Here is a 461,373-nt window from a genome sequence, read left to right on the forward strand (position 1 = left end):
GTCGAGCCACCTTTTCGCTATCTAACTCGTTCGCACTTTGACGAATCAGTTGATCTATCGCCTCCACTGCCATGGTCAAATAGTCGATATGGTTCTGTAATGCAGGCTTTACCGCATCGCAGGAAGCTGTTTTCAGGCGTCGTCTGTCGTCATCTCTTTGCTGAACAAAATGCTCCCGCTGCTGGACCAACGCGCGCAGCTTATCGTGCTCCGGGCTTGTAACTCGGGCGCTTGGCGAGTCTAGAACAGCTGCATAGTGCGCAAGAGACTTTGCGTCTATCGGGTCGGTTTTGGCTTGTTTGCCCATCGCCCTGGAAAAACTCTTGGCTCGGTGCGGATTGATGCAGATGACATCAAGGCCCGCAGCCTGAAGCGCCTTCATGACTTTGCGCTCATAACCGCCAGTAGCCTCCAATACCACGCGACCAACCTGGTGAAGCAATAGCCACCCAATCAACCCAGGGAAATCTTCTTCGGCGTTAGCGCAATTTACCCCAACGTCAACCTGATTAACTCGAGCCTCAAGGCTGTCCTTGGAAACATCAATACCTGCTGGATAGGAAAACATAGCCAAATCCTCTTACACTTAATGTGAGAGCGCTCTGGCTTGGCCCACGCTTGTAACTGTTCGAGGTGGGCTCGTTCAACTGTTCGGGCTCATGTCCAGAGCGGAGAGGTGAGTAGCAGCGTGGGCTCCCACACGTGCTTTAAGCACTCGGGGCATTCAGCTTGCTACTCACCGCTCTCACCCTCAGTCTAATCCTGGCTCAAGACACAAGGGGGCTTGCTCCCGATAGCGGAGTGTCAGCCACAAATATCTGGCTGATACACCGCCATCGGGGGCAAGCCCCCTCCCACATAGGCCATTTCAAATTTCAAAAAGTGGTGGTGGTTCAAACCCTGCTGGTGGAATTCCGATAAGTGGGATCCAATTCACAAATCCCCCGCGAACTTTCCGCTAATCCTCGGTACTAACCCTAACTCGACGACACCTGATGGCTAAATAATGGCGATCATCGCTGATCAGTCGAATCACCATCGAAACAGCCGCCGCCGGTCGGATTAAACGTCTCAGCAATCGCGCCGGAAGCTGTCCGATGAATATTTATTGTTATTAATCAAAAATTTAGTCGGATAACGCGCTCGAACACCCAACAGCCCCAGCGTCTTGGACGGCTGCAAGTTCGATGTTAGTTTGCCGGCCCTTGATTTTCGACGGATCGAACATGCCTCTGTTAATGCCACGGACTCGGTTTCTTCTATGCACCGTCCTGCTCACTTGCCTGGGCTTGAACACTGCATTTGCTGCCCCCACGCCCGGCGATCAGGACCTGATCCGCGACCGTCAGAACCGCCTGCTCGAAGAGCAGCAACGGCGCCTGCAGGAACTCCAGGACCTGCCCGGCAAAGCGGCCAAACCCGAAGCCCCGGCCGCCCCCGCCGACACGCGCTGCTTTCCGATCAAGAACATCGAACTCAAAGGCGCCGACAGCCTGCCGGCCTCCGACCGCGAGCGCCTGCTCAAGCCTTATATCGGCCAGTGCCTGGGCGTGGCCCAGCTCAACGAACTGCTCAAGGCCATCACCGACTATTACCTCGGTAAAGGCCGCGTCACCAGCCGTGCCTACCTGCCGCAGCAAGACCTTTCCAGCGGCCACCTGCAAGTGCTGGTGGTGGAAGGCAAGCTCGAAGCCCTGAAAAGCGCCGAGGGCAGTACGGTGACCGAGCGTGAATTGGCCATGGCCTTTCCCGGCAAGGTCGGCGAAGCGCTGAACCTGCGCGAAATCGAGCAACTGGTGGACCAGCTCAACCGTCTGCCGTCCAAACAGGCGCAGATGGAGCTGACCCCCGGCAGCCAGGTCGGCGGCAGCGACGTGGTGGTCAAGAACACGCCGCAAAAGCCCTGGCGCGCCAGCCTGTCGCGCAATAACGACGGCCAGAAAAGCACCGGCGAACAGCAATGGGGCGCCGGCCTTGAGTGGGACAGCCCGCTGGGCCTGGGCGACCAGCTGATGCTGCGCGGCGGTCACGATGCGGTCAGCGACCACCAGAAAACCTCGAAAAACACCCTGCTTTACTACAACGTGCCGTGGGGCTGGTGGAACTTCAGTTACACCTACAGCGACAGTGATTACCGCGCGCTCGGCTACACCGATACCTTCAAGTTCAAGCAGTCGGGCGATAACGAAAACCATCAGTTGCGCGCCGAGCGCGTGATTCATCGCGACGATGTGAGCAAGACCTCGGTCAACGTCGGCCTCGCCCACTTGCGCACCAACAACTACGTCAATGACGCCCACCTTGATACCAGCAGCAACCGCCTCAGCGAACTGCAACTGGGCATCAACCACGGCCGACGCATCGGCAGCGCGTTCGTCAACCTCGACCTGGGCATGCAAAGCGGCATCGGCCTGCTCGACGCCCAGTCGCAGGACGAGCGTGACTCCCTGGGCCGACGTCAGCCGAACTCGCGCTACCGCAAATACACCGCCACCCTCAGCTACCTGCAACCGTTCAGCCTGTGGGGCGAGTCGTTCAGTTTTTCCAGCCTGGCCACCGGCCAACGCAGCGAAGACATCCTCTTCAGCCCACAACGCATGAGCCTGGGCGGCTCCGCCTCGGTACGTGGCTTCAAGGACCAGCAACTGACCGGCGACAGCGGCGGCTACTGGCGCAACGAAGTGCGCTGGGCGCGCCCGGTGACCCTCGACTGGATGCGCCCGGCCTTCGCCGAATACGGCGCCAGCGTCGGCTACGACCAGGGCGTGATCAGCAACGACCGCTACAACGACAACCTGCATGGGCGGGTCTCCAGCAACTCCCTGGAGCTGTTCGCCCGCGGCAAACACGTCAGCACCAGCGTGACCTTTGCCCACTCGTTAGAAAGACCTGGCGTGATCACCGAGCGCGAAGCGCCGATCTATTTCCGCATGGACTTCTTCCTGTAATTCAACGCCCCGCTGCAATGAGAACCTGACAATGGATGTCCGCCACTTCGCCTTCCTGGCCCGCCAACCTTCTGCTGCCCTGAAGTCGCGAAACTCGTTCTTCGGCCTGCCCAAGCGCGGGCTGGCGTTGATCTTGGCCAACGCGCTGTTCTGGCAGCCGCTGCTGGCCCAGGCCGAAGGCATCGTGGTCAGCGCGCCGGGCACTACGGTCGGCCAGGCGGGCAATGGCGTACCGGTGGTGAACATCGCCACGCCCAATGGCGCGGGCTTGTCCCATAACCAGTTCCAGCAGTACAACGTCGGCCCCAACGGCGTGATCCTCAACAACGCCACCGGCGCGGTGGTAAACACCCAGTTGGGCGGCTACATCGTCGGAAACCCCAACCTCAAGGGCGGCGCGGCCAGCGTCATCCTCAACGAAGTCAACGGCGGCAGCGCCAGCCAGTTGCGCGGCTACACCGAAGTGGCGGGGCAGTCAGCCAAGGTCATCGTCGCCAACCCCTACGGGATTACCTGCAGCGGTTGCGGCTTTATCAACACGCCCAACGTCACCCTCACCACCGGCAAACCCATCATCGACCCGACCGGCCAGCTGAAAAGCTACCAGGTCGATGGCGGCGCCGTGACCATCGACGGCGAAGGCTTGAACGCCAGCAACGTCGACCGTTTCGACATCATCACCCGCTCGGCCAAGATCAACGCGCAGATCAATGCCCGCGAACTCAACGTGATCGCCGGGCGCAACGACGTCGATGCACAAAGCCTGAACACCACCCCACGCGCCGACGACGGCAGCGCCAAGCCGGAGCTGGCCATTGACTCCTCGGCCCTGGGCGGCATGTATGCGGGTGCGATCAAACTGGTGGGCACCGAAGCGGGCGTGGGCGTGAAGCTCGATGGCACCCTGGCGGCCAGCGGTGGGGATATCCAGCTCGATGCCAACGGGCGCTTGAGCATGGCGCAGGCGGCGGCCACCGGGAACGTCAAGGTCACCGCGCAGAATGTCGACCTCACCGACAAGGTCTACGCCGGACAAGCGCTGGACGTGCAAACCCAAGGCGATCTCATCAACCGCAAAAGCCTCGCCGCACGTGACCGCATCGCGCTGTCCAGCGGCGGCACGCTGACCAACAGCGACATCATCGAAGCCGGCGTCAACCCCGATAACACCCGCAACGCGGCGGGTGATGTGAGCCTGCGCGCCAAGACCCTCAACAACACCGGCACCAGCGTCATCGCCAGCCGTGCGTTGACCGTTGATGCCCAAACCGTGAACAACCAGGGCGGCACCCTCAGTGCGCGGCAACGCGCCAGCGTCACGGCGGCTGCGCTCGATAACCGCAACAAGGGGCGGGTTCTCAGCAGCGCCGCGCTGGATATCAGCGCCAGCGATCTGCAGAACGGCCAGGGCGGATTGATCACCAGCAATGGGCCACTGACCGCCAATGCGGGCGCTGTGCACAATACCGGCGGCGAAATCTCCAGCCTGGACACTGCCACGCTGACGGTGGCCACCCTGGACAACGTCGCAGGCCTGGTCACCGCAGGCAAGGCGTTGAGCCTCAACGCTGGCACGCTCGACAACCAGAACGGGCTAGTCACCAGCCAGGGCGTTCTTCACCTCACCGGTAATCGCCTGGACAACCGCCAGAAAGGCCTGGTCGCCAGCACTGGCGGCGTGCAGCTTGACGTCGCCAACATCGACAACCGCAACGGCGAGCTCTCCAGCCGTGCGGGTGTGGCGGTGAACGGCACGCAATTGGATAACAGCGATGGCGGCCTGGTGGTGACCGCCAGCGGCTTGAACCTGAACGTCGATCAATTGCTCAACCGCAACCAGGGCCTGATCAGCAGCGAAGGACCGCTCACCGTAACCACAGGTACCCTGGTCAACCGTGGTGGCACGCTCTCAAGCGCTGGCCCGCTGAGCATCGGCGCCCGTGACGCGGTGGACAACCAAGGCGGGCGTCTGGTGACCGACGGCACCCTGACCCTGAACAGCGCAAGCGTCGACAACAGCCAGCAAGGCACCCTCAGCGCGCGTGATGCGCTGCACATCGACACCCGCGACCTGAACAACGGGCACGGCGGCCAACTGACCAGCGCCACCGGCCTGACCCTTGAACTCAATCGGGGCCAATTCAACAACCAGGGCGGGCTGATCAACGGCCCGCTGTTGGTGCTCAACAACCTCAAGGACGTCAATAACCAGGGCGGCGAGATTTCCAGCAGCCAGGCATTCACGCTCACCGCCGACAACCTCGACAACAGCGGCGGTAAAGTGCTGGGCAATACTGCGCTGACCCTACGCATCGGCCAGGCCCTGACGAACATCAAGGGCATGATTGCCGCCGCTGCGGTGGATGCACGCGCCGCCAGCCTGGACAACAGCGGCGGAACCCTCACCAGCCGTGGCGATACCGTGCTCAACGTGAGCGGGCCATTGACCAACCAGGCCAAGGGCCTGATCAACGCGGCCAACCTGCTGAGCATCAATACCGCGAGCCTGGATAACCAGGGCGGCTCTTTGCTCGGCAGCGCCATTGCCGTGGACTTCGGCAGTGCTTCCGGCGACCTGAACAACACTGGTGGCCTGATCACCACCGCCGGCAACCTGAGCATCAATCACCTGCGCGACTTGAATAACCAGGGCGGCGAACTCTCCAGCGCGCAGACCCTGAACCTCAGTGGACGCACCCTCGACAACAGCGCGGGCAAGCTGATCAGCAATAACCTGCTGGTGCTCAACGCCGACACGCTGATCAACCAAAACGGGCTGATGTCCGGCTGGCAAGGCCTGAGCGCCACTGCCGCAAGCCTGGACAACCGCAACAGCGGCACCCTGTCGAGCCGTTACGGCGACCTCAATGCCACGCTCACCGGCCGCCTGCTCAACAGCGGCGCGGGTGCGCTGGTCAGCCAGAAAGCGCTGACGGTCAGCGCCGCTGAGTTGGATAACAGCGACAAGGGCGTGCTTTCCAGCGCTACCGAACAAAACCTCAAGGTCACCGGCCTGCTCAATAACGCCAATGGCGGCACCATCGACAGCGGCACGGCCCTGGACCTGACCGCGCAGAACCTGGACAACAGCGCCGGCAGCATCAGCGGGGGCACCGACACCCGCCTGGACCTGTTGGCGACCCTGACCAATACCAACGGCAAATTGGCCAGCGGCGGCCCGTTGCTGATCAGCCGCGCGGCGCAGATCAACAACCAGGGCGGGCAGATTGCCAGCCAAGGCCTGTTGACGCTGCTGACCGGCGGCCTGGATAACCGTAATCGCGGCACACTGGCCGCAAATGACCGCCTGAGCATCACCGCCAGTGGCCTGGTGCAGAACGGCAGCGATGGCCTGATCTACAGCCAGAACGCTGACCTCAAGCTCAGCGCCGACCGTCTCGACAATGCCAAAGGCTCGCTGCAAAGCCAGGGCGGGCTGACGCTCGATGTGGTCAATGCTGTCGATAACCAGAGCGGCAAACTGATCGCCCAGACCGGCGACCTGAATATCAAAGCCGCCAGCCTGGACAACCGTGGCGGTACCCTCGCCAGTCTCAAGGCCTTGCTGCAGACCCGAGTCGTCGGCGTGCTGCGCAACGGCTACGACCTCAACAACAACCGCCAGGGCGGCGTGATGCAGGGCCAGACCCTGGACCTGCAGGCCGGTGGCGTCGATAACTATGGCGGACGCATCTCCGCCCAGGGCGGCGACGGCCTGGTGACCACCGGCAATTTCGACAACCGCAACGGCGGGCTCTATGCCAAAGGCCTGATGCGCGTGGTCGGCCACGATTTCGATAACAGCGGCGACAACGATGGCCAAATAGCCGCTCGGCAAATCGACCTGGACCTCAGCGGCGCGTTGAACAACCGCCTGGGCATCATCGAAAGCGAATCCACCCTCAAGGTCCGCGCCGCCAGCCTGGACAACCAGACCGGACGCCTGCGTGCCCTGGGGCCCGACGGCACGACTGAGTTCGCCATCGGTGGCGTGTTCGACAACCGCAACGGCGTGCTGGAAACCGCCAACACCAACCTGACACTGGACGCCGGCAGCCTGCAAAACCTTGGCGGTAGTGTGCTGCACGTGGGCACCGGCAACTTCGGCATTGCCCCCGCCAACCTCAATGACGTCGGCGGCAGCCTGGTGACGCGGGGCGACCTGACGATCACCCAGGACAACTGGACCAACAGCAGCGTGATCCAGGCCGGACAACTGACGGTCAACGTCAACACGCTCGACCAGACAACAACCGGTCAATTGCTCGGCGCCCGACGCTTTATCGGCAGCGGCGGCAACTGGTCCACCAACGGCCTGATCGCCAGCGACGGCGACCTCGACCTGACCTTGAGCGGCGCGTTGAACAGCAGCGGGCGCATCAGCAGCCTGGGCAAATTGAACTTCACCGCCGCCCAGGCGAACTTGAGCGACGTCGCCAGCATCGCCGGCGGTGGCGTGACCCGCGCAACCCTCAGCGGCACCCTGAACAACCACGGCCGCCTGACCTCGGCCACTGACCTGCTGATCAACGCGGGCGCCCTCAACAACTACGCAACGCTCGGCAGCGGGCAAGCGCTCACGGTCACCACCGGCGCATTGCTCAACGACCACGGCCTGATCTTCAGCGGCGCTGACATGAGCCTGCGTGTGGCGTCGCTGAACAACAGCTACGGCGACGTCTACAGCATGGGCAACCTGAGCGTCGATCGTGACGGCAAGGGTGGGTTGGCTGACAGCATTATCAACAGATCTTCGAGCATGCAGAGTGATGGTGACCTGACCCTCACCGCCGCTACGATCAAAAATGAGCGTGCGGTACTGACCGTCAATGATGCGGGCGTATACAGCGCCTCGGCCACGGAAGGCACCTGCATCGAGTACGTCAACGCCGGTGACTGCCATGCCGGTGGTACGGGGCGTAACTACGTGTGGGAACTGGTGACCCGCGACAAACTGGAGGTGACCGCCGCCAGTGCCGGTTCGAGCATTACTTCCGGCGGTAACATGACCCTGGCCGGCGGCGACCTGCTCAACAGCAGCAGTTCGATTGCAACGGGCGGTAACTTCACGGCGCGCCTGAACAACCTCGTCAACACGGGGATCGAAACCGGCGAGACCGAGACCTACCGGCTCTTTACCTCCGCGCGCACCGAGCATCCACGCGGCTGGTTCAATGCCGCCAGCGCACTGACCAACAAGTACTGGTACAAAAGCCCTAATTACACGCCCAATGACCTTGGCGGCCTTGAAGCGGCCGTGGCCAACTTCGTCGGCATCATGGAGAGCGAACGCACCCAGTTCGGCAAGGTCACCAAAATCGCCAGCGATGATCAGCGTTACGCCGCCGTGATTCAGGCTGGCGGCGCGGTGGACGTCAAGGCGCAAGCCGGTATCGACAACAGCGTGGTGCGCCTGGGCTACAACTACATCGGTGCGGGCGCCAAAACCACCACCGGCGCTACCGGTGCCAGTGGCGCAGCCGGTTACTCGACCCGCATCACCCTTAACCAGCAATTGCCTCCTGATCTGGCCCAGCAGCAGATCAACCCGCTGAGCTTGCCCGGCTTCACCCTGCCCAGCGGGCAGGGCGGCCTGTTCCGCCTCAGTGGCGAAGGCAGCAGCGCGCCAGCCAGCACCGGCCCGCAAGGCTGGACACTGGGCGGCGGTGGCGTAGACCGAGCACCGGTTACCGGGCCGGTCGTACCCGGCACCGGCTCCTCGGCCGACGGTGTCGTCATCAATCGGGTGCAAGGCCTGCCGGACAGCCAGTTCGTCTCCAACCCACAGAAATACCTGATCGAAACCAACCCGCAGCTGACCAACCTCAGCCAGTTCCTCAGTTCCGATTACCTGCTGTCCAAGATCGGCTACGACCCCGACCAGGCGCAAAAACGCCTGGGTGACGGCCTCTATGAACAACGCCTGATCCAGCAAGCGGTCATTGCCCGCACCGGCCAGCGCTTCATCGACGGCCAAACCAGTGACACGGCGATGTTCAAGTACCTGATGGACAACGCCATCGGCAGCCGTCATGCGCTCAACCTGTCGGTCGGTGTAAGCCTCACCGCCGAACAAGTCGCGGCCCTGACCCACGATATCGTGTGGATGGAAAACGCCACCGTCGCCGGCCAGCAAGTGCTGGTGCCCGTGCTCTACCTGGCCCAGGCCAACAACCGCCTGGCGCCCAATGGCGCGTTGATCACCGGCAACGACCTGAGCTTGGTAAGCGGCGCAGACCTCAACAACGTCGGCACCCTGCGCGCCACCCAAAACCTCGCCGCCAGCGCCGGGCGCAACATGGTCAACAGCGGCCTGGTTCAAGCCGGCAACCGCCTCGACCTCCTCGCGGGCAACAGCCTGACCAACCGCGCCGGCGGCATCATTGCCGGACGCGATGTCAGCGTGGGCGCGATCAGCGGCGATGTGCTCAATGAGCGCACCGTCACCAGCCACCAGAGCAGCAGCGGCTACCGCACCGAACGCACCGACTTCGTCGACAACGCCGCGCGCATCGAAGCCGCCAACACCCTGGCCCTGCAAGCCGGTCGCGACGTCAACAGCACTGGCGGTGTACTCAAGAGTGGCGCCGACACCCGCATCCAGGCCGGGCGTGACGTGAACCTGGCCACCGCCGAACAGCGTAACGCCAATGTCGTCAGCACCTACTCACGCAACAGCAGCGTGACGCAGTACGGCACCGTGATAGAAGCGGGGCGGGACTTCCAGATTGTGGCGGCACGGGATATCAGTGCCATCGGCAGCCAGTTGAATGCAACGCGTGATCTGGCGATGGTGGCCAAGGGGAATGTGAACCTGGCTTCGGCGGCGAATGAACAGCATTCGGCCTTCAACTCCAAGAAGGTCACCAGTGTCGAAGACCATGTTCAGCAGGTATCAACCGTGCTCAAAGCAGGCGGTGACGCCACCCTGAGCGCCGGGCAGAACCTGCAATTGGTGGCCAGTCAGGTGAACGCAGGCAATGAAGCCTATCTGGTCGCTGGCAAGGATCTCAGCCTGAAAGCCGCTGAAAACCAGGACTACAGTTTCTACAGCAAGACCAAGAAAACCTCCCAGGGCAAAAAATTCCGCCTGGATGAAACCGACGTCGTGAATAACGTAGGCAGCCTCGTCAGCGCCGGCAAAAACAGCACCGTAGTGGCGGGTGAAAACCTGCTGCTGGCCGGTAGCGCCGTCACCGCCGAAAAAGGCGCCACGCAACTGGCGGCCGGCCAGGACGTGAACATCCTGGCCGCCACTAACTCAGACAGCGCCCGCCACGAACGCAAGGAAAGCAAAAGCAGCTGGGGCGGCCTGAAGTCGAGCAAGGTTCAGGACAAAGTCGACGAAAAACGCACCACCGCCCTGGGCAGCGTGGTCTCCGGCGAAACCGTCACCATTGCCGCCAAGCGCGACGCCACAGTCACCGGTTCCAACCTGGTCAGCACCGGCGACCTCGCCGTCCAGGCCGGCCGCGACCTGACCATCGACGCGGCGCAAAACACCTTCGCCCGCACCGACATGCACAAGGAGAAGAATCGCGACCTCACCGGCGTGCTGACCGGCAACAAGCTCGGTCTGGACGACATGACCGGCAACCAGAAGCTGTACATCAACAGCTCGAAGCACAATGGCACGGCCAATGAAATGACCTTGACCGGCAGCACTATTGGCTCGAGTGCGGGCAATGTGTCGTTGACAGCGGGGCGTGAGTTGAAGGTGGTGGCCAGTGATTTGGTGAGCACCAAGAACATGGAGTTGAGTGGGGCTGATGTCACCGTCACTTCGGGGTTGGAGACGGCCAGTCAGACCAGTAAGGACAGTTCCAAGAGCTTGGCGGTTGGGCGGGTGATCGCGGGCTCGGTGGTTGACACCGCCACCAGCATGCGCGATGCCGTCAAAGCGGCCCGTAGTGCTGATGACCCACGCCTCAAGGCAGTCAAAATCGCCCAGGCTGCCCTCGCCGCCTACAACCTTAACGGCCAGGCTTCGGACGCCAATGCGCAAAGCTCCGGTTTCAAAAATAAAATCGGCGGCACGCCCGGCAACGGTTCGCTGATCAAGATCGGTACTGAACTGGCCAATAACCGCAGCAAGAACAGCAGCGAATTCAACAGTGTCACCGCCAAGCAGAGCACGCTCAACGCAGGGCAAGACTTGTCGATCGTTGCCACGGGCGCAGCGGTGGGTACTCAGGGTGATATCCAGATCACCGGCAGCAGCTTGAAAGCCGCCAACACCTTGTTGTTAGCCAAAAACGATGTGTTGATGCAAAGCGCACAAAACACCACCGACCGCAAAAACGAAGGGTCGAAAAATAAAACCGCTATTGGCGCCAGCTTCAATATTGGCGAGCAAAACGGCTTCACCCTCGACCTCGGAGCGCAGGGTGCCAAGAACAATGGCAACGGTAACTCCGTCACTCAGGTCAATAGCACCCTCGATACGGGCAGCCTGTTGTTACAAAGCGGTGGCGATACCACCCTCAAAGGCGCCCAGGTTCGCGCGGACCGTATCAAGGCAGATATTGGCGGCAACCTCAATATCATCTCCCTCCAGGACACCGAGTCGTCGCGCAGCAAACAGAGCAGCGCGGGCTTCGGCGCGAGTATTTGCATCCCGCCGTTCTGCTACGGTGCCACCGTCGCGGGCTCGGCGAACCTTGCCGCCGCGAATATGAACAGCGACTACAAGGGCGTGACCGATCAGAGTGGTTTGTATGCGGGTACAGGCGGCTACGACATCAATGTCGGCAGGACCACCACCCTGCAAGGCGCGGTGATTGCCAGTGAGGCGTCAGCTGATAAGAACCGCCTAAGCACTGACCGCCTGATTGTCAGCGATATCAAGAATGTCAGCGAAATCAAAAGCCAGTCTGCCGGTATTTCGGTGTCTTCCAGCAGTACCAGCGGTGCGTCTATGGGCGGCAGCATCCCGATAGCACTCAAGGAGAAAGACCACAGTTACACCCGTAGCGCGGTCAGCGAAGGCACGATTGTGGTTCGCAATGCCGAAGGCGCCAATGATTTGGTGGGGTTGAACCGCGACACTGCCAGTGCCAATCAGAAGCTCGACCGGCCTGATGAAAAGGCCATGCAGGAACGTATCGACCTGATTCAGAGCTCGGCGCAGTTGGCCAGTGGGGTGATCAGTGCGGTAGGCAAGGCGAAAGCGGATGAAGCCAAGACTCTGGCTGATCAGGCGAAAGCCCAGACCGAAGCCGGTTCACCGGCTGCCGCAGCGACGGTTCTTGCAGCCAATACGGCCTACGCCGAAGCTCAACGCTGGCAGGTCGGCGGCGACAAGCGTTTGATGGCTGATATCGCTTCCGGGTTAATCGCCGCCGGCCTGGGTGGTGCACCCGCGGGTACGACCGTTGGCATTGTAGCCAACACCGCCTCCAGTGACATCTTCAACAAGATTGGTGATTACGCTCAATCCCGCGCGATTGATCCTGAATCGGATGCGGCCACGCGAGCAGCCTGGGCCGAAGGTGGTGCCGCTCGTGTGATGTTGCATGCGCTGGCGGGGGCAGCAATCGGGCTTTCCAGCGCAAATGTGCAGAGCGGCGCGTTGGGGGCGGGAACGTCTGCTGCTCTGATGCCGATCATTGCTGATGCGTTGGGTAAAAATGACATCAAGGGAGTGGACCAAGATACGATGGCCGCATTGATCGCTGTAGGTGTCGGCGCTGCGGTTGGCTCCGGAAATGGCACCGCCGGCGCAGTCGTTGCGGGTGGCAATGCGATGTCGGTCGACGTGTATAACCGAGCAGCGCACGATGACGAGCTCGCAGCGATCAAGGCTGAGGTTGAGAAAGGTGAATTCTCGGAGGCGGACGTGAAGAAAGCCGTGTGTTTCTCCATCAAATGCTGGGCGCATTTGGACAGAGGCTCAAAGGAGTATCAAGAGGCTTATCTAACCGAAGCCGATATGGTCGGGTTAAGCAACGTGCTTGAATGGGCGGATGCCCAAAGGGATCGGGGGTTATTCAAGTATTCGATGATCGATAATGTATTGGACTTCGGTACACGCGATGCGCTTCCCGTGAGCAAGGACGTCGCTGCCATAGGGGGTGGGGCGGTCAGTGTGTCGGCGGGTTATACATTATGTGTCTCTATCATCGGGTGCAGCTTTGGCGTTCCGATGGGGGCGTTCGGGCTTGGCAACATTTCAGAAGGCACCACGGGGGTTTATAACCATTTCAACAATGACCGTGGCGGTTACAACCCGGTCAAGGAAGTCTTCAATGAGATTCCTGGCGGGTACGGGCCGGTTATCTACAGTGGTGCGGATTTCGCATTGTCACTGGGCTCAGGCTTCGTTAAGGTCCCGCTTAAAATGGGCCTCAAGGATGGCCTCAATAAAAAGGATTCAATGTTCGGCGTCACCGTGCACAGCTTCGACAACAACAAGTTTATGTTTGGCAAGGCAGCACCTTACGGAGCAGCGCTGGGAGCGTACCTGAAGTCTGTTGCTGATAAAGGGTATACGTTTTACGAGGAGGCTTCGGGTGAGAAGAAATAAATGGATCGGTGGGTTTTTCTTATCGATCTCACTGTTTTCCATGATTCTGGCGGCTAGCCTGCTACTCGCGATGATCGTCGCTGCGGTGATTTCACTTGCCCTGCGCACTGACTCGCCTTGGGTATACAACTGGATCGGCTTTCCTCTTACGTTTGTATTCGCGGCGTATTGGATCCTCACTCGATGGACGTATGTGAAGTCTTACATATCCGGTAATGGGGGAGTGTAGTGACCCCCTGCGATAAACCCCGACAGGTGAAGGACGATCAATGAAACCCGGAGAAAAGGCCCTGGCCGATAGCGATCTGTGGTGGGTAGCATGATCGCGAAAATTATACAAATATCAGCACGGGATTGGCCTGGTCTTACTCCTGGCTGCGCTACTCAATGGCTTTCTACGATTTGACGGTAGCTGGAAGTGCTTTTTCCTCATGGTGCTGGTGCAGTTGTGGTTTGGCCAGGCGGTCTACAGCTATGCGCGAGGCGCCAGGGTAGCCATCGCGCCGGGCGGCATGAGTAAGGATGCCGACCCGGAGTGGCGAGCGGCGTTGGCCGGCTTCGCCCTGTTTTATACGGGGTCTTTTTTTGTTTTTGATCCTTACATGGCCCATGTATCTACACGGAAACCCTTATGAGAAAAGTTGCCTTTATCCTCTCGGCCCTGATCCTAACGGGCTGTCACTCCAATGTTCGCGACTCGTCGTCCAGCCTGCTCAAAGACGGCGTGCAGTTGCAGCAGAACAAGGTCGTGGCCGATGCCGAGCAAGCCAAGGTCATCATGCGGGCCACCGGTTTTACCTACCCTGTGCAGTTCTCCGTGCGCCGTGGCGGTGATTCCGATCAGCGGCCGGAGATCCTCGGCACGGTAGTGGATTCGGGCCGGGGCAAGGTGTTCGGCTGGATCGCCAAGATGAGTGAGGTTGCCAACAGCGCGGCGGTCAAGCGCTTCCCGCAGTTGGAAGTGTTGGCTGATCCGGGGCAGACAATCGAGGTATTGGGCGAGTCGCGGGTGTATGACTCGCATTACTACCGCTACGCCGAAAAAATTGTCTACGCCTGCGGCCCTATGAGCTCGGCGTTCAAGCCGCAGAAGCAGAAGGTTTACCTGGTGGAGTTCGTGATCGTCGGCGCGGGCTGTGAGCAGCATGTGTATGACATCACCGATCCCGCGCAGCGCATTCCCGTCCTCGCGCCTACAAGCGTTTTTTAGAGTTCAGCAGAGTTGCTCTTTAAAAATATGTTCTTGTAAATTCGATTACTTACCCTTTTTTCTGCGCTGTTGCTCAGCGGCTGTGGCTCTACTAATCACGAACAGCCTATACAAGAGCAGCCCTACGATCACACAACCACCGCAAGAATCCGTCTTTTCGGAAACAACGGTTTGCCCGTCGCAATCAATCCTGGGCAAGACTGCGCTTCGAGCAAAGAACCTCTTTATGCCTACGGCGATACCCTTGCAGATAAGCTCAATTCCACCCTGGGCAAACACACCAGACGAAGCATTGGAATGCCTGCGTCGTGGAGGAGTGATCATCTGAGCTATGGCGAGTCGTACTCAGAGTTTATTATCCCCGCAGGCGCCCCTTCTGTAGTCGTGATGAAAATGGTCACCGACCAATTCATCTGTGCGCCAGCTCCTCAAGTATTTACTCCTGAGGCAGGTAAGGATTATGAGGCGTATCTGGACCGGCATGACTGGAAATGCGGCGCAGTGATTCGACTGCTCTCCGGTGTAGAGACGCCCGGCCCTATCGCAGAAGTCCCGTCGAGCAGTTGCGCAAAACAATAGATATTCTGCCTGAGTTTCGGCCGCTTCTCCCAAGCTCAGGCAGGCGCCCACTGATGCGACAGCAACTGATCGATCTCACTCGTCGGCGGCGTCGATGCCATTCAAACCAGCCCTCGCATAAATTCCGATAAGTGGGATCCAATTCACACATCCCTCGCGAACTTTTGCCCCTTTCCTTGTACTAACCTATTCGGCGATTTGATGGCTAAGTAATGGCATTTGCTCGATATGGAAATAAGAGCTGAGGTTCTATTTCCCGCCAGCCTGATGGTCGCGTGTCGGCAGTAATGAGCGAGCCCCCACCGCCGATTATTGCCGCATGTCCTTAATGCCCGCTGCAACGAGAGTACGAAAATGGACGTTCGCCACTTCGCCTTCCTGGCCCGCCAACCTTCCGCCACCCTGAAGCGCCGCGACGCGTTCTTCGGCCTGCCCAAGCGCGGGCTGGCGTTGATCCTCGCCAACGCGCTGTTCTGGCAGCCGCTGCTGGCCCAGGCCGACGGCATCGTGGTCAGCGCGCCGGGCACCTCCGTGGGTGCGGCGGGCAATGGCGTACCGGTGGTGAACATCGCTACGCCCAATGGCGCGGGCTTGTCCCATAACCAGTTCCAGCAGTACAACGTCGGCCCCAACGGCGTGATCCTCAACAACGCCACCGGCGCGGTGGTGAACACCCAGTTGGGCGGCTATATCGTCGGCAACCCCAACCTCAAGGGCGGCGCGGCCAGCGTCATCCTCAACGAAGTCAACGGCGGCAGCGCCAGCCAGTTGCGCGGTTATACCGAAGTGGCGGGGCAGTCGGCCAAGGTCATCGTGGCTAACCCCTATGGGATTACCTGCAGCGGTTGCGGCTTTATCAACACGCCGAACGTCACCCTCACCACCGGCAAGCCCATCATCGACCCGACCGGCCAGCTGAAAAGCTACCAGGTCGATGGCGGCGCCGTGACCATCGACGGCGAAGGCCTGAACGCCAGTAACGTCGACCGTTTCGACATCATCACCCGCTCGGCCAAGATCAACGCGCAGATCAATGCCCGCGAACTCAACGTGATCGCCGGGCGCAACGACGTCGATGCGCAAACACTGAACACCACGCCACGCGCTGACGACGGCAGCGCCAAGCCCGAGCTGGCGATTGACTCGTCGGCGCTGGGCGGCATGTACGCTGGCGCGATCAAACTGGTGGGCACCGAAGCCGGCGTGGGCGTGAAGCTCGACGGCACCTTGGCGGCGAGTGGTGGGGATATCCAGCTCGATGCCAATGGGCGCTTGAGCATGGCGCAGGCGGCGGCCACCGGGAACGTCAAGGTCACCGCGCAGAATGTCGACCTCAACGACAAGGTCTACGCCAACGGCAACGTGCAGGTCACCAGCGCTCAAGACCTGGTCAACCGCAAAAGCATCGCCGCCGGCCAGCGCATCGAGCTCAACGCGGCCAACGTGAGCAACCCCGGCATCATCGAAGCCGGCGTCGCCGCCGACAACAGCCGCAACACCACCGGCGATCTGGTGGTCAACGCGCAGACCGTCACCACTACCGGCAACCTGCTGGCCAGCCGCGCCCTGGCGATCACCGCCGCGCAGGCGCTGACCAACCAGGACGCGATCATCCAGGCCAAGAGCGTAGACGTTACCAGCGCCAAGCTGACCAACCAGGGGGCCAAGGCACGCCTGTTCGGCGAGCAGAGCCTGGCGATCACCTCGCCGGCCATCGTCAACCTCGGCGGCTTGATTCGCTTCGGCGAAGGCCAGGCCGCCACGCTCAACAGCGCCTCTCTGGATAACCGCCAGGGCCGTATCGAAATGGCCGGTGGCAGCCTGGTCGTCACCAGCGCCAACCTCAACAACAGCGGCGGGCAAGTCGTCGCCAACGACCTCACCGTCAACGCCGGCAACCTGAACAACCAGAACGGCGTGCTGGTGGGCAAAACCGCCACCGTCAATGCCAGCGACCTCGACAACAGCCTCAAGGGCCTGATCCAGGCGGACGGCGGCGCGCTCAACCTCAACGTCACCAACGCCTTCAACAACAACCAGGGTTTCGCCCAGGCCAGTACCGACCTCAACGTGAACGCGGGCAGCCTCAGCAACAACGCAGCCGGCGTGCTCAGCGCCGACACCGGCAAGCTGACCCTCACCGCCGCGCAACAGCTCAACAACGCCCAGGGCCGCCTGCAGGCCGGGCAGGGCGATATCGAACTGCACGCCGCCCAGCTGAATAACCAGGGCGGTGTGATCGTCGGCAAGCAATTGCTGCTCGACGTCACTGGTGGCGACATCGACAACCGCGCCGGGCGCGTGCTGGGCGACCAGCTCGACGTACGCGCATCAGGCCTCGACAACCGCAGCGCCGGCCTGTTGGCCGGTGGCGCCCAGGGCGTGAGCCTGCTGCTCAAAGGCCCGGGCCAGTTGCTCAACGCCCAAGGCCGTATCCAGAGCGAAGGCCTGCTGCAACTGCAGGGCGAGCGTTTCGACAACAGCGCCGGCATCCTGCTGGGCCAGACCGTCGACGTGACCGCGCAGACCTTCAACAACAGCAACAAAGGTGCGCTGGTCAGCGATGGCGGCGACGTGGTGCTCAAGGTCAGCGACCTGCTCACCAACGTCGGCGGCCAGATCGACGCGGGTGAGCGCAGCGTGCTGGTCAAGCAACTCACCACCCTCAACAACGACGGCGGCACCCTGCGCGGCAAGCGCGTGGACATTGCCGCGCAGCACCTGAACAACGACAACGGCCAACTGCTGGCTGGCGCCGAAGGCGTGAGCTACAGCGGCCAGGACCTGAGCAACCGCAAGGGCCTGATCCTCAGCGGTGGCGCGCCCACCGTACTGACCACCGGCAGCCTGCAAAACCAGGACGGCACGGTGCAAGGCGACAGCCTGAACATCACCGCCGCCAGCGTCGACAACAGCAACGGCGGCCTGCTGGCGAGCCTGGTGGGTGACCTGCAGCTGACCGTGCAAGCCCTGGCCAACCGTGGCGGCAAACTGTTCGGCAAAGAACAGCTGGCCCTCAGCGGCGCCACCCTCGACAACAGCGCGGGCGGCCAGATCAGCGGCAACCAGCTCACCCTCACCTCCCGCGACACCCTCACCAACCAGGGCGGCCTGATCGAAGCCAACCAGGGCCTGACCCTCACCGGCGGCAACCTGGACAACAGCGCCAACGGCCAACTGCGCGCGCTGGGCGGTGCCAGCAGCAGCCTCAACCTCAGCGGCCAGGTGAACAACCAGAACGGCACTCTCGAATTCGGCAGCCAGGCCTTCAGCCTTGACGCAGCCAGCCTCAACAACCAGAGCGGTATGCTGCAACACGCCGGCACCGGCCTGTTCCACCTCAACACCGCCGGCCTCTCTGGCAGCCAGGGCAATATCCAGGGCATGGGCAGCGCCGACTGGGCGTTCGGTAAAGTCGACGGCCTGGGCCGCGTGCAACTCAACGAAGTGCTCACCTACAAGAGCGACCAGGCCCTGGCCCTCAAGGCCGGCGACCGCATGGCCAGCGCCAAGGGCTTGATCCTCAATGTGGCCAGCCTGGACAACGGCGGCGAACTGCTCAGCGACGGTGACATCAGCATCACCACTGGCGATATCAACAACAGTGGCCGCGTCTCGGCCCTGCAAACCCTCACCGTCGCCGCGAACAACCTCAACCAGAACGGCGGCCGCCTGGCGGCAACCAATGCCCGCCTGTCCCTCAACGGCACCCTGGCCAACCTCGGTTTCCTCACCGCCCGCCAGCAACTGGATATCGCCGCCGCGCAAATCGACAACCGCGGCACCCTCGGTGCCCAGGGCGCGGTGAACCTCACTGCGGTCAACGGCATCACCAATGCGGCCGATTCGCTGTTGTTCAGCGGCGGCGACATGACCTTGCGCAGCAATGGCTTCAGCAACAGCTATGGCGACGTCTACAGCAAAGGCGACTTGAGCTTCGCCGCACGGGATGGCGGGCGTGCCGTGCTGTTCAGCAACCGTTCCGGCACCGTGGAAAGCGAAGGTTCGATCGGCATCAATGCAGGCTTTATCGAAAACGCCAAGGACGAATTCGAACTCGGGCAGACGCTCACCACCGGTAGCTTGTATTGGGTTTGTTCGCAACACTGCGGCGAGAAAGACGACTGGGAACGTGGCGAGATCACCATCTACGAAACGTACCTTGAGGCGGCGACCAAGGACTCAGTATCGGCGCGCCTGGTGGCTGGCAAAAACATGCTGCTGCAAGGCGACAATGTGCAGAACCGCTACAGCCTGATGGCCGCCAATGGCGACCTGAGCATCACCGCCGGTGACCTGCTCAATCAGGGCGCGGCCACGCGCACGGGGCAGCGCAAGATTGTCGTCAACACGCCGGGGCACGTTCCCGACGATTTGTTTGAGCGCATGCGCTATGTCGACGTTCCCGCGTTCAATGCGGCCACGGCGGCGGGCAATTTCGATAAGGCGCGCTTCGAAGAACTGAAAAACCGTTCGCCCAATAGCTGGCCTTTCGTCCACTCAAGCGACGTCACCACCTGGACCGACAACGGCGGCCCTGGCTACGACGCCACCCTGCAAGCCGGCGGCACGGTCAACCTCAACGTCGCCCGCACCCTGCAAAACGGCACGCTGCACAACAACACCCTGGCCCAGTTGACCGGCACCCTCGGCGACGACCAGACCGGCATCCCCGTCGGCGGCATCAACATCAACCTGAGCAAACACGCCAACGACCCGAGCGCCCAGGCGCCCGGCAGCGTGTTGCCTGTAGTGGGCGTGGCCCCCGGCGGTGGCTTCGTGCCCGTGGACTACACCGGCACCGCCTTCGCCCCGGTCGACCCCACCACCTCGCCCACCTTCCAACTGCCCAAGGGCGAGTACGGCCTGTTCGTCAAGAACGCCGACCCCACCAGCCACTACCTGATCGAGACCAACCCCGAGTTCACCTCGGTGTCGGGTTTCTTCAGCTCCGACTACATGCTCGGCAAACTCGGCTTCAACTCCGATAACGCCTGGCGCCGCCTCGGTGACGGCCAGTACGAAACCCGCCTGATCCGCGACGCCGTGCTCGCGCAAACCGGCCAACGCTTCCTCGCCGGCGGCCTGTACAGCGACGCCGACCAGTTCCGTTACCTGATGGACAACGCACTGGCCAGCAAAGACGCCCTGCGCCTGAGCCTCGGCGTGTCCCTCACCGGCCAGCAGGTCGGCGCCCTGACCCACGACATCGTGTGGATGGAAAACCGCGTCATCGACGGCCAGACCGTGCTCGTCCCGGTGCTCTACCTGGCCCAGGCCGACTCGCGCAACGTGCGCGGCAACAGCCTGATCCAGGGCCGCGACCTCAACCTGGTCACCGGCGGCGACCTGATCAACGTCGGCACCCTGCGCGCCAGCAACAACCTGTCCGCCGTCAGCAGGGGCAGTATCTACACCGGCGGCCTGGTCGAAGCCGGCAACAACCTGAACCTGCTGGCCCAGGACAGTATCCGCAACGCCATGGCCGGTGAAATCCGCGGCAAGCAAGTCAGCCTCACCGCACTCAAAGGCGATGTCATCAACGACAACACCGCCATCCAGGTACGTGACGGCGCCGGCATGCGCACCCTCACCGACAACAGCGCCGGCACCATCGTCGCCCGCGAAAACCTCGCCATCGACGCCGGCCGCGACCTCACCAACCGCGGTGCCCTCACCGCTGGCAACGACGCTAACTTAACCGCCGGCCGCGACCTCAACCTCATCGCCGCCAGCGACACCAGCGTCAAGCACGAGACCCGCGAAGGCGGCGAAAAATCCAGCATCACCACCGACGTCAAAAACCTCGCCGCCAGCGTCACGGCGGGCGGCAGCATCAACATGCAAGCCGGGCAAGACGTCAACATCATCGGCAGCAACGCCACCGCCGGCAAAGACCTCACCATTGCCGCCGGCCGCGACCTTAACGTTGCCTCGGTCAGCGACATGCACAACGTCGAAGGCAAGGAAAAGCACGGCAAAAAACGCATCAAGACCTCAGACGACCAGACCACCCAAGTGGCCAGCGTACTGACGGCGGGCGGGGACTTTGTCAGCCAGGCTGGGCGTGATACCACGATCGTGGCGAGCAGGATCAGTGCGGGGAATGAGGCTTATCTGTATAGCGGGGATAAGTTGAGTTTGTTGGCGGCGCAAAACAGCACCTACAGCCTTTATGACATGAAGGAGAAGGGTGGCTGGGGCGCGAAGAAGACCAAGCGAGATGAAGTGACCCACGTCACGAATGTGGGGACTGAGATCAAGACTGGTGGTGATCTGTCTCTGGTCAGTGGCGGTGATCAGTTGTATCAGCGGGCCAAGCTTGAGAGTGGGAAGGACCTGGCGATCACCAGTGGCGGTGCGGTGACGTTTGAGGCGGTCAAGGACCTGCACCAAGAGAGCCACGAGAAGAGCAAGGGTGACCTGGCGTGGACCAGCGCCAAGGGCAAGGGGAATACCGACGAGACGCTGCGTCAGAGTGAGTTGGTGGCGCAGGGCGAGCTGGCAATCAAGGCCGTGGACGGTTTGAAGATTGATGTAAGGCAGGTTAACCAGAACACGGTAAGCCAGACCATTGATGCGATGGTCCAGGCGGACCCAAGTCTCGCCTGGATCAAGCAAATGGAGCAGCGCGGCGATGTTGACTGGCGCGAGGTCAAAGAGCTGCACGACAGCTTCAAATACAGCAATTCTGGCCTGGGCGCCGGCGCGCAAATTGTCATAGCGATCATTGTTACCTACTTCACGATGGGGGCTGCCAGCGGTGCAATCGCCGCTGCCGGGACGGGCACCTCAATGGCCGGGGCCACGGCTGCTGCCACTGCCGGGTCTGCCGCAGGCTGGGCCAATGCTGCGGGCAGCGTTGTGCTTGCCGGGATGGCCAGTAATGGTGCGATCAGCACGATCAACAATCGTGGCAATTTAGGCGCAGTGTTCAAGGACGTTACCTCCAGCGATGCGATGCGGGGCTATGTTGTATCGGGTATTACTGCGGGACTAACCGCAGGGTTCTATGACGATTGGACCAGTACGCAGACAGGCACTACTACCGCGCTGCCTAACTCAGGCGCAGTGACGTCTGCTAGCCCATTGAGTACCTGGCAAGGCGTTGGTCAATTTACTGCGAATCAGGTTCTGCAAAACGGCACGTCGGCCATCCTGACTAAAGCGCTGGGAGGAGAGGCCAGCCTCGGGGATGCATTGCAAAGCAGCCTTGCCAATGCATTTGCTGCTTATGGCTTCAACATGATTGGTGATGTCTCCAAGAATCGGTTCGCCGACGGCGGTATCACCAAGATTGGGCTGCATGCATTGATGGGCGGGCTGGCAGCTGAAGCCGCTGGCGGCGATTTCCGTACTGGTGCGTTGGCAGCAGGTGTGAACGAAGCCCTGGTAGACAGCCTCGCTAAACAGTACGCCAGCATGCCGGAGGATAAGAGAAAGAGCTTGCTTGTGATGAGCTCGCAGTTGATTGGTGTGCTTGCGGCGTCGGTGGACAGTGATGCTGACGGTGAGAGTTTGCAAACCGGAGCATGGGTCGCGGGGAGTTCGACACAGTACAACTACCTAAATCATGAAGAAAACCAAGAGCGCTGGGCTGCTAAGAAAAAATGCCAGGGAGGAGATAGTGCTGCGTGTGGGCGTGCTGATGCTCTGGATGCTCTAGATAAAAATCGAGATTTGGCGCTAACCACGGCCTGCGGTGCGAATGGTGCCGGTGCTACCTGTCGTTCGTTACGGCGAGAAGCATCGGAGGCTGCTCGAAGCCTTGTGGTTGCGAGATTTGGACCTGAGGCCAAAGAGCAGGCTAAGCAAATTGAGCAGAATAAAGAGCTTGCGGCGTACTCCATAGAAGCGGAGCTTCGAAGCATTAAGCAAGTAGACAGCCCGATCGCGCTTGCTCAGACAGAACGCCTGGCTAAGCAGCTCGCAGAGTTTGGTTCAGACTTCATTCCGGTTTATGGCGATGCAAAGGGCTTTTATGAGGCTGAGGATCCTTTTGACTATGCAATGGCGAGTATTGGACTCATCCCGGGCGCTGGGGATGCGGCACAAAAAGTTTTAGGTAAGGCTAAAAAGCTGTATTTGGAAGGAAAGGTTGCTGAGTCTGCGGACTTGGTAGAAGAACTAGCAAAGAGCTTACCTTCAGGAGCAGGTCCTAAAAATCCACTTCTTGATGATTCGCTACCCCGAAGCGGTGATCGTTTAGTTGTAAATCAAGGGCCCGTGCCTACATGTGGTCACAACTCATGTGGCATGGTTTTGGATACCATGGGACATAAAGTAGACATAGGAAATCTGATTGAAAAACTTCCACCCGGAAAAGATGGGATTTTCCCTCAGGACGTTGCAAATTTGATGAAGTCGGAGGGTGTCAATACGGCAGTTTATGCAAGCCGTAACGTTGCTGATTTGGCAAGATACACAGCAAACGGAACGCCTGTTATTGTCCAAGTGGTGGATAAAGCAGCGGGTACCGGATTTTCCCATTTTGTTGTGGTCGACGGCATTACGACCAGAAATGGCGTTTCTGTCGTAGCAGTTCGTGATCCCCATGGTAAGCAGTATTTTAGCCCTGCGACTACTTTTGAGAAGAATTTTTCAGGTTATGTTGTTGTTCCAAAGGATGCTCTTAAATGAAATTAAGCATTAAGTTTCCCGAAAACTTGTTAACCCAAAGCCTGCTCAAGCAAAGACTGATTCCTTGCATTTGCAAAATTGCAACGGAATTTGAAATTGAATTTTCGGACCCTTTGCCAGAAGCTGCAGGAACCGTTCTGGAGTGGGATCGTGCAGAACTTGAAAAAAGAGCGATAGGTGGGGTAGGTGGCCAATACTCTCACTATGCACACGGTCGGGTGTCGTTAAAAAAAGTTGATGCTGATACCTACCAGATATTGGATCTTGAAATGTTTTATAGGCTTTTTGGATGGTGCAGCATCTTGGAACATGGCAATTATGCGCCGCCGCGACAGTTTGGGGATGATGAATAAATTGAGAAAAGTAAAAAAGGGGACAGATCTATTTAAATTAGAAGAATAGTGGTCTGACCCCTATTTTCGGACATTGGCAGCAGGTGCGAGTGAGGCTTTAGTCACTCATCTGGATTCCTTGGTCAAAGGCGACGATAGGGGAATAGGGGTCAGACCACGGATTTGCATTTTTTAGAGTTTGGCGGAGTTGCTCTTTAAAAATATGACTTATTTTTTGTAATTATTCTATTTCGTTGGCCTGTTGATGGGCGGCTAAGCTGTAAACTCTTATCCAGTTAGGGGTTTTATATGGCTCGCCGTCCTAGGGTTTTACTGCCGGGTATCCCGTTGCATATTATACAGCGGGGAAATAATCGGTCTGCGTGTTTTTATTCAGGTGAAGACTACATTTTTTACATTGATACATTAGCCGTGCTTGCTCAACTGTATGGCTGTAAAGTTCACGCATTTTGCTTGATGACAAATCACGTTCATCTGTTGTTGACTCCCACCTGCTGCGTAGGGGCTGGCCTACTTATGAAGGGGGTGGGGCAGCGATATGTCCAATATATCAATCGAACATATCAACGAACGGGTACATTGTGGGAAGGCCGTTTCCGCTCCTGTTTGGTTCAACAAGACAACTATGTTTTAGCTTGCTATCGATATATCGAAATGAACCCGGTCAGAGCGGGTATGGTTGCCCATCCGGGCGATTATCGCTGGAACAGCTATAGGGCAAACGCACAAGGCGAGCTATCAGGCTTCATAAGCCCGCATGTGGTTTATAGCGAGTTAGGTAGCGGCACCGCGCAACGAGCCGAAGCTTACCGGTCTATATTCAAGGATCTGCTTTCACCTGTATTGATAGAAAAAATCCGATCTTCTACTAACGGTAATTACGTTTTAGGCGATCAGAAGTTTGCGTCCGAGATCGCGAATGTTTTAGGTAGGAGAGTTTCACCGGGTATGTCAGGACGCCCGAAATGTGTGAGGTAAAGAATAGTGGTCTGACCCCTATTTTCCTATTTTCCCGGCGCATAAAGAATGATTACCAAAGATGTAGAGATTGTTAAAAGTATTTTTGAATTACTTCAGTCAGGAATTGTGGAAGATTATGATGCATTCAGGTATGAGGCTGAGGTGTGCGATGGATACATGGTTGAAGAAATCACCATTGAGAAAAATGGGGTGGTAAATGAACAGCCGCAAACTGATTTCAATGGTGCTGTTTTGTATCGATTAATTAAGGAGTTGAAGGCTTGCGCAGCATTGCGGGGTGAGAACTGGAGTTCTTTTGTGATGAGTTACGATGTTGGTGGACAAGTGAAGACGAATTTCGTTTATCCGTGAGTAAAAAGTGTGAAAGTAATTTTTTAGTGGGTTGATTGTTCATTTGGTTTGCGTGAAGGGGGGCGGGTTTATTAGTGGTTTACTCACGCACAAAGCGGGCTACACAAAGGCCGCCCGATTTTCACTCAGGACGGATCGGTAAAGAATAGTGGTCTGACCCCTATTTTCACATCGTGCTGGAGGGGTGGCCAGAGAGATTTTTTCCGATAAAAAGTAGGGGGTGAAGGTGGACATTAAAACTTTTTTGAAGAGTAAGAAAGAAGAGCATTTGCTTGATGGTTTGGCTGCTGTAGATGATGTAAGCCTTAATGCCATAAGGGTAGGGCATAAAAATGCTCCTGATGATTACTTAGAGTTTTTGCAGGAGTTCGGAAGTGGGGAAATTGAAACAGCCGGATTTATGCTTTATAACGGCCTCCTAGAAGCAAGTGACATTTTTGATGATGAGACTGCGGCGCAATTCGAAAGTGTTATGATTTTTGGCGATGATATGCAGGGCCGATGCGTCGGTTTTGATAAAAATGATAAATGGGCTGTAGTGGAAATAGACTCTGCAGGTATGAGTGTTAAAAAGTTATGTGAAACATTTTCTTTGTTCGTTTATAGTTTGCTGGGGTGACTCTGGGAGAAAAGGGAACAGATTTATTTAAATTAGAGCTTAAAGGCATATTGAATAAATCTTTCTTCTTTATTCTCACTTTATTCAATGGGGAATAGGGGGTAGACCACGGATTTGTATTTTTTAGAGTTTGGCGGTGTTGCTCTTTAAGAATATGATTTATTTTCGTAATTATTCTATTTCGTTAGCCTGTTGATGGGCGGCTAAGCTGTAAGCTTTTATTCACGAACGGGAACATTGTGGGAAGGCCGTTTCCGCTCTTGTTTGGTTCAACAAGACACTATGTTTTAGCTTGCTATCGAAATGAACGCGGTCAGAGCGGGTATGGTTGCCCATCCGGGCGATTATCGCTGGAACAGCTATAGGGCAAACGCACAAGGCGAGCTATCAGGCTTCATAAGACCGCATGTAGTTTATAGCGAGTTAGGTAGCGGCACCGCGCAACGAGCCTAAGCTTACCAGTCTATATTCAAGGATCTGCTTTCACCTGTATTGATAGAACAAATTCGATCTTCTACTAACGGTAATTACGTTTTAGGCGATCAGAAGTTTGCGTCCGAGATCGCGAATGTTTTAGGTAGGAGAGTTTCACCGAGAATGTCAGGACGCCCGAAATGTGTGAGGTAAAGAATAGTGGTCTGACCCCTATTTTCCCTAACGATCTGAAAGTCGCTCTTGCGGTTGGCTTAGGTACAGCTGCTGGCGCCTTGGCATATAAACGTGCGGTTGCCAGTGCAGGAAAAAATGCTCCGACGAAAAATCACAATCCTACGAGTGCCAAGACAGACTCTGAGCCAACGCAGAGCGAATTGCCGAACATTTGGGATGTTCCAGACACTACGATTGCCAAGTTTCCAGATACTTGGGCAGTAACGTCCAATAAGAAGGGAGTAGGATTTAGATGGCAAGATCCAAAAAATCAAGGCAATGGCGTACGGATAGACAAGGGCGAACCTGATATTAGCCAGCCTACTCAGCAAGTGGATCATGTTATTTGTGAGGTCAAATGGCCGCGTGATAGGTAGGGACGGAAAGCCTGTTAGCGGATCGATTAAGGAACATGCGGAACAAGTTCATATACCTCTGAGCGAATATAAAAAATGGAAAAGCTGGAACTCTCCGAACTAAAATTTCCTAGTATGAGAGAGGAGCTTATCTCATACTTGAGTGGGTTGTCAGACCTTGACTATCAATACCAGGCTTGGGTAGAACGGTCATCGCCGGGGTTAGATTATGACGAGTTAAATTACACAATACATTTTTTATACGATGACACGGGGTTAGCTGAAAACGCTTCCGATTGGATAGGTTTGGTCCTGAGGGATGAAAAAGAAGCAAGGTCCGTTGAAAATGTAGTAGGTGCACTTGATGTGGTTTTTGATAAGTATGGTACTGAACTTTCTGACAAAGAATATTTAGAAAAAAGAGAGTGGTCGTGGGTGGTTAGAGCGTCTAAGGATGCTCTAACTATTCTGCTTTCAAAATAGAAGAGACTCGGGGGCAGGTGCAGGAAAAAGGAAGATGGATTTATTTTAATTCGAGATGTAGATTGAAAGTCTATTAAATAAATCTATCCTCGGTTGTCTGCATTTATTAAAATGGTGATGGCGAGTCATGTCGGGCAAGCAAGTATACGAACTAACGATTGATGATTTTGATAGCTGCAGCGTTTGGTTTTTTCCGATGGACGACACCGTGGAGGACGAGTTAACTGTACGCCCCCTGTCCGATCAGGATGCGTGCACAGACTTTCAGATTCTTGTTCGAACTGTTTTTTTTGGTGTAAATCGCGCTGCATATTACGGTTATTTGTATTGGAGCTCTAATGCCGAAGTTGAATACTTAAAGCCTGTTGTATTATCTGAAGAGGGGGAGGCCGTAACTTTTTGGAACGGTATAGTGACGCGTGTCTGGGAAAGCTCGGAGTTTGCCTGTTCGATTAGATCCGAGTTGCCTCTTTCTTATGTCTCAGAACCAGTTTTTGGTCTTCCTTCTATTTGCGGAAAACTTGAGGGACTTTATTACCTTTCCGATGATCAGGTGTGCTGCGTGAAATGACCGGAAAATTCGAGAGCTAAATGGATACCCTTTTGAGCCCGCTCACGCACAAAGCGGGCGACACCACGGCCGCCCGATTTTTCACTCAAGACAGCTCAGCATTCAGCCTGCGACTGATGACATCCAGCAAATCACACCCATCGCGCAGCGGAATTGCCAGCAAGTGGGCGAAGTCTGAAAGCACTACGGCATCGCTGCTGAGTTGTTCTCGGAAAGCCAGGTTTTCCAGCAGTTGGGTGACGGCCCGAATGCGGTGCACGGCGGCGTCGTGAAGGACGTCGAGAGGTGCCTGGGTGTCGATGATCAGCGCTGGGACGGTGCAATCGTGGCCGGTTAGGGGCATATATCTATTCATGGGTACAACCTCGGTCAGTAAGTGAGGCTGTCACCTGTCGTCGCCAAACGAATGGGTGACAGCTGTACGCAGGTTGGCGAACCGGGACCGAGTTCCGGCAGACCCGAAGGTCTCCCGCGCACAGCTGCCATAAAGCAACGATGCGGGTACGGAAGCCCCTGCAAGCAAGCAGAAAGCTTTCGCATACGGTCAACGGATCGCCAAATCCGATCGCCCTATTGGGCGACGGCCGGACTATAAGCCCCTCACCCAAAACCGCGCAAGGCATCACAGTAATGGCACAATGCCGCGGGCCATCCCACTCATTGCCGACACAACGGCGATGACCAACGCATCAAAAACTGAGACCCCGCCATCATCGGTGCTCTCGCAACCGCTCCACCGTTAACCACAAGGAAGAAGTACATGATCAAGTTGTTCTGCAAAGCCGCTGTCGTTCTGTCCCTGGCCACTCTGTTTGGCTGTTCCTCCACGCCGTCGGTAGAGAAGATGCAGGCCGACGTGGCGAACTACTCGTTGCCCAAGGCTGCCGTGGCCGATAAAGGTTTGGTGTACGTCGTGCGCCCTAGCAACGTCGGGATGATGGTGCGGTTCAACATTTTCCTGGATGACAAGGAAGCCAACTCGGAGATGGGTTACAACCGTGGTAACCAGTACATCTATTTTTTCGTGACGCCGGGCAAGCACGTAATCAGCTCCAAGGCTGAAAACTGGGCGGACATGCCGATCGACGTCAAGGCGGGTGAGGTGGTTTACCTCAAGCAGGAAGTCGAAATGGGCTTCGCCGTAGCGCGCAACAGTCTCAAAACACTGAGCGAAGTCGAAGGCCGTTACTTGGTGAAAGATGCTTCCTTGGGCACCATTGCCAAAGAAAGCAAATGAGTTGAAGTCGGTCTGTCGGCAGGGCCAGGTCCTGCCGACAGCTACTCATTCACTGCAGGCATTAAGGGACTGATGTGAAAAACCTACTCTTCATTCTCCTCACTACCCTCATCCTCGGCGGTTGCGTCAGCCACCCCCTCACTCCCGAAAACCGCGCGCAGATCAAGACGGTAAAAGTCCTGCCCGTGAAGTGGGAAAAGAACATGGTGTACTTCGGTCGCGAACAAGCCTGGGGCGCGGCCCTGGGTGCCGGAGTGGGCGCGGGTGTTGGCGTGGCCAGCGGCGCGTCCAAGGTGGGAACTGCGGCCTTGAGCGGCGCCGGTTTGGCTGGCGGCATGAAGCTTGGGCAGCTGGCTGAGATGCCGACTTCGGCGGCGATCCTGACGTTGATTGAAGCGGAAAACATCGACCTAGGTGTGTTGCTCAAGCAGGGCTTTGTCGATGCGCTGGGCAAGACCTCGACGCTCAAGGTGGTCGGCGACGATGAACCTGCCGATGCGCAGATCCAGCTGACCGTGTCCGAGTGGGGCTTTCGCCTGACCCAGGGGTTCAGCAGCGTGATTTATCCCACCCTCAGCGTGGTGGCGCAGATGAATCGCGGCGATGAAATGATCTGGCGCACCTTTGAAACGGTAACGCCATTCAATGGCCAGAACGTTTATGGTTACACGCCGCTGACTTATCGCACCGACCCTGAAGCCTTGCGTCGTGCGCTGACCGGGATTACGCAGATATCTGCGCAGTATCTGGTGAAGGAACTCAAGTAAGCCTGGCGGTGATGTGACGCTGTTGGTGGTGCCACGGCCAGGCAGCGTTGCTCTGGTTGATCGCGTTATCGTTGACGATTTTCGCGAGCAAGCTCGCTCCTACAGGGTTGGCGGTGTAAGGGCGTACCGCTTTGGCTTTGAACATTTCGTTTATCCCAGTGTCTTTACCCCGCCCACCCGCAATCGGTCGGGCTGCATGGACTGCAGCGTTTTCAAATGACATTAAGGATTGATGTGAACCTATTCCCCTTACGGCCCCTATTTGCCACCGCCCACGGTGCGCGTGCCTGCGCCTGGGATTCGGAAGGGCGGCCGCCAGGGGAGTCATTCGGATCAAGTGATCCTTTCGTTCAGCACACCTACTCCGCCGGGCCTCTTGGCGGTTTTGACCTGTAGTTCATGGAGTTTGAAATGAAGCGCAAGCAGTTCCAGAAAAGTCTGTTGGCAATCATGGTCGGCGCGCTCAGCACCCAGGTGCTGGCAGTGGAGTTCGACCTGGGCCAGGGCAAGAATATTTGGGTCAGTGAGACGTTCAACGAGCCGGTAACCATTACCGGCAAGTTTTCCGAGGTGGTCAATTCCGGCACGACTGACCCTGCCGGTCTCGGATTCGTAAACACCCACATTCAAGGCTCGCTGATCAACCGCGCAGACATCACGCTGGACTCACAGGGCAAAACCATTCGCGCCTTCGCCATCGACCCGATGTTCTGGTCTGGTCCTTCCGGTCTGAACCCCGGCACAATCACTGGGGATGTGGTTCAGGCGGGCAATATCCTGATGACCCATGGCGCCTATGAAGGGCTTGAAATCGGCGCTACCACCATTGGCGGCAGCGTTATCAACTCCGGCACCATCCGTTCCACGCCGCCGGTGAGCGCCGAGCCCTTTCCCTTCTACCTAGGCGGTGGCGAGGGTATTTACCTGCACGGCACCACGGTTGCCGGTGACGTTTCCAACACTGGCGTGATTGATATGGCCGGCCCGGAAGCGATCGGCCTGGTCCTCGACGTCAACAGCGGCACGCCGACCACCATTGGCGGCAAGCTGCTCAACTCGGGCTCGATTATCGCCACAGGTGATGGCGCCTGGGGTATGGAGGTTGAAACCGCTACCAACCCCCTGCGCATCGAAAACAGTGGCCTGATTTCCGCCAACGGCAATGAAGCCAAGGGCCTGACGTTTTACGCGGGCACCGTCGATTACATCCTCAACACCGGCACCATCGAAGCCAAGGGCGCGTCGGCCAATGCCTTCAACCTGTCCGGCGCCAGCTTTGCGCAGAACAGTGCCGCCGGTGCGCGCGGTATCGTCAACCGTGGCCTCATCACAGCCGACGGCACTGCGATCCAGGTGGATGCGGCCGAGCAGATCGCGACCTTTGAAATCAACCAGCAAGCCGGCGAAATCCGCAGCAACAGCGGCATCGCCGTCGACGCCAATAACCTCGCCAGCCTGAACTGGACCGGTGGCAAAATCACCGGCGACCTGCTCAACCTCAACGCCGTCAACGTCGACGGCCAGGCGGGTTTTACCGGCAGCCGTATCATCGCGCCGGTGTCGGTCAACTCGGGTTCGCTGAACCTCTCCGCGCCCGGCACCGCCATCACCGGCAACCTCAATGTGGCCAGCGGCGCAGGTCTTGATATGCACCTGACCGACAGCGTGGTGCCGACCACGCCGTACCTCACCGTCAACGGCACCGCCAACCTCGCCCAGGCTTCCAGGCTGACCGTCAGCGCCAACCCTGGCGACTTCGCGGCGCCTAAAGGCGGTACGCAATACACCTTGCTGCAAGCCACCAATGTGCAGAGCAACGGCGTGGCGGTGGCGAGTGCGTCGTCGTTGCTGGACGTGCTCAGCTACTCGGCCGATGCGCAAACGGTCAAGGCCGTGGTGGCGGTGAAAAGTGATCAGCAAGTGCAGCAGGACCTGGCAGGTGTCGGCACCGGCGCGGCAGCGGCCACGGCGGTCAACAGCTTCAAGAATGGCGTGCTGAGCAACCTCAGCCAGGACGATCAAGTCTTCCAGACCCTGGCCAACGCAGGCACCGCGCAGCAACTGGCGCAGGTCGGCGACCAACTTGCTCCGGACGTCAACCGTGGCGCCCTCGACGTGGCGCTATCGGGGCAGACCGTGGTCAACGGTGCGATCTTCAATCGCCTCACCGACCAGCGTGAAAGTCACCAAACCGGTGGCGTGTGGGTACAGGGCCTGAGCAGCAACATGGACCAGGACGGTCGCGGCGGCAATAACGGTTACTCGGCCAACAGCAGCGGCATGGCCGTGGGCGTGGACGGCCGTGTGAACGACACCACGACCCTGGGTGTGGCGTACAGCTACCTCAATTCGAATATCCATTCGGACCTGGGCAACAAGACCGACGTCGAGGGCCACGCGCTGTCGCTGTATGGCAACTGGGCGCTGCAGAACTGGTTTGTGGATGGCACCCTCAGCTACGGCCACAACGAGAACGACAGCAAGCGCCATATCGCGGGCACCACGGCCAAGGGCAGCTACGACAGCAATGTGTTGTCAGCCAGCGTGATCGGCGGCTACAGCTTCAAGCCGTCCCAGGCGGTGGTGATCGAGCCACGCGTGGCGGCGCGCTATGCCAACGTGCGCATGGATGGCTACACCGAGAAAGGCTCGTCGGCGGCCTTGAGCACGGGTTCGCAGCGTTATGAAGTGGGTGAGTTGGGTGCCGGTGTACTCCTGGCAGGCAACCTGCCGATGGGCGCTGGCGTGCTGCAGCCGGAAGCGACCTTGATGGCCTATCACGACCTGATGGGTGACCGCGTGGCGCAAACCTCCAGCTTCGTGGCGGGTGGTTCGGCGTTCACCGTGACCGGTGCTTCGGTGGCGCGTGACAGCTATGAAGCCAGTGTGGGCGTGAACTACCAGGTGTCGGACTTCACCGTCGGCGCCAGCTACACCCGCCAGGCACGCAGTGGTTTTGACGCCGACGGCGTCATGCTCAAGGCGCGCTACGCCTTCTAACCTACACCACAAAACAAGTGTGGCAGGGGGCTTGCCCCCGATAGCAATGGCCCAGCCAATCCTGCATTGACTGACCCGCCGCCATCGGGGGCAAGCCCCCTCCTACATTTGGATTTGTGTAGATCCGTCAGAACAACTTGCGCTGCACCGCTTCATCCAGCGTGCTGCGCGTCAGCGCTTCTACCACTTCCCGGGTGTCTGCCTGGAATGGGATGCCCACGATCAGCACCAGGTGCATCCAGGTGCGTACCGACTCGCTCTTCTTGACCCGGCCCAATTCCTTGCCGTCTTTGTCCTTGAACACAGTCTCAAGAGTGAAGGTGTTCTTGGCCGTGGACGGAATGATGAAAAACGTCACACCGGTAATGATCGCCGAGGCCATGCTGAACTGTTCGTTGTTGTACAGGGTGGCGTCGGCGTAGATGTCCGAGTCAACCTTGTCGGTGCTCACCCGCGCAAAGCGGTTGGATTGGCGGAACCCATCCGCCACGGCTTTTTCCCACAGGGCCGCGGGTGCGCCGGCAGCGGCGTTGGCGGGGCCGCCGTTGACCTGGTTCAGCCCGGTGGTGCGCACGTACGCCGTAGGTTTCTGCGCGGGCGCGTTGGCGGTCGGTGGCCAGGTCTGTACCGGTGGCAGCTCGTGTTGCGAGTAGGACACGCAGCCTGTCAGCAAGACGGCCGCGAGTACCAGGCTGTGCTTGATCAATCCTTTCATGGGGGGCTCCTTGAGCTTACGGTTTGGCCAGTTTGGCGGTGGCGGTGTCGAGCAGTTGCGCGACGAGTTCGTTCAGTTGTTTGGCGCCCATGGTCGGGGCCCAGTATTCGCGACCGTAAAGGCCCACGTTGCGCTCGAACTTGACCTCTTGTTTGCTGCTGGCCAGTTCCTTGCCGTCGCGGTCGACGATCACCAGGTCGCCGGCCAGGTCGAAGGTGTCGACGTAGATCGGGCCGTTGACCCAGATCCAGATCGTCAACGTCAGCAAGGCACCGGGCACGTAACCGGGGTGCACGCCGCGATGACCCTTGAGAGAGGTCATGTTGAACTTGAGGGAAACATCCTGCTCACCCAGGCGCACCGGGTACTCGGTGACCTTCTTGAAGTAACCGGCGGTGCGCACGTACTGGTTGAGCTGCAGCGTCAATGAACGGCTGATCGCGGTTTTGTTGGCGTCGTTGATGTCAGCGGCATTCACCGTCACATCAGCGATTTGCGCGCTGCGCGGGCTGCTGACAGAGGCTTGGTGTAACGGGGCGCCGATAGGGCCGGTGACGGTGTAGGACACACAGCCAGTCATCGACAGTGCGGCAACGAGGGCCGCTGCCCGCAAGAGGATTTTCAACACGCAATATCCCTATTAATGAATGAACCAGGTCAGGGTCTCGGCACGTCGGCTCAGAACTTTAGGCCGATGCGGTTTCGCGCCCTTAGCCAACCCACTCATCACTTAAACCTGCGTTTATTCAAAACACCTTGAGAACCGCTCTCAACCCCGTAAAATGCCGCAGCCGTTGCGGCACGACAGATTCAGGGATGAATGCAGACGCACGTGTTTCCCTCCTTGAAATTGCCGCAGCCCTGCGCTCTGCCGATTTCTCACTTTAGGAGCAACACGTGAAGACACCCTTCAAAATCCTGCTGTCGGGCCTCACCGCCGCAGCGCTGTTGACCGTGGCCGGTTGCGCCACCGAGAGCAACCGCGCCATGCCGGTGGAGCAGGTCGCCAGCGCCAGCGTGGTCTATTCCGGCGTGCGTGTGCCGATCGCCGTGGGCAAGTTCGACAACCGCTCCAGCTACATGCGCGGCATCTTTTCCGACGGCGTCGACCGCCTCGGTGGCCAGGCCAAGACCATCCTCATCACCCACTTGCAGCAGACCAACCGCTTCAGCGTGCTGGACCGCGACAACATGGGCGAAATTTCCCAGGAAGCCAAGATCAAAGGCACCGCACAGAAGCTCAAGGGCGCTGACTACGTGGTGACTGGCGATGTGACCGAGTTCGGCCGCAAGGAAACCGGCGACCGCCAGCTGTTCGGCATCCTCGGCCGTGGCAAGACCCAAGTGGCCTACGCCAAAGTCGCATTGAATATCGTCAACATCAGCACCTCCGAAGTGGTGTATTCCACCCAGGGCGCCGGTGAGTACGCGCTGTCCAATCGTGAAGTGATTGGCTTCGGCGGCACCGCCAGCTACGACTCAACCCTCAATGGCAAGGTCCTGGACCTGGCCATGCGCGAAGCGATCAACCGGTTGGTGGACGGCATCAACGCCGGCGCCTGGAACCCGCGTAACTGATCAGCCACACCACAAGGAGCAGTACACGGATGAGCAAGGCAGTGAAATTGGCACTGACGCTGGCAGCAATCGCGGCGGTAACCGGGTGCCAGACGGCGCCCCAACCCCTGTATCAATGGGAAAGCTACCAGCCGCAGGTTTACGAATACTTCAAGGGCGAGCCCAAGGAAGCGCAGGTGGAAGCACTGGAACGCGATCTGCAGAAGATCAACGCCAGTGGCCGCAAGGCGCCGCCGGGTTACCACGCGCACCTGGGCATGCTGTACATGAACATGGGCAAGGACGACCAGATGGTGCAGGAGTTTCGCACCGAGAAGGCGCTGTTCCCTGAGTCGGCTGCCTACATGGACTTTCTGCTGAAAAACGCCAAGACCGGAGTCGCCACCAAATGAGCCTGTTAAAACTCACCGGCGCCTTGCTGGCCCTGGCTTTGCTCGGCGGCTGCGCGGCGCCCAAGACGTTCGATTATTCGGCGTACAAACAGGCACGACCCAAGTCGATCCTGGTGCTGCCGCCGATCAACGAATCGCCGGAAGTGCAGGCGTCCTACAGCCTGGTTTCGCAAGTGACCTACCCGTTGGCCGAAGCCGGCTACTACGTGCTGCCTATCGCCCTGGTGGACGAAACCTTCCGCCAGAACGGCCTGACCACCGCCAACGATATCCAGGGCGTACTGCCGGCCAAGCTGCATGACATCTTCGGCGCCGACGCCGCGCTGTACATCACCGTCAGCGAGTACGGCACCAAGTACATGCTGATCTCCAGCGACACCTCGGTCACCGCCTCGGCCAAACTGGTGGACCTGCGCACCGGCACCACCCTGTGGACCGGCACGGCGCGCGCGTCGAGCGAAGAGGGCAACAACAACAGTGGTGGCCTGGTAGGGATGCTGATCACGGCGGCGGTCAAGCAAGTGATCAACAGCTCCACCGACGCGGCGCACCCGATTGCCGGTATCACCAGCGCACGGTTGCTCTCGGCCGGGCAGCGCACCGGAATCCTCTACGGCCCGCGCAACCCGAAATACGGCACGGACTGAAGTAACCTTTTCTTCAGACAATAAAGATCAAATGTGGGAGGGGGCTTGCCCCCGATAGCTCAGTGTCAGCCACTGCATCTGGTGGCTGACCCCCCGCCATCGGGAGCAACCCCCTCCCACACTGATTTCTGCTGCCATCTAAATCGCACCCGTTAACCCGAACCCCCCACCCCCCGCGTCTGACCTTGTGAACGGACTATTCACTCACGAGGTTCAACCCATGTCCCATCCTCCAGTTCTCCTGCGTCCTGCTGCCCAAGGCATTGCCGTTACCTTGCTGATGGCGCTGGCCGGGTGTGGCGTGCCTTCCTCCCCTGAGCTGGCCCAACCGGCTACCCCAGTGGCCGAACTGCAAAGCGCGCCGGCCCAGGGCACCTTGGCAAAACGCATGGCGCTGCCGGCACCCATGAGGGTGCAAGAAATGGCGGTGATAGCGGACCGCAACGAACCCCGCGAACAATACGCCAACCTGCCCGACAACCCGGTGCATCGCGTCGCCGAAACGCCGGTCTCCACGTTCAGCGTGGACGTCGATACCGGCAGCTACGCCAACGTAAGACGCTTCCTCAATCAAGGTCGCCTGCCGCCCGAGGGTGCTGTGCGACTGGAGGAAATGGTCAACTACTTCCCCTACGACTACGCGCTGCCAACCGATGGCTCACCGTTTGGCGTCACCACCGAGCTCGCCGCCACGCCGTGGAACCCCCGTTCAAAACTCCTGCGCATCGGCATCAAGGCCTCTGACCGCGCTGTGGCGCAACTGCCGCCGGCCAACCTGGTATTCCTGGTGGATGTGTCCGGCTCCATGGACCGTCGCGAAGGCTTGCCGCTGGTAAAAAGCACCCTGAAATTGCTGGTGGACCAACTGCGTGATCAGGACCATGTATCACTGGTGGTCTACGCCGGTGAGTCCCGCGTGGTGCTCAAGCCCACGTCCGGGCGCGACAAAACCAGCCTCCGCAACGCCATCGACCAACTCACCGCCGGCGGCGCTACGGCGGGCGCGTCCGGTATCGAACTGGCCTACCAGATGGCCCGCGAAGGGTTCATCGACAACGGCATCAATCGCATCCTGCTGGCCACCGACGGTGACTTCAACGTGGGCATCAGCGACTTCGACAGCCTCAAGCAAATGGCCGTGGAGCAGCGTAAAAGCGGGGTTTCGCTGACCACCCTCGGCTTTGGCGTGGACAACTACAACGAACACCTGATGGAGCAACTGGCCGACGCCGGCGACGGCAACTACGCCTACATCGACAACCTGCGCGAAGCCCGCAAGGTATTGGTAGACCAACTCAGCTCGACGCTGGCGGTAGTGGCGCGCGACGTGAAATTGCAGGTGGAATTCAACCCCGCGCAGGTCAGCGAATACCGCCTGCTGGGCTATGAAAACCGCGCCTTGAAGCGTGAGGATTTCAACAACGACAAGGTCGATGCCGGCGAAATCGGCGCCGGGCATACGGTGACGGCGCTGTATGAAATTGTTCCAAAGGGCGAGAAGGGCTGGTTGGAGCCTTTGCGCTACGCCAGCGCGCCTGAGGCTGAGGGTAAATCCACTGAACTGGCGATGGTACGCGTACGCTACAAGCCTGCTGCGGGCGGTGACAGCCGCTTGATCGAACGAACCGTCGAGCCCACCACCACCGCCAAGCCCAGCGACGACCTGCGCTTCAGCGCCGCCGTGGCCGCGTTCGCCCAACAGCTCAAGGGCGATGGCCGCTACACTGGCAGCATGAGTGTGCAGGACACCGCGGCACTGGCGCGCTCAGCCCGCGGCGACGACCCGTTCGGCCTGCGCAATGAGTTCGTGCAACTGGTCGAACTGGCCCAGAGCCTTAAACCCTGACCTCAAACACACCACCGTCCAAATGTGGGAGGGGGCTTGCCCCCGATAGCGGTACATCAGCACCAACGGTGCTATCTGACACACCGCCATCGGGGGCAAGCCCCCTCCCACAGTTAATCCTGCTTCGGCTGACAGAAAGGAGTCACCCCACCCTATGGCCGTCCCAGATGACCCACCCAGCGACGAATCGCTGCTGGCCCGCTACCGAAGCGGTGACGCCAGCGCATTCGAAGCCATGTACGCACGGCACCGCCAAGGCCTGTACCGCTTCCTCGTGTCCCTGTGCAACAAAGCGGAGCTTGCCGAGGAGATCTACCAGGACACCTGGCTCAGCCTGATCCGCAGTAACACCCAGCCACAAGGCCGGGCGAGTTTTCGTACGTGGTTGTTTCAGATCGCGCGCAACCGCCTGATCGACCACTGGCGCAAGCACGGCATTCACAACCCGCTGCACGACAGCTACGACGAGCAGCTGCACGCCCAGGCCGACGACAGCGCCGGCCCCGAGCAACACCTGAGCCTGAGCCGCGACCAGGCGCGCCTCGACGCCGCCGTGCAAAACCTGCCCGAAGACCAGCGGGAAGTCCTCCTGCTGCGCCTGCACGGCGAGCTCGAAGTCCCGCAAATCGCCACCCTCACCGGCGCCCCGCTGGAAACCGTGAAAAGCCGCCTGCGCTACGCCCTGCAAAAACTGCGGCGCCTGCTGGCCGAGGAGGTAATTGTATGACTGACACCCGACCCACCCCAGACGACGAAGTGCTCCAGCACTACCGTCAACACAGCACCGGCGAACCGCCCGCGTCCCTTGACGCCTTCATCCTCAACACCGCCCGCCGCGAAGCCCCGGCGCCGCAACCAAACCTGTGGCAACGTTGGCTGCACGCCTGCCAACGCCCACGCTGGCAAATGGCATTCGCCACCGTCGCAGGTTTAGCGCTGATGATCGGCGTGATCACCCGCTCCCCCGTGCCGCAGCCGGACGTCTCCCCCGCGACATTCTCCGCCCTGCGCCACGAAGAAGCCGCCCAGCCAGCGCCGCAAGCGATTTCCGCACCTGCGCCAATGGCCCGAATGGCCGCGGCGCCCAGGCTCGAAAGTGCGCCAGCTCAGGCTGAAACCGCAGATGCACTGACGGCCCCGCCAGCGGTAAAGCTCAGCAAGGCCGCGCCGGTTGCGTTGCCGTCTTTGGAGCAGGAGTTGCAGGCGATTGTGAAGTTGCGTGAGGCAGGAGAGAGCAAGGCGGCTGATGAGAAGCTGCTGGCGCTGCATAAGCGCTTTCCAGAGGAGGATTTGCCGGAGAGGTTGGAGGCGTTGCAGAAGCGCTGAAGTGACAGCCACAAAAAAGCCCCAGATCTTTCGATCTGGGGCTTTTTCATTCATATCTGGTGCACCCGGCGGGATTCGAACCCACGACCCCTGCCTTCGGAGGGCAGTACTCTATCCAGCTGAGCTACGGATGCTTGTGCGGGCGACATCATACCCATGTCGGCCAGATGCGTCCATTCCGGCGTTTTGGCTGTCGCTGTCGGATCTTTCCGGTCAAAAATGGCTAACTGCCAGCATTATTCACAACTCCCCGCGCTGTACGTCCCTTTGTTTGCTTTGCTCTTGTGGCTTTGAACCGCTTCCACGCCGCTATTCCCCCAGGTGAACGCATGCATTCCAAAGGAACCGTGATGCTCGATCTCCCGTTGAGACAGACCTTGCTTGCCCGCTCCGATTTGTTTCGTGGTATGCCGGAGCAGCTTTTGTGCTATGTCGCCACCCATATGGTGGAGCGCGTGTTGGATGATCGCGAGTTGTTGTATTTCAAGGACGACACGCTTGAGTTCATTGCGTTGGTGGTGGAAGGTCGGATCTATTCGGTGGTGCATGGGCCGGACGGTCGAGAGCAGATCATCGGCAGTACGGGGGCGGGGCAGGTGGTGGGGGAGACGGCGTTGATCAAGGACCATGGTCGCGAGTCGTCGACCTTTGCCAGTGGCCCGACGCGTTTGTTGCAGTTGGGCAGCCGCCATTTTGCCGTGCTGTTCGAGGAGCCGGTGTTCCTGCGGCGTTTGCTGATGCTGATGATGGTGCGTTTGCTCCACGCCATCGAGTTGCTTGAGCTAGTGTGTCTGCATCGCTTGGAGTCGCGTTTGGCGCGGTTTCTGTTGGCGAATATGGATGATATCGACCTGGCGCTGGCCATGCCCAGTGTGTCGTTGCCGGCGAGCCAGGGGGTGTTGGCGTCGATGCTTAACACCAGCCGGCCCAAGCTCAATGTGCAGTTGCAACTGTGGCGCCGCAACGGCGTGATCAGCGGCAATCTGGAGCGCATGGTGATCAAGGATCTGGAGCATTTGCGGCGCAAGGCGTTTGCTGTGAATTAATCGTTGCGGTGTTCCCCAGGTAACAGCGTGCCCCTGTCGAGCCCTCGCACACTGGCCCTTCATCAAGGATGCACAGGAGTGCTGGCGATGGGGATGACTATTGAGTTCAAGGGCAGTTGCGGCGCGGATGATCACCTGTTCGAAGCGAGTTGGCGTGCCGTGCATGGCGAACTCAGGCGCCGCGCGTTGCGGCGGGCCAAGGGCAATCAGGACCAGGGCCAGGAGTGGCTGTCGGCCACGGCGATCAAGGCCTTGCTGTTTTTCCGGCGCTCGCCGGAGCGCATTCGCGACCCGCAGGGGTTTCTGTTTCTGGTGCTCGATCATGTGTTTCTCGACAGCCTGCGGCGTAGCAAGCGCGAGGGGCGGCTGTTCGATGATTCGGTGGATCTCGAGCACGATCACCTGGCCGCGCTCGCCGCGCCCTGCGCTTCGGTGCTGGAGCGGGTGGAATGCTATGAGCGTCTGGAACAGGTCAAGGCGCAGGTGGCGCGGTTGCCGATGTTGCAGCAGCGCTTGTTCGAAATGCGCTTTGTCGACGACCTGCCGTATCCGCAGATTGCCGCCGAGTTGCAGGTGAAGCTGGCGCTGGTGCGCAAGCGCGTGCAGCTGCTGCGCAGTGCCTTGCGCTGAATGTGATTCACAGACCCTGGCGCGGAGCGTTCTAGTTGTATGAGCGCGTCCCGCCGCCACTATTCACGCCCAACCCTGGGTGAATGCCATCAAGGAGAGATGTATGACAGAGGTCAACAGTCAGATCACCGACGCGGTCACCCAAACCAACGTGAAGGTGGTGGCGGAAGCGCCGGCCCAGGCCATTGCGTCGCTGTACCAGGTGGCCAGCAGCGCGGCGGGCCTGTCGTTGCAGAACGCGGTCAACAGCCAGCAGGCGATGAACCAGATTTCCAATGCGGTCATCTCCAAGGCCGTGGCGCTGATCATGCAGATTGGCGAGAAGGGCTGAGGCCTGGGGAGAGCGATCATGTCGTGGTTCAGCAGAAAGAAACCCGCCGCCCCTCAAGCAACGCCCGCCGCCGACCCGCCTGCAGCGGCGCCTGCCGCCCCGGCCCCGCGCTCGGTCATGGCGCGCATGAACGAGCATTGGCTCAATCAGGTGAGCGCGCCGTCATCCGACAGCACGGCGGCCCTCAACAGCCAGATCGTGCAGGCGGTGCAGTTCACCAACTCGCAGAACTTCGCCTATGCCCCGGCGCAGATCGCGGTGCCGGCCGACATGATGATCAGCCAGGCGGCCGGGTTGGTTGCGCAGGCGGCGGCGGGGTACTTCGACGGAGTCAGCAAGATTGCGCTGGCGGCCCAGGCCGTGCTGCTCCAGCAAATGACCGAGAACATCGTCAATAACAACCTGCCGGGCGCCGCCGAAGACGCCTTGGGCGCCCTGGCCACCGACCTGCTGGTGGGCGCCGCTGCCGCGGTGGCCGCCGCCGCCGGGGCGATGGAAGCCGAGGCGGCCAGCGTGGCCATCGACAAGATCGACCAGAGCATCGCCAAGTACGCGAGCACCCTGGCCAACCGGGCCGCGCCAGCGGCCTGAACCGAGCACGGCGTTCCAGCGTTCTGCTGGAACGGTGCAACAGCAACTTGAAAGTAACTTTTCTTGAGTGAGGAGCGACATCATGCAGCTAGGAGATATTATTTTTTCGGTAAAACAAGATGACGACAGCGCAACGCGGGCGTTCATCAAAGCCGGCCAACTGGTCAAGGCCAAGGTGTTCTCGCAGGACACGACTCACCTGAACGTGGTTCATCCGGCGATTGCCGTCAGCGACACGTTGGTGATCGAAAGTGTCGGCAGTGGCCTGACCCTGACCGACCTGAGCGCGGAAAACCCGCCACGCTCGGCGATGGTGTTTTCCTGTACGAATATCGAGCTGGGCGAGGCAGCGACGGTGGCTGCCAAGCAGTTCTACTTCGACAAGATCGGTGGTGACATCCGTGGGCGGTACAGCGTGTGGAACGCGATGATTTCAGCTTTTCGGCGCTGGACGTCCGATACCAGCCTGGTGACGCGGATCAATGAGTCGATCGACATCGGCAGCGGTTCCTTTTGCTCGCAGTTCGCGGCCAACTGCTACGAAGTGGGGAACCTCTACAACAATGCCAATCTGCTGCCGCCACCGCCTGCTGTTTTCCCTCATCAGCCCAGCGCCATCACGCCTGCGGAGTTGGCGACCTTCTGTGACTCCTCGCCTCACTTCTATTTTTCGGGCTTCTGGCAGGACAACGTAGAGGTGCGGCTTTAGCGGCGCTGTAGCCGTTAAGCCATCGCCCCAGGAGGTTGAAATGCAGCCACCGGTGCTGTCCACCGTTGATCGCCAGCGACTGGAGTCGATGCTGCGCAACCCGCAGATCTTCGCCGGAACGCCCCAAGCCATCGTCGACGAAACCCTCAAGCGCGCCAGCCAGGTGCTTGAGCAATCGAAGGCCAACGAGCACGCGCTCAAGACCGCCGCCGAGCAACGTGACGCGGCGCTACGCCAAATGCTGGACGGCGCGGCTCCGGACCGGGACGCGCAACGCAAGGAAGTGCAGGCATTGGTCCAGGGCTTGATCACACAGATCGAAGCCGCGTTGAAACCCGCTGCAAAACCTCGAGCACCAGCGCTTCACAGCCACTGTTTCGCAACGTTCATTCATGAACACGGAATGCACCGTGTACTAAATAAGGAAATTGATCATGGCATTTGTCAGCGAACAAATTACCGACGCGGTCACCCAGACCAACGTCAAAGTGGTGGCCGAATCGCCAGCGATGGCGATGAGTACCATCTACCAGTCGATGGCGCAGGCCACCGCGATTCTGTTCCAGAACGCGGTGTCGGCCCAGCAGCAGCAAAACACCCTGGCCCAGGCGGCCACCAACCAGGGCGTGATGCAGATCTACAGCGTCGACACCACCGCCGGTGCCGCTGCTACCGAGAAAGTCGCCCAGGGCGGGGTGTCGGATAACCTCACCAGCCTGTTGACCGTGCTCAAGTCGTTCCAGTCTTAAGCACTGCGCCATAACGGATGTTGTTCTTTCTAAAGCCAGGAGTTTCAACCATGAGCACAGTCAGCCCGCAAATCACCGATGCCGTCACCCAGACCAACGTCAAGGTCGTCGCCGAATCACCGGCAATGGCCATGAGCACGATCTACCAATCCATGGGCCAGGCCACGGCGATCCTGTTCCAGAACTCGGTCTCGGCCCAGCAGCAGCAAAACACCCTGGCCCAGGCGGCCACCAACCAGGGCGTGATGCAGATCTACAGCGTCGACACCACCGCCGGCGCCGCTGCTACCGAAAAAGTCGCCCAGGGCGGTGTGGCCGACAACCTGACCAGCCTGTTGACCATCCTCAAATCGTTCCAGTCCTAAGCCGCAAGGCCCAGACACCCCCGGTGGCCGCAAGCTGCCGGGGGTGTTGTCGTTTGATCCGAAAATTGGGCCAAATGCGTCGTTTACGTTCTTTTTTTCGAACAGACTATTGCCCCTTCCCCCCATTGATCCTAGGATTCGTTTGAGATTTCAAACGCTCTGTCTCCCGCGCGCTTTCGCCTATCCTGGCGTGCTGGACTGATTTCCCTGACGGCAGCCCCTGGCTGATGCGGTGTAGGAGCGAGCTTGCTCGCGAAAATCGTTAACGATGACGTCGCGTTTCTGGTTTTACGCGGCGCCCTTGAATTTTTCGCGAGCAAGCTCGCTCCTACAACGACATGCCCACAAGGCGCCTTTCAACAACTCTAATTCGCTCCGCGTGCGCGCGGTGCTGTTAAGGAAAGCCGACATGCAGCTTAAAGACACCCAGTTGTTCCGCCAGCAAGCCTTTATCGATGGCGCTTGGGTCGATGCGGACAATGGTCAGACCATCAAGGTCAACAACCCGGCCACGGGCGAAATTCTCGGCACCGTGCCAAAGATGGGCGCCGCGGAAACCCGCCGCGCCATCGAAGCCGCCGACAAGGCCCTGCCGGCCTGGCGTGCCCTCACCGCCAAAGAGCGCGCCAACAAGCTGCGCCGCTGGTTCGAACTGCTGATCGAAAACCAGGACGACCTCGGCCGCCTGATGACCCTCGAACAAGGCAAGCCGCTGGCCGAAGCCAAGGGCGAAATCGTCTACGCCGCTTCCTTTATCGAGTGGTTCGCCGAAGAAGCCAAGCGCATCTACGGCGACGTGATCCCCGGCCACCAGCCCGACAAGCGCCTGATCGTGATCAAGCAGCCAATCGGCGTGACCGCGGCCATCACCCCCTGGAACTTCCCTGCGGCGATGATCACCCGCAAAGCCGGCCCGGCCCTCGCCGCCGGTTGCACCATGGTAATCAAGCCCGCTTCGCAAACCCCGTTCTCGGCCCTGGCCCTGGTTGAGCTGGCGCACCGCGCCGGTATCCCCAAAGGCGTGCTGAGCGTGGTCACCGGCAGCGCCGGCGACATTGGCGGCGAGCTGACCAGCAACCCGACTGTGCGTAAATTGTCCTTCACCGGCTCCACCGAAATCGGTCGCCAGCTGATGGCCGAATGCGCCAAGGACATCAAGAAGGTCTCCCTGGAGCTGGGCGGCAACGCGCCGTTCATCGTGTTCGACGACGCCGACCTGGATAAGGCCGTCGAAGGCGCGATCATCTCCAAGTACCGCAACAACGGCCAGACCTGCGTGTGCGCCAACCGCCTGTACATCCAGGACTCTGTGTACGACGCGTTTGCCGAAAAACTCAAAGTGGCCGTGACCAAACTGAAGATCGGCAACGGTCTGGAAGAGGGCACCACCACAGGCCCGCTGATCGATGAAAAAGCCGTGGCCAAGGTTCAGGAGCACATCGCCGATGCCCTGAGCAAAGGCGCCAAGCTGCTGGCCGGTGGCAAGGTGATGGAAGGCAACTTCTTCGAGCCGACCATCCTCACCGACGTGCCGAAAAACGCCGCCGTGGCCAAGGAAGAAACCTTCGGCCCACTGGCGCCGCTGTTCCGCTTCAAAGACGAAGCCGAAGTGATCGCGATGGCCAACGACACCGAATTCGGCCTGGCGTCGTACTTCTATGCACGCGACCTGGGCCGTGTATTCCGCGTGGCCGAAGCCCTGGAATACGGCATGGTCGGCGTCAACACCGGGTTGATCTCCAACGAAGTGGCGCCGTTCGGCGGCATCAAGGCGTCGGGCCTGGGCCGTGAAGGGTCCAAGTACGGGATCGAGGATTACCTTGAAATCAAATACCTCTGCCTGGGCATCTGACCGGCAGGCGATTGCAGTAAACGCAGAGGGCACGAGAGCGCTGTCCCTTTGCGTGTTTCACACCGTAATTCGTAGTGGCCGGGAAAGCTGTGGCAGTCGATCATCGCATGCTGCCGTAGTTGCCTCCCCGCCACGTATTCCTTGAACAACGCCACCCGATGAGTGGCGAATGAGGACTTTATGAGCAAGACCAACGCATCCCTGATGAAACGCCGCGAAGCCGCTGTACCGCGCGGTGTTGGCCAGATTCACCCGATCTTCGCCGAATCGGCGAAGAACGCCACCGTGACCGACGTTGAAGGTCGCGAGTTCATCGACTTCGCCGGCGGCATCGCCGTGCTGAACACCGGCCACGTGCACCCGAAAATCATCGCGGCCGTGACCGAGCAGTTGAACAAGCTGACGCACACCTGCTTCCAGGTACTGGCCTACGAGCCCTACGTGGAAGTGTGCGAAAAAGTCGCGGCCAAGGTGCCCGGTGATTTCGCCAAGAAAACCCTGCTGGTCACCACCGGTTCCGAAGCGGTGGAAAACGCCGTGAAAATCGCCCGCGCCGCCACAGGCCGTGCCGGCGTGATCGCCTTCACCGGTGCTTACCACGGCCGCACCATGATGACCCTGGGCCTGACCGGCAAAGTCGTGCCTTACTCGGCCGGCATGGGCCTGATGCCAGGCGGCGTGTTCCGTGCGCTGTACCCGAACGAACTGCACGGTGTGAGCGACGACGACGCCATCGCCAGCATCGAACGCATCTTCAAGAACGATGCCGAGCCGCGTGATATCGCTGCGATCATCATCGAGCCGGTGCAGGGCGAAGGCGGTTTCTACGTCGCGCCGAAGACCTTCATGAAGCGCCTGCGCGAACTGTGCGACAAGCACGGCATCCTGCTGATCGCCGACGAAGTGCAAACCGGTGCCGGCCGTACCGGGACCTTCTTTGCCATGGAGCAGATGGGCGTTGCCGCCGACCTGACCACCTTCGCCAAATCCATCGCTGGCGGCTTCCCGCTGGCCGGTGTGTGCGGCAAGGCTGAATACATGGACGCCATCGCCCCAGGCGGCCTGGGCGGCACCTATGCCGGCAGCCCGATTGCCTGCGCGGCTGCATTGGCGGTAATGGAAGTGTTCGAAGAAGAGCACCTGCTGGACCGCTGCAAGGCCGTCGGCGAGCGCCTGGTGACCGGCCTCAAGGCCATCCAGGCCAAATACCCGGTGATCGGCGAAGTGCGCGCCCTGGGCGCGATGATTGCCTTGGAGCTGTTCGAAGATGGCGACAGCCACAAGCCGAACGCCGCCGCGGTTGCAGCCGTGGTAGCCAAGGCGCGTGACAAGGGCCTGATCCTGCTGTCCTGCGGTACCTACGGCAACGTGTTGCGCGTACTGGTGCCGTTGACCTCGCCGGACGAGCAGTTGGACAAGGGCCTGGCAATCATCGAAGAGTGCTTCTCCGAGCTTTAAGCCCAGGGTTGTGTCGATAAAAAACCCCGCCTCGGCGGGGTTTTTTGTGCCGGGTGAATCACCTTCAGGCGTTGGTTGGCTTAATCAACGATCACTACACCGATCAACGGCACGATCAATACCGTACTGATCGCCATAGACAATACGTTGCCGATGTAGGGGGGCAGGTAGCCCGGCAGGCGCCCGGCAATCGCGCAGGCCAACGGCGGGGCGATCAGCGCACCCAGTATTGCGCTGGCTACAATCACTGTCGGATTGCCGCCATAGGTCAACACCGCAGCGGGCACCACCGATACCAGGGGCACATAGGTCGGATACCAACCCCGCTCACGCCATTGCCGACGCCACAGGATAATGCCGATGAGCGAGGTCAACGCTTGGCCCGCAATCAAGTGTGGCAACCATCCAGATCCATAAGCAGGGCTCAGGGGGTTCAATGCGTAGGCCAGCAACACCCCAGCGAGCAAACCCAGGCTGGCCCACTCATTGCCAAAGAACGGTGCTTCGGAAAAGTCAGCCAGCACCCGACGTAACGTCCAGCGTATACCGTAGTCGGGTATTTTCTGGGCGGCGGGGGGAGCTGTGTCGGCCTTGGTTTCAGCTGCACGGCTGACCAGCACCGGCAGTGCACGGCACAGTAAGAACGCCACCACACTGCCTAAAGCCATGCCCAATACGTTGCCAATCACCACCGGCAAACCCAGCGGAATGCACAGGTAGTTCACCAGCAACAGGCAGCTCGGCGTCACCAGAAGCGCGCCGAGCAAGGCGCCATTGAGCGTGACCTTCCACCCCCCGCCAAACAGCAGCACCATGGCCGCCGGCAGCGAAACAAAGGCGGCAAAGGTGGGTTGCCAGGAGCCCGCCGTCAACGTCCAGCCCCAGAGCGCATTGCTCAGCAGCAGGCCCAGCAACGAACTGGTCACCAGCCAGGGCCAGAGCCCCGTGCCGTAGGCAATGCTGAAGCCTTGCCAGGCTTGAGCATAACGGCTGGTCCAGTAACCGAAAGCGCCACCGAGCAGCAGGCCGAGTGACGCGAACTCGTGTTTGTAGAAGGCCACCTCACTGATATCGCCGACCACCCAACGCAACCACGCTGTTGGCGTGGGCAGGCTGGCCATCATGTCGTTGTAGCTTGGCCAGAGCTGCGGCGCCGAGGTGGAGTAAGCCACTGACAACCCTGTGAGCGACACTACCAGGGTGAGCGAGGCCAGGATCAGGATGACAAGGTGGCGAACGGATGAGTCTGATGATGCTTTTCTTGTTGGTATGAAACCCATGATCGCACCTCCATCAGCGTGGCAGGCACGGGTGAAGGCGGTAGCCGAGCATCGCGTCATAGAGGTCGCTGCGACGGTCCCGGTGCAGGTCGTTGAGGCTGTTCCAGATCGGTGCGCTGCGGGCGGTGGAAAGGTCGATATCGGCGTAAATAATCGCTTGCTCGTTAGGTGAGGCGACTTTGCCGATAGGCCAGCCGTTGGTGCCAGCAATCAACGAACAACCAAGGTAGCGCGCGTCCTGTTCCTCGCCGATGCGGTTGGCCGCAGCAATGAACACGTTGTTGACGTGGGCGGCGGTCATGGTCAAGTACGAGGCCATGCATTTGCCTGCCTCGTCGAACAGTGGCGGTGGGGTCCACACCCAGTTGTTCAGGCTGCAAATGATATCGGCGCCTTGCTGGGTCAGCAGGCGTGGGACTTCGGGGAACCAGATGTCCCAGCAGATCAGTAAGCCTATGCGGCCTATGGGCGTTTCAAACACCGGGAAACCGAGGTTGCCAGGGCTGAACCAGAGCTTTTCCTTGTTCCACAGGTGGGCCTTGCGGTATTTGCCAATCAGGCCCTCGGGGCCCAGCAGGACTGCGGTGTCGAACAGTTGCATGCCGTCGCGTTCAGCCAAGCCTGCCACGAGATACACCTGGTGGAGCTGGGCGAAATCCATCCAGGCCCGCAGGCTGGGACCGTCTGGAACGGGTTCGGCATGGAGATAGGCATCCTCGCGATTGTTGAATAGATAACCGGTATTGGCCAATTCCGGCAGCACAATCAGATTGGCGCCATTGTTCACCGCTTGCAGGGCAAGGCTCAGGCTGGTTTCCAGGTTGGAGGCGCGATTGTGGGTGCCGACTTGCGGATCAAATTGCACAACGGCGACGCGTACGGGGCTCGTGAACTCGTTCATGGTGCAGACCTCTTTTTATTGTTATGAACCCACCGGGACGGGTGGGTGTTTAATAGGAGGTCTTTTTTGTTTATGCGTCAGTAGGCTGTTTCCGCTTGAGTCGTAGGCAGCTGCTGAATCGATGGCTGCCCCTGGTAGCGTGGGTACACATCCAGGCTAAACCCCCCGTTGAACGTGGCTTGGGTGGCATTGCAGAGGTTGATCACGGCATCGATGGCGCCGCGCAGGCAAGGCTCCGTCCAGCCTGCATCCACCGAAAACGATTCGCCGGCCGGATACAGGCCGGAAACATCGGCGTAATCGCGGTTGTACCGCATCAAACTGACGGCATCGTAGTAAGTCCCGGCGCGATAGAGCTTGGCGCACCCTAGCGCGCTCTTGTCGGTCATCCAGCGTTGGACGATGGCGTTTTTTGTATCGATGTAGGGCGATATCGGCGTTTTGATATTGGCGCTGCGTAACAGGATGCGGTCCAGTTCCATGACGCACTTGTTGATCAGCGTTTGGTCGTCAAAAGAGGCCAGTTTGGTCGCGTCATCCTCCCAGGTGTAACTGAGCAAAATGCAGTCGTAGGGATAGGCGTCGTGGTAGCGATACGTGTACACATCATGAATAAAGCTGTCAGTGACCATGATCTGCGGAATGAAGATCGTTCCCACGCTCCCGCGTGGTAACGCCGTCCGTGACGCTCTGCGTCACTATGGGGCGGGACGCGGAGCGTCCTGGGAGGCGTTACCACGCGGAGCGTGGGAACGATCAGTTCAGCACTAACCCGCGATGACGCGGTTTTTGCCCTGGCGCTTTGCCTCATACATCGCCGCATCGGCGCGGCCGAACAGGCTGTCGAGCGTCGAGTCGTCTTCGCGCAGGCTGGCCAGGCCCTGGCTGACGGTCACGGTAAATGCGTGGCCTTCGACGCTGAAGCTCAGCCTTTGGATTTCCTTGCCCAGCCGCTCCGCCACCTGCAGGGCCATCTCCGGGGCGCAGCCGGGTAGCACGGCGGCAAATTCTTCGCCGCCGATGCGCCCGAACAGGTCGCCACGGCGCAACACGCCTCTGCCGCTCTCGGCGATGCGGCGCAATACCTGGTCGCCTTCCAGGTGGCCATACGTGTCGTTGATGTCTTTGAAGTCATCGATGTCCAGCAACAGGAACGCTAACGGCGTGCCCTGCACACAGGCGCTGTCAAAGGCCTGGTTGGCGAGCTCGAAGAAGTGCCGGCGGTTGCTGCTCTGGGTCAGCACATCGGTGGTGGCCAGGCGATGCAGTTCCAGCTCCAGGTGCTTCTTTTCGGTGATGTCCTCGGCCATGCCCACGACGATCATCGGCTTGCCCGGCTCTGCCTGCTGGTTGATATAGCATTTGTCGCTGAGCCAGCGGATCTGCCCGTCGGCCGTGACGATGCGGTACTCGCGGTCCTCCACGGCGCCCTGTTCCAGCACGCGGGCGAGGCTGTGTTCGGCGTAGTCGAGGTCTTCGGGGTGAATGCTGTTGCGCCATTCCCGATGATCGGCCAACAGCAAACCGGCGCTGCGGCCGAATATCCGCTCGTACGCCGGGCTGACGTACAGCACGCGGCGGGTTTCCCAGTCGATGGCCCACAGCACGGCATTCACGCTCACCAGCAGCGAGCTGAGCAGCTGCTCACGCTCACTCAGCCGCTCGACCTCACCCTGGGCATGCATGAGCGCCAACAGCGTCGACGCCGCGGCTGGGCGCGGTGGCTGGTCAGTGGACACATCGGGCAGGCAAGGCTTTTCGTGAACCATCGGAACAACTCTCTCTGGGCGCGCCGCAGGATGCAACAGCGGTCACTACAAGGGGTCACCATGATGGCGAAGTGTTCTTTGAGAGAGGGGAATTGCGGTGAAGTTCCGTGAACGGGGTCGATTGGCGGCGCCCGGAAAATGACGTCAGAAAGCCAGTGTGCGGGAGGGCGCGCCCTCCCGCAGTCGCGTCAGACCGCTGCGGGGCGCAGTGAATAGGTCTTCAGTTGGTGCGCAAAATCGCGCAGGGATTGGATACCGCTGGCCTCGGCTTCGTGTACCCATTCCTTGATCGCCGCCAGCATGTCGTGGCCGTTGGAGCTGGTCTTGAGCCAGATCTGCTGCAGCGCCAGGCGCTTCTCGTAGATCACGCTCAACGCTTGGCTGTGTTCCAGCATGCTCTGGATGCGCACATGGTGGCGATCGTTCAGCAGGCTGGTTTCCCGCGAGAGCAGGCGCTTGGCGCGGTGGAACTGGTGGCGCACCGAGTGATCGACCTTCTCCAGCTCCTGCTTGACCAGCGGGCCGATCACCAATTTGCGGTACTGGGCCATGATCTGGAAGCGGTTGTTGAGGATCGCCATGGCGGTGTCCATGTCCAGGTGGCCCTTGCCTTCAACGCGGTGGGCGATGGGCGCAACGCGTTGCACCTTGGCCAGGCGCAGGAAGCTGAACACCTTGATCCATGCCCAGCCCAGGTCGAATTCCCATTTTTTCACGGACAACTTTGCCGAGTTGGGGTAGGTGTGGTGGTTGTTGTGCAGCTCTTCGCCACCCACGATGATGCCCCAGGGCACCAGGTTGGTCGCCGCGTCGCGGCATTCGAAGTTGCGATAACCCACGGCATGACCCAGGCCGTTGATCACGCCGGCGGCCCAGAACGGAATCCACATCATCTGGATCGCCCAGATGGTGATGCCGATGGTGCCGAACAGCAGTACGTCGATCACCCCCATGATCGCCACGCCCAGCAGCGGGTAGGGCGTGTAGAGGTTGCGTTCGATCCAGTCGTCCGGGCAGTTCTTGCCGTAGATGCGCAGGGTCTCGGGGTTTTCCGCCTCGGCGCGGTACAGCTCGGCGCCTTTGCGCAGCACCGTGGACAGGCCTTTGATCACCGGGCTGTGCGGGTCATCGACGGTTTCGCATTTGGCATGGTGCTTACGGTGGATGGCGGTCCACTCGCGGGTGTTCTGCGCCGTGGTCAACCACAGCCAGAAGCGGAAGAAGTGTTTCAGGCCGGCATTGAGCTCGAGCGAGCGATGGGCTGAATAACGGTGCAGATAGACCGTGACCCCAATAATGGTCACGTGGGTCATCAACAGCGTGACTGCCACCAGTTGCCAGGCTGACAGGTCAAGAAAACCGTTGTACCACATAGGCTGTATGGCCCTCAGATAAAGTAAAGAACAGCTCACGCATTATCACTAAGCCTACAGAGAAAACCAGCCGCCCTTTCAGATAGAAGTGACTGGATGTTTCTTATTCTATAATCCTCAGCCTTCGTAGGGCGATTCTGTTTTTTGGTAAGGATTACTGACCATATGCTGTTTTCATACCGTGGAGCCCTACGTGCGGGGCTGGTATACCTGCTGATTTCCATTCTGTGGCTCCAGCTTAGCCGTCAACTATTAATCAACTTTATCGATGAACCCCAGGCCCTGGCGCATTGGCTGCAACTGCGCGGCTACGCCTGGGCAGGCCTGAGCGCGCTGGCGATTTACCTGATGGGCGTGGGTTTTGCCCGCGCCCACCGGCTGCAACAACCCCTCAAGGAAAACCGTGAACGCCTGCAACAGGCCGCCGCGGTCTTTGATTGCACCCGCGAAGGCGTGCTGGTCACCGACGCCCGGGGCCTGATCGTGCACGTTAACCGCGCATTCATCGAGATCACCGGTTACCGGCGCGAAGACGTCATGGGCGAGCCGCCCAGCCTGTTCAAGTCGGGGCGCCATTCGTCGAATTTTTATCAACAGATGTTCCAGACCCTCGAACGCAGCGGCGAATGGAGCGGCGAAATCTGGAATCGGCGCAAAAGCGGCGAAATCTACCCTCAGTGGCAAACCATCCGTGTCATTCGTGATGACCAGGGCGACATCAGCCACTATGTGGCGGTGTTCTCGGACATCAGCGCCATCAAGGACTCCGAACACGAGCTGGCGCATCTTGCCCACCACGACCCGCTGACCGACCTGCCCAACCGCCTGCTGTTCACCGACCGCGCCGAGCAGGCGCTGGCCTCGGCGCAGGTGCACAAGCGTGGCTGTGCGCTGCTGCTGATGGACCTGGACCACTTCAAGATCATCAATGACAGCCTGGGCCACAACGTGGGTGATCAACTGCTCAAACTGGTGGCCGATCGTCTCAAGGGGCTGTTCGGGCCTGGGGTGACCCTGGCGCGCCTGGGCGGCGACGAGTTCGCTGTATTGGCGGAAAGTTGTCCACAGGTGATGCAGGCTGCAGCCCTGGCGCAGCGCATGCTCGAAGCCATGAAGGAGCCGTTCATTTTTGACGGCAATCAGCTGTTCATCAGCGCGAGCATCGGCATCAGCCTGTTTCCCAGCGATGCGCTGAGCGCCGAGCAATTGTTGCGCAACGCTGATTCGGCCTTGTTCAAGGCCAAGAGCGCGGGGCGTGAAGGCTACGCCTTGTATACCGAGGAACTGACGGCGCACGCGCAGAACCGGGTGGAAATCGCCAACGAATTGCGCCGCGCCCTCGACCAGCAGGAGCTGCGCGTCTATTACCAGCCGGTGCACGACCTGCAGGACAGCCGCCTGGTGGGCGTCGAGGCGCTGGTGCGCTGGCAGCATCCGGAGCGCGGCCTGGTGCCGCCGGGTGAATTTATCCCCATCGCCGAGCGCACCGGCTTGATCGCCGACATCGATGCCTGGGTGATGGACCAGGCCTGCCGCCAGATGTGCCAATGGTTGGCGGACGGCGCGCCGTTGGAATTTATCGCGATCAACGTCTCCAGCCGGCTGTTTGCCCGGCGTGAACTCTACGAACAAGTCGGGCAGGTGCTGCACGACACAGGCCTGGACCCGGCCTTCCTTGAGCTGGAAGTCACCGAAAGCGCAGTGATGGACGACCCGGAAGTGGCCCTCGAACAATTGCACCGCCTGCGCGAGCTGGGCCTGCGCCTGGCCATCGACGACTTCGGCACCGGCTATTCCTCACTGTTGCGCCTCAAACGCCTGCCGGTGCAGAAACTCAAGATCGATCAGGGCTTCGTCGCCGGCTTGCCATGGGATGAAGATGACGCCGCCATCGTGCGCGTGGTCATCGCCCTGGCCAAAAGCATGGGCATGCAGGTGCACGCCGAAGGGATCGAGCAGGTGGAGCAGGCGCGCTTCCTGCTGGACCAGGAGTGCGACATGGGCCAGGGGTATTGGTTTGGCAAGCCGATGCCGGCGGACGCTATCGACTGGCACCGAGCACCCCCCATCCAAGTTTGAAATGCGATCAAGTGTGGGAGGGGGCTTGCCCCCGATAGCGGTGCATCAGGTTAGATAAGCTTTGCCTGACCCAAAGCCATCGGGGGCAAGCCCCCTCCCACATTGGAATTGCATCAGGCCTGAATTCACGGGTTGAGCACAAAAACCACGCGCAACCCCACGTCCCATCAGAAAATTCTTTCTGGTTATATAAACATTCTTAAATAGTATTTTTAAGAATATCCGCGCTTATCTACTATCGCCCTCACGCCGCAAGCAGTGCCGCCACTGCCAGGCACTATTCATTTCAGGAGCGAGACCATGAGCGCATCTCTACGTAGCGTCGACGGCCAGGACGAAGCAGCCATTTTGCGTGAGATCCAGAGCGCCTTGCGCGATCTGCGGTTTGGCGCGGTGGAAATCACTGTGCACAACGCTCAAGTGGTACAGATCGAACGCAAGGAAAAATTCCGTCTGCAGAACCCGGGTAACAAACCGAACTGAGCAGGAACGGCGATAGACCCGCAATTATAAGAAAAGCCAACACCTAAGAATTTCAGGAGCTTCTATGTCGTCGATTCGCCGTTATGCCTTGGCCGCATTGGCCAGTGCCGTGTTTGCCGGTTCCGCCGTTGCCAAGGACTACGAGTTGCTCAACGTCTCGTACGACCCGACCCGTGAGCTGTACCAGGACTACAACGCTGAGTTCACCAGCTTTTGGAAACAGTCCCACCCGGGCGACAACGTCAAGATCCAGCAATCCCACGGTGGTTCGGGCAAGCAGGGCCGCGCCGTGATCGACGGCCTGCGTGCCGACGTGGTGACCCTGGCCCTGGCCGGTGACATCGACGAAATCGCCAAGCTGGGCAAGACCCTGCCGGAAAACTGGCAAACCCGCCTGCCGGACGCCAGCACTCCGTACACCTCGACCATCGTGTTCCTGGTGCGCAAGGGCAACCCCAAAGGCATCAAGGACTGGGGCGACCTGATCAAGAAAGACGTTTCGGTGATCACGCCGAATCCGAAAACCTCCGGCGGTGCGCGCTGGAACTTCCTCGCCGCCTGGGCCTACGGCCTGAAGACCGGCGGCAGCGAAGCCAAGGCCCAGGAATACGTCAAGGAGCTGTTCAAGCACGTGCCGATTCTCGACACCGGCGCGCGCGGCTCCACCATCACCTTCGTCAACAATGGTCAGGGCGATGTGCTGCTGGCCTGGGAAAACGAAGCGTTCCTGGCGCTCAAGGAAGACGGCGGCGCCGACAAGTTCGACATCGTCGTGCCGTCCCTGTCGATCCTCGCGGAGCCGCCGGTGGCCGTGGTGGACAAGAACGCCGAGAAAAAGGGCAATACCGAGATCGCCACCGAATACCTCAAGCACCTGTACAGCCCGGCTGGCCAGGAGATTGCGGCGAAAAACTTCTACCGCCCACGCGATGAGAAAGTCGCCGCCAAATACGCCCAGCAGTTCCCTAAACTGGACCTGGTGACTATCGACAAAGACTTCGGCGGCTGGAAAACTGCCCAACCGAAATTCTTCAACGACGGTGGCGTGTTCGACCAGATCTACACGGCGCAGTAAGCCAACGTACCTGTAGGAGCCCACTTGCTGTGGAGAGGTCCTCACTGTGGCGAGGGAGCTTGCTCCCGCTGGAGTGCGAAGCGCTCCCAAACAGGTATCCGCGTTGCATTTGATGCATCTCGGTCGCCTGGTTTGGGGCTGCTTCGCAGCCCAGCGGGAGCAAGCTCCCTCGCCACAGTAGGTGACCTCTCCACTAACAGCGCGCTCCTACAGTGGTTTCTACCCTTTAACCAAGGACTCTTATGTCGCGTCGTATCTCCCCCGTCATACCCGGCTTCGGGCTGACGCTGGGCTACACCGTGGTGTACCTCAGCCTGATCGTACTCATCCCGCTGGCGGCGATGTTCGTACACGCCGCTCAACTCACCTGGGATCAGTTCTGGAACATCATTTCCGCCCCCCGCGTGCTGGCCGCGTTGAAGCTTAGCTTCAGCACCGCCTTGTACGCCGCGCTGATCAACGGCGTGATCGGCACCCTGCTGGCTTGGGTGCTGGTGCGCTACACCTTTCCCGGACGCAAGATCATCGATGCGATGATCGACCTGCCGTTCGCCTTGCCCACCGCTGTGGCCGGTATCGCCTTGACCGCGCTGTACGCGCCCAACGGGCTGGTTGGCCAGTTTGCCGCCGACCTGGGCTTCAAGATCGCCTACACCCCGCTGGGTATCACGCTGGCGCTGACCTTTGTCACCTTGCCCTTCGTCGTGCGCACGGTGCAGCCGGTGCTGGCCGACATCCCCCGCGAAGTCGAAGAAGCCGCCGCCTGCCTGGGCGCCAAGCCGCTGCAGGTGTTCCGCCATATTCTCGTGCCGGCGCTGCTGCCCGCCTGGCTGACCGGTTTCGCGCTGGCCTTCGCCCGTGGCGTGGGTGAGTACGGTTCGGTGATTTTCATCGCCGGCAACATGCCGATGAAAACCGAGATTCTGCCGTTGCTGATCATGGTCAAGCTCGACCAGTACGACTACCGCGGCGCCACCTCCATTGGTGTGCTGATGCTGGTGGTTTCCTTTGTCCTGCTGCTGCTGATCAACTTGCTGCAGCGGCGCATCGAACGTCCATAAGGAGGCGCGGAACATGTCCCAATCGTCTATTTCCGCCGCGTCCTCGGCCAACGCCGCTCGGCGTGGCAGTGCCACCTCGCAACGCATCCTGATCGGCCTTGGCTGGCTGGTGTTCGCGCTGTTTCTGCTGCTGCCGCTGTTGATCGTGGTGTCCCAGGGCTTGAAGAACGGCCTCGGCGCATTCTTCACCGCGATCCTTGAGCCGGACGCCCTGTCGGCGCTGAAACTCACGGTGATCGCCGTGGTGATTTCGGTGCCGCTCAACCTGGTGTTCGGCGTCAGCGCCGCGTGGTGCGTGAGCAAGTACTCGTTCCGTGGCAAAAGCATTCTGGTGACGCTGATCGACCTGCCGTTCTCGGTCTCGCCAGTGATCGCGGGCCTTGTGTACGTGCTGATGTTCGGCGCCCAGGGCTTTTTCGGGCCGTGGTTGCAGGAGCATGACATCCAGATCGTGTTCGCCTTGCCCGGTATCGTGCTGGCGACCATCTTCGTCACCGTGCCGTTCGTGGCCCGTGAGCTGATCCCGCTGATGCAGGAGCAGGGCACCCAGGAAGAAGAAGCGGCGCGCCTGCTCGGTGCCAATGGCTGGCAGATGTTCTGGCATGTCACCGTACCGAACATCAAGTGGGGCCTGATCTATGGCGTGGTGCTGTGTACCGCGCGGGCCATGGGCGAGTTCGGCGCGGTGTCGGTGGTGTCCGGCCATATTCGTGGCGTAACCAACACGCTGCCGCTGCACGTCGAGATTCTCTACAACGAATACAACCACGTCGCCGCCTTCGCGGTGGCCAGCCTGCTGCTGATCCTGGCGCTCTTCATCCTGCTGCTCAAGCAGTGGAGCGAGAACCGAATCAACCGCCTGCGCAACAGCGCCGGTGAGGAATAAGTCATGTCGATCGAAGTCCGTAATGTCAGCAAGAACTTCAACGCCTTCAAGGCCCTGGACAGCATCAACCTGGATATCCAGAGTGGCGAGCTGGTGGCGTTGCTGGGCCCGTCCGGCTGCGGCAAGACCACCTTGCTGCGCATCATCGCAGGCCTGGAAACCCCGGATGCCGGCAGCATCGTGTTCCACGGCGAAGATGTGTCCGGCCACGATGTGCGCGATCGCAATGTGGGCTTTGTGTTCCAGCACTATGCGCTGTTCCGCCACATGACCGTGTTCGACAACGTCGCCTTCGGCCTGCGCATGAAGCCCAAGAACCAACGCCCCACCGAAAGCCAGATCGCGAGCAAGGTTCACGAACTGCTGAACATGGTGCAACTCGATTGGCTGTCTGATCGCTACCCGGAGCAACTTTCCGGCGGCCAGCGCCAGCGTATCGCCCTGGCCCGCGCCTTGGCGGTGGAGCCTAAAGTGCTGCTGCTGGACGAACCTTTCGGTGCCCTCGACGCCAAGGTGCGCAAGGAATTGCGCCGCTGGCTGGCGCGCTTGCACGAGGACATCAACCTGACCTCGGTGTTCGTGACTCACGACCAGGAAGAGGCCATGGAAGTCGCTGACCGCATCGTGGTGATGAACAAGGGCGTGATCGAGCAGATCGGCTCACCGGGCGACGTCTACGAAAACCCGGCCAGCGATTTTGTGTACCACTTCCTGGGCGACTCGAACCGCCTGCACCTGGGCGAAGACAAACACCTGCTGTTCCGCCCCCATGAAGTGTCGTTGTCGCGGCATGAGCTTGAAGACCACCACGCCGCCGAAGTACGGGACATCCGGCCGCTGGGCGCCACCACGCGGGTGACCTTGAAGGTCGAGGGCCAACCCGAGCTGATCGAAGCCGAAGTGGTAAAAGACCACGACAGCCTCACCGGCCTGGCCCGCGGCGAAACCCTGTTCTTCAAGCCCAAGGTCTGGCAAAAAGCTTAAGCTCACCCCAGAGCCAAATGTGAATGGGGCCAATGTGGGAGGGGGCTTGCCCCCGATAGCAGTGGATCAGCCAGAGCATCGGTGACTGACACACCGCTATCGGGGGCAAGCCCCCTCCCACATTTAGACCTCACAGGGCTTCAGACCGTGGCGTTCTTTTCGCGCACCGCCACCGGCCCCGAGCGCTGTTCGATCTGCTGTTTCAGGTCATGCCGCAACCCCAGCAGAAACGCCAACTCCGCCACCACAAACAAGGGCCCCACGATCAGCCCCGACACGTCATCCACAAACGCTGGCTTGCGGCCTTCGTAGTAATGCCCGACAAACTGGATCACCCAGCCCACCACGAACAGGCCCACGCCGCTGCTCAGCCACACCGTTGTGCTTTGCGCCGCAAGCGCATGTCCGGCCCACACCGACAACCCCATCAGCAGCGTCATCAACCCACCCAGGGCCAGTTCCAGGCGCAGGTAAAACCACGCCGAAAACAGCGCCAGCAGCACCGCCGGTGATAGCCACAGCCCACCCACCGACCACTCGGGGCGCGACAGCAGCACGGCGACCGCCACCACGATCAACGGAATGCCGATGAAATGGCTGGCGATATTGCGCGGGTCGCGGTGGTAGGCGGCGTACTGACTGAGGTGATCGACGAGGCTTTTCATTTTTGTTCCTCCTGTAGGATGTTTGATCATGCCCTGTCAGTCGGTGCTGAACTGTCAACTGGGCGACAATCTACGGAGTTCCCATGGACACAGCGAAATGGCACGCGCAGCTAGCCAGCGGCCACTGGTTCCGCCACCTGCCCGCAGACCTGCAGCGTCGCCTGCTGGCGGCGGCGCGGTTGCGCTCGCTGACGGCGGGGCAGTTGCTGTTCAAACGCGGCGATCCGCCGTGTGGCCTGTATGCGGTGCTGGAGGGGGCGGTGCGCATCAGCGCGGTGAATGCACAGGGCAAGGAAGCGGTGCTGAGCCTGGTTGAGACGCCTTACTGGTTCGGCGAGATCTGCCTGTTCGACAACCTGCCGCGCACCCACGATGCTCTCGTCATGGGGCCTTGCACACTGTTGCAGGTATCGCAGGCGGCGATGCTCGGCATGCTTGAGCAGCAGCCGGCGTACTGGCGCGAGGTGGCCCTGTTGATGAGCCATAAACTGCGCCTGTCGCTGATCAATATCGAACAGATGAGCCTGATGCCCGCGTCGGCGCGGCTGGCCCATCGGCTGCTGATGATCGCTGAGGGTTACGGCGAGGTCGAGCAGGCCCGGCGGGTGTTGCAGCTGCCCCAGGAAGACCTGGCGGCGATGCTGGGCCTGTCGCGCCAGACCATCAACAGCCTGCTCAAGGCGCTGGAGCAGCAGGGCATTATCGGCCTGAGCTACGGCGCCATTGAGATCCTGGACCTCAATGGCTTGCGGCGGGCGGCGGGCCTATGAACCGCGATAGGTGGAGAAGCCGTAAGGGCTGAGCAGCAGCGGGATGTGGTAATGCTGGTCGGCCTGCTTGACCTGGAAAATCACCGGCACTTCGGGGAAGAAGGTTTCGCGGTTGGCTTGCTTGTAATAGTCACCGGTCTTGAACACCACGCGGTACTCGCCCGGCTTCATGCTGCGGTCAGCGGGAAACAGTTCGGCGATGCGCCCCTGCTGGTTGGTGACGCCCTGGGACAGCGACTTCCACTGGTCGCCCACGTGTTCTTCCAGGGTGACGTTGACGCCGGCGCTCGGCAGGCCGTTTTCCAGGTTTAGCACGTGCACGCTCAGCGGGTTGCCGGCGGCCAGGGCCAGATTGCACAGGCCGCTGAGGCTCAATGCGGCGAGGGTCATGCTTAGGGTTTTCATCGAGAAGTCCTTTTTTGACACGGGTTAAGGGGTGATTTTCAAGCCCAGTTGCTCGGCGGCTTGTACGGCGCAGGCTTCATCCTGCGGCGCGCCACCTGCACCGGCGATGCCCAGCGCGCCGACCAGTTCGGCATCGGCAAACAGCGGCACGCCACCGCCGAGCAACAGCAATTCGGGCAAGCTGTTAAGGTTGGCGGCCTCGGGGTTGTTGCGCGCACGCTCGGCGAACAACCGGGTTGGGGTTTTGGTCGACAACGCCGTGTACGCTTTGCGCTGGCTGGCGAGGCTGTTATGCGGGCCTACGCCATCGGCACGCAGGGCCAGCAACAGGTTGCCGCCGCGGTCGAGCACGGTCAGCGCGGCGTTGCAGTGCGCCAGGCTGGCATCGGCCAATTGGCGCGCGGTGCGCAAGTCCAGCTCGGCGTGGCGTGGCAGTTGGGGTGTCGCCTGGGCGGCAGTCGCCACGGCGAGGCTTAGAAACACAGCAGTGCGATACATGGTGAGAGCTCCAGAAGGCAGGCCGCCAAGGTAGCCAGTGGACGTGGTCAAAAGCCGCACAATTTGATGACAGGTTTGTAATCAAACCCAGAGGAAAGGCATGCACGTGTTGTTAGTGGAAGACCAGCCGCAACTGGCGCAACGTATGGCCCAGGGCCTGAGCGAGGCCGGTTTTACGGTGGAAGTAGCGGCCAGCGGCATGGCAGCGCAGCGCTTTGTGGAAAGCACCGTGTACGACCTGGTGATCCTGGATGTGATGCTGCCGGGCCTGAACGCCTGGAAGTTGCAGCAGGAAATTCGCCAGCGCGGCGAAACGCCGTTGTTGTTTCTGACCACGCCCAATGGCATTGAAGACCGTCTGCGTGGGTTGGAATTGCATGAGGACGATTATCTGCTCAAGCCGTTCGAAGCCAAGGAACTGGTGGCGCGGGTGAGGAAGGTGTTGCGGCGTGATCGAGGGCGTTGAGGGCCTGGGCCATTGCTATCGGGGGCAAGCCCCCTCCCACATTTTGACTGTATTCACAAATCAACTGTGGGAGGGGGCTTGCCCCCGATGAGGCCCTCAAACCTACCCCTCACTGCCTACCGCAACCCATCCCTGAACTGCCCCGGCGTCATCCCCGTCCAGCGCTTGAACGCCCGGTTGAAGCTGCTGGTATCGGCAAACCCCAGCAGATGGCTTATTTCGGCCAATGAACACTGGGCATCGCGCAAGTGCAACAACGCCAGGTTCTGCCGGCATTCATTGAGCAACGCATCAAACCGGCAGCCTTCGTCCGCCAGGTGCCGCTGCAAGCTGCGCAAACTCAGATGTAAGGCCTGGGCGACACGCTCCGCGCTGGGTTCGCCGTCGGGCAGTTGCGCCTCGATGGTGGCGCGCACCTTGCGCTCCCAGGTCAGCGGTTGCAGTTGGGCCAGGGTGCGCTTGAGCACGGTTTCATTGTGTTCGGCCAACTCCGGGTTGGCGTCGTCCAGGTGGCTGTCAAAATCGTGGGCGGCGAACTCCAGGCGGTCTTCCTCGGCGCCAAAGACCACCGGTGAGCGAAACACCGTGTGCCATGGCGCGGGGTCGGCCGGTTCCGGGCGCCGCAGGTACACCGCCAGCGGGGCGTAGTCGCGACCCAGGCGATTGCGGCAGGTGCGCACGTAGATCGCCGCAAACGCATCGATGGCTTCCAGCGCCGGCGCCGGGCTGCCTTCCGGTTGCAGCAGGCGAAACCAGTGGCAGTCGCCGTGACGGCTCAGCTCCAGGCTCAGCGCATCACTGACCACCTGGTGATAGCGCACGATCCGCTCGAACACCTCGCGCAGGCTGCCGCTGGCCACCAGGGCGTAACCCAGCGCATGAAAGGTGGTGGGGCTGACAAACCTCGACACCCGCAAACCAATCGCCGGATCGCCACTGGCCTGCACCGCCAGTTCCCACAGGCGCGTGGTGGCCGACAACGGATAGCGCGCATTCGGGTCGTCCATCAACAGCGGGTCGAGCCCGGCCTCAAGGCATAGCGCGGCGCTGTCGAGGCCAAGGGCATCGAGTTGCTTGCGCAGGGCGCGGGTCCAGCTGGCGAGAGACGTGGGTTCGGTCATGGCGATTGGCGCTTGCGGTCAACAGGTTGGCGTGCGGAGCTAGCGTGCTGCGCCAGGGTTGGGCGCAAGATGCAGGCATCACTGCACAAGAGAATGAAAGCATGGACGGTATTTCTGCAAGCCCCCAGCAGATGAACGCGCAACAGCGTGCGGCGCATATCCGTGAGGTGGTACTGGCCGAGGGCGCGCGCTTGCGCCAGCGGCACCCCTGGCTGCTGCACCAGGACGCGCTGGGCGCCGGCATCCTGGCGTTTGCGCTGGCCGGCATGCTGGGTTCGGCGGCGCTCTATATCAACGGTCAGATGGCCTGGTGGGTGTGCCTGTTGCTCAATGCCTTCTTCGCTTCACTCACCCATGAGCTGGAACATGACCTGATCCACAGCATGTACTTTCGCAAGCAGCGCGTGCCGCACAACCTGATGATGGGCCTGGTGTGGCTGGCGCGGCCGAGCACCATCAACCCGTGGATTCGCCGCCACCTGCACCTCAACCACCACAAGGTGTCCGGCACCGAGGCCGACATGGAAGAGCGCGCTATCACCAACGGCGAGCCGTGGGGCATCGCGCGGTTGCTGATGGTGGGCGACAACATGATGTCGGCGCTGATCCGCCTGCTGCGCGCCAAGACTTGGCCGCACAGGTTCAGTATCTTCAAGCGCGTGCTGCTGGTTTACGCACCGCTGGCGCTGCTGCATTGGGGCGCCTGGTACGTGTTCCTGGGCTTTCATGCCGCCAACGGCATCGCCAGCCTGATGGGCGCGCCCATCGCCTGGTCAGCGGGCACGCTGCAGGTGATGCAGGTCATCGACATCGCTGCCGTGGTGATCATCGGCCCCAACGTGCTGCGCACCTTCTGCCTGCACTTTGTCAGCTCCAACATGCATTACTACGGCGACGTGGAGCTGGGCAATGTGATCCAGCAGACCCAGGTGCTCAACCCCTGGTGGATGTGGCCGTTGCAGGCGTTCTGCTTCAATTTCGGCAGCACCCACGGCATTCACCATTTTGTGGTGAAGGAACCGTTCTACCTCCGCCAGATGACCGCCAAGGTGGCGCACAAGGTCATGGCCGAGATGGGCGTGCGCTTCAATGACTTGGGCACGTTTGCCCGGGCCAATCGGTTGGAACCCCAGGATCAGCCACGCAGCGAACTCGCTTTCAGCAAGCGATGAACGCCAGCGGCAGGTCGCGGATCTGTTCGCGCGGCGGCGGCTGGTAGTGATCGTCGCTGGTCAGCTCATGCAGCAGCTCTTCGCGCAGTTGGTGAAACTCAAAGCTGCTGCGCTGGCGCGGATGGGCCAGGTCGATTTGCACGACCTGCTTGATCCGCCCTGGCCGGGGCTCCATCACCACCACACGGTCGGCGAGGAAAATCGCCTCTTCCACATCATGAGTCACCAGCACCGTGGTGATGCTGGCGCGGGCGCGAATGGCCAGCAGTTCGTCCTGCATCTGCTGGCGCGTCAACGCATCCAGCGCGCCGAAGGGTTCGTCCAGCAGCAGAATCCGTGGGCTGGCCACCAAGCCACGGGCGATCGCCACCCGTTGCGCCATGCCGCCGGACAGCTGGTGGGGATAGGCGCGGGTGAAGTCGGTCAGGCCCACCAGGTCGATGAAGTCGCTGATGCGTCGGTTGCGCTCGGCCTCGCTCAACGGCTCATTGACCAGGCCCAGGCCGATGTTCTGCGCCACCGTCAGCCACGGGAACAAGCGGTGCTCCTGGAACACGATGCCGCGTTCGCCACCGATACCGTTCACGGGTTTCCCGTCAACCTGGATCTCGCCGCGAAACTGCGTGTCCAGCCCCACCAGCAAACGCAGCAGGGTGGATTTGCCGCAACCGCTGGAGCCGACAATCGCCACAAACTCGCCTTCGGCAATCGCCAGGTTGAACTCGCGGATGGCCTCCAGTTCGAAACCGTCCACATCGAAAGACTTGCCCACATGGTTGAAGCTGACAATCGGTGCGTTCATGCGTGTCTCCATTGCGTGGCGCGGGTTTCAAGGCGTTGGCCGATAAGGTTGAGGGTGGCGCCGGTGAGGCCCACCAGCAGCATGCCGCTCATGATCAGGTCCATGCGCAGCAGCTGTTGGGCGCCGATCATCAGGCTGCCGATACCGCCGTTGGACGGCATGAAGTATTCCGCGCCGATGGTGCCCAGCCAGGCGTAGATCAGGCTCAGGCGCAGGCCGGCGAAAATGCCCGCCGCGGCGCCGGGCAAAATCAGCCGGCGCAGCCGTTGGAACAGGTCCAGGCGCAGCACCTGCGCGGCTTCGCTCAGTTGTGGTGACAGGTTCAACACGCTGCGCTGGGTGGCGATAAACAGGGGGAAGAACGCGGCCAGGCCGATAAACACCCACTTGGCCAGTTCCCCCAGGCCAAACCAGGCCGTGAGCAGCGGCACCCAGGCGAAGATGGCGATCTGGCGCAACGCGGCGAGGGTAGGGCCGAGCACTCGCTCACTGCGCGCTGACACGCCCAGCCACAAGCCCACCGCAAACCCCAGGCTGCCGCCCAGAATCAAGCCGCCCAACGTGCGCCCCAGACTTTTGCCCAGCGCGCCCGATAACGTGCCATCCACCACGCCGCTGGCGGTGGTGTGCAGCACGTTCCATGGGCTTACCAGGATATTTGCGTCGACCCAGCCCTGCTGCGCGGCCACCTGCCACAACGCCAGCAACAGCAGCGGCAGCAGCCACGGCTGCAGGCGTTGCCAACCCTGGTAACGCGGGCCGCGCCGGATCTGCGCCGTGGCTGGGTGCGGCCAGTGCACCCAGTGGCGGTCCAGCCAGCCGACACCACGGTCCATCGCCACGCCCAGTACACCGATGACCACGATGCACACAAAGACGATGTCGAGCATGAACAACTGGCGTGCCCACACCATCAGGTAGCCGATGCCTTCGCTGGAAGCCAGCAGCTCCACCGCCAGCAGCGACGTCCAACCGGCCGCCAGAGCCAGGCGTACACCGGCCATGAACGCCGGCAGCGCCGCCGGCAGAATCAGCCGGCGGATCAACAGATGAGTGGGCAGGCGCAGCACACGTGCGGCTTCACGCAACTGGGGCTGAGCATCGCGCACGCCGACCAGCGTATGCAGGGTCACCGGCACCACAATCGCCTTGACCAGCACCACCAGTTTCAGCGTCTCGCCGATGCCGAAAAACACCATGAACAGCGGGATCCACGCCAGGGTCGGCACCTGCGACAACGCGCTGAAGGTGGGAAACACCAGGCGCTCGGCGCGCGCGCTGAAGCCCAGCCAGGCACCGAGCAAGGCCCCGGCGCTGATGCCCGCCAGCAAGCCCCAGCACAAGCGTTGCAGGCTGATCGCCAAATGGCTCCATAACTCGCCGCCCGCCAGTTCCACCGCGCTGCTCCACACCAGTGACGGCGGCGGCAGGATCTGCTCGCTCATCCAATGATTGCGGCTGGCCAGCCACCACAGGGCGAACAGCGTCAGCGGTAACAGCCAGGGGCTGAGCGACGGCCAGCGCAGCGTGGGCATGGCAAGAGGCAGGCTCAACCGTGCGGTTCGGGCCATTGACGACCTCCGTTTCGTTATGTGATTTCGATCTTACAAAAACGTAATCAAGATGATTGGGGGATAAGAGAAGCCATTTAAAGCCCGCGCCCGGCACGCATCCAATGCATTCGAAGAATATTTTCGATGCTGTTTATGCATAGTCCGCTGCAGCCTGCGGTTTGGCTCGCATAGTCCTCAAAGTTATTAAATTGTGAATTTATAGTATTTAAAGTTTTCATCAGGCTATGCCTACTTTCAGCTCCCCAGGCGACCGTCGCCCACCAGGAGCTGCGCTTATGAAACTGCCCTTCAAACGTCTGATCACGCTGTTCGCAGGCACCGCGCTGGCGGGCCTGGTGCACGCAGCCGAGCTCAAGGAGATCCGCATTGCCGTGCCCGACCTCAGCGCCGGCACCCAACACAGTGGCGGTGGCATCACCGATGTGTTGCGCGAGCAGCAGATCTTCGAAAAGGCCTTCGCCGACCAAGGCATCAAGATCCAGTGGAATTACTTCAAGGGCGCGGGCCCGGTGATCAACGAAGCCTTCGCCAATGGCCAGGTGGACCTCGCCTACCTGGGCGACCTGGCGGCCATCATCGGCCGTTCCAATGGCCTGGACACCCGCTTGCTCAGCGCAACGGCGCGGGACATCAAGCAGTACCTCGGCGTGGTGCCGGGTTCGGGCATCAAGACCTTGCAAGACCTCAAGGGCAAGCGCGTCGCGGTGTTTCGCGGCACGGCCAGCCAGTTGTCCTTCGACAGCGCGTTGGCCAGCCAGGGCTTGAGCGAGAAAGACCTGAAAGTCATCAACCTGGACTTCAACGCGGCCGGTGCGGCGTTGGCCGCCAAGCAGATCGACGCAACCTGGGGCGGCTCGAACCTGACCGCGCTGCAAGCCAAGGGGCTGGCCGAAATAGCCCTCACCACCAAAGACCTGGGCGGCGCCGGCAGCATCCAGGCGGTGCTGGTGGGCAGCAAACAGTTTGTCGACGAGCATCCGGACGCGGTGGCCAAGCTGCTCAAGGCTCAGCAGCAGGCGGTGCAGTGGTTGACCGATGACAACAACAAGCAGGCCTACATCGAACTGGTGTCGGGGCTGGCCAGTTACCCGCCGGTGATCCTGACCAATGATTTGAAAGACCAGCAGCTCAGCGCGATTTTCCCGGCGACCCTAGATCCTGTGTTCCTTGGCAAACTGCAGGACGCGGTGGACCTGGCTTCCCAGGAGAAGCTGATTCGCCGGTCGTTTCAGGTGAATGACTGGGTGGCGCCTGGGTTGGTGGCGGCGGGGCTTTAAGCTGGGTGGTGCCTGGGCTATAGCTATCGGGGGCAAGCCCCCTCCCACATTTGAACTGCGAATACATTCAAAGTGTGGGAGGGGGCTTGCCCCCGATGAGGCCCTTCAAACCGCCACACTCACCTCCTGCCTGTCTACCTCAACCAACGTCTCGATCATCGCCTTGGCCGCCGGCGACAAGCGCGACCCGGTTCGGCTGACAATCCCGCAGCGCGCACTCAGGGTCTCCATGTTCTGCGGCAAGTTGCGCCAGTGCAGCAGCACCAGAGCCCCTCGGGCGATGTCCTCGGCAAACGCTTCCTCGGTGCCCACGCCGATGGCATTGGACTGCAGCACAATCTTTACCAGCGCCGGGAAATGCTCGGTCTGGATGCTGGGTGAAAAGTCCATGCGCCCGCTCAGGTTCGCCAGCAGTTTGCGAATGCCTTGGGAGATCAGCGGCGCGGCCAGTGGGTAGTCGAACATGTCATTGGTCGACAGGCTGTCCTTGGCCAGCAACGGGTGCCCGGGGCGGCAGAAAAACACGCCGCGCTTGGGCGTCAGCGCACGGGTCTGGAAGTTCGGGTCGGCTTCGAACTGACGGATGTCGGCAATGAAGAATTCGATCTCCTCGCGGCTCAATGCGCGGCTGAGTGTTTCCCAGTTATCCACCTGGAAGCGGGTGCGGATTTTCGGGTGCGCGCCGATAAACCGCGCCACCGCATCCGGCACCAGCTTCACCGCCGGCGCCGGGCCGCAGCCGAAGCGCAGGTCGCCGGCGTCGAGCTTGGTCATGCGCGTGACTTCACTGCTCAGCAAGGCGGCGCCATGCACCAGCGTCAGGGCGTGTTGCAGCACCACCTGGCCCTCTGGCGTCGGACGCAGGTCCTTGTGCCCACGGTCCACCAGCACACAGCCGAACTCCTGTTCCAGCCCCTGGATGCTGCGGCTGAACGCCGGTTGCGTGATGCCCATGGCGTCCGCCGCGCGCACAAAGCTGCGGTGTTCGTTAAGGGCAATGAAGTAGCGCAGTTGACGAAGATCCATATGCATTCCCGGCATTTGAAAAATAGGTCGAAGGCATTTGCGAGCGACGCAGCTGAGGTTTTAAATGCAAGCTCTTATTCCGTCAACGAAGCATTACTTCATTTGCTAGATCCAAAATGCATATGAATAGAGCGTTGTCGGCGAACGTTGCACCATCCGCAGGCACACGAGGGTCATCACAATGAGCAACGCCGCATTAGCTGTTCAACCCATCGCCCAGGCACTGGAAATTCATCCGGTTGCCGGCCGCATTGGCGCCGAGATCCGTGGCATCAAACTGTCCGGTCACCTCGATGCCGCCACGGTCGACGCCATCCAGCAGGCGCTGGTGCAGTACAAGGTGATCTTCTTCCGCGAGCAGACCCACCTCGATGACCAGAGCCAGGAAGCCTTCGCCCACCTGCTTGGCGAGCCGATTGCGCACCCGACCGTGCCGGTGCGCGATGGCACGCGCTTTCTGATGGAGCTGGACGGCACCCGCGGCCAGCGCGCCAACTCGTGGCACACCGACGTGACCTTCGTCGATGCCTACCCCAAGGCTTCGATCCTGCGTTCGGTGCTGGCGCCGACCTCCGGTGGCGATACGGTCTGGGCCAACACGGCGACGGCCTACAACGACCTCAGCGTCGAACTGCGCGCCCTGGCGGACAACCTGTGGGCCATCCACAGCAACGAATACGACTACGCCGCACGCAAGCCGGATGTGGCGGTGGAAAAACTTGAGGAATACCGCAAGGTGTTCACCTCGACGGTGTATGAAACCGAGCATCCGGTGGTGCGCGTGCATCCGGTCAGCGGCGAGAAAACCCTGCTGCTGGGGCATTTCGTCAAACGCCTCAAAGGCTACTCTCAGGCCGACTCGACGCAACTGTTCAACCTGCTGCAAAGCCACGTCACCCGCTTGGAAAACACCGTGCGCTGGCGCTGGAACAGCGGCGACGTGGCGATCTGGGACAACCGCGCCACCCAGCATTACGCGGTGGACGACTACGGCACCCAGGAACGTATCGTGCGCCGGGTGACGCTCAAGGGCGATGTGCCGGTGGGCGTACAAGGGCAGCGCAGCCAGACCACCAAAGGCCTTTGAATTCACAGAGATCCAAATGTGGGAGGGGGCTTGCCCCCGATAGCGGAGTGTCAGCCACTGCACCTGTGACTGACCCACTGCAATCGGGGGCAAGCCCCCTCCCACATTTAGACCTGTGTCGTTCTACCAGACACCGATCTGCACGACCTTCTCCGCCTCCGGCTCCCCATAGCGAAACCATTGCCCGCGCACTTCAATCTCCGTGTGGCTGATGGTCGTGCGCCGCTTCAGCCCGCGCAGCCAGTCGAACAGATAACCCAAGTGGGTCTCGCGCACCTGGGCATACGCCGGGTCGGCACCGAGGTCGTGCAGTTCCTGCGGATCGTTTTGCAGGTCGAACAGCTGCGGGCGGAAGCCGTCATACGCCAGGTATTTCCAGCGCTCGCTGCGCACCATGGTCATGCGGCAACGGTCGATCGGCTGGCCCAGGCGCTCGCGGGCCGGGGCCTGAAAGGCGTAGTCGTATTCGGCAATTGCATAGTCACGCCAAGGTATCTGCTCACCCTGCAGCAGCGGAATCAGCGAGCGGCCTTCCAGGCGGTGATCGGCGGCGGGCAGGCCCAGGGCGTCAAGGAAGGTCGGCAGCGCGTCGATGGTCTCCACCAGACGCTCGTCCACCGTGCCGCGGCTGATATCGGCACTGACGCGCGGGTCACGCACGATCAACGGGATCCCCACCGCAGGCTCTAGCAGAAACTCTTTCTCGCCGAGGAAGTGATCGCCCAGGAAGTCGCCGTGGTCGCTGGTGAACACAATCAGCGTGTCATCCCAGCGCCCATTGCTTTGCAGGAAATCAAACAGCCGCCCGAGCTGGTCGTCGATCTGTTTGATCAGCCCCATGTAGGTGGGAACCACCGTGAGCCGCACCTCGTCGCGAGAAAAATTCAGGCTCTCCTGGTGCTGACGAAACGCCTGGTACACCGGGTGATCGCTGGTCTGGCCCGGTTGAATTGGCGCCTGGATATGCTCGGCGCCATACAACGCGTGATACGGCGCCGGTGCGATGTAGGGCCAGTGCGGCTTGATGTAGGACAGGTGCAGGCACCAGGGTTGCTCGGCCTGCTCCTGGATAAAGTCGATGGCGCGGTCGGTGGTGTAGACCGTCTCCGAATGCTGCTCGGCTACCCGCGCCGGCAACCCGGCGTTGCGCATGTGCCAGCCGCTGAGCACTTCACCGTTTTCACCTTGTGCGGCGTTGGCCCATTCATGCCACGGGTTGCTGCCGCCGTAGCCCTGCTCGCGCAGGTAGTGGGTGTAGGGCGCCGACTCGCGTTTATCCGCGAACAGCGGGCTGTCGGGGTAGATGCCGTCGTGACGTAAGTAGGTGTCGAAGCCCACTTCATTCAGCGGCTCGGCCTGGGCGCTGTCAGGGTCGATGTTCAAGCGTTGCAGGGCGTCCAGATTCGGCGTGGCGTGGGTCTTGCCCACCAGCGCGGTGCGGATGCCGTGGGGGCGCAGGTAGTCGCCGATGGTCAGTTCTTCCAGCGGTAGCGGCACGGCATTCCACGCCACCTGATGGCTGCTGACATAACGCCCGGTGTACGCCGACATCCGCGACGGCCCGCAGATGGTGCCCTGGGTATAGGCACGGCTGAAACGCACGCCGGCTGCGGCGAGGCGGTCGATATTGGGGGTGTGCAGATGCGCATGGCCATAGCACGACAGGTAATCGCGGCGTAGTTGATCGCACATGATGTACAGCACATTGCGCACAGGTTGGGATTTGGACATGAGGCTTCACCGAACGGAGGACAGGTGACGGTTTTCGCCGTTCGGATGGGCGCTGGCAAGTGCATTTGGGGTCTGGGTTTCATGCAGTGAATGCATGGGTGTTGATACCGACGCCATCGGGGGCAAGCCCCCTCCCACACTTGAAATGCATTTCAAATGTGGGGGGGCTTGCCCTGATGCCAGTCAGTTAAGCGAAAGTGGACAACTGTAGGAGCGAGCTTGCTCGCGAAAAACGCCCAGGCGACGCGTTCATTCTGAATAAACGCGGGGAGTCTGAGTTCTTCGCGAGCAAGCTCGCTCCTACAAAAAAGCCTTAACTGACTGGCATTTCGCATGCGGTTACGGTTGGCTATTATAAATATGTGCAAGCTGTTTCATTGGGCGAAAGTCCTGATGTGAGCAGCCAGCTCAGCCAGCGCTTTATCATCGGCCCTGGCCGCGTCATGGGAGGAAAGGTAGCCTTCGTAACGCTCAAAATATTTGTCCTGCCTTGAGCTGATTTTTTTGAATGCGCTGTCTTCCCCTGTGCCATGCATCGGAAACAACTTGGCGTGCAAATGATCCACGCCATACCCCTCCAGAATCATCCCCGTTCTAGCGACACCTGCCAGCGCGCTGTCGAGGAGCTGCGCAGTCTTCCTGGCCGCCACCACCAAGTCGCAAAGCACGCTATCGGACTGGGCAAACGCATAGCTGCCGTAATGAGTTTTGGGGATGACGACGCTAAAACCTGGCGTGTTAGGAAAAATGGAGAGGAAGGCCATATGGGTCTGGTCTTCCCACAGGAGATGGGAGGGAGCGGTACCGCGCGCAATGCTGCAAAAGACACAGTCCATCAAGCATTCACCTCGTTGTCTTCAAATATTGGGTGCTCTACCCGAGAGCAGCTGTACGCAATCGCGTTCCAATTTATTTAAAGATATGGATATGAACGTTTCGGGTCGGTGTGAATTCAAGCCTGACTGTCTCCATTCAAACCGCAATATTCTCCAAAGCGCAGGCGTCTTCGTCGCTTTCATCCACCTCCTTGATCTGCTCGATCATCGCCTCCGCCAGCGGCGACAATCGATACCCCGCTCGGCTGACGATGCCGTAGCGGGTGTAACGCTCCTCCAGGTTTTCGTCCAGGCCGTCGATCTTCAAGCACACCAATTCGCCCCGGGCCATTTGCAGTACGTCGCTGTTGGCGCTGACGATGCCGATGGCGTTCGAGCGCAGTACCACTCCTAGTAGGCCGTAGCCGTTTTCGCATTCGACGTTGGGCAGGTAATCCGGTCGGCCGCTGAGGTCGACGATGACTTTGCGCAGGTTCGGCGGGCGGATGGTGACGGCCAGCGGATAGCTCATCAGTTCGGCGGCGCTGACGCTGTCGCGGGCGGCGAGGGGGTGGCCGGTGCGGCAGCAGAAGTACCAGCGGCGTGGGCGCAGGCGATGGGTGTGATAGTCGGGGTTGGCTTCGAAGTGGCGGGTGTCGGCGACGAAGAATTCGAACTCTTCGCTGAGCAGGCGTTTGCTCAGGCTTTCCCAGTCGTCTACCTGGAACTGTACGCGGGCCTTGGGGTAGCGCCCGATAAAACTGCCGATGGCGCGGGGGATCAAACCGCCCGCCGGCGCCGGGCCGCAGCCAAAGCGCAGCTCTCCGGCTTCAAGGCCGTTGAACTGGCTGATTTCGTTCGCCAGTTGCTGCGCCCCGCTGACCAGGCGCCGCGCATGTTCGAGCAGCACCTGGCCCTGTTTGGTCGGCGCCAGGTCTTTGCGGCCGCGGTCCACCAACTGGCACCCGGCGCTGTGTTCCAGGGCCTGGATGCTGCGGCTGAAGGCCGATTGCGACAGGTTCACCGTCAACGCCGCCGCGACAAAACTGCGTTGTTCGGCGAGGGCGATGAAGTGGCGAAGTTGGCGCAGATCGATATGCATTTTTCACATCAAAAATATCCGGGAAATGCATTGGCTATGCATTAGGTCGACTCCTTATAAAGGCTATCTCTTATGCAGTAAATGTTCGTAAAAACATAAATAAATAACCTGAAGGAATATCGGTGGTTGGATATTTCGGGGTTTCGGAGCCGCTCATGAGTCTGTTCAAGCCCGCTGTACCTTGCTCTCCCCGGACGCTCAAGCGCCTGCCCCTGGCCATGTTGCTCGCCGGCAGCGCCAGTTGGACGCCCAGCCAAGCGGCCGAGCCGACACCTGCGGGCGAAAGCGCCAGTGGCCAGCTGGAAACCGTCACGGTGACTGCACGGCGGCGCACTGAAAGCGCCCAGGCGGTGCCGACGCCCATGAGCGTGGTTGGCGGCCAGGCGCTGGAGAGCCAGCGGGTGTACCGGATTCAGGATTTGCAGCAACTGGTGCCCAGCGTCAACGTCGCCTATATGCATGCACGCCAGTCCAGCGTGTCGATTCGCGGCCTGGGTAACAACCCGGCCAGCGATGGCCTGGAAGGCAGCGTGGGGCTGTACATCGACAACGTCTACCTGGGCCGCCCCGGCATGGCGGTGTTCGACCTCATGGACATCGAACAGCTTGAAGTGCTGCGCGGCCCGCAGGGCACCTTGTTTGGCAAGAACACCACGGCGGGGGTGATCAATATCAGCACCCGCGCGCCCAGTTTCACCCCGGAGCGCAGCATCGAAACCTCGCTGGGCGAGGACGGTTATTTCCAGACCAAGGGCACGATTTCCGGGCCGCTGACCGATGAACTGGCCGGGCGCTTTTCGGCCTATCGCACGCGCAATGACGGCGACATCAAGAACGAGCACGACGGCCATGACCTCAATGGCGGTTCGCGCCAGGGCTTTCGCGGGCAACTGCTGTACAAGCCCAACGAGGCATTCAACCTGCGCTGGATCGGTGACTACAACGAGGAGGATTCCAGCGCCGGTACGCGGGTGCTCTACAGCACCGGGCCAACCATCAACGGCACCAACCTCTACCAGTCCAGGGCCAATGCCGCGGGCGCGACGCTGGTCGACGGCACCCACCGCAAGGTCAATCTGGACAACGATCAACACGTCACGGTGTTCCAGGGCGGAACGTCGCTGGAGGCCAACTGGACCTTGCCCAGCGACTTCACCCTGACGTCGGTCAGCTCATACCGCTGGTGGAACTTCACCCCGCGCAACGATGACGGGCTTAACGTGCCGGCCTCGTATAACGCCGGGGTCTCGGTGGAAGATAAACAGTGGTCCCAGGAATTCCGCCTGGCCTCACCCCAGGGTGGGTTCTTCGACTACGTGCTCGGCGCTTACTATTTCGGCTCCGACCTGGATAACAAGTCCTTCGCCTATTACGGCCCCAAGGCGGACATCTGGAACGGCACGCCGACCGGCGCGTTGAACAATGTCAGCAGCGTGGGCAACGGGCATATCCGCACCGACAGTTTTGCGTTGTTCGCCCAAGGCACCTGGCACCTGACTGAGCGGCTGGATTTCACCGCCGGCCTGCGCGGCACCTATGAAGAAAAAAGTGCCTGGGTGACCCGCAATGCGCCGCTGGGTGGCGCTGCGGTCACTGGCGCTGCTGCCACGGCGCGGCGCGGGCGTACCGGCGCGTATGACTCGGGGGATCTGACGCAGTACAGCGCGACACCGTCGGGGCTGCTCAACCTCAGTTATCACTTCAACGACAACCTGCTGGGCTACGCGACGCTGTCCCACGGCGAGAAGTCCGGCGGCGTCAACCTGGCGGTGGGCTCGGCACCGACGGCGGGGGCCGACTCGCTGTTGATCGGCACCGAGCGCGCCAACAACGCCGAGCTGGGTTTCAAGAGCACGCTGTGGGACCGACGCCTGCAGCTCAATGCCAACCTGTTCTGGACCCAGGTCAACGGCTACCAGACCAACGCCTACGACCAGGACAACCGCGTGCAGTACCTGACCAACGCCGGCTCCGTGCGCTCACGCGGTGTGGAAGTGGAAAGTACGCTGGTGCCGATCAAGGGCCTGACGCTGAACCTCAACGGCTCGTTCAACGATGTGAGCTACCTGTCGTACAAGGACGCGCCATGCCCGCCGGAAGTCAGCCTGCGCCCGGATGCACCGGCACCTGTGACCTCACCGGGCATCAGGTGGTGGGCGCGTCGAAATGGATCGCCAACGCCAACGGCGAGTACAAGTGGAACCTGGATAACGGCTTTGAACCCTACGTCACCGCCAGTTATGCCTTCCGCTCCAAGGCGGTGGGTACCGTGGAAGATTCCGACTTCGGGCAGATCCCCGCCTATGCGTTGGTCAACCTTTCCACCGGCCTGCGCGGCAACTACGAGCAGGGCCAGTGGGACGTGTCGTTGTGGCTGAAAAACGCCTTCGACAAGACCTACTACACCACCCTCTGGACCGGCGGCAACGGCGGTTACGAAGGCCTGCTGGGCGCTCCGCGCACCCTAGGCGTGACCGGGCGCTACGACTTCTAGCCCGGTGCGGTAGGTGGCCGGGCTGAACACCCGCGTCACCAGCAGCATCGCCACCACGGTCACTGTCAGTACGATCCAGGCGCTGACGAAGTTGCCGGTGAGTTCGCGCAGCCAGCCGGTCAGCCAGGGCGAAACCGCGTTGATCAAAAAGCCCACGCCTTGTACGAAGGCGGCCAGTTGGCCGGCCTGGCGTGGGTCGCGGTGATGGTCCAGGGTCAGCAGCAGGCTCAGGGCGAAGCACGCGCCCAGGCCGAAGCCGCACAAGGCCACCCACACATGAGGGAATTCCTGTGGCGCGATGATCAGGCCGAGGTAGCCGATGGTCTGCGCCAACAGGCTGATGCCCAGCAGCGGGCGCCGGTCGATCCCGCGTTGCGCCAGCACCGGCATCAGCAGCGCGGCGAGCACCTGGAAGATAGTCATGAACGCCAGCAGCGAGCCGCTGGGCAGCACGCCCCAACCCAGTTGCTGATAGTAGGCAGGCAGCCACGCCACCATGCTCATGTAGCCGCAATTGACCAAGCCGAAATACAGCGCCAGCAACCAGGCGCGGCGATTGCGCAGGCCTTTAAAGGCGGGGGCGACCTGCATGTTGCGGGCGGCCCCCAGCGGCAACCATACCCACAGCAACAAGGCGCCCAGCGCCGGCAACAGCCACACCCCCAACCCCGCCTGCCATTGCTGGAAATGCGTCGCCACCACTGGGCTGAGCAGCGCCGCCAGCCCGCCGCCGGCCATCAGCGAGGCCGAATACACGCCCATCGCCACCGGTACGCGGTGATGAAATTCGCGCTTGATCATCGCCGGCACCAGCGCCTGGATCAGCGCCACGCCCGCGCCGCCGAGCAACGCGGTCACCAGCAGCGCCGACGCCTGGCCCAGCAGCCAGCGCGCCAGGCACGCCAGCAGAATCATCATCAGGCCCAGGGCAATCCCGCGCCGTTCGCCCAGCCGCGCTTCCACACGCACGCCCACCAGCGCTACCAGGCCCATGCACACCACCGGCAGGCTGGTGAGCAGGGCGCTGCTCTGAAAACTCAGGCCGGTGGCCTGGCGAATCTCGCCAAGCAGCGGGCTGATGGAACTGAGGATCGGCCGCAGGTTGAGGCCGAGCACCACCAGCAGGCCCCAGCCGGCCAGTCGTCCGGTGAATGGGGTGTTGAGCGTCATACAGGGTTTTCCGACTACGCAAATGAGCGGTGAGTATGGTCAGCTAGCGAGGTATTCTGAAATTAAATATAACCATGCCAGTCAGTGGCAAACGGAATGCTCATGACCTTGTTCGATCCGCTGTTGTTGCGCAGTTTTGTCGCCGTGGTGGACTGCGGCAATTTCACCCGCGCCGCCGAACGCCTGCACCTGACCCAATCCACCGTCAGCCAGCAGATCCGCCGCCTGGAAGAAGCCGTGGCGTGCCGGCTGTTGGACCGCGACCAGCGCCGTGTGGTGGCGACGGTCGAAGGCGAGCGCCTGTTGGCGTATGCGCGCCGGATCCTCGCGTTGCATGAGGAAGCCGCCGACGTGTTGATCAACCAGCAGAGCGACGGCGTGTTGCGCCTCGGTGTGCCGGAAGATTTTGCCGCCGAGCGCCTGATGCCGTTGCTCTCGGCGTTCGTGGCGAGGTACCCGCGGGTACGCCTGGAAGTCGCCAGCGGGCTCGGTCCCGAACTGCAGCGCCAGTACCGCGGCGGTGAGTTCGATGTGCTGCTGGTCAAGCAGATGGGCGACAGCGACGACTGCGTGGCCTCGTGGCCGGAGCCGTTGTGCTGGGTCGACAGCCTGAGCACGCCAGTGCTGGGACGCGACCCGCTGCCGTTGGTGGCTTTTCCGGTGGGCGGGCTGTACCGCAATGACATGCTGCATCACCTGGAGCTGGGCGGTTGGCGCTGGCGTATCGGCTATTCCAGCGCCAGCCTGGCCAGCGTGTGCTCGGCGGTCGCGGCGGGGTTGGGCGTCAGCCTGTTGCCCGAACGCGTGGTGCAACCGGGGCATCGCATCCTGGGCGCCGACAGTGGTTTGCCGACGGTGCAGGGCGTGCGCCTGGCGTTGTACGGTCGCAATGGCTTGGGCGCCGCTGGGCAGACCCTGTTTGGCGAACTGCTTGCCTTGTGCGGTGCGAATCCGCCCTGAGCCATGCCTTTGATGAATATTTTGCATGCCGCAAAAGCATGCGAAATCAGGCACTTCGCGCCAAGCCACGGAACACGTGGCGTTGACGATCCAGGTCATTTCGTTTATTCGGTTTTGGTATATCCATAACTTTAAAGATTACTTTAAGAGATAAGCGTCTAGCCCCGATGATTCAGTCCTCGATGACCTGCCACGCAGGCTTGTCGGTTTTTTGGATTTGAACACCGTAGGGAGTGAATCAATGGGCAATGTCCAGACCGCTGCTCGTGCACCCGAGGCGCAGGGGCGCCTGGCACCGAGCGGTGAGTTGGTCGACCTTGGCCGGCCACATCGGGCGCCGTTGGGGCAATTGCGCCTGCAGCAGACCCCCAAGCGCTTTTCCAGCCGGCGCGAGGGCGTGCTGTTGGGCTTGCTGGTGTTGGCCTTGCACGGTGCGGTGATCTACTGGGTGAGCCAGAAGCCCACACCGGTGCTGCCAGTGGTGCCACCGGAAATTCCGCCGATGACCATCGAATTTTCCCGGCCGGCGCCGCCCGTGGTCGAGCCACCACCACCGGTGCCGCCGCCACCTCCGGTAGTCGAGCCGCCACCACCGGTGGTGGACGAACTGGCCGCCAAGCCGGCACCACCAAAACCAATTCCCAAGCCCAAACCCAAGCCTGTGCCCAAACCTGAGCCCAAGCCGGTACCCAAGGCGATTGAACAGCCGCCCGCGCCGCCTGTGCCTGCTGCCCCGGCACCGGTTGCACCTCCGGCGCCGGCCCCGGTAACGCCCGCTTCGGCCAACGCCGCGTACCTGAAGAACCCGGCGCCGGAATACCCGTCACTGGCTCAGCGTCGCGGTTGGGAAGGCACGGTGTTGTTGCGGGTGCACGTACTGGCCAGCGGCAAGCCGGGTGAGATTCAGATCCAGAAAAGCAGCGGTCGCCAGCAGCTCGACGACGCCGCACTGGCCGCGGTGAAGCGTTGGAGCTTCGTACCGGCCAAGCAGGGTGAAGTGGCGCAGGACGGCTGGGTCAGCGTACCGATCGATTTCAAGATTCATTAATTATTCAGCGGCACAGAGGGAAAACATCATGGCTTTGGCATCTCCACTTGAATCCATCGAAAGCGCGGTGATCTGGCTGCTGGTGGCCTTTTCGGTCGCCACCTGGGGCTTGGCGTTGTTGAAGGGCGTGCAGTTCGGGCGGCTCAAGGCCCAGGATCGCAGGTTTCATAAACAGTTCTGGGCTGCCTCAAGCCTGGACGCCGCCGCCGAACTGGCCGAAACCCAGCCAGGCGCAGCCGCCCGAGTGGCCCACGCCGGCTATGCCGCGATCCAGGTCGGCGACACCCAGCACGCGGCTGACCTGAGCCAGGCCATCAATCACCAGGACCGCCTCGAGCGTGCCCTGCGTCAGCAGATCGTGCGTGAGCGCCGCTCGCTGGAAACCGGGCTGGCGGTCGTCGCCAGTATCGGCAGCACCTCGCCGTTTATCGGCCTGTTCGGCACCGTGTGGGGCATCATGGAAGCGCTCAAGGGCATCAGCGCCGCCGGCTCGGCGAGCCTTGAAACCGTGGCCGGGCCCATCGGCGCGGCACTGGTTGCGACGGGTGTCGGGATCGCCGTCGCGGTGCCGGCGGTGCTGGTCTACAACTATTTCCTGCGCCGTCTGAAGCTGACGGCTGCCGACCTCGACGACTTTGCCCATGACTTCTACAGCCTGGCGCAAAAGAACGCCTTCCGTGTGCTGCTGCACCCGGCGCTGAACAAGGCCGGCGCTGGCAGCCCGCAAAAAGTGAAGGAGGCGTCCTGAGATGGCCTTCTCTACCCAAGACAGTGATGAGGTGCTGAGCGAGATCAACGTCACACCGCTGGTGGACGTGATGCTGGTGCTGCTGGTGGTGTTTATCGTCACCGCGCCGCTGCTCACCAACGCCATTCCCATCAACTTGCCCAAGACCGAGGCCGTCGCCCCGGTCGAGCAGAAAGACCCGTTGGTGGTAAGCATCGACGGTGCCGGCAAGCTGTTTATCAACAAGGACGAAATCCAGCCGGACCTGCTGGAATTCAACCTGCAGGCGGCCAAGGCCAAGGACCCCGATGTGCGGGTGCAACTGCAGGCGGACGATGGCGTGAACTACGGCGAAGTGGCGCGAGCCATGGCGTCTATCGAGCGTGCGGGGATTACCAAGCTGTCGGTGATTACGGCGCGCTAGCGCGTGGTTGTGAGCTTCAAGCTGCAAGCGGCAAGTAAAAGCTCGTCCCGCTTACAGCTATTTTTTCAGGCCGTCTCCTTGGCAGGGTGCGGCCTTTTTTTGCTCCAAACTTGCCGCTTGCCGCTAAACCCTTGAAGCTGCTTTTCAGTTATTAATAAATAGCTTCTTATTCCTTAACGAATATAACCCTCGTCCCTATACTGGTCAGCAACGTTAAACGCTGCAGGAGGGCACACCCATGCACAGCGAGTCGATTCGTTACCTGATCGTGCCGGGCTGGCAAGGATCGCCAGAAAATCATTGGCAAAGTCACTGGCAGAACAGCCTGCCCAACAGCGCGCGCGTGGAGCAGGATGACTGGCTCACCCCGCGCCGCGAAGACTGGGTGGCCGCACTGGCCGAGGCCATCGCCGCCGACGGCACCCCCGTGATCCTGATCGCCCATAGCCTGGGTTGCATCACCGTGGCGCACTGGGCGGCCACCGCACCGGTGCATTTCCTGCGTCAGGTGCGCGGTGCCTTGCTGGTGGCCCCGGCGGACGTCGAACGCCCGGCCTGCGCGCCGGCCCTGCGCAACTTCGCGCCGATTCCCGGCGACCTGTTGCCGTTTCCCAGCCAGGTGGTCAGTTCCGACAACGACAGCGCCGTCAGCGCGCCGCGTGCATTGGAGCTGGCGCGCCTGTGGGGCGCCGAAGCCGGGATTCTGTCCGGGGCCGGGCATATCAACGTGAAGTCCGGCCACCAGCGCTGGGAGCAGGGTTTCGCCTACCTCTATCGCCTGCAAAATCGCCTCGAGCATCACGCTCGGCGCACTGCATAAAACATTTCAACGCCCCGTCCCTGAGCGGATGGGGGCGGGAGCCTGCCATGAGTCTGCATGAAACCTACGGCCAGCCGTTGCTGACCTTTCCCGATGCCGAAAAAAGCCCGCTGAGCATTCGCGCCAAGGCGTTGGTGTTTGTCGACCCGCGTTCGCGCAAGCTGCGTGAAGACCTGGAAAACCTCGCACCGCGTGCATTGCCCGTGTTGATTCGTGGCGAGACGGGCAGCGGCAAGGAGCTGCTGGCGCGGCATATCCACCGTGGCAGTGATCGCACGGGCCTGTTTGTGTCAGTCAACTGCGGCGCGATCAGCCCGACCTACGCCGATGCGGAATTGTTCGGCTATGCCGCCGGCAGCCACAGCGGTGCGGCGAGCAGCCGGGCCGGGTGGTTTGGCTCGGCCAATGGCGGCACCCTGTACCTGGACGAAATCGGCGATCTGCCGTTGCCGATCCAGGTCAAACTGCTCGCTGCCCTGGAAAATCACGAAGTCACCCGCGTCGGCGCCCAGCAGCCAAGCCCGGTTGACGTGCGCCTGGTGGCGGCCACCAGCATCGACCTGGCCCAGGCCGTGGCGGCGGGCAAGTTTCACGAGCGCCTGTTTCATTATTTGAGCGAAGGCCAACTGGACCTGCCGGCATTGCGCGAACGGGTTGGCGACATCCTGTCCCTGGCCGAATACTTCCTCGGCATCTACAGCCAGCGCCTGGACCTGCCGGTGCCGCTGATCAGTGACGCGGCGCAGCGGGTGCTGGAGCACCATAGCTGGCCGGGCAATACCCGCGAGCTGGAAAACGTCATTCACTTTGCGTTGCTGGTGAGCAGCGGCGATGAAATTCTGCCCGAGCACCTGAACCTGCCGGTTGCCGGCTCGCCGTTGGAGCAGGTGCGGCGGATTTTCGCGAGCGCCAGTCCCGCCGAGCAGGAGACGCTGCGTAAATTCCTGTATGAGCAAAATGGAATATCAACGTGAATAAAAGATATTGTTCGGGAATAAAAAATCTAGGTATTGTCCACTCCACGCCGCGATAGCACTTCGCTGGCACCTCACATAAAAACGGTCGTTAGAAGGACATTGCATGAAAAAGGTTCTGTTGTTTACCGCACTGGCGGCTGCCCTGACTGCCAGCTTCGCCCAGGCCAACGAGAAACTGGTGGTGGCCGCCACCCCGATCCCGCACGCCGAGATCCTTGAGCTGATCAAGCCAACCCTGGCCAAGGAAGGCGTGGACCTGGAAATCAAAGTCTTCACCGACTATGTACAGCCAAACGTACAGGTCGCCGAGAAGCGCCTGGATGCCAACTACTTCCAGACCCTGCCGTACCTGGAAAACTTCAACAAGGGCAAAGGCACTAACCTGGTCACGGTCGTTGGTGTGCACGTAGAACCCTTCGGTGGTTACTCGAAAAAGATCAAAAATATCTCCGAGCTCAAGGATGGCGCCACCGTGGCTATCCCGAACGAAGGCTCCAACAGCGGCCGTGCCCTGTTGCTGCTGCAGAAAGCCGGTGTGATCACCCTGAAAGACCCGAGTAATGCCCTGGCCACGCCAAAAGACATCGCCAGCAACCCCAAGCACCTGAAATTCAAGGAGCTGGAATCGGCCCTGCTGCCCCGCGTGCTGGACCAGGTTGACCTGGACCTGATCAACACCAACTACGCTCTGGAAGCCGGCCTGAACCCAGCCAAAGACGCGCTGATCATCGAAGACGCCAAGTCGCCTTACGTGAACTTCCTGGTAGCACGCCCGGATAACAAGGACAGCGACGCGATCCAGAAACTGTCCAAGGCGCTGACCAGCCCGGAAGTCAAAGCCTTCATCGAGAAGAAGTACAACGGTGCGGTCGTGCCAGCGTTCTGATGTAACTCAAAACCCCCTTCAAGGTTTCAACGCCGGTGGCTAATACAGCACCGGCGTTTTTTTTATCGCTGACATTTGGAAATGCAAAAAAATGTGGGAGGGGGCTTGCCCCCGATAGCAGCGGGTCAGGCATCTATAAATGGCTGATACACCGCCATCGGGGGCAAGCCCCCTCCCACAGTTCACAGTTAGTTTTTCGGGTGATATCGATATGCCATTTCAGTATTTAAAGTTTGCTTTTTATACCTTTAAAGTTCGCGCTACCCGACGTTATCCACGCCGGAACGGACTGCGCTCGCGGCATTACCCATGCGGCGATCTGGATTGCACATGACCTTCGATTTCGCTTTTATCCTCAGCACCCTGCCGGCGTTTCTCAAAGCGGTCGGGGTGACCCTGCAAGTGGGCCTGATCGCCATTGCCACCTCCTTGCTGGTGGCGCTGATCAACGCGGCGCTGCTGGTGTTTCGCACGCCCTACCTGTCACGTCTGGTGGCGCTGTACGTTGAGCTGGCGCGTAACACACCGCTGCTGATCCAGCTGTTCTTCGTGTATTTCGCGCTGCCGGCCCTGGGCTTGAATATCTCCGGGTTCTGGGCGGCGATTATCACCATGACCTTTCTCGGCGGCGCCTACCTCACCGAAGTGCTGCGCGCGGGTGTGGAGGCGGTGCCGCTGGCGCAGATCGAGTCGGGCAAATCCATCGGCCTGTCCGACTGGCAACTGCTGCGCCACGTGATCCTGCCCCAGGCCGGTATCCTCAGCCTGCCGGCACTGTTCGCCAATTTCATCTTTCTGCTCAAGGAGACCACGGTGGTCTCCGCCGTGGCGGTGCCGGAGATTCTCTACACCACCAAAAGCTACATCGCGCTCTACTACAAGACCTACGAAATGCTCGCCGTATTGACGCTGATCTGCGTGCTGCTGTTTCTGCCGTTGTCGCTGTTGCTCAGCCGCGTGGAAAGGAGGCTCCAGCATGGCCAGTTCGGGTCTTGAGCTGCTGTGGGTGTCGTTGCCGCAACTGGGCAAGGGCGCTGCGCAAACCCTGTCGATCTCCTTCTTGAGCATCGCCTTCAGCACCGTCGGCGGGGTGCTGTACGGCGTCTTGCGCACCTTGAACAACCGGGTGGTCAATGCGCTGCTGCGGGTCTACCTGGAGTTGTTTCGCGCCATACCGGTGCTGGTCTGGCTGTACCTGTTGTTTTTCGGCCTGCCGATTTTCTTCGGCCTGAGCCTTCCCAGTTTCTGGTGTGCGGTGCTGGTGTTGTCGTTGTGGGGCGCCAGTGAAGTCGGCGAAGTGGTGCGTGGCGCGTTGCATTCGCTGCCGCGTGGCCAGCGCGAAGCCGGCTTGTCGATCGGGCTGTCCGCCCCGCAGTTGTATGGCTACGTGCTGTTGCCGCAAGCGCTCAAGCGCATGACGCCGCCCACCATCAACGTGTACACGCGCCTGATCAAGACCAGCTCGCTGGCCGTGCTGATCGGTGTGGTGGATGTGATCAAGGTCGGCCAGCAAATCATCGAGCGCACCTATGAGTCCGTGTTGATCTACGGCGCGCTGTTCCTGTTTTTCTTCTTTATCTGCTACCCGTTGTCGGCCGCCTCCAAGGTGCTGGAACGGCGCTGGGCCCAAGCATGAGCGCATTGATCGAGTTTCAGGGTTTCAACAAATTCTTCGGCGAACACCAGGTGCTCAAGGGCATCGACCTGAGCGTGCAACGTGGCGAAGTGGTGGTGATCCTCGGCCCCAGCGGTTGCGGAAAAAGTACCTTGCTGCGCTGCCTCAATGGCCTGGAAGTGGCTCACAGCGGGCACTTGCGCTTGGCCGGCAAAGAGCTGCTGGACAAGCACACCGACTGGCGCCAGGTGCGCCAGGACATCGGCATGGTGTTCCAGAGCTACCACCTGTTCCCGCACATGAGCGTGCTCGACAACATTCTGCTCGGCCCGTTGAAAGTGCAGAAGCGAGACCCGCGTGAAGCCCGCGAGCAGGCGCAAAAACTGCTCGAGCGCGTGGGCCTGGCCGACAAGCGCGACGCCTTTCCACGCCAGCTTTCCGGCGGTCAGCAGCAACGCATCGCCATCGTGCGTTCGTTGTGCATGAACCCGCAGGTGATGCTGTTCGATGAAGTCACCGCCGCCCTCGACCCGGAGATGGTCAAGGAAGTGCTGGAAGTCATCCAGGACCTGGCCCGCGATGGCATGACCCTGCTGATCGTCACCCATGAAATGGCCTTCGCCCGCGCCGTCGCCGACCGCGTGGTGTTTATGGAGGCCGGCCGCATCCTCGAACACAACACCCCCGAGGCATTCTTTACGAACCCGCAAACCGCACGCGCGCAGCAGTTCCTGGAGAAGTTCTCCTTTGTTTCAACACTGCCCAAAAAGATCAAGGAACTGGAGCTGATATGAAAAAGTTACTGCTGCCCCTGCTGGCCGTCGCGTTACTGGCCGGCTGCGACAAGAAGGCCGAAGAGCCCACCAAACCTGCCGCCGCCGCGGTGAGCGCGCTGGACAAGATCAAGGCACGCGACAAGCTGATCGTTGGCGTGTTCACCGACAAGCCGCCGTTCGGCTTCGTCAACGAGGCGGGCCGCTACGTCGGCTTCGATACCGACATCGGCCGCCAATTCGCCAAGGACCTGCTGGGCGATGAGAACAAAGTCGAGTTCGTTGCCGTGGAGCCGGCCAGCCGCATTCCGTTCCTGCAAAGTGACAAGGTCGACCTGATCCTGGCCAACATGACCGTGACCCCTGAGCGCAAGGAAGCGGTGGACTTCACCAACCCCAACCTGAAAGTCGCGGTACAGGCGCTGGTGCCCAACAACAGCCCGGTCAAGAGCCTGGATGACCTGGCAACCCGCACCACCATCGTCACCACCGGCACCACCGCCGACATCTGGCTGACCAAGAACCACCCGGACTGGAAGCTGCTCAAGTTCGAGAAAAACTCCGAGTCGCTGCAAGCATTGTCGGCCGGCCGTGGCGATGCCTACGCCCAGGACAACCTGGTGCTGTTCAGCTGGGCCAAGCAGAACCCCGGCTACCGCGTGCTCGAGCAGAAACTCGGCGATGAAGCACCGATTGCCCCGGCGGTGAAGAAGGGCAACATCGAACTGCGCGACTGGGTGAACGCGGAACTGGCCAAGTTGGGCGAAGAGAAATTTCTGCTCAAACTGTACGACCAGTATGTGCGCAAAGAACTGAGCGATGACACCAAGCCTGAGAGCGTGATTGTCGAAGGGGGCAAGTGGCAGGGCTGATAAAGCTATCGGGGGCAAGCCCCCTCCCACATTTGAATGCATTCACATATCAGGACGACTTGTGAACCCAATCCAGTGTGGGGGGGGGCTTGCCCCCGATGAGGCCAGTACAGTCACCGACTATTGCGGCCAATGCCACGCCGGCGCATCCAGCATCCCCTGGTCCACCATCCGCGTTTCCCCCAGCACCTTCTCCAGCACAATCGAATTGCACCCCTCATCCTGCTGCAACGCTGCTATCAGGCGGCTGGCATGGGACACCACCCACACCTGGCAGTGCTTCGACGTTTCGATAATCAAGCGCGCCAAGGCGGGCAACAGGTCCGGATGCAGGCTGGTTTCAGGTTCGTTCAGCACCATCATGGTCGGCGGTCGTGGCGTCAGCAGCGCGGCGATCAGCAGCAGGTAGCGCAAGGTGCCGTCCGACAACTCCGCCGCCGACAAAGGCCGCAGCAAGCCTTCCTGATAGAACTCGATGGCAAAGCGCGCGCCTTGCAACGGCTGGATATTCAAGCGCGCCCCAGGGAACGCGTCGCTGACGGCGCGGTTCAAGGCATCCGGGTCGCCGATCTCGCGAATGGTCTGCAGCGCCGCCGCCAGGTCACGTCCGTCGTGATGCAGTACCGGCGTGCGCGTGCCCAACTGGGGCTGGCGCACGGGGGCGTCCACGTCGCTGCGAAAGTGATCATAAAAGCGCCAGCCACGAATGCTCTCGCGCAGCAGCAGGACTTCCGGCGAGCCACGCAGATTGCCGACCTGGTCGAACAGGCTGTGATAATTCGGCGTGTGCTGGGCCAGCACATCCCACGACCGGCCTTCGCGAGCGCGCACCATCGGCCCGGAACGTTGTACCAGCAAGCTGGCGGGGCGGTAGACGTGCCCGGCCCAGATGCACTCCTTCTTGACCTCTGGGTCGAGGCTGAAAAACGATTCGCTGGGTTCCGGCAAACCCAGGGAGATCGCGTAGCTGAAGTCTTCGGCGGCGAACCCCAGGCGCAGGCGCTTGACGCCCTGGCGCACGCTGGATTCGATGGGTACTTCACCGCTGTGCATGCGCCGGCTGATGGTTTGCGGCCCGGCCCAGAAGGTCGAGTCCAATCCGCCTTCGCGGGCCAGTGCATTGATCACCCCACCCTGGGCGGTTTCGGCCAGCAGGCGCAGGGCGCGGTACAGGTTGGACTTGCCGCTGCCATTGGGGCCGGTGACCAGGTTCAGTCGGTCCAGGGGCACCACCAGTTTATTGATCGAGCGGTAATTGGCCACCGCGAGGGTCTTGAGCATGGCAATCGAGTCGGTGTGGGAACCCTTGAAATATGGGATCCTGCAGGCAGATAAGGAACCCTCAACTAAGCTCACAGTCGCATACACACTGGCACGTCAGCATCACGCAAAAGGAGCCTGCATGGGCGGTCGCATTTCCACATTTCTGTTCGGCCTTGGCTTACTGACGCTGCTTGGCGGCTGTGGCGAGGAAAAGGCCGAACCCAAGGCCCATTCCCGAGTTTTCGTGCAAACCGTGCAGCCGGCGGATTTTGCCGCGGCGGTCACGCTCACCGGGGATATCCAGGCGCGGGTGCAAACCGATTTGTCCTTTCGTGTGGGGGGCAAGATCATCCAGCGCATGGTCGACGTCGGTGATCGAGTGACGGCCAAACAAGTGCTGGCCAAGCTTGACCCCAAGGACCTGCAAACCAACGTCGACTCGGCCCAGGCCCAGGTCGTGGCCGAGCAGGCGCGGGTCAAGCAAACGGCTGCCGCCTTCGTGCGCCAGGAAAAACTCTTGCCCAAGGGCTACACCAGCCGCAGCGAATACGACGCCGCCCAGGCCGCGCTGCGCAGCAGCCAGAGCGCCTTGGCCGCCGCCCAGGCCCAGTTGGCCAACGCCGGTGAACAACTCGGCTACACCGCCTTGATCGCCGATGCGCCGGGCATTATCACGGCGCGCCAGGCGGAAGTCGGCCAGGTGGTACAAGCCACCGTGCCGATCTTCAGCCTGGCCCGCGATGGCGAACGCGACGCGGTGTTCAACGTTTACGAGTCGCTGCTGGTGGAACCGCCGCCGGATGCGCCGATCACCGTCAGTCTGCTGGATAACCCGACCATCAAGGCCCAGGGCAAGGTGCGTGAAGTCACCCCGGCCGTGGCCGCCAACACCGGCACTGTGCAGGTGAAGATTGCCCTGCAAAGCCTGCCCAAAGGCATGGAACTGGGCTCGGTGGTGAGCGCCACCGCCAATGGCCCGGCCAAGGCCAGTATCGAGTTGCCGTGGTCAGCCCTGACCAAAGACCTCAGCGAACCCGCCGTGTGGCTGGTGGACGGCGAGGGCAAGGCGCAACTGCACAAGGTCACGGTGGCACGCTACCTCACCGGCAAAGTGATTATCGGCGACGGCCTTAAAGGCGGCGAAAAAGTCGTGGTGGCCGGTGGGCAGTTGCTGCACCCCGGCATGCTCGTCGAAATCGCCCAGCAAGGAGCGCAGCCATGAAGCAACTGACGGTTATCCTCGCCGCCAGCCTGTTGCTGGTGGCCTGCTCCAAGGAAGAAGCACCGCCCGAACCGGTGCGCCCGGTGCTGTCCATGGAAGTGAAGGCCGAAGACCAGGAAAACCTCGGTCGCTTTGCCGGCACTATTCAGGCGCGCTACGAAAGTAACCTGGGTTTCCGCGTACCTGGCCGTATCGCTCGCCGCACTGTGGACGTGGGCGCCGAGGTGGAGAAGGGCGCCTTGCTCGCCGTGCTCGACCCCACCGACCAGCAGAACCAGTTGCGCGCCGCCCAGAGCGACCTGGCCCGCGTGCAGGCGCAGTTCATCAACGCCCAGGCCAATGCGCGCCGCCAGCAAGAGTTGTTCAACCGTGGCGTCGGCGCCCAGGCTCAGCTCGACGTGGCCCAGACCGACCTGAAAACCACCCAGGCGAGCCTCGACCAGGCCCGCGCCTCGGTCAATCAGGCGCGGGACCAGCTCAACTACGCCGAACTGCGCACCGACCACGCCGGCATCGTCACCGCGTGGAATGCCGAGGCCGGCCAGGTGGTCAGCGCCGGCCAGCAAGTGGTGACCCTGGCTCGGCCGGACATCAAGGAAGCGGTGATCGACCTGCCTGCCGGCCTGGCCGAGCGCCTGCCCGCGGACGTGGTGTTCCGGGTGGCCGGGCAACTGGACCCCAGCGTGCAGACCACCGCCATCGTGCGCGAGATCGAGCCCCAGGCCCAAAGCGCCACGCGCACCCGTCGCGCGCGCTTGACCCTGGCCGAGACGCCCGCCGCGTTTCGCCTGGGCACCGCCATCAGCGTGACCTTGAGCACCGCCATTGCGCCACGTATCGAGCTGCCCCTGAGCGCGCTGCAGGACGTCGACGGCAAGACCCGCATCTGGCTGCTCGACACCCAGAGCCAGACGGTGCAACCGCGTGACGTCACGGTCGTCAGCCGTGACACCAAAAGCGCACTGCTGAGCGCGGGTATCAAGCCCGGTGAGCGCGTCGTCACCGCCGGTGTGAACAGCCTGAAAGCCGGGCAAAAAGTCAAAATCGACGAGGACAGCCCGCGATGAAAGGCAGCTTCAACTTATCCGACTGGGCCCTCAAGCATCAGTCCTTCGTCTGGTACCTGATGTTCGTCGCGCTGCTGATGGGCGTGTTCTCGTACATGAACCTGGGCCGCGAGGAAGACCCCTCGTTCACCATCAAGACCATGGTGATCCAGACCCGCTGGCCGGGCGCCACCCAGGAGGAAACGCTCAAGCAGGTCACCGACCGCATCGAGAAAAAACTCGAAGAGCTCGACTCCCTCGATTACGTCAAAAGCTACACCCGCCCGGGCGAGTCCACGGTGTTCGTGTTCCTCAAGGACACCACCAGCGCCAAGGCCATTCCGGAGATCTGGTACCAGGTTCGCAAGAAGATCGACGATATTCGCGGCACCTTCCCCCAGGGCTTGCAGGGGCCGTCGTTCAACGATGAGTTCGGTGATGTGTTCGGCTCGGTGTACGCCTTTACCGGCGACGGCTTGTCGATGCGCCAGCTGCGCGACTACGTGGAACAGGTGCGCGCCGAAATCCGCTCGGTGCCGGGGCTGGGCAAGGTCGAGATGATCGGCCAGCAGGACGAAGTGATTTACCTGAATTTCTCCACGCGCAAACTGGCGGCCCTGGGCATCGACCAGCGCCAGGTGGTGCAAAGCCTGCAATCGCAGAACGCGGTGACGCCCGCCGGGGTGATCGAAGCCGGACCGGAGCGGATTTCCGTGCGCACCTCGGGGCAGTTCGCCTCCGAGAAGGACCTGGCCAACGTCAACCTGCGCCTCAATGATCGCTTCTATCGCCTGGCCGACATTGCCGACATCAGCCGTGGCTACGTCGACCCGGCGCGGCCGATGTTCCGTTTCAACGGCAAGCCGGCGATTGGCCTGGCGATTGCGATGCAGAAGGGCGGCAACATTCAGTCGTTCGGCAAGGCGCTGCACGGGCGCATGGACGAGCTGACCGCCGACCTGCCGGTGGGCGTCGGCGTGCACAAGGTCTCGGACCAGGCCGAAGTGGTGGAGGAGGCCGTCGGCGGCTTTACCAGTGCGTTGTTCGAAGCCGTGATCATCGTGCTGGTGGTGAGCTTCATCAGCCTGGGCATGCGTGCCGGGCTGGTGGTGGCGTGCTCGATTCCGCTGGTGCTGGCGCTGGTGTTCGTGTTCATGGAATACAGCGGCATCACCATGCAGCGGGTGTCGTTGGGCGCCTTGATCATCGCCCTCGGCCTGCTGGTGGACGATGCGATGATCACCGTGGAAATGATGATCACACGCCTGGAAAAAGGCGAAACCAAGGAGCAGGCGGCGACCTACGCCTACACCTCCACGGCATTCCCGATGCTCACCGGTACCCTGGTGACCGTGGCCGGTTTTGTGCCGATTGGCCTTAACGCCAGTTCGGCGGGCGAGTACACCTTCACCTTGTTCGCGGTGATCGCCGTGGCGATGCTGGTGTCGTGGGTGGTGGCGGTGCTGTTCGCACCGGTTATCGGCGTGCATATCCTCAGCGCCAATGTTAAACCGCACAGCGCCGAGCCTGGGCGCATCGGCCGTGCCTTCAATGGCGGCATGCTCTGGGCCATGCGCAACCGCTGGTGGGCCATCGGCATTACCGTGGGGTTGTTCGTGGCCTCGGTATTTTCCATGCAGTTCGTGCAGAACCAGTTCTTCCCGTCGTCGGATCGCCCGGAAATCCTGGTGGACCTGAACCTGCCGCAGAACGCCTCGATCAATGAAACGCGCAAAGCCGTCGACCGCCTCGAAGCCATCATCAAGGACGACCCGGACATCGCGCGCTGGAGCACCTACATCGGCCAGGGCGCGATCCGTTTCTACCTGCCGCTGGACCAGCAGTTGGAGAACCCGTACTACGCGCAGCTGGTGATCGTGAGCAAAGGCCTGGAGGAGCGCGGCGAGTTGATCACGCGCCTGCAGAAACGCCTGCGCGATGATTTTGTCGGCATCGGCAGCTTCGTGCAGCCGCTGGAAATGGGCCCGCCGGTCGGGCGGCCGATTCAGTATCGCGTGTCCGGCAAAGACACCGACCAGGTGCGCAAGCACGCCATCGAACTGGCGACCTTGCTCGACCAGAACACCCACCTGGGGGAAATCATCTACGACTGGAACGAGCCGGGCAAAGTGCTGCGCGTGGATATCGCCCAGGACAAGGCGCGGCAACTGGGGCTGTCGTCCGAAGACGTGGCGCAGTTGATGAACAGCGTGGTCAGCGGTGCCTCGGTGACCCAGGTGCACGACGATATCTACCTGATCAACGTGGTCGGCCGCGCCGAAGACGCCGAGCGCGGTACGCCGGAAACCTTGCAGAACTTGCAGATCGTCACGCCCAACGGTACCTCGATCCCGTTGCTGGCCTTCGCGACCGTGCGCTATGAGCTGGAGCAGCCGCTGGTATGGCGTCGCGACCGCAAGCCGACCATCACCATCAAGGCCGCGGTGCGCGATGAGATGCAGCCCACCGACCTGGTCAAGCAGCTGGCACCGACCATCCAGAAGTTCAGCGATGGCCTGCCGGTGGGTTACAAGGTCGCCACCGGCGGCACCGTCGAAGAAAGCGGCAAGGCCCAGGGTCCGATTGCCAGCGTGGTGCCGCTGATGCTGTTTTTGATGGCGACGTTCCTGATGATCCAGCTGCACAGCGTGCAGAAGATGTTCCTGGTGGCGAGTGTCGCGCCGCTGGGGCTGATTGGCGTGGTGCTGGCGCTGATTCCCACAGGCACGCCCATGGGCTTTGTGGCGATCCTGGGCATCCTGGCGCTGATCGGCATCATCATCCGCAACTCGGTGATTCTGGTGACGCAGATTCACGAGTATGAAGTGGCGGGCTATTCAGCATGGGACGCGGTGGTGGAAGCGACCGAGCATCGACGCAGGCCAATTCTGCTCACCGCGGCGGCGGCCAGCCTGGGCATGATCCCGATTGCGCGGGAAGTGTTCTGGGGGCCGATGGCCTACGCGATGATCGGCGGGATCATCATTGCGACGCTGCTCACGTTGCTGTTCCTGCCGGCGCTGTATGTGGCCTGGTACAAGATCCGCGAGCCAAAACAGGAAGAACGCGGTTAAACATGTGGGAGGGGCAAGCAGTAACCTGTGGCGAGGGAGCTTGCTCCCGCTGGGCCGCGAAGCGGCCCCGAACCATGGGACTGCTGCGCAGTCCAGCGGGAGCAAGCTCCCTCGCCACAGGTACGGTGTCGCCTTAACGGATCGGCATTAGCGCAAGCCCCCGCCCTCAATTGAAAGTCCACAGGACTTTTGCACAGTGGGAAACTTCCTGAATTGACGCTTGGCGCTCCGGCCAACCGCCGGGTGTTTTACTCTGCGGCTTCCACTGTCGACGGTCGCCCGCCATGCACCCTGTGCGTCATACCTTGCTGATGTGTTGTCTCCTGCTATCGCCGCTGACCTTCGCCGGCACGGTTCTGGAAAATAAGCTGTGGCGCGTCGAGCTTGAGCCCGCCACGTTGGCCTTGCGAGTCACTCCTGCGGGCGAAGCTGCGGTACAAGCCTCCAGCGGTGTGGCCGCGCATGCGGTCAATGCACTGCAAGCCGATGCTAAGCAGGCCGCCTGGCAATGGGACAACGGCGCCTATCGCCTCACGGCCCGGCTGGAACAGCGCGAACTGTCCCTGACCATCCAGGCCCGCGAGGCAGGTGAACTGGCCGTGCTGCGTCAGCCGGCCAGCGCCATGGGCCAAGGGCTGATCTGGCCGTTGGCCGAAGGGCATTACGTGCCTGCCGGTAACGCCGTGTGGAAGGATTTCCTGCTGGAACAAGGCGCGCTCGATACCACCCAGGACCTCAGCCTGCCGCTGTGGGGCGTGGATCACGGCCGCTTTACGCTCAACTGGCTGCTGACCAACCCCTATAACAACCGACTTGCATGGCGAGCGGACGGCCAGGGCCTGGCGTTGTCAGCGTCCCATGAATTCACCTCGCTTGAGCCGCACGCACCGATGACGCTGCGCCTGTACCTGGGCGAGGCCGACCCGTTGGCCGGCGCCAGGCGCTATCGCCAGTGGCTGGTCGGGCAGGGCCGTTACGAGCCACTGGCGGACAAGCTGCGGCAAACCCCCGAAGCGGAAAAATTGCTCGGTGCCAGTCACGCTTATCTGTGGGGCAACGGCTTGCTGGCGCTGGAGGATGTGCGTGACTGGCCAAGGTTGATCAAACGGCTGCGCACGCACGCGCTCAAGGGACTGATGGACAAAGAGACCGCGACCTTACTCGCAAAGACCGCCCCCTTGAATCCCTATGAGCAGACCGTGCTGTTGCGCGGCCTCAATGCGGCCATCAACACCCAAGCCCGCCAGGCGTGGCAGGTGCAAGAGCCCGACATGACGCGCCTCGCCGCGCGCTACGGTGAGTTGCGCAGCGAGCTGGCAGCGGATTTTGCCGGGGCCTTGAGTGATCGCCCGGAAGCCTGGGGCGGTTCGGCTATCCAGGCTTTGCGCGACGCCGGTCTGGAGCGTCTGCTGGTGACGCTGAGCGAAGGCTGGGAAGGCGGTCTGTGGCACCCCGAAGCCATTCGCGCCGGGGTGGATGCCGGTTACTTGATGGCGCCCTACGACTCCTATGAAACGGCGCTGTCGGCGACTGAAAACCCTGACTGGACCACTGCCCATCTGGGCGGCAAGGCGTACCGGGAATGCGCGGTGGTGTTGAAGGACGGCACGCTCAAGGTCGGCTTCCAACAATCGGGCTATTACACTGACCCGCGCTGTGTGCGGCCATTGCTGGAGGCGCGGGTGCAGGCCGTGCGAGCCAAAGCGGGCTTCAATGCCTGGTTCCTGGATGTCTACGCAGCCGGCATGCTGTTCGACAATTATCGCAGCGGCGCCAGCATGACCCAGGCGCAAAACGCCGACGCCAATATCGACGCCTCGCGCTGGATCAACACCGTGCCCAAGTTGGCGACGGGCTCTGAAGACGGCAACGCCATCACCGCCCAGGGCATCCTGTTTGCCCATGGCATGCAAACCCCGGTGATGGGTTGGGGCGATCGCGAGATGACTCGGGACGCTCAGTCACCTTACTACGCGGGCAACTGGTACCCGCCGGAGCAACCGACCGTATTCTTCAAGCCGGTGCCTTTGAAAGCGTCGCTGCGCACGGTGTATTTCGACCCGACGATGCGCTTGCCGCTGTATCAGGCGGTGTTCCATGGCTCGGTGATCACCACCCATCACTGGTTGTTCGACAGCCTGAAGCTAAGCAATGTGCGGGTTGAAAACGAGCTGGCCCAACTGCTTTACAACGTACCGCCGCTGTATCACCTCAGTGCGGCGACGCTCAAGCAGCGGCTGCCGGTCATGCAGCGCCAGGACCGGTTTTTCCGCCCGTTGCATCAGCGCCTGGCGACCCAGGCGATGACGGATTTTCGCTGGCTCACCGCAGATAAACAGGTGCAGCAAACCACGTTCGCCGATGGCACGCGGCTGGTGGCGAATTTCTCGGCGGGAGAACAACAAGGCTATGCCGGGCGTAGTGTGACGGCGCTGGTGGAGGGGGAAAAGCCGCTGGTGTATCAGGTGGGTCATCAGGGAAATTGAGTCCATCTCCCTCCCTCATCTGGAATGCATCCCCTGTGGGAGGGGGCTTGCCCCCGATAGCATCAGCCCAGGCAATACACCCCTCAAACCCGCCGCCACACACTGGCCAACCACGGCTGCCGCTCCCGAGGCAAACCCGCCGGCCGGTAATAATGCTCCAGCTCTACAAAGCCGGCCTCAGTCAGCAAGCCTCGCCACGCCTCCAGGTCGTGATAAGACCCATACCGCGGTCCGTTCCAGCCCTCCTGGTTGTCACCGCGAGGGTTGGAGCTGAACAGCACGCCCCCAGGCTTCAACGTGCCATGCAGTTGCTTGAGCACTCGGGGCAATTCCTGCTTGGGAATATGAAACAGCACCGCATTGGCAAACACCCCGTTGAAGCGCTCCGCGGGCAAGTCCAGCTTGAGGAAGTCCTGCTGCAGCACCTCGCAGCCACTGTCATTGCGCGCCATTTGCGCGAACCGCTCGGAACCGTCCAGCCCCACGGCGATATGCCCCAGGCGTGTGAAGGTCTGCAAGTCCCGGCCCGGCCCGCACCCGAAGTCCAGCACGGTAAACGGTGGCGTGCCGTGGATATGTCGCAGCAGCGCGTCGATGTTCTGGCTCACATCGTGATCGCGGGTGCCTTCACGGAAGTCTTCGGCCACCTTGTTGTAATGGCCGAGGGTGGTGGAGGTGATTTTCTGGAGGTCGTCAGGGGCGAGTTTCATGGCGTGGCGCACTGCTGCGGCTGAGGTGGTGGGACTATACCTCAGGCCGCGTCCGGTTCAGTTGAAAGACGTTTATCGGGCGTAGGATGCTTCACTGTTTTGTGGCGTGAGTTTCTGACATACCGCACGGGTGGATTGTGGGTAACATCCCGGCCCTTACTTCAAGAGGCTTGTACATCCATGGAACCGGAAAATAGCACCCCCAACAAAGTGGAGCGATATGCCACCCAATTGAGCAATGGGCTGTTATGGCTCAATGAGCGCGCCTGGCCGCTGACGGTGGGTATCCTGTCGGTGGCGGGCCTGTATTTGTATCAATACATCCAGGTGGAGAAGGTGCCGCTGAGCATTCTGTCGGGGGCGGCATTTACCGCGTTGCCGGCGATGTTCGCCATGCTGGTTTTTGTGATCGGCATGATGGGTGCGTCGATCCTCATCCCTACGTTTATCCTGTTCAAGCGCCTCAACGATGCAGGTGTGCGGCTTAGCGACCAACTCAATCTCAGCGCACAGTCGCCGCAAGTAACGGCTCAACATCGCCGTCTGTTGCTGCACTGGGGCGCCAGCGTGATAGTGCTGGGTGTCTTCTGGTTGTGCGCCGTGTACCTGTCGGCGAACGTAGACAGTGGGCCTTTGCTGACCACCAGCTGGATTGTGGCAATCGTGCTGGTGGTGCTGGCTTACGTTTGGATCATCATTCGGGCGCGTCCCGCCCACGTCGCGCTGCGCGATATATCCGGCGAATTCTGGATGGCCAGTGCCGGCGCGGGTGTCATCCAGATGCTGGTTATCCTGATCGTGACCGTGCCGGTTTCCCGCGCATTCAGCGAGTACTCCGACAGCGTGGTGTTGTTTGCGCCCTTCATGGCTGCCGAGTTGCTGGTGCTGTTCTTGATTCAGGGCAGTGGCGCCTGTCTGGTCGTGAGCATGAACCACCACAAGAACCCGGTGGCCAGCGCTTCACTGGCGGCCTTTACGCTGCTTATCGTTCTGGGCCTGATTCCCGCCACGGGGGCGAAGTTGGGTGGCATGCCTTTGCAGGCTTCCGCATCGGGAGGGCGCGCCTGCACCCTGATGGTCTGGTCAGCCGAGGCCAAGGTACCTGCGGCGCTGGCCGACGCCCAGAGCCCGCAACGCAGCGTGAAACTGCGAATACTGGCGGATTCGGACGGCAGCTATATCGTGCGACCGTCGCAGGCCAAGGAGAAAACCATCACCTTCGTGCCCCACGCCAATGTCGCCCAACTGGACGAGTGCCCCTGAACTCAGCGCTTGTTCAGCGCGCGCGCCAACCGATCGCCGCCCAGCTGAATCACTGCCACCAGCACCACCAGCAGCACGATCACGGTGAGCATGATTTGCGTATCGAAGCGCTGGTAGCCGTAGCGGTACGCAATGTCGCCCAAGCCACCGGCGCCAATCGCCCCGGCCATGGCCGATGAGTTGATCATGGTCACCAGGGTGATGGTGAACCCGCCGACGATCCCTGGCAGCGCTTCGGGCAACAGCACATGCCAGATGATGTGCCAGCGGCGGCACCCCATGGCCTGTGCGGCTTCGATCAACCCATGGTCAACCTCGCGCAGGCTCACTTCGGCGATGCGCGCAAAGAATGGCGTGGCCGCGATGGTCAGCGGCACGACGGCCGCCCATACGCCGTAGGTGGTGCCCACGATCAGGCGGGTGAACGGGATCAGTGCCACCATCAGGATCAGGAACGGAATGGAGCGGAACAGATTGACGAAGGCGCCCAGCACGCGGTTAAGCGCGGGTGCCTGGTAGATGCCGCCTTTGTCGCTGGTCACCAGAAACACCGCCAGCGGAATCCCCACCAGCAAGGCGATCAACGACGACACGCCCACCATCAACAAGGTGTCGATGGCGCCCTGCAGCAAACGATCAAACCACATAGCCGAGTACCTCCACCTGTTGCGCCCAGCGCCCGGCGCGGTTGCGCAGCTCTTCGGCATTGTGCGGCGATCCATTGACCGCCAGTAATAATTGCCCCAGGGCATGCCCCTGGATGCGTTCCACACCGCCTTGCAGCAAACGCACGCGGCCGCCGAGGGCGCTGAACAGCGCGGCCAGGTCCGGTTCGTCTGTGTCGCTGCCGGTGAACTGCAAGCGCAGCACCAATGCCGCGTCGGCCGAGGCGGGTGTGGCGCGCAGGCGGCTTTGCAGCTCGGGTGGCAGCCCATGTTGCAGCGGTGCCAGCAGGGTTTTGCTGACGTCATGCTGCGGGTTGCCAAACACTTGCCACACCGGGCCCTGCTCGACGATACGTCCGTGTTCCAGCACCACCACGCGGTCGCAGATTTCGCGGATCACCGCCATCTCATGGGTGATCAGCACGATGGTCAGGCCCAGGCGCTGGTTGATCTCGCGCAGCAGGCCGAGAATTGACTGCGTGGTCTCCGGATCTAGGGCCGAAGTGGCTTCGTCGCACAGCAGGATCTCGGGGTCGTGCACCAGCGAACGGGCGATGCCCACGCGCTGTTTCTGCCCGCCCGAGAGCTGCGCCGGATAGGCCGTGTGCTTGTCCTGCAGACCCACCAGCTCCAGCAGTTCACGCACCTTTTGTTCACGCTGCGGCTTGGGCACCCCGGCGACCTTGAGCGGCAGTTCCACGTTCTGCCACACGGTCTTGGCCGACATCAGGTTGAAGTGCTGAAAGATCATGCCGATGCGCCGGCGCAGGGCTACCAGGCGGTCTTCGTCGAAGCCGCCGATGTCCACCTGATCGATCAGCACGCGCCCGCTGCTGGGTTGTTCCAGCCGATTGATGGTGCGGATCAGTGACGACTTGCCGGCGCCGCTGCGCCCAATGATGCCGAACACTTCGCCACGTTTGATCGCCAGGTCGATGCCTTGCAGGGCGTGCACCGTGCCGTCATAGGTTTTGCCCAGGTTGATGAAACGCACATGGGCGCTGTTCAAGTCCGGGTGCAGTTCGGTCTGCTCGGCGTCCCTGGGCAATGTGCTCAGGTCGCGCAGTTGGGCATGGGCGGCGCTCATTTTTTATCGTCCCAGCCGACTTGGTAAAGCTTGCCGAGGGATTTATCCAGGGCGGCGCGCACCACCGGCGAGTGCTGGTAGATGTCGACGAACTTGATCACTCGCGGGTCGGTTTTGCTCTTGGGCTGGACCACGAACTGGATCACGTATTCCGGGTGGTCGAGGCCGTCGAACAGCAGCGCCGATTCCGCATCGAAGGTCTTGGACAGGCGGATGTACGCTGGGTAGCCCTGCACCAGGTCGGCGTCGTCATAGGCGCGCACCAGTTGCACGGCTTCCACCTGCAGGATCTTGATCTTTTTCGGGTTGCTGACGATGTCATCTTCGGTGGCCTTGTAGCCCACGCCCGGCTTGAGGGTGATCAGCCCGGCCTTGGCCAGCAGTTGCAGGCCACGTCCGCTGTTGATCGGGTCGTTGGCGATGGCCACGCTGGCGCCTTCGGGCAGGTCGTTGAAGCTTTTGTACTTTTTCGAATACAGACCGACGTTGTTGATGATGCCCGGCGCGTAAGGCACCAGGTCAAACCCGGCGGCGGCCTTGGCGTTTTCCAGGAAGGGAATGTGCTGGAAGTAGTTCACGTCGATATCGCCGGCGGCGAGGCTGACGTTCGGAGCGATCCAGTCGGTGAACTCCACCAGTTCGACTTTAAGGCCCTGTTTGCCGGCTTCGGCTACAGCGGCTTCCAGGGGAATGGCGAAGGCGGCGGTGGTGCCGACTTTCAACGGCGCGTCAGTGGCCATTACGGCCGAGCTGAACAGACTGAAGGCCAGGGCCAGTGCTTTGACTGGGTGGGTGAGCAGTGTTTTTTTCATAAGTGTTTTCCAGTCATAAGAAACAATGAAGATCCAATGTGGGAGGGGGCTTGCCCCCGATAGCAGTGGGTCAGGCACAACTGTACTCACTGACACTGCCTCATCGGGGGCAAGCCCCCTCCCACATGTGCAATTCAGTGGCGATAGGCGGCGCCGGTGTGTTGTTCGGGTAAGCGGGCAGTGCCCTGGAATACTTTTTCCCGGAGTGTCCCGTCCTCATACGCAGTCTTGTAGGAACCACGTCGCTGCAACTCCGGCACCACCAGATCAATGAAATCCACGTAGCTCTCCGGTGTCACGATGCGTGTGAGGTTGAAACCGTCCAGCCCGGTTTCGCTGATCCACGACTCCAGCTCATCCGCCACGTGTTCAGGCGAGCCCACCAGGGTGATGTAGCGCCCACCGAGGGCGTGCTGTTCGAGCAACTTGCGTCGGGTCCAGTCGTTGTTCTGCAGGTTTTTAGTGGCTGACTGGATGGCGTTGCTCTTCACGTACTGGATCGGTTCATCCAGTTCGTACGCGGAAAAATCGATCGCCGTGGACGCCGAAAAGTGCGCCACACCGGCTTCCGCGCTGGCGTAGCTGAGGTACTCGGCGTGCTTGGCCCAGGCCAGTGCCTCGGTCGCGCCGACGATCACGTTCAGGCCCATGAACACCTTGATGTCATCCGGGTTACGCCCGGCCTCGACCGCGCTGGCGCGCACCTTGTCCACCTGGATCCTGGTGGCGACCTTGTTCTGCCCGCTGATGAAGACGCACTCGGCGTGGCGCCCGGCGAACTGCAGGCCGCGCTCCGAACTGCCGGCCTGGAACAGCACCGGCGTACGCTGCGGCGAGGGCTCGCAGAGGTGATAGCCCTCCACCTGGTAGAACTCGCCGTGGTGTTCGACCTTGTGCACCTTGCCCGGCTGCGCATACACCCGCGCCTGGGGATCGTTGATGACTGCGTCATCTTCCCAGCTGCCTTCCCAGAGTTTGTACAGCACCTGCAGGTATTCATCGGCCTGGTCATAACGGCGGTCATGCTCGACTTGCTCGGCCAGGCCCATGGCCTTGGCGGCGCTGTCGAGGTAGCCGGTGACGATGTTCCAGCCCACCCGGCCGCGGCTCAGGTGATCGAGGGTGGACATGCGCCGGGCGAACAGGTACGGCGGTTCGTAGGTCAGGTTGGCGGTGAGGCCGAAGCCGAGGTTGCGGGTCACCGCCGCCATGGCCGAGACCAGCAGCAGCGGGTCGTTGACCGGCAATTGGATCGACTCTTTGAGCGGCACATCGATGGACTGCTGATACACGTCATACACGCCGACGATATCGGCGATAAACAAACCGTCGAACAGCCCGCGTTCCAGGGTTTTGGCCAGGTCCGTCCAGTACTCGAGGGTCTTGTACTGGGTGGACGTGTCCCGCGGATGAGTCCACAGGCCGTGGTTGATATGCCCGATGCAGTTCATGTTGAAGGCATTGAGCAGGATTTTTTTCTTGCTCATCAGATGGTCCCCCGCAGCGGTGGGTTTTCATCGTTGAGGTAGTAATTGCCCACTGCGTGATACTTCCAGCGCACCGGGTCGTGCAGGGTGTGAACCCGTGCGTTGCGCCAGTGGCGGTCCAGGCCGTGCTCGGCGAGGGTCGCCTGGCTGCCGGCCAGCTCGAACAGGGTGCTGCCGGCGGCCAGGGAGATTTCGGTGCTCAAGGCGCGCACTTCGGCGACGGCGATGGAAGCGGCCGCGACCGTCTGGGCATTACTGTCGGCCTGGGCGCGGTCGAGGCATTCGCCGGAGCGCTCAAGCAACGCTTCGGCGGCGTGCAGGCGAATACTCAGGTGGCCGAAACTCTTCAAGGTCAGCGGGTCTTCGGTGGCCTTGTCACTGCCCGAGTCGATCCAGGGGCGGGTCTTGGTGCGCACAAAATGCAGCGCGTCTTCGAAGGCGGCGCGTGCGATACCGGTGTCGATGGCGGCGTGAAGAATCTGCGCCAAGGGGCCTACGGTGGTCGGGCGCTCGAAGGCGCTCTGGAACGGGACCACGTCCTGCGCCGCCACCCACACGTTGTCGAACACCACCGAGCCGCTGCCGGTGGTGCGTTGGCCGAAGCCGCTCCAGTCGTCGATCACGGTCAGGCCCGCGCTGTCGTGGGGCACGAAGGCCAGTTGCTGAACGCCGTTTTCATCCACCACGGAAGTGGGGATGCGCTGGGCATAGATCGCACCGGTGGCGTAGAACTTGCGGCCATTGATGCGAAAACCCTCACCGTCACGGGTGAGCCGGGTGACGCGGTCATGGGCGGTCTTGGTGCCCAGCTCCGCGAGGGCGTTGCCAAAGCGCTGGCCGGCCAGCACCTCGGCGTACAGGCGCTGCTGCTGTTCAGGGCTGCCGTTCACGCGCAGCACTTCAAGGGCATAAAAATGGTTCTGCGGGATCTGGCCCAGGGAGGCATCGGCCTGGGCAATCAGCGCAATGACCTTGGCCAGGGTGACGTTGGACACGCCCGCGCCGCCGTAGGCCTTGGGCACGCTGATGCCCCACAGGCCGGAGCGCGTGAACGCGTCCAGCTCGGGCAGCGGCAGGCGCCGTTCACGGTCGCGCTGGGCGCTGTCGCGGCGCAGGTCTTCGGCCAGGTCGCTGGCGACAACAAGGGCGTGTTCGTCGCTGGTGATCACCGCGACGTGAGTAGAAAGAGTCATGGGGGCTCCAGAAGCTCGTGGAAAAAGTGTTCTGGTTGGTCAAATCCAGGAATGGCGAGCCGGCAACGTGCCGTTCAAGCGATAGGCGCCGATGGCGTGATACTTCCAGCGCACCGGGTCATGCAGCGTGTGCACCCGCGCGTTGCGCCAGTGCCGGTCAAGGTTGAATTCGGCGAGGGTGGCGCGGCTGCCGGCCAGCTCGAAGAGTTTTTCGCTGACCAGCAATGACACTTCGGTCGTCAGTACCTTGGCTTCGGCGACGGCAATCGACGCGCGTGCGGCCGACTGCGCGGTGATGGGCGCGGCGCTGACCTCGTCCAGTACCTGGCCGGCTTTGCGCAGCAGTGCTTGCGCGGCATGCAGCTCGATCTTCAGCTTGCCGATGTCCGCGATCACATACAGGTCGTCGCTGGCCCGCTCGACCTTGGCGTCGATCCACGGACGCGAGCGTTCACGTACGAAGGCGATGGTGTCATCCAGCGCGCCACGGGCAATGCCGGCGTCGATGGCGGCCTGGATCAGTTGGGATACGGCACCCTGGATATTCGGGCTTTCGCCCAGGCGCCAGTTTTCTACCACCAGCTCGGCGTCCACCGACACCCGGTCAAGCAGCACGGTGCCGCTGGCGGTGGTGCGTTGGCCAAAGCCCGACCAGTCGTCCACGATGCGCAGCCCCTCGCTGCCACGGCGCACAAACGCCATGACCTGCTTGCCGTCATCGTTGAGGGCTTTGATGGCCACCCAGTGGGCAAACAGTGCGCCGGTGGAGTAGAACTTCTGGCCACTGACCACATAGCCGTCACCTTCGGCGGTGATGCGCGCCTTGAGCTCCAGGGTGTTTTTGGTGCCGCGTTCCGGGCCGCCGTTGCCGATGCGCCAGCCGTCGAGCACGCTCTGGAACAGCTGCTTTTTCTGGCGCTCGCTGGCGGTGTTCTGCAGCAGGTGCAGGATGCCGAAATGGTTCTGCGGGATTTGCCCAAGGGCCGGGTCGGCCGCGCTGATGATTGCGAAGACTTCGGCCAGGGTGACGAACGAAACCTGCGGGCCGCCGTATTCGCGGGGAATGGAAATACTGCCCAACCCGCTACGGGTGAACTGTTCGATCTGTGCCCAAGGCAATTGACGCTGCTGGTCGCGCTTGGCGGCTTGCAGGCGCGCGGCGTCGGCCAGCGCATGGGCCGCGCTCAGCGCCTCGGCGTCGTTGCGCAGCACAGTGGCCGGCAACAACAGGGGGGCTGCGTCCAGATCACTCTGGGGGGGTGTTAGAGCCAAGTTAGACATCAGCGCCGCTCCTTGGCTGCACGTAATGCCCTGGCGTTATGCACCGGGGTAATTCTGACCATACCGACCTCGCATTCAATGAAATAAAAACAGAAAAATCAGGAATGTCCGGTGGTCCGGTGCATATACCCTAAGCGTGTTTATTTTTTAAATAAACTAACTTTTAGGAATATGCATAGAAGGGCGCATCACCCCGGTTCGCAGGGCGAACCCAAAGGCCGGGCTCGATAGGCTGCCCTGGCTGCGTCGGGGCACAGGGGAATCCAGGCGGCAATGCGCAAAGTGCGGGCCGGCGCCCAGCGTGAGTTGTTGCCGACCCGATCGAGAATGCAGTACGTCACCTCCAGGCGGCAGTCGTCGCCGCCCTCGATAATCACTGTCGAGGGCACCCAGACCTGCACCGCCAGGCCGACGGCCCTGGCCTGGATGGTCGGCAGGTCCATGCGCACGTCACCCCAGCGCAGGGTGATGGCATCGCCACTGGCCATGTTCGCGTAAGGCTCGATGGTCAGCGGAATGCCGCGTTGCACCTGGCGACTGTTGACCCCCTGGCGGCGGATGGTCTCGGGCAGGCTGACGGGGGCGAGGTTCTGGTTTTCGTCGCTGTACAGGTTCGATGGCTCGCCACCGGGGTAGTTGGTCTTGACCCGTACTTGGGTGGTGGCCGAGCGCGCCGGGCCGTGGCCAATCTGCATGATCTGGTAATGCACCCGTGCCGGGCCGTCCTGTACAAAACTTTCCGGCACCCGCAGGTGGGTGGGCGTGCCGATCTTGCCGGCCGTCACCCGGCGAGAGGCGGCAAAGCAGTTGTTCCAGAACAGCTCGATCAGGTCGCCTTCCTCCATGCCGGGATAAGGCGCAATGTGGACCTGCAATTGGGCCGCCGCGTGGGCGCTGATGCCGTTTCGAACGGCTTGGGGCAGGGTGGGTGCGGTCAGCATGGCCGGGGTTGTAGTGCGCGTCATAAGTGTTCTCCTTGATGCAGCCAGCAGCAATCGTTCCGGGCCTTGGGCGCGGGTGCGCAAAGGGGCCGAAAGAACGATTCAGTGAGTAGCCGGGATAGGATCCAATCCTCTGGACGCTAGATAAGAGCGTTGAGCGGCAGGCGTCAATGGCGGCAAAAGGCTAAACGGCGGGCTGGAGGATATTCAGAAGCGTCTGACTGGCAGAGGGGTTTCAAGAAGGACGTAGCGGGTTGTTTTACCGGTGCAAATGGCGATTGCGTGTAGGAGCGCCTCTCTGTGGCGAGGGCGCTTGCTCGAGCTTGGCTGCGCAGCGGCCCCAGGTTTTTTCAGGACCGCTTCACACCCCAGCGCAAGCAAACTTTCCAGACACAACACGCCAGTTCAATGCGCGAGAAACTTGCTCAGAAACTGCCGCGTGCGCTCTTCTTTCGGGTCGGCGAACAGCGCCTTGGCTTCGCCCTGTTCAACGATCACACCCTTGTCGAAAAAGATCACGCGGTTGGCCACATCACGGGCAAAGCTCATCTCGTGGGTGACGATCACCATGGTGCGGTTCTCTTCGGCGAGGCTGCGGATGGTCGCCAGCACTTCACCCACCAGTTCCGGGTCGAGGGCCGACGTGGGCTCATCGAACAGAATCACCTCAGGCTCCATGGCCAGTGCCCGAGCAATCGCCACACGCTGCTGCTGTCCGCCGGACAAGCGCCGCGGATAAGCCGCCTCCTTGCCCGCCAGGCCGACCCTGGCCAGTAGCTTGCGGCCCAGTTCGGCCGCCGCTTCGCGTGGCATCTTCTTGACCACGATCGGGCCTTCGATGACGTTTTCCAGCGCGGTGCGGTGGGGGAACAGATTGAAGTTCTGGAAGACAAACCCGACGTGCTGACGCAGGCGTCGCACCAGGCCCTGTTGCTGGTTGAGCGGCTTGCTGCCGTCGATCTGGATGTCGCCCACCTTGATACGCCCGCTGGTGGGTTCTTCGAGAAAATTCAGGCAGCGCAGGAAGGTGGTCTTGCCGGAACCGCTGGGGCCGATGATGGCCACGACTTCGCCGGCCTTGACCTCAAGGTCGATGCCGTTGAGCACCACCTGACCGTTGAATTGTTTGGTCAGTTTTTCAACCACGATCATGCTCAAGACTCCAGGTCGTGCCGGTTGACCCGGTCTTCCAGACGATTTTGCAGATGCGCCAGAATGCTCGCCAGGATCCAGTAGATCAGCGCGGCAGACAGATACATGGTGAAAATCTCGAAGGTGCGTGCAGACACCAGTTGCGCCTGGCGAAACAGCTCGGGCACCTGGATGGTGGCGGCCAGCGCCGTGTCCTTGACCAGCGAAATAAAACTGTTGCCCAGCGGCGGCAGGGCCGTGCGCATCGCCTGCGGCAGGATGGCCCGGCGCAAGGTTTGCGCACGGGTCATGCCGATACTGGCGGCGGCTTCCCACTGGCCACGCTCGATGGAGGCGATGGCGGCCCGCAGGATTTCACAGGCATAGGCGGCCATGTTCAGCGAAAAGCCGATCATGGCCGCCGGGATCGGGTCCAGCTCGATGCCCACTTGCGGCAAGCCGTAGTAGATCAGGAACAGTTGCACCAGCAAGGGCGTGCCGCGAAAGAACGACACGTAGACGCGGGCGACCCAGCGCAGCAGCATGAAGCGCGACAAGCGCATCAGCGCCAGGCCGAAGCCCAGCACCAGGCCGAAAAACATCCCGCCCAGGCTGAGGATCACCGTGTAGTACGCGCCCTTGAGCAGAAAGGGCGCGGAGTCCAGCGCGAGTTGGAAACCTGCTTCCATTATTGAGTGACGTCAGCGTTGAAGTACTTCTCGGACAGCTTCTTCAAGGTGCCGTCGGCGCGCAGCTTGTCGAGGGCCTTGTTCACCGCGTCGAGCAGTTCAGGCTCGCCTTTGCGCAGGGCGATGCCGGACTCCTGGCGGGAGAAGGCGTCGCCGGCAGCGGCGGTGTCCTTGGCTTTCTTGGCGTATTCCAGCGCGGCCAGGCGGTCGATCAGGATCGCGTCGATGCGGCCGATGCGCAGGTCCTGGAATTTGGTCGGGTCGTCGTTGTAGGTCTTGATGATGGCTTTGGGTTGGTTGTCCTTGAGCCATTGTTCGTAGTTGGTGCCCAGGCCCACACCGACTTTCTTGCCGGCCAGGTCGTCGGCGGTCTTGATGGTGTCGACGTTCTTGGCCAGGGTCAGCGCCTGGATACCGGAGATGGTGTAGGGCTTGGAGAAGTCATACTTCTTCTTGCGCTCTTCGGAGATCGTCACCTGGTTGACCACGGCGTCCAGGCGCTTGGATTCCAGGGCGGCGAGGATGCCGTCCCAAGGCGTGGCTTGCAGCTTGACCTTCACGCCCAGCTCCTTGGCCAGCGCCTCGGACAGCTCGACTTCGAAGCCACTGAGCTTGCCGCTTTCATCGACAAAGCTGAAGGGTGGGTAGGTGCCTTCCAGGCCGATCTTGATCTCACCGGCTTTCTTGATGGTGTCCAGCTGCTCGCCGGCAACCGCCTGGCCGAGCACGCCTGCGCCAAGGGCCAGGCCCAATGTGCCGACCAGCAATGTGCGACGCAATACAGAAATAGTCATGAAGAGCCCCTATGGTTTTTTATGGTGAGCGAAGCCGGTGACGCAGTAGCCGTATCCTGCCTTAAAGCGCGGTGCGCGTCTTCGCCTTCGGCGCGATGATAGTGCGGGTTTTTAAGACTTGAAAATAATATAAATCGTTATTTATATTTCTTTATCGAATATGCGAATAATCAGTGTGGGAGGGGGCTTGCCCCCGATAGCGGCGCACCAGCCAATACATGTGCTGGCTGACCCACTGCTATCGAGGGCAAGCCCCCTCCCACATTCACAGTACTCAGTCAGTTAAATACTGAGTCATAAGCAAACAGCGCGGGCGCCCCGCCGGTATGCAGAAAAATGATCGGCCCGTCCGCGAACCGCTGACGCCCGATGCCATCAAGCAAACCCGCCATCGCCTTGCCGGTGTAGACCGGGTCGAGCAACAGACCTTCCTGGCTGGCCAAAAGTTTGATCGCCGACAACGTGCCCGCATTCGGCTCGCCATACCGTGGGCCGAAGTACTCGTCCCACAGGATCACCTTGAATGCCTCGGGCACATCGACGCCAAGCAGCTCGGCCGTGCGCTCGGCTAGGCCTTGGACTTTCGGGCGTTGTGCTTCATCGGTGCGCGACACGGTGACGCCAATCACCGGCAGGTCCGGCAGCGCTTCGCTCAGCGCCAATGCCAGGCCGCTGTGGGTGCCGGCACTGCCTGAGGCGAGTACCACCGCCGCGAAGTCCAGGCCGCTGTCTTGGATCTGTGCCGCCAGCTCCAGGCCCGCACGCACATAGCCCAGCGCACCGAGGGCATTGGAGCCGCCGATAGGCACCAGGTAGGGCTTCTTGCCGTTGCTGCGCAGGCGGTCGGCCAGGGCGTTGAGTTGGTCATCGGCATTGTCGAGGTTGTCTACCCGCTCTACCTTGGCGTCGAACAGCTCCAGCAACAGGCGGTTGCCGTTGCCGAGGTAGTTGGGGTCTTCGGTGCCGGTAGGGTTTTCCAGCAGGGCGACGCACCCCAGGCCGAGCTTGGCGGCCAGCGCGGCAGTCTGGCGTACGTGGTTGGACTGAATGGCGCCGGCGGTGATCAGGGTGTCAGCGCCTTGGGCAATGGCATCGGCGGCGAGGTATTCAAGTTTGCGCAGTTTGTTGCCACCCATGGCCAGCGGGGTGGTGTCGTCGCGTTTGGCGTAGATATCCCTGCCCAGCCAGGCCGACAGCCGCTCGAGTTTTTCCAGGGCAGTGGCGCCGCCCAGCAGGTCCAGGCGGTTAAAGCGGTCGAGGTGTTGTTTGATCATGGCTACGCACGGTGGCTAAGTGATGAGGCGACTATAGGCAGGCACTTTTCATCGGGCAACCGCCAATCGCTTATGGGCGATGGTTATATGTTTGGCATTAATGGTTATTAAGGCGGTTTTTAACGTATGTCGTAAAGTGTGGGGAATTTTCGGTGGCAAGCTGTAAGCATCAAGCTGCAAGTTGAGCGCGGTGACTTGCAGCTTGGCGCTTGGAACTTGTTGCTGCGCAACCCTATTCAGGAGTGAACACCTTTGAGCGAGCGCCCCAGTCATTGGCAATTACCGACCATCGTCAGCCAGCTGCGCAGCGCCCGCGACCAGTGGCGAACGCGCAATGGTCGCTTGAGTGGCGAACACGGTGGCCGCGAATTACCGTCCCGCGAGGCCGTGGCGCAGATTCTTGAAGCGTTGTGCGGCGCCCTGTTCCCGATGCGCCTGGGCCCGGTGGACCTGCGTGAAGAAAGTGAAGACTTCTACGTCGGGCATACCCTCGATGTCGCCCTTAACGCCTTGCTCGCCCAGGCCCGCCTGGAACTGCGCTACGCCGCGCGTCAGAGTGGCCAGGATGACAGTGAAGTCAACGCCCATGCCATTCGCCTGATCCAGGACTTCGCCCTGGCATTGCCGGCTTTGCGCAGCCTGCTGGACACCGACGTACTGGCCGCCTACCACGGTGACCCGGCCGCACGCAGCGTGGATGAAGTACTGCTGTGCTACCCGGGCATCCTCGCGGTGATCCACCACCGCCTCGCCCATCACCTGTACCGCGCCGGCCTGCCATTGCTGGCGCGAATCAGCGCGGAAATCGCTCACTCGGCCACGGGGATCGATATTCACCCCGGCGCGCAGATCGGCCCGAGTTTCTTTATCGACCACGGCACCGGTGTGGTGATCGGCGAGACGGCAATCATCGGTGAGCGGGTGCGCATCTACCAGGCGGTGACGTTGGGCGCCAAGCGCTTCCCCGCAGATGAGGACGGGCAGTTGCAGAAAGGCCATCCGCGCCATCCTATCGTTGAAGATGATGTGGTGATCTACGCCGGCGCCACCATTCTGGGGCGGATTACCATCGGCAAGGGCTCGACCATTGGCGGCAACGTGTGGCTGACCCGCAGCGTGCCCGCCGAGGCGAATATCACCCAAGCCAATCTGCAGCATGACGATGGTGCCCAAAAATAAAGAACCTGCACAAATCCCCTGTGGGAGGGGGCTTGCCCCCGATAGCGGTGCACCAGTCAATACATAGGCTGGCTGACCCACTGCTATCGGGGGCAAGCCCCCTCCCACATTTATCTGCATTTATCTGCATTTCAAATTCGGGTTGCTGAACGTTTTGTCATCTCCACCCGTCATACCAGTCCCTGAGATTGTGTAGGAATCCCCTACCACTCAGCCCCGAAATTAGTCCCAAACCGCCTATTCATGTTTAACTTGAACGTTCGTTCAAGTTAAACCGGTGGTTCGCTGCCCGCTCACAACAGGAGGCTTACCTTTGCTGAGTCCGTTATTTACAGCCACATTTCACACCTCAGGGGTGCATGGTTCATGAGTGCATCGTCCACCCCTTCCAGCGGTCAGGTGCGCATGAATGCGCCCGTCTTCTACTTTGCCGCCACAGCCATTTTGCTGTTCGGCCTCACGGTCATCGCTATCCCGCAACAGGCTGGTGCCTGGCTGCTGGCGGCGCAAAACTGGGCGGCCAATACGGTCGGCTGGTACTACATGCTGGCGATGACGCTGTATCTGGTCTTCGTGGTGGTCACCGCGCTATCGGGCTACGGCAAGATAAAACTCGGTGCCGACCACGACGAGCCCGAATTCAGTTACCTGTCCTGGGCCGGCATGCTGTTCGCCGCCGGGATCAGCATCACGCTGTTCTTCTTTTGCGTATCCGAACCCCTGACCCACCTGGTGCAACCGCCCCAGGGCCAGGCGCTGAATGCCGATGCGGCACGCCAGGCCATGCAGATCTTGTTTCTGCACTGGGGCCTGCACGGCTGGGGCGTGTTCGCGTTTGTCGGCATGGCGCTGGCGTACTTCGCCTACCGGCATAACCTGCCGCTGGCGTTGCGCTCGGCGCTGTACCCGCTGATCGGCAAGCGCATCAACGGCCCGATCGGTTACGCGGTGGACGGCTTCGGCATCATCGCCACGGTGTTCGGCCTGGGCGCGGACATGGGCTTTGGCGTGCTGCACCTCAACTCCGGCCTGGACTACCTGTTCGGTATTGCCCATACCCAGTGGATTCAGGTGGGCTTGATCACCTTGATGATGGGCGCGGCGATCATCGTCGCCGTGGCCGGTGTGGACAAGGGGGTGCGGGTGATGTCCGACATCAACATGCTGCTGGCCTGCGCGCTGCTGCTGTTTGTGTTGTTTGCCGGGCCCACCCAGCATTTGCTCAACACCCTGATCCAGAACATCGGTGACTACCTGGGGGCCCTGCCGACCAAGAGTTTCGATGTGTACGCCTACGACAAACCCAGCGACTGGCTGGGCGGCTGGACGGTGTTCTACTGGGCCTGGTGGATCGCATGGTCGCCGTTCGTGGGCCTGTTCATCGCCCGCATTTCCCGCGGCCGCACCATCCGCGAATTTGTGTTTGGCGTGCTGCTGATCCCGCTGGGTTTCACCCTGGCGTGGATGTCGATCTTCGGCAACAGCGCCATCGACCAGGTGCTCAACCATGGCATGGCCGCGCTGGGTCAGTCGGCCATTGATGAGCCGTCGATGAGCCTGTACCTGCTGCTGGAAACCTACCCGTGGAGCAAAACCGTAATTGCGGTCACGGTGTTCATCAGCTTTGTGTTCTTCGTGACCTCAGCCGATTCCGGCACCGTGGTGCTGTCGACCCTGTCGTCCAAAGGCGGCAACGCCGATGAAGACGGACCGAAATGGCTGCGCGTGTTCTGGGGCGCGATGACCGCCCTGGTCACCAGCGCCTTGCTGTTTGCCGGCAGTATCGATTCGTTGAAATCAGCCGTGGTGCTGACCTCGTTGCCGTTCTCGCTGATCCTGTTGCTGATGATGTGGGGCCTGCACAAGGCGTTCTACCTCGAATCGCAGAAGCAGATCGCGCAGTTGCATTCCCTGGCGCCGATATCGGCCTCCCGCAAAGGCCGAGGCGGCTGGCGCCAGCGCTTGAGCCAGGCGGTGCATTTCCCGTCACGCGATGAGGTGTACCGCTTCCTCGACACCACGGTGCGCCCGGCCATCGAAGAAGTGACGGCGGTGTTTGTCGAGAAGGGCCTGAACGTGGTCACCCAGCCCGACCCGTCCAACGACAGCGTCAGCCTGGAAATCGGCCATGGCGAGGAGCGTCCGTTCATCTACCAGGTGCAGATGCGCGGCTACTTCACGCCCTCGTTCGCCCTGGGTGGCATCGGCAAGAAAGAGATCAACAACCGCCGCTATTACCGCGCGGAAGTTCACTTGAGTGAAGGCAGCCAGGACTATGACCTGGTCGGCTACACCAAGGAGCAGATCATCAATGACATCCTCGACCAGTACGAGCGGCACTTGCAGTTCCTGCACCTGGTGCGCTGAGTAAAAACCGCTGGATGTGCGCTGCACCGTTCCTCTCGGGTAGGTCTTTGCTGTAAAAGGGAAAGGCAGACTTAAGCGATTCAGCGGGTTGAAAGGCCTGGGAATAACCTTATTCCCAGGCCTTATTGGCCCCAAGCCCAGAGAGGATTCGATGACGTACATTGCTGCCGAAAACCGCTATGAATCTATTCCTTATCGCCGCGTAGGCCGCAGTGGATTGGTGCTGCCGGCACTGTCCCTGGGGTTGTGGCACAACTTCGGCGACAGCACGCCGATCGCCACCCAGCGCGCCCTGCTGCGCACTGCGTTCGACTTAGGCATCAACCACTTCGACCTGGCCAATAACTACGGCCCGCCTTACGGCAGCGCCGAGATCAACTTTGGCCGGTTGCTGCGCGAAGATTTCAAGCATTACCGCGACGAGCTGATCATTTCGAGCAAAGCTGGCTGGGACATGTGGCCCGGTCCTTATGGCCAGGGTGGCGGTTCGCGCAAGTACGTGCTGGCGAGCCTGGACCAGAGCCTGCAACGCCTGGGCGTCGACTACGTGGATATTTTCTATTCCCACCGTTTCGATGCCGACACGCCGCTGGAAGAAACCGCCAGTGCGCTGGCCACCGCCGTGCAACAGGGCAAGGCGTTGTACATCGGTATCTCGTCCTACTCCGGGGTAAAAACCCGCGAGATGGCGGCATTGCTCAACGAGTGGAAAGTGCCGCTGTTGATTCACCAGCCGGCCTACAACCTGCTCAACCGCTGGGTGGAAAAAGACCTGCTCGACACCACCGAAGAACTCGGCACCGGGGTGATTGCCTTCACGCCGCTGGCCCAGGGTTTGCTCACCGACAAATACCTCAACGGCATACCGGAAGATGCTCGGGTGAATCGCCCCGGCGGAGGCTCGCTGCAGGCCAAGCACCTGTCCGAAGCCAACATTGCCCACGTGCGTGCCTTGAACGAAATCGCCCAGCGTCGCGGCCAGAGCCTGGCGCAACTGGCGTTGGCCTGGACCCTGCGTGACCCACGGGTGACCAGTGCGCTGATCGGTGCGAGCCGGCCGGAGCAGATCATCGAGAACGTCGGGGCGCTGCAGAACCTGAGCTTCAGCGCTGAAGAACTGGCGGAAATCGACCGGTTTGCCCAGGAAGGCGGGATCAACCTGTGGGAAAAACCATCCACTGCTGAATAACCTGGCGCTGCCCGGTCAAAAATGTGGGAGGGGGCTTGCTCCCGATAGCTATCTGTCAGCCAGCTAATCAGTGACTGACACACCGCTATCGGGGGCAAGCCCCCTCCCACATTTGAACTGAAGTGTTTTTAGAACGGCACGTCGCCCAGGATGGTTGCCCGGTGCATCACCCGCCGCTGCGGCCGGTAGTCGTCCACGGCGTAGTGTTGGGTGACGCGGTTGTCCCAGAACGCCACATCGTTTTCCTGCCAGCGCCAGCGAATGGTGAATTCCGGGCGGGTGGCGTGGGCGAACAGAAACTTCAGGATCGCCTCGCTTTCGGTCGGTTCCAGTTCATTGATCTTGGTGGTGAAGCCGTCGCTGACGAACAGCGACTTACGCCCACTCACAGGGTGTGTGCGTATCACCGGGTGCGACAGCGGTGGGTTCTTTTTGCGGGCTTCTTCCCAACGCGCCAGGTCGGCGGCGGTGTTGCCATAGCGCTCCAGTGGGAAGGATTTGACGAAGTCGTGGGTGGCAGTCAGCCCATCGAGCAACGCCTTGAGTGGCTCGGACAGCGCTTCATAGGCTGCGATCCCACTGGCCCACAAGGTGTCGCCACCGTAGGCCGGCAGCAGCTTGGCGCTGAGCACCGCGCCCATGGCCGGGGTGGGTAGGAAGGTCACGTCGGTGTGCCAGATCGCATTGTCACGTACGTCGGTGACGGCCGTGTCGAGGATCAGCACTTCGGGCTGTTCCGGCACGTTGGGGTAGATCGGATGAATATGCAGGTCACCAAAATGCGCCGCGAACCGAGCCTGTTGCTGCGGGGTGATCGGCTGGTTTCGGAAGAACAGCACCGAGTGCGCGAGCAATGCTTGTTCGATGGCGTCGCGCTGTTCGCTGCTCAGCGTTTGGGTAATATCGACGCCACTGATCTGGGCGCCCAGTGCGGTGCTTAACGGGGTAACGGTCAGGCTGCTCATTTATCGTTCATCACTCAGTGTGCCTGGCCATGCCACGGCACTAATTTACGCTGCAGGGCGCGCAGGCCCATTTCCATGGCGAAGGCGATCAGCGCGATCACCAGGATGCCCAATACCACGACGTCGGTGACCAGAAACTGCGCCGCCGACTGCACCATGAAGCCCAGGCCGCTGGTGGCGGCGATCAGTTCGGCGGCCACCAGGGTCGACCACCCCACGCCCAGGCCAATGCGCACACCGGTGAGGATGTCGGGCAAGGCGCTGGGCAGGATCACATGACGAATCAACTGGGCCCGGGTCGCGCCGAGGGACTGCGCGGCGCGCAACTTGGCCGGGTCCACAGTGCGCACGCCGGTCGCGGTGGCGATGGCAATCGGCGCAAAGATCGCCAGGTAAATCAGCAGCACCTTGGACAGCTCGCCGATGCCGCACCAGATCACGATCAGCGGCAGATAGGCCAGCGGCGGAATCGGCCGGTAGAACTCGATCAACGGGTCGAGAATGCCGCGGGCGATACGGTTGGCGCCGATGGCGATCCCCACCGGCACGGCCGTCAGCACCGCGAAGCCCAGGCCCAGGCCGATGCGGCTGAGGCTGGCGCCCAAGTGCTGCCACAAGGTGGAATCCATATAGCCGGTAGTGGCCAGCAACCAGCCTTTTTGCAGCACAGCAGAGGGTGGCGGCAGGAACAGCGGCTCGATCAACCCGGTGGCGGTCACCGCCCACCACAGCGCGAGCAAGGCCAGCAGGGTCAACACGCTGATCCAGCGCGTACTCAGGCTGCGCCGTAGCGCGACCGCCTGGGGTGCGACGGGCTTGGCCGCCGCCGTGGAAAGTTCGTAGCTGCTCATGCGTACACCTGCCGTTGGGAGAACACCTTGCCCAGCACGTGTTCACGGGTTTCGATAAAGCGCGGGTCGGACTTGATCGCCCGTGCCGACTCGCCGGCCGCGTAGCGTTGGCCAAAGTCCAGGTGCAGGCGTTCGACGATCTGGCCGGGGTTGGGGGCCAGCAGGATCAGGTCCGTGGCAAGGAACACCGCTTCTTCGATGTCGTGGGTGATCAGGAACACCGGCTTGGCCGTGCGGCGCCAGACTTGCAGCAGCAGTTCCTGCATCTGTTCGCGGGTAAAGGCGTCGAGGGCGCCGAAGGGCTCGTCCATCAGCAATACGCGAGGGTCGGCGGCGAGGGCGCGCGCCAGGCCGACGCGTTGCTTCTGGCCACCGGAGAGTTGCCAGATGCGGCGGCTGTCGAAACCGCTCAGGTCCACCAGCGCGAGCATTTCCCGGGCGCGCACTTCACGTTGCGCCTTGGGCACGCCGGCCAGTTCCAGGCCGAAGGCGACGTTGGCCAGCACGTCCTGCCAGGGCAGCAGGGCATCGTCCTGGAACACCACGCCACGCTCGGCGCTGGGGCCTTTGACCGGTACGCCATCAAGGGTGATGCGCCCGGCTGAGGGCTCGACAAAGCCGGCAATCAGGTTCAACAGCGAAGTCTTGCCACTGCCGGACGGGCCGAGGGCCACCAGCAATTGCTGGGGCCCAAGCTCAAGTGAAATATCCGCCAGTACCGGTTCCGGAGCGCCTGGGTACTGTGCGCTGATGCGCTCCAGTTGTAGCAAGGCCATCGCGATGAACTCCTCAGTTAGTGATGAATTTGGCGCTGATGTAAGGGGCGTAGTCCGGCAGCACGGCGTCGACCTTGCCTTGTTCCTTGAGGAACGCCGCGGTATCGGTGACGGCTTTGGTGGTCGGTGCGCCCAGCAGGGTGACCTGGTCGGCGGCCAGCGGGTAGACGTTGCCTTGCAGCAGCAGCGGGATGTCGCTGGCCTTGGCACCGGAGAGTTTCACCAGCTTGTCGACGTTGGTTTTGTCGGCGAGCCAGGCTTGTGGGTCTTTGCGATACGCGGCGTAGGCATCCAGGGTGACCTTGGCAAAGGCGGTGACGATTTCCGGATGCTTCTCGGCGAAGTCCTTGCGCACAATCCAGGCGTCGAAGGTCGGCGCGCCGAACTTGGCCAACTCGCCGGAAGTGATCAACACCTTGCCGTTTTCCTTGGCGACGCCGAGGGCCGGGTCCCACACGTAGGTGGCGTCGATATCACCGCGCTTCCAGGCGGCGATGATGGCCGGTGGCGCGAGATTGAGGATGGTCACTTTCGAAGGGTCGATGTTCCAGTGCTTCAGCGCGGCCAGCAGGCTGTAGTGACCGGTGGACACGAACGGCACGGCGATCTTTTTACCGATCAGGTCCTGAGGGTTGTTGATCCCCGAGCCATCGCGGGCCACCAGGGCTTCGGCGCCGCCGATCTGGGTGGCGACGAGGAAGGTTTGCACCGGTACCTTGCGAGTGATCGCAGCGGTCAACGGGCTGGAACCGAGGTAACCGATCTGCACGTCGCCCGAAGCGATGGCGGCGATGATATCGGCGCCATTGTCGAATTTGCGCCAGTCGATCTTGGCGTGGGTGGCTTTTTCATAGGCGCCGTCGGCCTGGGCGACTTTCGCCGGGTCTACGGTGGTCTGGTAAGCGACGGTCACGTCCGCCGCCTGGGCAAACAGGCTGGCACCGGCCAGGGACAACGCCGCCAGCAAGCGCAGTGGGGTCAGCAGTTTCAAGGGGAAGCTCCTCAGTCAGGCGGCCGGGTGGTCGGCGTGTGAGGAGAATAAATGATCTAAGAATCAGAAAATAAATAACATTTTCGAATTAGCTTAGTGACAGAAGTAACCGTGAATCTCGAATGTGCAGAAAGCCAATGTGGGAGCAACTGTCTTATTGGATTCAATTCAGAAGTCATTTTCATAGGCAGCAAAGCTCCCACAGCTTAGGCCGTGCAATGCTGAAGGAAATTGCTGCTACCGAGCTAATCGGTGCGCTCTTTCCATTCAGTGCGGTCACGCAGCATCGCGTTCAGACGTACCAACAAAACGCGCATACAGGCGATCAACGCGACTTTGGCGCATTTCCCTTTATCACGTAGCGCCTTATATCGAGTCCCGAATTCTGGCTGGTCACGGATAACCACCCAACAGGCCATGTAAAGTGAGCGACGGGCTGAAAACCTTCCGCCACTAATATGGCGTGCACCTTTATGCCTTCCGCTGTCGTTGTTGTACGGAGCGAGGCCCGCTAGTGCCGCGATAGGGCGCCCTCCAATCTCTCCCAGCTCAGGCAGGTAAGCCATAAGACTGGTGGCAGTAACCAGCCCGATTCCTTTGACTGAACACAGTCGAGCCACCTTTTCGCTATCTAACTCGTTCGCACTTTGACGAATCAGTTGATCTATCGCCTCCACTGCCACGGTCAAATAGTCGATATGGTTCTGTAATGCAGGCTTTACCGCATCGCAGGAAGCTGTTTTCAGGCGTCGTCTGTCGTCATCTCTTTGCTGAACAAAATGCTCCCGCTGCTGGACCAACGCGCGCAGCTTATCGTGCTCCGGGCTTGTAACTCGGGCGCTTGGCGAGTCTAGAACAGCTGCATAGTGCGCAAGAGACTTTGCGTCTATCGGGTCGGTTTTGGCTTGTTTGCCCATCGCCCTGGAAAAACTCTTGGCTCGGTGCGGATTGATGCAGATGACATCAAGGCCCGCAGCCTGAAGCGCCTTCATGACTTTGCGCTCATAACCGCCAGTAGCCTCCAATACCACGCGACCAACCTGGTGAAGCAATAGCCACCCAATCAACCCAGGGAAATCTTCTTCGGCGTTAGCGCAATTTACCCCAACGTCAACCTGATTAACTCGAGCCTCAAGGCTGTCCTTGGAAACATCAATACCTGCTGGATAGGAAAACATAGCCAAATCCTCTTACACTTAATGTGAGAGCGCTCTGGCTTGGCCCACGCTTGTAACTGTTCGAGGTGGGCTCGTTCAACTGTTCGGGCTCATGTCCAGAGCGGAGAGGTGAGTAGCAGCGTGGGCTCCCACACGTGCTTTAAGCACTCGGGGCATTCAGCTTGCTACTCACCGCTCTCACCCTCAGTCTAATCCTGGCTCAAGACACAAGGGGGCTTGCTCCCGATAGCGGTGGATCAGTCACCGATGGGTCGACTGACACTCTGCTATCGGGGGCAAGCCCCCTCCCACAATGGACCGAGTTCGACCTTAGTTGCTGATCGCCAGAATGCTCGCCTGGTACGAGCCGACGAACACGTCGAAATCGCCCACTTCGTTCTGCTCAAGCTCAGCCTGTTGAGCCAGCGATGTACGCGCCAGTTCTTCAAAATGCGCCTGTTCCTCAACGGGAAGCGGTTCCTTGCGAAAGTACTCAGCGTGCAGCTCGCTCTGGTGCAGCGAGAACTGTGCAAAGCTTTCCTTGCGCTCGGCCATCGTGGCCAGCACCTGAGCCGACGGCGTCAGGGACGGGTCGTTGACCTTGGCCAGTTGAGCGTCCAGGGCCTGGCTGTGTTCAGTGATGCCATGGCTCTCATCGAGCAGGGCGGCCAGTGGTGCGATTTTTTCCAGCAGTTCTCCGGCCCACTCTTTCAGGTCCACTGCCTGGCCTTCGCGCTGCAATTGCAGGCCCGGCCGGCGGCCCTCCTTTACCACGCTGAGGAAGTTGGAGGTGGCATTGCCGCATTCGTTGTTGGCGAACAGCGGGCTGTCGTTCAGCGCGCAATACAGCAGGAACGCGTCGAGAAAGCGCGACTCTGAAAGGTCGATGCCCATCGGCAGAAACGGGTTGATGTCCAGGCAGCGCACTTCAATGTACTGGATGCCACGGGCCATCAGCGCCTGGATCGGCCGCTCGCCGGTATAGGTCACGCGCTTGGGCCGGATATTGGAGTAGTACTCGTTTTCGATCTGCAGGATATTGGTGTTGAGCTGCACCCACTCACCGTCCTTGTGCGTGCCGATTTCGACATACGGCGCGTAGGGCGTTGCCACCGCTTCGCGCAGGCTGTCGGTGTAGCTGGCCAGGTCGTTGTAGCACGGCGTAAGGCCGGCCTGGGCGTTGCTCTGGTAACCCAGGTCGCTCATGCGCAGGCTGGTGGCGTATGGCAAGTACAGCGTTTCGGCGTCGAGCACTTCCAGCTGGTGCGAGCGACCGCGCAGGAAACCCGCATCCAGCGCCGGTGAGGCACCGAACAGGTACATCAACAGCCAGCTGTAGCGACGGAAGTTACGAATCAGCGCGATATAGGCGGTGGATTGGTAGTCGCGGTCGGTGCCGACAAACCTTTCGGCTGCCTTGAGCAACGGCCACAGCTGTTCGGGCAGCGAAAAGTTGTAGTGGATGCCGGCGATGCATTGCATGGTCTTGCCGTAGCGCAGGGCCAGGCCCTTGCGGTAAACGTACTTGAGCTGCCCGATATTGGACGTGCCGTAGTAGGCAATCGGAATGTCTTCCTCGGCCGGCAACGGGCACGGCATCGAGGGGCTCCACAGGTATTCGCTGCCCAGCTTGCTGTAGGCAAAACGATGGATCTTGTCCAGGCTGCTCAGGGTATCGGCCGGGTTGGGCAGCGCGGGAGTGATGAACTCCAGCAGCGATTCCGAGTAGTCGGTGGTGATCTGCTCGTGGGTCAACGCGGCGCCCAGGGCTTCGGGATGCGGCGTCTGGGCCAGGCGACCTTCGCTGGTGACGCGCAGGCATTCACGCTCGATGCCATGCAGGCAGTGCTCTAGCAGGGAGAGGTGTTCGCGCTTGCCGAGCAGGGCCAGGCGGCGGTTGAGAAGTTCGCTCAAGTTGGATTCCTTCACGCGTCAGTCGCCCCAATATGGGGGTGGGCAAGACGGTCTACAAGGGTGAAGTTGAAACTGGCGTGATCGCCTGGTTCTGAGTCGATTTGACCCGCTCTGAATATGCCTACTTCACTCCATGAATTGGGCTACAGCGAAGCGATAAAATTCCGACGCTGTTGTCGCAGCGCCGAAATTAACTCAAATCAGGGGCAGGGAGCTATAGGACAGCGAACGTGCCCTGTGCTTTTGCGACAAGTCTTTCGCCTTGGTACACGTCGGCTTCGACCACCAATGTGCGCCTGCCGGCATGAATCACCCGGCTGGTGCACAACACGTCACCGTCTTCAACGGCGCGGATATAGTTGATCTTGCACTCGATGGTCGCGCTCTGCTGGTCGAACCCGTGGACGCTGGAGCATGCCAGCCCCATGGTGATGTCCACCAGGCTGAAGATCGCGCCGCCATGCAGTTTGCCGCCGCGATTGCGCAACTGCGGCGCCAGGCTCAGGGCCACCTCCGCAACGCCCTCGTCCAGGCGTTGCAGGCGGCAGCCGATCAGCTCGCTGAACGCGCTCTGGGTCAAACCGGCCGGGATATCCATCAGCGCTTCTTCAACTGCTTGGCGTTGGCAAACAGCGAGGCCATGGCGTTGTTGCTCGGGGCGGCTGTTGCGGTTTCCTTGCGCGGCGCGGTGTTCTGCGACGAGCGCGGTGCCGAGCCAGGGCGGGCGCCACGGGCACCGTCGACTTTCTCGCCGGGGGTGTCGCTCATGCGCATCGACAGGCCAACGCGTTTGCGCGGGATGTCGACTTCCATCACCTTGACCTTGACCACGTCACCGGCCTTCACCGCTTCGCGAGGGTCCTTGATGAACTTCTCCGAAAGCGCGGAGATGTGCACCAAACCGTCCTGATGCACGCCGATATCCACGAACGCGCCGAAGTTGGTCACGTTGGTCACCACGCCTTCGAGGATCATGCCCGGTTGCAGGTCCTTGAGGTCTTCGACACCGTCCTGGAACTCGGCGGTCTTGAACTCGGGGCGTGGGTCGCGGCCGGGTTTTTCCAGTTCCTGCAGGATGTCGGTGATGGTCGGTACGCCGAAGGTTTCGTCGGTGTATTTCTTCGGGTCCAGGCGCTTGAGGAACGCGGCGTCGCCGATCAGCGAGCGGATGTCGCGGTCGGTTTCGGCGGCAATGCGCTGCACCAGCGGATAGGCTTCCGGGTGAACCGCAGAGGCATCCAGCGGGTTGTCGCCGTTCATTACGCGTAGGAAACCGGCGGCTTGCTCGAAGGTTTTCTCACCCAGGCGCGCGACTTTTTTCAGCGCGGCGCGGGTTTTGAACGCGCCGTTCTCGTCGCGGTGGGTGACGATATTCTGCGCGAGGGTAGCGTTGAGGCCGGAGATACGCGCGAGCAGCGCCACGGAGGCGGTGTTCACGTCCACACCCACGGCGTTCACGCAGTCTTCCACCACCGCGTCCAGGCCACGCGCCAGCTTGAGCTGCGACACGTCATGCTGGTATTGGCCGACGCCGATGGATTTGGGGTCGATTTTCACCAGCTCGGCCAACGGGTCCTGCAGGCGACGGGCAATGGATACGGCGCCGCGGATCGACACGTCGAGGTCCGGGAATTCCTTGGACGCGAGTTCCGAAGCCGAGTACACCGAAGCACCCGCTTCAGAAACCATGACCTTGGTCATCTTCATGGCTGGGTATTTTTTGATCAGCTCGGCGGCCAGCTTGTCGGTTTCGCGGCTGGCGGTACCGTTGCCGATGGCGATCAGGTCCACCGCGTGCTTGGCGCACAGCGCAGCCAGGATTGCGAGGGTCTGGTCCCACTTGTTGTGCGGTACGTGCGGGTAGACGGTGGCGTGGTCCAGCAGCTTGCCGGTGGCGTCGACCACCGCGACCTTGCAACCGGTGCGCAGGCCCGGGTCCAGGCCCAGGGTCGCCCGTGGGCCGGCCGGTGCGGCCAGCAGCAGGTCATGCAGGTTGTGGGCGAACACGTTGATCGCCTCGGTTTCGGCACCATCACGCAGCTCGCCGAGCAGGTCGGTTTCCAGGTGGGTGTAGAGCTTGACCTTCCAGGTCCAGCGCACGACTTCACCGAGCCACTTGTCCGCAGGACGATTCTGATTCTGGATGCCGAATTGTTGACCGATCATGCCTTCGCACGGGTGCATGGTGCCGGGCAGCTCGTCACCGACTTTCAGCGCGGAGCTGAGAATGCCCTCGTTCCGGCCGCGGAAAATCGCCAGGGCGCGGTGGGACGGCATGCTTTTGAGCGGTTCGTCGTGTTCGAAGTAATCGCGGAACTTGGCGCCTTCTTCCTCTTTGCCGGCGATCACGCGGGCACTGAGAATGGCTTCCTGTTTGAGGTAGGTGCGCAGTTTTTCCAGCAGGCTGGCGTTTTCCGCGAAGCGCTCCATCAGGATGTACTTGGCGCCTTCAAGGGCGGCCTTGACATCGGCGACGCCTTTTTGCGCGTCGACAAAGCGCGCGGCTTCGGTTTCCGGGGTCAGCGACGGGTCATTGAACAAACCGTCGGCCAAGTCACCCAGGCCGGCTTCCAGGGCGATCTGACCCTTTGTGCGACGTTTCTGTTTATACGGCAGGTAAAGGTCTTCGAGGCGGGTCTTGGTATCGGCGAGCTTGATGTCGCGTTCCAGCTGTGGGGTCAGCTTGCCCTGTTCCTCAATGCTGGCGAGGATGCTGATACGCCGCTCGTCGAGTTCTCGCAGGTAGCGCAGGCGCTCTTCCAGGTGTCGCAGCTGGATGTCGTCAAGGCTGCCGGTCACCTCTTTTCGGTAACGGGCGATGAAAGGCACCGTGGAGCCTTCATCCAGTAGCGCGACGGCCGCTTCGACCTGTTGTGGGCGTACACCGAGTTCCTCGGCGATGCGGCTGTTGATGCTGTCCATAAAACCACCTGAAATTCTGAAAAAGCAGCTCGCACACCCGGAAAACAAGGCCTTGCGAGGCTGGTTGAGCGGCCCGACTGGCGCCGCTGCCTGGGTCAAGAGGCAGCCTATTGACCCTCGAAATCGAAAAAACACGACAAGCGGGTGAAAAAAACCTGGCAGTAAACGGTAACGATCTGACGTTGCCCGGCACAAAGGCGCGGCATTATAACCAGCGTTCTGCCCTTGGGGGCTACTACGCCGGTGGTTCCGGGGCGTGGCTTGGATGGCGGTAGACGAAAAATCTGCTAACAATGCACACGGTGCGTATAACGGCAGCTAGGCCATAATGCGCGCCGAGATAAGAGGAGCATCTAATGAGCAGCACTGCACAAACTGCTGAAGGCGAAAAAATTCTCATCGTTGACGACGATCCGGGGCTGAGCAGCCTGCTGGAGCGTTTCTTCAACTCCAAAGGCTACCGGGCGCGCGCGGTGCCGAACACCGAGCAGATGGACCGCCTGTTGGGTCGCGAAGTGTTCAATCTGGTTGTGCTCGACCTGATGCTGCCCGGCGAAGACGGCCTGACCGCCTGCAAGCGTCTGCGCGGCGCGAACAACCAGATCCCGATCATCATGCTCACCGCCAAGGGTGACGAGCTGAGTCGTATCAAGGGCCTCGAACTGGGCGCTGATGACTACCTGGCCAAGCCGTTCAACCCTGACGAGTTGATGGCGCGGGTCAAGGCCGTGTTGCGCCGTCAGGCCCCCTCGGTACCGGGTGCGCCAGGCAGCGAAGACGAAAGCGTGACCTTTGGCGACTACGAGTTGTCCCTGGCCACCCGCGAGCTCAAGCGTGGCGACGAAGTGCACATGCTCACCACCGGCGAATTCGCGGTGCTCAAGGCTCTGGTGATGAACGCTCGCCAGCCACTGACCCGCGACAAGCTGATGAACCTGGCCCGTGGCCGAGAATGGGACGCCCTGGAGCGCTCCATCGATGTGCAGATCTCCCGACTGCGCCGGATGATCGAGCCAGACCCTTCCAAGCCGCGATATATCCAGACGGTGTGGGGTGTGGGTTATGTGTTTGTGCCGGATGGCACCGCAACCAAGTGACCGATGATTTGCAGGGGCGGGCATCCGGCGTTTGATTCCTTGGGGGTCGACGGGGTGCCCGGCGTCTGCAATTCTGCGAGCGCCGCTCGTTTCTGCAAGGTGTCTAGCTGTCTCCTATGAAAACCCCGCTGTGGTTCCCGCAAAGTTTCTTCTCCCGCACCCTTTGGCTGGTGCTGATCGTCGTTCTGTTTTCGAAAGCCCTCACACTGGTTTATCTGCTGATGAACGAGGACGTGCTGGTGGATCGGCAGTACAGCCATGGTGTCGCCTTGACGTTGCGTGCCTACTGGGCCGTAGACCCCGAGAACCGTGAAAAGGTAGCCAAGGCCTCTACGCTGATTCGGGTTGACGGCGCCGGCGTGCCTGAGGGCGAACAGCATTGGCCCTACAGTGAAATCTACCAGCGCCAGATGCAGGCGGAGCTGGGCGAGGACACCGAAGTGCGGCTGCGCATGCATGTTTCGCCTGCGCTGTGGGTGAGGGCGCCGAGTCTGGGCGATGCGTGGATCAAGGTGCCGCTGTATCCGCACCCGTTGCGCGGTCAGAAAATCTGGAACGTATTGGGCTGGTTCCTTGCGATCGGGCTGCTTTCAACCGCGTCCGCATGGATTTTCGTGCGCCAGCTCAACCAACCGCTCAAGCGTCTGGTGTTCGCAGCCCGCCAATTGGGTCAGGGGCGCAGCGTGCGCCTGCCGGTCAGCGATACGCCCAGCGAGATGACCGAGGTGTATGGCGCATTCAACCAGATGGCGGAGGATGTCGAGCAGGCCGGGCGCGAGCGCGAGCTGATGTTGGCGGGTGTGTCCCATGACCTGCGCACGCCGCTGACGCGCTTGCGCTTGTCCCTGGAGTTGATGGGCGACCATACCGACCTCACCGATGACATGGTGCGGGACATCGAGGATATGGACGCAATCCTGGACCAGTTCCTGGCGTTCATCCGTGACGGGCGTGATGAGGTTGTGGAGGAGGTCGATCTGACTGATCTGGTGCGTGAAGTGGTCGCGCCCTACAACCAGAGCGGCGAGCAGGTGCGCATGCGCCTGGAACCGATCCAGCCGTTTGCTTTACGCAGGGTGTCGATGAAGCGCCTGCTCAACAACCTGATCGGCAATGCCTTGCATCATGCCGGTTCGGATGTGGAAGTGGCGGCCTACGTGTCCGGCGACAGCGCTGCGCCCTATGTGGTGCTGAGCGTGATGGACCGCGGTACCGGTATCGACCCGGCTGAACTGGAAGCCATTTTCAACCCGTTCACCCGTGGCGACCGCGCCAGGGGTGGTAAAGGTACCGGTTTGGGGCTGGCGATCGTGCGGCGGATTGCGTCGATGCATGGCGGCAACGTCGAATTGCGCAACCGTGAAGAGGGCGGGCTGGAAGCACGGGTGCGCTTGCCGCTTGGGTTGATGCTGCCTAGGGATGCGGTGTAGAAGCAGCGGCAAGTTTCAAGCTTGAAGCTGCAAGAGAAAGGCAGGCCGCTTTTGCCCTTTCTTGCAGCTTGCGGCTTGAAGCTGCTTCTCTAACCCTTACCCTTGGTCCGGGTCATATTCGGCCCGCCATTCTTTTCCAGATGCTGAATGATGATCCCCGCCACATCCTTGCCGGTGGTGGTCTCGATCCCTTCCAGGCCTGGTGACGAGTTAACTTCCATCACCAGCGGCCCGTGGTTGGAGCGCAGAATATCCACGCCGGCCACGGCCAACCCCATGACCTTGGCTGCACGCAGCGCGGTCATGCGCTCTTCCGGGGTGATCTTGATCAGGCTGGCGCTGCCGCCACGGTGCAGGTTGGAGCGGAACTCACCCGGCTTGGCCTGGCGCTTCATGGCCGCAATCACCTTGTCGCCGACCACGAAGCAGCGGATATCCGCGCCGCCCGCTTCCTTGATGTATTCCTGCACCATGATGTTCTGCTTGAGGCCCATGAACGCCTCGATCACCGACTCCGCTGCCGTCGCGGTTTCGCACAGCACCACGCCAATCCCCTGAGTGCCTTCCAGCACCTTGATCACCAGCGGGGCGCCATTGACCATTTCGATCAGGTCGGGGATGTCATCCGGGGAGTGGGCAAAGCCGGTGACTGGCAGGCCAATACCCCGGCGCGACAGCAGTTGCAGGGAGCGCAGCTTGTCCCGCGAACGTGCGATGGCCACGGATTCATTCAGTGGGAAGACTCCCATCATTTCGAACTGGCGCAGTACCGCGCAGCCGTAGAACGTCACCGAGGCGCCGATGCGCGGGATCACCGCATCAAAACCTTCCAGCGGCTTGCCACGGTAGTGGATCTGCGGCTTGTGGCTGGCAATGTTCATATAGGCCCGCAACGTGTCGATCACCACCATTTCATGGCCACGTTCGGTGCCGGCCTCGACCAGGCGGCGGGTGGAATACAGACGCGGGTTTCGCGACAGCACAGCAATCTTCATGCAGCACCTGGGGCAGAAATAGTGGAGACCGGGAACACCGGCTTGTCTTGAACATACTTGACGCCTGGGCTGACCACCAACTGGCCGTCAATTAGCGCCTTGGAACCCAGCAGCAGCCGATAACGCATGGCCTTGCGGCAAGCGAGGGTGAATTCCACCCGCCACACCCGATCGCCCAGCGCCAGGGTGGTGCTGATCACGTAGCGCACCTGCGCGTGGCCGTTGGAGCTCTTGATGGTTTTCATCGTCACCAGGGGCGCTTCGCAGCGGCGGTGGCGCAGTTGCACCACGCTGCCCAGGTGCGCGGTAAACCGCACCCACTTCTCGCCATCACGCTCGAACGGCTCGATGTCGGTGGCGTGCAGGCTTGAGGTACTGGCACCGGTGTCGATCTTGGCGCGCAGGCCGGCTACTCCCAGGTCGGGAAGCGCCACCCATTCACGCAGACCCACAACGGTCAAATGGTCAAATGTCTTCAATATGGGTACCGGTCAATTTGCCCAGGCGTGGGGGGAAACCTTTGCCAGGGCATTGAATGCAGGCTTGGCGAACCAGTAACCCTGCATCAGAAATATTCCGCAGTCGGAAAGGAAGTCCCGCTCGCCGGCACTTTCGATGCCTTCGGCGATGACAGTAACCCCCAACTGCTCACAGATTGTGACAATCCCCCGGACGATCACCTGACGGACACGGTCCTGGTCGACATCGCGAATCAGCGCCATGTCGAGTTTGATCAGGTCAGGTTGGAAATCGGCCAGCAGATTCAGCCCCGAATAGCCCGCGCCGAAATCGTCGATGGCGGTCTTGAAGCCGAAGTCGCGGTATTCACGCAGAATATTCGTCAAATGGCGATAGTTATCTACATGCTCGCTTTCCAGTGTCTCGAAAATCAGGCGGTCCAGCGGAAAATTGTGCGCGCGGGCCGCTTCCAGGGTGCTGCGGATACACAGTTCCGGGCGGTATACGGCATTGGGCATGAAGTTGATCGACAGGTGAGTCTGCATGCCCAGGGCAGCAGCGCCGGCAATTGCCTGGGTGCGGCAACGCTGGTCGAAGCGGTAGCGATTGGTTGCGTTGACGTTGGCCAGCACCGACAGCGCGCCTTCACCCTGAGTCCCGCGCACCAAGGCTTCATTGGCGAATATCGATTGGTCGCGCAGGTCTACGATAGGCTGGTAGGCGAAAGCAAAATCGAACCCCAGAGGCTCGCTTTGCTGGCAACCCACGCACCGCTGGTTGGGCGAGGTGAGAGAAATGGGAAAGTCGGTCACAGCGTATCCTCGCGAAAACAGGGTGGTACCTGGCGTATCTTAGGTGAGCCTTGGGGTTTATGCGTCGAAGGGCATCAACGGTAAGGTTGCGACATTTTTCAGAGCGAGGAATTCAAGTGGCTCAAAAACACGAAGAGGAAGAAAAGGTTCGCTTGGACAAGTGGTTGTGGGCCGCGCGGTTCTACAAAACCCGTGCCTTGGCCAAGGCCGCCATCGAGAGCGGCAAGGTGCACCATCGCGGCGAGCGCTGCAAGCCGGGGAAGGAGCCACGAGTCGGCGACGAGTTTCAGATTCGTACAGGGTTCGATGAAAAAACCATCGTGGTTCAGGCGCTGTCTGCCGTGCGCCGTGGCGCGCCTGAAGCGCAGGCATTGTACGCGGAGACCGAGGCCAGCATTGCCAAGCGCGAGAACGCGGCGGCGATGCGCAAGGCGGGGGCTTCGGGTTTGACCACCGATGGCAAGCCGAGCAAGAAGCAACGGCGTGATCTGTTCAAGTTTCGCGGCAGTGGCAACGACGATTGATGATACGAATCGCCAACCCGAAGAAGATCAAAAAAAGTGGGAGGGAGCAAGCCTCCTCCCACATTTATCCTGCGGTGTTAAGGGGTTGTGCGCATCACACTCAGTCGCCCGATCACCGGCAATCTGCCGAGCAATCCGAACACCGGCGCTGTTACCCGCAGCAGGAACCCCGACACCTTCGCCGCAAACGGGGTGTAGTAACCCCAGCCCAACGCCAACAGCGCCAGCAAGACCCCGCCGATGTAATCGTCCTGGCCCCAATGCGCGCCTGCTACCAGTCGCGGCATCATGAACAGCAGCGCCAGGCCCCAGATCACCAGCACCTGGCCGATGTGCCTGGCAAAGACGGTCATGAACATCGCCCAGATCAGCAATACGGAAGCATGATCACCCGGGAAGCTCTGGCTCGAACGGTCTTTCAATTCCCAGGTTTTCTCCAGCCCAGGGAAAAAATCGCTCATCTGAACCGCGCCGCCAATCACCATGGACGGGCTGCTGTGCTGCCAACCCATCTGCGCCGCGAGCTTGGAAAACAGCATGCGGATAAACAGCAGCAACAAAAGAATGCCGAGGAAGCCAAAGAACGCCTGGCGCACCTGCGCGGCCTTGAACACCCAGTCGCCGCGTATCAGTAGCGCCAACAGAATCACCCCGACGACCGCATCGAACGGCCGCAGGCTTGCTACCGCCCATACGTGCAACCAGGCGGAGCTGCTCGCCAGCGGATCATTGAGCAGATGAAACAGCCACTCGTCGAAAATCACACACAGCATCTGGCCCGTGGGCCACAACCAAAAACACAGCAGCCCGATAGCGAGTAGATTGCAAAGAGCCCATCGCCGGAGGTTCCAGTTCGCTTGGAACAAACCCGGATTGTTCATAAACTGTCCCTCATCGCTCTATTAGCTCCTTGTTTGTGGAGAAATCGCACCAATATGGTGCTAAAGCGTTTAATTTTATAAACGTTGTAATCATTTTGTCATCACTTCAGATACCCAGACCTATGACTGATCTACCGGATACCGACTTCACCCAACGTTTTATCTTTGACGAGAGCGACGCCCGCGGCGAACTGGTTTCGTTGGAGCTTAGCTACGCCGAAGTCCTCGCCAAGCACGCCTATCCGGAGCCGGTCGCGCAACTGCTCGGTGAGCTGATGGCGGCGGCGGCGCTGCTGGTGGGCACGATGAAATTCGATGGCTTGCTGATCCTGCAGGCGCGTTCCGAAGGCCCGATCCCGATGCTGATGATCGAGTGTTCCAGCGAGCGCGAAATCCGCGGCCTGGCCCGTTACGATGCCGACCTGATTGCTCCCGACGCGGCGCTGGCCGACCTGATGCCCAACGGTGTGCTGGCGCTCACCATCGACCCTACCGTCGGCCAGCGTTACCAGGGCATCGTTGATCTGGACGGCGATACCCTGTCCGATTGCTTCACCAACTATTTCGTGATGTCCCAGCAAGTCGGCACCAAGTTCTGGCTCAACGCCGACGGCAAGCGCGCCCGTGGCCTGCTGGTGCAACAGCTGCCCGCCGACCGCATCAAGGACGAAGACGATCGCGCCGAAAGCTGGCAGCACATCATCGCCCTGGCCAATACGGTAAAAGCCGAAGAACTGCTGGGCCTGGACAACGAAACCATTTTGCATCGCCTCTACCACGAAGAGGCCGTGCGCCTGTTCGAACCTCAGCACTTGCACTTCCACTGCAGCTGCTCGCGCGAGCGTTCCGGCAACGCTCTGGTCAGCCTGGGCCTGGAAGATGCGCAGGATCTGGTGGTGGAACACGGCGGCCATATCGAGATCGACTGCCAATTCTGCAACCAGCGCTACCTGTTCGATGCGGCAGATGTAGCCCAATTGTTCGCCGGCGCAGGCATCGACACCCCTTCCGACACCCGTCACTAAAACGTTTAAGCACAGGTAAATCACCTGACAAACGCCGAGATAGCGCTGTTCTGACGGGAGGGCCCTACTCTTTTTGGGCTTTTCTGGCATAATCCGGCCCACTTTTTTCGCGGTAGTAGTGCGCAACTTTCTACTACAAAACGTTTGGAGCACTCGGCCATAGGCCGACGGGGAACCTCATGACGCAAGCCAATAACGCCGTATACACCGATCTGAGTGTTGACGATCTGGTCAAAGAAGCCCTGCAGCGCGGTGAAGGCGTGCTTGCCGATACTGGCGCGCTGGTCGTAGAAACCGGTCACCGCACCGGTCGTTCGCCGGTCGATCGTTTCATCGTTGAAGAGCCGAGTACCCAGGACGCAATCGCCTGGGGCCCGATCAACCGCAAGTTCCCGGCCGACAAGTTCGACGCCCTCTGGGCTCGTGTCGAGGCCTTCAACAATGCGCAGGAGCACTTCGTTTCCCACGTTCACGTAGGGGCTGCCGAAGACCACTACCTGGCCGTGAAAATGACCACCCAGACTGCCTGGCAGAACCTGTTCGGTCGTTGCCTGTTCATCAACCCGGCCCAGTACAACCCGGCCGGTCGTGAAGAGTGGCAAGTGCTTAACGTGGCCAACTTCGAGTGCGTGCCAGAACGTGACGGCACCAACTCCGACGGTTGCGTGATCCTCAACTTCGCCCAGAAAAAAGTGCTGATCGCCGGCATGCGTTACGCCGGTGAAATGAAGAAAGCCATGTTCTCGGTGCAGAACTTCCTGCTGCCGGCCGCCGACGTGTTGCCGATGCACTGCGCCGCCAACATCGGTGAAGCAGGCGATGTGACCCTGTTCTTCGGCCTGTCCGGCACCGGCAAGACCACGCTGTCCGCCGACGAAAGCCGTTACCTGATCGGTGACGACGAGCACGGTTGGGGCGAGGGCGTGGTGTTCAACATCGAAGGCGGTTGCTATGCCAAGTGCATCGACCTGTCCGAGAAGAACGAGCCGGTTATCTGGAAAGCCATCAAGCACGGTGCCGTGCTGGAAAACGTCGTTATCGACGAGGCCAAGCATGCCGACTACGCCGATGTCAGCCTGACCCAGAACAGCCGCGCCGCCTACCCACTGGAGCACGTTGCCAAGCGTTCCGAGAAGAACCTGGGCGGCGAGCCCAACGCGGTGATCTTCCTGACCTGCGACCTCACCGGTGTACTGCCGCCCGTGTCGATCCTCAGCGAAGAACAAGCGGCCTACCACTTCCTGTCCGGCTACACCGCACTGGTGGGCTCGACCGAAATGGGTTCGGGCAGCGGCATCAAGTCGACCTTCTCCACCTGCTTCGGCGCACCGTTCTTCCCGCGCCCGGCTGGTGAATACGCTGAGCTATTGATCAAGCGCATCCGCGGCTTCGGCTCCAAGGTCTACCTGGTCAACACCGGCTGGACCGGCGGCGGCTACGGCGTCGGCAAACGCTTCAACATCCCGACCACTCGCGGCGTGATTGCAGCGATCCAGAGCGGCGCGTTGATCGGTGCCGAAACCGAACACCTGGACACCATCAACCTCGACGTGCCATTGGCCGTACCGGGCGTTGAGACCGGCCTGTTGAATCCACGTAATACTTGGGCTGACAAGGCTGCCTACGATGAAGCGGCAAAGGCGTTGGCCGGGCTGTTCATCGAGAACTTCAAGAAATTTGAAGTGAGCGATGCAATCAAGGCTGCGGGTCCCAAGTTGTAAGAGTCGCTGGTTGTGAAAAAGCCGCCCCTAGTGGGCGGCTTTTTTGTGCGCGGGTGGTCAGTTGGTCATGTGCAATACCACGGCACCGACCAGGACTAATATCACCCCTAGAACCTGTACTGCCGACAACCGCTCCTTGAAGAACACACATCCCAGGATCGCCGCGATACCGCCTGATAGTGTACTGATCACGGTCACAACCGACACCGAGCCGGCCATGGCACCCCACGAAAACGCCGAGAACCCGCCGAGGTTCATCAGGCTCGCACCGGTCAACGTTGCGCAGTTTTTCAGCGGCGGAATTTTCAAGCCGTCCTTGATCTTCAGCACCATCACCACCAACACGCACAAACCCACCAGGTAACCCAGCCACAGCATGGTGACAGGCCCCAGCGCGGGCAGTGTGTAGCGGCCTTGCAGCCAGAAACTCGCGCCATAGAGTGTTGCTGCGAGCAGGGCGTAGGCGATGGACAGGCGGGGGTTGCTGTGAGGTACCCCGTTTTCTTTATGGATACTGGAAAGAATTACGCCGATCACGCACAGGGCGATGCAGCCAAGTTGAGCCAGGCTGATGTGCTCACCGCTGGCCCAGGACAGCAGGGTGGTTACTACGCCATAGGACGTGCCAGCGGCGCAACGATGGCCGCTTTGCCCAAGGCGAAGGCCTTGGACAGCGCAAGGGCGCCGGAAACGGTCAGCAAAGCGGCGGTGATGCCTAGAAGCCAGACGCCAAAGGGAGCATCAACGGATTTGAAGAGGAAGGCCGGGAATATGACCAGCAGCAGGGTCATGATCAAAAAGCCGAGGGCTTGGCCGAAATACACCGCGCGTTTAACACCAACCGCGCGGGCGTTGAGGCCTACGAGAAAGTCTGTGCCACCCCAGAGCAAGGCGGCCAGCAGGCCCATCATTACGTCCATGTAAGGTCCTTGTTATGTATACCGCTCGCCAGATTTGCGCAAAGCTAATGTGGGAGGGGGCTTGCCCCCGATTGCGGTTTAACAGTCAAAAATTTGCTGGCTGACACACTGCTATCGGGGGCAAGCCCCCTCCCACATTTGAACCTCAGCGCTCTCATTTCAGCTCAGGTTTTCCAGCGTTTGCGTGTCCCAGCTGTGGGTCTTGATCGCCAGGTAGAGCATACCAATGGTCAGCGGGACTTTGTCGCCATGCCCCTTGGCCCGGCGCTTGAGGAACACGTCGAAGACCGGTGGGTTGAAGTAACGATAAGTGTCGTAGTCGCCCAGGTCGAGGGCGAACTCCTGTTCCAGTGCTTCCATCAGTTGCTTGGCCTCGCTGCCATCACAGCCCAGGTCGAAATTGAGTGAGGTTTGCAGATGGACGGTTTTGTGTTTCGGCAGGCCGATTTCTTCGTGCAGTAATTGCAGGAGTTGCTGCATGACGGGGTCTTTGGGGAAGTTGGGGGCGAGGTTCATGGTGGGCGCACGTAGAAGTGGGTGAGGGGGGCTGTTGCGTTTTAGGCGGTATTTGTTTCGGGTGATGAAGAGTGCCAAGCCTATCAATAACACGGCCAGGGGAAGGAGTTGAATGTTCAGGATGACGGCGACGTAGGGCAGCCAGAGCAACAGAGCCAGTCCCGTTACGATAAAGGCAATGGCGAAACGCCTTCTTAACGTGCAGTCAATGATTTTGTAATAAAGCAATAGATGGAGAGCTAATAACAGTGCTGTTTGTAGGTAAAGCCATTGATCAAGATTCATCTGAGTACACATGCATTGAGACGCTTGAGCGCTGCGGGCCTATGCCACCACTGACCTGAGCATCCAGGCCAATGATGATGTCTGCGCTATGAAAGTTGCGAAGCGTGCGAGAAATCAAATCGCTGACAGCATTCTCGATGATCGATTCTGCTTTGCTGGATATGATCCCGACAGGGGTTGCAACTGCGCCAGAAATGATTTCTTTGATGAGGTTGTTTCGATTGTTCAAGCTATCTGCCTGCTTCCTGGTCAATGGCTTTGAGACGGCAACCGTCATGACGCAGGGTAGATCTCGGGCGAGCATCTTTTCGTACAACTTCTGAAGTCGCAAGCGGACCTCTATCGCTGATGCTTTCGCTTCCAGCAAGCAAAGTTTGGCTAGCTCTTGTCGATTGTTTGGCATCACGGTGAGACGAATCACTGTGAAAGTGATGCCATAGTGGCCGATATATTGAGTCCTTTCGATGTTCACGTTTTTTCGTCGGGGCAGTTGAAGGGGGGGGCCAGTCTCAGCCAGGAAAACGTGGATTTGTAGAGGGCCAGACGAGTGTTTTAGGCCGTTTCAGAAATGGACGACGCGCCGTCCGGCGGCTTCTTACAGTTTTACGGCTTGATGCTTATTTGGAAGGCTGAACTGGCAAAAATGTGGGAGCCGGGTTTGCCCGCGGTGACGGTGTGTCAGGTATGAAGAGGACCCACGCAGCGCTTGAAGAACGATCACTGCCCTACAGGCCTACTGATACACCGCTGAAAAATCGCCTCCAACCCCCGATAATCACACGCCACTGCATCAATATTCGCCGGTATCCACGCCGCGTGTTTGACCAGCCACCAGTTCACCGAAAACCCCGCATTCACGATGATCTGTTCGAACAAAATTCGCTGCGCCCGGCCGTTGCCCTCGCGGAAGGGGTGGATAACGTTGAGGTCGCCATAGGCTTGGGCAATCTGCGTCACCAGCTCGGCTTGGCTGACGCCCACAAACCAGTTTGCCTCGGCCATCTGCCGGACGATTTTCGCGGCTTCTGGCGGGATACGTTCCGGGGTGCAGAACAGGGTGTCGCCTTTCTGGATGTTGACGCTGCGCAACTCGCCGGCCCAGTCATAGATGTCACCGAACAGTGTGCGGTGGATGTGTTGCAGGCGGTCGAGATCGTAAGGCGGGGGGAAGAGCGGGAGGCTGCTTACGGCGATTTCGGATAATTCCCGCTCGGCTTGGTGCAGGCGGTGTTCGTCGAGCAAATCGAGGCGGTTGCGCAGGACGCTGCTACCGGGGTAGCAGTACGGGTCCTGGCCCACCCCGTATTTGTCGAGCATCAGCGTGGAGTGTTGCGGTACTTGGCAAGCACGGCTTCGCGGGTCGGCAGGGGCTTGTCGACGTCGGCCGGTTGGGTTTCGAACCCTTCCAGGCGCAGGCTGGCCAGGTAGTTGGAACGGCGGATCTTGTGGTAGTGATCCTGTTTTTGCTCAAACGTCAGTTCGCTCATCGCAGCGTCCTCCTGGGTAGCAAGGCTTGATTGTAGCGCAATGCGTCAGCGGGCAGGCGGGATAAAACCACGTCACATTTTGTATAAATACTCCGCCAGCAGGCTGAATTCAGCGTATGTTTCACCGCAAAATCTTGTAGGGCAATTCCGCCCGCTACTTAAAGGGAGTTAAGCATGGGTTTGCTTCGTGTCGCTTCGGCGATGTCATTGTGTGCGGTGGCTTTTTCCGTTCAGGCCGAGCAGTTGCCAATCGAGGTGCTGAGTGCGGTGGTCAAGGACCAGAAAATCGCCGACGCCGAGGTGCTGCTGCAACGCAACGGTGCGCAGAACGTAGTGGGCCGCACCAACGCTCAAGGGCAAGTCACGCTGACCAGCGAGGCTGCTGACGACGCCAGCAATCTATTGATCATCAAGAAGCCCGGCTACTCCAACCTGGTGGTGAAGTGCCCGTGCAAGGGCATGACCTACGCGATCAGCCCGGTGATGGAAAACCTCGACGGCTTGCGCGTAGTGCTGACCTGGGGCCAGACACCGGACGATCTCGACTCCCACATGATCTTCCCCGGTAACAATATCTACTTCGAGAACAAGACCGGCACCGACGCCGCGCTGGATGTGGACGACACCGACAGCTACGGCCCGGAAACCATCACCCTTCAGAAGAAACACTACGGCGAAAGCTACGTTTACGCCGTGCATGACTACAGCAATGGCGGCAATCCAGGTTCGCGTCAGTTGTCCAACAGCGAAGCCAAGGTGTTTGTGTACATGGGTCAATCGCTGGTGCGCACCTACTACGTGCCGAAAAACCGCAGCGGTAACCTGTGGACAGTGTTCCGCATGACCGGCAGTGGTGACTTCCAGGACATCAACACCTTCAGCGGCGTGACCGTGGATGCAGCGAATGTGCTCAACGAAGTCAAACCCTTGCTGGATGACAGCGTTGCCGTTACCGCAGTGGTTGTCAGCTCTTCCGTACAGGCTGATGCGAAGCGTCTGAATCTGCAAGGTGAAGCGGCCTACCAGGCAGGTAACCTGGACCAGGCGATTGAGCTGTTCCGTCAGGCGATTGAGTTGGATAACGGCTTCGGTAAAGCCTACGGCAACCTTGGCCTGGCGTATCAAAAGGCTGGCAACACTGCCGAGTCGATCTGGGCCAATCGCAAGGCCATCGCCTTGGCAACGGGCGCCAATGCAGCAACCGTACGCGCGGGTGCCTACTACAACATTGCGCGGATCTACGAAGCGGCGGGCCAATTCCCGGATGCGTTGCGTCACTACCAGTTGGCCAAGGAACAGAAGGCCAATCCGGTGTATGACACGGCGATTGAGCGAGTGCGCGATCGCTGATCAGCAGGAGCAAGCTTTCCTCCGACAACGCGCCCCAGTGGCGCGTTGTTTGTTTGGGTGACGGCTACAGGCGAGAGGCCGCTTCCAGGTCCATCAACCCGCGGCCATAGGCTTCGCTGTTGGCGTAGATGCCTGTTCGATTCGCTGTACTGAGCAGGCGCTCTCGGATTTGTTGCGGCGTCATTTCCGGAAAGCGGCTTTGCAAGGCCGCCAGGGCGCCACTGACCAAGGCGGCGGCTGGCGAGGTGCCAGCGGTTGGTCCGTAGCTGCTGTCCTTGCTGGTGGTCAGTAGCCCCGCACTACCGTCGCCCCCTGGCACCGCGATGCACCAGCGCGCCGCCAGACCGCAATAGTTGGATTTGAGATTGATGGCCGTGCCGTCGTTCTTGAGTGCCATGACGGCTATCCAGCCCTTCTCAAGTTCGGGCACCAATGCAGGCAGGCCAGGCTCGGCCAGCGGCTCACGCTTGACCTCGTTGCCCGTTGAGAAAACAAACACGGCGCCTTCGGCCACCAGTTTTTTCGCCATAGACAGCGACTCACCCATAAGGCGCTCATAGACAGGGACCTCGTTGGTGTTGGCTTCGATGGGATTCGCCCATGAGTTGCTGAAAATACGTGCGCCCTTGGTGTAGGCAAGGTCCCAGGCCTGGGCTATTTCACTGTCAAAATAGAACGGCTCCCTGTCATCACCGAAGCGCATGGGTATCAGCTGGGCGTTGAAAGCAATGCCATGGATCCCCTGGTCATTCTTGTTTGCGGCGAGAATACCGGCCATCTGGGTGCCGTGGCCTTTGACATCGATGACGCCAGGCTGGTGTCGCACGAAGTCATAGCCCGGGTCATAGATGCGCCCGTAGAACTCGGGCAACTCAAGGTTGAGGCCTGAGTCGATCAGTGCAACCCGCACACCCTGGCCGGTGCCGCCCCGTGCATAGAGGGAGGATGCCTTGACGATAGGCAGGGCTTTTTGCGCAAAGTATTCGGGGGATTCAAAGCGACGAGTGTCCGGTTCGGCAGGCATTGGGGTGGGAGTGGACATGCAGCCCAGCAGCAACATGGGCAGTGTGAGCAAAATGAGGTGGTGCAGTGAGAGCAGCGGCTTGGTGGGGTGGAATACTGGCATTCTCGACTCCTTGTCGGGGCAGGTGATCAAGCGTGCTACTGTCTGCGTTTTTGCGCGGGCTTGCTGGTTTTCTCTGTATCAGTTTGTAGCGTTTATCCCTGACCTATTTTCGATCGCTGATCTATGTTTTTGATTCTTTCAGCGGTCAACGGAGTGACAGCCTATGCACGACACCCTCCAGCAGGTCTTTGGTTATCCACAGTTTCGTTTGGGCCAGGAAGAGACGGTCAGCGCCGTGTTGGCCGGACGTTCGGCGGCCGCTATTTTCCCCACCGGGTCGGGCAAGTCTCTGTGCTATCAACTGTCCGCCGTACTGCTGCCACACCTGACGCTGGTGGTGTCGCCGCTGTTGGCGCTGATGCAGGACCAGTTGGGTTTTCTGCAGCGCCACGGCATCTGCGCGGGCAGCATCGATTCGGCGCAGAGCCGCGAGGACGCCAACGACGTGATGGCGCGCGCGCGTTCAGGCGAGCTGAAAATCCTGATGATTTCCGTGGAACGTTTGAAAAACGAGCGGTTTCGCAACTTCCTGCAAAGTGTGCAGATCTCGCTGCTGGTGGTGGATGAGGCGCACTGCATTTCCGAATGGGGCCACAACTTCCGTCCGGATTATTTGAAGCTGCCCGATTACCAGCGCCAGTTCAATATCCCACAAGCGCTGCTGCTGACGGCGACGGCCACCCCCAAAGTGATCGCCGATATGCAGGCCAAGTTCGCCATTGCGCCGCAGGATGTGATTACCACGGGTTTCTACCGTCCCAACCTCAACTTGCTGGTGGAGCCGGTAAGCGGCGCGGATAAACGCCGTCGTCTGGTGCAGTGGATGAACGAGCGCGCCAACCAGCCGAGTATCGTCTACGTCACCCTGCAAAAAACCGCCGAACAGATCGCCGAGCACCTGAACCGTAACGGCATCCAGGCCGAGGCGTATCACGCCGGCTTGCCCCACGACAAACGCGAGGGCATTCAGCAACGTTTCATGGGCGGGCGCTCCAATTGCATTGTCGCCACCATCGCGTTCGGCATGGGCATCGACAAAAGTGATATCCGTAACGTGGTGCACTTCGACCTGCCCAAATCCATCGAAAACTACAGCCAGGAAATCGGCCGCGCCGGTCGTGACGGGCAGCCTTCCGACTGCCTGGTACTGGCTAATCGTGACAGTCTCAACGTGCTGGAGAACTTCGTATACGGCGATACGCCAGAGCAGGAGGGCATTCGCCGCGTGCTGGAAGAGTTGCAGGCGGCACGAGGCGAGGGGCAGTGGGAGTTCCTCCTGAGGTCGCTGTCGGACCACAGCAACATCCGTGAGTTGCCGCTCAAGACGCTGCTGGTGCAACTGGAGCTCAAGGGCGTGATTGCGCCGCGCTACGCGTTTTATGCCGAGTACCGCTTCAAGTACCTGATCGAACCCGATGGCTTGCTGGCACGATTTTCAGGCGAGCGGCAACAGTTTGTCGCGGCGATCATTCAGGTATGCAAGCGCGCAAAAACCTGGGCAACCGTGGATTTTGATGCGCTCTACCTGCAGCACAACGCCGAGCGCAATCGTGTGGTAAAGGCGTTGGATTACTTCCAGGAGCAGGGCCTGATCGAATTGGAAAGCAAGCAGATGACCGAGGTCTACAGCTTGCTGAACACCGATTTCGACCCTCAGGTGTTGAGCGCCGAGTTATACACAGGCTTCAAGCAGCACGAGATGACGGAAGTGGCGCGGATTCACGCCATGCTTGACCTGTTCGCCACCGAGCAATGCCTGGGGCAGCGCCTGGCACTCTATTTCGGCGATGAAAATGCGCCCGTGCGTTGCGGGCATTGCTCGGTGTGTCACGGGCACGTTGCGCATCTACCCGCGCCGCCGAGTTTGCCGCCGCTTGTGGATAAAAACTTCATGGGACTGTGCGGTGATTTTATCCACAGGCATCATGAGCACACCGGCCATTTGCCGGGGGCTGAACGGCTGACGCGCTTTCTGGGTGGTATCAGCGTGCCGTTGTTCACCAAGCTCAAAGCGCGGGGCATTCCCGGTTTCGCTGCGCTGGAGGATTACCCCTACGCCGAGGTTCGTGAGTGGGCCGAAACCCATTTGAACAGTTTGTAAATTCTTTTACGCGAGGTACCCATGCCTGACTCAGTGCCACAACGTGCCGATTATGCTCACTTCCAGACGATCATTACGCGCTGGCACGACAATGATGTGTACGGCCATGTGAATAACGTCACCTATTACAGCTTTTTCGACACGGCGGTGAATACCTACCTGATCGAACAGGGCGGGTTGGATATTCATGACGGTGCCGTGGTCGGGTTTGTGGTGAGTTCGGCCTGCGATTACTTCGCATCGATTGCCTTTCCCGAGCGTATCGAAATCGGCTTGCGGGTGGGCAAGTTGGGCAACAGTTCGGTGCAGTATGAGCTGGCAGTGTTCAAGGCCGGGGAGGAGGAGGCCTGTGCGGCGGGGCGCTTTGTGCATGTGTTTGTGGACAGAGGGTCGAACCAGCCGGTGCCGATTCCGGGGCAGCTTCGCGAAGCGTTGCAGCGGTTGGTGATTTGACTCGCACTTGAGAAGCAGCAGCCAAGTAACCTGTGGCGAGGGAGCTTGCTCCCGTAGGACTGCTCAGCAGTCCCATCGTTTGGGGCCGCGTCGCGGCCCTACGGGAGCAAGCTCCCTCGCCACAGGTACAGTGTTCGTTCTTAACTGACTGGCATTATGACCAGCCTGGCTAGCACATTGCTGTATTCGCCAGCTCGCGTATATCAGTCACGGTAACGATGCTTGTTCTTGCGATGCCCATAGGCATGACCGCGGCCTGGGTGACCATCGCGGTAGTAGCGACGGTCATCACGGTCACGCCCACGATAACGACGGTCATCGTCATCGCTCTTGTTGCCCATGTAGTTGCCCAGTGCGCCACCTGCACCACCGCCGGCCGCTGAGCCGATCAGTGCGCCAGTGCTGCCGCCGACACTGCGGCCTACGACGTTGCCGCCGGCTGCGCCCAGTGCGCCGCCAATGGCGGCTTCGCCACGGCTGCGCTTGTCGGCGCCGACCGCACTGCCGCCCGCGCCACCCAGCGCTGCGCCGATGGTCGAACCGGTGTTGCCGCCCAACTGCTGGCCGACAACCGAGCCTAGAACCCCGCCCAATGCGCCGCCCACACCGGCTTCGGTGGTGCCACCGGCCATGGCTGCGCCACTGACCAGGCCTAGGGACAACAAGAGAATCGAGGAGAACTTCATTCAGGGAAACCTCAAGGGGATGACGGCGCGATCCTGAGGTTGTATCGAGGCGCTGACAATCGAAATCCGACCGGCGGCAGGGGTTGTATACAATTTGCTAAGTTGCTGTTTTGTATAGGGAACTTAAGCTGTTTTTACGAGTCTTTAGCTACTTCGGAACGGCCGCTTTTGTAAAAAAGCGGCCTTTTTTTGTGCCTGTAAAATGTGTAGCGGTAATGCGGGCCTCTTCGCGGGCAAGCCCGCTCCCACATTTTAAATGCCTTTCAAATGTGGGAGCCGCGGCCGTTCAAACAGACATAAGTCAGGCCGAGCGCGCCATGATCAACCCATTGTCACTCGCCGCTTCCAAACGAATCGCGACGAACTTCGACGTCGGCGTATGGCTACCGTCGCCAGTGCTTTCCAGGGGCACCAGGGGGTTCACTTCCGGATAGTAGGCCGCCGCCTGCCCAGCCGGAATATCGAACGCCAGCAGAGTGAAGCCTTTGACGCGCCGCTCACGCCCGTCTTCCCACAGCGACACAATGTCCGCCTTCTGCCCCGGCTTGAAGCCCAGGCGGATGATGTCGGCTTCATTGACGAACAGCACGTCCCGTTGCCCTTTGACTCCGCGATAGCGGTCGTCCAGGCCGTAGATCGTGGTGTTGTACTGATCGTGGGAACGCATCGACTGCATGATCAGGTCCGGCACACGGCCTGTGGCGTGTGTGCGTTCATGGATCAGGTCTTTGGGCAGCACGTTCGCACGGAAGTTGGCGCGGCCCGATGGGGTGTTCCAGCGGCGCGCACCGGCGGAGTTGCCTAGATAGAAGCCGCCGGGGTGTTTGATCTTCTCGTTGAAGTCCTTGAAGCCAGGAATGGTGTCGGCAATCAGGTCGCGGATGCGTCCGTAGTCGGCGATCAACCAGTTCCAGTCCACGGGTTTGCTGCCCAGGGTCGCCGCGGCAATGCCCGCAAGGATCGCAGGCTCGGATTTCATCAGCGACGACAGCGGTTGCAGTTGGCCGTTGGAGCCGTGGACCATGCTGAAGGAGTCTTCCACCGTTACCGCTTGCGGGCCTTCGGCCTGGATATCGATGTCGGTGCGCCCCAGGCACGGCAGGATCAGTGCATCTTTACCGTGCATCAGGTGGCTGCGGTTGAGCTTGGTGCTGATCTGCACGGTCAGGTCGCAGTTACGCAACGCTTCGAAGGTGCGGGTACTGTCCGGCGTGGCTTGGGCGAAGTTGCCGCCCAGGCCGATAAATACCTTGGAGCGGCCTTCGAGCATGGCGTGGATGGCTTCGACCACGTTGTGCCCGTTAGTACGCGGCACCTGGAATTGGAAGCGGCGCTCCAATGAGTCGAGGAACGCCACCGGTGGGCGTTCGTTGATGCCCATGGTGCGGTCGCCCTGCACGTTGCTGTGGCCGCGCACCGGGCACAGGCCGGCACCTGGGCGGCCGATATTGCCGCGCAGCAGCATCAGGTTGGCGATTTCCTGGATGGTCGGCACCGAGTGACGGTGTTGGGTGATGCCCATCGCCCAGCACATGATCACGTTCTTGCCTTTGGCATACATGCGCGCGGCTTGCTCGATCTCCACCAGCGTCAGGCCGGACTGCTCGACGATTTCGTCCCACGAGGTGTCGTCGATCTGGCCCAGATAGTCCAGTACGTTAACGGTGTGCTCGTTGAGGAAAGCGTGATCGAACACGGCTTCCTTACCCTCGGCCAGGGCTTGACGTTCCCAGAGCAGCAGGAACTTGGCCATGCCGCGCAGGATGGCCATGTCGCCGCCCAGTGCCGGGCGAAAGTACGCAGTGTTGGTTGGCTTGTCGCCGTTGGTGAGCATTTCCAGCGGATGTTGCGGGTGCTGGAAGCGTTCCAGGCCGCGCTCTTTCAGGGGGTTGATACACACCACCTGAGCGCCGCGCTTCACCGCTTCGCGCAGTGGCTCGAGCATGCGCGGGTGGTTGGTGCCGGGGTTCTGGCCCCAGACGAAAATCGCGTCGGCATGTTCGAAGTCATCAAAGGTCACGGTGCCTTTGCCCACGCCCACACTCTGCGCCAGGGCCACGCCGCTGGCTTCGTGGCACATGTTCGAGCAGTCGGGGAAGTTGTTGGTGCCGTAGGCGCGCACAAACAGCTGATACAGGTAGGCGGCTTCGTTGCTGGCGCGGCCGGAGGTGTAGAACTCGGCCATGTCCGGGCTGGGCAGGGCATTGAGATGCTTGCCGACCAGGTCGAACGCGGCTTCCCAACTGACAGGCTGGTAGCGGTCGGTCTCGGCGTTGTAGCGCATAGGCTCGGTGAGGCGGCCCTGATACTCCAGCCAGTAATCGCTCTGTTCCAGCAGCGCGGTGACGCTGTGCTTGGCGAAAAATGCGGCGTCGACGCGGCGCTTGGTGGCTTCCCAGTTGACGGCCTTGGCGCCGTTTTCGCAGAACTTGACCATGCCGCTTTCCGGCGAGTCGCCCCAGGCGCAGCCCGGGCAGTCAAAGCCGCCGTTCTGGTTGGTCTTGAGCATCATGCGCAGGTTTTTCAGCGCGTTGTCGCTGGTCAGCCAGGCTTGCGCCACGCTGATCAATGCACCCCAGCCGCCTGCCGGGCCTTTATACGGCTTGTAACGTGGGGTTGGGGTTTGGTCGGCTTGGTGGTGAAGGCTCATGGCTGGTACTCCATCGCAGGGCTGTAGACCCGCGGCGCGCTTTTCTGCGGCAGGTGGATGAGATTGAGGTTATGCCGGCGCGCCCACTGCAGGGCAAGGCCGGTAGGCGACGACAGGCTGACCAGGGTCTGGATGCCTGCACGCAGGACTTTCTGGATCAGTTCGAGGCTGCAGCGGCTGGTGACAATGGCCACGCCGCCGTCGGTCGGAATCTTTTGGCGGATCAATGCGCCGATCAATTTATCCAGGGCGTTATGCCGGCCGATGTCTTCGCGGCCCATCAGCAGTTCGCCCTGGCCGTTCATGAATACCGCCGCATGCACCGCGCCGCTGTGTTGGCCCAGGGGCTGGAATGCACTGATGCGCTGGCGCAGGCCATCAAGCCATTCGGCGGGTGGCAAGGGTGCGCCGGGCAGTACCTGAAGGTCGGGTAACGCCTGTTCTACGGCTTCGACACCGCACAGGCCGCAGCCGCTGGTGCCCGCCAATTGGCGGCGCTGCTGCTTGAGATGCCAGAACGCTCGGCTGGAGATCTGTACCTGGGCATGTTGGGCCGAGCCCGAACCGCTGATTTTCAGGTCATAGATGTCGCTGACGTCGGTGATGATGCCGCTGCCCAGGCTGAAACCGACAATAAAATCTTCCAGGTCGGTTGGCGTCACCAGCATGACCGCCTGGCTGATGTCGTTATAGGCAATCGCCAACGCCACCTCTTCTGCCAGCGCGGTAGTGCCGACGTCGGTGTGCTCGAGGTTGCTGTATTGATAGCTCTGGCTGGCGGCGGGCGCGGGCGTTTCGAGGGCGGGCGCCGCGCAGGTTGGGCGCTTGGCGTTCATGAGGCAGTTACCACCGGCGGATTGGTCAGTGTTCAGACTAGGCGCGACAAAGGGTCGCGTCTAATTGCCAGTATTGATGTATTGATAGATGGCATCGATCAAAGGTTCGAATGCGGTGGCGGTTTTCGCCCGCAGGTGCCGGAACCCAAATCTTTGGGATTGGTCTAGTCTTGGGCATCAGGAACTTAAACCCAAGGAGAGCGCACCATGAGTATTTACAGCTTTATCAAAGAAGCCGGCGAAAAGATCGTCGATCTGTTGACGCCGGGGAATGCGAACGCCAGTGAGCAGTTGAAGGAGCATGTCAGCAAGGTGGGCCTGGGTAATCCGAACGTGCAGACCACGGTGGATGGCGACAAGGTCACTGTGACCGGTGAAGTGGCCACTCAGGAAGAGAAAGAGAAGATCCTGCTCGCGCTGGGCAACATTGCTGGCGTGGCGAGCGTGGATGACCAGATCACCGTAACCGGCCCGGCCGTTGCCGCTGCGCGTTTCGTCGTGGTGAAAAAGGGCGATACCCTCAGCGCGATTTCCCTGGCTGTGTACGGTAATGCCAACCACTACAACAAGATTTTCGAGGCTAACAAGCCGCTGTTGTCGCACCCGGACAAGATCTACCCAGGCCAGACCCTGCGTATTCCTGAGTAATCCGCAGAACAAAATGTGGGAGGGGGCTTGCCCCCGATAGCGCTGGCCCAGTCACTGACACCTGGCTGACACACCACTATCGGGAGCAAGCCCCTCCCACAATTGATCAGAGTCCGGCAATAAGCGCTCGGTAATCCCCGACCGCCGCGAATTCAGCAGTGTCTTTCGGGCCTTTCTGGCTGTCCGGCTCTTTCACTGCAAGCAAATGCCCCACGCCAAAATCCCGGGCACTGCGCAGGATCGGCAAGGTGTCGTCGATAAACAGGCTACGGGCCGGGTCGAAGTGGATATCCGCTTGCAGCGCTTCCCAGAATTGCCGGTTTTCCTTGGGGAAACCGTAATCGTGGGAGCTGATCAGCTGCTCGAAGTACGGCGCCAACTCGATGCGCTCCAGTTTCAATGACAACGAATCGCGATGAGCGTTGGTGATCAGGATCACACGCTTGCCGGCCTGTTTGATCGCGGCCAGAAAAGTATCCGCGTCCGGGCGCAGGGCGATCAGGTGGGCGGTTTCCAGCTTGAGTTCGCGCACCGGGATCTTCAGTTCGGCGCTCCAGAAATCCAGGCAATACCATTGCAACTGTCCGGCGTTACGTTCGAACAGGGGCTGCAGTTCCATTTGCGCCATGGCCAGGCTCACGCCGTGCAGTTCGGCGTAGCGCTGGGGCAAGTGCTCCATCCAGAAGTGGTTGTCGTAGTGCAAGTCGAGCAAGGTGCCGTCCATGTCCAGCAGGACGGTGTCGATGGCGTGCCAGGGCAAAGAGGGCATGGGGCGTTCTCATGTAAGTAAAGATATCCGACACAGACAATCGGAAAAGCCACGGTATAGTAACCCGATCACGCCAAGGAGCCGTTTATGCGCCAGAAACCCACCGTCCTCGCCCGCGAAATAGTCGCCAGTAGCCGTTTGTTCCGCGTGGAGGAAGTGCAATTGCGCTTTTCCAATGGCGTTGAACGCACCTACGAGCGCCTGGTGGGCCGTGGTGCCGGTTACGGCGCGGTGATGATTGTCGCGATGATCGACGAAGACCATGCGTTGCTGGTGGAGGAGTACTGCGGTGGCACCGACGAGTATGAACTGTCCTTGCCCAAAGGGCTGATCGAGCCCGGCGAGGATGTGCTGGCCGCGGCTGACCGCGAACTCAAGGAGGAAGCCGGCTATGGCGCTCGTCAGTTGGAGCACATCACTGAGCTTTCGCTGTCTCCTGGCTATATGAGCCAGAAAATCCAGGTGGTGCTGGCCACCGATCTTTACGAAGAGCGCCTGGAAGGCGATGAGCCTGAGCCCATGCGCGTGGATCGGGTCAACCTGCGTGAGCTGTCGGCGCTGGCGCAAAACGAGCAGTTCAGTGAGGGCCGGGCGCTGGCCGCGCTGTATCTGGTGCGGGACCTGCTGACCCAGCGTGGAGTGTTCACCCTATGAGCGAACTGTTTCTGGGCCACCCTTTTATCGCGCCTGTCATCGAATTGGCTCGCCAGGCAGGCGAAGCCATCCTGCCGTACTGGCGTGCCGATGTAGCGGTGACCTCCAAAGCGGATGATTCACCGGTGACGGCCGCCGATCTGGCCGCGCATCATCTGATTCTCGCTGGCCTCACGACACTGGACCCAAGCATTCCGGTGCTGTCTGAAGAAGACGCCGATATCGACCAGAGCGTGCGCGCCGGTTGGCAGCGTTGGTGGCTGGTGGACCCGTTGGATGGCACCAAGGAATTCATTGCGGGCAGTGAAGAATTCACCGTCAATATTGCCTTGATCGAACAGGGCCGAGTGGTGTTTGGTGTGGTTTCGATGCCCACCAGCGGACGTTGCTATTTCGGCGGTGCGGGCCTGGGGGCCTGGCGTTCGGATGTGAATGCCGCGCCCAGGCAGATCCAGGTACGCCAGACTCCAGCCGCGGGCGAAGCGTTTACCGTGGTTGCCAGCCGCCGTCATACCAGCCCGGAACAGGAACGTTTGCTGGAAGGGCTGAGCCAGGGTTTGGGCGAGCTGAAACTGGCGAATATCGGCAGTTCCTTGAAGTTCTGCCTGTTGGCCGAAGGCAGTGCCGATTGCTATCCGCGCCTGGCGCCGACTTCACAGTGGGACACCGCAGCCGCGCAAGGCGTGCTGGAAGGGGCTGGGGGCGAAGTGCTGGAGCTCAACGGCAAGCCGTTCAGCTACCCGGCGCGGGAATCGTTGCTGAACCCGTTCTTCCTGGCGTTGCCGGCCAAGGCGGCATGGCGTGAGCGCTTGTTGAGCCTGGCCAGGTCTTAAGACCACAGCAAAACAAAATGTGGGAGGGGGCTTGCTCCCGATAGCAGTGTGTCAGGCAACCAGCTTCTGACTGTTACACCGCAATCGGGAGCAAGCCCCCTCCCACATTTGTTTTGTGTATTGGCTTTTAGCGGTGCAGGACGTATTGGCCGGTGAAGGCTACCGCCCTTTCGTCACTGCCCTCATTCACAATCCACGTCTCCAGCGACAATCGCGCCCGGCCATAGCGTTTGTAGGTTGCCACAAAGCGTTTCCACACCTTCTCCTCTGGCGCCCTGCAATGCACCGTCGCATCCTGCGTCACGGGCAACGGATAGCTGATCTGGCCTTCCTGGATCACGATATGCCCGTCTTCAATGCCCTCTTCGCGCAGGCTCAGGTGCAACCAGCCCCAACCGGCCAGTACGGCGCCGCAGTAGAGGCTGCCGCCAAACATGGTGCTCTTGTGGTTGATATTGGCGTGCAAGGGTAGATGCAGTTGCAGTTGGCCGTCTTGCCAATCGAGCACCTTGAGGCCCATTTCCCGGGTGAGGGGGATGTCGTGGTGGAGGACGGATTCCAGATAACGGCTGTCGCGGCTCATGGCGGTCTCTTGGCTCGTGGGCACGGTCATTCGTCGTCTGCGCTTTGGCTGGCGCTGTCGGCGAAGTTCAGACCGTGCTTGCGTAGTTTGTCGTGCAGGGTTTTGCGTGGCACGCCCAGGGCTTCGGCGAGGCTGCGCAGGGAGCTGTGGGGGCGGGTCAGTTCGGCGGCGATCAGGCTTTTTTCAAATTGCTCGACTTGCTCGCTCAAGCCGCCAGGCGTGGAGGTCAGTGTGCCGGCGGATGGATTGTCCGGCGTACTGTCCAGTGCCAGCTCCAGGCCCAGGGCAAAGCGTTCGGCGGCGTTCTGCAGTTCGCGCACGTTGCCCGGCCAGCTGTGGCGCAGCAGCAGCGCGCGCTGGCCCGGTTGCAGCTCATGCAGGGGCAGCCCGTGGCGGCTGCTGGCTTCGTCGGCGAAGTGCTGGAACAGCATCAACGCATCTTCACCGCGCTCGCGCAGGGGGGGTATGCGCAGCGGCGCGACATTGAGACGGTAATACAAGTCGGCGCGAAAGCGCCCCTGGTCGGCAGACTGGCGCAGGTCTTCCTTGGTGGCGGCGATGATGCGGATATCCAGTGCAATCAGCTGATTGCCGCCCAGGCGTTCCACGACGCGCTCCTGCAGCAGGCGCAACAATTTGACCTGTACATCCAGGCTCATGCTTTCGATTTCATCGAGGAACAGCGTGCCGCCATTGGCGAACTCGAACTTGCCGATACGGCGCTTCTGCGCGCCGGTAAACGCGCCCGGCTCATGGCCGAACAGTTCGCTTTCCACCACCGATTCGGCCAGCGCCCCGGCGTTGATCGCCACGAACGGGCCGCTGCGGCGGCTCGACAGGTCGTGCAAAGCGCGGGCGACCACTTCCTTGCCGGCTCCGGTTTCGCCAAGGATCAGCACATCAGCCTTGGTTGCCGCCAGTGCTCCGATCTGCTCTCGCAGGCGCAGCATTTGTGGCGAATGCCCCACCAGGCGTGTGCTCAGTTGTTGCCGATCGCTGAGGGCCAGGCGCAGGCTGCGGTTGTCCAGCACCAGCCGGCGCAAGGCCAGGGCGCGGCGCACGCTGTCGAGCAAGGCGTCGCTGGCGAAGGGTTTTTCGAGGAAGTCATAGGCGCCGGCACGCATGGCCTGTACCGCCAGCGGCACGTCGCCATGGCCGGTGATCAGCAGCACGGGCAGGTCCGGGTCCTGACCGTGCAGTTCGGCAAGCAGCTCCAGGCCGTCCATGCCGGGCATGCGGATATCGCTGACCACCACACCCGGCCAGTCCCGTGACAAGCGCGCGGTGAGGCCGCTGGCTTCGCCCAGGGGCAGCACTTTCAGCCCGGCCAGGTCCAGGGTCTGGCACAGTGCCTGACGCAGGTGGGGATCGTCGTCGATCAGCACCACCTGGATCTGGTTATCGATACTCATACACTGCGGTCCTCGGACGGTTGCACACTGACGCCCGGCGAGCCGGCACGCAATTTCAAGGTTAACAGCGCGCCGCCTTCCTTGTGGTTGGCGAACAGCAGTTCGCCGCCGAAGGCGCGCATCAGGGTGTCGCAGATGGCCAGGCCCAGCCCAAGGCCCTGGGTGCGCGTCTTGGTGGTGTAGAACGGCTCGCTGGCGCGGCCCAACGCTTCCATGCAGAAGCCCGGGCCGTTATCGCGAATGTACAGGTTGACGCCCTGCTCGGTGGTTTGGGCACTCAGCCAGAGTTTGCGTGGCGGGCCTTTTTCGGTGAGGGCGTCGAGGGCGTTGGCCAGCAGGTTGCCCAGCACCTGGCGCAGGCGGGTTTCACCGGCTTGTACCCATAAGGTCGCCTCGGGTAAATCGCGGATCAACTCCACTTCCATCGAGCGTCGCCGCTTGGCCAGCAAGGCCAGGGCATCGTCCAGCGCCGGTTGCAGCGCCACGCTTTCCGGCGCGTGGCGGTCGCGGCGGGCGAAGGCGCGCAAGTGAGCGATGATCGACGCCATGCGTCCGGTCAGTTCGCTGATCAACTTGAGGTTGCCGCGGGCATCGGCGGTGCGTTCATGGTCGAGCAGGATCTCAGCGTTCTCCGCATAGCTGCGAATCGCTGCCAGGGGCTGGTTCAGCTCGTGGCTGATACTGGCCGACATGGTGCCCAGCGCCGAGAGTTTACCGGCCTGGACTAGGTCGTCCTGGGCGCGTACCAGTTCCTGCTGGGCATGTTCGCGCTCCAGCACTTCCTGTTTCAGGCGCCGGTTCAGGCCTTCCAGGTCGCTGGTCCGCTCCGCCACGCGCATTTCCAGCTCGCGGCGCGCCTTGGCTTCGAAGGCGATGCGCTCCAGGTAATGTCGACGGCGCTGCATCATCAAGCCGAGCAGCAGCATCAGCACCAGTAACGTCGCGCCGCCGACGGCCACCACGGTACGCACCGGACGGTTGATCAGCGATTGGGGCGCGAGGATTTCTACATTCCAGCCCGTCTCGGCGATGGCGGTGGATTGGCGCAGCCAGGCGCTGCTGCTCAGGTTCAGTGGCTGAGGGTCGCGGGTCGGGTAAGGCTGGATAGCAATAATGGCTTGGCGCTCTTCGGCGGTCAGCGGCCGAGTCGCGCGAAAGCGCCATTGCGGGCGCGAGGTGAGGATCACCACGCCGTTGTGGTCGGTGACCAGAAGTTGTTCAGGGGTGTTGCCCCACAAGCTCTCGGTGTGGTCCAGGTCCACCTTGACCACCAGCACGCCGATGATTTTTTCATCATCGCGTACGGCGGCGGCGAAGAAATAGCCACGCTTGGCCGACGTGGTACCCAGCCCGAAGAAGCGCCCCAGGCGCCCGGCCATGGCTTCGCTGAAATAGGGACGAAAGGAAAAATTGCGCCCGACAAAGCTGTCCTGTTTATCCCAGTTGGACGCGGCGAGGGTCTTGCCGGTGGTGTCCATCAAGTACATCACCTCCACCCCGGCCTGGGCGGCGACGTCCTTGAGCAGCAGGTTGGCGTTGACCAGGTTGGTGCTGATGTGGGGCGCATCCAGCGCGGTGCGCAGCGCCGGCAGGTCACCGAGGATCTGCGGCAGCACTTCATAGCGGTGCAGGGTGCCCAACAGGTTGGCGACATACAGGTCGAGGGTCTGACGGTTTTGACCCGCCAGCTCGCTGCGGTAGTAACGCTCGGCCAGGTGCTCCAGCGGCCACAACAGCGGCGCCAGGCACAGCGCCAGCAGGGCGAGGCTGCGCCAGCGGGGTCTTCGCGGAAGGGGTGGAGTCATGGGTATCGTGCGCCTGTGGGTACAGGCGCATTATGCCTAGTGCTGCTCTGCAAGACACTCGTGCAATGCGTCTTGCCATTGCGGCTGGCTGACGTGCCATTGCAGTTGCAGGCGGCTGCAGTCCAGGCGCGAGTTCAGCGGGCGCTTGGCAGGGGTTGGATAAGCACTGGATGGGATCGCTTCCAGTTCGGCGCAGGGTTTGCCTGCGTCGCGAAGGGCTTCGCCGATGGCCTGTGCAAAACCGAACCACGACGTTTCACCCTGGGCGGTAAGGTGATAAACACCCCAATCCCCGGCGTCACCGGCCTGCCAGCGTTCGATCAGCGCACGGGTACTGTTGGCGATGGTCCCGGCCCAGGTTGGCGCGCCGATCTGGTCGCCAACGATGCGCATCTGCGGTTTTTCCTGCAGCAGACGCTGCATGGTCAGCAGGAAGTTCTTGCCGTGGCTCGAATACACCCAGCTGGTGCGCAGAATCAGGTATTGGCCGCCTACCGCCGCAATCGCCTGCTCACCCGCCAGTTTGCTTTGACCGTAGACACCCAGTGGGTTGGGTGTGTCATTTTCGGTGTACGGGGCCGGTTTGCTGCCGTCGAACACGTAGTCGGTGGAGTAGTGAATCAGCGGGATGCCAAGGGCCTTGGCTTCCTCGGCGAGGATGCCGGGGGCGACGGCGTTGATGGCGAAGGCTGCGTCCGGCTCGCTTTCGGCCAGATCGACCGCGGTGTGGGCTGCGGCGTTGATGATCAGGTCGGGGCGGTGGGCGCGCACCTGCTCACGGATGAGCGGTGCGTTGGCCAGGTCCAGTTGGTCACGACCCAGGACGATGAGTTCACCCAGGCCCTGAAGCCGCTGTTGCAGCTCCTGGGAGACTTGGCCGTGTTGGCCGGTGATCAGTATTTTCATGGGAAAAGGTCGGCTTCCGTCAGTAATTTACCGACCTGGTCCTTGGCGGACAGTTGCGGCGGCTCGGACAGCTCCCAGTCGATAGCCAGCGTCGGGTCATTCCAGAGAATGCTGCGTTCGGCGCTGGGTTGATAGTAGTCGGTGGTTTTGTACAGAAACTCGGCGTAGTCGCTCAGCACCACAAACCCATGGGCAAAACCTTCCGGCACCCACAGTTGGCGATGATTCTGCGCCGATAATCGGACACCCACCCACTGGCCGAAGTGCGGTGAGCTGCGACGGATATCGACGGCAACATCCAGCACTTCGCCGTGAGTCACGCGCACCAGTTTGCCTTGAGTGTGTTCAAGCTGATAATGCAGCCCGCGCAGCACGCCTTTCTGTGAACGTGAGTGGTTGTCTTGCACGAAGTCACGCTTGAGTCCGGTGGCGGCTTCAAAAGCGCGCGCATTGAAGCTTTCGTAGAAAAAGCCGCGTTCATCACCGAATACTTTGGGCTCGAGAATCAGTACCCCGGGTAACGAAGTTTCAACAACCTTCACTTGGTTTCTCCGGCGAGCGAGTAGAGGTATTGACCGTAACCGGTTTTGCCGAAATATTTGGCGCGCTCCAGGAGGTAGTCACGATCGATCCAGCCGTTCTCGTACGCGATTTCTTCCAGGCAGGCTACTTTAAGCCCCTGGCGATGCTCGATGGTCTGCACGTAGGTCGATGCTTCCAGCAAGCTGTCATGGGTGCCCGTGTCGAGCCAGGCGAAACCGCGACCGAAACGCTCGACGTGCAGGTCACCGCGCTTGAGGTAAGCGTTGTTGACGTCAGTGATCTCCAGCTCGCCGCGTGGCGAAGGCTGGACGGCCTTGGCGATCTTGATCACGTCGTTGTCGTAGAAGTACAGGCCGGTCACGGCGTACGGCGACTTGGGTTTGGCAGGTTTTTCTTCGATGGACAGGGCGCGACCCTCCTTATCGAAGTCGATCACGCCGAAACGCTCAGGATCTTTGACCCAATAACCGAAAACTGTAGCGCCGCTGGTGCGTTCTGCCGCGGTGCGTAGCTGGTCGCCAAAATGTTGGCCGTGAAAAATGTTGTCTCCCAGGATAAGGCAGACGGGGTCATCACCGATAAAGTCTTCACCAATTAGAAATGCCTGGGCCAGGCCATCCGGTGTGGGTTGTTCTGCATAGCTGAAGTGCACGCCAAACTGGCTGCCATCTCCCAGTAGGTTGCGATACTGCGGCAGGTCTACCGGCGTGGAGATCACCAGAATGTCCTTGATTCCGGCCAGCATCAGCACGGAGATCGGGTAGTAGATCATCGGCTTGTCATACACCGGCAACAGCTGTTTGGACACACCCAGGGTGATGGGGTGCAAACGGGTGCCGGAACCTCCGGCCAATACAATGCCCTTCATCATGCGATCAGATCCTTTACGTCAGTATTGCCGAGTCGTTCACCTTGATAACTGCCATCCTGGACCCTGCGGCACCATTCCAGATTATCGAGATACCACTGCACGGTTTTGCGTAGACCCGTCTCGAAAGTCTCTTCAGGCACCCAGCCCAGTTCGCGCTCGATCTTGCTGGCGTCGATCGCATAACGTTGATCATGGCCTGGGCGGTCTTTGACGAAGGTAATCAGGTCGCTGAACTTCTCTACACCGACCGGGTGCTTTGGCGCCAGCTCTTCAAGCAGGCTGCAGATGCTGCGTACCACTTCGATGTTCTTTTGCTCATTGTGTCCACCGATGTTGTAGGTCTCGCCGACCACGCCTGCGGTCACTACCGTCAGCAGCGCACGGGCGTGGTCTTCAACAAACAGCCAGTCGCGTACCTGCAGCCCATCGCCGTACACCGGCAGTGGCTTGCCCCCGAGGGCGTTGAGGATCACCAGGGGGATCAATTTTTCCGGGAAGTGGAAGGGTCCATAGTTGTTCGAGCAATTGGTCAGCAGTACCGGCAGGCCGTACGTACGCTGCCAGGCACGAACCAGGTGGTCGGACGCCGCTTTGCTGGCTGAATAGGGAGAGCTGGGGGCATAAGGCGTCGACTCGGTAAACAGGTCGTCCACGCCGTGCAGGTCGCCGTACACCTCGTCAGTGGAAATGTGGTGGAAGCGAAACGCGCGCCTTGCGGGCTCGTCGAGCTTTTGCCAATAGGTACGTGCGGCTTCCAGCAGGCTGTAGGTGCCAACGATATTGGTCTGGATGAAGTCCGACGGGCCATCTATGGAACGGTCGACATGGGACTCGGCGGCCAGGTGCATGATCGCCTGTGGCTCGAAGCGTGCCAGTACGGCGCTTACCGTCTCCTGGTCGACGATATCGGCCTGAACGAACTCATAGCGGCTATTGGACGCGACGCTGGTCAGCGACTCCAGGTTGCCGGCATAGGTGAGTTTGTCCAGGTTGAGCACTTCGTGCTCGGTGTGTTGAATCAAGTACCGGATCAAGGCAGAGCCGATGAAGCCGGCGCCGCCGGTGATGAGAATACGCATATCGGAGGCCCTTTCCTTAGACGGACATTAAGCGAATGAAGCATAGCTTGAGTTGTGGAGCAGGGGTGGCGCAAGCGCGGTGTATGTTGGGGGGTTGCCTAACCCACCCAACAATGGCGATATAGGCATCTGACAAGACGCTGAGGTTGTCCAATGTTGCTCGCTACCTTGATTCACCGCGCCAGCTTACCCTGCCCGCAAGTAGGGCCTGCCCACGCGGCAAGGTTGCTTGAGCAGCACTACGGCCTCACTGGCAGATTAAGTTCATTGGGTAGCCAGCAAGACCTCAACTACAAGGTCGAAAGCAGCCGTGGCCGCTTCGTTCTTAAAATCTGCCGGGGTGACTACGCCGCAAATGAATTACTGGCCCAACACGCAGCCCTCAACCAGCTTCAGCGCCACGCACAGCTGCGCGTGCCCAAGGTCATCAAGGCCCTCAACGGCGATGAACTGCTGACCGTCAGCGTCGACGGGCAAACCCTGCACCTGCGCCTGTTGGATTATATTGAAGGCCAACCCCTGACCCATTTGCCTCACCTGAGCCGCGATGTGATCGCAGGGTTCGGCGACCTGTGCGGACGAATGAGCCTGGCGCTGGCCACGTTCACCCACCCCGGACTGGACCGCACCCTGCAGTGGGACCCACGCCACGCGCACGAGCTGATCTCTCATCTGCTGGCCACCTTGCCCGACCTCGCTCATCGCACCGCACTGGAGCAGGTCGCTGTGCAGATCAAGGCGCACGTCACGCCTTTGGCTGCACACTTGCCCTGGCAGGCCGTGCATATGGACATCACCGATGACAACGTGGTCTGGCAACGCGACGCGCAGCGACGCTGGCAAGTCCAGGGGGTGATCGACTTCGGTGACCTGGTGCACACCTGGCGCATCGCTGATCTGTCGGTGACGTGCGCAGCGCTGTTGCACCACGCCGATGGCGACCCGTTTGCCATCCTGCCGGCGATCCAGGCCTTTCACGCGGTGACGCCGTTGCAGCGCGAAGAGTTGCAAGCGCTGTGGCCGTTGATCGTCGCCCGCGCGGCGGTGTTGGTGCTCAGCAGCGAGCAGCAGCAACGCCTGGACCCTGATAACGCCTATCTGTTGAAAAATGCCGAGCACGAGTGGGAAATTTTTAACGTCGCGACAGCGGTGCCGTTCGAGTTGATGGAGGCGGCGATCCTGAGTTGCGTCGGCGAGACGCTGCCAGTCTTGGCCGGCCAGGAGTTTGCGCCGTTGCTGCCGGGCCTGGACGGGCGTGAGTTCGCGCTGATCGACCTGGGGGTACTCAGCCCGCATTTCGAGGCGGGCAACTGGGAGACACCTGGCATCGATCGGCGCCTGCTGGACGAAGCTGCGGCGGTGCATGGGCTGGCGGCCAGCCGATATGGGCAATATCGGTTGTCGCGTACCCGCCCAGACAGCGCGGGCGAGCCGGACACGTTTGCCCTTCACGTCGAGTTGCGCCTGCCCCATGGCACAGTGCTCGAAGCGCCTTTTGCGGGAACCCTGCGCGAAGGGGCGGACGGCTTGCTGTGCTTGTACGCAGAGTCGCTGAGCCTGCGCCTATGGGGTGTGAAAACGCTGCTCAGCCCCGGTGCAGGGGTTGTGAAGGGGCAAACGCTCGGTGAAGTCCACGGGCCGTTGGTCGTGCAGCTGTGCCGTGGCGACCTTGAGCCACCGCTGTTCTGCGTCCCGACCCGGGCGTCGGCGTGGCAGGCGTTGTGCCCGTCGCCCGCTGTGCTGCTCGGGCTGGCCTGCGACGCCGAACCGGAGCTGGACCCCGAGGCCCTGCTGGCGCGGCGCGACGCCAGCTTCGCCCGCTCGCAGAAGCATTATTACGTCGACCCGCCCCGTATCGAGCGGGGCTGGCGCAATCACCTGATCGACATGCACGGCCGCTCCTACCTGGACATGCTCAACAACGTGGCGGTGCTGGGCCACGGCCATCCACGCATGGCGGCGGTGGCGGCGCGGCAATGGTCGCTGCTCAACACCAACTCGCGGTTTCACTACGCGGCGATTGCGGAGTTTTCCGAACGCCTGCTGGCGCTGGCGCCGGAGGGCATGGACCGGGTGTTCCTGGTCAACAGCGGCACCGAAGCCAATGACCTGGCGATCCGCCTGGCCTGGGCCTACAGCGGCGGGCGCGACATGCTTAGCGTGCTGGAGGCCTATCACGGCTGGTCGGTGGCGGCGGATGCGGTGTCTACCTCGATTGCCGATAACCCCCAGGCGTTGAGCAGCCGCCCCGACTGGGTGCATCCGGTGATGGCGCCGAATACCTATCGCGGTGAGTTTCGCGGGCCGGACAGTGCGCCTGACTATGTACGAAGCGTGGAACATAACCTGGCGAAAATCGCCGCTGGCCAACGTCAACTCGCGGGATTCATCTGCGAAGCGGTGTACGGCAATGCCGGGGGCATTTCGTTGCCGCCAGGCTATCTGCGGCAGGTCTATGGGCTGGTCCGCGCCCAAGGCGGTGTGTGTATCGCCGATGAGGTGCAGGTAGGTTATGGCCGCATGGGGCATTTTTTCTGGGGTTTTGAAGAACAGGGCGTCGTGCCGGACATCATTACCATGGCCAAGGGTATGGGCAACGGCCAGCCGTTGGGAGCTGTGATCACCCGCCGAGACATTGCCGAAGCCCTGGAAGCCGAGGGCTATTTCTTCTCGTCATCGGGCGGTAGCCCGGTCAGTTGCCGTATCGGTATGGCGGTGCTGGACGTGATGGAGGAAGAAGGGCTGTGGGAAAACGCCAGGGCGGTGGGCGGATATTTCAAGGCACGCCTGCAAGCGTTGATTGAACATCATCCGTTAGTCGGTGCGGTACACGGTTCCGGCTTCTATCTAGGCCTCGAGCTGGTACGTGACCGGCAAACCCTGGAGCCTGCGACGCAGGAAACGGCGCGGTTATGTGATCGTCTGCGTGAACTGGGCGTGTTCATGCAGCCGACCGGCGACTACCTGAACATCCTCAAGATCAAGCCGCCGATGGTCACGACCCGGCGCAGTGTGGATTTCTTCGTCGATATGTTGTCCAAGGTGCTCGATGAGCAACTGTAGTAAATCGATTGTTATCGGGTATCGCCCATCATATTTACTAGCTGTGATCTTTGATCGCTATTAAAGCCGATATTTATCCGTTATAAAGTCGGTCCTTACCCCATTCGGAGTCCTGATTTTCATGACCACCCTGCACAGCACGCCACGCGACGATGGCTTCCATATGCCCGCCGAATGGGCGCCACAAACCCAAACCTGGATGATCTGGCCTGAGCGCCCGGATAACTGGCGTCTGGGCGGCAAGCCGGCGCAGGCGGCCCACGTGGCCGTGGCCAAGGCCATCGCGCGGTTTGAGCCGGTGACCGTCGCGGTTTCCGCCGGCCAGTACGAGAACGCCCGTAGCCGCCTGGATGTGCCGAATATCCGCGTGGTGGAAATGTCCAGCGACGACGCCTGGGTTCGCGACACGGGGCCGACGTTCGTGATCAACGGCAGTGGCGAAGTGCGCGGCGTGAACTGGGATTTCAACGCCTGGGGTGGTTTTGATGGCGGCCTGTATGCGCCGTGGAACCGTGATTCCCAGGTGGGCGGCAAGATTCTTGAGATCGAGCGTGCATCGCGTTACCGCACCGAAGGTTTTGTGCTGGAGGGCGGTTCGATTCACGTCGACGGCGAGGGCACCCTGATTACCACCGAAGAGTGCCTGCTGAACCGCAATCGCAACCCGCACCTGGATCGTGCCGCCATCGAAGCGGTGCTCAGCGCCAATCTGGCGGTGGACAAGATCATCTGGCTGCCCGATGGCCTGTTCAACGACGAAACCGACGGCCATGTGGATAACTTCTGCTGCTATGTGCGTCCAGGTGAAGTGTTGCTGGCCTGGACCGATGACCCACAAGACCCGAACTACTCGCGCTGCCACGCCGCCATGGACGTGCTGCAAAGCAGCACCGACGCTCAGGGCCGCTCGTTCACGGTGCATAAGATGCCGATTCCAGGACCGCTCTATGCCACCGAAGAGGAATGTGCCGGTGTCGACCCGGTAGACGGTAGCCAGGAACGTAACCCGAGCGTGCGTTTGGCCGGTTCCTACGTCAACTTTCTGATCGTCAACGGCGGCATCATTGCGCCGAGCTTCGACGATCCGTTGGATCATCAGGCCAAGCAGATCCTGCAGAACCTGTTCCCCCAACACGAAGTGGTGATGGTGCCAGGCCGCGAACTGTTACTGGGGGGCGGTAATATCCATTGCCTGACCCAACAGCAGCCAGCCCCGCAGAGAAACTGAGTGCGGTTGTAACAGCACCTTGAGGGTGAGCGAGCACTGCGTGAGCGCAGTGTTCCAGCCAAGCCCGCGGCCCGGCACGGTCGCGGGCTTTTTTGTGCCTGGGTGCGCCAGCGATGAGGGGTTTTGGCATAGCTCTTGTATCGACACAGAAACAACAGAGCCGCTTGGTGATGACTGCATGGTTCTGTCACAAACCTTGAGTAAGTTAGCCGCTCACGCAGCAGGGGAGAGCGCTGAAATGAATGCCGAAATCAACCCGATGTACACACGCATGTTTCACCCGGTTCGGGTCGACGGCGACGCGATCAATGCGCTGGCGCTCTGGTTGAAAGAGAACGGCTCGCGGCAGCTCAGGCAAAAACCTGATGTGCTCAGCGTGATGAGTGAACGCTACCCGGCAGGGTTGTTCACGGCGGATGAGGTGAAGGTGTTGTACGAACTGGAAAACAACTGAAGACCACCGAAGAAAATAAGTGTGGGAGGGGGCTTGCCCCCGATAGCGGTGGGTCAGTCATTATTTCGTTGACTGGCACACCGCAATCGGGGGCAAGCCCCCTCCCACATTGGTTGCGTCTGGTCTGATGGAATCTGGAAGCTGTAGGTGCCTGTCACCACCAGGATACGTGGTTCGTCTGGCTGGATCTGTACGATGCCGGTTGCTCCGGTGGGAGAGGGCAAGCCCCTTCCACATTGGTTGCGTCTGGTCTTATGGAAACTAGAAGCTGTAGGTGCCTGTCACCACCAGGCTACGTGGCTCACCCGGCTGAATCTGCGCGACGCTGGTCGCTGAGGCGTAATAGTGTTTGTCGGCGATATTGTTCAGTGCCGCCCTGACGTCCCACGCCTTCTGACGGAACCCGGCCAGCGCATCCCAGCGACCATATCCCGGTAACACCACGGTATTGAGGTTGTCGGCATAGCGATCACCGACCAGTGTCAGCCCGGTTTCCGCGTACCAGCCCATCTCCGGTTTCCAGGTGACGAACAAGCTGGCATTGCGCTTGGCTACGTCGCTGATGCGCTTGCCTTCGAAACCATTGTTGTCCTCCTCGACCTTGGCATCCTGCAAGCCGATACCGCCACGCACATACCAATTGCCTGTGACCTTGCCCGTGGCCGTCAGCTCGATACCGCGTGAAGTCTGCTTACCTGTCAGCAGAGTGATCGTGCGGTCCAGGGGGTCGCTGGTGCGACGGTTGTAGAGTTCGAGTTCGTACACGGCCAGGGTGGTGCTCAAGCGGTCGTCGAGCCAGTCGCTTTTGACCCCGATTTCCTTCTGCTTGGTCAGCTCGGGGCTCAGGTCGTTGACGCTGCCGGCCGCATTCGGCGTGATGCCGATCAAGCCGCCGCCCGCCGGGGAGAAAGTTTTGCTCCACGAGGCATAGAACGAGTGATGCTCCAGCGGCGTCCACACCAGGCCCAAACGTGGGCTGGTGCTGTGGCTCTTCACGTCCTGCTGGGTATTGAGCAGCTTGTTGGTGGTGTCGACTTCGAAGCGGTCATAACGCAGCCCGCCCAAGAGTTGCCATTGATCGTTCAGGCGCAGTTGATCCTGCACGTACAACGCACGGCTTTCGACTTCAGTGTGGTTGTCGCTCGACAGGCTCATGCGCCCGGTATGGCGCAGATTACGATTGGGCTGGTTGAGGTCCAGGCTTGGCACGGCCTGGCCGCCACGATTGGTCGCGGTGGCTGAGTAGAGTTTCGGATCGCGGCGCTGGCTGCCCAGTTCAATACCGGTGAGCAGGCGGTGCTCAAGCCCGAAGGTATCGAAACCACCTTCCACTTCGAGGTTGTTGAACACGTTGCGGGTGGTCAGGTCCTGCTGCCAATGCTGGCGGCTGACGGTGTTGGTTTTCGCGTCGTAGCCGGTCTGGTAGGTGTTGTCGAAATCGCTGTCGAGCTTGAATACGCCGAGGGTGTGGCGCAGTTGCCAGTTGTCGTTGAGCTCATAGGCGAGCTTGGAGCGCAGGGACTGGGAAGTGTCGTCGATGTAGTCACCGCTGGAGAAATAGGTGGTGCTGCGACTCACATCGGCAGGGCGTCCGTTGACGCCAGGAACGCCACGGTCCGGCGTGCGGTTGTAGCGGCTGTATTCGTACTGCACCAGCCAGTTCAACTCGGGCGAGAGCTGCCAGCTCATCGAGGGCGCGAACAACTGACGGTTGCCACTGACGCCGTCGCGAAAGCTGTTGTTGTCCTGGTTGCCCATGTTCAGGCGCAGGCCGATGTCATCGCTGGGATCGGTACTCAGGTCGGCATACACGCTGCGCAAATCGTTGCTGCCGCCCTGGGCTTCGATGCTCGATTCGCGGCCGGGGCTTGGCAGCTTGCTCACACGGTTGACGATCCCGCCCTGGCCGCCGCGCCCGTAGAGCACTGCCGCCGGCCCCTTGAGCACTTCGATGCGCTCGATGTTGTGCAGGTCGCGCACGTATTGGCTGTCGTCGCGAATGCCGTCCAGGTAGAAGTCATTGCTCGCGTCGAAGCCGCGGATACGCAGGCTGTCGAAACGTGTGTCGGCGCCGCTGCTGACGTTGGGAATACCGCTTAGCGCCTGGCCAAGATCGTTAGTGCCATAGGCGCGCAGGCTTTCGGTTTTTACCGAATCGATCGCCTGGGGCACATAACGTACGGCAGTCGCGGTGCGCGTGGCGGTGCTGCTCTGCTTGACGCGTGGATCGTCTTCGTCGACTTCGGCGCTGATCGAAGTGGCGGGCAAGACGGTGGTGGCACAGGCGAAACCGGCAGACAGCACTACAGAAAGCCCGAGGGAAAGGGGTGTCAGGCGAGGCGCAAGCATGGGAAAAAGTGTCCGAATTGTCAGGATGGAAAAGTGCGCGAATGGTAATGCTTTGCATTTGCTCGCGTGATCTATTCCCAAACGTACAGGGCACTAATTTGTTACTTAATGTGTTTTCCAAAAGGAAAGCTGGAATTTTCGCACCCATCGCCGGGGCGCAATGGGTCTTTGCTTAGAATTATTTAGCCTAAATCCAAGTGGTTCACGAAATTGACACATAGTTCAACGCGCGCATAGGATTGCGTCCAACGCCTGTGGCTAACAGCCATGACTCATCCAATAAGAAAGGGCCCGCGGCAGTTCAGTCGTCCGCGGGCTTTGTTTTTTCTGGAGAAAGTCGACACCAGAAAGCGATACGGGGCCTGGTGTCATAGCGCGTACTCAACCAGTAATAAGGAATATAAGAAAATGTTGAAGCAACGGATGAGTCTGATCGCTCTGGGGATTTTGAGCGCATCGACAGCCATGGCGAACGACCAGGAGCAATCCAAGGGTTTCGTTGAAGACAGCCACCTGAACATCGCAGCACGTAACGCCTACATCAGCCGTGACTACAAGAACGGCAAGCAGGACAAGGCCGAGTGGGGCCAAGGCTTTATCGGTAAGTTCGAGTCCGGCTTCACCCAGGGCACTGTGGGCGTGGGTGTGGACGTGATCGGCCAATACGCGATTCGTCTGGATGGCGGCAAAGGCCGCGCTGGCGCGGGCGGTATCGACTTCTTCAAGCAGGGCAACGGTACTGTCGGTGACGACGGCAAGCCAAACCCAGGCTCGGCACCGCATGACCTGGCCAAGGGCGGCGCGGCCGTTAAGTTCCGCGTTTCCAATACCGTGCTCAAGTACGGTGACCAGTTCCCTGCAGTGCCTGTGTTGCAGTACGACAACTCCCGCCTGTTGTCGGAAACCTACACCGGTACGTCGATCGTTTCCAAAGAGATCGCCGGTCTGCAACTGGACGCCGGCCACTTCACCAAGGAAGCACGCAAGAGCATGGAAGGCACCGACAGCGGTCGCCTGAAAAGCATCGACTACATCGGTGGTAGCTACAAATTCACCGAAAGCCTGTCGGCAGCGTTGTATGCCTCCGACATGCAGGACGTACTGAAGAAGCAATACGTCAACGTCAACTATGTGCTGGCGCTGCCAGAGAAACAGTCGCTGACCTTTGACTTCAACGGCTACAAAACCAAGCTGGACCGCAGCTTCGCCCTGGAAAACCAGAAAGACGCTGAAGCCCGCGACAACAAGATCTGGAGCCTAGGCGCTACCTGGGCCGTTGGGGCGCACAGCTTCACCCTCGCTCACCAGCGCAGCACCGGCGACACTGGCTACCTGTACGGCGGCTACCGCAACGCTGGCGGCATCGGCGACGGCGGCAATACCATCCTGCTGGCCAACTCCTACTGGTCCGACTTCAACGGCAAGGACGAGCGCTCCTGGCAAGCAGGCTACGGCATCGACTTCACCACCTTCGGTGTACCGGGCCTGACCTACAACGTTGCCTATGTACGCGGTACCAACATCGACGACGGCACCGGCCGTGGCGATGGTACCGAGCGTGAAATCTGGAACCAGTTCAAGTACGTGGTACAGAGCGGCCCGGCCAAAGACCTGAGCCTGCGTGCTCGCGCCTCGTGGTTGCGCGTTTCCAACAACGCCAGCGAATACAACGTTGGTGGCAACGAAATCCGCCTGTTCGCCGACTACCCGATCAACGTTTTCTAATTGATCGCAGGTCGCGCCTGATGCCAAGCGATAAAAAACCCCGACTGGTTCGGGGTTTTTTTATGCCCGGTGGCGAGCGTTTCCGTCTCGCCAGTACAGAATGTCAGGCCTTGATCGGCGCGAGCTTCTTGCAGTTTTCCTTGCGTGTCGGATATTGCTCGCACTTGCGCAGCACGGTTTTCACCTGCTGCACATCCTGCAGTTGCTGGTTGGCCAACAGTTTCTCGGTAATGAACAGTTCCTCCGAGCCCAGGTTGCGCTCGGCCTTGTCGATCATCGCCAGTGCCGATTGCCCGTCACCGCGCTTGAGGTGATAGCTGATCATCAAGTCATAGGTGGAAGGGCCTGCCAGGGACCAGTCCTTGATCGCTTGCAACTCTTTCACCGCTTCACTGTTTTTACCCTGGGCCAGGCGCACGGTATAGGCGGTGCGCCGAATGCTCGGCTGGTCCTTGACCGGCGAGGCCAGGGCTTTGCGAATAAACCGCTCGGCATCCGGCACCTTGTTTTTTTCCAGGGCGTCGATTGCGAAGTAGGCGTCTTTGTAGCCCTGCAAGGCCGCCGCCACCTGGGGCGTAGTCTTCATCTTCGCCCAGCTCTGCGGGTTGACCCGGGCGCGGCGTTCCTGGCGATATTCGCGCTGCAAATATTGGCGCAGCTCGGTGTCGCGGTCGGTAGCCGACATGTGCGAGCGGTTGAAGTACTGCGTGGTGGCGGTGATGCCGGTGGTCAAGCCGTCCTTGACCAGCACGTCCAACTCCTTGGTGAACTGGTTGAGATTGAACTGCTGCAGTGAATCCTGCATGGCATTCTTGCGCGCCGTGAGAAAGCCGGTGAGCAAGGGTTTCTGTTTGCCCTGGAAGTCGTTGAGTCGTTCCAGGCTATGGGTGGCGGCGCGCGGGGCGTAGCCGGCGCGAATCATCAAGTCGGTGCCGAGCAGGTCGGCCTGGTCTTCCTGACTGCGGCCCCAGGCGGTGCTCCACACCTGATCGGAAAACGTATTGGCCAGCGCGGTGTACAGCACCGTGTTGCCGATGGTCTTCTGGGTACCGGCCGGGTCTTTGCTGAACAGCTTCATCGTACCGGAGCTGCGGTCGACGCCCGTATCGGCGGCCATGGTCGCCAGGGCGACCGTGGAGGCGACGGTAGTAAACAGGTCTTTCTGCTGCTGGAATGCCGCCATGCGGTCATGGTGATGCAGCAGCACATGGCTCATTTCGTGGCCAAGCATCGCCGCGATTTCATCCTCGCTGCCGACGTTGTCGAGCATGCCCAGCGGTACGAACAGGTTGCCGTAAGGGTCTGCCGACGGCCCGAATCCATAGCTGTCGGTGATCTTCACCTGCAGCGGCGGCAACTCGCCCGGCCAGCCCTTGGACAAGCGCGTGACGATGCCCTGCAGGTAGCTTTGCAGCATCGGAATATCCACCAGGTTCTGCTGGCGCGCTTCGGCAGCCGGTACCGCCCGCCCGTCGTAGCTCAAGCGCTGCTGACTCTGGCGCTGGGGGTCGAGCTTGTAGTACTGGCGCACATCGGTGTTGTCCACATAGTGGCCCTGGACCCGGGATTGGGTCGAAGGCCCCACCAGGTTCAGGAACGCCTGGTCAGCGCCCTTCAGGGTGGCGCAACCACTGAGCACCGAACTGGCCAATAGGCTGGCTGCTACTAGATATCCCTTCACCGCAACGCTCCTTTTATTGATTGCAACCGGCACCAAAACCAATGGTGGAATTATTGCGACTGTCCTTGGCCTGGCTTCTGGTCAGGCCCTGGCAGGGCAGGTCGACGACGTTCAGCGGCGGTTCGATGCGCAGGTCCATGGTGTCCAGCCAGACCTTCTGACCAGCCAGTTCTACCTGCACCAGATCCAGCGTCGGGTTGTACTGCAATACCGGCACGGGCTGGGTAGGCGCATCCTTTTTCGCCAACTCACGCTGCTGTTTGCCCTGCTCGTCGAGCACCGTCACCGGGTCGGCGAGAAACGCCTGGATAGCGTGGTTTTGCGCCCACGCACCCTGGGTGACGAGGGCTGCGAGCAAGACGATAAGGCTTCTGTTCATCCTTGGTTTCCTTGAGTCAAAGGGCAAAACGGTACGCTCAGCGATCGCGGTCGAAGAAGGCTTCGATCCGCTCGCTGAACAACACCAACGACAGCAATACAATGCCCAGCACGTTGACCGGGGTGATGTCATTGAGGCTCAGCAGCACGCTCACCACCGCCAACATCGACATCACCAGCAGCCACGACGGGCATGGCGAGGTAAAAAACCAGATTTCCTGGCGCCGCCAACGGCTCCAGGTGCGATGGCCCGCCAGGCGTCGTGCGTGCAGGGCCTTGAGCACCGCGATCAACGCCAGCAGGCCGAGTCCCAGCAGGTCCAGCCAGTTGAAGGGCAGGTAGGGGAAGTTGGCGGGTTCATGGTCATAGCCCATGCCGGCATTGATCAGGTTATCCAGGGCCATGGCGTGCAGGTAAACGCCGGGGAGTTGGCCGTGTACCGGCGACTCCACCAAGTCCCCGGTGGATGTGATAGTGGCGCCGATCAGCACCAGGCGGTCGCGCAGTAACTCGGCGACCAGGGCTTGGTCGCCGGGGTCGCTGACCTCCAGGTCACTGGCCGACAACGTCAGCGTGTAAGGGCACTGCGCCTGGGCCGAGTCATCGAGCTTCCAGAACACGGCCTGGAAGAACTGCGCCACTGCGTCCAGCAAGAAATGCCGCGCCGCAGCGCAGTGACGAATATCGGCAATCCGCGCCTGTTGCGCGGCCAGCTTGAGCCCCCATTGCACCGCGATGGGCTGGCGCTGCGCAGCGGTTTGCGCATCCACAGGCGGCGGCGTGCAGTCGTGGGTGGCACAGAACACCCGGTACAGCGCCAGGGCAGGGGTTTCCATCAGCCCGGCCTGGGTGTGCGCAGCCAGTGGGTACTTGTCGTCCACCCCTTCCCACACCACTAGGGCCGGCCGGCTGACCTGCATGAAAGGCGCCAGCGTATTGGCCTGGCCTTCCTGCGCGCGCGTCAGCCCGGTATTGGCCAGCCACAACGGGATGCCTTGGCGTTGATAACGCTCAAACACATTCGCCAGCAACTGACTGCCCCGTGCCGGGTCGCCGAGCGAGTGGTCGTGGCTGTAAAGCAGATCCACAAACACTGCGCGCGGCTTGTACGCCAGCAAGCGCTTGAACAACTTGCTTTGCTCGCCGTAAGGCATTGGCCACGAAGTGTCGTTGCGCATCAGGTAGGCATCATCAATCAACACCACCGCCACCTGCTGCTGCCCGAGGCTCGGGTAATGGCTGGCGAACATACGATTGAGCCACTGCGCCGACGCCTTGTCGCTGGAACTGGCCAGGCCGAAAGGATCAAGAATCGCCAGCAACACGATGATGACCGCCAGCCAATAGCGACGGTATTTGAACAGCGGGGGGTTGGACAACATCCATGTCTCGATTAAATACCTGGCAAGGCGGGGTTTTTAACGGAGGAGGGGAGCAGGTGTCAATTGGAAAAGTGGCTAAGTGCCATATCGCTGTTGACGTGTGCACCGCCTCTCGCAAAAAAGCCCTCGCCTATCAGGCCAGGGCTTTCTTCTGTGGGCGATCAACTGCGTCAGGCGTTGAGCGCCGCGCGGGAGGGAAAAAACTTATCGGAGTGTGACGGTGACTTTGCCTTTCGCTCTGCCCTGCTCGACGTACCGCAACGCCTCTGCGGTCGATGCAAAAGGGAAGGAACGGTCAACAACCGGTTTGATGGCGCCAGCCTCGATCAGCGCGGTAATTTTCTGCAGCTGCATCCCGTCGGCACGCATGAATAAGAATGTATAGCTCACCCCCCGTTTGCGCGCTTTTCTGCGAATACCGCTGCTGAGCAGGCGCATAACCTGCCCCAACACCCAAGGCAAGCCCTGCGCTTGGGCAAACTGCGCGGTCGGTGGCCCCGACAGAGAAATCAGGTGCCCGCCCGGCTTGAGAACCTTGACCGACTTTTCCAGTACATCAGTGCCGAGGCTGCTCAACACCACGTCGAAATCGCGCAACTCGTCGGCAAAGTCCTGCTGCTTGTAATCGATGACTACATCCGCGCCGAGTGCCTTCACCCATTCCACATTCGCCGTGCTGGTGGTGGTGGCAACGAAGGCGCCGAGGTGCTTGGCGAGCTGGATGGCAAGCGTGCCGACACCGCCGGATCCGGCATGAATCAACACCTTCTGGTCTTTTTTCAGCCGGGCGGTTTCAACCAGCGCTTGCCAGGCCGTCAAGGCAGCCAAGGGAATGGACGCCGCTTCGGCCATGTCCAGATTCGAAGGTTTGTGCGCAAGGGCGTTTTCGTCCACGGCGATCAGTTCAGCAAACGTCCCGATCCGTGTTTCAGGAGGACGCGCGTAAACTTCGTCTCCCGGCTTGAATCGCGTCACTGCCGCACCCGTGCGAACGACTACTCCGGCCAGGTCATTGCCCAGTATCAATGGGAAGGTATAGGGCAGGATCAGTTTGAACTCGCCGGTTCTGATCTTCGAATCCAACGGGTTCACGCTCGTTGCGTGCACCTGGATCAGAACGTCATGCACACCGACCGCAGGCTCAGGCACTTCGCCAATCCTTCCGTTCTGTTTGCCGTAGCGGTCGATAAAAAATGCCTTCATGTCGCGACTGCTCTTGTCGTTGGAATGAGAAACTTGGCCCCGGCAGCCTTGGGATATTCAGGCTGCCGGTGCCGAGCGGGATCAGGCTTGAGTCAGATAGCGTGGCGCCACGGTGGATTGCTCGATCTGCGCCAAAAGCCCCCCACGCGCGGCTTGCAATGCATCCCAACGCTCGCCTTCCTGCAGCGCAGGGATGGTCACCCGTTCGCGACGGTCGAAACCCAGCAGCGCGGCATCCACCAAGTCACCCACTTCCATGATTTCGCTCAAGGTGTTGATGTCGATACCGGCGCGATCCCAGATCTCCGTGCGCGTGGCAGCAGGCAGCACCGCTTGCACATAAACACCCTGCGGCGAAAGCTCCAGGTCCAGGCCCTGGGAGAGGAACAGCACGAACGCCTTGGTCGCCCCATACACCGACATGCCGAACTCAGGCGCCAGCCCCACCACCGAACCGATGTTGATGATCGCGCCTTCGCCTGCCTTGGCCAGGCGGGGTGCGATAGCGCTCGCAAGCCGCACCAGCGCGGTAGTGTTGAGGGCCACCAGATGTGCAACGCTTTCAGTGCTTTGCTCGATAAAGCTTCCAGACTGTGCGGCGCCGGCATTGTTGACCAGGATGCCGATGTGCGCGTCATCGCGCAGGCGGGCTTCAACGGTGTGCAGGTCGCTGAGCTGCGTCAGGTCGGCCTGAAGCACTTCAACGGCGACGTTATGTGTGCCGCGCAACGTCGTGGCGAGCGTTTCCAGGCGCGCGTGGTCGCGGGCGACCAACACCAGATCATGCCCGCGTTGGGCGAAACGCTCGGCGTAAACCGCGCCGATGCCAGTGGAAGCGCCAGTGATGAGAACGGTAGGGCGAGTAGTCATGATGTCAGCTCTTTATCAGGAACAGCGATTGGGATTGAGGCACGGGTAAACCAGGTTTGATCAGCCAGTGCCTAGTTCGCGGCAGCGGATGATTCGGCAAGTGTCGGCTAAGGGATAAACAGGTTCAGATCGCTCATGGGTGCTTCTTCCGTGCCTGTTGGTTAAAGGGGCATATCGCTTGCCATTAGGATGATGATCGAAATCTAAGCTGTCAACAGTTTTGATTATGAATGACATCTATGTATCATCAGGCGATGAATTCAGCGGTAGAGAGGATCGAACATGCGCGTATCCAAGGCCCAGGCCCAGGCAAACCGGGAACACATCGTCGAAACCGCCTCAGTGGTGTTTCGCGAACGTGGTTTTGATGGCGTCGGCGTGGCCGACCTGATGGCCGCCGCCGGCTTCACCCATGGCGGCTTCTACAAACATTTCGGCTCCAAGGCCGACCTGATGGCCGAAGCCTCAGCCAACAGCCTTGCGCAGTCACTGGCCGGCGCCGAACGGTTGAGCGTGCAGGACTTCATCGACGTATACGTGTCCAGAGACCACCGCGACGCCCGCGCCACGGGATGCACCATGGCAGCGCTATGCGGCGACGCGGCGCGTCAATCGGATGATTTGAAGGCGGCCTTCGCTGAAGGCATCGAGCGCTTGCTGCAAACCCTCGGCGAAAAATACCCCACCGGCCCGGATGCGGCGCCGGGTGAAGCGAGGGCGAAAATGATCGACCTGCTGGCGCGGGGGGTTGGCGCCATTATGTTGTCCCGTGCTTGTCCTGATGATTCGGCGTTGGCGGATGAGATATTGGCGGTGTGTCATGGGGAGATGACGGAGTCGTTGTCGGGTAAGGCATAGAGGAAAACGGCCGCCCATAGGAACGTTCCAGCCCCCTGGAACAAAAAACACCCAAAGGCGGCATTCCTTCTATTCTCTCAGCTTGAAAAGTTTCCTAACTGGCAACGCTTCAGCAGTGAGCCAATGCTTATCTCAAGGAATACCTGTAATGGACCTACACAACGAGTTCGAGAGCAGCAAATTTTTCCACCGCGCTCGCATTGATCGACGTGCCGCCGATGCCTAAGTGGGCCTGGCTGCAGGGATCACCGCGGATGGTGTTGTGAATACCACCGAAGCGGTTTTTCTAAAGCAATGGCTAGAGAGCAATCTTGCGCATTTGAACGACCCTGTGATCAATCTGCTGTATTCGCGGCTGTCGTGCATGCTTCAGGATGATGCTTTGGATAAAGACGAGTCCCTGGAACTGCTTAACATATTGCGTGGGTTATCTGGCATGAGCATCGAAAGACCTAAAGTCGACGGTGTTGCTGCGGTCGCGCCTACGGACCTTCCCTACAATCTCCCGGCCCCTGATTTGGTGTGGAGTGGCCGGATGTTTGTATTTACCGGCGTCATGGCCTTTGGGCCGCGCAAAGATTGTCAGGCATTGGTTGAGGAGCGTGGCGGTTTGATCGGGGGCGGGGTGAGTAAGAAGGTGCATTACCTAGTGGTCGGCAGCGTAGGCAATGAGCAGTGGCGCCACAGTACCTATGGAACGAAGATCATGAAGGCAGTGGAACTGCGAGAAGCAGGGGCTTCGATTGCCATTGTGGGTGAGGCTCATTGGCAAAAGATGCTGTTTGGTTGAGGTTGCTTCGTTCTCGGAGTTTAAAGAAGGCGGCGCTGTTGGGCGGGTTATAGATGGGGTTTGATGGTTCAGAAATCGGGCTTGGCGAGCAGCCCTCGATTTTAAGTGTGGACGCTTTTTGGGCATTCTCGCCAAAAAGTGCAAACCAAGTCTTCGGAACTCCAAACCCCAGAAACCACAAAGCCCCGCATTGCGGGGCTTCGAGATATGGTGCCGGCACCAGGAGTCGAACCCGGGACCTACTGATTACAAGTCAGTTGCTCTACCAACTGAGCTATACCGGCGTGTTAGGGCGACGATTATAGCGATTGAAAAGGTTCTGTAAACCCCTGAATTCTGACTATTTTTGCAAACGCCGAGGTTTTCCACGATCACGGTGTTTCCTGCACATTCTGACCGCCTCAAAACATCCCAAAAAGACTCGATAAAAAAGTCATTAAATTGACTTATAACCGTTCATCTAAAAATCAATCCGCAAAAACATCAAAATAATGACACTCGTCACCCGTTGCCACAGAATGCCCAAACAAAGGGCGCCTATAAAAAGACCTGCGGTGAGTACCCGCGCTTGCCGAGCTTCACGTCTTTGAGCTGCGTCGTGAGGAGCAGGCTATGAGCCTTGGTAAAGAAATCCTGGCGTTGTTCGGCAAAGACGTCACCCATGATGCTGACGGCATCAATGCTCGAATGCACTTTTTTGGCAGTGTCCCTGAAGAATCCCATCAGCGTCTTCATCCGTTGCATCCCCCTGTGTTGCGTCCAAAAATAGTGGCGCTGGTGTCTATCAATGGCGGGGTCGGCCGCAGCACGTTGGTTACTGCGTTGAGCAGCGGTTTGCAGCGCCATGGTGAGTCAGTGGTGGCGCTGGACTTGGACCCGCAGAATGCCTTGCACCATCACTTTGGCGTCAGTTCCACCTTGCCGGGCCTCGGGCTTACCAGCCTGGAGCATGGCCAATGGGGCGCGCTGCAGCAGTTGGGTTTTGCCGGTTGCCAGGTGATCACCTTCGGCGATGTCGATATTCAGCAGCAGGAGAACCTGGAGCGTTGGCTCAAGCATGAGCCCGATTGGCTGGCGCAGCGTCTTGCCTCATTGGATTTGAGCGAGCGGCAGACGGTGATTATCGATACTCCAGCCGGCAATAACGTCTATTTCCATCAGGCACTGAGTGTCGCCGATGTGGTGCTGGTTATTGTGCAGCCGGACGCTGCGTGTCTGGGCACGCTGGACCATTTGGACATGCTGCTCGCTCCGCACCTCGAGGGCCAACGCCCACCTGTTGTGCAGGTGGTGGTCAATCAGGTGGATGAAAGCAATGCCTTCAGCCTGGATATGATCGAGGCGTTCAAGCAACGGCTTGGCAAAGAACCTCTGGGGGTGCATCGCGACATGGCGATCAACGAGGCGTTGGCTTTTGCCGCCGATCCGTTGGATAACGTCACGCAGCGGCTGGCCAGTGACGACATCAATGAGCTGTGCCTGCTGCTGAAGGCACCGAAGAAAACCGTGTGAAAGCGCGGTTTATACGGTTTATGCGTGATGCTTATGCACAATCGGTTAGTAACGGTTGTCACGAAACAGCCATTTTGTGGAGCCGTTCTCAACACGCTGCAACTGCCTGTTTTGCGTGCGTTTTATTTTGTGAACAAAAAATGAACAGCACGGCTTTTGGCCTGTAGCGCTGATAACTACAGCCTCTGCAAAGAATTCATCAACAGAGTTATCCACAGGCGTCTGTAGGAAATTTTGCCCCTTAATTGCGCTGGGCCAGCACCATTAAGTTGCGCGGTGTGAGGCTCGGCTCGCAGAAGCTGCCTAGCTCGACGTCGTAGCCTTGTTCCATCAGGAATAAAGCCCGGTCCAGCACCAGCCACATTTCCAGCGGTCGGCGAAACAGGCTTCGAACCAGTTCCAGGTTCCGCACTTCGGCCAGGCGCCGCCAGCCGTGTGCTTCCAACGCTCCCCAATCGTGTTCACCTGTGGATAAGCCTTTGAGGCTTGCCAGCTCTCGGCAATAGTCCGCGAAGGGTTTGCCCAGCCACGCGGCGGGCAGGGACGGTGTGGGCAGGTAGTCGTCGCAACCGCGCAACTGCCGTTGCAACCGGTCGAAACCCAGGCGTCGGGCCATGGAAATGTCGCGCTGCTGACGCACGCGGGCACCGGCTGTGACGGTTTCGCTCAGCGGCAGGCCCAGGTCGTCGACTGACAATTGCAAGACGGAGGCGCGGGCGGTCGCGGACAGCGCTTGATAGCGGTCGGCGCCGATGCGGTTGTAGCAGCATGGCGCCAGCGCCAGTTGCTTGCAGCCGGCGGCGCTGGCCAGCTGCAGCAAGCGCACGTGCAAGTCGCCGCAGGCATGCAGGGCGATGGGGGTGTGGTCGGGGCTGATCGCCACATTGGCCATCACGTCTTGCAGGCGATGGGTGACGGGCAGGCCGTGGTGTTCGCTCAAGGCTTTGCCTGAGGCAATCAGCGCCGGGTCGTATTCCAGGCAGGTCAGTTGCTGGCCGGGTTGCAGCAGGCGCCGGCCGAGGTGGCCTTTGCCGGCGCACCAGTCCAGCCAATGGCTGGGCGTGGTGGCAAAATTCAGCGCGGCGCCGAAGGCTTCGATCTGCTGCCACTTGCGGCCCGGAACGTCGACATTCAGGCGAAGGCAAGCGGGGGCGAGTGGGTGTGTCGGTAACTTATCCACAGCGCCAAGCTGCAGCGCCTGGGCGGCCAGGTGTGGAAAAGGCGCGGGAGCCTGCAGGTGGTGGGGGTGGTTGTGACTGGCTTCGGCATCCTCCAGCGAGCGCTGGCGTAACCACTGCGCCAACGCGGGATGCTCGGTTTCCCAGGGTAATTGCAGATGGGTAAAGGGCCGTGGTCGCCACAGCCCTTGGTGCTCGATCAGAAACGCGTCCAGTGCCTGGAAGCGTGCCTCAACGTCCCTGGCACGCATCGACGCGCAGCCATTTTTCCAGCAGTTTGAACCCGCGCACCAGCACGTAAGCCATCAACAGGTAGAACAGCCCGGCCGCGAAGAAGATCTCCACCGGCAGGTAAGTGCGCGCGATGATGGTGCGGGCCATGCCGGTCAGTTCCAGCAAGGTCACGGTGCTGGCCAGCGCGCTGGCCTTGAGCATCAGTATCACTTCGTTGCTGTAGGCCGGCAGGCCGATACGCGAGGCACGCGGCAGGATGATGTAGAACAGCGTCTTCGGTCTGGACATGCCCAGGGCGCGAGCCGCTTCGATCTCACCCGGAGGGATGGCCTGGATCGCGCCGCGCAGGATCTCGGCGATGTAGGCGGCGGTGTGCAGGGTCATGGTGGCGGTGGCGCACCAGAACGGATCGCGCAGGTACGGCCACATGAAGCTGCCACGCACGCTGTCGAACTGCGCCAGGCCGTAATAGACCAGGAACAATTGCACCAGCAAGGGTGTGCCGCGGAAAAAGAAGATGTAGGCGTAGGGCAGGGCGCTTACGTACCAGCGGCGCGAAGAGCGTGCGATGCCCAGCGGAATCGCCAGCAGCAGGCCGGCAATCACGGCGATTGCCACCAGCTCCAGGGTCAGCGTGGCGCCTTGGGCCAGTTTGGGCAGCCACTTGATGATCACGGCCCAGTTCAGGCCCAGGTCGAAATGCGACAGCCAGCTGTAGTCACCGCTCATTGGGCGCTCCTTGCAAAGCCGCGGGCGGCGCGTTTTTCCAGCAGATGCATGCCGGTCATGGCCAGCACGGTCAGGCCCAGGTACATGAAGGCGGCGACCATGAAGAAGGTGAACGGCTGCTTGGTCACGGTTACGCCGATCTGCGCGTGGCGCATGATTTCTTCCAGGCCGATCACCGATACCAGCGCGGTGTCTTTCATCAGGATCATGAACAGATTGCCCAGGCCCGGCAGGGCGATGCGCCACATCTGCGGCATGATCAGCCGCGTGAAGATCCGAAACTTCGACAGCCCCAAGGCCACACCGGCTTCACGGTGGCCCTTGGGAATGGCGAGGATCGCTCCGCGAAACACTTCCGTGGCGTAGGCGCCAAAGCACAGGCCCAGGGCGATAACGCCCGCAGCAAAGGCACTCAGGGACAGGTCGGGGTTACCCACAAACTCGCCAATAGCGCGCATCAGGTTGACGGTGCCGAAGTAAATCAGCAGCACCCACAGCAATTCGGGGATACCGCGAACGATGGTCGAATAAGCACCGCCCAGCCATTGCAACGGCTTGTACGGTGAGGTCTTGGCCAAGGCTCCGGCCAGGCCCAGCACCAGCCCCAGGCACAGGGCCGTGAGTGCCAGTTTGACGGTCATCAGCGCGCCGGCGGCGAGGGCCGGGCCGAATCCGTAGAGATCGAAATTCATGGTGTTTTCATATCGCGGCAGGCATTGCTAAAAGCCGACGCGCTGCAGAGCGCGCGTCGGTCAGGCCGTTCAGATCATTCGATGCTGAACGGGAAGTACTTGTCGTTGATCTTCTTGTAGGTGCCGTCTGCCTTGATCTCTGCCAGGGCTTTGTTCAGGCGCTCGAGCAGCGGGTCGCCCTTGCGTACGGCGATACCGATCTTGTCGCTCTCTACAACCGGGTCGCCCTTGAATTCATAGGCCGAACCGTCTTTGCTCTTGAGCCATTCGTACTGCACGTACTTGTCGGCGAGGATGCCGTCCAGGCGGCCGGAAGTCAGGTCGAGGTAGGCGTTTTCCTGGGTGTCGTACAGCTTGGCCTCGGTGTCTGGCAGCTTGTCTTCCAGGTAGGTGCCGGCCAGCGTTGCACGTTGTGCACCGATCACCTTGCCCTTGAGGTAGGCGGCGTCGGTCTTGAAGTCGGCAGTGGCTTTTGGCGCGATGAACTGCAGCTTGTTGGAGTAGTAGGGGTCGGTAAAGTCGACGGCCTGCCTGCGTTCATCGGTGATGGACAGCGAGGACACCAGGAAGTCGAACTTCTTGGCGTTCAGGGCCGGGATGATGCCGTCCCAGTCGGACACATACACTTCGCACTTCTCGACTTTCATCTTGGCGCACAGGGCGTCGCCGATGTCTTTGTCGAAACCGACGACATTGCCGCTGGCGTCTTTATTGTTGAAGGGCGGGTAGGCCGCTTCGATCCCCATCTTCAAGGTTTCTGCCATGGCCGTGGCGCTGAACGCCATCGAGACGGCCGCGGCCAGAAGGAATTTTTTATAGGTCTGCATGCATGTTGCTCCGTTAGCGGTTGCTGGACATGAATTGTTTGCAGCGCGCCGAAAGCGGGTTGTCAAACACCTGCTGTGGCGATCCTTGCTCTTCGACCAGGCCCTGATGCAGGAACACCACTTCGCTGGACACCTGGCGGGCGAAGCCCATTTCGTGGGTGACCAGCAGCATGGTGCGGCCTTCTTCGGCCAGCGCGCGGATCACATTAAGTACTTCCTGGACCATTTCCGGGTCAAGCGCCGAGGTCGGTTCATCGAACAGGATGACCTTGGGTTGCATCGCCAGCGTACGCGCAATCGCCGCGCGTTGTTGCTGGCCACCGGAGAGCTGGGCGGGGTAGGCGTGGCGCTTGTCGGCGATGCCGACCTTGGCCAGCAGGGCTTCGGCCACTTCTATAGCCTCGGCCTTGCTCTGGCCGAGCACGCGGCGGGGCGCCTCGATGATGTTGTCGAGGATGCTCATGTGCGGCCACAGGTTAAAGTTTTGAAACACAAAACCGATTTCGCTGCGCAGGCGGTTGATCTGCTTACCGTCGGCGGCCATCAGCTCGCCGTTTTTTGCCGCCTTGAGCTTGAGTTCTTCGCCGGCCACCAGGATCTGGCCCTGGTGCGGGTTTTCCAGCAGGTTGATGCAGCGCAGGAAGGTGGACTTGCCGGAGCCGGAGGAACCCAGGATCGAGATCACATCGCCGTCGCGAGCGGTCAGCGAGATACCTTTGAGTACCTCCAGCTCACCGTAGCGTTTGTGCAAGTTGCGGATTTCAAGCGCGGGCGTGGCCTGAGCCATGTGCGGTCCTCATTGTATTCGTTGCGTTCTGCACTGTTGGGCCGCCTTCCTGGCGAGGCGCCAAGCTAGCATAGCGTTTGGATGACAGCCAACAGCGCTGCGGACGGTTAACAGGTGGTCTGCGGCAGGGTGTCGCATCAGCGCAGCGGCGTGTCGCGCCATCAACAACCGAACAGACGTTTGAACCCGAAGAATCCACAGGCTTCGCGTAAAAAAAGGCGCGATGGTGCCAGCTTTGGGCGGGTGTTGGAAGGGTTAACCGGGCAAACGGCGCTTAACGGCACTTTTATGGAGCGTGACGCACTTTTTGTGTGTGTTTTTGGTGCGCCTGTTCGTTCTGAAGGTGAGTCGCACGGTAACGCTATAGCGAAATGCCATTGTTCTCAAAGACTTGCAGTCACTGCTGAATAGTCCTACAGCCCGCGTCAATTGCGGCTTTGTTACATTTTGGCGCAAAACTTGCGTAAAAAATAAAGAACGCTCTGTTGGTTTCTTTTCACGAGAAAGACCGCAGGCCAGGCGAACCGTTTTCGCAATTCCTCGCAAAGGTGTGTCAATGAGTAGTACGCAAAGCTCCAATGACCTCGAACAGGGGCTCAAACCGCGGCATGTCACCATGCTGTCGATTGCTGGCGTTATCGGGGCCGGTTTGTTTGTCGGCTCCGGCCACGCGATTGCCGCCGCCGGCCCGGCCGTGCTGCTGGCTTATGCGGCTGCCGGTACGCTGGTGGTACTGGTGATGCGCATGCTGGCCGAGATGGCGGTTGCGTCGCCGGACACCGGATCGTTCTCCACTTACGCCGACCGGGCGATCGGTCACTGGGCCGGGTTCACCATCGGCTGGCTGTACTGGTGGTTCTGGGTGCTGGTGATTCCGTTGGAGGCCAACGCGGCGGCGACCATCCTGCATGCCTGGTTCCCCGACGTGGCGATCTGGGCCTTCACCCTGATCATTACCTTGCTGCTGACCGCAACCAACCTGTTCAGTGTGAAGAACTACGGTGAGTTCGAGTTCTGGTTCGCGCTGATCAAGGTCGTGGCGATTGTGGGCTTCGTCATCCTCGGCCTGGCGGCGATCTTCGGCTTCCTGCCCACCAGCCAGGTCAGCGGCGTGTCGCACCTGTTCGACACCCAAGGCTTTATGCCCAACGGTATGGGCGCGGTGCTCGCGGCGATCCTCACCACCATGTTCTCGTTCATGGGTACCGAGATCGTGACCATCGCCGCCGCCGAATCGAAGAACCCCGGCCAGCAAATCACCAAGGCCACCAACTCGGTAATCTGGCGGATTGGCCTGTTCTATCTGTTGTCGATCTTCATCGTCGTCTCACTGGTGCCCTGGAATGATCCGACCCTGGCTGCGGTGGGTTCCTACCAGACCGTGCTCGAGCGCATGGGCATCCCGAATGCCAAGCTGATCGTCGACCTGGTGGTATTGGTTGCCGTGACCAGTTGCCTCAACTCGGCGCTGTACACCGCCTCGCGCATGCTGTTTTCCCTGGGCCGTCGCGGCGATGCTCCGGCCGTGGCCAAGCGCACCAATAAAAGCGGTACGCCTTACTGGGCTGTGTTGCTGTCCACGGGCGCTGCGTTCCTGGCGGTATTTGCCAACTATGTGGCGCCGGCGGCGGTATTTGAGTTCCTGCTGGCCAGCTCTGGTGCCATCGCCTTGCTGGTGTATCTGGTGATTGCCGTGTCGCAACTGCGCATGCGTCAGAAGCGTACGGCGGCGGGCGAGAAGATCGTCTTCAAGATGTGGCTGTTCCCCGGCCTGACCTACGCGGTGATGGTGTTTATCGTGGGGACGTTGACCATCATGCTGTTCCAGGAAGCGCACCGCGTTGAAATCATCGCGACGGGCATTCTGAGCCTGCTGGTGGTATTGGCGGGATTGTTCGTTGCGAGCCGTCGCAAGGCCCAGAGAGTGGGCGCTGCCGTACTGAACTGACAAAATGTCGACCAAAAAAGTGGGAGGAGGCTTGCCCTAATGCCAGTCAGTTAAGGCGAACACCAAACCTGTGGCGAGGGAGCTTGCTCCCGCTGGACTGCGCAGCAGGCCCATTGTTTGGGGCCGCTTCGCGGCCCAGCGGGAGCAAGCTCCCTCGCCACAGATGCTTCTCGCTTCTGCTGCTTCTTAACTGACTGGCATTGAGGCTTGCCCCCTCCCACATTTTTGTAGGTGTCAGTCTGCTGAATTCGTCAGGGACTGGGACGCTGCTACATAGTCCGCTTGGAACTGCGGCGATTCGATCCACGCCAATGCGGCCGCTTCATCATCGCTGTCGGTGGCCCACTGACGGTATTCCATCAGCGCTGCCAGGATGAAGTCGGTGGCTTGCTCTTCGCCTTCCTGCTCCAGCACCAGCGCCAGCAGCGGGTGCGCCAGGAAAGCCGCACACAGCGCCTGTTGGCTGGTCTGACCCGCAACACGCATCTCTTCGAATAGCTCGGTCAAATCCACCGATTCAAGGTCGATACGGCTGTCATCGCCAGCAAAGGCATCCGGCTTGGTCGCCACGGCGCGCTGGGTTCGGTTTTGCTTGGCCTTGGTTTTGGCGCGCTGGGCGCGTTTTTGCTGTTTGTTCGGCGAGGCCATGGGCGTGACGTCCTTGGGGGGAGGAATGGGGATGGGGTATTGAAGCGCAGGTTGGGACAAATCCCAAGGGAATCCGAGTAGGCTAGGCCTTTGCGACTTGCCAGAGCGTCTTCATGCCCCGCGACACCCTAGAGCACAACCAGATTCCCCTCTACTTTGTCGCCATCCTGCTGGCCGCTCTCTGTGGTGCAGTTGCGCCGTCATTCGCCCAAGGCCTCAGCGTATTGATCACGCCCGCCATCGCGGTGTTGATGTACGCAATGTTCCTGCAAATTCCTTTCCTCGACCTGCGCCGCAGCTGGGGCAACAAACGCTTTCTGGTGGCGTTGCTGCTGGCCAACTTCGTCCTGGTGCCCTTGCTGGTATGGGCGCTGACCCGTGGCCTGTTGGCCCACCCTGCGCTGCTGGTCGGCGCGTTGCTGGTGTTGCTGACGCCGTGTATCGATTACGTGGTGGTGTTTACTCACATCGGCAAAGGTGACTCGCGCTTGGTACTGGCGGCCACGCCGTTACTGCTGCTGATGCAGCTGGCCTTGCTGCCGGTGTACCTGGGGTTGATGCTGGGAACGCAATCGGAGGTGGTGATCGCGGTCGGGCCGTTTATCGAAGCGTTTCTGTTGCTGATCGTGGCGCCGATGGTGCTGGCCGCGCTGACCCTGTTGCTTGCGTGCCGCTCAGCGCTTGTCAGCCGGTGGAGCAGCGCCTGGGCCTGGCTGCCGGTGCCGGCGATGGCCCTCGTGCTGTTTGTGGTGATCGGCTCGCAGATCGCTTCAGTGGTTCGGGATATCAACGCGCTGCTGCCAGTGCTGCCAGTCTATGTGGGCTTCGTGCTGCTGGCGCCGCTGATGGGGATGTTGGCCGCGCGGCTGTTTGCGCTGCCGGCGGCAACGGCGCGTGCGGTGACGTTCAGCACCTCCACGCGCAATTCGCTGGTGGTGCTGCCCCTGGCGCTGGCGTTGCCTGAAGGCGTGCGCGGGTTGGCTGCGACGGCGGTCATCCTGCAAACCCTGGTCGAGCTGGTTGCGCAGCTGATCTACATCCGCCTGATCCCGGCCCTGGTGTGGCCCGGCAGTCGGTAACCGATGAATCTTCAGGTTCGTTCAGGCGCTATTCAGGCAGGCGGTCGGCACCATAAGCCCGCGCTTCTTACCTGACAGGTCAACCGATGGATCACCGCAGCCGCTTTCGCCTGGAATCCCTGGGTATTTTTCTGATTGCCCTATTGCTGTTCACCTTGGGGATCTGGGACCAACAGCCCCAAGGCTTTGACGGGCGCTGGGCGCTGTTCCTGCAGGAAATGTTTCGCCACGGTGCGAGTCTTTTCCCCACCACCTACGGCCAGCCATACGCGGATTACCCCGGCACCGCGACCTTCTTCAGCTACGTCTTCGCCCGGTTGTTTGACGCGCCCAACCATCTGGCGAACGTGCTGCCCACCGCGCTCGCGTCGGCAGGCGTGATTGCCCTGATCTATCGCCTGCTGGCGCCGTCCAGCCGGCCGTGGGCATTACTAACGGTGCTGCTGACATTACTCACCACCCAACTGCTCGAAAAGTCACGCTCGGTGTGCCTGGACCAAATGGTCGCGCTGTTGTGCGTGGGCGCTTTCTACCTGCTGCACAGTGGCGAGCAGTTGGGCTCGCGGTTCAGGCAACTGGCGGTGTTCCCGTTGTTCATCCTGGCCTTTGCGATACGCGGGCCGCTGGGGTTGATCGAGGTGTGTGGTGTTGCCTGCGTGTACTGGGCGCTGGGCAGGCCGGGAGAGCGCGTCAGGCAGGTACTTATTCACGGGGCTGCCGGGGTGTTGTTGCTGGCGGCGTGCTGGTGGGTGCTGATGAAACTTGCGCGCATCAGCGGCGGCGATGCCTTTGCCGATGAGGTGTTCAAGATGCAGGTCGGCGGGCGCCTCGATGAGTCCGGGGAACCGTTCTACTTCTATTTCCAGCTGAGTTTGTACCGCTACTTCCCGGTGGTGCCATTGGCGCTGGCTACCTTGATTGCGCTCCGTCATCGCTGGGCACAGCGCTGGGCCAATGATGAGGTGCAGCTGCTGATACGGCTCGGCGCCTGCGGCCTGATGATTTTGCTCGGCCTGTCTGTGCCGCATTTCAAGCGGGCCTATTACATCCTGCCCATGGTGCCGATGTTCGCTGCGGTGGCGGCCTATGGGCTGCTTCAGGCGCAAGGCTGGCTCGTTGGCGTGCGCCGCTGTTACGAAGGGCTGGTTGTGGCGCTGCCGGCGCTGTGCGTGGTGGTGCTGTTTGTGTGTCGGCATGCCTGGCACAAGCAGGGTTACTGGCCCGAGGTTTCGATGCCGTTGTTGATCGGCGTGCTGGTGCTGCTGCAACTGGCTGCGATGATGGCATGGCGTCGGGCCGCACGCCTGGTGTGGCTCAGCATGATCGCCCTGGCGGCGCAGTGGCTGTTGTTGGTGACCGTGATCGAGCCGGCCAAGGACCTTCAGTTCGATACCCGGCAATTCGTCAGCCAGGTGGAAGCGTTGCGCGATGCGCAGCCGGGGCCTTTGGTATTTGTCGACCTGGCCCGAGACACCTGGGCGGTGCGCTACATGATGAACCTGGACCACGACGAGCAGCCGCTATTCGTCGGGCGTAACGAGCTGGAGCAGCTCGCCACATTGCCCCGGCCATCCTGGGTGATTGTGCCGCGCAAGGACACCGCGCTGTTGAAGGACTCACCCGTGGAGCCGCTGGCGCCGAGCTTTCAGGGGCGGTTGAATGACAATCCGCTGATGGTGTTTTTGCTCAGGTGAGAAGATCTTCAAGCATAGGGATTATCCAACTGCTCCGGAATGAAGCCCTTCTCGCGTAATGACTTGACGATGCCTCTGATCAAATAATTGTTCGAGAATCCAATTGTGTATTGCCGTGCACTTGGACTGATGGGAAGCAGCATGCCTTGATCAACCAGCTTTTTTATCTGGTAGGTCCGTTGTGCCGCGGACAGTTTCGGCAAAACGTCGGCAATGTCGCTCGATTTAACCACTTTCAGTTGGACTGCCGTGGAGAGGATTCTTTCTTCGAGTGCCGTAATCCATCCTCGCTCTTTCGCGAGTGTGACGGTTGGGGTCAGGATGTGTTTGGTCAAGTAATCATAGTCAGTCAGCTTGCCGACTTTTGCCAATTCGTCCTTGATGCCCGCCAGAACATAAGTACACCAAGCTTCAAGGCCCGCTTCTGTTCCGGTATCGGCAGTCGATAGCATCGAGTAGTACTTTTCTCGATCAATACAAAATACAGCGGTAGGGTTTAGAACCCGCCCGCCTGTATTGACATTAAAGCAGTACTTCATCAGAAGTGCGTAGGTCAGCAGGCGCACGACACGACCATTACCGTTTCCGAAGGGGTGGATCCAGCCGAATCGATGGTGGGCCAGCGCAACTTTCATCAGATCATACTTGGGCGCGTCTTGCTTATTCACAAACCCAACCAGCTCTTGCATGTACCCAGGCACCATCACTGCGTCAGGAGGAAGGTGATCCGATTGGGCGATACGCACGGTGCCTTCACGGTAAGCCCCCGGCGTACGATCACCCTCGCGTGTCAGGCCGTGAACGGTAATTGCGTGAAGCTCTCGGATCGCAAGCTCGGTAAAGGGCGTACCGGGTTGCATGAAGCTTTCAATATATTCCATCGCTTTTTCTATATTCGCGATTTCCCGCAAAGGGTCGGAGCCTTGGGCTGTTCCGTCCACTTTGCTTTCGATGTAATCGGCGAGGGTTGTATGGTTGCCCTCAATACGAGCTGAGCCGAGGCTCTCAAGCGTATGAAATAAATCCTTCAACTGGACAAATACAGCATGTGGCGTATCCCCGCCCAGCTCAAGGCGCCGTAAATGTTCCAGCTCGCTCAGAACGTCAACCAGGCCTGAGTCGAACGAGGGATTCAGTAGCTTGAGCTCATGGTGAACAAACTCGGCCATATCGGAAATATCTCCAGTAGGCTTTCGATTATCTCGAAAAATTAGCGGCCTAGTGCCCGGTTTTATAGGTTCTCAGGGCCTGATGAGGGCCTACATTATCTCAAAAGCACTACTCAGATAAGTGAAAAACGTTTGAGAAATAGTTCCGGGCTCCCTGGCCACCTAAAGCTTACTTACAACGAAACCCCTCCGGCATCGTAACCGTGTAATTACGCTGCACCCGATCCTGAAAATTCAGATTGCGCAGCCCCTGCTCCACCAAAAAGGCTTCCACCTTCGCGGCCTGGCAGTCGTCGTTATAGGACGATGCCCGCAACAGGTACACCGCGCGTTTGCTCGCTTCATCCCGGGCGGTGGCCCTGAACGTGGTGAGGGTGGTGTAACCGGTGCGCTCAGAGGTGCCTACGGGGCCGTAGGTGGTGTTTGGGGTGCTGGTGCAGGTCAGTTGGTCAGTTTTCTTTTTGTTCTTTTTGCACTGGGTGGTGGTGCTGTTGGCGACCTGGCCGTATTCGGTGGCGGTATAGCGGTAGGTGACTTGCTTGCTGTCGACGTCCAGGGTGACGGTCATTTTGATCGGGGCATGGTTCTTGGGCAGGGTGGTGTCGGTGAAGACGTTGCGAAAGCCCTGGTCTTTCATGGCGCTGACCATGTCGCGCAGGTAGTAGCGGGCGTTGAGTGCGTTTTCGTCGCTGCCGCCGCTGGATGTCACCAGTACCGTGGCCTGTCGATCGAAGTGGTAGTCGGGGTCAGGCGTTGCGTTGATCGCTACGTCCATTTGCGTGGCGCATCCACTGAGCATTGCGGTCAGTAGTAATAGCGTGCAGAGCGAGAAGCGGGTCATGAAGAAACCTTACAGCGAGGATTGGGTAAAGGCTGAACGATTGGGCTTAGCGCAAAACAACCCTCAATCGTCCTGCTGCGACATCGTGACGCCAATAGGTGGGTCGCCATTAAATCGCAGGCAATAAAAAACCCCAAGGAACACATTGTTCCTTGGGGTTTCTCGGTATTTTGGTGCCCAGAGACGGAATCGAACCGCCGACACGGGGATTTTCAATCCCCTGCTCTACCGACTGAGCTATCTGGGCAACGGGGCGCATTAAACGGGTTTTTCAGGGGGTCGTCAAGCAAGTTTTCAAAAAATATTTAATTATTACCGTCGCTTACGTGTCGACCCCGGTTTTTGATCAATTATTGAGCAGGTGGCACGTAACCTTCGGCCTGGGCGTATTCCTCGCCGGAAAAGAACTTGTCCATTTCGCCCTGCAGGTATTTGCGGTCTTCGGCGTTCATCATGTTCAGGCGTTTTTCGTTGATGAGCAGGGTCTGGTGTTTCTGCCAGTCGCCCCAGGCTTTGGCGGAGACGTGGTCGTAAATGTCCTGGCCCTTGGCGCCTGGGTACGGAGGGCGTTCCAGGGCTGGGAGTTCTTCTTTGTACTTGCGGCACATTACGGTACGGGTCATGACGACTCTCCTGCGTTCAATACTTCAGCCGCGCGCTTCAGCAGTTTCTTCACCGGGGCGGCAAGGCCCAGGCGCGGCGGGGTGGCGAGGTTATACCAGAGCCAGTCGGCCTCGGCCACGTGATGGGCGCTTTCCTCGACCTGGACGAGCCAGGGTTCGATGGCCAGTTGGAAGTGGCTGAAGGTGTGGATCAGCCCGGGCAGTTCCTGATGCTTGCCCAGCGCCAGCGCGTGCTGGTTGGCCAGGTGATCCAGGTCACCCAGGTCGTCGAGCTCCGGCAGGCTCCACAAACCGCCCCACAGGCCCGTGGAGGGGCGACGGTAAAGCAGGATCGCGCCCTCGGCATTGGCCAGCATCGGCATCAGTGTGCGTTTCTGCGGGACGGCCTTGCGTGGCTTGGGAATCGGGTAGCGCGTTTCCAGGCCGAGCATGTGCGCTTCGCAGCCTTTTTCCAGCGGGCACAGCAGGCAGCTGGGTTTGCTGCGGGTACACAGGGTGGCGCCCATGTCCATCATCGCCTGGGTGTAGGCGTTGACGCGGTCATGGGGCGTGAAGCGCTCTGCAGTGGCCCACAGCTGCTTGGCGACCTTGGGCTCGCCCGGGTAGCCTTCTTGCGCGGTAAAGCGTGCCAGCACGCGTTTCACGTTGCCATCGAGGATCGGCGCGCGCAGGCCCATGCTCAGGCTGGCGATCGCTCCTGCGGTGGACAGGCCGATGCCGGGCAGCTCGGTGAGCTTTTCGACATCCCTGGGAAACTCGCCGCCGTAGTCGGCTACCACGATCTTCGCGGTCTTCTGCAGGTTGCGCGCGCGGGTGTAGTAACCCAGGCCGGTCCACAGGTGCAGCACTTCGTCTTCCGGCGCGGCGGCCAGGGCTTCGACCGTCGGCAGGGACGCCATGAAGCGGTCGAAGTAATTGAGCACGGTGCTGACCTGAGTCTGTTGCAGCATGATTTCCGACACCCACACCCGATACGGTGTGATGCCCTGTTGCCAGGGCAGGTCGTGGCGACCGTGGCGGTCGTACCAGTCGAGTACCGCCGCTGAAAACTGCTCGTTTCTCATCGGTTGAACAGGCCTTTCAATGCGTCTTTGAGCTTTGGATTCACTTTGTCGAGCTTCTCTTCCAGCTTCTCGTTGAGGCGATTGCCGGCGGCCTTGATGGCGACCTGGCCGAGCCCGTCCTTGTCCAGGCGGCAGGCCTTGGCGCCCAGCTCCAGCGGGCCGCGGCAACGCAGCGGCACTTCGATGCCCTGGAAGTTGGCGCCAACTTCGCAGGCCGGGTCGGGTACGTCGCGCTTGTCGCCTTCGACGATGATGCCCACGCGGTAATCCATGCCCAGCACGCGCAAGTCGACATCGCCGTTGCCATTGAGCGTCAGCCCCGGAATGCGCACCTTCAGGTCAGGGTTGCTGGCCACTCCATTGCGCAACGTCAGGTTGCCGCGCAGTTCCTGGAAGGGCGTGTCCTTGCCTTGCGGCGTGGTGCTCAGGGTCTTGCGGTTGAGCAGGGCGATACCGGTGCACAGTTGTTGCTCGATGTTGGCATTGAGCAACACACCGTTGTTGATGACGATGCTGGCGGTGCCGTTGAGGCTGTCGATCAGGGCTTTCTGGCTGTTGCCTCGGCCGCTGAGGTTGCTGTCGAGGGTGATCAGGCCCTTGACCGGTGGGGTCTTGCCCTGGGCCTGCAGGATGCGTTCGACAGGCACCTGCTTGATGTGGCTTTGCAGCGCCAGCAGCGGGATGTCCTGGCGTACGTCGAGGGTGCCGTTGGCCTGGAATGTGCCGTTGTAGAGGCCACCGCTGAGGCTGTCGAGCTTGAGCTGGCCGTCGATGCCGGAAGCCTTCAGCACAGCATTTCGGATCGGCAACTGGCTCAGGGTCAGCTCGCCAAAGGCGAGGTCTGCGTTCACATCCAGGCTGCGCAGGCGGGTCAGTGGCAACAGTTTGTCAGTGCTCCAGGCACCTTTGGTCGGGGCTTCCGGCAGCGGTGTGCTGCCGCCTGCGGCCATTGCACCGGCTTCGCTGCTCTGCACTTGGGCCTCGCGTGCGGCGGTGGCGCCTTTGGCGGCCTCGGATTTGGCCGGCAGGTAGTTGTCGACGTTGAACGTGTCGCCCTTGAGTTGTACGCGCAGTGACTGCTTGGCGAAATCGTCCACGGCGACGCGACCGGTGAAGGTGCTGCCGTCGAGTTTCAGGTTGAGGTCTTCCAGCGCCACGCTGGTCGGTGTGCCCTGAAGGCGGCTGACCAGTTCAACTTTGCTCAGGCTGCCCGGCGCCATGGCCGGCAGAGGGTGACCGATGCTTTCCAGAAACTTGGCCAGGTCGAACTGGGCGACCGACAGCGCACCGCTGATCTGCGGGGTTTTGTCCAGGTCATTGACCCGAAGTTCGCCCAGGGCGCGCAGTTGGTTGGCCGAGAGTTTCAGGTTGGTCCATTCGGCAAAGTTGGCCGCCAGGTCTACCAGCACCTGACCCTGGGTGGAGAAGCTTACGGTCTTGCCTTGCAGGGGCTCGCCGGTGGCTTCGCCGCTCAGGCGCATGTCTTCGAACTGGTAGCGCTTGAGCGCACGCTGGATGCGCAGGTTGCCGTTCAGCTCGCTTTTGACCCGCATGACCGGCTGGTTGCTGCCCAGGAACGCGGTCAACTTCAACGGGATGCTGGCGCCTTCGTGGATCGCGCCGGCGCTCAGCTGGATGCTTTCGGCGCTGAACTGCTTGCCGGTCTGTTCATCGTTGTATTCAACGCGGGCGTTGTTGATGGTCAGGCTGTCGATGTCCAGGCGGATCGGCTGCGGCGGTTTTTCCGGCTTGGCCTCGGCCACCGGCTCGACCGGCGCGGGAGCGGGGGTGCCCGTAGGTTCATCGGGCAGGTTCTTGCCGATGTCTTCCCAGTTGCCGTGGCCGTTCTTGTCGCGGTTGAGGCGCAGGTTCAGGCCTTCGACGCGCACATCGCTCATCTGCACTTCGCGGCGCAGCAGCGGCAGCACGCGTACCGACAGGCCGAGCATCTGCAGGTCGGCGAACGGTTGGGTGGGGTTGGTCAGGGTCGCCACCCCGGCTTCGTGCAGCTCCAGGCCCAGCCAGGGGAACAGGCTCCAGCCGATATCGCCATTGAGCGTCAGCTCGATGTGGGCCTTGTCGCGGGCAATCTGGCGAATTTCTTCTTTGTAGTCGTTGGGATCGAAGAGATGGGTCAGGGCAAAGCCGAGAGCCACAATGATCAGCAACAGCCCGAGAAATACCAGACCCAGGATTTTGCCGAACGCTTTCATGGGCGAGTCCTTGTATGTCGATTTCAAAATTTAGCCGCAGAGTATAACGCCCGACGGCGTGCATCAGTTCGTGGATCGTTACATTGTATCTAGGACCGACGAAACAGGATTCTGGCGTCAAAAAAAACAGATTCGCTGAAAAAGTGATATCAATTTGGTTTTTCTCACATCCGCAGATGCTAATCTCTGCGCGTTCGTCCGCCTTCTGCGACGTATCGTCGCGCCAAAATGGAGTTTCACCCAAAAAAACGGTCACGCTTTGCGTGCAAGGCCGAGGGGGAGAGCGCCTGACGGACGCATACCAATAACTGGGGGAAACACCAATGAGCACTAGCACTGCGGCCGGTATTAGCGCCGCACAGCCTGCGTTCCTGTCCAAGGAACGCATTATCGCCAAGCCCGGCTTCAACCGCTGGCTGGTTCCACCGGCCGCCCTGGCCATCCACCTGTGCATCGGCATGGCCTACGGTTTCTCGGTGTTCTGGTTGCCGTTGTCCAAGGCGCTGGGTATCACCGCACCGGTTGCCTGTGCGCCGGACATGAGCTTTATCGCCCAGGTCTTTTCGTCTCAGTGCGACTGGCCGATCTCCATGCTGGGCTGGATCTACACCCTGTTCTTCATCTTCCTGGGCTGCTCGGCAGCGATCTGGGGCGGCTGGCTGGAACATGCCGGGCCACGCAAGGCCGGCGTTGTATCGGCACTGTGCTGGTGCGGCGGCCTGTTGATCTCGGCATTGGGTATCTATACCCACCAGATCTGGCTGATGTGGATCGGCTCCGGCGTCATTGGCGGTATTGGCCTGGGTCTGGGTTATATCTCGCCGGTATCGACGCTGATCAAGTGGTTCCCGGACAAGCGCGGCATGGCCACCGGCATGGCGATCATGGGTTTTGGTGGCGGCGCGATGGTTGGCGCACCACTGGCAGCAGCCCTGATGGGCCACTTCGCTTCGCCAACCAGCGTGGGCGTATGGCAGAGCTTCCTGGTCATGGCCGCGATTTATTTCGTGTTCATGATCGGTGGCGCACTCTCGTACCGTGTTCCACCGACCGGCTGGAAGCCTGAGGGCTGGACCGCGCCGGCGAAAAAAGCCAGCAACGCGATGATCACCCACCGCCATGTGCACGTGAACGTGGCGTGGAAAACCCCGCAATTCCGTCTGGTCTGGCTGGTGCTGTGCCTGAACGTGTCGGCCGGTATCGGCATTCTCGGCATGGCGTCGCCGCTGTTGCAGGAAGTGTTCGGTGGCAAGCTGCTGGGTGTGGACGTACCGTTCGGTCAACTGGATGCCGGGCAGCTGGCGTCTATCGCTGCCATCGCCGCAGGCTTTACCGGGCTGTTGAGCCTGTTCAACATCGGTGGCCGCTTCTTCTGGGCGTCGTTCTCCGATTACCTGGGGCGTAAAAATACCTACTTCGTGTTCTTCGCCCTGGGCTTTGCCCTGTATGCGCTGATCCCGAACCTGGGCCACCTGGGCAACGTGGCGCTGTTCGTGGCGGCGTTCTGCATCATTCTGTCGATGTACGGCGGTGGTTTTGCGACGGTTCCGGCTTACCTGGCCGACCTGTTCGGTACGCAAATGGTCGGCGCGATCCATGGTCGCCTGCTCACCGCATGGGCGGCGGCCGGCGTGCTGGGCCCTGTGCTGGTGAACTACCTGCGTGAATATCAGCTGAGCATCGGCGTTGAACGCGCCGCGGCCTACGACATCACCTTGTACATCCTCGCAGGCCTGTTGGTGCTGGGCTTCATCTGCAACCTGCTGGTGCGCCCGGTGGCCGACAAGTACTTCATGACCGACGCGGAACTTGCCGCCGAGCAGGCGCTGGGCCATGACAAAGGCGCTGATGCTTCCACCGTACTTGAGTGGAAAGCCTCCGCTGGCAGCAAGCCATTGGCGGTTGCGGCATGGCTGGTGGTGGGTATTCCGCTGGCGTGGGGGGTGTGGGTGACTCTGCAGAAGACAGCTGTGCTGTTCCACTAACACTGCAAGACCCTGTGGGAGGGGGCTTGCCCCCGATAGCGGCGCATCAGTCAATGCATTATTGAATGATCCACCCCTATCGGGGGCAAGCCCCCTCCCACATTGGTTGTTCAGTGTTCTGGTGGGCTGGGTCCCACATGTATACACATGTCTATCCCCTCCACTCCCCGCTTCAACTCGTCAGTCTTATCCCCTCCGATGTTTCTGTTTAGCGCCCGCGCCCCTATAATGGCTGCCTTTTTCGCCCAATGATTTGCGGAGCTGGTGATGGTCGAACGTATGGCGTCCGTCGAGCGCGACACTCTGGAAACCCAGATCAAAGCCTCGATCAACCTGGATGGCACCGGAAAGGCCCGATTTGATATCGGTGTGCCTTTTCTTGAGCACATGCTGGACCAGATCGCCCGTCATGGGCTGATCGACCTGGATATCGTCAGCAAGGGCGACCTGCATATCGACGACCACCATACGGTGGAAGACGTAGGCATCACCCTGGGCCAGGCATTTGCCAAGGCCATCGGCGACAAAAAAGGCATCCGTCGCTACGGCCACGCCTATGTGCCGCTGGACGAAGCGCTGTCGCGCGTGGTCATCGACTTCTCCGGCCGCCCAGGCCTGCAGATGCACGTGCCCTATACCCGCGCCACCGTGGGCGGCTTCGATGTCGACCTGTTCCAGGAGTTCTTCCAAGGCTTCGTCAACCACGCACTCGTCAGCCTGCACATCGACAACCTGCGCGGCACCAACACCCACCACCAGATCGAAACCGTGTTCAAGGCTTTCGGCCGCGCGCTGCGCATGGCCGTCGAGCTGGATGACCGCATGGCCGGGCAAATGCCGTCGACCAAGGGCGTCCTGTAATGCAGACGGTCGCGGTTATCGATTACGGCATGGGCAACCTGCACTCGGTGGCCAAGGCCCTCGAGCACGTCGGTGCCGGCAAAGTGCTGATCACCAGCGATGCCAATGTGATTCGCGAAGCCGACCGAGTGGTGTTTCCCGGCGTCGGTGCGATTCGCGACTGCATGGCCGAGATCCGCCGCCTGGGCTTTGACAGCCTGGTGCGCGAAGTCAGCCAGGACCGCCCGTTCCTCGGCATCTGCGTGGGCATGCAAGCCTTGCTCGACAGCAGCGAAGAGAACGACGGCGTTGACTGCATCGGGTTGTTCCCGGGCCAGGTGAAGTTCTTTGGCAAAGACCTGCATGAAGACGGCGCACACCTGAAAGTCCCGCACATGGGCTGGAACGAAGTGCGTCAGAGCATGGATCACCCGCTGTGGCACGAAGTGCCGGACATGGCGCGCTTCTACTTCGTGCACAGCTACTACATTGCCGCCGGTAAACCGGAGCAGGTAGTGGGTGGCGGGCACTACGGCGTCGACTTCGCGGCTGCGCTGGCCGACGGTTCGCGGTTCGCCGTGCAGTTCCACCCGGAGAAGAGCCATACCCACGGCCTGCAATTGCTGCAGAACTTCGCCGCGTGGGATGGTCGCTGGTAAATGGCCAAGAAGCCCATAGCGCCCATCTTGAACCTCACGCCCGAGCAGGAGCGTGCGGCTACCGACAATATCAAGCGCTTCATGGAAGACCGCTTCGAGCTCAAGCTGGGCTCGTTTGAGGTCGCCGAGATTCTTGAGCTGTTCACTACTGAAGTGGCACCGCACTATTACAACAAGGCGATTTTCGATACGCAGACGCTCCTTAAAGAAAGGTTCGAAAGCATCGAAAGCGACTTGTGGTCGCTTGAAAAGAGCAGCTGAAAGCTTCAAGCCCCAAGCTGCAAGAATTGATACGCGTGCTTGCTTGCAGCTAATAGCTTGCAGCTTGCAACTTTTTGACGAAGGAAAAGCATGCTCATTATCCCCGCTATCGATCTCAAGGACGGCGCCTGCGTCCGTCTGCGCCAAGGCCGCATGGAAGATTCCACCGTGTTCTCCGATGACCCGGTGAGCATGGCCGCCAAATGGGTGGAAGGGGGCTGCCGTCGTCTGCATCTGGTGGACCTGAACGGCGCCTTCGAAGGCCAGCCGGTCAACGGCGAGGTGGTCACCGCCATTGCCAAGCGCTACCCGAACCTGCCAATCCAGATCGGCGGCGGCATCCGTTCCCTGGAAACCATCGAGCACTACGTCAAGGCTGGCGTGAGCTACGTGATCATCGGCACCAAGGCCGTGAAAGACCCGGCGTTTGTCGCCGAAGCCTGCCGCGCCTTCCCCGGCAAAGTGATCGTGGGCCTGGACGCCAAAGACGGCTTCGTCGCCACCGACGGCTGGGCTGAAATCAGCACCATCCAAGTGATCGACCTGGCCAAGCAGTTCGAAGCCGACGGCGTGTCTGCCATCGTTTATACCGACATCGCCAAAGACGGCATGATGCAGGGCTGCAACGTGCCGTTCACCGCGGCGCTGGCTGCGGCAACGAAGATTCCGGTGATCGCTTCCGGTGGCATCCACAACCTGGGCGACATCAAGTCGCTGCTGGACGCCAAGGCGCCTGGGATCATCGGTGCCATTACGGGCCGCGCGATCTACGAGGGCACGCTGGATGTGTCCGAAGCTCAAGCTTTTTGTGATGGCTACGCGGCCAGCTCCAAGTCGTAAGCCGCAAGCTGCCAGTAAAAGCAGACCTGCTTCAACTTGCAGCTTGTAGCTTAAAGCTTCTTAATCGGAGATTAAGTCTATGGCTTTAGCCAGACGCATCATCCCTTGCCTGGACGTCGACAACGGTCGCGTGGTCAAGGGCGTCAAGTTCGAGAACATCCGTGACGCCGGCGACCCGGTGGAAATCGCCCGTCGCTACGATGAGCAAGGTGCCGACGAGATTACCTTTCTCGACATCACCGCCAGCGTCGACGGTCGCGACACCACGTTGCATACCGTTGAGCGCATGGCCAGCCAGGTCTTCATTCCGCTGACCGTGGGCGGCGGCGTGCGCACCGTGCAGGACATCCGCAACCTGCTCAATGCCGGCGCGGACAAGGTCTCGATCAACACTGCCGCGGTGTTCAACCCGGAATTCGTCGGCGAGGCCGCGCAGCACTTCGGCTCGCAATGCATCGTCGTCGCCATCGACGCCAAGAAAGTCTCCGGCCCTGGCGAAACCCCGCGCTGGGAGATCTTCACCCACGGCGGTCGCAAGCCCACTGGCCTGGACGCGGTGGAGTGGGCAATGAAGATGGAAGCCCTCGGCGCCGGTGAAATCTTGCTGACCAGCATGGACCAGGACGGCATGAAAAACGGCTTCGACCTGGGCGTGACGCGGGCCATCAGCGACGCGCTGGGCATCCCGGTGATCGCCTCGGGCGGTGTCGGCAACCTGCAGCACTTGGCCGATGGCGTTATCGAAGGCCATGCCAGCGCGGTACTGGCGGCAAGTATTTTCCACTTCGGCGAATACACCGTCCCCGAGGCCAAGGCCTACATGGCAGCGCGCGGGATCGTCGTTCGCTAAACGTTGCTGGACACCATGGCAGGCTCGCGGCACTCTCTGCGCTTGCCATGGATTCCGGTAGCCTTCATGTTCAAAAACCTCCTGCTCGCCCTCGCCAGTTCCTCCATGCTCATGGTGGCTACGGCACACGCCGAAGAATCGTCTGACACCTCCCTGGTGCTGCTGACGGAAAATTTCCCGCCCTACAACATGGCGAAAAACGGCAAGAATTTCGCCAAGGACGAGAACATCGAAGGCATCGCCGTGGACATCGTGCGTGAAACCTTCAAACGCGCCGGCATTTCCTACAACCTCACGTTGCGTTTTCCCTGGGAGCGAATCTACAAACTCGCCCTGGAAAAGCCGGGCTATGGCGTATTCGTCATGGCGCGCTTGCCCGACCGTGAAGCGCTGTTCAAATGGGTAGGCCCGATCGGCCCGGACGACTGGGTGCTGCTGGCCAAGGCCGATAGCAAGATCCAGCTCGACAGCCTTGAGCGCGCCCAGCGCTACAAGATCGGCGCTTACAAGGGCGATGCGATTGCCCAGACGCTTGAAAAGCAGGGGCTCAACCCGGTGATCGCCCTGCGCGATCAGGACAACGCGAACAAGCTCATGGACGGCCAGATCGATCTGTGGGCCACCGGCGATCCCGCCGGGCGGTACTTGGCGCGGCAGGTAGGCGTGACCGGGCTCAAGACGGTGTTGCGGTTCAACAGTGCGCAGCTTTACTTGGCGTTGAACAAGGATGTGCCTGATGAGCTGGTTGCCAAGCTCCAGGCGGCGCTGGATGAGTTACGCAAGAGCGGTCGCGTAGACGAGATCATGGCGCGTTACCTCTAAAGTTGGCAGTTCCCATGCAGCGCAGGGGAATCAGCAGAATAAACGCGGTCAAAAATGTGGGAGGGGGCTTGCCCCCGATGGCGGTGTGTCAGATTAAAATGTATTGGCTGATCTACTGCTATCGGGGGCAAGCCCCCTCCCACATTTGAATTTTTTCGTTACCTTCATTTAGCGGTATAGGCCATCTTTGCCATGCCCGGCCATCGCCTGATTGCTGCGCACGCTGATCATCAACTTGATATCGATCCACTCCACGCCCTGCGCCTTGAGCTTGGGCAATTCGCGCTCAAGCACCGCCAGCGTCTGCGGATAAGGGTGCCCGATCATCACCGCCGAACCTTGCTTGTGCGCCAGCTTGATCGCGGTTTGCAGTTGGGTAGTAATCGCCGCCTCGGTGCGTTCATCATCGAGGAATACATCTCGCGAGACATGGGCCAGGCCAATCTTCTGCGCCTCGGCTGCAGCGACCGTTTGCGCGCTGGTACGGCTGTCCACAAAGAACTTGTGGCGCCGTTGCAGCTCGCCCATCAACCACGCCATCGCGGCCGGCTGCGCGGTCATGCGGCTGCCCATGTGGTTGTTGATGCCAGCCGTGTAGGGCACGGCCTCGAATGCAGCGTCCAGGCGCTTGCCCAGCTCTTCAATGGAAAGCTCGGGGTGCCAGGCAAACGGTCCGGTGGCCGGGTCCATGGGCATGTGCAGGATGACGATCTTGCCAGCCTTGTGGGCTTCGCGGGCAAATTCGGCGGCGTGGGGGGTGTCGGGCATGATCGCGGTGGTGACCGGCCCCGGCAGGGCCAGTACGCGACGGTCCCGTGGCAGGTTTTGCCCCAGGTCGTCGATGATCAAGGTCAGGTAGGCTTTGTGCGGCGCCCCGGCCGGGGTCGCTTGCGCGAATCCGGCCAGGCTGCACAGCACAGCGATAATCAGCGCAACACGCATATCAACGGCTGCGGGTGATGCTCAGGCCCTTGAGCAGGCTGAGTGCCTGGGCCAGCTGGTAATCGTCGTCCTGTGGCATCGGTTTGGCTTTGGCGCCGCTGCCGGTCGGCTGGTCGGCACCGCCGTTGCCATTGCCCAGGTGGCCTTGCAGATCGGCTTCCTTGTAGTACTCGCTGTCGATCTCGTTGGTGATCTTGGCCTTGCGCACTTCGATGTCCGGCACGATGCCCTGGGCCTGGATCGAGCGACCATTGGGTGTGTAGTACAGCGCGGTGGTGATCTTCAGCGCGCGCTCGTTATTGAGCGGCAGCACGGTTTGCACCGAACCTTTGCCGAAGCTGGTGGTGCCCATCAGCACGCCGCGCTTCTGGTCCTGCAGGGCGCCGGCGACGATCTCCGAGGCCGAGGCGCTGCCGCCGTTGATCAGCACGGCCAGCGGCACGTTTTCGCTGAGGTCGTTGCCGGTGGCCGAGAAGCGCAGTTCGGAATTGGCGATCCGGCCTTTGGTGTAAACGATCAGGCCCTTGGTGATGAAGTGGTCGACCACTTCCACCGCCGACTGCAACACGCCGCCTGGGTTGTTACGCAGGTCGAGCACGATGCCGTTGAGCTTCTTGCCGTTGTCTTTGCGCAGCTTGGCCAGGGCCTTGGCCACTTCGTCGCCGGTCTTGACCTGGAACTGGGTGATGCGGATGTAACCGTAGCCCGATTCCAGCAACTGGCTCTTCACGCTCTTGACCGTGATGGTCGCGCGGGCCAGGGTCACGTCGAACGGATTGCCGCCGTCGCGTACCAGGGTCAGGGTGATTTTCTGGCCGAGCTTGCCGCGCATCTTGTCGACGGCTTCGGTCATGGACTGGCCGCGGGTCGGCTGGCCGTTGATCTTGACGATCAGGTCACCGGCCTGGATGCCGGCCTTGGACGCAGGGGTATCGTCGATGGGGGACACGACTTTGATCTGGCCGTCTTCGGAGCCCACTTCAATGCCCAGGCCACCGAACTCACCGCTGGTGCTTTCCTGCAGTTCGGCGAAGTCTTCCGGGCCCAGGTAGGCCGAATGCGGGTCGAGGTTGCTGAGCATGCCCTTGATGGCATTTTCCAGCAGGGTCTTGTCGTCCACGGGTTCGACGTAGGCTGCCTTGATCCGGTCCATGACCTCGGCAAAGGTGCGCAGCTCGTCCAGCGGCAACGGTGCCTTGGTGGTCGCGGCCATCGCGGCGGGCGCAGGCGGTGCGGCCTGGTCGGCAAAAGCCAGAGGCGCGCCGATCACCAGGGCGATCGTCAGGGCCAGCGAAGTGAGGCGGGACAAATGCAGCATGTCGAACGAACTCCTAATGTAGATGCGACCCTATCCTTGGGATCGGCACCATTGTGCGGGATCGCTCGGGCGACCCTGCTGACGAATAGCGAAGTACAGCGCCGGCGTGTCCTGACCACCACTGTTACCGACAGTGGAGATGGATTCACCGGCTTTTACCACATCACCTGCCGACTTGAGTAACGTCTGATTGTGGCCATAAAGGCTCAAATAGCCATTACCGTGATCAAGAATCACCAGCAAACCGGCGCCACGCAACCAGTCGGCAAACACCACACGCCCGCCGTGGACGGCGTGAACCTGGCTGCCGGCAGAGGCGCTGATCATCACACCGTCCCATTTGGCGCGGGTGTCATCGCCACGGGTTTCCCCAAAGCGTGCCAGTAGTCGACCATCAACGGGCCATGGAAGTTTTCCGCGGGCTGAAGCAAAAGGCCCACCGAACGATTCGCCGCTGCTGGAAACCAGTGGGCCAGGCGCTGCATGCGCCGGTTTGCGGGGCGCAGGGGCATCGCTGGTGGCAGCCAGTTCGGCCTCACGCTGGCGCTTTTTTTCGGCTTCCTGCTGGGCCATCAGCGCTTTTTGCCGCGCTTCTTCGGCCTCGCGTGCCTGGCGAGCCAGGGTTTCTTCGATCGTCTTGAGCACTTTGGCCAAGTCGGCCTGGTCCTGCTCGCGGGCTTGCAGCTTGGCGTCGCGGGCTTTCACATCGTCGTTGAGCTTGGCCAGGGCTTGCTGGCGTTCCTTGCGGACTTTATCGAGTTCGTTACGCTGGGTGTCGAGTGCGGTTTTCTGGTCGAGCAGCTGTGCCTGCTGATCATTGATTTCCTGCTCGACATTGGCCAGCTGGCGCAGCGTCTCGTTGAAGCCCTTCAATTGCGACAGGCGCGCCTGGCTCAGGTAATCGTAATAGGTGAGGGTGCGGGCAAATTTTTCCGGATTCTGCTGGTTGAGCAGCAGCTTGAGGTATTCCTGGCGGCCGCTCTGGTAGGCGGCGCGGGCCTGGATCGCGATCAGGCGTTGCTGCTCAACGCGTGCGCTCTGGAGTTTTTTTTTCTCAGCGTCGAGTCGCTCCAGTTCCGACTCGCTCTTCTTTAGTTCTTTTTGCAGCTCCTGGACCTGCTTCTCCAGCTTGCCCATTTCGGTTTCCGTGCCGCGCAGGTCTTTCTGCACGCCGGATTTTTCTTCCTGGAGCTTGCCGAGCAGCTTTTTCAGCTCGGTAATGTCCTGACGCGTAGCGTCCAGCTGTTGTTGGGTTTGCGCGCGCTCATCGGCAAACGCCGGTTGGAGCAGGCAGACAAGAGCAAGGGTAATCAAGGCGCGAAGCATAGAGGCGGGCGACACCAGGGGAAAAGGACGGCCTAGTATGCCCGCCAAGCGCTGCAAAAAAAACGCCCAATTGGGGCTGGCGGGCAAGTTAGGCGCCGAGTGGCGGTGGTATGGCAAAAAGACATCTACCAAACAGCGCAAGGCTAATGTGGGAGGGGGCTTGCCCCCGATGCAGTGGGTCAGCCAAATAGGTGCTGGCTGACCCACCCTATCGGGGGCAAGCCCCCTCCCACACTGTTTTGTGGTGTGTGTCGGATTAGACCAGGATCGAGGTTCCGGTCATCTCCTGCGGCTTCTCCAGGCCCATCAACATCAGCATGGTGGGTGCCACATCCGCCAGTACTCCGCCGTTGCGCACCTTGAAGTCACGCTTGCCAACGTAGATGAACGGCACCGGCTCGGTGGTGTGCGCGGTATGCGCCTGGCCGGTGGATTCATCGGACATCTGCTCGCAGTTGCCGTGGTCGGCCGTGATCAGCGCTTCGCCACCGACTTTGTCCAGGGCATCGACGATACGGCCGACGCACAGGTCCAGGCATTCTACGGCCTTGACCGCCGCTTCCAGGTTGCCGCTGTGACCGACCATGTCGCCGTTGGCGTAGTTGACCACGATCACGTCATAACGCTGATGCTCGATGGCGTCGACGATCTTGTCGGTGACTTCCGGTGCGCTCATTTCCGGCTGCAGGTCATAGGTAGCGACCTTGGGCGATGGGATCAGGATGCGCTCTTCGCCGGGGAACGGTTCTTCACGCCCGCCGGAGAAGAAGAAGGTCACGTGGGCGTATTTTTCGGTTTCGGCAATGCGCAGTTGGGTCTTGCCGTTCTTCGCCAGGTAATCGCCCAGTACGTTTTCCAGGCTGCCCGGGGCGAAAGCCGAGGGGGCCGGGATATTGGCGGCGTATTGAGTCAGCATGACGAACTCGATTTTCGGCTGGCGCGCGCGTTCGAAGTCCTTGAAGCCCTCGTCGACAAACACATGGCTCAGCTCGCGAGCGCGGTCGGCGCGGAAGTTCATGAACACCACGGCGTCGCCGTCTTCAACCTTTACCGGCTCGCCGATGGTGGTGGCCTTGACGAACTCATCGCTCTCGCCACGGGCATAGGCGGCTTCCAGGCCTTGCTGGGCGGTGGCGGCGTTGAATTCGGCCTGGCCGTCGACGATCAGGTTGTAGGCTTGGGCCACGCGGTCCCAGCGGTTGTCGCGGTCCATAGCGAAGTAGCGGCCGACGATGCTGGCGATACGGCCCTTGCCCAGGGCGGCGAAGGTGGCGTCGAGCAGTTCGATGGACGACTGCGCGCTTTTGGGCGGGGTATCGCGGCCATCGAGGAAGGCGTGCAGGTAGATCTTGTCGGCGCCGCGCTTGAAGGCCAGTTCGGCCATGGCGACCAGATGGTCCTGGTGGCTGTGCACGCCGCCCTCGGACAGCAGGCCCATCAAGTGCACGGCCTTGCCGGCGGCGACTGCTTTATCCACCGCCGCGCAGATGGTCGGGTTCTCGAAGAACTCGCCATCGCGGATCGCTTTGGTCACACGGGTGAAGTCTTGATATACCACTCGTCCGGCGCCGAGGTTCATGTGGCCGACCTCGGAGTTGCCCATCTGGCCGTCCGGCAGGCCCACGTCCATGCCGGAACCGGAGATCAGGCCGTTGGGCACGGTGGCGGTGAGGCGGTCCAGCACGGGCTTGCGCGCTGCGTACACGGCGTTGTCGTGGTGGCTTTCACTGTGTCCGAAGCCATCGAGAATTATCAGGACCAAAGGTTTAGGCGTGGTAGTCATAGATCCTCTCGCGGCGGTAATAAAGGAAGACAATGGAAAAGGGAGTGGCAGTTTAAAGCGAAGTTCCAACCGCGTCACCGCTTTACGGGGGTTGGCCGCCCCTGACGGCTGTGTATACTTACCGCCATTTTAACGCCCTGGAACCTCCTTGATGGTTGATCACCTGATTGCATTTGCCACTGCCCACTATCTGCTCGTGGGTGCCTTCGTCATCCTGCTGGCGCTGCTGATCGCTCACGAATTGAGCCGTGGTGGCCGCAGCCTGAGCACTTCGGAGCTGACCGCGCTGGTCAACAAGGATGAGGCCGTTGTCGTGGATATCCGCCCGGCCAAGGATTTCGCCGCCGGTCACATCGTCGGCGCCCTGAACATTCCCCAGGACAAGCTGATGGCGCGTCTGGGCGAGCTGGAAAAGCACAAGGCCAAGACCATCATCCTGGTCGATGCCCAGGGCCAGCATTCCGGCACTCACGCTCGCGAAATGCTCAAGTCCGGCTTCACCGCCGCCAAACTGTCCGGCGGTATCGGCAGCTGGAAAGCCGATAACCTGCCGCTGGTGAAGTGATATGAGCCAGGTTGTCGTGTATTCCAGCGATTATTGCCCTTATTGCATGCGAGCCAAGGCTTTGCTGGATAAGAAGGGTGTTGCCTACGAAGAGATCAAGGTCGATGGCAAACCCCAGGTGCGTGCCGAAATGGCCCAGAAGGCAGGGCGCACGTCGGTCCCGCAGATCTGGATCGGCGCCAGGCATGTCGGTGGCTGCGATGACCTGTTCGCCCTGGAGCGCGCCGGTAAACTTGATGCGCTGCTGTCCGCCTAACCCCTAAAAGCCCCAAGATAAAGAAGGATCTGCGATGACTGATCAACAGAACACCGAAGCAGCAGAAGCTCAAGGCCCACAGTTTTCGCTGCAGCGCATCTACGTGCGTGACCTGTCGTTCGAAGCGCCGAAAAGCCCGGCCATCTTCCGCCAGGAGTGGACCCCAAGCGTCGCGCTTGACCTGAACACCCGTCAGAAAGCCCTGGAAGGTGACTTCCACGAAGTCGTGCTGACCCTGTCGGTCACCGTCAAGAACGGCGAAGAAGTGGCCTTCATCGCTGAAGTGCAACAGGCCGGTATTTTCCTGATACAGGGCCTGGACGAAGCGTCCATGAGCCACACCCTGGGCGCGTTCTGCCCGAACATCCTGTTCCCGTACGCGCGTGAGACCCTGGACAGCCTGGTCACCCGTGGCTCGTTCCCGGCGCTGATGCTGGCACCAGTGAACTTCGATGCCCTGTACGCCCAAGAGCTGCAGCGCATGCAACAGGAAGGTTCGTCGACGGTTCAATAAGTCGATGCGGTAAAAAATGTGGGAGGGGGCTTGCTCCCGATAGCAGGGTGTCAGTCACTGTATCTGTGACTGACCCACCGCTATCGGGGGCAAGCCCCCTCCCACATTGGTTTTGTGTGTTACTTGAAGCCGAGTTGGCGCCAGCCTTCGTAGACCGCCACGGCGACGGTGTTCGACAGGTTCAGGCTGCGACAGCCTTCACGCATCGGCAGGCGCAGGCGCTGGCCGTCGGGCAATGCGTCAAGCACCTCGGCTGGCAGGCCCCGGCTCTCCGGGCCGAACAGAAACGCGTCGCCCTCGGCAAAGCTGGCATCATGAAACGGCCGCGAGCCCTTGGTGGTGAACGCGAACAAGCGTGGGTGGCCCAGGCTTTCCAGGCAACTGGCCAGGTCGGCATGGCGCTGCAGGGTGGCGTACTCGTGGTAGTCCAGCCCGGCACGGCGCAGGCGTTTGTCGTCCATGTCGAAACCCAGCGGCTCGATCAAATGCAGGTGGCAGCCACTGTTGGCGCACAGCCTGATAACGTTGCCGGTATTCGGCGGAATTTCTGGTTGAAAAAGGATGACGTGAAACATGCACGGCTCCGAAGGTAAAGATGCGCTGCATTCTACCCCCGAAGACGACCCAAGGCCGAAGCTATTGCCGCGGGTGCTCGGTTCATTGGCGATTGTCGGCTTGATGATTGGCTTGATGATCGGTCGCTTGACCGCGCCCGAGCCAGTCGAGCTGCAACAGGTGGAACCTGCGGTGGACGGTTTGGTGGTGTGGTTCAACAGCGAGCCCAAGCTGCACGGCGAGCATATCGACGGCACCGTGGCGCTGCTGTTCGACGCGCAGGGCAAGGCGGCCAGTGGGCAACTGAAGGTAAACGACAAGGATGTGAACTGGCGCATCCGCAAGACCGACGGCGGCTTGCTGCTCAACCTGGTAGCGGCCCGGCCATTGCGTGGGGAGTGGAAGGGCGAAGAGGTCGACGACCGCTGGCGGCTGGAGATCCATCTCCAGGAGTAATAAAAGAGGGAGTTCCCGGCCTGCCTGTACCAGGGCTCCCAAAACGGGGTGAAGCCAAAGGCTTCGGTGTTAAAGAGGGGATTCTCGGCCTGCCTGTACCAAGGTCCCCGAAACTGGGTAGTACTGGGGTTATTGCAGGGGACGTGCCAGAGTTCGCAATTTGCTCAACAAAAAACTGCAAGAAAGCAAAAAGCCCCGGAATACGGGGCTTTTCTGGTTTCAGCGTTGAAGCATTCTTCAGTCGTAGCGATGTTTCGGCTGTCCGCTCCATGCCCAATGCCGGTTCATGGTGCATTGAATCGGTGCATAACCATGAACCTGATGAAGATCCAAATGTGGGAGGGGGCTTGCCCCCGATGGCGGTGTGTCAGTCAACATCTACATGGCTGATACACCGCAATCGGGGGCAAGCCCCCTCCCACATGGGTTCTTTGGTGGGTCGGAAATCGAGGTCAGCCCTCGTCGCCTTCGTCGTCATCCCCGCCGTCGACCTTCATCCCCAGCTCCTTGATCTTGCGCGTCAGGGTATTGCGCCCCCAACCCAGCAGCACGGCGGCATCGCGACGGCGCCCAGCGGTATGCTTGAGGGCGGTCTCGATCATGATCCGCTCGAACGCCGGCACGGCGCTGTCCAGCAGGTTCGACTGGCCGCGTGCCAGGGCCTGGTCGGCCCATTGGCGCAATGCCTGTTCCCAGTTGGTGACCGGGGCCGAATCCTGAGGCAGGCTCAGCAGCTCCGGCGGCAGGTCGCTGATGTGCACTTCACGCCCGGACGCCATTACGGTGATCCAGCGGCAGGTGTTCTCCAACTGGCGCACGTTGCCGGGCCACGGCAGGTTTTTCAGGTATTCCTCGGTCTCGCTTTTGAGCAGCTTCGGCTCTACGGCCAGCTCCAGGGCAGCGCGGCTGAGGAAGTGACGGGCGAGGGTGGGAATGTCTTCGCGGCGGTCCGACATGCGTGGAATGTGGATGCGGATCACGTTGAGGCGGTGGAACAAGTCTTCACGGAACTTGCCGGCGTGCACCAGGGTTTCGAGGTTCTGGTGGGTCGCCGCAATGATGCGTACATCGACCTTGACCGGCGTATGCCCGCCGACGCGATAGAACTCGCCATCGGCCAGCACCCGCAACAGGCGGGTCTGGGTGTCGGCCGGCATGTCGCCGATTTCATCCAGAAACAAGGTGCCGCCGTCGGCCTGCTCAAAGCGCCCGCGACGCAGGTTGGCCGCGCCGGTGAAGGCGCCTTTTTCATGGCCGAACAGCTCGGACTCCATCAAGTCCTTGGGAATGGCCGCCATGTTCAGTGCGATAAACGGCGAGGCCGCCCGAGGGCTGTGACGGTGCAGGGCATGGGCGACCAGCTCTTTACCGGTGCCCGACTCGCCGTTGATCAGCACGGTGATGTTGGAGTGGCTCAAGCGCCCGATGGCGCGAAACACTTCCTGCATGGCCGGCGCTTCACCGATGATTTCCGGGGTGCGGGTCAGCGTCGGCGGCGCCTCCTGGTTCTGCTGTTCCTGGGCGTGCTGGTTGGCGCGCTTGACCAGCGCCACCGCCTCATCCACATCGAACGGCTTGGGCAGGTACTCAAAGGCGCCGCCCTGGTATGACGCGACAGCGCTGTCCAGGTCCGAGTGCGCCGTCATGATGATCACCGGCAGGCGCGGGTGCTGCTCGCGGATACGCGCCAGCAAGTCCAGGCCGCTGGCGCCGGGCATGCGGATATCGGAAATGATCACGTCCGGCTGCTGGCGAGCCAGGCGGCTCATCACGCCGTCGGCGCTGTCGAAGCTCTGGGTGGTCATGCCTTCCTGTTGCAAGGCTTTCTCCAGGACCCAGCGGATAGAACGGTCGTCGTCGACGATCCAGACAGTTTCACTACGGCTCATGTCGTGGGGGCTCCTTGTTCCAATGGCAGGAAGATCGAGAACGTGGTGTGGCCGGGATGGCTCTCACATTCGATCAGGCCCTGATGCTGGCTGATGATGTTCTGAGTAATGGCCAGGCCCAGCCCGGTACCGTCCGGGCGGCCGCTGACCATGGGGAAGAAGATGGTTTCCTGCAGCTCCGCAGGAATGCCCGGGCCGTTGTCGATGATCTCGACCTTGGTCACCAGACGATGGCGCACATGGCCGATGGTGAACTGGCGAAGGGCGCGGGTGCGCAGGCTGATGCGGCCCAGGCGCAGCTCGTTCTGGCTGCTGATGGCCTGCATGGCGTTGCGCACGATATTGAGCACCGCCTGGATCATCTGCTCGCGGTCGATCAATACATCGGGAATGCTCGGGTCATAGTCACGCACCAGGGTGATGCAACCCTGGCTTTCGGCTTCGACCAGTTGGCAGACGCGCTCCAGCACCTCGTGCACATTGGTCATGGCCAGGGACGGCAGCTTGTTGGAGCCGAGCATGCGGTCCACCAGGTTACGCAGGCGGTCGGCTTCTTCAATGATGACATTCGTGTAGTCCTTGAGATGCTCTTCCGGCAGCTCGCGGGCCAGCAACTGTGCCGCGCCGCGAATACCGCCCAGCGGGTTCTTGATCTCATGGGCCAGGCCGCGCACCAGCATCTTGCTGGTTTCCTGCTTGGACAGCTGCGCCTCTTCCTTGGTGATGCGCAGCAGGCGGTCTCGAGGGTGCACTTCGAGCAGCAGCAGGGTCGCGCCATTGCTCAGGATCGGCGTCACGGCGTAATCGACGGTCAACGTCTGGCCCGTCAGGGCGGTGAGCATCGCCTCGCGCTTGGTGAACGGGTGTGCCTGCTCCACGGCCTGGCGCAACGAGCTCAAGGCTTCGGCCGACTCGGTGAACAATTCGCTGATGAACTGCCCATGGCTGCGCTGGCCGCTGATGGCCAGGAGCATCTCCGCCGCCGGGTTCATGTACTCAAGGCGCAGGTCGGCATTGAGCAGGATGGTCGCGGTGGTCAGGTTGTCGAGTAACAAACGGTGCAGTGCATCACTGATGGTCATCAGGACCTCTTTTGGAGCAAGGCGCAGGCTTGAGGCACACGCTGATACAAGGAAAATGCAAAAACCAAACCAAGGCTCCGAAAAGAAGCGTCAAAGCCCTGAAATAAGCAGTTTTGGCGCGAAACTGTGGCGTTCTGCCAGCTTTGTCGTGAGGATTCGAACCAAAATGGGCTGGACAGGTGAGGAGGGTGCAGTCTCTCGCACCAATATAGTGCAGTTTGAGGCGGTCTGTTCAGGAAGCTGAATGCGCCCACATCCGATGTGTGAGCAACTGTCGTGATGACCCTACGATCGTTCCCACGCTCCTGCGTGGGAATGTAGCCCGTGACGCTCTGCGTCACCCGTGTGCAATTGCCGAAACTGGTAGCGGTGGCGGAACGCGGAGCGTCCCAAGGGGCATTCCCACGCAGAGCGTGGGAACGATCAAAGAGACAGTCCTGAATACATGCAATCAAATGTGGGAGGGGGCTTGCCCCCGATGACGGAGTGTCATTCGACATTTACATGCCTGATCCACCGCTATCGGGGGCAAGCCCCCTCCCACAATTTTTGATTGGGTTTGCAGGCGTTAACCTTTGTAGATGCACAGCTCGGCGGTGGCGCGGATCATTGCCAGTTGGCGCAGCGGGTCATTCAATGGCTCATGCACGGCTTCGGCGAGCCATTGGGGGCACTTGGGGTCGGTGCGCTGAGGGGTGAAGTCGGCCAACTGCTGCAGCAGGCGTTTTTGCAGCTCGTCCAGTTGCGGGCGGATCTGCTTGACCAGGTCCGGGCGCGGGTCATCGGGCGCCTTGCCCTGGAATTGCCAGTCGGACAGGTGGGTGTACTGCACCAGTTTGTTGGCTTCGATCTGCGCCGAGAAAAACTGTTCGGCGGCGGCGGGGTCCAGCTTGTAGCCGGGTGCCTGGGCGATGACGCTGGCGATCACCTCCTGCTCGCGCTTCTTGTCTTCTACGGGCTTGTGGCTGTCCCATTTGCTCAAGGCCACCTGATCGGCGATCTCCAGGCGCTCGGCGATGCTGTTGAGCAGCGGCTCGAGGGTGGGCGGTGCGGCGCAGGCGCCGGCACTGACGAACAGCAGGGCGAACACGAGTCTATGTTTCAATGCAGATCTCCTGTGGGAGGGGGCTTGCTCCCGATGGCGGTGTGTCAGTAGTACCTATGCTGCCTGACACTCTGCCATCGGGAGCGAGCCCCCTCCCACATTTTTATCGGGTTTGCAGGCGGTAAAGCGGCGTAATCCCACAAAAAAAGGCCTCCCGAAGGAGGCCTTTTTCGTCACGCTACGTCAAGCAGCGCTACCGGATCAGCAGCTGTAGTACAGCTCGTATTCCAGTGGGTGTACGAAGGTGCGAACCTTGATTTCTTCTTCGCTTTTGAGCTCGATGTAGGCATCGATGAAGTCGTCGCTGAACACGCCGCCTTTGGTCAGGAACGCACGGCCCTTGTCCAGCTCTTCCAGGGCTTCTTTCAGGCTGCCGCACACTTGTGGGATCTCTTTGGCCTCTTCAGGCGGCAGGTCGTACAAGTTCTTGTCGGCGGCATCGCCCGGGTGGATCTTGTTCTGGATACCGTCCAGGCCAGCCATAACCAGGGCTGCGAACGCCAGGTATGGGTTGGCTGCCGGGTCCGGGAAGCGCGCTTCGATACGACGGGCGCGTGGGCTGGACACGTATGGAATACGGATCGAAGCCGAACGGTTACGGGCCGAGTAGGCCAGCATGACCGGCGCTTCGAAACCTGGGACCAGACGCTTGTAGGAGTTGGTCGACGGGTTGGTGAAGCCGTTCAGGGCCTTACCGTGCTTGATGATACCGCCGATGAAGTACAGGGCAGTGTCGGACAGGCCGGCATAACCTTCGCCAGCGAAGGTGTTCTTGCCTTCTTTGGCGATGGACAGGTGAACGTGCATACCCGAACCGTTATCGCCGTACAGCGGCTTAGGCATGAAGGTAGCGGTACGGCCGTAGGCATCAGCCACGTTGTGTACGCAGTACTTCAGGGTCTGTACTTCGTCAGCCTTGGCCACCAGGGTGTTGAACTTCACACCGATTTCGTTCTGGCCAGCAGTGGCCACTTCGTGGTGGTGAACTTCGATGACCAGGCCCATTTCTTCCATGGCGTTGCACATGGAGGTACGGATTTCGTGGTCATGGTCGAATGGCGGAACTGGGAAGTAGCCACCTTTGATACCTGGACGGTGGCCCTTGTTGCCGCCTTCCACGTCCTGGTCGGACATCCACGAACCTTGTTCGGAGAAGATCTTGAACATGGAGCCGGAGATGTCGGACTTGAACTTGACCGAATCAAAGATGAAGAATTCTGGCTCTGGGCCTACGAATACGGTGTCGCCGATACCGGTCGACTTCAGGTATTCCTCGGCACGCTTGGCGATCGCACGTGGGTCGCGGTCGTAGCCTTGCATGGTCGAAGGCTCGATCACGTCGCAGACGATGATCAGGGTTGGGTCTTCGGTGAACGGGTCTAGGACGGCAGTGCTGTCGTCCGGCATCAGGATCATGTCGGAGGCTTCGATGCCTTTCCAGCCAGCGATGGAGGAACCGTCGAACATCTTGCCTTCTTCGAAGAAAGCATCATCCAGCGCGTCGCGAGCCGGCATGGTCACGTGGTGCTGAGTACCTTTGGTGTCCGTGAAGCGCAGATCAATCCATTTAACGTCATGATCTTTGATGAGTTGAACCGACTTCGACATGGTGTCCTCCGGGTGGCTTCGGGCTAGGGTAGTGGAGTTAGCCCTTAGAATTTGGGTGATGCCGGCGCGGATACTCCGCCAAGGCAACCTGCCTCACAAGAGAGCAAATTGCATGCCAGTGCGCCAACATGGCCTTTTTGCCTCAAAATGGCCCCTATAACGGTGCAATCGGCCAAAGCGCGATAAATAGCGCACTGCAATGTAGCGTTATTCGGCGCAAATGACCCGTTTTGGTGCGTTGCACAGGTGATGCATATTAACTGGTTAAACCTTGAGCGATTTCCGCTATAATCCGCGCCCCCCTTTTTCAGCAGGCCCGGCGCGCGCTGTTTCCATGAAATTAATCGTTAAAGTCTTCCCCGAGATCACCATCAAAAGCCGACCGGTACGGACGCGTTTCATCCGTCAGTTGGCCAAGAACATCCGTGCCGTGCTCCGTGACCTGGACCCGGCTGTGGTGGTGAATGGCGTGTGGGACAACCTCGAGCTGGAAACCCGCCTGACCGACGCCAAAGCCTTGAAGGACATGACCGAACGCCTGAGTTGCATGCCGGGCATCGCGCATTTCCTGCAGGTGGACGAATACCCGCTGGGCGACTTCGACGACATCACCGACAAGTGCAGGCAGCACTTCGGTGACGCGCTGGCCGGCAAGATTTTTTCGGTGCGCTGCAAGCGTGCCGGCAAGCACCCGTTCAGCTCCATGGATGTGGAAAAATACGTCGGCAGCAAGCTGCGTCGCGAGTGCGGTGCCGCCGGAATTTCCCTGAAAGCACCCGAAATCGAAGTTCGCATGGAAATTCGCGACCAACGGTTGTTCGTGATCCACAGCCAGCACAACAGCATCGGCGGCTACCCGCTGGGCGCCCTGGAGCAGACCCTGGTGCTGATGTCCGGCGGTTTCGATTCGACCGTGGCGGCTTACCAGATCATGCGTCGCGGCCTGATGAGCCACTTCTGCTTCTTCAACCTGGGCGGGCGTGCACACGAATTGGGCGTGATGGAAGTCGCGCACTTTATCTGGAAGAAGTACGGCAGCTCCCAACGCGTGCTATTTGTGAGCGTACCGTTCGAGGAAGTGCTGGGCGAAATTCTCGGCAAAGTCGATAACGGTCATATGGGCGTCGTATTGAAGCGTATGATGTTGCGCGCGGCGTCGCGAATTGCCGATCAGTTGCAGATCGACGCGCTGGTGACCGGCGAGGCGATCTCCCAGGTGTCCAGCCAGACGCTGCCGAACCTGTCGATCATCGATTGCGTCACCGAGAAACTGGTGTTGCGCCCGCTGATCGCCAGCCACAAGCAGGACATCATTGATCAGGCCGAGCAGATCGGCACCGCCGATTTTGCCAAGCATATGCCTGAATACTGCGGGGTCATTTCGGTGAACCCCAAGACCCACGCCAAGCGTCACCGCGTGGAGCATGAAGAGAAAGAATTCGACATGGCGATTCTGGAGCGTGCGCTCGAGAACGCCAAACTGGTGCCAATCGATCGAGTGATCGACGAATTGGGCCAGGATGTGCAGATCGAAGAAGTCGACGAAGCCCTGGCCGGCCAGATCGTCATCGACATCCGTCACCCGGATGCCGCTGAGGATGAGCCGCTGGAAATCGCCGGCATCGACGTACAAACGCTGCCGTTCTATGCATTGAACGCGCGTTTCAAGGAACTGGATAACAGCCGTCAGTACCTGTTGTATTGCGACAAAGGCGTGATGAGTCGCCTGCATGCCCACCATTTGCTCAGTGAGGGGCATGCCAATGTGCGCGTTTATCGACCGAGCTAAGAGCCCGGGGCTGTTTGCCTGTGGCCTGCGTCACCGGCCCCCCGACTCTGCCGTCAAGCTGTAACGGCAAGGCCTGACTCTACTGTAAATCGCTGCCACGACCTGTCAGCACACCGAATCCTCTGATCGAGATACACAAGTGATCGAAAATCTACGTAACATCGCCATCATTGCTCACGTTGACCATGGTAAAACCACCCTGGTAGACAAACTCCTGCGTCAATCCGGCACCCTGGAGCGCAACGAGCTCAACGACGAGCGCGTGATGGACTCCAACGACCAGGAAAAAGAGCGCGGTATTACCATCCTGGCAAAAAACACCGCTATCAACTGGAACGGCTATCACATCAACATCGTGGATACCCCGGGCCACGCCGACTTCGGCGGCGAAGTAGAACGCGTAATGTCGATGGTTGACTCCGTTCTGCTGCTGGTTGACGCTCAAGACGGCCCTATGCCGCAAACCCGTTTCGTGACCAAGAAGGCTTTCGAAGCCGGCCTGCGTCCGATCGTGTGCATCAACAAGGTTGACCGTCCAGGCGCGCGTCCGGACTGGGTTCTGGACCAGATCTTCGACCTGTTCGACAACCTGGGTGCCACCGAAGAACAGCTGGACTTCAAAGTCGTCTACGCCTCGGCCCTGAACGGCATTGCCGGTCTGGAACACACCGACATGGCTGAAGACATGACCCCGCTGTACCAGTCGATCGTCGACAACGTACCGGCGCCTAAAGTTGACCGTGACGGCCCGTTCCAGATGCAAATCTCGGCACTGGACTACAACAGCTTCCTGGGTGTTATCGGCGTTGGCCGTATCGCTCGTGGTAGCGTCAAGCCGAACACCCCGGTTGTCGCCATCGGCGCCGACGGCAAGAAGCGTAACGGCCGTATCCTGAAGCTGATGGGCCACCACGGCCTGCACCGCATCGACGTCGAAGAAGCCTTCGCCGGCGACATCGTGTGCGTCAGCGGCATGGACTCGCTGTTCATCTCCGACACCCTGTGCCAGCCGGACAACGTCGAGGCGATGAAGCCTCTGACCGTTGACGAGCCAACCGTTTCCATGACCTTCCAGGTAAACGACTCGCCATTCTGCGGTAAAGAAGGCAAGTTCGTGACCTCCCGTAACATCAAGGAGCGTCTGGACAAAGAGCTGCTGTACAACGTTGCTCTGCGCGTTGAAGAAGGCGACTCGGCTGACAAGTTCAAGGTCTCCGGCCGTGGTGAGCTGCACCTCTCGGTACTGATCGAAACCATGCGTCGCGAAGGCTTCGAAATGGGTGTTGGTCGTCCGGAAGTGATCATCCGTCAGGTTGACGGCGTGAAGCAGGAACCGTTCGAAAACGTCACCATCGACACCCCTGAAGAATCCCAGGGCAAGGTCATGGAAGAGATGGGCCTGCGTAAGGGCGACCTGACCAACATGGTGCCGGATGGCAAAGGCCGTGTACGTCTGGAATACAACATCCCTGCTCGTGGTCTGATCGGTTTCCGTAACCAGTTCCTGACCCTGACCAACGGTGCTGGCATCCTGACCTCGATCTTCGATCGCTACGACACCATGAAGTCCGGCGACATGTCCGGCCGTCAGAACGGTGTTCTGGTATCGGTAGAAACCGGCAAGGCACTGACCTACTCCCTGGAAACCCTCCAGGCGCGTGGCAAGCTGTTCGTTGAACACGGTCAAGAGATCTACAACGGTCAGATCGTTGGTCTGAACAGCCGTGACAACGACATGGGCGTCAACCCAACCAAAGGCAAGAAGCTCGACAACATGCGTGCTTCGGGCAAAGACGAAACCATCGCTCTGGTTCCACCTGTTCGCTTCACCCTGGAACAGGCCCTGGAATTCATCCAGGACGACGAGCTGTGCGAAGTAACGCCGAAGTCGATCCGTCTGCGTAAGAAAATCCTGGACGAAGGCGAGCGTACCCGCGCTGCCAAGAAAGCCAAGAACTGAGTTAACTCAGGCTGAATGAAAAACGCCCCCGGTCGAAAGGCCGGGGGCGTTTTTTTATGTCTGCAGATTTAGTAGTGACTGTGCCGGCCCTATCGGGGGCAAGCCCCCTCCCACCTTGACCTGTGAATACATTCAAAATGTGGGAGGGGGCTTGCCCCCGATGAGGCCCGAGAGAGCCCCACAAAATCCGGATCAGAACTTGTCGAGGGTCTTGAAATTAGTCTCGCGCACCACTTCCTTGGGCTTGTACGCGCAATACCCCGGTCGTGGCCCGATTTTCGGGTGGTTGCGGCAGGTATCCGGACGTTTGTCATAAATAGTGCAAAAGCGCGTCTTACGATCCAGGTACAGGCAGTCGGTGTTGCTCATGCGCTGCAGGGTAAAAATCTCGGATTTGGAATTGAAGCGCTCGACGATGCCTTCCTTCTGCAAGCGCTTGGCGATGTTCTTCGGCGGGTCGCCGCGCTCGAACTCGTCGACGATGCCGATGCGGATCAGGTCCTTGATCTTCACTTCGACCGGCAGCGTGCAGCAGCTGGACACGCAGCCACCGCACATATGGGCAGAATATTTCTGCCAGGTCTCGAGACGGTCGAGTTCCGCGGCGGCGATCAGTTGAGGCTTCATCGGGGTTCCAAAAGGTGGGGCTGTGTCCGGGCGCGCGATCATACCGGGATTGGTGTTTTTTTGAACAATATTTTCTGAGTTTCGGTCAGAAGGTGCTTGCCGTTGAGCAGTTGGGTTCAAAACAGGCACGGCCAATGCATTAAACCCCGATAAAGGTAAATGCGTTAAAAAACTGCCGAACCAGACAGGTCACCGTCTGTCAGACCGTCTAGGCTCTAGCAACTCCTTCTATCTCGCCCGAGGTCGCAATTGATGTCTCAGGAACCACTTGCACGAGAAGCAGAGGTAGCCGCATTTCGCGATGCCGTCTTGACCAAACTCACCTACGCGGTGGGCAAGGACCCGGATCACGCCTTCGACCACGACTGGTTCGAAGCCATTGCCCTGGCCGCACGCGACCAGATGGTCGACCACTGGATGGACCATACGCGGCGGATCTACCGCAAAGGCCAGAAACGGGTCTATTACCTCTCGCTCGAATTTCTTATCGGCCGCTTGCTCTACGACAGCCTGAGTAATCTCGGTGTGCTGGAGATCGCTCGCGATGCCTTGTCTGAACTGGGCGTCGACCTTGAGCGCATCCGCCTGCTGGAGCCCGACGCGGCGCTCGGCAACGGTGGCCTGGGCCGCCTGGCCGCGTGCTTTATGGAAAGCATGTCGACCCTGGGCATCGCCGGTCACGGTTATGGCATCCGTTACGAGCACGGCCTGTTCCGCCAGGCGATTGTCGATGGCTGGCAACAGGAGCAAACCGAACGCTGGCTGGATTTCGGCAACCCGTGGGAGTTCGAGCGCGCCGAGGTGATCTACCCGATCGGCTTTGGCGGCAGCGTGGAAACCCTGGCGGACGCGTCCGGCAAGATGATCCAGGTGTGGTCGCCCAGCGAAACCGTACGTGCGGTGGCCTACGACACTCCGGTAGTCGGCTGGCGCGGCGCCAGTGTCAACACCCTGCGCCTGTGGCGTGCCCGGGCGGTGGAAGACCTGCACCTGGAGCGCTTCAACGCCGGTGACCACCTGGGCGCCGTGGCCGAGGTGGCCCGCGCTGAAAGCATTTCCCGCGTGCTCTACCCGGCCGACAGCACCGAAGCCGGGCAGGAACTGCGCCTGCGCCAGGAATACTTCTTCGTTTCGGCCTCGTTGCAAGACTTGCTGCGCCGTCACAAGAACATGCACGGCTCGGTGCTCAGCCTGGGCGAACACGCGGCTATCCAGCTCAACGATACCCACCCGTCCATCGCCGTGGCCGAGTTGATGCGCCAGTTGGTCGACCTGCACGACATCCCGTGGGAAGCCGCGTGGGACGTTACCGTCGAAACCCTTTCCTACACCAACCACACCTTGCTGCCCGAGGCGTTGGAAACCTGGCCTGTGGGCTTGATGGAGCGCATGCTGCCCCGGCACATGCAGATCATCTACCTGATCAACGCCCAGCACATCGACTCGCTGCGCGCCAAAGGCATTCATGACTTTGACGTGCTGCGCGCCGTGTCGTTGATCGAAGAAGACAATGGCCGACGTGTGCGCATGGGCAACCTGGCATTCCTCGGCTCCCACAGCGTCAACGGCGTGTCCGGCCTGCACACCCAACTGATGCGCAGCACGGTGTTTTCCGAACTGCATAAGCTCTACCCGGAGCGCATCAACAACAAAACCAACGGCATCACCTTCCGCCGCTGGCTGTACCAGGCCAACCCCAAACTCACCGATATGCTGGTGGACGCGCTGGGGCCGGACATTCTCGACACCATGGAAACCCGCCTGGGCGAGCTGGAAACTTTCGCCGAGAAACAAACCTTCCGCAAAGCCTTCGCCGACCAACGCCTGCACAGCAAGCGTGCGCTGGCCGAGATCATCCATGAGCGCCTGGGCATTTCGGTGAACCCGGCGGCGATGTTCGACGTGCAGGTCAAGCGTATCCACGAGTACAAGCGCCAGTTGCTCAACCTGCTGCACACCGTGGCGCTGTATCAGGCGATCCGGGCCGAGCCGGAGGTCGATTGGGTGCCGCGGGTGAAAATCTTCGCCGGCAAGGCCGCGGCGAGTTATCACCAGGCCAAGCTGATCATCAAGCTGACCAACGACATCGCCCGCACCGTCAACAACGACCCGACCGTGCGCGGCTTGCTCAAGGTGGTGTTCCTGCCTAACTACAACGTCAGCCTGGCGGAAAGCATCATTCCGGCGGCTGACTTGTCGGAGCAGATCTCTACCGCCGGTTTCGAGGCGTCGGGCACCAGTAACATGAAGTTCGGCCTCAACGGCGCGCTGACCATCGGTACCATGGACGGCGCCAACGTGGAGATGCACGAGCGCGTGGGTGCAGAGCACATGTTCATCTTTGGCCTCAGCGCCCAGCAGGTAGAGGCTCGCAAGCATGCCGGCGAGTTCAATGCCGGGCCGGATATCGCCGCATCCCATCGCTTGAACGATGTGTTGCAAGCGATCCGTGGCGGGGTGTTCTCGCCAGATGATCCGGGCCGTTATGTGGGCTTGATCGACGGGCTGATCGACTACGACCGCTTCCTGGTGTGCGCTGACTTCGACGCCTACTGGGATGCCCAGGCGCGGGTCGAGGCGCATTGGCATGATTCCAAGGCGTGGTGGCGCTCGGCGGTGCTGAATACGGCGCGCATGGGCTGGTTCTCCTCGGACAGGACGATCCGCGAGTACGCCACCGAGATCTGGAAAGCGCTCGATTAAACACCGCAGTAAAAAGTGGGGGCTTGCCCTAATGCCAGTTAGTTAAGGCTAGCACCGTACCTGTAGCGAGGGAGCAAGCTCGCGCTGGACTGCGCAGCAGGCCCATTGTTTGGGGCCGCTTCGCGGCCCAGCGGGAGCAAGCTCCCTCGCCACAGATGACTCCTCGCTTCTGCTGCTTCTTGGCTGACTGGCATCAGGGCTTGCCCCCGATAACGGTCTACCAGTTAACAGATATGTCGACTGGAACACCGCTATCGGGGGCAAGCCCCCTCCCACATTGGTTGCGCGTCGATATACTGGCCCCCGGTTTGCCCGCCTCGGGCTGCTTAGGGAATATCGACCATGCAATGGATTTTCATGCTGATTGGCCTGGTGCTCGGCTGGACGCTCGATGAGTCGTTCAGCGATGCGGGCATTGGTGCGTTATTGGGGTTGGGCATCGGCCAGGCGATTCGCCTGTCGAAACTGGCGACCCAGGCGGACCAGCAGGCGCAACAGCTGGAAACCACGCAGAAAGCCCTGATAGCCCTGGGCGAGCGCCTGCGGCAACTGGAAGTACCGCTGCCGACCCATAGCGTCGTGGTTGAAGCGCCTACTCCTGAACCTCAACCTCAACCTCAATCTGTCGCCAAGGCCTCCGAGCTTGTCTGGGAGCTGCCGGCTGAAGTGACACCCGTCGCCGTGGTGGCCGAACCGAGCCAGCCGCTGCCGGACACCGTTCGGGTTGCTTCGGCGCGTCCTCAAGCGCCTGCCACCCCCCGCGAGCCCAACCTGATCGAACGCGGCATCAGCGCTGCGCGCAATTGGTTGTTTGGCGGCAACACTGTGCTGCGCGTCGGGGTCGTGCTGTTGTTTCTCGGCCTGGCGTTCCTGCTGCGTTACGCCACCGAAGGCATGGTGGTGCCGGTCGAGCTGCGCTACGCCGGGGTTGGCGCAGCTGCCGTCGGCCTGCTGGGCCTGGGCTGGTGGCTGCGACTGCGCAACCGCCAGTACGGGCTGATGCTGCAAGGCACCGGCATCGCGGTGCTGTACCTCACGGTGTTTGCGGCGATGCGCCTGCACCCGCTGATCGACCCAGGCGCGGCGTTGGGCCTGTTGGTGGCGGTCACGGTGTTCTCGGCGATCCTGGCCGTTACTCAGGATGCGTTGGGCCTGGCCTGCGCCGCGGCGCTCGGTGGTTTCGCGGCACCGATCCTCACGTCGACCGGCGCCGGTAACCATGTCGCATTGTTCAGTTATTTCGCGTTGCTCAACGCCGGCATCCTCGCCATCGCCTGGTTCAAGGCTTGGCGTTTGCTCAATCTCATCGGTTTTGTCGGCACCTTCGGCATTGGCTTTGCCTGGGGCGTGCGCTCCTACACCCCCGAACTGCTGTGGAGCACCGAGCCGTTCCTGATTGTGTTTTTCCTGATGTACCTGGCCATCGGTCTACTGTTTGCTCGGCGCAAATTGCTGGAGGCGGGAAATGCGCCCGAGGACCGTGATGGGTTGCTGCGCTGGTCGGCGGCCAAGGGCGATTATGTCGACGGGAGCCTGCTGTTCGGCCCGCCGCTGGTGGGGTTCGGCTTGCAGTTCGCGCTGGTCCAGCACCTGGAATTTGCCGCCGCCTTCAGCGCGTTGGGCCTTGGCATTATCTATATGGGCCTGGCGCGGTTATTGAGCGGCGGTCGCGCCTTGCTGCTGGCGCAAACCTGTCTGGCGCTGGGCGTGATCTTTGCCAGCCTGGCCATTCCCCTGGGGCTGGACGCGCGCTGGACCGCTGCGGCCTGGGCGGTGGAAGGGGCGGGGATTTTCTGGCTGGGCTTGCGTCAGCAAAGGCCACTGGCGCGGGTGTTTGGCTTGCTGCTGCAGTTGGGTTCGGCGCTGGCGTTCCTCAGCGAGCTGCACCCCGGCGAGCGGACCTTGCTCGACGGCGCGCCATTGGGCGCGCTGCTGCTGGGCGCGGCGCTGCTGTTCAGCTTCCACCATTTGCGCAAGGCGCCGACCGAACAGGCGAGGGAGTGGGAGCGCAACGGGTTGCCGGTGCTGGCGAGCCTGGGCCTGGGCTTTCTATACCTGCTCGCGCCGCTGCTGTTGCTGACCCAAGGCACCGCCATCAGTTGGGCAGTCGCTGGTCTGGTGACGTTGTTTGTTGGCCTGCGCATCGGCTCACGCACCTTCATCTTCACCGCCTTCGCCGTGCAGTTGCTGGGCGGCGCGTTGTTCCTGCTGCGCTTGCGAGGCGGTGAAGGGGCGGCGGTATTCAGTGCGGGCTGGGGCGGTTTAATCACCGCCTCGTTGATCGGCCTGGCCTTGATTGCAGGCATGCTGCTGGCGGCGCGTGACGAAAAGGTGCGCAGTGATGGGCGGCTGTTGCGCGGGCTGTCGGTGGTGTTGCTGGCCGGTCTGGTGTTGATCAACCTGGCCGTACTGTTCGTACTGCCATGGGAAAGCGCCAGCGGCGTATGGGCGGCCAGTGGTTTGTTGATTATCTGGCTGAGCCTGTACCTGCAACAGCGCGTCAGTTTTGTGTTTGGTCTGCTGCTGCAACTGGTTGGCGGCGGGTCGTTCCTGCTCGCCGTGCCGCAGTGGGTCGGGCCGTTGACGGGCGAGGGCTTTAGCCCCTTGGCGCACAGCGGTTTCTGGACGCCGATGGTGCTGGGGCTGGCGGCCTTGGTGGGCGCCTGGCGTTTGCAACGTGAACCCCATGCGCCGCTGTTTGCGTCGCTGAAACTGCAACGCCTGTCCGACCTGTTATTGGTGTGGGGCGCGGCCTGGTGGACGCTGGCTGTGGCGGGCGAAGTGCTGAGGTTTGTTCCCGTCGAGCTGCGCGGCGCTTTCCTGCTGGCCGGCGCGGCGATCAGCGTGGCGATCTGGACGTTGCTGGCCTGGCGGCTGAAGTGGTCGTCACTGGGCCTGTTGTGCACCTTGCTGATGCCGACGGCGAGTGTGGTTTTGCTGCTGAGCGCCCATACCTATTATCACCCGGCGGCGCATTACGGCTGGCTGGCGTGGCCGGCGCTGTTCGCGGTGCATTTCGTTTCACTGCGCTGCTTGGCGGCGGTGGCTCCGCGCAGAGGGCTGGGCATCGCCCATGTGCTGGGCTGCTGGATGTTGCTTGGCCTGTTGGCGCTGGAGCTGCGCTACGGGTTACTGCGCTTTACGGCCGAATACAACGCCTGGCGCTGGCTGGGTTGGGCGATCCTGCCAAGCCTCTACCTTGTGCTGGCCGCCGCGCCGCGCAGGTTTGCGTGGCCGGTGTCGGCGTATGCCAGGGAATACCGCGTATTCGCAGCGCTGCCCCTGGCGGTGCTGATGCTCGGTTGGTTCTGGCTGGCGAATATGTTCAGCGACGGTACGGCCAATCCTTTGCCCTACGTGCCCTTGCTGAACCCGCTGGACCTGGGCCTGCTGTTCGCATTGCTGGGTGTGTATGTGTGGACACGAAGCGTGGCACCGCAACGCGGGCCACATGCCGAGCGGCTCGCCCAAGGCATCGCGGGGCTTTCACTGTTTGCGTTCTTCACCGCGCTGGTGATGCGCACTGCCCACCATCGGGGCGGCGTGCCGTTCCATCTGGATGCGTTGCTCGAATCCATGCTGGTGCAAGCCGGCCTGTCGATCGTCTGGACCCTGGTCGCCCTGGGCCTGATGATCGGCGGCCACCTGCGTCATCGTCGCGAGGTGTGGCTGATCGGCGCGGTATTGATTGCCGTGGTGGTGGCCAAGCTGTTTTTTGTCGAACTGAGCAACCGTGGCGGCCTGGCGCGGATCGTTTCGTTCATCGGCGTTGGCGCATTGTTACTGGTGGTGGGCTACTTCGCGCCACTGCCGCCCAAGCGCGCCGAGCCTGTACTGGAAACTGAAGGAGCAGCCTCTTGATCGGTAAGTTGAGCGTAGTCGTGGTGGGCATCTGTGTGACCTTGTCCGCGTGGGCCCAGGAAACACCCGCCGACTTCAGTACCCAGGTGGCGCTGAGTGTCAGCGGCGACGGCCCCTGGTATCGCCTCGAATTGCCCTTGGCCGTGCAATTGAGCGCCCGTCAGGCCGACCTCAGCGATGTGCGGGTATTTAACGCCGCCGGCGAAGCGCAGGCTTATGCGCTGTCGCGTCAGTCACCCTCGCACACTGAAAGCCGCGATGTGACGCCGGTGAAGTGGTTCCCGCTGTACGCCGCCGACACTCAGGAAAACCTGCCCGGTGTGGTAATGAAAACCACGGCCGAAGGCACGCTGGTTGAAATCAAACCGGCCAGCGCTGCGAAACCCGGCAAGCAGGTCCTGCGTGGCTGGGTGTTGGACGCGAGCGCGATCAAGGCACCGTTGCAACAACTGAGCCTCGACTGGAGCCGCGAACAGGACGGTTTCCAGCGTTTCAGCATCGAAGCCAGCAACGACTTGCAGCACTGGGAAGCCTGGGGTGACGGGCAAGTGGCGCGCCTGTCGTTTGCCGATGAGCGGGTTGAACAGCATGACGTCAGCTTGCCGGGCCAATCAGCGCGTTACCTGCGCCTGGTGTGGCAGGGGCAGGCGGCGCCCCTGCTGACGTCTGCCACGCTGGCGAGTGCGACCCGCAGCAGCCTGCCGTTGCCGCTGGTGTGGTCGCAGCCGCTGGCGGGCGTGCGGCTCACGGCCGGTGAATATAGCTGGCAGTTGCCGACGGGCCTGAATGTCGAGCGCCTGCGTATCGAGCTCAAGCAGCCCAACACCTTGGCACCTGTGACGCTGCTGGGGCGAAGTGATGCCAGGCAGACGTGGCAGCCGTTGAGCAAAGGGTTGTTGTACCGCCTGACCCAGAACGGCAAGGACGTGATGCAGGACCAATTGCAGTTGCCGGGTCAGACGGTCGCTGAGCTGAAACTGCAAGTGGATGAGCGCGGCGGTGGCTTGGGCAGCGAAGCCCCGGCGTTGCGCTTTGCGGTACGCGCCACACAGCTTGTGTTCCTGGCGCGGGGCGAGCCACCGTTCACGCTGGCACTGGGGAACGGGTCGGTCAAGGCGGCCAACCTGCCGCTGTCTACCTTGATTCCCGACTACAACGCTGAGCGTTTCAGCGCACTGGGGCAGGCCAGGCTGGCGGGGGAGGTGGTGCTCAAGCCCGCTGCCGTTGCCGTATCGCCGCCGGTGGGCACCGACTGGAAAAAGCTCGGTCTGTGGGCCGTGTTGCTGCTCGGTGTGGCTGCTCTCGGGGCGATGGCCTACAGCCTGTTGCGCAAACCGCAGGGCCAGCCGTGAACTCTATTGGCGTTAAATCCTCTGATTAGAGGAAATCAGCCCCGACTCGCGCTAAACTGCGCGGGTTTTCAGCCCCCCATTCATCGGAGCCTTCCATGTCCCGCGTTACCTTGAGTCGCTATTTGATCGAGCAGACCCGCAGCAACAACACGCCTGCCGATCTGCGCTTCCTTATCGAAGTGGTGGCGCGTGCCTGCAAGGAAATCAGCCACGCCGTGTCCAAAGGCGCACTGGGCGGTGTCCTGGGCAGCATGGGCACTGAAAACGTGCAGGGCGAAGTGCAGAAGAAACTGGACGTGCTGTCCAACGAAATCCTGCTCGAAGCCAACGAATGGGGCGGTCACCTGGCCGGCATGGCTTCCGAAGAGATGGACAATGCCTACCAGATTCCGGGCAAATACCCTAAAGGCGCGTACCTGCTGGTATTCGACCCACTGGACGGCTCCTCCAACATCGACATCAATGCGCCGGTCGGTACCATCTTCTCGGTACTGCGTTGCCCGAACGAATACCTGAGCCAGAACGAAGCCCTGAACGAAAAGGCCTTCCTGCAGCCTGGCACCGAGCAGGTCGCTGCCGGTTATGCCATCTACGGCCCGCAGACCATGCTGGTGCTGACCCTGGGCGATGGCGTCAAAGGCTTCACCCTGGACCGCGAAATGGGCAGCTTCGTACTCACCCACGAAGACATCTCCATTCCTGCTTCCACTCAGGAATTTGCGATCAACATGTCCAACCAGCGTCACTGGGAAGAACCGGTGAAACGCTACGTCAACGAGTTGATGGAAGGCGAAGAAGGCCCGTTGAAGAAAAACTTCAACATGCGCTGGGTCGCTGCCATGGTTGCCGACGTGCACCGCATCCTGACCCGTGGTGGCCTGTTCATGTACCCACGTGACAGCCGTGAGCCTTCCAAGCCGGGCAAACTGCGCCTGATGTACGAAGCCAACCCGATGTCCTTCCTGGTCGAGCAGGCGGGCGGTGCGTCCACTGACGGCCACCAGCGCATCCTCGACATCCAGCCCGAAGGCCTGCACCAGCGTGTGGCGGTGTTCCTGGGTTCGAAGGAAGAGGTTGAGCGTGTGACGGCGTATCACAAGAAGTAACTGTGGCGAGAAAGCTTGCTCCCGCTCGGGTGCGTAGCGCCCGCAAGGTTTTCAGGGCTGCTTTGCAGCCCAGCGGTAGCAAGCTGCCTCGCCACGTTCAAAGCAGTTAGCTTTGAGCGATGAGAAGCCCCGAAACGTTTCAGCGTTTTCGGGGCTTTTTTGTTTTCGCTCGTCGGGAACCAGACACCTCTTTTCCCTTCTAAGCTTCTGGCAGATACCCCAGCTGCTTTGTCTCTCCAGGAGCTTTTCCATGTCTTTACGCCGTCTCGCCCTGCTGGCTTTTTGCGTGCTGTTAGCCGCTTGCAGCAAGGTCAACCAAGAAAACTACCAGAAACTGTCGGCCGGTATGGCCAAGGCCGAGGTAGAGTCGTTGCTGGGCAAGCCAACCGATTGTTCCGGCGCACTGGGCATGTCCAGCTGCACCTGGGGCGATAAAAACAGCTTTATCAGCGTGCAGTACGCCGGTGACAAAGTTCTGATGTTTTCCGGGCAAGGCCTGAAGTAAACCGGGGCGCGAGCCTGCGGGAGAAGAAGAATGATGCGTTTTGTTGTGTTCCTTTGCGCCAGCCTGTTTTTGGCAGGCTGCGCCAGCCATTCTGGCGATGATCTGCAACCCAAGACCGCGAGCAACGTCAACCTCAAGCGTTACCAGGGTACCTGGTACGAGTTGGCCCGTTTGCCGATGTACTTCCAGCGCAACTGCGCACAATCCGAAGCGCGCTACACCTTGCTGCCCGATGGCGACATGTCGGTGTTCAACCGCTGCCTGACGCCTGAGTGGAAATGGCAGGAAGCCAAAGGCACGGCCACGCCACAGGTGCCGGGCAAGACCGACAAGCTCTGGGTCGAATTCGATAACTGGTTTACGTCGCTACTGCCGGGCGTCGCCAAGGGCGATTATTGGGTGCTGTATGTCAGCGATGACTACAAGACAGCCATCGTCGGCAGCCCGAGCCGACGTTATATGTGGATCCTGTCGCGCACGCCGACGGTAAGCGCCGATACCCGTGAAGACCTGCTGAGCCGAGCGCGACAGCAGGGGTATGACACCACTCGTTTGATCTGGCGCACGTCGGACAAGCAGATGGCCAAGACTTCGCAGTAACGGGATCACCCTAAATCCAAATGTGGGAGGGGGCTTGCCCCCGAGAGCGGTGTGTCAGTATCAGATGTACTGACTGACACACTGCTATCGGGGGCAAGCCCCCTCCCACATTTTCTAACCGAGTAGGTCTTTCAAGACCTGGGTGAATGCCCGGCTGCTGTCTTGCTCAGCTGCGTGATGCCCATCGCGCACCACCCACTTGCCGTTGACCAGCACGTCGCGCACTTGCCGATCACCGCCGGCAAACAACCAGCGGTTGAGGATCCCGTCCTCGCTGGCCGTCGCCAGGTACGGATCGTTACCGTCCAGCACTATCCAATCCGCGCGCTTGCCCACTTCCAAACGTCCCACCGGCTGGCCCAAGGCCTGTGCGCCACCGTCCAGCGCTGCATCGAACAGTGTGCGGCCCACCATCGGCTGATCATTGCGATACAGACGATTGCGCCGCTGATCGCGCAGACGCTGGCCGTATTCCAGCCAACGCAATTCTTCCACCACGCTCAATGACACATGGCTGTCGGACCCAATGCCCATGCGTCCACCCTGGGCAAGAAAATCCACGGCCGGGAAAATCCCGTCGCCCAGGTTGGCCTCGGTGGTCAGGCACAAACCGGCAATCGCGCGGCTTTTGGCCATGCGCGTCACTTCGTCGGCATCGGCGTGCGTGGCGTGTACCAGGCACCAGCGCTCATCCACATCAACGTTGTCATACAGCCATTGCAACGGGCGTTTGCCGCTCCAGGCCAGGCAGTCGTCGACTTCTTTTTGCTGTTCGGCAATGTGGATGTGCACCGGACACGCCTTATCGCTGGCGGCCAGCACTTCCTTGATCTGCTCGGGTGTGACCGCGCGCAGGGAGTGGAAACACAGGCCCAACCGCTGCGCAGGTTGTGCGGCAAGCAGCGGCTGCAAGCGTGCCTGCAACTCCAGATAGTTTTCGGTGCTGTTGATAAACCGGCGCTGCCCGTCGTTGGGCGCCTGGCCACCGAAACCCGAATGCGTGTAAAGCACCGGCAGCAACGTCAAGCCGATTCCGCTGCTGGCGGCGGCCTGGCTGATCTGTTGCGACAGCTCCGTGCGGTCGGCGTAGGGCTGGCCGCTGACGTCGTGGTGCACATAATGAAACTCGGCCACCGAGGTGTAGCCGGCCTTGAGCATCTCGATGTACAGCTGGCGGGCGATGACCTGCAACTGCTCCGGGTTGATCTTGCCGACCATGCGGTACATCAGGTCACGCCAGGTCCAGAAGCTGTCGTTCGGATTGCCCGCCACTTCCGCCAACCCCGCCATCGCGCGCTGGAACGCGTGGGAGTGCAGGTTAGGCATACCGGCCAATACCGGACCTCTGAGCCGTTCGGCGCCGTCTGCGCTGGCGTTGGCCGCAACCTGTGTCAGCACCCCATCGGCGCTGACTTCAAGACGTACATCATTGGCCCATCCATCAGGCAGCAGCGCGCGTTCGGCAAAGAAAGCGGACATGATCAAGGCACCCCGGTCGTGTGTTTATTTGTATATACATATACAGACGTTTGCCTGCTCGGTAAACTCCGGCAATCTATGCATCTTTTCCCCCTGCAAGGATTCCCTGTGCCGACTCCGCCTGCCAAGTCTTCGCTGGCTGCCCACATGGACGAAAGTCCGGCGCCCTTGTATGCCCGCGTCAAACAGATGATCAGCCAGCAGATCCTCAACGGCAACTGGCCGCCCCATTACCGCGTACCGTCGGAGAGTGAACTGGTCAGCCAGCTGGGCTTCAGCCGCATGACCATCAACCGCGCGCTGCGCGAGCTCACCGCTGAAGGCTTGTTGGTGCGCATGCAAGGCGTCGGTACGTTCGTCGCCGAGCCCAAGAGTCAATCGGCGCTGTTTGAAGTGCACAACATTGCCGATGAGATCGCCTCCCGTGGCCATCGACACACCTGCCAGGTGATTACCCTGGGCGAAGAAGCGGCCGGCTCGGAACGGGCCGTCGCGCTGGAAATGCGCGAAGGTGGGCGGGTGTTCCACTCGCTGATCGTGCATTTCGAAAACGACATTCCGGTGCAGATCGAAGACCGGTTCGTCAACGCCCTGGTTGCGCCGGAATACCTGCAGCAGGACTTTACCCAGCAAACGCCCTACGCCTACCTCAACCAGGTCGCACCGCTGACCGAGGGCGAGCATGTGGTTGAAGCGATCCTCGCCGATGCCGCCGAGTGCAAGCTGTTGCAGATCGAGCCGAGCGAGCCGTGCCTGTTGATTCGCCGGCGCACCTGGTCTGGTCGCCAGCCGGTGACAGCCGCACGCCTGATTCACCCCGGTTCCCGGCACAGCCTTGAAGGACGCTTCAGCAAATGAGTTCAGTCAACGTCTGGCGCGCCGCCGGCTACGTGCGCATGCCGTGGAAGAACGGCGGCGGCAGTACCGAAGAAATCACCCGTGACGCGGGCACCGGCCTGGACGGTTTCGGCTGGCGTCTGTCGATTGCCGATATCGCCGAGTCAGGTGGTTTTTCCACCTTCGCCGGTTACCAGCGCGTGATTACAGTCATCAAGGGCGCGGGCATGGTGTTGACCGTGGATGGCGAGGAGCAGCGTGGTTTGTTACCGCTGCAACCCTTCGCATTCAAGGGTGACAGCCAGGTGTCATGCCGCTTGATCACCGGGCCGATCCGCGATTTCAACCTGATCTATTCGCCTGAGCGTTATCACGCACGGTTGCAGTGGATGGATGGCGTGCAGCAGTTTTTCAGCACGGCGCAGACCGTGTTGGTGTTCAGCGTGGCCGATGAAGTGAAAGTGCTGGACCAGAAACTCGGTCATCACGACTGCCTGCAGGTGGACGGTAACACCGGCCTGCTGGACATCTCGGTCAGCGGCCGCTGCTGCGTCATCGAACTGACCCAGCGCGGTTAAACCTGTGGGAGGGGGCTTGCTCCCGATAGCGGTGGATCAGTCAGTACAGCTGTGACTGATACACCGTAATCGGGGGCAAGCCCCCTCCCACATTTGTTTTGTGTTGTTCTTAGAGTCTGTTTCCAAGGCGCGCACCAACTTGTTACCGAATGCCCCAGTGCGGCGCAACGCTACGCTGTCGTGACAAACCTCCCACGCTGTAAAAACTCCTTTGTAAGAAATTTCATCATCCGTCGAAGCCTTAATTTTCGAGGCTCGCACGTGCTTTCCAAAAAAATTCGAACACGCGCTTAGCAAGTTGGCCGCTCGATTGCATATGCTTGTACATACAAGTAAAGATGTGTGCGTAAGACCTTTCTTTGCACCATCAGTGTCCGCGCATCGATCGCCGAGGAGTCCTAGCTGTGACCAAGCCTACAAAATACCGTGACGTCGAAATCCGCGCCGCCCGCGGTAACAAGCTCACCGCCAAAAGCTGGCTGACTGAAGCGCCGCTGCGCATGCTGATGAACAACCTCGACCCGCAAGTGGCCGAGAACCCGAAAGAGCTGGTGGTGTACGGCGGTATCGGCCGTGCCGCGCGCAACTGGGAGTGCTACGACCAGATCGTCGAGAGCCTTACCAATCTCAATGATGATGAAACCCTGCTGGTGCAATCCGGCAAGCCGGTGGGCGTGTTCAAGACCCACAGCAATGCGCCGCGCGTACTGATCGCCAACTCCAACCTGGTGCCGCACTGGGCCAGTTGGGAACACTTCAATGAACTGGATGCCAAGGGCCTGGCCATGTACGGCCAGATGACCGCTGGCAGCTGGATCTACATCGGCAGCCAGGGCATCGTGCAGGGCACTTACGAAACCTTCGTCGAAGCCGGCCGCCAGCATTACAACAGCGACCTCACTGGCCGCTGGGTGCTCACCGCAGGCCTGGGCGGTATGGGTGGCGCGCAGCCACTGGCCGCAACCCTGGCGGGCGCTTGCTCGCTGAACATCGAATGCCAGCAGGTCAGCATCGACTTCCGCCTGAACAGCCGCTACGTCGACGAGCAGGCCACCGACCTCGATGACGCCCTGGCGCGCATCGCCAAGTACACCCAGGAAGGCAAGGCGATCTCCATCGCGCTGCTGGGTAACGCGGCCGAAATCCTGCCGGAACTGGTCAAACGTGGCGTGCGCCCGGACATGGTCACCGACCAGACCAGCGCCCATGACCCGCTCAACGGCTACCTGCCGGCCGGCTGGACCTGGGACGAGTACCGCGCCCGCGCCAAGACCGAACCCGCCGCCGTGATCAAGGCCGCCAAGCAGTCGATGGCCGTGCACGTCAAAGCCATGCTCGAGTTCCAGAAGCAAGGCATCCCGACCTTCGACTACGGTAACAACATCCGCCAGATGGCCCAGGAAGAGGGCGTGGAAAACGCCTTCGATTTCCCTGGCTTCGTACCGGCCTACATTCGCCCGCTGTTCTGCCGTGGCATCGGCCCGTTCCGCTGGGCTGCGCTGTCGGGCGACCCGCAAGACATCTACAAGACTGACGCCAAAGTCAAAGAGCTGATCCCCGACGACGCCCACTTGCACAACTGGTTGGACATGGCGCGTGAGCGCATCAGCTTCCAGGGTTTGCCGGCGCGTATCTGCTGGGTGGGCCTGGGCCAGCGCGCCAAGCTCGGCCTGGCGTTCAACGAAATGGTGCGCAGCGGCGAGCTGTCCGCCCCGGTGGTTATCGGCCGCGATCACCTCGATTCCGGCTCGGTAGCCAGCCCGAACCGTGAAACCGAAGCCATGCAGGACGGCTCCGACGCCGTGTCCGACTGGCCGCTGCTCAACGCCTTGCTCAACACCGCGAGCGGCGCGACCTGGGTTTCGCTGCACCACGGCGGCGGCGTGGGCATGGGCTTCTCCCAGCACTCGGGCATGGTGATCGTGTGTGACGGTACCGACGAAGCGGCCGAGCGCATTGCGCGGGTGCTGCATAACGACCCGGCGACGGGGGTGATGCGTCATGCGGATGCCGGTTATCAGATCGCTATCGATTGCGCCAAGGAACAGGGCCTCAACCTGCCAATGATCAAGTAATGAATGTGGGAGGGGGCTTGCTCCCGATGGCGGTGTATCAGCTAAAAGATCAGTGACTGATCCGCCGCTATCGGGGGCAAGCCCCCTCCCACATTGGAGCGGCGGCGAACCCAAGACAATCCATCAGAGGTTGAACACCCATGGCTGCAAACGACACCACCCCGTTGATTGAAAGGCGTTCGATCGACTACATCCCGGAAGCGGAAAGACACGGTCGTCTATTGAGCCAGTTCACCCTGTGGCTGGGTGCCAACCTGCAGATCACCGCCATTGTCACCGGGGCCCTGGCCGTGGTGCTGGGCGGGGATGTGTTCTGGTCGTTGATCGGTCTGTTGATCGGTCAATTGCTGGGCGGCGGGGTGATGGCGTTGCACGCGGCGCAGGGGCCCAAGCTTGGCCTGCCGCAGATGATTTCCAGCCGGGTGCAGTTCGGCGTGTATGGCGCGGCCATCCCGATCGTGCTGGTGTGCCTGATGTACCTGGGTTTCACCGCAACCGGCACGGTATTGTCCGGGCAGGCGCTGGGCCAGTTGTTCGGGGTCAGCGACAGCGTCGGCATCCTGATTTTCGCCAGTGTCATCGTGCTGGTCACGGTGCTCGGTTATCGGGTGATCCACTTCATTGGTCGCGTCGCCAGCGTCATTGGCGTGATCGCCTTCGTCTACCTGTTCAGTCGCTTGATGGGCCAGGCTGACATTGGCGCACTGCTGCAGATCCGCCATTTCAGCTGGAGCAGCTTCTTGCTCGCGGTCTCGCTGGCGGCTTCCTGGCAGATCGCGTTCGGGCCCTATGTGGCGGACTACTCGCGTTACTTGCCGAGCAGCACCTCCTCGGTGAAAACCTTTCTGGCCGCTGGCGCAGGCTCGGTCATCGGCGCGCAGGTGGCGATGATTCTCGGTGTGTTTGCCGCCGCCATGGCCAACGGGCAATTCGCCGGGCACGAAGTGGCCTACATCGTCGGCCTGAGCGGCAGCGGCGCCGCGGCCGCGTTGCTGTACTTCAGCATCGCGTTCGGCAAGGTCACAATTTCCACGCTGAACTCCTACGGCAGCTTCATGTGCATTGCCACCATCATCAGCGGCTTCCAGGGTCACCTGCGGGTATCGCGCCTGCAGCGCCTGCTGTTCGTACTGGCGATCGTCGGCACGGCCACCCTGATCGCACTGCTCGGCCAGCACTCGTTCCTGGGCGCGTTCAAGTCGTTCATCCTGTTCCTGCTGGCGTTCTTCACGCCCTGGAGCGCGATCAACCTGGTGGATTACTACTGCATCACACGCGAGCGCTATGACGTGCCGGCGCTGGCTGACCCCAAGGGTCGCTATGGCCGCTGGAACCCTCTGGGCATCAGCGTCTATGTGTTCGGTGTGCTGGTGCAACTGCCTTTCATCTCCACCAAGTTTTATACCGGCCCATTGGTGGAAACCCTGGGTGGCGTGGACATCTCCTGGATCATCGGCCTGGTGTTGCCGGCGGCCCTGTATTACCTGTGCGCGAAAAAATGGCACGGCACGATGCCCAATCAACTGATCCTGCCGGTCGAGCAGGACAGCGTTGTACCCACGCAAACAAGCGGGACCGGTCGCGCTGCGGCGCAGGCCTGACGGGACGTGGACAAGGCAGGATGCCTTTTGACTGCCGTAATCCATTTCATGATTGGGAGCGTCACACAATGAAAATGCATAAGACTCTGCTGACCCCGCTGCTTTGCGCTGGCTTGCTGGCAAGCGCCGGCGCCCAGGCGGCCGGCTGGTGCGAATCCGGTAAGCCGGTGAAGTTCGCCGGGCTGAATTGGGAAAGCGGCATGTTGCTCACCGACATCCTGCAAACCGTGCTGGAAAAAGGCTACGACTGCAAAACCGACAGCCTGCCGGGTAACTCCATCACCATGGAAAACGCCCTGAGCAGCAACGACATCCAGGTGTTCGCCGAAGAGTGGGTCGGGCGCAGCGAGGTCTGGAACAAGGCCGAGAAGGCCGGCAAGGTCGTCGGCGTCGGCGCCCCTGTCGTGGGCGCCATCGAAGGCTGGTACGTGCCGCGCTACGTGATCGAAGGCGATGCCAAGCGCAAGCTGGAAGCCAAGGCCCCGGACCTGAAAAATATTGCGGACCTGGCCAAGTACGCCGCGGTGTTCAAGGACCAGGAAGAACCCTCCAAGGGCCGCTTCTACAACTGCCCGGCCGGCTGGACCTGTGAACTGGACAACAGCGAAATGCTGAAAAGCTACGGCCTGGAAAGCAGCTACACCAACTTCCGCCCCGGTACCGGCCCGGCGCTGGATGCTGCGGTGCTGTCGAGCTACAAGCGCGGCGAGCCGATCCTGTTCTACTACTGGTCGCCGACGCCGCTGATGGGCCAGGTCGACCTGGTCAAGCTCGAAGAAAAACCGGGCGTGGATAAAAGCGTGAGCATCAAGGTCGGCCTGTCCAAGACCTTCCACGAGCAAGCGCCGGAACTGGTAGCCGTGCTGGAAAAGGTCAATCTGCCCATCGACCTGCTGAATCAGAACCTTGGCCGCATGGCCAAAGAGCGAATCGAGTCGCCGAAACTGGCGAAAATTTTCCTCAAGGAACATCCTGAAGTCTGGCACGCCTGGGTGAGCGACGACGCAGCCAAGAAAATCGACGCGGCCTTGTAGGTCAAGCGTGTCCGGCTACCCTCAGGGGCAGCCGGACGCCTGGCCTCAACCCATTGGATCGAGAGCACGCTATGTTTCCTGAGAGTTTTACGTTTTCCATCGCCGACTGGGTCAACGGTTGGGTGGACTCGCTGGTCACCAACTACGGCGACGTGTTCCGGCACATTTCCGACACCCTGCTATGGGCCATCGTCAACCTGGAAGGCCTGCTGCGCGCCGCTCCCTGGTGGCTGATGCTGGCCATCGTTGGGGTCATCGCCTGGCACGCCACCCGCAAGGTGGTGACCACGGTCGTGATCGTCGGTTTGCTGTTCCTCGTCGGCGCGGTTGGCCTGTGGGACAAACTGATGCAGACCCTGGCGCTGATGATGGTCGCCACGGTGATCTCGGTGCTGATCGGCATCCCGTTGGGCATCCTTTCCGCGCGCAGCAATCGCTTGCGTTCGGTGCTGATGCCGTTGCTCGACATCATGCAAACCATGCCCAGCTTCGTGTATCTGATCCCGGTGCTGATGCTGTTCGGCCTGGGCAAGGTACCGGCGATTTTCGCCACGGTGATTTACGCCGCGCCGCCGCTGATTCGCCTGACTGACCTGGGCATCCGCCAGGTCGACGGCGAAGTCATGGAGGCCATCAACGCCTTCGGCGCCAACCGCTGGCAGCAGCTGTTCGGCGTGCAACTGCCGTTGGCGCTGCCCAGCATCATGGCGGGTATCAACCAGACCACCATGATGGCGTTGTCGATGGTGGTGATCGCCTCGATGATCGGCGCCCGTGGCTTGGGTGAAGACGTGCTCGTCGGCATCCAGACCCTCAACGTCGGCCGCGGCCTCGAAGCCGGGCTGGCGATCGTGATTCTCGCCGTGGTCATCGACCGCATTACCCAGGCCTATGGTCGTCCACGGCATGAGGCGAGCAAATGACTACCGTCAGCAAAATCGAAGTCAAAAACGTGTTCAAGATCTTCGGCAACCGCTCCAAGGATGCGCTGGCGCTGATTGGCCAGGGCAAGACCAAGGACCAGGTGCTGGCCGAGACCGGTTGCGTGGTGGGCGTGAACGACCTGTCGCTGAGCATCGCCACCGGTGAGATTTTCGTGATCATGGGCCTGTCGGGCTCCGGCAAATCCACCCTGGTGCGTCACTTCAACCGCCTGATCGACCCCACCAGCGGCGCGATCCTGGTCGACGGTGAAGACATCCTGCAACTGGACATGGAAGCCCTGCGCCAATTTCGCCGCCACAAAATCAGCATGGTGTTCCAGAGCTTTGGCCTGTTGCCCCACAAGAGCGTGCTCGACAACGTCGCCTATGGCCTGAAGGTGCGCGGCGAAACCAGGCAGGTCTGCGCCGAGCGTGCCCTGCACTGGATCGAAACCGTGGGCCTGAAGGGCTATGAAAACAAATACCCGCACCAGCTCTCCGGCGGCATGCGCCAGCGCGTCGGCCTGGCCCGCGCGTTGGCGGCGGACACCGACATCATCCTGATGGACGAAGCGTTCAGCGCCCTTGACCCGCTGATTCGCGCCGAGATGCAGGACCAGTTGCTCGAACTGCAAAAGACCCTGCACAAGACCATCGTGTTCATCACCCACGACCTCGACGAGGCGGTGCGCATTGGTAACCGCATTGCGATTCTCAAGGATGGCAAGTTGATCCAGGTCGGCACGCCGCGCGAGATTCTGCATTCGCCGGCGGATGAGTATGTGGACCGGTTCGTTCAGCGGCGGGCGGCGGTGGTCTGATTCGGATGTTGTGGTAAGGCTGCCGGCCTCATCGGGGGCAAGCCCCCTCCCACCTTTGAAGGTGTTCACAGTTCAAAATGTGGGAGGGGGCTTGCCCCCGATAGGGCCGGTAAAGCTGCACAAAAATTAAAGAAGGTACACAGATGCCCCAGGCAACACCCATCATCATCGCCGACGTTCCACTGCGCTGGCGGGACATAGTCGCCGTCGCTCGCCACGGCGCAGTGCTCGAACTCTCGGGCCACGCCTGGGCGCGCATCGACAATGCCCAGGCCATCGTGCAGTGCATCGTCGCCAGCGGGGAGCGCGCCTATGGCGTGAACACCGGCCTGGGCGCGCTGTGCAATGTTTCGCTCAAGGGCGAACAACTGAGCCAGTTGTCGCGCAACACCTTGCTGAGCCACGCCTGCGGTGTCGGCCCTGCGTTGAGCGACGAGCAGACCCGCGCGATCATCTGCGCCGCCATCATCAACTACAGCCACGGCAAATCCGGCCTGCACCCCCAAGTGGTACAGGCGCTGCTGGCGCTGCTCAACCACGGCATCACGCCCCAGGTACCGTCCCAGGGTTCGGTCGGTTACCTGACCCACATGGCCCATGTCGGCGTGGCGCTGCTTGGCGTGGGCAATGTCAGCTATCGCGGCCAGGTTGTGCCGGCGCAAGTGGCGCTGGCTGCCGAAGGTTTGCAGCCGGTGGTGCTCGGCGCCAAGGATGGCCTGTGCCTGGTCAACGGTACGCCGTGCATGACTGGCCTGAGCTGCCTGGCCCTGGCCGATGCGCACCACTTGCTGGAATGGGCCGACGTGATCGGTGCCATGAGCTTCGAAGCCCAGCGCGGCCAGATCGATGCGTTCGACGCAGAGATCATCGCCCTCAAGCCCCATGCGGGCATGCAGCAGGTCGGTCGGCATCTGCGTGCCTTGCTCGACGGCAGTGAGGTGATCGCCAGCAGCCACGGCATTCGCACCCAGGACGCCTTGAGCCTGCGCTCGATCCCGCAGATCCACGGCGCGGCGCGTGATCAGCTGGAGCACGCTACCCGTCAGATCGAGACCGAACTCAACAGCGTCACGGACAACCCGCTGGTGCTCGGTACCCCGGAGCATTACCGCGTGGTGTCCCAGGCCAACCCCCACGGGCAGTCGGTGGCGCTGGCCGCCGACCTGCTCGCCATCGCCATGGCCGAAATCGGCTCGGTGGCCGAACGCCGCCTGGACCGCCTGATCAACCCGCACGTCAGCGGCCTGCCGGCGTTCCTGGTGAGCAACCCCGGGGTCAACTCCGGAATGATGATCGTGCAGTACGTCGCTGCGTCGTTGTGCGGGCAGAACCGCCAATTGGCGCAACCGGCGGTGCTCGACAATTTCGTCACCTCGGGCCTGCAGGAAGACCACCTGAGCATGGGCACCAACGCCGCGCTCAAGCTGCACCAGGTACTGACCAACGTTACCCAGATTCTGGCCATCGAATACTTGCTGGCAGCCCAGGCGTTCGAGTTCCTCAAGAGCCAGCGCTTCGGCGTCGGCACCGACCGCGCCTGGCGCTTGCTGCGCGAGAAGGTACCGGCCTATGAGCAGGACCGCTGGCTGGCGCCGGACATCGCGGCGGCGGCCGAGCTGCTCAAGCACACCGCAACACCGAACGTGCACTGAATACCTATTCAAAAAGAACAATTCACAAGGAGAACGAATGTGACTGCGCTAAACCTGATTCCAGGCCAACTGAGCCTCGCCCAACTGCGGGCCATCTACCAGCAGCCGGTAACCCTCAGTCTGGATGACAGCGCCACGGCGCAGATCGACGCCAGTGTGGCCTGTGTGGAACAGATTCTCGCCGAGAACCGCACCGCGTATGGCATCAACACCGGTTTCGGCCTGCTGGCCTCGACCCGTATCGCAAGTGTTGACCTGGAAAACCTCCAGCGTTCACTGGTGCTGTCCCACGCCGCCGGTGTGGGTGATCCGATCAGCGATGCGCTGGTGCGGCTGGTCATGGTGCTCAAGGTCAACAGCCTGAGCCGTGGGTTCTCCGGGATCCGTCGGCAAGTGATCGACGCGCTGATCGCCCTGATCAACGCCGAGGTGTATCCGCATATTCCGCTCAAGGGCTCGGTCGGTGCCTCCGGTGACCTGGCGCCGCTGGCCCATATGTCCCTGGTGCTGCTCGGTGAAGGCAAGGCGCGTTACAAGGGTGAGTGGCTCTCGGCAACCGAAGCGCTGAAAGTGGCTGGCCTCACGCCGCTGACCCTCGCCGCCAAGGAAGGCCTGGCCCTGCTCAACGGCACCCAGGTGTCCACCGCCTATGCCTTGCGCGGCCTGTTCGAAGGTGAAGACCTGTTTGCCGGCGCCCTCGCCTGCGGTGCCCTGACCGTGGAAGCGGTGCTCGGCTCGCGCTCGCCCTTCGACGCACGGATTCATGCCGCACGCGGCCAGCGTGGGCAGATCGATGCGGCGGCGGCCTATCGTGACCTGCTCGGCGAAAGCAGCCAGGTGTCCCAGTCGCACCAGAACTGCGACAAGGTGCAAGACCCGTACTCCCTGCGCTGCCAGCCGCAAGTGATGGGGGCCTGCCTGACCCAGTTCCGCCAGGCCGCTGAAGTGCTGGTGGTGGAAGCCAACGCGGTGTCGGATAACCCGCTGGTGTTCGCCGCTGAAGGCGATGTGATTTCCGGCGGTAACTTCCACGCCGAGCCTGTGGCCATGGCCGCAGACAACATGGCCCTGGCCATCGCCGAAATCGGCTCGCTCAGTGAGCGCCGTATCTCGTTGATGATGGACAAGCACATGTCGCAATTACCACCATTCCTGGTGGGCAATGGCGGGGTCAACTCCGGTTTCATGATCGCCCAGGTGACAGCCGCGGCGCTCGCCAGCGAGAACAAGGCACTGGCCCACCCCCACAGCGTCGACAGCCTGCCAACGTCGGCCAACCAGGAAGACCACGTGTCGATGGCCCCGGCTGCGGGCAAGCGCCTGTGGGAAATGGCCGAGAACACCCGGGGTGTGCTCGCGGTGGAGTGGCTCGCCGCCTGCCAGGGCTTGGACCTGCGCGACGGCCTGAAAACCTCGGCGAAGCTGGAAAAAGCCCGTGGGCTGCTGCGCGACAAGGTAGCGTTCTACGAGAAAGACCGCTTCTTCGCCCCGGACATCAACGCCGCCAGCGAACTGCTCGCCAGCCGCTGCCTGAATGAGCTGGTGCCGGCCAAGCTGTTGCCGAGTCTGTAACTGATTCGAAGGACGGATCCCTGTGGCGAGGGAGCTTGCTCCCGCTCGAGTGCGAAGCGCTCGTAGTTTCTCGGGGCTGCTGCGCAGCCCAGCGCGAGCAAGCTCGCTCGCTCGCCACAGAGCCCGTGATTCGCTGCTTTGAATTTTCTCAGGATAAAAATAATAGGGACGAGAAATGCACCAGCAAGAAACAGGTTTGAAACGCGGGCTCAACGCCCGACATATTCGCTTCATGGCCCTCGGTTCCGCGATCGGTACCGGGCTGTTCTATGGCTCCGCCTCAGCCATCCAGATGGCCGGCCCCGCTGTGCTGCTGGCCTACCTGATCGGCGGCGCCGCTGTATTCATGGTGATGCGCGCCCTCGGCGAGATGGCTGTGCACAACCCCGTGTCCGGCTCGTTCGGCCAGTACGCCGGCACCTACCTGGGGCCCATGGCCGGGTTTATCCTCGGCTGGACCTACGCCTTTGAAATGATCATCGTCTGCCTCGCCGACGTCACCGCGTTCGGCATCTATATGGGCTTCTGGTTTCCCGAGGTGGCGCGTTGGGTCTGGGTGCTCGGCATTGTGTTTCTGATCGGCGGCCTGAACCTGTGCAACGTCAAAGTGTTTGGCGAGATGGAGTTCTGGCTGTCGCTGCTCAAGGTCGGGGCGATTGTCGCGATGATCCTCGGCGGTTTCGGCATCATGCTCTTCGGTATTCATTCGGCCGGTGAAACCCAGGCCGCTGGTTTGAGCAATCTGTGGGCGCACGGCGGTTTCATGCCCAACGGCATTGGCGGCCTGATCGCATCCTTCGCCGTGGTGATGTTTGCCTTCGGTGGCATCGAAATCATCGGCATCACCGCCGGCGAAGCCAAGGACCCGCAGCGCGTGATCCCCAAGGCGATCAACGCCGTGCCGCTGCGCATCCTGCTGTTCTACGTGCTGACCCTGTTCGTGCTGATGGCGATCTACCCATGGCCGCAGATCGGCAGCCAGGGCAGCCCGTTCGTGCAGATCTTCAGTAACCTGGGTATCGGCTCGGCGGCGACCATCCTCAATATCGTGGTGATCTCGGCGGCGGTTTCGGCCATCAACAGCGACATCTTTGGCGCCGGTCGCATGATGTACGGCCTGGCCCAGCAAGGGCAGGCGCCCAAGGGCTTCGCGCAGTTGTCCAGGCACGGCGTGCCGTGGATGACCGTGCTGGTGATGGGCGCCGCGTTGCTGGGCGGTGTGGTGCTCAACTACCTGATCCCGGAAAACGTGTTCCTGCTGATCGCGTCGATCGCTACCTTCGCCACCGTGTGGGTGTGGCTGATGATCCTGTTTACCCAGGTCGCCATGCGCCGCTCGATGACCAAGGCGCAGGTGGCCGAACTGAAATTCCCGGTACCGTTCTGGCCCTATGCACCGGCTGCGGCCATCGTGTTCATGCTGTTCGTGTTTGGCGTGCTCGGTTACTTCCCTGACACCCAGGCGGCCTTGATGGTCGGTGCGGTCTGGATCGTGCTGCTGGTCGTTGCCTACCTGCTGTGGGTCAAACCCGCTGCAGGGCAAGCGGCCAAGGTCCATTACGAACCGGCTTTGTCTCATCGATAACTTAGGGAGGCGTTAATGAAAACCCTTTGGCAACACTGCCACGTCGCAACCATGGCTCATGGCAAATACTCGATCATCGAGGACGCGGCCATAGTCACCGCCGGTTCGCTCATCGAGTGGATCGGCCCGCGCAGCCAGGTGCCGACGGCGGACTATGCCCAGGTGCATGACCTGCAAGGCGCGTGGGTCACCCCCGGGCTGATCGATTGCCACACCCACACGGTGTTCGGCGGTAACCGCAGCGGCGAATTCGAGCAGCGTCTGGAAGGCGTCAGCTATGCGGACATCGCGGCCAAGGGCGGCGGGATTGCCAGCACCGTGCGCGCTACCCGTGCGGCGACCGAAGATGAATTGTTCCTCAGCGCCGAAAAGCGCCTGCGCAGCCTGTTGTGCGACGGCGTGACCACGGTGGAGATCAAGTCCGGCTACGGCCTGGACCTGGCCAACGAGCGCAAGATGCTGCGCGTGGCGCGGCGCCTCGGGCAAGCGCTGCCGGTAAGCGTGCGCGCCACCTGCCTGGCGGCCCATGCGTTACCGCCGGAGTACCAGGACCGCGCGGATGACTACATCGAGCACATCTGCAGCGAGATGCTGCCGACCCTGGCGGCAGAGGGGCTGGTGGACGCGGTGGATGCCTTCTGTGAATACCTGGCGTTTTCTACCGAGCAGGTGGAGCGCGTGTTCAAGGTCGCCCAAAAACTCGGCCTGCCGGTGAAACTGCACGCCGAGCAATTGTCTTCCCTGCATGGCTCCAGCCTGGCGGCGCGCTACCACGCGTTGTCGGCGGACCATCTGGAGTTCATGACCGAAGAAGACGCCATCGCCATGGCCGCTGCCGGCACCGTCGCCGTGTTGCTGCCGGGCGCTTTCTACTTCCTGCGCGAAACCCAGTTGCCGCCGATGGAGGCCCTGCGCAAGCACGGCGTGAAGATAGCGATCGCCAGCGACCTCAACCCCGGCACCTCACCGGCCCTGTCGGTGCGCCTGATGCTGAACATGGCCTGCACCCTGTTCCGCATGACCCCGGAAGAGGTCCTGGCCGGCGCCACGCAACATGCGGCCACTGCGCTGGGCATGGGCGATACCCATGGCTCCCTGGAAGTGGGCAAGGTCGCGGATTTTGTCGCCTGGCAGATCGATCGTCCTGCCGACCTGGCCTATTGGCTGGGCGGCGAGCTGGATAAACGCGTCGTACGCCATGGCGTCGACGTCACTGTATAAGGAGTCGCGTTGTGGATAAGGTTCTGACATTCAAACAAGGCAACACACCGCTGCTGATCAGCATGCCCCACGCCGGCCTGCGGCTGACGCCTGCGGTGCAGGCCGGGTTGATCCCCGAAGCGCAAAGCCTGCCGGACACCGACTGGCACATCCCGACCCTGTACGATTTTGCCGAAGAACTCGGCGCCAGTACCCTGGCGGCGGAGTATTCGCGGTTTGTCATCGACCTGAACCGGCCGTCGGATAACAAGCCGCTCTACGCGGGTGCCACCACCGGTCTGTACCCGGAAACGCTGTTCGATGGCGTGCCGTTGTTCCGCGAAGGGCAGACACCGTCCGAAGCCGAGCGCGCGAGCTACCTGCAGAAAATCTGGGGGCCGTATCACCGCACACTGCAGGAGGAGCTTGCCCGCCTCAAAGCCGAGTTCGGCTACGCGTTGCTGTTCGACGCCCATTCGATCCGCTCGGTAATCCCGCATCTGTTCGACGGCAAGTTGCCGGACTTCAACCTCGGCACCTTCAACGGCGCCGCGTGTGATCCAGGCCTGGCCAGCCAGCTCGAAGCCATCTGCGCCCAACACCCGCAGTACACTCATGTATTGGACGGACGCTTCAAGGGCGGCCATATCACCCGGCACTACGGTGACCCGGCCCAGGATATTCATGCGGTGCAGTTGGAGTTGTGCCAGAGCACTTATATGGAAGAGTTCGAGCCGTTCCGGTACCGCCCCGACCTCGCGGAGCCGACGCAGGGAGTGTTGAAACAATTGCTGCAAGCTCTGCTGGCGTGGGGGCAAACGCATTATCGATAAAGGCTGACCCCGGTCTACGCGCTCAAGGACATGCTCATTGCACAATTCGGGTTTATGATGCCAGACGGCAGAATAATAGACGTCCCCCCAGGGATGAACCCGACACCCTACGGAGCGCGCAATGCAGACTTGGTACCCGCAGATCAAACCCTACGCCCGGCACGATCTGGCAGTCGATGATGTTCACACCCTGTACGTCGATGAAAGCGGCTCCCCCGAGGGCCTGCCTGTGGTGTTCATCCATGGCGGCCCCGGCTCCGGTTGCGACGCGCAGAGCCGTTGCTACTTCGATCCGAACCTGTACCGCATCGTCACCTTTGACCAACGCGGTTGCGGGCGCTCCACGCCCCGCGCCAGTCTGGAAAACAACACCACCTGGGACCTGGTCGCCGACCTTGAGCGCATCCGCGAGCACCTGGGTATCGACAAATGGGTGCTGTTCGGCGGCTCCTGGGGTTCGACACTGTCCCTGGCGTATGCGCAGACCCACCCCGAGCGTGTGCATGGCTTGATCGTGCGCGGCATCTTCCTGGCCCGCCCGCAGGACATCAAATGGTTCTACCAGGAGGGCGCGAGCCGCCTGTTCCCGGATTACTGGCAGGACTACCTGGCGCCGATTCCTATGGAGGAGCGTCACGACATGATCGCGGCCTATCACAGGCGCCTCACCGGCAACGACCAGATCGCCCAGATGCACGCGGCCAAGGCCTGGTCCGGTTGGGAAGGGCGCATGCTCGGCCTGTGCCCGAGCCCGCAGCACGTCGAGCGCTTCTCCGAGCCGCAGCGTGCGCTGTCGATTGCCCGCATCGAGTGTCATTACTTCACCAATGACTCGTTCCTTGAGCCCAACCAGCTGATTCGCGACATGCACAAGATCGCCCATCTGCCTGGGGTCATCATCCACGGCCGCTACGATATGATCTGCACGCTGGATAACGCCTGGGAGCTGCATCAGGCCTGGCCGAACAGCGAATTACAGGTCATCCGCGAGGCCGGGCATGCCGCGTCCGAGCCTGGCATTACCGATGCGCTGGTACGCGCAACCGGCGAAATGGCACGGCGCCTGCTTGATTTACCGCCTGAAGAAGCATGAAGGGCCTGTTGCAGCGGGTGCGAGGCGCCCGAGTCGAGGTGGCCGGCGAGGTTGTCGGGGCCATTGAGCAGGGTTTGCTGGTGCTGGTGGCCGTCGAGCCTTCAGATACGCGCGAGAGCGCCGATAAACTGCTGCATAAGCTGCTTAACTATCGGGTGTTCAGCGACGATGAAGGCAAGATGAACCTGTCGTTGAAAGACATCGGCGGCGGTTTGCTGCTGGTGTCGCAGTTCACCCTGGCGGCGGACACCAAAAGCGGGCTGCGGCCAAGCTTCTCCACAGCGGCCCCACCGGCCCTGGGAGCGGCGCTGTTTGATCACTTGTTGTTACAAGCGCAACAATTGCATGGCAAGGTGGCGTCTGGGCGTTTTGGCGCGGATATGCAGGTGCATTTGGTCAATGATGGCCCCGTGACCTTCCTCTTGCAGACCTGAATGTATGAAAAACGACGTTAATGCCTAAAAACGCAGGGTTTCGCTACAAATACTTCGTTGTCCCTGATGCGTTGTCTCGCGGGCTACTAGATAATCGCGCGCTACGGGGATCAGCGTTGTTTGGTCCATTTTTGACTTAGGTAGAGACTTGTCCGATAGCCAGTGGGGAATCATTTTGCCCCTGGGGAGTCGGAACAATGCTCGCCAACCTGGCATATAGATAGCTGGCCGTTGGTTTTTTGATCTGTTTTCGGCGAGGGTTGCTCGTGATTGTTAGTCCCTGTAATGCACCAAAATTGTCTGCCAAACGGTTACGAAACGCACTGGTGACGGGCTCTGCCCTGTTTTGCCTGTTCGGCGCGGGTCAACTGTGGGCATTCAGTCTGGACGATGTGTCGGCCAAGGCAAAAGAGCTGGCTGGGCAGAAGTACGAAGCTCCGCGCAGCAATCTGCCGAACGAATTCCGCGAAATGAAATTCGCTGATTACCAGAAGATTCGTTTCCGCAATGAAAAAGCCGAATGGGCCGATCAGAACACCCCGTTCAAGCTGTCCTTCTATCACCAGGGTATGCACTTCGATACACCGGTGAAAATCAATGAAGTCACCGCTGACAGCGTCCAGGAAATCAAGTACGACCCCAATCGCTTCGATTTCGGCGACGTAAAGTTTGATCCGAAAGCCACCGAACAGCTGGGTTATGCCGGCTTCCGTGTGCTGTTCCCGATCAACAAGGCTGACAAGCAAGACGAAATCATGACCATGCTCGGCGCCAGCTATTTCCGCGTCGTTGGCAAGGATCAGGTGTATGGCTTGTCGGCCCGCGGCATGGCGATCGACACCGCGCTGCCGTCCGGCGAAGAATTCCCGCGCTTCACCGAGTTCTGGATCGAGCGTCCGAAGCCTGGCGACAAGCACCTGGTGATCTTCGCCCTGCTCGATTCGCCACGTGCGACAGGTGCCTATCGCCTGATCCTGCGTCCGGGCACCGACACCGTGGTGGACGTCAAATCCCAGATGTACCTGCGCGACAAGGTCAGCAAGCTGGGCGTGGCCCCGTTGACCTCGATGTACCTGTTCGGCGCCAACCAGCCGTCCAAGGTCCTCAACTACCGTCGCGAGCTGCATGATTCCAGCGGCCTGTCGATCCATGCCGGCAATGGCGAGTGGATCTGGCGCCCGTTGAACAACCCTAAACACCTGTCGGTCAGCAACTTCAGCGTCGAAAACCCGCGTGGGTTCGGCCTGCTGCAACGTGGTCGCAACTTCAGCCACTATGAAGACCTGGACGACAACTACGACAAGCGTCCGAGCGCCTGGATCGAACCTGAAGGCGACTGGGGCAAGGGCAGCGTCGACCTGGTAGAGATTCCGACCGCTGACGAAACCAACGACAACATCGTTGCTTTCTGGAGCCCGGCCGAGTTGCCGGAAGTCGGCAAGCCGCTGGACGTGTCCTACCGCCTGCACTGGACGCTGGACGATGCTGCCTTCCATTCGCCGGACAGCGCCTGGGTCAAGCAGACCCTGCGTTCCACGGGTGACGTCAAGCAATCGAACCTGATCCGTCAGCCGGACGGCACCGTGGCCTACCTGGTGGACTTCGAGGGCCCGGCCCTGAAGAAACTGCTGCCGGACGCCCCGGTGCGCAGCCAGGTGAGCGTTGGCGACAATGCCGAGCTGGTTGAAAACAGCGTGCGCTACAACGAGCACACCAAAGGCTGGCGCCTGACCCTGCGCATGAAGATCAAGGACGCGAGCAAGCCGACTGAAATGCGTGCCGCGCTGGTGCAGGAGATTGCACAGGCCGAGCCTGAGCAGGTTTCGACCCATGTGCTCAAGGCTGACAAGGTCTTGGCCAAGCAACACGAGAAGCAGGCCAAGAAAGACGCCAAAGAGGCGAAGGACAAGGACGCCAAGCAGCCAGAAGCCGCACCGGCCCCTGTCACACCGGAGCCGGCCAAGACCGAACAAGTCCTGACCGAAACCTGGAGCTACCAGTTGCCTGCCGATGAGTAATTCACAAGCCAAGCCAGAAACTCTGTCCGAGTACCTGGCGCATCTCCCCATGACGGCCGAGCAGCGCGCCGAGCTGGCGGGCTGCAGCTCCTTCAGCGAGTTGCACGAACGCCTGTCGTCCGCCACCTTCGATGCACCTGTCGACGCTGCCCAAGCGTCGGTGGGCCGCAGGCTCACCCTGAGCACCGCCGAAGAACTGCAGGACGCCGAAATGCTGGCGCTCGACGCCAGCGGTCGCGTGTGCCTCAAGGCCACGCCGCCGATTCGTCGCACCAAGGTCGTGCCCGAGCCGTGGCGTACCAACATCCTGGTACGCGGCTGGCGCCGGATGACCGGGCGTACCAACCCGCCGAAGCCGCCGAAGGACGAGCGGGTACTGCCGGCTGCGCGCTGGCGTACCGTGGGCTCGATCCGCCGCTATATTCTGCTGGTGCTGATGCTGGGCCAGACCATCGTGGCCGGCTGGTACATGAAAGGCATCATGCCGTACCAGGGCTGGTCGCTGGTCGACTTCGACGAAATCCGCAACCAGACCCTGCTGCAAACCGCGACCCAGGTACTGCCTTACGCACTGCAGACCAGCATCCTGATCATGTTCGGGATTCTGTTCTGCTGGGTGTCGGCCGGTTTCTGGACTGCGCTCATGGGCTTCCTCGAACTGCTGACCGGTCACGATAAATACCGGATATCCGGTAAAAGTGCTGGCGATGAGCCGATTCCGAAAGATGCGCGCACCGCGCTGGTGATGCCGATCTGTAACGAAGACGTGCCGCGGGTATTCGCCGGTTTGCGCGCAACGTTCGAGTCGGTGGCCGCCACCGGTGACCTGGATCGGTTCGACTTCTTCGTGCTCAGTGACAGTAACGAAGCCGATATCTGCATTGCCGAACAGCAGGCCTGGCTCGACGTGTGCCGCGAAGCCGGTGGTTTCGGCAAGATTTTCTATCGCCGCCGTCGCCGTCGCGTCAAACGCAAGAGCGGTAACCTCGACGACTTCTGCCGTCGCTGGGGGGGTGACTACAAGTACATGGTGGTGCTCGACGCCGACAGCGTGATGAGCGGCGAATGCCTGACCAGCCTGGTGCGCCTGATGGAAGCCACGCCGGATGCCGGGATTATCCAGACCGCGCCGCGTGCGTCGGGCATGGACACCCTGTATGCGCGCATGCAGCAGTTCGCCACCCGCGTCTATGGCCCGCTGTTCACTGCCGGTCTGCACTTCTGGCAGTTGGGTGAATCCCACTATTGGGGCCACAACGCAATCATCCGCATGAAGCCGTTTATCGAGCACTGCGCCCTGGCGCCGTTGCCAGGCAAGGGCGCGTTTGCCGGTGCGATCCTCTCCCACGACTTCGTCGAAGCAGCGCTGATGCGCCGTGCCGGCTGGGGCGTGTGGATTGCCTACGACCTGCCGGGCAGCTACGAAGAACTGCCGCCGAACCTGCTCGACGAGCTCAAGCGTGACCGTCGCTGGTGCCACGGTAACCTGATGAACTTCCGCCTGTTCCTGGTCAAGGGCATGCACCCGGTGCACCGTGCGGTGTTCCTGACCGGCGTGATGTCCTACCTGTCGGCGCCGTTGTGGTTCTTCTTCCTGGTGTTGTCCACGGCGTTGCTGGCGGTGAACACCCTGATGGAGCCGCAGTACTTCATGGCACCGCGCCAGTTGTACCCGCTGTGGCCACAATGGCACCCGGACAAGGCGGTGGCGCTGTTCTCCACCACCATCGTGCTGCTGTTCCTGCCTAAATTGCTCAGCATCATCCTGATCTGGGCCAAGGGCGCGAAAGAGTTCGGCGGCAAGTTCAAGGTGACCCTGTCGATGCTGCTGGAGATGCTGTTCTCCATGCTGCTGGCGCCGGTGCGCATGATCTTCCACACCCGTTTCGTACTCGCCGCGTTCCTCGGCTGGGCCGCGACCTGGAACTCGCCGCAGCGCGACGACGACTCCACTCCCTGGAGCGAAGCGGTCAAGCGCCACGGTCCGCAGACCCTGCTGGGCTTCTTGTGGGCCTTGCTGGTGGTGTGGCTGAACCCGAGCTTCCTGTGGTGGCTGATCCCGATCGTCGGTTCGCTGATGCTGTCGATTCCGGTGTCGGTGATTTCCAGTCGGGTCAAGCTGGGCCTCAAGTCCCGCGACGAGAGCCTGTTCCTGATTCCTGAGGAATACAATCCGCCGCAGGCGTTGCTGTCGACTGAGAAGTACACCCACGAAAACCGTTGGCATGCGCTCAATGACGGCTTCGTGCGTTCGGTGGTCGACCCGCAGCAGAACGCCCTGGCCTGCGCCCTGGCGACCTCGCGTCACCGCGAGGCGGAGCCGATCGAGTACCTGCGTGGGGAGCGTGTTCGCCACGCGTTGAAAGTCGGCCCGGCCGGCCTCAACAACAGCGAACGTCTGGCCTTGCTCAGCGATCCAGTGGCCCTGGCGCGCTTGCATGAGCAAGTGTGGAGCGAAGGCCACGCCGAGTGGCTCGACGCTTGGCGTGCTTCGATCAAGGCTGATCCGCACGCGCCATTGCTGCCGTTGCAACCGCAGTCGTCCCAGGCTCAACCGGCCTGATTCAGACGCCCCCGAGGGCTCACCTCGGGGGTGTTGCAGACGCTGGTCCTAAAGCGTTTCGCGCCCCTTCCTTTCTTCGCTAACTCCCTGTTATTTCGAAACAAAAGACCTTCTTTCGAGGCGTATTGCCGTGCCTGTGGCTGGGGTAGCATCGCCCCCCAAATTTGACGCGCCACGGGGGCATCCATGTTCAAGAGGTATTGTTCGGCATTGCTGATAGGTGTTGCCGCATTGATTCACACAGGCTTGTTAAATGCCGGGGCGATTGACGAGGCTGTCCGCCGTGGCGTGCTCAGAGTAGGCACCACGCCGACTTACGTACCGTTTGAAATGACCGACAAGCAGGGGCGCATCATCGGCTTCGAGATCGACTTGCTCCACGCGATGAGTCGCGCGCTGGGGGTTGAACTCGAACTGGTTGCGGTGCCCTACACGGATTTGCTGTCGGGGCTGATGGCGAAAAAATTCGACCTGATCGGCAGCGGCATGACGGTCACCCAGGAGCGCAACCTCAAGCTCAACTTCAGTGACTCCTTTATTGTGGTGGGGCAGACAGTCCTGCTTCACCCGCGCCTGGCCGGCACGGTGTCGAGCATCGAGGACCTGGACGAGGCGGGCTATCGGATCGCGGTCATTGAAGGCACCACCGGCGAGGCAGCCGCTCAGCGCTTCCTCGGGGCGGCTCGATTGAAGAGCTTCGCAACGCCAGAGGAGGGCGTGCGCGAGGTGCTGGAGGGCAAGGCCGACGCCTTCATCCATGACGCGCCCTACAACCTGATCGCAATGGCGCGACCCGAGAACAGCGCACTACTGACGCTGGAGCAGCCGTTTACCTTTGAACCCCTGGCATTCGGCCTGGAAAAAGGCGATTACGACAGCCTCAACTGGATCAATCATTTCCTCAATCAAGTGGCTCAGGATGGCACCTACGATCAACTGCATGACAAGTGGTTCAAGGACACGGCCTGGATCGCAGAGATTGACTGATCGTCATAACTTCTTACACATCAACCCATTAGCACGTTCATGCGCTGACGTGTCTAGGGCTGTGTTCCGCCGAAGCGCCGTAGGGCTTCTCTTACATACGCCGATAACATTTAGCCGTGAAACCTTTGTGACGGGCAACGAGTGGGTTAGGATCGCACCCCGAAATGGCGCAGCCCTTTTGTGCGCCAACCTTATAAGAACCGTTCAGGGGACTTGATGATGAAAAAGTATCTGTCGATGCTGATGCTCGGCGTCACCGCGCTGGTGGCGGCCACTACGGCCCAGGCCGGCGCCATCGATGATGCGGTCAAGCGCGGCACGCTGAAAGTCGGCATGGACCCGACCTACATGCCGTTCGAGATGACCGACAAGCGTGGCGAAATCATTGGCTTCGAAGTCGACATCCTCAAGGCCATGGCCAAGTCCATGGGCGTCAAGCTGGAGCTGGTGTCCACCGGCTACGACGGGATCATCCCGGCCTTCCTGACCGGCAAGTTCGACATGATCGGCAGCGGCATGACCCTGACCCAAGAACGCAACCTGCGCTTGAACTTCAGCGAACCGTTCATCGTGGTCGGCCAGACCCTGCTGATCCGCAAGGACCTGGAAGGCACCATCAAGTCCTACAAAGACCTGAACGACGAAAAATACCGCCTGACTTCCAAGCTGGGCACCACCGGCGAAATGGTCGCCAAAAAGCTGATTGCCAAAGCCAAGTACCACGGCTACGACAACGAACAGGAAGGCGTGCTGGACGTGGTCAACGGCAAGGCTGACGCCTTTGTCTACGACGCACCGTACAACGTGGTGGCCGAGAAGAAAGTCGGTAATGGCAAGCTGGTGTTCCTTGAAGAACCCTTCACCTTTGAGCCCCTGGCGTTCGGCCTGAAGAAAGGCGATTACGACAGCGTCAACTTCATCAACAACTTTCTGCACCAGATCAAGAACGACGGCACCTACGATCGCATCCATGACAAGTGGTTCAAGAGCTCCGAGTGGCTCAAGGACATGGAATAAGGCTTAAGACCGAGTTGCCTGTATCGGGGGCAAGTCCCCTCCCACATTTGGAATGAATTTCCCTGTGGGAGGGCGCTTGCCCCCGATGGCGGCCTGCCAGGCAAGACCTATGCGGAATGTGAAATGAAACAGAAAAAAGCCCAATGGCCCTGGCACCTGCTGACGGTAGTCGTGCTGGTCGGCCTGGCTGGCGCCCTGTACTACGCCACCTCGCTGATGTCTTACGAATGGCGTTGGAATCGCGTGCCGCAGTACTTCGCCTATCAGGCCGAGGAAGCGCAGCGTGCGGCGGATATATCCACCGTCATTGAATTGGTACGCAAGGGCGATGTCGCCGAAGTCACCCTGCGCAGTGACGCCGGCACCGAACAAAAGGTGACGGTCGCCGACAACAGCCTGCAAGTGGCGCGTGGCGACGACGTGGCTGAAGGTGACGTCATTGGCGTGAACCGCCACTGGGCATTGGGCCCGCTGATGTGGGGCTTGTGGACCACACTGTGGCTGTCGGTGGTGTCCGGCATCCTGGGCCTGGCGATTGGCCTGGCTACCGGCCTGTGTCGGCTGTCGAGCAACCCGACCCTGCGCGACCTGTCGACGATCTATGTCGAACTGGTGCGTGGCACGCCGTTGCTGGTGCAGATCTTCATTTTCTATTTCTTCATCGGCACGGTGCTCAACCTGTCCCGGGAGTTTGCCGGGATCGCCGCCCTGTCGCTGTTCACCGGTGCCTACGTGGCGGAAATCGTGCGTGCCGGCGTGCAGTCGATCACCCGTGGTCAGAACGAAGCCGCGCGCTCCCTGGGCTTGAGTGCCAGCCAGTCGATGCGGCATGTGGTGCTGCCACAGGCCTTCAAGCGCGTACTGCCGCCGTTGGCCGGGCAGTTCATCAGCCTGGTGAAAGACACTTCGCTGGTCTCGGTGATCGCGATCACCGAGTTGCTCAAGAGCGGACGCGAAGTTATCACCACCTCGTTTTCGCCTTTCGAAATCCTGTTCTGTGTGGCAGGCCTGTACCTGCTGATCAACCTGCCGCTGTCGAAAATGGCCAGCCGGCTTGAGCGGAGGCTCGCGCAAAGTGATTGAAGTTCGCGATCTGGTAAAAGTCTTCGACACCCGTGGCCATATCGTGCGTGCGGTGGACCATGTGACCACCCAGGTGGCCAAGGGCGAAGTGCTGGTGGTGATCGGTCCGTCCGGCTCGGGCAAATCCACCTTTCTGCGCTGCCTCAATGGGCTGGAGGCGTTCGACTCGGGCTCGGTGAGCATCGACGGTTTGCAGCTGGCCGACCCGAAGACCGACGTGAATGCCTATCGCCGTGAAGTCGGCATGGTGTTCCAGCATTTCAACCTGTTCCCGCACATGACCGTGCTGGAAAACCTGTGCCTGGCGCAAAAGGTCGTGCGCAAGCGCGGCAAGCAGGAGCGCGAAGCCAAGGCCCTGGCGCTGCTGGAAAAGGTCGGCATCGCACAGAAAGCCCACGAGTTTCCATCGCGCCTCTCCGGTGGCCAGCAGCAGCGCGTAGCGATTGCCCGAGCCCTGGCGATGGAGCCCAAGGTGATGCTGTTTGACGAGCCCACCTCGGCCCTCGACCCGGAAATGGTCGGCGAAGTGCTCGACGTGATGAAGACCCTGGCGCTGGAAGGCATGACCATGGTCTGCGTCACCCACGAAATGGGCTTTGCCCGCGAGGTGGCAGACCGGGTGTTGTTCTTCGATCACGGCAAATTGCTGGAGGACGCTGCGCCGGCCGCGTTCTTCGATGCGCCGAAAGACCCGCGAGCCCAGGCCTTCCTGCGCCAGGTTTTATAGGTTCACGAAGCGGACACAACTGTGGGAGGGGGCTTGCTCCCGATAGCGGAGTGTCAGTCACCACACATTTGACTGACATTGCGCTATCGGGAGCAAGCCCCCTCCCACATAGGATAGTGGTGTTTCAAAGCTTGAATTTATCGATCAGCGTCTGCAGATCCAGGCTCAACCTGGTCAACTGAACGCTCGCCGCCGCCGTTTCCTCGCTGGCGGCGGCAGTCTGTTCCGACACATCCCGTACCTTCAAAACACTGCGATTGATTTCCTCGGCCACCGCGCTTTGCTGTTCGGCGGCGGCGGCAATCTGCGGGTTCATTTCCTGGATCACCGATACCGTGCGGGTGATGGCGGCGAGGGCCTCGCCAGCGTCACGGGTCAGGGCAACGCTGTTGTCGGTCAGGTTGCGACTGCTGTCCATGATGTCCGCGACCTGCTGGGTGCCGTTATTCAGGCCCAGGATCAGCCCTTCAATCTCTTCGGCCGATTCCTGCGTGCGCTGGGCCAGACTGCGTACTTCATCGGCGACCACGGCGAACCCCCGGCCAGCGGTACCCGCGCGCGCCGCTTCGATCGCAGCGTTCAGGGCCAGCAGGTTGGTCTGTTGGGAAACGGACTTGATCACGTCGAGCACACTGGCGATCTTTTCGCTCTCCTTTTGCAGGGCCAGCATCGCGCGGCCCGATAGCGCCATTTCACTGGCCAGGTTGCCGATCTGCTCAACCGCCTGAGTGACCACCTGCTCGCCGGCGCCGGCCTGCTGATCGGCTTCGTTCGCGGCCACGGAGGCACGTTCGGCATGGCGTGCGACTTCCTGGGCGGTGGCGAGCATTTCATTCATCGCCGTGGCCACTTGGTCAGTTTCATCTTTTTGCTCATTGAGCCCGTCGCGGGTCTGCTCAGTCACGGTGGACAACTGCGTTGCTGCCCCGGCGATCTGCCGAGCGCTTTCACCGATGCTGCTGATCAGGCTGCGCAGGCTGCGGGTCATTTGCCCGATGCTTTGTTGCAGTTGGCCCAATTCGTCGCGGCGCTCCACTTGGGTGTCGTGGCTCAGGTCGCCCTGGGCAACCCGGTTGGCGGCGACGAGAAGGTCGCGCAATGGCGAAGCGATCTGCTGCGCAATCCACCACGCGGCCAGGGCACCCAGCAGCAGTGCAGCCGCCGTGACGCCGATCAGCAGCGTGCGCGTGTGGTCGGCCTCGTCATTGCGCTTGGTGTTCTGGCTCTGGGTCAGCAGGTTACTGTTTTCGCGCAACTCATTGAGTTGTTGCTCGAAGCGGTTCTGCACGGCCTCGACGTTGAGCTGGGCTTGCTTGAGCTTGAGCAGTTGCCCACGGTAGTCGGTCAGGTCGGTTTTGAGCAGTGTCGAGTCTACCGGCAGCGCGGTCACGGCCGCCTGTGCGATGTCCAGCGCATCCAAAGCCTGGCTTACCGCCTCGTCATACGCCTGCAACGACTCGGCGGCCCAGGCGGGATTCTGGGCGCGGTCCTCGGCCTGCTCCATGGCCTGGCGCAGGTGTTCAATGGCGTCGAGCGCCTTTTCGTCATTCTGGTCGGGCAGGTCGCTGGCGAATTGGGCCAGGGCGTCACTGGCCTGCAGGGCGGTTTTCTTGAGTGCAGGGCGTACAGCATCGCGCTGCTCGATCAACGCGGGCAGTTCTGCCAGCGCAGTCTTGAAGCTGGCTACGAGGCGCGTCGCCTCCTGGTTGCGTTGTACATCGACCGGATCTATCAGGCGATGGGAGAGGTCCGCCAAGAGCTGATCGATCTTCTCGATCTTCTGCACCATCTGGTCCCGGCTGGCGCTGTCCGCAAGGGTGCGGTACACGATGCGATCGGCGCGCATGGCCTCCGCGTGCACGGCCAGGTCACCCAGGCTTGTCAGGCTGTTGGACCGATAGAGCACGGCGTTCAAGGCTTGCCAGCCCGCCGCAGCGATCATGAAGCTGAGGATCAGCACTTGGCCAAAACCCAGAGCGAGCTTGAGGCGGACGCTGGCATTCACCAGCATGCGGGTCAGCCGAGAAAACATGGCGCACCTCCCAGTCAGAAAAAGCGTTTCGCGACAGCTGAAACGCTAATTCGAATTGAGGTGAGGGCGGGCTGATAACTGCGTAGGAAATTTCACAAGTTGCGGCAGCCTCGATCGGCCGCCGCACAGGTCCGTCAGATGCGGAAGCGCCCGACCAGGGTTTGCAGGTAGACGCCCAGGCGCGCCAACTCTGCACTGGACGCCGCTGTTTCTTCGCTGGCCGACGAGGTTTGTTCGGAGACATCGCGCACGTTCAATACGCTGCGGTTGATCTCTTCGGCCACCGCGCTCTGTTGTTCGGCGGCCGTGGCGATCTGCGAGTTCATCGCCTGGATGGTCGAAACGGTGCGGGTGATGCTCTCCAGGGCGCTGCCGGCACGGCGGGTCAGTTCGACACTGCTGTCGGTCAGGCCGCGGCTGTTGTCCATGATGGTCGCCACCTGCTGGGTGCCGGTTTGCAGGCCGACGATCAGCTCTTCGATCTCTTCGGTGGACTTCTGGGTGCGCTGGGCCAGGCTGCGCACTTCGTCGGCCACCACGGCGAAGCCACGCCCGGCCTCACCGGCACGTGCGGCTTCAATCGCCGCGTTGAGCGCCAGCAGGTTGGTTTGCTGGGCCACGGATTTGATCACGTCGAGCACGCTGCCGATCTTGTCGCTCTCGCGCTTGAGGTCGCCCATGGCAATGGTCGAGTTGCCGACTTCAGTGGCCAGGCGCTCGATCTGGGCGATGGCTTCGCCGACCACCTTGTCGCCTTCACGGGCCTGCAGGTCAGCGGCCACGGCGGCTTCCGAGGCTTCTTCGGCATTGCGTGCCACTTCCTGCACGGTGGCGGCCATCTGGTTCATGGCGGTGGCCACCTGGTCGGTCTCGACCTTCTGGCTGTTGACCCCGGCGCTGGTCTGTTCGGTTACCGCCGACAACTGCTCGGCGGCGCTGGCGATTTGGGTGACACCGTCACTGATGCCGCCGATCAACTCGCGCAAGCCCACGGTCATGCTTTGCATGGCGCGTTGCAGTTGGCCCAGTTCGTCCTGACGAGAGGACGTCAGGTTGTGGCTCAGGTCGCCCGAGGCCACGCGTTCGGCGACGTTGAGGGTTTGATTCAGCGGAATGACGATCTGACGCGTGATCGCCCAGGCGGCAAAGACGCCGCAGGCGAGCGCCAGCACGGTCGCCAGCAGTAACAGGTATTTGGCCCGAGCGGCATCGGCGTCGCGCACGGCGGTCTGGGAGGTGGTGAGCTTATCGCTGTGGTCCAGCAGGACATCGCCCTGGGCCATGAGGATTTTCAGTGCTGCGGCGCTGGCTACCTGCGAATCGCGGTACTGGCTGACGGCAGCACGGTAAGCCTGCAGCGAGACGCTGGCCTCTTGCAGGTTGGCGTGAAATTGCTCAGGCAGTTGCCCTTCGAGTTCGCTGGCTTTCTTCAGCGCATTGTCGATGGCGTCGAGCGCGGGCTGCTCGGCTTCGACCTTGCCGCTGTAGGTATAGCCGCGCACCTGGAAGCGCGCTTGCTGCATCAGCTTGCTCAAGTCGACCACGCTGTTGAACTGGCTGACGCTGTCGCCTTGCAACAGGGTCTTTTCAATCGCGTTGATCTTCAGCACGGCATTGTCGGCGGTTTCGCCCAGCTTGCTGCGCGCGCCTTCACGCTTGAGGCCGGCCTGCACCATGCTGGCGAACGCTTTCTTGTACTGATTCAAGGCTTCCTGTTGCTGTTCCACCAGTGCCTTGTCACCCGGCTGTTCGATCAGCTCTGCGGCGGTTTTCAGGCCGTTGTCCAACTGCGTGATCAGGCCGTTGACCGTGTCTGTGCCTTGCTCGCCGCGACGCATATCGAAGTCCAGGCGCGCCAGGCGCAGGTCCTTGGTCAGTCCGTTGAGGCTGGAGATAAAGCCCAGTTTGTCGCCTCGACTGATCACATCGCCCAGGCCGGTCCAGCCGGTGAACGTGATCAACAGCGTCAGGATCAACACCAAGCCAAAGCCTACGCTCAGCTTGCGGTTGACGCTCACGTTCCCCAATTTTTCGGCTGACCAACGATACATGCTGCAAACTCCCCTGGAACAAGGCTTGGACTTATTCACAGGCTATCGGCATGAGCATCGGATTCTGTAGCGCCACCGATCCACTGTGGGAGGGGGCTTGCTCCCGATGGCTGAGTGTCGGTCACCCCATTCAGTGACCAATGCACCGCTATCGGGGGCAAGCCCCCTCCCACAGTGGGTCGGTATGGTTTTCCGAATTATTGGGTTAGAACAGCCGGGCGAGCAGGGCGGTCACGGCGGTCTCGACCCGCAGGATGCGCGCACCGAGTTGCACCGGCTGCAAGCCGGCCTTGGTCAGCAACTCGACTTCGTAGGGGATCCAGCCACCTTCCGGCCCGATCGCCAGGGTCACCGGTTCATCCAGCCCGCGGGGGCAGGGCGGGTAGTCGCCGGGGTGGCCGATCAGGCCAAGCGTGCCCGCCGTCATGGCCGGCAGGCGATCTTCAACGAACGGCTTGAAGCGTTTCTCGATAATGATCTCGGGCAGCACCGTGTCCCGCGCCTGTTCCAGGCCCAGGATCAGTTGCTCACGGACCGCTTCCGGTTCGAGAAACGGGGTTTGCCAGAAGCTTTTTTCCACCCGATAACTGTTGACCAGCACCACCTTCGGCACACCCATGGCCGCTACGGTTTGCAGCACCCGGCGCAGCATCTTTGGGCGTGGCAACGCCAGCAGCAGGGTCAGCGGCAGTTTGCTCGGTGGCGGTTGGTCGAAGCTGACCTGCAACTCGGCCTCGCTGGCCTGCAGGCGCAGCAATTGCGCATTGCCCATCAACCCACCGATGCGCCCAACCCGCAGGTTGTCACCCACCTCGGCGCGATGCACTTGCTGCATATGCACCAGGCGCCGATCACGCAGGATTACGCGATCGGGCGCGATGAAATCGGCCTCTTCGAGCAGCAGCAGGTTCACGACTGGGTCGCTGGCGGCTGGTCGTCGTCGGCGGACGCGTCCTGCGGATGTTCACCACGTTTGCTGATCAGGCCACTGAACAGGATGCCAATCTCGAACAGCATCCACATCGGCACGGCCAGCAGGGTCTGGGAGAAGATGTCCGGCGGGGTGAGGATCATGCCGACCACGAAGCAACCGATGATCACGTACGGGCGGATCTTCTTCAGGTACTTCACGTCGACCACGCCGATCCACACCAGCAATACCACCGCCACCGGGATTTCGAAGGCCACGCCAAAGGCGAAGAACAGCGTCATCACGAAGTCGAGGTAGCTGGTGATGTCGGTCATCATTTCCACGCCGGCCGGGGTGGCGGCGGCGAAGAATTTGAAGATCAGCGGAAACACCAGGAAGTAGGCGAAGGCCATGCCGGTGTAGAACAGCAGGATGCTCGACACCAGCAACGGCACGGCAATGCGTTTCTCATGCTTGTACAGACCGGGCGCGATGAAGCCCCAGATCTGATGCAGGATCACCGGGATGGCCAGGAACAGCGAGACCATCATGGTCAGCTTCAACGGTGTCAGGAAGGGCGACGACACGTCGGTGGCAATCATCGTTGCGCCCGCCGGCAGGTACTGGCGCAGCGGCGTCGAGACGAAGGTGTAGATCTGCTGGGTGAAGGCAAACAGCCCGGCAAAGATGATGAAGATGGCCGCTACGCAACGCAGCAGGCGGGTACGCAGCTCGGTGAGGTGCGAGACCAGCGGCATGTGCTGGTCGTTTTCCGGTTTATCAGCGCTCATGGGGCTCGCGGCGGCAATGTAGGGTCATGGGGCGCGGGCGACGCAGCGGGCGTCGGCGCAGGCTCTGTCGGGGTGGGCGCAGCGGGGGCGACGGCGGCTGGCGCGATGCTGTTTTCGACCACAGGCTCCGCCGGTTTGGCGGGCTCCTGCACTGGCGACAGAATCTTGCGCGCTTCCTGCTCCAACGACAGGATGTGTTCGTTGTGCAGTTGCCTGCGGATCTCGTCGGCACCGATTTCCCGTTCAACTTCCTGTTTGATCGCGTTGAAACTGCGTTTCAGGCGCCCGATCCACAGGCCGGCCGTGCGCGCGGCACCGGGCAGGCGTTCCGGCCCCAGTACCAGCAGGGCCACGAGGCCGACGAGCAGCAGTTCAGAGAAGCTGATACCAAACATTAGTCAGTGCTCACGAGTCTTTGCGGGTCGGCTCTTGGACTTTTTCAGCCTGCACGTCGAAGGTGCGACGCTCGGTGATCGGCTGGGTGGCCTGAGGGTGCACAGGCTGGGCCGGCGGGACCGGGTTCACAACCGGGTCTGCAGGTTTTTCGTCATCGTTCATGGCTTTGCGAAAGCCCTTGATCGACTCGCCAACGTCAGTGCCCAGGTTTTTCAGTTTCTTGGTGCCGAACACCAATACCACCACCACCAGAATGACGATCCAGTGTTTCCAGTCAAAAATGCCCATGCTGTAAATCCTCAGTCAAAGTTGTTCAGGCGGACGGGCGCGAGGCCTTCTCGGCGTGCCCGGACAGGCCGAAGCGACGGTCCAGTTCATCCAGCACGGCCTGCGGGTGCTGCCCCAGCTGGGCGAGCATGACCAGGCTATGGAACCACAAGTCGGCGGTCTCATAGATGACATCGCTGCAATCACCGCTGATCTGCGCATCCTTGGCGGCAATGATCGTCTCGACGGATTCTTCGCCGAGCTTTTCCAGAATCTTGTTCAGGCCCTTGTGGTACAGGCTGGCGACGTAGGAGCTGTCGGCGTCCGCGCCTTTGCGCTCTTCCAGCACCTGGGCCACACGGTTGAGGGTATCGCTCATGTTCAATGTCCTGCCGAATAGATGGCGTGCGGGTCTTTGAGCACCGGTTCCACCACCTTCCATTCGCCGTTCTCGAACACGCGATAGAAGCAGCTGTGACGGCCGGTGTGGCAGGCAATGCCGCCGATCTGCTCGACCTTGAGGATCACCACGTCGGCATCGCAGTCCAGGCGCAGCTCATGCAGCGTTTGCACATGCCCGGACTCTTCGCCCTTGCGCCACAGTTTGCCACGCGAACGTGACCAATAGATGGCGCGCTGCTCAGCGGCGGTAAGGCTCAGGGCCTCGCGGTTCATCCAGGCCATCATCAGCACGCGCCCGGTCTTGTAGTCCTGGGCAATGGCCGGCACCAGGCCGTCACTGTCCCACTTGATCTCGTCCAGCCAGTCTTTCATGTTCGGCTCCGGCAATTTGCGACAGTGTATAACCGGATGGGTTATCGACGCACGATCAGATAAACGCCCACGGCGACCATGATACCGGCTGGCCAGTGGCCCAGCTGGTTCAGCGGTCCGCCAATCGCCAGCATCACCCCACCCATCAGATGCGCGGCACCGAGCAGGCGCAGGAACCAGTCGTCCTTGCGCTTGCGCCATGGCGGCTCAGGATCCCTGGCGTGAGGCTGGGACATGCGCTCCAGCAGGTCGCGGGTCATATTGGCCAGGTGCGGCAGCTGTTCCATCTGGCTGTGCAGGTTACCCAGCACGGTTTTCGGGCTCATCCGCTCACGCATCCAGCGCTCCAGGAACGGCTGTGCGGTGTTCCACAGGTCGAGGTCCGGGTACAGCTGGCGGCCCAGCCCTTCGATATTGAGCAAGGTTTTTTGCAGCAGCACCAACTGCGGCTGCACTTCCATATTGAAGCGCCGCGCGGTCTGGAACAGGCGCATCAGCACCTGACCGAAGGAAATATCTTTTAACGGTTTTTCAAAGATCGGCTCGCACACGGTGCGGATCGCCGCTTCGAATTCATTGAGTTTGGTTTCTGCCGGCACCCAGCCCGAATCGATGTGCAACTGCGCCACGCGGCGGTAGTCGCGCTTGAAAAAGGCGAACAGGTTGCGCGCCAGGTAGTCCTGGTCTTCCGGCGTGAGGCTGCCGACGATGCCGCAGTCGATCGCAATATACTGCGGGCTCCACGGGTTGACGGTGCTGACGAAGATGTTGCCCGGGTGCATGTCGGCGTGGAAGAAACTGTCGCGAAACACCTGGGTGAAGAAGATTTCCACACCGCGCTCGGCCAGCATCTTCATGTCGGTACGCTGGTCGGCGAGGGTTGCAAGGTCGGTGACCTGCACGCCGTAGATGCGCTCCATCACCAGTACTTTGGGGCGGCACCAGTCCCAATACACTTGCGGCACGTACAGCAGTTGCGAGCCTTCGAAGTTGCGGCGCAATTGGCTGGCGTTGGCGGCTTCGCGCAGCAGGTCGAGTTCGTCGTAGATGGTTTTTTCATAGTCGGCCACCACATCCACCGGATGCAGCAGGCGCGCATCGGCGGAGAAACGCTCGGCGGCGCGGGCGAGAATGAACAGCCACGCCAGGTCCTGGCCAATGATCGGCTTGAGGCCCGGGCGGATGACCTTCACCACCACTTCTTCGCCGCTCTTGAGCTGCGCGGCATGCACCTGCGCGACCGAGGCCGAAGCCAGCGGCTCGACATCGAAGCGGCTGAACACCTCGCTGATCTTCTTACCCAGCTGTTCCTCGATCAGCTTCATCGACAGCTGCGAATCGAACGGCGGTACGCGGTCTTGCAGCAGCATCAGCTCATCGGCGATGTCTTCGGGCAGCAGGTCGCGGCGCGTCGACAGGATCTGCCCGAACTTGATAAAGATCGGCCCCAGGTCCTGCAACGCCAGGCGCAGACAGGCGCCACGGCTGAGCTCCATTTTTTTACGCGGCAACCAGCGCCACGGCAGCACATAGCGCACCGCCAGCAGGAACCATGGCAGGGGCAGGGCGAACAGCAGGTCATCGAGGCGGTAGCGGATTACGACGCGCTGGATACGAAACAAACGGCGGACGGCGAGCAGCTTCATGCGTTATCGCTTGGCTCAAGGGAACGGCTCAGGCGCTCGAAGCGGGCCTCGAGACGTTCCAGGTCGATTTTGGCCTTGTCGAGCTCACGAAAGCGCGCTTGCGCTTCCCGTTGCCCGACCAGGGTGCGCGATTCTTCGCTCAGGTATTCGGCGAGGTTCTGGTTGAGGCTGGCGAACCCTTGTCGGTACCAGCGCGAACGGCTGCGCAGGTGGCCGCCGATCAACTGGGTGGCGACGGGGCCGATCCAGCGTGACAGTTCGTATTCCCAGTCCAGTTCCAGGTCCTGCAGCACGGCGGCCAGGTCCATCAGCACCGCGCTATCGCCTTCCAGCGCCACTTCGGGGCTGTGCAGGATGGCGGTCTTGTTGCGGCTCAGCGCCAGGTGCAACAGGCTGGACGCTGGCGCACGCAGGGTGCAGTCGGCCTCGGCGGCCCATTGCGTGGCGAGCAGCAGGCCTTCATCGCTGGGCAGGATAAACAGCTGCAGGGCAGGGCTGCGGCAATCGACGGCGATGACTTTGCCGCTCAGGTGCGCAAGCCGCGCCAGGACGGTGCTGTCCAGGCGCAGAACACGATTGAGGCCGTGTTCGACGCTTGCGAGAAGGCCGGCGAGCAGCATCAGGGTTTGATACCGCGGTGCAGGGCCACGATGCCAGAGGTCATGTTGTGGTAAGTCACGCGGTCGAAACCGGCTTCCACCATCATCGACTTCAGGGTTTCCTGGTCGGGATGCATACGGATCGATTCGGCCAGGTAGCGGTAGCTCTCGGCGTCATTGGTGATCAGCTTGCCCATCAACGGCATGAAGGCGAACGAGTAGGTGTCGTACACCTTGGACATCAGCGCGTTGGTCGGCTTGGAAAATTCCAGCACCAGCAGGCGGCCACCCGGCTTGAGCACGCGCAGCATCGAGCGGATCGCGTCTTCCTTGTGGGTGACGTTGCGCAGGCCGAAGGCGATGGTCACGCAATCGAAGTGGTTGTCGGGGAACGGCAGCTTTTCGGCGTCGGCCTGGACGAATTCGATATTGCCGGCCACGCCCTTGTCGAGCAGGCGATCACGACCCACCTTGAGCATCGAGCCGTTGATGTCGGCCAATACTACCTGGCCGGTCGGGCCCACCAGCTTGGAGAACTTGGCCGCCAGATCGCCCGTGCCGCCGGCGATGTCCAGCACGCGATTGCCGGTGCGTACGCCTGACAGTTCGATGGTGAAACGCTTCCACAGGCGGTGCATGCCGCCGGAAAGCACATCGTTCATCAAGTCGTACTTGGCGGCTACGGAGTGGAACACCTCAGCGACTTTTTCCGCTTTCTGGCTTTCCGGGACGTTCTTGAAGCCGAAGTGAGTGGTGGGTTCGGCATCGCTGCCTTTGCGCTGATCAGTCATATCGCTGTCACCAAAAGAGAATGCGGGACATGATAATCCCCAGGGCCTGCTTTGTCTTGGCAAGGCTGAAGGTAAGATAGGTGCTTATCGAGACCTTTTGCCGCATGGAAGGTTTCCAGGCCTTTATAGAGAGGAGTCATTGCAATGGCCCGTATTACCGTTGAGCGCGAGCATTCCCTGGGTAAACAAGGCGCACGGGCGAAGGCCGAGACGCTGGCGCAGAAACTCAAGGACAAATATGGCGTGGAGTCGTCATGGTCCGGCGATACCTTGAAGCTCAAGCGATCGGGCGTCAAAGGCACTGTCCTGGTCGACGATGACTTATTGCGTATCGACGTGGAACTGGGCCTGTTGATGTCCGCCATGAGCGGTACCCTTAAATCCGAAATCGAAAAGGCCCTGGACAAGGCGCTGGCCTGATTCGACGGCACTTAGGGTGCCGATTCTAATTTTTCTCCCTACTTTGTGCCCAAGCCTCCAACTCCGGTGGGCGGTTCCTCCACCCTTTTTGCGTGAGGTGCACCATGGCCAAAGTTGTTTTGAAGAAAAAAATCGACACTCAGACCACCGCGCTGAGTGAGGTTAAAAGCTATGCCCGCAAGATCTGGCTGGCAGGTCTAGGTGCCTACGCCAAGGTCGGCAACGAGGGTGGCGAATACTTCAAAGAGCTGGTTAAGAGCGGACAAGATATTGAAAGTAAAAGCAAAAAAGTTGTGGTTGAACAACTTGATGCCGCCAACAGTCAGATTGACCAAGTAAGGCGTAGCGTCTCCGGCGTCAGTCGCGTGGTTGAAGTTCAACTGGATAAAGTTGAAAAAGCTTTTGACACGCGTGTTGCAAGTGCCTTGAATCGAATCGGCATTGCGTCTAAACATGACGTGGAGACACTCTCTGCTAAGCTCGAAGAGCTGACGGCATTGCTCGAACGTGTCGCACGCAAACCCTAAGGAGACATCGGGATGGCTGTTAAAAAAACTACTCAGAAAGAAGGCAGCTCGTGGGTCGGGGAAGTTGAAAAATACTCCCGAAAGATCTGGCTTGCTGGTTTAGGCGTGTACTCGAAGGTGAGCAGTGACGGCGGCAAATACTTCGAGACTCTGGTCAAGGACGGCGAGAAAGCCGAGAAGCTGACCAAGAGCACCGTTGGTAAAAAAGTTGATGCCGCCAAGGCGAGTGCAGGTTCGGCCAAGTCGAGCATTTCCGACACGTGGAGCAAGTTGGAAGAAACATTCGACAAGCGCCTTAACAGCGCTATTTCGCGACTGGGCGTACCGAGCAAGGCTGAACTGAAAACCCTGCACAGCAAGGTCGACACCCTGACCAAGCAAATCGAAAAACTGACCGGCGCCAAAGTGGCTCCCGCGAAGGTTGCGGCGGCCAAGCCCGCTGCAAAGCCTGCGGCCAAACCCGCTGCTAAAGCGGCGGCCAAGCCCTTGGTCAAAGCGGCGGCCAAACCTGTGGCTAAACCTGCGGCCAAGGCGCCGGCCAAAGCGGCTGCAAAACCTGCCGCCAAGCCTGCCGCCAAGCCTGCGGCGAAAACTGCAGCTGCCAAGCCAGCCGCCAAACCCGTAGCCGCCAAAGCTGCCGCTAAACCCGCAGCCAAGGCGGTCGCTAAACCTGCCGCTAAGCCTGCCGCTGCAAAACCCGCAGCCAAACCTGCCGCCGCCAAACCAGCGGCAAAACCCGCTGCGAAGAAGCCAGCAGTTGCGAAGAAACCAGCGGCAGCCAAACCTGCTGCTGCGGCGACCACCGCTTCCACAGCCAACTCAGTGTCCGCACCGACCCCTGCCGCTGTGACCCCGACTGCCACGTCGACGCCGCCGACGCCATCCAGTCAGTCCTGAGTTTTTCCAGGACACAAAAATGCCCGGCCTGCAAAGGTCGGGCATTTTTTATGGCAGCGCATTCATAGATCGTTCCCACGCTCCCGCGTGGGAGCGCAGCCCGTGACGCTCTGCGTCACTTGCGCGGTTGGCGGGACGCGGAGCGTCCCAAAGGGCATTCCCACCCAGAGCGGGGAACGATCAGCCCTGCTCACAGGTTCAATCGGCATCATCCAGGTATTTCAGCGCAAATCGCTCGGCCGCCTGGCGTGCCGGCGCGAGCAAGTGCGGCGCCACCAGCATCATCACCTGGTAAATCACTACCTGCACTTCACCCTTGCGGTCGAGAATCCGTTGGTAGTCCAGAGAGAACAGCAGGGTCATGGTGATCTGCTCCACCAGTTGGCCAAGCGCCTGCGTATCGCTGACCAATTGCCCCGCCGCCTTCAACCGCGCCAGCAACGAGGCCAGTGTGCGTTTGAGCGCGGTGAGCAGGTTGCGAATGCCCTTGGCCAGCTTCGGCAAACGCCCGGCCAGGTTCGACAGGTCCTGGAACAGAAACCGGTAATGAGCCATGCGCTCCACGATCAGGTGCAGGAACAGCCAGTAGTCCTCGGCCTCCAGTTGTGCGTCGGGGGGCGGATCGAGCAATGGCGCCAGCTCAGCCTGAAAACGCTCGAACAACCCGAGCACCAGAGGCTCCTTGCCGTGGAAATGGTAATAGAGATTGCCGGGGCTGATCCCCATTTCATTGGCCACTTCCATGGTCGATACATTCGGTTCGCCCTTGTGATTGAACAACTGCAGGGCACATTCAAGGATACGCTCGCGGGTCTTCATCCAGCCTTCTTAGTGTGATCGTTGAGCTCAGCGCACGCGCACGTAGGTGCCTGGCGCCGCTTCCATCGGTGGGTAGTTCTGGTTGCCCAGGGCGGTGAGGGTTTCGCGCTGTACGCCCGAACGCTGCTGGACCCACGTCAGCCACTGGGGCCACCAGCTGCCCTCGACGTGGCTGGCGTCGTAGTACCAGGCGCGCGGGTCGCTGCTCAGCTTGGGGTTCTCGACGTAATTGGCCTTGGGGTTGCCGGGCGGGTTGAGGATGCTCTGGATGTGCCCGCTGTTGGACAGCACGAAACGCCGCTCACCGCCCAGCAGTTGGGTGGAGCGATACACGGCGTCCCATGGCGTGATGTGATCATTGATGCCGGCCACGCTGAAGCTGTCGACCGTGACCTTCTGCAGGTCGATGGGGGTGCCGCACACCTCAAGGCCGCCGGGGTGACTGAGCGGGTTGTGCTTGAAAAAATCCAGCAGGTCGCCATGCAATGCGGCGGGCAGGCGCGTGTTGTCGTTGTTCCAGTACAGGATGTCGAAGGCCGGTGGTTCCTTGCCCAGCAGGTAGTTGTTGACCCAGTAATTCCAGATCAGGTCATTGGGGCGCATCCAGGCGAACACCTTGGCCATGTCGCGACCGTCCAGCACACCTTGCTGGTACGAGCGGCGTTTGGCGGCTTCAAGGGTTTGTTCATCGGCGAACAGTAGGGCCGGACTGTCGATCTGGCTGTCGAGCAAGCTCACCAGGTAACTGGCGCTGGCGATGCGCCGTAACTGGCGCTTGGCTTGCAGATGGCCTTGCAGGGCAGCAATGGTCAGGCCACCCGCGCAGGCGCCCATCAGGTTGACCTCCCGCGCGCCGGTGATCGACCGGCAGACGTTGAGCGCTTCCTCCAGTGCGGCAACGTAGGTGGACAGGCCCCATTCCCGATGGCGCACATCCGGGTTGCGCCAGCTGATCATGAAGGTCTGCAGGCCGTTTTTCAGGGCGTATTGCACAAAGCTGTTGGCCGGGCTGAGGTCGAAGATGTAGTACTTGTTGATTTGCGGCGGTACCACCAGCAAGGGCTTGGCGTATTGTTTCTCGCTCATGGGCTTGTACTGGATCAACTCCAGCAGTTCATTGCGAAACACCACGGCGCCGGGGGTAGTGGCGACAGTCTTGCCGACTTCGAAGGCATGCTTGTTGACCTGGCGCGGCAGGCCATTGTTGTGCAGCAGGTCTTCGAACAAGTGGCTCACGCCGCGCACCACACTGTTGCCGCCGGAATTGAGCAGCTCCTTGATTGCCAGCGGGTTGAGCAGGGTGTTGGACGGCGAGACGGCATCGTTGAGCAGGGCGAACGCGAACTGCGCGCGGGCACGGTCATCCGCGCTGAGGGCGCTGTCGTCGATCCAGTTGCGCGTCTGCTTTTGCCAGCTCAAGTAGGCCTGCAGGCTGCGCCGATACAGCGGATTGAGCTTCCAGGTGGGGTCGGCGAAGCGCTTGTCGTGAGGGTTGGGCTCATGCACCGTTTCACCCAGCAACACGCGGCCCAGTTGGCCGCCCAGGGCCAGGGCGTGGCGTGCGCTGTGCACCGGGTTGCGCAGGCCATGGGCCGCGACGGTGCGCAGGGTTGACAGCAGGTCCCGGCCGCGCAGGCCGGTGATCGCATTTTGCGCATTGATGAACGCAGCAGGGGTGGGCGCCGGGTTCGTCACGGGTCTTTCTCGCATGAGCCAACACTCCTTCGTCAAGCCATCAAGAGGCACGCCAATTCAGAACCATAGTCGGTTCCTGGCAAGTTGCGCGGCGGTGCGATCCTTCACACCGCCGGTCGCGGATGTATCACGGCGCGCAGGCGCTCTTCTTCGAGAAACTTCATGATGATCGGCGCTACGGCTTCAGCCCGGGTGATCAGGAACAAATGGCCATCGTCGATGATGTGCAACTGCGCATTGGGGATGCGCCAGGCGAGCATGCGCATGTTGACCAGCGGGATCAGCGGGTCGTCGTCCCCGGCCAGCACCAAGGTGGGCTGACGGATCTTGTGCAGCCAATGGATGCTGGTCCAGCCCAACCCCGCGAACAGTTGCCAGTAATAACCGAGCTTGCCGGCCGAGCGCACTTTGCTGGCATGTTCGGCGGCCAGCTTGGCGTCGCGGCGGAACGATCCGCCGTAGATCATCGGTGCTATGCGCACCACATGGGACGGCTGGATGTAACGGCGCGGGCTGGCCATCAGCCACAGCACTTTCGGTTTGCCCGGCACCATCACTGCACCCGCCGCCGTGGCGGCCAGGATCAGTTTCTTGCAACGCTCCGGGTAGTCATAGGCGAACTGCTGCGCCAGTGCTCCGCCCCAGGACACGCCCACCACGCTCACTTGGCCATAATCGAGGTAATCGAGCATGCGCGCCGTGAGCTTGGCCAGGCCGGGGAAGCGATAGGGCCGGTTGGGCGTGGAAGAACCGCCCACGCCCGGCACGTCGAAGGCGATGACCTCCAGGTCCGGGTCCAGGGCCTGGACGAACGGGAACACCAGCTCCAGGTTGGCGCCGATGCCGTTGAAGATCAGCAGCGGCGTCAGGTGCGGCTTGCCCGGTCGCACCGCCGTGCGGATGGCTTGGCCGTCCAGGTCGATGGTGCGGAAGATGAACGGTTGCGGCATGTTCAAGCCCTGTGAAGTACGACAGCCGGAATGCAGTCAGTGTGGGAGGGGGCTTGCCCTCGATGCAGGCGGCGCGGTGTATCTGTTACACCGCTATCGGGGGCAAGCCCCCTCCCACATTTGATCCCCATTTCAATCAATAAGTCTGTGTTCTCAGCGCTCATGCACATAAGTGCCCGGCGCTGCTTCGGCTGCGGTGTAGGTTTTGTTTCCCAGAGCAGTCGGCGCCTTCTTCAACTTGCCCGCCCGTTCCGCCTGCCAGGCCTGCCAGTGCAGCCACCACGAATCCGTGTGCTTGGTCGCATTTTCCTGCCACTCCAGCGCATTGCCCGCCAAACCGTCGCTGGTCTGGTAACGCGACTTGGGGTTGCCCGGCGGGTTGAGGATGCTCTGGATATGCCCGCTGCTGGACAGCACGAACTCCACCTTGCCGCCAAACAATTGCGCCGACTTGTAGCAGGACTGCCAGGGCGTGATGTGGTCGTTGGTGCCGGCCAGGGAATAGATATCGGCCGTGACTTGCTTGAGGTCGATGGGCGTGCCGCACACTTCCAGGGCGTTGGCGCGCACCAGTGGATTGTTCTTGAACAGCTCGATCAGGTCGCCATGGAAGGCGGCCGGCAGGCGCGTGGTGTCGTTGTTCCAGAACAGAATGTCGAACACCGGCGGCTCGTTGCCCAGCAGGTAGTTGTTGACCCAGTAATTCCAGATCAAGTCGTTGGGTCGCATCCAGGCAAACACCTTGGCCATGTCGCGGCCTTCCAGCACGCCGGCCTGATAGGAATGGCGCTTCGCCGCTTCCAGGGTCTGTTCATCGACGAACAGCGCCACCTGGGTGTCCAGCGTGGTATCCAGCACGCTTACCAGCAACGTCAGGGCATTGACCTTTTTTTCGCCCAGCGCGGCGTAGTGGCCCAGCAGCGCGGTGCAGGTGATGCCGCCGGAGCAAGCGCCGAGCATGTTCACGTCCTTGCTGCCGGTAATTGCCGTGATCACATCGACCGCTTCCTTGAGCGCCTCGATATAGGTCGACAGGCCCCACTCGCGCTGGGCCTTGGTCGGGTTGCGCCAACTGACAATAAAGGTCTGCTGCCCGTTGCGCAGGCAGAAACGCGCCAGGCTCTTATCCGGGCATAAGTCGAACACATAGAATTTGTTGATCTGCGGCGGTACCACCAGCAGCGGGCGTTCGTGCACCTGTTCGGTGATCGGCCTGTACTGGATCAGCTCCAGCACGTCATTGCGAAACACCACGGCGCCGTCGGTGGTGCCCAGGGTTTTGCCCACTTCGAAGGCGCCCATGTTGACCTGGCTCGGCATGCCGCCGTTGTGCACCATGTCCTTGGCCAGGTGGGACAGGCCATCGAGCAGGCTCTTGCCGCCGGTTTCAAAGAAGCGTTTGACCGCCGCCGGGTTGGCCGCGCTGTTGGTGGGCGCCATGGCTTCGGTCATCAGGTTGATCACGAAGTGGCCACGGCTGATGTCCTGTTCCGACAGATTGCTGTCGCCGATCCAGTCGTGCAGTTCCTTGCGCCACGCCAGGTAAGTCTGCAGGTAGCGCTTGTAGAGCGGGTTCTGGCTCCAGGCCGGGTCTTGGAAGCGACGGTCGTCACTCTCCGGCACCAGCGCCGATTTGCCGAACATCACGTTCTTGAGTTCCACCCCGAAATGGGCGACGTGTTTGACGCTGTGTAACGGTTGCTTGATGGCTTGGGTCAGCACCATCTTCGCCGAGGCCAGTAAATCCTTTTTGCGTAACGCGATGATCGGGTTCAGCCCCAGGGTGTTTTCCGAGGCCTGGCGTTTCAAGTCATCGTTGTTCTTGTTACTCATCTACGACGCTCCATTGTCCGAAAGACGAGTACCGGCGATTGCTGCGCACCCATTTCGATACACGACACCAGCCTGGTACTGCGACTCGGGTGACCGTTGATACCGCATCGTCAAATGCAGGGAACTTGCCAGTTCCATTGGTTACCCGAGTTTAATTTTTTTCGCAAGCGGGCCAATCATTGGCCACCAGACAGGGCATTCAAGCAGATGAAATTAGAAAATGCCCTCTAAAGCGCAAGACGCCTGCGCTAGAGCATCAGCCGCACGACCGACTGGTTCGGGTCGCGGGTTTTTCCGGCCGCTTTGAGTTCGTCCAGGTAATCAGCCCACAGCGCGTCCTGACGCACGGCCAGCTGATAAAGGTAATCCCAGGTGAACAGTCCGCTGTCATGGCCGTCGTCGAAGGTTAATTTCAGTGCGTACTGGCCGGCCGGTTCCAGCTTGATCAACTTAACGTTGAGCTTGCCGAATTGCAGGATGGGTTTGCCGTGGCCCTGGACCTCGGCGGAAGGCGAATGTACGCGTAGGAATTCGGCGGGCAGTTGGTAAGTTTCGTCCGGGCCGTAAGTCAGGCCAAGGGTGTTGGAGGTTTTGTGCAGGTTTACAGCGGTAGGAAATTTCGACATTGGAGGAGACCTTGGTTACAAGCTGTAAGCTACAAGCTTCAAGTTGAGCAGATCAACTTGCCGCTTGTAGCTTACAGCTTGCGCTTTACAGAATGTAGCGCGACAGGTCTTCGTTCTGCGCCAATTCGCCCAAATGGCTGTTGACGTAATCCGCGTCGATCTTGATCGCTTCGCCATTCTGCAAACCTGCCATGTCGCCGGCGCTGAACGACACTTCTTCGAGCAAGCGTTCCAGCAGGGTGTGCAGGCGACGGGCACCGATGTTCTCGGTCTTCTCGTTGACCTGCCAGGCAATCTCCGCCAGGCGCTTGATACCGTCGGCCTGGAATTCGATGCCCAGGCCCTCGGTTTTCAACAACTCACGGTATTGCTCGGTCAGCGAGGCATGCGGCTCGCTGAGGATGCGCTCGAAGTCGCCCGGGGTCAGCGCCTTTAGTTCCACGCGGATCGGCAGACGGCCTTGCAGCTCCGGCACCAAGTCGCTTGGCTTGCTCAGGTGGAAAGCACCGGAGGCGATAAACAGGATGTGGTCGGTCTTGACCATGCCCAGCTTGGTGTTGACCGTGCAGCCCTCGATCAGCGGCAGCAGGTCGCGCTGTACACCCTCGCGAGACACATCGACACCGCCGGAATTGCCGCGCTTGGCCACCTTGTCGATCTCATCGATAAACACGATGCCATGTTGCTCGACCGCTTCCAGGGCCTTGGCCTTGAGTTCTTCCTCGTTCACCAGGCGCCCGGCTTCTTCGTCGCGCACCAGTTTCAGCGCTTCCTTCACCTTGAGCTTGCGGCTTTTCTTCTTGCCCTTGCCCATGTTGGCGAACAGGTTCTGCAACTGGCTGGTCATTTCTTCCATGCCCGGTGGCGCGGAAATATCGACGCCGGACACTTCGGCGACTTCGATCTCGATTTCCTTGTCGTCCAGCTGGCCTTCACGCAGTCGCTTGCGAAACAGCTGACGGGTGTTGGAGTCGGACGACGGCGCGGCATCTTCATTGAAACCCATGCGTGCCGGTGGCAGCAGGGCGTCGAGGATGCGTTCTTCGGCGGCGTCTTCGGCGCGGTGGCTGACCTTGGTCACTTCCTGTTCGCGCAGCATCTTCAGGGCGGCATCGGCCAAGTCGCGAATGATCGATTCGACGTCGCGGCCCACGTAGCCCACTTCGGTGAACTTGGTGGCTTCGACCTTGATGAACGGGGCATTGGCCAACTTGGCCAGACGCCGGGCGATTTCGGTTTTACCGACGCCGGTCGGACCGATCATCAGGATGTTCTTCGGCGTTACTTCAACGCGCAGTTCTTCGGGCAGTTGCATCCGGCGCCAGCGGTTGCGCAGCGCAATGGCGACGGCGCGCTTGGCATCGTCCTGGCCGATGATATGGCGATTGAGTTCGTGGACGATTTCGCGGGGAGTCATGGACATAATGTTTGGCGGCCTCAAGCGGGAATAAGCCTAGGGCTTACTCGGCGAGGTCCTGCTCCTCAATGGTCTGGTTGTGGTTGGTGAACACGCAGATATCGCCGGCGATACCCAGGGCGGTCTCGACGATTTCACGGGCCGACAGGTCGGTTTTCTTCAACAGCGCGCTGGCCGCAGCTTGTGCATAGCCGCCACCGGAACCCATGGCGATCAGGCCATGCTCGGGTTCAACCACATCGCCGTTGCCGGTGATGATCAAGGACGCGTCTTTGTTGGCGACCGCCAGCATGGCTTCGAGGCGGCTGAGGGAGCGGTCGGTGCGCCATTCTTTGGCGAGTTCGACGGCGGCGCGCACCAGGTGGCCCTGGTGTTTTTCGAGCTGGCCTTCGAAACGCTCGAACAGGGTGAAGGCGTCGGCGGTAGCGCCTGCGAAGCCGGCGAGCACCTGGCCGTGGTACAGGCGACGCACTTTCTTGGCGTTGCCTTTCATCACGGTATTACCCAGGGAAACCTGGCCGTCGCCGCCCATGACGACTTTGCCGTGGCGACGTACTGAAACGATGGTGGTCAAGGGGAGAGTCTCCACGCAGCGGGGCGAAAATGCCCTGATGGAAACTCATATGGGGGTGGCGAGAAGGATTTCAACCGTAGGACAGTACGGCGGACGAGTGGTGTTTATTGGTCTGCCACTCATTCCAGAACACCACAGAACCCATTGTGGGAGGGGGCTTGCCCCCGATGACGGGCTGCCTGCCAACGAATACGTTGACTGATAGACCGCTATCGGGGGCAAGCCCCCTCCCACATTTTGATGGTTGTTAAACTTGGATCAGCGGCTCTGGCGCTGTTGTAACAGCAGGTTGCTAAAGCCGGCCCCAGCCAATTGTTTCTGCGCCACGGTCAACTGTTCGCGGTTGCTGAACGGGCCCACCAGCACGCGATACCAGGTCGCGTCCTTCACGGTGCCAGACTCCACCGTCACCGCTTGGCCCAGCAGAATGATCTGTGCCCGCACGCGATCGGCATCCGCCTGTTTCGGGAACGAGCCCGCCTGCAGGAAGAACTTGGTCACCGGGGCGGCCTTGGTCGCGGCCACCGGCGGCGCGGGCGGCGGGGTGATTCCAGCCAGCGCGGCCTGGGCGCGCGCGGTGTCGATTTTCGCCGCTTCCGCAGGCGTTACCGGTGTGGTCGGCACTTGCGGCGTCGGCAGGGTTTTCTCCGGCACGGCGTCGGGCGGCACGATGACTTCCGATTCCGGCAGCAGCGTGTAGAAGTCGTACTTGGGCTTCACCGGTGCGGTCGGGCTCGGCGCCGTCTTGTTGGCCTCGGCGATTTTCGTGGCCTTCTGCTGCTCCTGTTTGACGCGCTTGACGTCATCGCCCTGGCCGGGCTCCAGCTTCATCAGGAAGACCACGAATGCGCCGACCGTGAGGCCGATGGCCATCCACAGCCAACCCGGGATCGGCTGCTTGGCCGGGGCCTGGTAGCGGCTGGCGCCGCGCTTGGGTGCAGGTTTTTTCTTGGCGGCCAACTTACATGCGCTCCAGTGTTTCCAGGCCCAACAGCTCCAGGCCTTGCTTGAGGGTCCGTCCCGCCAGTGCGGCGAGGCGCAGGCGACTTTGCTTCTGGGCTTCGTCGTCTGCGCTGAGGATCGGGCAGTTCTCGTAGAAGCTGGAGAACAGGCCGGCCACTTCGTACAGGTAGGTGCAGAGGATATGCGGCGTGCCTTTCTCGCCGACGCTGTTCAGCACTTCGCCGAACTGCGCAAGCTTGGCGGCCAGTTCCTGCTCATGGGGCGCGTCCAGCACGATCTGGCCTTCGACTTCGCTGAAGTCCTTGCCCAGTTTACGGAACACACCGGCCACGCGGGTGTAGGCGTAGAGCAGGTACGGCGCGGTGTTGCCTTCGAAGTTGAGCATCAGGTCGAAGTTGAAGCTGTAGTCGCTGGTGCGGTGCTTGGACAGGTCGGCGTATTTCACCGCGCCAATCCCCACCACGCGGGCGATGTTGCGCAGGTCGGCCTCGGCCAGCTCGGGGTTCTTTTCCTTGACCAGGTTGTAGGCGCGTTCCTGGGCTTCGGTCAGCAGGTCGATCAGCTTCACGGTGCCGCCGTCGCGGGTCTTGAACGGGCGACCATCGGCGCCGTTCATGGTGCCAAAACCCATGTGTTCCATGTGCATCGGGTGGGTGACGAAGCCGGCGCGGCGCGCCACTTCGAACACTTGCTGGAAGTGCAGGGCCTGGCGCTGGTCAACGAAATACAGCGCACGGTCGGCCTTGAGCACGCCGCTGCGGTAGCGCACGGCGGCCAGGTCGGTGGTGGCGTAGAGATAACCGCCATCGGCCTTGACGATGATCACCGGCAGCGGCTCGCCATCGGCGGTCTTGAATTCTTCCAGGAACACGCACTGCGCGCCGTTGCTCTCGACCAGCAGCCCCGCGGCCTTGAGGTCGTTGACCACGTTGATCAGGTCGTCGTTGTAGGCGCTTTCGCCCATCACATCGGCCATGGTCAACTTGACGTTGAGCAGCTCGTAGATTTCCTGGCAGTGGGACAGCGAGATGTCGCGAAAGCGCCCCCACAGTTCCAGGCATTCCTTGTCGCCCGCCTGCAGCTTGACCACCAGGCTGCGCGCACGGTCGGCAAATTCTTCGGATTCGTCGAAGCGCTTCTTGGCGGCGCGGTAGAAGTTTTCCAGGTCGGCCAGTTCGTTGCTGGTGATCGGGTTTTCCTGCAGGTACGCCATCAGCATGCCGAACTGGGTACCCCAGTCGCCCACGTGGTTCTGACGGATGACGGTGTCGCCGAGAAACTCCAGCACCCGCGCCACGCCGTCGCCAATGATGGTCGAGCGCAGGTGACCAACGTGCATCTCCTTGGCCAGGTTCGGTGCCGACAGGTCGATGACCACGCGCTGGCTGTCGCCGGCCTTGTGTGCGCCGATGTTGGCGTCGGCCAGGGCAGCATCCAGGCGCGCGGCCAGGGCCTGGGTGTTCTGGAAGAAGTTGATAAAGCCTGGGCCGGCGATTTCGGCCTTGGTGACACTGGCGTCAGTCGGTAGCGCGGCGATGATTTTTTCCGCCAGGTCGCGCGGCTTCATGCCGGCCGGCTTGGACAGCATCATCGCGATGTTGCTGGCGAAGTCGCCGTGGGTCTTGTCGCGGGTGTTCTCCACCTGGATCGCCGGCGACAGGCCTTCAGGCAACACACCTTCGTTGACGAGTTGGGTGAGGGCTTGTTGGATCAGCTGGCGAATGGTGTCTTTCATGGTGTTCTCTTTCGACCGCAAGCGGCGGCGCGCGATGCGCAGGTGGAAAAACTGGGCATTATCCGTGGCGAGGGCGGGCTTGCCAACCGTTCCGGACCTGTGGAGCTGTTTAAGGCAGTTGTGCCCCCTGTAGGAGCGAGCTTGCTCGCGAAAAACCTGAGGGCGCCGCGTTTATCCAGGATAAACGCAGTGTCCTTGAGTTCTTCGCGAGCAAGCTCGCTCCTACAGTGGACGGCTTAATACAAATCGACCGGGTCTACATCCAGCGACCATCGCACCTGTCGCCCGCTGGGCATTTGCTCCAGAGCAAGCAACCAGCTACTTAGTAGCCGATGCAGCGGTGCGCGGGACGTTGCCTGCAAGAGTAGCTGAGCCCGATAGCGCCCGGCACGGCGTTCCATGGGGGCGGGCACCGGGCCGAGCAGTTCGATGCCGCTCAGACTCAGTTCGGCAAGCAAACGTTCGGCAGCGCTGCAGGCCTCGTCGAGAAAACCTTCGGCCTGGCCCGGCTTGTGCGCCTCGGCGCGCAGCAATGCCAGGTGCGCAAACGGCGGCAGCCCGGCGGCGCGGCGTTCGCTCAGCGCCTGCTCGGCGAAGGCAAAGTAACCTTGTTCGGTCAGTTGAATCAGCAGTGGGTGGTCGGCCAGGTGCGTCTGGATAATCACCCGGCCCGGCTCTTCGGCACGCCCGGCACGGCCGGCGACCTGCACGATCAGTTGCGCCATGCGCTCGCTGGCGCGGAAGTCACCGGAGAACAAGCCACCGTCGGCATCCAGGATCGACACCAGGGTCACCCGTGGGAAGTGATGCCCTTTGGCGAGCATCTGCGTGCCGACCAGAATGCACGGCTGGCCCTTCTGGATGGTGGCGAACAATTGGTTCATCGCGTCCTTGCGCGAGGTGCTGTCGCGGTCGACCCGCAGCACCGGGTAATCCGGGAACAGGATGCCCAGGCGCTCTTCGGCGCGCTCGGTGCCCGCGCCGACCGGGCGCAAGTCGACCTTGCCGCATTGCGGGCAGTGGCGCGGCACGCGCTCGACATGGCCGCAGTGGTGGCAGCGCAATTCGCCGTGGCGCTGGTGCACGGTCATGCGCGCATCGCAGCGCTCGCATTCGGACATCCAGCCACAGTCATGGCACAACAGCGTCGGCGCAAAGCCGCGGCGGTTGAGAAACACCAAAACTTGCTGGCCGGCGGCCAGGGTCTGGCCGATGGCTTGCTGCATCGGGCCGGAAATGCCGCTGTCCAGGGGCCGGCTTTTTACGTCCAGGCGCAGGAAACGCGGTTGTTTGGCGCCACCTGCGCGCTCATTCAGGCGCAGCAGGCCATAACGACCGGTGTAGGCGTTGTGCAGGCTTTCCAGGGAGGGCGTCGCCGAACCCAGCACAATCGGGATGTCTTCCTGGCGCGCGCGCACCAGCGCCAGGTCGCGGGCGTGGTAACGCAGGCCTTCCTGCTGTTTATAGGAGCCGTCGTGCTCTTCGTCGATGATGATCAGCCCCGGATTTTTCATCGGCGTGAACAGCGCCGAGCGGGTGCCGATAATAATGTCGGCTTCGCCGTCCCTTGCCGCCAGCCACGACTCCAGGCGCTCACGGTCGTTGACCGCCGAGTGCACCAGGGCGATGCGCGCGTTGAAGCGCTGTTCGAAACGCGCCAGGGTTTGCGGGCCGAGGTTGATCTCCGGGATCAGCACCAGCGCCTGTTTGCCGGCTTGCAGGGTTTCGCGGATCAACTGCAAATAGACTTCGGTCTTGCCGCTGCCGGTGACGCCGGCCAGCAGGAACGCGTGGAAGCTGTCGAACCCGGCGCGGATCGCTTCATACGCGGCCCGTTGCTCGGGGTTCAGCGGCAGCTCCGGTTGCGCCAGCCAGTGTTCGTGACGCGGGTCGGGGGCATGCTTGCGGATTTCCACCTGCACCAAGCCTTTGGCGAGCAGCAGGTCGAGGCTGTCCTTGCTCAGCATCAGCTTGCTCAACAACTGATGGGCGACGCCATGGGGATGCTGGGCCAGGGTTGCCAGGGCTTCACGCTGGCGCGGGGCGCGGGCGATGCGTGGGTCATCGAGGCGGGCGCCGGGCGTCATCGACCAGAAACGCTCCTGGCGCGCTTCGGCCAGTTCGCCCTGGCGCAGCAGCACCGGCAACGCCCAGCTCAGGGTATCGCCGAGGCTGTGCTGGTAATACTGCGCGGTCCACAGGCACAGTTTGAACAACGCGGGCGGCAGCGGCGGTGTGGCGTCGAGGATGGCGATGGCCGGCTTGAGCTTTTCGGCGGGCACTTCGCTGTGGTCGGTGACTTCCACCAGGATGCCGATCATTTCCCGGCGCCCGAACGGCACACGCACACGCATGCCGGGCTCCAATTGCGCACGCGGCACGCCGGCCGGGGCCCGGTAATCGAACAGGCGGCGCAGGGGCGAGGGCAGGGCTAGGCGCAAAATGGCGTCGGGCACGCGGGGAGTCTCATATGAAAACAGGCGGTGGTGCAGGGGCGCGAGACTAGCAGACCGGCGGCACGGGTGTCCCGTCTCTGGCACTGCACATGAGCAGTGGCGCGCCAGTATTTCTGATGAAAGGGAGTTTTCGGCCGTCAGCGCCGCTTGCGCGAATACAAAGGTCTGGTAGAATCCGCGGCCTAATTACGTGCGGTATTCGACAATAGTGTCGAGTGGCGGCACGCTAGCCCGAGGAAGTGCCATGAAAGCCGATATCCATCCAGCGTACGAAACCATCGAAGTAACCTGCAGCTGCGGCAACAAGTTCGAAACTCGTTCGAACCTGTGCAAGCCACTGGGTACTGACGTATGCAACGAGTGCCACCCGTTCTACACCGGTAAGCAGAAAACTCTGGACACCGGCGGCCGTGTACAGCGCTTCGCAGATCGCTTTGGTGCTTTCGGCAAGAAGCCTGCTGCTACTCCAGCAGAGTAAGGCGCAAAAGCCTTATGGGCTTTTACCCGCTGTTGAAAAAGGCGTCCCTTGTGGGCGCCTTTTTTGTGCCTGGGATTTGGCTTTGCGCCGCCCAGGCCCAGGCGTTTTGCCCCGCACCAGCGGCCGTGACGCGTGTCGAGGTGCAGCGCGTGGTAGATGGCGACACCGTGCGCCTCACCGATGGCCGCAGCGTGCGCATGATCGGTCTCAACGCCCCGGAGACCGCAAAGAAGGGGCGCCCTGACGAACCGTTTGCCATCGCCGCTCGCCAGCGGTTGCAGGCTTTGGTGGAGGCCAGTGAGGGGCGCGTCGGCTTGGTGCCGGGCCGCGAGGCCAAGGATCGCTATGGGCGAACGCTGGCACACCTCTATGGTGCCAACGGCGCAAACCTCGAAGCCCAATTACTGGCAGAGGGCCTCGGTTATCAGGTGGGCGTCGCGCCCAACGTCGACCTCGTTGCCTGCCAGCAGGCCGCTGAAAACACCGCACGGCGGGCCGGGTTGGGTTTATGGCGGCAATCGCCGGTGCAATCAGTGGCCCAACTCAAGCGGTCCGGCTTCGCCCTGGTCAGCGGCCGGGTCAGCAAGATCGAACGCAATCGCGGCGCAATCTGGATCGAGTTACAAGGCCCACTGGTATTACGCATTGCACCCGATCTGGCCCGCCAATTCGACCCAGGCCTGCTCAGTGGTCTGAAAGGCAAGACAATCGAGGCGCGGGGCTGGGTGCAGGACCGCTCTGGTCGTGGAGCGCTTAAAGGTGGTCAGGCACGTTGGCTGCTGCCAATCACCGACCCCGGCATGCTCAAAATAACGATTTAATAAAAAATTGTAGACATTTTTTAATTCGATTGTGAACAGTCAAGCCCTTGTATCCCGTGGCTTTAGACTAAAGTACGCCGCTGCAGGGCCTTGACACCTGTGACTGACCAGTCTTGTAGGGGCTTTGCGACACGCGTATCCTCGGCGGTCCGTCGACCAACAGTAAAAGCGGAATGCCGATATGTCTGATTTGAAAACTGCCGCTCTCGAATATCATGCCAATCCTCGTCCAGGGAAGCTGAGTGTAGAGCTCACCAAAGCCACTGCCACCGCCCGTGACCTGTCGCTGGCCTACAGCCCTGGCGTTGCCGAGCCCGTACGTGAAATCGCCCGCGACCCTGAGCTGGCGTACAAGTACACCGGCAAAGGCAACCTGGTTGCAGTGATTTCTGATGGCACCGCGATTCTGGGCCTGGGTAACCTCGGCCCATTGGCCTCCAAGCCGGTCATGGAAGGCAAGGGCGTGCTGTTCAAGCGTTTTGCCGGCATCGACGTTTTCGACATCGAAGTCGACTCCGAAAGCCCGCAGGCCTTCATCGACACCGTCAAGCGCATCTCCATCACCTTTGGTGGCATCAACCTGGAAGACATCAAGGCACCTGAGTGCTTCGAGATCGAAAAGGCTCTGATCGAGCAGTGCGACATCCCGGTATTCCACGATGACCAGCACGGCACCGCAATCGTTACCGCGGCCGGCATGATCAACGCCCTGGAAATCGCCGGCAAAACCCTGGCCGAGGCGAAAATCGTCTGCCTGGGCGCCGGCGCCGCTGCTATTTCCTGCATGAAGCTGATCATCAGCATGGGCGCCAAGCTGGAAAACATCTACATGGTCGACAGCAAGGGCGTGATCCAGTCCGAGCGTACCGACCTGAACCAGTACAAGGCGATGTTTGCCCACCCGTCCTCCAAGCGCACCCTGGCTGATGCCCTCGACGGCGCTGACGTGTTCGTCGGCCTGTCCGGCCCGAACCTGCTGAGCGCTGAAGGCCTGAAGTCGATGGCGCCGAACCCGATCGTGTTCGCCTGCTCCAACCCGGACCCGGAAATCTCGCCGGAACTGGCCCACGCCACCCGCAGCGACGTGATCATGGCCACCGGCCGTTCGGACTACCCGAACCAGGTCAACAACGTACTGGGCTTCCCGTTCATCTTCCGTGGTGCCCTGGACGTTCGCGCCAAGCGCATCAACGAAGAAATGAAAGTAGCAGCCGCCAACGCCCTGCGTGAACTGGCCAAGCTGCCGGTGCCGCAGGATGTATGCGACGCCTACGGTGGCGCCAAGCTGGAATTCGGTCGTGAGTACATCATTCCCAAACCAATGGACAAGCGCCTGATCACCCTGATCTCCGATGCCGTGGCCAAGGCCGCAATCGAGACCGGTGTGGCAACCCTGCCGTATCCGAAGAACTACCCGCTGCAAAGCGTGGATGATGTGTTCAACGGCTAAGCCGTTGTAGCGCACCCACAAAAAAGCCCCGGCTCTCGCGAGTCGGGGCTTTTTTTGTGGCTGGTGATTTACATGAAGCCTGTGAAGATCCAAATGTGGGAGGGGGCTTGCCCCCGATTGCAGACTGTCAGCCAATGAACTGGGTGACTGACACACCGCTATCGGGGGCAAGCCCCCCCCACATTTTGTTCGCTGTTGGCTTTAGAACAGATCGATCGGCGCACCTTCATCCGCCGGCAGCGGGCTGCCCGGCACTACGCCATTGCCCAGCTCGTTGACCGATGGCGGCGTGTCTTCGCTCTTGAACAGCTCGAAGTAGGCGTTCGGCGTGCTTGGCGAGGCGGCGCGGCCACTGACCGGGTCGATGCGCAGGCTGAGAATGCCTTCCGGTTCCGGCTGGGTGTGCAGCGGCTTGTCCTTCAGGGCCGCGCCCATGTAGCTCATCCAGATCGGCAGCGCGACGGTGCCGCCGAACTCGCGACGGCCCAGGCTTTCGGGCTGGTCGTAACCGGTCCATACGGTTGTCACGTAGTCGCCGTTGTAGCCGGAGAACCAGGCATCCTTGGATTCGTTGGTGGTACCGGTCTTGCCGGCGATGTCCGCGCGGCCCAGAGCCAGTGCGCGCCGGCCGGTACCCTTCTTGATCACGTCCTGCAGGATGCTGTTGAGAATATAGGTGGTGCGGCCATCCACGATGCGCTCAGCCACCGCCGGTGCCCGTGGCTCGGTCGATGCGGGCGCGTTTGCGGCAGGCGTCGTGCCAGGCGTCGGCTCGATGGTGATGCCTCCGTTGCTCGGTGCGGCGAGGCCATCGGTTGCCGCCACGCCATTGACCACATCGCCCGGTACCCGTGGCGGGTTGGCGGTGAACAGCGTGTCGCCATTGCGGCTTTCGATCTTGTCGATCAGGTACGGCGAAATCTTGTAACCGCCGTTGGCAAAGGTGCTCCAGCCGGTGGCGATTTCCATTGGCGTGAGGGTCGCGGTGCCCAGGGCCAGAGACAGGTTCGGCGGCAGGTCGGACTTGGCGAAGCCAAAGCGGGTCATGTAGTCGATGGTCTTGCCCACGCCCATCGCCTGCAGCAGGCGGATCGACACCAGGTTGCGCGACTTGTACAGCGCCTCGCGAATGCGGATGGGGCCGAGGAAGGTGTTGGTGTCGTTCTTCGGGCGCCAGACCTTGTCCAGGTATTCGTCGACAAACACGATCGGTGCATCGTTGACCAGGCTCGCGGCGGTGTAGCCGTTATCCAGTGCGGCGCTGTAGATAAATGGTTTGAAGCTCGAGCCCGGCTGGCGCTTGGCCTGGATGGCGCGGTTGTAGTTGCTCTGCTCAAAGGCGAAGCCGCCGACCAGCGAACGGATCGCACCATTTTGCGGGTCGAGGGACACCAGGGCGCCCTGAGCGACCGGTACCTGGCTGAATTTCAGGCTGTCATCCGCCTGGCGCTGCACGCGGATCAAGTCACCTACCTGCGCCACGTCGGACGGCTGCTTGGGCATCGGGCCCATGCTGTTGGTATTCAGGAACAGACGTGCCCATTTCATGCTGTCCCATGCCACATGCGCTTCGCCGGTGCGTGTCAGCACTTGCACGCCATCCTTCTGCACCTGAGTGACGATGGCCGGCTCCAGGCCACTGATGGAGCGCTGTTTGCCCAGCTCGGTGGTCCAGGCGCTCAGGGTCTTGCCCGGCAGGCGCGATTCAGGGCCGCGGTAGCCGTGGCGCTGGTCATAGGCGATCAGGCCGGAATGCAGCGAATTGTTGGCAATTTCCTGCAGGTTGCTCGGAACGGTCGTAGTGACACGGAAACCCTCGGTGTAGGCCTCGCTGCCATACCGGCCGACCATCTCGGCACGGGCCATTTCGGCGATGTAGGGCGCGTTCACTTCCGGCGTAGGCACGTGGTAGCTGGCGTTCAACGGCTCGGCCACGGCGCTCTCGTAAGCGGCCTGGTCGATCTTGCCGAGCTTGTACATGCGCCCCAGGATCCAGTCGCGACGCTCCTTGCTGCGCGCCGGGTTGGCCAGGGGGTTGAAACGCGACGGTGCCTTGGGCAGGCCGGCAATCATCGCCATCTGCGCCAGGCTGGCGTCTCGAATCGACTTGCCGTAGTACACCTGGGAAGCCGCCTCGATACCGTAGGCGCGGTTGCCCAGGTAGATCTTGTTGACGTAGAGCTCGAGGATTTCGTCCTTGGTCAACTGACGTTCGATCTGCAACGCCAGCAGGATCTCGGTGGCCTTGCGTGAAAAACTGCGCTCGCTGGTGAGGAAGAAGTTCTTCGCCACCTGCATGGTGATGGTGCTGCCGCCGGATTGAATGTGTCCGCTTTTTACCAGCTGCGTGGCTGCACGCACCAGGCTGCTGGGGTCGACGCCGTAGTGGTTGGCGAAGTTATCGTCTTCGGCCGACAGCAATGCGCTGATGAAATTGGGTGGAATGTCGGCGAAACGGATCGGGGTGCGGCGCATTTCGCCGAATTCCGCGATCAGTTTTTCATCGCTGCTGTAGACCCGCAAAGGAATCTGCAACTGGATACTTCTGAGGGCCTCTACGGAGGGCAAACCCGGACTAAGGTAGAGGTAGGCCCCGCTGAGTACGAGCAGCAGCCCGCAGACGATCGCGACAATGGAGTACCCGAAAAACTTCAGCAGACGAATCAAGGCTTTTGGATTTCCAGAGAAAAGAAAGAGTTACGCGTCGGGGCATGCATGGCAAACGATGGATCGACCCGGGCAGCAGATAAAAAGCGGGAAAAAACGCTGGGCATTAAAGCATTTTTCGCCTTCGGGCGTCATTGGCGCGGCTCAAACAAGTCGACCGAGTGCACGCTGCCCGGCGGCAATCAGGCGGTATGACAGGCAAAGCTTTAGGGAGTTTTATGGGAAAGGGATTTTTCAGGCGAAAACTCGACGTCGCCCTCGGCGTCGACATCAACGATCAAGGTATCAGGCTGGTCGAGTTGGGCCGTTCGGCACACGGGTTCAGCATTCAGGGGTATGCCGCTCAGTCGTTGCCGGCGCATGCGATGGTCGATGGCACGTTGCTTGACCTGGAAGGGGTGGGGCGCGCGCTGCATCAAGCATTATCCGGGCTGCACAGTGAAGCCCGGAGTGCGGCCGTGGCGGTGTCGGGCCCTTCGGTGATTACAAGGGTGATCGACATGGACGCGAACCTCAGCGATGAAGAAATGGCCTGGCAGATACAGATGGAGGCCGACCAGTACATTCCCTATCCCTTGGACGAGGTGGCGCTGGATTTTCAGGTGCGCGGCCCGTCGCCTCAAGGAACCGGGCGGGTCGAGGTATTGCTGGCGGCGTGCTTGCGTGAACAGGTGGAGGCCCGCGAGGCGGTATTGGCCCTTGCCGGGCTGGTGACACGGGTGGTGGATGTCGAAGCGTTTGCATTAGAGCGCGCTTGCCGTCAGGATTTTGCCAGCTTCACGCCGGGTCATCGAGTCGATGACGCACAATGGGCCGCCGATGCCCAAGGGATGGGAGTGGCTTGCGGGTTGGCCCTGAGGAGTTTCGCTGGATGACACGAATCAATCTTTTGCCCTGGCGCCGGATGCTGGCGCAGCGGCGCCGCAAATATTTCCTGGCGCTGTTGCTGGCGTTTGCCTGCCTGGCGCTCGCGGCGGTGTGGCTCGCGGATCAGGTGATCGACCAGGCGATAGACCGGCAGGTCACCCGCAACGTCCGCCTGGGCGGGGAAGTCGCCGTACAGGACGCGCGAATCAAGACCATCGACGATCTGCAGGAGCGAAGCCAGCAATTGGCGCAGCGTATGAAGGTTGTGCAGGACCTGCACGACGCCCGCTCTTCCGGCGCCCGGCTGTTCGACCAATTGGCTCGCGCGATGCCCGACGGGGTCCACCTGCACGAAGTGGTCGCGAGTGGGGATACCCTCAGCATTCGCGGCAGTGCAGACAGCAACCAGGATATCGCCCAGTTGATGCGCCGGTTGGAGGCATCGCAAGGCGGTCACTCCGCACGACTCGAGCGCGTGCGGGCCGAGGGCGAGCGCGGCGATCATGAGTTTCAACTGATGGTGCGCCAGGGGGAAACCATCGAGGCGCACCCATGAGCCTGCCCAGGCTCGACTTTTCCGCACTCTCCCACAACGCTGCAACATGGCCCTGGCCTGGAAGGGCTCTGCTTGGCTGCGCGCTCGCCGGCCTGGTGCTGCTGGTCGGCGAGGTGTTGTACCTGGGGCCGTCGCGGGAGCGATTGCACGGGTTTGAGGCGCGGGAGCAGGTGCTGCAGCAGCAGCTTGACGCAAAAGCTGGCGTGGCCGCCGAGCTTGAGGCTCACACCGAGCGAGTCAGGTTGATGGAAGAGGCTGTGGCGGACCTTCAAGGGCAGTTGCCCGGCGAATCCGCAGTGCCGGCGTTGCTTGAAGACATCGCACGGCTGGCGGTTGCCAAAGGCGTTTGGGTCGAGAACGTCGAAGTGCTGGAGCAGGCGTCGCTGCCGTTCCATGTCGAGCAGCCCTTGAGGATGGGCGCGACCGGGGCGTATCACGACTTGGCGGCGTTCGTCAGTGCCCTTGGCGGCTTGCCGCGCATCGTCACGGTGCATGACCTGGCGCTGCGGCCTGAGGGTGCGCTGTTACGTCTTGACCTGCTGGCCAAGACCTATCGAAGCACGGCCCAGGCAGGCAAAGCGTCCCGGGCAGTCGTCCCGGCTCCGCGCTTTGTCTATGACTCATCTTCCCTGCGTGACCCGTTCCAGCTCCTGGCCTTGCAACCGGATCACACACCTGGGCGACCAGTGCTTGCACCGGATCTCACTCGGCCCCGCGGGCCGCTGGAGGGCATTGCCACCGACCAGTTCAACATGGTCGGCACGCTGTCGGGCGGTGGGCAAACCTTCGCGTTGCTGCGGGCCGGATCGACCGTGCATCGGCTGGCGGTCGGTGATTACCTCGGGCCGGATCATGGCCAGGTCCTGTCCATTCAGGACGGGCATGTCGAACTGGTCGAGCGCTTTCCCGATGAACAGGGCCTCTGGCTGGAGCGTCCTAGAACACTGGTGCTGAACGTCAACTCATAACGGAATCAAACAATGAAAAGGATTTTCTCGTCCTTCGGTGTGGCGCTATGGATAGCGTTCACGGCGCCGATGGCGGCTGCTGTACCCAATCGCGTCGACCTGATCCACCTGCCGCCGCCCGTAAGCCCACCTGCGGTGGGTTACACGGGCGACAAGCTGAGCCTTAATTTCCAGAACATCGCGTTGCGCGCGGCATTGCAGCAGATCGCCGACGTCGCAGGCCTCAACCTGGTGGCCGGTGACGAAGTGCAAGGCGCGATCACCCTACGGCTCAAGGATGTGCCCTGGGATCAGGCACTGGACCTGATTTTACAAGCCAAGGGTTTGGACAAACGGGTCAAGGCTGGCGTATTGCTGGTTGCTCCCGCTGATGAATTGGCCGCTCGCGAGCTGCTGACGCTGGAGGCGCGCAAGCAATTGGCTGATCTGGCGCCGTTACGCCGGGAGTTGCTGCAGGTCAATTACGCCAAGGCAGCCGACCTCGCCAAGCTGTTTCAGTCAGTGACCGGCTTTGAAGGCGCGACCGACGAGCGCGGCTCGGTGGCGGTAGACGATCGCACCAACAACATCATTGCCTATCAGACCAGTGAGCGGCTGGAAGAACTGCGGCGGATCGTGGCGCAGTTGGACGTGCCGGTGCGCCAAGTGATGATCGAGGCGCGCATCGTCGAGGCCAATGTCGATTACGACAAAAGCCTGGGGGTGCGCTGGGGCGGGCGGCTTGATCGCGGCAATTGGGGCGCCGGCGGGATCCCCAAGCCTCAGGCGGACGGTGCGCAGCCCCCCGAGAACCCACCCGGCTCACCCTTTGTCGACCTGGGGTCGCTGACCGGCACCTCTGGCCTGGGGCTGGCCTTTATCACCAACAACCTGCTGCTCGACCTCGAGCTGACCGCCATGGAAAAATCCGGCAACGGGGAAATCGTCTCACAGCCCAAGGTGGTCACCTCCGACAAGGAAACCGCGCGCATCCTCAAGGGCACCGAGATTCCCTACCAGGAATCCACGTCCCAGGGCGCGACCTCGGTGTCGTTCAAGGAAGCCTCGCTGTCACTGGAAGTCACGCCGCAGATCACCCCCGATGACCATGTGATCATGGAAGTCAGGGTCACCAAGGACGAGCCCGACTATCTGAACAAACTCAACGACGTTCCGCCGATCAAGAAAAACGAGGTCAACGCCAAGGTCCTGGTCAAGGACGGCGAGACCATTGTCATCGGCGGGGTTTTCTCCACTACCCAAAGCAAAGTGCTAGATAAAGTGCCATTTTTGGGCGATGTGCCGTATCTTGGCCGCCTTTTCCGGCGCGATGTGCGGGCGGAGAAAAAATCCGAGCTGCTGGTGTTCCTGACTCCGCGTATCATGAATAACCAGGCGATTGCTGTGAGTCGTTGATTCTGTGCGAAATTTGATTCTTGTAGGGCCGATGGGCGCTGGAAAAAGCACCATCGGCCGTTTGCTGGCCAAAGAGCTGCGCCTGCCATTCAAAGATTCCGACAAGGAAATTGAATTGCGCACGGGTGCCAATATCCCATGGATCTTCGATAAGGAAGGCGAACTGGGCTTTCGCGACCGCGAGCAGGCGATGATTGCCGAGCTGTGCGGCTGCGATGGCGTGGTATTGGCCACCGGCGGCGGCGCGGTGATGCGCGATGAAAACCGTCGCGCGCTGCACGCCGGTGGACGGGTCGTCTATCTGCACGCCTCGGTCGAGCAGCAGGTGGGTCGCACCGCCCGTGATCGCAATCGCCCATTGCTGCGCACGGCCAACCCGGAAAAAACCCTGCGAGACTTGCTTACGCTGCGCGATCCGCTATATCGGGAAATCGCCGATCTGGTGGTGGAAACCGATGAACGGCCGCCTCGAATGGTGGTGCTCGATATTCTTGAGCGCCTGCAACGACTACCACCCCGTTAAAGCCTGGCCGCAAATGCGCTATTCTCGGCGGCGCGCCATGACCTTGCGGGGTATGGCGTAGAGCCATCAGGCAGCGTCTGATCCAGACGTTACCGGTCGTCAAAACATCTTCAACGCGGGGACACATGCAGACACTTAAGGTCGATCTAGGCGAGCGCAGCTACCCGATCCATATTGGCGAAGGTCTGTTGGACCAGCCTGAACTGCTCGCACCGCATATTGCCGGTCGGCAAGTGGCGATCATCTCCAATGAAACGGTGGCGCCGCTGTATCTGGAGCGCCTGAGCCGCAGCCTGGCAGCGTATTCGGTGATCTCGGTGATCCTGCCCGACGGCGAAGCCCACAAGAACTGGGAAACCCTGCAACTGATTTTCGATGGCCTGCTGACCGCACGGCATGACCGCCGCACCACCGTGGTCGCCCTGGGCGGCGGTGTGATCGGCGACATGGCCGGCTTCGCGGCCGCCTGCTACCAGCGTGGCGTGGACTTCATCCAGGTGCCGACCACGTTGCTGTCCCAGGTCGATTCGTCGGTGGGCGGCAAGACCGGCATCAATCATCCGCTGGGCAAGAACATGGTCGGCGCGTTCTATCAGCCGCAGGCCGTGCTGATCGACACCGCGACCCTCAACACCCTGCCGCCCCGCGAGCTGTCGGCGGGCCTGGCCGAAGTCATCAAGTACGGGCTGATCTGCGATGAGCCCTTCCTGACCTGGCTGGAGGAACACATGGACGCCTTGCGCGCCCTTGACCAGGTGGCACTCACCGAAGCGATTTCCCGCTCATGCGCGGCCAAGGCGCTGGTGGTGAATGCCGACGAACGGGAGTCCGGTGTACGCGCTACCCTGAACCTGGGCCACACCTTCGGCCATGCGATTGAAACGCACATGGGCTATGGTGTGTGGCTGCATGGGGAAGCCGTAGCGGCTGGCACCGTGATGGCATTGGAGATGTCGCAGCGCCTGGGCTGGATCAGCGCCCAGGAGCGTGATCGCGGTATCCGTCTGTTCCAGCGCGCCGGTTTGCCGGTGATTCCGCCGTCTGAAATGACCGAGGCGGATTTCCTGGAACACATGGCAATAGACAAGAAAGTGATCGACGGTCGACTGCGCCTGGTGCTGTTGCGCCACATGGGCGAAGCAGTGGTGACCGACGATTATCCGAAAGAGATTCTACAGGCCACGCTGGGAGCGGATTACCGCGCCCTGGCCCAGCTCAAAGGTTAATAAGACCCGATGACTAGTTTGCATGCCGACGAGGCGTTCCTCGGCCATTACCACCTGAGCCACGACCCTTTCGCGCCTCGGGTGCCAGGTTTCAAATTCTTCCCTGCCCAGCGCAAACCGGTGCTTGGGCAACTGCACCATCTGGCGCGCTACAGCCAGTTGCTGCTGGTGGTCACGGGGCCGTTGGGCAGCGGCAAGACCTTGCTGCGCCAGGCGCTGGTCGCCAGCACCAACAAGCAATCGGTGCAGAGCGTGGTGGTCTCGGCCCGTGGTGCCGGTGATGCGGCCGGCGTATTGCGTCAGGTGGCGCAGGCGCTGGACGTCGCCAACGCCGAGCCCAACGCGATCCTCAAGCAGGTGGTGCAACTGGGCCTGACCGGCCAGGAAGTCTATCTGCTGGTGGATGACGCCGAGCAGCTCGATGAGTCCGCCCTGGAAGCGTTGTTGGCGCTGGCGGCGGGTACGCCGGAAGGTCGCCCCCATGTGTTCCTGTTTGGCGAGTCGTCGTTGATCGCCGATCTGGAGCAGATCAGCGGTGAGCAAGAGCTGTTTCACGTCATCGAATTGCAGCCGTACGAAGAGGAAGAAACCCGCGAATACCTGGCGCAGCGCCTCGAAGGTGCCGGGGCCGGTATCGAACTTTTCTCCGCTGCACAGATCTCTGATATTCACGAAAGCTCCGATGGCTGGCCTGGCAACATCAATCAGGTTGCCCGCGATGCAATGATCGAAGCCATGATTGCCAGCCGCTCCGCGGTCAAGCGTCCAAAGATGGGGTTCACTATGCCTAAGAAGCACGTATTGGCTATTTCCGCCGTTGTCGTGGTCGCTGTTGCCGCCGCCTGGTTGATCCCGGGTCGCAGCAAGGCACCGACAACCGCCGGCGCGCCAACCGAACAGGCGCAGTTGCCACTGGGCAAGCCCACGCCAAATGTCGAATTCGCCAACTCCGGCCAACCGACCAACCTGCCAATGGTCGGCCAACCTGTGATGCGCGGCCCGCTGGCGGAAGAAGCCGGTGGCATCTCCGAAGGCGACGACGGCGTGCCAGTGGAAGGCTCCAGCGCCACGCCACCCACCGTGACCACCACCGCGCCGCCTGCGGGCGTGCCAGCCGGTACGCCAGCGACGCCGGTTGCCCCCGTTGCGCCGGCCGCCAAGCCGACCCCCGCGCCGACGGTCGCCACGGCCAAGCCAGCCCCGGTCGCCAAGCCCGCTCCAGCGCCAGCGCCGGCGGCCAAGCCTGCTGAAAAGCCTGCGGCCACCGTTGCCAAGGCCGGTGCTGCTGGCAGCAGCTGGTACAGCAGCCAGCCTACCGGTAACTTCGTGGTGCAGATCCTCGGCACCAGCTCCGAGGCCAATGCCCAGGCGTTCGTCAAGGAACAGGGCGGGCAGTACCGTTATTTCAAGAAAGTGCTCAACGGCAAGCCGCTGTATGTGATCACTTACGGCAGCTTCCCAAGCCGCGCCGCAGCCGATTCCGCCATCAAGGCCTTGCCAGCGAAGGTTCAGGCTGGTAAACCTTGGCCTCGCACTGTTGCCAGCGTTCAACAAGAACTGGCAACAACTCGCTGAAGATCCGGCGGCCTTACCCAGGCCGCCCTCCCGGCACCTCAAAAAAACTACAACAGCGTGCAGCCCTGAAGGCCGCGCGCTTTGTGGTGTCTGCGTCACAGTAGCTTTTGAGTCGTAGCGGTCAGAATTAAAAAAGTTTTGACTAGCACAGCATATCGCTTTAAACCTTTCATAAATGCGACATAGATTTGCGACATTTCGTCGCTAAATTTGTGAGCGTCTGTGTCGGTGTGTACAATGACCTCCCTTTTGCCCCCGCTAAGCCGGCGTACGTTCGGCGTGGAAGGTAACCGGTTGAATTGAAAAGAAATTTGCCTCGGTATAAGAGGCAGCCTGGTGAGAAAGTGTCTATGAAAGCAGGTCTGTACCAACCCGATGAATTCAAGGATAACTGCGGTTTCGGCCTGATAGCCCACATGCAGGGCGAGCCCAGTCATACCCTTTTGCAAACGGCCATCGAGGCCCTGACCTGCATGACCCACCGCGGTGGGATCAACGCCGACGGCAAGACCGGTGACGGCTGCGGCTTGCTGATTCAAAAGCCCGACCAGTTCCTGCGCGCTGTCGCCAAAGAGCATTTCGCCGTCGAACTGCCCAAGCAGTACGCCGTGGGCATGGTGTTTTTCAATCAGGACCCGGTCAAAGCCCAAGCCGCTCGCGAGAACATGAACCGCGAGATCGTTGCCGCCGGCCTGCAACTCGTCGGCTGGCGCAAAGTGCCAATCGACACCAGCGTCCTCGGCCGCCTGGCCCTGGAGCGTCTGCCGCAGATCGAACAAGTGTTCATCGCAGGCGACGGCCTGAGCGACCAGGACATGGCGATCAAGCTGTTCACATCGCGTCGTCGCTCGTCGGTGCTCAACGCCGCCGACACCGACCACTACATCTGCAGCTTTTCCCACAAGACCATCATTTATAAAGGCCTGATGATGCCGGCGGACCTCACCGCCTTTTATCCGGACCTGAGCGATGAGCGCCTGCAAACCGCAATCTGCGTGTTTCACCAGCGCTTCTCCACCAACACCCTGCCGAAATGGCCGCTGGCCCAGCCATTCCGCTTCCTCGCCCACAACGGCGAGATCAACACCATCACCGGCAACCGTAACTGGGCCGTGGCCCGTCGCACCAAGTTCGCCAACGATCTGATGGACCTGGAAGAGCTCGGCCCGCTGGTCAACCGCGTCGGTTCGGACTCCTCCAGCATGGACAACATGCTCGAACTGATGGTCACCGGCGGCATCGACCTGTTCCGTGGCGTGCGCATGATCATTCCGCCAGCGTGGCAGAACGTCGAGACCATGGACCCCGATCTGCGGGCGTTCTACGAATACAACTCGATGCACATGGAACCGTGGGACGGCCCGGCCGGCGTGGTCATGACCGACGGCCGCTACGCGGTGTGCCTGCTCGACCGTAACGGTCTGCGCCCGGCGCGTTGGGTCACCACCACCAACGGTTTCATCACCCTGGCGTCGGAAATCGGCGTGTGGAACTACAAGCCCGAAGATGTCATCGCCAAAGGCCGCGTAGGCCCTGGGCAGATCCTGGCCGTGGACACCGAAACCGGGCAGATCCTCGACACCGACGCCATCGACAACCGTTTGAAGTCCCGTCATCCGTACAAGCAATGGCTGCGCAAGAACGCCCTGCGCATCCAGGCGACCATGGAAGACAACGACCACGGCTCGGCTTTCTACGACGTCGATCAGCTCAAGCAGTACATGAAGATGTACCAGGTCACGTTCGAAGAGCGCGACCAGGTGCTGCGCCCGCTCGGCGAGCAAGGCTATGAGGCGGTCGGCTCCATGGGCGACGATACGCCCATGGCTGTGCTGTCCCAGCGCGTGCGCACGCCGTACGACTACTTCCGCCAGCAATTCGCCCAGGTGACCAACCCACCGATCGATCCGCTGCGCGAAGCCATCGTGATGTCGCTGGAAGTGTGCCTCGGCGCCGAGCGCAACATCTTCCAGGAATCGCCGGAGCACGCCTCCCGCGTGATTCTCAGCTCGCCGGTCGTTTCGCCGGCCAAGTGGCGTTCGTTGATGACCCTGGAGCGTCCAGGTTTCGACCGCCAGATCATCGACCTGAACTACGACGAGAGCCTTGGCCTTGAAGCCGCTGTGCGCAACGTCGCCGACCAGGCCGAAGAAGCCGTGCGCGCCGGTCGTACCCAGATCGTGCTGACCGACCGGCATATTGCCCCCGGCAAGCTGCCGATCCACGCTTCGCTGGCCACCGGTGCGGTGCACCACCGCCTGACCGAAAAAGGCCTGCGCTGCGACTCCAACATCCTGGTGGAAACCGCCACCGCCCGCGACCCGCATCACTTCGCCGTATTGATCGGTTTCGGCGCTTCGGCGGTCTATCCGTTCCTCGCGTACGAAGTGCTCGGCGACCTGATCCGTACCGGTGAAGTGCTGGGCGACCTTTACGAAGTGTTCAAGAACTACCGTAAGGGCATCACCAAGGGCCTGCTCAAGATCCTGTCGAAGATGGGCATCTCCACGGTCACCTCGTACCGTGGCGCGCAACTGTTCGAAGCCATCGGCCTGTCCGAAGAAGTCTGCGAGCTGAGCTTCCGTGGCGTGCCAAGCCGTATCAAGGGTGCACGCTTCGTCGACATCGAAGCCGAACAGAAAGCCCTGGCGGCCGAAGCCTGGAGCGCGCGCAAGCCGATCCAGCAAGGCGGCCTGCTCAAGTTTGTGCACGGTGGTGAATATCACGCCTACAACCCGGACGTGGTCAGCACCCTGCAAGCCGCTGTGCAGCAGGGCGACTACGCCAAATTCAAGCAATACACGAGCCTGGTGGACAACCGCCCGGTGTCGATGATCCGCGACCTGTTCAAGGTCAAGACCCTGGACACGGCGCTGGACATCAGCGAAATCGAGCCGCTGGAATCGATCCTCAAGCGCTTTGACTCCGCTGGTATTTCCCTGGGTGCGTTGTCGCCCGAGGCTCACGAAGCCCTGGCCGAAGCCATGAACCGCCTGGGCGCGCGTTCCAACTCCGGCGAAGGCGGCGAAGACCCGGCGCGCTACGGCACGCTCAAAAGCTCGAAAATCAAGCAGGTGGCTACCGGCCGTTTCGGTGTAACCCCGGAATACCTGGTCAACGCCGAAGTGCTGCAGATCAAGGTCGCCCAGGGCGCCAAGCCCGGTGAAGGCGGCCAGTTGCCAGGCGGCAAGGTCAACGGTCTGATCGCCAAGCTGCGTTATGCGGTACCCGGCGTGACGCTGATCTCGCCACCGCCGCACCACGACATCTACTCGATTGAAGACCTGTCGCAGCTGATTTTCGACCTTAAACAAGTCAACCCGCAGGCTCTGGTCTCGGTGAAACTGGTCGCGGAAGCCGGCGTGGGTACCATCGCCGCCGGTGTGGCCAAGGCCTATGCCGACCTGATCACCATTTCCGGCTACGACGGCGGCACCGGTGCTTCGCCGCTGACCTCGATCAAATATGCCGGCGCACCCTGGGAGCTCGGCCTGGCCGAAACCCACCAGACACTGCGCGGCAACGACCTGCGCGGCAAAGTGCGGGTACAAACCGACGGCGGCCTGAAAACCGGCCTCGACGTGATCAAGGCCGCGATCCTCGGCGCCGAAAGCTTCGGTTTCGGCACCGCGCCGATGATCGCCCTGGGCTGCAAATACCTGCGCATCTGCCACCTGAACAACTGCGCGACCGGCGTTGCCACCCAGAACGAGAAGCTGCGCAAGGACCACTACATTGGCACCGTCGACATGGTGGTGAATTTCTTCACCTACGTCGCCGAAGAGACCCGTGAGTGGCTGGCCAAGCTGGGCGTGCGCTCGCTGGAAGAGCTGATCGGCCGTACCGATCTGCTGGACATTCTTGAAGGCCAGACCGCCAAGCAACAGCACCTGGACCTGACGCCGCTGTTGGGCAGCGATCACATTCCGGCAGACAAGCCACAGTTCTGCCAGGTGGACCGCAACCCGCCGTTCGATAAAGGCATGCTGGCCGAGAAGATGGTTGACCTCGCCGGCTCCTCGATCAACGACGCCAGCGGTGGTGAGTTCGCCCTGGACATCTGCAACTGCGACCGTTCCATCGGCGCGCGCATCTCCGGCGAAATCGCGCGCAAGCACGGCAACCAGGGCATGGCGAAAGCGCCGATCACCTTCCGCTTCAAGGGCACCGCGGGCCAGAGCTTCGGCGTGTGGAACGCCGGTGGCCTGCACATGTACCTGGAAGGCGACGCCAACGACTACGTGGGCAAGGGCATGACCGGCGGCAAGCTGGTGATCGTCGCGCCTCAAGGCAGCGTCTACAAGAGCCAGGAAAGTGCCATCATCGGCAACACCTGCCTGTACGGCGCCACCGGTGGCAAGCTGTTCGCCGCCGGTACCGCCGGTGAGCGTTTCGCCGTGCGTAACTCCGGTGCCCACACCGTGGTCGAAGGCACTGGCGATCACTGCTGCGAGTACATGACTGGTGGCTTTGTCGCGGTACTGGGCAAGACCGGTTACAACTTCGGTTCGGGCATGACCGGCGGTTTCGCCTACGTGCTCGACCAGGACAACACCTTCGTCGACAAGGTCAACCATGAGTTGGTCGAGATCCAGCGGATCAGCGGCGAGGCCATGGAGTCGTACCGCAACCACTTGCAGCACGTGCTGGACGAGTACGTTGAGGAAACCGGCAGCGAATGGGGTCGTAACCTCGCCGAGAACCTCGATGATTACCTGCGTCGTTTCTGGCTGGTCAAGCCCAAGGCGGCGAGTTTGAAATCTTTGCTGTCGAGCACACTTGCGAGTCCGCAATGACGACGCAGCGGCAAGTAGCAAGCTTCAAGCCGCAAGCTAAGGGCAGTGCGCGGTGTGCCGGTTTATTTGATTTCTTGCAGCTTGAAGCTCGTAGCTTAAAGCTGTCGTGTACGAGGTTTTAACATGGCTGAACGTCTGAATAACGACTTCCAGTTCATCGATGTCGGGCGCAAAGATCCGAAGAAGAAACTGTTACGTCAACGCAAGAAAGAGTTCGTGGAAATCTACGAACCCTTCAAACCCCAGCACTCGGCCGACCAGGCCCACCGCTGCCTGGGGTGCGGTAACCCGTATTGCGAATGGAAGTGCCCGGTGCACAACTTCATTCCCAACTGGCTGAAATTGGTGGCCGAGGGCAACATCCTCGCCGCCGCCGAGCTGTCGCACCAGACCAACACCCTGCCGGAAGTCTGCGGCCGGGTGTGCCCGCAGGACCGTCTGTGCGAGGGTGCGTGCACCCTCAACGACGGCTTCGGCGCGGTGACCATCGGTTCGGTGGAGAAGTACATCACCGACACCGCGTTCGCCATGGGCTGGCGTCCGGACATGTCCAAGGTCAAACCGACCGGCAAGCGCGTCGCGATCATCGGCGCGGGCCCGGCCGGCCTGGGCTGCGCCGACGTATTGGTGCGTGGCGGCGTGACCCCGGTGGTGTTCGACAAGAACCCGGAAATCGGTGGCCTGCTGACCTTCGGCATCCCCGAGTTCAAGCTGGAAAAGACCGTACTGAGCAACCGTCGCGAAGTGTTCACCGGCATGGGCATCGAGTTCCGCCTGAACACCGAGATCGGCAAAGACATCACCATGCAGCAACTGCTCGCCGAATACGATGCGGTCTTCATGGGCATGGGCACCTACACCTACATGAAGGGCGGTTTTGCCGGTGAGGACCTGCCGGGCGTGTATGACGCGCTCGACTTCCTGATCGCCAACGTCAACCGCAACCTGGGCTTTGAAAAGTCGCCGGAAGATTTCGTCGACATGAAGGGCAAGAAGGTCGTGGTACTCGGCGGGGGTGACACCGCGATGGACTGCAACCGTACGTCGATCCGCCAGGGCGCCAAGTCGGTGACCTGTGCCTATCGTCGTGACGAAGCCAACATGCCCGGCTCGCGCAAAGAGGTGAAGAACGCCAAGGAAGAAGGCGTGAAATTCCTCTACAACCGCCAGCCGATCGCTATCGTGGGCGAAGATCGCGTCGAAGGCGTGAAGGTGGTCGAGACCCGTCTTGGCGAACCCGACGCCCGTGGCCGTCGCAGCCCGGAGCCGATTCCGGGGTCCGAAGAGATCATCCCGGCCGACGCCGTGGTCATCGCCTTCGGCTTCCGCCCAAGCCCGGCGCCGTGGTTCGAACAGTTCGACATCCAGACCGACAGCCAGGGCCGCGTCGTCGCCCCGGAACAAGGCCAGTACAAGCACCAGACCAGCAACCCGAAAATCTTCGCCGGTGGCGATATGGTGCGCGGCTCTGACCTGGTGGTAACCGCGATCTTCGAAGGCCGTAACGCCGCCGAAGGCATTCTGGATTACCTGCAAGTCTGACCCCGATCCCGCTTGAAACGGGATCAAAATGTGGGAGGGGGCTTGCCCCCGATTGCGCAGTATCAGTCACCGGATTCACTGGCTGACACACCGCTATCGGGGGCAAGCCCCCTCCCACATTTGTTTTGTGCTGTGTTCAAGCGGGCGCGACAAATTGACCCGATAGACAAAAGGCACGGCGCATTCCGTGCCTTTTGCGTCGCGCTCTGAGAAAATGCCCGCACTTTTTTTGCGGATGCCGACATGACTGCCCTCAAGAACGACCGTTTCCTTCGTGCCCTGCTCAAGCAGCCCGTCGACGTCACCCCCGTGTGGATGATGCGTCAAGCCGGTCGCTACCTGCCTGAATACCGCGCCAGTCGCGCCAATGCGGGCGACTTCATGAGCCTGTGCATGAATCCTGCGTTCGCCTGCGAAGTCACGATGCAGCCGCTGGACCGCTACCCACAACTGGACGCGGCCATCCTCTTCTCCGACATCCTCACCATCCCGGACGCCATGGGCCAAGGCCTGTACTTTGAGACCGGCGAAGGCCCGCGTTTCAAGAAAGTCGTCAGCACCCTGGCCGATATCGAAGCCTTGCCGATCCCCGATCCGCACAAAGACCTCGGCTACGTGATGGATGCCGTCAGCACCATCCGCCGCGAGCTCAACGGCCGCGTGCCGCTGATCGGCTTCTCCGGCAGCCCATGGACCCTGGCCACTTACATGGTCGAAGGCGGCTCGTCGAAAGACTTCCGCAAGACCAAGGCCATGCTCTACGACAACCCGCAAGCCATGCACTTGCTGCTGGACAAGCTGGCGCAGTCGGTCACGTCCTACCTCAATGGCCAGATCATGGCCGGCGCCCAAGCGGTGCAGATTTTCGATACCTGGGGCGGCAACCTGTCGGCTGCGGCATACCAGGAATTCTCCCTGGCCTACATGCGCAAGATTGTCAGCGGCCTGATCCGTGAAAACGAAGGCCGCAAAGTGCCGGTCATCCTGTTCACCAAGGGCGGTGGCCTTTGGCTGGAAAGCATCGCCGATGCCGGCGCCGATGCACTGGGGCTGGACTGGACATGCGATATTGGCGAAGCGCGCCGCCGAGTCGGCAATCAGGTTGCGTTGCAAGGCAACATGGACCCCACCGTGCTGTACGCCAAACCTGAAGCGATCCGCACCGAAGTCGGCCGCATCCTCGCCAGCTACGGCAAAGGCACCGGCCACGTGTTCAACCTGGGCCATGGCATCACGCCGGAAGTGAATCCGGAGCATGCCGGGGCGTTCTTGCGCGCGGTGCACGAGCTGTCCGCCCAGTATCACGAATAAAACGCAAACAACATGTGGGAGGGGGCTTGCCCCCGATAGCGGTGTGTCAGGCTCAGTATCTGTCACTGATCCACCGCCATCGGGGGCTTGCCCCCTCCCACATTTAAAAGCAAGAAAGCCTCAGGCGCTCGCCTGCCTCAACGGCGGCAACTTGGCCAGCTTCAACGCCACCAGCAACGCGCCAATCAACAACGCCACGATAAACGCGCCAATCCCGTTCCACCCGCCGAAGTGCCAGAAAAACCCGCCTGCCGTCCCGGCAACGCTCGACCCGACGTAATAGCAGAACAAATACAGCGACGATGCCTGCCCCTTCGCCTTCAGCGCACGGCGGCCGATCCAACTGCTGGCCACCGAATGAGCTGCGAAGAAGCCAAAGGTAAAGATCAGCATGCCCGGCACCACCAGCCATAGGGGGGTGAACAGTGTCAGGAGCATGCCGGCGAGCATCAGCACAATGGTGCCCCACAGCACGCGGCGGCGGCCCAGGCGGTCGGCGAGGGCGCCGATTTTCGCCGAGCTGTAGATGCCGGACAGGTACACCAGCGACAGCAGGCCGACCACAGCCTGGCTGAGGTCATACGGGTCGGCCAGCAGGCGGTAGCCGATGTAGTTGAACAGGGTCACGAACGCACCCATCAGCAGGAAGGCTTCCAGGAACAGCCACGGCAGGCCCGCGTCCTTGAAATGCATCACGAAGCCGTCCAGCAGGCTGCGCGGCCTGAGGCTGCTGGCGCGGAAGTTGCGCGATTCGGGGAGGATTTTCCAGAACACCGTCGCGGCGATCAGCGCCAGGCCGCCGATGATCAGCATTGCCGTGTGCCAACTGACGAAGTCGATCAACACGCCGATGATCAGGCGCCCGCTCATGCCGCCAATCGCATTGCCGCCGATGTACAAGCCCATGGCCAGGCCGATGTGCTGCGGGTGGATCTCTTCGCTCAGGTAGGTCATGGCCACGGCGGCCAGGCCGCTCAACGACAGGCCCACCAGCGCACGCATCAGCAGAATGCCCTCCCAGTTGGGCATCAAGCCGCTGGCAATCGTAGCCAGCGCCGCACAGAACAGCGCGGCGACCATCACCGGCTTGCGCCCCAGCCGATCGGAAATCGGCCCGGTGATCAGCAGGCCGAAGGCAAGCATGGCCGTGGCGATCGACAGGATCAGGCTGCTTTGTGCGGCATTGATGGAAAACTCGTGGGACAGCGCCGGCATCATCGGCTGTACGCAATACAGCAGGGCGAAGGTCGCAAACCCGCCGGAGAACAGCGCCAGCACCGTGCGCATGAACATCGGCGTGCCTTTTTCAATGTAGTCGTCGTTCAGCTGGGCGACGACCTCATCCAGGGCAGTGGGCGGGGCTTCTTGCGCATGTGCAGCAACGGCAGATTTCACGGGAACCTCAGGGAAAAGACGGCCACGGCCGGCAATACGAAAAAGAATATAGCTGGCTAATGATTCTTTCCAATATATTGTTCGACCTGTTTGATAGCTTTAACGACCTAATGAGGTTTGCATGGAATTACGTCACCTGCGCTACTTCATCGCCGTAGCCGAAGAGCTGCATTTCGGTCGCGCCGCGCAAGTACTGGGGATTTCGCAACCGCCGTTGAGCCAGCAGATTCAAGCGCTGGAACAGGAACTGGGCGCGCGGTTATTCGAGCGTACCAATCGTCGGGTCGAGTTGAGTGAAGCGGGGCGCCTGTTCCTGAACGAAGCGCGCCTGGTGCTGGCCCAGGTCGATAAAGCGGCGGACGTCGCTCGGCGGGCGCAGATGGGAGAACTGGGAGAGCTGAAGATCGGCTTTACCTCGTCGGCGCCGTTCACCGCCAGCATCCCGCAGGCGATCTTTGCGTTTCGCCAAGCGTTTGCGGCCGTGCATTTGAGCCTGCAGGAGATGAGCAGCACCCAAGTCGCCGAATCTTTGGTGGATGAGTCGATCCAGGTCGGGTTCATGCGGCCATTACCGTTGCCGGACTCCCTCAGTGTGATCGAGCTGATGCGCGAGCCGTTGGTGGCGGTATTGAGCGCCGGGCATCCGCTGGCGCAAGGTAGCGAGCGCGGTTTGCACCTGGCGCAGTTGGCTGAGGAACCCTTTGTATTCTTCCCGCGCAGTTATGGCAGCGGCCTCTATGCGCAATTGCTCAACCTGGCCCGCGACGCCGGCTTCAGCCCGCGCTTTTCCCAGGAAGCGGGTGAAGCGATGACCATCATCGGCCTGGTGGCGGCGGGGCTGGGGGTGTCAGTGCTGCCCGCTTCCTACCAGCGTATTCGCATCGACGGCGTGGTGTACCGCACCTTGCTGGACCCGGAGGCGGTAACGGCGGTGTGGCTGGTGCAGCGCAAAGGCACGCAGTCGCCGATGGCGCAGGCGTTTGTGGAACTGCTGACACGTAAGGCGCAGCTGTAAGCTGGATCACATATCAGGTAACGCAACCGGCTTAGTCATTCGCGAGAAACCTGCGCAAAATCGCTTTTTTCAGGCGAGTGAATATGGATGGCACTTCTCTATCAGCCCAAGGAGGGCAGCGTGTTGATTTGTGATTTTCGTGGGTATGAGGTTCCAGAAATCACCAAGGTTCGGCCCGTTATTGTGGTACGCAAACATCGAACCAATAGATTGCTAGTCACGGTGGTTCCTCTAAGCACCACCGCTCCCCAGCAGGTGTTGGAGCATCATTTGCAGCTTGATAGCCACCTTCAGGGAGCAAGCCCGATCTGTTGGGCAAAATGCGACATCGTTGCGACGGTTAGCTTGGGCCGATTGGACCGGATCAAAAGTAAAGATCGTCATGGCAAACGAACTTACAAAGTCGCAGAGCTCACCAGTGACCAATTATTGGCAATAAAGGCGGCGGTGCGCAGTGCGCTGGGGTTGCGATAAAGTCGGACGGCATTTTGCTACTAATTGCAGGCAGTCTGTTTTCAGTCATACTGACCAGGTTCCCGAAAGGGGCTTGTGAGACTCTGAGGATCCTGGGCAACCAGCCATCGCAGAGCCAGGCAGGAAGCGGCGATGACAAGCCAACCTGTTTGTGAAAAGGGCGCCGAAAGGCGCCCTTTGTCGTTTCTGCTGTTACTGCATGCCCGCCGAGCGCAAACCCGCCATGATGTCGCGATCCAGCATGCTCACCCAACGGTTGTAGTTGCGGTGGATCTTGCCGTCCTTGTAGCCCAGGTCGCGGCTGTCGCGGTAGGTGATGGCGTAGCTGTTGCGGGTGTAGCGGATATCGATGGCCGCATAGAACTGGTTGCGCACGGTGATCTCGGCCTGCACCAGTTGCGGGCTCAGGCGTTGTACCGTCCACTCGCGTTTTTACAGGGCGGCGACGATTACCTGTTTCATTTTTTCTTCGCTGACCTGGGTGGTGGCCGGCAGTTCGTGCTGGGTGTTGAGCACCGGCTTGTTGGTGCAGCCGGCGGTAGTCAGCAGGGCCAGGGTGACCAGGGTGGCGCGTAGCAGGGAAGACATTCCGTTTTCTCCAATCGATTAAAAAGTCAGGACCAGCGGCGGAAGATCAACGAGGTGTTGACGCCGCCGAAGGCAAAATTGTTGTTCATCACGTAGTCGTGGTGCATCTCGCGAAAGCCACCTTGCAGGTAATCCAGCTCGCCGCATTGCGGGTCGACGGCGTCCAGGTTGAAGGTGTGCACGTACTGATCGCGGTTCATCATCTCGATGCTGAACCACGACTCCAGTGCCCCGCACGCACCCAGGGTGTGGCCCAGGAAACTCTTCTGCGAACTGATGGGCATGCGGCTGCCGAACAGGCTGCTGGTGGCCAGGGTTTCAGCGATGTCGCCCTGGTCGGTGGCGGTGCCGTGGCCGTTCACGTAGCCGATGGCGGATGGCTCAAGGCCGGCATCTTCCAGGGCCAGTTCCATGGCGCGGCGCATGGTCTTCTGTTCCGGACGAGTGGTGTGCTGACCATCGGCATTGCTGCCAAAACCGACCAGTTCGGCATGAATATGCGCACCCCGTGCCAATGCGTGTTCCAGCTCTTCCAGCACCAGCATGCCGCCGCCTTCACCGATCACCAACCCATCGCGACCGCTGTCATAGGGGCGTGGGCTGGTTTGGGGGGCGTCGTTTTTCAGGCTGGTGGCGTAGAGCGCGTCGAACACCATCGCCTCGGTGGGGCACAGCTCTTCGGCGCCTCCGGCGAGCATCAAGGGCAGGCGGCCGAACTTGATCGCCTCATAGGCATAGCCGATGCCCTGGCTGCCGCTGGTGCACGCGCTGGAGGTGGGGATCAAACGGCCGGTCAGGCCGAAGAAGATGCTGATATTCGCCGCGGTGGTGTGCGGCATCATGCGCACATAGGAGTTGGCGTTGAGCCCTTCGGCCACCGAGTTCAGCAGCATATTGCCGAACGCCTTGATCTCATCGGTGCTGCCGGTGGACGAGCCGCACGCCACACCCATGCGCCCGTCTTTGATCGACGCGTCACCGAGCAAGCCGGCGTCCTGCAACGCCTGCTCCGCTGCCCACACCGCCAGGCGCGAGACGCGGCCCATGCTGCGCAGCTGCTTGCGCGTCCAGTGCGCCGGTACGACAAAATCGTCAATCGGCCCGGCCAGGCGCGTGTTCAATTCGGTGAAACGGTCCCACTCGTCCATGCGCCGGATGCCGCTGCGGTTGGCGCGAAAGTTGGCCGCGATGGTGTTCCAGTCGCTGCCCAGGGAGGTCATGCCGGCCATGCCGGTGACAACAACGCGCTTCATCAGCACAGGCCCCCGTTCACGGCCAACACCTGGCGCGTGATATAGCCGGCCTCGGCCGACATCAGGAAATTCACGGCGCCTGCCACTTCTTCCGGTGTGCCCATGCGCTGTGCCGGGATCATTTTCATCAGTTCCTGCACCGGTACGTTTTCGTCGAGCATGGCGGTATCGATCAAGCCCGGTGCCACACAGTTGACGGTGATCTTGCGCTTGCCCAGCTCGATGGCCAGTGCCTTGGCTGCGCCGATCAGGCCCGCCTTGGACGCGCTGTAATTGACCTGCCCACGGTTGCCGATCAGCCCGGAGACCGAGGTGATGCACACGATGCGCCCGGCGGCGCGACGACGGATCATCGGCATCATCACCGGGTGCAGCACGTTGTAGAAACCGTCGAGGTTGGTGCGCATCACCACGTCCCAGTCGTCTTCGGACAGGGCCGGAAAGGCGCCGTCGCGGGTCAGGCCGGCATTGAGCACCACACCGTAATAAGCGCCATGCTGCTCAACGTCGGCTTCCAGGATCCGCTTGCACGCCGCGCGATCGGCTACGTCGAATTGCAGCACCCGCGCCTGGCGGCCCAGCGCTTGAATCTGGGCCTGTACCGCGCAGGCTTCGGCGCGGCCACTGCGGCAATGCAGCACGATGTCATGCCCGGCCTGGGCCAGGCGCAGGGCAATGGCGCGGCCGATGCCACGGCTGGAGCCGGTGACCAGTACGGATTCAGTCATGGCGTTTCGTCCTTCGATTCATCTAAATAGTTGGCCGCCTGGGGCGGTCGAAATACGTTCAAGCGTGCGCTGGCCTGGATCCCGTCGCCGGTGAGGTGGCATTCGAACACCCCCATGCCGTTGTCGTCTTCCAAGGAGCGCAGGCCGTGGATGTTCAATTCGGCGCCTGCGGGAAAGTGCTCCACGTTGCACTCGAATTTACGCGTGCCCAACAGGAAACCCAGTTCCACCGCCCGGCCTTGCTGGCGCGCGCGGCAACCGGCGTAGGCAGCGACGCTTTGCGCCATCAACTCGATACCGACCCAGGCCGGCAGGCTGCCGTCAGCCCGGTTGAACAGGCCGCCGGGCTTGACGGTGAGGCGGGTGTGCACGCGCTCTTCATCGAACGACAGCACCTGGTCGATCAGAATCATGTCGCCCGCGTGAGGCAGCAATTGGGTGAGTGGCCAATCGGTCATGGGGCCTCTCCAATAATCAGGCTGACGTTGTTGCCGCCGAAGGCAAACGAGTTGCTCATCAGGCAGGGTGTTTTCAAGGTGTCGCCCGTGCGTGCCCACTGCAACGCGGGCAGCGCCGGGTCCGCTTGGCCGTCCCACACGTGGGGCGGGACCAGGCCGTGAGTCAGGCTCAACCAGCAGAACGCCGCTTCCAATGCGCCCGCCGCGCCGAGGGTGTGACCGCTCATCGGCTTGGTCGAGGAACAGGCCACGCCGCCTGGAAACAGGCTGGCGACGGCCAGGCTCTCCATGGCGTCGTTGTGTTGGGTGGCGGTGCCGTGCAGGTTCAGGTAACCGATCTGTTCGGGCGCCAGTTTTGCGCAGGCCAAGGCCTTGCGCATCGCCTGCAACGCCCCTTTGCCGCTGGGCTCGGGCGCGGAGATATGGTGCGCGTCGCAACTGGCGCCGCTGCCCAGCAGGGCGACCGGTGCCGCCTCGCGGCTCATCACGAACAGCACCGCCGCTTCGCCGATATTGATACCGTTGCGGTTCACCGAGAATGGATTGCAGCGCTCGGCAGACACCGCTTCCAGTGCGGTAAACCCGTTGAGCGTCAGCCTGCACAGGCTGTCGACACCACCGCAGATCACCGCATCGCACACGCCCAGGTCGAGCAGGCGCTGGGCACTCATCAAGGCGCGGGCGCTGGAAGTGCAGGCGGTGGAGATCACATAGGCAGGGCCGCTCAATTGCAGCCAGTCGGCGAGGAAATTCGCCGGGGCGCTGAGTTCCTGCTGCTGGTAGTCGTAGTCGCCGGGAAACGCGTTGTCGCGCAGGTAGTGGGCGATGCCGCGACTGGCTTCGTCGATGCCCGAAGTGCTGGTGCCCAGCACCACGCCCACCCGTGAGCCGCCGTAGGTGTGGATCGCCTGGCGGATTTGCGCTTCGATCTGCAATGCGGCTTCCAACAGCAGCTGGTTATTGCGGCTGCTCTGCGGGCTCAGTTGCGCGGGAATGGCCGCCAGCTCGCCGCGCACAGCGGCCACCGGCACCACACGCTCTGGCACCCAGCCGCTCTCGGCGCGCATGCCGGAGCAGTCACCGGCAAACAGGCTGCGGCTGACCTCGGCCTGGCCGCGGCCCAGAGCGCAGATCACGCCGAGGGCATTGAGGTAGGCCGTCATTTGCCGACCCCCAGCGGGGTAATGCGATAGCTCAACGGTTGGCCCGCCATGTTCACGCTGAACACCTCTGAGGACTGATAGACGATTTGCCAATGGCCCGGCAGCGTTCGCGTGAGGTCCATGGCCTGGGCCGAAGGATACAGCGCGCGCACGTCGTCCGCCGAGGTCAGGGCAAACAGCAGCGCGGCGAACAGTTCGCGTGCCTGGGGGTTGGGCGGCAGCAAACCATCGGCCTGCCACTGCCCGTCGATCAGCTTCTGCCGGGCCTGGGGAATGCCCAGCGGGTCCATCATCGACCAGCGAATCGCCGCCCCTTCACGCTGGATCACCAACAGCCAGTCCTGACTACGCTCGCCTTCCAGTCGCTGCACATGCAATTGCATCGGCAAGGCCAGGGCCGGGATTTTTTCCGGCAGCGGCGTCTGGCTGGCGCATGCGCCGAGCAACAACAGGCAACCGATCAACAACCAGCGCATCATAAGCTCGCGCTCTCCAGCGGCTTGCGCGCCACGCAATTGACCAGGGTTTCCTCACGCTGGCCCACCGGCGGCGCCTGGCGCAGGCCCCAGCGTTCGAGCAGGCCGAAATCACTGGAGCGGCTCCACCACAGATAGGGGTAGGAGACGTTCTGCGCACCGAATTCAAAGCCTTGCTCGCGCAGCATGTCCAGGTACTCCTCGGCGCTTTTCTGCACGTGCATCGGGTGACGGAACAGCCAGCGAATCACCCAGGTATCGATATAGGCTTCAGTGGATTCGGCAAACAGCAAATAGCCGCCCGGCTTGAGCACCCGATAGAACTCCTTGAGGGAACGGTGTTGCTCGACCAAGTGGTGAAAGGTCTGGTGGCAGAACACGATATCGACGCTGGCGTCGGCGACGTCGAGGGTGGCGCAGTCGCTGGCGATCAACTCCACGTCCAGGCCCTGGCGAGCCGCTTCTTCGCGGCTCAGCGCCAGGCTGTGGGGGTCGGCATCCAGGCCGATCAGGCGCGAGGGTGCAAAGACCTGCTGCAGCAACTTGAACGACTTTCCCTGGCCGCAGCCGGCGTCGAGCAATACCGGCGCGGCCGGCAGCGGCTCGCTGAACAGGCTGCGCAGGTCATTGATCGCCACACGCAGTACATGGTGCTGCCAGGTGTGGCTGCGCAGGAACCAGAAGCCGAACCGGGGTTCTTCGACGTAGTTTTTACTCAGGTATTGGCTGCTCATGCCGTCTCACTCGCACAGATTTGCGACAACATCCGCAGGCGCCGCTTGGGCTCACTGACAAACGGGTTGCGTTCGTCCCAGGCGTAACCGGCCAGAATCGAGCTGATCATGCGGCGAATCTCCGGCGAGCTGGCGGCGTGGAAAATTACATCCTGGAAGGTGCCGGCATACCAGCCCTCCACGTAGCAACGGAAGGTGTCGACACCGCGCTTCAGCGGTTCGGCAAACTCGGTTTGCCAGTCCACCGTTTCGCCTTGCAGTTGGCGATGCAACAAGCCTGCGGCCATGCTCGCCGAGCGCATGGCGATGGTCACGCCGGAGGAGAACACCGGGTCGAGAAATTCCGCCGCGTTGCCCAGCAGCGCAAAACCCGGGCCGTGCAGGGTTTTGACGTTGGCCGCATAGCCGCCGATGCTGCGCGCCGGAGTGTCCCACACAGCATGTTGCAGCACGCCGGACAGGCTTGGGGTTTGCTCGATAAAGCCGCGCAGGCAGGCGTCGAGGTCGCCGTCCTGGCCGTCAAAATGTTCCTGGGCCGCGACCACGCCCACCGAGCAGCGGCCGTTGCTGAACGGGATGGTCCAGAACCAGATGTCGCGCTTCTCGGGATGGGTCGTCACCAGAATCTTGGTGCGGTCAAAGCCTGGGTGTTCGATGCGGTCTTCGACGTGAGTGAACACGGCCTTGCGCAGCGGGAAATTCGACGGCGCTTCAAGGTCCAGCAGGCGCGACAGCACGCGGCCGTAGCCACTGGCATCCAGCACGAACCTGGCCTTGAGGTGGTACTCGCTGCCATTCTGGCGGCGCACGTGCAGGTAGCGACACTCGCCGGAAAAGTCCACGCCCACGATGCTTTCGCCGTAGCGGATTTCCACACCCTGCAACGCTGCCTGATCCGCCAGCAGCTTGTCGAACTCGGCGCGCTGCACCTGGAAGGTCGTTGGCTTGCCGTTGCTGAACGTGTCACCGAAATCGAACGCACTGTAGCGCTCGCCCCAGGCGAACGCGGCGCCGGTTTTCAGTTGAAAGCCGGCAGCCTGCACGGCCTCAAGCATGCCGGCTTCTTCGATAAAGTCGATGCAGTGCGACAGCAGGCTTTCGCCAATCGAGAAACGCGGAAAATGCTCGCGCTCGATAATCAATACATCATGCCCTTTGCGCTTGAGCAGCGCGGCCGCGATGGCGCCGGATGGGCCGGCACCGATCACCACCACCTGGCGACGTTCCATTTCAACTGTGGGCACGAAGGCTCCTTGCCACTTTGGCGATATTCACATTCATAAGGCGTGTTTCTGTTGCCCGGCCCAAGGTGCCAGCATAAAGCTGAAGGCCAGGCCGAGGCTGACCGACAGGCCGAAATTGCTCACCGCCGGGGTACTGGAAACGGCCAGCAGGCCGAATGACAACCAGGTCGTCAGTGCGGCCAGTAAGGTTCCCAACAAGCTGACGGCGGCACCGCCGATCTGCTCGCGCATCAGGATCGCATAATCGACGCTGATGGCCGTGACCAGCAGCAGGCCGAACAGGCTGAACAGGGTCAGGGGCTGGCCCAGCCAACCGAGGCTGGCCAGGCTGCACAGCGCCGCCAGCAGCGGCAGCGCGACGATGCGCACGGCGCCGGTGAAGCCGAAGGGCAGTATCAACAGGACCACAATCAGCACACAGGACAGCAGCTTCAATTCGGCGGCGCTGATCTGGGTGTCGGCAAACACGCGGTTCAGGTCACCCAGACGATCCACCAGTTGCACGCCCGGCAAATCCAACGCCTGCACCCGCAGCAACGCCGGGTTGTTCAGGCCTTGCAGGCTGACCATCGCCGCCACGCCGCCGTCTACCGGGCCCAGCCACAACGTGCGCCACGGCTCGGCCAGGGGGCCTTTGAGCGCGGCGTCGATGTCTTGGGTGGGCAGCGCCTGCAGCTGCGCGACTTCAGCTTGCAGCGCGCTGGCGGGAACGCCGAGGTCCAGCAGCGGTTGCCAGTGCTGCGCGAGGGTATTGAGCGCATCGCGCAGTTGCTGCTGCTCGGCGGGCAGGTTGACCAGTTGATTCAACGCCAGGTAACCCTGCAGCTTGTCCATGTTCACCAGTTGATCCAGGCGCTGGCCCAGAGCAGCCTGGCGTTCCAGTAGCTGCTGCTGAGTGTCGGCGCGCACCAGGAAGAACTGACTGGTGGGCTGGAACCCGGTAATGCGCGCCACGGCCTGAGCTTGCTGCAGCAACTGCGGCGGCGCGCCGATCCACTGGCGGATATCGTTCTTACTGTTGAGCTGCCACAGGCCGCCCGCGCAGAACACCAGCACGCCCGCCAGCAGCACCGCGCCTGGCACGCGCTTGATCAATGCCGCTCGCCACTGCCACAAGCGTTCGGCGATGCGCAGCGGCCATTGCGCCGGGCGCAGTTCGACACCGCTGAGCAGCGCCGGCAGCAGGCACACGGCCGACAGATAAGCGCCGACCAGCCCGGCTGCGGAAAACACCGCGATCTGCGTCAGCGCCGGGAACGGTGTCCAGGCCAGCGCCAGATAGCCGATGCAACTGGTGGCCAGGCTCAGGCTCAGCCCCGGCAGGGTCAGGCGCAATGCCGGCCAACTGCGCCACGGTTGCAGGCTCCAGCTTTTGGACAGGTAGTGCAGCGGGTAATCCACCGCCACGCCGATCAGGCTCGAGCCCAGCACCAGGGTCATCACGTGCATGTGGCCGAACAGCGCCACACAGGCCACTGCGCCAAACAGCATGCCGACCATGACCGGCACGAACGCCAGCAGCACCCGCCAGCGCCGGAACGCCAGCAGCAGTAACAGCAGGATGCCCACGGTGGCGCCGCCGCCGACCCAGGTGATTTCTCGGGTGGCTTGCTGCTGCCCGCTGGCCGCGTAGAGCAAGCCGCTGGCGGCGAGCAGTTGCACACCGTGCCTGCCGGCCTCGGTGCGGCTGGCCTGGAGCAAATCCGCCACTTGCAGCGGCAGCTTCATGTCGAATGCATTGCCGGTGGTGCGCGCCCGCAGGAGCACCCAGCTTTTGCCGTCGGCGTCGGCGATCAACGCGCCGCTGCCGATATCCAACTGTACTGCACCGTGTTGCGGCTGGCTGTTCTGGATGCGCCCGGTCAGGCCCAGCCAGTCGTCCTGGCTCGGCACCAGACTGAAGCCGGTGAAGGGGTCGAACAGTGACTGCACACGCTGCTGGATGAAGGCGTCAGGCTGCTGGATCAACTGCTCGCGGTCCTTGGCCGAAAGCATCGCCAGCCGACCGCGCAGCAGCTGTTCGCGCAGTGCCGGCAAGTCGGCTTGCAGGTTCCATTGCACTTTTTCAAACAGGCCGCTGGCTTGCCATTGCTCGGCCAGTTGCTGCGCCACAGTCAGCGCTTGCTGGCGGTCGGCATGCCCCACCAGCACCAGCATTTCGCGGTTCAGCGGTTCCTGTATGCGCTGCTCGGCTTGCAGCTCAAGGGCGTCCGGCGTACTGCCGGGCACTAGCTCCATGAGGTTGGCCGACAGTGGCGCACCGTGGCGCCACTGCCAGCCGGCCAGGGCCAGCACCGCCACCAGCAGAATCAGGAACAGGCGCGGCAGCAGGCGCTCACTGGGCAAAGTCGTGTTGCTCCGCATCGCTCAGTGGCTGGTCAGCGGTACTGTCCTGCATGCGCAGTACCGTGCTGTCGCCCTGGGTTTCCAGCAGCTCGATGGTGTTCACCAGCGCGCCGCCATCGATATTGATTTGGGTGAACACTTGCTTGAGCAACAGCGAACGCGGGATCAGCGTGAGCTTCCACTGTTGAGCCTCGCCTTGCAGTTGCAGCTCGAAGTCGCGCTGCAAGCCGCTGCTGTCGCCGCCCAGCACGGCGAGGAACAGACGATTCTGCTCGGTACCGGCGCTCTTGGTGGGCAGCCATTGCCAGCCGTTGGCGTCACGCCGAGCGATGCCCTGGGCGCTGATGCGGTAGTCCTGCTGCAGCGGGGTTTTGAGCAGCCACAGCAAGCCGTGGTCCTTGGCGAGCACGAAGCTGCCTTTGCTGACCAGTGGCTGGGGCAGGGCGCGCAGGTGTTTTTCCTGGGTGAAGTGGCCGTGGATCACGCTGGGTTTGGCGAGCTGCTCGCTGAGCTGTTGCAGGTCGAAGGCGTGGGCGCTGAAGCTCAGCAACGCGGCGGCCACTGTAGGAGCGAGCTTGCTCGCGAAAAACCTGAGGGCGCTGCGGGGCGTCAGGTGGCCCGCGTTATCGTTGGCGATCTTCGCGAGCAAGCTCGCTCCTACAGGGGGGGTCATTTCAGGGCCCTTTCTACGGCGTCGATGAATACTTTGGGGGAGGCCAATTGCATCTCGCGGCTGGCGATCTCTACCGCCACTTGCACGGTACTGGCGCGGGTCAGGCGTTCGCCGCTGGCCAGGTCGGTGATCAGGTAGTTGACCTTCAAACGGTTCTCCCATTCCACCAGGCTGGCGCGTACGTTGACGGTTTGGCCAAAGACCGCGCCGCGCACATAGCGCAGCTGCAGGTCGATCACCGGCCAGGCGTAGCCGGCTTCGAGCATCGCGGTGTAGTTGTGGCCGATTTTGTCCAGCAGCGCGCAGCGCGCCACTTCCAGGTATTTCACGTAATGCCCGTGCCACACCACGTTCATGGTGTCGACATCGAAAAACGGCACGAGGATGTGCGTGTCGCAGTGCAGTACGCCGGGGCTACGCATGCAGCCTCCAGTGTTGCTCGGCAATGCGTTGCAGGCACAGGCGCAGTTCGCCTTCCAGCGCGCGGTCTTCAATGACTGGCGCAAAGTCCTTGGCCAGCTCTTCGTGCATCGCTGCCAGTGCCGGTGGCAACGGCCGGGCATCCTCGGCCTGGGCACGCAACCACACGCCCTGGTGGGCGGCGAGCAACGTGGCGGCGGCCACCTGTTCGGTCAGCTCCAGCACGCGCACAGCGTCGCGGGCGGCGATGGTGCCCATGCTCACTTTGTCCTGGTTATGGCATTCGGTAGAGCGCGAAAACACGCTGGCCGGCATGGTGTTTTTCAGCGCCTCGGCGGTCCAGGCGCTGGTGCCGATCTGCACGGCCTTGAAGCCATGGTTGAGCATGGCGCGGTCGGCCGGCGCGCCCGACAGGTTGCTCGGCAGGCCGTGGTTGTAACGCACGTCCACCAGCAGCGCCAGTTGGCGGTCGAGCAGGTCGGCGACGTTGGCCACCAGGGTCTTGAGGCTGTCCATGGCAAAGGCAATGTGCCCGCCGTAGAAGTGCCCGCCGTGCAGCACGCGTTCGGCTTCGGCATCGATGATCGGGTTGTCGTTGGCGCTGTTCAGCTCGATCTCGATAAACGAGCGCAGCCAGTTCAGGCTGTCGGCCAGTACGCCGAGCACGTGGGGCGCGCAGCGCAGCGAGTAGCGGTCCTGCAGGCGGTGCAGCGGGGCAGTCGGTGCATCAATGGCCAGGTCTTCGCGCAACCAGGCGGCGACTTGCATCTGCCCTGGATGAGGCTTGGCGGCGAACAGGCGCTCGTCGAAGTGCTCCGGGTTGCCTTGCAGCGCCACCACATTCAGCGCGGTAATGCGCGTGGCCAGGTGCAGCAGGTAGTCGGCGCGGGCGAAGGCCAGGCACGCGATGCCGGTCATCACCGCCGTGCCGTTCATCAGCGCCAGGGCTTCCTTGGGCCGCAGCACCAACGGTTCCCAGCCCAGTTCGCGATGAACGTCGGCGGCTTGGCGGCGTTCGCCACGAAACAGCACTTCACGCTCGCCGGACAAGGTCGCCGCCACGTAGGACAGCGGTGTCAGATCGCCGCTGGCGCCTACCGAGCCTTCTTCCGGGATCAGCGGCAGCACGTCGTGTTCGAGGAAGCCCTGCAGGCGCTCCAGCAGTTCCACGCGTACCCCGGACACGCCATGGCACAGCGACTGCAAGCGCGCCGCCAGCACGGCGCGGGTGGCCTGGGCGTCGAGCAACTTGCCCAGGCCGCAGCCGTGGAAGGTGTACAGATGACGCGGCAGTGCTTCGACATGCTGCAAGGGCACCGCGACCACGCACGAGTCGCCGTAGCCGGTGGTCACGCCGTAGATCACGCCTTCCTTGTCCAGCAGCGAGTCAAGGAACTGCGCGCCCTTGGCGATGCGCTGGCGATACGCGGCATCGTCCTGCAGGCGGGTGGGCACCTGACGGTTGGCCAGGGCCAGTACGTCTTCGATGCGCAGGGGGCGTTCGCCAAAGGTGATCGGCTCAAGAGACGTGGTCATCGGTCTTCCAGAAAGGGTAAAAGTTGAACCATTGTTGAGGCGCTTGCAGGCAGAACTGGCCCAGGCGCGCGGCGTAGCGGGCGGTCCACAGCGCAATGACCTGCTCGCGGGTGCTGCGCTTCCATTCGATCAATTGCGCGAAGGGCTCGATGGTCAGGTGATAGCGGCCCTGGTGCTTGAGGCACATCAGCAGGTTGACCGGGCATTTGAGCAAGCCGGCCAGCAGCCATGGGCCTTGGGGAAACGCGGCCTCGTGCCCGAGGAAATCGACGCGTACCGTGCGCCCGCCGTGCAGCGGGATGCGGTCGCCGGCGATCGCCAGCCATTCGCCGTCGTCCAGGCGCTGGCTGAGCAGCAGCATGGTGGCCGGGTCCAGCTCGCTGACCTGGATCAGGCGCAAGTGGGTCGCCCCCGCTTCGCCCAGCAGGCGATTGAAGCGCTCGGCATGCTTGGTGTGCACCAGCACGTTCATGGTGACTTGTTCGCCAATCTCCGCCAGCGCGCGGCACACTTCCAGGTTGCCCAGGTGCGCGCCCACCAGCATCTGCCCGCGCTCGCCACGCAGTTGGCCGCGCAGTTGCGCCGGGTCGTTGATTTCGATCTGCTCCAGGCGCAGCTTGCCGTTCCACACGTCCAGTTTGTCGAGCAGTGAGTCGGCGAACGCCATGAACTGGCCAAAGACCTTTCGGTGGGTTGGCAGCAAGTCGTCGCGCGCGCTCCACTGCGCCAGGCGCTGCTGGTATTGCCAGGCACTCTGGCGCGCGGTGCGGCCAAACAGGAAAAAGTAAAACACGATGCTGTACAGCAGCGGGCTCAACAGGCGGCGACCAAGCACTTTGGCCGCGACTGCCGTGAGCTTCATCAGCCAGAAACTGCCGCGTTCCTCGCGGTCGGCCCAGTGTTTGCCGCTGTCGCTCATGCCTGCCACCGACGCCACAGGATGGCCGGCGCGCGCACCAGCATGCCGAAAAACAGTCGCGTGTGCATGGCGCTGATGCGCACGTTGTCGCGGAACAAGCGAAAGTGCGACAGGCCGTCGGCCGGGTAATGCACCTGGGTGGGCAGCCAGCGCATGGGCTGGTTGCGCCAGGCCAGGCGCACAAGGATGTCTGAATCGAAATCCATGTGCGTGCCGATGTAGGCCGAGTCCATCAGCGCCAGCGTGGGGGCCAGCGGGTACACGCGAAAGCCGCACATCGAGTCGCGAATCTGCAACGACAGGGTGTTGATCCACACCCACACGTGGGTCAGGTAGCGTGCGTAGAGGCGACCCTTGGGCACGCTGTCGTCGTATTCGGGGTAGCCGCAGATGATGGCGTCGGGGTGCCGGCGGGAGGTGTCGATAAAGGTCTCGACTTCGCGCAGGTCGTGTTGGCCATCGGCATCGACCTGCAGGGCGTGGGTGTAACCCAGTCGCGCCGCTTCGCGAAAGCCGGCCATGACCGCGCCGCCCTTGCCCTGGTTGCTCGGCAGGGTCAGCAGGGTGACGTTGCCCAGCAGCGCCAATTGCGCTAGCACCGCTGCGCAGGCCGCGCTGCTGCCGTCGTCCACCAGCAGGCACGGCAGGCCGCTGTTCAGCAGGCTGTGGACCACGGCGGGCACGGCGGCTTCATGGTTGTAGACCGGGATCAGGGCGCAGGGGTTATGCATGATGAGCGTCTCGGCAAACTTGGTGGCGAGGGAGCTCGCTCCCGCTGGGCTGCGAAGCAGACCCAATGCAGGCGACCGAGATGGATCTGGAAAAGTGCACTGCATGGGTTGGGAGTGCTGCGCACTCCAGCGGGAGCAAGCTCCCTCGCCACAGGAGACTATTCATTTGGGGTCTCCAGCACGATTCGGCCGCTGGAGCACGCGGCGTTGCCATTGCGGTAGGCGAAATACAACTTGCCGCGTTCCCGGTCGAAGCGCAGGTGCAGTTCGATACGGTCGCCGGGGCGCACCAGTTGCTGGAACTTGAGCACTTCCATACCGGCGAACGTCGGCGGCAGGTCCAGCAGCTGTTGGCCCAGGTTGAAGGCCCATTCCACCTGCACCACACCCGGCAGTACCGGCGTTACCGGGAAATGCCCGCTGAAATAGGCCAGGTCCGGCGCAATGCTCAGTTGTAGCGTCCATTCGCCGTCGGTTTCGACCTGCTCCAGCACCTCCGGCGCCTTGGGCCGTGGTGCCAGCAACAGGGCCTCGATATCGGCCTGGGGCAGCTTGCCCTGGCTGTTGAGCGGCAGTTGGCGCAGCAAGCGCCAGCGGCGGGGCAGGGCCAGGGCTTCGCAATGCTGGCTCAGGTGCTCGCGCAGGGTCTGGGTCAGCGTGCGCCGGCCCTGGTTGCGCAGCGCATGCAGCCCCGCCGCGCTCAGCACCACCAGGGCACCGAGCGAGGCGCGGTTTTCCTGCACCACGCCCAGGCGCGTTTCGGCGACCCAGGGGTGGGTCATCAACGCCTGTTCGAGCATCGGCAGGGAGATGCGTTTTTCTTCCAGCTTGACGATGCGGTCCAGGCGGCCAAGCAGCTCGAAGCGGCCATCGGCATGGATGCGCGCGGCATCGGCGGTCTGTTCGACATGCCCGTCGGGCAGATAAGGCGAGGCAATGCGCAGGGCGCCGTCGGCATCCTGGCTCAGTTGCACATCGGCAAACGGCTGCCAGGGCTGGGCCCCCTGGCGCCAGGCGATACCGCCGGTTTCCGAGCTGCCAAGAATCTCCGTCGGCCATTGCTGCAAGCGGTCATAGAGGCTGCCGGCGGCCTCGACAGGCAAGGCGCCACCGGAGGAAAACACCCGTGCCACCTGGCTCAGTGCCGGCCAGTCGAGGTTATCGCCCATGCGCTTGAGCAGTGCCGGGCTGGCCACCCAGGCAAATTGCGCATGCTCGCGACTGGCGCGCTGCATGTCTTCGGGAAAGGCCAGTTGCTTACGCACAAAGATACGACCGGCGCACAGCGGCCACAGCACGCGAAACAGCAGCCCGTAGATATGTTGAGTGGCGACGCTGCCGATGATGCAGGCGTCCTTCAGGTCGGCGCCCCACAGCGCTTCCAGCGCCTGGACCTCATTGGCCAGCTGGCGCAGGGACTTGTCGATCCGCTTGGGTTCGCCGCTGGAGCCGGAGGTGCACAGGCTCAGTTGGCAGCTATCCAGGTCGAGTGCGGCGGGGCTCAAGGGCGCTTGATACAGGGCCTCCAGTTCCGACGCTTGCGTCAGCCAGGCATCGACAGCGTCGGCCCAGCGTTGACGGGTCTGGGGCTGCAGGTCGGCGGGCAGTAGCACGCTGACCCCGGCACGCCAGGCGCCGAGCAAGGCAATCGCCAGTACGCCCGCGTCTTCCAGGTGCACCGCCAGGCGCTGTATGCCACGCGCTCGCAGGCCTGCCGCCAGGCGCAGCGATTGCTCCACCAGTTGTGCATGATTGAGCGCCGGCTCAGTGGTGACCTGGCGGTGTTCCTGCGGCTCGAGCAGCAGATGCTCAAGTTTCAAACCTTCCATACGCGGCCTCGAACCCTTTGTCGTACCAGCCATTCCACGGCAAACAACAGCCCCATCAGCCCGTAGGCGATCAAGCCGTTGTACAACGTCCACCAGCTCAATGGCGCCCATAAGGTGAGGGCGGCGGCGAGCAGGCCATTACACAGAAAAAACACACTCCACACGACGGTGACCTGGCGCGTATACACCACTGCATGCGGCGGCAGCTGCGCCTCGCTCATGCGCGCCAGCCGCTCGACCATCGGCGGCCCGTAGATAAGGCTCAGGCCGAACAGTGCCAGCATGAACGCGCTGACCAGGCTGGGGTACCAACGCAACCACTGCGGGTTGTCGAACCAGGCCAGCGCCAGGCAGAACACAATCACCACCAGCGCCATCCAGCGGCTGCCGGGGCGTCGCGCAGCGGTGAACGCGCGCAGCAGCCACAGGCTGCCCAGCAGCAGGCCGAACTGCCACGGCGCAAAATGCTCGGTGCCGTAATACACCGCAAAGGGGTACAGCAAGCCCGCCAGCAACAGGCCCAGGCCCATCAGCCGGCTCATGCGGCGGGTTGGACCAGACGGTACACCGCCTCAACCACGTCATTGACGGTGCGCACTGCCTTGAATTCTTCAGCGGCGATCTTCTTGCCGGTCTGGCGCTTGATGTGGTCGATCAGGTCCACGGCATCGATGCTGTCGATTTCCAGGTCCTGGTACAGGTTGGCATCAAGGGTGACGCGTTCAGGTTCCAGTTCAAACAGTTCCACCAAGGCGTCGCGCAGGGTGTTGAAAATATCGTCACGAGTTTGCATGGTCCGGTCTCAAGCTGCCTGTCTGGCCGTGACGAATGCCGCAAGGCTGGCCACGTTGGTGAAATGATTGCGCGTGTCCTTGGCGTCGGCGTCGATCTTGATGCCGTACGTTTTCTGAATGGCCAGGCCCAGCTCCAGGGCATCGACCGAATCCAGGCCCAGGCCTTCGCCGAACAGGGTCTGGTCGCTGCCGATGTCGTCGACGCTGATGTCCTCCAGGCCCAGGGCCTCGATGATCAGCATCTTTATGTCGTGCTCAAGGCGGTGTTGGTCGCTCATCTTCGGCGAGCTCCTTAATGAAATAGTGATGCAGGTAATCGTTGAGCTTGCGTGACGCCTGGGGCGCGGGGCCCTGTGCGGCGAACGCGTGTGGTTCTATATCGGCACCCACGCGCAAACTGAAGTGGAATCGGCATCTGGGAATGCGATACCAGGGCTCGGCCTTGGTCAGGGTGGTGGGGCTGACCTTGATCACCACCGGGGTGATGATTGTCGCACCGCGCAGCGCAATGGCCGCGCCGCCGCGATGAAAGGCAGGTGCCGCGCCGGGTGTGGTGCGGGTGCCCTCTGGAAAGATGATCAGGGTCTGGCCGGCACGCAGGGCGTCGGCGGCCGCGTCGAGCATGTCGGCGCTGCCGTCGTTGCTGATATAGCCGGCGTCGCGTACCGGGCCACGGGTGAACGGGTTTTGAAACAGGCCCTGCTTGACCACGCAATTGGTCTGGCGCATCAGGCCGATCAGGAACACCACGTCGATCAGCGACGGATGGTTGGCGACGATCATCTGGCCAGGGCGGCCGAGCTTTTGCTCACCCTCGACGCTGTACGTGAGGATGCCCAGACATTTCATCAGCCGAATAAAAAACCAGAACAGGCAACTGATGGTGTGACGCGCGCGTCGTTGATGCTGCCCGGCGTCGCCCGGCAGGCAACTGAGCAGCGGGAATACCAGCAAACGCAGGCACAGCCCGCCGACACCGAACACAAAGAAGCTGGTGGCCGTGGCGAACAGGCGCCAGTAATAGGCCTGCCGTGGTTTGTCGGTCAGGGCTTGCGTCGCCAGTTCCATACTCGGTTCTTCCAGGCATGTTGGCAGGCACCCTGTTCGGTCAACAGGGTGCGCAGCAGGTTCAGGGCGTGGGGCCACTGGGTTGGAGTGAGTTGGACAGTGCCGCTGTTTAGTTCCAGCTGCCACTCGTCGCCCGGTGTGAGCAAAAGGCCGAGGGCGTAGGGGAAGGGCACGTCAGCGATCCAGTTGGCATACGCCTGGGGCGGTTGTTCTTCGGTGATCACCAGCAATACGGCTGCAGCGCCTTCGTTGAGCAGCGCGGCGGCTTCGAGCAGGCCGTGTTCGAGGCCATCACCGGCGGCGGCGAGGGCCGTCATTTCGCTGGTTTCATTGCGCAGGATCGACCACAGGCCAATCACCGCGTTATGCACCGACAGGCTGAACTGGGTCGGCGACAGCGGTTGCTCGTTGGCCAGGTCGCTGAGAATGTCGAGGGTGCGCGGGGTTTCGCCGTGGCGCGAAACAAACACCAGCGGCAGCGCTTCAAGGCCCTCGGCCAGCGGCCAGCCCACGCTGAACGCCATGCGCGCCAGACGGCTCAAGCGTCGACGCTGCATGGCTGGCAGAAATGACACATCCGGCGATGCGTCGCTGGCGGGCAGCAACACCGGGTCCCGACACCAGGCGTGCCAGTCGTGCGCACTCTCCAGGCCAGGGGCCCAGGCGCGCCATTGGGCGATGTTGAAGTTGATCACTGAGAGGTTATCCCGCCCCTGCGGGCTTCCGTGTGCGGCCGATGGCCCCGGATTCCGGGACAGAGGGCAATGGCCGAATGGCGCGCATTATCCCGGTGCCGCTGGGTTCTAGCAAACATTGGTAAAAATTTGTTCACGGGCCATCACAAATTAAGTTGGAGGAATTTACAGATTGTGCGCGCTAGAGGGCCGGACCGGATTGTCGGAGCGTTCCCATTCATTTGTGGGCCAGACACCGCCGATGGATGAACGAGGTAGCTAACCGGCGCTTTTGCGCTCTACACTCGGTCATTCATTGATACACGGAGGTTTTCCCATGCGGCGCGTGGTGTTCAATCAGAAAGGCGGCGTGGGCAAGTCCAGCATCGCCTGCAACCTGGCGGCGGTCAGCGCCAGCGAAGGCTATCGAACCCTGTTGGTGGACCTCGATGCACAGGCCAACTCCACCCAGTACCTCACCGGGCTGACCGGCGACGATATTCCCATGGGAATCGCCGACTTTTTCAAGCAAACCCTGTCTTCCGGACCGTTTTCGAAGAAGAACAAGGTGGACATCTACGAGACGCCGTTCGACAACCTGCACGTCATCACCGCCACGCCGGAACTGGCGGACCTGCAGCCCAAGCTTGAGGCCAAGCACAAGATCAACAAGCTGCGAAAGCTGTTGGATGAGTTGAGCGAGGATTACGACCGGATTTACCTCGATACGCCGCCGGCCCTGAATTTCTACGCGGTTTCGGCGCTGATTGCCGCTGATCGCGTGCTGATTCCCTTCGACTGCGACAGTTTCTCGCGCCAGGCCCTGTATGGCCTGTTGGCTGAAATCGAAGAATTGAAGGATGACCATAACGAAGGCCTTGAAGTGGAAGGCATCGTGGTCAACCAGTTCCAGGCCCGGGCAAGCCTGCCGCAGCAGATCCTGGATGAATTGATTGCCGAAGGCTTGCCGGTATTGCCGGTGTACCTGGCCAGCTCCGTGCGCATGCGTGAGTCGCACCAGGAGAGCAAGCCGCTGATCCATCTGGACCCACGGCATAAGCTGACGCTGCAGTTTGTTGAATTGCACAACTTGCTGGAAAGCGCCTGATCTCAAGCACCACACAGATCCAATGTGGGAGGGGGCTTGCCCCCGATAGCAGTGTGTCAGCCAGCTTATCTGTAGCTGACCCACCGCTATCGGGGGCAAGCCCCCTCCCACATTTTGGATCGTGTTCGAGCAAGGGATTTGGATTTTTCCCACATGGTCCGTAGGAAGGATCTGGCGCAAGGGAATGGGCCTTGTACCTTGCCTACAGCTACGCCAGAATCCGCCGGCTTGTGCGTCTGGATGGGCGTCTCTAAGGTTTGCCGGTCGCTGAATGTTCAGTGATCGGGTTTAGTAGCCCTAACGACCAAAGCATTTGTACCGCTTCAACAGCATGGCGTTTACCGCCTACCTGATGGTGGCTGTATGCAGGGCACCTTCGGGTGCGCCGGTCTTTGCTTTGTTCCCCGGTCTACTAACCTGCGTACAGCTGCCACCCTTCGTTTAGTAGCGAAGTGGTAGCAGCCCTATCAGGGAACAAATGCATGTCTATCAGTCTTTTCAATGTGGCACCTAACCTCTCCACCGAAACCCTCGTGCTGAACAGCTACGAAACCTTCGCCTCAGTCCGCACCTTATTACTCAACCTGTCCAACGACCTCACCGGCGAACACCGCGACGTGGCCCTGGCCATTCATCAATTGAGTGGGCTTGGCGTCATGCTGGTCAGCCAAATGATGGACCGCCAAGCCCCACTGGCCTGAAGTTATAACGCGGTCAAATGTGGGAGGGGGCTTGCCCCCGATGGCGGTGTGTCGGTCATGCAATTGACAACTGATCCACTGCTATCGGGGGCAAGCCCCCTCCCACATGGTTTGGCGTTGTTCTGATGGGCCGGTTATACGCCCTGGCTGCGCAACCAGCTCATCAACTGCGGCAACGGAAACGCCCCGCTCTGGCGCGCCACTTCGCGGCCGTTCTTGAACAGAATCAAACTGGGAATCGAGCGAATCCCCAATTGCGCCGACAGCTGCTGATTGGCCTCGCTGTCGAGCTTGGCCAGCCGGCACTTGCCCTCCAACTGCCCGGCCGCCTGCTCGAATACCGGCGCAAACGACTTGCACGGCCCGCACCAATCCGCCCACACATCCACCAGCAACGGCAGGTCGCCCTTGATCTGGCTGGCGTAGTCGCTTTGTTTCAATTCAAAGGGTTTGTTCAGCAACACAGGCTGCTTGCAGCGCCCACATTTCGGCCCATCGCCCAGGCGTTCGCCGGGGATGCGGTTGAGAGCGTTGCAATGAGGGCAGGGGATTACGAGAGGTTCGGACATCGGGGGGCTCCTAGGGCGCGGCCAATGGTGTGTATCTGGTGCCGAAGCTGAGCGTTATCAAGGCGGCTAGCAGAAGACTCATCCGCTCACAGTTTCTCCCACGCTGGGGCGAATTGCCTGTCTAGGCTTTTTGCTGTTACCACCCGTCTGTTTTCAGCTATAGCAAATTGCGATGGTCTGAATTCAGGTTTAACCTCCATAGCAAGATGCGATAAGGACGTTGCATGCGAGTGATCAGTGAAAAAAGGATCTGGGAAGCCAAGGAGAAATGGCCGCGTTCAGCAACGGCTCTGGATCAGTGGTACCGCATCATCAAACGCAACACCCCCGCAGACTTCGCTGCAATGAAAGCCATGTTTCCCGCCACCGACAAGGTGGGTGAGTTTCATGTGTTTGATGTTGGCGGTAACAAGCTGAGGCTGATTGCGTCGGTGCAGTATCGGGCCCAACGCGTTTACATCAAGCATCTGCTTGACCACCGCGATTATGAGAAAGACAAATGGAAGGAAAAAATCCGATGAGCGCGCTTATGCAAGTAGCGGCAGAGCACTGGCAGTTCGTTGCGCCTGTGATGCGCAAGCCGCAAAACGAGGCAGACTACGACGCACTGGTCTGCGGGTTGGATGAGCTGTTGAGCCTGGTGGGTGATGACGAAGACAGCCCGCTGATGAGCCTGGTCGACATTCTCAGCGACTGGATAGAAGCCTATGACCGTGAGCATCGCCCTATGCCCGTGGCCAGCGGTGTCGATGTGCTGCGCTACATGATGCGCGAGCACAATCTCACCCAGAGCGACCTTCCGGGGGTTGGGGCGCAATCAGTCGTCTCTGAAATATTGAGCGGAAAACGCCAGCTTAACGTGCGCCAAATTCGTTGGTTGGCCGAGCGCTTCGGGGTATCCGTGGAGACCTTTATTTAACGGCTCAAGACGAACAACTGATCTCCAGATGCTTGCCCCAATCCGGCGGCCGCTGGGCGTACTGTTCCATCCCCGCTTGTTCTTCAAACGGCTTGGTCAGTACCTCATGCAGCCGTCGCACTTCGCTGTAGTCGCCTTGCTCGGCGGCGGTAATGGCGTTTTGTGCGAGGTAATTGCGCAGGATGTACAGCGGGTTCACGGCGTGCATCCGCGCACGGCGCTGTTCTTCGCTGTCATCGCCGTCGCGCAAGACCCGCGCCGTGTACCGTTCGGCCCAGGCGTCGAAGCCGGCCATGTCGACAAAGTCATCGCGTAACCGGGTAACCGCCAGCGCTGCCGGCTCATCGCCAAGGCGTCGGAAGAACAGCGTGTAGTCCACGCCGCTGTTCTGCATCAGTTTGAGCAAGCGTTCCACCAGTTGCTGGTCATCGTCTTCGGCCGTGGTCAGGCCCAGTCGGCGACGCATCAGGTCCAGGTAGTGGGCTTGATACAGCGGCAGGTACAGGCCGAGGGCTTCTTTGAGCGCGTCAACGCTGATGAATGGTGTGAGCGCCTGGGCCAGGGCGCTGAGGTTCCACTGCCCGATCGGCACCTGGTTGCTGAAGGAGTAACGCCCCTCGTGGTCGGAATGGTTGCAGATGAAGTGCGCATCAAAGTCATCCAGAAACGCAAACGGCCCGTAATCGAAGGTGATGCCCAGGATCGACATGTTGTCGGTGTTCATCACCCCATGGCAGAAGCCATAGGCCTGCCACTTGGCGATCATCTCGGCATTGCGCTCGACGATTTCGCGGAACATCGCCAGGTAGGGTTCCGGTTGCTCGCGGCACTCGGGGTAGTGCAGGTTTAACACGTGTTCAGCCAGCTCGGCCTGCTGCTCGGGCTTTTTGGTGTAGTAGAAATATTCGAAATGCCCGAAGCGGATATGGCTGGGCGCCAGACGCAGCACCATCGCCCCGCGTTCCTGCTTTTCACGCCACACCGGCGTGCTGGAACCGATCACGCACAACGCGCGGCTGCTGGGAATGCCCAGGGCATGCAGGGCTTCGGAGGCGAGGAACTCGCGGATCGAGGAGCGCAATACCGCACGCCCATCGCCCATCCGCGAGTAGGGCGTCATGCCGGCGCCCTTGAGGTGCAGGTCCCAGTGCTCGCCCGCCTGGTTATGCACCTCGCCCAGCAACAACCCACGGCCATCCCCCAATTGCGGGGTGTAGCCGCCGAACTGGTGCCCGGAATAGACCATCGCCCGCGGCTGCGCTTCGGCCCACAGCTTGTGCCCGCCAAACAGTTCGGCAAACAGGGGCGTCTCGGCCACGGCCGGGTCGAGGTCGAGCAGGGCCATGGCCGCTCTGCTCGCCACGACAAGGCGCGGCTCATCGAGCGGCTCGGGCAGAACGTGGGTTGAGAACGCATCGCCCAGGCGTGCGAAGCGGTTGTCGAAGGTCAGTTCGTCGAGGGCTTTCACCGGCGATCTCCAGCAGGATGCCCCAGCATTTTGCTGGGGCTGAGTTCGTTAGTCGAGTTTGCTCGGCGGTGGTTCAGGCGCGTCTTCGACCTTTCCGGCGGGCGGCTCGGGGGTATCCTGCTCGGGCGCGACGATGGTCTTGCGCTCGTCTTCGACCGGCACCAGTTTGTATTCCTGGCCGTGCATGTTCTTGAGGTACACCTCCATCTGCCGGAACGAGATGTTGATGTGCTGCTTTTTGAACTCACGGTTGATATAGCGATTGACCTCGTCCAGCACCGGGTTGCGGTCGCCCAGGTCGCGCACATGCATGCGCAGCTCATGGTCGAGGGTGCTTTCGCCGAAGTTGAGGAAGTACACGTGGGGTTCCGGTTCTTTCAGTACCCGCGGGTTTTCCCTGGCGGCCTTGAGCAGCAGTTCCTTCACCAGGTCCAGGTCGGAGCCGTAATCCACCCCCAGTTTCAGGGTGACCCGGGTGATGGTGTCGGTCAGCGACCAGTTGATCAGTTGCCCGGTGATGAACGTCTTGTTCGGGACAATGATGTCCTTGCGGTCGAAGTCGGTGATGGTGGTGGCGCGGATGCGGATCTTGCTCACCGTGCCCGAGAGGTTACCGATGGTAATGGTGTCGCCGATGCGCACCGGGCGCTCGAACAGGATCATGATGCCGGAGATGAAGTTGGCGAAGATCTCCTGCATGCCGAAGCCCAGGCCCACCGACAACGCCGCCACCAGCCACTGCAACTTGTCCCAGCTCACGCCGAGGGTGGAAAGCGTCGAGACAAAACCCACACCGGCGATCACATACGACAGCAACGTCGTGGTGGCATAGGCGCTGCCTTGGGCAAGCTCCAGTTTGGACAGCACCAGTACTTCGAGTAAGCCTGGCAGGTTGCGCGCCAGGGCGAAGGTGATACCAATGATGATCAGCGCGCCGAGCAAGTCGCCGATGCTGATAGGCACCATGCTGATATTCGCACCGGTACCGCTGGTGTATTCGTACAGCGTGACGTTGTCCAGGTAGGAAAATACCGAAATCAGGTCCGACCACACCCAGTACAGCGCTGCGATAAAGCCGCCGAGCAAGGCCAGGCGGATCAGGCGCAGGGATTGTTCGTTGACCTTTTCGATGTCCAGGGTGGGTTCTTCAACCACCGCTTCGCCTTCGCCGGCCTCCTTGGCGGCCTGGCGTTTGGCCAGGGCGCGCGCATAGGCCAGGCGTCGGGCGGCGACGCTCAGCCAGCGGACGAAGGTGGCTTCGATCACCAGCCAGAACATCAGCAGGTACAGGGTGTTGATCAAGCGGTCGCTGAGCTTGAGCGCGGTGTAGTAGTAGCCGAAGCAAACCGCGATAAACAGCGCGATGGGCAGGGCGGTGAACAACAGGCCCACGGCCTTGCGAAACAGCGAGGCTTTTTCATGGGTGGGGCTGTTCAGCAGCAGGCGGCTGAGCAACCACGCCATCAGGGCGTAGCAGGTGAGTACCACGGCGATGCCCAGCACATCTTCGGCGAGGGCCGCCGGTTGGTGCTCGGCGATGGCCACCACGGCCACCAGCGCCAGTACCACCAGCCCGAGCTTGCGTACCCAGCCCTGCAGGAATTCGACCTGGGGTTTTTCCCAGCGAAAGTGCAACTCGGCCACGCCGCCGGGCGCCAGGATGCGGTAAGCGGTGTAGAACACCAGCCAGGCCTGGGCGATCTGCAGCAGGGCCGAGCCCAGGTTGGCGTTTTGCCCACGGGCGTCGATCTGCAGCGCATAGCCGCACAACGCCAGGCCCAGGGATACCGGCATCGCCAGCAGGATGTTGATCAGGATCGCCTGCGGCGTGTGCCACTGGCTGTCGCGCTTGAAGTGGCCGATGTCCAGGTGGACTTTATTAAGGCGCTGATACAGCGCCTTGCGCCGCCACAACAGCGCACCGATCAACAGCAGCAACGGCAGGAACAGCAAGGGGCGCTGGGTCAGGCCGTCATACAGTTCGCTGACGCTGGAAGCCCAGGGCAGGGTGGTGATTTGCTTGCTCAAGTGCGCCGGTACGGTTTCCAGCCACTCGGTGTCCAGCGGCTTGTTGCTCGGGATCCAGAACATCTGCTCATCGAGCGTGGCGCGCAGGGTGGTGGCGGTGCTGAGCAGTTGTTTCTGGTTCAGTTGCAGGGTGATGGATTCGTTGAGCAGTGCGCTCAACTCGCGGCTCAGGCGTTCCAGCAGGTCGCTGCGGGTGATTGCCAGTTCCAGCAGGGTGCGGCGCAACTGCGGGGTGATGTCGTCCGGTGGCTGGTTGGCCAGCAGGTTATCCACATACGCGCTGGGGGAGCTGATCAGCTCGCGCTGCTGGTTGACCTCGAACTGGTACAGGCGAATGTTGGCGATGTCGTCGGCCAGGTCACGGTCGACGGTCAGGCGTGGCAGGGCCTGTTTCTGTTTGTAGAGGATCTTGGACAGCAACAGGCTGCCCTTGAGCACGTTGATCTGTTCGTCCAGCGCCGAATCGCTTTGGGTGACGGTGTCCAGCTGCTGCTTGGTCTGCAGGTTTTTCTGGGTCAGGTCGTTGAGGCGGTCGGTGCTCTTGAGCAGGTAGTCGGAGAGCTTCAGGTTGGCCGCGCTTTCCGTGGCCAGCAGGCTGCTGCCGCCGGCCTTCTGCGCTTCGATGGACTGCTGGGTCACCGTCTGCTGGGACTGGGCCAGGCGTTTCTGGTTGATCAGGGTTTGCAGGTCCTGGATTTCCTGCTCCAGGCGCGCGGTTTTTTCCTGGATCAGGTCGTGCTGGCTGTTGCCCAGGTCCTGCAGCTGGCTGTTGCCGGCCAGTTCCTGACGGCGCAAGGGAATCAGCGCGTTGAGGGCGGCGAGTTCGGCGTTGAGCTGGTTGCGCTGATCGCTGCTGAGGGCTTTGCCGTTGTCTTTGCCCGCCTTGAGGGTCGCGTTGATCTGCTGGATACGCGTCTGGCTGCTGCTGATCTCGGTCTGCGCGCGCTCGGGGCGGGTTTGGGCAGCGATGGTCAGGCTGTTGGCGTCGGCCAGCTCTTTTTGCAAATCACCCTGCTGGGTGGAGCGTTGCACCAACAACTGTTCAAGCTGCGGCACGGGCAGGCTGGCGTAGCGTTGAGCCACCGGGACGACTTTGGTGGCCTTGAGCCGAGTCAGCTCGCGCTGGTTGTCCGTGGTTTGGCGCGGGGCATCTTCCAGCTGGCGCTTCAGGTCTGCCAGGCGCTGCTCGTAGTCCTGCTTGTTGGCCAGGTAGGTCAGGGTCTGTTGCAGGATGCCCTGCAACGCCTTCATGTCGGCGTCGGGCAGCTTGCGATCGGGCAGTTTGTCCAGGGTTTGCTGGACAGCGTCGGCGCTGGGCGGGTCGGCCGCGTGAACGGTGCCGACACAAAGGGTCAGGCCCAGCAGGGCAGTGGCGAGAAAAGTGCGCAGGGTTGGCATAGAGACCGGTTGAGCTGGATGAAGAATCGGGGCGTTGTCGCCCCGCAGTTTAGAGGAAGAGTCCGGGGCCCGGGCGACTTCCTTCGGGGAATCTGACGCCGACTTTGCCAATCTTGTTCCCGTCCATGACCGCGACGGTCCAGATGGTGTTGTTCCACTCCACCTGGTCGCCCACCACCGGCGCGCCGCCGACTTTCTGGGTGATGAAGCGGCTGAGCGGCATGTCCGGGTCGATACCCTCGAGCTTGAGCCCGTACAAGGCCGAAACCGCGCCCAGCTGGGCGTCGCCTTCGAGTACGAAATCGCCGAAGAAGCGCAGGTCGAGGCCGCGCTGCGGTGCCTGGCTGAACAGTTTGCCGAGCGCCGGCAGGTTGTGTTCATGGCCGATGACGCAGAGCAGATCGTCGACTTCCAGCACCGTACTACCCGACGGATGGAGCAGTTGCTGGCCACGAAACAGCGCCGCGATCCGCGTGCCTTCCGGCATTTTCAATTCGCGCAGGGCGGCGCCGATGCACCATTTCTCCGCGCCCAGGCGGTAGACGAACAGCTCCCACTCGCTGGTGACGTGCACTTCCAGGGCCGCGCGGGAAATCGGCGCCGGGTCCGGCGGTACGGTGACTTTGAGCAACTTGGCCACCCACGGCAGGCTGGTGCCCTGCACCAGCAGCGAGACCAGTACGATAAAGAACGCCAGGTTGAAGTACAGCTGGGCATGGGGCAGGCCGGCCATCAGCGGGAATACTGCGAGGATGATCGGCACCGCGCCGCGCAGGCCGACCCAGGCGATAAAGGTTTTTTCGCGGCCGTGGAATGCTTTAAAGGGCAGCAGGCCAATCATCACCGACAGCGGCCGCGCAAACAGGATCATCCACAGCGCCAGGCCGAGTGCCGGCAGGGCAATGGGCAGCAAATCATGGGGGGTGACCAACAGGCCCAGCACCAGGAACATGCCGATCTGCGCCAGCCAGGCCATGCCGTCGAGCATGTGCAGAATGCCATGGCGGCTGCGCACCGGCCGGTTGCCGATCACCAGCCCGCACAGGTACACGGCGAGAAAGCCGCTGCCGTGCAAGGCGTTGGTCAGCGCGAACACGAACAGGCCGCCGGCGATCACCAGGATCGGGTACAAGCCGTTGGCCAGGTTGATGCGGTTGACCATCTGCAGCATCAACCAGCCGCCGCCCAAGCCGACCAGGCCGCCGATGCCGAATTCGCGGATCAGGTGGGTCAGCAGGCTCCAGTGCAGGCCGGTCTGACCGCTGGCGAGCATGTCGATCAGTGTCACGGTGAGGAACACCGCCATCGGGTCGTTGCTGCCCGATTCGATTTCCAGGCTGGCGCTGACCCGTTCGTTCAGGCCCTTGCCGCCCAGCAGCGAGAACACCGCCGCGGCGTCCGTGGAGCCGACGATGGCGCCGATCAGCAAGCCCTGGACCATGTTGAGGTCAAACAGCCAGGCCGCGGCCATGCCGGTGAGGCCGGTGGTAATCAACACCCCCACCGTGGCCAGGGACAAGGCTGGCCAGAGCGCCACGCGGAAACTCGCCACTCGTGTGCGCAAACCGCCGTCGAGCAGGATCACCGCCAGTGCCAGGTTGCCCACCAGGTAGGCGGTCGGGTAATTGTCGAAGATGATGCCGCCGCCATCGACGCCAGCAATCATGCCCACGGCCAGGATGATCACCAGGATCGGAATGCCCAGACGCGAGGAAAGAGAACTTACCAGAATGCTCGCACTCACCAGCAACGCGCCGATCAAGAACAGGCTGTTGATGGTCGTCGCATTCAAAGGCAGTACTCCAGAACAAGGTAAGCAGGGCGCAAACTGACCATGCAGTCTGCGTGCCAGCGATTCTAACCTGTTGAATTGCTGCCCTGTCAAAAAGCTTTTGTGGGGCGAATCCCATTATCAAGGTTTCCCCCCAGCCCCAAATGTGGGAGGGGGCTTGCCCCCGATAGCGGTGGATGTGTCAGCTTATTTGTGACCGACCCACGGCCATCGGGGGCAAGCCCTAATGCAATTCACTTAAGCGAACGATGTTCATTGTAGGAGCGAGCTTGCTCGCGAAAAACGCCCAGGCAACGCATTCATTCTGGACAAACGCGGGGGGCCTGAGTTCTTCGCGAGCAAGCTCGCTCCTACAAAAAGCCTGACTGGCATCAGGGCAAGCCCCCTCCCACATTTTTTAGAGGCGGAAGCGTCCTACCATGCCGTTGAGGTCCACCGCCAGGCGCGACAGCTCGCTGCTCGCCGCGCTGGTCTGGCTGGCGCCTGTGGCCGATTGCACCGACAGATCACGGATGTTCACCAGGTTACGGTCGACTTCCCGCGCCACCTGCGCCTGTTCTTCCGCCGCGCTGGCGATCACCAGGTTGCGCTCGTTGATCTCGATGATCGCCGTATTGATGGTGTCCAGCGACATGCCTGCGCCCTTGGCGATGTTCAACGTCGATTCGGCGCGCTCGGTGCTGTTGCGCATCGAATCCACGGCATGCTCGGTGCCGGCCTGGATGCTGCCGATCATGCGCTCGATCTCGCTGGTGGATTGCTGGGTGCGATGGGCCAGCGCCCGCACTTCGTCGGCCACCACGGCAAAGCCACGTCCGGCTTCACCGGCCCGCGCCGCTTCGATGGCCGCGTTGAGGGCCAGCAGGTTGGTCTGGTCGGCCAGGCCACGGATCACGTCCAGCACTTTGCCAATATCGCGCGATTCATTGGCCAACTCACCGATCAGGGTCGCGGTGGCTTGCACGTCGCCGCTCATGCGCTCGATGGCGCTGACGGTTTCCTGCACCAGGTCACGGCCGTCACCGGCGGAGGTGGTGGCGTTGCGCGAAGCTTCGGAGGTGCTCACGGCATTGCGTGCGACTTCCTCGACCGCGCTGGTCATCTCGTTGACGGCGGTGGCGGCCTGCTCGATTTCGTTGTTCTGCTGGGTCAGGCCGCGGGCGCTTTCGTCGGTCACGGCGTTGAGCTCTTCGGCGGCCGAGGCCAGTTGCGTGGCGGAGCCGGCGATGCGCTGCAGGGTGTCGCGCAATTTGTCCTGCATCTTGGCCATGGCGGCGAGCAGGCGCCCGGCTTCGTCGTTGCCGTCGACCTTGATTGGGCGGGTGAGGTTGCCTTCGGCCACTTCTTCGGCGGCTTCCAGCGCCTGGGAAATCGGCCCAGTGATGCTGCGGGTCAGCAGCCAGGCGAACAGCAGGGTCAGCGCGGTAGCGATCACCAGCAGGCCCACCACCAGGTTGAAGGCCAGGTTGTACTGGTCTTTGGCCTGCTGGTTGGTGGCCAGGGCCATGGTGTTGTTGATTTCCAGCAGGCGGTTGAGCACCCCATTGACCTGCTCGGAGTTGTTCAGCAGCTCGGTGTTGAGCAGGCCGCGTAGCTCGTCGACTTGATTGGCCCGTGACAGGCTCTTCATGCGCTCTTCTATCTGGTGGTATTGAGCCAGCAGCTGCACGTATTCATTGTAGGCCGCGCGTTCTTCGCTGCTCTCGATCAGCTTCTCGTAGATGCCCTGAGCGGTGCGAATTTGCTGGTTACGCACATCGAACGCTTCGAGGGTTTTTTGCTGTACCTCTGGCTCGCGGTTGGTCAGCAGGCGGTACGACAACACGCGCAGGCGCAAGGTGAGTTGGGTGAATTCGTCGAGGGCGCGGATGCTGGGCACGCTGGACAAGGTGATGTCTTCGGTGGCGCCGCGGATCTTGCTCATCTGGTTCAGGGCGAACACGCCGAGAAACAACATCAAGGCGCCGATAAACGCGAAGCCGAGGAAGGCCCTCGGAGCGATATTCATATTACGAAGAGACATGCTGGAATCCTGGGAGAAGCGCGATCCGTGCGGCCATGAGACGGGGTGTGCATCGCGTATCGGCCCTGCGACTAAAGTCTTAAGGGTGCGCGCGCTTTTGTCGCACCTGACCAGGGGTTGCACGGATTCAGGAACCAGATCGGGTAATTGCAGTCACTAAGGCTCGAAAGTGCGGCCCGGCCCATAAGAATCGGGCTGCGCGCCGGGGGATAACCCTGGCATCCGAGGTGAATTTTCTTTATCGTCACCGCCCTTTTAAAGCCCGAGAAATCAAAATGTTAGAAGCATCCCTCAGCCAACTGGAACAACTGGTCAGCGACCTGGTACAGCACAATCAAGACCTGCTGGGCAGCAACGAATCCCTCAAGGCGCAACTGGCCCAGGCCAAGGACGAAAACGACAGCCTGCAACTGAACCTGATGGAACAGGAAGAAAAGCATGGCGCCACCGCTGCGCGCATCCAGGCACTGGTTGAGCGTGTGAGCGCAGGCCCTGTCAGCGCATGAGTGAAGGGATAAAGGTCGTTTCGATTCTCGGGGAGGATTACTCGATCAAGGCGCCGGCCGGGGAAGACCAGACCCTGATGCACGCCGTGACCATGCTCAAGGCTTCCCTGGCGACTACCAAGAAAAAGTACCCGACCCTCATCGGTGACAAACTATTGGTATTGGCCGCGCTGAACCTGTGCGCCGAGCAGATCGAAATGCAGCAGGCTCACCAACAGGAACTCGACCGTTACCAAGAGCAAGTCAGCGCCACGGTCGAGGTGATTTCCAAGGCGATCCAGCCTTAGAACCACGCCTCCTGCATCCCCAGGCACGTATCGTCGCGTGCCTCCAGAATCGCCAGTTCATGATGGCAGCTTGGTACTTCCCAGGTCAGGAAGTACCGGGCGGCCTGGAGCTTGCCTTTATAGAAGGCCACATCGGCCGCATTGCCCTGGGCCAGCCCTTCTTCGGCGCGAATCGCCTGTTCCAGCCAGCGCCAGCCAATTACCGTATGCCCGAACACTTTCAGGTACAGCGCCGAGTTCGCCAGGCTGCTGTTGACGTTGCCCTGGGCGAGATCGCCCAGCAGGCCGAGGGTGACGCCTTGCAGGCGATCAACCAATTGCTCCAGCGGTTGCCTTAATGCAGTGAGCGAGGGGTAGTGCTGGGCTCGAGCGCCTGTCTGAGCGATCAGTCGAATCAACTGCTTGAGCCCGGCACCGCCGTTCTGCGCCAGCTTGCGCCCGAGCAGATCCAGGGATTGGATGCCATGGGTGCCTTCGTGGATCGGATTCAGTCGGTTGTCGCGGTAATACTGCTCAACCGGGTACTCACGGGTATAGCCATGCCCGCCGAGAATCTGGATCGCCAGTTCGTTGGCCTTGAGGCAGAACTCCGACGGCCAGGATTTGACGATAGGGGTCAGTAGGTCCAGCAACTCGTGGGCCTGTTTGCGTTCGGTTTCGCCGGGCAATGTGGTGGTGTCGTCGAACAGACGCGCGGCGTACAGGCCGAGGTCGAAGGCGCCTTCCACGTAGGCTTTTTGCGTGAGCAGCATGCGCTTGATGTCGGCGTGCTGGATGATCGACACCGGCGCGGTGCTTGGGTCCTTGCTGTCCGGCAGACGGCCTTGCGGCCGTTCGCGGGCGTACTCCAGCGAGTATAGGTAACCCGCGTAGCCAAGCATCACCGCGCCCATGCCGACGCCAATCCGGGCCTCGTTCATCATCTGGAACATGCAGCTCAGGCCTTGGTGCGGTTTGCCCACCAGATAGCCGACACAGTGACCGTTATCGCCAAAGTTGAGCGCTGTGGACGTAGTGCCGCGCCAGCCCATCTTGTGAAACAGCCCGGCCAGCAGGACGTCGTTGCGCTCACCCAGGCTGCCGTCATCGTTGACCAGGAATTTGGGCACGATAAACAGCGAAATGCCCTTCACCCCGGCCGGCGCGTCGGGCAGCTTGGCCAGTACCATGTGCACGATGTTTTCCGACAGCGGGTGGTCGCCGCCGGAGATGAAGATCTTGTTGCCCTTCAGGCGGTAAGTGCCGTCAGCTGCAGGCTCGGCCCGGGTACGAATATCCGACAGGGACGAGCCAGCGTGGGGCTCGGTCAAGGCCATGGTGCCGAAGAAGCGGCCGTCGATCATCGGTTGCAGGAAGCGTTGTTTCTGCTCTTCGGTGCCGAAGCTTTCAATCAGGTTGGCGGCGCCCATGGTCAGAAACGGATAGGACGTCGACGCGGCGTTGGCTGCCTGGAAATGCGCGAAGCACGCCTGGGACAGCAGGGTCGGCAGTTGCATGCCTCCCGCTTCAAAACTGCGGGCGGCGTTGAGAAAGCCAGCTTCAAGGAAGGCGTCCACGGCCGGTTTGACTTCCGGAATCAGGATCGCTCGGCCGTCTTCATACCGCGGTTCGTTTTCGTCGTTCTTGCGGTTGTGGGGCGCGAAGTATTTTTCCGCGATGCTGCGCGCTGTGCCGATGGCGGCATCGAAGGTTTCGCGGTTGTGCTCGGCAAACCGCTCGCGCTGGGTCAGGCCCTCGGCATCGAGGACTTCGTACAGCTCGAAAGCCAGATTGCGGGAACTGAGCAGCGTCTCGGACATGGCGGCTTACCTTTGAAGAGTATGCCGCAGTCTAGGAGTGCTAATAAAAATGGGAAAGGAAGATAGATAGGGGTGATGGGGCGGCACAAGTTACAAGCCTCAAGCTACAAGTAAGAGCAGTGCACTTTCACTTGTGGCTTGTAGCTTGCAACTTGAAGCTGCTGTTAACCGATGGTCATCAGGCTGGCGTTGCCGCCCGCCGCAGCGGTGTTGACGCTCAACGCACGCTCGATCACCAACCGTTCCAAGGCAATGGATGTCTCACCCTGGGACAAACCATGCACCCCAACAATCGCACCGCCGCGCTGCGCCACTTGCTTGCATACCGCACGCAGTTGGTCGGAGTCGCCGTGATGCAGCACTGCGTCGAACACCACCTCGTCCTTGGTCCAGTCGGCCACGCGCTTGATCTTCGCCTGAATATCCTTCGGCAGGCGTGGGGACAAGGCCTTGGTCAGCTCGGTTTCCGGCCATACCGCTGAACCGCCTACAGCCAATACCGCGGCCAGTTGGGTCAGCAGGTCTCCTTCCACCTCCGCCAGGCACAGCACGTGCTCACGCGGCAGGATCGCGTAGCTGTTGCGCTCGCCGGTCGGGCCGGCCAGTTGGCGGGTGATGCCGCTTTGCGACTGTGCGGCGAATTGCGTGCACAGGGCGCTCAGTTCGCTGAACTTTTGGCTGTCGGCCCAGGTTTTCAGGGCAGTCAGCGGTTGGCTCATGGCGTCGCGCAGGCGCAGGTCCGGTGCAGCCAATGCGTCGCCACGTACGAAGGATTGCTCGATCGCATCGGTCGGACGAGTCGACAACAGGCGGTACAGGTACAGCGGGCCACCGGCTTTCGGGCCAGTACCCGACAGACCTTCGCCGCCGAACGGCTGCACGCCGACCACGGCACCCACGATGTTACGGTTGACGTAGACGTTACCGGCATTGACGTTGTCGATCACCTTGGCGATGGTTTCGTCGATGCGGGTGTGCACGCCCAATGTCAGGCCGTAGCCGGACGCATTGATCTGGCCGATGAGCTGGTCGATCTCTTTGCGCTTGTAGCGCACCACGTGCAGCACCGGGCCGAAGATTTCGCGTTGCAGCTCGTCGAAGCTTTCCAGCTCGATCAGGGTAGGCATCACGAAGGTGCCACGCTTGATCTCTTCGCCGTCGGCAATCGCCACCTGGTAAACGTTGCGACCTTTGTCACGCATGGCCTGGATGTGTTTCTCGATGCCCGCCTTGGCTTCGGCGTCGATCACCGGGCCGATGTCCACCGACAGGCGCTCCGGGTTGCCCAGGCGGCATTCGGCCATGGCGCCCTTGAGCATTTCGATGACGCGGTCTGCCGAATCTTCCTGCAGGCACAGTACGCGCAGGGCCGAGCAGCGCTGGCCGGCGCTGTCGAAGGCCGACGACACCACGTCGATGACCACTTGTTCGGTGAGCGCCGAGGAATCCACGATCATCGCGTTCTGGCCGCCGGTTTCGGCGATCAGCGGAATCGGACGGCCCTGGGCATCCAGACGGCCGGCGACATTGCGTTGCAGCAGGCGCGCAACCTCGGTGGAACCGGTGAACATCACGCCTTTGACGCGCTCATCACCGACCAGGCGGGCACCCACGCTTTCGCCCTGGCCCGGCAGCAATTGCAGCACGCCTTGCGGAATGCCAGCTTCGAGCAGGATGCGTACCGCCTGGGCAGCGACCAGCGGGGTTTGTTCGGCAGGCTTGGCCAGTACCGGGTTACCGGCGGCCAGTGCCGCGGCGACCTGGCCGCTGAAGATCGCCAGCGGGAAGTTCCACGGGCTGATGCACACCACCGGGCCCAATGGGCGGTGGGCGTCGTTGGTGAAGTCATTGCGCGCCTGTACGGCGTAGTAGCGCAGAAAATCCACGGCTTCGCGTACTTCAGCAATGGCGTTGGCGAAGGTCTTGCCGGCTTCACGGGCCAGCAGGCCCATCAGTGGCTGGATTTCACCTTCCATCAGGTCGGCGGCGCGTTCCAGAATCGCGGCGCGTTCGGCGGGCGGGGTGGCCTGCCAGATCGGGGCGGCGCTGATGGCGCATTGGATCGCATTGTCGACGTCTTCGACGGTGGCTTCCTGAACGTGACCGACCACATCGCGCAGGTCGGACGGGTTCAGCACCGCGGCAGACGGTTGTTCGCTGGAGGCACAACCGAGCATCGGCGCGGCTTTCCAGTTGTTGTGCGCCGTGGCCAGCAGGGCGCAGGACAGCGATGCCAGGCGATGCTCGTTGGCCAGGTCGATACCGGCCGAGTTGGCGCGGTCGCTGCCATACAGGTCACGCGGCAGCGGGATACGCGGGTGCGGCAGGCCGAAGCCGCCTTCCACCGTGGCCATCTGCTCGATGCTCGCCACCGGATCGGCCACCAGTTCCTGAATCGAGATGGATTGGTCGGCAATGCGGTTGACGAACGAGGTGTTCGCACCGTTTTCCAACAGGCGACGCACCAGGTACGCCAGCAGGGTTTCGTGCGTGCCGACCGGTGCGTACACGCGGCACGGACGGTTCAGCTTGCCTTCGGAAACCTTGCCCACCACTTGTTCGTACAGCGGTTCACCCATGCCGTGCAGGCACTGGAACTCGTACTGTCCGGGGTAATAGTTCTGACCGGCAATGTGATAAATGGCCGACAGCGTGTGGGCGTTGTGCGTGGCGAACTGCGGATAGATGACTTCCGGCACCGACAGCAGTTTGCGTGCGCAGGCGATGTAGGAAACGTCGGTGTACACCTTGCGGGTATACACCGGGTAGCCTTCCAGGCCTTCGACTTGGGCGCGCTTGATTTCGCTGTCCCAGTAAGCGCCTTTTACCAGGCGGATCATCAGGCGGTGGCGGCTGCGGCGTGCCAGGTCGATCACGTAGTCGATCACATAAGGGCAACGCTTCTGGTAGGCCTGGATCACGAAACCGATACCGTTCCAGCCGGTCAGTTGCGGCTCGAAGCACAGGCGCTCGAGCAGGTCCAGGGACAATTCGAGGCGGTCGGCTTCTTCAGCGTCGATGTTCAGGCCGATGTCGTATTGCTTGGCCAGCAGGGTCAGCGACAACAGGCGCGGGTACAGTTCGTCCATCACGCGCTCGTACTGCGCGCGGCTGTAGCGCGGGTGCAGGGCGGAGAGCTTGATGGAGATGCCTGGGCCCTCATAGATCCCACGGCCGTGGGAGGCTTTGCCGATGGAGTGAATGGCTTGTTCGTACGAGGCCAGGTACTTCTGGGCATCGTGTTCGGTGAGTGCGGCTTCCCCGAGCATGTCGTAGGAATAGCGGAAACCCTTGGCTTCGAACTTGCTCGCGTTGGCCAGGGCTTCGGCAATGGTTTCGCCGGTGACGAACTGCTCGCCCATCAGGCGCATGGCCATGTCGACGCCCTTGCGGATCATCGGCTCGCCGCTTTTGCCGATGATGCGGCTCAGGGACGAGGTCAAACCTGCTTCGTTATGGGTGGCGACCAGTTTGCCGGTCAGCAGCAGGCCCCAGGTGGCGGCATTGACGAACAGCGACGGGCTGTTGCCCAGGTGCGGCTGCCAGTTACCGGTGCTGATCTTGTCGCGAATCAGCGCATCGCGGGTGCCTTTGTCCGGGATGCGCAGCAGCGCTTCGGCCAGGCACATCAGCGCCACGCCTTCCTGGGACGACAGGGAAAATTCCTGCAGCAGGCCCTGAACGATCCCGGCACGGCCGCCGGCGCTCTTCTGGTTGCGCAGTTTTTCGGCAATCGTGGCGGCCAGCTTATTGGTGGCTTCGGCCATGGCGGCCGGCAGGCGAGCCTGCTCGATCAGCATCGGCACCACTTCCGGCTCGGGGCGACGGTAAGCGGCGGTGATCGCGGCGCGCAGTACCGATTGCGGCAGGATGCTCTCGGCGAACTCAAGGAAGCACTGATGGGCGTGGTCATTCTGGACTTCGCCCGCATCATCGGCGTCTTTGCTGCCCGAACCATTGAGCTCGGAAAGGGTTGCACCACCCTCCAGTTTCTCCAGGTAATTGAAAATTGCCTGTTTGATCAGCCAGTGCGGCGTGCGATCAATGGAGGACGCGGCGGCCTTCAGGCGCTCGCGGGTTGGGTCGTCGAGTTTGACCCCAAGGGTGGTCGTAGCCATTTTCTTATCCTCATGGGTGCCACTAACGAGTGGCATCTGCTGGCGGCAAGATTAGCTTTGCCCATGAAGAGGTGCAACCGGGTGCAACCCTTTTGTTCAGGAAATTTTCGACGGTTGATCGGAAAAAAACCGGCCTTGCCTGGAATCGGCTTCACGCTGGTGCATTTACTTCTGAGATAGGCTGCTCTTGCTCCGAAAAGGAGCAAAAAATCGGCGTTTTTGTTGAAATTCACTTGGGTGCAACTTATTCGCAAGAAACTGGTTGCACCTTATTTGCTTTGTTGAATAGCATTCGCGCATCAAGGTGCAACCACCTTCACGGGTGCGTTCATCGGCTGGCGGCTTTCCTGGGGAAACGCCAGTCATAAATGCGCGGCACGCAGCCTCGTTTATCCGATTATCAACGGGTAGCGGGCTGACAGACCGTCGCCACATAAAAACAAAGCCAGGGCGTCACTTCTATGAGCGTTAGTAATCCCACCCTGATCACGTTCGTGATCTACATCGCAGCAATGGTGCTGATCGGCCTGATGGCCTATCGCTCCACCAACAACCTTTCCGATTACATCCTGGGCGGTCGCAGCCTCGGTAGCGTGGTGACGGCTTTGTCCGCCGGTGCTTCCGATATGAGCGGCTGGTTGCTGATGGGCCTGCCGGGCGCCATCTACATGTCTGGCTTGTCGGAAAGCTGGATTGCCATCGGCCTGATCGTCGGTGCCTACCTCAACTGGTTGTTCGTGGCTGGCCGCCTGCGCGTGCAGACCGAACACAACGGCGACGCCCTGACCCTGCCGGATTACTTCTCCAGCCGCTTCGAAGATAAAAGCGGCCTGCTGCGGATCATCTCTGCGGTGGTGATCCTGGTGTTCTTCACCATTTACTGCGCCTCCGGCATCGTGGCCGGTGCCCGCTTGTTCGAAAGCACCTTCGGCATGTCCTATGAGACAGCGCTGTGGGCCGGTGCCGCAGCGACCATCGCCTACACCTTTATCGGCGGTTTCCTGGCGGTCAGCTGGACCGACACCGTACAAGCCACCCTGATGATCTTCGCGTTGATCCTGACGCCGATCATCGTATTGCTGGCCACCGGTGGCGTTGACACCACCTTCCTGGCCATCGAAGCCAAGGACCCGACCAGCTTCGACATGCTCAAGAACACCACCTTCATCGGCGTTATCTCGCTGATGGGCTGGGGCCTGGGTTACTTCGGCCAGCCGCACATCCTCGCGCGTTTCATGGCGGCGGATTCGGTGAAGTCGATTGCCAATGCGCGTCGCATCTCCATGACCTGGATGATCCTGTGCCTGGGCGGCACCGTGGCGGTGGGTTTCTTCGGCATCGCTTACTTCTCGGCCCACCCGGAAGTGGCAGGCCCAGTGACTGAAAACCCTGAGCGTGTGTTTATCGAACTGGCCAAGATCCTGTTCAATCCATGGGTTGCCGGCGTATTGCTGTCGGCCATTCTGGCGGCTGTGATGAGTACCCTGAGCTGCCAGTTGCTGGTGTGCTCCAGCGCCCTGACCGAAGACTTCTACAAGGCTTTCCTGCGCAAGGGCGCTTCCCAGCTTGAGCTGGTGTGGGTCGGTCGCCTGATGGTGCTCGTGGTGGCGTTGATCGCCATCGCCATGGCCGCCAATCCGGAAAACCGCGTCTTGGGCCTGGTCAGCTACGCCTGGGCCGGTTTCGGCGCCGCCTTCGGCCCTGTGGTGCTGATCTCGGTGATCTGGAAAAACATGACCCGCAACGGCGCACTGGCCGGCATCCTGGTTGGTGCGATCACCGTGATCGTCTGGAAGCACTTCGAGTTGCTGGGCCTGTACGAAATCATTCCAGGCTTTATCTTCGCCAGCCTGGCGATCTACTTCGTCAGCAAGATGGGCGCACCGACTGCCGGTATGGTTCAGCGCTTTGATGCTGCGGAAAAAGACTACAACCTCAATAAGTAACAGCGCTGGGCGTTGATCGCCCGGTACCTGAAAAGAAGGCCCACGTCCTACGGATGCTGGGCCTTTTTTTATGGAGAAGATCAGCCCTCTGAGGCTCTGAGGATTTCGGCACTGCCGACGTAGGACCTTACTGATTTGCCGGCGCAGCGCTCGACTCGGCAAACGCCTGATGCAGAATCGCTCATCCACCCTTCGCAGAGAAACACCGGATGTTCGCTCCTGCCAATCAAAGTGCCTTTAACCTGACCCTGGATGGGGAACCTTGTGATCTGAAGGTGCAAGGGTTCACGGGCGATGAATTTATCAGCTTGCCCTATCGCTTTGACCTTGAGTTGGTCAGCGAGCAAGCCGACCTGGACCTGGACGGCCTGCTGCACCGGCAGGCGTTCCTTGGGTTTGACGCTCAAGGGCACGGCATTCATGGCCGGGTGTACCGGGTCGCGCAAGGCGATTCGGGCAAGCGGTTGACCCGTTACCAAATCACCCTTGTGCCCCAGTTGGCCTATCTGGAGCACAGCACGCACCAACGGATCTTCCAGAACAAGACGGTGCCGCAGATCATTGCGCGAGTGTTGGAGGCTCAGGATATTCAGGCGGATACCTTCGTGTTTCGCCTCAGCGGCGACTATCCCGAGCGCGAGTACTGTGTTCAGTTCGACGAAACCGATCTGCAGTTCATCCAGCGCTTGTGCGTTGAATCGGGCATTCACTATCACTTCCAGCACAGTCCCGAGCGTCACCTGTTGGTGTTTGGCGATGACCAGAGTGTGTTTGGCCAGCCGGAGCAGGTCACCCCCTATCTGGTCGGTTCCGGGATGGGGGCCGAGGCGCCTGCGATCAAGCGCTTCATCCTGCGCCTGAAAACCCGTACCACGGGTGTGAACCTGCGGGCCTACGACTTCAAAAAGCCCAGCCTGGTTTTGGAGAGCATGGCCTCCAGCGGGCAGCGCCTGCCCCTGCCCCTGGATGAGCAGCGCTACCCTGGAAATTTTACCGATCGAACGCACGGGAAGTACCTGGCGCAGCGCGAGCTGGAGCGTCATCGCAGCGACTTTCGCCAGGCCAGGGGCATCAGCGATCAACCGGCGCTGGTCACCGGGCGGTTTCTGAGGATGGCCGGCCACCCGCGTCAGGAATGGAATGACCTGTGGCTGGTGACCCAGCTGCACCATTCGGGGCAGCAGCCGCAAGTGCTCGAGGAGTCTGCGCCTGACACCTATGGGGATGGCTTGTCGGCGGGCTATAGCAACGATTTTGTGGTGACGCCCTGGGATGTGCCGTTTCGAACGCCTCTGGTCATGCCCCGGCCGCACTTCGCCGGCTACCAGAACGCCGTGGTCACTGGGCCTGTGGACAGTGAAATCCATTGCGACGAATACGGTCGTGTCAAAGTGCAGATGGCCTGGGATCGCGATGGTGAGCACGACGATCACTCCAGTTGCTGGCTGCGCGTAGCGAGCGGCTGGGCCCATGACCGTTATGGTGCGGTACTGATTCCGCGGGTCGGCATGGAAGTGCTGGTGGGCTTCGTCGATGGCGACATGGACATGCCGCTGGTCATGGGCTGTCTGCCCAATGCGGCAAATCGTTCGCCGCTCGACCTGCCGGCGGACAAGACCCGCAGTCTTTTTCGCAGCCGGAGCAGCCCTGGTGGTGAGGGCTACAACGAGTTGCGCATCGAGGACCGCAAGGGGGCCGAGGAAATCTACCTGCGTGCCCAGCGCGACTGGACCCAGCACGTGTTGCATGACCAGCAGGTGCAGGTCGATAACCAGCGCCGGGTAAAGGTGCGCGGCGAGTCGCACCATGAGTTGCTGGGCGAAGAGCAGCGCATCACCCATGGCAACCGCCTGACTGAACTCAAGCAGGATGACCATCTGGTGATCGGCGGTTCGCAGCACCTGCGTGCTGGTCGTACCCTTCAACTGGCGGCCGGGCAAAGCATCGTCATCGACGCGGAAGCCAGCGTCACGATTCAGGCGGGAGGGCAGTCGATCACGCTGTCGGCGGGCGGCATTTTCAGCAGCGTGCCGATCCAGCTTGGCGGAGCGCCAGCCCCTGGGGCGGCGCCGTTGACGCCGGGTTTGAAGGAGACGGCGCTGGCGGCCATCCCGCTGCCTCTGAGCGCTGTGCAGGTAGCGAGCCTGAAACGCAGCGCGCCTTTTTGCGAAGAGTGCGAACGCTGCCGAAATGGGCAGTGCGATATTGCCGAGCATGCAGGGAGTGTTAACTGATGCAGACGCCCATGGACCCCGGCACTTGGCTGGCGCAGTTTCCGTTGCTTGCCGGTGAACGACTCTTTGCTGTGCTGGGCACTGCCAGCGAGGCCAAGCCACTCGCCGCCTGGCAAACCATGACGGCGAGGCCGGCACCGCAGGCGATCTGGGCCGGTACGGCCTACGCGGCTTGGGATGAGGTGATGCCTTACGTAGGTGTCGTCGAGCCCGGCAGCGCCTTTCTCGATTGGGTAGCCACTGTGCAGGCCAGGGATTGGGGGTGGCTGGCAGTATCCTCCAGCCCTTTGGAAACCGTGGTTGCCCACCTGCAAAGCCTGACTCAGGTTTTCATGCCCGATGAACAGGCAGTGTTTTTACGCTTCTGGGATGGCGCACAGTTTCAGCCGATGTGGCAGCACTTGGGCGCTGAGGCAGGGGCGGTGTTGCCGGTGTTTGGACGTTATCTGATCAACGGCCAGCCGCTCACAGTGGCGCCTGGCCCGGTGACACCCGCGAAAGCCTGGCCCTGGTGGCGAGTGCCTGAACCGTTGCTCAGGCACCTGGCTGAGCGGTCGCCGCAGGTACTGATCGACAACCTGCTGCAATGGCTGCAAGAGCAGCGCCCCGACCTGTATGCGGCCTTCACACCGACCACCTTGAGACACAAACTTACCTGGCTGGCGCGCAGGCCCGGGGTCAGCCATGGGGCGCTGGTCGATTACCTCTCCGCGCAGTTGAGCTGAACACCCTCATCACCCGCCATGCGGCCCTGCACCTTTGCGCCGGTAGAAGGTAAACTTCGCCCCCTGCGCAGGAGCAACCATGAACTATCGTCACGCCTTTCACGCCGGCAACCACGCCGATGTCTTCAAACACCTGACCTTGACCCGCCTCATCGCCCTGATGTCGCGCAAGGAGCAGCCGTTCGCCTACCTTGATACCCATGCCGGTATCGGCCTGTACGATTTGCAAGGTGACCAGGCCAACCGCACCGGTGAATACCTGGAAGGCATCGCCCGCCTGTGGGGCGCGAACGACTTGCCGCCGCTTACCGCCGATTACATGCGCGTGCTGCACGAGATGAACCCGGATGGCCAGTTGCGTTACTACCCAGGTTCGCCGGAACTGGCGCGGCGCCTCACGCGCCCCCAGGACCGTGTGCTGCTCAACGAAAAGCACCCGGAAGACGGCGTGTTGCTCAAGGACAACATGAAGGGCGATCGCCGGGTCAAGGTGCACCTTGGCGAAGGCTGGCATGTGCCGCGCGCCCTGTTGCCGGTGCCGGAAAAACGCGCGCTGATGCTGATCGACCCACCGTTTGAAAAGCTCGACGAAATGCAGCGTTGCGCGGCGTCCCTCAAGGAAGCCGTCAGCCGCATGCGCCAGACGGTCGCGGCGATCTGGTACCCGGTGAAAGACCAGCGCATGCTGCGCCGCTTCTACCAGGACCTGGCCGGCACCGGCGCGCCGAAACTGTTGCGCGTGGAATTGCTGGTGCACCCACTGGACACGCCCAACACCCTGACCGGTTCGGGCCTGGCGATTGCCAACCCACCGTGGGGCCTGGAAGAAGAGTTGCGTGAATTGCTGCCGTGGCTGTCCAAACAGCTAGGCCAGACCCAGGGTGGGTGGCAGATGGACTGGTTGATCGCTGAGTAAGCGCCTTTCCAGCCAAACACAAAACCAGTGCGGGAGGGGGCTTGCTCCCGATAGCGGAGTGTCAGCCAGTCCATCTGTCACTGATACACCGCTATCGGGGGCAAGCCCCCTCCCACATTTTTGAGCGGTGCTGACCTTGGCTCGTGCAGGTCGCGTGGGCGCCACCGCTGCCGGCCCCGCTCAGTGTTCGAGGTAAACACGAAACCAATGTGGGAGAGGGCTCGCCCCCGATGCCGGAGTGTCAGCCAGTCCATCTGTCACTGATACACCGCTATCGGGGGCAAGCCCCCTCCCACATTTTTGAGCGGTGCTGACCTTGGCTCGTGCAGGTTGCGTGGGCGCCACCGCTGCCGGCTCTGGTCAGCGTTCGAGGTAAACACGAAACCAATGTGGGAGGGGGCTCGCCCCCGATGCCGGAGTGTCAGCCAGTCCATCTGTCACTGATACACCGCTATCGGGGGCAAGCCCCCTCCCACATTTTTGAGCGGTGCTGACCTTGGCTCGTGCAGGTTGCGTGGGCGCCACCGCTGCCGGCTCTGGTCAGCGTTCGAGGTAAACACGAAACCAATGTGGGAGGTGGCTTGCCCCCGATAGCGGAGTGTCAGTCAGTGCGTCTGTCACTGATACACCGCTATCGGGAGCAAGCCCCCTCCCACATTTTTGAGCGGTGGTGACCTTGGATCGGGCAGGTTGCGTGGGCGCCACCGCTGCCGGCTCTGGTCAGCGTTCGAGGTAAACACGAAACCAATGTGGGAGGGGGCTTGCCCCCCGATAGCGGAGTGTCAGTCAGTACATCTTTCACTGATACACCGCCATCGGGGGCAAGCCCCCTCCCACATTTTTTTGAGCGGTGTCGCCCGTCAGATCGGGCAGGTCACGCCAGTGCCGCCGATGCCGCAGTAGCCCTGCGGGTTCTTCGCCAGGTACTGTTGGTGATACGCCTCGGCGAAGTACACCGTTGGCGCCTCGTCGATTTCGGTGGTGATTTCGCCCAGGCCAGCCTTGGTCAGCTCTTGCTGATACGCCTGGGCGCTGGCTTTGGCCGCCGCCAGTTGCTCCGGCGTGGTGGCGTAGATAACCGAGCGGTATTGGCTGCCAATATCGTTACCCTGGCGCATGCCCTGGGTGGGGTTGTGCAGTTCCCAGAACATCTTCAGCAGGTCTTCGTATTTCACTTTGGCCTGGTCATACACCACCAGCACCACTTCGCTGTGGCCGGTCAGGCCTGAGCAGACTTCTTCGTAGGTCGGGTTCGGCGTGAAGCCGCCGGCGTAGCCGACCACGGTGCTGACCACTCCGTCGCGCTGCCAGAACTTGCGTTCGGCCCCCCAGAAGCAACCGAGGCCGAAGATCGCGAAGCCGACGTCGTCGGTAAACGGGCCCAGCAGCGGGTTGCCGTTGACGAAATGCGTCTCCGGCAGGGCCATCGGGGTTTCACGGCCAGGCAGAGCTTGTTCTTGAGTAGGCAGCACGTTTTTGTTCACCAGAATTTCCGAGCGCAAGACCATGATCAGTCCTCTCGTCAGGTTGAGTAGCGGTAAATTGTCAGACAGCCAGTGTGCCCGAGTGTTACAGCGCTGTCAGGCGATTGGCCCGCGCGGGTAGCGTTTAAGCTTGTCCAGCAGCTCTGCACCGGGGATTGGCCGGTCGAACAGGTAGCCCTGGCCCACATCGCAACGATGCCGGCGCAGGAACGCCAGTTGCTCGGCCGTCTCGATGCCCTCGGCCACCACCTTGAGCTTGAGGTTGTGGGCCATGGCGATAACCGCCGAGGTGATTTCCATGTCGTCCTGGTTGTCCGGGATTTCGTGGATAAAGCTGCGATCAATCTTAATGATGTCGATGGGGAATTTTTTCAAGTAGCTCAGCGACGAATAACCGGTGCCGAAGTCGTCCATGGCCAGGGTCAGGCCAAAGCTCTTCAACTGGTCCAGTTGCAGGCGCGTGTCTTCGGTGGCCTCCAGCAGCAGGCCTTCGGTCAGCTCCAGCTCCAGCAGGTTGGCTGGCAGCTGTTCTTCCTTGAGGATGGTGGCAATCGAAGCCACCAGATCCGGATCGGAAAACTGCTTGGGCGACAGGTTGATCGCCACCTGCAAGTTGCCCAGGCCCGCCGCCGTCAACTGCCGGCTCATGCGGCAGGCCTGGCGTGCGATCCATTTGCCGATGGGGATGATCAAGCCGGTTTCTTCGGCCACGCTGATGAACTGATCGGGGCGGATCATGCCCTTTTCCGGGTGGTTCCAGCGCAGCAGCGCTTCCATGCCCAGCAGACGGCCACTGCGCAGGCACAGCTTGGGCTGGTAGAACACGTCCAGCTCGTTCTGGGTGAGGGCGCGGCGCAGGTTGTTTTCCACGAACAGCTTGTAACTCGCCTCGGCGTTCAGGGCTTCGGTAAACACTTGCACCTGGTGCTTGCCGTTGGCCTTGGCCTTGTGCAGGGCCAGCCCGGCGTTGCGCATCAGGGTCTGCGGATCGCGCCCGTGCAGTGGCGCGCAGGCCAGGCCCACGGAACCGGTCACGCTGATCAATTGGTTGTCGACGAACATCGGCTTGTCGAGGGTGGCCAGCAACTGGCTGGCGACCTGCTGCCCGGTCTCCAGGTCGGTATCGTCCAGCAGCACCGCGAACTCGTTACTGGCAAAGCGCGCCAGGCTGCCGCCGCTGCTCAAGCTGTTGCGCAGGCGACGGGCCAGGCTGATCAGCAACTTGTCACCGGTCTGGTGGCCGAGGCTGTCGTTGATCCGCTTGAAGTTGTCGATGTCCACCAGCAGCAGGCTGATCGGGCTGTTGCTGTCGCGGGCAAAGCGCTCGTCGAGGTTGCGGATGAAGGCCGGGCGGTTGCCCAGGTTGGTCAGGTTGTCGGTGTAGGCCAGACGTTCGATGCGCTGTTGCGCCAGCTTGGTCTGGGTGATGTCTTCGTAGATGCCGATGTAGTGGGTCAACTCACGGTTGTCGCCATACACCTTGGAAATCGACAACTGGCCCCAGTAAGGTTCCAGGTTTTTGCGCCGGCTTTTGAACTCACCTTGCCAGCTGTTGCTCTTGGCCAGGCTCGACGGCGCATCGAACAGCAACTCGCTGAGATTCTCCAGGGCCGGCAACTGCGCCAGGCGATGGCCGTGCACCTCTTCGGCGCTGTATTGGGTGATCGCGGTGAAGCTGGGGTTGACGTACTCCACCACGCCATCGCAATTGACCAGCAAAAACGCGTTGGCGCTTTGTTCCACCGCACGCTGGAACAGGTGCAGGGCGCTGGTGGCGGTGCGTCGGTTGTGGTTGTTGATGACTTGGGCGAACTGGTCCGCCAGCTCGCCGGCAAAGGCGATTTCATCGGACTGCCAGGCGCGCGAACTGCCGCTTTGCTCAAGGCACAGCACGCCGACCACCTGGCCATCCACCCGGATGCTCGCGTCGAGCATGGCGTGAACGTCCTTGGCCAGCAGGCTGTCGGCCATCTCCCGGGTGCGCGGGTCGCGCATGGCATTGGTGGCATCGATCGCGCGGCTGCTGTGCAGGGCCTCAAGGTAATCGGGGAAGCAACCGGCGTCGATCGCTTCAGGCAAATGGTGCTGCTGGTCGGCGCGGTGATAGGCCGAAATCGGCACCAGGCGCTGACCTTCCAGGTTCCAGATACTGGCGCAGTCGATCTGATAGATGTCGCAGGCGCTGCGGGTGATCAGTTCAGCCGCTTCCTGCAGCGAGTTGGGCGTGGTGTAGCGTTGGCGGGCCAGCAGCAGGATCAGCTCCTGCTGGGCGCGTACCCGTTCCAGGTGCTGCAGCTGTTCCTGCTGTGCGCGCTGGTTGAGCTCCAGGGCGATTTGCAGGCGGCTGTTCTGGTTTTCCAGATCGGCGGTGGGCACCGTGGCGGGAATCTCGCTGAACAGGCCATCGACTACCATCAGGTAGCCGCGCAGCAGATGACGGTTGTGTTGCTTGTAGGCCTCGCCCATTTCCAGCAGGCTCAGCGGGCCGTCGTTGGTGTGCAGGGTGTAGCGCACCAGGTAGTGGGGGCTGTGGGTCAATTGCTGCTGGATCGCGTCGTGCAGCTGATAGCGCGCCTGGGGCTCCATCAGGCTGGCGTACGGCGTGCCGAGCAGGGCGCAGAGTTCGACTGCCGGCAGGCCGAATTGGCGCTCGCAATTGGGGTCCAGGTACAGCAGCGCCCAGCTTGCCTCATTAAGCCGCTCGAAACGCAGCATACCGAGGCGCGAAGGCACCGGTAACTGCGTCACTACCTCGGTCCCCATTCGGGCGACATCGGGTTGGCTTTTCATGGGGGAGACTCGCTTGGGAAAATGCGCACGGCGCCGGGCTCACGCCCTCTTTATGGTTACCTGCGGCAAGGTTGCATCATGCGGCACGCACTGACAAGAGAGGATGAAGGCTAAGTGCTATAACGCTGTTATCGGCCGCACGGGGGATTTCTGTAGGAGCGAGCTTGCTCGCGAAGATCCTCAACGATAACGCAGGTCTTCTGGAGAAACGCGGTGCCCCGGAGTTTTCCGCGAGCAAGCTCGCTCCTGCAAGGTCAGCGCAAAAAAAGCCCCGCCAAGTGGCGGGGTTGAGGTACGAGCGTGGCGCTCGGAAATCGATGCGGCAAGGGCCTCCCGATAAGGGGAGGCCGCTGCGGCTTACAGCAGGATGGTGCGGATGTCGTTCAGCAACTGGCTCAGGCGCTGGGTGAAGCGTGCCGCCGCGGCGCCGTTGATCACACGGTGATCGTAGGACAGCGACAGTGGCAGCATCAGCTTCGGCTGGAACGCCTTACCGTCCCAGACCGGCTGGATAGTCGCCTTGGACACACCCAGGATCGCCACTTCCGGCGCGTTGACGATTGGCGTGAAGCCAGTACCGCCAATGTGCCCGAGGCTGGAGATGGTGAAGCACGCGCCCTGCATGTCGTCCGGGGTGAGCTTCTTGTCGCGGGCCTTGGCGGCCAGCGCAGCAGCCTCGGCGGCCAGTTGCAGCAGGCTCTTCTGGTCGACGTTCTTGATGACCGGTACCAGCAGGCCGTCAGGCGTGTCGACGGCAAAGCCGATGTGCACGTATTTCTTGCGAATGATCGCTTTGCCGCTTGGCGCCAGCGAGCTGTTGAAGTCCGGCAGTTCCTTGAGCAGGTGTGCACAGGCCTTGAGCAGCAGGGGCAACACGGTCAGTTTTACACCGGCTTTCTCGGCCACGGCTTTCTGTGCAACGCGGAACGCTTCCAGGTCGGTGATATCGGCCTGGTCGAACTGAGTCACGTGCGGGATGTTCAGCCAGCTTGCGTGCAGACCTGCCGCGCCGATTTGCATCAGGCGGGTCATCGGCACTTCTTCGATTTCGCCGAAGCGGCTGAAATCCACGGTACGGATTGGCGGAATGCCCGAGCCGCCGGTAGCGCCGCCAGCAGCTGGCGCTTCCTTGGCCTTCTGCATCATGGCTTTGACGTAAGCCTGCACGTCTTCTTTCAGCACGCGGCCGTGAGGGCCGCTGGCCGAGACGGCGCTCAGTTCGACGCCGAATTCACGGGCCAGCTGACGCACGGCAGGGCCGGCATGCACCTTGGCACCGCTTGGCGCAGGCGCGGCAGCGGCTGGAGCCGGTGCAGCCTCGGCTTTTGCAGCAGGAGCCGGTGCAGCAGCAGCGGCCGGGGCAGCTTCAGCCTTGGTCGCAGCCGGAGCGGCGGCAGGCGCTGGAGCAGCAGGTGCGGCACCTTGTACTTTGAGCTTGAGGATAAAGTCGCCAGTGCCGACTTCATCTTCCAGCTTGACCGCGATGCTTTCCACCACGCCGGCAGCCGGCGATGGGATCTCCATGGAGGCCTTGTCGGACTCCAGGGTGATCAGCGACTGGTCGGCTTCGACGGTGTCGCCCACCTTGACCAGCAACTCGATGATCTTGGCCTTGCCCGACGAGCCGATGTCCGGAACGTGAATGTCCTGGACGGTGGCGGCGGCAGGTGCAGCGGCCGGGGCTGGAGCAGCCTCGGCAGCGGCGGCAGGCTTTTCAGCAGCAGGCGCAGGCGCAGCGGCGGCCGGAGCGGCAGCCGCAGGGGCTGCATCGGCAGCACCTTCGATTTCCAGCTCCAGCAGTTCGTCGCCTTCTTTCAGGCGGTCGCCCAGCTTCACTTTCAGGCTCTTGACCACGCCGGCCTTGGGAGCAGGGATTTCCATGCTCGCCTTGTCCGACTCCAGGGTCAGGATGCTCTGGTCGGCTTCGACGGTGTCGCCGACCTTCACAAACAGCTCGATTACTTCACCTTCACCGCTGCCGATGTCAGGTACGCGAATGAGTTCGCTCACAAAAAGTCTCCTCAGCAGTCCAGTGGGTTGCGTTTTTCCGGGTTGATCCCGAACTTGACGATGGCATCAGCCACCACCTTCGGTTCGATCTCACCACGGTCAGCCAAGGCTTCCAGGGCTGCCAACACCACGAAGTGACGGTCGACTTCGAAGAAGTGACGCAGCTTCTTGCGGCTGTCACTGCGGCCGAAACCGTCGGTGCCCAGGACTTTGAATTCCTTGGACGGGACCCACTGGCGAATTTGTTCAGCAAACAGTTTCATGTAGTCGGTAGAGGCGATGACTGGACCTTTACGGCCGGCCAGGCACTCTTCGACGTAGCTCTTGGCTGGCTTCTGGCCAGGGTGCAGACGGTTGCTGCGCTCCACGGCCAGGCCGTCGCGACGCAGTTCGTTGAAGCTGGTAACGCTCCACACGTCGGCGCCCACGTTGAATTCGTCACGCAGGATCTTCGCCGCTTCACGCACTTCGCGCAGGATGGTGCCGGAGCCCATCAGCTGTACGTGGTGCGCTGCTTCCCTGGTGTCTTCTTCGAGCAGGTACATGCCCTTGATGATGCCTTCTTCCACGCCGGCCGGCATGGCTGGCTGCTGGTAGGACTCGTTCATCACGGTGATGTAGTAGAAGACGTCCTGCTGCTCTTCGGTCATCTTCTTCATGCCGTCCTGGATGATCACCGCCAGCTCATAGCCGTAGGTTGGATCGAAGGTGCGGCAGTTAGGGATGGTGGCAGCCAGGATGTGGCTGTGACCGTCTTCGTGTTGCAGGCCTTCGCCGTTGAGCGTGGTACGGCCGGCGGTACCGCCGATCAGGAAACCACGGGTACGGCTGTCGCCTGCTGCCCAAGCCAGGTCGCCAATGCGCTGGAAGCCGAACATCGAATAGAAGATGTAGAACGGCAGCATCGGCTGGTTGTGGCTGGAGTACGAAGTACCGGCAGCGATGAAGGAGCTCATGGCGCCTGCTTCGTTGATGCCTTCTTCGAGGATCTGGCCCTTCTTGTCTTCCTTGTAGAACATCACCTGGTCTTTATCGACTGGCTCGTAGAGCTGGCCGACGGAGGAGTAGATGCCCAACTGACGGAACATGCCTTCCATACCGAAGGTACGGGCTTCGTCCGGGATGATCGGGACGATGCGCGGGCCGATGTCCTTGTCCTTGACCAGCTGCGCGAGGATCCGCACGAAGGCCATGGTGGTGGAGATTTCACGGTCGCCCGAGCCGTCAAGGATAGCCTTGAGGGTGCTCAGGTCCGGCGTCGGGACGCTGAAGCTGTTGGCGCGGCGCTGGGGTACGAAACCGCCCAGTGCGGAACGGCGTTCGGCCAGGTAACGGGCTTCGGCGCTGTTTGGCTCCGGCTTGAAGAACGGCAGGTTCTCCAGCTCTTCGTCCTTGACCGGGATGTCGAAGCGGTCGCGGAACAACTTCAGGCTGTCCACATCGACTTTCTTGGTGTTGTGCGCGGTGTTCTTCGCTTCGCCGGCACCGGTGCCATAACCCTTGATGGTCTTGGCCAGGATGACGGTAGGCTGTTCCTTGTGGTTGACCGCTTCGTGGTACGCCGCGTAGACCTTGTACGGGTCGTGGCCGCCACGGTTGAGCTTCCAGATTTCGTCGTCGGACAGGTCGGCAACCATCGCCTTGAGTTCAGGCGTGTTGAAGAAATGTTCACGCACGAACGCGCCGTCTTTGGCCTTGTAGTTCTGGTACTCGCCGTCGATGACTTCGTCCATGCGACGTTGCAGGATACCGTCGACGTCCTTGGCCAGCAGTGGGTCCCAGAAACGGCCCCAGATGACTTTGGTCACATTCCAGTGGGCGCCGCGGAACACGCCTTCGAGTTCCTGGATGATCTTGCCGTTGCCGCGAACCGGGCCGTCGAGGCGCTGCAGGTTGCAGTTGATGACGAAGATCAGGTTGTCCAGCTTCTCGCGGCCGGCCAGGGAGATGGCGCCCAGGGATTCCGGCTCGTCGCACTCGCCGTCGCCCAGGAAACACCAGACTTTCTGCTTGCCTTCAGGGATGAAGCCACGGGCTTCCAGGTACTTCATGAAGCGTGCCTGGTAGATCGCCTGGATCGGGCCCAGACCCATGGAAACGGTCGGGAACTGCCAGAAGTCAGGCATCAGCCAAGGGTGCGGATAGGACGACAAGCCGCCACCGTCCACTTCCTGACGGAAGTTGTTCATCTGGTCTTCGGTGATGCGACCTTCCATGAACGCGCGGGCATAGACGCCTGGCGAGGTGTGACCCTGGAAGTAAATCAGGTCGCCGCCGTGTTCGTCGGTCGGGGCCTGGAAGAAGTAGTTGAAGCCGATGTCGTACAGGGTTGCGCTGGAAGCGAAGCTGGAGATGTGACCGCCCAGGTCCGAATCTTTCAAGTTCGTGCGCATTACCATCGCCATGGCGTTCCAGCGTACCAGCGAGCGAATGCGGCGTTCCATGAACAGGTCGCCAGGCATGCGTGCTTCGTGGGTAACGGGGATGGTGTTGCGGTATGGCGTGGTGATGGCGTAAGGCAACTGCGAGCCGCTGCGGGTCGCGAGTTCGCCCATACGGGTCATCAGGTAGTGAGCACGGTCTTCGCCTTCTTTGTCGAGAACCGATTCCAGGGCGTCCAGCCATTCCTGGGTTTCGACGGGATCGAGGTCTTGCATGGCTTGCTCCAGGGCGGAAAGGCTACCAGAATCGGTTGCCTGAAGTTTGCGACTGGCCTTGTGGGCAGACGACATAAATTCTTGGATGGCCGAAGGTTGCTTCGGCGTCCTGTAGTTTTACTACAAATCGTCGGCCATTTCAGCCTTTCGAATGTATATACGAGTAGTAAAACTACACAAGACTGAGCGTATGGCTCGGTCTGGCTGGTGAGCATAATCGTTATTGTTGGTCTATTGCGAACAAGAAAAGGTGAAAGTTTGATGTTGCCTGCCAAGATTAATTTAATTTCAGCTATTTCTAACTTTTGTTCGACAGTCCTTCATCGAGCATGGCTCCTGCGTTCACAACTACACGCCATTTACCTGCCGATCAAGGATAGACCATGAGCCTTCCATTGCTGGCCGAAGTGCCGGCCATTCTCCTGCCTTACGCCAGCCGGGCCGAGCAGTCATTTCGTGACGCCGTGGCCGCGCTGGATGACGATCATGGCCTTTCTGAGTGGACGCCGCAACGGTGGGCCGACTTCGCGCGGGTGTGCGCCGCCAGTGATTTCGTGATTGAACAGAGCGTTCGTGACCCTTTGATGTTGCTTGAACTGGTGGCCTGGGGCGAGCTGGACCGAGGCTTTGCGCCGGGGGAGCTGTGCGGGCAGATCGCCGGTGCCGTGCAGCAAGCCGAAACAGAAGACGACATGGGCCGCATGCTGCGCCGCCAGCGTACGCGCCAGCAGGTGCGCATCATCTGGCGCGACCTGACCCGGCAGGCCGATCTGGTGCAAACTTGCCGCGACCTGTCCGACATGGCCGACGCCTGCATCGACCAGGCCTACCAGTGGCTGTACCAGCGCCATTGCGTGCAGTTCGGCACGCCGACCGGGCGGCGCAGCGGCGAGGCGCAGCACATGGTGATCCTCGGCATGGGCAAGCTCGGTGCGGTGGAGCTGAACCTGTCGTCGGACATCGACCTGATCTTCGCCTACCCCGAAGGCGGCGAGACAGTGGGGGTCAAGCGCTCCCTGGATAATCAGGAATTTTTCATTCGTCTTGGTCAAAAATTGATCAAGGCTCTCGACCCGATGACGGTCGACGGTTTCGTTTTCCGTGTCGACATGCGCCTGCGCCCCTACGGATCGGCCGGTGCGCTGGTGCTGAGCTTCAATGCGCTGGAGCAGTACTACCAGGACCAGGGTCGCGACTGGGAACGTTACGCCATGATCAAGGCTCGCGTCGTCGCCGGTGACCAGGTGGCGGGCGCGCAATTGCTCGACATGCTGCGCCCGTTCGTCTACCGCCGTTACCTGGACTTCTCCGCCATCGAAGCGCTGCGCACCATGAAGCAGCTGATTCAGCAGGAAGTGCGACGCAAGGGCATGGCCGACAATATCAAGCTGGGCTCGGGCGGCATTCGCGAGGTGGAATTCATCGCCCAGGCGTTTCAACTGATCCACGGCGGGCGTGATCTGAGCCTGCAGCAACGTCCTCTATTGAACGTGCTCGGCACGCTGGAAGGCCAGGGCTATTTGCCGGCCGCCGTGATCAGCGAGTTGCGCAATGGCTACGAGTTTTTGCGCTACACCGAACACGCGATCCAGGCGATCGCCGACCGCCAGACCCAAATGCTCCCGGACACCCCGGAAGATCAGGCGCGTATTGCTTTCATGCTCGGGTTTGCCGATTGGGCGGCGTTCCATGAGCGCCTGATGTATTGGCGGGGTCGGGTGGACTGGCACTTCCGTCAGGTGATTGCCGACCCTGATGAGGAAGAGGGCGAAGAAAGCGAATTGGTCGTCGGCGGGGAATGGTTGCCGCTGTGGGAAGAATCCCAGGATGACGACGCCGCGTGCCGCCAGTTGAGCGAAGGCGGGTTTACCGATGCGCCCAAGGCCCTCAAAGCCCTGGCTGGCTTGCGTGGCAGCCCGCAACTGCGCGCCATGCAGCGTCTGGGTCGCGAGCGGCTGGATGCGTTTATTCCGCGCTTGCTGGCCCAGGCGGTCGAACACGCCAACCCGGACCTGGTGCTGGAGCGCGTATTGCCGCTGGTCGAGGCCGTCGCCCGCCGTTCGGCGTACCTGGTGCTGCTCACCGAAAACCCTGACGCCCTGCGCCGTCTGCTGACCCTGTGCGCCGCAAGCCCCTGGATCGCCGAGCAGATCACACGCTTTCCGCTGTTGCTCGATGAACTGCTCAACGAAGGACGCCTGTTCAAGCCACCGTTGGCGCCGGAGCTGGCCGCCGAGTTGCGCGAGCGCCTCACGCGTATCCCTGAAGACGACCTTGAACAGCAAATGGAAGCCCTGCGCCATTTCAAGTTGGCCCACCGCCTGCGTGTGGCCGCGTCGGAAATCGCCGGCAGCCTGCCGTTGATGAAGGTCAGCGACTACCTCACCTGGCTGGCCGAAGCGATTCTCGAACAGGTGCTGGCCCTGGCCTGGCGTCAGACCGTTGCCCGTTACGGTTCGCCGCAACGGCCGGATGGCAGCCTGTGCGATCCTGGGTTCATCATTGTCGGTTATGGGAAAGTCGGCGGGATCGAACTGGGGCATGGTTCGGACCTGGACCTGGTGTTTATCCACGATGGCGATCCGCATGCCGAGACCGACGGCGCCAAGCCGATCGACGGTGCGCAGTTCTTCACGCGTCTGGGCCAGCGCATCATTCACTTGCTGACCACCCAGACCAACTCGGGCCAGTTGTATGAAGTGGACATGCGCCTGCGACCTTCAGGTGCGTCCGGCTTGCTGGTGAGTTCGCTGGGGGCGTTTGACCGCTATCAGCACAATGAAGCCTGGACCTGGGAGCATCAGGCGCTGATTCGAGCACGTGTGTTGGTGGGCAGCCAGGACGTTGGCCAGGCGTTCGAGCAGGTGCGCGCTAACGTATTGGGGCGTGAACGGGATCTGGCCAAGCTGCGTCAGGAGGTCAGCGAGATGCGCGCCAAGATGCGTGACAACCTGGGGACCAAGAGCACAGCGGCCGGTATGGGCGCCAATGCCTTCGACGCCACGGCGCTGTTCGACCTCAAGCAGGACGCCGGAGGTATCGTCGATATTGAATTTATGGTGCAATACGCGGCTTTGGCGTGGTCTGCGCAACATCCAACGTTGCTGCGCTATACCGACAATATCCGCATTCTGGAAGGGCTGGAGCAGGTCGGGCTGATGCCCGCCGCCGATGCCCATTTGCTGCGTGAGGTGTATAAGGCTTACCGCTCCGCCGCGCACCGCCAAGCCTTGCAGAACGAGGCGGGCACGGTGGCCGGGGACCAGTTCGCCGACGAACGGCGTCAGGTGATGCGAATCTGGCAGGCGCTGGGTTTGAGCTGAAACACTATTAGGGCGGGGAGGCATAAGCCTCCCCGCATCGTTTGTGGAAACTACATGAATATTCTGATCGTTGGGCCCAGTTGGGTCGGTGACATGGTGATGGCCCAGACACTGTTCCAGTGCCTGCGGCTGCGCTATCCAGACTGCCAGATCGACGTGCTTGCCCCTGAGTGGAGCCGGCCGATCCTTGAGCGCATGCCACAAGTGCGCAAGGCCTTGAGCTTTCCGCTCGGCCACGGCGCGCTGGAATTGGCGACCCGCCGTCGCATCGGCAAAGCCATGGCCGGCCAGTACGACCAGGCGATCCTGTTGCCCAACTCGCTGAAGTCGGCGCTGGTGCCGTTTTTTGCCGGTATTCCCAAGCGTACCGGCTGGCGCGGCGAGTTTCGCTATGTGCTGCTCAACGATGTACGCACCCTGGACAAGGCGCGCTACCCGCTGATGATCGAGCGCTTCATGGCCCTGGCCTATGAGCCCGGCGCCGAACTGCCGACGCCATACCCGCGCCCCAGTTTGCAGATCGACCCGCTGACCCGCGAGGCGGCGCTGGCCAAGTTCGGCCTGACCCTGGACCGCCCGGTATTGGCCTTGTGCCCGGGCGCCGAGTTTGGCGAGTCCAAGCGCTGGCCGTCGGAGCACTACGCCAAAGTCGCCGAGACCAAGATCCGCGAAGGCTGGCAGGTGTGGCTGTTTGGCTCGAAAAACGATCACTCGGTGGGTGAAGATATTCGCCAGCGCCTGATTCCTGGCCTGCGCGAAGAGGCGGTGAACCTCAGTGGCGAGACGTCCCTGGCCGAGGCTATCGACTTGCTGTCATGCGCCGACGCGGTGGTGTCCAACGACTCAGGTCTGATGCACGTCGCCGCCGCGCTGAACCGTCCATTGGTGGCGGTGTACGGCTCGACGTCCCCAGGCTTCACCCCGCCCCTGGCCGACCAGGTGGAAGTGGTGCGCCTGGGCATTGAGTGCAGCCCCTGTTTTGACCGCACCTGCCGTTTCGGCCATTACAACTGCTTGCGTCAATTGCTGCCGCAGCCGGTAACCGATGCCTTGCAGCGGTTGCAGGGCGACGTGGTCGAGGTTCACTGAGTTGCGGGTACTGGTAATCAAGACCTCATCCCTAGGTGACGTGATTCACGCCTTGCCGGCACTCACCGACGCGGCGCGGGCGATCCCCGGCATCCGTTTCGATTGGGTGGTGGAAGAAGGCTTCGCCGAAATCCCGACCTGGCACCCGGCGGTGGACAAGGTGATCCCGGTGGCGATTCGTCGCTGGCGCAAGAACCTCTGGCAAACCATCAAGAGCGGCGAGTGGCGGCGTTTCAAACAGGCTGTGCAGTCGACCAGGTACGACCTGGTGATCGACGCCCAGGGCCTGCTCAAAAGTGCCTGGCTGACCCGTTACGTGCGGGCGCCGGTCGCCGGGTTCGACAAGACCTCGGCGCGCGAGCCCCTGGCAGCGCGCTTCTATTCGCGACGTCTGGCCGTGGCCCGTGGGCAACATGCGGTGGAACGGTTGCGCCAACTGTTTGCCGTGGCACTGGGTTACGACCTGCCCAAAGGGCTGGGCGACTACGGCCTGAGCGTCGAGAAACTGCTGGGCCTGCCGCCGAAGAAGCCTTTTGTGCTGCTGCTGCACGGCACGACCTGGGACACCAAGCACTGGCCTGAAGTCTATTGGCGCGAACTGGCCGAACGCATGGGCCGCCTGGGCGTGGACGTGAAGCTGCCGTGGGGCAACGCCGACGAAAAAGCCCGCGCCGAGCGCCTGGTGCAAGGCTTGTCCAACGCCGAAGTGCTGCCAAAGCTGAACCTGGCCGGCGTGGCCCGTGTATTGGCCGGTGCCCGCGCCTGTGTGGCGGTGGACACCGGCCTCGGCCACCTGGCGGCTGCGCTGGATGTGCCGACCATTTCGCTGTTCGGGCCGACCAATCCGGGCCTCACCGGCGCCTATGGCAAAGGCCAGGTCCACTTGGCCAGCGACTGGCCGTGCGCGCCGTGCCTGCAGAAACACTGCACCTACCAACCCACTGCCGATGACCTGCAGCGCTTCGACGTCAAGCGCGAGTCGCCGCTGTGCTTCACGCGCCTGAATCCCGAGCGCGTCGCCAGCCGACTGAGCGCGCTGTTACTGGCTGAGGAGCAGCACTGATGCAACTGGCCTTCGTCCTCTACAAATACTTTCCCTTTGGCGGGCTGCAGCGCGACTTCATGCGCATTGCCCTGGAGTGCCAGCAGCGCGGTCATGCGATCCGTGTGTACACCCTGATCTGGGAGGGCGATATTCCGCCCGGCTTCGAAGTGCTGGTGGCGCCGGTCAAGGCGCTGGTCAACCATCGCCGCAACGAAAAGCTCTATGCCTGGATCCAGGCCGACCTGGCCAAGCGCCCGGTGGACCGCGTGGTGGGTTTCAACAAGATGCCGGGGCTGGACCTGTACTTCGCCGCCGACGGCGTGTTCGAGGACAAGGCCCAGACCCTGCGCAACCCGATGTACCGCTGGTTCGGGCGCTACAAGCACTTTGCCGAATACGAGCGCGCGGTGTTCGACAAGAACGCCAAGACCCGGATCATGGTGCTGTCCGAGCGCCAGCAGCAGCTGTTCAGTCAGTATTACGGCACCCAACCCGAGCGTTTTCACCTGCTGCCGCCGGGCATCGCCCGTGACCGGCGCGCACCGCCGAACGCCGCCGACATCCGCGCGCAGTTTCGTCGTGAATTCAGTCTGGCCGAAGATGACTTGCTGCTGGTGCAGATCGGTTCGGGCTTCAAGACCAAGGGCGTCGACCGCAGCCTCAAGGCCGTGGCCGCGCTGCCGTCGAGACTGAAGAAGCGCACCCGCCTGTTTGTAATTGGCCAGGACGACCCCAAAGTATTCCAATTGCAGAGTGCCGCGCTGGGCCTGGGCGACCAGGTGCAGTTCTTCAAGGGCCGCAACGATATCCCGCGTTTCCTGCTGGGTGCGGACCTGCTGATTCACCCTGCCTACAACGAGGCGGCCGGCATGGTGCTGGTCGAAGCGGTGGTCGCCGGCCTCCCGGTACTGGTGAGCCAGGTCTGCGGCTACGCGTTTTACATCGACAAGGCCCAGAGCGGCCGGGTGTTGGACGAACCGTTCGAGCAGGCCCAGCTCAACCAGTACCTGGTGGATATGCTTGAGGATCCACACGCGCGCGCGACCTGGAGTCGCAATGGTCTGGCCTTCGCTGAGACGGCCGACCTGTTTAGCATGCCGCAGTACGCTGCGGACCTGATTCTGGCGGAGCCAAACCGATGAAGTTGATTCTTGCCGAACCCTTCAAGACCCTCTGGGCCGGACGCGATGCGTTCGCCGAGGTCGAGAAGCTGCAAGGCCAGGTGTTCCGCGAGCTGGCCGCTCGTCGTACGTTGCGTACGGTGGTGCAGGGCGAACCCTATTTTGTGAAGATCCACCGTGGCATCGGCTGGGGCGAAATCCTCAAGAACCTGGTCACCGCCAAATTGCCGGTGCTGGGTGCGGGCCAGGAGTGGCGGGCGATCCAACGCTTGCAGGAACTGGGCGTGCCGACCATGACCGCCGTGGCCTTTGGCGAAAAAGGCAGCAACCCGGCCGACCAGCACTCGTTCATCATCACCCAAGAGCTGACCCCGATCATCAGCCTGGAAGACTTGACCCTCGATTGGGTCAAGCAACCGCCGGTGCCGGCGATCAAGCATGCCTTGACCGTCGAGTTGGCCAATACCGTCGGTACGATGCACCGTGGCGGCGTCAATCATCGCGATTGCTACCTGTGCCACTTCCTGCTGCACACCGACCGGCCGATCACGGTCGATACCCTCAAGCTGTCGGTGATCGACCTGCACCGTGCGCAGGTGCGTGCGACGATCCCGGTGCGCTGGCGCAACAAAGACCTGGCCGGGCTGTATTACTCCGCCCTGGAAATCGGCCTGACCCAGCGCGACAAGCTGCGTTTTCTCAAGCATTACTTCAAGCAGCCGCTGCGCCAGATCCTGGCGGAGCAAACCGCGCTGCTGCGCGAACTGGAACGCATGGCCGCCAAGCTCTATGCGCGCAAGCAACGCTACGGGGATGCGCTCTGATGGCGGGTTGGATTCTGGAACCTGCCTACGCCGCCCTCGCGGATGACTTTGGAAGCCTGGAAGCGGTGTTTGCCCTGCAAGGCGAGCGCCTGACCCGCGACCCGCTGTCAGAGGTGATTCGTGTGGAGCGCGGCGGGGTCAATTATTACGTCAAGCGTTATGTCGGGGCCGGCAAAGGCCTGCGCCGCTACCTGGGTAAGCCGCGGGTCAAGTCCGAGTGGCAGAACCTCAAGCGCTTTGCCAAGTGGGGCATTCCCACCGCCGAGGTCGTGGCCTGGGGCCTGCAACGCAGCGGACTGGCGTACGACCGTGGCGCGATGATCACCCGCGAACTGCCCAAGACCGAAGACCTGTCGGCCTTGGCAGAACGCAACGATCCGCGTCTCAAGGACCCCAAGTGGGTCGATGCGATCAGCCGCCAGCTGGCTGAATACACGCGCACCATGCACGATCACCGCTTCACCCATAACGACTTGAAGTGGCGCAACCTGCTGGTCGATGACCAGCGCACCCTGTATCTGATCGACTGTCCCAACGGCGATTTCTGGCGCGGTTTCTGGCTCAAGTACCGCATCACCAAAGACCTGGCCTGCCTGGACAAGGTCGCCAAATATCATCTGTCGGCCACCCAGCGCCTGCGTTTCTACCTGCAGTACCGCCAGCGCACGCACCTGACGGCGTCGGACAAACAACGAATTCGCCATGTGGTGAAGTTTTTCGAGGGACGCGAATGAGTGACTTCCTGGCGGCCGAAGACCGCGCTTTGCTTGAGCGCAACGGCCTGGCTACCTTCGATTCACTGTGGGCCAGGCAACTGGATGCAGTGGATGAGCCCAACACCAGTGGCGACGGTTGGAGCAGCGTGTATCGCCTGGAACTTGAAGGTCAGGGCTACTACCTCAAGCGCCAGAGCAACTACCTGACGCGCACCTTGCACCGGCCGTTTGGCGAACCGAGTTTCGCCCGCGAGTTTCGCAACATCAGCCTGTACCGAAAGCTGGGCATCCCGGCCTTGCAGGCGGCGTTTTTCGGTGAGCGCAAGGTCGCGGGCGAACGCCGCGCCATGCTGCTCACCCGTGCCCTGGACGGCTGGAACGACCTGGATTCACTGCTGGAACAATGGGCACAGTTGAGCGACGCCCAGCAACACGCGATCCTGATCGCCTGCGGCCAGCTTGCGCGCCATTTGCACAGCGTCGGCCAGGTGCATGGCTGCTTCTACCCCAAGCATATTTTCCTGCAGGCTCGCGGAGACGGTTATGCCGCGCAATTGATCGACCTGGAAAAGACCCGGCCGTTGCTGTTCGGCTGGCGTGACCGGGTCAAGGACCTTGAACCCCTGCTGCGCCGCGCACCACAGTGGCCGGACGCTCAGGTGCGACAGCTGTTGGCGGCTTACCTTGAGCAGCCCGAAGACAGTGCGCTGGTGTCCACCTGGCACCAGCGCCTTACGGCGCGCCGCAGCCACAAGGAGAACCGCTGATGCGTTTGTCCGAGCTGAAACAGGCCGGTCGTACACCCAACCTGCCGTTGACTCTCGACCTGGCGGATGCGGCAGGCCCGGGGCAGTTGCAACTGCTCAGCCTGCTACGGGTGTTGCCGGGGCAGCGCTACGTCGGTGCGGCAGTGTGGCGCGGGCGCCCGGTGCTGGCCAAGTTGCTGGTGGGCAGCAAGGCGGCGCGGCATTTTCAGCGTGAGCTCAGCGGTGTGCGCCTGCTGGCTGCGCAGGGCCTGACCACGCCGCTGCTGCTGGCCGACGGCTTGCAGGAAGGCGAGGGCGGCTGGCTGCTGTTCGAGTTTCTAGAGGGCGCCCAGAGCCTGGCCGACGCCTGGCTCGCCGTCGAAGGCTTGCCGCCGTTGGCCGACGAACAAACTGCCGTGCTCGCCGAAGCGCTCGGCGCGATTGCGCAGATGCATGCCAAAGGGTTGTGGCAGGAAGACCTGCACTTGGACAACCTGCTGCGCCAGGACGGCAAACTGTATTTGATCGATGGCGCCGGGATTCGGGTCGAAGTCGCGGGCAAGCCGCTGTCGCGCACTCGCGTGCTGGAAAACCTCGGGGTGTTCTTTGCCCAGTTGCCGAAAAACCTCGAGCCGTTTACCGAAGAATTGCTGGTGCACTACCTGCTGGCCAACGGCGAACACGCCTTGCCCCTGGAGGCTCTGGAAAAACAGGTGCGCAAAGTCAGCGCCTGGCGTTTGAAGGACTACCTGAACAAGGTCGGCCGCGAGTGCACGCTGTTCAGCGTAGTGCGTGGCGCCTTCGGCCTGCGCGCGATTCGTCGTGAAGAAGAGGTGGCCATGCTGCCGGTGCTGGAGCAGGCCGATGCACTGCTCGAGCAGGGCCATCTGTACAAGACCGGTGGCGCGGCGAGCGTGGCGAAGGTCGAGGTAGGCGGCCGGCCGTTGGTGATCAAGCGCTACAACATCAAGGGCTTCGCCCATTGGCTCAAGCGCTTCTGGCGCCCGAGCCGTGCCTGGCATTCCTGGCGCGAGGGCAACCGCCTGGCGTTCCTCGGCATCGCCACGCCCAAGCCGCTGGCGGTGTTGGAGAAGCGTTTTTTGTGGTTGCGCAGCCGTGCGTATTTGATCACTGAATACCTGTCGGGGCCGGACATTATCGAGCGCTTTGCGCCCTATGTTGAGCGTGGCGATGCGCCCGAGGCTGAGCTGCTGGCGCTGGACCAGTTGTTTGCCGAGTTGATTCGCGAGCGCATCAGCCATGGCGACTTCAAGGGCCACAACCTGTTCTGGAGCGAAGGCCGCTGGGCGATGATCGACCTGGACGCCATGTGCCAACACACCTCTGTCGCCAGTTTCGCTGCGGCGTATGCCAAGGACCGTGCGCGGTTCATGCGTAATTGGCCGCAAGACAGTGCGCTGTATCAACGGATTGATCAGCGCTTGCCCAAAGAGGTCAGCGCCGCCGGTTGAAGCGGGCCTTCGGCCCTATCGGGGGCAAGCTGAACTGGCCTAATGATCCCGGACACCTCTTAAGGGCGATATGATTCGCCCAATCAGGAGGTTCCGAATGCAACAGCGAAAGACCTATACCCACGAGTTCAAGCAACGTGCTGCAAGCATGGTTCTTGATGATAACTGCTCAGTTCCCGACGTCTGCGCATCGATGGACGTTGGCCCTACGGCTCTGCGCCGCTGGGTTGATCAGGTTCGTAAAGAACGTCACAAAGGGCAGCCAGTGGCAGGTACCAAGGCTATCAGCGACGAACAGCGAGAGCTTCAACAGCTACGAGCCAAGATCAAGCGCCTGGAGACTGAGGCTGAAATCTTAAAAAAGGCTACGGCTCTCTTGATGTCGGATCCCGATCGTTTTTCCTGATCGAGGAACTGAGGGAGTCGAGTTCATATCCGACCAGCCTGCTTTGCAGTGCGCTAGGCGTTTCTCGCAGCGCGTTTTATGACTGGATTAAGCGTCGCTCAGCACCGAATGCCGAGCGTGACGCGCTTAGAGCAAAAGTCGTGCAATTGCATGTCGAAAGCCGGGAAAGTGCAGGCGCACGGATGATCTCTCAGCGCCTGAAGGCCCAACAGATCAAGGCGGGAAGGTATTTAGTTGCAAAGCTCATGGCGGAGGCAAATCTGGCCAGCAAACAGCGTCGCCGCCATCAGTATCGCTCTAGAGGCGTCGAAGCATTTGTGGCCAAGAACCTGCTCGAGCGTAACTTCGAGCCAACCGCAATTAATCAGGTCTGGTGCGGCGACGTTACCAGCCTGATGGTTGGGAAACGCTGGTATCACTTGGCAGCGGTGATTGATCTGTTCGCCCGCCGAATCGTTGGCTGGGCGTTTTCTCTGATCAATGACGCCAACCTGGTTAGCAGGGCGCTGAGAATGGCGGTGGAGGTTCGAGGCAAACATGCAGGCTTGATGTTTCATTCAGATCAAGGCTGCCAATACACCAGCCAGCTCTTTCAGTCCGAGCTGCTGGAGCATGGAATAACGCAAAGCATGAGCCGCAGGGGGCAGTGCTGGGACAACGCGCCAACAGAGCGTTTCTTCGGGACGCTCAAATCAGAGTGGGTGCCCACCAAAGGCTATACGACAGTTGAAGAAGCCAAGCAGGATATGACCCGCTTTTTCATGCGATACAACCGAATCAGGCTCCACAGCTACAACAATTACCTGTCGCCAATAGCCATGGAGCAGGAGGCGGCTTGATCACCGTAACCGGTGTCCGGAAAAACTTGACCAGAACAAGCCCCCTCCCACATTTGACTGTATTTACACATCTGAAGGTGTGAACACCTCCAGTGTGGGAGGGGGCTTGCCCCCGATGGCGGTGGGTCAATGACAGATGCATGGCTGACACACCCTCATCGGGGGCAAGCCCTCCCACATTAGAACTGATACTGCGCTCCGGCCCCCGCATACCACGACCGCCCCGGCGCCGCTTCGTAGTAGCGACCATTGCCGTCCCCCACGATCACCGAACCGACGTACTGGCGGTCCAGCAGGTTGTCCAGGCGCAAGGTCTGGTGGAAGGTCCAGTGCTCTACCTTCTGCTCGAACCGCGCACGCCAGTTGAATACGCTGTAGCCCGGCGCAGCCTGTTGGCGGTTGGTGTCTTCGACGTAGACTTTGCTGCGGTACATACCTTCGATGGCGGTACTGACCCAGTCGCGCGGTTTCCAGTTCAGCTCGGTAAACAGCGTGGTTTGCGGGACGCCGGGCAGGTAGTTGCCCTTGTCGATGGTGTTCGCGCCACTGGCAAAATCGCTGTCGTAGGTGGCTTGCAGGCGGGTGTAGGCGAGGCTGGTACTCCAGTGCTCGCTGAGCTGGCTTTCCAGGCCCAGTTCGAAGCCGCGACGCAAGGTGCGGCCGGCGTTCTGGTAGCTGGTGCGGCCGCCGATGGATTGCTGCACCACCAGTTCGTCATCGGTGGTGATCTGGAACACGGCGGCGTTGACGCGGGTATTGTCCAACTGAGCCTTCAAGCCGATTTCGTATTGGGTGCTTTCAGACGGCTTCAAGCCGAAGTTGAAGCCCTCGACGTTACCCGGTGCATAGGCCAGCTCGGCCTGGGTGGGCGTTTCGAAGCCTTTGCCTGCACTGATGTAACCGTGCAGGTCGGGCGTGAACGCATACATCACGCTCATTGACGGGGTGTTTTTCTGGTAGGTCTTGTTGCCGCTGGCGTCGCCATTGCTCAGGAATTGATCGTCGACGTCCATCTGCATGGTGCTGTGTCGGATGCCGGCTTGCAGGGTCCAGCGATCCAATGCCCAGTTGGCCTGAATGTACGGGTCAAGGCTGCGAGCGGTGTCGATTTCGTCGCGGCGTAACTCGCCCTTTACCCCCAGGGTGTTGCCGCTGTAGTTCTGATAGCCGTGGCGGCTGTCTTCGCTTTGGTCGAAATCCAGGCCGGTGATGATCATCAACTCGCCCGGTGCGCTGTCGATCGGCTGCATCCAGCGCACGCTGCCGCCGTAGAACTTGCGGTCGAATTGCACCACGCCACCGCCACGTTCATTCGCGGGGGTGCCTTTGGGGATCGACAAGTACTGAATCACGCTGCGGCGCCCGGTGTAGGCGTTGACCTGCAAGGTCGCCCCGCCAAAATAGCGTTCGTAATTCATGCCCAGTTGCTGATGATCGATGCTTTTACGCGTGTTGTAGGTCAGCGCGTTGGTGCTCACCGAACGTGGGTCAGCCTTGTACGCCGCCCAGGTCTGGCCGAGCGGATCCTGCGTGCCATTCTGCTCCAGGCTGCTGTAGATCAGCGCCAGTTTGCTGTCGTCATCCGGTTCGAGGTTGAGTTTGGCGAAGGTCTGGTCGCGGCGTGCGCTGCTGTGGTCGCGGTAGCCGTCGGTGTCCATGCGCGAGGCGTCGAGCACGAAGCCGGCACCGTTGGCCGCGCCTTCGGCGCTGAGGTGGTTTTTGTTCAGGCCGTCGCTGCCGACCAGGGTTTCGGCACCGATGCGTGGCGCGCCTTCGCCGTCGCGGGAGAACATCTGGATCACCCCGCCGGCGTTGCTGCCGTAGAGCGTCGCCGCCGGGCCGCGCAGTACTTCGATGCGTTCGGCGGTGTCCAGGTTGAACGTCGCCGCCTGGCCCTGACCGTCCGGGGTGCTGGCGGGAATGCCGTCGGCAATCAGCTTGATGCCACGCACGCCGAAGGCTGAGCGGGCGCCGAAGCCACGGGAGGAAATCTGCAGGTCCTGCGCGTAGTTCTGACGGTTCTGCACCACCAGGCCGGGCACGCGGGACAGGGCTTCGGAGGCATTGATGCCGAGCTGGCCGTCGCTGATCTGTTCACGGCTGATGCCGTCCACCGAGTAGGGCAGGTCAAAGCTGGGGCTGGCGCTGCGCGAGCCGGTGACCACGCTGGGGTCGAGGATCAGCGGTTTGTCGTCGGCCAGGGCGGTATGGGCCAAGCCCAGGAGCAGGGCGAGGCAAGCGGGGGTAGAGGCGTTCATGAAAAGGTCAGGTCCGTGGCGCCACGCAAGTCAGTTGCGCGGGTGCAAATACGCGCAAGTTTAACGATTCACCCGCGCAATTGCCGAGTTCCTTGCCGTTGGGCTGAATGGGAGGTTTCCTACGCTAGGCAGCGGCTGTGGAAACCTGAGTCGGCGTGCGCTGTGGTGCTAGCTTTCGATCCTCTCAATCAGAAAGAAGAAGCAAATATGCGGACCCTTATCGTGCGGTTATCGGTGTTGCTGGGAATAGCTTTGTTGATGGGCGGCTGCGGTACCACGACCACCGTGCTGCGGGGTGATGAAGTCACGGTTCGAGAACTCAGGGGCAAGAAAACCTATTGCCAGTCTGTTTCACGGATCTACAGCGGCGTGGCGTATGACTTGTGTGTGCTGCATGGGCCGCCCAATTCCGCAGGCGGTCTTTCGCTGAACGGCATCCCGTGGGCCATTCTCGACATACCCGTCTCCGGTGTCCTGGATACGCTCGTCCTGCCCTACACCCTCTACCGGCAAAGCGCCGACGGTAGTCTTGAGCTTCGCTAGCCCTTGTCGCTAACAGCTTCCCACTGCTTTTAAGCTATAATCCCGCCCTTTAGCTGTTTCCCGCCCGGGCGGGAAGCACACTTTTTTCAGGCGCGACCCGCCTGCATGCAGACTAAAAGAGGCTAGACCCCAGTGGCATTGACGATTCTTGGCCTGTCCGGCGCCCTTAGCCATGATCCTTCCGCGGCCCTGTACATCGACGGCAAGCTGATTGCGGCCGCCGAAGAAGAGCGCTTCGTACGCGACAAACATGCAAAGAACCGCATGCCTTACGAGTCGGCGAAGTTCTGCCTGGAGCAAGCCGGCATCAAGCCGTCCGACGTTGACGTGGTGGCGATTCCGTTCGCTCCGATCAGCCTGTTCGGCGAAGCGCGCTGGCACTATGCAAAGCGTTACTGGTACGCCCCGGACCGCGCCCTCGACGCGATCCTGATGGGCAACCGCCGCTACAAGCGCTATCGCAACAAGATCGTCTGGTGCCTGGAGCAACTGGGCTTCGATCCGAAGAAAATCAAGATCGAACCGGTTGAACACCACCTGGCCCACGCCTCCAGTGCCTACCACTGCTCAGGCTTCCAGGAAAAAACCGCGATCCTGGGCATCGACGGCAAAGGTGAGTACGCCACCACGTTCTTCGGTTACGGCGAAAACGGCAAGATCCACAAGATCAAGGAATTCTACGATCCGGACTCCCTGGGCGGCCTGTACGGCGCGATCACCGAGTTCCTCGGTTTCGAGATGCTCGACGGTGAGTTCAAGGTCATGGGCATGGCGCCTTATGGCGATGCCAGCAAGTACGATTTTTCGCGCCTGGCCTCCTTTGAAAACGGCGAGTTGGTGATCAACACCGATTACGCCAACGTCATCGGCCTGCGTCGCTACAAGGAAAAGGGCAAGGGTTTCTACTTCTCGCCAAAACTGATCGAGTGGCTGGGCCCCAAGCGCGAAGGCGACATTGCCGACGAGCCGTACATCCACTACGCGGCCAGCATGCAGGCCCTGTTCGAGAAACTGGCCTTGCAGATGATCGACCATTACCTGGGCGACATCCTCAAGGACACCGGCAAGCTGGCCTTCGCCGGCGGCTGTGCGCTGAACGTCAAGCTGAACCAGAAGATCATTGCTCGCGATGACGTGAAAGAGCTGTTCGTGCAGCCTGCGTCCGGCGATGCCGGCACTGCCGTGGGTGCGGCCGCCTATGTTTCCCACGCCCGTGGTGTGCCGGTGGAGAAGATGGAGCACGTCTATCTCGGCCCGTCCTACAGCAACGAAGACGTCATCGCAGCGTGCGCCAAACACGAGAGCAAGCCGAACTGGCGCAAGATCGAAAACATGCCCAAGCGCATCGCCAGGATCATGGTCGACGGCAACCCCGTGGCCTGGTTCCAGGGCCGCATGGAGTTTGGCCCGCGTGCCCTGGGCGGCCGTTCGATCATCGGTTGCCCCAGCGCCACCGGCGTGGCCGACCGTATCAACCACCAGATCAAGTTCCGCGAGCGCTGGAGGCCTTTCTGCCCGTCGATGCTCGACACTGTGGCCCCGCAGATGATCAAGGTCGATCACCCGGCGCCGTTCATGACCTTCACCTTTGAAGTGTCGGAGGAGTGGAAGACCCGCGTGCCGGAGGTGGTGCATGAAGACGGTACCTCCCGTGCCCAGGTGCTCAAGCGCGAATACAACCCGCGCTACTACGACATGATGAAAGAGCTGGAAGTCCTGACCGGTAATGGCGTGTCCCTGAACACTTCGCTCAACCGTCGTGGCGAGGCGATGATCTGTTCGCCGACCGACGCGCTGAACATGTTCTTCGGCTCCGACCTGCAGTACCTGATCATGGAAGACATCCTGGTGGTCAAGGATGGCGTGGACCCCTATGACGCCGTGGTTTAAATGCTGAACCGCTTGCGGGGCTGGCGTGAACGCGGCTGGACGCCTGTCGAGGCCGAGGTTTACGCCCAGGCCTGGCAGCGTTATGGCGGCAGTGTGGCGACCCATCCGCAGGTCATCGAGCGGTTGGCCGGCCTGGCGCAGCTTCCGGTGCGCTACCTGGGGTGGGAACAGGATGGCGAACTCAAGGGGGCGATTGCCACCTGGGGGCGCGACCTGGCCCTGTCCAAGGACGTGCTCAAGCGCACCGGCAAGAAGGGCCTGTTTGACCTGGGCAATGCCGAGATCATCCTGCCGATCGCCGCCGATGCGCAGGTGCCGCTGCGCCACCGTGGGCGTTACCTGTCGGCGCTGAACGAAGGGCGCGTCAGCACCCTCAAGCCCCAGGCCGAGCAACTGGCCATGGCGCGCACCCCTGAAGAACTGTCGAAGAAGTTTCGCTACAACCAGCGGCGTGAATTGCGTTTGCTGGAAGAAGCGGGGGGCGTGGTGCGGGCGGTCAGCGAATTTTCCAGCGTGGAACTGGCGGCGATCTATTGCGACCTGTTCCAGCGCCGCTGGGGATTTCCGGCCGCTGGGGCGGCGCGCCTGGCCGAGGTGCTGGAGCTGCTCAAGGAGTTCCTGTTCGGCTCGGTGCTGTTTCTCAATGACGCCCCGATTGCCGTGCAGTTGGTGTACCAGGTGCAGTCCCGCGACTGGTTCAGCGCCGAGTATGTCAACGGCGGTGTCGACCCTGAAACCCGCGCGTTCAGCCCCGGCAGCGTGTTGAGTTTTCTCAATACCCAGAGTGCCTGGGAGCAGGCGCGCGCGGCCGACAAGTCGCTGCGCTTTTCCTTCGGCCGTGCCGACCGCGAATACAAGGAGCGCTGGTGCAACCCGGTGCCGGTGTTCAGCGTATGAGCCGCAAACAGCAGTTGCTCAAGCGCCATCGGCGCAACAAGCGCATCGCCTTGCTGATTGGTCTGCTGGTGCTGGTCGCCAGCGGCGTGCTGGTGGCCTGGTGGCTGGCGTTGGTCCTGGCGGTGCTGCTGTGGGCGGCCCATGAGGCCTGGTTTGCCGATCACCTGTTCTACTCGGCCAAAGACAGCTACGCCTATGCGTTTCCCGAAGGCAGCGAACGGCCTGGCTTGCGCTTGGAGGCCGGACGGCTGCTGCTGGATGCGCCGCTGGCGGCCGATGAAACGCTGATCGTCGGCGTCGAGTTGAAAAGCACCTGGCTGGGGCGCTTCCTCGACCCGGCGCTGGAGGTGCTGGGCCTGGACGCACCAGACCGACAGGCCTTCGAGCGGGGTGTCGCCGGGCGGCGCTACCTCAACCTGACCGGCGCCGCTGAAGCCTTGGCTGCGGGCCAAATCAGGTTGCGTGGGCGGTTCTGCCGGATCAAGGGGCAGCCGACGCTGTGGCGTTGGCGCCATCCGGACTATCGCCAGCAGCGCGTCATGGTGATCGCCCCTCACGCCGACGATGCCGAGCTGGCCGCGTTCAGCCTTTACAGCCAGGCGACGCAAAGCTGGATTGTGACCCTGACCGCTGGCGAAATCGAAGCCGAGCATTATCAACGCATGGGCTTGCCCAAGGCTGAGGCGGCGCAGCTCAAAGGCCGCCTGCGTGCCTGGGACAGCGTTGCCGTGCCGCGTTGGGCCGGTGTGCCCGAATCCCAGTGTGTGCAGTTGGGTTATTTCTGCATGCAGTTGCAGGCCATGCAGGCCGCGCCGGATCAGCCTCAGGCCTCGCGTGAAGCGGACTTGGCCGATACGCGACTGTTCCGTCAATTCAACGGCTTCGCGTTGCCGGGGGATGTGGACGGCGCGCCGACCTGGCACAACCTGATTGCCGACCTGCGCGCCTTGCTGCTCAAGGCGCAGCCGCAGGTGATCGTGTTGCCCACGCCGCTGCTCGACCCCCACGCCGACCACATCTGCGCCCATGCAGCGGTGCTTGAAGCGCTGCAGGGCCTGGCGTGGCAGCCCGACACATTGCTCGGCTATGCCAATCACCTGCATGATAACGACCGCTGGCCGATGGGCGATTCCGGGGCCGGGGTGGCGCTGCCGCCGCGTTTCGATTCGGCCGTAGCGCTGGTTCCGTGCAGTTTTAGCCTCACCCTGCGCCAGCAACAGGACAAGGCCATGGCTCTGGGCATGATGCACGACCTGCAGCCGCGAGCGCCGTTCAAGCGTCGCGTGCGCAGGTGGTTGCAACAGGTGCTGGCGGGCCGTCGCCCATCGCCTTATGGCGAGAACGAATTCTTTCGCAAGGCCGTGCGTCGTCACGAGCTGTTGTGGGTCCTTAAGCAGGACTGAGACCCTATCGAAGGCGGGCCGGCATGGGCCTGTCGCTCCTTTTTTGCCGGGCCGCGCGCCCGTAGCCAGATCGCTGCATGGAGAGTTATGAAGCCGCGTTTCAAGGTTTTGCAGTTACAGCCGGACTACAACGTCAAGACCCATGACTTCGCCGACCTGGGTGAGCAGATCGTCAAATCCCTGCCGGTTGAGCGTTTCGAGGTGACTTCCGGTTTTCTCAGTGGGCGTCCGCAGCCTGGCCAGCCGTTGAGCGTGGCCGAGCACTCGCACTATTTCGAGTTGCCGGAAAAGTCCCTCAAGGGCATCCGCTTTGGCGCCATGTGGCAGATCTACAAGTATTGCCGCGAGCAGAAATTCGACGTGGTCATCTGTAACCGCTTCAAGTCGGTGAACATGATGCTGTCGCTCAATCGCTGGCTGAAGATTCCGCTGTGCATCGGCATCTCCCATGGTTTCGGCGAGTACGCCCGTGGGTACCGCCGGCGCCAGACAAGGCGCTGGGTCAGCCCGGCCTGGCGTTTTGTCGGCGTGTCGGAGGCGGTGAAGGACTACCTGGTAGACCTCAACTGCGGCTTCACCCGTGAGAACACCACCTACGTGACCAACGCGATTGATATTCCTCAAGCCGAGGCGTTGCAGCTGTCCCGCGAGGACGCCCGCAAAGCCCTGGGCCTGCCGATGGACGCACGGATGATCGGTGCCCTGGGCCGTCTGGTGCCGATCAAGGGCCACACCCATTTGCTGCAGGCCTTCGCCACCCTCAAGGACAAATACCCCGAGGCACAAGTGGGCATCATTGGTTCCGGGCGTGCCGAAGCCGACCTGCGTGCCGACATCGAGCGCCTGGGCCTGACCGGCCGTGCGCATCTGCTGGGCTTTCGCGAAGACGGCATGAAGTATGTGCGCGGCTTTGACATCTGGACCATGCCTTCGCTGTTCGAAGGCCTGGGCCTTGCGCTGCTGGAAGGCATGAGCGGCCACTTGCCGGTGATCGCGTCCAACGGCCCGGCGATGCTGCCGTTGGTGCAGGGCGCTGGCGGCTTGTCCCACGACCCAGGCAATGTCGAGCAGTTGGCCGAGGCGCTGGATACCTATCTGGCGCTGAGCGATGAGCAATTGCGCGCCAAGGGTGAAGAGGTGTTCCGCTATCTGGAAGCCAACCACACGCTTGATGAGTTCAAGCACAAGTACCTGACCCTGATTGAAAACGGTTTGCGTGAAGTAGGTAGAGCATGAATCAGCAACAACCCCTGGTCTCGGTGATCATCGCTTCCTATAACCACGCCCGGTACATCGAGCAGAGCATCCTGAGTGTGTTGGGGCAGACCTACCCCAACATCGAGCTGCTGGTGGTGGACGATGGGTCCAAGGATGACAGCGTCGAGCGCATCCGGCGTTTGCAGGCCGAGCACGGTTTTGATTTCCAGGTGCAGCAGAACCAGGGCCTCAGCGCCACCCTCAATGGTGCGATCGCTCGCGCCAAGGGCAGCCTGATCGCGCCGTTCGGCTCGGATGACATCATGCTGCCGGACCGTATCGCCACTCAGGTGGCGTACATGGACGGCAAGCCGAAGGTGGGGATGTGCGCCGGCAACATCGAGCTGATCGATGGCGATGGCAACCTTCATCCGGAGAAGAAGCAACGCCGTGATGTGCCGTTTCGCAGCCTCGATTTCGACGACATGTTCATGGACCGAAAGCCGTTCCCACCGGCGCCCACCATGCTGATTCGCCGTGAAGTGCTGGAGGAAGTCGGCGGTTTCGACCCGCAGATTCCCCTGGAAGACCTGCTGATCCAGCTGAAGATCACAGCGGCAGGCTACACCATCGACGCCCTTGACGTGGTGATGGCGCAGTATCGGCAGCACGGCAGCAACACCTACAAGAACCACCGCTACATGATCCAGAACATTCTCAAGACCTACGCCAAGTTCAGCGACCACCCGGCCTATGACGCGGTGCGCTACAACTTCCTGAACTCGATGTTCTTGAAGACCGCCCAGCGTGACCGGCCGCTGGCGCGGGAGATTCTCAAGCAGATCCCGCTGAAGTTCTGGGGCCGCAAGACCTTGCGTGGCCTGATGCGGCTTTACCTTTTGCCGCTGAAAAGCTGAAACGGCGCGACCCCTGTAGGAGCGAGCTTGCTCGCGAAAAACTCAAGGACACCGCGGGCAGTCTGAATGCCCGCGTTATCGTTGACGAGCTTCGCGAGCAAGCTCGCTCCTACAGGTGCTTATTTCCCGGTGGCCAGGCTTTGTACCTGCTCGCGGATCTTCGCGGTGGCCGTTGGGCTGGCAACCGTTGCGTAGCCTTTTACCAACTGCTCGAAGTGGGTTTCGAACAGCCAGTTGCGGTCCTGCGGGTAACGTTGCATGTGGCGCAGATTACGCTGGCGCAACGCGTAGCGCAGGGGCGACGGATAAATGCGCAGATCAGCGACGTCAATCAGGCCGAACTCGCCGTCGTCCATCAGCAACACGTTGCCCAGGTGCAGCGATCGAAAGTACACACCCCGCTCATGCAGTTGCGCCATGAACCGACCAAAACGCTCGACCAGCGATTCACGCAGGCTGCTGTCCAGGCTTTGCAGGGCCTGGCGCAGGGTCAGGCCGGGCAGGGGCGTGTAGGCCACGGCGCTGCTGGTATCGGGCAAACGGTAGAGCGCCAGGATGTGTGGCGTGGGGATGCCCAGGGTACGCAGTTGCTCGCTGTTGCTGGCAAAGCGCTCGGCATACGGGTTGAAGCTGCCGGAGGTGTACCAACGGCGTGGGCGGAACAGCTTGAGAAAGCTGCCGTCTTGCAGGCGCAGGACTTTTGGCCCCAGGCCATCGGCTTCAATCACATGGGCATTGCTGCATAGCTGGTCGAACGCCTGAGGCTTGATCGATTGCACAGGCATGCGCAGCAGGCTGCGGTGGCGCTGGGCAATGGTCAGGCCGGTGATGATTGCCAGTGGGATCCACAGCAGGAACCAGTGCTCCTTGGGCCGCGACAGGATGCCACCGCCTTCGGTAAGGCCGGCGCCGATGCCGTAGGCCAGCAGGGACGATGCCAGGATAAACAGCGGCTGTGCGCGTTGCTGCAAACTCTTGTACAGCGCCCAGCCGATCATGAATATCCAGGGAATGAAGCCGATGATGCCGACGTAATAGAGCACGCCAAGGGCGAAGCTGTGGGGTTCGCGCAGTTGATAACCATCAGCCAGTGTCAGGTACAGCTCGGAGTCATAGCTATGGCCGATCCAGGGATGCTCGGCGATAAGTTGCAGCGACATGCTCCACAACTCCAGACGGAACGAGCTGCCACGCATGATGATCGATTCGGGATAGAACAGAACCAGCACCGCAGCCCCCACGACCGCACCGGCGATAAGCAGCACCGAACGACGGTTGCGGTTGATGAAAGCCATCCACAGAATCGCCAGCATCAACGCCACCAGCGGCGTGCGTGAACCGGTTGCCAGAACCGCCATGGTCATGACCGCCAAGGCCGGTACGCTGAACCACAGCACCTTCAGGCGCTGGGTCGTCATGCACACGTACAGCCAGTACACGGTGAAAAAACCAAACAGGTGAGAACTGAGCAGGGGATTATCGAGGGCGCCAAGGCCACCGATCATGCGCATGCCGGGTTGGTATCCCTTGGCGAACGCCACCAGATTCCCCACGCACACCGCCAGCGCGATCACCGCGGCGCTGAAGAAGATCGGCTTGAACAGCTCGTTGCGGTAATGCAGCAGCAGCCCGCAGCCGCCGAACAGCATCAAGGTATTGAGTGGGCGTTTGAACAGGTCGGTATCGGTGCTGTGCTCGGGGCTCCAGAGCAGACTGGTCAAGGCCCAGGCGGAGAAGGCCACGAACGCGAGAACGATAGGCTCGCGCAGCAGGTCCCTGAGTTCCCTGGGGCGCATGCACAACAGGAACAAGGTCGGCACGCTGAACAGAATGTAAAAGACCCGGTGCAGTACATTACGGTTGCCGACGAAGAACAGTGCACTCAAGAGCAACAGCAAGCCAACAGGCAAAATCCATAGGACCAGGAAGTCGAAAACGCGATTTGAGCCATAGGTAAGGCGCTTGGAGTGCATACAATAAAGCCATTCCGAAAAGAGAAAGCCGACCATCTTAAGGTAGTGGCTATGTAATGTCGCCCGTCTGATCCAACCGGGCTGCGGGTTACACCGCGTGCAAGTACAACAGAGAAGCTGTGCTAAAGTCAGCCTCCTTTTTCAAAACGCCGCGTGATATGACCGACTCCAGTCCGAGCGCAAGCCCTTCGAGCTTGAAAATATACTTCCGTCTGCTCAGTTACGTTAAGCCTTATATGGGCTTGTTCGCGCTGAGTATCCTCGGATTTCTGATTTTCGCGTCGACCCAGCCCATGCTGGGTTACATCCTCAAATACTTCGTCGACGGCCTTTCCAATCCGGAAGCCGTGCTGTTCCCGACCGTGCCTTTCCTGCGCGACCTGCAATTGCTGCAAGCGGTGCCGCTGCTGATCATTCTGATCGCGGCCTGGCAGGGCCTGGGCTCATTTCTGGGTAACTATCTGCTGGCCAAGGTCTCCCTGGGTCTGGTTCACGATTTGCGCGTGCAGCTGTTCAACAATCTGCTGACGTTGCCTAACCGGTACTTCGACAACCACAACTCCGGTCACCTGATTTCGCGCATCACCTTCAACGTGACCATGGTCACGGGCGCGGCGACCGATGCCATCAAGGTGGTGATCCGCGAAGGCATGACGGTGATCTTCCTGTTCGCCTCGCTGCTGTTCATGAACTGGCGCCTGACGCTGGTCATGATCGCCATCCTGCCGTTGATCGCGGTCATGGTCAGCACGGCGAGCAAGAAATTCCGCAAGCAGAGCAAGAAGATCCAGGTGGCCATGGGCGACGTGACCCACGTTGCCTCGGAAACCATCCAGGGCTATCGCGTGGTGCGTAGCTTTGGTGGCGAGGTCTATGAAGAGAAGCGTTTTCTCAAGGCCAGCCAGAGCAATACCAACAAGCAACTGCGCATGACCCGCACCGGGGCCATCTACACCCCGGCGCTGCAGCTGGTGATCTACTCCGCGATGGCGGTGCTGATGTTCCTGGTTCTTTACCTGCGCGGCGATGCGTCGGCCGGTGACATGGTGGCCTACATCACCCTGGCCGGTTTGTTGCCCAAGCCGATCCGCCAGCTGTCCGAAGTCAGCTCGACCATCCAGAAAGGTGTGGCCGGTGCAGAAAGCATCTTCGAACAGCTGGACGAAGAAGTGGAGGTCGACCACGGCACCCTCGAGCGTGAAAAGGTCAGCGGTCGCCTGGACGTGCGCAACCTGAACTTCACCTACCCTGGCACCGAGCGCCACGTGCTCAAGGACATCAGCTTTACCGCCGAGCCTGGGCAGATGATCGCCCTGGTGGGGCGTTCGGGCAGTGGCAAGTCGACCCTGGCCAGCCTGATCCCGCGGTTCTATCACCATGAAAGCGGTGAGATTCTGCTCGATGGTGTCGAGATCGAAGACTACAAGCTGCTCAACCTGCGCAAGCACATTGCCCAGGTCACCCAGCACGTGACCCTGTTCAGCGACACCGTGACCAACAACATCGCCTACGGTGACCTCGCTGGCGCGCCACGTGAAGACGTGGAGGCCGCAGCGGCGGATGCCAACGCCAAGGACTTCATCGACCAGTTGCCCAAGGGCTTCGATACCCAGGTGGGCGAAAACGGCGTGCTGTTGTCCGGTGGCCAGCGTCAGCGCCTGGCGATTGCCCGTGCCTTGCTCAAGAATGCGCCGCTGTTGATTCTCGACGAGGCCACCTCGGCCCTCGACACCGAATCCGAGCGGCATATTCAGGCCGCACTCGACAAGGTCATGCAGGGCCGTACCACGCTGGTGATCGCGCACCGCTTGTCCACCATCGAGAAGGCCGACCTGATCCTGGTGATGGACGATGGGCGCATCGTCGAGCGTGGCACCCACGGCGAACTGTTGGCGCAGAACGGCTATTACGCCCGCCTGCATGCCATGGGCCTGGATGCACCGGTAACGGCCGATATCACCTGATCTGAGTTACACACAGCACCACTGTGGGAGGGGGCTTGCCCCCGATAGCGAAGTGTCAGCCTGCACAAATGCCAGCTGACCCACCGCCATCGGGGGCAAGCCCCCTCCCACATTTGCTCTGTGGTGGGCGCAAGCCATCGCAAACCCTGTGCTAATATCGCGCCCCTGTTCATTTTGTATGTGGGTTGCTCCATGAAGTTGTCCATGCCGCGATTCAATCAAGCCCCTGTCTTGGTGGTCGGCGATGTCATGCTCGACCGTTACTGGCATGGTGGTACCTCACGGATTTCCCCTGAGGCGCCGGTGCCGGTGGTCAAGGTCGAGCAAATCGAAGACCGTCCGGGTGGCGCTGCCAACGTTGCGCTCAATATCGCCGCGCTCGGCGCCCCGGCCTCCCTGGTGGGTGTGACCGGTGACGACGAGGCGGCCGACAGCCTGGCCAACAGCCTGCGCGGCGCTGGCGTGCGTGCATTGTTCCAGCGCATCGCTCATCAGCCGACCATCGTCAAGCTGCGGGTCATGAGCCGTCACCAGCAATTGCTGCGTATCGATTTTGAAGAACCCTTTGCCACCGATGCCTTGGCCCTGAGTGGCCAGGTCGACGAGTTGCTCGAAGGCATCAAGGTGCTGGTGTTGTCCGACTACGGCAAGGGCGCCCTGAAGAATCACCAGATGCTGATTCAGGCCGCCAAGGCGCGGAACATTCCGGTGCTGGCCGATCCGAAGGGCAAGGACTTCTCGATTTATCGGGGCGCCAGCCTGATCACGCCAAACCTCAGCGAGTTCGAAGCCGTTGTCGGTGGTTGCGCCGACGAGCACGAGCTGGTGAGCAAGGGCGCGGCGCTGATGGCCGATCTCGAGCTCGGTGCGCTGCTGGTGACCCGTGGCGAGCACGGCATGACCCTGCTGCGTCCGGACCACCCGGCGATGCACCTGCCGGCCCGTGCCCGGGAAGTGTTCGACGTCACCGGCGCCGGTGATACGGTGATTTCCACCCTGGCCGCGTCCATCGCAGCCGGCGAGGAACTGCCCCATGCGGTGGCGCTGGCCAACCTGGCAGCGGGCATCGTGGTTGGCAAGCTGGGTACCGCTGCCATCAGCGCACCCGAGTTGCGTCGCGCCATCCAGCGCTCCGAAGGTTCGGAACGTGGCGTATTGGGGCTCGAGCAATTGCTGCTGGCGATCGATGACGCGCGTGCCCACAACGAGAGCATCGTGTTCACCAACGGCTGCTTCGACATCCTGCACGCCGGCCACGTGACTTACCTTGAGCAAGCGAGCGCCCAGGGCGACCGCCTGATCGTTGCGGTCAACGATGATGCTTCCGTCAACCGCTTGAAAGGCCCGGGTCGCCCGATCAACAGCGTCGACCGGCGCATGGCGGTACTCGCCGGCCTGGGTGCGGTGGACTGGGTGATCAGCTTCTCGGAAGGGACCCCGGAAAACCTGTTGGCCCAGGTCAAGCCGGACGTGCTGGTCAAGGGCGGTGATTATTCCGTCGACCAGGTAGTGGGTGCCGACATCGTCAGCGCCTACGGCGGCACGGTCAAAGTGCTGGGGCTGGTGGAAAACAGCTCGACCACCGCAATCGTCGAAAAAATCCGCAATAACGAGTAAACCCTGTGGCCGCTGGGCTCGCGCCTAGCGGCTGGTTTTCCTCGGCACGATCTTGCGCAGCATCTGCTGCGCCCTGCCGGTCAGGCGCTTGAGCTTCGACTCTTTTTCCGGCTCTGCCAGGCCTTGCTGGCGCAGCCAGTCCTTCCAGCGAATCCGCTCATCGCGCACCAGCCAGCCCTCCTGCTGGGCGAAGCTTTCGGCCAGGTACAAGCCGCGCGTGCTCGCCGGGTACAGTTGGTCCTTCTTGACGGTGTACAGTTCGGCGAGCGGTTCGCCGTCCTTGAGCGGCATCAGGTACAGGTCCGGACGCTGGCGATCCAGGCGTGCGACCAGTTGATCGCCTTCCAGGCGTTCATCCACATGGAACAGGCTCAGAGACTTGGCTTCCTTCGGCACTTCCAGGCGCAAGTCGTAAATCAGCTGCAGTGATGCCGTGGGCAGGTGCACATAGGCCCGTGGCCGCTCGATCAGCTGCGTGGTCGCGCAACGCACCGGGCGCGCGGCGCCGGACAGCGGGCTCAGGCGAAACGGCAATGCTTCGCGGTAATGCAGCGCGGCGGAGTAGGGCGCCGGCAGCCACGTGTCGTTGAAGCGCCCGCCGAGCCAGCCTTCGGGGGTTTCCAGCAGGCACTCTTCGGCAATTTCCTGGATGGCGGTGTGCAGCGGCAGGTTCAGTTCATGGGCCGGGACGTAGCCGGAGATCAGCTTGAGCACCACATCGCCGCGATCCTGGCGACGCTGGCGCACCAGCACCCAGTAATCCTTGTTTTGCCAGTGCAGCGTCAGTCGCACCGAGACCCCCAGGTTCGCCAGTTCCAGGGCGAAGCGCTCGGCGTCCGGCACCTCAACCGGCTTGCGCCGTTGCAGGGTCTGGGCGAAGTTGAGCGGCATGCCGACGCTCTGGTAGCTCAGGCCTTCGGGGGTGGCTTCGACGTGCAGCGGCAGTGTCTTGAAGTTGCTGGGGTTCTTTCTTATGAGCGTACGCGGCATGTCGGCTCCTTTTTGCGACGGGGTCGGCCGCGTGGGGCGGCATCAGAGTTGACGAATGACCCGGGCAGCGGTTGCCACGTTATGGGCCAGGTGCAGCGGATTAATGGTCCCGACAATAGCACTGGCGACGCCCGTTTGCGCAAACAACAGCATGAAACTCGCCTGAATTGGATCCATTCCAGGTTCCAGGCAAACATGGCCGCTGGCCAGGGCTTTTTTCACCAGGATGCCCTTGCCATGGGCCGCCGCATAATCAATGACGGCTTTTTCGGCCTGTTCGTTCAGATTGTAGGTGACCATCGCGCAATCACCTCGCTCCAGCGCCTTCACCCCGCCTTCGACGGTCTTGCCGGAAAAGCCGAAACCGCGGACCTTGCCCTCTTTCTTCAGCGCCTCCAGGGTGTGGTACACCTCGCAGTCGTTGAGGATATGCAGGTCGTTGCCATCGGAGTGCACCAGCACCAGGTCGATAAAATCCGTTTCAAGTCGTTTCAGGCTGCGCTCGATCGACAGGCGCGTATGGGCGGCGCTGAAATCGTGGCGGGACACGCCGTCTTCGAACTCCTCACCGACCTTGCTGACGATCACCCAGTCCTTGCGCTGGCCACGCAACAGCGGCCCCAGGCGCTCTTCACTGCGACCGTAGGCGGGTGCGGTGTCGATCAGGTTGATGCCCAACTGGCGCGCCTGGCGCAGCAGCATGCGCGCCTCGTCGTCATCCGGAATCTTGAAGCCGCTGGGGTATTTCACCCCTTGGTCGCGGCCCAGCTTGACGGTGCCCAGGCCCAGTGGCGACACCAGCAGGCCGGTGCTGCCCAGCGGGCGATGCAGGTCGTGCAGGGTGGGCAGGCTCATGGCAACAGTTGCTCCCAGGCGGGTTGGCCGATAGCCGGTTTGGGCAAGTCGGGCAGCGGCTCGCTGACGCTTGGGCGGATGCCATCGCGTTCCAGGCTGTTGATCACGCGGTCGGCAAAATCGGGCGCCAGAGCCAGCTTGGTCGGCCAACCCACCAACAGGCGACCCTGTTCGGCAAGGAAAGCATTGTCGGGACGGGTCAGGCCCGATTGCAGCGGCTCGGCGCGGCTGACGCGCAGGGTGGCCCACTGGGTCTGGCTCATGTCGATCCACGGCAACAGCTGAGCCAGCTCTTTCTGGGCGGTGGCGATCTGCTCTTGCGGCGTGCGTGCCACGCCATCGGATTCGGCGATATCGCCGCCGATGTACCACACCCAGTTACCGTCGGCGGCCGGGTGGGTGGTCACGGTCAGACGCGGCTTGGTGCCGCCGCCCAGGCAGTGGGCATACAACGGCTTCAGCCCCGGCCCCTTGGCGAGGATCATGTGCAGCGGACGGGTTTGCATGGCTGGCTGGCTCAAGCCCAATGCCGCCAGCAGATCCGCCGTGCCGGCGCCGGCACTCAATACGATGCGCTGGGCGCGGATTTCGCGACCATCGACCTTCAAGCCCACCAGCGTCTCGCCTTCGCGCAGCGGTTCGATGTGTTGGCCCGCGAGCAAACCGTCACCGGCCAGGTGCGCCAGGCGTTCAATCAGGCTTGGCACGTCCACCACCAGTTCCGCCAAGCGATAGACCTTGCCCTTGAAGCGGCGGTCCTGCAGCGCTGGCGGCAGTTCATCGCCCTTGACCTGGTCAACGCGACCGCGCACGGCCTTACTGGCGAAAAAGCTGGTGAGATTGCCCGCGAGGGTGCCAGGTGACCACAGGTAATGGGCTTCAGAGAGCAGGCGCACACCGGACAGGTCGAGCTCGCCTTGACCGGCCAGGGCTTCTCGCCAGCGGCGCGGCATGTCGGCAATGGCTTCGGAGGCGCCGGTGAGGGCGCCATGCAGGGCGTACTTCGCGCCGCCGTGGATGATCCCCTGGGACTTCACGCTTTGACCGCCGCCCAAGGTTGCGCTTTCCACCAGCACCGTGGAAAACCCCTGGCGGCGCAGGCGCGCATTGAGCCAGAGGCCGGCAACCCCGGCGCCGACAATCAGAACGTCGGTGGAAATAGGCATGCGCGCGGGACCTCTGGCGTAGAAAAAAGGGGGGCTAGTATAGCGCGCAGTGGCAAGTTTCAAGCTGCAAGCGGCAAGTTAGAAGCAAACCGCATCGTTTTTCTTGCCGCTTGCCGCTTGCCGCTTGCCGCTTGCTGCTTGTAGCTGGCAGCTTGCCGCTGGGCTATCGCTTCAGTGACCCGCCGTTTTGGAGAACAGCTGAATCACCACCACGCCCAGCACAATCAGCGCCATCCCCAGCATGGCCGGAATATCCAGCTTCTGCCCGTAGATAAACAGCGCCGCAATGCTGACCATCACGATGCCCATCCCCGCCCACACGGCATAAGCCACGCCAACCGGCACCGTGCGCACCACCAGGGTCAGCATCCAGAACGCCACGCCGTACCCGACGATCACCAGCAGCAGCGGGATAGGCGTGCTCCAGCCTTTGATGGCTTTCATCGAAACGGTCGCGATCACTTCCGAACAGATGGCGATGGCCAGGTAACAGTAGGCAGCGTTCATGGTGCATTCCTCAAGGTGAAGCTCGTTTGATAAGGTCGGCATTCTAGAGGTTCAACAGATGGGGTAAAGTCATTACCTATCCGTATTCAAGATAGGTTCAGCCATGAGTGTGCAATGGGATCTGGAACAGATGCGCCTGTTTGTCAGTGTCGCCGAGCAGCGTTCGTTCTCTGCCGTGGCGCGCGGGCAGCGCAAGGCGCAATCGGCGGTCAGCAACGCTATTGCGATGCTCGAGGCAGACCTGGGCGTGAGTCTGTTCGAGCGTAGCAGCGGCCGCCAGCCGCGCCTGACCGAAGCCGGCAGTGTGCTGCTGGAGGAAGCACGTGAAGTGCTGCGCCAGTGCGAGCGCCTGACGGGCCGGGCCCTGTCGTTGACCCGTGGCGAAGAAGCTTGCCTGCGCCTGGCCCAGGACGAGGCGATGTTGTTCCAGCCGGTGCTCGACAGCCTTGAGGCGCTGGCGGTGCGCTATCCGCTGCTTGAGGTGCAGTTGTCCAGCGCCGCCCAGGGCGATGTGGCGCGCAAGCTGGTGGAGCGTCAGGCCGACCTGGGCCTGTTGTTCTACCACGACCAGATTCCCGAAGCCCTTGAGCGGCGCGTGGTGGGCAGTGTGGAAATGGTCACGGTGTGCGGTGTGAATCACCCATTGGCCAAGGAAAAGTACGTCGATTGCCAGCGACTGGCGCAGTTTCGCCAGTTGCTGATGTCGACCCAGACCAGCGTGTACCCCGGCAGTGAAGCCGCCAGCCCGCTGGTGTGGCGGGCCGACAGTTTCTACGTGCTGGCCGAATGGCTGATGAGCGGCCTCGGTTGGGCCTGGTTGCCACGGCATATCGTGCAGTACCCAACCTATCAGCAACAAATGGTCGAGCTGGACAGCGAATGGACCCCGCCGGCGCTGGTGGTAGAGCTGGTGTGGCGCCGCGATGAACACCTCGGGCCGGCCGCGCGCTTTTTGGCTAAACGTTTTGCCGAGTGCTTGCAGGCGATTGACTGAAAAAGCCGATAAACTCCGCCGCCATGAATAGAACTCTCTACACCTGTCTGTTTTACCTGGCGCTGCCGTTGGTGGCTTTACGTCTGTGGCTGCGTGCACGCAAGGCGCCGGCCTATGCCCAGCGCGTGGGCGAGCGGTTTTCCTATGGCTTGCCGGCGATGCAGCCCGGCGGGATCTGGGTGCATGCGGTGTCGGTGGGCGAAAGCATCGCCGCCGCGCCGATGATCCGCGCCTTGCTTGAGCGTTATCCGCAGTTGCCGATGACCGTCACCTGCATGACGCCCACCGGTTCCGAGCGCATCCAGGCACTGTTCGCCCATGAGCCGTGCGTTCAGCATTGTTATCTGCCGTACGACTTGCCCTGCGCGGCCAGGCGTTTCCTCGACCGGGTACAGCCCAGGCTGGCGGTGATCATGGAGACCGAGTTGTGGCCTAACCACATTCATGCCTGCGCCCAGCGCGGTATTCCGGTGGCCCTGGCCAATGCGCGGTTATCGGCGCGCTCGGCCAAGGGGTACGCACGGTTTGCCAAACTCACAGCGCCGATGCTGGCGCAAATGAGCCTGTTTGCGGTGCAGACCGAAACCGAGGCCCAGCGTTTTCGCAGCCTGGGCGCGCGGGCTGAAACCGTTGAAGTGACCGGCTCGATCAAGTTCGACCTGACCATCGACCCGCAGCTGCCGGAGCGCGCCGCCGCCCTGCGCGAACATTGGGGAGCTGGCGAGCGCCCGGTGTGGATCGCCGCCAGCACCCACGAAGGCGAAGACGACATCGTGCTCGCGGCCCATCGGCAACTGCTGGCCAGCTACCCCAATGCGCTGCTGATACTGGTGCCCCGTCATCAGGAACGTTTCGGCCCGACCTTCGAACGGTGCGTGCAGCAAGGCTTTGCCACGGTGCGGCGCTCCAGTGGCGAAACGGTCACCGCGCACACCTCGGTGCTGCTGGGCGACACCATGGGCGAGTTGCTGTTTCTGTACGCCTTGGCCGACAGCGCCTTTGTCGGCGGCAGCCTGGTGCCGACCGGAGGGCACAACCCGCTGGAACCGGCGGCGTTGGGCAAGCCGGTGATCATGGGGCCGCACCTGTTCAACTTCCTCGAAATCAGCGCGATGATGCGCGAGGCCGGGGCGTTGCGCGAAGTGGATGATGCAGAAGGGTTGGCCGAAGCGGTGCGCCAGTTGTTCGAGCTGCCGCAGGATGCGCGCAGGATGGCCGAGGCAGGATTGAAGGTGATGCGGGCCAATCAGGGGGCTTTGAAGCGCTTGTTGGATGGTTTGGACAAGCTGATAACCCCCTGAGTCAGCAGTGACCAACATGTGGGAGGGGGCTTGCCCCCGATGACGGAGTGTCAGTCAACACTGCTTGAATTGACAGATTGCCATCGGGGGCAAGCCCCCTCCCACATTGGTTTGTGTTGTTTTCAGGAGCCGGGGCGGGCCTTCAGTTGTTCGGCGGCGGCCTTGGCCAGGTCCGGCGGCAGGAAGTCCTTGTCCGGGTTGTAGTCAGCCTTCAGATAGCGCGTCAGCTCCTGCAGATCCCCCGGGTTCAAGGTGCCCGCCGCCTGCTTCAAGCGCAGGTTGTCGAGGATGTAGTCGTAGCGGCTGTTATTGTAGTTGCGCACCGACGAGTAGAGCTGGCGCTGGGCGTCCAGCACGTCGACGATATTGCGCGTGCCCACCTGATAACCGATTTCCGTGGCTTCCACCGCGCTCTGGTTGGAGATGATCGACTGGCGGCGCGCTTGAACCTGCTCCACATCGGTGTTCACCGCGCGGTGTAGGTTGCGGGTGTTTTCCACGACTTGGCGGCGCAGGCCTTCGCGTTGTTGCTCGGTCTGGTCGAGACGTGAATACGATTCACGCACCTGCGAACTGGTGAGGCCGCCGCTGTAGAGTGGGATGTTCAATTGCAAGCCGATGGTCCTGCGCGACGCATCTCCACGATAGTCGGGGCCAAAGGGGTTGGGGTTGCTGGCGCCCAAGGCGTCGTTGTCACCCTTTTGGTATTGCGCAACGGCATCCAGGGTCGGTGCGTGTCCCGCTTTGCGCTGCTTGAGTGTCTCTTCGGCGGCGGTGACCGCATAGTTGCTCGCCAGAAGATTAAGATTCTGGCGCCCGGCGGTCTCGACCCATGCCTTGGCGTCGTTTGGCGCTGGCGGTAATACCGGCAGCGTGTGGACGATTCCCTGGATTGAGTTGTACTGACGGTTGGTGAGCGTGATCAACGCTTCGAAGGCGTCTTCCACCTGGCGCTGGGCCACGATGCGGTTGGCGCGTGCAGTGTCATAGCTGGCCTGGGATTGCAGTACGTCCGTCTTGTCCGACAGGCCGACATCGAAGCGCTCGTTGGACTGATCCAGCTGGCGCTTGAAGGCAGCCTCTTCGGCCTTGGTGGTCGCCAGGTTATCTTGAGCCCGCAGCACGCTGAAGTAGCTCTCGGCGCTCTGCAGGATCAGGTTTTGCTCGGTGGCCGACAGCTGCAGCGCCGCCTGTTCGTTGACGGCTTCAGCTGCTTGCAGTTGGAACCAGCGGTCGGCGCGAAATAACGGTTGGCTCAAGGTCGCGCGCCAGGAATGTGCGTCACGGTCTATCGTGGCCGCTGGCTGATCGAACTTGTTGCGCACATTATTGGAATCGGCGCTCGCCGACAGGTTCGGCAGCAACCCGGCACGGGCCTGCGGGACGACTTCTTTCTGCGCGCCATATTGAGCGCGAGCGGCGGCCAGATCGGCGTTGTTATCCACAGCTTCCTGGTAGACGCTGACTAGGTCAGTTTTGGTCGACAGGGGCGCTTCTGCTGCCCAGGCCATTCCGTTGGTCGCACAAGACACGGCCAGAGCCAGTGAAAGTTTGCGCAGCATGAGGCGATCCCTAGTAAGAATATTATAGTAATAATTTTGCGCTCAAGGCTAAGGTGGGCCGTTCCTGGCGTCAAGCGTCGAGGCAGTGCCCGAGTGTAGTTGCGCGATCACGGCACAACAATCCCGCAATCATGTGATTTATCGGGGCGGCTACATCGCTATTGGCAATTTGCCCACGCCATGGTCTAGACTGGATGCGTTCTTGTCGGGGTGCCTTGTTGGAAGGCTGAGATCGGTAAATACCGGATCCCGTTGAACCTGATCAGGTTAGCGCCTGCGTAGGGAACAAGATTTCTCGTCACCCGGCGAGTCCTCTTGTGCTTCGTCCGGGATGTTGTTCGACAATCGAACAGCCCTCGTGCGCCAAGCACAGCACTGGCTCCAGTGCATCCGTCCGTCACAGGTTCGCTCCGACAAACATCCACCGCCTGGACAGTTGGAGAGCCCGTGATGAGCACAGAAATAAAAAGTACAAAACTGAAAAACACCGTGCACCTGAGTGAATCGGCCAAGGTCGACGCAGGCTCCGTGCAGCCGTTTACCCGCTCACAGAAAATCTACGTACAAGGCACCCGCCCGGACATTCGTGTGCCGATGCGTGAGATCAGCCTGGACGTGACCCCCACCGATTTCGGCGGTGAAATCAACGCGCCCGTGGTGGTCTACGACACCTCCGGCCCCTACACCGACCCCAACGTGATCATCGACGTGCGCAAAGGCCTGGGCGATGTGCGCTCGCCCTGGATCGAATCGCGCGGCGACACCGAGCGCCTGTCGGGCTTGAGCTCGCACTTCGGCCAACAGCGCCTGAGCGATGCCGAGTTGACCGCCCTGCGTTTCGCCCATGTGAAAAACCCGCGCCGCGCCAAGGCCGGGGCCAACGTCACGCAAATGCATTACGCGCGCAAAGGCATCATCACCGCCGAGATGGAATACGTCGCCATCCGCGAGAACATGAAGCTTGAAGAAGCCCGTGCCAGTGGCCTGCTCGACCAGCAGCATGCCGGCCACAGCTTCGGCGCCAGCGTGCCGAAAATCATCACGCCGGAATTTGTGCGTGAAGAAATCGCCCGTGGCCGCGCGATCATCCCGGCCAACATCAACCACACCGAACTGGAACCGATGATCATCGGCCGTAACTTCCTGGTGAAGATCAACGGCAATATCGGCAACAGCGCACTGGGCTCGTCCATTGAAGAAGAAGTGGCGAAACTGACCTGGGGCATTCGCTGGGGTTCTGACACGGTGATGGACCTGTCCACCGGCAAGCACATCCACGAAACCCGCGAGTGGATCATCCGCAATTCGCCAGTGCCGATCGGTACGGTGCCGATCTACCAGGCCCTGGAAAAAGTCGGCGGCGCCGCTGAAGACCTGACCTGGGAGCTGTTTCGCGACACCTTGATCGAACAGGCCGAGCAGGGCGTCGACTACTTCACCATCCACGCCGGCGTGTTGTTGCGCTATGTACCGCTGACCGCCAAGCGCGTCACCGGCATCGTTTCCCGTGGTGGCTCGATCATGGCCAAGTGGTGCCTGGCGCACCATAAAGAGAACTTCACCTACACGCATTTCGACGAAATCTGCGAAATCATGAAGGCCTACGACGTCAGCTTCTCCCTCGGCGACGGCCTGCGTCCAGGCTCGATCGCCGACGCCAACGACGCCGCGCAATTCGGTGAACTGGAAACCCTCGGCGAGCTGACCAAGATCGCCTGGAAACACGACGTGCAAACCATGATCGAAGGCCCTGGCCACGTGCCGATGCAGTTGATCAAGGAAAACATGGACAAGCAGCTGGAGTGCTGCGACGAGGCGCCGTTCTACACCCTCGGCCCGCTGACTACCGACATCGCGCCAGGTTATGACCACATCACCTCCGGTATCGGTGCGGCGATGATCGGCTGGTTCGGCTGCGCCATGCTCTGCTACGTCACCCCCAAAGAGCATTTGGGCCTGCCGAACAAGGATGACGTGAAGACCGGCATCATCACCTACAAGATCGCGGCGCATGCCGCCGACCTTGCCAAGGGCCATCCGGGTGCGCAGATACGCGACAACGCGCTGAGCAAGGCGCGCTTCGAGTTCCGCTGGGAAGACCAGTTCAACCTCGGCCTGGACCCGGACACCGCGCGCTCCTATCACGACGAAACCCTGCCGAAGGACTCGGCCAAGGTCGCGCATTTCTGCTCGATGTGCGGGCCGAAATTCTGCTCGATGAAGATCACTCAGGAAGTGCGCGAATACGCGGCCAACCAGCGCATTGACGCGGTGGATGTGGACGTGGCCAAGGGCCTGGCCGAGCAGGCTGAGCGGTTCAAGCAGGAAGGCAGCCAGCTTTACAAAAAGGTCTGATTCGGGATTTCAGGGGCCTATAAGGGCCTCATCGGGGGCAAGCCCCCTCCCACCTTTGACGGTGTGAACCCGATCAAATGTGGGAGGGGGCTTGCCCCCGATAGCCATATCCCAAACAACAAATGCCCCTCAGAGATACCCCCCTTGAACATTCACCCAAGTACCTACTCCCCCGACATCGCAGTGCCCGCCGACAAACGTGTCTTCGGCGCCCGCGACCTGTTCTCCCTGTGGTTTTCCCTGGGTATCGGCCTGATGGTCCTGCAAACCGGCGCGCTGTTGGCGCCGGGCCTGGGCTTGTCCGGCGCCTTGCTGGCGATTTTCCTCGGCACCCTGGTGGGCGTGTTGTTGCTGGCCGCCGTCGGCGTGATCGGCAGCGACACCGGCCTGTCCGCCATGGCTGCGCTCAAGCTCAGCCTCGGTACCAAAGGCGCCAGCCTGCCGGCGCTGTTGAACCTGCTGCAGCTGATTGGCTGGGGCTCGTTCGAGATCATCGTGATGCGCGATGCCGCCAGTCTGTTGGGCACGCGTGCGTTCAGTGAAGGCAGCCTGTTGGCGAGCCCCTTGCTGTGGACCCTGTTCTTCGGCGGCCTAGCAACTTTGCTGGCGGTGACTGGCCCGCTGACCTTCGTGCGGCAGATCCTGCGCAAGTGGGGTATCTGGCTGCTGCTTGCGGCCTGCCTGTGGCTGACCTGGAACCTGTTCGCCAAGGCCGACCTCGCCACCCTGTGGGCTCAGGCCGGTGACGGCTCGATGCCGTTTGCGGTGGGCTTTGACATTGCCATCGCCATGCCGCTGTCCTGGCTGCCGCTGATCGCGGACTACTCACGCTTTGGCAAGCGCGCCAAAAGCGTGTTCGGCGGTACTGCGCTGGGGTTCTTTATCGGCAATTTCTGGCTGATGAGCCTGGGCGTGGCCTACACCCTGGCCTTTGCGCCAAGCGGCGAGGTGAATGCATTGCTGCTGGCCCTGGCCGGTGCCGGCCTGGGTATTCCGCTGTTGCTGATTTTGCTGGACGAGTCGGAAAACGCGTTTGCTGATATTCACTCGGCGGCGGTGTCCAGTGGGATTCTGCTGCGCCTGAAGGTCGAGCACCTGGCGTTGGCCATTGGTGTGGTTTGCACCTTGATCGCCTGCTTTGCGCCCCTGGCGCAATACCAGAGCTTCCTGTTGCTGATCGGCTCAGTGTTCGCGCCGCTGTTCGGCGTGGTGCTGGTGGACCACTTCATCCTGCGCCGTCGGGCCCAGGGCGCGGTGACCCTGCTGCACTGGCCGGCGCTGGTCGCGTGGCTGGGCGGCATCGCGACCTATCATCTGCTGGCCAATCTCTATCCGGATGTCGGCGCTACCCTGCCGGCGTTGCTGCTGGCAGGGCTGTTGCAGTGGATCCTGGGGCGGGCGGTCAGTGGCGTGCGGGCATCAGCTCAGGCTTGATCACGCCAGTCAGGCGCGCATAGGGGAGGGTGATTTCGATCAACCCCTGTGCGTAGGGGGCGATGGTGGCAACGTTGTACTTGAGCACTACGCCGCCACTGGTCAGGGCCACGTTCGGGGTTTTCTGGAACGGCCAGTTCTTCACGAACTCCGGGTCGCGGTCCATTTTGGTGTTGATCAACCAGCTGTTGTGCGCAACTTTTGCGGTATTCCAGAAGGCCTGCTCCTGGCCGGGCAGCAACATGTCGGCCAGGCCCAATTCTTTGTGCAGCACACGTGAATAGTTGATGAACCCGCGGCCAGGTTCACCGTGGGCCACGCCGGTGTCCAGGTAGCTGGACACTTCAACGATCACCAGTGCGTCATGCTGCTCACGTACTTTGGCCTGCAAGTACATGCTGTGGCGGTCGGCGGACTCACGCAGGAATTTATCCCGATAGGCATTGAGCGTCGCAGGCGTGGCGGCGCCGGGCGTGGTGCGGGTCATCTGCAGCAAGCGCTGCTCCACCAGGCTGTCGAGTTGCGGGTCGGCGGGGAAATGCACGGTATCGATGTTCACCAGCGGGCAATCCGGGCTGCCGCAGCCAGGTTTGGTTTGTTCCGATTTGTCGGTGGTGACCTCCAGCGGCTTGAGCTGGCTGGGTTGGAACAGGCTCTGGCAGGCGCCCAGGGCCAAGGCAATGCAAGCCACGGAGGCGATTTTTAAAAGCGACATGGGTGTCCTTCGTAAATCGATGGAAAGCGAAAAGAGTAGCGCTTGGACTGCCAACAGGGCCGCCAGTTCGCCACTAGACTGATTAGAGTGAGTTTGACGCCCGCCGTCTATCCCGGCAACCGGAAAGGGGCTGCGCCAACCGGCATCGGCGCGTTAGGATGGCGCCCATTGCGCGGCTTATGACGAGGAAGACTATGACCGATTTGACGAAGTCGACGCCGAACAAGATCGAAATTGTTCAGCGCGACCATGCCTATAAAGGTTTCTACCAGCTCGATCGGGTGCAACTGCGCCACGAGAAGTTCGACGGCGGCATGAGCCGCGTGATCAATCGTGAAGTGTTCGTGCGTCACGATGCGGTGTGTGTGCTGCCTTACGACCCGCAGCGCGATGAAGTGGTGCTGATCGAGCAGTTCCGCGTAGGCGCCATGGGCCGTACCGACAACCCATGGCTGGTGGAAATGGTCGCCGGCCTGATTGACAAGGACGAGCAACCGGAGGAGGTTGCACACCGCGAGGCCGAGGAGGAAGCTGGGCTGACGTTCGCGGCGCTATGGCCGATCACCAAATATTTCCCCTCGCCCGGCGGCAGTACCGAATTCGTCCACTTGTACCTGGGCCGTTGCGACAGCTCGCAGGCCGGTGGCATCCATGGATTGGAAGAAGAGGCAGAAGATATCCGTGTTACCACCTGGGCGTTCGAAGATGCCTTTCAGGCGGTGCGCGACGGTAAGATTTCCAATGCAGCCAGCATCATCGCCCTGCAATGGCTTGCGCTTAATCGCGCGGAAGTGAGGGGGTTATGGCAGTAAAGGCACGGGAACGTTATCGGGTCGACCTCATCGGGCTGCAAGCTGCGTGCGAGGCCAACTATGCGCGGCTGATGCGCCTGTTGCCCGACATGCGCCACGCACCCGAGGCACGGCGCATCGCCGTGACCCACGGCGATCAGATGCTCGGCGTGCTGACGCTGGAAGTCATCGTCAATTGCCCCTACACCACCACCCTGCGCGTGCGCCAGGAACACAGCCTGCCGTGGCTGCCAGTGCCACAGCTGGAAGTGCAGGTGTACCACGATGCGCGCATGGCCGAAGTCATCAGCGCCGAACATGCGCGACGCTTTCGCAGCATCTATCCTTACCCGAATGTGTTCATGCACCAGCCCGATGAGAAAGCACAGCTCAATGTGTTCCTCGGTGAATGGTTGAGCCATTGCCTGGCCTTGGGCCATGAGTTCGAAGTCGTGCGGTAGATGTGAACGGCGCCCGTTTCCTGGCTTCCCTCTTTGTGTCCTGCCCCAGCATAATCGCCCCAACTATCTAATCCTGTGATTGCCAGGGAGAGCGCCTTGCCGAGCGTATCCGCTGTGAAACCTGACGTTGCGCTGCTGGTGCAGCTGTCCGACAGCCATCTGTTTGCCGAGGCAGACGGCGTGCTGCTGGGCATGAATACCCGCGAGAGCCTGCAGCGGGTGATCGAACGGGTGCGCGAGCAGCAGCCGCACATTGATCTGCTGCTGGCCACGGGAGATCTGTCCCAGGACGGCACGTTGGCCTCGTATCAGCAATTTCGCGATATGACGGCGCCCTTGGGCGCTCCCGCGCGCTGGATCCCCGGCAACCACGATGAACCACAGATCATGGCCCAGGCCGCCGTGCACAGCGACCTGCTGGAGCCGGTGGTGGATATCGGCAACTGGCGCATCACCCTGCTGGACTCCGCCGTACCCGGCTCCGTGCCAGGCTATCTGCAGGATCAGCAACTGCAATTGCTCGCCCAGGCCCTGAGTGAAGCGCCGAACCGGCATCATCTGGTGTGCTTTCATCATCACCCGGTGTCGATCGGCTGTGCCTGGATGGAGCCTATCGGCCTGCGCAATCCCGAGGCGCTGTTTGCCGTGCTCGACCGGTTCCCCCAAGTGAAAGCGGTTTTGTGGGGCCATGTGCACCAGGAAATCGACAGCGAGCGCAACGGCGTGCGCCTGCTGGCGTCGCCGTCCACCTGTATCCAGTTCGCACCGGGCAGTGAGGACTTCCAGGTCAGCGACCAGGCGCCAGGCTATCGCTGGCTGCGTTTGCATGCCGACGGGCGGTTGGAGACCGGGGTGGAGCGGGTCAAGGATTTCGCTTTTACCGTCGACTACGGCAGCAACGGCTATTAATAGCTGTAAACACTGATCAAAATGTGGGAGGGGGCTTGCTCCCGATGACTGAGTGTCAGTCAGCCCATGTGGCAGCTGACACACCGCTATCGGGAGCAAGCCCCCTCCCACATGGGTTCTCACACAGGCCCCCGATCCCTGTAAACTGCGCCTCTTTGGCTGATGCACGGAGAGCCTGGCATGTCCGCTTCGATCCTCTATATCCACGGTTTCAACAGCGCGCCGGCCTCCAACAAGGCCAGCCAGTTGATCACCGTCATGGACAGCCTTGGCCTGTCCGGGCAGTTGCGTGTGCCGGCGCTGCATCACCACCCGCGTCAGGCGATTCCTCAATTGGAGGAGGCCATCGCAGAACTCGGCAGGCCGCTGCTGGTCGGCAGCTCGCTCGGCGGCTACTATGCAACCCATCTTGCCGAACGCCATGGCCTCAAGGCGCTGCTGGTCAACCCGGCGGTCAGCCCGCATCGGATGTTCGACGGTTACCTGGGGACCCAGAAGAACCTCTACACCGATGAAACCTGGGAGTTGACCCACGACCACGTCACGGCCCTGGCCGAGCTGGAAGTGCCAGCCCCTCAAGACGCCGCGCGGTATCAGGTGTGGTTGCAGACCGGGGACGAAACCCTGGATTATCGCCTCGCCCAGCAGTATTACCGGGCCTGTGCCTTGCGCATCCAGGCCGGCGGCGACCATGGTTACCAAGGGTTCGCCCAGCAATTGCCGGCCCTGTTGAGCTTTGCCGGCATTGGCGCTGATCAGTATCAATCCTTCGATTTTGCGTCATTGTAAAAATCGCAGGTCATTTTTTAATCGAACGACTCACGACGAGACCCCATGGCCACTCCCAGCGCTAGCTCTTATAACGCCGACGCCATCGAAGTCCTCTCGGGCCTCGACCCGGTGCGCAAACGCCCCGGCATGTACACCGACACCAGTCGGCCGAACCACCTTGCCCAGGAAGTCATCGACAACAGCGTCGACGAAGCCTTGGCCGGGCACGCCAAGTCGGTGCAGGTCATTCTGCACGCCGACCACTCCCTGGAAGTGTCCGACGACGGTCGCGGCATGCCGGTGGACATCCACCCTGAAGAGGGTGTGTCGGGCGTCGAGCTGATCCTCACCAAGCTGCACGCCGGCGGCAAGTTCTCCAACAAGAACTACCAGTTCTCCGGTGGCTTGCACGGCGTGGGTATTTCCGTGGTCAACGCCCTATCCACGCAGGTCAGGGTCAAGGTCAAGCGCGACGGCAACGAATACCAGATGACGTTCGCCGATGGCTACAAGGCCACCGACCTCGAAGTGATCGGCACCGTTGGCAAGCGCAATACCGGCACCAGCGTGTACTTCGCGCCGGACCCGAAATACTTCGATTCACCGAAATTCTCCATCAGCCGCCTCAAGCATGTGCTCAAGGCCAAGGCCGTGCTGTGCCCCGGCCTGCTGGTGAGCTTTGAAGACAAAGGCACCGGCGAGAAGGTCGAGTGGCACTACGAGGACGGGCTGCGCTCCTACCTGGAAGATTCCGTCAGCGACTTCGAACGCCTGCCCAATGAGCCGTTCTGCGGCAGCCTGGCCGGTAACAAGGAAGCCGTCGACTGGGCGCTGCTGTGGTTGCCCGAAGGCGGCGACAGCGTGCAGGAAAGCTATGTCAACCTGATCCCCACCGCCCAGGGCGGCACCCACGTCAATGGCTTGCGCCAGGGTCTGCTGGATGCCATGCGCGAATTCTGCGAATACCGCAGCCTGCTGCCGCGCGGCGTGAAGCTGGCGCCGGAAGACGTGTGGGAGCGCATCGCGTTCGTGCTGTCGATGAAAATGCAGGAGCCGCAATTCTCCGGCCAGACCAAGGAGCGCCTGTCCTCCCGCGAGGCGGCGGCGTTTGTCTCGGGCGTGGTCAAGGACGCTTTCAGCCTGTGGCTCAACGAACATCCGGAACTGGGCCTGGCCCTAGCCGAATTGGCGATCAACAACGCCGGTCGTCGCCTCAAGGCCAGCAAGAAGGTCGAGCGCAAGCGCATCACCCAGGGCCCGGCATTGCCCGGCAAGCTGGCCGACTGTGCCGGCCAGGACCCGATGCGTTCCGAGCTGTTCCTGGTGGAAGGTGATTCCGCCGGCGGTTCCGCCAAGCAAGCGCGGGACAAGGAGTTCCAGGCGATCCTGCCGTTGCGCGGCAAGATTCTCAACACGTGGGAAGTCGACGGCAGCGAAGTCCTGGCCAGCCAGGAAGTGCACAACATCGCCGTGGCGATCGGCGTCGACCCGGGCGCGGCGGACATGAGCCAGTTGCGCTACGGCAAGATCTGCATCCTCGCCGACGCCGACTCCGACGGTCTGCACATCGCAACCCTGCTGTGCGCGCTGTTCGTGCAGCACTTTCGCCCACTGGTGGATGCCGGCCACGTCTACGTCGCCATGCCGCCGCTGTACCGTATCGACCTGGGCAAGGAGATTTTCTACGCCCTGGACGAGGCCGAGCGCGATGGCATTCTCGACCGCCTGGTGGCCGAGAAGAAGCGCGGCAAGCCGCAGGTCACGCGATTCAAGGGCCTGGGTGAAATGAACCCGCCGCAACTGCGCGAAACCACCATGGACCCGAACACCCGGCGCCTGGTGCAGTTGACCCTGGAAGACTTCGCCGGGACGTCGGAAATGATGGACATGCTGCTGGCGAAAAAGCGTGCGCCGGATCGCAAGGCCTGGCTCGAATCCAAAGGCAACCTGGCCGAGGTTCTGGGCTGATGCGCACAGGCGTCGCCCTGGCGATCCTGATGTTATGCGGGTTGGCGGCCATCGATGTGGCCGCCGCGCCCGTGGCTGAGTTAAAGCTGGTGTCGGAGCATCCGGTAGACGGCATGCGTGGCGGCAACCTGTCGGGCCTGGCGCTGTGTGGCAACGAGCTGTGGACGGTATCGGATCGCGATGATGACCAGATTTATCGTCTGGACACCCGCGAGCCGGCCTGGAACGCCGAGGTGGTGAAGATCGACGTACCACCCGTGCCCGAATCGGGCCTGCCGTGGGGGTTGCGCTCGCGCACCAAGGCGGCCTCGTTCATTCGCGGTGGAGACCTGGATTTCGAAGGTATCAGCTGTGATGCCGCAGGTAACCGCTACATCGTCAGCGAAGCCCATGCGGCGGTGTTGCATGTGCCGGTAGAAGGCGCGCCCGAGTGGTTGAAGATAGCCCCTGGCATGGTGCGCGAAGCGCGGGCCAGCGGCCTGTTGCTGCACTTCAACGCGTTGTTCGAGGGCCTGGCAGTGAATCCGCAAGGCAACCAGCTCTGGCTGGCCGCCGAGCGTGAGCGCCGTGGCCTGGTCTCGATCAAACGTGGGCAAAGCGTGTGGGATTGTGACGGCCCCTGCGTGTTGTTGAACGAGGCCGGGCTGGAAGTGCAGCCGGCGCAGTTCACCAACGCCAAGGCGGTGTCGAAGGATTTTGCCGATCTGGCGCTATTCGGCGACAAGCTGTTTACCCTGGAGCGCAACGCGTTTCAGATCTGCCGGCGCGATACGCTAACGGCCAAGGTTGAGCTGTGCTGGTCGTTTGCCGACGAAACCCTGACGCCGCAGCGGCGTTATCCCCAGCCCTACGGCCTGGCCGAAGCCCTGGTGGTGGACGCCGATGGCGCCTGGATTGGCATCGACAATAATTTCGGCGCGCGTGCCGACGGTGAAAAGCGCCCGGTGGTCTATCGTTTTGCCGCCCCGGCCGGCGGCTGGAGTGCCCAGCCATGAGCCGCGACTTTTTTGAATTGCATCAGCGCGGCGGCAGTTCCGCTGCGCCTTACCCCATGATGAGGCCCGCATGAGTGACATCCTCGCAGACAGCTTAGATGGCGTAGAACGCCGATCGCTGGCTGACTTCACCGAAAATGCCTACCTCAACTACTCCATGTACGTGATCATGGACCGTGCGCTGCCGCATATCGGCGACGGACTGAAGCCGGTACAACGGCGCATCATCTACGCCATGAGTGAGTTGGGCCTGGACGCCGATTCCAAGCACAAGAAGTCGGCGCGTACCGTCGGCGACGTGCTCGGCAAATTCCACCCCCACGGCGATTCGGCCTGCTATGAAGCCATGGTGCTGATGGCCCAGCCGTTCAGCTACCGCTACACCCTGGTCGATGGCCAGGGTAACTGGGGTGCGCCGGATGATCCCAAGTCCTTCGCCGCTATGCGTTACACCGAGGCGCGCCTGTCGCGCTACTCGGAAGTATTGCTCAGCGAGCTGGGCCAGGGCACCGCGAACTGGGGGCCGAACTTTGACGGCACCCTCGACGAGCCCCTGGTGTTGCCGGCACGTTTGCCGAATATCCTGCTTAATGGCACCACCGGCATTGCGGTCGGCATGGCCACCGACGTACCGCCGCACAACCTGCGCGAAGTCGCCACCGCCTGCGTTCGTTTGCTCGATGAGCCAAAAGCCACGGTCGAGCAGCTGTGTGAGCATATCCAGGGCCCGGACTACCCGACCGAAGCGGAAATCATCACGCCGCGCGCCGACCTTCTGAAGATGTACGAAACCGGCAAGGGCTCGGTGCGCATGCGCGCGGTGTACCACGTCGAAGACGGCGACATTATTGTGACCGCCTTGCCGCATCAGGTGTCCGGCGCCAAGGTGCTGGAGCAGATCGCTGCGTTGATGCAGTCCAAACCGTCGAAATTGCCGCAAGTCGCCGACTTGCGCGATGAGTCCGACCACGAGAACCCTTGCCGTATCGTGATCATCCCGACCAATAGCCGGGTTGACCATGAAGTGCTGATGCAACACTTGTTCGCCAGCACCGACCTTGAGTCCAGCTACCGGGTCAACGTGAACATCATCGGCCTGGACGGCAAACCGCAGCTCAAGAACCTGCGCAATCTGCTGGTGGAATGGCTGGAGTTCCGCGTGCAGACCGTGCGCCGTCGCCTGCAATTCCGCCTGGACAAGGTCGAGCGCCGCCTGCACCTGTTGGACGGCTTGTTGATTGCCTACCTGAACCTGGATGAAGTGATCCATATCATCCGTACCGCCGAGCACCCGAAGGCCGAGTTGATCGCGCGCTTCGAGCTGAGCGAGATCCAGGCCGACTACATTCTCGACACGCGCCTGCGCCAGTTGGCACGCCTTGAAGAAATGAAGCTGCGCGACGAGCAGGATGCATTGCTCAAGGAACAAGCCAAGTTGCAGGCGCTGCTGGGCAGCGAAGCCAAGCTCAAGAAGCTGGTGCGCAGTGAACTGATCAAAGACGCCGAAACCTACGGCGATGACCGCCGCTCGCCGATCGTCGAGCGCGCAGAAGCGAAAGCCCTGACAGAAACCGAGCTGTTGCCTAACGAGAAAATTACCGTCGTTCTGTCGGAAAAGGGTTGGGTTCGTTCCGCCAAGGGGCATGATATTGATGCCACCGGCCTGTCGTACAAGGCCGGTGATGGCTTCAAGACCGCGGCGGCGGGGCGTTCCAACCAATTTGCAGTGTTTATCGATTCGACGGGGCGCAGTTATTCGGTGCCGGCCCACACCCTGCCATCCGCGCGCGGGCAGGGCGAGCCGTTGACCGGACGCCTCACCCCGCCACCGGGGGCGAATTTCGAGTGCGTGCTGCTGCCGGACGATGATTCGCTGTACGTCATCGCCTCCGACGCCGGTTACGGATTCGTGGTCAAGGGTGAAGACCTGCAGGCCAAGAACAAGGCGGGCAAGGCGTTGTTGAGCCTGCCGAACAACGCCAAGGTAATCCTGCCGCGACCCGTGGAAGATCGCGAGCACAACTGGCTGGCTTCGGTGACCACCGAAGGGCGGTTGCTGGTGTTCAAGATCAGCGACCTGCCGCAGTTGGGCAAGGGCAAGGGCAACAAGATCATTGGTATTCCGGGAGAGCGGGTGGCCAGTCGCGAAGAGTACGTGACCGACATCGCCGTCATCCCGGAGGGGTCGACTCTGGTGCTCCAGGCGGGCAAGCGCACGTTGTCCTTGCGCCCTGACGACCTTGAACACTACAAGGGCGAGCGCGGTCGACGTGGTAACAAACTGCCTCGAGGCTTCCAGAGAGTGGATGCTTTGTTGGTAGAAACGCCTGCTTAAGGCGTACTAGAGGCCTCGATCTACGATTTAACGCGTAGATCGACGCATTGGCGCTGGAGTCATGGCGCATATTCACGGATGATATGGCCTTTCCAGCGCCGGCGTGGCCGAGCGTATTTAGGTTATTTTTAGTATTACATTGTGGTTCGCCTTGTGGCAGCCACCTGGATGGGATGATGACTGCTCCACGCCTTCCTCTATTTTTGATGCTCGCTGGCCTGTTAGGGCTGGCGGGTTGCAGCACACACCAGCCGGTGTCGCTGTACCAGCTGGACAGCGGAAGTCCGGCTCAGCCAGCACAAACCGCTGGCATGGCTGTTCTTCTGGGTCCGGTAGTCGTTGCCGACTACCTGCAACGCGAAACCCTGCTGCAACGTCAGAACGACGGCAGCCTGCAAGGTTCCACTGATGGTCGTTGGGCGGGAAGCCTCTCCTCCGATATCAATCAGTTGATGCTGCGTCAGGTGGCCGGCCACTTGGACAGCCAGCGTGTGGTCCTGGCGCCAGGGCCCTCCGGGTTTACCCCGGATGTGCAGGTATTGCTCACCATCACGCGGCTTGACTCCGGCAAGTCGCAACCGGCGATCCTGGATGCGCAGTGGCGCCTGATCGACCGCCGCGGGCAGGTACGGGACAACCGAATCGTGCACCTGCAGGAAGAACATGCCGGCACCACGGCATCCCAGGTCCAGGCTCAGGGCGTGCTGTTGCAGCACTTGGCGCAACAGTTGGCGGTGGCGCTCAAGCCATTGGCCAACCAGCCGCCGATTGCCGAGGCCCCGCGCAAGCAGGCCCCGGCACAGGCTAAGCCAGCAGCCCCGGAAAAGCCCAAGATGCCGATGGCCACACCGATTCGCACGGATTTGGAAGTGTTCAGGTTCTGATCTGAACGGCAGACAAACAAAAGGCCCGCTGAATCAGCGGGCCTTTTTGTTTGTCCAGACTCTGGTCCTGGCACTTGACCAATGTGGGAGGGGGCTTGCCCCCGATGGCGGTGGTTCAGTGAGTGATGTGCTGACTGATACTCCGCTATCGGGAGCAAGCCCCCTCCCACCGGGTTTCTGTGGTGTGCTTCAAGCTGCCGCACGGAGCGCAGACCAAATGTGGGAGGGGGCTTGCCCCCGATGGCGGTGGTTCAGTGAGTGATGTGCTGACTGATACTCCGCTATCGGGGGCGAGCCCCCTCCCACAAGGTTTTGCGGTGTGCTTCAGGGCTTGCGCGTCTCATGCATCCGCGCCAACTGACGCTCTAGCATCGACGGGTACGGCTCCATCAACCGCTCAACACAGCTGGCCCCTTCAGGGCTGGCAATCGGGCGGATACGGGCGCGCTGGCGGATCAGCGAATCTTCACTGATCTTGCGCTCCACCAGCAGCAGGTTGCGGCTGTGTTGCGACAAGGCCAGGGCGTCCTGGGCGATCTCGGTCAGCAGCAGGTCGATCTGGCTGATGCCGAACAGGTCATCGCCCACCGTCAGGCCAAGCTGCAGTTGCAGAGTGATGCCGCTGTCCGCCACTTCGATCTGCAGGGCATGGCCCAGGGCGCGCAGCAACTCGCCGCAGCAGATGGCGTTGGTCAAGTAGTCTTCGCCGCTGTCTTCGCTGTGGAACAGCATCAACGTGCTGCCGTCGTTCAGGGTGTGCAATTCGCTCTGGTAGAGCGAGGCGGCCTGGTCGAGGCAGTCGCGGTAGCGTTCCAGCAGTTCCGTCAAACGGGCGCGGGGCAGGCGGCGCAGTTGGTCCTGGGCACCCAGCTGCACGGCGAGTACGGCGCTGTACTGCGGCTCGGTGCTTTTGGCCGGAAGCGGTTTCGGCGCTGCCGCAGGCGCGGCGTCGGCGGTGTCGCGCAGGTCGGCAAACGGGTCTTCGTCGTCCAGCTCGTCTTCTTCGGCCTTGATCACGTGCCGCGGCGCAGGCTTCAAACCCGCGACCGGAGCGCTGTCGTCAAAGCCTGGGTCACGCAGGTCACGAACCTCAAACTCAGGCTCGTCGTTGTAGTCGGCGTCGTCGTACTCCGGCTCGGGCTCGGGTTGAACCTCAGGCACGGTCGGCTCCGGGGCGAAGCTGGCATGCAGCTGGCGCGCGAGGTCGCCGATTTCGTCCTGGCGGTCGGTGGCCGGGGTGTGTTCGTCGATATCGCGTAGCCAGATACGCAGCTGCATCAGCGGCGTGGAGATATGCCGCCCGAGGCGCAGGCTCAACGCCAGGGCCAGGGCCAGCAGGATCGCGCTCAGGATGCCCATGCTTTGCAGGCTGATGGTCATCGGCTGTTGGAACTGTTGCATGTCCAGGCTGATGCGCAATTGGCCGGCTTTTACGTCCTGGAACGTGATATTGCTCTGATACAAACCTTCGGCTTCCCCCAGCAGGCCGTTTTTCGGGCGCTGCCCGGCTTCGGCCATGATCCGGTTGTCCACGCTATAAATAGCGGCGTGGGCCACCAACGGGTTCTTGGTCAGGTTGTTGAGCAGCACGTTGAGGCTGAGGATGTCGTTGGACACCAGCAACTCAGTCGCCGAGGTGGCGGTCTGGGTGGTCAAGCTCTCGCCCAGGGCGTCGGCTTGCTCGTGCATGGCCTGCTTGAATTGCAAACCCATCACGCAGGCGTAGATCACCAGGGCCAGAGCGACCAGGATGACGTTATGGCTGGCGATGCGTAATGCGATCGGTACACGGCGGTGGCGCAGTGCCCGGAAGATCAGCAGGAAGAAGTTATCGGTTTTTACTGGCGTGGGCCGGTTCACTTGCGCTCGGCTCTTGGTCCGTGAAGTTGACGCGCAGTATAGCGACAGGCCCATGACCGGCAAAGCGCTGGCTGTGCCCGATGGTCACTGAAAGTGGGTAGAATGCGGTTTTTTTCCAGCCTGGGGGTGCGCTTTGCGCGAAATTGTCCTGATCAACATCACAGGTCTTGACCGACCGGGTCTCACCGCTGCCATTACCGGCGTTCTGGCCCAGGGTGGTGTGAACATTCTCGACATCGGCCAGGCGGTGATCCACGACACGCTGTCGTTCGGCATCCTGGTGGAAATCCCCAGCACCGAGCAGGCGTCCTCGGTACTCAAGGACATCCTGTTTACGGCCTACAAGCTGGATCAGCAGGTGCGCTTCACGCCGGTGTCCGAGGCCGATTACCAGCATTGGGTCGAAGGACAGGGCAAGAAACGCCATATCGTTACGTTGCTTACCCGCAAGGTCACGGCCGAACAGCTGCAGCGCGTGAGCTCGATCACCGCGCATTACGGTTTGAACATCGACCATATCGACCGTCTGTCGGGTCGCATGCCGCTGGATACGCCAGCGGACAAAGGCAAGGGCTGTATCGAGTTCTCCGTGCGGGGTGAGCCGGCCGATGCGCAAGCGCTGCGCGCCGAGTTCCTCAGCGTGGCCCAGGAGCTGAATGTCGACATCGCCTTCCAGGAAGATTCGCTGTTCCGGCGCAACCGTCGCCTGGCGGTGTTCGACATGGACTCCACGCTGATCGAAGCCGAAGTCATCGACGAACTGGCCAAGGCCGCCGGTGTGGGCGAGCAGGTCTCGGAAATTACCGAGCGCGCGATGGCCGGTGAACTGGATTTTCGTGCCAGCTTCAAGGAGCGCCTGGCGCTGCTCAAAGGCCTGGATGTGAGCGTGCTCGACTCAATCGGCGCCTCCCTACGCCTGACCGAAGGCGCCGAAACCCTGTTTGCCGAACTCAAGCGCCTGGGCTACAAGACCGCCATCCTGTCCGGCGGCTTCACCTACTTTGCCAAACAGTTGCAGGCCAAACTGGGCATTGACTATGTGTTCGCCAACGAGCTGGAAGTGGCGGATGGCAAAGTGACCGGCGTGGCCGTGGAGCCGATTGTCGACGCACAGCGCAAGGCAGACCTGCTCAAGGAGTTGGCGCACAAGGAAGGCTTGCGTCTGGAACAGACCATCGCAGTCGGCGACGGCGCGAACGACTTGCCGATGCTGGCGATTGCGGGGTTGGGTGTGGCGTTCCGCGCCAAGCCATTGGTCAAGCAATCGGCCAAGCAGGCGATTTCGACCTTGGGGTTGGATGGGGTGCTGTATCTGCTGGGCTTGCGCGACCGCGATGGTCAGCTTTAACTGACTCAATGCGGTAAAAAAAATGTGGGAGGGGGCTTGCCCCCGATAGCGGTGGGTCAGTGAGCGATGTGCTGACTGATACTCCGCCATCGGGGGCAAGCCCCCTCCCACATTGGTTTTGCGTCCGGCTTCAGGCTTTAGGTGAACCGATGCCCTGGCCCATTTGCACCGGCGTACCCGCCGCCAGCTCTTGCGCCCACTGCACCTGATCCGGTCCGAACAGCACGATGGCGGTTGAGCCCAGCTTGAAGCGACCCAACTCAGCGCCTTTCTCCAAGTGGATCGGTGCGCGGGCAGCTTCGTCATAGCGGAAGGTTTTCAGCTCGCGCTTGGGGGGCGTAACCAGCCCGGCCCACACCGTCTCAATCGACGCCACGATCATCGCGCCCACCAACACCACGGCCATCGGGCCGCGTTCGGTGTCGAACAGGCAGACCACCCGCTCGTTACGCGCAAACAACTCCGGTACGTTTTCGGCGGTGGTCTGGTTCACCGAGAAAATCCGCCCCGGCACATAGACCATCTCGCGCAAGGTACCGGCCAGCGGCATATGCACGCGGTGATAGTCCTTGGGCGACAGATAGATGGTGGCGAAGTCGCCGCCCATGAACGGCGCCGCCAGCGCTGCGTCGCCGCCCAGCAGTTCCAATACGCTGAAACTGTGGCCCTTGGCCTGGAATACACGGCCGTGTTCGATCGGGCCAAGCTGGCTGACCGCGCCATCGGCCGGGCTCAGTACGGCGCCCGGGGTTTGATCCAGTGGGCGCGCACCGTCTTTCAGCGCACGGGTGAAGAAGGCGTTGAAGTGCTCGTAGGCAGTCACGTCTTCCACCAGTGCCTGGGACATGTCCACTTGGTAACGCTTGGCGAACCAACGGGTGAAGGCGTTCTTGAACCAGTGCACGCGGCACTCGGCGATGCAGCCGGCCAAGCGCGACAGCAGGTGGTGCGGCAGCAGGTACTGACTGAGGATAAACAACTGCTTTTTCATTAAGTGTCCTTGAACTTCAAATCTCGACGGGGGTGTCGGGGTGGTTGCCCCATTCGCCCCAGGAACCGGCATAACCTTTGACGCGTGGATAACCGAGCGCCTTGGCCACCAGGTAGGTGAAGCCAGAGCGGTGGTGGGTCTGGCAGTGGGTGATGATTTCTTTATCGCGGGTCAGCCCGAGGTCTTCGAGCACCTGCGGCATGTCGCGGCGGATGCGCAGGCTGCGCGCCTTGTCCATACCGGCGGTCCATTCGAAGTTCACCGCGCCGGGGATGTGCCCCCCTTTGGCCGCGAGCACTTTTTCGCCGGAATATTCCAGCGGGCCGCGGGCGTCCCAGATACCCAGGTCGGCCGCGCCGAGCCGGCTTTGCAGGTATTCGCGGGTGGCGGTGGGACCGTCGTGCAGCGTAAGGCTCACCGGCCCGCCAACAGGCGCGGGTACATCGGTGGAAACCGGGTGGTTTTCCTCCAGCCACGCCAGAAGGCCGCCGTCGAGGTAGTGATACTTCTGGTGGCCGATGACATCGAGCAACCAGATAAAGCGCCCGGCCCAGCCGCCGCCTTCGTCGTCATAGACCACATAGGTGGCGTCGGGGGTGTGGCCCAGCTCGCCGAACAGCTTTTCCAGGTAGGCCTTGTGCGGCAGCAGGCCTGGCGCGGGCGGCTGGCCCAATTGGGTGCGCTTGGGGTCAACGAAATGCGCGCCGGGGATGTGTCCTTCGGCGTAGCGGGCGGCACTGGTGAGGTCCACCACAATCAGGTGTTCGGCATTCAGGCGACCTTGCAGGTCGCTGCATTCGATCACCAGCGGCAAGCCAGAGAAGTCAGGCATGTGAGGTCTCCTGGGCACAAATGTTGGCGATAAAGGAGGGCGATTGTAGCGCAAGCATCAGGCGCTGCGGTTGGTAAAGCTGTGCAGGGCTTTTTCGATGCATTGCGCGGTTTTGCCGAAGGCTTGCACGGTGGTTTCCGAGAACGGCCCGCCGCCCTGGTCCGCCACCATCAGCATCACCACCCGGCCATTGCAGCTCAGCGAGCGCAGCAACAGGTGTTCGCCGGTAAACAGGCGGCGCAGGATCGGCGGCAGCAGAGCCGAGAACTGCGCATGGTTGTCCGGTCCGAGACGCACCTGCGCGGATTTTTCCAGCAGGCGTTGCAGCAGCGTGCTGTTGACGACGTCCAGGCTCAGGTTGGCAGCGTCCCTGGGCAGGCCATCGGCCTGATGCACACGCAAGGTACTCAAGGCGCGATCCGCCATGAACAGCAATACGCGTTGCATGCCGCTGGCGACCAGGGCTTCCTTGGCGCAAGTGGTCAGGTGCATCGCATTGGCAAAGCGGCTCGGTTCGACCAGCAGCTCGGTGCAGCGGTTGCGCCACACCGCCAGGGCTTCGGCAGTGGGAGGCGGCGCGGGCAGCAAGCCACGGTGGACTTTTTGCACATGCCACGGCCAGATCAGCGACAAGGCCGGGTGCCAGAGGTCGGGCATCAAGGTGCTGCGCGCGCTGGTCACCGCTTGCTGGTGAACCTGCTGCTGCACATCACCCAGTGGCTCCTGCAGGTAAAGCGCCGTGAGGTATTGCCAGCGCTCGGTGTGCGGGCAGGTCCAGGACTCTTGCGCCGACATCGCCAGGCCGTTGGCCAATAGCACGGTGTTGGCCGGCTGGTTCAGCCAGCGGCGCAGGTTGGGCTCGGCGTCGAGCAATTGCTGGTGGCGCAGGGGGTCGTCCTCGCGGGCGATACGCAATGCCTTGACCAGCAGGCGCTGCTCGCCCAGCAGCAGGTTATAACCCTGGGACACCCAGATCGGCAGGTGCCAGGCTGCGGTCAGGCCGAGGCACAGGTCCAGCAGGCGCACGCCGAACAGTTGCTGCTCGACCTGGCGCGCCGACTCGCCCTTATGGATCACCCGCAGCTCCCATTCTTCCAGAAGCTTGGGATAGGCGACGGCCATCGGCCACAACGGTGACAGAAACAGCAGGCTGCCCCAATGAATGTCCTGCCACAAGCGCGCCAGGCGGCTGCCGAACAAGCCGTTGGCTTGCTGCGAGGCATGCTGGCTGACCAGCAGCAGTTGGCGCAGCGCCACGGGAATTTCAGCGGCCGGCACCGAAGGCAGGCGCGCCAGCAGCTCCTCGGCGCGTTTGAGGCCGAGGCGGTTGAGCGCCACTTCGAGGTTTTCCGCAGGTTCCGCGAGGCTGCCGTGAGTCTGGCTGTTGGCCTCGCGCATTACGCTGAGCACCAGGGCCGGGCTGTTTTGCATCAGCTCGGCAATGTCCCTCAGTGAGCTGCGACTGTCGCGAATGGCTTTGCACACGCGCTCATGGCTGGCCCGGGGGACCGGCAGCAGTACATCGTCCAGGCGCTTGATCCAGGCGGCAAGGGTGGTGGGTTTTGCAGTTGGGACTGTCGTTTCATTAGCCATGATTGGGGCGCGATCATCACGTGGGTTCAACACACCCGGAACGGGCTCAATTGGCTTTTCGCCTTAACGGGCTATAGTCTGGCGCAGTTTTGCCGATAAGTAGAACAAGAGTTTTTCAGCAGCACCCACTATGTCCATGAACCCGACGGCGCAAGTACAGATCCCCTATGGCTAAAATTATCGGCATCATTGTCGTCCTCGCAAGTGTGCTCGGTGGGTATGTCCTGTCCCACGGTAAAATTGCCGCGCTGATTCAGCCTTTTGAAGTGATGATCATTGGCGGCGCCGCCTTTGGTGCCTTCCTGCAGGCCAACCCCGGCTACATGACCATGCACGTGATCAAGAAGTCGCTGGGCATGTTCAGCTCGCGCTTCTCCCACACCTTCTATCTGGAAGTGCTGGGGCTGGTCTACGAGATCCTCAACAAGAGCCGCCGCGAAGGCATGATGGCCATTGAAGGCGATATCGAAGACGCCGCCGCCAGCCCGATTTTCGCCAAGTACCCGGCCGTGCTCAAAGACGAGCGCATGACCGCGTATATCTGCGATTACCTGCGCATCATGTCCTCCGGCAACATGGCGCCCCATGAACTCGAAGGCCTGTTCGACATGGAGCTGTTCAGCCTCAAGGAAGAGCTGGAGCATCCGTCCCACGCCGTGACCGGCATCGCCGACGGCATGCCCGGTTTCGGTATTGTCGCGGCGGTACTGGGTATCGTGGTGACCATGGCCTCCCTCGGCGAGGGCGACCAAGCGGCTATCGGTATGCACGTCGGCGCGGCGTTGGTGGGTACCTTCTTCGGTATTCTGGCGGCGTACGGTTTCTTCGGCCCGCTGGCGACGTCGCTGGCCCACGATGCCAAGGAAGAGATCAACCTCTACGAAGCGATCAAGGCGTGCCTGGTGGCATCGGCATCCGGCATGCCGCCATCGCTGGCGGTCGAGTTCGGGCGCAAAGTGCTGTACCCGAAACATCGCCCAAGCTTCTCCGAGCTGGAGCAAGCGGTTCGCGGTCGCTAAGCCATGGAAAACAATCAGCCAATCATCATCAAGCGCGTCAAGCGCTTCGCTGCGGGGCACCATGGCGGCGCCTGGAAAATCGCCTTCGCCGACTTCGCGACGGCGATGATGGCGTTCTTCCTGGTGCTGTGGCTGATGTCCACCGCTACCCCGGAACAGAAGATCGCCATTGCGGGCTACTTCAAGGACCCGATTGGTTTTTCGGAAAGTGGTACGCCCTTCGTGATCGACCTGGGCGGATCGCCGCAGTTGGCGCCCGAGCGCACCATCAACCCGGAAGTGCAGACCGAATCGCCCCAGGAGAAAATCCCGATCGAGCGCGATACGGTCGAAACCATGGCCGAGCAGGTCGAGAAAGAGCGCTTGGAGCTGTTGTTGCAAGAACTGCAGACCAAGGTCGAAGAAAACCCGCAACTGCTCAAGTTCAAGGATCAGATTTCCTTCGAGATTACCCCGGAAGGCTTGCGTATCCAGATCACTGACGCCGCCAACCGGCCGATGTTCGATTCCGGCAGCGCACGCTTGAAGCCGTATTTCGAAGATATCCTGCTGGCCATGGCTGACACCATCAAGGCGGTGCCGAACAAGATCAGCATCAGCGGCCACACCGATGCCAAGCCTTATGCGGGGCAGGGCGACTTCGGCAACTGGGAACTCTCGGCCAACCGTGCCAACGCCGCCCGCCGTGCGCTGGTGGCTGGCAGCTACCCGGACCCGCAAGTGGCGCGGGTGGTAGGTTTTGCTTCATCGCAGCTGTTCGATCCCAAAGAGCCGTTCAACCCGATCAACCGTCGCATCGATATCGTCGTGCTGACCAAAAAGGCCCAGCGTGCGATTGAAGGCGACCAGCCGCCACCGCCGGCCCAGGGCGAAGGCGCCCCCGGTGAAGTGCCGGCGGACCCGAATGCGCTGCCGCCAGGGCAGGAGCCGCTGCCGGCCCATGAACTGCGGCAGAAGCTGAACCTGTTTGATGACGGTGGTGTGAAAGAGCCGACGGCGCCTGCGCCGGGGTCCTGAACGCCAGATACAAGAAGGCCGCGATAATCGCGGCCTTCTTGTATCTGGCGTCTCATTGTAGGAGCGAGCTTGCTCGCGAAAAACGTCAACGATAACGCGTGTATTCAGGATGCCCGCGTTGCGCTTGGTGGCTTCGCGAGCAAGCTCGCTCCTACAGAGTTGGCGGCCTAGTAACTGCTCTCAGGCAAACTCGCAATAATCGACCGATAACTGTTCATCCGCTGCTGCTGCACGCGACCATCCTCCAGGGCCTTGAGCAAGGCACAGCCCGGCTCGCGGTCGTGTTTGCAGTCGCGGAAGCGGCAGGTGCCGATCAGGTCGTTGAACTCGATAAAGCCTGCTTCCACATCGCTGCGACTGACATGCCCGAGGCCGAATTCACGGATACCCGGGGAGTCGATCAGCTCACCGCCACCGGGGAAGTGGAACAGCCGTGCGGTGGTGGTGGTGTGCGTGCCCTGGCCGGACAGCTCCGACAGCGGGCCGACGCGGGTGTCGACTTCCGGCAGCAGGCTGTTGACCAGCGACGACTTGCCCACGCCGGACTGGCCGACAAACACGCTGATACGCCCGTCCAGCTGCTGTTGCAGCTGTTCCATGCCGTTGCCGTGATGGGCCGAGACTTCCAGCACCGGGTAACCCAGGGTGCGGTAGACCGCCAGCAGCGCGTTGAGCGCCGGAGCGTTTTGCTCGTCGATCAAGTCGAACTTGTTCAGCAGCAGCAGTGGGCGGATGCCGGCATGCTCGGCGGCGACCAGGTAGCGGTCGATCAGGTTGGCGTGGGGCTCGGGCAGCGGCGCGAACACGATCACGATCATGTCGACGTTGGCCGCCACCGGCTTGAGCTGGCCGCGGCTGTCGGGGCGGCGCAGTTCGGTGCTGCGTGGCAACTGGGCGACGATCACGCCGATGCCCTGGTTGCCGGCACGCCATACCACCTTGTCGCCGGTCACCAGCGCAGGCAGGTTGGCGCGCAAATGGCAGCGGGAGACTTGGCCGGCGAGGTCGCCTTCCAGCGCCTCGACCTCGACCTGCACGCCGAAGTGCGCGATCACCAGGCCCGTTTGTTCAGGCCCCAGGTCGCCGCCTTCAAGCGCTTCCACGGCGGAGGATTCACGTTTGGCGGCGCGTGCTGCGCGCTCGCCTTGAATCTTTTCGATGCGCCAGTTTTGGCGACGATTGAGCTGGCGTTTGGCCATTGGTGTTCCGTGTCGATAATGCAAAAGTTGGGTGAAACGGTCGCGAGTCTAGCACGGCGCCGCCTGCTAAACTGCCCGGCTAAGCCAAGGTGCCAAGAGAATCAAGCCATGCAAAACCCACAGAACCTGATTTGGATCGATCTGGAAATGACCGGTCTGAATCCTGACACCGACGTCATCATTGAGATGGCGACGATTGTCACCGACAGCAACCTCAACACGTTGGCTGAAGGTCCGGTCATCGCCATCCACCACAGCGATGCCGTGCTGGCCACCATGGACGAGTGGAATACCCGCACCCACGGTAACTCGGGCCTGACCCAGCGTGTACGCGACAGCCGCATCAGCATGGCCGAAGCCGAAGCCGAAACCATCGCCTTCCTGCAAAAATGGGTGCCCAAGGGCAAGTCACCGATCTGCGGCAACAGCATCTGCCAGGACCGTCGCTTCCTTTATACGCACATGAAGGGGTTGGAAAGCTATTTCCACTACCGCAACCTGGACGTGTCCACCTTGAAAGAGCTGGCTGCGCGCTGGGCGCCGGAGGTCAAGGACAGCTTCCATAAAGGCAGTACGCACCTGGCACTGGATGATATTCGCGAGTCGATTGCCGAGCTGCAGCATTACCGCAAGCATTTCATCAAGGCTTGATGATGTAGCGCCTGGGCTGGCGCTTTCGCGGGCAAGCCCACTCCCACACTTGCCCGCGTTGTCATGACGAAGGCAGTACAAATGTGGGAGGGGGCTTGCCCCCGATGGCCAACGACTCGGTTTATCGTCTTGCGCCCCCTTTTGGTGCCATCACCAAATGATTAGACTGCCGGCCTCCCTGCAAGGATCGCCATCATGCTGCTGATGCTCTACCTCATCGCCATCACCGCCGAAGCCATGACGGGCGCCTTGTCCGCCGGTCGGCGTGGCATGGACTGGTTTGGCGTGGTGCTGATCGCCTGCGTGACGGCGCTGGGTGGCGGGTCGGTGCGCGACATGCTGCTGGGGCATTACCCGCTGACCTGGGTCAAGCACCCCGAATACCTGGTGCTGACCTCCATCGCCGCACTGGTGACCATCTTCATTGCACCGCTGATGCGCCGCCTGCGTTCGCTGTTCCTGGCGCTGGATGCCGTGGGGTTGGTGGCGTTCACCTTGATCGGCTGCATGACCGCCCTGGAAATGGGGCATGGCATGTTGGTTGCGTCGGTCAGTGGCGTGATCACCGGCGTATTCGGCGGCATCCTGCGGGATATCTTCTGTAACGACATCCCGCTGATCTTCCGGCGTGAGCTGTATGCCAGCGTGTCGTTCCTCGCTGCCTGGTTCTACTTGCTGTGCCTGTACCTGGAATTGCCCAGCGAACAGGCGATTCTGCTGACCTTGTTCAGCGGCTTTCTATTACGCTTGCTGGCGATCCGGTTTCATTGGGAAATGCCCAAGTTCGTCTACAACGACGACGTCCACTAGCGAGCGGCGTGCTGGTTCAGCGCCCATTCCACATGCTCGCGCACCAGTTCCGACGGGTAGTCGCGCCGCGCTTTCAAGGCTTGCAGCACCGGAATGCTCGACGGGGCGTTACCCAAGCCCACCGCCAGGTTGCGCAGCCAGCGCTCGTATCCGGCGCGGCGCAAGGGTGAGCCTTCGGTGCTGCTGAGGAATTTATCCTCGTCCCACATAAACAGTTCAGCCAGTTCTGCGTTATCCAGATTGTGCCGTGGCTTGAAATCGCTTTCGCTGCTGGGCCGGGCGAAACGATTCCATGGGCAAACGATCTGACAGTCATCGCAGCCAAATACCCGATTGCCGATCAACGGGCGCAGGTCCTCGGGGATGGCGCTCTTGAGTTCGATGGTCAGGTAGGAAATACAGCGTCGGGCATCCAGCACGTAAGGGCCGACGAATGCGTTGGTAGGGCAGATGTCCAGGCACGCGGTACAGCGGCCGCAATGTTCGGTGGCATGGGGTGGGTCTACCGGCAACGGCAAATCGACAAACAGCTCGCTCAGGAAGAAGTAGCTGCCGGCCTTGCGATTGAGCACCAGGGTGTTTTTGCCGATCCAGCCGAGGCCAGCCTGCTCGGCGATGGCTTTTTCCAGCACCGGTGCGCTGTCGACAAAGGCACGAAAGCCAAAGGGCCCGATCTGCGCCTGGATACGGTCGGCCAGTTGCTGCACGCGCTTGCGAATCAGCTTGTGATAGTCACGGCCCAGGGCGTAGCGCGAGACATAGGCTTTTTCCGGCTCGGCCAGCCGTTGCGCCATTTGAGTATCACCGGGCAGGTAATCCATGCGCAGTGACACCACCCGCAAGGTACCTGGTACCAGTTCGTCGGGGTGGGAGCGCTTGCTGCCATGGGCGCCCATGTAGTCCATCTCGCCGTGATAGCCCGCGTCGAGCCAGCGTTGCAGGTGCTGTTCATGCTCGGCCAGGTCCAGGCCGCTGATGCCGACTTGTTGGAAGCCCAGCTCGCGGCCCCAGTCTTTGATCGATTGGGCGAGGGCGGGCAGATCGGAGGTAATAGCGGGCATGAGACACGGGAAACCACAGGTTAGATGCGTATAATTCTGCCAGACATCGGAGCTTGAAGACGCATGCCTCAGACAAAACACGAAATAACCGACGTTCAGCTTCTTTTGCCAGGCCACTTGCCGCAACTGGCTGCACGTTCTGTAGACGCCCATAAAGGCCAGTTTGGCCATCTGTTGGTGATCGGCGGCGACCGCGGCTTTGGCGGCGCAGCGTTGCTCAGTAGCGAAAGTGCGTTGCGCAGCGGCGCCGGCATGGTGTCCCTGGCGACCCGTGCCGAGCACGTGCCGGCCGCGTTGGCCCGTTTGCCGGAAGTCATGACCGTGGGCGTAAGTTCGGCCAACCAGTTGATGGGGTTGCTGGAGAAAATCTCGGTGATCGTTATCGGCCCCGGCCTGGGCGCAGCGTCCTGGGGTAAAAGCCTGTTGTCCGTGGCGGCTAATGCCCGGCTGCCGCAAGTCTGGGACGCCGATGCGCTCAATCAGCTGGCGGCTGGCGGCGTGAGTCTGCCGGCCCATTGTGTGATCACACCGCATCCGGGCGAAGCTGCGCGCTTGCTGGGGATTTCCACCGCCGACGTTCAGGCCGACCGCCTTGAGGCGGTGCGTGCGTTGAGTCGTCAATTCAACGCAGTGGCTGTGCTCAAGGGTGCTGGCAGTTTGATTGCTAGCCCGGACGGTCGCGTTTCCCGTTGTGACCAAGGCCATCCCGCCATGGCCACGGCCGGTCTCGGTGACGTCCTCGCCGGCCTGGTGGGCGCCTTGTTGGCCCAAGGCATGCCGGCTTATGAGTCAAGTTGCCTGGCCGTGTGGTTGCATGCCACGGCGGGGGATCGCCAGGGCACATTCGGACGCGGGCTTGCCGCGAGCGACCTGATACCTGCCATTCGTCAATTGCTGGAGGAACACTCGCCGTGCCTGAAGTAACTCTTTTCCTGGCTGATGAAGACGCGATGGTCGCGCTCGGTCACGCTATTGCGCGGGTGACCGGCGGGGCGGGGCTGATCTTCCTCGAAGGTGACCTGGGCGCGGGCAAGACCACGCTGTCCCGGGGCATCATTCGCGGTTTGGGCCATACCGGTGCGGTGAAAAGCCCGACGTTCACCCTGGTCGAACCCTACGAGATCGGTGACGTGCGCGCCTTCCACTTCGACCTCTATCGCCTGGTCGATCCTGAAGAGCTGGAGTTCATGGGCATCCGTGATTACTTCGACGAAGACGCGTTGTGCCTGATCGAGTGGCCAAATAAAGGCACAGGCTTTTTGCCAAAGCCTGACATGACCATTACCATTACGCCGCATGAGCACGGACGTCAGCTGAAGTTGTTGCCCCAGAGCCCGCGCGCTGAGTCGTGGTGTACCGCTCTGGCATTGGAATTCAAATAATTGGTGGGGTTAGGTATGCGCTTTCGCGCGTTGGTTGCTGTCGTGGGGGTGTTGCTTGCGGCAATGACTGTCAATGCTCTGGCTGCTTCACAGGTGAAGAGTGTTCGCCTGTGGCGAGCGCCGGATAACACGCGACTGGTGTTCGACCTGTCGGGTCCGGTCCAGCACAGTGTCTTTACCCTTACGGCGCCTGATCGCCTGGTGATCGATATCAACGGTGCGACCCTGGCCGCGCCCTTGAAAGTCTCCACCGCCAACACCCCGATTACGATGATGCGCTCGGCCCAGCGCACGCCAACCGATTTGCGCGTGGTCATCGACCTGAAAAAGGCGGTCACCCCCAAAAGCTTCTCTCTGGCGCCGAACGCTCAATATGGCAACCGCCTGGTGGTCGACCTGTTCGACAACCCCGCCGATGCCGCACCGCCGCCTGCGCCGACGCCCAGCGTGGCGACGGTGCCTGCGGTGCCGGTCAACCCCTCGCAGCCGCAGGTCAAGCTGCCACCGCCGCCGCCCGCTCCGGCAGGCAAGCGCGACATTATCGTGGTGATCGACGCTGGCCACGGTGGCGAAGACCCGGGCGCTTCCGGGTCGCGCGGTCAGCATGAAAAAGACGTGGTGCTGGCCATCGCTCGCGAGCTGCAGCGTCAGGTCAACGGCATGAAAGGTTATCGCGCCGAGCTGACCCGTACCGGCGACTACTTCATCCCGTTGCGCGGGCGCACCGAAATCGCCCGCAAGAAAGGCGCGGACCTGTTCGTATCGATCCACGCCGACGCCGCCCCTTCCTCCGCAGCGTTCGGTGCATCGGTGTTTGCCTTGTCCGATCGTGGCGCCACGTCCGAGACCGCGCGTTGGCTGGCCGACAGCGAAAACCGTTCCGACTTGATCGGCGGGGCCGGCAACGTCTCCCTCGATGACAAGGACAAAATGCTCGCCGGCGTACTGCTCGACCTGTCGATGACTGCCTCGCTGACGTCCAGCCTGAACGTCGGCCAGAAAGTCCTGAGTAACATTGGCCGGGTTACGTCGCTGCACAAGCAGCGCGTGGAACAAGCCGGGTTCATGGTGTTGAAGTCGCCGGACATCCCGTCGATCCTGGTCGAGACCGGGTTCATCTCCAACGCCAACGAGGCCTCGAAGCTGGCCAGTGCCAGCCACCAGCAGGCCTTGGCGCGCTCGATCAGTGCCGGCGTGCGCCAGTTCTTCCAGCAGAACCCGCCACCGGGCACTTACATCGCCTGGTTGCGTGACTCCGGCAAGATTGCCCAGGGCCCGCGCGACCACCGCGTGCAGCCCGGTGACACCGTCGCCATGCTGGCCGTACGTTTTCAGGTCACCCCCGCCGCCTTGCGCAGCGCCAATAACCTGAAAACCGACGAATTGAAAATCGGCCAGGTGTTGACCATCCCTGGCACCGAATTGGCGGCGCAGTAATGAGCGAATCTGTCTTGAACACCGGCTCGCGTATCGAACTGCTCAGCCCGCGTCTGGCGAACCAGATCGCCGCGGGCGAGGTGGTCGAGCGCCCGGCGTCGGTGATCAAGGAGCTGCTGGAAAACAGCATCGACTCCGGCGCCAAGCGCATTGACGTCGACGTGGAGCAGGGCGGCGTCAAGCTGCTGCGGGTGCGTGACGATGGCAGCGGCATCTCTTCAGATGACCTGCCGCTGGCCCTGGCCCGTCACGCCACCAGCAAGATCCGCGACCTGGAAGACCTGGAACGGGTGATGAGCCTGGGCTTTCGCGGTGAGGCCCTGGCTTCCATCAGCTCCGTGGCCCGCCTGACCCTGACGTCCCGCACGCGTGGTGCCGAACAGGCCTGGCAAGTGGAAACCGAAGGTCGCGACATGGCGCCCCGGGTCCAGCCGGCGGCCCATCCGGTGGGCACCTCGGTGGAGGTGCGCGACCTGTTCTTCAACACCCCGGCGCGACGCAAATTCCTCAAGGCCGAGAAAACCGAATTCGATCACCTGCAAGAAGTGATCAAGCGCCTGGCCCTGGCGCGTTTCGATGTGGCGTTTCATCTGCGCCACAACGGCAAGACCATCCTCAGCCTGCACGAAGCCAATGACGACGCTGCGCGCGCTCGACGAGTGGCGGCGGTGTGCGGTGGCGGGTTTCTGGAGCAGGCGCTGCCGATAGAAATCGAACGCAACGGCTTGCGCCTGTGGGGGTGGGTCGGTTTGCCGACCTTCTCGCGCAGCCAGGCCGACTTGCAGTACTTCTTCGTGAACGGCCGTGCGGTGCGCGACAAGCTGGTGGCCCACGCGGTGCGCCAGGCGTATCGCGACGTGTTGTTCAACGGCCGGCACCCGACGTTTGTGCTGTTTTTCGAGGTCGACCCTTCGGTGGTCGACGTCAACGTGCACCCGACCAAGCACGAAGTACGCTTCCGTGACGGGCGCATGGTGCATGACTTCCTCTACGGCACCTTGCACCGCGCCCTGGGCGACGTGCGTCCGGATGATCAGTTGTCTGCGCCCATCGTAACCGCAGTGGTTCGCCCAAGCGGCCCGGAGGCCGGTGAGTTCGGCCCCCAGGGCGAAATGAGTCTCGCCGGTAACCTGTTGCAATCATCGCAACCGCAGCCAAGTTACACGGCGCCCAACGCGGGAGCCGGTGCGGGTTATCAGTATCAATACACCCCGCGGCCGCAATCGACCGTGCCGGCGGCTGAGGCGCAGGCAGCCTACCGGGAGTTCTTCGCGCCGCTGCCGGGGGCTGAGCCGAGCACGGTTGCCCTGCCCGAGGGCGGCGGTGATATTCCGCCGCTGGGTTACGCGCTGGCGCAACTCAAAGGCATCTACATTCTTGCGGAAAACGCCCATGGCCTGGTGCTGGTGGACATGCACGCCGCCCACGAGCGGATCATGTACGAGCGCCTGAAGATTGCCATGGCCAGCGAGGGGCTCAGTGGCCAGCCATTGCTGGTGCCCGAATCCCTGGCAGTCAGTCAGCGTGAAGCCGATTGTGCCGAGGAACATCACGGCGTGTTCCAGAAGCTGGGTTTTGAACTGCAACGCCTGGGCCCGGAAACCCTGGCGATCCGCCAGATTCCCGCGCTGCTCAAGCAGGCAGAAGCCAACCGGCTGGTGGCCGACGTGCTGGCGGACCTGATGGAATACGGCACCAGCGACCGCATCCAGGCGCATATCAACGAATTGCTCGGCACCATGGCCTGTCACGGCGCCATCCGCGCCAACCGTCGACTGGCCCTGCCGGAAATGAACGGCCTGCTGCGCGACATGGAAAACACCGAGCGCAGCGGCCAATGCAACCATGGCCGACCGACCTGGACCCAGATGGGCCTGGATGATCTGGACAAACTGTTTCTGCGCGGTCGCTGATGAGTGCCTTGCCCCCCGCGATTTTCCTGATGGGCCCGACGGCCGCCGGAAAGACCGACCTGGCCATCGAGCTGACCAAGGTGTTGCCGTGCGAGCTGATCAGTGTCGACTCTGCCCTGGTTTACCGGGACATGGACATCGGCACGGCCAAGCCTTCGAAAGAGGTGCTGGCGCAGCATCCACACCGTCTGATCGACATCATCGGCCCGGCCCAGAGCTATTCGGCGGCAGATTTCCGTACCGACGCCCTGGCCGCCATGGCCGAAATCACCGCGCGGGGCAACATCCCGTTGCTGGTCGGCGGCACGATGCTCTATTACAAGGCTTTGCAGGAGGGCCTGGCGGATATGCCGCCCGCTGACGCCCAGGTGCGCGCCGAGCTTGAAGAGCAAGCGGCACGCCTTGGCTGGCAAGCCTTGCACGACCAGCTGGCGGCAGTAGATCCGGTGTCCGCGGCGCGCATCCACCCCAATGACCCCCAGCGCCTTACCCGCGCGCTGGAAGTCTGGCGCGTCAGCGGCCAGACCATGACTGAACACAGGCTGAAACAAACTGCGCAAAGTGCTGATGCAGGCGCATCTGGTCAGTCACAATTGCCCTATACTGTGGCGAACCTGGCCATTGCTCCGGCAAATCGCCAGGTGCTGCATGAACGAATTGCACAAAGATTCACAAATATGTTGGAACAGGGGTTTGTGGAGGAGGTCGTAGCTCTGCGTTCCAGAGGTGATCTGCACCCAGGGTTGCCTTCGATACGCGCTGTAGGCTACCGCCAAGTCTGGGATCATCTGGATGGCAAGCTGACGTCAGCCGACATGCAGGAGCGCGGCATCATTGCCACGCGCCAATTGGCGAAGCGCCAGTTCACCTGGCTGCGCAGCTGGAGCGATTTGCACTGGTTGGACAGCCTGGACAGCGACAATCTGTCACGCGCCTTGAAATACTTGGGAACGGTCTCCATATTGAGCTGAGTCCTTGCAATTGCCGTCTATCCTTGGGGGTGTGACGGCCATGAGCTATTTATTTTTCCGATTTTTTATTATTGATCCTTAAAGGAGTGCGGCACATGTCAAAAGGGCATTCGCTACAAGACCCTTACTTGAATACCTTACGTAAAGAGAAAGTGGGGGTTTCCATCTATCTGGTCAACGGTATCAAGTTGCAAGGTACGATCGAGTCGTTCGACCAGTTCGTAATTCTGTTGAAAAACACCGTCAGCCAGATGGTTTACAAACACGCTATCTCGACCGTCGTCCCTGTTCGTCCAATCCGTCTGCCTAGCGCAGCCGGTGATGAAGCAGCTGACGCTGAGCCAGGTAACGCCTGATAGGAGTCTCCTTTGTTCTTTGAGCGCCACGGTGGTGGTGAGCGAGTAATCCTCGTTCACTTGGATGGACAGGACCCTGAGGCGCGCGAAGATCCGCAGGAGTTTCAGGAGTTGGCGAATTCGGCCGGCGCCGAGACCGTTGCGTTTTTTAACGTGCCGCGTCATCGGCCAACCGCCAAATACCTGATTGGCAGCGGCAAGGTCGAGGAACTGCGCGACCTGGTCCACGCCGAAGAAGCCGATCTGGTGATCTTCAATCACACCCTCACGCCCAGTCAGGAACGTAACCTCGAACGCGTCTTCGAGTGTCGCGTGATCGACCGCACCGGCCTGATTCTCGATATCTTCGCTCAACGCGCGCGTACCCATGAAGGCAAGCTCCAGGTCGAACTGGCCCAGCTTGACCACATGAGCACCCGGCTGGTCCGCGGCTGGACTCACCTTGAGCGCCAGGGCGGCGGCATCGGCATGCGTGGTCCGGGTGAAACCCAGCTGGAAACCGACCGGCGTCTGCTGCGGGTTCGCCTGCGCCAGATCAAGGGCCGCCTGGAGAAAGTCCGCAGCCAGCGCGAGCAATCGCGCCGTGGCCGTTCGCGCGCGGATATCCCCACCGTGTCCCTGGTGGGCTACACCAACGCCGGCAAATCCACACTCTTCAACAACGTGACGAAATCGGACGTGTACGCGGCAGACCAACTGTTCGCCACGCTCGACCCAACCCTGCGCCGTCTGGACATCGACGACCTGGGGCCGATCGTTCTGGCCGATACCGTGGGTTTCATCCGGCATTTGCCGCACAAGCTGGTCGAGGCATTTCGGTCTACGCTCGAAGAGTCGAGCAATTCCGACCTGCTGTTGCACGTGATCGATGCGGCTGAACCGGATCGCATGCTGCAGATCGAGCAGGTGATGGTGGTGCTGGGCGAGATCGGTGCGCAAGACTTGCCGATCCTCGAGGTCTATAACAAACTCGATTTGCTTGAAGGCGTTGAGCCGCAAATCCAGCGCGACGAGAACGGCAAGCCCCAGCGGGTCTGGCTGTCGGCGCGTGATGGCAGTGGCCTGGAGCTGCTTGAGCAAGCCATTGCCGAATTGCTCGGCAGTGATTTGTTCGTCGGCACCTTGCGCTTGCCGCAGCGTTTTGCTCGACTGCGTGCACAGTTTTTCGAGCTGGGCGCGGTACAGAAAGAAGAACACGACGAAGAAGGTGTCAGCTTGCTGGCCGTTCGATTGCCGCGTTCGGAGCTCAATCGACTGGTCAGTCGCGAGGGTGTGGTACCGGCGGAGTTCATCGAGCAACACACTTTGCAATAAAAGCCTGAGAAAGCGGTTGTGCCGCAGTAGCAGGCATTCTGTAGCATTGGTCGGCGCGCCGTGGGTGCGTCTTTGCTTTATCAGATGGAGAGCGCTATGGCTTGGAATGAGCCGGGTGGCAACTCGAATAATCAGGATCCTTGGGGTGGTAAGCGCCGCAATAATGGCGACCGCAAGGGGCCGCCGGATCTCGACGAGGCCTTCCGAAAGCTGCAGGAAAGCCTGAATGGGTTGTTCGGTGGTGGAAAAAAACGCGGTGGTGACGAAGGTGGTCGCACGAGCAAGGGCGGTGGCTATGGCCTGCTGGGCCTGGGTCTTGTCGTGCTCGCGGCTGTCTGGCTGTACAGCGCGGTCTATGTGGTGGACGAGCAGGAGCAAGCCGTGGTGCTGCGCTTCGGCAAGTACTACGAGACAGTCGGGCCGGGCCTGAACATCTACTTCCCGCCGATCGACAAGAAGTACATGGAGAACGTCACGCGTGAGCGTGCCTACACCAAGCAGGGCCAGATGCTGACCGAAGACGAAAACATCGTCGAAGTGCCGCTGACCGTGCAGTACAAGATCAGCAACCTGCAGGACTTCGTGCTTAACGTCGATCAGCCGGAAATCAGCCTGCAACACGCAACCGAAAGTGCCTTGCGCCACGTGGTGGGTTCTACCGCCATGGACCAGGTACTGACCGAAGGGCGTGAATTGATGGCCAGCGAAATCAAGGAGCGCCTGCAACGCTTCCTCGATACCTATCGCACCGGTATTACCGTCACTCAGGTCAACGTACAGAGCGCTGCTGCACCGCGTGAAGTGCAGGAAGCCTTTGACGACGTGATCCGTGCCCGTGAAGACGAGCAGCGTTCGCGCAACCAGGCTGAAACCTACGCCAACGGCGTGGTGCCGGAAGCCCGTGGTCAGGCCCAGCGCATCCTTGAAGATGCCAACGGTTACCGCGACGAAGTGGTCTCCCGCGCCAAGGGTGAAGCAGACCGCTTTACCAAACTGGTTGCCGAGTACCGCAAGGCCCCTGAGGTGACCCGTGAGCGTCTGTACCTGGACACCATGCAGGAAGTCTTCAGCAACACCAGCAAGGTTCTCGTGACCGGCAGCAAGGGTGGGCAGAACAATCTGCTGTACCTGCCGCTGGACAAGATGATCGAAGGTGGTCGTAGTGGCACCAGCGCGCCGTCCACCGGTTCGAATGCCGCTGCCAACGAAGCGAGCGCCCGTGCGGCCGCTGACTTGCTGCAACAGCAAACACGTACCAGGGAGAGTCGTTGATGAGCAATAAATCGCTGACCGCCCTGATTGTGGGCGTCGTCGTGGTCATCGCTGCCTGGAACTGCTTCTACATCGTCGCTCAGACCGAGCGTGCGGTGCTGCTGCAATTCGGTCGCGTGGTCCAGGCGGATGTCCAGCCGGGCCTGCATGTGAAAGTCCCCTACGTCAACCAGGTGCGCAAGTTCGACGCCCGCCTGATGACGCTGGATGCACCGACACAACGCTTCCTGACCCTGGAAAAGAAAGCCGTGATGGTTGACGCCTACGCCAAGTGGCGCGTCAAGGATGCCGAGCGCTTCTACACCGCGACTTCCGGCCTCAAGCAGATTGCCGACGAGCGTTTGTCGCGCCGTCTGGAATCGGGCCTGCGTGACCAGTTTGGTAAGCGCACCCTGCACGAGGTGGTATCCGGTGAACGTGACGCGCTGATGGCTGACATCACCCGCTCGCTGAACACCATGGCCGAGAAAGAGCTGGGTATCGAAGTGGTCGATGTCCGGGTCAAGGCCATTGACCTGCCCAAGGAAGTGAACCGCAGCGTGTTCGAGCGCATGAGCACCGAGCGTGAGCGTGAGGCCCGTGAGCACCGCGCCAAGGGTAACGAGCTGGCTGAAGGGATCCGTGCGGATGCCGATCGTCAGCGCCGTGTACTGTTGGCTGAAGCCTACCGCGAGTCTGAAGAGGCCCGTGGTGATGGTGATGCTCAAGCGGCGGCGATCTACGCCAAGGCTTACGGCCAGGATCAGGAGTTCTACGCGTTCTACCGTAGCCTGCGTGCCTACCGTGAAAGCTTCGCGAACAAGACCGACGTCCTGGTGCTGGACCCAAGCAGCGACTTCTTCCGCTACCTGGAAAAGTCCAAGTAACAGGCCTGAGACTGTGTAGGAACTACTCCGTCGGGCGGCTAAAATGCCTGGCGGGGTGATCCTTTCAGAAAACGGGTGTATGATGCGGCAGCCGGGAAATTCCCGGCTTTTTTGCGTCTGCGTGTTCGATTCGGCAGGCGTGACAGTTTTTCGAGGAAAGTGCCCGACGAGGCCGGTTAGAGGTCGTTCGTCACGTCGCTCTTGCGCGTGGTTTATGCAGGCGGCATGTATTTTCTGCTTCACTCAAGGCTCGGCCGAGGGCTGGCCGCCCGGATCATAGGGGAATGGCGTAATGGCAACGGTAGACCGCTGGCTGCTGCCAGATGGCATCGAAGAAGTACTGCCACCAGAGGCTGCGCGCATCGAAGTTGCGCGTCGCCAGGTGTTGGATCTGTTCCAGAGCTGGGGTTACGAGTTTGTCGTGACCCCCCATATCGAGTACCTGGAATCCCTGCTGACCGGCGCGGGCCAGGACCTGGATCTGCGCACCTTCAAGGTCATCGACCCGCAATCGGGCCGGCAGATGGGGTTCCGTGCCGACATCACGCCGCAGGTGGCGCGCATCGATGCGCACACCCTGCGCCGCGAAGGCCCAAGCCGCCTGTGCTACGCCGGCAGCGTGCTGCATGCCCAGCCGCGGGCCTTGTCTTCTTCCCGTAGCCCGATCCAGTTGGGCGCCGAGTTGTATGGCGATGCGAGCCCGAGCAGCGACGTCGAAGTGATCAGCCTGATGCTGGCCATGTTGCAGTTGGCTGACGTGCCAGACGTACACATGGACCTTGGTCACGTCGGTATCTACCGTGGCCTGGCCCGTGCGGCCGGCTTGTCCGGTGAGGTCGAGCAACAGCTGTTCGACGCCCTGCAACGCAAGGCCATCGATGAAGTCATCGCCCTGACCGCCGGCGTGCCGGCTGAATTGGCCGACATGCTGCGTGCGCTGGTCAACCTGTGCGGTGGCCGTGAAGTGCTGGCGGCCGCACGTGAACGCCTGGCCAACGCGCCGGCGCCGGTGTTGGCTGCGCTGGACGATGTGCTGGCGATTGCCGAGCAGCTGTCGGCGCGTTTCCCGCAGTTGCCGCTGTATTTTGACCTGGGCGAGTTGCGCGGCTACCACTACCACACCGGTGTGGTGTTCGCGGTGTTTGTACCGGGTGTTGGCCAGGCCATCGCCCAGGGCGGTCGCTACGACGATATCGGCGCCGACTTCGGTCGCGCCCGCCCGGCGACGGGCTTTTCCACCGATTTGAAAACCCTGGTGACCCTGGGGCGTGCTGAGGTCGAGCTGCCGTCTGGTGGCATCTGGATGCCCGACAGTACGGACGCGGCACTCTGGCAGCAGGTTTGCCAGTTGCGCAGTGAGGGTCAGCGTGTCGTCCAGGCCTTGCCTGGGCAGCCATTGGCCGCCGCCCGTGAAGCGGACTGCGACCGGCAATTGATTCAGCAGAACGGGCTTTGGCAAGTATCGCCACTGGCTTCTTGAGTTTTCCTGCCGGCCATCGCCGGCACCAAGTTTGCGCGAATGAGGACAAGTGTTATGGGTAAGAATGTCGTAGTCCTGGGCACCCAGTGGGGTGATGAGGGCAAAGGCAAGATCGTTGATCTGCTGACCGAACATGCTGCCGCCGTAGTGCGCTACCAGGGTGGCCACAACGCGGGTCACACGCTGGTCATCGATGGCGAAAAAACCGTCTTGCACCTGATCCCTTCGGGCGTCCTGCGCGAAGGCGTGCAGTGCCTGATCGGCAACGGCGTGGTGGTTGCACCGGACGCCCTGTTGCGCGAGATCACCAAGCTGGAAGAGAAAGGCGTACCGGTGCGTGAGCGCCTGCGTATCAGCCCGTCCTGCCCGCTGATCCTGTCCTTCCACGTGGCGCTGGACCAGGCCCGTGAAAAGGCCCGTGGCGAGCTGAAGATCGGCACCACCGGTCGCGGCATCGGCCCGGCCTACGAAGACAAGGTGGCGCGTCGTGGCCTGCGTGTGGGCGACCTGCTCAACATGCCGCGCTTTGAAGACAAGCTGCGTGAACTGGTGGATTACCACAACTTCATGCTGGTGGGTTACTACAAAGAGCCGGCCATCGAGTTCGAAAAGACCCTGGCCGAGTGCAAGGAATACGCTGAGCTGCTCAAGCCGCTGATGCTGGACGTGACTGCCGAGCTGCACGACCTGCGTCGCGCCGGCAAGGACATCATGTTCGAAGGCGCCCAGGGTTCGTTGCTCGACATCGACCACGGCACCTACCCGTACGTGACCAGCTCCAACACCACCGCTGGCGGCGTTGCCACCGGTTCAGGCGTTGGCCCGATGTTCCTGGACTACATCCTGGGCATCACCAAGGCTTACACCACGCGCGTAGGTTCGGGCCCGTTCCCGACTGAGCTGTTCGACGAAGTCGGCGCCCACCTGGCCAAGCAAGGTCACGAGTTCGGTGCAACCACCGGCCGTGCCCGTCGTTGCGGCTGGTTCGATGCCGTTATCCTGCGTCGCGCTATCGATGTGAACAGCATTTCGGGCATCTGCCTGACCAAGCTGGACGTACTCGACGGTCTGGAGGCCATCAACATCTGCATCGGTTACAAGGACGCAGAGGGCAACGACGTTGCGCCAACCGACGCTGACAGCTACGTGGGCCTGCAGCCTGTGTACGAAGAAGTGCCGGGCTGGACCGAATCGACCGTGGGTGCCAAGACCCTCGAAGAGCTGCCAGCCAATGCACGTGCTTACATCAAGCGCGTTGAACAGCTGATTGGCGCACCGATCGACATTATTTCGACGGGCCCGGACCGCAACGAGACCATCGTTCTGCGTCACCCGTTCGCGTAATAAGCTGTTGATGTAAAAAGCAAAGGGCTCCTTCGGGAGCCCTTTGTCGTTTCTGCCGGGCAAACGGCACGACCCTTGCTGTATTTCCATCTTTCGAGGTGCTATCAAATTAATGGCACCCGTGGTGGAGGGATTTCCAGTGTCTGCCGTTCTCTCGTTGTTACAAAGCCGTCTGTTGCGGCCGGTGTTCGTTACCCTCGGTATCGCTCTTTTGGTGCAAGTGCTGGTGGCTGTCGCGCTGACGCGGAGCACGGTCACCGCCCTGGAGGCCGATTTGGGCAATCGCTTGGGCGTCGACAGTCAGAAGCTGTCCGGCGAATTGGCCCAGGCCGGCAAGGAAGTCACGTCCAGCCTGGACAGCTTATCCACCAGCACCCGTCAGCGTCTGACCGCCGGGCTTTCCACGCGTCTTCAGGAAGAGCAGAAGCAGTTGCGTGCGACCCTGGAGAAAGACCTGCAGGACTCTGCCAATGACATGGCGCAGTTGCTGGCGTCGGTGGCACCGCGTGCCATGTGGGACAGCGACGTGCCGACGTTGTCCGAATTTGCCCGGCGTGCCCAGCGCAATCCCAACGTGTTGTTCGTGGTCTATGACGACGCGGCGGGTGAGCACCTGACCCGTTACTTGAACCGTGAAAACCCGATCAACCAGGCCTTGTTGGCAAAAGGCGCGGGGGAGCGGGCTCTGGATAAGGTACTTGACGCGGCCAAGGCTGATCCTTCGGTGTATTACGTCGAAGCATCGATCAGCCCCAACGGCGTGGAGATCGGCAAGGTCCGCATGGGGGTTTCCACCGCTTCGGTTGAAGCTGACCTGCAGGCGTTGGATAAGCGTTTTGCCGCATTGATCGCCAATAGCGATCAATTGGTCGGTGACAGTCTCAAGGGCGCCGCGGCTGACAGCGCTGCGGCCATGGGCGCCAGGCTGCAATCGGCGCAAGCCACCGCCACCCAGATGACGGTCAATACCAGCGGGGCTGTACAGGAGGCCGCGGGCACCCTGCGTTGGCGCATCGGCATGGGGCTGGCGCTGGTCGGCCTGGGTGTACTGCTGCTGATCACCATCGTGCTGGGCCGTCGTGTGGTCAACCGCCTGAAACTGCTGATTGCCGCCATGGACGATCTGGCCGCCGGCGACGGCGACCTTACCAAGCGCGTGCAAATCAACAGCAAGGACGAAATCGGCGACATGGCTTCGGCGGTCAATCGCTTTGTGGATAAATTGCAGCCCATCGTGCGCGAGGCCGGAGACGTCGCCCAGCGCACGGGTGTGGAAATCGGCGCGATGACCTTGCGCAATGCCGGTGCCGATGCAGCGGCCGGCTTGCAGCGTGATGAGGTGGCAGAGAGTCTGCGTGCGCTGTCGCAAATGGCCGACGAGGCCCAGGCCGAAAGCCATGCCATGCAGGCGGCGCTGCAACAGGTCGTCGACATTCGCCAGGCGACGGATGAAAACTCACGCACCTCGGCCGAAGTCGGCAGTTTGATCGAGGCGCTGGCCGGGCAAGTGCAGGCGGGGTCCCAGGTTATCGAGCGCCTGGCCCAACAGAGCGAGCAGATTGAAGTGGTGCTGACGGTGATCCACGGCATCGCCGAGCAAACCAACCTGCTCGCCCTGAACGCGGCCATCGAAGCGGCGCGTGCGGGTGAAACAGGGCGCGGGTTTGCGGTGGTGGCGGACGAGGTTCGTGCGCTGGCCAGTAAAACCCAAAGCTCCACCGGTGACATCCAGGCACATATCGTGGCGTTGCAGCAGGGCGCGCGTGAGGCGGTGGAAACCATTGGCAAGGCCGGACGCCAGGCCAGTGAAGGGCTGCTGGTGCTGCGCGACAGCGTGCGCCTGCAACAGACGGTGCAGGCGTCGGTGGAGCAGGTGCACGCGGCGATCGGCCTGGCGACCCGCGCGGCCGAACATCAGGCTCAGGGCGCGCATGCCGTGCGTGGGCGGGTCGAGGTGATCCATGCGCAGGCCGAGCGTGCGGCGCAGGCGGTGGTGGAAACCACGGCCAGTGGCAAGGTGCTGGATGGGTTGGCGGCGCAGTTGAAGGCGAGCCTGGGGCAGTTTCGGGCTTAGGGTTGTCTGTGCCGGCCTCATCGGGGGCAATCCCCCTCCCACATTTGAATGTGTGCACAAATCAAGTGTGGGAGGGGCTTGCCCCCGATAGCGATCTCAGCGGCTCAGGTACATCCGAGTTGTTAACAGATAAACCGGCAACCCCGACACCAGAATCAACAACGCCGCATAAGGCGCCGCCGCCGCAAACTCCACATTCGAGGTATGCGCCCACACGGCGGTGGCCAAGGTGTTGAGCCCGGTCGGGCTGAGCAGCAAGGTCGCCGTCAATTCTTTCATCGCATCCAGAAACACCAGGGCGAACGCGGCGCCCAGTGCGGGGAAGATAATTGGCAATGTCACCCGGCAAAACGCACTGAAGGATGATGCGCCGAGCGTGCGTGCCGCTTCTTCCAGCTGGGGCGCGGCCTTGTTCAGCGCGGTGCGAATCGGCGCCTGGGCCAGTGGCAGAAACAACAGCGCATAGGCGATCAGCAACAGTGCCGAGGTCTGATACAGCGCCGGCACATAATGCAGGGCGAAATACACCAGGGTCAGGGCGATCACCAGGCCGGGCAGGGCGTGCAGCAGGTAGGGCAGGCGCTCAGCCCAGATCGCCAGTTGGCCTTTATAACGCACCACCAGCAAGCCGACCGGCACGGCCAGCACCAGGCACAACGCTGCGCCACCCAGGGAAAGCGCCAGGGACGACAACAACGCTTCGCTGATCTGGGCTACCGGAAATGCCGCCGACGAACCCACGGCCAGCCAGTAACCGAGCATCCCCAGCGGAATGCCGCTGCCGATGATCGCCAGCACCAGGCAATACAGCTGCCCAAGCGGCGCCCACTTGCCCAGTTTCACCTGTTCGGCATGCCGCGCCGCGCCCTGGCCGATGCGCACATGGCGGCCTTTGCCGCGCATGCGCAGCTCCAGCCACAACAAAGTCAGGCACATCGCCAGCAGTACCGCCGAGAGCATCGCCGCATTGGCGTTGCTGAATTCCAGCTCGAATTGCTGATAGATCGCGGTGGTAAAGGTCTGTAGGCCAATAATCGACAGAGCGCCGAACTCCACCAGCATGTGCAAGGCAATCAGCAGCGCGCCAGCCACCAAGGAGGGCCACAGCAGCGGCAAGGTAACGCGCCGGAACACGCCCCAGCGATTCAGCCCCAGGGTGCGCGCCGATTCTTCCAGGGCGGGATCGAGATTGCGCAGCGTCGCGGCCACCGGCAGGAATACCAGCGGGTATTTGGACAGCGACATCACCAGGATCGCGCCGCCGAGGCCTTCGAAGTTGGCACTCAGCGACACCCAGGTGAAGCTGCTGACAAATGCCGGCACCGCAAACGGCAGGCACAGGATCACCCCCCAAAGGCGGCGCCTAGGCAGGTTGCTGCGCTCCAGCAGCCAGGCGAGGGACAGGCCGACCACGCCGCACACCACCGTCACGCCGACCATCAGCGCCAGGGTGTTACGCAGTAGCCCGAACACATAAGGCCGCCACAGCAGATGCACTGCCTGCGCCCAGCCGGCTTGCCAGGCCTTGAGCCCGACATAGGCCAGCGGCAACAGGCTCAGGCCAACCAGCAACAGCACCGGCAACAGCAGCCAGATGGAGGGGCGTTTGCGCCGGGGACGAAAACCTGCGGCGCTGAGCGATGGGGTCATCAGTTCAGGCCAACGTCACGTTCCAGGTCCAGGGCCTCTTCTGCGTTGCCAAGGTCCGCGGGGGTGACTTTCGGCGGCTGCAGTTCGCTGAAAGGCTTGAGGCCACGATTGGACTGCATGCCTTTGCGCAGCGGGTATTCAGCCGAGGTGTTGGTGATCACGCGCTGGCCTTCTTCGCTGGCCATGAACGCCAACAGTTGCTGGGCTTCCTTGGGGTGCTTGCTGGATTTCAGCGCCGCAGCGGAAGACACCGTGATCAGGCCGCCGGCATCGCCGTCGGTGAAATAGTGCAGTTGGGAGTCGAGGTTGGTTTTCTCTTTCTTCAGGGCAAACCAGTAATAGTTGTTCACCAGTACAGTGGCCACTTCGCCGTTTTCCACGGCTTTGAGCGCAACCATGTTGTTGCTGTACACCTTGCCGAATGCGCGCAGGCCGGTCAGCCATTCTTCTGCGGCTTCACGCCCGTGCAGCTTGATGATCGCCACCGCTTGTTCCTGGAACGCGCCGCTGGTGGGGACGAAGCCAACCTTGCCTTGCCACTCGGGGCCGGCGAAATCCAGTACCGATTTGGGCAGGTCTTTTTCAGCAATCAGTTTGGGGTTGAAGGCGACGACGCGGGTGCGTGCGGTCACGCCCATCCAGTCGCCGTTACTGCCCACGTAATCCTTGGGCAGCACGTCGAGGGTGCTGGCATCGATTTTGGCCAGCAGGCCTTGCTCACCCAGTTTGTTCAGGGGCGGCGACTCTTCGGTGTAGATCACGTCGGCGGGGGAGCGGTCGCCTTCTTCGACGATTTGGCTGGCCAGCTGGTTGCTGCTGCCTTTGCGCACATTGACGTGAATGCCGGTCTTGGCTTCAAAGGTTTTGGCGAGTTCATCGCCGACTTCCTTGTGCTGGCCGTTGTAGAGGGTCAGGGAGACCTTGTCAGCGCAATAGGCAGCGGGCGAGAGCAGGGTCAGGCCGAGCAGAGTGATGGTCAGGCCGCGCAGAAGGGATGTCTTGAGACGGGTATCGCGGATCATCATCCGGGGTTTTCCTCACTTGTAAGATACAAATTCTTACAAGGATAAACGATAAAACTTCTCATGTGCGGATGAGCAGGCGCCACTGCCAAGTTTTAAACCCCAGAAACGAAAAAACCCGCTTTCGCGGGTTTGATCTGAATTTGGTGCCCAGGAGAAGACTCGAACTTCCACGACCTTGCGATCACCAGCACCTGAAGCTGGCGTGTCTACCAATTTCACCACCTGGGCATTATCAAGCAACGTTGCCGCTGTTGATGGGTCGAACTATACGGTGGGCTTTTTGATCTGTAAACCCCTGATTCAAAAAAATAAATCAAGTTTTACGTTAGAAATCAAAGGCCTGAAACGAAAAAACCCGCTTTCGCGGGTTTGATCTGAATTTGGTGCCCAGGAGAAGACTCGAACTTCCACGACCTTGCGATCACCAGCACCTGAAGCTGGCGTGTCTACCAATTTCACCACCTGGGCAGCATCAACAACGTTGCCGTCGTCGATGGCGCGCACTATACGGAGGCCTTTTTCAGCTGTAAACCCCAGGTATGAAAAAAAACTGGAAAATCTCACCATTGGTCGTGCAAGGTGCGCTCAGGGGGCTACAAAAGGCTTTTAAACACTTGTTGATGCCTGAAATTTCCCGTTTCAATACGCGTATGCCAAACTAACCCGCATATAGACAAGGTGAAAACTCTCTAATGGCCGATTGGCAGTCCCTCGATCCCGAGGCCGCTCGTGAAGCGGAAAAATATGAAAACCCTATTCCTAGCCGCGAACTGATCCTGGCGCACCTCGCCGATCGTGGTTCGCCTGCTAGCCGCGAGCAGCTGGTTGAAGAGTTCGGTCTGACCACCGAAGACCAGATCGAAGCCCTGCGCCGCCGTCTGCGTGCGATGGAGCGCGATGCTCAACTGATCTACACCCGCCGTGGCACTTACGCGCCGGTCGACAAGCTCGACCTGATCCTCGGCCGCATTGCCGGTCACCGGGATGGCTTCGGCTTCCTGATTCCGGATGACGGCAGCGACGACTTGTTCATGAGCCCGGCGCAAATGCGCCTGGTGTTCGACGGCGACCGCGCACTGGCGCGTGTTTCCGGTCTGGACCGTCGTGGTCGCCGTGAAGGCGTGATCGTCGAAGTGGTGTCCCGTGCCCACGAGTCCATCGTCGGTCGTTACTTCGAAGAAGGCGGCATTGGCTTCGTTGTGCCGGATAACCCGAAGGTCCAGCAGGAAGTGCTGATCACCCCGGGCCGCAATGGCGCCGCCAAGGTCGGCCAGTTCGTCGAGGTGAAAATCACCCACTGGCCAACGGCGCGTTTCCAGCCCCAGGGCGATATCGTTGAAGTGGTCGGCAACTACATGGCACCGGGCATGGAAATCGACGTTGCGCTGCGCACCTACGATATTCCTCACGTCTGGCCCGAGGCTGTGCTCAAGGAAGCCGCCAAGCTCAAGCCGGAAGTTGAAGACAAAGACAAAGAGAAGCGCATCGACCTGCGCCATCTGCCGTTCGTCACCATCGACGGCGAAGATGCCCGCGACTTTGACGATGCGGTCTACTGCGAAGCCAAGCCTGGCAAACTGCGCCTGTTCTCCGGCGGCTGGAAATTGTTCGTCGCGATTGCCGACGTGTCCAGCTACGTGAAGATCGGTTCGGCCCTGGATAACGAAGCCCAGGTGCGCGGCAACTCCGTGTACTTCCCTGAGCGCGTGATCCCGATGCTGCCCGAGCAGCTGTCCAACGGCCTGTGCTCCCTGAACCCGAAAGTCGACCGTTTGGCCATGGTGTGCGAGATGACCATCTCGAAAACCGGCGAAATGACCGACTACCAGTTCTACGAAGCGGTGATCCACTCCCAGGCGCGTCTGACCTACAACAAGGTCAGCACCATTCTAGAAACGCCGAAGACCAGCGAAGCCAAGGCGCTGCGTACCGAGTACGCCGGCGTGGTCCCGCACCTCAAGCAGCTGTACTCGCTGTACAAGGTATTGCTGGGCGCCCGTCATACCCGTGGCGCGATCGATTTTGAAACGCAGGAAACCCGGATTGTCTTCGGCTCCGAGCGCAAGATCGCCGCGATCACCCCGACAACGCGTAACGATGCGCACAAGCTGATCGAGGAATGCATGCTGGCGGCCAACGTGGCCACTGCTGAGTTCCTGAAAAAGCACGAGATTCCTGCGCTGTACCGGGTGCACGACGGCCCGCCGCCGGAGCGTCTGGAGAAACTGCGCGCGTTCCTCGGTGAGCTCGGCCTGTCCCTGCACAAAGGCAAGGACGGCCCAACGCCGAAGGATTACCAGGCCTTGCTGGCCAGCATCAAGGACCGTCCGGATTACCACGTGATCCAGACCGTCATGCTGCGCTCGCTGAGCCAGGCGGTGTACAGCGCCGATAACCAGGGCCACTTCGGCCTCAATTACGAAGCGTATACCCACTTCACCTCGCCGATCCGTCGTTACCCGGACTTGCTCACGCACCGCGCGATCCGCAGCGTGATCCATTCCAAGCAGAACACCCCGCACGTCAAGCGCGCCGGTGCCATGACCATTCCGAAGGCGCGGATCTATCCGTACGACGAAGCGGCCCTGGAGCAGTTGGGCGAACAGTGTTCCATGAGCGAGCGCCGCGCCGATGAAGCCACCCGTGACGTGGTCAATTGGCTCAAGTGCGAGTTCATGAAGGACCGCGTGGGCGAGTCGTTCCCTGGTGTGATCACCGCCGTGACCGGCTTCGGCCTGTTCGTCGAGCTGACCGACATCTACGTCGAGGGCCTGGTGCACGTCACCGCCTTGCCGGGCGACTACTACCACTTCGATCCTGTGCATCACCGCCTGGCGGGCGAGCGCACCGGGCGCAGTTTCCGTCTGGGTGACACCGTGGAAGTGCAGGTCATGCGCGTCGATCTCGACGAACGCAAGATCGACTTCGGCATGCCCGACAAGCCCGCTGAGCCGGTTGGCCGTAAAAAGCGTGGTGCTGAAACTCCAGCTCCAGCGAGCAAAGGCAAAGGGTCTGCAGCGAAAGCGACGGCCGTCGAGGCTGCGCCAGCCAAGGCCGGTCGTCGTTCCTCTGCCAAGGAAAAGGCTCCTGAGGCCTATCGCCCCAGCGATGCGGCGGCGAAGAATGCCGAGTTGCGCAAGAGCCGCGAGTTGAAGCAGCAGTTGCTCAACGAAGCCAAAAGCGGCGGTAAAGCGGCGTCTGGGGGAAAGTCCCAAGGGGCGGAAAAACCGTCGAGCAAACCAAGTAAACACCGTAAAGGCCCGCCGAAAGCGGGTTCGGCTCCCGCGAAAAGCGGCGGGTCGCGCAAACCTAAGGCCAAGTCATGAGTCTGGAAAAAATCTACGGCGTGCACGCCGTAGAAGCACTGCTGCGTCACCATCCCAAGCGCGTCAAGCAGGTTTGGCTGGCGGAAGGTCGCAGCGAGCCACGCGTGCAGGCGCTGGTCGAACTGGCCAACCAGAACAAGGTTGCCATCGGCCAGGCTGAGCGCCGTGAAATGGACGTGTGGGTAGAAGGCGTTCACCAAGGCGTGGTTGCCGATGTCAGCCCGAGCCAGGTGTGGGGCGAAGCGATGCTCGACGAGCTGCTCGACCGTACCGAAGGCGCGCCGTTGCTGCTGGTGCTGGACGGAGTGACCGACCCGCACAACCTGGGCGCCTGCCTGCGTTCGGCGGATGCTGCCGGTGCGCTGGCGGTGATCGTGCCTAAAGACAAGTCGGCAACCCTTACACCTGTGGTGCGTAAAGTCGCCTGCGGTGCGGCGGAAGTGATTCCGCTGGTGGCCGTGACCAACCTGGCGCGTACCCTGGAAAAGCTTCAGCAACGTGGCCTGTGGATCGTCGGCACGGCGGGGGAGGCCGAAGTCAGTATCTATGACCAGGACCTCACCGGTCCGACCATTCTGATCATGGGCGCCGAAGGCAAGGGCATGCGTCGCTTGACCCGTGAGCATTGCGATTACCTGGTGCACCTGCCCATGGCCGGTAGCGTCAGCAGCCTGAACGTTTCGGTGGCGACAGGCGTGTGCCTGTTCGAAGCCCAGCGCCAGCGCGGTGCGAAGGCCAAGGCCAAGCCCAAGAAGTAATCAGGTTGATGCAGGTCAAAATGTGGGAGGGGGCTTGCCCCCGATAGCGGTGTTTCAGTTGCAGATGTTGTGACTGACCCACCGCAATCGGGGGCAAGCCCCCTCCCACATTGTTTATGTGGTGTTTGGGAGATTGTTCAAATAATCACCAATTACCTTGCGCCTGTTCTCCCCCTTCTCTACAATTGCGCCCCTTGCCTTCCTGGCAGGCACTGATGTGCCTCCCCTGCGGCAAGGTCCATAAGTGTCATTCACTCCTTGTCTGACCGTTTTTGAGCGGCAGGCTACAACCCGTAAGGAGCATTCATGCGTCATTACGAAATCATCTTTTTGGTCCACCCGGATCAAAGCGAGCAAGTCGGCGGCATGGTTGAGCGTTACACCAAGCTGATCGAAGAAGACGGCGGCAAAATCCACCGTCTGGAAGATTGGGGCCGTCGTCAACTGGCCTACGCAATCAACAATGTTCACAAGGCTCACTACGTGATGCTGAACGTTGAGTGCACTGGCAAGGCCCTGGCCGAGCTGGAAGACAACTTCCGCTACAACGATGCAGTGATCCGTAACCTGGTCATCCGTCGCGAAGAAGCCGTTACCGGCCAATCCGAGATGCTCAAGGCTGAAGAAAACCGCAGTGAGCGCCGTGAGCGTCGCGACCGTCCTGAGCACGAAGGCGCTGATAGCGCTGATAGTGATGACAGCGACAACAGCGATAACGCTGACGAGTAATCCACGGACCTTTTAAGGAGCCTATCAAATGGCACGTTTCTTCCGTCGTCGTAAATTCTGCCGCTTCACCGCTGAAGACGTGAAAGAGATCGATTACAAAGATCTCAACACTCTGAAAGCCTACGTATCCGAGACCGGCAAAATCGTTCCAAGCCGTATCACCGGTACCAAAGCACGTTATCAGCGTCAGCTGGCCACCGCTATCAAGCGCGCCCGCTTCCTGGCCCTGCTGGCCTACACCGACAGCCACGGCCGCTGAGACCGGGCAGTCGACAAGTAGTAAGGGATTGAATGCATGCGCGCCTTAGCTGAGTTCATCATGCGCGGTCGCGTGCAGGCCACTCTGGTAGTGGCTGGATGTGCAGCATTGCCGTTGTTGTATTGGTTGGGCGCTGCCGCTGGATGCCTTGTGCTCCTGCGGCGTGGATTGCAGGATGCCTTTGGTGTCCTGTCCCTGGGACTGCTGGCCGCCTTGATCTGGTGGCTGCAACTGGGTGAACCCAAGGTGCTTCTGGTGCTGTTGGGGTCATCGAGCCTTGCGTTGGTTTTGCGCGCAAGTGAGTCCTGGGTCCGCACGCTGCTGGTCAGCGTGGCGTTGGGGTTGGTGTTTTCGGTGTTGATTGACGCGGCTTTCCGCCCGCAGATCGAGGCGCTGGCGCAAGAGATCGTCAAGGTCCTGCCGCTGGCTCTCGGGGAACTCTACCAGCAGCTTTCGGTAGATGAGCGAGCGCGTCTTGCAGCACTGATTGCACCGGCCCTGATCGGCCTGATGGCGGTAATGTTGCAGATCGTCAGTTTGCTGAGCCTGATGCTTGGGCGATATTGGCAGGCGTTGTTGTACAACCCGGGTGGTTTTGGTCGCGAATTTCGCAGTATCAGAATCCCCGTGGGCCCGGCAATGTTGCTGCTGGCACTCATGGTTATCGGACCGAACCTCGGTTCACAGATGGCCCTGATGATGCTGTTTTGCAGCGTACCGCTGGTGTTTTCCGGACTGGCCCTGATTCACGGGCTGGTTGCGCAGAAGCGCCTGGCCAAGTTCTGGCTGGTGGGGATGTACGTGACCATGCTGGTGTTCATGCAACTGATCTATCCGTTACTCGTGGTTTTGGCCATTGTCGACGGCCTGATTGATTTTCGCGGACGTCTGGCGTCGAAAGATGCCGATAGCGCGAACGGTGAAGGTTAAAAGTTAGAGGATTTTCACATGCAACTGATCCTTCTGGAAAAAGTCGCCAACCTGGGCAACCTGGGCGACAAAGTGAACGTTAAGGCCGGCTACGGTCGTAACTACCTGCTGCCTTACGGCAAAGCCACCGCTGCAACCGCTGCCAACCTGGCTGCGTTTGAAGAGCGTCGCGCTGAGCTGGAAAAAGCCGCAGCAGACAAAAAAGCTTCGGCCGAAACTCGCGCTGCCCAACTGGCTGAGCTGGAAGTGACTATCACTGCCACCGCCGGTGACGAAGGCAAGCTGTTCGGTTCGATCGGCACCCACGACATCGCTGATGCACTGACCGCCTCCGGCGTTGAAGTGCAGAAGAGCGAAGTTCGTCTGCCGAACGGCACCATCCGCAACGTAGGCGAATTCGACGTAGCCGTGCACCTGCACGCCGAAGTTGAAGCCACCGTACGCGTTGTCGTGGTAGCAGCTTAAGCCGCACCTAACTGACTGGCACCTCGCGTGTCAGCCGGTTAACATCGGGCACGATCCTGTTTACAGGTCGTGCCTTTTGTTTTTCTACACACCCCTAATTCCAAGTGGCCATGAACGAAATCTCCGCTCCTGAGCAATACGATCTGCAAACCGCTGCCCTGAAGGTGCCGCCGCATTCCATCGAGGCCGAACAGGCCGTGCTCGGTGGCTTGATGCTGGACAACAACGCCTGGGAACGCGTGCTGGATCAAGTCTCGGACGGCGACTTCTATCGTCATGACCACCGCCTGATCTTCCGCGCCATCGCCAAGCTGGCCGACCAGAACTCACCGATCGACGTGGTGACCCTGGCCGAGCAACTGGACAAGGAAGGCCAGACCTCCCAAGTAGGCGGTCTGGGGTACCTCGGCGAACTGGCGAAAAACACGCCGTCCGTCGCCAACATCAAGGCCTATGCGCAGATCGTCCGCGAGCGCGCCACCTTGCGCCAGTTGATCGGCATCAGCACCGAAATCGCCGACAGCGCCTTCAACCCCGAAGGCCGGACCGCCGCCGAGATCCTGGACGAGGCCGAGCGCCAGATCTTCCAGATCGCCGAAGCACGGCCCAAGACCGGTGGCCCGGTCAGCGTCAACGACCTGCTGACCAAAGCCATCGACCGCATCGACACCTTGTTCAACACCGATGCCGCGATTACCGGTATTTCCACCGGTTACACCGACCTCGACGAGAAGACCAGCGGCCTGCAGCCGTCCGACTTGATCATCGTCGCCGGCCGTCCGTCGATGGGTAAGACCACCTTCGCGATGAACCTGGTGGAAAACGCGGTACTGCGCAGTGACAAGGCAGTGCTGGTGTACTCCCTCGAGATGCCAGGCGAATCGCTGATCATGCGTATGCTCTCGTCCCTTGGCCGCATCGACCAGACCAAAGTGCGTTCCGGCCAGCTCGAGGACGACGATTGGCCGCGCCTGACCTCGGCGGTCAATCTGCTCAACGACCGCAAGCTGTTCATCGATGACACGGCCGGTATCAGCCCGTCGGAGATGCGCGCACGTACCCGTCGCCTGGTGCGTGAACACGGCGACATCGCGCTGATCATGATCGACTACCTGCAGCTGATGCAGATCCCGGGTTCCAGCGGCGACAACCGCACCAACGAAATTTCCGAAATCTCCCGGTCCCTCAAGGCCCTGGCCAAGGAATTCAACTGCCCGGTGGTGGCGCTGTCCCAGCTCAACCGTTCCCTGGAACAACGTCCCAACAAACGCCCGGTGAACTCCGACTTGCGTGAATCCGGAGCGATCGAGCAGGACGCCGACGTCATCATGTTCGTGTACCGCGACGAGGTGTATCACCCCGAGACGGAACACAAAGGCATTGCCGAGATCATCATCGGCAAGCAGCGGAACGGCCCCATCGGCTTTATCCGCCTGGCGTTCATCGGTAAATACACCCGTTTCGAAAACCTCGCGCCGGGCAGCTACAACTTCGACGACGACGAATAACGCTTCTGCTCAATTCCGACCATTACCGTCGGAATTGGTCAAAATTTGTGCTATATTCCGCGCCCGCGATTTTTCATCTCAACACCGGTCACCGTCATGCAAACAGCCAAGCCGTTATTTGACTATCCCAAGTACTGGGCCGAATGTTTCGGTCCTGCGCCATTCCTGCCGATGAGCAGGGAGGAGATGGATCAGCTTGGCTGGGATTCATGCGACATCATCATCGTCACCGGTGATGCCTACGTTGACCATCCGTCGTTCGGCATGGCGATCATCGGCCGGCTGCTGGAGTCCCAGGGCTTTCGCGTCGGGATCATTGCCCAACCGAACTGGCAGTCCAAAGACGACTTCATGAAGCTCGGCGAGCCGAACCTGTTCTTCGGCGTCGCGGCCGGCAACATGGACTCGATGATCAACCGCTACACCGCCGACAAGAAAATCCGTTCCGACGACGCCTACACCCCTGGCGGCATGGCTGGCAAACGCCCGGACCGTGCGAGCCTGGTGTATAGCCAGCGTTGCAAGGAAGCCTACAAGAACGTGCCGATCGTGCTCGGTGGCATCGAAGCCTCCCTGCGCCGCATCGCCCACTATGACTACTGGCAGGACCGCGTGCGCAACTCGATCCTGATCGATGCCACCGCCGATATCCTGCTGTACGGCAACGCCGAGCGGGCCATCGTCGAAGTTGCCCAGCGCCTGTCGTGGGGCCACAAGATCGAAGACATCACCGATGTGCGCGGCACCGCGTTCATTCGCCGTGACACGCCGGCCGGCTGGTACGAAGTGGACTCCACGCGCATCGACCGTCCGGGCAAGATCGACAAGATCATCAACCCGTACGTGAACACCCAGGACACCCAGGCTTGCGCCATCGAGCAGGAGAAGGGGCCGGTGGATGACCCGGAAGAAGCCAAGGTCGTACAGATCCTGGCCAGCCCGCGCATGACCCGCGACAAGACCGTGATCCGCCTGCCTTCGGTGGAAAAAGTCCGTGGCGACGCGGTGCTCTACGCCCACGCCAACCGCGTGTTGCACCTGGAAACCAACCCCGGCAACGCCCGCGCCCTCGTGCAAAAGCACGGTGAAGTGGACGTGTGGTTCAACCCGCCGCCGATTCCGATGACTACCGAAGAAATGGACTACGTGTTCGGCATGCCGTACGCCCGCGTACCGCACCCGGCGTATGGCAAAGAGAAAATTCCAGCCTACGACATGATCCGTTTCTCGGTGAACATCATGCGTGGCTGCTTCGGCGGCTGCACCTTCTGCTCGATCACCGAGCACGAAGGCCGCATCATCCAGAACCGTTCCGAAGAATCGATCATTCGCGAAATCGAAGAGATTCGCGACAAGGTGCCTGGCTTTACCGGGGTGATTTCCGACCTCGGCGGCCCGACCGCGAACATGTACCGCATCGCCTGCAAGAGCCCGGAAATCGAATCCGCGTGCCGCAAGCCGTCGTGCGTGTTCCCTGGCATCTGCCCGAACCTGAACACCGATCACTCTTCGTTGATCCAGCTGTACCGAAGCGCCCGTGCATTGCCGGGTGTGAAAAAGATTCTGATTGCCTCCGGCCTGCGTTACGACCTTGCCGTCGAGTCGCCGGAATACGTCAAGGAGCTGGTCACCCACCACGTGGGTGGCTACCTCAAGATCGCCCCGGAACACACCGAGGAAGGTCCACTCAACCAGATGATGAAACCGGGCATCGGCAGCTATGACAAGTTCAAGCGCATGTTCGAGAAGTACACCAAGGAAGCAGGCAAGGAGCAGTACCTGATCCCGTACTTCATCGCCGCCCACCCCGGCACCACCGATGAAGACATGATGAACCTGGCCCTGTGGCTCAAGGGCAACGGCTTCCGTGCCGACCAGGTGCAGGCGTTCTACCCGTCGCCGATGGCCACCGCCACCGCGATGTACCACTCGGGCAAGAACCCGCTGCGCAAGGTCACCTACAAGAGCGACGCGGTGACCATCGTCAAAAGCGAAGAACAGCGCCGTCTGCACAAGGCGTTCCTGCGCTACCACGACCCGAAGGGCTGGCCGATGCTGCGTGAAGCGCTGACCCGCATGGGCCGTGCCGACCTCATCGGGCCGGGCAAGGACCAGCTGATCCCGCTGCACCAGCCGTCCACCGACAGCTACCAGAGCGCGCGTCGCAAAAACTCGACGCCGGCCGGCAGCCACAAGGTCGCCAAGGAAACCACCACCAAGATCCTCACCCAGCACACCGGCCTGCCACCTCGCGGCAGCGACGGCAGCAACCCGTGGGACAAGCGTGAGCAAGCCAAGGCCGCGGCCCAGGCGCGCAACAAGCAGGCAGCCAAGGAGCGCACCGACGCGGCCAAGGGCAAAGGCAAAAAGCCTGCGCGCAAACCGGTCGTGCCGCGTTGATCGCAGCCTGAACATGCCAAACGCCAGCCTCGTGCTGGCGTTTTGCTTTCTGGCCGGTGGTGAGCCTGTTTGGTAAGGTGGCGGCCATTGAAGCGCTATCGGGGGCAAGCCCCCTCCCACATTTAGACTGTGTCTACATTCAAAGTGTGGGAGGGGGCTTGCCCCCGATGACGTCAGTCCAGTTTCCACCTCTTCAAGGAAGAACACCCATGGGCAACCCCCTGGCCGGTATCGGCATGGACTCCAACCGCTCCCAATTCATGGCGCGCCAGCGCATTTAGAGCCAGATCAACCTGCCGCGCCTGTTTGCCGCCATCGATGCCGATCCAGGTATTGTCGGTGCTGGCGTGGTGTATATCGATGCCGACTTTAATGTCGTCACACTGCGCGAATTCAAGCCCATCTGCAGCATCAAGCCCAAGCGCGTTATTCTGCGTGAGGCGCAGAAGTACATTTCGCCAGCCCAGTTTGTGGAGCAGGTAAAGACTGATCCCCGTGAAGGACGTCTTAGAAAGGAAGCGTTTGACATGGGGCTTTCCTGTGGCGCAGCTGTGATCGGTTGGATCGTGGTGTTCAGCGGAAGTGTCGCCGTACCGTTTACGGCTGGCGCCAGTGCGTTTGTGGTCGGCATAGGTGTCACGGCGGCGTTGGCCAGCAGTGCTCAATGTGGGTTTGGCGTGGCGCGTACCTATAACGAAGTGCTTGAACCCGATGCCAACGACCGCATGGACGACGCGCAATGGTATGGCGCTGTTTCACCCATCCTGGATGCGGCTTCGTTGCTGGGTATTGGTACGGGGGCGTTCACCACGTTCAGGCTGCTTAAAGCCAAAAAGGCCGCTGCATTGGGCAAGAGTTGGTATGAGTTACTCAAGGGATTGAGTCGTCAGGAGCGCAAGAAGTTAACCAAGGAACTGCTAAGTCTCAAAGACCCAAGCCTGACTCCGAAGATACTGAAGTTACAGCAGCGCGCCGGCAAACTGACCAAGAGCTACAGTTCCACGCAAATTCGGCATGCCACGCTGACCCAGCTCAAGGATGCCTTGGGCGGTATGCTGGGTATCTGGGGCAGCCATCGAGCCGGTAACGTGGGTACGGCCGAGACGATCGCCATTGGCCTGTATGAGGACCTGACGGAATGAAGGGCTTTCCCGACACGCGCAGTTTTCTCGCCCGGTACTTCCCCGTTTTCATGGGCACCATTTTCATGGCGATTTTCTCGGGTTCTGCGGCGGTTTCCACCGCTGGCGTTACCTACTTACGTGGGGTCGATCCTGCGCTCAAGTCCGGCTCTTCAGGGGCTGCGATCCTTGTGCTGGTAACGGTACTGGTGTTTGGCAATCTGATGATCGCGCGTGGGTATCTCTGGGCGACCAAACTAGTGGCGGGATACCTCGCATGTTGCCTGCTGTTCGTTTTGCCCATGATTCTATACGGTATCAATCCGCTGGTTTACGCCTCGGCGGTGCTGTTCCCGCTGCTGGGGTTATTGCTGCTCAACAGCAAGCGCCATCGCGAGATGCGCCACAAGCTTCTCGAAATACGCCGACTTCGCCAAGCGCTGCACGCCCGGTACAAAGCCCGGTGATGGGTAGATTCACCACCTCATCTGGCCCCTTCGCCACAAATATGTGCAACCCTCGCACCATAACCGCCGCTACAGCGTCGTTTTGGTGCTGTACTGCACCGGGCTCCACGATAAAGCGCAATGACTGCCGCTCTGGCATAAGTCTTGCGCGCGTTGTGCCCATGCCCTGGCTCGCAGGAGGCCGCCGTGTCGATTCATGTCGCGTTGCACCACGTTACGCATTACCGCTACGACCGGGCTGTTGAACTCGGCCCGCAGATCGTGCGGTTGCGCCCGGCGGCCCATAGCCGTACGCGGATATTGTCCTATGCGCTGAAGGTGTTGCCCGAGCAGCATTTCATCAACTGGCAGCAGGACCCCCAGGGCAATTACCTGGCGCGTCTGGTATTTCCGGAAAAAACCGGCGAGCTGCGCATCGAGGTCGATCTGGTCGCCGAGATGGCGGTCTTCAACCCCTTCGACTTTTTCCTCGAGCCCTACGCCGAAAACATCCCTTTCAGCTACGCCGCCGATGAACAGCGCGAGCTGGCGCCGTACCTGGAAACCTTGCCGCTGACGCCGACGTTTGCCGCCTACCTGGCCGGTATCGACCGTACGCCGTTGCCGGCCGTAGATTTTCTGGTCGGCCTCAACCAGCGCCTGGCTGCCGATATCGGCTACCTGATCCGCATGGAACCGGGCGTGCAAACCCCGGAATTCACCCTGGAAAACGCCTGCGGCTCGTGCCGCGATTCGGCCTGGCTGTTGGTGCAGCTGCTGCGCAACCTGGGTTTGGCCGCGCGGTTTGTGTCCGGCTACCTGATCCAGCTCACCGCCGACGTCAAAGCCCTCGACGGCCCCTCCGGCACCGAAGTGGACTTCACCGACCTGCACGCCTGGTGCGAAGTGTATTTGCCGGGCGCCGGATGGATCGGTCTGGATGCCACCTCCGGGCTGTTCGCCGGTGAAGGGCATATCCCGTTGGCCTGCAGCCCCGATCCTTCCTCCGCCGCACCGATCAGTGGGCTGGTGGAACCTTGCGAGTGCGAATTCACCCACGAAATGTCGGTAGAGCGGATTTGGGAAGCCCCACGGGTGACCAAGCCCTACACCGAGGAGCAGTGGCTGGCGATCCAGGCCCTGGGGCGGCAGATCGATGGTGACCTGCACAGGGATGATGTGCGCCTGACCATGGGCGGTGAGCCGACCTTTGTCTCAATCGACGACCCCGACGGCGCCGAATGGAACACCGCCGCCCTCGGCCCGGACAAGCGGCGCCTGTCCGCCGAGCTGTTCCAGCGCATGCGCAACCACTACGCCCCCAAGGGCCTGGTGCACTTCGGTCAGGGCAAGTGGTACCCCGGCGAACAACTGCCGCGCTGGTCGCTCAACTGCTACTGGCGCCGCGACGGCGTGCCGATCTGGCACAACAGCGCACTGATCGCCGATGAGCAAGAGGACTACGGCGCTGACGGCGCGCTGGCCGGGCGCTTCCTGGCCAGCATTGCCGAACGCCTGAAGCTGCCGGCACGTTTTGTGTTCCCGGCCTACGAAGACAATTTCTACTACCTGTGGCGCGAAGGTGCGCTGCCGCAAAACGTCACCGCCCAGGACCCGCGCCTTGGCGACGATCTGGAGCGCGAACGTCTGCGCAAGGTCTTCGGCCAGGGCCTGGATAAAGTCATCGGCCAGGTGCTGCCGCTGGCGCGCACGGCCGCCAATGACCGTTGGCAGAGTGGTCGCTGGTACCTGCGCGACAATCACTGCCGCCTGGTGCCGGGCGATTCGCCGCTGGGTTACCGGCTGCCGCTGGCCTCGCAGCCATGGGTGACGGCGGCGGAATATCCGTTCGTGCACCCCACCGATCCGAACCAGGACCAGCCGCAGCTGCCGAGTACCGATCAACTGCAAAGCCATGGCGAGCCTGCGGCGAGCGAAGAGCGTGCGCCGAAGCTGGATGAATCCGCCGACTGGCTGACCCGCACCGCGCTGTGTGCCGAAGCGCGGGAAGGGCGCCTCTATCTGTTCATGCCGCCGCTGGAACGCGTCGAAGACTATCTCGAGTTGGTGACGGCCATTGAGGCGACCGCTGAAGAACTGCATTGCCCGGTATTGCTGGAGGGCTATGAGCCGCCGGCCGATACGCGCCTGAGCAACTTTCGTATCACGCCTGACCCTGGCGTGATCGAGGTCAACGTGCAGCCATCCGCCACCTGGGACGAGTTGGTGGAGCGCACCGAGTTTCTCTACGAAGAGGCGCGGCAAACTCGCCTGACCACGGAAAAATTCATGATCGACGGTCGCCACACCGGCACCGGCGGCGGTAACCACTTCGTGCTGGGCGGCGCCACACCCAAGGACTCGCCGTTCCTGCGCCGGCCCGACCTGCTGCGCAGCCTGATCAGCTACTGGCACAACCACCCATCGCTGTCCTATCTGTTTTCCGGGCTGTTTATTGGCCCGACGTCCCAGGCGCCCCGGGTGGATGAAGCGCGCAACGATGCGCTGTACGAACTGGAAATCGCCTTCGCGCAAATGCCCGCGCCGGGTGAAGAATGCCCGCCCTGGCTGGTCGACCGTTTGCTGCGCAACCTGCTGATCGACGTGACCGGCAACACCCACCGCGCCGAGTTCTGCATCGACAAGCTCTATTCCCCCGACGGCGCCACCGGCCGTCTGGGCCTGCTGGAATTGCGCGCGTTTGAAATGCCGCCCCATGCACGCATGAGCCTCACCCAGCAGTTGCTGTTGCGGGCGCTGGTCGCGCGTTTCTGGCGTGAACCCTACGCGCCACCGAAGCTGGCGCGCTGGGGGACCGAACTGCACGACCGCTTCCTGCTGCCGCACTTTATCCAGCAGGATTTCGCGGATGTGATCGTCGAACTCAACGCCGCCGGTTATCCGCTGCGCGCCGAGTGGTTTGCCGCGCACCTGGAGTTCCGTTTCCCCAAGGTCGGCGACTATGCCGTCAGCGGCATCGAACTGGAGCTGCGCCAGGCTTTGGAACCCTGGCATGTGCTGGGCGAAGAGGGCACGGCGGGCGGCACGGTGCGCTATGTGGATTCGTCCCTGGAGCGTCTGCAAGTGAAGGTGAGCGGCTTGCCACCGCAGCGCTATCTGCTGACCTGCAACGGCATCCCGGTGCCGCTGCAGCCGACCGGCCGGGTCGGCGAGTTCGTTGCCGGCGTGCGTTACCGTGCCTGGCAACCGTCCAACTGCCTGCAACCGACCATCGGCGTGCATGCGCCGCTGGTGTTCGACCTGCTGGACACCTGGATGCAACGCTCGCTGGGCGGCTGCCAATACCACGTGGCCCATCCGGGCGGGCGCAATTACGACAGTTTGCCGGTCAATGCCAATGAAGCCGAGAGCCGGCGGATGGCGCGGTTTTTCCGCTTGGGGCATAGTCCAGGCAAGCTCGACGTGCCAACCGTCGTTATCAACGATGAGTTACCGATGACCCTCGACCTGCGGCGTTTCCCCAATAAAAATGACTGAATGCGATCAAATGTGGGAGGGGGCTTGCTCCCGATGACGGAGTATCAGCCGATACATGAGTTAACTGATCCGCCGCCATCGGGAGCAAGCTCCCTCCCACAGCGGATTTGCAGTGTTTGTTGAGTTAACCTGACTTCCCTTGCCTCTGCCGAGCGTTCCATGTCCGATTTGCTCGACCGCTATCCGCTGACTGCGGGCACCTATCACGAACTGCTGGATGACAGCGGCGCGGTACGGGCCCATTGGCAGCGCTTGCTCGACCACCTGCAACGCAGCACGCCGGCCCAATTGGCCCAGCGCCAGGCGTTGTTGACGCGACAGATCCAGGAAAACGGCGTGACGTATAACGTCTACGCCGACCCCAAGGGCGCCGATCGTCCCTGGGAACTGGACCTGTTGCCCCATGTGCTGGCGGCCGATGAGTGGCAGCACCTGGCGGCCGGCATTGCCCAGCGCGCGCGTCTGCTCAATGCGGTCCTGGCCGACCTCTATGGCCCGCAGCGCCTGATCAAGGAAGGCCTGCTGCCGGCCGAGCTGGTATTCGGGCATAACAACTTTTTGTGGCCGTGCCAGGGTATCCAGCCGCCGGACGGTGCCTTTCTGCACCTGTACGCCGTGGACCTGGCGCGCACGCCGGATGGTCGCTGGTGGGTGACGGCCGACCGCACCCAGGCACCGTCGGGCGCAGGCTACGCCCTGGAAAACCGTACCATCGTGTCCCGCGCCTTCCCGGATCTGTACCGTGACCTGCAGGTGCAGCACCTCACTGGTTTCTTCCGCACCCTCCAGGAAACCCTGGCCCGCCAGGCCCCCGGCGATGACCAGACCCCTCTGATCGTGCTGCTCACGCCGGGGCGCTTCAACGAAAGCTATTTCGAGCATCTGTACCTCGCCCGCCAGCTCGGTTACCCGCTGGTGGAAGGCGGCGACCTCACCGTGCGCGACAGCACCGTATTCTTGAAAACCCTCAGCGGTCTGCGCCGTGTACACGCCATCATGCGTCGCCTGGACGACGACTTCTGCGACCCCCTGGAGCTGCGCACCGACTCAGCCCTCGGCGTGCCCGGCCTGCTCGATGCCGTGCGCCAAGGCAATGTGCTGGTGGCCAATGCCCTGGGCAGCGGTGTGCTGGAATCGCCGGGGCTGCTGGGTTTTCTGCCGAAGATCAACGAGTTCCTGTTTGGTGAGGCACTGATCCTGCCGTCCATCGCCACCTGGTGGTGCGGTGAGGCCCCGGTGCTGGCCGAGGCGCTGGAGAAGCTGCCGGAGCTGCTGATCAAACCGGCGTTCCCCTCGCAAAGTTTCGCCCCGGTATTCGGTCGCGACCTGAACCCCGAACAACGCGAGGCCCTGGCCGAACGCATGCGCGCGCGGCCCTACGCCTACGTCGCACAGGAACTGGCGCAACTGTCCCAGGCGCCGGTGTGGCACACCGTGGATGATCACTTGCAACACCGCGCCATCGGCATGCGCGTGTACGCCGTGGCCAGTGACGAGGGCTACCGGGTACTGCCCGGCGGCCTGACCCGCGTGGCCGCCGAAGCCGATGCCGAAGTGGTGTCGATGCAGCGGGGTGGCGCGAGCAAGGACACCTGGGTACTCGGCGAAGGGGCGCCCGGTAGCGAGCAGTGGCGGGCCCAGCGCACGATTGGGGCGCACGATCTGGTGCGCCGCGATCCCTATCTGCCGTCACGGGTGGTGGAAAACCTGTTCTGGTTTGGCCGTTATTGCGAGCGCTGCGATGACAGCGCGCGCTGGCTGCGCATCGTGCTGGCGCGCTATGTCGACGGCGACGATCCGCTGGCCTTGCAGGCGGCCGTGGAACTGGGCGAGAGCCTGCGGCTGTTGCCGGATGAAGGGCCACTCCCCGAGCGCTTGCTCGCCGCGTTGCTCGGCGATGACTGGCCCTCGAGCCTGCGCGCCAATTTGCAGCGCTTGCAGTGGGCGGCGTCCCAGGTGCGCGGCAAGTTGTCCCGGGAAAACTGGCAGGCTCTGGTGGAATTGCAGCGCGAAGCCATGGAGCTGGAGCGCGACACCCCGGACTTCGGCGAGTTGCTGGATTTCCTCAACCGCCTGGTGATGTCCCTGGCGGCGCTGTCGGGGTTTGCCCTGGACGACATGACCCGCGATGAAGGCTGGCGCTTCTTGATGATGGGCCGGCGCATCGAGCGCCTGCAGTTTCTCAGCAGCAGCCTTGCCGCGTTCCTGCGCGGTGTGGCGGTGGTCGATCAGGCCGGACTGGAATGGCTGCTGGAGCTGGGCAACAGCAGCATCACCTACCGCTCGCGTTACCTGGCGGTGCCGCAACTGATTCCGGTGCTCGACCTGTTGTTGCTCGACGAGCAGAACCCCCATGCGGTGCTGTTCCAGCTCAAACTGGTGAGCCGCACCCTGCGGCGCTTGAACGATGATTTCGGCGTGCCGCGGGAAACCGGCCTGGGGCCGTTGGTGGTGCGGTTGGCGCGCTTCGACCTGGGTTGCCTGGAGAACCCGCTGTTTGGCGAATCCAGCGTGCGTGCCGCACTGGACGGCCTGGCCGACCTGCTGCAGGCGGTCGCCGACGAGAGCGGGCAAGTGTCGGATCGCCTGGCCTTGCGCCACTTTGCCCATGTGGATGATGTCAGCCAGCAAACGGTGTCGCTGTGATGAGTGCGCGCTATCAGATTTTCCATGACACCCATTATCACTATGACAGCCCGGTGTCCCTGGCCCAGCAGCTGGCGCATCTATGGCCACGGCCCTGTGCGTGGCAACGCTGTACCTGGCAAACCCTGGACATCAGCCCGCAGCCCTCTTCACGCCGCGATGAGCTGGACGTGTTCGGCAACCCGATCACGCGCCTGGCGTTCGAGCGGCCCCATGATGAATTGCTGGTCAATGCCGGGCTGACCGTTGAAGTGCTGGCGCGACCCGCATTGGACTTGCGCCAGTCACCGCCGTGGGACCGCACCCGCGACAGCCTCACCTACAGCAGCCAGCCGCTGTCGCTTGAAGTGATCGAAGCCTGCCGCTATCGCTTCGAATCGCCTTACGTGCATTTGAAAAAAATCTTCGTCGAGTTCTCCGAAAGCTGCTTCCCGCCTGGCGAGCCCTTATTGCTGGGCGTGCAGGCGCTGATGCACAAGATTTTCAGCGAGTTCACCTTCGATGGCGAAGCCACGCAGGTCGCCACGCCGCTGGTGGAAGTGCTGGAGCGCCGGCGCGGCGTGTGCCAGGACTTCGCCCACCTGATGCTCGCCTGCCTGCGTTCGCGGGGCCTGGCGGCGCGCTATATCAGCGGCTACCTGTTGACCCAGCCACCGCCCGGCCAGCCACGGTTGATCGGCGCCGACGCGTCGCATGCGTGGGTTTCGGTGTTTTGCCCGGTGGCGGGCTGGGTGGATTTCGATCCGACGAATAACGTGCAGCCGGCGCTGGAGCACATCACCCTGGCCTGGGGCCGGGATTTTTCCGATGTGTCGCCGTTGCGAGGGGTGATTCTGGGAGGGGGGAACCATGACCCGGAAGTGCGGGTGACGGTGATGCCGCTGGAATAACGGGATCGTTCCCACGCTCTGCGCGGGAACGCCTGCTGTGACGCTCGGAGTCTACCGTGTGCCGGGACGCGGAGCGTCCGAGGCTGCATTCCCACGCGGCGCGTGGGAACGATCAGTCAGCTGGGTCTTTTGGTGTTTCAGTCTCGTCGCTGGTTTCTTCAGCGTCGACGTCCGCGTTCAGCCCACTGGCTTCTTCATCCGCAGCGGCTTTCTTGCGTTGCAGCTTTTCCTCTTTCTTCTGTTCCTTGGCCAAGTCTCTCTGACGTTTGGCGAAGGAGTAATTAGGTTTGGCCATGGGCGATCCTCTAGGGTCGAAGGTGAGGGTGGGCGGCGCGCGGCTGCCTTGGGTCGCTATGGTAGCAGCTTAGCAGCGCGGTTGGCCTTCACTTACCGTTGGCGTAAGCGGCCAGCAGGCCGTTGAACAATTGATTGAGGTGCATGGCGGGGGCTCCAATGAATGATGGGCCGATCATATTCAGTTGCCATGCGATTGGCTGGTAGATTGTGTTGATGAGTCTGATAGCCTAAAGTTGTATACAATCTGTTGATGCAGATCATAAGAACTCAAGCCTGATTGAGGCACCCTTCGTCGCAATACGCGTTATTCAACCCTGCCTTGGAGATTCACATGTTCGCCAAACTCGTTGCTGTTTCCCTGCTGACTCTGGCTAGCGGCCAGTTGCTTGCTGCAGAGTGCAAGGTCACTGTCGACTCCACCGACCAGATGTCGTTCAACACCAAAGAAATCACCATCGACAAGAGCTGCAAGCAGTTCACCGTCGAGCTGACCCATTCCGGCAACCTGCCGAAAAACGTCATGGGCCATAACTGGGTGCTGACCAGCGCCGCCAACATGCAGCCGGTGGCTACCGACGGCATGGCCGCCGGTATTGACAAGGAATACCTCAAGGCGGGCGACGACCGCATCATCGCTCACACCAAAATCATTGGTGCCGGCGAGAAAGATTCGGTGACTTTCGATGTGTCCAAGCTGACTGCGGGTACGGACTACGCGTTTTTCTGCTCGTTCCCGGGCCACATTTCGATGATGAAAGGCACTGTGGTCGTTAAATAAGACCGCGTTATCGTTCATCGGGGGCTTGCCCCCGATGGCATTCCAACACTCAACGCAACACTATCTGACCCACCTCAAGGCGCAAACGGCATGACCCGCTTGTGCTCCGTCTTGCGATAGGTCTCGCAGATAATCCTGAACGCTTCCTCACGCACGGGTTCACCGTGCAGGAACGCATCGATCTCGGCATAGGTCACGCCATGTGACGCTTCGTCCGGCTTGCCCGGCGACAGGTCTTCCAGGTCGGCGGTCGGGACTTTTTCCACCAGCGACTCCGGCGCGCCGAAATGCCGCGCAATCGCACGCACCTGGTTTTTTACCAGCCCGCTCAGCGGTGCCAGGTCGCAGGCACCATCGCCAAACTTGGTGAAAAAGCCCATCACCGCTTCCGCCGCATGGTCGGTTCCGATCACCAGCCCACCGGCTGCGCCCGCGATGGTGTACTGCGCGACCATGCGCATGCGCGCCTTGGTGTTGCCCAGTACGAAGTCGCGGGAGGCCGCCGGCTTGCCCTCGAAGGCCGCCACTTCATTGGCCAGGGCTTTGACCGCCGGGCCGATGTTGACGGTGTGACGCTCGTCCGGCTCGATGAAGTCCACCGACGCCTGGGCTTCGTGTTCATCGAACTGGGTTTCGTAGGGCAGGCGCACGGCGATAAAGCGATAGGCTTCATCGCCACTGCTGGCGCGCAGTTCCTGCACCGCGCGCTGGGCCAAAAGGCCTGCGGTGAGGGAGTCGACACCGCCGCTGATGCCCAGTACCAGCGACTTGAGCCCGGAATTGCGCAGGCAGTTCTGGATAAAGGCCACGCGCCTGGCGACTTCTGCTTCAAGCGCGGCCTGGTCTTTGAACGGCGCTTGCACCTTGAGCTGCTGCGCAATCTCACGCTGTACGGCTTGCATGATTCACTCCTTGCTGGATAGGGCAGGTACTTTGAAAACGTGACGCAAATAGGCGACGAAATTCGGGTCGGTGCAGTGGGTCTTGCCCGCTTCGTCGGAGATCTTGGCGACGGGCTGGCCATTGCAGGCGGTCATTTTAAGCACGATGCTCATCGGTTCCACCCCTGGAATATCACAGGTCAGGTTGGTGCCGATGCCAAAGCTCACATTGATGCGGCCACGCAGCGCGCGGAAAATCTCCAGGGCCTTGGGCAGCGTCAGGCTGTCGGAGAACACCAGGGTCTTGCTCATCGGTTCGATGCCCAGCTTGTGGTAATGGGCGATGGCTTTTTCCGCCCACTGCACCGGGTCGCCGGAGTCGTGGCGCAGGCCATCGAACAGCTTGGCGAAGTACAGATCGAAGTCGCCGAGGAACGCATCGGTGGTGATGCAGTCGGTCAAGGCGATGCCCAGCAGGCCACGGTACTCGCGTACCCAGCAATCGAGGGCGGCGATCTGGCTGTCGATCAGGCGCGGGCCGAGTTGCTGGTGGGCCATGATCCATTCATGGGCCATGGTGCCCAGCGGCTTCATGTCGAATTCGCGGGCCAGGTGCACGTTGCTGGTGCCGACAAAACGCCCGGGGAAGTCGTGCTTGAGCACGCTGACCACTTCTTCCTGCACCCGGTACGAGAAGCGCCGCCGCGTGCCGAAGTCGGCCACTTGCAGCTCCGACAGTTCGTCGCTGCTGGCATTGGCCGTCAGCCAGTCGAACTTGCGGTACAGCTGTTCGCGGGCCTGTTCCAGGATCACGGTCTGGTAGCGGTAGCGGTTGCGCACTTCGCTGACGATGGCCAGCATCGGCACTTCAAACAGGATCACGTGCAGCCACGGGCCGCGCAGGCGGATGAACAGCTCGCCATTTTCGATACCGGTTTGCACATAGCGCAGGTTGAAGCGGAACAGTCCCAGAAAACGCAGGAAGTCCGGCTTCATGAAGCTGATGCGTTCCAGAAAACCCAATTGATCCGGGCTCAGGCTCAACTCGGCGAGACGCTCGATCTGGTAGCGGATCTCTGCCAGATAAGGGCGCAGGTCTTCGCTGTTACGGCAACGAAACTCCCATTCAACTTCCACGTTCGGGTAGTTGTGCAGCACCGCCTGCATCATGGTCAGCTTGTAGAAGTCGGTGTCGAGCAGGTTCTGCACGATGCGATCGGCAAACACACTCTCGCTCATAACGGGAATCTCCAGACGGCTCGGCGATGGGCGCCGGCCTTTACGCACGATTGAAGTAGGGGGCTAGTGGCGCATAGACCCGGGTCGGTTTGCCAGTGATTTTTTTGCCAAGGCCACTGGCGCCATCGGGGGCAAGCCCCCTCCCACAGGTTGGAATGCATTCCAACCTGTGGGAGGGGGCTTGCCCCCGATAGCGGTATTCCAGGCACTAAACGACTTGCTCCATCATCCACTTCACAAATTCGCGCACCTTCGGCACTTCCGCCGCGTGCTCCGGATAAGCCAGGTAATAGGCATCCTGGCTCGGCATCGCATGCTGCCAGGGAATCACCAGCTTGCCGTCGGCCAGTTCCTCTTCCACCAGAAACCTGGGCAGCAGCGCCACGCCGCAGCCGACCTGCGCCGCGCGGATGCACATATAAAAGGTGTCAAAGCGCGGCCCATGGTAACTGTGCTCGGTGTGCAAACCCTGGCTGGCGAACCAGTCATGCCAGCCCTGGGGGCGCGAAGCGTTTTGCAGCAGCACCAGCTCGCTCAGTTGGGTGGGGTCGGTGAACGGCGCGGCCGGCAGGCTCTCTGGCGAACATACCGGTACAAGCTCTTCGCTGAACAACTTCAGGCTCTCGGTGCCGGGGCGCGAGCCCTGGCCGAAATAGAACGCCAGGTCGGCCTTGCCTTGCAGCAGTTCATCCGGTTCCTGCTCGTTGCACAGGTCCAGATGGATCTGCGGGTGGCGCAGACGCCAGCCCTTGAGGCGTGGCACCAGCCAGCGTGCGCCGAAGGTGTAGGGCGTGGACACGCGCAGTACTTCGGTTTCGCCGCCGTAGGAGCGCAGGTAATGGGTGGACATCTCCACTTGAGTGAGGATCTTGCGCACTTCCACCAGGTACAAATCGCCCGCCGGGGTCATCTGCAAGCGGCGCCGCACTCGGCGAAACAGCAGGTGTTGCAGCAATTCTTCCAACTGCGCCACCTGTTTGCTCACCGCGCTTTGCGTGAGGTTCAGCTCCTCGGCGGCGCGGGTGAAGCTCAGGTGGCGGGTGGCGGCTTCGAAACACTGCAGCGCAGTGATCGAGGGCAAATGTCTTTTGTTCAGCACGGCCTGCCTCTTTTTTTATTCTTTGCATGAATAAACGGAATGATATCTCGCCTAATCGTCGTTTGTTGGCAAGTCTTGGGCCAGCTACAAATAAGGCCTGGATCGTCGTGCCGGGCGCGGCGCACATTTTTCTGCTTGTGATTGAAGGAGTGACCCATGGTTGCCGCATTGCTTGACCGTCTCGGGGTAGACCCGGCGCTGTACCAGGCGGGCACACAGCCCGTGCATTCGCCGATCGATGGCAGCCGCATCGGCAGCGTGCACTGGGAAGGCGCCGCCGAGGTGGAGCAGCAGGTCAGTCGTGCCGAGCATGCATTCGAAGCCTGGCGCAAAGTGCCGGCCCCGCGTCGCGGCGAGCTGGTGCGCCAGTTCGGCGATGTGTTGCGCCAGTACAAGGCCGACCTGGGCGAGCTGGTCTCCTGGGAAGCCGGCAAGATCACCCAGGAAGGCCTTGGCGAAGTACAGGAAATGATCGACATCTGCGACTTCGCCGTCGGCTTGTCGCGCCAGCTCTACGGCTTGACCATCGCTTCCGAGCGCCCCGGTCACCATATGCGTGAAACCTGGCACCCGCTGGGTGTGGTCGGCGTGATCAGCGCGTTCAACTTCCCGGTCGCCGTGTGGGCGTGGAACACCACGCTGGCGCTGGTGTGCGGCAACGCGGTGATCTGGAAACCCTCGGAAAAGACCCCGCTCACCGCACTGGCCTGCCAGGCGTTGTTCGAGCGCGTGTTGAAGAATTTCAAGGACGCACCGCAGTACCTCAGCCAATTGATTATCGGCGGCCGCGACGCCGGCGCCGCGCTGGTGGATGACCCGCGCGTGGCGCTGATCAGCGCCACCGGCAGCACCCGCATGGGTCGCGAAGTGGCGCCGAAAGTCGCCGCACGCTTTGCCCGCAGCATCCTCGAACTGGGCGGCAACAACGCGATGATACTCGGCTCAAGCGCCGACCTGGACATGGCCGTGCGCGCCATTCTGTTCAGTGCGGTCGGCACCGCCGGCCAGCGTTGCACCACCCTGCGCCGACTGATCGCCCACGAATCGGTCAAGGCCGAAATCGTCACCCGCCTCAAGGCCGCCTACGCCAAGGTGCGCATCGGCCACCCGCTGGAAGGCAACCTGATCGGCCCGCTGATCGACAAGCATGGCTTCGACAACATGCAGGATGCCCTGGAGCAAGCATTGAGCGAAGGCGGCAAGGTGTTCGGCGGCAAGCGCCAGCTGGAAGACCAGTTCCCCAACGCTTACTACGTGTCGCCGGCGATTGTGGAAATGCCCGAGCAGAGCGACGTGGTGTGCACCGAAACCTTCGCGCCGATTCTGTATGTGATCGGCTACACCGACTTCGCCGAAGCCCTGCGCCTGAACAACGCAGTGCCACAAGGCTTGTCGTCGTGCATTTTCACCACTGACGTGCGCGAAGCCGAGCAGTTCATGTCGGCGGTGGGCAGCGACTGCGGCATTGCCAACGTCAACATCGGCCCGAGTGGGGCGGAAATTGGCGGTGCGTTTGGCGGCGAGAAAGAGACCGGCGGCGGGCGTGAGTCAGGCTCGGATGCATGGCGCGGGTATATGCGTCGCCAGACCAATACCGTGAACTACTCGCTGGAATTGCCATTGGCCCAAGGCATCACCTTCGACTGAAGCCTCAAGTCGACGTGAAGGCAATGTGGGAGGGGGCTTGCCCCCGATAGCGGTGGGTCAGCTGTGCATGGGTTGGCTGACACGCCGCCATCGGGGGCAAGCCCCCTCCCACAGTTGATTGGGTTTGCACGTCAAAATAATTGTTGTTTGTTAGGTTTCATCCCGGAGTCTGGCAATGGCACTACGTGAAACATGTTTGTGGGAACACCTCACCCCCAGCCGTCCGGATCGCGCCGCACTTAAGGGCGAGATCAAGGCGGATGTGTGCGTGATCGGCGCCGGTATCACCGGTTTGTCGGCAGCCATTCACTTGCTCGAGCAGGGCAAAAGCGTCGTCGTGCTGGAGGCCCATCGCACCGGGCACGGCGGTTCGGGGCGCAACGTCGGGCTGGTCAACGCTGGCCTGTGGATCCCGCCGGACGAGATCGAAGCCGGTTTCGGCGAAGCGGTGGGCAGTCAGCTCAATCGCATGCTCGGCGCCGCCCCGGCGCTGGTCTTCAGCCTGATCGACAAATACAACATCGACTGCCAATTACGCCGCGAGGGCACCTTGCACATGGCGCACAACGCCCGCGGCGAGGCGGATTTGCGCAGTCGTGAAGAACAGTGGAAGCGCCGGGGCGCGCCGGTCGAGTTGCTGACCGGGCAAGCGTGCGAACACGCCACCGGCACCAGCAAAATTGCCGCCGCGTTGCTGGACCGACGCGCCGGCACCTTGAACCCCATGGCCTACACCAGCGGTCTGGCGAATGCGGCCGTCGGATTGGGCGGGCAGTTATTCGACCATTCCCCCGTCACCCAGCTTGAGCGCCAGGGCGCCGACTGGCTGGTGCAGACCGCCCAGGGCGCGGTGCGCGCCGCGCAGGTGGTGATCGCCTCCAATGCCTACACCGAAGGCGAATGGACCGAGCTGCGTCGTAACTTCTTCCCCGGTTATTACTACCAGGTCGCGTCGGCGCCGCTCACCGATGACGCCGCCGCGCGCATCCTGCCCGGCGGCCAGGGCTCATGGGACACGCGCCAGGTGCTGAGCAGCATTCGCCGGGACGCCGAGGGCCGCCTGTTGCTCGGCAGCCTGGGCAATGGCAACCAGAAACCGGCCTGGTTCCTCAAGGCGTGGGCCGATCGGGTGCAGCAGCACTACTTCCCGTACCTCAAATCGGTGCAGTGGGAATACACCTGGACCGGCTGCATCGCCTTTACGCCCGATCACCTGATGCGCTTGTTCGAGCCGGCGCCCGGGCTGGTGTCGGTCACCGGTTATAACGGACGCGGGGTCACCACCGGCAGCGTGGTCGGCAAGGCATTTGCCGACTATCTGTGTCACCAGAATCCCCAGGCGCTGCCGATCCCCTTTGCACCGATGCAGCCACTGGCGGGGGCCGGCTTGCGCAGTTGCCTGTATGAAGCAGGCTTTTCGCTGTATCACGCGGGCCAATGCCTGCGGATCGTGATCTGATCCGCGAAATAGCGCGCAGAAGCCGGCATTTTCTTAGCCGGCTAACCATCTGTATTGGTGCAAGTCGTAGCAATCGCGCACTGTAAATGTGCAGTTCCGTTACGCCCAGGGTTACAGGTGGTGGAGCTGTCGTTTATCGCTGCGGTTGCAGGTGCCACCGCTCAAGGTTGTACTTTTTTGGCTGATTGGTTGCACCTATCGGGGCTAGACGGTTGCACGTACTGGCAAAAGGACCCGAAACGCCTGCAATAACAATGACACCGTGTCTTTTTGAAGAATAAAAACGTAATGGCACGCGGCTTGCTCTGAGCTTTCGGTGAAAGGTTTGAATGCAAGTTGTCGTGCCAAAAATCAAAAATATCGGAGCACCACTCATGTCCCAGACGTTTTACAAGAAAGGTTTTCTGGCCCTCGCCGTTGCAGCGGCGCTGGGTGTTTCTACGTTTGTTCAAGCTGATGTGAAAATCGGTGTGGCAGGCCCTATGACGGGCGCCAACGCCGCTTTCGGTGAGCAGTACATGAAGGGTGCCCAGGCGGCAGCCGATGAGGTCAACAAGGCGGGTGGCATCAACGGCGAGAAGATCGTATTGGTGGCCGGCGATGACGCCTGCGAGCCAAAACAGGCAGTGGCGGTGGCTAACCGTCTGGCCGACCAGGACAAAGTGATCGGCGTGGTCGGGCACTTCTGCTCGTCCAACACCATCCCCGCCTCCGAGGTGTATGACGAAGCAGGCATCATCGCAATCACCCCAGGCTCTACCAACCCACAGGTGACCGAGCGCGGCCTGGGCGCCATGTTCCGCATGTGCGGGCGTGACGACCAGCAAGGCATCGTTGCCGGCGACTACATCGTCGACGTGCTCAAGGGCAAGAAAATCGCGGTCATCAACGACAAGGACACCTACGGCAAAGGCCTGGCCGACGCCACCGCGGCTCAGCTGACCAAGCGCGGCGTGAAGCCGGTGCTCGAAGAAGGCCTGACCCGTGGCGAGAAAGACTTCAGCGCCCTGGTCACCAAGATCCGCTCCCTGGGCGCCGACGTCGTGTACTTCGGTGGCCTGCATCCTGAAGCCGGCCCGCTGGTTCGCCAGATCCGTGAAGCCGGCCTGAAAGACGTCAAGTTCATGTCCGATGACGGCGTGGTCACCGACGAACTGGTAGCGACCGCCGGTGGCGCGCAGTACGTGGACGGCGTGTACATGACCTTCGGCGCCGACCCGCGCCTGCTGCCGGACAGCAAGGCTGTGGTGGAGCAATTCCGCAAAAACGGCACCGAGCCGGAAGGCTACACCCTGTACGCCTACGCCTCGATTCAGGCCCTGGCCGCCGGCTTCAACGGTGCCAAGTCCAACAAGGGCGAGGATGCTGCCAAGTGGTTGAAGGCCAACCCGGTCCAGACCGTCATGGGCAAGAAAGAGTGGGACACCAAGGGCGACCTGAAAATCTCCGACTACGTGGTGTACCAGTGGGACAAAGACGGCAAATACCACCAGCTGGAAAAGCAGAAGTAAGCCTTACAGTTCCCTTGTGGGAGGGGGCTTGCCCCCTCCCACAAGGGGACAGGGTTGTGTTCAAAGTCTGTCTTTTCCTCCAGAAGCGCCGCACACCCACCGGTGTGCAGGTGCTCACCGCGTGAGATTGCGTTATGGATGGTATTTTCCTGCAGCAACTGGTCAATGGCCTGACCCTCGGGTCGGTCTACGGCCTGATCGCCATCGGCTATACAATGGTCTATGGCATCATTGGCATGATCAACTTCGCCCACGGCGAGGTTTATATGATTTCCGCTTACCTCGCGGCGATCAGTCTGGCACTGCTGGCTTACTTCGGCATCGAATCCTTCCCGCTGCTCATTCTCGGCACCCTGATCTTCACCGTGGTCGTCACCGGCGTGTACGGTTGGGTCATCGAGCGTGTCGCCTACAAGCCGCTGCGTAACTCCACTCGACTGGCTCCGCTGATCAGCGCCATCGGCATTTCGCTGATTCTGCAGAACTACGCGCAGATCGCCCAGGGCGCCAAGCAACAAGGCATTCCCACCCTGCTGGCCGGCGCCTGGCGCGTCGATATCGGCACCGGGTTCGTGCAACTGACCTACACCAAAGTGTTCATCCTCGTGGCGGCCTTCGCCGGCATGGCGTTGCTCACCTACATCATCAAATACACCAAGCTTGGCCGCATGTGCCGGGCCACCCAGCAAGACCGCAAGATGGCCTCGATCCTGGGCATCAACACCGACCGCGTGATCTCCTACGTATTCGTCATCGGCGCCGCCATGGCCGCGCTGGCCGGCGTGCTGATCACCCTCAATTACGGCACCTTCGACTTCTATGCCGGCTTCATCATCGGCATCAAGGCATTTACCGCAGCGGTACTCGGCGGCATCGGCTCCCTGCCTGGGGCGATGCTGGGCGGGATCATCCTGGGTATCTCCGAGTCGCTGTTTTCGGGGTTGATCAACTCCGACTACAAAGACGTGTTCAGTTTCTCCCTGCTGGTGGTGATTCTGATTTTCCGTCCCCAGGGCCTGCTTGGTCGCCCACTCGTGGCGAAGGTGTAAACATGTCTGCTGCCAAATCTATCGATATCAAGAAAAGTGTGGTCGATACGGTCCTCGCCGGGCTGATTTCCCTGATCGTGTTCGGTCCGATCGTCGGCGTGGTACTCGACGGCTACAGCTTCAACCTGGAACCGGCGCGCGTGGCCACGCTGGTGGCCATTGTGATGATCGGGCGCTTTGCCCTCAGCCTGTTCCTGCAAACCCCCAAGGGCGTGAAGATCCTGCAGGGTTTCGAAAGCAGCGGCTCCGGCGTGCACGTGTTGCCGCCGGACTACAAGTCGCGGCTGCGCTGGATCATCCCGGCCCTGATCGTGATCGCCATCGTGTTCCCGATCTTCGCCAACAAGTACCTGCTGACCGTGGTGATCCTCGGGCTGATCTACGTCCTGCTCGGCCTGGGCTTGAACATCGTGGTGGGCCTGGCCGGTCTGCTCGACCTGGGTTACGTGGCCTTCTACGCCATCGGCGCCTACGGCCTGGCGCTGGGTTACCAATACCTTGGCCTGGGGTTCTGGACGGTGCTGCCGCTGGCGGCCATCGCGGCGGCGCTGGCGGGGTGCATACTCGGCTTCCCGGTGCTGCGAATGCACGGTGACTACCTGGCCATCGTGACCCTGGGCTTCGGTGAAATCATCCGCCTGGTGCTCAACAACTGGCTGTCGTTCACCGGTGGCCCGAACGGCATGCCGGTGCCTTCGCCGACCTTCCTGGGGCTCGAGTTCGGCAAGCGTGCCAAGGATGGTGGCATTCCGTTCCACGAGTTCTTCGGCATCGATTACAACCCCAACATCAAGTTCATGTTCATCTACATCGTGCTGTTCCTGGTGGTGCTGGCCGTGCTGTACATCAAGCACCGCCTGACGCGCATGCCGGTCGGGCGCGCCTGGGAAGCCTTGCGTGAAGACGAAATTGCCTGCCGCTCCATGGGCCTGAACCACGTGCTGGTCAAGCTCTCGGCGTTCACCATCGGGGCCTCCACGGCCGGTTTGGCCGGGGTGTTCTTCGCCAGCTACCAGGGCTTCGTCAACCCGTCGTCGTTCACCTTCTTCGAATCGGCATTGATCCTGGCCATCGTGGTACTGGGCGGCATGGGCTCCACGGTCGGTGTGGTGATTGCGGCGTTCGTGCTGACCGTTGCGCCTGAGCTGCTGCGCAGCTTCTCCGAGTACCGCGTGCTGCTGTTTGGCGTGTTGATGGTGGTGATGATGATCTGGCGACCGCGCGGTTTGATCCGCATCAGCCGTACCGGTGTGACACCACGTAAAGGAGTGGCGCCATGAGCAAGGAAGTCGTCCTTTCCGTTGAACACCTGATGATGCACTTCGGTGGCATCAAGGCCTTGAGCGACGTGAGCCTCAAGGTCAAGCGCAACTCGATCTTCGCCCTGATCGGCCCCAACGGCGCAGGCAAGACCACCGTGTTCAACTGCCTCACCGGTTTCTACAAAGCCAGTGGCGGCAAGATCGAACTCAACGTGCGTGGCAAGCAGACCAACGTGATCCAGTTGTTGGGCGAGCGCTTCCAGGCCACCGATTTCGTGTCGCCGAAAAGCTTCCTCAGCCGGGTGTACTACAAGATGTTCGGCGGCACTCACCTGGTGAACCGCGCCGGCCTGGCGCGCACCTTCCAGAACATTCGCCTGTTCAAGGAAATGTCGGTGCTGGAAAACCTGCTGGTGGCCCAGCACATGTGGGTCAACCGCAACATGCTCGCGGGTATCCTCAACACCAAGGGCTACCGCAAGGCTGAAAGCGATGCGCTCGACCATGCATTCTACTGGCTGGAAGTGGTGGACCTGGTGGACTGCGCCAACCGCCTCGCCGGTGAGCTTTCCTACGGCCAGCAGCGCCGCCTGGAAATCGCCCGCGCGATGTGCACGCGACCGCAGATCATCTGCCTGGATGAACCGGCAGCCGGCCTCAACCCTCAGGAAACCGAAGCCCTCAGCGCGATGATTCGCCTGCTGCGCGACGAACACGACCTCACAGTGGTGCTGATCGAACACGACATGGGCATGGTGATGAGTATTTCCGACCACATCGTGGTGCTGGACCACGGCAACGTTATTGCCGAAGGCGGGCCGGATGCGATCCGCAACGACCCGAAAGTGATTGCCGCCTACCTGGGCGCGGACGAAGAGGAACTCGTATGAGCGGGCCTATCCTCGAAATGAAGGACCTGGACGTGTACTACGGTCCGATCCAGGCCCTGAAAAAAGTCTCGCTGCACATCAACGAAGGCGAGACCGTCAGCCTGATCGGCTCCAACGGCGCGGGCAAATCCACGCTGCTGATGTCGATCTTTGGCCAGCCACGGGCCGAGTCGGGGCAAATTCTGTACAACGGCGTGGACATTACCCACAAGTCGTCCCACTACATCGCCTCCAACGGCATCGCGCAGTCGCCGGAAGGGCGGCGGGTATTCCCCGACATGACCGTCGAGGAAAACCTGCTGATGGGCACCATCCCCATTGGCGACAAGTTCGCCCAGGAAGACATGCAGCGCATGTTCGAGCTGTTTCCACGGCTCAAGGAGCGGCGTAACCAGCGCGCGATGACCATGTCCGGTGGCGAACAGCAAATGCTCGCCATCGCCCGCGCACTGATGAGCCGGCCCAAGCTGTTGCTGCTCGATGAACCCAGTCTGGGCCTGGCGCCGATTGTGGTGAAGCAGATCTTTTCCACCCTGCGCGAGCTGGCATCCACCGGGATGACCATCTTTTTGGTGGAGCAGAACGCCAACCACGCCCTGCGCCTGTCGGACCGGGCGTACGTGATGGTCAACGGCGAGATTCGCCTGACGGGCACCGGCAAGGAACTGCTGGTGAACGAGGAAGTGCGCAACGCCTACCTCGGCGGCCACTGATCTAACCAACCCCTCGGTCCCCTGTGGGAGGGGGCTTGCCCCCGATAGCGGAGTGTCAGTTTCAGATGTGCTGACTGACAAAACGCTATCGGGAGCAAGCCCCCTCCCACATTGGTTTTTGAGTTCGCTTCGAATTGTGGAAAACAAATCCAGCCCACCTCCAAAGCGCGACATATAGCCGCCGCAAATTCCTGTTTTGTCACAGTTTTGACTTGTCCCCATCCGCTGTGGAACCGGCTGTGGGTAACGTGGGAGTAGCTGGCTGAAAGCCACGTAAACCGGGGCTTGCAGGGGTGTGGCTATTATTTGATCAGCGGTTTTTTCGCGACCTGCCGAGCCGTTTGTCAACCTGTTTAAAGACACAGGTATGTGACGATTTCATGTCATGTCAGCCTGTGGATAAGTCTGTGATTAAACTCTGGAAAGACCGCCGCAGGGGCCGGAATGACTGGCCTGGAGCCATCGTCCAGATTGTCAGCGCGGAAAATCCCTACATACGCCCCGGTCCAGGTCAAGCAAAAAACTTTCTAAAACCACCTGCAAGCCTTGTATGACGGGGCTCGCGGCGTTTTGCACTTGCCCCCAAAGACTGTGGGCGCAGTTGTGGATAACCTGCGCGTACATGGCTGCAGGCCGCGATTTGCCTGGCTCTGCCGGGGGTGGTTAAAAAGTGAGCAGGCAAACGTGAAGGTGAGTGCATAGCGGTTGCCGCGAAGACGGCGTAAGGGCATTCTGCTGGCAACTTTTTCCCGTTGCCCGCAAGGAGAACACCATGTCCGACACGCTGTTTATTACCGGCGCCACTTCAGGTTTCGGTGAAGCCTGCGCCCGCCGTTTTGCCGACGCCGGCTGGAAGCTGGTGCTCACCGGCCGGCGTGCCGAGCGCTTGAATGCGTTGGTCGAAGAGCTTTCCAAGCAGACCGAAGTGCACGGCCTGGTGGTAGACGTACGTGACCGCAAAGGCATGGAAGAGGCCATCGCCAACCTGCCGCCATCGTTCGCGACGTTGCGCGGGCTGATCAACAACGCCGGCCTCGCCGTGGGCACCGACCCTGCGCCCAAGTGCAACCTCGACGATTGGGAAACCATGGTCGACACCAACATCAAGGGGCTGCTGACGACCACCAACCTGCTGCTGCCACGCCTGATCGCCCATGGCCGTGGCGCCGGGATCATCAACCTGGGTTCCATCGCCGGTAATTACCCTTATCCGGGCAGCCACGTGTACGGCGGCTCCAAGGCCTTCGTGAAACAGTTCTCGCTGAACCTGCGCTGTGACCTGCAAGGCACTGGCGTGCGGGTGACCAACATCGAGCCGGGCTTGTGCGAGAGCGAGTTTTCCCTGGTGCGTTTCGGCGGTGACCAGGCGCGCTATGACGCGACCTACGCAGGCGCCGAGCCGATCCAGCCGCAGGATATTGCCGACACGATCTTCTGGGTCATGAATACGCCGGCGCACGTGAACATCAACCGCTTGGAGCTGATGCCGGTGAGCCAGACCTGGGCTGGGTTTGCGATTGAGCGTGGGGCCAAGTAGGGCTTAACACCGAGTCGTCTGCATCGGGGGCAAGCCCCCTCCCACACTTGACTGTGTTCACACGTATCAACCTGTGAACCCGATCCAATGTGGGAGGGGGCTTGCCCCCGATGACGTCAAATCTGCCAAAAACAGGGCATAAGGTACACTCCACCCTGAAAACCCTCCGCACTGTGCGGTTTAAAGGTTTTGACGGGAGGAAATGTGAGTAACCGAGGTGAGCAGGCACTGCTCAAACAATCGACCATCCTGATGTTCGCAGTCGCGATCGCCGGGATTGTCACGGGTGTGATATCCGGCGCCCAATCCATTCTGTTCGACGGCTTTTTCTCGCTGATCGCCACCGCCATCAAGGTGCTGATGCTGATCACGGCCAAGCTGATCGCCAAGAAAAGCAACGAGCGTTTCCAGTTCGGCTACTGGCACCTGGAGCCGATGGTGCTGCTGATCGAAGGCAGTTTTCTGCTGCTGATCGCCATCTACGCGTTCCTCAATGGCGTGTTCGGCATCATCAACGGCGGGCGTGAGATCGAGCTGGGCCTGGTGATCATTTATGCGGCGGTGTTTACCGTGGTGGAGTTCGCCTACTTCTTCTATGTGCGTTACCGCAACCGCAGCTTGAAATCCTCACTGATCCAGTTCGACAGCATCAGCTGGCTGGTGGACGCGATGCTGTCGGTGGGCTTGTTGATCAGCTTTCTGGCGGCACTGTTGCTCAAATCCCAGGGCTATGGCGAGTGGGCGGTGTACGTCGACCCCTTGATCCTGATTTTGCTGGCCCTGAGCATGCTGGCGCCGGCGTTCAAGATCCTGCGTCCGGCGTTGCGTGAGGTGCTGGGGATTGCCCCGGACCACCTGGATGACACCGTGCGCGAAGTGATGGATGCGGCCAAGGCCAGGCACGGCTTCGACGATTACGTGTCCTACGTGCAAAAGCACGGGCGCGCGCGGTTCATCGAAATTCATGTGGTGTTGCCGGCGGATTACCCGGTGGATAACGTCGCCACCCTCGACCGGCTGCGCGAGGAGATATCCACAGGGCTTGGCACGCCGGATGCGGCGCGCTGGCTGACGATCAGTTTTACCGGGGATCGCAAGTGGATTGCCTGAGTCCGAGGTGAAGCTATTGGGGGGCAAGCCCCCTCCCACATTTGAATGTATTCACAAAAATCAAAGTGTGGGAGGGGGCTTGCCCCCGATGAGGCCCTGAAACTCAACCCAGATGCCGGATCAGCCCTTGATAGCAAGTAGCCAAATGATAAGGCGTGGTGGAAGGCATGTCCCGCCGGCTCACCACGCCCTGGGCATCCAGGCATTCGTGCCAGCCCTTGTCATGCAGGAAGTTGTTCTGCAGCGCCAGCAACTGGCGCCGTAACACGGCCTCACTGCCGGGCCGCAAGGTCAAGGCCCGCAGGTATTCCGCCTGGGCCCAGATACGTTGCGTGCCGTCGCGCACGCTGCCGTCCAGGGCCAGCATGCCGCTGACCGCTCCGCTGAACTTATCCACACCGTATTGCTCGGCGTATTCGAACGCTTGCGTCAGTGAGGCATGCAGCGCCGTACCGCGCAGCACTTCCGACGATTCGAGCAAAAAGAACCATTCGAACTGGTGCCCTGGCTCGAACCAGTTATCCACAGCGCCCAGGGGTTTTTCCATCATCACGCCGTGCTGGCGGTCGATAAAGCGCTTTTGCAGGGCGCCGGCCAGGTCCAGCAGGGCGTCGCGGGTGATGGCATCTTCCCGCACCGCCAGCGTGGCGAGAAAGCCTTCGGCGAGGTGCATCAGCGGGTTCTGCAAGGGGCCGCAAGCGAGGCTCGACCAGTTGCGCTCCAGCACCGCTTCGTACAGGCCGTCGCCCGTGGCAAAGCGTTCGGCGACTACTGCAAGGGCGGCATTGAGCACCGACTCCACCAGCGGTTCGCGCACTTTGGCCCAGTAATGGGCGCAGGCGAAGATGATGAAGGCGTGGGTGTAGAGGTCTTTGCGTTTATCCAGCGGTTGCCCGGCCGGGTCGATGCTGTAGAACCAGCCGCCGTGTTCGGCGTCATGGAAGTGCCGCTGCAGGGAACGAAACAGCGCGGCGGCGCGTTCCTCGGCAAAGGCCGCACCGGGTTCGCCGATCAGGCTGGCGAACAGGTACAACTGCCGGGCGCAGGCCATGGCGCGATAGCGTTGCGGGGGCAGCGGGTGGTGGTCGGCATCCAGTGCTTCGTACGGCAACGCCAGGTCGGCGTTCCAGCCCGGGCCTTGCCAGAGCGGCACGATCAGGTCGTGGAAGTGCGTGAGCACGGAATTCAAGAGAGGTTGGGGCATCGGCTGGCGTCGTCACGGCAGGGGTGTGGCGCGCATGGTATCAGGCTTGGGAACTGTGTTGTCTGTGGTACCGCTATCGGGGGCAAGCCCCCTCCCACATTTGAATGTATTCACACATCACAGTGTGGGAGGGGGCTTGCCCCCGATGAGGCCTCCAGCAGCGCTGAAGATCAGCCTGCCAGCAACCAGACCCCAGTCGCCGCAGAAGCAGCCCCGGCCACGCGTACCAACGGCGCCGCTGCCGCCGGCAGCAAGCGCACCACGGCATAACCCGCCGCGTGCAGCGCTGCGGTCGCACCGACGAACCCGGCCGCATACGCCCAGGGGCTGGACATGTCCGGCAGCTCCAGGCCATGGGCCACGCCGTGAAACAGCGCAAACAACGCCGTCGCACCCACCGCCACAAACAACGGTGGCCGCACCGCCAGCGCCACCGCGAGACCCAGGGCCAGCACCGACGCGGCAATCCCGCTTTCCAGCGCCGGCAGGTGCAGGCCTTCGAAACCCAGCAGGCCGCCGATCAACAGGGTGCCGACAAACGCGCAAGGCAGCGCCCAACGTGCATTGCCTTTTTGCTGCGCCGCCCACAGCCCGACCGCGACCATGGCCAGCAGGTGGTCCAGACCGCCCAACGGGTGGCTGATGCCGGCAACCAGGCCATTGTCGCCGTGGCCCGGGTGAGCAAAGGCCAGGGCGGGGGCCAGCAGCAAGGCAGCGGCGGTGAACAGTTTCTTGAGTTTCATAAACAGGCTCCGTAGGGAAATCAGGCAGCAGTCAGCAGACCTTGACGTTCGATAAAGGCGACGATTTCATCCAGGCCGACGCCGGTTTTCTGGTTGCTGAACACAAAGGGTTTGCCATTGCGCATGCGTTGGGTGTCGCTGTTCATCAACTCCAGCGAGGCACCCACCAGCGGCGCGAGGTCGATCTTGTTGATCACCAGCAGGTCGGATTTGCAAATACCGGGCCCGCCCTTGCGCGGCAGCTTGTCGCCGGCCGACACATCGATCACGTAGATAGTCAGGTCTGACAGTTCGGGGCTGAACGTCGCCGACAGGTTATCGCCGCCGGACTCCACCAGAATCAGGTCCAGACCGGGAAAACGGCGGTTGAGCTGGTCCACCGCTTCCAGGTTGATCGAAGCATCTTCGCGGATTGCCGTGTGCGGGCAGCCGCCGGTTTCCACACCGATGATGCGTTCCGGCGCCAGAGCCTGGTTGCGCACCAGGAAGTCGGCGTCTTCGCGGGTGTAGATGTCGTTGGTGACCACGGCCAGGTTGTAGCGCTCACGCAGCGCCAGGCACAGGGCGAGGGTCAGGGCGGTCTTGCCGGAGCC

The 461,373-nt window shown here is 61.3% G+C and carries 381 protein-coding genes, 5 tRNA genes, 10 pseudogenes and 1 riboswitch (2 of these 397 only partly in view); of the genes and pseudogenes, 220 read left to right on the forward strand and 176 right to left on the reverse strand.

Annotated features, from left to right (window positions below):
• Positions 1-568, reverse strand: partial view of an IS110 family transposase gene (locus tag SC318_RS00930; RefSeq protein WP_320427212.1) — the 5' portion only. 365 nt of this gene lie to the left of the window's left edge; only the first 568 of its 933 coding nucleotides appear in the window; the start codon lies at positions 566-568; its stop codon lies beyond the left edge, outside the window.
• Between the two features lie 658 nt (positions 569-1,226).
• Here SC318_RS00930 and SC318_RS00935 point away from each other — a divergent pair.
• The 12 genes from SC318_RS00935 to SC318_RS00990 all read left to right on the forward strand — a co-directional run bounded on the left by SC318_RS00935 (position 1,227) and on the right by SC318_RS00990 (position 28,264).
• Complete coding sequence (locus SC318_RS00935) at positions 1,227-2,948, forward strand: ShlB/FhaC/HecB family hemolysin secretion/activation protein (protein ID WP_320429281.1); 1,722 nt, start codon at positions 1,227-1,229, stop codon at positions 2,946-2,948.
• 31 nt (positions 2,949-2,979) lie between these two features.
• On the forward strand, positions 2,980-13,473 hold the full coding sequence (locus tag SC318_RS00940) for a two-partner secretion domain-containing protein (RefSeq protein WP_320429282.1): 10,494 nt from the start codon (positions 2,980-2,982) through the stop codon (positions 13,471-13,473).
• A 431-nt stretch (positions 13,474-13,904) separates the two neighbouring features.
• Positions 13,905-14,108: a hypothetical protein gene (locus SC318_RS00945; protein WP_320429283.1), complete on the forward strand. Its 204-nt coding sequence runs from the start codon at positions 13,905-13,907 to the stop codon at positions 14,106-14,108.
• On the forward strand, positions 14,105-14,683 hold the full coding sequence (locus tag SC318_RS00950) for a hypothetical protein (protein ID WP_320429284.1): 579 nt from the start codon (positions 14,105-14,107) through the stop codon (positions 14,681-14,683). Before SC318_RS00945 ends, SC318_RS00950 begins: the two co-directional genes overlap by 4 nt.
• Before the next feature lie 933 nt (positions 14,684-15,616).
• Positions 15,617-23,902, forward strand: coding sequence for a two-partner secretion domain-containing protein (locus SC318_RS00955; protein ID WP_320429285.1), 8,286 nt, complete (start codon positions 15,617-15,619; stop codon positions 23,900-23,902).
• Positions 23,899-24,255 (forward strand): hypothetical protein, encoded by a 357-nt coding sequence (locus tag SC318_RS00960; protein ID WP_320429286.1) that lies wholly within the window; start codon positions 23,899-23,901, stop codon positions 24,253-24,255. The genes SC318_RS00955 and SC318_RS00960 overlap by 4 nt, the downstream gene beginning before the upstream one ends.
• Positions 24,256-24,543: 288 nt before the next feature.
• Positions 24,544-25,233, forward strand: a complete 690-nt coding sequence (locus SC318_RS00965; protein WP_320429287.1) for a transposase — start codon at positions 24,544-24,546, stop codon at positions 25,231-25,233.
• Between the two features lie 48 nt (positions 25,234-25,281).
• A complete protein-coding gene (locus SC318_RS00970) occupies positions 25,282-25,587 on the forward strand; it encodes a hypothetical protein (protein WP_320429289.1) in 306 nt (101 codons plus the stop codon).
• A 226-nt stretch (positions 25,588-25,813) separates the two neighbouring features.
• Positions 25,814-26,206, forward strand: coding sequence for an SMI1/KNR4 family protein (locus SC318_RS00975; RefSeq protein ID WP_320429290.1), 393 nt, complete (start codon positions 25,814-25,816; stop codon positions 26,204-26,206).
• Between the two features lie 614 nt (positions 26,207-26,820).
• Positions 26,821-27,231, forward strand: coding sequence for a hypothetical protein (locus SC318_RS00980; RefSeq protein WP_320429291.1), 411 nt, complete (start codon positions 26,821-26,823; stop codon positions 27,229-27,231).
• 75 nt (positions 27,232-27,306) lie between these two features.
• The gene (locus SC318_RS00985; RefSeq protein ID WP_320429292.1) at positions 27,307-27,693 is read left to right on the forward strand and encodes an SCO4402 family protein; all 387 of its coding nucleotides are present in this window, start codon (positions 27,307-27,309) and stop codon (positions 27,691-27,693) included.
• A 127-nt stretch (positions 27,694-27,820) separates the two neighbouring features.
• Positions 27,821-28,264 carry a hypothetical protein gene (locus SC318_RS00990; protein WP_320429293.1) on the forward strand — a complete coding sequence of 148 codons (444 nt, stop codon included), beginning with the start codon at positions 27,821-27,823 and terminating at the stop codon, positions 28,262-28,264.
• An 85-nt stretch (positions 28,265-28,349) separates the two neighbouring features.
• On the opposite strand, the gene SC318_RS00995 is transcribed toward SC318_RS00990, so the two are convergent.
• A complete protein-coding gene (locus SC318_RS00995) occupies positions 28,350-28,607 on the reverse strand; it encodes a hypothetical protein (RefSeq protein WP_124372368.1) in 258 nt (85 codons plus the stop codon).
• Between the two features lie 501 nt (positions 28,608-29,108).
• On the opposite strand from SC318_RS00995, the gene SC318_RS01000 reads away from it, so the two are divergent.
• Positions 29,109-29,501 (forward strand): DUF2846 domain-containing protein, encoded by a 393-nt coding sequence (locus SC318_RS01000; RefSeq protein WP_320431174.1) that lies wholly within the window; start codon positions 29,109-29,111, stop codon positions 29,499-29,501.
• A gap of 74 nt (positions 29,502-29,575) precedes the next feature.
• The gene (locus tag SC318_RS01005) at positions 29,576-30,268 is read left to right on the forward strand and encodes a hypothetical protein (RefSeq protein WP_320429294.1); all 693 of its coding nucleotides are present in this window, start codon (positions 29,576-29,578) and stop codon (positions 30,266-30,268) included.
• Here the strand turns inward: SC318_RS01005 and SC318_RS01010 are convergent.
• On the reverse strand, positions 30,261-30,413 hold the full coding sequence (locus SC318_RS01010) for a hypothetical protein (RefSeq protein ID WP_320429295.1): 153 nt from the start codon (positions 30,411-30,413) through the stop codon (positions 30,261-30,263). The genes SC318_RS01005 and SC318_RS01010 overlap by 8 nt on opposite strands.
• 266 nt (positions 30,414-30,679) lie before the next feature.
• Between SC318_RS01010 and SC318_RS01015 the strand changes: the two genes are divergently transcribed.
• Positions 30,680-33,268: an autotransporter family protein gene (locus tag SC318_RS01015; protein WP_320429296.1), complete on the forward strand. Its 2,589-nt coding sequence runs from the start codon at positions 30,680-30,682 to the stop codon at positions 33,266-33,268.
• 127 nt (positions 33,269-33,395) lie between these two features.
• Here SC318_RS01015 and SC318_RS01020 read toward each other — a convergent pair whose 3' ends face one another.
• Positions 33,396-33,983, reverse strand: a complete 588-nt coding sequence (locus SC318_RS01020) for a hypothetical protein (protein ID WP_124369157.1) — start codon at positions 33,981-33,983, stop codon at positions 33,396-33,398.
• A gap of 16 nt (positions 33,984-33,999) precedes the next feature.
• Positions 34,000-34,611: a hypothetical protein gene (locus tag SC318_RS01025; protein WP_320429297.1), complete on the reverse strand. Its 612-nt coding sequence runs from the start codon at positions 34,609-34,611 to the stop codon at positions 34,000-34,002.
• Between the two features lie 269 nt (positions 34,612-34,880).
• Here SC318_RS01025 and SC318_RS01030 point away from each other — a divergent pair, with 269 nt between their 5' ends.
• From SC318_RS01030 to SC318_RS01055, 6 genes are all read left to right on the forward strand, one after another.
• Positions 34,881-35,561: a CsgG/HfaB family protein gene (locus SC318_RS01030; protein ID WP_320429298.1), complete on the forward strand. Its 681-nt coding sequence runs from the start codon at positions 34,881-34,883 to the stop codon at positions 35,559-35,561.
• A gap of 29 nt (positions 35,562-35,590) precedes the next feature.
• Positions 35,591-35,953: a DUF4810 domain-containing protein gene (locus tag SC318_RS01035; protein WP_124384576.1), complete on the forward strand. Its 363-nt coding sequence runs from the start codon at positions 35,591-35,593 to the stop codon at positions 35,951-35,953.
• Positions 35,950-36,600 carry a DUF799 domain-containing protein gene (locus SC318_RS01040; protein ID WP_124384577.1) on the forward strand — a complete coding sequence of 217 codons (651 nt, stop codon included), beginning with the start codon at positions 35,950-35,952 and terminating at the stop codon, positions 36,598-36,600. Before SC318_RS01035 ends, SC318_RS01040 begins: the two co-directional genes overlap by 4 nt.
• A gap of 220 nt (positions 36,601-36,820) precedes the next feature.
• Positions 36,821-38,446, forward strand: a complete 1,626-nt coding sequence (locus SC318_RS01045; RefSeq protein WP_320429299.1) for a vWA domain-containing protein — start codon at positions 36,821-36,823, stop codon at positions 38,444-38,446.
• Positions 38,447-38,600: 154 nt separating this feature from the next.
• Positions 38,601-39,173 (forward strand): RNA polymerase sigma factor, encoded by a 573-nt coding sequence (locus SC318_RS01050; RefSeq protein WP_320429300.1) that lies wholly within the window; start codon positions 38,601-38,603, stop codon positions 39,171-39,173.
• On the forward strand, positions 39,170-39,772 hold the full coding sequence (locus SC318_RS01055) for a hypothetical protein (protein WP_320429301.1): 603 nt from the start codon (positions 39,170-39,172) through the stop codon (positions 39,770-39,772). Before SC318_RS01050 ends, SC318_RS01055 begins: the two co-directional genes overlap by 4 nt.
• 57 nt (positions 39,773-39,829) lie before the next feature.
• Here the strand turns inward: SC318_RS01055 and SC318_RS01060 are convergent.
• Positions 39,830-39,906 (reverse strand) — tRNA-Arg (locus SC318_RS01060).
• Positions 39,907-40,101: 195 nt separating this feature from the next.
• Between SC318_RS01060 and SC318_RS01065 the strand changes: the two genes are divergently transcribed.
• The 9 genes from SC318_RS01065 (at position 40,102) to gabT (ending at position 47,503) form a co-directional block, all read left to right on the forward strand.
• The gene (locus SC318_RS01065; RefSeq protein ID WP_320429302.1) at positions 40,102-40,818 is read left to right on the forward strand and encodes a Crp/Fnr family transcriptional regulator; all 717 of its coding nucleotides are present in this window, start codon (positions 40,102-40,104) and stop codon (positions 40,816-40,818) included.
• Between the two features lie 87 nt (positions 40,819-40,905).
• Entirely contained in the window at positions 40,906-41,448 is a 543-nt protein-coding gene (locus SC318_RS01070; RefSeq protein ID WP_320429303.1) for an RNA polymerase sigma factor, read from the forward strand.
• Positions 41,449-41,551: 103 nt separating this feature from the next.
• A complete protein-coding gene (locus tag SC318_RS01075) occupies positions 41,552-41,779 on the forward strand; it encodes a RebB family R body protein (protein ID WP_003187543.1) in 228 nt (75 codons plus the stop codon).
• A gap of 18 nt (positions 41,780-41,797) precedes the next feature.
• Entirely contained in the window at positions 41,798-42,370 is a 573-nt protein-coding gene (locus tag SC318_RS01080) for a hypothetical protein (protein WP_320429304.1), read from the forward strand.
• A gap of 82 nt (positions 42,371-42,452) precedes the next feature.
• Complete coding sequence (locus tag SC318_RS01085) at positions 42,453-43,079, forward strand: hypothetical protein (protein ID WP_320429305.1); 627 nt, start codon at positions 42,453-42,455, stop codon at positions 43,077-43,079.
• 434 nt (positions 43,080-43,513) lie between these two features.
• Entirely contained in the window at positions 43,514-43,828 is a 315-nt protein-coding gene (locus tag SC318_RS01090; RefSeq protein ID WP_124384586.1) for a RebB family R body protein, read from the forward strand.
• A gap of 50 nt (positions 43,829-43,878) precedes the next feature.
• A complete protein-coding gene (locus SC318_RS01095) occupies positions 43,879-44,193 on the forward strand; it encodes a RebB family R body protein (protein ID WP_078731054.1) in 315 nt (104 codons plus the stop codon).
• 409 nt (positions 44,194-44,602) lie between these two features.
• Positions 44,603-46,045, forward strand: coding sequence for an NADP-dependent succinate-semialdehyde dehydrogenase (gabD, locus tag SC318_RS01100; RefSeq protein ID WP_124384587.1), 1,443 nt, complete (start codon positions 44,603-44,605; stop codon positions 46,043-46,045).
• A 180-nt stretch (positions 46,046-46,225) separates the two neighbouring features.
• Positions 46,226-47,503, forward strand: a complete 1,278-nt coding sequence (gabT, locus tag SC318_RS01105; protein WP_320429306.1) for a 4-aminobutyrate--2-oxoglutarate transaminase — start codon at positions 46,226-46,228, stop codon at positions 47,501-47,503.
• 80 nt (positions 47,504-47,583) lie between these two features.
• Here gabT and SC318_RS01110 read toward each other — a convergent pair whose 3' ends face one another.
• The 5 genes and pseudogenes from SC318_RS01110 to desA all read right to left on the reverse strand — a co-directional run bounded on the left by SC318_RS01110 (position 47,584) and on the right by desA (position 52,826).
• The gene (locus SC318_RS01110) at positions 47,584-48,783 is read right to left on the reverse strand and encodes a hypothetical protein (protein WP_320429307.1); all 1,200 of its coding nucleotides are present in this window, start codon (positions 48,781-48,783) and stop codon (positions 47,584-47,586) included.
• 13 nt (positions 48,784-48,796) lie between these two features.
• Positions 48,797-49,684, reverse strand: a complete 888-nt coding sequence (locus tag SC318_RS01115; protein ID WP_320429308.1) for a nitrilase family protein — start codon at positions 49,682-49,684, stop codon at positions 48,797-48,799.
• Positions 49,685-49,761: 77 nt separating this feature from the next.
• Positions 49,762-50,328 (reverse strand): annotated as a pseudogene (locus tag SC318_RS01120) (FAD-dependent oxidoreductase); the annotation flags it as partial.
• Between the two features lie 123 nt (positions 50,329-50,451).
• Positions 50,452-51,453 (reverse strand): sensor domain-containing diguanylate cyclase, encoded by a 1,002-nt coding sequence (locus tag SC318_RS01125; RefSeq protein ID WP_320429309.1) that lies wholly within the window; start codon positions 51,451-51,453, stop codon positions 50,452-50,454.
• Between the two features lie 188 nt (positions 51,454-51,641).
• On the reverse strand, positions 51,642-52,826 hold the full coding sequence (gene desA, locus SC318_RS01130) for a delta-9 fatty acid desaturase DesA (protein WP_306491134.1): 1,185 nt from the start codon (positions 52,824-52,826) through the stop codon (positions 51,642-51,644).
• Positions 52,827-52,991: 165 nt separating this feature from the next.
• On the opposite strand from desA, the gene dibA reads away from it, so the two are divergent.
• The 6 genes from dibA to SC318_RS01160 all read left to right on the forward strand — a co-directional run bounded on the left by dibA (position 52,992) and on the right by SC318_RS01160 (position 59,394).
• The gene (gene dibA, locus SC318_RS01135; RefSeq protein ID WP_320429310.1) at positions 52,992-54,905 is read left to right on the forward strand and encodes a phosphodiesterase DibA; all 1,914 of its coding nucleotides are present in this window, start codon (positions 52,992-52,994) and stop codon (positions 54,903-54,905) included.
• Between the two features lie 300 nt (positions 54,906-55,205).
• Entirely contained in the window at positions 55,206-55,388 is a 183-nt protein-coding gene (gene oscA, locus SC318_RS01140) for a sulfur starvation response protein OscA (RefSeq protein ID WP_060755534.1), read from the forward strand.
• A 64-nt stretch (positions 55,389-55,452) separates the two neighbouring features.
• Positions 55,453-56,463 carry a sulfate ABC transporter substrate-binding protein gene (locus SC318_RS01145; protein WP_124384594.1) on the forward strand — a complete coding sequence of 337 codons (1,011 nt, stop codon included), beginning with the start codon at positions 55,453-55,455 and terminating at the stop codon, positions 56,461-56,463.
• Between the two features lie 242 nt (positions 56,464-56,705).
• Positions 56,706-57,524, forward strand: a complete 819-nt coding sequence (gene cysT, locus SC318_RS01150; RefSeq protein WP_065949976.1) for a sulfate ABC transporter permease subunit CysT — start codon at positions 56,706-56,708, stop codon at positions 57,522-57,524.
• A 13-nt stretch (positions 57,525-57,537) separates the two neighbouring features.
• Positions 57,538-58,410: a sulfate ABC transporter permease subunit CysW gene (gene cysW / locus SC318_RS01155; protein WP_320429311.1), complete on the forward strand. Its 873-nt coding sequence runs from the start codon at positions 57,538-57,540 to the stop codon at positions 58,408-58,410.
• Between the two features lie 3 nt (positions 58,411-58,413).
• Positions 58,414-59,394 carry a sulfate/molybdate ABC transporter ATP-binding protein gene (locus SC318_RS01160; RefSeq protein WP_065949978.1) on the forward strand — a complete coding sequence of 327 codons (981 nt, stop codon included), beginning with the start codon at positions 58,414-58,416 and terminating at the stop codon, positions 59,392-59,394.
• A gap of 140 nt (positions 59,395-59,534) precedes the next feature.
• On the opposite strand, the gene SC318_RS01165 is transcribed toward SC318_RS01160, so the two are convergent.
• Positions 59,535-60,059 carry an Mpo1 family 2-hydroxy fatty acid dioxygenase gene (locus SC318_RS01165; RefSeq protein ID WP_320429312.1) on the reverse strand — a complete coding sequence of 175 codons (525 nt, stop codon included), beginning with the start codon at positions 60,057-60,059 and terminating at the stop codon, positions 59,535-59,537.
• Between the two features lie 83 nt (positions 60,060-60,142).
• Between SC318_RS01165 and SC318_RS01170 the strand changes: the two genes are divergently transcribed.
• Positions 60,143-60,829: a Crp/Fnr family transcriptional regulator gene (locus SC318_RS01170; protein WP_320429313.1), complete on the forward strand. Its 687-nt coding sequence runs from the start codon at positions 60,143-60,145 to the stop codon at positions 60,827-60,829.
• Here the strand turns inward: SC318_RS01170 and uraH are convergent.
• Together uraH and SC318_RS01180 are read right to left on the reverse strand one after the other, a co-directional pair.
• Positions 60,824-61,234 (reverse strand): hydroxyisourate hydrolase, encoded by a 411-nt coding sequence (uraH, locus tag SC318_RS01175; protein ID WP_306491138.1) that lies wholly within the window; start codon positions 61,232-61,234, stop codon positions 60,824-60,826. The two genes, SC318_RS01170 and uraH, sit on opposite strands and share 6 nt — an antisense overlap.
• Before the next feature lie 24 nt (positions 61,235-61,258).
• Positions 61,259-61,732, reverse strand: a complete 474-nt coding sequence (locus tag SC318_RS01180) for a GlcG/HbpS family heme-binding protein (RefSeq protein ID WP_306491139.1) — start codon at positions 61,730-61,732, stop codon at positions 61,259-61,261.
• A 100-nt stretch (positions 61,733-61,832) separates the two neighbouring features.
• Between SC318_RS01180 and SC318_RS01185 the strand changes: the two genes are divergently transcribed.
• On the forward strand, positions 61,833-62,198 hold the full coding sequence (locus SC318_RS01185) for a response regulator transcription factor (protein ID WP_320429314.1): 366 nt from the start codon (positions 61,833-61,835) through the stop codon (positions 62,196-62,198).
• Positions 62,199-62,314: 116 nt separating this feature from the next.
• On the opposite strand, the gene SC318_RS01190 is transcribed toward SC318_RS01185, so the two are convergent.
• A complete protein-coding gene (locus SC318_RS01190) occupies positions 62,315-63,319 on the reverse strand; it encodes an AraC family transcriptional regulator (RefSeq protein WP_320429315.1) in 1,005 nt (334 codons plus the stop codon).
• 101 nt (positions 63,320-63,420) lie between these two features.
• Here SC318_RS01190 and SC318_RS01195 point away from each other — a divergent pair, with 101 nt between their 5' ends.
• Positions 63,421-64,491 (forward strand): fatty acid desaturase, encoded by a 1,071-nt coding sequence (locus tag SC318_RS01195; RefSeq protein WP_320429316.1) that lies wholly within the window; start codon positions 63,421-63,423, stop codon positions 64,489-64,491.
• Here the strand turns inward: SC318_RS01195 and SC318_RS01200 are convergent.
• Both SC318_RS01200 and SC318_RS01205 read right to left on the reverse strand, forming a co-directional pair.
• Positions 64,478-65,293 (reverse strand): ABC transporter ATP-binding protein, encoded by an 816-nt coding sequence (locus SC318_RS01200; protein WP_320429317.1) that lies wholly within the window; start codon positions 65,291-65,293, stop codon positions 64,478-64,480. The two genes, SC318_RS01195 and SC318_RS01200, sit on opposite strands and share 14 nt — an antisense overlap.
• Positions 65,290-66,864 carry an ABC transporter permease gene (locus SC318_RS01205; RefSeq protein ID WP_320429318.1) on the reverse strand — a complete coding sequence of 525 codons (1,575 nt, stop codon included), beginning with the start codon at positions 66,862-66,864 and terminating at the stop codon, positions 65,290-65,292. The genes SC318_RS01200 and SC318_RS01205 overlap by 4 nt, the downstream gene beginning before the upstream one ends.
• Before the next feature lie 278 nt (positions 66,865-67,142).
• Here SC318_RS01205 and SC318_RS01210 point away from each other — a divergent pair, with 278 nt between their 5' ends.
• Complete coding sequence (locus SC318_RS01210) at positions 67,143-68,144, forward strand: ABC transporter substrate-binding protein (RefSeq protein ID WP_320429319.1); 1,002 nt, start codon at positions 67,143-67,145, stop codon at positions 68,142-68,144.
• Between the two features lie 105 nt (positions 68,145-68,249).
• Here SC318_RS01210 and SC318_RS01215 read toward each other — a convergent pair whose 3' ends face one another.
• Positions 68,250-69,170, reverse strand: a complete 921-nt coding sequence (locus SC318_RS01215; RefSeq protein ID WP_320429320.1) for a LysR family transcriptional regulator — start codon at positions 69,168-69,170, stop codon at positions 68,250-68,252.
• A 181-nt stretch (positions 69,171-69,351) separates the two neighbouring features.
• Here SC318_RS01215 and SC318_RS01220 point away from each other — a divergent pair, with 181 nt between their 5' ends.
• A complete protein-coding gene (locus SC318_RS01220; protein WP_320429321.1) occupies positions 69,352-70,257 on the forward strand; it encodes a TauD/TfdA dioxygenase family protein in 906 nt (301 codons plus the stop codon).
• Between the two features lie 123 nt (positions 70,258-70,380).
• Here the strand turns inward: SC318_RS01220 and SC318_RS01225 are convergent, their stop codons facing one another.
• The 3 genes from SC318_RS01225 to SC318_RS01235 all read right to left on the reverse strand — a co-directional run bounded on the left by SC318_RS01225 (position 70,381) and on the right by SC318_RS01235 (position 73,905).
• On the reverse strand, positions 70,381-71,988 hold the full coding sequence (locus SC318_RS01225) for an alkaline phosphatase family protein (RefSeq protein ID WP_320429322.1): 1,608 nt from the start codon (positions 71,986-71,988) through the stop codon (positions 70,381-70,383).
• Between the two features lie 374 nt (positions 71,989-72,362).
• Positions 72,363-72,824, reverse strand: coding sequence for an HIT family protein (locus SC318_RS01230; protein ID WP_320429323.1), 462 nt, complete (start codon positions 72,822-72,824; stop codon positions 72,363-72,365).
• 136 nt (positions 72,825-72,960) lie between these two features.
• On the reverse strand, positions 72,961-73,905 hold the full coding sequence (locus SC318_RS01235; RefSeq protein WP_320429324.1) for a LysR family transcriptional regulator: 945 nt from the start codon (positions 73,903-73,905) through the stop codon (positions 72,961-72,963).
• A 155-nt stretch (positions 73,906-74,060) separates the two neighbouring features.
• Between SC318_RS01235 and SC318_RS01240 the strand changes: the two are divergent.
• Positions 74,061-76,399, forward strand: a pseudogene (locus SC318_RS01240) (TonB-dependent receptor).
• Here SC318_RS01240 and SC318_RS01245 read toward each other — a convergent pair.
• Positions 76,370-77,569 (reverse strand): CynX/NimT family MFS transporter, encoded by a 1,200-nt coding sequence (locus SC318_RS01245; protein WP_320429325.1) that lies wholly within the window; start codon positions 77,567-77,569, stop codon positions 76,370-76,372. The pseudogene SC318_RS01240 and the gene SC318_RS01245 sit on opposite strands and share 30 nt — an antisense overlap.
• 108 nt (positions 77,570-77,677) lie before the next feature.
• On the opposite strand from SC318_RS01245, the gene SC318_RS01250 reads away from it, so the two are divergent.
• The 11 genes from SC318_RS01250 to SC318_RS01300 all read left to right on the forward strand — a co-directional run bounded on the left by SC318_RS01250 (position 77,678) and on the right by SC318_RS01300 (position 86,671).
• Positions 77,678-78,529 (forward strand): LysR family transcriptional regulator, encoded by an 852-nt coding sequence (locus SC318_RS01250; protein ID WP_320431175.1) that lies wholly within the window; start codon positions 77,678-77,680, stop codon positions 78,527-78,529.
• A gap of 241 nt (positions 78,530-78,770) precedes the next feature.
• On the forward strand, positions 78,771-79,577 hold the full coding sequence (locus tag SC318_RS01255; RefSeq protein WP_320429326.1) for an energy transducer TonB: 807 nt from the start codon (positions 78,771-78,773) through the stop codon (positions 79,575-79,577).
• A 25-nt stretch (positions 79,578-79,602) separates the two neighbouring features.
• Positions 79,603-80,325 carry a MotA/TolQ/ExbB proton channel family protein gene (locus SC318_RS01260; RefSeq protein ID WP_124388903.1) on the forward strand — a complete coding sequence of 241 codons (723 nt, stop codon included), beginning with the start codon at positions 79,603-79,605 and terminating at the stop codon, positions 80,323-80,325.
• Between the two features lies 1 nt (position 80,326).
• Positions 80,327-80,728 carry an ExbD/TolR family protein gene (locus tag SC318_RS01265; protein WP_010565408.1) on the forward strand — a complete coding sequence of 134 codons (402 nt, stop codon included), beginning with the start codon at positions 80,327-80,329 and terminating at the stop codon, positions 80,726-80,728.
• A 238-nt stretch (positions 80,729-80,966) separates the two neighbouring features.
• Positions 80,967-81,548, forward strand: coding sequence for an alpha/beta hydrolase (locus SC318_RS01270; protein WP_320429327.1), 582 nt, complete (start codon positions 80,967-80,969; stop codon positions 81,546-81,548).
• A gap of 47 nt (positions 81,549-81,595) precedes the next feature.
• Positions 81,596-82,522 (forward strand): sigma 54-interacting transcriptional regulator, encoded by a 927-nt coding sequence (locus SC318_RS01275; protein ID WP_306491153.1) that lies wholly within the window; start codon positions 81,596-81,598, stop codon positions 82,520-82,522.
• 106 nt (positions 82,523-82,628) lie between these two features.
• Positions 82,629-83,411, forward strand: a complete 783-nt coding sequence (locus tag SC318_RS01280; protein ID WP_306491154.1) for a MetQ/NlpA family ABC transporter substrate-binding protein — start codon at positions 82,629-82,631, stop codon at positions 83,409-83,411.
• A 330-nt stretch (positions 83,412-83,741) separates the two neighbouring features.
• On the forward strand, positions 83,742-84,407 hold the full coding sequence (locus tag SC318_RS01285; RefSeq protein WP_320429328.1) for an amino acid ABC transporter permease: 666 nt from the start codon (positions 83,742-83,744) through the stop codon (positions 84,405-84,407).
• Positions 84,388-85,047, forward strand: a complete 660-nt coding sequence (locus SC318_RS01290) for an amino acid ABC transporter permease (protein WP_306491157.1) — start codon at positions 84,388-84,390, stop codon at positions 85,045-85,047. The genes SC318_RS01285 and SC318_RS01290 overlap by 20 nt, the downstream gene beginning before the upstream one ends.
• Complete coding sequence (locus tag SC318_RS01295; RefSeq protein WP_320429329.1) at positions 85,044-85,820, forward strand: amino acid ABC transporter ATP-binding protein; 777 nt, start codon at positions 85,044-85,046, stop codon at positions 85,818-85,820. The genes SC318_RS01290 and SC318_RS01295 overlap by 4 nt, the downstream gene beginning before the upstream one ends.
• Positions 85,817-86,671 carry a transporter substrate-binding domain-containing protein gene (locus tag SC318_RS01300; RefSeq protein WP_124384622.1) on the forward strand — a complete coding sequence of 285 codons (855 nt, stop codon included), beginning with the start codon at positions 85,817-85,819 and terminating at the stop codon, positions 86,669-86,671. The genes SC318_RS01295 and SC318_RS01300 overlap by 4 nt, the downstream gene beginning before the upstream one ends.
• 120 nt (positions 86,672-86,791) lie before the next feature.
• Here the strand turns inward: SC318_RS01300 and SC318_RS01305 are convergent, their stop codons facing one another.
• Positions 86,792-87,952: an AAA family ATPase gene (locus SC318_RS01305; protein ID WP_320429330.1), complete on the reverse strand. Its 1,161-nt coding sequence runs from the start codon at positions 87,950-87,952 to the stop codon at positions 86,792-86,794.
• Positions 87,953-88,073: 121 nt separating this feature from the next.
• Between SC318_RS01305 and SC318_RS01310 the strand changes: the two genes are divergently transcribed.
• From SC318_RS01310 to SC318_RS01325, 4 genes are all read left to right on the forward strand, one after another.
• A complete protein-coding gene (locus tag SC318_RS01310) occupies positions 88,074-89,156 on the forward strand; it encodes an efflux RND transporter periplasmic adaptor subunit (RefSeq protein WP_320429331.1) in 1,083 nt (360 codons plus the stop codon).
• Positions 89,153-90,223 (forward strand): efflux RND transporter periplasmic adaptor subunit, encoded by a 1,071-nt coding sequence (locus SC318_RS01315; RefSeq protein WP_320429332.1) that lies wholly within the window; start codon positions 89,153-89,155, stop codon positions 90,221-90,223. Before SC318_RS01310 ends, SC318_RS01315 begins: the two co-directional genes overlap by 4 nt.
• Positions 90,220-93,276, forward strand: coding sequence for an efflux RND transporter permease subunit (locus tag SC318_RS01320; protein WP_320429333.1), 3,057 nt, complete (start codon positions 90,220-90,222; stop codon positions 93,274-93,276). The genes SC318_RS01315 and SC318_RS01320 overlap by 4 nt, the downstream gene beginning before the upstream one ends.
• Before the next feature lie 284 nt (positions 93,277-93,560).
• On the forward strand, positions 93,561-95,762 hold the full coding sequence (locus tag SC318_RS01325) for a glycoside hydrolase (protein WP_320429334.1): 2,202 nt from the start codon (positions 93,561-93,563) through the stop codon (positions 95,760-95,762).
• Between the two features lie 83 nt (positions 95,763-95,845).
• Here SC318_RS01325 and SC318_RS01330 read toward each other — a convergent pair whose 3' ends face one another.
• A complete protein-coding gene (locus SC318_RS01330) occupies positions 95,846-96,472 on the reverse strand; it encodes a class I SAM-dependent methyltransferase (protein ID WP_320429335.1) in 627 nt (208 codons plus the stop codon).
• Between the two features lie 180 nt (positions 96,473-96,652).
• Between SC318_RS01330 and SC318_RS01335 the strand changes: the two genes are divergently transcribed.
• Positions 96,653-97,735: a hypothetical protein gene (locus SC318_RS01335; protein ID WP_320429336.1), complete on the forward strand. Its 1,083-nt coding sequence runs from the start codon at positions 96,653-96,655 to the stop codon at positions 97,733-97,735.
• A 2-nt stretch (positions 97,736-97,737) separates the two neighbouring features.
• On the opposite strand, the gene SC318_RS01340 is transcribed toward SC318_RS01335, so the two are convergent.
• From SC318_RS01340 to SC318_RS01390, 11 genes are all read right to left on the reverse strand, one after another.
• Complete coding sequence (locus tag SC318_RS01340) at positions 97,738-98,382, reverse strand: methionine ABC transporter permease (protein ID WP_320429337.1); 645 nt, start codon at positions 98,380-98,382, stop codon at positions 97,738-97,740.
• Positions 98,372-99,487 (reverse strand): methionine ABC transporter ATP-binding protein, encoded by a 1,116-nt coding sequence (locus SC318_RS01345; protein ID WP_320429338.1) that lies wholly within the window; start codon positions 99,485-99,487, stop codon positions 98,372-98,374. The genes SC318_RS01340 and SC318_RS01345 overlap by 11 nt, the downstream gene beginning before the upstream one ends.
• Positions 99,484-100,299: a MetQ/NlpA family ABC transporter substrate-binding protein gene (locus SC318_RS01350; protein WP_320429339.1), complete on the reverse strand. Its 816-nt coding sequence runs from the start codon at positions 100,297-100,299 to the stop codon at positions 99,484-99,486. Before SC318_RS01350 ends, SC318_RS01345 begins: the two co-directional genes overlap by 4 nt.
• Positions 100,300-100,433: 134 nt before the next feature.
• Positions 100,434-101,786 (reverse strand): LLM class flavin-dependent oxidoreductase, encoded by a 1,353-nt coding sequence (locus SC318_RS01355; RefSeq protein ID WP_320429340.1) that lies wholly within the window; start codon positions 101,784-101,786, stop codon positions 100,434-100,436.
• Entirely contained in the window at positions 101,786-102,979 is a 1,194-nt protein-coding gene (locus tag SC318_RS01360) for an SfnB family sulfur acquisition oxidoreductase (RefSeq protein WP_320429341.1), read from the reverse strand. The genes SC318_RS01355 and SC318_RS01360 overlap by 1 nt, the downstream gene beginning before the upstream one ends.
• A 39-nt stretch (positions 102,980-103,018) precedes the next feature.
• Positions 103,019-104,260, reverse strand: coding sequence for an SfnB family sulfur acquisition oxidoreductase (locus SC318_RS01365; RefSeq protein ID WP_320429342.1), 1,242 nt, complete (start codon positions 104,258-104,260; stop codon positions 103,019-103,021).
• A 188-nt stretch (positions 104,261-104,448) separates the two neighbouring features.
• Positions 104,449-105,225, reverse strand: a complete 777-nt coding sequence (locus SC318_RS01370; RefSeq protein ID WP_320429343.1) for a hypothetical protein — start codon at positions 105,223-105,225, stop codon at positions 104,449-104,451.
• A 381-nt stretch (positions 105,226-105,606) separates the two neighbouring features.
• Positions 105,607-106,353: an L-cystine ABC transporter ATP-binding protein TcyN gene (tcyN, locus tag SC318_RS01375; RefSeq protein WP_320429344.1), complete on the reverse strand. Its 747-nt coding sequence runs from the start codon at positions 106,351-106,353 to the stop codon at positions 105,607-105,609.
• Positions 106,354-106,355: 2 nt separating this feature from the next.
• Entirely contained in the window at positions 106,356-107,021 is a 666-nt protein-coding gene (gene tcyL, locus SC318_RS01380) for a cystine ABC transporter permease (protein WP_124384637.1), read from the reverse strand.
• On the reverse strand, positions 107,021-107,815 hold the full coding sequence (gene tcyJ, locus SC318_RS01385; protein WP_306491174.1) for a cystine ABC transporter substrate-binding protein: 795 nt from the start codon (positions 107,813-107,815) through the stop codon (positions 107,021-107,023). The genes tcyL and tcyJ overlap by 1 nt, the downstream gene beginning before the upstream one ends.
• 278 nt (positions 107,816-108,093) lie before the next feature.
• Positions 108,094-109,089, reverse strand: coding sequence for a D-cysteine desulfhydrase (locus SC318_RS01390; RefSeq protein WP_320429345.1), 996 nt, complete (start codon positions 109,087-109,089; stop codon positions 108,094-108,096).
• Positions 109,090-109,341: 252 nt separating this feature from the next.
• On the opposite strand from SC318_RS01390, the gene epsC reads away from it, so the two are divergent.
• The 3 genes from epsC to mgrA all read left to right on the forward strand — a co-directional run bounded on the left by epsC (position 109,342) and on the right by mgrA (position 113,824).
• Positions 109,342-110,268 (forward strand): serine O-acetyltransferase EpsC, encoded by a 927-nt coding sequence (gene epsC, locus SC318_RS01395; protein ID WP_320429346.1) that lies wholly within the window; start codon positions 109,342-109,344, stop codon positions 110,266-110,268.
• 405 nt (positions 110,269-110,673) lie between these two features.
• Entirely contained in the window at positions 110,674-112,635 is a 1,962-nt protein-coding gene (gene betT, locus SC318_RS01400) for a choline transporter BetT (RefSeq protein ID WP_320431176.1), read from the forward strand.
• A 151-nt stretch (positions 112,636-112,786) separates the two neighbouring features.
• Positions 112,787-113,824, forward strand: coding sequence for an L-glyceraldehyde 3-phosphate reductase (gene mgrA, locus SC318_RS01405; protein ID WP_320429347.1), 1,038 nt, complete (start codon positions 112,787-112,789; stop codon positions 113,822-113,824).
• Positions 113,825-113,952: 128 nt separating this feature from the next.
• On the opposite strand, the gene tauD is transcribed toward mgrA, so the two are convergent.
• From tauD to SC318_RS01445, 8 genes are all read right to left on the reverse strand, one after another.
• On the reverse strand, positions 113,953-114,789 hold the full coding sequence (gene tauD, locus SC318_RS01410) for a taurine dioxygenase (protein WP_320429348.1): 837 nt from the start codon (positions 114,787-114,789) through the stop codon (positions 113,953-113,955).
• Between the two features lie 14 nt (positions 114,790-114,803).
• On the reverse strand, positions 114,804-115,640 hold the full coding sequence (gene tauC, locus SC318_RS01415; RefSeq protein WP_320429349.1) for a taurine ABC transporter permease TauC: 837 nt from the start codon (positions 115,638-115,640) through the stop codon (positions 114,804-114,806).
• Positions 115,637-116,416, reverse strand: a complete 780-nt coding sequence (gene tauB, locus SC318_RS01420) for a taurine ABC transporter ATP-binding subunit (protein WP_320429350.1) — start codon at positions 116,414-116,416, stop codon at positions 115,637-115,639. The genes tauC and tauB overlap by 4 nt, the downstream gene beginning before the upstream one ends.
• Positions 116,417-116,429: 13 nt before the next feature.
• Positions 116,430-117,407, reverse strand: coding sequence for a taurine ABC transporter substrate-binding protein (gene tauA / locus SC318_RS01425; protein WP_320429351.1), 978 nt, complete (start codon positions 117,405-117,407; stop codon positions 116,430-116,432).
• 245 nt (positions 117,408-117,652) lie between these two features.
• Positions 117,653-118,585 (reverse strand): IS110 family transposase, encoded by a 933-nt coding sequence (locus SC318_RS01430; protein ID WP_320427579.1) that lies wholly within the window; start codon positions 118,583-118,585, stop codon positions 117,653-117,655.
• 309 nt (positions 118,586-118,894) lie between these two features.
• Entirely contained in the window at positions 118,895-120,478 is a 1,584-nt protein-coding gene (gene gshA, locus SC318_RS01435) for a glutamate--cysteine ligase (protein ID WP_320429352.1), read from the reverse strand.
• A gap of 214 nt (positions 120,479-120,692) precedes the next feature.
• Complete coding sequence (locus SC318_RS01440; RefSeq protein ID WP_306491183.1) at positions 120,693-121,076, reverse strand: PaaI family thioesterase; 384 nt, start codon at positions 121,074-121,076, stop codon at positions 120,693-120,695.
• Positions 121,076-123,400: a Tex family protein gene (locus SC318_RS01445; protein WP_320429353.1), complete on the reverse strand. Its 2,325-nt coding sequence runs from the start codon at positions 123,398-123,400 to the stop codon at positions 121,076-121,078. Before SC318_RS01445 ends, SC318_RS01440 begins: the two co-directional genes overlap by 1 nt.
• Positions 123,401-123,756: 356 nt before the next feature.
• Here SC318_RS01445 and ompR point away from each other — a divergent pair, with 356 nt between their 5' ends.
• Together ompR and SC318_RS01455 are read left to right on the forward strand one after the other, a co-directional pair.
• Complete coding sequence (gene ompR, locus SC318_RS01450; RefSeq protein WP_003236035.1) at positions 123,757-124,497, forward strand: osmolarity response regulator transcription factor OmpR; 741 nt, start codon at positions 123,757-123,759, stop codon at positions 124,495-124,497.
• Positions 124,498-124,613: 116 nt separating this feature from the next.
• On the forward strand, positions 124,614-125,927 hold the full coding sequence (locus tag SC318_RS01455; protein WP_124384654.1) for an ATP-binding protein: 1,314 nt from the start codon (positions 124,614-124,616) through the stop codon (positions 125,925-125,927).
• Between the two features lie 89 nt (positions 125,928-126,016).
• Here the strand turns inward: SC318_RS01455 and rimK are convergent, their stop codons facing one another.
• From rimK to SC318_RS01470, 3 genes are read right to left on the reverse strand one after another with little or no spacing between them, the layout of a single operon-like run.
• Positions 126,017-126,922 carry a 30S ribosomal protein S6--L-glutamate ligase gene (rimK, locus tag SC318_RS01460; protein WP_003171022.1) on the reverse strand — a complete coding sequence of 302 codons (906 nt, stop codon included), beginning with the start codon at positions 126,920-126,922 and terminating at the stop codon, positions 126,017-126,019.
• Positions 126,919-127,383 (reverse strand): retropepsin-like aspartic endopeptidase RimB, encoded by a 465-nt coding sequence (locus SC318_RS01465; protein WP_177413543.1) that lies wholly within the window; start codon positions 127,381-127,383, stop codon positions 126,919-126,921. The genes rimK and SC318_RS01465 overlap by 4 nt, the downstream gene beginning before the upstream one ends.
• Before the next feature lie 30 nt (positions 127,384-127,413).
• Positions 127,414-128,193: a S6 modification regulatory phosphodiesterase RimA gene (locus SC318_RS01470; protein ID WP_320429354.1), complete on the reverse strand. Its 780-nt coding sequence runs from the start codon at positions 128,191-128,193 to the stop codon at positions 127,414-127,416.
• 116 nt (positions 128,194-128,309) lie between these two features.
• Between SC318_RS01470 and SC318_RS01475 the strand changes: the two genes are divergently transcribed.
• Positions 128,310-128,717, forward strand: coding sequence for an Hsp15 family ribosome-associated heat shock protein (locus SC318_RS01475; protein ID WP_306491186.1), 408 nt, complete (start codon positions 128,310-128,312; stop codon positions 128,715-128,717).
• Between the two features lie 77 nt (positions 128,718-128,794).
• Here the strand turns inward: SC318_RS01475 and SC318_RS01480 are convergent, their stop codons facing one another.
• Entirely contained in the window at positions 128,795-129,598 is an 804-nt protein-coding gene (locus SC318_RS01480; RefSeq protein ID WP_320429355.1) for a phosphatase PAP2 family protein, read from the reverse strand.
• 122 nt (positions 129,599-129,720) lie between these two features.
• On the opposite strand from SC318_RS01480, the gene hslO reads away from it, so the two are divergent.
• The gene (gene hslO / locus SC318_RS01485; protein WP_320429356.1) at positions 129,721-130,623 is read left to right on the forward strand and encodes an Hsp33 family molecular chaperone HslO; all 903 of its coding nucleotides are present in this window, start codon (positions 129,721-129,723) and stop codon (positions 130,621-130,623) included.
• Positions 130,624-130,802: 179 nt separating this feature from the next.
• Entirely contained in the window at positions 130,803-132,344 is a 1,542-nt protein-coding gene (locus SC318_RS01490) for a phosphoenolpyruvate carboxykinase (RefSeq protein WP_320429357.1), read from the forward strand.
• A gap of 57 nt (positions 132,345-132,401) precedes the next feature.
• On the opposite strand, the pseudogene SC318_RS01495 reads toward SC318_RS01490, so the two are convergent.
• The 5 genes and pseudogenes from SC318_RS01495 to SC318_RS01515 form a co-directional block, all read right to left on the reverse strand.
• Positions 132,402-133,252, reverse strand: a pseudogene (locus tag SC318_RS01495) (EamA family transporter).
• Positions 133,253-133,423: 171 nt separating this feature from the next.
• On the reverse strand, positions 133,424-133,780 hold the full coding sequence (locus SC318_RS01500; protein WP_320429359.1) for a DUF1493 family protein: 357 nt from the start codon (positions 133,778-133,780) through the stop codon (positions 133,424-133,426).
• Between the two features lie 274 nt (positions 133,781-134,054).
• The gene (locus tag SC318_RS01505) at positions 134,055-134,537 is read right to left on the reverse strand and encodes a hypothetical protein (RefSeq protein ID WP_320429360.1); all 483 of its coding nucleotides are present in this window, start codon (positions 134,535-134,537) and stop codon (positions 134,055-134,057) included.
• Between the two features lie 245 nt (positions 134,538-134,782).
• Positions 134,783-135,382, reverse strand: a complete 600-nt coding sequence (locus SC318_RS01510) for a putative adenosine monophosphate-protein transferase Fic (protein WP_320429361.1) — start codon at positions 135,380-135,382, stop codon at positions 134,783-134,785.
• Entirely contained in the window at positions 135,382-135,552 is a 171-nt protein-coding gene (locus SC318_RS01515; RefSeq protein WP_080761377.1) for a YhfG family protein, read from the reverse strand. The genes SC318_RS01510 and SC318_RS01515 overlap by 1 nt, the downstream gene beginning before the upstream one ends.
• Before the next feature lie 174 nt (positions 135,553-135,726).
• Between SC318_RS01515 and SC318_RS01520 the strand changes: the two genes are divergently transcribed.
• Positions 135,727-136,902 (forward strand): tetratricopeptide repeat protein, encoded by a 1,176-nt coding sequence (locus tag SC318_RS01520; RefSeq protein WP_320429362.1) that lies wholly within the window; start codon positions 135,727-135,729, stop codon positions 136,900-136,902.
• Positions 136,903-136,966: 64 nt separating this feature from the next.
• Here the strand turns inward: SC318_RS01520 and SC318_RS01525 are convergent, their stop codons facing one another.
• Positions 136,967-138,028 (reverse strand): S8 family peptidase, encoded by a 1,062-nt coding sequence (locus SC318_RS01525; protein ID WP_320429363.1) that lies wholly within the window; start codon positions 138,026-138,028, stop codon positions 136,967-136,969.
• A 163-nt stretch (positions 138,029-138,191) separates the two neighbouring features.
• Between SC318_RS01525 and SC318_RS01530 the strand changes: the two genes are divergently transcribed.
• On the forward strand, positions 138,192-140,129 hold the full coding sequence (locus tag SC318_RS01530) for a RecQ family ATP-dependent DNA helicase (RefSeq protein ID WP_320429364.1): 1,938 nt from the start codon (positions 138,192-138,194) through the stop codon (positions 140,127-140,129).
• Between the two features lie 21 nt (positions 140,130-140,150).
• A complete protein-coding gene (locus SC318_RS01535) occupies positions 140,151-140,582 on the forward strand; it encodes an acyl-CoA thioesterase (RefSeq protein ID WP_320429365.1) in 432 nt (143 codons plus the stop codon).
• A 203-nt stretch (positions 140,583-140,785) separates the two neighbouring features.
• On the opposite strand, the gene SC318_RS01540 is transcribed toward SC318_RS01535, so the two are convergent.
• The 3 genes from SC318_RS01540 to fdhD form a co-directional block, all read right to left on the reverse strand.
• A complete protein-coding gene (locus tag SC318_RS01540; protein ID WP_124384666.1) occupies positions 140,786-141,268 on the reverse strand; it encodes a glycine zipper domain-containing protein in 483 nt (160 codons plus the stop codon).
• A gap of 301 nt (positions 141,269-141,569) precedes the next feature.
• Positions 141,570-143,918, reverse strand: a complete 2,349-nt coding sequence (locus tag SC318_RS01545; RefSeq protein ID WP_320429366.1) for an FdhF/YdeP family oxidoreductase — start codon at positions 143,916-143,918, stop codon at positions 141,570-141,572.
• Positions 143,915-144,754, reverse strand: coding sequence for a formate dehydrogenase accessory sulfurtransferase FdhD (gene fdhD / locus SC318_RS01550; RefSeq protein ID WP_320429367.1), 840 nt, complete (start codon positions 144,752-144,754; stop codon positions 143,915-143,917). The genes SC318_RS01545 and fdhD overlap by 4 nt, the downstream gene beginning before the upstream one ends.
• 207 nt (positions 144,755-144,961) lie before the next feature.
• Between fdhD and lysM the strand changes: the two genes are divergently transcribed.
• Positions 144,962-145,402 carry a peptidoglycan-binding protein LysM gene (gene lysM, locus SC318_RS01555; RefSeq protein WP_320429368.1) on the forward strand — a complete coding sequence of 147 codons (441 nt, stop codon included), beginning with the start codon at positions 144,962-144,964 and terminating at the stop codon, positions 145,400-145,402.
• A 106-nt stretch (positions 145,403-145,508) separates the two neighbouring features.
• Here lysM and yrfG read toward each other — a convergent pair whose 3' ends face one another.
• The gene (yrfG, locus tag SC318_RS01560; RefSeq protein ID WP_320429369.1) at positions 145,509-146,171 is read right to left on the reverse strand and encodes a GMP/IMP nucleotidase; all 663 of its coding nucleotides are present in this window, start codon (positions 146,169-146,171) and stop codon (positions 145,509-145,511) included.
• 87 nt (positions 146,172-146,258) lie between these two features.
• Here yrfG and nudE point away from each other — a divergent pair, with 87 nt between their 5' ends.
• Positions 146,259-146,825, forward strand: coding sequence for an ADP compounds hydrolase NudE (nudE, locus tag SC318_RS01565; RefSeq protein WP_320429370.1), 567 nt, complete (start codon positions 146,259-146,261; stop codon positions 146,823-146,825).
• On the forward strand, positions 146,822-147,658 hold the full coding sequence (gene cysQ / locus SC318_RS01570) for a 3'(2'),5'-bisphosphate nucleotidase CysQ (protein WP_320429371.1): 837 nt from the start codon (positions 146,822-146,824) through the stop codon (positions 147,656-147,658). Before nudE ends, cysQ begins: the two co-directional genes overlap by 4 nt.
• Before the next feature lie 127 nt (positions 147,659-147,785).
• Here the strand turns inward: cysQ and SC318_RS01575 are convergent, their stop codons facing one another.
• Genes SC318_RS01575 through rfbB form a run of 7 tightly spaced genes read right to left on the reverse strand, consistent with a single transcriptional unit; the run spans position 147,786 to position 154,857 of the window.
• Positions 147,786-148,241 (reverse strand): thioesterase domain-containing protein, encoded by a 456-nt coding sequence (locus tag SC318_RS01575; RefSeq protein ID WP_320429372.1) that lies wholly within the window; start codon positions 148,239-148,241, stop codon positions 147,786-147,788.
• 26 nt (positions 148,242-148,267) lie between these two features.
• The gene (locus SC318_RS01580) at positions 148,268-149,653 is read right to left on the reverse strand and encodes a sigma-54-dependent transcriptional regulator (RefSeq protein ID WP_320429373.1); all 1,386 of its coding nucleotides are present in this window, start codon (positions 149,651-149,653) and stop codon (positions 148,268-148,270) included.
• Positions 149,650-151,458, reverse strand: coding sequence for a sensor histidine kinase (locus SC318_RS01585; RefSeq protein ID WP_306491204.1), 1,809 nt, complete (start codon positions 151,456-151,458; stop codon positions 149,650-149,652). Before SC318_RS01585 ends, SC318_RS01580 begins: the two co-directional genes overlap by 4 nt.
• A 36-nt stretch (positions 151,459-151,494) precedes the next feature.
• Entirely contained in the window at positions 151,495-152,364 is an 870-nt protein-coding gene (gene rfbD / locus SC318_RS01590; protein WP_320429374.1) for a dTDP-4-dehydrorhamnose reductase, read from the reverse strand.
• On the reverse strand, positions 152,361-152,906 hold the full coding sequence (gene rfbC, locus SC318_RS01595; RefSeq protein WP_124384674.1) for a dTDP-4-dehydrorhamnose 3,5-epimerase: 546 nt from the start codon (positions 152,904-152,906) through the stop codon (positions 152,361-152,363). The genes rfbD and rfbC overlap by 4 nt, the downstream gene beginning before the upstream one ends.
• A complete protein-coding gene (gene rfbA / locus SC318_RS01600) occupies positions 152,903-153,778 on the reverse strand; it encodes a glucose-1-phosphate thymidylyltransferase RfbA (protein WP_320429375.1) in 876 nt (291 codons plus the stop codon). The genes rfbC and rfbA overlap by 4 nt, the downstream gene beginning before the upstream one ends.
• Positions 153,775-154,857, reverse strand: a complete 1,083-nt coding sequence (gene rfbB / locus SC318_RS01605; RefSeq protein ID WP_320429376.1) for a dTDP-glucose 4,6-dehydratase — start codon at positions 154,855-154,857, stop codon at positions 153,775-153,777. Before rfbB ends, rfbA begins: the two co-directional genes overlap by 4 nt.
• A gap of 153 nt (positions 154,858-155,010) precedes the next feature.
• Here rfbB and SC318_RS01610 point away from each other — a divergent pair, with 153 nt between their 5' ends.
• The 3 genes from SC318_RS01610 (at position 155,011) to SC318_RS01620 (ending at position 159,602) form a co-directional block, all read left to right on the forward strand.
• Entirely contained in the window at positions 155,011-157,920 is a 2,910-nt protein-coding gene (locus SC318_RS01610; protein WP_320429377.1) for an aminotransferase, read from the forward strand.
• A gap of 121 nt (positions 157,921-158,041) precedes the next feature.
• Positions 158,042-159,148: an agmatine deiminase gene (aguA, locus tag SC318_RS01615; protein WP_320429378.1), complete on the forward strand. Its 1,107-nt coding sequence runs from the start codon at positions 158,042-158,044 to the stop codon at positions 159,146-159,148.
• 238 nt (positions 159,149-159,386) lie between these two features.
• The gene (locus SC318_RS01620; RefSeq protein ID WP_320429379.1) at positions 159,387-159,602 is read left to right on the forward strand and encodes a hypothetical protein; all 216 of its coding nucleotides are present in this window, start codon (positions 159,387-159,389) and stop codon (positions 159,600-159,602) included.
• Between the two features lie 261 nt (positions 159,603-159,863).
• Here the strand turns inward: SC318_RS01620 and SC318_RS01625 are convergent, their stop codons facing one another.
• Entirely contained in the window at positions 159,864-161,951 is a 2,088-nt protein-coding gene (locus tag SC318_RS01625; protein WP_320429380.1) for a TonB-dependent receptor, read from the reverse strand.
• 408 nt (positions 161,952-162,359) lie between these two features.
• Here SC318_RS01625 and SC318_RS01630 point away from each other — a divergent pair, with 408 nt between their 5' ends.
• Positions 162,360-163,676, forward strand: a complete 1,317-nt coding sequence (locus tag SC318_RS01630) for an OprD family porin (protein ID WP_320429381.1) — start codon at positions 162,360-162,362, stop codon at positions 163,674-163,676.
• Positions 163,677-163,779: 103 nt separating this feature from the next.
• On the opposite strand, the gene SC318_RS01635 is transcribed toward SC318_RS01630, so the two are convergent.
• The 5 genes from SC318_RS01635 to SC318_RS01655 form a co-directional block, all read right to left on the reverse strand.
• Positions 163,780-165,357 (reverse strand): M48 family metallopeptidase, encoded by a 1,578-nt coding sequence (locus SC318_RS01635; RefSeq protein WP_320429382.1) that lies wholly within the window; start codon positions 165,355-165,357, stop codon positions 163,780-163,782.
• Positions 165,358-165,370: 13 nt separating this feature from the next.
• On the reverse strand, positions 165,371-165,736 hold the full coding sequence (locus SC318_RS01640) for a hypothetical protein (protein ID WP_320429383.1): 366 nt from the start codon (positions 165,734-165,736) through the stop codon (positions 165,371-165,373).
• A 37-nt stretch (positions 165,737-165,773) separates the two neighbouring features.
• On the reverse strand, positions 165,774-167,117 hold the full coding sequence (locus SC318_RS01645) for a CHASE2 domain-containing protein (RefSeq protein ID WP_320429384.1): 1,344 nt from the start codon (positions 167,115-167,117) through the stop codon (positions 165,774-165,776).
• A gap of 204 nt (positions 167,118-167,321) precedes the next feature.
• The gene (locus SC318_RS01650) at positions 167,322-168,320 is read right to left on the reverse strand and encodes an NADP-dependent oxidoreductase (protein ID WP_320429385.1); all 999 of its coding nucleotides are present in this window, start codon (positions 168,318-168,320) and stop codon (positions 167,322-167,324) included.
• A gap of 81 nt (positions 168,321-168,401) precedes the next feature.
• Positions 168,402-169,190 carry an SDR family NAD(P)-dependent oxidoreductase gene (locus tag SC318_RS01655; RefSeq protein ID WP_320429386.1) on the reverse strand — a complete coding sequence of 263 codons (789 nt, stop codon included), beginning with the start codon at positions 169,188-169,190 and terminating at the stop codon, positions 168,402-168,404.
• A gap of 282 nt (positions 169,191-169,472) precedes the next feature.
• Between SC318_RS01655 and SC318_RS01660 the strand changes: the two genes are divergently transcribed.
• Both SC318_RS01660 and SC318_RS01665 read left to right on the forward strand, forming a co-directional pair.
• The gene (locus tag SC318_RS01660) at positions 169,473-170,048 is read left to right on the forward strand and encodes a TetR/AcrR family transcriptional regulator (RefSeq protein ID WP_320429387.1); all 576 of its coding nucleotides are present in this window, start codon (positions 169,473-169,475) and stop codon (positions 170,046-170,048) included.
• 148 nt (positions 170,049-170,196) lie between these two features.
• Positions 170,197-170,838 (forward strand): annotated as a pseudogene (locus tag SC318_RS01665) (BRCT domain-containing protein).
• Positions 170,839-171,046: 208 nt separating this feature from the next.
• On the opposite strand, the gene SC318_RS01670 reads toward SC318_RS01665, so the two are convergent.
• A tRNA-Thr gene (locus SC318_RS01670) sits at positions 171,047-171,122 on the reverse strand.
• A 253-nt stretch (positions 171,123-171,375) separates the two neighbouring features.
• Positions 171,376-171,573, reverse strand: coding sequence for a hypothetical protein (locus SC318_RS01675; protein ID WP_320429388.1), 198 nt, complete (start codon positions 171,571-171,573; stop codon positions 171,376-171,378).
• Here SC318_RS01675 and bcsQ point away from each other — a divergent pair.
• Positions 171,478-172,350 (forward strand): cellulose biosynthesis protein BcsQ, encoded by an 873-nt coding sequence (gene bcsQ / locus SC318_RS01680; RefSeq protein WP_413817628.1) that lies wholly within the window; start codon positions 171,478-171,480, stop codon positions 172,348-172,350. The two genes, SC318_RS01675 and bcsQ, sit on opposite strands and share 96 nt — an antisense overlap.
• A gap of 241 nt (positions 172,351-172,591) precedes the next feature.
• Here the strand turns inward: bcsQ and SC318_RS01685 are convergent, their stop codons facing one another.
• From SC318_RS01685 to SC318_RS01705, 5 genes are all read right to left on the reverse strand, one after another.
• Positions 172,592-173,779: a methyltransferase gene (locus SC318_RS01685; protein WP_320429390.1), complete on the reverse strand. Its 1,188-nt coding sequence runs from the start codon at positions 173,777-173,779 to the stop codon at positions 172,592-172,594.
• Positions 173,760-174,449 (reverse strand): ABC transporter permease, encoded by a 690-nt coding sequence (locus SC318_RS01690; RefSeq protein ID WP_124388905.1) that lies wholly within the window; start codon positions 174,447-174,449, stop codon positions 173,760-173,762. Before SC318_RS01690 ends, SC318_RS01685 begins: the two co-directional genes overlap by 20 nt.
• A gap of 38 nt (positions 174,450-174,487) precedes the next feature.
• Positions 174,488-175,183 (reverse strand): ABC transporter permease, encoded by a 696-nt coding sequence (locus SC318_RS01695; RefSeq protein WP_124384695.1) that lies wholly within the window; start codon positions 175,181-175,183, stop codon positions 174,488-174,490.
• 74 nt (positions 175,184-175,257) lie between these two features.
• A complete protein-coding gene (locus tag SC318_RS01700) occupies positions 175,258-176,010 on the reverse strand; it encodes an ABC transporter substrate-binding protein (protein WP_320429391.1) in 753 nt (250 codons plus the stop codon).
• Between the two features lie 13 nt (positions 176,011-176,023).
• Positions 176,024-176,797 carry an ABC transporter ATP-binding protein gene (locus SC318_RS01705; protein ID WP_124384696.1) on the reverse strand — a complete coding sequence of 258 codons (774 nt, stop codon included), beginning with the start codon at positions 176,795-176,797 and terminating at the stop codon, positions 176,024-176,026.
• Positions 176,798-177,353: 556 nt separating this feature from the next.
• On the opposite strand from SC318_RS01705, the gene gabP reads away from it, so the two are divergent.
• Positions 177,354-178,745, forward strand: a complete 1,392-nt coding sequence (gabP, locus tag SC318_RS01710; protein ID WP_101219820.1) for a GABA permease — start codon at positions 177,354-177,356, stop codon at positions 178,743-178,745.
• Between the two features lie 234 nt (positions 178,746-178,979).
• Here gabP and SC318_RS01715 read toward each other — a convergent pair whose 3' ends face one another.
• Positions 178,980-179,393: a hypothetical protein gene (locus tag SC318_RS01715; RefSeq protein WP_306491229.1), complete on the reverse strand. Its 414-nt coding sequence runs from the start codon at positions 179,391-179,393 to the stop codon at positions 178,980-178,982.
• Positions 179,394-179,506: 113 nt separating this feature from the next.
• On the opposite strand from SC318_RS01715, the gene SC318_RS01720 reads away from it, so the two are divergent.
• Both SC318_RS01720 and SC318_RS01725 read left to right on the forward strand, forming a co-directional pair.
• Complete coding sequence (locus SC318_RS01720; protein WP_320429393.1) at positions 179,507-180,472, forward strand: arsenic resistance protein; 966 nt, start codon at positions 179,507-179,509, stop codon at positions 180,470-180,472.
• Between the two features lie 86 nt (positions 180,473-180,558).
• A complete protein-coding gene (locus SC318_RS01725; RefSeq protein ID WP_320429394.1) occupies positions 180,559-182,166 on the forward strand; it encodes an ArnT family glycosyltransferase in 1,608 nt (535 codons plus the stop codon).
• 8 nt (positions 182,167-182,174) lie between these two features.
• Here SC318_RS01725 and SC318_RS01730 read toward each other — a convergent pair whose 3' ends face one another.
• From SC318_RS01730 to SC318_RS01755, 6 genes are all read right to left on the reverse strand, one after another.
• The gene (locus SC318_RS01730; protein ID WP_320429395.1) at positions 182,175-183,335 is read right to left on the reverse strand and encodes a Fic family protein; all 1,161 of its coding nucleotides are present in this window, start codon (positions 183,333-183,335) and stop codon (positions 182,175-182,177) included.
• Positions 183,336-183,504: 169 nt separating this feature from the next.
• A complete protein-coding gene (locus tag SC318_RS01735; protein WP_320429396.1) occupies positions 183,505-184,176 on the reverse strand; it encodes a YajG family lipoprotein in 672 nt (223 codons plus the stop codon).
• A gap of 171 nt (positions 184,177-184,347) precedes the next feature.
• Positions 184,348-184,423: transfer RNA gene (locus SC318_RS01740), tRNA-Phe, on the reverse strand.
• 103 nt (positions 184,424-184,526) lie between these two features.
• Positions 184,527-184,799, reverse strand: a complete 273-nt coding sequence (locus SC318_RS01745) for an oxidative damage protection protein (RefSeq protein ID WP_032894036.1) — start codon at positions 184,797-184,799, stop codon at positions 184,527-184,529.
• A complete protein-coding gene (gene mutY / locus SC318_RS01750) occupies positions 184,796-185,863 on the reverse strand; it encodes an A/G-specific adenine glycosylase (protein ID WP_320429397.1) in 1,068 nt (355 codons plus the stop codon). Before mutY ends, SC318_RS01745 begins: the two co-directional genes overlap by 4 nt.
• The gene (locus SC318_RS01755) at positions 185,860-188,076 is read right to left on the reverse strand and encodes an AsmA family protein (protein ID WP_320429398.1); all 2,217 of its coding nucleotides are present in this window, start codon (positions 188,074-188,076) and stop codon (positions 185,860-185,862) included. Before SC318_RS01755 ends, mutY begins: the two co-directional genes overlap by 4 nt.
• A 323-nt stretch (positions 188,077-188,399) precedes the next feature.
• Here SC318_RS01755 and SC318_RS01760 point away from each other — a divergent pair, with 323 nt between their 5' ends.
• From SC318_RS01760 to SC318_RS01790, 7 genes are all read left to right on the forward strand, one after another.
• The gene (locus SC318_RS01760; protein ID WP_320429399.1) at positions 188,400-190,061 is read left to right on the forward strand and encodes an OFA family MFS transporter; all 1,662 of its coding nucleotides are present in this window, start codon (positions 188,400-188,402) and stop codon (positions 190,059-190,061) included.
• Positions 190,062-190,328: 267 nt separating this feature from the next.
• Positions 190,329-190,922, forward strand: a complete 594-nt coding sequence (gene hisB / locus SC318_RS01765; RefSeq protein WP_003237513.1) for an imidazoleglycerol-phosphate dehydratase HisB — start codon at positions 190,329-190,331, stop codon at positions 190,920-190,922.
• Positions 190,922-191,560, forward strand: a complete 639-nt coding sequence (hisH, locus tag SC318_RS01770; RefSeq protein ID WP_320429400.1) for an imidazole glycerol phosphate synthase subunit HisH — start codon at positions 190,922-190,924, stop codon at positions 191,558-191,560. The genes hisB and hisH overlap by 1 nt, the downstream gene beginning before the upstream one ends.
• Positions 191,561-191,821: a DUF2164 domain-containing protein gene (locus tag SC318_RS01775; protein WP_320429401.1), complete on the forward strand. Its 261-nt coding sequence runs from the start codon at positions 191,561-191,563 to the stop codon at positions 191,819-191,821. It begins immediately after the preceding gene.
• Between the two features lie 90 nt (positions 191,822-191,911).
• Positions 191,912-192,661 carry a 1-(5-phosphoribosyl)-5-[(5-phosphoribosylamino)methylideneamino]imidazole-4-carboxamide isomerase gene (hisA, locus tag SC318_RS01780; RefSeq protein ID WP_320429402.1) on the forward strand — a complete coding sequence of 250 codons (750 nt, stop codon included), beginning with the start codon at positions 191,912-191,914 and terminating at the stop codon, positions 192,659-192,661.
• A gap of 79 nt (positions 192,662-192,740) precedes the next feature.
• Positions 192,741-193,511 carry an imidazole glycerol phosphate synthase subunit HisF gene (gene hisF, locus SC318_RS01785; protein WP_065950077.1) on the forward strand — a complete coding sequence of 257 codons (771 nt, stop codon included), beginning with the start codon at positions 192,741-192,743 and terminating at the stop codon, positions 193,509-193,511.
• A 66-nt stretch (positions 193,512-193,577) separates the two neighbouring features.
• Positions 193,578-194,333, forward strand: coding sequence for a substrate-binding periplasmic protein (locus SC318_RS01790; protein WP_320429403.1), 756 nt, complete (start codon positions 193,578-193,580; stop codon positions 194,331-194,333).
• A gap of 168 nt (positions 194,334-194,501) precedes the next feature.
• On the opposite strand, the gene SC318_RS01795 is transcribed toward SC318_RS01790, so the two are convergent.
• From SC318_RS01795 to gpmI, 4 genes are all read right to left on the reverse strand, one after another.
• Complete coding sequence (locus tag SC318_RS01795; RefSeq protein ID WP_320429404.1) at positions 194,502-195,275, reverse strand: divergent polysaccharide deacetylase family protein; 774 nt, start codon at positions 195,273-195,275, stop codon at positions 194,502-194,504.
• A gap of 1 nt (position 195,276) precedes the next feature.
• Entirely contained in the window at positions 195,277-196,593 is a 1,317-nt protein-coding gene (locus SC318_RS01800) for a S41 family peptidase (protein WP_320429405.1), read from the reverse strand.
• A 30-nt stretch (positions 196,594-196,623) separates the two neighbouring features.
• A complete protein-coding gene (locus tag SC318_RS01805) occupies positions 196,624-197,919 on the reverse strand; it encodes a murein hydrolase activator EnvC family protein (RefSeq protein ID WP_320429406.1) in 1,296 nt (431 codons plus the stop codon).
• Between the two features lie 256 nt (positions 197,920-198,175).
• Positions 198,176-199,702 (reverse strand): 2,3-bisphosphoglycerate-independent phosphoglycerate mutase, encoded by a 1,527-nt coding sequence (gpmI, locus tag SC318_RS01810; protein ID WP_320429407.1) that lies wholly within the window; start codon positions 199,700-199,702, stop codon positions 198,176-198,178.
• A 151-nt stretch (positions 199,703-199,853) separates the two neighbouring features.
• Between gpmI and SC318_RS01815 the strand changes: the two genes are divergently transcribed.
• The 3 genes from SC318_RS01815 to secB are packed head-to-tail and all read left to right on the forward strand — an operon-like array spanning position 199,854 to position 201,037.
• Entirely contained in the window at positions 199,854-200,267 is a 414-nt protein-coding gene (locus tag SC318_RS01815; protein ID WP_306491244.1) for a rhodanese-like domain-containing protein, read from the forward strand.
• Between the two features lies 1 nt (position 200,268).
• Entirely contained in the window at positions 200,269-200,523 is a 255-nt protein-coding gene (grxC, locus tag SC318_RS01820; RefSeq protein ID WP_320429408.1) for a glutaredoxin 3, read from the forward strand.
• Positions 200,524-200,557: 34 nt separating this feature from the next.
• On the forward strand, positions 200,558-201,037 hold the full coding sequence (secB, locus tag SC318_RS01825) for a protein-export chaperone SecB (RefSeq protein ID WP_012721755.1): 480 nt from the start codon (positions 200,558-200,560) through the stop codon (positions 201,035-201,037).
• Between the two features lie 119 nt (positions 201,038-201,156).
• Here the strand turns inward: secB and SC318_RS01830 are convergent, their stop codons facing one another.
• Complete coding sequence (locus tag SC318_RS01830) at positions 201,157-201,612, reverse strand: tRNA (cytidine(34)-2'-O)-methyltransferase (protein WP_320429409.1); 456 nt, start codon at positions 201,610-201,612, stop codon at positions 201,157-201,159.
• Between SC318_RS01830 and SC318_RS01835 the strand changes: the two genes are divergently transcribed.
• Complete coding sequence (locus SC318_RS01835; RefSeq protein WP_320429410.1) at positions 201,611-202,048, forward strand: hypothetical protein; 438 nt, start codon at positions 201,611-201,613, stop codon at positions 202,046-202,048. The genes SC318_RS01830 and SC318_RS01835 overlap by 2 nt on opposite strands.
• Positions 202,049-202,500: 452 nt before the next feature.
• On the opposite strand, the gene ntrC is transcribed toward SC318_RS01835, so the two are convergent.
• The 4 genes from ntrC to glnA all read right to left on the reverse strand — a co-directional run bounded on the left by ntrC (position 202,501) and on the right by glnA (position 207,732).
• Complete coding sequence (ntrC, locus tag SC318_RS01840) at positions 202,501-203,937, reverse strand: nitrogen regulation protein NR(I) (RefSeq protein WP_320429411.1); 1,437 nt, start codon at positions 203,935-203,937, stop codon at positions 202,501-202,503.
• Complete coding sequence (gene glnL, locus SC318_RS01845) at positions 203,934-205,019, reverse strand: nitrogen regulation protein NR(II) (RefSeq protein WP_005783937.1); 1,086 nt, start codon at positions 205,017-205,019, stop codon at positions 203,934-203,936. The genes ntrC and glnL overlap by 4 nt, the downstream gene beginning before the upstream one ends.
• Positions 205,020-205,587: 568 nt before the next feature.
• Entirely contained in the window at positions 205,588-206,172 is a 585-nt protein-coding gene (locus SC318_RS01850; protein ID WP_320431177.1) for a chorismate mutase, read from the reverse strand.
• A 153-nt stretch (positions 206,173-206,325) separates the two neighbouring features.
• The gene (glnA, locus tag SC318_RS01855; protein WP_024072899.1) at positions 206,326-207,732 is read right to left on the reverse strand and encodes a glutamate--ammonia ligase; all 1,407 of its coding nucleotides are present in this window, start codon (positions 207,730-207,732) and stop codon (positions 206,326-206,328) included.
• A gap of 334 nt (positions 207,733-208,066) precedes the next feature.
• Here glnA and thiI point away from each other — a divergent pair, with 334 nt between their 5' ends.
• Together thiI and typA are read left to right on the forward strand one after the other, a co-directional pair.
• The gene (thiI, locus tag SC318_RS01860; protein WP_320429412.1) at positions 208,067-209,521 is read left to right on the forward strand and encodes a tRNA uracil 4-sulfurtransferase ThiI; all 1,455 of its coding nucleotides are present in this window, start codon (positions 208,067-208,069) and stop codon (positions 209,519-209,521) included.
• Between the two features lie 139 nt (positions 209,522-209,660).
• Positions 209,661-211,481 (forward strand): translational GTPase TypA, encoded by a 1,821-nt coding sequence (gene typA, locus SC318_RS01865; protein WP_032890153.1) that lies wholly within the window; start codon positions 209,661-209,663, stop codon positions 211,479-211,481.
• 192 nt (positions 211,482-211,673) lie between these two features.
• On the opposite strand, the gene SC318_RS01870 is transcribed toward typA, so the two are convergent.
• The gene (locus SC318_RS01870) at positions 211,674-212,108 is read right to left on the reverse strand and encodes a YkgJ family cysteine cluster protein (RefSeq protein ID WP_320429413.1); all 435 of its coding nucleotides are present in this window, start codon (positions 212,106-212,108) and stop codon (positions 211,674-211,676) included.
• A gap of 252 nt (positions 212,109-212,360) precedes the next feature.
• Between SC318_RS01870 and SC318_RS01875 the strand changes: the two genes are divergently transcribed.
• The 6 genes from SC318_RS01875 to SC318_RS01900 all read left to right on the forward strand — a co-directional run bounded on the left by SC318_RS01875 (position 212,361) and on the right by SC318_RS01900 (position 222,235).
• Positions 212,361-214,811, forward strand: coding sequence for a glycogen/starch/alpha-glucan phosphorylase (locus SC318_RS01875; protein ID WP_320429414.1), 2,451 nt, complete (start codon positions 212,361-212,363; stop codon positions 214,809-214,811).
• 342 nt (positions 214,812-215,153) lie between these two features.
• Positions 215,154-218,672 carry a DUF2339 domain-containing protein gene (locus tag SC318_RS01880; protein ID WP_320429415.1) on the forward strand — a complete coding sequence of 1,173 codons (3,519 nt, stop codon included), beginning with the start codon at positions 215,154-215,156 and terminating at the stop codon, positions 218,670-218,672.
• Entirely contained in the window at positions 218,672-220,024 is a 1,353-nt protein-coding gene (locus tag SC318_RS01885) for a DUF3999 domain-containing protein (protein WP_320431178.1), read from the forward strand. The genes SC318_RS01880 and SC318_RS01885 overlap by 1 nt, the downstream gene beginning before the upstream one ends.
• Before the next feature lie 95 nt (positions 220,025-220,119).
• Positions 220,120-221,130: a class 1 fructose-bisphosphatase gene (locus SC318_RS01890; RefSeq protein ID WP_003187818.1), complete on the forward strand. Its 1,011-nt coding sequence runs from the start codon at positions 220,120-220,122 to the stop codon at positions 221,128-221,130.
• A gap of 250 nt (positions 221,131-221,380) precedes the next feature.
• A complete protein-coding gene (locus SC318_RS01895; protein WP_033897714.1) occupies positions 221,381-221,635 on the forward strand; it encodes a lipoprotein in 255 nt (84 codons plus the stop codon).
• Between the two features lie 30 nt (positions 221,636-221,665).
• Complete coding sequence (locus SC318_RS01900) at positions 221,666-222,235, forward strand: lipocalin family protein (RefSeq protein ID WP_124360872.1); 570 nt, start codon at positions 221,666-221,668, stop codon at positions 222,233-222,235.
• Positions 222,236-222,349: 114 nt separating this feature from the next.
• Here SC318_RS01900 and SC318_RS01905 read toward each other — a convergent pair whose 3' ends face one another.
• Complete coding sequence (locus SC318_RS01905; protein ID WP_320429417.1) at positions 222,350-223,714, reverse strand: formimidoylglutamate deiminase; 1,365 nt, start codon at positions 223,712-223,714, stop codon at positions 222,350-222,352.
• A 147-nt stretch (positions 223,715-223,861) separates the two neighbouring features.
• Here SC318_RS01905 and hutC point away from each other — a divergent pair, with 147 nt between their 5' ends.
• From hutC to SC318_RS02005, 20 genes and pseudogenes are all read left to right on the forward strand, one after another.
• Complete coding sequence (gene hutC / locus SC318_RS01910; RefSeq protein ID WP_173668614.1) at positions 223,862-224,572, forward strand: histidine utilization transcriptional repressor HutC; 711 nt, start codon at positions 223,862-223,864, stop codon at positions 224,570-224,572.
• The gene (locus SC318_RS01915) at positions 224,569-225,129 is read left to right on the forward strand and encodes a HutD/Ves family protein (protein ID WP_320429418.1); all 561 of its coding nucleotides are present in this window, start codon (positions 224,569-224,571) and stop codon (positions 225,127-225,129) included. The genes hutC and SC318_RS01915 overlap by 4 nt, the downstream gene beginning before the upstream one ends.
• Positions 225,130-225,533: 404 nt before the next feature.
• A complete protein-coding gene (gene hutU, locus SC318_RS01920) occupies positions 225,534-227,204 on the forward strand; it encodes a urocanate hydratase (protein WP_320429419.1) in 1,671 nt (556 codons plus the stop codon).
• Between the two features lie 140 nt (positions 227,205-227,344).
• Entirely contained in the window at positions 227,345-228,805 is a 1,461-nt protein-coding gene (locus SC318_RS01925) for a purine-cytosine permease family protein (RefSeq protein ID WP_320429420.1), read from the forward strand.
• Between the two features lie 68 nt (positions 228,806-228,873).
• Entirely contained in the window at positions 228,874-229,839 is a 966-nt protein-coding gene (locus SC318_RS01930; RefSeq protein WP_320429421.1) for an ABC transporter substrate-binding protein, read from the forward strand.
• A gap of 71 nt (positions 229,840-229,910) precedes the next feature.
• The gene (locus SC318_RS01935) at positions 229,911-230,762 is read left to right on the forward strand and encodes an ABC transporter permease (RefSeq protein WP_057724462.1); all 852 of its coding nucleotides are present in this window, start codon (positions 229,911-229,913) and stop codon (positions 230,760-230,762) included.
• Positions 230,759-231,583, forward strand: coding sequence for a quaternary amine ABC transporter ATP-binding protein (locus SC318_RS01940; RefSeq protein ID WP_320429422.1), 825 nt, complete (start codon positions 230,759-230,761; stop codon positions 231,581-231,583). The genes SC318_RS01935 and SC318_RS01940 overlap by 4 nt, the downstream gene beginning before the upstream one ends.
• Before the next feature lie 143 nt (positions 231,584-231,726).
• Complete coding sequence (locus SC318_RS01945) at positions 231,727-233,235, forward strand: HAL/PAL/TAL family ammonia-lyase (protein WP_320429423.1); 1,509 nt, start codon at positions 231,727-231,729, stop codon at positions 233,233-233,235.
• Between the two features lie 39 nt (positions 233,236-233,274).
• The gene (hutH, locus tag SC318_RS01950; protein WP_320429424.1) at positions 233,275-234,807 is read left to right on the forward strand and encodes a histidine ammonia-lyase; all 1,533 of its coding nucleotides are present in this window, start codon (positions 233,275-233,277) and stop codon (positions 234,805-234,807) included.
• Positions 234,808-234,982: 175 nt separating this feature from the next.
• Positions 234,983-236,392, forward strand: coding sequence for an L-histidine transporter HutT (locus SC318_RS01955; RefSeq protein ID WP_320429425.1), 1,410 nt, complete (start codon positions 234,983-234,985; stop codon positions 236,390-236,392).
• A 15-nt stretch (positions 236,393-236,407) separates the two neighbouring features.
• Positions 236,408-237,613, forward strand: a complete 1,206-nt coding sequence (gene hutI, locus SC318_RS01960; protein WP_320429426.1) for an imidazolonepropionase — start codon at positions 236,408-236,410, stop codon at positions 237,611-237,613.
• 11 nt (positions 237,614-237,624) lie between these two features.
• Positions 237,625-238,425 (forward strand): N-formylglutamate deformylase, encoded by an 801-nt coding sequence (gene hutG, locus SC318_RS01965; protein ID WP_320429427.1) that lies wholly within the window; start codon positions 237,625-237,627, stop codon positions 238,423-238,425.
• A gap of 121 nt (positions 238,426-238,546) precedes the next feature.
• The gene (gene pip, locus SC318_RS01970) at positions 238,547-239,518 is read left to right on the forward strand and encodes a prolyl aminopeptidase (RefSeq protein WP_320429428.1); all 972 of its coding nucleotides are present in this window, start codon (positions 238,547-238,549) and stop codon (positions 239,516-239,518) included.
• A complete protein-coding gene (gene dtd / locus SC318_RS01975) occupies positions 239,515-239,952 on the forward strand; it encodes a D-aminoacyl-tRNA deacylase (protein WP_320429429.1) in 438 nt (145 codons plus the stop codon). Before pip ends, dtd begins: the two co-directional genes overlap by 4 nt.
• Positions 239,953-240,218: 266 nt before the next feature.
• A complete protein-coding gene (locus SC318_RS01980) occupies positions 240,219-241,970 on the forward strand; it encodes a glucan biosynthesis protein G (protein ID WP_320429430.1) in 1,752 nt (583 codons plus the stop codon).
• Positions 241,963-244,535 (forward strand): annotated as a pseudogene (gene mdoH, locus SC318_RS01985) (glucans biosynthesis glucosyltransferase MdoH); the annotation flags it as partial. The gene SC318_RS01980 and the pseudogene mdoH, both read left to right, overlap by 8 nt.
• Before the next feature lie 184 nt (positions 244,536-244,719).
• A complete protein-coding gene (locus SC318_RS01990) occupies positions 244,720-245,520 on the forward strand; it encodes a transporter substrate-binding domain-containing protein (RefSeq protein WP_320429431.1) in 801 nt (266 codons plus the stop codon).
• 219 nt (positions 245,521-245,739) lie between these two features.
• Positions 245,740-246,537, forward strand: a complete 798-nt coding sequence (locus tag SC318_RS01995) for a transporter substrate-binding domain-containing protein (protein WP_320429432.1) — start codon at positions 245,740-245,742, stop codon at positions 246,535-246,537.
• Positions 246,538-246,660: 123 nt separating this feature from the next.
• Entirely contained in the window at positions 246,661-247,620 is a 960-nt protein-coding gene (locus tag SC318_RS02000) for an amino acid ABC transporter permease (protein WP_320429433.1), read from the forward strand.
• On the forward strand, positions 247,613-248,347 hold the full coding sequence (locus SC318_RS02005; RefSeq protein ID WP_320429434.1) for an amino acid ABC transporter ATP-binding protein: 735 nt from the start codon (positions 247,613-247,615) through the stop codon (positions 248,345-248,347). Before SC318_RS02000 ends, SC318_RS02005 begins: the two co-directional genes overlap by 8 nt.
• A gap of 124 nt (positions 248,348-248,471) precedes the next feature.
• Here the strand turns inward: SC318_RS02005 and SC318_RS02010 are convergent, their stop codons facing one another.
• The 12 genes and pseudogenes from SC318_RS02010 to ubiE form a co-directional block, all read right to left on the reverse strand.
• Entirely contained in the window at positions 248,472-250,379 is a 1,908-nt protein-coding gene (locus SC318_RS02010; RefSeq protein ID WP_320429435.1) for a methyl-accepting chemotaxis protein, read from the reverse strand.
• 134 nt (positions 250,380-250,513) lie between these two features.
• The gene (locus tag SC318_RS26930; protein WP_413817629.1) at positions 250,514-251,386 is read right to left on the reverse strand and encodes a methyl-accepting chemotaxis protein; all 873 of its coding nucleotides are present in this window, start codon (positions 251,384-251,386) and stop codon (positions 250,514-250,516) included.
• Positions 251,372-252,430: pseudogene (locus SC318_RS26935) on the reverse strand (methyl-accepting chemotaxis protein); the annotation flags it as partial. The pseudogene SC318_RS26935 and the gene SC318_RS26930, both read right to left, overlap by 15 nt.
• A 205-nt stretch (positions 252,431-252,635) precedes the next feature.
• Positions 252,636-253,343, reverse strand: a complete 708-nt coding sequence (locus SC318_RS02020) for a 16S rRNA (uracil(1498)-N(3))-methyltransferase (protein WP_320429437.1) — start codon at positions 253,341-253,343, stop codon at positions 252,636-252,638.
• Positions 253,340-254,131 (reverse strand): twin-arginine translocase subunit TatC, encoded by a 792-nt coding sequence (tatC, locus tag SC318_RS02025; RefSeq protein WP_320429438.1) that lies wholly within the window; start codon positions 254,129-254,131, stop codon positions 253,340-253,342. Before tatC ends, SC318_RS02020 begins: the two co-directional genes overlap by 4 nt.
• Entirely contained in the window at positions 254,128-254,526 is a 399-nt protein-coding gene (gene tatB, locus SC318_RS02030) for a Sec-independent protein translocase protein TatB (protein ID WP_320429439.1), read from the reverse strand. Before tatB ends, tatC begins: the two co-directional genes overlap by 4 nt.
• A gap of 10 nt (positions 254,527-254,536) precedes the next feature.
• The gene (locus tag SC318_RS02035; protein WP_306491275.1) at positions 254,537-254,815 is read right to left on the reverse strand and encodes a twin-arginine translocase TatA/TatE family subunit; all 279 of its coding nucleotides are present in this window, start codon (positions 254,813-254,815) and stop codon (positions 254,537-254,539) included.
• 25 nt (positions 254,816-254,840) lie between these two features.
• Positions 254,841-255,173 carry a phosphoribosyl-ATP diphosphatase gene (locus SC318_RS02040; RefSeq protein WP_124364757.1) on the reverse strand — a complete coding sequence of 111 codons (333 nt, stop codon included), beginning with the start codon at positions 255,171-255,173 and terminating at the stop codon, positions 254,841-254,843.
• A 2-nt stretch (positions 255,174-255,175) separates the two neighbouring features.
• Positions 255,176-255,568 (reverse strand): phosphoribosyl-AMP cyclohydrolase, encoded by a 393-nt coding sequence (hisI, locus tag SC318_RS02045; protein WP_065893709.1) that lies wholly within the window; start codon positions 255,566-255,568, stop codon positions 255,176-255,178.
• Positions 255,569-255,609: 41 nt separating this feature from the next.
• Complete coding sequence (gene ubiB / locus SC318_RS02050) at positions 255,610-257,214, reverse strand: ubiquinone biosynthesis regulatory protein kinase UbiB (protein ID WP_320429441.1); 1,605 nt, start codon at positions 257,212-257,214, stop codon at positions 255,610-255,612.
• Entirely contained in the window at positions 257,211-257,834 is a 624-nt protein-coding gene (locus tag SC318_RS02055) for a ubiquinone biosynthesis accessory factor UbiJ (protein WP_320429442.1), read from the reverse strand. Before SC318_RS02055 ends, ubiB begins: the two co-directional genes overlap by 4 nt.
• On the reverse strand, positions 257,834-258,604 hold the full coding sequence (gene ubiE / locus SC318_RS02060) for a bifunctional demethylmenaquinone methyltransferase/2-methoxy-6-polyprenyl-1,4-benzoquinol methylase UbiE (protein ID WP_003171186.1): 771 nt from the start codon (positions 258,602-258,604) through the stop codon (positions 257,834-257,836). The genes SC318_RS02055 and ubiE overlap by 1 nt, the downstream gene beginning before the upstream one ends.
• 144 nt (positions 258,605-258,748) lie before the next feature.
• On the opposite strand from ubiE, the gene SC318_RS02065 reads away from it, so the two are divergent.
• The 3 genes from SC318_RS02065 (at position 258,749) to SC318_RS02075 (ending at position 260,448) form a co-directional block, all read left to right on the forward strand.
• Positions 258,749-259,024 carry a polyhydroxyalkanoic acid system family protein gene (locus tag SC318_RS02065; RefSeq protein ID WP_320429443.1) on the forward strand — a complete coding sequence of 92 codons (276 nt, stop codon included), beginning with the start codon at positions 258,749-258,751 and terminating at the stop codon, positions 259,022-259,024.
• A 104-nt stretch (positions 259,025-259,128) separates the two neighbouring features.
• The gene (locus tag SC318_RS02070; protein WP_320429444.1) at positions 259,129-259,551 is read left to right on the forward strand and encodes a phasin family protein; all 423 of its coding nucleotides are present in this window, start codon (positions 259,129-259,131) and stop codon (positions 259,549-259,551) included.
• A gap of 12 nt (positions 259,552-259,563) precedes the next feature.
• Positions 259,564-260,448, forward strand: coding sequence for a phasin family protein (locus SC318_RS02075; protein ID WP_320429445.1), 885 nt, complete (start codon positions 259,564-259,566; stop codon positions 260,446-260,448).
• A gap of 198 nt (positions 260,449-260,646) precedes the next feature.
• Here SC318_RS02075 and SC318_RS02080 read toward each other — a convergent pair whose 3' ends face one another.
• From SC318_RS02080 to SC318_RS02125, 10 genes are all read right to left on the reverse strand, one after another.
• Complete coding sequence (locus tag SC318_RS02080) at positions 260,647-261,267, reverse strand: TetR/AcrR family transcriptional regulator (protein WP_320429446.1); 621 nt, start codon at positions 261,265-261,267, stop codon at positions 260,647-260,649.
• Positions 261,268-261,294: 27 nt separating this feature from the next.
• Entirely contained in the window at positions 261,295-262,977 is a 1,683-nt protein-coding gene (gene phaC / locus SC318_RS02085; protein WP_320429447.1) for a class II poly(R)-hydroxyalkanoic acid synthase, read from the reverse strand.
• An 89-nt stretch (positions 262,978-263,066) separates the two neighbouring features.
• Positions 263,067-263,912, reverse strand: coding sequence for a poly(3-hydroxyalkanoate) depolymerase (gene phaZ, locus SC318_RS02090; RefSeq protein WP_320429448.1), 846 nt, complete (start codon positions 263,910-263,912; stop codon positions 263,067-263,069).
• A 153-nt stretch (positions 263,913-264,065) separates the two neighbouring features.
• A complete protein-coding gene (gene phaC / locus SC318_RS02095; protein WP_320429449.1) occupies positions 264,066-265,745 on the reverse strand; it encodes a class II poly(R)-hydroxyalkanoic acid synthase in 1,680 nt (559 codons plus the stop codon).
• 248 nt (positions 265,746-265,993) lie between these two features.
• Positions 265,994-266,371 carry a gamma-butyrobetaine hydroxylase family protein gene (locus tag SC318_RS02100; protein ID WP_320429450.1) on the reverse strand — a complete coding sequence of 126 codons (378 nt, stop codon included), beginning with the start codon at positions 266,369-266,371 and terminating at the stop codon, positions 265,994-265,996.
• Positions 266,372-266,456: 85 nt separating this feature from the next.
• On the reverse strand, positions 266,457-267,794 hold the full coding sequence (hslU, locus tag SC318_RS02105) for an ATP-dependent protease ATPase subunit HslU (RefSeq protein WP_306491285.1): 1,338 nt from the start codon (positions 267,792-267,794) through the stop codon (positions 266,457-266,459).
• Between the two features lie 37 nt (positions 267,795-267,831).
• Positions 267,832-268,362: an ATP-dependent protease subunit HslV gene (gene hslV, locus SC318_RS02110; protein ID WP_003171209.1), complete on the reverse strand. Its 531-nt coding sequence runs from the start codon at positions 268,360-268,362 to the stop codon at positions 267,832-267,834.
• A gap of 258 nt (positions 268,363-268,620) precedes the next feature.
• A complete protein-coding gene (locus SC318_RS02115) occupies positions 268,621-269,322 on the reverse strand; it encodes an SPOR domain-containing protein (RefSeq protein WP_124384760.1) in 702 nt (233 codons plus the stop codon).
• Between the two features lies 1 nt (position 269,323).
• Complete coding sequence (gene argS, locus SC318_RS02120) at positions 269,324-271,060, reverse strand: arginine--tRNA ligase (RefSeq protein ID WP_320429451.1); 1,737 nt, start codon at positions 271,058-271,060, stop codon at positions 269,324-269,326.
• Positions 271,061-271,296: 236 nt separating this feature from the next.
• Positions 271,297-273,516, reverse strand: a complete 2,220-nt coding sequence (locus tag SC318_RS02125) for a primosomal protein N' (protein WP_320429452.1) — start codon at positions 273,514-273,516, stop codon at positions 271,297-271,299.
• Positions 273,517-273,760: 244 nt separating this feature from the next.
• Between SC318_RS02125 and rpmE the strand changes: the two genes are divergently transcribed.
• From rpmE to SC318_RS02140, 3 genes are all read left to right on the forward strand, one after another.
• Positions 273,761-273,994: a 50S ribosomal protein L31 gene (gene rpmE, locus SC318_RS02130; RefSeq protein WP_005784030.1), complete on the forward strand. Its 234-nt coding sequence runs from the start codon at positions 273,761-273,763 to the stop codon at positions 273,992-273,994.
• 14 nt (positions 273,995-274,008) lie between these two features.
• Entirely contained in the window at positions 274,009-274,815 is an 807-nt protein-coding gene (locus SC318_RS02135; RefSeq protein WP_320429453.1) for a thermonuclease family protein, read from the forward strand.
• Between the two features lie 181 nt (positions 274,816-274,996).
• The gene (locus tag SC318_RS02140) at positions 274,997-276,265 is read left to right on the forward strand and encodes a malic enzyme-like NAD(P)-binding protein (protein WP_320429454.1); all 1,269 of its coding nucleotides are present in this window, start codon (positions 274,997-274,999) and stop codon (positions 276,263-276,265) included.
• Between the two features lie 201 nt (positions 276,266-276,466).
• Here the strand turns inward: SC318_RS02140 and SC318_RS02145 are convergent, their stop codons facing one another.
• A complete protein-coding gene (locus SC318_RS02145) occupies positions 276,467-278,929 on the reverse strand; it encodes a penicillin-binding protein 1A (protein ID WP_413817630.1) in 2,463 nt (820 codons plus the stop codon).
• Between the two features lie 51 nt (positions 278,930-278,980).
• On the opposite strand from SC318_RS02145, the gene SC318_RS02150 reads away from it, so the two are divergent.
• The 11 genes and pseudogenes from SC318_RS02150 to hemE all read left to right on the forward strand — a co-directional run bounded on the left by SC318_RS02150 (position 278,981) and on the right by hemE (position 293,691).
• Positions 278,981-279,127 carry a hypothetical protein gene (locus SC318_RS02150; RefSeq protein ID WP_306491290.1) on the forward strand — a complete coding sequence of 49 codons (147 nt, stop codon included), beginning with the start codon at positions 278,981-278,983 and terminating at the stop codon, positions 279,125-279,127.
• A gap of 23 nt (positions 279,128-279,150) precedes the next feature.
• Positions 279,151-279,807 carry a type IV pilus assembly protein PilM gene (gene pilM / locus SC318_RS02155; protein ID WP_320429456.1) on the forward strand — a complete coding sequence of 219 codons (657 nt, stop codon included), beginning with the start codon at positions 279,151-279,153 and terminating at the stop codon, positions 279,805-279,807.
• On the forward strand, positions 279,804-280,355 hold the full coding sequence (locus SC318_RS02160; RefSeq protein ID WP_306491292.1) for a PilN domain-containing protein: 552 nt from the start codon (positions 279,804-279,806) through the stop codon (positions 280,353-280,355). The genes pilM and SC318_RS02160 overlap by 4 nt, the downstream gene beginning before the upstream one ends.
• Positions 280,352-281,323, forward strand: coding sequence for a pilus assembly protein PilP (locus SC318_RS02165; RefSeq protein ID WP_320429457.1), 972 nt, complete (start codon positions 280,352-280,354; stop codon positions 281,321-281,323). The genes SC318_RS02160 and SC318_RS02165 overlap by 4 nt, the downstream gene beginning before the upstream one ends.
• Positions 281,324-281,464: 141 nt before the next feature.
• Positions 281,465-282,718, forward strand: a pseudogene (locus SC318_RS02170) (type IV pilus secretin PilQ); the annotation flags it as partial.
• Positions 282,719-282,722: 4 nt separating this feature from the next.
• Positions 282,723-283,241, forward strand: coding sequence for a shikimate kinase AroK (aroK, locus tag SC318_RS02175; protein ID WP_010213757.1), 519 nt, complete (start codon positions 282,723-282,725; stop codon positions 283,239-283,241).
• A gap of 125 nt (positions 283,242-283,366) precedes the next feature.
• Positions 283,367-284,467 carry a 3-dehydroquinate synthase gene (aroB, locus tag SC318_RS02180; protein WP_124384768.1) on the forward strand — a complete coding sequence of 367 codons (1,101 nt, stop codon included), beginning with the start codon at positions 283,367-283,369 and terminating at the stop codon, positions 284,465-284,467.
• 9 nt (positions 284,468-284,476) lie between these two features.
• Positions 284,477-286,042 (forward strand): SPOR domain-containing protein, encoded by a 1,566-nt coding sequence (locus tag SC318_RS02185; RefSeq protein ID WP_320429458.1) that lies wholly within the window; start codon positions 284,477-284,479, stop codon positions 286,040-286,042.
• A gap of 350 nt (positions 286,043-286,392) precedes the next feature.
• On the forward strand, positions 286,393-290,838 hold the full coding sequence (gltB, locus tag SC318_RS02190) for a glutamate synthase large subunit (protein WP_320429459.1): 4,446 nt from the start codon (positions 286,393-286,395) through the stop codon (positions 290,836-290,838).
• 123 nt (positions 290,839-290,961) lie between these two features.
• Entirely contained in the window at positions 290,962-292,380 is a 1,419-nt protein-coding gene (locus SC318_RS02195) for a glutamate synthase small subunit GltD family protein (RefSeq protein ID WP_320429460.1), read from the forward strand.
• 243 nt (positions 292,381-292,623) lie between these two features.
• Positions 292,624-293,691 carry a uroporphyrinogen decarboxylase gene (gene hemE, locus SC318_RS02200; protein ID WP_320429461.1) on the forward strand — a complete coding sequence of 356 codons (1,068 nt, stop codon included), beginning with the start codon at positions 292,624-292,626 and terminating at the stop codon, positions 293,689-293,691.
• Between the two features lie 120 nt (positions 293,692-293,811).
• On the opposite strand, the gene SC318_RS02205 is transcribed toward hemE, so the two are convergent.
• On the reverse strand, positions 293,812-295,038 hold the full coding sequence (locus SC318_RS02205; protein ID WP_413817631.1) for an MFS transporter: 1,227 nt from the start codon (positions 295,036-295,038) through the stop codon (positions 293,812-293,814).
• Positions 295,039-295,207: 169 nt separating this feature from the next.
• Here SC318_RS02205 and SC318_RS02210 point away from each other — a divergent pair, with 169 nt between their 5' ends.
• Positions 295,208-296,101, forward strand: a complete 894-nt coding sequence (locus SC318_RS02210; RefSeq protein ID WP_320429463.1) for a LysR family transcriptional regulator — start codon at positions 295,208-295,210, stop codon at positions 296,099-296,101.
• 87 nt (positions 296,102-296,188) lie between these two features.
• A complete protein-coding gene (locus tag SC318_RS02215; protein WP_320429464.1) occupies positions 296,189-296,575 on the forward strand; it encodes a type II toxin-antitoxin system PemK/MazF family toxin in 387 nt (128 codons plus the stop codon).
• A 192-nt stretch (positions 296,576-296,767) separates the two neighbouring features.
• On the opposite strand, the pseudogene SC318_RS02220 reads toward SC318_RS02215, so the two are convergent.
• The 20 genes and pseudogenes from SC318_RS02220 to SC318_RS02315 form a co-directional block, all read right to left on the reverse strand.
• Positions 296,768-297,163 (reverse strand): annotated as a pseudogene (locus tag SC318_RS02220) (hypothetical protein).
• Between the two features lie 26 nt (positions 297,164-297,189).
• Positions 297,190-298,416 (reverse strand): beta-ketoacyl-ACP synthase, encoded by a 1,227-nt coding sequence (locus SC318_RS02225; RefSeq protein WP_320429465.1) that lies wholly within the window; start codon positions 298,414-298,416, stop codon positions 297,190-297,192.
• Complete coding sequence (gene fabG / locus SC318_RS02230; protein ID WP_320429466.1) at positions 298,416-299,144, reverse strand: 3-oxoacyl-ACP reductase FabG; 729 nt, start codon at positions 299,142-299,144, stop codon at positions 298,416-298,418. The genes SC318_RS02225 and fabG overlap by 1 nt, the downstream gene beginning before the upstream one ends.
• Positions 299,141-299,602 carry a hotdog family protein gene (locus tag SC318_RS02235; protein WP_320429467.1) on the reverse strand — a complete coding sequence of 154 codons (462 nt, stop codon included), beginning with the start codon at positions 299,600-299,602 and terminating at the stop codon, positions 299,141-299,143. The genes fabG and SC318_RS02235 overlap by 4 nt, the downstream gene beginning before the upstream one ends.
• Positions 299,599-300,765, reverse strand: a complete 1,167-nt coding sequence (locus tag SC318_RS02240) for a beta-ketoacyl-[acyl-carrier-protein] synthase family protein (protein ID WP_320429468.1) — start codon at positions 300,763-300,765, stop codon at positions 299,599-299,601. Before SC318_RS02240 ends, SC318_RS02235 begins: the two co-directional genes overlap by 4 nt.
• The gene (locus tag SC318_RS02245) at positions 300,762-301,244 is read right to left on the reverse strand and encodes a hypothetical protein (RefSeq protein ID WP_320429469.1); all 483 of its coding nucleotides are present in this window, start codon (positions 301,242-301,244) and stop codon (positions 300,762-300,764) included. Before SC318_RS02245 ends, SC318_RS02240 begins: the two co-directional genes overlap by 4 nt.
• Positions 301,241-301,975: a class I SAM-dependent methyltransferase gene (locus SC318_RS02250; RefSeq protein ID WP_320429470.1), complete on the reverse strand. Its 735-nt coding sequence runs from the start codon at positions 301,973-301,975 to the stop codon at positions 301,241-301,243. Before SC318_RS02250 ends, SC318_RS02245 begins: the two co-directional genes overlap by 4 nt.
• Positions 301,972-303,219, reverse strand: coding sequence for an NAD(P)/FAD-dependent oxidoreductase (locus tag SC318_RS02255; protein WP_320429471.1), 1,248 nt, complete (start codon positions 303,217-303,219; stop codon positions 301,972-301,974). The genes SC318_RS02250 and SC318_RS02255 overlap by 4 nt, the downstream gene beginning before the upstream one ends.
• Before the next feature lie 33 nt (positions 303,220-303,252).
• Positions 303,253-305,583: an ApeM family transporter gene (locus SC318_RS02260; protein ID WP_320429473.1), complete on the reverse strand. Its 2,331-nt coding sequence runs from the start codon at positions 305,581-305,583 to the stop codon at positions 303,253-303,255.
• Entirely contained in the window at positions 305,555-306,238 is a 684-nt protein-coding gene (locus tag SC318_RS02265) for an outer membrane lipoprotein carrier protein LolA (RefSeq protein WP_320429474.1), read from the reverse strand. Before SC318_RS02265 ends, SC318_RS02260 begins: the two co-directional genes overlap by 29 nt.
• The gene (locus SC318_RS02270; protein ID WP_320429475.1) at positions 306,235-306,660 is read right to left on the reverse strand and encodes an acyl-CoA thioesterase; all 426 of its coding nucleotides are present in this window, start codon (positions 306,658-306,660) and stop codon (positions 306,235-306,237) included. The genes SC318_RS02265 and SC318_RS02270 overlap by 4 nt, the downstream gene beginning before the upstream one ends.
• Positions 306,653-308,194, reverse strand: a complete 1,542-nt coding sequence (locus tag SC318_RS02275; RefSeq protein WP_320429476.1) for an HAL/PAL/TAL family ammonia-lyase — start codon at positions 308,192-308,194, stop codon at positions 306,653-306,655. The genes SC318_RS02270 and SC318_RS02275 overlap by 8 nt, the downstream gene beginning before the upstream one ends.
• Complete coding sequence (locus SC318_RS02280; RefSeq protein WP_320429477.1) at positions 308,178-309,113, reverse strand: lysophospholipid acyltransferase family protein; 936 nt, start codon at positions 309,111-309,113, stop codon at positions 308,178-308,180. The genes SC318_RS02275 and SC318_RS02280 overlap by 17 nt, the downstream gene beginning before the upstream one ends.
• Complete coding sequence (locus tag SC318_RS02285; RefSeq protein WP_320429478.1) at positions 309,110-309,844, reverse strand: glycosyltransferase family 2 protein; 735 nt, start codon at positions 309,842-309,844, stop codon at positions 309,110-309,112. The genes SC318_RS02280 and SC318_RS02285 overlap by 4 nt, the downstream gene beginning before the upstream one ends.
• 158 nt (positions 309,845-310,002) lie before the next feature.
• Entirely contained in the window at positions 310,003-311,673 is a 1,671-nt protein-coding gene (locus SC318_RS02290) for an ApeI family dehydratase (RefSeq protein WP_320429479.1), read from the reverse strand.
• The gene (locus SC318_RS02295) at positions 311,661-312,215 is read right to left on the reverse strand and encodes a COG4648 family protein (RefSeq protein ID WP_320429480.1); all 555 of its coding nucleotides are present in this window, start codon (positions 312,213-312,215) and stop codon (positions 311,661-311,663) included. Before SC318_RS02295 ends, SC318_RS02290 begins: the two co-directional genes overlap by 13 nt.
• Positions 312,212-312,466, reverse strand: coding sequence for an acyl carrier protein (locus SC318_RS02300; RefSeq protein ID WP_003209389.1), 255 nt, complete (start codon positions 312,464-312,466; stop codon positions 312,212-312,214). Before SC318_RS02300 ends, SC318_RS02295 begins: the two co-directional genes overlap by 4 nt.
• Before the next feature lie 9 nt (positions 312,467-312,475).
• Complete coding sequence (locus SC318_RS02305; RefSeq protein WP_306491315.1) at positions 312,476-312,745, reverse strand: ApeE family acyl carrier protein; 270 nt, start codon at positions 312,743-312,745, stop codon at positions 312,476-312,478.
• The gene (locus SC318_RS02310; protein WP_320429481.1) at positions 312,723-313,535 is read right to left on the reverse strand and encodes a lysophospholipid acyltransferase family protein; all 813 of its coding nucleotides are present in this window, start codon (positions 313,533-313,535) and stop codon (positions 312,723-312,725) included. Before SC318_RS02310 ends, SC318_RS02305 begins: the two co-directional genes overlap by 23 nt.
• Positions 313,511-314,230 carry a beta-ketoacyl synthase chain length factor gene (locus SC318_RS02315; protein WP_320429482.1) on the reverse strand — a complete coding sequence of 240 codons (720 nt, stop codon included), beginning with the start codon at positions 314,228-314,230 and terminating at the stop codon, positions 313,511-313,513. Before SC318_RS02315 ends, SC318_RS02310 begins: the two co-directional genes overlap by 25 nt.
• A gap of 316 nt (positions 314,231-314,546) precedes the next feature.
• Here SC318_RS02315 and SC318_RS02320 point away from each other — a divergent pair, with 316 nt between their 5' ends.
• Both SC318_RS02320 and SC318_RS02325 read left to right on the forward strand, forming a co-directional pair.
• A complete protein-coding gene (locus SC318_RS02320) occupies positions 314,547-315,317 on the forward strand; it encodes a ParA family protein (RefSeq protein ID WP_320429483.1) in 771 nt (256 codons plus the stop codon).
• A 482-nt stretch (positions 315,318-315,799) separates the two neighbouring features.
• Positions 315,800-316,018 carry a DUF6124 family protein gene (locus SC318_RS02325; RefSeq protein WP_320429484.1) on the forward strand — a complete coding sequence of 73 codons (219 nt, stop codon included), beginning with the start codon at positions 315,800-315,802 and terminating at the stop codon, positions 316,016-316,018.
• Positions 316,019-316,152: 134 nt separating this feature from the next.
• Here the strand turns inward: SC318_RS02325 and trxC are convergent, their stop codons facing one another.
• The gene (trxC, locus tag SC318_RS02330; RefSeq protein ID WP_320429485.1) at positions 316,153-316,587 is read right to left on the reverse strand and encodes a thioredoxin TrxC; all 435 of its coding nucleotides are present in this window, start codon (positions 316,585-316,587) and stop codon (positions 316,153-316,155) included.
• Positions 316,588-316,811: 224 nt separating this feature from the next.
• Between trxC and SC318_RS02335 the strand changes: the two genes are divergently transcribed.
• Together SC318_RS02335 and SC318_RS02340 are read left to right on the forward strand one after the other, a co-directional pair.
• Entirely contained in the window at positions 316,812-317,108 is a 297-nt protein-coding gene (locus tag SC318_RS02335; RefSeq protein WP_320429486.1) for a type II toxin-antitoxin system HigB family toxin, read from the forward strand.
• Complete coding sequence (locus tag SC318_RS02340) at positions 317,105-317,506, forward strand: helix-turn-helix domain-containing protein (protein WP_320429487.1); 402 nt, start codon at positions 317,105-317,107, stop codon at positions 317,504-317,506. The genes SC318_RS02335 and SC318_RS02340 overlap by 4 nt, the downstream gene beginning before the upstream one ends.
• A gap of 4 nt (positions 317,507-317,510) precedes the next feature.
• On the opposite strand, the gene selO is transcribed toward SC318_RS02340, so the two are convergent.
• The 5 genes and pseudogenes from selO to SC318_RS26945 form a co-directional block, all read right to left on the reverse strand.
• Positions 317,511-318,974, reverse strand: coding sequence for a protein adenylyltransferase SelO (selO, locus tag SC318_RS02345; RefSeq protein ID WP_320429488.1), 1,464 nt, complete (start codon positions 318,972-318,974; stop codon positions 317,511-317,513).
• 48 nt (positions 318,975-319,022) lie between these two features.
• Positions 319,023-322,400, reverse strand: a complete 3,378-nt coding sequence (gene mscK, locus SC318_RS02350; protein WP_320429489.1) for a mechanosensitive channel MscK — start codon at positions 322,398-322,400, stop codon at positions 319,023-319,025.
• A 49-nt stretch (positions 322,401-322,449) separates the two neighbouring features.
• Positions 322,450-324,192, reverse strand: coding sequence for a potassium/proton antiporter (locus SC318_RS02355; RefSeq protein ID WP_320429490.1), 1,743 nt, complete (start codon positions 324,190-324,192; stop codon positions 322,450-322,452).
• Positions 324,193-324,589: 397 nt separating this feature from the next.
• Positions 324,590-325,462 (reverse strand): methyl-accepting chemotaxis protein, encoded by an 873-nt coding sequence (locus SC318_RS26940; protein ID WP_373424472.1) that lies wholly within the window; start codon positions 325,460-325,462, stop codon positions 324,590-324,592.
• Positions 325,445-326,215, reverse strand: a pseudogene (locus SC318_RS26945) (MCP four helix bundle domain-containing protein); the annotation flags it as partial. The pseudogene SC318_RS26945 and the gene SC318_RS26940, both read right to left, overlap by 18 nt.
• Before the next feature lie 275 nt (positions 326,216-326,490).
• Between SC318_RS26945 and SC318_RS02365 the strand changes: the two are divergent.
• Together SC318_RS02365 and SC318_RS02370 are read left to right on the forward strand one after the other, a co-directional pair.
• Entirely contained in the window at positions 326,491-326,721 is a 231-nt protein-coding gene (locus tag SC318_RS02365) for a hypothetical protein (RefSeq protein ID WP_306491325.1), read from the forward strand.
• Positions 326,718-327,008, forward strand: a complete 291-nt coding sequence (locus SC318_RS02370) for a cell division protein ZapA (protein WP_124384800.1) — start codon at positions 326,718-326,720, stop codon at positions 327,006-327,008. The genes SC318_RS02365 and SC318_RS02370 overlap by 4 nt, the downstream gene beginning before the upstream one ends.
• Here SC318_RS02370 and SC318_RS02375 read toward each other — a convergent pair.
• On the reverse strand, positions 327,005-328,807 hold the full coding sequence (locus SC318_RS02375) for an acyl-CoA dehydrogenase (RefSeq protein WP_320429492.1): 1,803 nt from the start codon (positions 328,805-328,807) through the stop codon (positions 327,005-327,007). The two genes, SC318_RS02370 and SC318_RS02375, sit on opposite strands and share 4 nt — an antisense overlap.
• Positions 328,808-328,971: 164 nt before the next feature.
• Positions 328,972-332,925: a trifunctional transcriptional regulator/proline dehydrogenase/L-glutamate gamma-semialdehyde dehydrogenase gene (gene putA / locus SC318_RS02380; protein ID WP_320429493.1), complete on the reverse strand. Its 3,954-nt coding sequence runs from the start codon at positions 332,923-332,925 to the stop codon at positions 328,972-328,974.
• Positions 332,926-333,386: 461 nt separating this feature from the next.
• On the opposite strand from putA, the gene putP reads away from it, so the two are divergent.
• From putP to SC318_RS02400, 4 genes are all read left to right on the forward strand, one after another.
• Positions 333,387-334,871, forward strand: a complete 1,485-nt coding sequence (gene putP / locus SC318_RS02385) for a sodium/proline symporter PutP (RefSeq protein ID WP_320429494.1) — start codon at positions 333,387-333,389, stop codon at positions 334,869-334,871.
• Between the two features lie 209 nt (positions 334,872-335,080).
• Positions 335,081-337,105: a type VI secretion system tip protein TssI/VgrG gene (gene tssI / locus SC318_RS02390; protein ID WP_320429495.1), complete on the forward strand. Its 2,025-nt coding sequence runs from the start codon at positions 335,081-335,083 to the stop codon at positions 337,103-337,105.
• On the forward strand, positions 337,105-337,830 hold the full coding sequence (locus SC318_RS02395; RefSeq protein WP_320429496.1) for a DUF4123 domain-containing protein: 726 nt from the start codon (positions 337,105-337,107) through the stop codon (positions 337,828-337,830). Before tssI ends, SC318_RS02395 begins: the two co-directional genes overlap by 1 nt.
• Before the next feature lie 79 nt (positions 337,831-337,909).
• Complete coding sequence (locus SC318_RS02400; protein WP_243353223.1) at positions 337,910-338,746, forward strand: 23S rRNA (adenine(2030)-N(6))-methyltransferase RlmJ; 837 nt, start codon at positions 337,910-337,912, stop codon at positions 338,744-338,746.
• A gap of 860 nt (positions 338,747-339,606) precedes the next feature.
• Here the strand turns inward: SC318_RS02400 and msrA are convergent.
• The 4 genes from msrA to aceE all read right to left on the reverse strand — a co-directional run bounded on the left by msrA (position 339,607) and on the right by aceE (position 347,687).
• Positions 339,607-340,254, reverse strand: coding sequence for a peptide-methionine (S)-S-oxide reductase MsrA (gene msrA, locus SC318_RS02405; protein WP_320429497.1), 648 nt, complete (start codon positions 340,252-340,254; stop codon positions 339,607-339,609).
• Positions 340,255-340,326: 72 nt separating this feature from the next.
• A complete protein-coding gene (locus SC318_RS02410; protein WP_320429498.1) occupies positions 340,327-343,020 on the reverse strand; it encodes a putative bifunctional diguanylate cyclase/phosphodiesterase in 2,694 nt (897 codons plus the stop codon).
• Between the two features lie 357 nt (positions 343,021-343,377).
• On the reverse strand, positions 343,378-345,030 hold the full coding sequence (gene aceF, locus SC318_RS02415) for a dihydrolipoyllysine-residue acetyltransferase (protein ID WP_320429499.1): 1,653 nt from the start codon (positions 345,028-345,030) through the stop codon (positions 343,378-343,380).
• An 11-nt stretch (positions 345,031-345,041) separates the two neighbouring features.
• Positions 345,042-347,687 carry a pyruvate dehydrogenase (acetyl-transferring), homodimeric type gene (gene aceE / locus SC318_RS02420; RefSeq protein ID WP_320429500.1) on the reverse strand — a complete coding sequence of 882 codons (2,646 nt, stop codon included), beginning with the start codon at positions 347,685-347,687 and terminating at the stop codon, positions 345,042-345,044.
• 383 nt (positions 347,688-348,070) lie between these two features.
• Between aceE and glnE the strand changes: the two genes are divergently transcribed.
• From glnE to SC318_RS02470, 10 genes are all read left to right on the forward strand, one after another.
• Entirely contained in the window at positions 348,071-351,010 is a 2,940-nt protein-coding gene (gene glnE / locus SC318_RS02425; RefSeq protein WP_320429501.1) for a bifunctional [glutamate--ammonia ligase]-adenylyl-L-tyrosine phosphorylase/[glutamate--ammonia-ligase] adenylyltransferase, read from the forward strand.
• A 54-nt stretch (positions 351,011-351,064) separates the two neighbouring features.
• Entirely contained in the window at positions 351,065-352,099 is a 1,035-nt protein-coding gene (gene waaF / locus SC318_RS02430; RefSeq protein WP_124384813.1) for a lipopolysaccharide heptosyltransferase II, read from the forward strand.
• Position 352,100: 1 nt separating this feature from the next.
• Positions 352,101-353,162, forward strand: coding sequence for a lipopolysaccharide heptosyltransferase I (gene waaC, locus SC318_RS02435; protein ID WP_320429502.1), 1,062 nt, complete (start codon positions 352,101-352,103; stop codon positions 353,160-353,162).
• Entirely contained in the window at positions 353,162-354,286 is a 1,125-nt protein-coding gene (locus tag SC318_RS02440; RefSeq protein ID WP_320429503.1) for a glycosyltransferase family 4 protein, read from the forward strand. The genes waaC and SC318_RS02440 overlap by 1 nt, the downstream gene beginning before the upstream one ends.
• Positions 354,283-355,089 (forward strand): lipopolysaccharide core heptose(I) kinase RfaP, encoded by an 807-nt coding sequence (gene rfaP, locus SC318_RS02445; RefSeq protein ID WP_320429504.1) that lies wholly within the window; start codon positions 354,283-354,285, stop codon positions 355,087-355,089. Before SC318_RS02440 ends, rfaP begins: the two co-directional genes overlap by 4 nt.
• Entirely contained in the window at positions 355,089-355,823 is a 735-nt protein-coding gene (locus SC318_RS02450; protein ID WP_320429505.1) for a lipopolysaccharide kinase InaA family protein, read from the forward strand. The genes rfaP and SC318_RS02450 overlap by 1 nt, the downstream gene beginning before the upstream one ends.
• Complete coding sequence (locus SC318_RS02455) at positions 355,820-356,572, forward strand: lipopolysaccharide kinase InaA family protein (protein ID WP_320429506.1); 753 nt, start codon at positions 355,820-355,822, stop codon at positions 356,570-356,572. Before SC318_RS02450 ends, SC318_RS02455 begins: the two co-directional genes overlap by 4 nt.
• On the forward strand, positions 356,572-358,023 hold the full coding sequence (locus SC318_RS02460) for a lipopolysaccharide kinase InaA family protein (protein ID WP_320429507.1): 1,452 nt from the start codon (positions 356,572-356,574) through the stop codon (positions 358,021-358,023). Before SC318_RS02455 ends, SC318_RS02460 begins: the two co-directional genes overlap by 1 nt.
• 97 nt (positions 358,024-358,120) lie before the next feature.
• Positions 358,121-358,429 carry a transposase gene (locus SC318_RS02465; RefSeq protein ID WP_320427350.1) on the forward strand — a complete coding sequence of 103 codons (309 nt, stop codon included), beginning with the start codon at positions 358,121-358,123 and terminating at the stop codon, positions 358,427-358,429.
• A gap of 8 nt (positions 358,430-358,437) precedes the next feature.
• Positions 358,438-359,268, forward strand: a complete 831-nt coding sequence (locus SC318_RS02470; protein WP_320431180.1) for an IS3 family transposase — start codon at positions 358,438-358,440, stop codon at positions 359,266-359,268.
• Positions 359,269-359,447: 179 nt separating this feature from the next.
• On the opposite strand, the gene SC318_RS02475 is transcribed toward SC318_RS02470, so the two are convergent.
• A complete protein-coding gene (locus tag SC318_RS02475) occupies positions 359,448-361,526 on the reverse strand; it encodes a TonB-dependent receptor family protein (protein WP_320429508.1) in 2,079 nt (692 codons plus the stop codon).
• Between the two features lie 207 nt (positions 361,527-361,733).
• Here SC318_RS02475 and SC318_RS02480 point away from each other — a divergent pair, with 207 nt between their 5' ends.
• From SC318_RS02480 to SC318_RS02505, 6 genes are all read left to right on the forward strand, one after another.
• The gene (locus tag SC318_RS02480) at positions 361,734-362,069 is read left to right on the forward strand and encodes a YceK/YidQ family lipoprotein (RefSeq protein WP_320429509.1); all 336 of its coding nucleotides are present in this window, start codon (positions 361,734-361,736) and stop codon (positions 362,067-362,069) included.
• Between the two features lie 132 nt (positions 362,070-362,201).
• A complete protein-coding gene (locus tag SC318_RS02485) occupies positions 362,202-363,959 on the forward strand; it encodes a carbamoyltransferase family protein (protein WP_150053979.1) in 1,758 nt (585 codons plus the stop codon).
• Positions 363,960-364,856, forward strand: coding sequence for a GNAT family N-acetyltransferase (locus SC318_RS02490; RefSeq protein WP_320429510.1), 897 nt, complete (start codon positions 363,960-363,962; stop codon positions 364,854-364,856).
• A complete protein-coding gene (locus SC318_RS02495) occupies positions 364,853-366,259 on the forward strand; it encodes a PIG-L deacetylase family protein (protein ID WP_320429511.1) in 1,407 nt (468 codons plus the stop codon). The genes SC318_RS02490 and SC318_RS02495 overlap by 4 nt, the downstream gene beginning before the upstream one ends.
• 87 nt (positions 366,260-366,346) lie before the next feature.
• Positions 366,347-367,495, forward strand: coding sequence for a glycosyltransferase family 4 protein (locus SC318_RS02500; protein WP_320429512.1), 1,149 nt, complete (start codon positions 366,347-366,349; stop codon positions 367,493-367,495).
• On the forward strand, positions 367,492-368,373 hold the full coding sequence (locus SC318_RS02505; protein ID WP_320429513.1) for a glycosyltransferase: 882 nt from the start codon (positions 367,492-367,494) through the stop codon (positions 368,371-368,373). The genes SC318_RS02500 and SC318_RS02505 overlap by 4 nt, the downstream gene beginning before the upstream one ends.
• A 119-nt stretch (positions 368,374-368,492) precedes the next feature.
• On the opposite strand, the gene SC318_RS02515 is transcribed toward SC318_RS02505, so the two are convergent.
• On the reverse strand, positions 368,493-370,346 hold the full coding sequence (locus tag SC318_RS02515) for an O-antigen ligase family protein (protein WP_320429514.1): 1,854 nt from the start codon (positions 370,344-370,346) through the stop codon (positions 368,493-368,495).
• A 158-nt stretch (positions 370,347-370,504) separates the two neighbouring features.
• Between SC318_RS02515 and msbA the strand changes: the two genes are divergently transcribed.
• Positions 370,505-372,310, forward strand: a complete 1,806-nt coding sequence (gene msbA / locus SC318_RS02520; RefSeq protein WP_320429515.1) for a lipid A export permease/ATP-binding protein MsbA — start codon at positions 370,505-370,507, stop codon at positions 372,308-372,310.
• 192 nt (positions 372,311-372,502) lie between these two features.
• Positions 372,503-373,927 carry a bifunctional D-glycero-beta-D-manno-heptose-7-phosphate kinase/D-glycero-beta-D-manno-heptose 1-phosphate adenylyltransferase HldE gene (hldE, locus tag SC318_RS02525; RefSeq protein WP_320429516.1) on the forward strand — a complete coding sequence of 475 codons (1,425 nt, stop codon included), beginning with the start codon at positions 372,503-372,505 and terminating at the stop codon, positions 373,925-373,927.
• A gap of 24 nt (positions 373,928-373,951) precedes the next feature.
• On the opposite strand, the gene SC318_RS02530 is transcribed toward hldE, so the two are convergent.
• The 4 genes from SC318_RS02530 to SC318_RS02545 all read right to left on the reverse strand — a co-directional run bounded on the left by SC318_RS02530 (position 373,952) and on the right by SC318_RS02545 (position 377,445).
• Positions 373,952-374,917, reverse strand: a complete 966-nt coding sequence (locus tag SC318_RS02530) for a metal ABC transporter ATPase (RefSeq protein WP_320429517.1) — start codon at positions 374,915-374,917, stop codon at positions 373,952-373,954.
• Between the two features lie 42 nt (positions 374,918-374,959).
• On the reverse strand, positions 374,960-375,772 hold the full coding sequence (locus SC318_RS02535) for an aldo/keto reductase (protein WP_320429518.1): 813 nt from the start codon (positions 375,770-375,772) through the stop codon (positions 374,960-374,962).
• Entirely contained in the window at positions 375,769-376,938 is a 1,170-nt protein-coding gene (locus SC318_RS02540) for an NAD(P)/FAD-dependent oxidoreductase (RefSeq protein WP_320429519.1), read from the reverse strand. Before SC318_RS02540 ends, SC318_RS02535 begins: the two co-directional genes overlap by 4 nt.
• A 171-nt stretch (positions 376,939-377,109) precedes the next feature.
• Positions 377,110-377,445 carry a DMT family transporter gene (locus tag SC318_RS02545; RefSeq protein WP_320429520.1) on the reverse strand — a complete coding sequence of 112 codons (336 nt, stop codon included), beginning with the start codon at positions 377,443-377,445 and terminating at the stop codon, positions 377,110-377,112.
• Between the two features lie 103 nt (positions 377,446-377,548).
• On the opposite strand from SC318_RS02545, the gene SC318_RS02550 reads away from it, so the two are divergent.
• Both SC318_RS02550 and waaA read left to right on the forward strand, forming a co-directional pair.
• The gene (locus SC318_RS02550) at positions 377,549-378,439 is read left to right on the forward strand and encodes a LysR family transcriptional regulator (RefSeq protein WP_320429521.1); all 891 of its coding nucleotides are present in this window, start codon (positions 377,549-377,551) and stop codon (positions 378,437-378,439) included.
• 23 nt (positions 378,440-378,462) lie between these two features.
• Positions 378,463-379,740: a lipid IV(A) 3-deoxy-D-manno-octulosonic acid transferase gene (waaA, locus tag SC318_RS02555; protein ID WP_320429522.1), complete on the forward strand. Its 1,278-nt coding sequence runs from the start codon at positions 378,463-378,465 to the stop codon at positions 379,738-379,740.
• A gap of 122 nt (positions 379,741-379,862) precedes the next feature.
• Here the strand turns inward: waaA and SC318_RS02560 are convergent, their stop codons facing one another.
• A complete protein-coding gene (locus SC318_RS02560; RefSeq protein WP_306491356.1) occupies positions 379,863-381,302 on the reverse strand; it encodes a TolC family outer membrane protein in 1,440 nt (479 codons plus the stop codon).
• A gap of 196 nt (positions 381,303-381,498) precedes the next feature.
• Positions 381,499-381,604, forward strand: a riboswitch (TPP riboswitch).
• A 148-nt stretch (positions 381,605-381,752) separates the two neighbouring features.
• On the opposite strand from SC318_RS02560, the gene thiC reads away from it, so the two are divergent.
• On the forward strand, positions 381,753-383,657 hold the full coding sequence (gene thiC / locus SC318_RS02565) for a phosphomethylpyrimidine synthase ThiC (protein WP_320429523.1): 1,905 nt from the start codon (positions 381,753-381,755) through the stop codon (positions 383,655-383,657).
• Between the two features lie 144 nt (positions 383,658-383,801).
• Positions 383,802-385,091, forward strand: a complete 1,290-nt coding sequence (gene cytX / locus SC318_RS02570; protein ID WP_320429524.1) for a putative hydroxymethylpyrimidine transporter CytX — start codon at positions 383,802-383,804, stop codon at positions 385,089-385,091.
• Here cytX and SC318_RS02575 read toward each other — a convergent pair.
• A complete protein-coding gene (locus SC318_RS02575; RefSeq protein WP_320429525.1) occupies positions 385,060-385,806 on the reverse strand; it encodes an RsiV family protein in 747 nt (248 codons plus the stop codon). The two genes, cytX and SC318_RS02575, sit on opposite strands and share 32 nt — an antisense overlap.
• 194 nt (positions 385,807-386,000) lie before the next feature.
• On the opposite strand from SC318_RS02575, the gene SC318_RS02580 reads away from it, so the two are divergent.
• From SC318_RS02580 to SC318_RS02615, 8 genes are all read left to right on the forward strand, one after another.
• Positions 386,001-386,618 (forward strand): NUDIX domain-containing protein, encoded by a 618-nt coding sequence (locus tag SC318_RS02580; RefSeq protein WP_320429526.1) that lies wholly within the window; start codon positions 386,001-386,003, stop codon positions 386,616-386,618.
• Entirely contained in the window at positions 386,609-387,058 is a 450-nt protein-coding gene (locus SC318_RS02585; protein ID WP_017138485.1) for a DUF1249 domain-containing protein, read from the forward strand. Before SC318_RS02580 ends, SC318_RS02585 begins: the two co-directional genes overlap by 10 nt.
• Before the next feature lie 96 nt (positions 387,059-387,154).
• Positions 387,155-387,967: a 3',5'-cyclic-AMP phosphodiesterase gene (gene cpdA, locus SC318_RS02590; protein ID WP_320429527.1), complete on the forward strand. Its 813-nt coding sequence runs from the start codon at positions 387,155-387,157 to the stop codon at positions 387,965-387,967.
• 180 nt (positions 387,968-388,147) lie between these two features.
• Positions 388,148-388,756: a YqiA/YcfP family alpha/beta fold hydrolase gene (locus SC318_RS02595; RefSeq protein ID WP_320429528.1), complete on the forward strand. Its 609-nt coding sequence runs from the start codon at positions 388,148-388,150 to the stop codon at positions 388,754-388,756.
• Positions 388,757-388,801: 45 nt separating this feature from the next.
• The gene (gene parE, locus SC318_RS02600) at positions 388,802-390,706 is read left to right on the forward strand and encodes a DNA topoisomerase IV subunit B (RefSeq protein WP_124384843.1); all 1,905 of its coding nucleotides are present in this window, start codon (positions 388,802-388,804) and stop codon (positions 390,704-390,706) included.
• Positions 390,706-391,701, forward strand: a complete 996-nt coding sequence (locus SC318_RS02605; RefSeq protein WP_320429529.1) for an esterase-like activity of phytase family protein — start codon at positions 390,706-390,708, stop codon at positions 391,699-391,701. The genes parE and SC318_RS02605 overlap by 1 nt, the downstream gene beginning before the upstream one ends.
• 70 nt (positions 391,702-391,771) lie before the next feature.
• Positions 391,772-394,036 carry a DNA topoisomerase IV subunit A gene (parC, locus tag SC318_RS02610; RefSeq protein ID WP_320429530.1) on the forward strand — a complete coding sequence of 755 codons (2,265 nt, stop codon included), beginning with the start codon at positions 391,772-391,774 and terminating at the stop codon, positions 394,034-394,036.
• Between the two features lie 173 nt (positions 394,037-394,209).
• Positions 394,210-394,920 (forward strand): PqiC family protein, encoded by a 711-nt coding sequence (locus SC318_RS02615; protein ID WP_320429531.1) that lies wholly within the window; start codon positions 394,210-394,212, stop codon positions 394,918-394,920.
• Between the two features lie 324 nt (positions 394,921-395,244).
• On the opposite strand, the gene SC318_RS02620 is transcribed toward SC318_RS02615, so the two are convergent.
• Positions 395,245-396,780 carry an AhpA/YtjB family protein gene (locus tag SC318_RS02620; protein WP_320429532.1) on the reverse strand — a complete coding sequence of 512 codons (1,536 nt, stop codon included), beginning with the start codon at positions 396,778-396,780 and terminating at the stop codon, positions 395,245-395,247.
• A gap of 133 nt (positions 396,781-396,913) precedes the next feature.
• Between SC318_RS02620 and serB the strand changes: the two genes are divergently transcribed.
• Entirely contained in the window at positions 396,914-398,128 is a 1,215-nt protein-coding gene (serB, locus tag SC318_RS02625; protein ID WP_320429533.1) for a phosphoserine phosphatase SerB, read from the forward strand.
• A gap of 130 nt (positions 398,129-398,258) precedes the next feature.
• Here the strand turns inward: serB and asd are convergent, their stop codons facing one another.
• From asd to SC318_RS02640, 3 genes are read right to left on the reverse strand one after another with little or no spacing between them, the layout of a single operon-like run.
• Positions 398,259-399,119 carry an archaetidylserine decarboxylase gene (asd, locus tag SC318_RS02630; protein WP_320429534.1) on the reverse strand — a complete coding sequence of 287 codons (861 nt, stop codon included), beginning with the start codon at positions 399,117-399,119 and terminating at the stop codon, positions 398,259-398,261.
• A 16-nt stretch (positions 399,120-399,135) separates the two neighbouring features.
• On the reverse strand, positions 399,136-399,951 hold the full coding sequence (locus SC318_RS02635; protein ID WP_320429535.1) for a rhodanese-like domain-containing protein: 816 nt from the start codon (positions 399,949-399,951) through the stop codon (positions 399,136-399,138).
• A 57-nt stretch (positions 399,952-400,008) separates the two neighbouring features.
• Positions 400,009-401,544, reverse strand: a complete 1,536-nt coding sequence (locus SC318_RS02640; protein WP_320429536.1) for an HDOD domain-containing protein — start codon at positions 401,542-401,544, stop codon at positions 400,009-400,011.
• A gap of 167 nt (positions 401,545-401,711) precedes the next feature.
• On the opposite strand from SC318_RS02640, the gene motA reads away from it, so the two are divergent.
• A complete protein-coding gene (gene motA, locus SC318_RS02645) occupies positions 401,712-402,563 on the forward strand; it encodes a flagellar motor stator protein MotA (RefSeq protein ID WP_320429537.1) in 852 nt (283 codons plus the stop codon).
• A 3-nt stretch (positions 402,564-402,566) separates the two neighbouring features.
• Positions 402,567-403,580 carry a flagellar motor protein MotB gene (motB, locus tag SC318_RS02650; protein WP_320429538.1) on the forward strand — a complete coding sequence of 338 codons (1,014 nt, stop codon included), beginning with the start codon at positions 402,567-402,569 and terminating at the stop codon, positions 403,578-403,580.
• A gap of 167 nt (positions 403,581-403,747) precedes the next feature.
• Here motB and rsgA read toward each other — a convergent pair whose 3' ends face one another.
• On the reverse strand, positions 403,748-404,779 hold the full coding sequence (rsgA, locus tag SC318_RS02655) for a small ribosomal subunit biogenesis GTPase RsgA (RefSeq protein ID WP_306491369.1): 1,032 nt from the start codon (positions 404,777-404,779) through the stop codon (positions 403,748-403,750).
• A 108-nt stretch (positions 404,780-404,887) separates the two neighbouring features.
• Here rsgA and orn point away from each other — a divergent pair, with 108 nt between their 5' ends.
• Complete coding sequence (gene orn, locus SC318_RS02660; protein ID WP_320429539.1) at positions 404,888-405,430, forward strand: oligoribonuclease; 543 nt, start codon at positions 404,888-404,890, stop codon at positions 405,428-405,430.
• A 192-nt stretch (positions 405,431-405,622) separates the two neighbouring features.
• Positions 405,623-406,240 carry a trimeric intracellular cation channel family protein gene (locus SC318_RS02665; RefSeq protein WP_306494857.1) on the forward strand — a complete coding sequence of 206 codons (618 nt, stop codon included), beginning with the start codon at positions 405,623-405,625 and terminating at the stop codon, positions 406,238-406,240.
• Here SC318_RS02665 and queG read toward each other — a convergent pair.
• Positions 406,237-407,301, reverse strand: coding sequence for a tRNA epoxyqueuosine(34) reductase QueG (gene queG, locus SC318_RS02670; protein WP_320429540.1), 1,065 nt, complete (start codon positions 407,299-407,301; stop codon positions 406,237-406,239). The two genes, SC318_RS02665 and queG, sit on opposite strands and share 4 nt — an antisense overlap.
• 63 nt (positions 407,302-407,364) lie before the next feature.
• On the opposite strand from queG, the gene SC318_RS02675 reads away from it, so the two are divergent.
• From SC318_RS02675 to SC318_RS02730, 12 genes are all read left to right on the forward strand, one after another.
• Complete coding sequence (locus SC318_RS02675) at positions 407,365-408,225, forward strand: NAD(P)H-hydrate dehydratase (RefSeq protein ID WP_320429541.1); 861 nt, start codon at positions 407,365-407,367, stop codon at positions 408,223-408,225.
• Positions 408,213-408,683: a tRNA (adenosine(37)-N6)-threonylcarbamoyltransferase complex ATPase subunit type 1 TsaE gene (gene tsaE / locus SC318_RS02680; RefSeq protein ID WP_320429542.1), complete on the forward strand. Its 471-nt coding sequence runs from the start codon at positions 408,213-408,215 to the stop codon at positions 408,681-408,683. Before SC318_RS02675 ends, tsaE begins: the two co-directional genes overlap by 13 nt.
• 15 nt (positions 408,684-408,698) lie before the next feature.
• On the forward strand, positions 408,699-410,120 hold the full coding sequence (locus tag SC318_RS02685; RefSeq protein ID WP_306491373.1) for an N-acetylmuramoyl-L-alanine amidase: 1,422 nt from the start codon (positions 408,699-408,701) through the stop codon (positions 410,118-410,120).
• Positions 410,120-412,033 carry a DNA mismatch repair endonuclease MutL gene (gene mutL / locus SC318_RS02690; protein WP_413817594.1) on the forward strand — a complete coding sequence of 638 codons (1,914 nt, stop codon included), beginning with the start codon at positions 410,120-410,122 and terminating at the stop codon, positions 412,031-412,033. Before SC318_RS02685 ends, mutL begins: the two co-directional genes overlap by 1 nt.
• Positions 412,033-413,004, forward strand: a complete 972-nt coding sequence (gene miaA / locus SC318_RS02695) for a tRNA (adenosine(37)-N6)-dimethylallyltransferase MiaA (protein WP_320429543.1) — start codon at positions 412,033-412,035, stop codon at positions 413,002-413,004. Before mutL ends, miaA begins: the two co-directional genes overlap by 1 nt.
• A 95-nt stretch (positions 413,005-413,099) precedes the next feature.
• The gene (gene hfq / locus SC318_RS02700; RefSeq protein ID WP_016976904.1) at positions 413,100-413,360 is read left to right on the forward strand and encodes an RNA chaperone Hfq; all 261 of its coding nucleotides are present in this window, start codon (positions 413,100-413,102) and stop codon (positions 413,358-413,360) included.
• 12 nt (positions 413,361-413,372) lie between these two features.
• On the forward strand, positions 413,373-414,674 hold the full coding sequence (hflX, locus tag SC318_RS02705) for a ribosome rescue GTPase HflX (protein WP_003188061.1): 1,302 nt from the start codon (positions 413,373-413,375) through the stop codon (positions 414,672-414,674).
• A gap of 96 nt (positions 414,675-414,770) precedes the next feature.
• Complete coding sequence (gene hflK, locus SC318_RS02710) at positions 414,771-415,946, forward strand: FtsH protease activity modulator HflK (protein ID WP_034117444.1); 1,176 nt, start codon at positions 414,771-414,773, stop codon at positions 415,944-415,946.
• Positions 415,946-416,812 carry a protease modulator HflC gene (hflC, locus tag SC318_RS02715; protein WP_003188064.1) on the forward strand — a complete coding sequence of 289 codons (867 nt, stop codon included), beginning with the start codon at positions 415,946-415,948 and terminating at the stop codon, positions 416,810-416,812. The genes hflK and hflC overlap by 1 nt, the downstream gene beginning before the upstream one ends.
• 292 nt (positions 416,813-417,104) lie before the next feature.
• Positions 417,105-418,292: an ATP phosphoribosyltransferase regulatory subunit gene (locus SC318_RS02720; RefSeq protein WP_320429544.1), complete on the forward strand. Its 1,188-nt coding sequence runs from the start codon at positions 417,105-417,107 to the stop codon at positions 418,290-418,292.
• Positions 418,293-418,346: 54 nt separating this feature from the next.
• On the forward strand, positions 418,347-419,636 hold the full coding sequence (locus SC318_RS02725; RefSeq protein WP_320429545.1) for an adenylosuccinate synthase: 1,290 nt from the start codon (positions 418,347-418,349) through the stop codon (positions 419,634-419,636).
• Positions 419,637-419,775: 139 nt separating this feature from the next.
• Positions 419,776-421,710 (forward strand): methyl-accepting chemotaxis protein, encoded by a 1,935-nt coding sequence (locus SC318_RS02730; RefSeq protein WP_320429546.1) that lies wholly within the window; start codon positions 419,776-419,778, stop codon positions 421,708-421,710.
• Between the two features lie 96 nt (positions 421,711-421,806).
• Here the strand turns inward: SC318_RS02730 and SC318_RS02735 are convergent, their stop codons facing one another.
• The 4 genes from SC318_RS02735 to SC318_RS02750 form a co-directional block, all read right to left on the reverse strand.
• Positions 421,807-423,360: an ABC transporter permease gene (locus SC318_RS02735; protein WP_320429547.1), complete on the reverse strand. Its 1,554-nt coding sequence runs from the start codon at positions 423,358-423,360 to the stop codon at positions 421,807-421,809.
• The gene (locus SC318_RS02740) at positions 423,360-424,385 is read right to left on the reverse strand and encodes an iron ABC transporter substrate-binding protein (RefSeq protein WP_320429548.1); all 1,026 of its coding nucleotides are present in this window, start codon (positions 424,383-424,385) and stop codon (positions 423,360-423,362) included. The genes SC318_RS02735 and SC318_RS02740 overlap by 1 nt, the downstream gene beginning before the upstream one ends.
• A 141-nt stretch (positions 424,386-424,526) precedes the next feature.
• Positions 424,527-424,613 (reverse strand) — tRNA-Leu (locus SC318_RS02745).
• A gap of 153 nt (positions 424,614-424,766) precedes the next feature.
• Positions 424,767-424,853, reverse strand: a tRNA-Leu gene (locus SC318_RS02750).
• 224 nt (positions 424,854-425,077) lie between these two features.
• Here SC318_RS02750 and rnr point away from each other — a divergent pair.
• From rnr to SC318_RS02815, 13 genes and pseudogenes are all read left to right on the forward strand, one after another.
• A complete protein-coding gene (gene rnr / locus SC318_RS02755) occupies positions 425,078-427,711 on the forward strand; it encodes a ribonuclease R (RefSeq protein ID WP_320429549.1) in 2,634 nt (877 codons plus the stop codon).
• Positions 427,708-428,469: a 23S rRNA (guanosine(2251)-2'-O)-methyltransferase RlmB gene (gene rlmB, locus SC318_RS02760; RefSeq protein ID WP_124365632.1), complete on the forward strand. Its 762-nt coding sequence runs from the start codon at positions 427,708-427,710 to the stop codon at positions 428,467-428,469. The genes rnr and rlmB overlap by 4 nt, the downstream gene beginning before the upstream one ends.
• Before the next feature lie 306 nt (positions 428,470-428,775).
• On the forward strand, positions 428,776-429,198 hold the full coding sequence (gene rpsF, locus SC318_RS02765; RefSeq protein ID WP_003236224.1) for a 30S ribosomal protein S6: 423 nt from the start codon (positions 428,776-428,778) through the stop codon (positions 429,196-429,198).
• A 28-nt stretch (positions 429,199-429,226) separates the two neighbouring features.
• Entirely contained in the window at positions 429,227-429,457 is a 231-nt protein-coding gene (gene rpsR, locus SC318_RS02770; protein WP_002551829.1) for a 30S ribosomal protein S18, read from the forward strand.
• A 36-nt stretch (positions 429,458-429,493) separates the two neighbouring features.
• Positions 429,494-430,387 carry a YybS family protein gene (locus tag SC318_RS02775; RefSeq protein WP_320429560.1) on the forward strand — a complete coding sequence of 298 codons (894 nt, stop codon included), beginning with the start codon at positions 429,494-429,496 and terminating at the stop codon, positions 430,385-430,387.
• An 18-nt stretch (positions 430,388-430,405) separates the two neighbouring features.
• Positions 430,406-430,852 carry a 50S ribosomal protein L9 gene (gene rplI, locus SC318_RS02780; protein WP_003171376.1) on the forward strand — a complete coding sequence of 149 codons (447 nt, stop codon included), beginning with the start codon at positions 430,406-430,408 and terminating at the stop codon, positions 430,850-430,852.
• Positions 430,853-430,962: 110 nt separating this feature from the next.
• Positions 430,963-432,360, forward strand: a complete 1,398-nt coding sequence (dnaB, locus tag SC318_RS02785) for a replicative DNA helicase (protein WP_003188079.1) — start codon at positions 430,963-430,965, stop codon at positions 432,358-432,360.
• A 96-nt stretch (positions 432,361-432,456) separates the two neighbouring features.
• Positions 432,457-434,760 (forward strand): YgiQ family radical SAM protein, encoded by a 2,304-nt coding sequence (locus SC318_RS02790; protein ID WP_320429561.1) that lies wholly within the window; start codon positions 432,457-432,459, stop codon positions 434,758-434,760.
• A gap of 209 nt (positions 434,761-434,969) precedes the next feature.
• A pseudogene (locus SC318_RS02795) lies at positions 434,970-435,902 on the forward strand (NAD synthetase).
• Complete coding sequence (locus tag SC318_RS02800; protein WP_320429562.1) at positions 435,899-436,348, forward strand: hypothetical protein; 450 nt, start codon at positions 435,899-435,901, stop codon at positions 436,346-436,348. The pseudogene SC318_RS02795 and the gene SC318_RS02800 overlap by 4 nt, the downstream one beginning before the upstream one ends.
• 186 nt (positions 436,349-436,534) lie before the next feature.
• Positions 436,535-439,825 carry a transglutaminase family protein gene (locus SC318_RS02805; protein WP_320429563.1) on the forward strand — a complete coding sequence of 1,097 codons (3,291 nt, stop codon included), beginning with the start codon at positions 436,535-436,537 and terminating at the stop codon, positions 439,823-439,825.
• Positions 439,826-439,984: 159 nt separating this feature from the next.
• On the forward strand, positions 439,985-442,471 hold the full coding sequence (locus tag SC318_RS02810) for a circularly permuted type 2 ATP-grasp protein (RefSeq protein ID WP_320429564.1): 2,487 nt from the start codon (positions 439,985-439,987) through the stop codon (positions 442,469-442,471).
• The gene (locus tag SC318_RS02815; RefSeq protein WP_320429565.1) at positions 442,471-443,361 is read left to right on the forward strand and encodes a transglutaminase family protein; all 891 of its coding nucleotides are present in this window, start codon (positions 442,471-442,473) and stop codon (positions 443,359-443,361) included. The genes SC318_RS02810 and SC318_RS02815 overlap by 1 nt, the downstream gene beginning before the upstream one ends.
• A gap of 112 nt (positions 443,362-443,473) precedes the next feature.
• Here the strand turns inward: SC318_RS02815 and SC318_RS02820 are convergent, their stop codons facing one another.
• A complete protein-coding gene (locus tag SC318_RS02820; protein ID WP_320429566.1) occupies positions 443,474-443,656 on the reverse strand; it encodes a hypothetical protein in 183 nt (60 codons plus the stop codon).
• A gap of 333 nt (positions 443,657-443,989) precedes the next feature.
• Between SC318_RS02820 and azu the strand changes: the two genes are divergently transcribed.
• On the forward strand, positions 443,990-444,436 hold the full coding sequence (gene azu, locus SC318_RS02825; RefSeq protein WP_320429567.1) for an azurin: 447 nt from the start codon (positions 443,990-443,992) through the stop codon (positions 444,434-444,436).
• A gap of 74 nt (positions 444,437-444,510) precedes the next feature.
• On the opposite strand, the gene nadE is transcribed toward azu, so the two are convergent.
• The 3 genes from nadE to SC318_RS02840 form a co-directional block, all read right to left on the reverse strand.
• Positions 444,511-445,338, reverse strand: coding sequence for an NAD(+) synthase (nadE, locus tag SC318_RS02830; protein ID WP_320429568.1), 828 nt, complete (start codon positions 445,336-445,338; stop codon positions 444,511-444,513).
• A gap of 3 nt (positions 445,339-445,341) precedes the next feature.
• Positions 445,342-446,556 carry a nicotinate phosphoribosyltransferase gene (pncB, locus tag SC318_RS02835; protein WP_124361042.1) on the reverse strand — a complete coding sequence of 405 codons (1,215 nt, stop codon included), beginning with the start codon at positions 446,554-446,556 and terminating at the stop codon, positions 445,342-445,344.
• A gap of 208 nt (positions 446,557-446,764) precedes the next feature.
• Positions 446,765-447,655 (reverse strand): LysR family transcriptional regulator, encoded by an 891-nt coding sequence (locus tag SC318_RS02840; protein ID WP_320429569.1) that lies wholly within the window; start codon positions 447,653-447,655, stop codon positions 446,765-446,767.
• A gap of 156 nt (positions 447,656-447,811) precedes the next feature.
• Between SC318_RS02840 and SC318_RS02845 the strand changes: the two genes are divergently transcribed.
• From SC318_RS02845 to SC318_RS02885, 9 genes are all read left to right on the forward strand, one after another.
• The gene (locus SC318_RS02845; protein ID WP_320429570.1) at positions 447,812-449,302 is read left to right on the forward strand and encodes an L-piperidine-6-carboxylate dehydrogenase; all 1,491 of its coding nucleotides are present in this window, start codon (positions 447,812-447,814) and stop codon (positions 449,300-449,302) included.
• Between the two features lie 175 nt (positions 449,303-449,477).
• Positions 449,478-450,761, forward strand: coding sequence for an L-pipecolate oxidase (locus SC318_RS02850; protein WP_320429571.1), 1,284 nt, complete (start codon positions 449,478-449,480; stop codon positions 450,759-450,761).
• A gap of 374 nt (positions 450,762-451,135) precedes the next feature.
• Positions 451,136-452,272: a branched-chain amino acid ABC transporter substrate-binding protein gene (locus SC318_RS02855; RefSeq protein WP_320429572.1), complete on the forward strand. Its 1,137-nt coding sequence runs from the start codon at positions 451,136-451,138 to the stop codon at positions 452,270-452,272.
• Between the two features lie 134 nt (positions 452,273-452,406).
• Positions 452,407-453,321, forward strand: a complete 915-nt coding sequence (locus SC318_RS02860; RefSeq protein ID WP_003188099.1) for an ABC transporter permease subunit — start codon at positions 452,407-452,409, stop codon at positions 453,319-453,321.
• Positions 453,322-453,323: 2 nt separating this feature from the next.
• Positions 453,324-454,601: a high-affinity branched-chain amino acid ABC transporter permease LivM gene (gene livM / locus SC318_RS02865; protein ID WP_306491394.1), complete on the forward strand. Its 1,278-nt coding sequence runs from the start codon at positions 453,324-453,326 to the stop codon at positions 454,599-454,601.
• Positions 454,598-455,473 (forward strand): ABC transporter ATP-binding protein, encoded by an 876-nt coding sequence (locus tag SC318_RS02870; RefSeq protein WP_124384883.1) that lies wholly within the window; start codon positions 454,598-454,600, stop codon positions 455,471-455,473. The genes livM and SC318_RS02870 overlap by 4 nt, the downstream gene beginning before the upstream one ends.
• Positions 455,470-456,186: an ABC transporter ATP-binding protein gene (locus tag SC318_RS02875; RefSeq protein ID WP_306491396.1), complete on the forward strand. Its 717-nt coding sequence runs from the start codon at positions 455,470-455,472 to the stop codon at positions 456,184-456,186. Before SC318_RS02870 ends, SC318_RS02875 begins: the two co-directional genes overlap by 4 nt.
• 772 nt (positions 456,187-456,958) lie before the next feature.
• Positions 456,959-457,723 carry an SDR family oxidoreductase gene (locus SC318_RS02880; protein WP_320429573.1) on the forward strand — a complete coding sequence of 255 codons (765 nt, stop codon included), beginning with the start codon at positions 456,959-456,961 and terminating at the stop codon, positions 457,721-457,723.
• 204 nt (positions 457,724-457,927) lie between these two features.
• Positions 457,928-458,833, forward strand: coding sequence for a cation diffusion facilitator family transporter (locus SC318_RS02885; protein ID WP_320429574.1), 906 nt, complete (start codon positions 457,928-457,930; stop codon positions 458,831-458,833).
• A gap of 103 nt (positions 458,834-458,936) precedes the next feature.
• Here SC318_RS02885 and SC318_RS02890 read toward each other — a convergent pair whose 3' ends face one another.
• The 3 genes from SC318_RS02890 to ureG form a co-directional block, all read right to left on the reverse strand.
• Entirely contained in the window at positions 458,937-460,037 is a 1,101-nt protein-coding gene (locus SC318_RS02890; RefSeq protein ID WP_320429575.1) for an AGE family epimerase/isomerase, read from the reverse strand.
• 170 nt (positions 460,038-460,207) lie between these two features.
• Complete coding sequence (locus SC318_RS02895) at positions 460,208-460,780, reverse strand: HupE/UreJ family protein (RefSeq protein ID WP_320429576.1); 573 nt, start codon at positions 460,778-460,780, stop codon at positions 460,208-460,210.
• A 20-nt stretch (positions 460,781-460,800) separates the two neighbouring features.
• Positions 460,801-461,373 carry the 3' portion of an urease accessory protein UreG gene (gene ureG / locus SC318_RS02900; protein WP_057724209.1) on the reverse strand. The gene runs 42 nt beyond the window's last position, so only the last 573 of its 615 coding nucleotides appear in the window; its start codon lies off the right edge, out of view; its stop codon occupies positions 460,801-460,803.

It is taken from the genome of Pseudomonas sp. MUP55 (genome assembly GCF_034043515.1).
Lineage (GTDB): Bacteria > Pseudomonadota > Gammaproteobacteria > Pseudomonadales > Pseudomonadaceae > Aquipseudomonas.

What these genes read in the sequence shown, in the direction of transcription:
- SC318_RS02455 (WP_320429506.1), top strand. Translation starts at nt 355,820, where the DNA reads ATGAGTGACTTCCTGGCGGCCGAAGACCGCGCTTTGCTTGAGCGCAAC.
- glnA (WP_024072899.1), bottom strand. Translation starts at nt 207,732, where the DNA reads ATGTCGAAGTCGGTTCAACTCATCAAAGATCATGACGTTAAATGGATT.
- lysM (WP_320429368.1), top strand. Translation starts at nt 144,962, where the DNA reads ATGAGTATTTACAGCTTTATCAAAGAAGCCGGCGAAAAGATCGTCGAT.
- SC318_RS01015 (WP_320429296.1), top strand. Translation starts at nt 30,680, where the DNA reads ATGAAGCGCAAGCAGTTCCAGAAAAGTCTGTTGGCAATCATGGTCGGC.
- SC318_RS01045 (WP_320429299.1), top strand. Translation starts at nt 36,821, where the DNA reads ATGTCCCATCCTCCAGTTCTCCTGCGTCCTGCTGCCCAAGGCATTGCC.
- SC318_RS02185 (WP_320429458.1), top strand. Translation starts at nt 284,477, where the DNA reads ATGACTAGTTTGCATGCCGACGAGGCGTTCCTCGGCCATTACCACCTG.
- fdhD (WP_320429367.1), bottom strand. Translation starts at nt 144,754, where the DNA reads ATGAACGCCAAGCGCCCAACCTGCGCGGCGCCCGCCCTCGAAACGCCC.
- SC318_RS01330 (WP_320429335.1), bottom strand. Translation starts at nt 96,472, where the DNA reads ATGAAACTCGCCCCTGACGACCTCCAGAAAATCACCTCCACCACCCTC.
- SC318_RS02340 (WP_320429487.1), top strand. Translation starts at nt 317,105, where the DNA reads ATGAGCGCGCTTATGCAAGTAGCGGCAGAGCACTGGCAGTTCGTTGCG.
- nudE (WP_320429370.1), top strand. Translation starts at nt 146,259, where the DNA reads ATGCGCCAGAAACCCACCGTCCTCGCCCGCGAAATAGTCGCCAGTAGC.
- SC318_RS02065 (WP_320429443.1), top strand. Translation starts at nt 258,749, where the DNA reads ATGGCCCGTATTACCGTTGAGCGCGAGCATTCCCTGGGTAAACAAGGC.
- SC318_RS01625 (WP_320429380.1), bottom strand. Translation starts at nt 161,951, where the DNA reads ATGCTTGCGCCTCGCCTGACACCCCTTTCCCTCGGGCTTTCTGTAGTG.
- mutY (WP_320429397.1), bottom strand. Translation starts at nt 185,863, where the DNA reads ATGAGAAACGAGCAGTTTTCAGCGGCGGTACTCGACTGGTACGACCGC.
- SC318_RS02195 (WP_320429460.1), top strand. Translation starts at nt 290,962, where the DNA reads ATGGCTGAACGTCTGAATAACGACTTCCAGTTCATCGATGTCGGGCGC.
- SC318_RS02505 (WP_320429513.1), top strand. Translation starts at nt 367,492, where the DNA reads ATGAATCAGCAACAACCCCTGGTCTCGGTGATCATCGCTTCCTATAAC.
- SC318_RS00935 (WP_320429281.1), top strand. Translation starts at nt 1,227, where the DNA reads ATGCCTCTGTTAATGCCACGGACTCGGTTTCTTCTATGCACCGTCCTG.
- SC318_RS01050 (WP_320429300.1), top strand. Translation starts at nt 38,601, where the DNA reads ATGGCCGTCCCAGATGACCCACCCAGCGACGAATCGCTGCTGGCCCGC.
- SC318_RS02235 (WP_320429467.1), bottom strand. Translation starts at nt 299,602, where the DNA reads ATGACCGATTGGCCACTCACCCAATTGCTGCCTCACGCGGGCGACATG.
- dibA (WP_320429310.1), top strand. Translation starts at nt 52,992, where the DNA reads ATGCTGTTTTCATACCGTGGAGCCCTACGTGCGGGGCTGGTATACCTG.
- SC318_RS02215 (WP_320429464.1), top strand. Translation starts at nt 296,189, where the DNA reads ATGGCACTTCTCTATCAGCCCAAGGAGGGCAGCGTGTTGATTTGTGAT.
- glnE (WP_320429501.1), top strand. Translation starts at nt 348,071, where the DNA reads ATGAGCCTTCCATTGCTGGCCGAAGTGCCGGCCATTCTCCTGCCTTAC.
- SC318_RS02870 (WP_124384883.1), top strand. Translation starts at nt 454,598, where the DNA reads ATGAGCAAGGAAGTCGTCCTTTCCGTTGAACACCTGATGATGCACTTC.
- SC318_RS02290 (WP_320429479.1), bottom strand. Translation starts at nt 311,673, where the DNA reads ATGGAAGGTTTGAAACTTGAGCATCTGCTGCTCGAGCCGCAGGAACAC.
- SC318_RS01875 (WP_320429414.1), top strand. Translation starts at nt 212,361, where the DNA reads ATGTCTCAGGAACCACTTGCACGAGAAGCAGAGGTAGCCGCATTTCGC.
- SC318_RS02285 (WP_320429478.1), bottom strand. Translation starts at nt 309,844, where the DNA reads ATGCATAACCCCTGCGCCCTGATCCCGGTCTACAACCATGAAGCCGCC.
- SC318_RS01040 (WP_124384577.1), top strand. Translation starts at nt 35,950, where the DNA reads ATGAGCCTGTTAAAACTCACCGGCGCCTTGCTGGCCCTGGCTTTGCTC.
- tauB (WP_320429350.1), bottom strand. Translation starts at nt 116,416, where the DNA reads ATGGCCTTGCTACAACTGGAGCGCATCAGCGCACAGTACCCAGGCGCT.
- SC318_RS01310 (WP_320429331.1), top strand. Translation starts at nt 88,074, where the DNA reads ATGGGCGGTCGCATTTCCACATTTCTGTTCGGCCTTGGCTTACTGACG.
- motA (WP_320429537.1), top strand. Translation starts at nt 401,712, where the DNA reads ATGGCTAAAATTATCGGCATCATTGTCGTCCTCGCAAGTGTGCTCGGT.
- SC318_RS01685 (WP_320429390.1), bottom strand. Translation starts at nt 173,779, where the DNA reads ATGCGTGCCAGGGACGTTGAGGCACGCTTCCAGGCACTGGACGCGTTT.
- SC318_RS02465 (WP_320427350.1), top strand. Translation starts at nt 358,121, where the DNA reads ATGCAACAGCGAAAGACCTATACCCACGAGTTCAAGCAACGTGCTGCA.
- SC318_RS01000 (WP_320431174.1), top strand. Translation starts at nt 29,109, where the DNA reads ATGCAGGCCGACGTGGCGAACTACTCGTTGCCCAAGGCTGCCGTGGCC.
- livM (WP_306491394.1), top strand. Translation starts at nt 453,324, where the DNA reads ATGTCTGCTGCCAAATCTATCGATATCAAGAAAAGTGTGGTCGATACG.
- azu (WP_320429567.1), top strand. Translation starts at nt 443,990, where the DNA reads ATGTTCGCCAAACTCGTTGCTGTTTCCCTGCTGACTCTGGCTAGCGGC.
- SC318_RS02605 (WP_320429529.1), top strand. Translation starts at nt 390,706, where the DNA reads ATGCGCACAGGCGTCGCCCTGGCGATCCTGATGTTATGCGGGTTGGCG.
- hisI (WP_065893709.1), bottom strand. Translation starts at nt 255,568, where the DNA reads ATGAAAGACTGGCTGGACGAGATCAAGTGGGACAGTGACGGCCTGGTG.
- rfbB (WP_320429376.1), bottom strand. Translation starts at nt 154,857, where the DNA reads ATGCGTATTCTCATCACCGGCGGCGCCGGCTTCATCGGCTCTGCCTTG.
- SC318_RS01725 (WP_320429394.1), top strand. Translation starts at nt 180,559, where the DNA reads ATGGATCACCGCAGCCGCTTTCGCCTGGAATCCCTGGGTATTTTTCTG.
- SC318_RS01650 (WP_320429385.1), bottom strand. Translation starts at nt 168,320, where the DNA reads ATGAAGGCATTTTTTATCGACCGCTACGGCAAACAGAACGGAAGGATT.
- mutL (WP_413817594.1), top strand. Translation starts at nt 410,120, where the DNA reads ATGAGCGAATCTGTCTTGAACACCGGCTCGCGTATCGAACTGCTCAGC.
- SC318_RS01430 (WP_320427579.1), bottom strand. Translation starts at nt 118,585, where the DNA reads ATGTTTTCCTATCCAGCAGGTATTGATGTTTCCAAGGACAGCCTTGAG.
- SC318_RS00970 (WP_320429289.1), top strand. Translation starts at nt 25,282, where the DNA reads ATGATTACCAAAGATGTAGAGATTGTTAAAAGTATTTTTGAATTACTT.
- ntrC (WP_320429411.1), bottom strand. Translation starts at nt 203,937, where the DNA reads ATGAGCCGTAGTGAAACTGTCTGGATCGTCGACGACGACCGTTCTATC.
- SC318_RS02580 (WP_320429526.1), top strand. Translation starts at nt 386,001, where the DNA reads ATGACCGATTTGACGAAGTCGACGCCGAACAAGATCGAAATTGTTCAG.
- SC318_RS01640 (WP_320429383.1), bottom strand. Translation starts at nt 165,736, where the DNA reads ATGAACAGAAGCCTTATCGTCTTGCTCGCAGCCCTCGTCACCCAGGGT.
- SC318_RS26940 (WP_373424472.1), bottom strand. Translation starts at nt 325,462, where the DNA reads ATGGCCAAGATGCAGGACAAATTGCGCGACACCCTGCAGCGCATCGCC.
- SC318_RS02460 (WP_320429507.1), top strand. Translation starts at nt 356,572, where the DNA reads ATGCGTTTGTCCGAGCTGAAACAGGCCGGTCGTACACCCAACCTGCCG.
- SC318_RS02295 (WP_320429480.1), bottom strand. Translation starts at nt 312,215, where the DNA reads ATGAGCCGGCTGATGGGCCTGGGCCTGTTGCTGGCGGGCTTGCTGTAC.
- cysW (WP_320429311.1), top strand. Translation starts at nt 57,538, where the DNA reads ATGTCCCAATCGTCTATTTCCGCCGCGTCCTCGGCCAACGCCGCTCGG.
- SC318_RS01070 (WP_320429303.1), top strand. Translation starts at nt 40,906, where the DNA reads ATGGGGATGACTATTGAGTTCAAGGGCAGTTGCGGCGCGGATGATCAC.
- mscK (WP_320429489.1), bottom strand. Translation starts at nt 322,400, where the DNA reads ATGCCAACCCTGCGCACTTTTCTCGCCACTGCCCTGCTGGGCCTGACC.
- SC318_RS02725 (WP_320429545.1), top strand. Translation starts at nt 418,347, where the DNA reads ATGGGTAAGAATGTCGTAGTCCTGGGCACCCAGTGGGGTGATGAGGGC.
- tcyN (WP_320429344.1), bottom strand. Translation starts at nt 106,353, where the DNA reads ATGATCGTGGTTGAAAAACTGACCAAACAATTCAACGGTCAGGTGGTG.
- SC318_RS01360 (WP_320429341.1), bottom strand. Translation starts at nt 102,979, where the DNA reads ATGACTCTTTCTACTCACGTCGCGGTGATCACCAGCGACGAACACGCC.
- SC318_RS01995 (WP_320429432.1), top strand. Translation starts at nt 245,740, where the DNA reads ATGAAAAAGTATCTGTCGATGCTGATGCTCGGCGTCACCGCGCTGGTG.
- SC318_RS01035 (WP_124384576.1), top strand. Translation starts at nt 35,591, where the DNA reads ATGAGCAAGGCAGTGAAATTGGCACTGACGCTGGCAGCAATCGCGGCG.
- SC318_RS02370 (WP_124384800.1), top strand. Translation starts at nt 326,718, where the DNA reads ATGAGTGAAGGGATAAAGGTCGTTTCGATTCTCGGGGAGGATTACTCG.
- SC318_RS01700 (WP_320429391.1), bottom strand. Translation starts at nt 176,010, where the DNA reads ATGCAGACCTATAAAAAATTCCTTCTGGCCGCGGCCGTCTCGATGGCG.
- SC318_RS02100 (WP_320429450.1), bottom strand. Translation starts at nt 266,371, where the DNA reads ATGTCGAAATTTCCTACCGCTGTAAACCTGCACAAAACCTCCAACACC.
- SC318_RS01630 (WP_320429381.1), top strand. Translation starts at nt 162,360, where the DNA reads ATGTTGAAGCAACGGATGAGTCTGATCGCTCTGGGGATTTTGAGCGCA.
- SC318_RS01760 (WP_320429399.1), top strand. Translation starts at nt 188,400, where the DNA reads ATGAGCACTAGCACTGCGGCCGGTATTAGCGCCGCACAGCCTGCGTTC.
- tauC (WP_320429349.1), bottom strand. Translation starts at nt 115,640, where the DNA reads ATGAGCAGCTACGAACTTTCCACGGCGGCGGCCAAGCCCGTCGCACCC.
- dnaB (WP_003188079.1), top strand. Translation starts at nt 430,963, where the DNA reads ATGAACGAAATCTCCGCTCCTGAGCAATACGATCTGCAAACCGCTGCC.
- SC318_RS01285 (WP_320429328.1), top strand. Translation starts at nt 83,742, where the DNA reads ATGACCTTCGATTTCGCTTTTATCCTCAGCACCCTGCCGGCGTTTCTC.
- SC318_RS02860 (WP_003188099.1), top strand. Translation starts at nt 452,407, where the DNA reads ATGGATGGTATTTTCCTGCAGCAACTGGTCAATGGCCTGACCCTCGGG.
- SC318_RS02075 (WP_320429445.1), top strand. Translation starts at nt 259,564, where the DNA reads ATGGCTGTTAAAAAAACTACTCAGAAAGAAGGCAGCTCGTGGGTCGGG.
- rpsF (WP_003236224.1), top strand. Translation starts at nt 428,776, where the DNA reads ATGCGTCATTACGAAATCATCTTTTTGGTCCACCCGGATCAAAGCGAG.
- SC318_RS01540 (WP_124384666.1), bottom strand. Translation starts at nt 141,268, where the DNA reads ATGAAGTTCTCCTCGATTCTCTTGTTGTCCCTAGGCCTGGTCAGTGGC.
- SC318_RS01755 (WP_320429398.1), bottom strand. Translation starts at nt 188,076, where the DNA reads ATGAAAGCGTTCGGCAAAATCCTGGGTCTGGTATTTCTCGGGCTGTTG.
- SC318_RS02560 (WP_306491356.1), bottom strand. Translation starts at nt 381,302, where the DNA reads ATGCTGCGCAAACTTTCACTGGCTCTGGCCGTGTCTTGTGCGACCAAC.
- argS (WP_320429451.1), bottom strand. Translation starts at nt 271,060, where the DNA reads ATGAAAGACACCATTCGCCAGCTGATCCAACAAGCCCTCACCCAACTC.
- SC318_RS02210 (WP_320429463.1), top strand. Translation starts at nt 295,208, where the DNA reads ATGGAATTACGTCACCTGCGCTACTTCATCGCCGTAGCCGAAGAGCTG.
- SC318_RS02855 (WP_320429572.1), top strand. Translation starts at nt 451,136, where the DNA reads ATGTCCCAGACGTTTTACAAGAAAGGTTTTCTGGCCCTCGCCGTTGCA.
- grxC (WP_320429408.1), top strand. Translation starts at nt 200,269, where the DNA reads ATGAGCCAGGTTGTCGTGTATTCCAGCGATTATTGCCCTTATTGCATG.
- SC318_RS01245 (WP_320429325.1), bottom strand. Translation starts at nt 77,569, where the DNA reads ATGACGCTCAACACCCCATTCACCGGACGACTGGCCGGCTGGGGCCTG.
- gltB (WP_320429459.1), top strand. Translation starts at nt 286,393, where the DNA reads ATGAAAGCAGGTCTGTACCAACCCGATGAATTCAAGGATAACTGCGGT.
- SC318_RS02080 (WP_320429446.1), bottom strand. Translation starts at nt 261,267, where the DNA reads ATGAAGACCCGCGAGCGTATCCTTGAATGTGCCCTGCAGTTGTTCAAT.
- SC318_RS01300 (WP_124384622.1), top strand. Translation starts at nt 85,817, where the DNA reads ATGAAAAAGTTACTGCTGCCCCTGCTGGCCGTCGCGTTACTGGCCGGC.
- SC318_RS02500 (WP_320429512.1), top strand. Translation starts at nt 366,347, where the DNA reads ATGAAGCCGCGTTTCAAGGTTTTGCAGTTACAGCCGGACTACAACGTC.
- SC318_RS00995 (WP_124372368.1), bottom strand. Translation starts at nt 28,607, where the DNA reads ATGCCCCTAACCGGCCACGATTGCACCGTCCCAGCGCTGATCATCGAC.
- SC318_RS02035 (WP_306491275.1), bottom strand. Translation starts at nt 254,815, where the DNA reads ATGGGCATTTTTGACTGGAAACACTGGATCGTCATTCTGGTGGTGGTG.
- rfaP (WP_320429504.1), top strand. Translation starts at nt 354,283, where the DNA reads ATGAAGTTGATTCTTGCCGAACCCTTCAAGACCCTCTGGGCCGGACGC.
- SC318_RS01110 (WP_320429307.1), bottom strand. Translation starts at nt 48,783, where the DNA reads ATGGGTTTCATACCAACAAGAAAAGCATCATCAGACTCATCCGTTCGC.
- SC318_RS02240 (WP_320429468.1), bottom strand. Translation starts at nt 300,765, where the DNA reads ATGACGGCCTACCTCAATGCCCTCGGCGTGATCTGCGCTCTGGGCCGC.
- SC318_RS01455 (WP_124384654.1), top strand. Translation starts at nt 124,614, where the DNA reads ATGAAAACCCCGCTGTGGTTCCCGCAAAGTTTCTTCTCCCGCACCCTT.
- SC318_RS01195 (WP_320429316.1), top strand. Translation starts at nt 63,421, where the DNA reads ATGGACGGTATTTCTGCAAGCCCCCAGCAGATGAACGCGCAACAGCGT.
- SC318_RS02640 (WP_320429536.1), bottom strand. Translation starts at nt 401,544, where the DNA reads ATGGCTAATGAAACGACAGTCCCAACTGCAAAACCCACCACCCTTGCC.
- SC318_RS02880 (WP_320429573.1), top strand. Translation starts at nt 456,959, where the DNA reads ATGTCCGACACGCTGTTTATTACCGGCGCCACTTCAGGTTTCGGTGAA.
- phaZ (WP_320429448.1), bottom strand. Translation starts at nt 263,912, where the DNA reads ATGCCGCAACCGTTCATCTTCCGCACCATCGACCTGGACGGCCAAGCC.
- hisA (WP_320429402.1), top strand. Translation starts at nt 191,912, where the DNA reads ATGCTCATTATCCCCGCTATCGATCTCAAGGACGGCGCCTGCGTCCGT.
- SC318_RS01915 (WP_320429418.1), top strand. Translation starts at nt 224,569, where the DNA reads ATGAGTTCAGTCAACGTCTGGCGCGCCGCCGGCTACGTGCGCATGCCG.
- SC318_RS02575 (WP_320429525.1), bottom strand. Translation starts at nt 385,806, where the DNA reads ATGTCGCTTTTAAAAATCGCCTCCGTGGCTTGCATTGCCTTGGCCCTG.
- SC318_RS01660 (WP_320429387.1), top strand. Translation starts at nt 169,473, where the DNA reads ATGCGCGTATCCAAGGCCCAGGCCCAGGCAAACCGGGAACACATCGTC.
- SC318_RS01515 (WP_080761377.1), bottom strand. Translation starts at nt 135,552, where the DNA reads ATGAGCGAACTGACGTTTGAGCAAAAACAGGATCACTACCACAAGATC.
- SC318_RS01705 (WP_124384696.1), bottom strand. Translation starts at nt 176,797, where the DNA reads ATGGCTCAGGCCACGCCCGCGCTTGAAATCCGCAACTTGCACAAACGC.
- SC318_RS01280 (WP_306491154.1), top strand. Translation starts at nt 82,629, where the DNA reads ATGAAAAAGGTTCTGTTGTTTACCGCACTGGCGGCTGCCCTGACTGCC.
- hisH (WP_320429400.1), top strand. Translation starts at nt 190,922, where the DNA reads ATGCAGACGGTCGCGGTTATCGATTACGGCATGGGCAACCTGCACTCG.
- SC318_RS02270 (WP_320429475.1), bottom strand. Translation starts at nt 306,660, where the DNA reads ATGCGTAGCCCCGGCGTACTGCACTGCGACACGCACATCCTCGTGCCG.
- waaF (WP_124384813.1), top strand. Translation starts at nt 351,065, where the DNA reads ATGAATATTCTGATCGTTGGGCCCAGTTGGGTCGGTGACATGGTGATG.
- SC318_RS26930 (WP_413817629.1), bottom strand. Translation starts at nt 251,386, where the DNA reads ATGCAAAGCATGACCGTGGGCTTGCGCGAGTTGATCGGCGGCATCAGT.
- SC318_RS01270 (WP_320429327.1), top strand. Translation starts at nt 80,967, where the DNA reads ATGCACAGCGAGTCGATTCGTTACCTGATCGTGCCGGGCTGGCAAGGA.
- rfbD (WP_320429374.1), bottom strand. Translation starts at nt 152,364, where the DNA reads ATGAAAATACTGATCACCGGCCAACACGGCCAAGTCTCCCAGGAGCTG.
- msrA (WP_320429497.1), bottom strand. Translation starts at nt 340,254, where the DNA reads ATGGTCTTGCGCTCGGAAATTCTGGTGAACAAAAACGTGCTGCCTACT.
- ompR (WP_003236035.1), top strand. Translation starts at nt 123,757, where the DNA reads ATGAGCAGCACTGCACAAACTGCTGAAGGCGAAAAAATTCTCATCGTT.
- SC318_RS02635 (WP_320429535.1), bottom strand. Translation starts at nt 399,951, where the DNA reads ATGCCTGACTTCTCTGGCTTGCCGCTGGTGATCGAATGCAGCGACCTG.
- hflK (WP_034117444.1), top strand. Translation starts at nt 414,771, where the DNA reads ATGGCTTGGAATGAGCCGGGTGGCAACTCGAATAATCAGGATCCTTGG.
- phaC (WP_320429447.1), bottom strand. Translation starts at nt 262,977, where the DNA reads ATGCGAGAAAGACCCGTGACGAACCCGGCGCCCACCCCTGCTGCGTTC.
- SC318_RS01095 (WP_078731054.1), top strand. Translation starts at nt 43,879, where the DNA reads ATGAGCACAGTCAGCCCGCAAATCACCGATGCCGTCACCCAGACCAAC.
- SC318_RS01610 (WP_320429377.1), top strand. Translation starts at nt 155,011, where the DNA reads ATGTTGCTCGCTACCTTGATTCACCGCGCCAGCTTACCCTGCCCGCAA.
- SC318_RS02490 (WP_320429510.1), top strand. Translation starts at nt 363,960, where the DNA reads ATGCTGAACCGCTTGCGGGGCTGGCGTGAACGCGGCTGGACGCCTGTC.
- hutI (WP_320429426.1), top strand. Translation starts at nt 236,408, where the DNA reads ATGAAAACCCTTTGGCAACACTGCCACGTCGCAACCATGGCTCATGGC.
- SC318_RS02010 (WP_320429435.1), bottom strand. Translation starts at nt 250,379, where the DNA reads ATGTTTTCTCGGCTGACCCGCATGCTGGTGAATGCCAGCGTCCGCCTC.
- SC318_RS01735 (WP_320429396.1), bottom strand. Translation starts at nt 184,176, where the DNA reads ATGACCCGCTTCTCGCTCTGCACGCTATTACTACTGACCGCAATGCTC.
- SC318_RS02775 (WP_320429560.1), top strand. Translation starts at nt 429,494, where the DNA reads ATGCGCGCCTTAGCTGAGTTCATCATGCGCGGTCGCGTGCAGGCCACT.
- SC318_RS01445 (WP_320429353.1), bottom strand. Translation starts at nt 123,400, where the DNA reads ATGGACAGCATCAACAGCCGCATCGCCGAGGAACTCGGTGTACGCCCA.
- SC318_RS02225 (WP_320429465.1), bottom strand. Translation starts at nt 298,416, where the DNA reads ATGAAGCGCGTTGTTGTCACCGGCATGGCCGGCATGACCTCCCTGGGC.
- SC318_RS01200 (WP_320429317.1), bottom strand. Translation starts at nt 65,293, where the DNA reads ATGAACGCACCGATTGTCAGCTTCAACCATGTGGGCAAGTCTTTCGAT.
- aguA (WP_320429378.1), top strand. Translation starts at nt 158,042, where the DNA reads ATGACCACCCTGCACAGCACGCCACGCGACGATGGCTTCCATATGCCC.
- SC318_RS01940 (WP_320429422.1), top strand. Translation starts at nt 230,759, where the DNA reads ATGACTACCGTCAGCAAAATCGAAGTCAAAAACGTGTTCAAGATCTTC.
- SC318_RS01925 (WP_320429420.1), top strand. Translation starts at nt 227,345, where the DNA reads ATGGCTGCAAACGACACCACCCCGTTGATTGAAAGGCGTTCGATCGAC.
- SC318_RS01730 (WP_320429395.1), bottom strand. Translation starts at nt 183,335, where the DNA reads ATGGCCGAGTTTGTTCACCATGAGCTCAAGCTACTGAATCCCTCGTTC.
- SC318_RS01210 (WP_320429319.1), top strand. Translation starts at nt 67,143, where the DNA reads ATGAAACTGCCCTTCAAACGTCTGATCACGCTGTTCGCAGGCACCGCG.
- gabD (WP_124384587.1), top strand. Translation starts at nt 44,603, where the DNA reads ATGCAGCTTAAAGACACCCAGTTGTTCCGCCAGCAAGCCTTTATCGAT.
- SC318_RS02280 (WP_320429477.1), bottom strand. Translation starts at nt 309,113, where the DNA reads ATGAGCGACAGCGGCAAACACTGGGCCGACCGCGAGGAACGCGGCAGT.
- gabP (WP_101219820.1), top strand. Translation starts at nt 177,354, where the DNA reads ATGAGTAGTACGCAAAGCTCCAATGACCTCGAACAGGGGCTCAAACCG.
- rsgA (WP_306491369.1), bottom strand. Translation starts at nt 404,779, where the DNA reads ATGGCCAAACGCCAGCTCAATCGTCGCCAAAACTGGCGCATCGAAAAG.
- SC318_RS00940 (WP_320429282.1), top strand. Translation starts at nt 2,980, where the DNA reads ATGGATGTCCGCCACTTCGCCTTCCTGGCCCGCCAACCTTCTGCTGCC.
- SC318_RS01305 (WP_320429330.1), bottom strand. Translation starts at nt 87,952, where the DNA reads ATGCTCAAGACCCTCGCGGTGGCCAATTACCGCTCGATCAATAAACTG.
- motB (WP_320429538.1), top strand. Translation starts at nt 402,567, where the DNA reads ATGGAAAACAATCAGCCAATCATCATCAAGCGCGTCAAGCGCTTCGCT.
- SC318_RS01500 (WP_320429359.1), bottom strand. Translation starts at nt 133,780, where the DNA reads ATGAACCTCGCCCCCAACTTCCCCAAAGACCCCGTCATGCAGCAACTC.
- SC318_RS02310 (WP_320429481.1), bottom strand. Translation starts at nt 313,535, where the DNA reads ATGGAACTGGCGACGCAAGCCCTGACCGACAAACCACGGCAGGCCTAT.
- SC318_RS02325 (WP_320429484.1), top strand. Translation starts at nt 315,800, where the DNA reads ATGTCTATCAGTCTTTTCAATGTGGCACCTAACCTCTCCACCGAAACC.
- SC318_RS01480 (WP_320429355.1), bottom strand. Translation starts at nt 129,598, where the DNA reads ATGAACAATCCGGGTTTGTTCCAAGCGAACTGGAACCTCCGGCGATGG.
- SC318_RS01185 (WP_320429314.1), top strand. Translation starts at nt 61,833, where the DNA reads ATGCACGTGTTGTTAGTGGAAGACCAGCCGCAACTGGCGCAACGTATG.
- SC318_RS01835 (WP_320429410.1), top strand. Translation starts at nt 201,611, where the DNA reads ATGCACGGCTCCGAAGGTAAAGATGCGCTGCATTCTACCCCCGAAGAC.
- tcyL (WP_124384637.1), bottom strand. Translation starts at nt 107,021, where the DNA reads ATGGAAGCAGGTTTCCAACTCGCGCTGGACTCCGCGCCCTTTCTGCTC.
- nadE (WP_320429568.1), bottom strand. Translation starts at nt 445,338, where the DNA reads ATGCAAGCCGTACAGCGTGAGATTGCGCAGCAGCTCAAGGTGCAAGCG.
- gpmI (WP_320429407.1), bottom strand. Translation starts at nt 199,702, where the DNA reads ATGACTACCACGCCTAAACCTTTGGTCCTGATAATTCTCGATGGCTTC.
- SC318_RS02530 (WP_320429517.1), bottom strand. Translation starts at nt 374,917, where the DNA reads ATGCCGCGTACGCTCATAAGAAAGAACCCCAGCAACTTCAAGACACTG.
- pip (WP_320429428.1), top strand. Translation starts at nt 238,547, where the DNA reads ATGCAGACTTGGTACCCGCAGATCAAACCCTACGCCCGGCACGATCTG.
- SC318_RS02800 (WP_320429562.1), top strand. Translation starts at nt 435,899, where the DNA reads ATGAAGGGCTTTCCCGACACGCGCAGTTTTCTCGCCCGGTACTTCCCC.
- SC318_RS01205 (WP_320429318.1), bottom strand. Translation starts at nt 66,864, where the DNA reads ATGGCCCGAACCGCACGGTTGAGCCTGCCTCTTGCCATGCCCACGCTG.
- SC318_RS02585 (WP_017138485.1), top strand. Translation starts at nt 386,609, where the DNA reads ATGGCAGTAAAGGCACGGGAACGTTATCGGGTCGACCTCATCGGGCTG.
- SC318_RS02515 (WP_320429514.1), bottom strand. Translation starts at nt 370,346, where the DNA reads ATGCACTCCAAGCGCCTTACCTATGGCTCAAATCGCGTTTTCGACTTC.
- trxC (WP_320429485.1), bottom strand. Translation starts at nt 316,587, where the DNA reads ATGTCCGAACCTCTCGTAATCCCCTGCCCTCATTGCAACGCTCTCAAC.
- SC318_RS02245 (WP_320429469.1), bottom strand. Translation starts at nt 301,244, where the DNA reads ATGATGCGCTGGTTGTTGATCGGTTGCCTGTTGTTGCTCGGCGCATGC.
- SC318_RS02260 (WP_320429473.1), bottom strand. Translation starts at nt 305,583, where the DNA reads ATGCGGAGCAACACGACTTTGCCCAGTGAGCGCCTGCTGCCGCGCCTG.
- rpsR (WP_002551829.1), top strand. Translation starts at nt 429,227, where the DNA reads ATGGCACGTTTCTTCCGTCGTCGTAAATTCTGCCGCTTCACCGCTGAA.
- SC318_RS01165 (WP_320429312.1), bottom strand. Translation starts at nt 60,059, where the DNA reads ATGAAAAGCCTCGTCGATCACCTCAGTCAGTACGCCGCCTACCACCGC.
- SC318_RS01955 (WP_320429425.1), top strand. Translation starts at nt 234,983, where the DNA reads ATGCACCAGCAAGAAACAGGTTTGAAACGCGGGCTCAACGCCCGACAT.
- SC318_RS02440 (WP_320429503.1), top strand. Translation starts at nt 353,162, where the DNA reads ATGCAACTGGCCTTCGTCCTCTACAAATACTTTCCCTTTGGCGGGCTG.
- SC318_RS01390 (WP_320429345.1), bottom strand. Translation starts at nt 109,089, where the DNA reads ATGATCAAACAACACCTCGACCGCTTTAACCGCCTGGACCTGCTGGGC.
- fabG (WP_320429466.1), bottom strand. Translation starts at nt 299,144, where the DNA reads ATGACTGAATCCGTACTGGTCACCGGCTCCAGCCGTGGCATCGGCCGC.
- SC318_RS01125 (WP_320429309.1), bottom strand. Translation starts at nt 51,453, where the DNA reads ATGGTTCACGAAAAGCCTTGCCTGCCCGATGTGTCCACTGACCAGCCA.
- SC318_RS01545 (WP_320429366.1), bottom strand. Translation starts at nt 143,918, where the DNA reads ATGAGCCTTCACCACCAAGCCGACCAAACCCCAACCCCACGTTACAAG.
- putP (WP_320429494.1), top strand. Translation starts at nt 333,387, where the DNA reads ATGAGCGTTAGTAATCCCACCCTGATCACGTTCGTGATCTACATCGCA.
- gabT (WP_320429306.1), top strand. Translation starts at nt 46,226, where the DNA reads ATGAGCAAGACCAACGCATCCCTGATGAAACGCCGCGAAGCCGCTGTA.
- SC318_RS02320 (WP_320429483.1), top strand. Translation starts at nt 314,547, where the DNA reads ATGCGGCGCGTGGTGTTCAATCAGAAAGGCGGCGTGGGCAAGTCCAGC.
- SC318_RS01895 (WP_033897714.1), top strand. Translation starts at nt 221,381, where the DNA reads ATGTCTTTACGCCGTCTCGCCCTGCTGGCTTTTTGCGTGCTGTTAGCC.
- hisB (WP_003237513.1), top strand. Translation starts at nt 190,329, where the DNA reads ATGGTCGAACGTATGGCGTCCGTCGAGCGCGACACTCTGGAAACCCAG.
- tcyJ (WP_306491174.1), bottom strand. Translation starts at nt 107,815, where the DNA reads ATGACTATTTCTGTATTGCGTCGCACATTGCTGGTCGGCACATTGGGC.
- hslU (WP_306491285.1), bottom strand. Translation starts at nt 267,794, where the DNA reads ATGTCCATGACTCCCCGCGAAATCGTCCACGAACTCAATCGCCATATC.
- SC318_RS02820 (WP_320429566.1), bottom strand. Translation starts at nt 443,656, where the DNA reads ATGGCCAAACCTAATTACTCCTTCGCCAAACGTCAGAGAGACTTGGCC.
- thiC (WP_320429523.1), top strand. Translation starts at nt 381,753, where the DNA reads ATGAGCACAGAAATAAAAAGTACAAAACTGAAAAACACCGTGCACCTG.
- SC318_RS01745 (WP_032894036.1), bottom strand. Translation starts at nt 184,799, where the DNA reads ATGACCCGTACCGTAATGTGCCGCAAGTACAAAGAAGAACTCCCAGCC.
- SC318_RS02595 (WP_320429528.1), top strand. Translation starts at nt 388,148, where the DNA reads ATGTCCGCTTCGATCCTCTATATCCACGGTTTCAACAGCGCGCCGGCC.
- SC318_RS01870 (WP_320429413.1), bottom strand. Translation starts at nt 212,108, where the DNA reads ATGAAGCCTCAACTGATCGCCGCCGCGGAACTCGACCGTCTCGAGACC.
- SC318_RS02135 (WP_320429453.1), top strand. Translation starts at nt 274,009, where the DNA reads ATGGGCTTTTACCCGCTGTTGAAAAAGGCGTCCCTTGTGGGCGCCTTT.
- SC318_RS01930 (WP_320429421.1), top strand. Translation starts at nt 228,874, where the DNA reads ATGAAAATGCATAAGACTCTGCTGACCCCGCTGCTTTGCGCTGGCTTG.
- SC318_RS01340 (WP_320429337.1), bottom strand. Translation starts at nt 98,382, where the DNA reads ATGTGGTTTGATCGTTTGCTGCAGGGCGCCATCGACACCTTGTTGATG.
- SC318_RS01795 (WP_320429404.1), bottom strand. Translation starts at nt 195,275, where the DNA reads ATGCGTGTTGCGCTGATTATCGCTGTGCTGTGCAGCCTGGCCGGATTC.
- SC318_RS02545 (WP_320429520.1), bottom strand. Translation starts at nt 377,445, where the DNA reads ATGAACGCTGCCTACTGTTACCTGGCCATCGCCATCTGTTCGGAAGTG.
- waaA (WP_320429522.1), top strand. Translation starts at nt 378,463, where the DNA reads ATGAATAGAACTCTCTACACCTGTCTGTTTTACCTGGCGCTGCCGTTG.
- SC318_RS01440 (WP_306491183.1), bottom strand. Translation starts at nt 121,076, where the DNA reads ATGGATATCCCGGCCGGTTTGACCCAGAGCGCGTTCAGCGAGCTGATC.
- SC318_RS00990 (WP_320429293.1), top strand. Translation starts at nt 27,821, where the DNA reads ATGTCGGGCAAGCAAGTATACGAACTAACGATTGATGATTTTGATAGC.
- miaA (WP_320429543.1), top strand. Translation starts at nt 412,033, where the DNA reads ATGAGTGCCTTGCCCCCCGCGATTTTCCTGATGGGCCCGACGGCCGCC.
- mgrA (WP_320429347.1), top strand. Translation starts at nt 112,787, where the DNA reads ATGACGTACATTGCTGCCGAAAACCGCTATGAATCTATTCCTTATCGC.
- SC318_RS01275 (WP_306491153.1), top strand. Translation starts at nt 81,596, where the DNA reads ATGAGTCTGCATGAAACCTACGGCCAGCCGTTGCTGACCTTTCCCGAT.
- tatC (WP_320429438.1), bottom strand. Translation starts at nt 254,131, where the DNA reads ATGAGCGCTGATAAACCGGAAAACGACCAGCACATGCCGCTGGTCTCG.
- SC318_RS01075 (WP_003187543.1), top strand. Translation starts at nt 41,552, where the DNA reads ATGACAGAGGTCAACAGTCAGATCACCGACGCGGTCACCCAAACCAAC.
- SC318_RS02400 (WP_243353223.1), top strand. Translation starts at nt 337,910, where the DNA reads ATGAACTATCGTCACGCCTTTCACGCCGGCAACCACGCCGATGTCTTC.
- hfq (WP_016976904.1), top strand. Translation starts at nt 413,100, where the DNA reads ATGTCAAAAGGGCATTCGCTACAAGACCCTTACTTGAATACCTTACGT.
- SC318_RS02675 (WP_320429541.1), top strand. Translation starts at nt 407,365, where the DNA reads ATGCCTCAGACAAAACACGAAATAACCGACGTTCAGCTTCTTTTGCCA.
- SC318_RS01645 (WP_320429384.1), bottom strand. Translation starts at nt 167,117, where the DNA reads ATGTTGTCCAACCCCCCGCTGTTCAAATACCGTCGCTATTGGCTGGCG.
- ubiE (WP_003171186.1), bottom strand. Translation starts at nt 258,604, where the DNA reads ATGACTGATCAGCGCAAAGGCAGCGATGCCGAACCCACCACTCACTTC.
- hutC (WP_173668614.1), top strand. Translation starts at nt 223,862, where the DNA reads ATGGACGAAAGTCCGGCGCCCTTGTATGCCCGCGTCAAACAGATGATC.
- SC318_RS01585 (WP_306491204.1), bottom strand. Translation starts at nt 151,458, where the DNA reads ATGACTCCACCCCTTCCGCGAAGACCCCGCTGGCGCAGCCTCGCCCTG.
- hemE (WP_320429461.1), top strand. Translation starts at nt 292,624, where the DNA reads ATGACTGCCCTCAAGAACGACCGTTTCCTTCGTGCCCTGCTCAAGCAG.
- SC318_RS02720 (WP_320429544.1), top strand. Translation starts at nt 417,105, where the DNA reads ATGGCAACGGTAGACCGCTGGCTGCTGCCAGATGGCATCGAAGAAGTA.
- SC318_RS01320 (WP_320429333.1), top strand. Translation starts at nt 90,220, where the DNA reads ATGAAAGGCAGCTTCAACTTATCCGACTGGGCCCTCAAGCATCAGTCC.
- SC318_RS02735 (WP_320429547.1), bottom strand. Translation starts at nt 423,360, where the DNA reads ATGACCCCATCGCTCAGCGCCGCAGGTTTTCGTCCCCGGCGCAAACGC.
- secB (WP_012721755.1), top strand. Translation starts at nt 200,558, where the DNA reads ATGACTGATCAACAGAACACCGAAGCAGCAGAAGCTCAAGGCCCACAG.
- SC318_RS02615 (WP_320429531.1), top strand. Translation starts at nt 394,210, where the DNA reads ATGATGACTGCTCCACGCCTTCCTCTATTTTTGATGCTCGCTGGCCTG.
- SC318_RS01290 (WP_306491157.1), top strand. Translation starts at nt 84,388, where the DNA reads ATGGCCAGTTCGGGTCTTGAGCTGCTGTGGGTGTCGTTGCCGCAACTG.
- glnL (WP_005783937.1), bottom strand. Translation starts at nt 205,019, where the DNA reads ATGACCATCAGTGATGCACTGCACCGTTTGTTACTCGACAACCTGACC.
- SC318_RS02790 (WP_320429561.1), top strand. Translation starts at nt 432,457, where the DNA reads ATGCAAACAGCCAAGCCGTTATTTGACTATCCCAAGTACTGGGCCGAA.
- SC318_RS01580 (WP_320429373.1), bottom strand. Translation starts at nt 149,653, where the DNA reads ATGAGTATCGATAACCAGATCCAGGTGGTGCTGATCGACGACGATCCC.
- SC318_RS02055 (WP_320429442.1), bottom strand. Translation starts at nt 257,834, where the DNA reads ATGCTGCTCGCCGGCCTTCTCGCAAGCGTCGAACACGGCCTCAATCGT.
- SC318_RS02890 (WP_320429575.1), bottom strand. Translation starts at nt 460,037, where the DNA reads ATGCCCCAACCTCTCTTGAATTCCGTGCTCACGCACTTCCACGACCTG.
- SC318_RS01945 (WP_320429423.1), top strand. Translation starts at nt 231,727, where the DNA reads ATGCCCCAGGCAACACCCATCATCATCGCCGACGTTCCACTGCGCTGG.
- SC318_RS01225 (WP_320429322.1), bottom strand. Translation starts at nt 71,988, where the DNA reads ATGTCCAAATCCCAACCTGTGCGCAATGTGCTGTACATCATGTGCGAT.
- SC318_RS02845 (WP_320429570.1), top strand. Translation starts at nt 447,812, where the DNA reads ATGGTTGCCGCATTGCTTGACCGTCTCGGGGTAGACCCGGCGCTGTAC.
- cysQ (WP_320429371.1), top strand. Translation starts at nt 146,822, where the DNA reads ATGAGCGAACTGTTTCTGGGCCACCCTTTTATCGCGCCTGTCATCGAA.
- SC318_RS01800 (WP_320429405.1), bottom strand. Translation starts at nt 196,593, where the DNA reads ATGCTGCATTTGTCCCGCCTCACTTCGCTGGCCCTGACGATCGCCCTG.
- pilM (WP_320429456.1), top strand. Translation starts at nt 279,151, where the DNA reads ATGGGAAAGGGATTTTTCAGGCGAAAACTCGACGTCGCCCTCGGCGTC.
- hisF (WP_065950077.1), top strand. Translation starts at nt 192,741, where the DNA reads ATGGCTTTAGCCAGACGCATCATCCCTTGCCTGGACGTCGACAACGGT.
- asd (WP_320429534.1), bottom strand. Translation starts at nt 399,119, where the DNA reads ATGAAAAAGCAGTTGTTTATCCTCAGTCAGTACCTGCTGCCGCACCAC.
- rnr (WP_320429549.1), top strand. Translation starts at nt 425,078, where the DNA reads ATGGCCGATTGGCAGTCCCTCGATCCCGAGGCCGCTCGTGAAGCGGAA.
- putA (WP_320429493.1), bottom strand. Translation starts at nt 332,925, where the DNA reads ATGGCTACGACCACCCTTGGGGTCAAACTCGACGACCCAACCCGCGAG.
- SC318_RS00945 (WP_320429283.1), top strand. Translation starts at nt 13,905, where the DNA reads ATGGTGCTGGTGCAGTTGTGGTTTGGCCAGGCGGTCTACAGCTATGCG.
- SC318_RS02495 (WP_320429511.1), top strand. Translation starts at nt 364,853, where the DNA reads ATGAGCCGCAAACAGCAGTTGCTCAAGCGCCATCGGCGCAACAAGCGC.
- SC318_RS01520 (WP_320429362.1), top strand. Translation starts at nt 135,727, where the DNA reads ATGGGTTTGCTTCGTGTCGCTTCGGCGATGTCATTGTGTGCGGTGGCT.
- phaC (WP_320429449.1), bottom strand. Translation starts at nt 265,745, where the DNA reads ATGAGTAACAAGAACAACGATGACTTGAAACGCCAGGCCTCGGAAAAC.
- SC318_RS02740 (WP_320429548.1), bottom strand. Translation starts at nt 424,385, where the DNA reads ATGATGATCCGCGATACCCGTCTCAAGACATCCCTTCTGCGCGGCCTG.
- SC318_RS01235 (WP_320429324.1), bottom strand. Translation starts at nt 73,905, where the DNA reads ATGCATATCGATCTGCGCCAACTTCGCCACTTCATCGCCCTCGCCGAA.
- SC318_RS01805 (WP_320429406.1), bottom strand. Translation starts at nt 197,919, where the DNA reads ATGCTTCGCGCCTTGATTACCCTTGCTCTTGTCTGCCTGCTCCAACCG.
- queG (WP_320429540.1), bottom strand. Translation starts at nt 407,301, where the DNA reads ATGCCCGCTATTACCTCCGATCTGCCCGCCCTCGCCCAATCGATCAAA.
- SC318_RS02040 (WP_124364757.1), bottom strand. Translation starts at nt 255,173, where the DNA reads ATGAGCGATACCCTCAACCGTGTGGCCCAGGTGCTGGAAGAGCGCAAA.
- SC318_RS02300 (WP_003209389.1), bottom strand. Translation starts at nt 312,466, where the DNA reads ATGCAAACTCGTGACGATATTTTCAACACCCTGCGCGACGCCTTGGTG.
- aceE (WP_320429500.1), bottom strand. Translation starts at nt 347,687, where the DNA reads ATGCAAGACCTCGATCCCGTCGAAACCCAGGAATGGCTGGACGCCCTG.
- orn (WP_320429539.1), top strand. Translation starts at nt 404,888, where the DNA reads ATGCAAAACCCACAGAACCTGATTTGGATCGATCTGGAAATGACCGGT.
- SC318_RS02000 (WP_320429433.1), top strand. Translation starts at nt 246,661, where the DNA reads ATGAAACAGAAAAAAGCCCAATGGCCCTGGCACCTGCTGACGGTAGTC.
- SC318_RS02365 (WP_306491325.1), top strand. Translation starts at nt 326,491, where the DNA reads ATGTTAGAAGCATCCCTCAGCCAACTGGAACAACTGGTCAGCGACCTG.
- SC318_RS01715 (WP_306491229.1), bottom strand. Translation starts at nt 179,393, where the DNA reads ATGGCCTCGCCGAACAAACAGCAAAAACGCGCCCAGCGCGCCAAAACC.
- SC318_RS01530 (WP_320429364.1), top strand. Translation starts at nt 138,192, where the DNA reads ATGCACGACACCCTCCAGCAGGTCTTTGGTTATCCACAGTTTCGTTTG.
- SC318_RS01525 (WP_320429363.1), bottom strand. Translation starts at nt 138,028, where the DNA reads ATGCCAGTATTCCACCCCACCAAGCCGCTGCTCTCACTGCACCACCTC.
- SC318_RS02160 (WP_306491292.1), top strand. Translation starts at nt 279,804, where the DNA reads ATGACACGAATCAATCTTTTGCCCTGGCGCCGGATGCTGGCGCAGCGG.
- SC318_RS02895 (WP_320429576.1), bottom strand. Translation starts at nt 460,780, where the DNA reads ATGAAACTCAAGAAACTGTTCACCGCCGCTGCCTTGCTGCTGGCCCCC.
- SC318_RS02275 (WP_320429476.1), bottom strand. Translation starts at nt 308,194, where the DNA reads ATGACCACGTCTCTTGAGCCGATCACCTTTGGCGAACGCCCCCTGCGC.
- SC318_RS01255 (WP_320429326.1), top strand. Translation starts at nt 78,771, where the DNA reads ATGGGCAATGTCCAGACCGCTGCTCGTGCACCCGAGGCGCAGGGGCGC.
- desA (WP_306491134.1), bottom strand. Translation starts at nt 52,826, where the DNA reads ATGTGGTACAACGGTTTTCTTGACCTGTCAGCCTGGCAACTGGTGGCA.
- SC318_RS01190 (WP_320429315.1), bottom strand. Translation starts at nt 63,319, where the DNA reads ATGACCGAACCCACGTCTCTCGCCAGCTGGACCCGCGCCCTGCGCAAG.
- SC318_RS01055 (WP_320429301.1), top strand. Translation starts at nt 39,170, where the DNA reads ATGACTGACACCCGACCCACCCCAGACGACGAAGTGCTCCAGCACTAC.
- SC318_RS02540 (WP_320429519.1), bottom strand. Translation starts at nt 376,938, where the DNA reads ATGCCTATTTCCACCGACGTTCTGATTGTCGGCGCCGGGGTTGCCGGC.
- SC318_RS02250 (WP_320429470.1), bottom strand. Translation starts at nt 301,975, where the DNA reads ATGAGCAGCCAATACCTGAGTAAAAACTACGTCGAAGAACCCCGGTTC.
- SC318_RS01370 (WP_320429343.1), bottom strand. Translation starts at nt 105,225, where the DNA reads ATGACGCGCACTACAACCCCGGCCATGCTGACCGCACCCACCCTGCCC.
- SC318_RS01905 (WP_320429417.1), bottom strand. Translation starts at nt 223,714, where the DNA reads ATGTCCGCTTTCTTTGCCGAACGCGCGCTGCTGCCTGATGGATGGGCC.
- SC318_RS01990 (WP_320429431.1), top strand. Translation starts at nt 244,720, where the DNA reads ATGTTCAAGAGGTATTGTTCGGCATTGCTGATAGGTGTTGCCGCATTG.
- dtd (WP_320429429.1), top strand. Translation starts at nt 239,515, where the DNA reads ATGAAGGGCCTGTTGCAGCGGGTGCGAGGCGCCCGAGTCGAGGTGGCC.
- SC318_RS01115 (WP_320429308.1), bottom strand. Translation starts at nt 49,684, where the DNA reads ATGAACGAGTTCACGAGCCCCGTACGCGTCGCCGTTGTGCAATTTGAT.
- SC318_RS01655 (WP_320429386.1), bottom strand. Translation starts at nt 169,190, where the DNA reads ATGACTACTCGCCCTACCGTTCTCATCACTGGCGCTTCCACTGGCATC.
- aroB (WP_124384768.1), top strand. Translation starts at nt 283,367, where the DNA reads ATGCAGACACTTAAGGTCGATCTAGGCGAGCGCAGCTACCCGATCCAT.
- rplI (WP_003171376.1), top strand. Translation starts at nt 430,406, where the DNA reads ATGCAACTGATCCTTCTGGAAAAAGTCGCCAACCTGGGCAACCTGGGC.
- thiI (WP_320429412.1), top strand. Translation starts at nt 208,067, where the DNA reads ATGAAATTAATCGTTAAAGTCTTCCCCGAGATCACCATCAAAAGCCGA.
- SC318_RS02410 (WP_320429498.1), bottom strand. Translation starts at nt 343,020, where the DNA reads ATGAAAAGCCAACCCGATGTCGCCCGAATGGGGACCGAGGTAGTGACG.
- SC318_RS01695 (WP_124384695.1), bottom strand. Translation starts at nt 175,183, where the DNA reads ATGAATTTCGATCTCTACGGATTCGGCCCGGCCCTCGCCGCCGGCGCG.
- SC318_RS02165 (WP_320429457.1), top strand. Translation starts at nt 280,352, where the DNA reads ATGAGCCTGCCCAGGCTCGACTTTTCCGCACTCTCCCACAACGCTGCA.
- SC318_RS01345 (WP_320429338.1), bottom strand. Translation starts at nt 99,487, where the DNA reads ATGAGCGCCGCCCATGCCCAACTGCGCGACCTGAGCACATTGCCCAGG.
- SC318_RS01880 (WP_320429415.1), top strand. Translation starts at nt 215,154, where the DNA reads ATGCAATGGATTTTCATGCTGATTGGCCTGGTGCTCGGCTGGACGCTC.
- SC318_RS01935 (WP_057724462.1), top strand. Translation starts at nt 229,911, where the DNA reads ATGTTTCCTGAGAGTTTTACGTTTTCCATCGCCGACTGGGTCAACGGT.
- uraH (WP_306491138.1), bottom strand. Translation starts at nt 61,234, where the DNA reads ATGAAAACCCTAAGCATGACCCTCGCCGCATTGAGCCTCAGCGGCCTG.
- SC318_RS01325 (WP_320429334.1), top strand. Translation starts at nt 93,561, where the DNA reads ATGCACCCTGTGCGTCATACCTTGCTGATGTGTTGTCTCCTGCTATCG.
- SC318_RS02140 (WP_320429454.1), top strand. Translation starts at nt 274,997, where the DNA reads ATGTCTGATTTGAAAACTGCCGCTCTCGAATATCATGCCAATCCTCGT.
- SC318_RS00960 (WP_320429286.1), top strand. Translation starts at nt 23,899, where the DNA reads ATGAAATTAAGCATTAAGTTTCCCGAAAACTTGTTAACCCAAAGCCTG.
- hldE (WP_320429516.1), top strand. Translation starts at nt 372,503, where the DNA reads ATGAAGTTGTCCATGCCGCGATTCAATCAAGCCCCTGTCTTGGTGGTC.
- hflC (WP_003188064.1), top strand. Translation starts at nt 415,946, where the DNA reads ATGAGCAATAAATCGCTGACCGCCCTGATTGTGGGCGTCGTCGTGGTC.
- SC318_RS01900 (WP_124360872.1), top strand. Translation starts at nt 221,666, where the DNA reads ATGATGCGTTTTGTTGTGTTCCTTTGCGCCAGCCTGTTTTTGGCAGGC.
- tatB (WP_320429439.1), bottom strand. Translation starts at nt 254,526, where the DNA reads ATGTTTGGTATCAGCTTCTCTGAACTGCTGCTCGTCGGCCTCGTGGCC.
- SC318_RS01675 (WP_320429388.1), bottom strand. Translation starts at nt 171,573, where the DNA reads ATGAAGACGCTGATGGGATTCTTCAGGGACACTGCCAAAAAAGTGCAT.
- SC318_RS01535 (WP_320429365.1), top strand. Translation starts at nt 140,151, where the DNA reads ATGCCTGACTCAGTGCCACAACGTGCCGATTATGCTCACTTCCAGACG.
- rlmB (WP_124365632.1), top strand. Translation starts at nt 427,708, where the DNA reads ATGAGTCTGGAAAAAATCTACGGCGTGCACGCCGTAGAAGCACTGCTG.
- SC318_RS01335 (WP_320429336.1), top strand. Translation starts at nt 96,653, where the DNA reads ATGGAACCGGAAAATAGCACCCCCAACAAAGTGGAGCGATATGCCACC.
- SC318_RS01490 (WP_320429357.1), top strand. Translation starts at nt 130,803, where the DNA reads ATGACGCAAGCCAATAACGCCGTATACACCGATCTGAGTGTTGACGAT.
- SC318_RS01160 (WP_065949978.1), top strand. Translation starts at nt 58,414, where the DNA reads ATGTCGATCGAAGTCCGTAATGTCAGCAAGAACTTCAACGCCTTCAAG.
- parE (WP_124384843.1), top strand. Translation starts at nt 388,802, where the DNA reads ATGGCCACTCCCAGCGCTAGCTCTTATAACGCCGACGCCATCGAAGTC.
- SC318_RS02685 (WP_306491373.1), top strand. Translation starts at nt 408,699, where the DNA reads ATGCGCTTTCGCGCGTTGGTTGCTGTCGTGGGGGTGTTGCTTGCGGCA.
- pncB (WP_124361042.1), bottom strand. Translation starts at nt 446,556, where the DNA reads ATGAGCGAGAGTGTGTTTGCCGATCGCATCGTGCAGAACCTGCTCGAC.
- SC318_RS01215 (WP_320429320.1), bottom strand. Translation starts at nt 69,170, where the DNA reads ATGGATCTTCGTCAACTGCGCTACTTCATTGCCCTTAACGAACACCGC.
- rimK (WP_003171022.1), bottom strand. Translation starts at nt 126,922, where the DNA reads ATGAAGATTGCTGTGCTGTCGCGAAACCCGCGTCTGTATTCCACCCGC.
- SC318_RS01020 (WP_124369157.1), bottom strand. Translation starts at nt 33,983, where the DNA reads ATGAAAGGATTGATCAAGCACAGCCTGGTACTCGCGGCCGTCTTGCTG.
- SC318_RS01220 (WP_320429321.1), top strand. Translation starts at nt 69,352, where the DNA reads ATGAGCAACGCCGCATTAGCTGTTCAACCCATCGCCCAGGCACTGGAA.
- SC318_RS01065 (WP_320429302.1), top strand. Translation starts at nt 40,102, where the DNA reads ATGCATTCCAAAGGAACCGTGATGCTCGATCTCCCGTTGAGACAGACC.
- SC318_RS00950 (WP_320429284.1), top strand. Translation starts at nt 14,105, where the DNA reads ATGAGAAAAGTTGCCTTTATCCTCTCGGCCCTGATCCTAACGGGCTGT.
- SC318_RS02810 (WP_320429564.1), top strand. Translation starts at nt 439,985, where the DNA reads ATGTCCGATTTGCTCGACCGCTATCCGCTGACTGCGGGCACCTATCAC.
- SC318_RS01170 (WP_320429313.1), top strand. Translation starts at nt 60,143, where the DNA reads ATGGACACAGCGAAATGGCACGCGCAGCTAGCCAGCGGCCACTGGTTC.
- SC318_RS02875 (WP_306491396.1), top strand. Translation starts at nt 455,470, where the DNA reads ATGAGCGGGCCTATCCTCGAAATGAAGGACCTGGACGTGTACTACGGT.
- SC318_RS01720 (WP_320429393.1), top strand. Translation starts at nt 179,507, where the DNA reads ATGCCCCGCGACACCCTAGAGCACAACCAGATTCCCCTCTACTTTGTC.
- SC318_RS02450 (WP_320429505.1), top strand. Translation starts at nt 355,089, where the DNA reads ATGGCGGGTTGGATTCTGGAACCTGCCTACGCCGCCCTCGCGGATGAC.
- SC318_RS01230 (WP_320429323.1), bottom strand. Translation starts at nt 72,824, where the DNA reads ATGGACTGTGTCTTTTGCAGCATTGCGCGCGGTACCGCTCCCTCCCAT.
- rfbA (WP_320429375.1), bottom strand. Translation starts at nt 153,778, where the DNA reads ATGATGAAGGGCATTGTATTGGCCGGAGGTTCCGGCACCCGTTTGCAC.
- SC318_RS02535 (WP_320429518.1), bottom strand. Translation starts at nt 375,772, where the DNA reads ATGAGCCTGCCCACCCTGCACGACCTGCATCGCCCGCTGGGCAGCACC.
- SC318_RS00955 (WP_320429285.1), top strand. Translation starts at nt 15,617, where the DNA reads ATGGACGTTCGCCACTTCGCCTTCCTGGCCCGCCAACCTTCCGCCACC.
- SC318_RS02480 (WP_320429509.1), top strand. Translation starts at nt 361,734, where the DNA reads ATGCGGACCCTTATCGTGCGGTTATCGGTGTTGCTGGGAATAGCTTTG.
- SC318_RS01080 (WP_320429304.1), top strand. Translation starts at nt 41,798, where the DNA reads ATGTCGTGGTTCAGCAGAAAGAAACCCGCCGCCCCTCAAGCAACGCCC.
- SC318_RS02550 (WP_320429521.1), top strand. Translation starts at nt 377,549, where the DNA reads ATGAGTGTGCAATGGGATCTGGAACAGATGCGCCTGTTTGTCAGTGTC.
- SC318_RS01085 (WP_320429305.1), top strand. Translation starts at nt 42,453, where the DNA reads ATGCAGCTAGGAGATATTATTTTTTCGGTAAAACAAGATGACGACAGC.
- SC318_RS02375 (WP_320429492.1), bottom strand. Translation starts at nt 328,807, where the DNA reads ATGTCCGAGACGCTGCTCAGTTCCCGCAATCTGGCTTTCGAGCTGTAC.
- SC318_RS02265 (WP_320429474.1), bottom strand. Translation starts at nt 306,238, where the DNA reads ATGACCCCCCCTGTAGGAGCGAGCTTGCTCGCGAAGATCGCCAACGAT.
- SC318_RS02305 (WP_306491315.1), bottom strand. Translation starts at nt 312,745, where the DNA reads ATGAGCGACCAACACCGCCTTGAGCACGACATAAAGATGCTGATCATC.
- SC318_RS01145 (WP_124384594.1), top strand. Translation starts at nt 55,453, where the DNA reads ATGTCGTCGATTCGCCGTTATGCCTTGGCCGCATTGGCCAGTGCCGTG.
- cysT (WP_065949976.1), top strand. Translation starts at nt 56,706, where the DNA reads ATGTCGCGTCGTATCTCCCCCGTCATACCCGGCTTCGGGCTGACGCTG.
- tssI (WP_320429495.1), top strand. Translation starts at nt 335,081, where the DNA reads ATGTTCGCTCCTGCCAATCAAAGTGCCTTTAACCTGACCCTGGATGGG.
- SC318_RS01575 (WP_320429372.1), bottom strand. Translation starts at nt 148,241, where the DNA reads ATGAGCCGCGACAGCCGTTATCTGGAATCCGTCCTCCACCACGACATC.
- SC318_RS01090 (WP_124384586.1), top strand. Translation starts at nt 43,514, where the DNA reads ATGGCATTTGTCAGCGAACAAATTACCGACGCGGTCACCCAGACCAAC.
- hslO (WP_320429356.1), top strand. Translation starts at nt 129,721, where the DNA reads ATGACTGATCTACCGGATACCGACTTCACCCAACGTTTTATCTTTGAC.
- SC318_RS01830 (WP_320429409.1), bottom strand. Translation starts at nt 201,612, where the DNA reads ATGTTTCACGTCATCCTTTTTCAACCAGAAATTCCGCCGAATACCGGC.
- rpmE (WP_005784030.1), top strand. Translation starts at nt 273,761, where the DNA reads ATGAAAGCCGATATCCATCCAGCGTACGAAACCATCGAAGTAACCTGC.
- SC318_RS01815 (WP_306491244.1), top strand. Translation starts at nt 199,854, where the DNA reads ATGGTTGATCACCTGATTGCATTTGCCACTGCCCACTATCTGCTCGTG.
- SC318_RS01295 (WP_320429329.1), top strand. Translation starts at nt 85,044, where the DNA reads ATGAGCGCATTGATCGAGTTTCAGGGTTTCAACAAATTCTTCGGCGAA.
- SC318_RS01890 (WP_003187818.1), top strand. Translation starts at nt 220,120, where the DNA reads ATGTCCCGCGTTACCTTGAGTCGCTATTTGATCGAGCAGACCCGCAGC.
- parC (WP_320429530.1), top strand. Translation starts at nt 391,772, where the DNA reads ATGAGTGACATCCTCGCAGACAGCTTAGATGGCGTAGAACGCCGATCG.
- SC318_RS02815 (WP_320429565.1), top strand. Translation starts at nt 442,471, where the DNA reads ATGAGTGCGCGCTATCAGATTTTCCATGACACCCATTATCACTATGAC.
- SC318_RS02850 (WP_320429571.1), top strand. Translation starts at nt 449,478, where the DNA reads ATGGCACTACGTGAAACATGTTTGTGGGAACACCTCACCCCCAGCCGT.
- SC318_RS01315 (WP_320429332.1), top strand. Translation starts at nt 89,153, where the DNA reads ATGAAGCAACTGACGGTTATCCTCGCCGCCAGCCTGTTGCTGGTGGCC.
- SC318_RS02070 (WP_320429444.1), top strand. Translation starts at nt 259,129, where the DNA reads ATGGCCAAAGTTGTTTTGAAGAAAAAAATCGACACTCAGACCACCGCG.
- SC318_RS00980 (WP_320429291.1), top strand. Translation starts at nt 26,821, where the DNA reads ATGTGTGAGGTAAAGAATAGTGGTCTGACCCCTATTTTCCCTAACGAT.
- SC318_RS00965 (WP_320429287.1), top strand. Translation starts at nt 24,544, where the DNA reads ATGGCTCGCCGTCCTAGGGTTTTACTGCCGGGTATCCCGTTGCATATT.
- SC318_RS01620 (WP_320429379.1), top strand. Translation starts at nt 159,387, where the DNA reads ATGAATGCCGAAATCAACCCGATGTACACACGCATGTTTCACCCGGTT.
- SC318_RS02335 (WP_320429486.1), top strand. Translation starts at nt 316,812, where the DNA reads ATGCGAGTGATCAGTGAAAAAAGGATCTGGGAAGCCAAGGAGAAATGG.
- betT (WP_320431176.1), top strand. Translation starts at nt 110,674, where the DNA reads ATGAATGCGCCCGTCTTCTACTTTGCCGCCACAGCCATTTTGCTGTTC.
- oscA (WP_060755534.1), top strand. Translation starts at nt 55,206, where the DNA reads ATGAGCGCATCTCTACGTAGCGTCGACGGCCAGGACGAAGCAGCCATT.
- SC318_RS01350 (WP_320429339.1), bottom strand. Translation starts at nt 100,299, where the DNA reads ATGAAAAAAACACTGCTCACCCACCCAGTCAAAGCACTGGCCCTGGCC.
- SC318_RS01010 (WP_320429295.1), bottom strand. Translation starts at nt 30,413, where the DNA reads ATGTTCAAAGCCAAAGCGGTACGCCCTTACACCGCCAACCCTGTAGGA.
- SC318_RS02475 (WP_320429508.1), bottom strand. Translation starts at nt 361,526, where the DNA reads ATGAACGCCTCTACCCCCGCTTGCCTCGCCCTGCTCCTGGGCTTGGCC.
- SC318_RS02395 (WP_320429496.1), top strand. Translation starts at nt 337,105, where the DNA reads ATGCAGACGCCCATGGACCCCGGCACTTGGCTGGCGCAGTTTCCGTTG.
- SC318_RS01355 (WP_320429340.1), bottom strand. Translation starts at nt 101,786, where the DNA reads ATGAGCAAGAAAAAAATCCTGCTCAATGCCTTCAACATGAACTGCATC.
- SC318_RS01180 (WP_306491139.1), bottom strand. Translation starts at nt 61,732, where the DNA reads ATGTATCGCACTGCTGTGTTTCTAAGCCTCGCCGTGGCGACTGCCGCC.
- SC318_RS01510 (WP_320429361.1), bottom strand. Translation starts at nt 135,382, where the DNA reads ATGCTCGACAAATACGGGGTGGGCCAGGACCCGTACTGCTACCCCGGT.
- ubiB (WP_320429441.1), bottom strand. Translation starts at nt 257,214, where the DNA reads ATGAAGCTGCTCGCCGTCCGCCGTTTGTTTCGTATCCAGCGCGTCGTA.
- SC318_RS01265 (WP_010565408.1), top strand. Translation starts at nt 80,327, where the DNA reads ATGGCCTTCTCTACCCAAGACAGTGATGAGGTGCTGAGCGAGATCAAC.
- SC318_RS01365 (WP_320429342.1), bottom strand. Translation starts at nt 104,260, where the DNA reads ATGTCTAACTTGGCTCTAACACCCCCCCAGAGTGATCTGGACGCAGCC.
- SC318_RS00985 (WP_320429292.1), top strand. Translation starts at nt 27,307, where the DNA reads ATGGAAAAGCTGGAACTCTCCGAACTAAAATTTCCTAGTATGAGAGAG.
- SC318_RS01790 (WP_320429403.1), top strand. Translation starts at nt 193,578, where the DNA reads ATGTTCAAAAACCTCCTGCTCGCCCTCGCCAGTTCCTCCATGCTCATG.
- tauD (WP_320429348.1), bottom strand. Translation starts at nt 114,789, where the DNA reads ATGAGCAGCCTGACCGTTACCCCGTTAAGCACCGCACTGGGCGCCCAG.
- yrfG (WP_320429369.1), bottom strand. Translation starts at nt 146,171, where the DNA reads ATGCCCTCTTTGCCCTGGCACGCCATCGACACCGTCCTGCTGGACATG.
- msbA (WP_320429515.1), top strand. Translation starts at nt 370,505, where the DNA reads ATGACCGACTCCAGTCCGAGCGCAAGCCCTTCGAGCTTGAAAATATAC.
- SC318_RS01775 (WP_320429401.1), top strand. Translation starts at nt 191,561, where the DNA reads ATGGCCAAGAAGCCCATAGCGCCCATCTTGAACCTCACGCCCGAGCAG.
- SC318_RS02150 (WP_306491290.1), top strand. Translation starts at nt 278,981, where the DNA reads ATGGCAAACGATGGATCGACCCGGGCAGCAGATAAAAAGCGGGAAAAA.